This window comes from Azospirillum sp. A29 (assembly GCF_042604625.1).
GTDB lineage: Bacteria > Pseudomonadota > Alphaproteobacteria > Azospirillales > Azospirillaceae > Azospirillum > Azospirillum palustre.
Genome location: NZ_CP170470.1, coordinates 57,672 through 506,466, shown reverse-complemented (window position 1 = coordinate 506,466; position 448,795 = coordinate 57,672). Strand labels below are relative to the sequence as shown.

Sequence of the window (448,795 nt, the reverse complement as noted above, 5' to 3'; positions counted from 1 at the left end):
ATCTCGCGGGTGGCGGACCGCCACCCCACGACATCTGTATGTTTGCCGCAATGGAGCCATCGGTGAAGAAGGTCGCGACGACAGAGGATGAAGGCGGCCTGACCTCCGCAGCCGTGCGCCGCAGCGTGGTCCCGACCCCGGCGGTGCGCCCGCCGCGCCGTGCCGCCACCGTCGCGTCGCGCATCTACCGCGACCTGCGCGGCGAGATCGTCTCGCTGAAGCGCAAGCCCGGCGACGCCATCGCCGAGAAGCAGATCGCCGAGACCTATGGCGTCAGCCGCACGCCGGTGCGCGAGGCGGTGCTGAAGCTGGCCGACGAGGGGCTGATCGAGATTTTCCCGCAGTCCGGCACCTTCGTGTCGCGCATCCCGCTGGACGCCCTGCCGGAAGCCTTCGCCATCCGCAAGGCGCTGGAGGAGGCGACGGTGCGCTATGCGGCGGCACGCGCCAGCCGCAGCCAGATCGCGGCGTTGCGCGCCAATCTGGAATTGCAGCGCGAGATGCAGGAAACCGCCAATTACGAAGGCTTCCACCAAGCCGACGAGGCGTTCCATGCGCTGATCGCGGAGATCGCCGGCTATCCCGGCTTCTGGACGCTGATCCAGCAGACCAAGGTGCAGATCGACCGCTACCGCCTGTTGACCCTGCCGGTGCGCGGCCGCATCGCCGAGGTGATCGCCGAGCACACCGCCATCCTCGACGCGATGGCGGCGAACGACCCCGCCGCCGCCATCAAGGCGCTGGACGACCATCTGGACGATTTGCAGATCTCGGTCGCCGACATCCGGCGCGACTACCCGCGCTATTTCACGGCGCCGGGCGACCCGATTTGAAAAGGCCGATCTGAGGGGGCCGATCTGAAAAGGCCGGGGCGCCGGGCCGGTCCGAAAACCGGCCTGCGCCGAAACCGGGAGAGTTATTTCGCGTCGGCTTCGGCGGCGTAGGCCACCGGCTCGCCGATGAAATCCTCGCGGATCGGTGTGAAGATGTCGAGCAGGATGCCCGGTTCCAGCGCCACCACGCCATGCAGGACGTTGGACGGCACCATATAGCCGTCGCCGGTGTTCAGCCGCTTGGTGCGGCCGTCGATGGTGACGTCGAAGGAGCCCTTCTCCACCACGGCGCACTGGACATGGGGATGGCGATGCTGCGCGCCGATGGCGCCGGCCTCGAACTCCACCCGCACCATCATCATCGTGTCGTTGTAGCCGAGGATCTTGCGGCGCACGCCGTCGCCCAGATCCTGCCACGGGATGTCGCCCGCGGTCAGGAACACATCGGTCGCCGTTGCGGTGGTCATCTTCCAGTTTCCTCCCCCAATGGAAAAGCCCTCCTCCGCCCGTGACGGGCGGGGAGGGCTGCTTTGCCTCAGCGCGCCAGCCAGCCGCCGTCGACCGGCAGGATGGTGCCGTGGATGTAGTCAGCGGCATCCGACGCCAGGAACACCGCCGGGCCGCCGATGTCGGACGGCACGCTCCAGCGGCCGGCCGGGATGCGGCCGAGGATCTCGGCGCTGCGGTTCTCGTCGGCACGGAGCGCCGCGGTGTTGTTGGTGGCGACATAGCCCGGCGCGATGGCATTCACGTTGATGCCCTTGCCGGCCCACTCGCAGGCCAGAAGCTTGGTGATGCCGGCGACGCCGCTCTTGGAGGCGGTGTAGGACGGCACGCGGATGCCGCCCTGGAAGGACAGCATGGACGCGATGTTGATGATCTTGCCCTTGCGGCCCGCACCGATGGCGTAGCGGCCGAAGGCCTGACAGAGGAAGAACACCGTCTTGATGTTGAGGTTCATCACGGCGTCCCAGTCGGCCTCACTGAAGTCGACGGCGTCGGCCCGGCGGATCATCCCGGCGTTGTTGACCAGGATGTCCAGCCCGCCGAGCTTGGCGACCGTCTCCTCCACCAGCCCCTGGACCGGGGCGATGGAGGTCAGGTCGGCGTGGATGCCGAGGAACTTGCGGCCGGTCGCCTCGACCAGACCCTTGGTCTCGTCCAGCGACACGACGTCGACGGCGGCGATGTCGGCGCCGGCCTCTGCCAGCGCCAGGGCGATGCCCTGGCCGATGCCGGTGTTGGCGCCGGTGACCAGCGCCACCTTGCCGGTCAGGTCGAACGAAATGCTCATGGTCGGTTTCCGTTCTTATCGTTTGGTTTCAAATCGGGTGGCGCGTCAGCGCAGGCGGTCCATGGCGACGAAGTCCATGTCCGTGAAGTCCTGGTTGTCGCCGCCCATCGCCCAGATGAAGGTGTAGTTGCGGGTGCCGACGCCAGAATGGATCGACCAGGGCGGCGAGATCACCGCCTGCTCGTTGGCGACCACGATGTGGCGGGTCTGCTCCGGCTCGCCCATCAGGTGGACGACGCGCGCCTCTTCCGGCAGGTCGAAGTAGAAATAGACCTCGCAGCGCCGATCATGGGTGTGGCACGGCATGGTGTTCCACATGTTGTTCGGCTTCAGCACCGTCATGCCCAGCACCAGCTGCGCGGTGCGGACCACGTCCGGGTGGATCATCTGGTAGATGGTGCGCTCGTTCGACTGGGCCGGGTCGCCGAGATGCACGGCCTTGGCCTGGCCGATCGAGATCTTCATCGTCTCGAACCGGGCATGGGCGGGCGTGCTGTTCAGGTAGAACTTGGCCGGCTCGCGGCGGTCCAGGCTTTCGAAGACGACGTCCTTGCTGCCCATCGCGACATAGAGCGCGTCGCGCGGCGCCAGCTCATAGACGGCGCCGTCGACGGTGACGCGGCCGGCGCCGCCGACATTGACCACGCCCAGCTCGCGCCGGTCGAGGAAATTGGGCGAGCCGATCTCCTTGGAGGACTCCAGCTTCAGCGGGCCGGCGACCGGCATGGCGCCGCCGACCACGAAGCGGTCGATGTGGCTGTAGGTGAAGACGGTCTCGTCCGCCTCGAACAGAGTCGGGACCAGGAAATGGTCGCGCAGCGTCTCGGTATCGAAGCCGCGGACCGCGTCGGGATGGGAAGCATGCCGGACGGAGATTTTCATGGGAAGGGTCCTTTTAAAATCTGTGCAGCCGGCGTCCCGGCAGGTCTGGCGCCATCATACTAATATACTAGTAAGCCGGGCAAGCTCTAATGATGGAGTGCCGGACATTTCAGGCGGCGGAGGGTGCGACAAAGTCGCTGGTCCGAGCGGGCTCCGGAGGCAGCGGCGGGAGGGCGCGTTGCACCGGCTTCAAAGGTAATATATTAGTGATCGGTCTTCGTCAGGAGTGTCCAGCCATGACCGCCCAACAGTCCGCCCAGCCCCGCAAGCGCATCGCCCTCGTCGCCCACGACGCCCGCAAGGCGGACCTCATCGCCTGGATCGGCGCCAACATCGGCGCGCTGGACGGCCATGCCTTCTGGGCGACCGGCACCACCGGGCAGAAGGTGCGCGCCGCCCATCCCGGCCTGGACATCACCCCGTTGAAAAGCGGCCCGCTGGGCGGCGACCAGCAGATCGGCGCGATGATCGCGGAAGGGCGGATCGACCTGCTGGTCTTCTTTGTCGATCCGATGACCGCCCAGCCGCACGATGTCGATGTGAAGGCGCTGACCCGGCTGGCGACGCTCTACAACATCCCGATGGCCTGCAACGAGGCGACGGCCGACATGATCGTCTCCTCCGCCCATTTCGCCAGCGGCTATGCCCCGCGCGCCGCCAGCTTCACCGATTACGAGACGCGCAAGGTGTGATGCGGCCCAGCGTAAGTTCCGACTTACGCTGGGCCGTAAGGGCCGCGACTGCGGCCCCGCAGGCTCATGCCTGCGAAGGCAAGCGGCCGTATGGCCGCGCCCGCCGATTGCGGGCGAAAGCCTCCCGCCCCCTCATGCGGTGAAATCTCATTCCGTGAAATACTGCGGATAGCTCCGCCGGACCTCGGCGATGCCCAGCTGCAGGTCGGTCAAATGGTGGCGCAGTTCGCCCACCGCGCGGTCAGGGTCGCGGGCGGCGACGGCCTCGACGATGGCGCCATGTTCGGCCAGCGCCTTGTCCATCCTGCCGGCCGCCGGCAGGGTCAGATGGCGGTAGCGGTCGACCTGCCGCTTCACCTGCTGGGTCACCGCCCAGAAGCCGGGATAGCCGGAAATTTCCGCCAGCAGGGCGTGGAACGCCTCGTCGGCCTCGTGGAAGCCGTCGAAATTGCCGGACTCCTTCATCTCGCGCTGGAGTTCCAGATTGGCGCGCAGCCTCGCCACCTGGCTGCCGCTCGCCTGTTCGGCGGCGTAGCGCACGGTGGCCTCCTCCAGCGCGCGGCGGATGGCGATGGCCTCCGGCAGGCCGCTGATCGGGATGCGGGCGACGAAGGTGCCGGACTGCGGGAACACCTCCACCAGACCTTCGTCGGCGAGCTTCAGCATCGCCTCGCGCACCGGCGTGCGGCTGACGCCATAGGTTTCCGCGACCTCCTTCTCGATCACCGGCTCGCCCGGCTTGCGCCGCAGGGAGACGATGTCGTCGCGCAGGTCGCGGTAGATGGTGCCCGAGACCGTGGCGCCGCGGTGGGCGGGCCTTGCGGTGGCGCTGGCGGGCCGGCGGCGACGACGGCGCACCGGTGCGGCCACGGCCACCATGTTCGTATCGCCCGCGTTGGAGTCCATAATCGTCCCATTCAATTCATCGGCGGTCGATACCAAGAGGCCGCGCTTACTAATATATCGCTGCGCGTCCGCAGGCGGAAAGTCTTTTGCCGCATGAAATTCATGGGTGGGGGAGCGGGCACGGCGCGGCGCCCGCTCCCCGAAACCTGACCCCTTACAGCTTGGCCGCCGCGTCGAACACCGCGTGGCTGTAGGCGCCTTCCGGCTTCTTGGAGATCACCGGGGCCGACGCGCCCGACATCAGGATGCCGACGGTGCGGTCGAAATCGGCCGGGTCGAGATAGCCGGTGCCCTTGGCGCCGCCGTCGATCAGCTTGGCGACCTCCTGCATCATGGTGGTCTGGTGTTCCTCGGTCTGGGCGCCGGTGGTGTCGTTCTCAAGCACGATCTTCACCGCCTCGGCCTGATTCTTGGCGGCGTATTCCCAGCCCTTGGCCGAGGCCTTGACGAACTTCGCCAGCTTCTCGACGATCTTCGGATCGGACAGCGACTTCTCGGTGGCGTAGAGTCCGTCCTCCAGCGTCGCCACGCCCTGGTCCTGATATTTGAAGATCGTCAGCTCGTCGGCCTTCATGCCGGCTTCGATCAGCTGCCAATATTCGTTGTAGGTCATGGTGGAGATGCAGGCCGCCTGCTTCTGCAGCAGCGGATCGACGTTGAAGCCCTGCTTCAGCACCTTCACGTCCGGGCTGGAACCGGAGGTGGAGTAGCCCAGCTTGCTCATCCAGGCCAGGAACGGATATTCGTTGCCGGAGAACCAGACGCCCAGCGTGTTGCCCTTGAAGTCCTTCGGATCCTTGATGTTGGCGTCCTTGCGGCAGGTCAGCATCATGCCCGACTTCTGGAACATCTGGGCGATGTTGACCAGCGGCACGCCCTTCTCCCGGCTGGCGAGCGCCGACGGCATCCAGTCGACGATCACGTCGGCGCCGCCGGCGGCGATGACCTGGGTCGGGTTGATGTCGGGGCCGCCGGCCTTGATGGTGACGTCCAGCCCGGCGTCCTTGTAGAAGCCCTTGGCCGCGGCGACGTAATAGCCGGCGAACTGGGCCTGGGTGACCCATTTCAGCTGGAGCGTCAGCGCATCGGCGGCGGCGGCCGGCGCCCCCCAGCCGGCGAGGCCGGTGAGCGCGGTGGCGGCGAGCAGGACGGCGGAGGCAAGGGTCTTCATCGCGTTCGATCCTCTTCTGGCTGGATTTTGTTTTGTGGCTGCGAAAGGGCGGCGATAAGGATGGCAAAAGGAGGGATATCAGCGTTTGCGGAAAGACGGGTGCCAGGCGGTGACATGCCGCTCCGCCAGTGCCAGCGCACCGTAGAGCAGCGATCCGGTCAGGGCGGCGACGGCGATCGTCGCCCAGACCACGTCCAAATTCATCCGGGCGACCTGGGTGGAGATGCGGAAGCCCATCCCCACCACCGGCGTGCCGAAGAACTCGGCGACGATGGCCCCGATCAAAGCCAGGGTTGAGTTGATCTTCAGTCCGTTGAACAAAAAGGGCAAGGCGCAGGGAAGCCGCAGCATCGCCAGCGTGCGCCAATAGCCCGCGCCATAGGAGCGCATCAGGTCGAGCTGGATGCGCTCCGCGCTCTGCAAGCCGGCCAGCGTGTTGATCAGCATAGGGAAGAAGGTCATCACCACGATGACGGCGGCCTTGGACTGCCAGTCGAAGCCGAACCACATCACCATGATCGGTGCGATGCCCACCACCGGCACCGCGCTGGCGAGATTGCCGAGCGGCAGCAGGCCGCGCGCCAGGAAGGGCACCCGGTCGGCCAGGATCGCCACGAGGAACCCGGCGCCGCAGCCGATCAGATAGCCGCGCAGGACCGAAATCAGCACCGTCTGGCGGAAATCGTCCCACAGATCGGCGGCATTGGCGGTGAAGGCGGTCAGCACGAGACCAGGCGGCGGCAGCAGGATGGTCGGCACCTGGAAGCCGCGGGTCAGGATCTCCCACAGCAAGACCAGCGCCAGCCCGAACAAAGCGGGGCCGGCCAGCCGCACCGGACCGGCGACGCCCGCCAGCAGGGCGAGGACCCGCCACAGCAGCAGGGTGGCGCCGGCGAGATAGAGCCAGAGCCCGCCGGCCTGGGCGAGGGCGTGGCCCTGCCTCAGAAGCACCAGCGGGGCGGCATAGGCGGCGGCGACTCCGGCCAGCAGGAGCAGGGCCTCGCCCAGAGCCGAGCCGGGCAGGCGGCGGGCGAGGATCGTCACGACGGTCAGGGCGAAGAGGGCCAGGGCCGCCGGTATCTGCGGCAGATACAGGATGGCACCGTCGAGCGTGGCGAACGGCAGCAGCGGGGCGGCCAGCATCACCAGCGGCCAGGGGGCCATTGTGGGGCGGGCCATGGCGGCGCGGGTCATGGTTGAGCGGCTCATCGCGCACCTCCCCGGCCGCCCGGCACCAGCGCCCGTTCGGCGAGGCCGACGGCGGCGACCAGCGTGACGCTCAGCAATGCCGCCATCACCAGAGCGCTCCAGATCTGCACGGTCTGGCCGTAATAGGAGCCGGACAGCAGCCGGGCGCCCAACCCCGCCTGCCCGCCGGTCGGCAGCTCGGCGACGATGGCGCCGACGACGCTGGCGGCGACCGCGATCTTGAGGCTGGTGAACAGATAGGGCAGCGAGGCTGGCAGGCGCAGCAGGCGGAAGGTCTGGGCGGTGCCGGCGCTGTAGGTCCGCATCAGGTCCAGCGTCAGCGGATCGGCGGAGCGCAGCCCCTTCACCATGCCGATGGTGATCGGGAAGAAGCACAGATACATGGCGATGATCGCCTTGGGCAGCAGGCCGGTGAAACCCAAATTGCCGAGGATCACCACGATCATCGGCGCAATCGCCAGGATCGGCACGGTCTGCGAGGCGATGACCCAGGGCAGCAGGCTCGATTCCAGCGTGCGCGCCTGGACGATCCCCGCCGCCAGCGCCACCCCCAGCACCACCCCCATGCCGAAGCCGGCCAGCGCCGCCCCGGCAGTGACGCCGGTGTGGTAGAGCAGGTTGCGGATGCTGGTCACCGGATAGCCGGTCAGGGAATTGTAGAGGTCCAGCGCCACCTGATCCGGTGTCGGCAGGATCGGGCGCTTCATCGCCAGGGTGGCGCGGATCAGGTCGGCGGTGGTCCAGCCCTGGCCGGCGCGGTTCAGCGCATCGGTCGCCGTCGGCGCGTTCAGCCAGACCGCGCCCAAGTACCACAGCACCAGCACCGCCAGCGCCATGACGACCACCGGCAGCGTCGTCCTAGTCGTCATAGCTGTGGCCCTCCATCAGCCCTTCGCGGACGCGGTGGGCGATGCGCTGGAACTCCGGGCTTTCGCGGATGTCGAGCGTGCGCTCGCGCGGCAGATCGCGGTCGCAGTCGATGACGTCGAGGATGCGGCCGGGGCGCGGGCTCATCACCACGATGCGGGTGGACAGGAACACCGCCTCGGCGATGGAGTGGGTGACGAAGATGCAGGTCTTGCGGGTGCCGAGCCACAGGCGGGTGAGCTGCAAATTCAGATGGTCGCGGGTGATCTCGTCGAGCGCGCCGAACGGCTCGTCCATCAGAAGCAGGTCGGGATTGAAGGCCAGCGCGCGGGCGATGGACACCCGCTGCTGCATGCCGCCCGACAGCTGCCAGGGGAATTTGCGTTCGAAGCCGGACAGGCCGACGAGGTCGAGCTGCTCGCGGGCGCGCTGCTGCCGTTCGGCCCTGGGCATCCCCATGATCTCCAGCGGCAGCATGACGTTGCGTTCCACCGTTCGCCACGGGTAGAGCGCCGGGGCCTGGAAGACATAGCCGTAGGCGCGCTTCAGCCGTGCCTGTTCCGGCGTCATGCCGTTGACCGTCACCTCGCCGGAGGTCGGCTGTTCGAGGTCGGCGACCACCCGCATCAGGGTCGTCTTGCCGCAGCCGCTGGGGCCGATCAGCGAGATGAAGTCGCCCTTGGATATCGACAGGCTGACGTCGCTCAGCGCGTAGACCGGCTGGTCGGCCGTCTGATAGGTCAGGGTCAGGTTGCGGACATCGACGATGGTGCGCGGTGCCGCGTTTGCGGCCGGCGGAACCAGAGTGAGCGGTGCGGGCTGGGCGGCTGGCACGGCGTTCGTCCCTTCGCGTTGTCGTCTCTCGACGGGGAGGAGAGCAAGAAGCGAGCCAGACGGGGCGGAGGTTCAGTATTCGGCGGATAGGGCTTTGTTTTTAAAAAGAGAAAACTTGTCCATTGAGACAGGAACTGACGGCGTGGACAGTGTTCGCACAGGTGTGTTTTTCGCAAGGCGCACAATTTTCGGGCTGAGACTGATTGGGTGGTGAATTTTCGGGCAGCGGAGCCGGAATTCCCCCTCTCCCCCCGGGAGAGGGGATCTCGTGGCGGGAGAGGGGACACAACGCCCCCCTTGCCAGTCCTGCCCCGTCCCCGCTAACTGTTCGGGCAGCCGACAACCCCGCGGCCGACAAACCCTCGGATGCCATGCTCGACAGTTTCCTGCTCGCCTTCACCGCCTTGTTCTCCATCGTCAATCCGCTGGCGATGGCGCTGATCTTCAGTCAGGTGACGGCGGACAGCAGTCCGCGCGACCGGGCGCGGCTGGCGGGGCTGGTCAGCCTCTATTCCGCCATCGTCATGCTGACCGCGCTGTGGGCGGGTGCCTATGTGCTGAACTTCTTCGGCGTGTCGATGGCGGCGCTGCGGATCGCCGGCGGCTTCGTGGTGGCCGAACGGGCCTGGGCGCTGCTGACGGCACCGGAACGGCACGAGGCGCGCAAGCAGGAGCAGGCGGCGCCGACCGGCGACAACGACCGGCTGGCCGAATCGGCCTTTTTCCCGATGACTATCCCCTTCACCACCGGGCCGGGCACCATCTCGGTCGCCATCGCGCTGGGCTCCACCCGCCCGACGCGCGGGGCCGGCGGGCTGATGGAATTTTTCCTGGGCATGTCGGGAGCGGCGCTGGCGATTGCCGCGCTGATCTGGCTGTCCTACCGCTCCGCCGACCGCATCGTCGCCTTCCTGGGGCCGACGCGGGTGCGGGTGCTGACGCGGCTGTTCGCCTTCCTGCTGTTCTGCGTCGGCGTCCAGATCCTGCTGACCGGTGTTCTGGACGCCTTCCCGCTGCTGTCGCAGAAGGGCTGAGCTTCAGCTCTTCGGGCGCAGGTCCTGCACCCGCTTGGCCTTGCCGATGGATCGCGCGATGCCGCCGGGCTCGACCACCTCGACGCGGGTGCTGATGCCGATCAGCGACTTGATCGAGTGCTGGAGATGCTTGGCGTGGCCGTCCCATTCCGACGGATGGACGCCGTCATGCATCTCCACCCGGACGGCGAGGTTGTCCATATGGCCGTCGCGGCTCACCACCAGTTCATAGTGGGGAGCGAGCGCCGGGATCTTGCAGATCAGTTCCTCGACCTGGGTCGGGAAGACGTTGACGCCGCGGATGATGAGCATGTCGTCGGAGCGGCCGGTGATCTTGTCCATCCGCCGCATGCCGCGCGCGGTCGGCGGCAGCAGCCGGGTCAGGTCGCGGGTGCGGTAGCGGATGACCGGCATGCCCTGCTTGGTCAGCGTGGTGAAGACCAGCTCGCCATAGGAGCCGTCGGGCAGCACCTCGCCTGAGTCGGGATCGATGATCTCGGGATAGAAATGGTCCTCCCAGACCACCGGGCCGTCCTTGGTCTCGACGCATTCGGACGCCACGCCCGGCCCCATCACCTCCGACAGGCCGTAGATGTCCACCGCGTGGATGTTGAAGGTGCGCTCGATCTCCTCGCGCAGCGCGCCGGTCCAGGGCTCGGCGCCGAAAATGCCGACGCGCAGGCTGGTGCCGCGCGGGTCGATGCCCTGGCGGCGCATCTCGTCGGCGATGTTCAGCATGTAGGACGGCGTGACCATGATGATGGTCGGCTTGAAGTCCTGGATCAGCTGGACCTGCTTCTCGGTCTGGCCGCCCGACATCGGCACCACGGTGCAGCCCAGCCGCTCCGCCCCGTAATGGGCGCCGAGGCCGCCGGTGAACAGGCCGTAGCCATAGGCGATGTGCACGATGTCGTTGAGCGTGCCGCCCGCCGCGCGGATGGAGCGGGCGACGACCTCCGACCAGACGTCGATGTCGCCCTTGGTGTAGCCGACCACCGTCGGCCGCCCGGTCGTGCCGCTGGAGGCATGGACGCGCACGATGTCCTCCATCGGCACGGCGAACATGCCGTAGGGGTAGGCGCGGCGCAGATCGTCCTTCACCGTGAAGGGGAACAGCGCCAGATCCTTGAGTTCCTTGAAGTCGTCGGGATGGACGCCCTTCGCCTCGCACTTGGCGCGGAAGGAGGCGACGTTGGCGTAGGAATGGCGGAGCGACCATGCCAGCCGCTCCGTCTGCATCGCCACGATTTCGTCGCGGCTGGCGAACTCGTAGCGGTCCATGCCGGCTTTCGCGCCCTGGTTAACGCCGGTCTCGGTCATGATGGACATGGTGCGCTTCTCCCTTCGTTCCGGTTCCCGGCGCTTGGCGGCCGGTGAAGCCCAATTCCCTTCAGACCCGCTCCACCATCATGGCGATGCCCTGGCCGACGCCGATGCACATGGTGCAGAGCGCGCGGGTCGCCTTGCGGTCCTCCAGCTCCATCACCGCGCTGGCGACCAGCCGGGTGCCGCTGGCGCCCAGCGGGTGGCCGAGCGCGATGGCACCGCCGTTGGGGTTCACATGTTCGGCATCGTCGGGCAGGCCCAGCAGGCGCAGCACGGCGAGGCCCTGGGCGGCAAAGGCCTCGTTCAGCTCGATCACGTCGATGTCGCCGATGGAGAGGCCGAGGCGGGCCAGCAGCTTCTGCGTCGCCGGGGCCGGGCCGATGCCCATCACGCGCGGCGCCACGCCGGCCACTGCGGTGCCGACGACACGGGCGCGCGGGGTCAGGCCATAGCGCTTCACGGCCTCGGCCGAGGCGACGATCACCGCGGCGGCGCCGTCATTGACGCCCGAGGCATTGCCGGCGGTGACACTGCCGCCCTCCTTGCGGAAGGGGGTGGAGAGCTTGGCCAGCGCCTCCAGCGTGGTGTCGGGGCGCAGATGCTCGTCGGCGGAGATTATCGTCGGCTCGCCCTTGCGGCGGGGAATGGAAACCGGGACGATCTCGCGGGCGAGGCGGCCCGACTCCTGGGCGCGGCCGGCGCGCTGCTGGCTGCGGACGGCGAAGGCGTCCTGATCGGAACGGGAGATGGCGTAGTCGGCGGCGACGTTCTCCGCCGTCTCCGGCATGCTGTCGATGCCGAACCTCGCCTTCATAGCTGAATTGACGAAGCGCCAGCCGATGGTGGTGTCGAAGATCTCCGCCTGACGGGAGAAGGCGCTGTCGGACTTGCCCATGACGAAGGGGGCGCGGGTCATGCTCTCGACGCCGCCGGCGACGATCAGCTCGGCCTCGCCCGCCTTGATGGCGCGGGCGGCCATGCCGATGCTGTCCATGCCGGAGCCGCAGAGGCGGTTGACCGTGGTGCCGGGCACCGTCTCGGGCAACCCCGCCAGCAGCGCGGCCATGCGGGCGACGTTGCGGTTGTCCTCGCCGGCCTGGTTGGCGCAGCCGAGGATCACGTCGTCGACGGCGGACCATTCGACGCCGGGGTTGCGCTCCATCAGGGCCGTCAGCGGCACCGCGGCGAGGTCGTCCGGGCGCACCGGGGCCAGCCCGCCGCCGTAGCGGCCGAAGGGGGTGCGGACGGCGTCGCAGATGTAGGCTTCACGCATGGGAGGCTCCGGGAACGGGGATCACGCTGCCGGCGAGGCGCGCCGACTGGCCGCGGAACAGGCCGACGACGGTGCCGTCCTGATTGGTGACGGTGACGTCGTAGACGCCGGAACGGCCGCGCTTGTGCACCTCGCGGCATTCGGCGGTCAGCAGGTCGCCCAGCCTGGCCGGGGCCGGGAAGGTGATGGAGCAGCCCGCCGCCACCGTCACCTCGTTCGCCGCGTTGCAGGCATAGGCGAAGGCGGTGTCGGCCAGCGTGAAGGTCATGCCGCCATGGCCGATGTCGTGGCCGTTCACCATGTCCCTGCGCACGGTCATGCTCATGCGGGCATAGCCGGGGGCGATCTCCAGCAGCTCGATGCCGTGGGCCTGGGCGCAATGGTCGCGCTCGTACATGCCGCGGCCGACCGCTTCGGCCAATTTTTGAAGATCGGCGGATTGGGCGTCGGTGTGGGACTCAGCCATGGAAGCGGTTTCCTCCGAAAATCTTGCGGCGCAGCAGAGCCGAGGCGCGGTAGCGGTCCTCGCCGTAGGTGCGGGCCAGCGCGTCGAGCACGGCCAGCACATGGGGCAGCCCGATGCGGTCGGCCCAGGCCAGCGGACCCAGCGGGTAGTTCACGCCCTTGGTCATTGCGATGTCGATGTCGGCAGCGCTGGCAACGCCTTGCATCGCCGCATCGGCCGCCTCGCTGGCGAGCATGGCGACGGTGCGCATCACCACCAGACCGGGGGCGTCGTCGATCACCGACACCGCCTTGCCCAGCGCCTGGAACAGCCCGGCGGCGGCGGCGAGCGCCTCGGGCGACGTGCCGTCGGCAGGGGCCAACGCGACGCGGGTCGCCTTGGCATAGTCCAGCGCCAGATCGAACAGCACCAGCGGAGCGATGCCATCGCCGCCCGCCCGCGCGGTGGCGGTGCGACCGTCGGTCAGGGCCAGGGTAACGCCATCGACCATCAGCACGCCGGGACCGGCGGTTTCCTCCACCGCGATGCCGGCCTCGCGCAGCAGCCCAACCAGCGAAGCGGCGGGGCCAAGGTCGCCCTGCACCAGCACGCGGTCGGGTTTCGCGGCCGGCTCGGCGCTTTGCGGCGTGGGCTTGGCGGCGCCGGGGCTGTGGTCGTAGAAGCCGCGGCCGGTCTTGCGGCCGAGACGGCCGGCCTCGACCAACTCCTGCTGGATCAGCGAGGGCTGGAAGCGCGGGTCGCCGAAATAGGCGGCGTGGACGGAGCGGGTGACGGCGAAGTTCACGTCATGGCCGATCAAATCCATCAGCTCGAAGGGCCCCATGCGGAAGCCGCCGGCCTCGCGGGCGACGGCGTCGATGGTGGCAGGGTCGGCGACCTGCTCCTGCACCAGCCGCAGCCCTTCGGCGTAGAAGGGGCGGGCGACCCGGTTGACGATGAAGCCGGGGGTGGAGCGGCAGCGCACCGGGCTCTTGCCCCAGGCCTTCGCCGTGTCGGTCAGCGTGTCGAGCACCGCGGCGTCGGTGGCGAGGCCACTGACGATCTCGACCAGCGCCATCAGCGGCGCCGGGTTGAAGAAATGCAACCCGGCCAGCCGCTCCGGCCGCCGCACCCCGGCGCCGATGGCGGTCACCGACAGCGACGAGGTGTTGGTGGCGAGGATGGCATCCTCGCCAACGATGCCTTCCAGTTCGGCGAACAGGCGGCGCTTGACGTCGAGATCTTCGACGATGGCCTCGACCACCAGGCCGGCGGGGGCGAGGTTGGAGAGGTCATCGACGGCGCGCAGCCGACCGACCGTGGCGTCGCGCTCCGCCGCCGTGCGCTTGCCCTTCTCGACCAGCGCGGTCAGCGCCTTGGCGATGGACCCGACGGCGGCCTGGGCGGCGCCGGGGCGGGTGTCGACGAGCAGGACCGGGTGGCCGGCCTGCGCCGCGACCTGGGCGATGCCCTGGCCCATGGCGCCGGCCCCGACCACCGCGACGGTGACGGAAGGTTCGAGTGCGGTCATCACCGCCCCTCGAACTTCGGCGCACGCTTCTCCACGAAGGCCGACACGCCTTCGCGATAATCGTGCGAGCGGCCGGCCTCGCGCTGGAGGTCGCGCTCCAGGTCGAGCTGGGTATCGAGGTCGTTGGCCGAGGAGGCGTTGAGCGCCTGCTTGATAAAGGCCAGACCACGCGTCGGCTGGGTGGCAAGATGGCGGGCGAGAGCGCCGGCTTCCGCCATCAGCCTGTCGTCGTCCACCGCCTTCCAGATCATGCCCCAGGCTTCCGCCTGCTCGGCGGAGACCTTGTCGCCCAGCATGGCGAGGCCCATGGCGCGGGCATGGCCGACCAGACGCGGCAGGGTCCAGGTGCCACCGCTGTCGGGGATCAGCCCGATCTTGCAGAAGGCCTGGATGAAGCTGGCCGAGCGTGCCGCAAGCACGATGTCGCAGGCCAGCGCGATGTTGGCGCCGGCCCCGGCGGCAACGCCATTCACCGCGCAGACCACCGGCATCGGCAGGCTGCGCAAGGACCGGATCAGCGGGTTGTAGTTGGTCTCGATCGACACGCCGAGGTCGGGACCCTGGGCACCCGGCGCAACGGCACGGTCGGACAGATCCTGTCCGGCGCAGAAGCCGCGCCCGGCGCCGGTCAGCAGCAGGCAGCGCACCGACTTGTCGTCGCGCACCTCGGCGATGGCCTCGCGCAGTTCCTCATGCATCGCCGCGGTGAAGCTGTTCAGCCGGTCGGGCCGGTTCAGCGTGATGGTGGCGACGCCGTCGGCGATGTCGAGAAGGATCGTTTTGTCGGCGGTCTGCTGGTCGCTCATTGCGCGGCCTCCAGAACCGGAACGCGGCTCTGCACCACGCGGAAGCGGTTGGCGACGAAGGCGAGGTCGCACAGCGCCGCGTTGGCCGCCGGGTTGGCGCCGGTGCCGTGGAAGTCGCTGAAGGCCGCCGACTGGTTGACGAAGACGCCGCCGGTCAGATTGACCGACAGGGCGACGCCGGCCTCGACGAAGAGGTCGGTCGCCTGCTCGATCAACTGCGGGTCGGTGCTGTAGAGGCCGGTGGTCAGCGCCCCCTTGGTGCGGGTCAGGCGGGCGGCGCGTTCCAGGCTGTCGGCGGTGCTGTCGGTCTTCACGATGATGGAGATCGGGCCGAACAGCTCATGGCCGTACTTGTCCTCGTCGGCCGCGTCCATGGTCAGGATCAGCGGCGTGCGGATGCGGGCGTCCGGGAACTTCGGATGGGCGATGGCGCGGGACGGCAGCACGACGGTGCCGAGCTTGGCGGCCTCGTCGATGCGGGCGAGCGTGGCGTCGGACTGGATGGCGCCCAGCACCTCCACCGCACGCTCCGGGTCGGACAGGAACTTGTCGACGCCGCCGGCCAGCGCGGAAACCACCTGATCGAAGCTCATGCGATCAGCGCCGGCCTGGATGCCGTCCCTGGGCACGAAGATGACCTGCGTCGTCGTGCACATCTGCCCGGAATAGAGGCTGAGCGTGAAGGCGAGGTTGCGCACCATGCCCTTGAGGTCGTCGGTGCCGTCGATGACCACACTGTTGACGCCGGCCTTCTCGGTGTAGACCTGGGCCTGGCGGGCGGTCTGCTCCAGCCAGTCGCCGAAGCCGGTCGAGCCGGTGTAGTCGATCACCGCCACCTCCGGCCTGAGCGCCAGATCCTTGGCAACGGTGTCGCCGATGGCCAGCGTGACGAGGTTGGGGTCGAGCCCGCACTCCGCCAGCACCTCGCGCGCGATCCTCACGGTGATGGCGAGCGGCAGGATGGCGGTGGGGCCCGGCTTCACGATCACCGCGTTGCCAGTGACGAGGCTGGCGAACAGGCCGGGATAGCCGTTCCAGGTCGGGAAGGTGGCACAGCCGATGACCAGCCCGACGCCGCGGCCGACCACCTCGAAGCGCTTGTCCATCACCAGCGGCGGGTTCTTGCCCTGCGGCTTCTCCCAGCGCGCCGTCGGGGTCTGGTCGGTCATCGCCTTCCAGCCATAGGCGACGGCCTCCAGCCCGCGGTCCTGGGCGTGCGGGGCGCCGGCCTGGAAGGCCATCATGAAGGCCTGCCCGGTGGTGTGCATCACCGCGTTGGCGATCTCGAAGCTGCGGGCGTTCAGCCGCTTCAGGATTTCCAGGCAGACGCCGGCCCGGCCGTTCGGACCCGCCTTGCGCCAGCCCGGCATCGCCGCCCTGGCAGCATGCACCAGCGCCTCGACGTCCGACACCGGATAGGTGATGCCGAGGTCGAAGCCGAAGGGCGAGTGTTCGCCCCCCACCCTGCCGGTCACGCCCGGCTGGTCCAGTTCGAACGGCTTGTCGCGGTAGGCCGCGAAGGCCGCCTCGCCATCCGCCGCCGCCGTCTCGCCATAGGCGCGCGGGCTCGGCATTTCGGGGAAGGCCGACCAGTAGGCGCGGCTGCGGCAGGCCTCGACGGCCTTCTGCAACGTCGCCTCGTGCGTCTCGAACAGGGCTTGCGGGGTGGTGGTCATGGCGGGGCGTTTCCTTTTTCTCGTTGATTTAGGCGGCGTCGAAGTCGATGACGACCCGTTCGGTCAGCGGGCGCGACTGGCAGGTCAGGACGTAGCCGGCCTCGACCTCCCACGGCTCCAGCGAGTAGTTCTCGGCCATCTCCACCTTGCCTTCGCGGACCTTGGCGCGGCAGGTGCAGCAGACGCCGGACTTGCAGGAATAGGGCAGGTCGGCGCCATGCCGGTGGGCGGCCTCCAGGATGCTCTCGCCGTCGTAAGCCAGGGTGAATTCCTTGCGCTTGCCGTCCTGAAGAACGGCGATGGTGGCGGCATCGGTGGGGCTGTCGGTTGGCGCCTTCTTCGCCGCGGGCCGCGCGGCGGTCGTGGTGCCGAACAGCTCGACATGGATGTTGGCGGCCGGCGTGCCGCAGGCGGCCAGCGCGTCGCGCACCTCCTCCACCATCGGCTGGGGGCCGCAGAGGAAGGCGGCGTCGATGTCTTCCGCCTTCAGCGGGCCGGTGCACAGCTCGCGGACCAGAGCGCCGCCGATGCGGCCGCCCAGCAGCCCGGCCTCTTCCGGCTCGCGGCTCAGCACATGGTGGATGACCAGCCGGCCGATGTAGCGGTTCTTCAGGTCCTCCAGCTCTTCCCGGAAGATGATGGAGGAGACGGTGCGGTTGCCGTAGACCAGCACGAAGCGGCTCTTCGGCTCCTGCGCCAGCACGGTCTTCAGGATCGACATCACCGGGGTGATGCCGCTGCCGGCGGCAAAGGCGACATAGGTGCGGGCGGCGTCCGGATCGACGGGGGTGTGGAAGCGCCCCATCGGCGTCATCACCTCCAGCACGGCGCCGGGCGCCAGCGACTGGTTGGCGTGGGTGGAGAACAGCCCGCCCTCCACCTTCTTCACCGCCACGCGCAACTCGCCGTCGCCTGCGCCCGAGCAGATGGAGTAGGAGCGCCGCACCTCCTCGTCGCCGATGCGGGTCTTGAGGGTCAGGTACTGGCCCTGGATGAAGCGGAAGCGGTCGGCGAGATCGGCCGGCACGTCGAAGGCGATCGACACGGTGTCCGCGGTCTCCCGGCGGCACTCGCGGATGGTCAGCGGGTGGAAGCTGGGGCTGGTCATGGGCTCGGGATCCTTAGCGGCGGGGAGGGGACCTCCGCCGAAGCCGCTCAATGGCATTTGAACACGTCGAACGGTTCGAGGCAGGCGTTGCAGGCGTGCAGCGCCTTGCAGGCGGTGGAGCCGAAGCGGCTGATCTGGCGGGTGTCTTCCGATCCGCAGCGCGGGCAGGCGATCACCTCGTCCGGTGCCGTCAGCGCGCGCTTGCCGGAGTGCGGCGGCGGGACGATGCCGACCTCGGCCAGCTTTTCCCGGCCGGTGTCGCTGATCCAGTCGGTCGTCCAGGGCGGGGCGATCACCACCGAGACGCGGGCGTCGAGGCGCGCGCGGGCCAGCGCGGTTTCCGCCTCCAGCACGATGACGTTGGTGGCGGGGCAGCCGGAATAGGTTGGCGTCAGGGCCACCGACAGCCGCCCGTCCGCATCGGCCGAGACGGCGCGGACGATGCCGAGATCGACGATGCTCAGCACCGGGATCTCCGGATCCATCACCCCGGCCAGCGCGTCCCAGGCGGCCCTCACAACCGCATCGGCGCCCGGTTCCGGTCCCCAGCAGCCCGCTGCATCCGGCATGGCATCCTCACCAGTTCGCGTCGGGATAGGCGCGCGGCAGGAACTGCATCTCGGCCAGCAGATAGCCCAGATGCTCGCTGTGCTCGCCGCGGCGGCCGCCCTTCTGCATCCAGCCGTCGGCCGGGCGGTCGAGCGTGGCGTCCTCCAGAACCGCTTCGACGCGGGCGGTCCAGGCGGCTTTCAGCTCGGCCGGGTCGGGGACGATGCCGGCGGCGACCAGCGCCTGCTCGGTCTCGTCGCGCTCGAATATCTCGCCGGTGTAGGGCCAGAGCCGGCCCAGCGCGTCGGCGACCTTGGCATGGCTGACGTCGGTGCCGTCGCCCAGCCGCACCAGCCAGTCGCCGCTGTGGCGGACATGGTAGCGCACCTCCTTCACCGCCTTGGCGGCGATGCCGGCCAGCGCCTCGTCCGTCGAGGCGCAGAGCCGCCCGTACAGCTCCACCGCCCAGGAATCGTGCAGGAACTGGCGGACGATGGTGTGGCCGAAGTCGCGGTTGGGCTGTTCGACCAACAGATGGTTGCGGTAGTCGAAGACGTCGCGGCGGTAGGCGAGACGGTCCTCGTCGCGGCCCTTGCCCTCCAGCTCGCCGGCATAGGTCAGCAGCATGCGGGCATGGCCGACGAGGTCGAGCGCGACGTTGGTCAGCGCAATGTCCTCTTCCAGCTCCGGCGCATGGCCGCACCATTCCGACAGCCGGTGCCCGAGCACCAGCGACGTGTCGCCCAGCCGCAGCGCGTAGCCGAACAGGGCCTCCTTGAGATCCGTGCTCATCAAATGGTCTTCCGGCTAGATGTTTTTGACGTCTGCGGGGATGTCGTAGAAGGTCGGGTGGCGGTAGACCTTGTCGTCGGCCGGGTCGAACAGGCTGGCCTTGTCGGTCGGATCGGACGCCGCAATGCTGGCGGCGGGAACCGCCCAGATGCTGACGCCCTCGCCGCGGCGGGTGTAGACGTCGCGGGCGTTGTCCAGCGCCATGTGGGCGTCGGCGGCGTGCAGGCTGCCGACATGCTTGTGCGACAACCCGTTCTTCGGCCGGATGAAGATCTCGAACAGCGGCCAGTCCTTACGATCCATAATCTCGTTCCCCCGGAAATCTTCGGTCAGCCGGCCTTCTTCAGGGCGCGCTGCCGGCGTTTGGCGGCATGGGCGACGGCGGCCTCGCGGACCCAGGCGCCGTCGTCCCACGCCTTGCGGCGGGCCTCGATGCGCTCGCGGTTGCAGGGGCCGTTGCCCTTCAGAATCTCGTTGAACTCGGTCCAATCGATGGCGCCGAACTCGTAATGGCCGGTCTCGGCGTTGAAGCGCAGCTCCGGGTCCGGGATGGTCAATCCCAGGAACTCCGCCTGCGGCACCGTGGCGTCGACGAAGCGCTGGCGCAGCTCGTCGTTGGAGAAGCGCTTGATCTTCCAGGCCATGTTCTGGGCGGAGTGGGCCGACTGGTCGTCGGACGGGCCGAACATCATCAGCGACGGCCACCACCAGCGGTTCAGCGCGTCCTGCGCCATCCGCTTCTGCTCCACCGTGCCCTGGGCCAGCGCCAGCATCAGCTCGTAGCCCTGGCGCTGGTGGAAGCTCTCCTCGCGGCAGATGCGGACCATGGCGCGGGCATAGGGACCGTAAGAGCAGCGGCAGAGCGGCACCTGGTTCATGATCGCCGCACCGTCGACCAGCCAGCCGATGGCGCCGATGTCGGCCCAGGTCGGCGTCGGGTAGTTGAAGATGCTGGAATATTTGGCCTTGCCCGACAGCAGCTGGCCGACCAGCTCGTCGCGCGACACGCCCAGCGTCTCGGCGGCGCTGTAGAGGTAGAGGCCGTGCCCGCCCTCGTCCTGCACCTTCGCCAGCAGGGCCACCTTGCGGCGCAGGGTCGGCGCGCGGGTGACCCAGTTCCCTTCCGGCAGCATGCCGACGATTTCCGAATGGGCGTGCTGCGAGATCTGGCGGACCAGCGTGCGGCGGTAGCCTTCCGGCATCCAGTCGCGCGGCTCGATCTTCTCCTCGGCGTCGACGCGCTCCTGGAAGCGGCCCTGGAGAGCGGCCTCCTGCTCCGTCACCAGCCGGGGAGACGGTTGAGCGCCCTGCTCGGTCTTGGCATCCAAACCCTGCGTGTACATCGGCATCCCCGAGATGGATTGCGCGTCCAGCGAACAATTTATGAAGGAAAAATATGATACAGATCAACGACTGTAAAGAGGAATTGTGTGTCGCTTTAGGGGTGGGACGGTGGGGTCGCAGAAAAGTGTTTTATAACAAGGAATTGATTTGAGAATCCCTGGCGCATGCCGGGGTGGTCCGCAGGGCGAATGGGCGCATGGGTCCCACCACCGATACACCGGAGCTGTGGTTTTACGGATTTTGTGCGGCGCGGAAAAGGCTGGACGGGCAAGGCGGCCGTCCGCCTGGCCGATGGCCGACCCCGGCACTGCGGATTGGGCGCAGCGGCACTCATCGGTCGGGCGCAGGCGTCCCGTCAGGAGCAGCTCCGCCGGGCGGGGGAGGGCTCTGCTGACGGGGAACTGCGACGCTGGCGGATCGGGGGGCGAAGCCGCGGCTTCGGGGGCATTCGAACGGCCGAAGCCGGCGCCTTAGGCGCCGGCGCCGGAAAAGGTGCGTTCCAGGCGACGGGGCGCGCGGATCATGTGGAGGTACAGCTCGTCGAACTGCCCGACGGAGGCAAGCTGGCGCACATCGTTGACGGTGATGCGCTGGCCGTTCACTTCGATCAGGCCGCTATCGCGCAGCCGGCGCAGGGTCCGGTTGATGTGGACGATGCTCAACCCCAGCGCGTCGGCCAGGATCTCCTGAGTCACCGGCAGGACGAAATGGCCGTCGGTCACCATGTTGACGATGCTGAGGCGGCGCAGAAGCTCGACCAGCAGATGGGCGGTGCGTTCCAGCGCCGTCCGCCGGCCCAGGCTGAGCAGTCGTTCGGCCAGGATCGCTTCCTCCCGTGCGCCGGACCAGGCGAGCGCCGCGGCGAGGCGCGGGAAGGAGCGGAACATCTCGCCGAGCCGCTCCGGCGGAAAGCTCGCCACCTCCACCGGGGTCAGGGTGGTGACGCTGTGGTCGGCGGATTCGAACAGCGTGCAATACATGCCGATGATGTCGCCCGGCAGGACGAAGTTCACGACCTGACGCCGGCCGTCCGGCAAGGCCTTGTGGCGGATCGCCCAGCCGTCCCGCATGATCCGCACGTCCCGATATCTTTCACCCTGTTGGAGTAGATCGGTTCGCGGTGACACGCGGGCAATTGTCCTTTCCAAATCGGTAAGGTACAACTTCTCCTCATCCGACAGGATGAGATAGCTGCTCAATTTAAGCCACAATGGAGTGGCTTCGAGGGCGCGGCTCGCCGGTGCGCGAGTCATGATCGTCTTTGCCTTCTTTGTCCTAATATTGGCGCTTTGATAAACGGACGCGCAGTTGACCCGGTTCCGCGTGAACTCGAACGTTTAGGGTTTTCGGCAAAGGCGGCCACAACATAGGTTAATCAGCTAAATATTTTTCTCGAACGGTCTGTGACGCGCGGCCGACCGTGGTGTTGTTCCATATGCAATTGGACGTACCGGCAGGATGGCTGGACGGTAAGCACCATCCAATCACACGGGGGGCATGATGACGGCGGAGGATGGAGCGGCGGGGATGGCTGCTCTCTCGATTTGTGAATCGTTGGTGATCGCCATGGTCGAAAAGGGCCTCCTTACGGTGGAGGAGGCCCGGGGCGTGCTTGAGGATGCGGCGGCGGCTCATCTGCGGCAGGAGACTGCCGGATTGGCGGACGGGTATCAGCAAAGTGCCGTGCGGGCGATAGAGCGGCTGGTTCTGCAGGTGGACGCGGCGGGGCAATCCAGCCGAAGATGACCTGAAGCGGCACGTCGGCCCACTCGAACCGGCTCAATCGGTCAACCGGCCCAATCGGTCAACCGGTTCGAGTGGGGCCGGTTCGAGTAGGCCCGGCGCGATCAGCCTGGCAGGATGACCGGATTGCGCCGGCTGCCGGTCTTCCGCCCACCCTCGGTTCCGGTCCGTTCCAGAACAGCGTCGCTCAGCAGTTGCGCGACTTCCTTGGCGGCGATGGGCTTGTGCAGGATGCGGTAGCCGCTGGCTTCCGCGTCGGCGATGCGCTGCGGTGCGGTGTCGCCGGTCAGAACCACACTGGTCGGAACTGCGAAGCCGCGGCCGCGCAGGGCGACCTCGACCGCCTGGATGGCCTGCAGGCCGGTGGCCCCCGCCTCCAGCCGGTAATCGGCGATCACCAGATCGGGCGGACGGTCCTGGCCGCTCAGCAGGCGCAGCGCATGGCCGGCACTGTCGGCCGCGGTCACCCTCCAGCCGAAATCCTCGATCAGCATGGTCAAGCCTTCGCGGACCAGCGGGTCGTCGTCGATGACCAGGGCGGTGCCGCGTCCCGGTTCCGGCGCCTGTTCGGCCGGTGCGGGCGCGGACGGCGCCTCGATGGCTGCCCGTGCCGGGGTGGGGATTTCCAGCGTGAAGCAGGACCCCCTGTTCGGCCGGGAGGCGACATGCACGCGGTAGCCGAGCAGCCGTGCCAGCCGGTCGACGATGGCCAGCCCCAGCCCCAGCCCCTTGCCGCGGTCGCGGGTGGGGTTGGAGATCTGGTAGAACTCGTGGAAGATCCGCTCCAGATGTTCGGGCGGGATGCCGATGCCGGTGTCGTAGACCTGGATGCGCAGGACCCCGCGGGCATGGCGGCAGCCCAGCAGGATGCGGCCATGGTCGGTGTAGCGCAGCGCGTTCTCCACCAGATTGCGGATGATCCGCTCCAGCAGTGCGGCGTCGGCGTTCAGCGTCACGCCGGTGGGAACGCTGCGGAAGGCGACCCCCTTCTCCGCGGCGCGCAGGCGGTACTCGTCCTCCAGCCGCGCGAAGATGGTGCCGAGCGACACCGCCTGCACATTGGGCGACACCGTGCCGGCATCCAGCTTGGAGATGTCGAGGATGGCGTCGAGCAGGCGGCAGAGCGCGTCCATCGACGCCTCGATGCTGCCGACCAGGGAGGCGGCGGGATGGTCGCCCAGCCGGATCGCCAGGGCCGAGGTCAGCAGGACCAGCGACTGCACCGGCTGGCGCAGGTCGTGGCTGGCGGCGGCCAGGAAATGCGTCTTGGCGGCGTTGGCACGCTCCGCCACCATCAGCGCCATCACCGCTTCCTGGCGCGAGCGTTCCGTCTCGTTGCGGGCGCTTTCCGCCTCGGCGCGGGCCTGCTCGGCGCGCTCGGCCAGCGTGCGCTGGATGGTGATCTCCTCCGCCGCGCGCATCTCGCGGTCGCGCTGGATGCCGGCGATGTGGTCCAGCATTGCGTTGAAGCCGCGCGCCAGGGCGGACACCTCGTCGTTGCCGCGCACTTCGGCGCGCTGGCCGGTGAATCCGTCGGAGGCGATGGCACCGGCCAGCCGCTCCAGTTCGCGCAGGGAGCGGGTCATGTGGTTGCCGACGGCGCGGCTGCCGACATAGATCGCCAGCAGCGCGGCCAACCCCACCATCCCATAGGCGGGCAGCATCCAGGACAGCAGCGCAGAAGTCGGCGTTTCCGGCGCCTCCAGCCGCAGGGTCAGCCCCAGCGAGGCCAGCCGTTCCGGCACGGTCAGCGGCACCGTCACCGCCATCATGTCGGGCGGCAGCGGCTTCGGCGGTCCGCCGGCGTAGAGAAGCTCCGCCTCCGGATGCAGCACCAGGAAGTCGAGCGGCACCTTGTAGAGCAGCGCCCCTTCCGGCGACAGGGTGCGGGAATAGACCAGCATCTCCGCCGCCAGCAGGAACTGCGCGTCGCCCTGCTGGACCACCCGGGCGGCCGGCTGGCCGGCGGCGATGGCGGCGCGCAGCCAGGCCATGTCGGCCGGCGCAATCGCCAGCGGGTCGGCATGGCGGCCGTTGTCGGCGATGGGCTCCCCTTCGAAATCGGTGAAGACCAGGGCGACCGGAACGCTGGCGATGTGGTTGAAGCTGCCCAGGAAGGGGATCAGGTAGGTTTCCTTGCCGGCGGAATCGACCAGGGCGGTGGCGAGCATGCTGTTGTTCGCCAGCTCCCGCACCGTGGTCACCAGCGTGTTCAGCAGCCCTTCGGTCTGGCGGGCGGCGAGGCTGGCGTTCGCCTCCACATTGGTATGGTGCTGGCGGGCCAGATGGCGGCTGGACACCACATACAGGCTGGCGCCGATCAGGATGGCGATCAGCACGCCCAGCATCAGCGACACCAGCGCGAAGCGGCGCGCCAGACGGCCGGAGGTCAGCATCCGCTGCGCGGTGCGCGGGACGCTGCCGTAGGCTGGCGGATCGAGGGGGGTGGGATCGGTCATCCGTCTTCTCAATCCACCGGGACAAGCACGCCGTCGGTGCGGAACCGTGCCATCAGCAGGTCGTCGGGTCCCAGCGCCTCGTGCCGGCCTGGGGCGAAGGGGCGGTCGAAGTCGCGGATCACGCCGCGATAGGGGCCGACCTGCTCCAGCGCGTCGCGTATGGCGGCGCGGTCGGTGGTGCCGGCACGGTCGATGGCCAGCGCCAGGATGCGGGTCAGATCGTAGGCATGCAGGAAGCCCACCGGCGACACGATGTCTTCCGGCCGGCGGATGCCGAACAGTCGCCCGGCGGTCTCCAGCACCGGCGCCAGCCGGTCCGGCGGGATGCGGAAGGGGCTGACCGTCTGGATCACGGTGAAATCGACCTCGCTGAGGGCCGGTCCGGCCTGTCCGACGAAGTCGCCGCCGGTGACGCCCCAATGGCTGAGGATCGGCAGCCGCTGCTGCGCCGGCAGGGCGGCCACCTCACGCACCAGCACGGCGGCCTCATCGTCGTTGGCGACCAGCAGGATCGCCTGGGCGCCATCCTCGGCCAGCGCCTGATACTTGTCGAGCAGCGAGCGGTCGCGCCAGTTGTACCAGGCGGTGCCGGCCAGGTCCGGGACCTTGTGGCCGGCGAGATAGCGGTTGGCGGCCTCCAGGTTGGAGCGGCCCCAGGCGGTGTTGGTCAGCAGGAGCCCGACGCGGGTCAGGCCGCGGTCGGCGGCGCGCTTCAGCAGGAAGGGCATCGCCAGGCTGTCGCGCAGCGACAGGCGGAAGATGTAGTTGGGCTCCATGCCGTTGTCGACGATGGCGTCGGCCGACGACCAGGGCGCCAGGAACAGGGTGCGGGTCTGTTCCAGGAGCGGCAGTTCCTCGATCACCACCGGGCTGAACCGGCCGCCGAACACGGCGATCAGATCGGGAATGGTGGCCAGTTCCCGGATGTTCTTGATGCCGCGGGCGGAGATCGACCGGTGTTCGCGCGTGATCAGCTCCAGCGGCCGGCCGCCCAGCACGCCGCCCTGGCGGTTGATGTCGTCGATGGCGGCCAGGATGCCGCGTTCGATGGCCTCTGCCGAGGTGCTGTTGGTCAGCCCGAACTCACCGTCCAGCGCCAGGATCACCGGCTCGCGGCCCAACTCCCGGCCCACCTCTCCCGCCGTCTGGGCGGCCGCAGCCGTCGCCAGCGCCGCGAGCGGCAGCGCGAACAGAAGAAACATCGGCCGGCAAAGGCGGAGGATTGCGATGAACATTGACCGTCGTTCGATGGGATCGGCGGACGGAAGATGGGCTCCCGCACACGCAAGGCCGCACTATGGGTGGGCGGAAGCGGCGGGGTCAATCTGCCCTTCGGCAGAGCGGAAGGTTTGGAAGACATGAAGCGTCGCGGCAGCTTTGCCACCGGTGGCTCGCTGCATTATCTGCACCGGTACGCTTGCCGCCGCGGGACGCCGGCAGGGAAAGGCGCCGCCCGGCATTGGGCGGCGCCTTTCCTGCGGGACGGGTCAGAGAAGCCTGGCGGTCAGGCTGATCTGGGTGCCGGCCAGCGCCTTCGACACCGGACAGTTGGCCTTGGCGCCGTTCGCCTGTTCCTGGAAGGTGGCCTCGTCGATGCCGGGGATCTCCGCCTCGCACTCCAGCTCGATCCGGCTGATGGCGAAGCCGGCGCCGGCCTTCTCAAGATGCACCTTGGCGGTGGTGTGGACGCGGGTCGGGGGGTGGCCGGCCTGGGAGAGTCCGGCCGACAGCGCCATGGAGAAGCAGCCGGCATGCGCCGCCGCGATCAGCTCCTCCGGATTGGTGCCCTGGCCGTTCTCGAAGCGCGACGGGAAGGAGTAGCTGCCTTCGAAGGCGCCGCTGCCCAGCCGCATCTTGCCGCTGCCCGATTTGAGGTCGCCACGCCATTCGGCGTCCGATTGCCGCATCGCCATGCTGATGTCTCCCTTTGACGGTCGTGGTTGGTCCGGCCGGCCGCGATCGGGGTTGCCGCCATTGCGGGTCCGGTCGGGCCTGACCTAGGGCAGGGGGGCGCCGCGGCCAGCCATATACCACCTACGCGCCTCACGCCGCCCGCCGCCATGCCGGGAGACGGACGTCAGGCCTCCTGGACGGTCTCGATTTCCGACAGGTCCGACAGGCGGCGGGCCAGACGTTCGGTGCAGCGCACCTCCAGGATGCCGAAGCCGGCGTTGGGGGCGATGGTGTGGAGGTCGCCGGCCATGCCGTTCTCGCTGGCCAGCCGCCGCACCCGCTCCACCATGGCGTCGCGTTCCGGCCGTCCCGGACGCAGCCCCGGCAGCGGGCGGGTGAAGTGCAGCTTGTATCGCTTGAAGATCGAGGGGGCCATTCTGGTCACGGAAGCCGGGTCATGGGTGCGAAGTGGGGGCGGCCCCCCGGCATGAAGCCTGCGGATGCCGTCCCCCGGATCTCGCACAGGCCGGCGGTGCGGCGCCAGCCTGAAAAGCCCCTTATTCCGGTGGCCTACGTCTTCGGCTCGACATTCTCGGCGCCGGCACGGGTGCCGCCGAAGCGGTCGGCGCCCTTGGCGTCGGGGGCGTCCGGCTTCTTGTGGTTGCCGGTGTTCTGCTCGCCCTCGGTATGGCGGACGGTCTGCTCGGTGTGGGGCTGCTTGTTCTGCTGACCGGTCATCGGCGACGCTCCTTCTATATATAAGGTGTCTTCCGTTAACCGGATCGGGCCGCTTTGGTTTCGGGCGGCCTCACCGTTGCCGTGCGATGGTCTGGGAAATGGCCTGGGCCACGGCAATCCAGCGCTCCTCCTCGTCCGCTCCCTCCCCCTCGTCGCGCAACACGCGCAGGGGCGGCCAGACGCCGAGCCGGCTGGAGCGGCGCAGCGCGAAGAAGCGGTCGAGTTCCTCGTCGGTCGGCAGGCGGTCGTCCTTGCGCTGGTTGCAGCGGCGGTGCGCCAGCACGACGTTGGCCGGATCGTCGATCCCGCCATAGGCCTGGGGGATCAGATGGTCGAAGGTGGACTTCGCCCCTACCGGCCCGTCGCAGAAGAAGCAGCGCCCGCCCTGCTGGACGTCCATCAGTCTGGCATCGTCCGGCGTGACGGGCATGGCGCTCTCCAGTCGGTCGACAGACAGGGTTCAGAGGTCGCGCTCGACGCTGCCCCACAGGTCGTACTCGTCGGCATGCTCGATGGTGACGTCGACCATGTCGCCCGGCTTCAGGCCGGTCTCGCCGTTCAGGAAGACGTTGCCGTCGATCTCCGGCGCGTCGGCATAGGAGCGGCCGATGGCGCCGTCCTCGTCGACCTCGTCGATCAGGACGCCCAGCGTATAGCCGACCTTCTGCTGGAGCCGCTCGGCGCTGATCGCCTTCTGCGTCTCCATGAAGCGCTCCCAGCGCTCCTGCTTGACCTCTTCCGGGACGGCGCCGGGCAGGTCGTTGGCGGTCGCACCCTCCACCGGCTCGTACTTGAAGCAGCCGACGCGGTCGAGCTGGGCCTCCTTCAGCCAGTCCAGCATGAACTGGAAGTCCTCCTCCGTTTCGCCGGGGAAGCCGGTGATGAAGGTGGAGCGCAGGACCAGATGCGGGCACTCGTCGCGCCACTTGCGGATGCGGTCCAGCTGCTTTTCCTGGGCGGCCGGGCGGCGCATCGCCTTCAGCACGGTGGGCGAGGCATGCTGGAACGGGATGTCGAGATAGGGGAGGATTTTCCCCTCCGCCATCAGCGGGATGACCTCGTCCACATGCGGGTAGGGGTAGACGTAATGCAGGCGGACCCACAGGTCGAAGTTCGCCAGCTCGTTGCACAGGTCGAAGAAGCGGGTGCGGACCTCGCGGTCGTACCATTTCTCCGTCTTGTACTTCACGTCGACGCCGTAGGCGCTGGTGTCCTGCGAGATGACCAGCAGTTCCTTGACGCCGGCGACCGCCAGCTTCTCCGCCTCGCGCAGGACCGAATGGATCGGCCGGCTGACCAGATCGCCGCGCAGGCTCGGGATGATGCAGAAGCTGCAGCGGTTGTTGCAGCCTTCGGAAATCTTCAGATAGGCGTAATGGCGCGGGGTCAGCCGCAGCCCTTCCGGCGGCACCAGATCGGTGAAGGGATTGTGCGTCGGCGGCACGGCGTCATGCACGGCGCTGACCACCTGCTCGTACTGGTGCGGACCGGTGACGGCCAGCACGCCGGGGTGGACTTGCCGGATCATGTCCGATTCCACGCCCATGCAGCCGGTGACGATCACCCGCCCGTTTTCCTTGATCGCCTCGCCGATGGCGTCCAGCGATTCCTTCTTGGCGCTGTCGAGGAAGCCGCAGGTGTTGACCAGCACGACGTCCGCGCCGTCGTAGCTGGGGGAGATCTCGTACCCCTCCGCGCGCAGGCGGGTGAGGATACGCTCTGAATCGACGAGCGCCTTCGGGCAGCCGAGGCTGACGATGCCGACCTTCGGGGCGCCCATGGTCTGAGCGGCGGCCGGCGATGCGGACTTCGGAACGGGAGATGTGGTCATCGCGCGCGTATACAGCCGAATCGAAGATTACGCCAGTGAAACATGGCGAAATAGCCCGCAGGCATGGCCGCCATGCCCGTTCCGCCTGGAACTGCCGGGCCTTCGAGGTCTTTCGGCGCCTTGCCCATCCCTTCGTCCCTCCTTTGCTGGGCTCAAGCCAATGCGACAATTTGCAACAAAAGGATGAAGTGTTCGATGTTCCGTTTTGTGTTCAACCACGCTAGTATGTATGACGATCTTATGATCGATGTGGCTGCCGCCTTACAGCGAAAGCCGCCAGCCTTGTGATGCGCCCATCGTATAGCCACTAAACCTTATAGAGTGGAAAAAATGGACTTCGCAAAAATGCGCGGTGTTGCTGCGGGCCGGATGTCGGTCCGGAACAACGGGACGCTGGACCGGCCGCCGATCGGAGCCGGAGCCATCGGAGCCACCATGGACTTCGTCGAACCGGATCGTGCGGGGGCCGCCTCGCCGCAGGCCATCGCCGACGTGATGCTGCAGATCTCCCACATCGCCGACAGCCTTGGCTATACCCATGGCCTGAAGCCGTCGCAGTGGACGGCGCTCCGCTATTTCGCCGGGGCCAACAACAGCCAGCGCACCGTGTCGGCCTTCGCCGACTTCCACGCCACGACCCGCGGAGCCGCCTCGCAGATGGTCGAGGTGCTGGTGGGCAAGGAATTGCTGGTCCGCGTGCCCGTTCCGGAGGACCGCCGCGTCACCCAGCTGCACCCGACGCCGAAGGCGCTGGAGCTGCTGCGCCACGACCCGCTGAACGACTTTGCCGGCGTCATCGCCGCGCTGCCGGGCGAAGACCAGTACAAGCTGGCCGAAACGCTGACCAGCCTGCTGCGCGGCCTGCTGGAAAAGCGCCAGTCCGTCTGACTGCCGGCGCGGCCCGGGTGGCTGAGCCCGTCCGCCGCCGTCAGGGCTTGCGGCAAGCGGCGACCGCCGCCTCCAGCCCGCGCCGGTCGCGCTCGTTGAGGCGGTTGGCGACGAAGCCCTCCCACAATCCATTGCGCGCCAGTTCGGATTGCACGCAGCCGCAGTTGGCGGCGCAGGTGGCTCTCGCCACGCCGGCGCGTTCGCAGCTCGCCACGCAGGATGCCTGGAACTCGCGCACGGCGGGCGTCTCCACCGGCATCAGCTGCGCCGCGGCCCAGGCGATCCCGAACAGCAGCGGCTGGTGCAGCAGATAGACGGCAAGGCTGTGCCGGCCGCCGAAGGCGAGCATCTGCGCGGCGCGGCCGGTTACCCTCACCCCCTCGCCCAGTCGCGGCCACAGCCGGCCGATCCCGATCCCGGCCAGCACGCCGCCGATCCAGGGCAGAAGCGGCACGTAATCGTTGGAATCCGGCGCCACGCTGGTCAGCCCGATCCAGCGCAGCCAGGGGCTGTCGAACAGCGGGAAGCCCTGGGTCGTCCCGACCAGCACCGCCGCTGCCGCCACTGCCAGCGTCACGATGGCGGGCAGGCGGACGAAGGCAAGGCCGATGACGCTCGCCACCGCGATGTGGTGCAGTACGCCGAAGAAGATCGGGCTGTCGGGGAACAGGGCATAGGACGCCGCCGACACCGCCGCGGCCCCGGCCGCCACCCGCCCCAGCCGGCGCAGGAAGCGCCCGGACTCGATCCCGTCGCGGCTCGCCAGCACCAGCCCGATGCCGGCCAGCAGCAGGAAGCTCGACAGGATCGCCGTGCGGGCGGCGAGCCACAGCGGGTCGCCCAGCAGGTCGAAGCCGGCGAGGCCGAAATAGGTGGCGTCCCAACTGCCGTGATAGGCCGCCATCGCCACCAGCGCCAGCCCGCGCGCCACGTCGATTGCCGGGCGGCGCGAGGGCCGTTTTGCTAGGCCCTGTGCCGGCGTGACGCCGATTGCGCTCATGTTCCGGCCATCCCCACCCCGAAAATCCACCCTTCCTGCCACCTTGCGGTGTCGTCCAGCCCCGGCGGCACCCAGGCGCGCGGGGTGCCGGCGAGCCAGCGCAGACCGGCGGCCGACACCAGCGCGTCGCTGTCATGGTCGCTGACCGTCCCGGTCCGCTCCAATGGGTGCGAGCCCAATCGGCGCAAAGCCTCGTCCATCTCGGCACCCTCGCGGATCTTGCGCTGGCCGAAGCCGGTGTGCTTCAGGAACAGGCGCGGGTAGATCTCCACCATCACGCTGGCGCCCGGTGCCGGATCCTCGAAGGGCCAGACCGCCAACTGGCCCGGCAAGGCGCGGCGCAGGGCACGCAGCACCCGCATGCCGGCCAGCGCGCCCTTGCCGACCTGACGCGAGCCGATCAGCTTGTAGGGGCTCTGCGGGTGGCCCAGCCCATCGGCGCGGCAGGCCCATTCGGTGGCGCGGTGCGGGTCCTCGTACCAGTCCGGCTGCGGCCCGCCATGCCAGAAGCCGACCCCATGCAGCGGATGGCTGGCGAAGGGACCGCCGCCGAAGTCGGGCTCCGCCGCGCAGATCTCCTCCACCGCGTCCCACAGATCGAAGACGGTGGCCTCGCGCTCCGGAAAGCCGCGCGCCGCCACCGCGAAGGGCAGGGAGAAGGCGCAGTCGATCCCGACCAAAGCGGGATCCTTCGGCAGTTCCGCACGCAGCCAGTCGAACACGGCTGTCCGCGACCACCAGCCGCCGGGGCCTTCAACCAGCCGGGGGGCGGCGTCGCCCGCGAGACATTCCGCCACGGCGATGCCGGCGTAGCGCCTGCCGCGGGCGCCGGACCAGTCGATGGCGATGAAGCGCCCGAAGGCGGGCGCCGCCATCTTCATCAAAGCTCCGCCACCTCCACCACGCCCGGCACCGCCTTCAGGGCCGAGCGGCTCTGCGCGGTGATGGTGTAGCTGCCGGGCAGCTCGATCTCGATCTCCTTCAGCGGATCAACCTCGACCAGCACATTGATGCGGCTCTTGCCGCGCGACAGCCGGTCCAGCGTGGCGCGCAGATGCTCGATCGGGCCGGGGTCGCGCAGGACGACGCGCAGGCCGGCGCTGATCGAGGCGACGGCCTCCTCCAGCGGCTTGATCTCCTGGCAGGTCAGGCGGATCTCTTCGCCGTTCAACTGGACATCGACGGTCAGCAGAACCGCGTTGCCCGGCTCCAGCAGGGCGCGGTTGGCCGCCAGGATTTCCGAGAACAGCGTGACCTCGTAGCCGCCGGCGGCGTCCGACAGCTCGACGAAGGCGAAGCGGTTGCCGGACTTGGAGGTCTTCTCCTTCTTCGACACGATGATGCCGGCCATCGCGCGGCGGGTCATGCCGCCGGCCTTGGCGACGTTCGCCAGATCGGCCGAGCGCACCACCTTCATGCGGCCGAGCGGGCCGGAATAGGCGTCGAGCGGGTGGGCCGACAGGTAGAAGCCGATGGCGCCGAACTCGTGCTTCAGCTTCTCCAGCGGTTCCCAGTCCTTGACCTTGGGCATCTCCGGTTCGGGCAGGCCGCCGCCCCCGCCGCCAAAAAGGTTGCCGATGCCGCTGTCGCGCTCCGCCGCCTCGGCCTGGGCGTAGCGGATGATGGTCTCCAGCGCGGCATGGACCTGGGCGCGGTTGGGGTTCAGCCCGTCGAAGGCGCCGGCGCAGGCGAGATTCTCAAGCTGGCGCTTGTTGATGGTCTTCAGATCCAGCCGGCGGGCGAAGTCGAACAGGCTCTTGAACGGGCCGTTCTTCCGCCGCTCCTCCACCACCGCCTTCATGGCAGGCTGGCCGACGCCCTTGACGGCGGCCAGCGCGTAACGCACCGCCTTGGTCCCGTCGGCCAGCTGCTCCACCCCGAAGATCGCATCGGATTTGTTGATGTCCGGCGTCAGCAGCCTGACGCGCAGGCGGGCGAGTTCCTGGCGGAAGACGTTCAGTTTGTCGGTGTTGCCGAGGTCGAGCGTCATCGACGCCGCCATGAACTCCACCGGGTGGTTCGCCTTGAGATAGGCGGTGTGGTAGGCGACCAGGGCATAGGCGGCGGCGTGGGACTTGTTGAAGCCGTAGCCGGCGAACTTCATGACCTGATCGAAGATCATGCTGGCCAGATCGGCCTTCACGCCGCGCGACTCCGCGCCGTCGCAGAAGATCTTGCGCTGGTTGTCCATCTCCTCCTTGATCTTCTTGCCCATGGCGCGGCGCAGAAGATCGGCGCCGCCCAGCGAATAGCCGGACAGCACCTGGGCGATCTGCATGACCTGTTCCTGGTAGATCATGATCCCGAAGGTCTCCTTCAGGATGCCTTCCAGGCTGTCATGCATGTAGTCGGCTTTTTCCTCGCCGTTCTTCACCCGGATGTATTTCGGGATGTTGTCCATCGGGCCGGGACGGTAGAGCGACACCAGCGCGATGATGTCTTCCAGCCGGTTCGGCTTCAGCCGGCGCAGGACGTCGCGCATGCCCGAGCTTTCCAGCTGGAACACGCCGGTCGCCTCGGCCCGGCTGAGCAGTTGGTAGCTCTTCTCGTCGTCCAGCGGGACGGTGGTCAGGTCCGGCTTCTCGGGGATCAGATCCACCGCCGTCTTCAGCACGGTCAGCGTCTTGAGGCCGAGGAAGTCGAACTTCACCAGACCGGCCTGTTCGACATATTTCATGTTGAACTGGGTGACCGGCATGTCGGAGCGCGGGTCTCGGTAGAGCGGCACCAGCTCCTGCAAGGGGCGGTCGGCGATCACCACGCCGGCGGCGTGGGTCGAGGCGTGGCGGTAGAGACCTTCCAGCTTCAGCGCGATGTCGATCAGGTGGCGCACGGTGTCGTCGCCGTCGCGCGCCTGCCGCAGCATCTCCTCGCTGTCGAGCGCCTGTTGCAGCGTCACCGGGTTGGCCGGGTTGTTCGGCACCATCTTGCAGATCTTGTCGACCTGCCCGTAGGGCATCTGCAGGACGCGGCCGACGTCGCGCAGCACGGCGCGCGCCTGGAGCTTACCGAAGGTGATGATCTGGGCGACGCGGTCGTAGCCGTATTTCTTCTGAACGTAGCGGATGACCTCTTCGCGGCGGTCCTGGCAGAAGTCGATGTCGAAGTCGGGCATCGACACGCGTTCGGGATTCAGGAAGCGTTCGAACAGCAGGCCGAAGCGCAGCGGGTCGAGGTCGGTGATGGTCAGCGCCCAGGCGACGACGGAACCGGCGCCCGAACCGCGGCCCGGCCCGACGGGGATGTCCTGGTTCTTCGCCCATTTGATGAAGTCCGACACGATCAGGAAGTAGCCGGGGAACTTCATCTTGACGATGACGTCCAGCTCGAACTCCAGCCGCTCGAAATAGGTCCGCCTCGTCTCGGCGCGCTGCTCCGGGGTCATGTCGGGCGTGTAGACGACCTTCTCCAGCCGCTCTTCCAGGCCGGCGCGCGACTGGGCGCGCAGCTCGTCGTCCTCGGTGCGGCCGCCTTCGCAGGCAAAGGGCGGCAGGATCGGCTTGATCGGCTTCAGCAGGAAGGAGCAGCGCCGGGCGATGGCGACCGTGTTGTCCAGCGCCTCCGGCAGGTCGGCGAACAGCAGCCGCATCTCCTCCGCCGACTTGAAACGGTGGTCGGGGGTCAGGCGGCGGCGGTCCTCCTGGCTGAGATAGGCGCCCTCGGCGATGCACATCAGCGCATCGTGCGCCTCGTACATGTCGGCGGTGGCGAAATAGCAGTCGTTGGTGGCGACCAGCGGCAGGTCGTGGGCATAGGCGAGGTCGATCAGCGCCGGCTCGATGGCGTTCTCCGCCGCGGCGAAATGGCCGCGCCCGCCCTCGTGCCGCTGCAATTCGACATAGAGGCGGCCAGGGAACAGCCGCTTCAGCCGTTGCAGAACGTCGAGCGCCAGATCCTTCTGCCCCTCGTGCAGCAGCCGGCCGACCGAGCCGCCGGGGCCGCCGGTCAGCGCGATCAGCCCGGCCGAATGGCCGTCCAGCGCGTCCAGCGTCACCTGGGGGCCGGCCAGTGGGTCCGACTCCAGGAAGGCTTTGGATACCAGCGCCGCGAGGTTGCGGTAGCCCTCCTCGTTCTGGCAGAGCAGGACGAGCTGGTCGGGGGTGGCCGCTGCCTTGCCGGGCAGGCCGGGCTTGGTCTGGGCGGGGCCGACGCGGGTGATGCCCAGCACGGTGCCGATGATCGGCTGCAAGCCGGCATCGGAGGCGGCCAGCGCGAATTCCAGGGCGCCGAACAGGTTGCCGGTGTCGGTGACCGCGACGGCCGGCATCTGCTGTTTCAGGCAGAGCTTGACCAGCTCCTTCACCTTGATCGCACCTTCCGACAGCGAATAGGCGGAATGGACGCGCAGGTGGATGAAGTCGGCGTGGGGCATGGCAACCGGGGGCTTGCTGCGACAGGGCCCCTGGTTCTAGCACAGGCCGGACGGTTCCCGCGACGGTCGCGCGGGGGCATGCGAACGTGGTATGGAAGTCGCCACAACACGTTCAGGGATGGGGAGGACGCCGCGATGGATCGGCAGCACCTTGCACCCGTCGTCCGACTGCGGCTGGCCCTGCGGGACCGCCGTGCCGTCCGGGCGGCGACGCCTTCGGCCCTGCTGACCGGGGCGCTGCTGACCGGGTTGGCGCTGGCGCTGTCCGCCTGCGAGACCGTGCCGCCGCCGCCGGCAGCGGCCCCGCCCGCGGCCGGGCTGCCGGACGGGCCGTCCAAACCCTTCAGCTCGGGCAAGGGCTGGACCGTCACCATCCACACGCCCCCCGGCGGCAAGCCCTTCTGCGTCGCGGAGCGCGGCATCCCGGTCGGCCAGAACGCCGCCCCGCGCCTCAGCTTCCGCACCGCCGCTGCCGAATCGGGCTTCATCCTGTCGGGCTTCACCCCGTCGGACAGCGGGGCGACGGTGAAGCCCGGCGAGCGCTACGATCTGGCGGTGATGTCCGACCTGGGGCCGCGCCTGTCCTTGAGCGCCCGCGGCCTTCCCAACGGCAGCCTCTATGTCGCCGTGCCGACCAAGGGGTTCCTGGAGGAGATGGAGCCGCTCGCCCGTTCCCACCGCGTCAGCTTCCGCAGCAGCGGTCTGGGGGACATCGGCACGATGCTGCTGTCGGGATCGTCCTGGGCGATCAACGCATCGGACGAATGCCGGATCCTGCATGCGGAGTCGTGAGGGGTTGCACCCGCGAGGGTGACGCGCAGGTCAGCCACGCAGGCCGCGCGCTCCGCCGCCGATTGACCGGCTTGGCGGGGCCCGTTTAGCCTTCGGATCATGCGCGCTTCCCACATCCTGCTTGCCGTGGCGGTCGCCGCCGTCTGGGGCCTGAACTTCGTCGCGATCAAGGTCGGATTGCGCGATTTTCCGCCGCTGCTCTTCTCCTGCCTGCGCTTCGCGCTGGCGGCGCTGCCAGTGGTGGTGCTGGGCTGGGGCAAGGGGCCGCCGGTGCCCTGGCGCTATGTCGTCGGCATCGGCGTGATGCTGGGCGTGGTCAAGTTCCCGCTGCTGTTCCTCGGCATCGACGTCGGCATGCCTGCGGGGCTGGCCTCGCTGGTGTTGCAGGCGCAGGCCTTCTTCACCGCCATCTTCGCCGCCTTCGCGCTCGGCGACCGGCCGGGGCCGCGTCAGGTCGGCGGCATGGCCGTCGCCTTCGCCGGCGTCGGGCTGATCGCGCTGGAGATGCCGGCCGGCGACTCGCTGCTCGGCCTTGGGCTGACGCTGGCGGCGGCGGCGGCCTGGGGCGTGGCGAACATCGTGATGAAGCAGGCCAAGGCCCCCGACCTGTTCAGCCTGATGGTCTGGGTCAGCCTCGTTCCACCGCTGCCGCTTCTGGCGCTGTCGCTGGCGCTGGAGGGGCCGGACCGCATCGTCCATGCCTTCACCTCCCTGACGTTGGTCGGAGTCGGTTCGCTGATCTACATCGCGGCGGGGGCGACCTTGTTCGGTTTCGCCGCCTGGGGCTTCCTGATGCGGCATTATCCGGCCAGCCTCGTCGCGCCCTTCTCGCTGCTCGTCCCCATTTTCGGTATGAGTTCCAGTGCCTTGCTGCTGGGCGAGACCTTCACCACGGCGAAGCTGGCCGGTGGGCTGCTGGTGTTCGCCGGGCTGGCGCTGTCGGTGCTGAGACTGCCGGCGCGGGCGCGGGTAGGGGCCTGATCATAGGCCGATTGGGGGCCGATTGGGGATCGGATAGGACTGGCAGGAGGAACCAGGGGCATGAGAGTCCTATTAAACTCGATGAGCTTGACGCGGTGCTATGGCGTCCGGATCATTCCGGTCGATAGTTGCGTCCCTAAACCATAGGCAAGCCTTGATCTCTTCCGATAGGACCGCGCAACCGAACGGTGGAATGCCGATTCCGCCGATCAGGCACTGGCAGGCCCATCTGCGTGCCAGCCGGCCCCTGCGCGTCCTGCTGCTGATCGGCGGGCTGTCGGTCGCCGTGCTGCTGGCGGCGACGGTCCAGTACATCGACAGCATGCGCGACCGCGAGATGGAGGGGGCGGAGCGCGAGCTGTCCACCCTGAACCTGTCGCTGGCGGAGCAGACGGCCAGCGCGACGCAGAGCGTCGATCTGGTGCTGACCACCATCATCGAGCAGCTGAAGTCGGACGGGATCGACACGCCGGAGGAGTATGTCCGCCGGATGGGCGGGCGCGACACCCACCAGATGCTGCGGGCGCGCATCACCGGCCTGCCGCAGCTGGATGCGGTGACGATGATCGCGGCCGACGGGCACCTGATCAACTTCTCGCGCTATTACCCGATCCCGCCGGTCAACGTGTCCGACCGGGATTACTTCGCCTATTTGCGCGATCATGACACCACCGCCCCCTACATCAGCGAACCGGTGCAGAACCGCGGCAACGGCAGCTGGACGGTCTATCTGGCCCGCCGCATCAGCGGCCGGGACGGCAGCTTCGTCGGGCTGGTGCTGGGCGCCATCGAACTGAGCTATTTCCAGAGGATCTACAAGGCGTTGCAGCCCGATGGCGACGGCAGCATCAGCCTGTGGCGCCGCGACGGCATCCTGCTGGCCCGCCATCCGGTGCTGCCGGACATCGGCCGGCCGCTGGGCCAGCGCCACTTCCTGAAGGTGCTGGAGCGCGACAAGTCCGGCGTCTATTTCTCCTCCGGCGGGCTGAACGACGGCGCCCGTCTGGTGGCGACGCGGGCGCTGGCGGACTATCCGCTGGTCGTCAACGTGACGCGCAGGCTGGACGCCGTGCTGGACGAATGGCGCATCCAGGCCTGGACCATCGGTGCGGCAAGCGCCGTCGGCATCGCGGCGCTGCTGCTGTCGCTGTGGGCGCTGGCCCGCCAGTTCAGCGCCTACGAGACGGCGACGCGGGCGATGGACGCCGCCCGCCGCGCCGTGGAGGGACGGGAGCAGGCCGAATATGCGCTGCGCCAGAGCCAAAAGATGGAGGCCATCGGCCAGCTGACCGGCGGCGTCGCCCATGATTTCAACAATCTGCTCCAGGCCATCGGCATCAACCTGCACGTCATCGACAGCCGAACCGATGACGAGCGCATCGCCGGCCCGGCCCGGCTGGCCTTGCAGGCGGTCGAGCGGGGCGCCACCCTGACCCAGCATCTGCTGGCCTTCTCGCGCCGGCAGCAGCTTCGACCGGTCCCGGTCGATGTCGCGACGCTGGTGGAGCGGACCAGCCGCCTGCTCGGACGCACGCTGGGCCAGTCGGTGCGGATCGAGACGGAGGTGGCGCCCGGCCTGTGGCCGGCGATGATCGACCCGACCCAGCTGGAAATGGCGGTGCTGAACCTGGCGCTGAACGCCCGCGACGCCATGCCCGGCGGCGGCACGCTGTGGATCCTGGCCAGCAACCGGACGGTGGCCGGCCCGGAGGCCGGCGATCCGGCGATTGCCAGCCGGTTGCCGGGGAGCGGTCCGCTGCCGGTGCAGGTGGAGGGGCTGGCAGCCGGCGACTATGTGGTTCTGCGGGTGCGCGACACCGGCACCGGCATGGCGGCCGAGGTCGCCGCCCGCGCCTTCGAGCCCTTCTTCACCACCAAGGAGGTCGGGCGCGGCACCGGGCTCGGCCTCAGCATGGTGCATGGGCTGGCGACCCAGTCCGGCGGCGGGGTGGAGCTGGACAGCCGGCCGGGGCTGGGCACCACGGTGACGCTCTATCTGCCGCGCGCCGAGCAGGCGGCGGAGGTGGTCGCGGCACCGCCTCTTCCTCCGCCGCCGCTGCCGGCGAGGGCGAAGGTGACGGAAACGGCGCCGGTCGGCGTCGGCTGCGCCATCCTGCTGGTGGACGACGAGGAGCTGGTGCGCTCCGCCACCGCCGGCTATCTGGCCCAGGCCGGTTTCGCGGTGCGCGAGGCGGCCGATGCGGCGGCGGCACTGTCCCTGCTCGACCATGGGTTCCGGCCCGACGTGATCGTCACCGACCACATGATGCCGGGGATGACCGGGCTGGAGATGGCCCGCACCCTGCGCGCGCGCCAGGACGAGACGCCGATACTGATGGTCACCGGCTATGCCGAGGATCTGACCTCCACCGCCGCGGCGCGCGAGGTGTCGCTGACCGTGCTGTCCAAACCGATAGAACCGTCGCGGCTGGTCCGCTCCATCCGCGACATGGCGTCGGTCGAGGGGTAGGGCAGGGCGAAGCGTCAAGGATCCTTCCCAGGGACGCTGGGGCAGGGAACCCGGATGGGCATCGCGGCGTTGGAAGGGCGATCCCACTCCATTCCAGTCCCCGGAGAAGCCATGAACGCCCAATCCACCATCCGCAACGCCTATGACAGCGTCTTCGAAGGCCACACCAACCTCGGCATGGGCGAGCGCATCGTCTCGACCGGGCTCGGCCTTGCCGTCGCGGCGGGCGGCCTGCGCAAGGGTGCCAGCATTCCCGGCGCCATCATGGGGCTGGTCGGCGCCGCGCTGGTCGCCCGCGGCATGAGCGGCCATTGCCCGCTCAAGGACCGCCTGTCCGGCGATCACCAGGACCGGCTGGGCCATGGCGGCTCCTATGGCGAGTCGCAGGCCGTCGACCATTCGCGCATGGCGGGAACCTACTGATCCGCACCGCGACGCGTCCATCCCTTCACCGGATGAAGCAGTCCAGTCACGGGAATATGTGACGCAATTAACCCTGATGGTGAATTGTTGGGCAGGCCAGCGACGGGGTGAAGACCGGGGACCGCGGGTGTGACATCCTGCGGGGCCCGGGCAGCAGCCCCCGACCTGACGTCCCGCTCAGGAGTTTCACCGCATGTGGTTCCCTGCCTTCCGATCCCGGTCCACCAGTGCGGCGGTGGCGGCGCTCTGCGTCGGCTCCGCCCTGGTGCTGCCGGTGCCGGCGCCCGCCCAGACTGCCGCGACCTCGGCACCGGCAACGGCCCCAGCCCCAGCCCCAGCACCGGCATCGGCTTCGGTCCGCTACGACCTCGGCTACAATATCTTCTATCCCGTCCGCAGCCGGAACGGGATGGTGGCCTCCGAGCACCGGCTGGCGACCGAGATCGGCGTCGACATCCTCAAGCGCGGCGGCAACGCGGTCGATGCGGCGGTGGCCGTCGGCTTCGCCCTGGCGGTGGTGCTGCCCAATGCCGGCAACATCGGCGGCGGCGGCTTCATGGTCGTCCACGATGCAAAGAGCGGCAAGGATGTCGCCATCGACTTCCGCGAGATGGCGCCGGCCAAAGCCTTCCGCGACATGTATCTCGACCAGCAGGGCAAGGTGGTCCCCGACCGCTCGCTCTACACCCATCTGGCGGTCGGCATTCCCGGCACCGTCGCCGGGCTGGCCCATGCGCTGGAAAAATACGGCACGATGACGCTGGCCGACGTGCTGGCCCCGGCGATCAAGCTGGCGCGCGAGGGGCATACCGTCACCCCGCAGCTCGCCGGTCTGCTGGAGGTCGAGCGCGACCATCTGGCCGCCTGGGACGCCACCCGCGCCGTCTTCTTCAAGGACAACCGCCCGCTGACCGCCGGCGAGACGCTGGCCAACGCCGATCTCGCCAATTCGCTGGAGACGATTGCCCAGCAGGGGCCGAAGGCTTTCTACGAGGGCGCGATCGCCGACAGGATCGCGGCAGAAATGGCAAAGCATGGCGGCTACATCACCAAGGACGATTTGAAGGCCTACAAGGTGGTGGAGCGCGAGCCGGTCAGCGGCAGCTACCGCGGCTACACCGTCAAGTCGATGCCGCCGCCCAGCTCCGGCGGGACGCACATCATCCAGATGCTGAACATTCTGGAACGCTGGCCGCTGAAGGACTACGGCCCCGACAGCGCCCGGTCGATCCACCTGATGGCGGAGGCGATGAAGCTGGCCTATGCCGACCGCTCCGAATATCTGGGCGATCCCGACTTCACCAAGGTGCCGGTGAAAGGTCTGACCTCGCGCAAATACGCCGACGAGCTGGCGGCCAAGATCGATCCGGAGAAGGCGACCCCGGCCGGCAGCATCAAGCCCGGCAAGCCGGCGCCCTACGAGAGCGACCAGACCACCCATTTCTCGGTGGCGGACAACCAGGGCAACGTCGTCAGCACCACCTACACGCTGAACCTCAATTTCGGCAGCGGCATCGTCGCCGAGGGCACCGGCATCCTGCTGAACAACGAGATGGACGACTTCTCGGCCAAGCCGGGCGTGCCCAACGCCTTCGGTCTGGTCGGCGGCGACGCCAACGCCGTCCAGCCCTTCAAGCGTCCGCTGAGTTCGATGTCGCCGACCATCGTGCTGAAGGACGGCAAGCCCTGGCTGGTCACCGGCAGCCCCGGCGGCAGCCGCATCATCACCACCACCATGGAGACGGTGATCGACCACGTCGACTTCGGCATGAACCCGGCCGAGGCCGCCGCCCTGCCGCGCGTCCATCACCAGTGGACCCCCGACGAGCTGCGGGTGGAGAAGGGCCTTAGCCCCGACACCGTCCGCCTGCTGGAGCAGATGGGCCACAAGGTGGCGGTGAAACCGACGATGGGCCGCACCCAGACCATCCAGCTGCGCGAGGACGGTCTGTACGGCTTTTCCGACCCGCGCAATCCCGACGGCATGACGTTGGGATATTGAGGGGAGCAACCGGGGAGGGGGGATTGGCCGGAGGGCAGTGAGCGGAAGGGAAGAGGGGTGCCCGGCGAAGGCCGGGCGTCACAATTCCCGTATACAAAGAAAAAGCGGCGTGCTTTGGTAACCTTTGATCCGCCATGACCGGCGGCGCAGGGGCCAAAGGCTCGTGCCCGTTCGGGAAAGGCAACGGAACAGTTGGATTAAGGCTGGCCTGTCGGTTAGCCTTTGCAGGAGTGAACCGGAGCATTTGCCGTGGATAAGGCCTTGGTCGAAAAGAACCGCGAGTGGACCTATCAGCGTGAAGGAAAGCAGCCCGTCACCATCCGGGTCGCCGATTTCGAGCGCGAGGGGAAGCGCATCGTCGCCTTCCTGGAACAGACCGACATCGCCAAAGCGGCCGGGGTGCCCCAGCCGGCCGTGAACGATTGGCCCCGCATCGCCGAGGCCTATGCGAAGGAACAGGGTGTCGGCCTCAACGACATCTATTGGTACGAGCTGCATCCGCGCCGCTTCGCCAATGGCCGCCCCAACGTGTCGGAATACCGTCCCGGCATGGCCGAATGGCGGTTCGAGACCAGCATCCCGCTCGCCCGCGCCATCGTGGAGCAGCTGGGCTTCGACCCGGACAATCTGCCGCTCGACATCTGACAGTCCTGCATACGGCCTCCGCGCGCAGCCTCTGTGATGCGCCGCGGGACCGGTGTATGATGGCGCCATATCTCAGTCGGCCGGCGGGACGGTTTCCGCGTGCCGGGAGATAAAGGCCGGGAGACAAAGATGAAGACGGTGCGGAGGGCGGTCGCCCTGGGTGCTGCGATGCTGGCGGTTGCGGCCGCAGCTGCCGTGATGTCCATTCCGGGTGCGGCACAGGCGCGCACGTCGGTATCGGTCGGCATCGGCGTCGGACCGATTTTCCCGGCCTACGGCTATTACCATCCGTACCGCTACTACGCGCCGCCCCCGCCGGTGGTGCAGTATTACGCGCCGCCGCCGGTCGTCTACGCGCCTCCGCCGGTGCAATATTATGCACCGCCGCCGGGCACCATCGGCGCCGATCCGGCCGGACCGGTCTATTATTCGCGAAGCGGCCAGCAATGCCGCGAATACCAGAGCAGCGCTATGGTCGGCGGCCGGCCGCAACCGGTCTACGGCACCGCCTGCCTCCAGTCCGACGGGACCTGGCGGATCGTGAACTGAGGGCAGGTTGAATCAAGGGCGGATCGTGAAACGAGGGCCTCACCGGCCCTCGCGCCCGTTCAGGCACGTCCTGTCAGCCGCGCCTCTTCAGTGATGAATCGCTTCGGGAACGAGTTCGGACAGCTCGTCGGCGTTCTCGTGGTGAATCCTGCACACGTCCTCCCAGCGCGACAGGAAGGCGTCCAGCAGCGCCGGGTCGAAATGGCCGCCGCGGTTCTCGACCATGTAGGCACGTGCCTCCTCCAGCTTCCAGGACCGCTTGTAGGGGCGGGTGGAGGTCAGGGCGTCGAACACGTCGGCGATGGCGACGATGCGGCCGGACAGCGGGATGTCCGCCCCGGCCAGACCGTTGGGATAGCCGCTGCCGTCGAATTTCTCGTGATGGCTGAGCGCGATCTCCGCCGCCAGCCGCAGCAGCGGGATGGGGCTGTCGGCCAGGATGCGGTGGCCGATGGCGGCATGCTGGCGCATCACCGTCATCTCTTCCGGCGACAGGCGTCCCGGCTTCAGCAGGATCATGTCCGGGATGGCGATCTTGCCGATGTCGTGCATCGGCGCTGCCTTCATCAGCTCCTGGGCGAAGGCGCCGCCGCAGCCGGCCGCTTCGGCGACCAGTTTCGAATAGAGCGCCATCCGCTCGATGTGGGCGCCGGTCTCCGGATCGCGGTATTCGGCGGCGCGCGACAGGCGGGTGACCAGCTCCTCCCCCTGGCGCTGGAGGGCGGCGGTCACCCGCTCGACCTCGGCAGCCAGCAGCGCGGCGCGGTCGCGCAGCAGGGCGCGGCTGTGGCGCAGGGCCAGCAGGTTGCGCAGGCGCGCCTGCACCTCCGGCACGACCACCGGTTTGGTCAGGAAATCGCTGCAGCCCTCGTCGAGCGCTCGCACGCGGATGTCGACCGCCGTGTTGGCGGTGATCATCACCACCGGCACAGTGTCCAGCCGCGCATCGTCGCGGATGTGGCGCAGCAGCTCGATGCCGTCCATGTCCGGCATCATCTGGTCCAGCAGGATCAGGTCCGGCTCGTTCCCGCGCAGCCATTCGGCGGCGTCCAGCGGGCTTTCCATGGTCACCGGCTCCGCATCGTCCAGGCGGCGGACGATGGCGGCCATGATGAACAGATTGGTGCGGTCGTCGTCGACGATGAGGATGTTCATCTTGCGGCGTCGCCTTCCCGGCCGCCGTCCTTGCGGGCGGCGAGCAGGCGGCCGACCTCGGCCAGGAGGGCCTTCAGGTCGACCGGCTTTTCGAAGGCCGCCTCGGCCCCCAGCAGGCGGGCCATCCCTGGCAGCTCCATCCGCAGACGCACGCTGCCGCCGGTCACCGCGATCAGGGGCGGGCGCGACTGTTGTGCCTTCAGCCGCAGGATGATCTCGTACCCGTCGGCCTCCGGCATGATGATGTCCGTTACCACCAGATCCACCGGATGCCGTTCCATGATGGCCAGTGCCGCGTTTCCGTTCTCTGCCTCGTGCACGGTGTAGCCGGCCCGCTGGAAGGCGATGCGCACCATCCCGCGGAAGTCAGGGTCGTCGTCGACCAGCAGGATGGACGCGGCGGATTCGGTGGTGGGAGAGGGGGTGGGCAGGCCCCGCAACTCGAAGAGGGTCATTTCCATGGTTGCCGCTTCCGTGATCCGCCGCGTGACCGTCGGGCCGCGCTGGAGAGAAATCGCTAAGCGTCACCATAACCGGCTACCGGCGCGCGCACCCGCTGTGCCTGGGATAGCGGGAACGGGAAACGGGATAGTGGGGATATTATCCCGCGTCCATGACGACGCGGCACCGGACGGGGGCAGGGAATTATGGCAGTCATGCAAAAGTATGACCGTCATGCAATTATGACTGGCGTGAAATGTACGGAAGCCACGAAAACTTAAGATTTCGACCGGTATAACAGAAAATCTTGATACTATGGGATGAATGGTTGCCGAGGGTGGCGGAGGCTGGTTGATGAAGATCCTGGTGGCGGACGACCATCCCTTGTTCCGGGACGCCTTGGAGCTGTCGGTCCGTCAGGCTTGGCCGGATGCGGAAATCGGCTGCATCGGCTCGCTTCTGGAATTGCCTCCGGCGCCGGCATCGGCCGACGGCAGCCCCGCCATGCTTTTCCGCTATGACCTGATCGTGCTCGACTGGCGGATGCCGGGTGCGGAGGGAAGCAATCCTATCGCCGTGCTTCGTCAGGCAGGGGTCCAGGGGCCGGTCGCCGTGGTGACGGGGGCGGAGGATGCGCTGACCGCCCTGGAGGTGCTGCGCTGCGGCGCCGAAGCCTTCCTGCCGAAGACGACGCCGCGCCGCATCCTGGCCCAGGCCCTGCGCCTGGTGGCCGAAGGCGGCAGCTTCGTGCCGAAATGCGTGGCGCTCGATCTGCTGCACATGACCGACCTGTCGCTCGACATCGACGAGGCGGAGGAGGCCGACGGAGCGCCGCTGGACGGGGAGAGGGCACCGTCCTCGCCCCTGACCGACCGGGAGCAGCAGGTGCTGTCGATGCTCGCCACCGGGGCGACCAACAAGGAGATCGGCCGACACCTCAGCCTTCAGGAGGTGACGGTCAAGCTGCACACCCGCCGCATCCTGCGCAAGCTGGGCGCCCGCAACCGCACCGACGCCGTGCGCCGCGCCCAGCAGGCCGGCCTCTTGTCCCGCAGCCTGAACGAAGCGTCGTCCTGACTCCGGCAGGCGTGCCGGGAAGACCGCTTGCCGCATAGGGCTGGTCCCAGCAGCGCGAGGCCGGCCGTTCTGGTATGGTCGCCTCCTCTCGTCACACGCCTTCGTCCGGTGCGGCAGAGATGGGCGTAACCGCTACAGGGCCGCAAAATGGGGCCGTATCCCGAGTCGCCGATGAGCCCATCCGACCATTCCATGCCCGCTCCGCAAACGGTCCGCGCCGCGCCCGCCGCTGTGCCCGCCGCCGGTGCGCCCTCCATCGCGGCGCCTGCCATCTCGGCGCTGTGCGGTGCCGCGGTGCTTCTGCTGTCCGCGCTCGACCCGCTGCGCGAGGCGGCGCCCCTGGCGCTTCCGCTGATGGCTGCCGGCTGCGCTGCGGCGGCCGGGCTGACGCTGCTGTCGGCCTGGAGTGCCGGGCGCCGCAAGGCCGCACGCGACAAGGCAGCGGAATCCACGCCGTTTTCCGTCCCGTCCCCTGGCCCCTTCCCTGGCCCGGCGACGCCGCCGGAGCGGCCGGCTCCCGACATGGCCGCCGGGGCCACCGTCCGCATCGCCGCGCTGGAAGAGGCGTTGCGCCAAAGGGACAGGCAGGCTGCGGAACGGCTGCGCAGCCAGCAGCTGGTGGCGATGGATGTACGTGCCGAGCTTGCCTGCGGCATCGTCCACGACATGAACAATGTGCTGGGCGCGGTCTCGGGCTATGCCGACTTCCTGGTCAGCGACCTGCCCGCGGACTCGCCCCAGGCCGATTATGCCAGCCGTGTCCTGACGGCGGTGACCCGCGTCGGTCCCGGCCTGCGCAGGCTGGTGTCGGCCGCAAGGATGGAGCCGGTCCCGCTGAAGCCCGAGCGGGCCGCCGGCATTCTGGACGAGGCGGCCGCACTGCTGCGGACCGTTCCGGTGCAGCCGGGCAGTCTTGCCGTCCGCCACGATCCCGGCGTGCCCGATCCGGTCTGCAACGCCGGCCTGCTGGCGCGGACCCTGGCGGGTCTGGCGGCGGAGATCCTCGCCGCCTCCGGCCGGGCCGGCGATGCCCGGCTTTGCCTGCGCGCCTCGGTTCCGGCGCAGTTGGGGGCCCAGTTGGGGGCAGGGTTGGGATCGGAACCGGTTGCGGATCAGGACGATCCGGATCGGGACGCCGCCGGCTGGACCGTCCGGCCGCTCCTGACGCCGCGCCGTGGGCCGCACATCCTGTTCGAACTGCGGATCGACGGTCCGCCGCTGGCCGACGACGTGCTGTCCATGCTGGTCGACCCGCTGCTGTCCGCCCGCGCCTGCTACCGCCGCGGCCGGTCGGAGCGGGAGGAGGGCGCCTCCTGGCCGGCAGCCCTGCTGACCGCGCGGCTCCATGACGGCGGGCTCAGCCTGCTGACCCACCCGGTGGAAGGGACGGCGGTGCGGCTGCACATTCCCGCCGTCCCGGCGCCGCTCCGCACCGCCAGGGCGGCGACATCGCAACCGGAGAACGCGCCGCCACGGCAGCCGCAGCAGGCGCCGCCGCTGCTGCCCCGGCAGGTGCCGGATCTGGCGATGCGCAGTTCCGCGCCGGCCTGCAAGGTTCTGGTCGTCGATGCCGACCCGGCATCCGGAGACCGGTTCCAGACCGGGTTGGAACGGCAGGGATTCGAGGTGTCGGTCTGCGATGACCTCCGCGATGCGCTGGACGTCGTCGCCGACGAGCCGGGATTCTTCGATGCGGTGGTCATCGGTCCGGGGCTGAGCGCGCTTCCCGCCGGCCTTGCACTGGCCGGCCGCCTGAAGGCGCTGCGGCCGGACCTGCTCTGCGTGCTCTACGGCGCGGCCGGCACAGAGCTTCCGGGGGCTGGCGCCGTCCCGCTTCACGTCGAGGCCGGCGGACCGGCCGACCTGCTGCTGCCGCTGCCGGTCGATCTGCCGCGGCTGGCGCGCGGGGTGGCGGCGCTCGCCGCCGGCGGCAGCCGGACGGGCAGCGGGGGGGAAAGCGGGGACGGGATGGCCGGAGGGCGGCGCTGATGCGTAGACGCCTTCATCTGCAAGGCTTCATCGCCGCCATCTGGACGGCGACCCTGGTGATCGCCGCCGGACTGTGGGCGGCGGCCCTGACGCTGGCCCATTACGACGATGCCGAGGCGATGGCGCGGGCCGAGCGCGACAGCGGCAACCTCGCCCGCGTCGTCGCCGAACAGGCGACCCGAACCTTCGCCGAGGCCGACCAGATCCTGCTGTTCCTGATCGACGATTACCACGAGCATGGCGACAACTGGACCCACGGCATCACCCAGATGCTGCGGCAGGCGGTGGAGCGTTCGAGCATCCTGGTCCAGCTGGCGGTGATCGACGAGCATGGCGACCTCATCCACACCAGCGTCGAGGATGCGCCAGTCCGCATCCATCTGGCCGACCGCGAGCATTTCCGCGTCCATGCCAACAACCCGGCCGCCGGCCTGTTCATCGGGAAGCCGGTGTTCGGCCGCGCCTCCGGCAAATGGTCGATCCAGCTGACGCGGCGCATCAGCAACAGCGACGGCAGCTTCGCCGGGGTGCTGGTCGCGTCGATGGACCCCTTCTATTTCAGCCACTCGCTGGAGGAGCTGGACGTCGGCCCCAACGGGGCGGTGGCGATCGTCGGCACCGACGGCATCCTGCGCGCCCGCTCGCTGATGAACGACCGCATCGTCGGGCGGGATGTCGGCGAATCGCCGACGCTGCAGATGGCGCGCCTCCGGCCCACCGGCTTCGTGCGCACCGCCAGCGTGATCGACGGGATTCCGCGCCTGCAATCCTACCGCACCCTGACCTCCTATCCGTTGATCGTCACGGCGGCGTTCGACGAGGGCTCCTTCCTGGCCGACACGCGGCGGCGGCAGCGGGTCTATCTGCTGGCGGCGGCGGCGTGCAGCGCCGGGCTGATCGGGCTGGCCCTGCTGGCGACGCGGCAGACGGCGCGGCTCGCCGCATTGGCCCGCCAACTGGCCCAGAGCGAGGAGCGGTTCCGCGATCAGGCGGAAACGGCGTCCGACTGGTTCTGGGAGATGGACGCCGACCTGCGCTTCTCCAATCTGGCCGGGCCGCTGGTCCCGCATGTCGTCAACGGCACGCTGCCCATCGGCCTCAGGCGGGAGGATGTCGCGCTGCGCGAACCGGGGGATACCCCGAAGTGGGAGCAGCACCGTCAGGCGATGGAACGGCGGGAGCCGTTCCGGAATTTCCGCTACCGGGTCATGACGGCGGCGGGACTGCGCTATTTCAGCGTCAGCGGCCGTCCGATCTTCGACGAGAGCGGGGAATTCCGCGGCTACCGCGGCTCGGCCACCGACATCACCGAGCGGGAGCTGGCCGCCAACCGGCTGGCCTCCAGCGAGGCGCGCTACCGCGCCATGTTCGAGGCGGTCGGCCAGCCGATCGTCACCATCGACGAGCATGGCACCATCGACGCCTTCAACCGTGCCGCGGAGCGGCTGTTCGGCTACCGAGCGGCCGACATGGTCGGCGGACCGATGACCCGGCTGATGCCGACCGCGATGGGCGCCGTCCATGACGGGCTGCTGGCCACCTACCGCGAGAGCGATGCCTCCGCGCCGCGCTCGGAGATTCGGGAACTGACCGGCCGCCGCAAGGACGGCAGCGAGTTTCCGCTGGAGGTGACCCTGGCCGGCTGGCGCGAGGGCGACCGCCGGTACGTCACCGGCGCGCTCCGCGACGTCACCGCCCAGCGCGAGATCGAGGCCAGCCTGCGCCGCGCCAAGGAGGCCGCCGATCAGGCCAACCGCGCCAAGGGCGAGTTCCTGGCGACCATGAGCCACGAGATCCGCACGCCGATGAATGGGGTGCTGGGGGCGCTCGCCCTGGTCGAGGGGCCGAACCTGAACGAGGAGCAGCGCCAGCTTCTGGACGTCGCCAACCGGTCGGGCAACGCGCTGTTGCAGATTATCGACGACATCCTCGACCTGTCCAAGCTGGAGGCCGGCAAGGCGGAGGTCGAGCCGGTGGATTTCGAGCTGCGCGCCGTGCTGGGCGACAGCATCGACCTGCTGGAGCCGACCGCCTGCGGCCGCGGCCTGATCCTGACGCGGGAGGTGGCGCCCGCCGTGCCCGACCGGGTGCGGGCCGACCTGCGCCGCATCCGGCAGGTGCTGGTCAATCTGGTCGGCAACGCGCTGAAATTCACCAACCGGGGCGGCGTGTCCGTGCGGGTCGCGCTGGAGGGGACCGGAACGGGAGCGGCGGCGGGAGCGGCAGCACTGGCGGCAGATGGCGGCTTCTTCCTGCGGTTCGAGGTGGCCGACACCGGAATCGGCATCCCGGAGAATGTGCAGCAGACCCTGTTCCGCCGCTTCACCCAGGCCGACAGCTCCACCACCCGGCGCTTCGGCGGCACCGGGCTGGGGCTGGCGATCAGCCGGGAGCTGGTGACGCTGATGGGCGGGCGCATCGGCGTGGTCAGCACCGAGGGCAAGGGCAGCACCTTCTGGTTCACCGTCCGCTGTGAACCCGCCGCCGATCCGTCGGCAGGGGTGCTGACCGTGCCTCGCGCTCCGGAATCGGTGCCGGCGGCCGGGGGCGGAACCGTGCAGGCGGCCGGCCTGCATGTCCTGGTCGCCGAGGACAACGAGATCAACCGCGAAATCGTCGTGACCATGCTGCGCCGCGCCGGCCATCGTGTGACGGCGGTGGAGGACGGCTTGCAGGCGGTGCGTCTGGTGGAGGAGGGCGGTTTCGACCTCGTCCTGATGGATGTGCAGATGCCGGTGATGGACGGGGTCACCGCGACCCGGCACATCCGCACCATGCCGGGCGAGGCCGCCCGCCTCCCCATCGTGGCGCTGACCGGCAACGTCATGCCCGGCCACCGCGCCGAGTATCTCGCCGCCGGCATGACCGCCTATCTGACCAAGCCCATCGTGTCGGCCGACCTGTTCGACGTGCTGACCTCGGTGGCCGCGTCGCGGGCGGCCGGCGGGATATGGGGGGACTCCGGCCTGCCGCCGCGGGCGCCCATGGCATCTGTTTCCCCGGCACCTCCGTCGTCCGCCCCGTCCGAGGCGGAGGCCTGGCGCGCGGCGCCGCTGCTGGACGACGGGCAGGCCTCGTCGTTGCGCGCGGTGATCGGCGAGGACGCCTGGGCGCAGACGGTGGTCGCCTTCCGTCGGACGGTGGGCGACAGCGTGGCCGCTGTCCGCGCCGCGGCCGGGCGGGAGGGGGGCGCCGTGCCGCCGGTCCGCATCGCCCATACCCTGAAGGGAACGGCCGCCAACATCGGCGCCGTGCGCCTGAGCCGTCTGGCTTCGCTGCTGGAACAGCGGGCGCTCGACCATGGCGGCTGGACGGCCGCAGACCCGCACTGCGAAGCGCTGGAGGGCGTCGCCGACGCCACGCTGGACGCCCTGGCGTCCCGGTTCCAGCCGGCGGACGATGCCGCGATGGAGCAGGAAACGGCCTGACGCAACAAATACTCCGTCAGTCGTTGTTTTGTTTCCGAAGATATTCCATAGAGTTTCTCAAGAACAATAGCGACTTCGTGTCGCACATGCATCCGTTAGAAAGTATTTTCGGTGACCAAATGGTGTGGAAAGTCTAGGGTATGCAGTCTCGGCCTGTGCCGATCATTCGTACTCTTAACCGGCAAAGTTCCTCATCATGATGGCTGCCGGAAGCATTCTCCACGTCATCTCGATCCGGGCGAAGGTCGTGGCGGTCGCGGTGTTCGTCTTCGCCGCGGTCGGCCTGTCCTCGGTCCTCACCATGCGCGACATGACCCGGCAGACCGACCATCTGTCGGAGGTGCAGCACGACACGCATGACCTCGTCGGCAGCGTCATTCCCCTGGTTTCCCTGGTTGGGGAAATCCGGTTCGACGTGGTGCAGACACAGCAGTGGCTGACCGACGTTTCCGCCACCCGCGGGCTGGACGGCATGAACGACGGTCCGGAAAAGGCCGCCGACTATGCCCGCCGGTTCGAGGAGCACACCGCCAGGGCTACCGAACTGGCGCAGGCGCTGACCCTGCCCCAGGTGGTCGACGAGATCGGACGCGCCCGCAAGGCTTTCGGCCCCTATTACGAGATGGGGCGGCGCATGGCGCAGGCCTATATCGACGGCGGGCCGGAGGCCGGCAACCGGATCATGGGCGAGTTCGACGGCGTCGCCGACGCCATGGGCGACAGCATGGAGGCGCTGAGCGCCAGCGTCGTCGCCCTCAGCGCCGACCGGCTGAAGGAGCTGACCGGCGGCATCGGGGCGGTGCGGGAGGCGGCCGATGGGCTGCGCTGGACCCTGATCGGCGCCGGGCTGGTGATCCTGCTGATGGCCTCGGCCTGCGTCGTCTTCCTGGAGGCAGCGATGATCCGCCCGCTGGAGCGGCTGCGCCGCGCCATGGTGGCGCTGGCCGCCGGCAGCCTGGACGTCGAGGTCGGCCTGAGCGAGCGCCGGGACGAGATCGGCCACATGGCCGACACCGTCCGCGTCTTCCAGCAGGGCGCGCGGGAGAATGCCCGGCTGCGCCTTGCCCAGGAGGAGACCCGCCGCAAAGGCGAGGAGGAGCGGCGCCAAGCGCTGGAGGCGATGGCGGAGAAGGTGGAGCGCGAGACCCGCGTCGCCGTCGATCATGTCGCCGAACGGACCAGCCGCATGAGCGGCAATGCCGGCGCCATGGCGGAATCGGCGGTGCAGGTCAGCGACAACGCCCAGAACGTTGCTGCCGCCGCCCAGCAGGCGCTGAGCAACGCCGAGACCGTCGCCGCCGCGACGGAGGAACTGTCGGCCTCCATCGGCGACATCGGCATGCAGGTGTCGACCGCCACCCAGGTCACCGGCCGCGCGGTGGAGCGGGCGGGGCTGGCCCGCTCCACCATCGAGCGGCTGTCGGCATCGGTCGAGCGCATCGGCGCCGTCGCCCGGCTGATCGGCGACATCGCCAGCCAGACCAACCTGCTGGCGCTGAACGCCACCATCGAGGCGGCGCGGGCCGGCGATGCCGGGCGGGGCTTCGCCGTTGTGGCGAACGAGGTGAAGAACCTCGCCAGCCAGACCGCGCGGTCCACCGAGGAGATCGGCTCGCTGATCGCCGAGGTGGAGTCGGTGACCGCATCGGCCGTCGGCGTCGTCGGCGAGGTGGCGGAAACCATCGACGAGGTGGCCGGGATTTCCTCCTCCATCGCCGCCGCGGTGGAGGAGCAGGCGGCGGCGACCCAGGAGATCGCCCGCTCGGTCAGCCAGACCAGCGACGCGGCGAAGGAGGTGTCGCTGCGCATCGGCCGCGTTTCCGCCGAGGCGGACTCCACCCAGAACCGCGCCGGCGAGGTGCGGGCGGTGGCGGACGACGTCGCCGGCGGCATCGACGCCCTGCGCAACGTGCTGATCCGCGTGGTGCGAACCGCCACCAGCGACGTCGACCGCCGCCAGCGCCCGCGTTTCGCCGTGTCGATGGGCTGCGTTCTGGAGGTCGCGGGCGCCGGCCCGATGCGTGCCGTCGTTGCCAACCTGTCGGCGGGTGGCGCCATGCTAACCGGTGCTCCCGACCATCTTACCGGCGGGACGGTGACCCTGCGCATCGACGGGGTGTCCCGGCCGCTCACGGCGCGGGTCAAGTCCAGCGAGCGCGGACGGCTGCATGTGAAGTTCGATCTGTCCGACGCCGACCAGGAGGCGGTCGGGCGTGAGGTGGAGCGCCTGACCCATGGTCTGGCGCCGATGGCCGCTGTTGCGTGACCTCGCGGCTTTCCGGACGCCGGCCTACAGCCCGATGAAGGGCTGCATCAGCCGGCCCATCAGGCCGGTGAAGCGCAGCGGCGCGTCGGTCGCGATCAGGCAGATGCAGTCGCGGTGGCTGTCGGCGATGGGCTGGTGGTTGGTGTCGCCGTCGACCTCCGCCAGATCGCCGGGGCCGTAGCGGCCGAGTTCGTCGGCGAAATGGCCGCTCAGCACCACGGTCAGTTCCAGACCGCCATGACCGTGGTGGGGCAATGCGGTGCCGGGCGCGATGCGCAGAAGCTGCGCCGCGCCGCCGGATGCCGTGCGCGGCAGCAGTTCCACCCGCCGCACGCCGGGGGCCAGACGCTGCCAGGACAGGCCGTCCAGCGAGCGGGCATAGGCACGCAGCGGACGGGACAGAATCGTCGCAGGTTCCGGCGTGGACGCGGCTTTCAGCTTGCTCCAGTGCGGCTTGAGGCGCAGCGCCTTACAGGGATTGGCCGGTGCTTCCTCCCGGTCCAGCCGGTCCAGGGTGGCGGCCAGCGACAGGCTTTCCAGTGGGGCCGGCGGCAGATCCTCCAGCAGGGCGCCGCCCAGCGCCTCGACCTCCGCCAGGGTGGCGCGGCAGTCGGGACAATGGGCGAGATGGACCGCCACGGCCAGCGACAGCCCCTCTCCCAGGCTGCCGGCACCGTAGGCCACCAGCAACGCATCGCTGGGATGGTGGTTCGGCAGAAGGGCCAGGGCGGCATCGGGTTGGTTGGCGGTCATCGGTCGTCGTCTCCCAACGCCTTGCGGATCTTGACCATGGCCAGACGCAGGCGCGATTTCACTGTGCCCAGCGGCACGTCCAGCCGTTCGGCGATGGCCGGATGGGCAAGGTCGGCGAAGAAGGACAGCCGAACCACTTCCGCCTGTTCCGGCGTCAGCGCCGCCAGCGCGCCGCGCAGGCGACGGGCGCGGCGGTCGCCGTCCAGCAGCTCGTCGGCGGGCGGGCGGTCGTCCTCATGCTCCAGCAGTTCGTCGTCGGACACCTCGGGATGCCGTTCCCGGCGCAGCGCGTCGATGCGCAGGTTGCGGGCGATGGTGAAGACCCAGGTGGCGGCCTCCGCCTTCGCCGGATCGTAGAGCTGGGCCTTGCGCCACACCGACAGCATGGTGTCCTGTGCCAGATCCTCCGCCCGCTGCGCCGGCATGCCCAACTTCAGCATGTACGCCTTCACCCGCGGGGCGAAATGGGCGAACAGCCGGGCGAAGGCCTGACGGTCACCCGCCGCCACCGCGACCAGATCGGCGGACAGCCGGGCTGCCGCCGGATCGTCGCAGCCGCGCGCCGCCAGCCCGGCTTTTGCCCGGTCCGGCTTGGCCCGGTCCGCTCCGGCGGCGTGCGTCAGAAGAGTGGCGAGGAGGGCGATCATGCTGGAGTTACGCCGACGCCTGCGCTTCGGATCACTGCCGCCCCTTGTCTTTTTGTCCGTTCGGCCGGGTGGCGGGAAAGCGCGGGCGTGGCGATGATCCAACCGCGACCCGCCTCCGTATCCCGATCACACGCCGAGCCTACCCAATCCGGATAGAGTGCGGTCCCGGACATCGTCGAAACCCTGGCCGATTACCGCCAAGTCCCCCCAAAGAGCGCTGCCCCATGCCGCATTCATCGCCCGAGACCAGCCCGCCGGCCCCGCTCGACATCGCCGTCATCGGCGCCGGCATCGCCGGACTGTCGGCGGCGTGGCTGCTGTCGAAGTCGCACCGCGTCACCCTGTACGAGAAGGAGGACCGGCCGGGCGGTCACGCCAACACGGTGGAGGCGGACGGCGCCGGTCCGGTCGACACCGGCTTCATCGTCTACAACGAGCCCTGCTATCCCAATCTGGTGGCGCTGTTCGACCATCTGGGCGTGGCGACGCGGGCGACGGACATGAGCTTTTCCGCCTCGCTGGACGGAGGGCGGGTGGAATATGCCGGCAGTTCGCTCGCCACCCTGTTCGCGCAGAAGCGCAACCTGCTGCGGCCGCGCTTCTGGCGGATGCTGTCCGACCTGCTGCGCTTCTACCGCGAGGCGCCGGGGCTGCTGGCGGAGTTGCAGCAGGGCCCGGCGGCGGAGACGCTGACGCTGGGCGAGGTGCTGGACCGCGGCGGCTATTCCGACGCCTTCGTCCGCGACCATCTGCTGCCCATGGCCGCCGCGATCTGGTCGACCCCGGCCGTCGCGATGCGCGACCATCCCGCCGCCGCCTTCCTCCGCTTCTGCGACAACCACGGCCTGCTGAAGATCAAGGGCCGGCCCGTCTGGCGCACGGTGGAGGGCGGCAGCCGCAGCTATGTGGAACGCATCCTGGCCGACATGCCCGGCGCCCTGCGCCTGAACCGTGCGGTGGAGGGCATCGTCCGCGAGGGGGGCCGTGTCCTGGTGCGCGACCGCCGCGGTGCGGTGCGCGCCCACGACCATGCGGTGATCGCCACCCATGCCGATCAGGCGCTGGCCCTGCTGGAGGATGCCGGCGAGGACGAGCGCCGGCTGCTGGGCGCCTTCGGCTATGAACGCAACCTTGCCATCCTGCACAGCGACGCCTCCCTGATGCCGAAGCGCCGGGCGGTGTGGTCGAGCTGGAATTATCTGGCCGAGCAGGGCGACAATGGGCGCGACGCCGTCTGCGTCAGCTATTGGATGAACCGCCTGCAAGGCTTCCTGCCCCAGGAGCGCGACCTGTTCGTCACGCTGAACCCGGTGCGCCCACCGCGCGAGGGCAGCATCCTGCGCAGCGTCCTTTACGACCACCCCATCTTCGGGATGGAGGCGCTGGCGGCGCAGAAACAGCTGTGGAGCCTGCAAGGGCAGCGGCGGACCTGGTTCGCCGGTTCCTATTTCGGCGCCGGCTTCCACGAGGACGGCGCGCAGGCCGGGCTTGCGGTGGCGGAGGCGCTGGGCGGCCTGTCCCGGCCCTGGACGGTGGCGAACCCGTCCGGCCGCATCCATGTGGGACCGGTGCCGGGTGCCCGTGCCGCCGCGCTGGAGGCGGTGTGATGGAGGTGCGGCCCTTCGCCTCCGGCCTCTATGTCGGCAGCGTCATGCACCACCGGGTGAAGCCGGTGCGGCACCGGCTGTCCTACCGGGTGTTCAGCCTGCTGGCAGATCTGGACGAGCTTCCCCGGCTTGACCGCGAGCTGCGGCTGTTCGCCCACAATCGTTTCGGACTGCTCGGTTTTAATGATGACGATTTCGGCCCGTTGGGTGGTGAATCCCCTCTCCCCCCCGGGGAGAGGGAGATTAAGGGCTTGAAGCAGTGGGCCGGGGGCCAGCTCGCCGCCGCCGGGATCGAAGGAGGCGGGCCGGTCCGGCTGCTCTGCTTCCCGCGGGTGCTGGGCTTCGTCTTCAACCCGCTCTGCGTCTGGTTCTGCCACCGCCGCGACGGGACGCTCGCCGCCATCATCCACGAGGTGTCCAACACCTTCGGGCAGCGCCACGCCTACCTGATCCCGGCGGCGGCCGGACCGGACGGGCTGGTGCGCCAGCGCTGCGACAAGGGCTTCTACGTCTCGCCCTTCATGGATATGGAGACCGCCTATCACTTCCGCATCCGCCCGCCCGGCGGGCTGGCCGGGGAGCCGCTGGCGGTCTCGATCCGCCAGACCGATGCCGGGGGGCCGGTGCTGCACGCTGCGCTGACCGCCCGGCGGGTGGAACTGACCGATGGCGCCATCCTGCGCGCCTGGGCCCGCCATCCGCTGATGACCGCCAAGGTGGTGGCCGGCATCCATTGGGAGGCGCTGCATCTGTGGCGCAAGGGGCTGGCGATCCGCCCGCGCCCGCCGGCCCCGGCCCATCCCGTCACCATCGTCAACAACGGAATCGCGGGGGGCACCGGCGCGACGCGTATCGCCCCGACCCGTTCCTGACCGTTTTCCGAGAAGGCTTTCCGTCCATGACCGACATGGCTACCGACATCGCTGCAAGCACGCTCCGACGGCAGCCCCGATGGCTGCGGCTGCTGACCGGAGGGGATTTGTGGACCGCCGCGCTGGCGAGGATGGCCGGCCGCATCCGCCGAGGCGAGCTGACCCTGCGCCTGCCCGACGGGCGGACGATGGGCGTCGGCGATCCAGCCCAGGGGCCGCGGGCCGACCTGACCCTGCTGGACGGGGCGGCGGCGCGGCGTCTGTTGCTGGGCGGCGGCATCGGCATGGCGGAAGCTTATGGCGACGGGCTGTGGCGCACCGGCGACCTGCCGGCGCTGATCGAACTGGCGATCCGCAACGAGGGGGAGCTTAGTGCCAATTCAAAGAGAAATGCGCTGAAGGGCCTCCCGGCGGCGGCGCTCGCCAACCGGCTGTTCCACCGCAGCCATGCCAATTCCCGCCGCGGCAGCCGCCGCAACATCGCCTTCCATTACGATTTGGGCAACGACTTCTACCGCCTGTGGCTCGACCCCGGCATGACCTATTCCTCCGCCCTCTACGAGCGGGAGGGCCAGAGCCTGGAGGAGGCGCAGGACGCCAAGATCGCCCGCGTCGCCGAGCTGTTGCAGCTCCGTCCCGGCGACCGGGTGCTGGAGATCGGCTGCGGCTGGGGCGGCATGGCGGAGCATCTGGCCGACCGCTTCGGCGCCTCGGTCACCGGCCTGACCCTGTCGGCGGAGCAACTCGCCTTCGCCCGCGGCCGCGTGGATGCGGCCGGGCTGGCGGACCGGGTCGATCTGCGGCTGACGGATTACCGGGATGCCGGCGGCAGTTTCGACCGCATCGTCTCCATCGAGATGATCGAGGCAGTGGGGGAGGAGCATTGGCCGCGCTATTTCGCCACCCTGCGCGACCGGCTGGCTCCCGGCGGGGCGGCAGTGGTGCAGGCGATCACCATCGACGATGCCCGTTTTCCCTCATACCGCCGCAATTGCGACTTCATCCAGCGCCACATCTTCCCCGGCGGCCTGCTGCCCTGCCCGTCGGCCCTGCGCGCCGAGGCGGAGCGGGCCGGGCTGGTGGTGGAGCATGTCGAGACCTTCGGCGCTTCCTATGCCCGGACCTGCGCGGAGTGGCGGCGGCGCTTCCTGGAGGCCGGGCCGCAGGTGGCGGCGCTGGGCTTCGACGAGCGGTTCCGCCGGCTGTGGGATTATTACCTCGCCTATTGCGAGGCCGGCTTCCGCGCCGGGACCATCGATGTCGGGCTCTGGCGTTTCCGCAAGCTGTGAGCGGAGGGACCCTTGCGATGAAGATCGAGGATTTCGCCGCCAACACGCCCGAACTGCGGATCGAGCAGTATTTCGCCGGGCGCACCCATGCCTGGGGGGTGTTCGAGGACCGCTTCGGCACCCTGCGCCGCAGCTTTACGGTCGCCATCGACGGGCAGTGGGACGGGCGGGAGCTGGTGCTGGACGAATGCTTCCTCTATGCCGACGGCGAGACCGAGCGCCGGGTCTGGCGCATCGCCAGGACGGCGGAGGGCCGGTATGAGGGGCTGGCCGACGACGTGATCGGCACGGCGGTGGGACGGTCGGCCGGCAACGCGCTGAACTGGACCTACGAGATGGCACTGAAGGTGGGCGGCGACCGCTGGCGCGTGCGCTTCGACGACTGGATGTGGCTGCAACCGGGCGATGCGCTGATCAACCGCGCCAACGTCTATCGCTGGGGCCTGTGGATCGGCACGCTCAGCCTGTTCTTCCTGCCCGAAGGCCGGCTGGCGCGGCCCGACGCCGTCAACGCGGCGGATGCGCGCCCGGCCGCCGTCCCTCCGGCCGCCGTCCCCCCAGCCGCTGCTGAATGAGGCGCAGCGGCGCGCCCAGCAGCGGCAGGCGCAGATAGACATGCTCACCGGAATCCCAATGGTCGATGTGTTCGGCCACCCGCCCGTCGGCGGCCTGCCGCACCTCGCTGGTGCCGATGACGTCCATGCGTCCGATGCCGGTCACCGTCGCCTCGAACCGCCAGCGCAGGATCGCCAAGTCGGGGGCGAACAGCCGGTGGGTGACGGTGAAGCGCAGGTCGCGGCAGCCGTTCAGCGTGTGGACCAGCACCGCGCGCACCGCATCGCGCCCGCGGGCGTCGTTGAAGGGGTCGCGGAACCGCACCTCCGGCACCGTCAGCGCGGCAAGCCGGTCGAGCGTGTCGAGGCTCAGATGTTCGAAGAAGTCGGCCCAGGCGTCCAGCCCCCGGCTTCTGGCGTCGTCCGTCATGCTCCCGTCGCCTTGCGCACCAGGGGGAAGTAAAGCCGATAGGGCAGGCAGCGCGCCAGCTTCAGCTTGCGGGTGAAGCGCCGGGGAAAGGTTATCTCGAACTGGTCCCCGTCAAGTCCGCGACCCAACCCGTCGGCCAGCTCCCGTGCCGCATCCTCCACCGGCATCAGGTCCGGCATGGGGAAGCGGTTGCGGGCGGTCAGCGGCGTGTCGATGAAGCCGGGGCAGACCAGCTGAAGCCTGATCCCGGCGCGGTCGCAGTCGGGCTTCAGCGATTCGCACAGGTTGATCAGCGCCGCCTTGGTCGGGCCATAGGCCGCCGCCGTCGGCAGGCCGCGGTATCCAGCGACCGAGGCCACCACCGCCAGCTGTCCGCGCCCGCGCGCCCGCATCCGCGGCAGCAGCGCCTCCAGCCCATGGACGACGCCCATATAGTTGACCTCCATCAGCCGGCGGGCGGTGTCGGCGGAGAAATCCTCCAGCGACATCGGGCTGTGGGTGCCGGCATTCAGCACCGCCCGGTCGATGGTCCCCAGCCCGCTTTCGATGGCGTCGACGGTGGCCGCGGTCGCCTTGCGGTCGGTCACATCGAGCGGGAACATGTGCATCCGGTCCGGCACCGTCTGAACGGCGGCCGTCAGATCCTCGACGGTGCGGGCGGAAAGCGCCACCCGCGCCCCGGCATTGGCGAGGTGGATCGCCAGCGCCCGGCCGATGCCGCTGCCGGCACCGGTGATCCAGGTGACGCCCTGCGAACCGCCGTCCAAGCCCTTGCTCCTGTCACCGTCCGTACCGTTCATGGCGCGCGCCCCGCACAATCCAACCGTTGCGGTACGTGGCCAAGGTTGGGCCGGATCACCAGATGCGGCGGGCCAGCCGGTCGCCGCGCTCCGACAGGTCGCGCATCAGGGCGCGGGCCTCGTCCTCTCCGGTCCAATGGGCGACCGACGCCATGCCGTCGGGGGTGTCCGCAGCACCGTCGCGACCGCCGCCGGAGTCGTCCGGCAGGCCGAACACCTGTCCCGCCCGCGCCTCCACCACCGCGAAGCGGCCGTCGCTGGCCACCAGACGGAAGCTACCTTTCTCCTCCACCACCGAAAGCTGGGTCATCGGCCGTCTCCCTGGCGTTGTTCCATGGGCGGTTCAACCGGCGGGAGTGCCGGAAGGTTGCGGTACGTCGAGATTCTTCGCGACAAAGGACCGGAACGATGGTAGTGAGACTTATTCGCACTTGGTCACAGGCGCACTTATTGCCCCGGGATGGTTCGTCAGGCCAATAAAACTGCGGCCGGACGGTGTCGAATTCCCACAAAAAACGACCGAATCCCCGCTGGGCGCGGTCGATTTTCAGTGCGAGTGCGACTCATTCGCATTATAACCGCGGTGGGGTATCCGCTTCGGGGCATTGTTCCGGAGCGCCATCGGGTTTTTTGCAGTGCGCGTGCGGGGCACGCGCCGAGGGGGAGTTGGACCGCCATGCCGACATCGTTTCGCCACCGTCCTGTCCTGGCCGCCGTCCTTGCCGGCGCCGGGGTACTGATGGCCGGCGCCGTCCAGGCGCAGGAGGCTGCCGCGCCCGCCGCGGCCGGGCCGGGTGTGGCGCAAGGGGCGGCACAGGGCATGGCTCAGGGAGCGGCCCAGGGAGCGGCGCAGGGCGTGCCGGACGCGGCGGCGGCGCTGGCGTCGCTGCCGCACGACCTGTCGCCCTGGGGCATGTTCGTCACCGCCAGCCCGGTGGTGCAGGCGGTGATGGTCGGTCTGGCGCTCGCCTCGGTCGTCACCTGGACCATCGCCATCGCCAAGACGGCGGAGGTGACCTCGGCCAAGCGCAAGGCGCGTGCGGCGCTGGAGATGCTGGAGGAGGCGCGGTCGCTGTCGCAGGCGGCGGAGCGGGTCGGCTTCAGCCAGGGCACGGCCGGCGCGCTGGTCCGCGCGGTGCTGGCGGAGACCCACATGTCGGCCGATGCGCCGTCGCGCGACGGTCTGATGGACCGCGCCGCCTCGCGGCTGGAGCGGATCGAGGCGGCGGCCGGCCGGCGCATGGCGCGCGGCACCGGCATCCTCGCCACCATCGGCTCGACCGGTCCCTTCATCGGCCTGTTCGGCACGGTGTGGGGCATCATGACCAGCTTCATCGGCATCTCTAAGGCGCAGACCACCAACCTCGCCGTCGTCGCGCCGGGCATCGCCGAGGCGCTGCTGGCGACCGCCATCGGCCTCGTCGCCGCCATCCCGGCAGTGGTGGTCTACAACGCCTGCAGCCGCGCCATCGGCGGGCACAAGGCGCAGCTGACCGACGCGTCCGCCGCCGTGCTGCGCCTGCTGAGCCGCGACATCGACCGCCATGCCCTGCCGCGGCCCCATGCCGTAGCGGGCCATGGCGTTCAGGCTCATGGCAATTCCCGTGCGGCGGAGTAAGAGCGATGGGTGCGCGCCTCGGCTCCGGCAACGAAGACGATCTGACCGAAACCCATGAGATCAACGTCACGCCCTTCATCGACGTCGTCCTCGTCCTGCTGATCATCTTCATGGTCGCGGCACCGCTGGCGACGGTGGATGTGCCGGTCGATCTGCCGGCCTCCACCGCGACACCGACGCCGCGGCCGGACAAGCCGCTGTTCCTGACCATCCAGGCCGACAAGACGCTGTCGCTGGGCGAAACCGCGACGACGAAGGAAGCGCTGGGTGCGGCGCTGGACGCCGCCACCAACGGCGACAAGACGCAGCGCGTCTTCCTGCGTGCCGACAAGACCGTCGATTACGGCGCCCTGACCGAGGTGATGAACAGCCTGCGCGGCGCCGGCTACCTGAAGATCGGCCTCGTCGGGCTGGAATCGGCGCCCGCCCCATGAGTGCCGCCTTCGACCAAGGTCCCGCCGACTGGTCCGCTGCCGATGGGGAGCGGCCGGGGTGGGGAGCCTTCCGCTGGGGCGGCAGCCTGATGGTGGCGCTGGGCGTCCATGCCGCGGCCGGTGTCGCGATGGTCGCCTGGCATGTGCCGATCATGCCGTCTGAGGCCGAGCCGCCGGCCGTTCTGCTGGAACTCGCCCCGCTGCCGGTGGCTCCGCCGGAACCGACGCCAGCCATCGACATCCCCCTGCCGGAACCGATGCCGGAGCCGGTGATCGAACCGCCGCCGCCCGAACCGGAGCCCGAGCCGGTCGTCGAGGAACCGCCTCCGCCGCCGGAGCCGCCCCCCGTGGTCGAGCCGGAGGTCGTGCTGCCCAAGCCTCCGCCCGAACCGCCGAAGCCCAAGCCCGAGGTGAAGAAGGAAGCGCCGAAACCGAAGCCGGAGAAGCCGAAGCCGCCGCGTCCGGTCGCCCAGCCGGCGCAGCCCGCACCGGTGGCCGCTCCGCCCGCGCCGTCCCAGGCGCCCGCCCCGGCGGCACCGGCGCCGTCGGCCGCGCCCAGCCGGGCGGTGCCGAGCTGGCAGGGCCGGCTGCTGAGCCATCTGGAACGGCACAAGCGCTACCCGCGCGCCGCCCAGGCCCGCCGGCAGGAAGGCGTCGCCCAGGTCCGCTTCACCATCGACCGCGAGGGCAACGTCCTGTCGGTCCAGCTCGACCGCAGTTCCGGCGTCAGTTCGCTGGACGAGGAGACGGTGGAGATGGTCCGCCGCGCCTCCCCCCTGCCGGCCCCGCCGGAGGAGATGGCGAAGGACCGCATCGAACTGGTGGTTCCGGTCCAGTTCTTCATCCGCTGACCCGCAGCCCGTCCAACCGCTTATCCCGTCAGAGCCCATCCCATGGCCAACGCCAGCAAGCCGCGCAGCCAGCGCCTGTGGTACCGCACGCTTCAGAACATCCATCTGTGGGTCGGGCTGATCCTCTGCCTGCCTCTGGTCGTCCTCGGCATCACCGGGTCCATCCTGGTGGTGGACGAGGAGCTGCGCAGCCTGACCGGCGACGCGCCTGTCCGGGAATTGTCCGGGACGCCGGCCGACGGTCCGATGCAACCGGTGTCCGCCATCCTGGCCGCCGCCCGCGCCGCCGCACCGGCCGGGACGCAGCCGGGCTTCCTGGTCCTGCCCGAAGAGCCGGGCCGCCCGGCCACGGTGCGTCTCGTCGCCGCACGCAGCAGTGAACGGGGCGGTGAACGGCCGCAGGGTGCTCCTCAAGGTACTCCCCAAGGCGCTCCGGCGCCGCAGGGGGGACCGGTCGGCATGCTCAGCATCGATCCGGTGTCGCTGGCGGTGACCGGCGCCAACCCGGCGCAGGCGTCCGGCGGCTTCCTGCGCACCGTCCACATGCTGCACGGCAACCTGCTGATCCGCGACCGCAGCGGCCGCGAACTGGTCGGCTGGCTGGGTGCGGCGATGCTGGTGCTGGGCGTCAGCGGCCTCGTCCTGTGGTGGCCGCGGCCGGGCCGCTGGAAGGCCGCCTTCACCGTCAAGGCCGGCGCCCGCGGCGTCCGCCTGCACCGCGACCTGCACGGTGCGGTCGGCATCTGGTCGCTGCTGGTCTTTCTGATCGTCAGCTTCTCCGGCGTCTATCTCGCCTTCCCGCAGACGCTGGGGGCCGGCATGTCGTCGGTTCTGCCGGCCCGCGACCTGCGCGCCGCGGTGACGGTCCAGCCGGTGAAGGGCGCCACCCCCATCGATGTCGACCGCGCGGTCGCCCTGGCGCGCGAGGCGATGCCGGAAGCGGCCCTGCGCTCCGTCTCGCCGCCGGCACGGCCGGATCAGGCGTACCGGATCGGCCTCGCCCCGGCCGGGCAGGCGCATGGCGCGCCCATCGCCACGGTGTTCGTCGATCCCTGGACCGCGCAGGTGGCCGAGGTCCGCGATCCGGCAGCCTATAGCGCCGGCGAGACGCTCATCGCGTGGCAGCGCCCGCTGCATGCCGGCGAGGGGCTGGGGGCGCTGTGGAAATGGGCGGTCTTCCTGTCCGGCATCCTGCCGCCGCTGTTCGCTGTCACCGGCACGCTGATGTGGTGGTTGAAGCGCAAGGCCCGCCGGGCCAAGAACGCAGAGCGTGCGGCCGCGCTGGCGGCTGCGGAGTAAGGGTAGGGCGCCCGCTCGCCCATCAATCCAGAGTCGGTTCCATCCGCTTGCCCACCCGCCGCTGGGAGTCGACGGCGGCGCGCAGGCGGTCGCGGGCGGCACCTCGGCTGCCGGCGGTGGCCGCCGGGCGCAGGCCGTTCAGGGCGGCCAGGAAATTGGTGCCGGCGCGGCCCTTCGGTTCGGCACCGCGTCGGGCCGGCAATGCCGGGATCTCCTGCGTCACCACATCGCGGCTGGCGTCGGTCTCCACCGTCTCCACCGCCTTCGCCTGCGCGCGGGCCTGCTGCGCCTCGACCCGGGCGCGGGCGACAATGCGGTCGCGCAGCTCGGCGTCGAGCGTGCGGAACACGCGCGACGCCTCGCTCAACTCGTTCTCCCGTCCGCTGTCCAGCGTCCGTTTCAGGGCGTTGGCGAGCAGGCGGCATTCCAGGACGCCGGGCACCCGCTCGCGCTCCACCGCGCGGGCGAGGACGCCGACGGCTTCGAGGGTTTCGCGGTCGAGGGTGCCCTGGGGCATGGTGCGGCCCGATCCAAAAGGGTTAGGGCCGACACTATCGGTCGGCAAGCGAGCTTATTCAACCCGCTTGTTAACCTTTTGTGCGATGCACCCGGATCAGCGTCCGGCGGTGGTTTCCGGCCGGTCCTGCTCCACCGCACCCCGGCGCTGGAGCCATTCGGCGATCATCCAGCAGAAGGCCGCCCAGGCGGCGCCGACGCTCCAGCCCGCCAGCACGTCGGTCGGCCAGTGGACGCCGAGATAGACGCGGCTCGACCCGATGATGAGGGTCAGCACCATCGCCCAGGTCAGCAGATAGGCCTTGGTACGGCGGCCCTCGACGAACTGGGTCAGCAGGGCGCCCAGCGTCAGGTAGACGACGGCCGACTGCATGGCGTGGCCGCTGGGAAAGCTGGCGGAGATCACCTCGTCGCCATGCGGCACCAGATCGGGGCGGGCGCGGTCGAACAGCATCTTCAGCACGGTGCTGAGCATCCCGCCGCCGCCGACCGACACCAGAACCAGCAGGGCCGCCGCCCGCTTGTGCAGCAGCAGCAGGAAGCCCAGCGTGGCGACGGTCAGGATGGCGAGGATGGTGGTGCTGCCGAGCGAGGTGATGTCGCGCGCCACCCGCGCCAGCCACCAGGGACCGCCGGGCTGGTCGGGGTTCAGCGGATCGCGGAGCGCCAGCAGGATGCGCTTGTCGAAGGCGGTGGTTTCGCCCTCCATCACCTCGCCGGCCAGTTCGACGAAGCCGAACAGCAGACCGGCGATCACCGAGAGGCTGACGAGCATCCCCAGCCGGTGCCGGCTCAGCTTCGCCCAGAACCCGCTTCTACCGCCGCCTCCGACCGCTTCGTTCCGGTTCACCCGCACCCTCCATCCCTGTTGCCGTTCAGGCGGGAGAGAGAAGCCGCACCGGCGAGCCGGCCGTCCAGGCCAGGATGTCCTCCAGGGCGTCGCGGTAGAACACCGCGTAATTCTCCCGCGTCACGTAGCCGAGATGGGGCGTCAGCACGGTGTTGGGAAGGTCAAGCCAAAGGCTGTCTTTCGGCAGAGGCTCGATGGGGAAGACGTCGATGCCGGCGCCGCCGATATGGCCGTGGCTCAGCGCATGAGCGAGTGCCGCCTCGTCTACCAGCCCGGCGCGCGAAGTGTTGACGAAGAGGGCGGTCGGCTTCATCGCGCCGATCTCCTCGGCCCCGACCACGCCGCGGGTGCGCTCGCTCAGCACCAGATGGACGCTGACCACGTCGGAGGTCGCGAACAGCGCGTGCTTCTCCACGCGGGTCACGCCGGCATCCGCTGCGCGCTCGTCGGTCAGGTTGGGGCTCCAGGCCACAACCTCCATGCCGAAGGCTTGGCCGACCCTGGCGACCTTGCTGCCGAGCTTGCCCAAGCCCACCAGACCCAGCCGTTTGCCGCCGAGATCGCCGGTCAGGCCGGTCTGCCAGCGGCCTTCGCGCAGCGCCCGCTCTTCGGTCGGGATGCGCTTGGCCAGCGCCAGGATCAGGCCCCAGGTCAGTTCCGCCGTCGGCGCCCCGACCATGCGGGTGCCGCAGACGGGAATGCCGCGGGCGGCGCAGGCCTTCAGGTCGATGGCGTTGTTGCGGGCGCCGGTGGTGATCAGCAGCCTGAGGTTCGGCAGCCGCCCGATCAGGGAGGCCGGGAACGGCGTGCGTTCCCGCATGATCACCAGAACGTCGAAGGGCTCCAGCGCCGCCGCCACCGCGTTCTCATCGCCAAGCGGCTTTTCGAACACCGTCAGGCTGCTCCCGGCGGGAAGCCGCGACCAGTCGGCAAGGTCGCAGGCAACCCCCTGGTAGTCGTCGAGGATGGCGATGCGCATGGAGCCCGTCCCCCTTTACTTGTTGAAGTAGGGCGCCAGATTGGCGCGGATGCGGTCCAGCACCGGGACGGCGGTCGCCGGCACCTCGAACGGGCGGCCGGTGATGGTCTCGCCGGCTTCGATGTAGACGCGGGCGGCCTCCAGAACCACGTCGGCGGGGATCTCCGGAACGTCCTGGGTGTAGGGATCGCAGCGCGCGACGACCCAGTTGCGGACGAAGTCCTTGTCGAAGCTCTCCGGCTTCTCGCCGGCCTCGAACCGCTCCTGATAGCTGCCGGCGAACCAGTAGCGCGAGCTGTCGGGCGTGTGGATCTCGTCGGCCAGCAGGATGTTGCCGTCCGCGTCGAAGCCGAACTCGTACTTGGTGTCGACCAGGATCAGGCCGCGGTCGGCCGCCATCTTCTGGCCGCGGGCGAACAGGGCCAGCGCCTTGTCCGACACCTCGTCCCACTGGGCGCGGGTCAGCAGGTTGCGGTCCACGATCTCGGTCGCGGTCAACTCCTCGTCATGGCCGGCGTCGAAGGCCTTGGTGGTCGGCGTGATGATCGGGGTGCCCAGCTTCTGGTTCTGGCGCAGCCCGTCGGGGAAGATGTGGCCGTACATCTCGCGCCGGCCCTGCTTGTACATCGACCAGATCGAGGTGCCGGTGGTGCCGGCCATATAGTCGCGGACCACGACCTCGACCGGCATGATGGTCAGCCGCTTCGCCACCACGACGTTGGGGTCCGGATATTCCAGTACATGGTTGGCGCAGATGTCCTTCGTCGCCTCGAACCAGAAACGGGCGGTCTGGGTCAGCACCTGCCCCTTGAACGGGATGGCGGTCAGGGCGCGGTCGAAGGCCGAGAGACGGTCGGTGGTGATGAGGATGCGCCTGCCGTCCGGAAGGTCGTAGTTTTCACGCACCTTGCCGCGGTAATGATTGGGCAGCTCCGGGATGAAGGCGTCGCGAAGAACGTTGGTCAGATGCGGGGCGAGCAGGGCGGTGTCAACCATGGGATCCTGGTCCGGATGCAGGGGCGGATGCGAGAGGCGCGCATGATACCCGAAACCCCTGCCGGAGCCAGGACGCTAATTTAAGAGGGAGGATCGCTGTCCGATGCATGACGGGACCATCGAAATGCCGGAGGCCGGGGCCGCAACCGGGCTTGCCGGCGATTATGTCCTGGCCCCCGGAGTCGTCCGCGTCTGGTTCGCCGATCTCACCGCGCTGTCCGAACACAAGGCGGCGATGCGCGCCCTGCTGTCCGACGACGAACGGGAGCGCGCCGACCGGTTCCTGGTGGAGAGGCTGACCGAGCGCTTCATCCTGCGCCGCGGGCTGCTGCGGCTGCTGCTGGGGCGCTGCACCGGCCGCGATCCGGCGGGGCTGGTCTTCGACTATGGGACGCACGGTAAGCCGTCGCTGCCCGGCGGCCCCGCCTTCAACCTCAGCGACAGCGAGGACAGCCTCGCCATCGCCGTGGCGGCGGAGGGGCGGATCGGCGTCGACATCGAACGGCTTCGTCCCATCGAGAGCGCCGAGGGCATCGCCGACCGCTTCTTTCACGCCACCGAGCGCGCTGCGCTGCAGGGGCTGGGGCCGGAGCGGCGGGACGAGGGCTTCCTGCTGGCCTGGACGCGGAAGGAGGCCTTCATCAAGGCGGCCGGCGTCGGGCTGTCGATGCCGCTCGACCGGTTCGCGGTGGAGGTGCGGCCCGAGGCGCCGCCGGCCCTGCTGGAGATCGGCGAGGACCTGCGCGGCGATGTCGGCGTGCCGGCGGACTGGAGCCTGTTCGACCGCCGGGTGCTCCCCGGCACCATCGCCGCCATCGCGGCGCATGGCACCGGCTGGACGGTGGAAACGCGGGTGATGGGGGCGGGGTTCGCGGGGTAGGAAAGCGCCCTCTCCCGTCCTGGGAGAGGGAGATTCACTCCCCGCCGGCCAGCGTCCCGGTCAGGCGGTTGCGGATGGCGGAGACGGCGCATTCCAGCGGGCGGTCGTCGTCGGGCTTGGGCGCCTTGTCCATCACGTCGGGGCACATGTCCGGCGCCATCCACACCTGCGGCTTCGGCGGGACCGGGGCGTTGGGGTCGCAGGTCGCCGGGTCGGGGTGGGTTTCCTCGGTGCTGCCGTGGGTCGGCTTGACCTCCAGGTTCGGCGAGACGCCGAAGCAGTCCACCAGCGCGCCCGACGGGCGGTAGTAGCGGGCGGTGGTCAGCCGGATGCCGGTGTCGGCACTGAGCGAGGAAATCGTCTGCACCGACCCCTTGCCGTAGGAGCGGGAGCCGAACAGCAGCGCCCGGTGATGGTCCTGCAGGGCGCCGGCCACGATCTCCGACGCCGAGGCCGACCCGCTGTTGATCAGCACCACCACCGGCAGCCCGGCCATCAGGTCGCCGGCGGTGCCGCGGTAGGTGCGGGATTCTTCGGGATCCCGGCCGCGGACCGACACGATGTCCACCGTCTCCAGGAAGCGGTCGGCCACCTGCACCGCCTGCTCCAGCAGGCCGCCGGGGTTGTTGCGCAGGTCGATGACGGCGCCGGTCAGCCGTCCCTTCGTCTGCCGTCGCATGTCCTCGATCGCCGCGTCCAGCGCCGAGGAGGTCGACTGGTTGAAGGTGGCGATGCGGACATAGGCGACGTTACCCTCCAGCCGGTAGCGCACCGGCTGGATCTTCACGATGGCGCGGGTCAGCGAGACGCGGGTGTTGGCATCGGTCGCCGGCGGGCGGCGGATCGACAGGGCGACCGAGCTGCCGACCGGGCCGCGCATGCGGGCGACGGCGTCGTGCAGGTTCAGCCCCTTCACCGCCACGTCGTCGATGCGGGCGATCAGGTCGCCGCTGCGCAGGCCGGCGCGGGCGGCGGGCGAGCCGTCGATGGGGGAGACGACCTTGATCAGGCCGCTTTCCTCGTCCATCGTCACTTCGATGCCGAGCCCGCCGAACTCGCCCTGCGTCTGTTCGCGCAGATAGCGGTAGCGCTCGGCGTCGAGGAAGCTGGAATAGGGATCGAGCCCCCCCAGCATGCTGTCCAGCGCCGCTTCGGTCAGCAGCCGGTCGCTGGCCTTCGGGTTCTCCGCCTTCTTCTTCTTCAGCCCGTCTTCCGCCTTGTCGATCAGCACCTGCGGATCGAAGGGCTTCACATGCTCCGTCAAAACGCGGCGCATGGCGTCGGAAAAGAGGACGTAATTGCGGTCGGCGGTGGACAGCGACCCGTAGCCGCGGATTTTTGCGAAGTCCGTACGGTAGCGGTCGAGCGCCGCGACGGTGTCGGCACGGCTGGTGGGCGCCACGGCGCAGGCGGGCCCGATCGCCACCATCATCAGCAGCAGGGCAGCCAGCAGCTTCGCCATCCTTGGACCCTCTTGACTGGCCGATCCGGCCGGCGGTCTTGCACGCATCGTTCACTATACCAGGGTTTCGCCGGTTGCCCCGACCCTAGCACGTCGTCCGCCCATTCTCAAAGTCCACCCGATTTCGGCAAGAGGGCATGCCGGGGGTGGAACGGCCGAACCGCACGATGGAGCGGAGTCCTGACATAGGATGCACGAACAGCGATGTCGCGCGCCCCGATGGGACGCGCGACCGGCGTGAACGGATGAGTGCTTTCGGAGGGGGTGGACGGAGGGTGTGGCGCTGCCAGACCTGAGGAGAGGCGCTCAGTAGGCGCCGCTGCCCTTCACCACGACGCGCACGGTGCGCAGCATGATGCCGATGTCGGCCCAGAAATTCCAGCCGACGACATAGGCGGTGTCGAGCTGGACGCGGCGCACGTAATCGACGTCGCTGCGGCCGCTGACCTGCCACAGCCCGGTCAGGCCGGGGCGGCAGCGGGTGTAGAAGGGGAAGCAGGCGTGATAGTAGGACACCTCGTCGTCGATGATCGGACGCGGGCCGACCAGGCTCATGTCTCCGCGCAGCACGTTGACCAGCTGCGGCAGCTCGTCCAGGCTCGATTTGCGCAGGAAACGGCCGACCGGGGTGATGCGCGGGTCGTTGCGCAGCTTGCGCGTCGCCAGCCATTCGGCGCGCGCCTCCTCGTCGGTGGCGAGCAGCCGTTCCAGCACCTCGGCGGAATTGACCACCATGGAGCGGAACTTCAGGCAGGTGAAGGAACGCCCGTCGGCGCCGATGCGCCGGTGGCCGAACACCGCCGGGCCGCCGTCGCGCGCCACCATCCAGGCCAGCACCACCATCAACGGTCCGAAAACGGCGAGCAGCCCCAGCGCGCCGACGATGTCGAAGGCGCGCTTGACGCGGTGCCTGTGCAAGGGAGGGCAACCGGGAAGCCGGTCCATCGCCTGCATCGCCGACCGGGTCCCGGCCATCCGGCCGGGGTCCAGACGGGGAGCGCCCAAAAGAGCGATGTTGGACAACGCCATTGTAATCTCTCGTCGCTGAACGTCTCTGGTCAGAGCATAGGACCATCCGAGAGAGGCAACGGCCAGCGCGCGAAAGGGGTCCCGCCAATGGGGCCGCTTCTTTGGAAACAGCGGGTTAGCCCGCCGGTACGTATCAGCAGATACGGGGAAGCTGTTCTCCGGTCAGCCAATCCACGATCCGGCGGCCACCGAAGCGGGTCTCCATCTGAACGAAGCGGTGGGGGTCTTCCACCACACGTCCGATGCAGGCGGCATCCCGTCCCAGCGGGTGATCGCGCATGACGGAGAGCAGGCGGTCGCACTCCTCCCCGGTGCAGATCGCGATCAGCTTACCCTCGTTGGCGGCGTAAAGCGGGTCGAGCCCCAACAATTCGCAGGCCGCCGTCACCTGCGCCCGCACCGGGATGTCGGATTCGCGCAGCCGCATGCCGACGCCGGACTGGTGGGCGATCTCGTTGAGCGTCGTCGCCAGCCCGCCGCGGGTGGGGTCGCGCAGCACATGCACGTCGGGCACCGCCGCCACCATCGCCGCGACCAGCCCGTTCAGCGCGGCGCTGTCGGACAGGATCGCCGTCTCGAAGCCCAGATTGTCGCGGGTCGACATGATGGCGACGCCATGGTCGCCCATGGTGCCGCTGACCAGGATCGCGTCGCCCGGCCGCGCCCGGTCGCCCGACGGGGCGACGCCGGGCGGCACCATGCCGATGCCGGTGGTGGTGATGAAGATACCGTCGCCCTTGCCGCGCTCCACCACCTTGGTGTCGCCCGACACGATGGCGACCCCGGCCTCGCGCGCCGCGGCGGCCATGCTGTCGACCACCCGCTTCAGGTCGGCGAGCGGGAAGCCTTCTTCGATGATGAAGCCGGCGGTCAGGTGCAGCGGCACCGCACCCGCCATGGCGACGTCGTTCACCGTGCCATGGACGGCCAGCGACCCGATGTCGCCGCCAGGGAAGAACAGCGGCGAGACGACGAAGCCGTCCGTCGTCATCACCATGCGCCCGCCCGGCACGTCGAAGGCGGCCTGATCGTTGCCCTGGTCGAGCCAGGGGTTGGCGAAAGCGGCGGCGAACAGCTCGCGCACCAGCTGCGCCATCGCCTTGCCGCCCGACCCATGGGTCATGTCCACCGCCCCGCGGGCGATGTCGAGCTTGCGGGTGAAGAGGCGGCGATCGGTCATGGCGGGGGTCCGGATGGTCGGCGGGCGTGGGGGAAGGGAGGGGGCGTCAGGCCGCGGCTTCTGCTTCGACTTGGGCGACTTCGGCCAAGAGAGCGAGCGTTCGCTCGGCCTCTTCCGCGTCCAGGCGGGACAGGGCGTAGCCGACATGGACGATCACGTAGTCGCCGACGGCGACGCCCTCCACCAGTTCCAGCGAGCAGGTGGAGGTGACGCCGCCCAGGCTGACGGTGGCGCGGTCGTCGGGCAGCAGGGCGGTGACCAGGGCGGGGACGGCAAGGCACATGGCGGCGATCCTCCGGTCAGACGTCTGTGGCGGCAGTATGAGACGCGCGGGCCTCGGCCAGCCCGTCGGCGATCCAGTCGTACCATTCCTCCAGCCCCTGGCCGGTGGTGGCCGACAGCTGGATCACCGCCAGCGACGGGTTCAGGCGCTGGGCGTAGCCAATCATCCGCTCCACATCGAAGGTCAGGTGGGGCAGCAGGTCGATCTTGTTGACGACCAGCAGGTCGGCGCGGACGAACATGTCCGGGTATTTCAGCGGCTTGTCCTCGCCCTCCGTCACCGACAGCACGACGACACGGTGGGTCTCGCCAAGGTCGAAGCCGGCGGGGCAGACCAGGTTGCCGACATTCTCGACGAACAGCACGCCGTCTTCGGCGAACTGGCCGTCGGCCGCCAGCTTGTCGGCGGCCTGCGCCACCATCGAGGCGTCGAGGTGGCAGCCCTTGCCGGTGTTGACCTGCACCGCCGGGGTGCCGGTGGCGCGGATGCGGTCGGCGTCGAAGCTGGTCTGCTGGTCGCCCTCGATCACCGCGACGGGGAAGCGGCCTTTCAGGTCGGTCAGGCTGCGGGTCAGCAGGGTTGTCTTGCCCGAGCCGGGGCTGGACATCAGGTTCAGCACGAACACGCCGCGGTCGGCGAAGCGGCGGCGGTTGACGGCGGCCAGCCCGTCGTTCTTCGCCAGGATGTCGCGCTCGATGGTGATCAGCCGCGGCTGGTTCAGCGCGGCGCCGCCGTCGATGACGTCCAGCCGGTCGGGGCGATGGTGGTCATGACCATGATGATGCTCGTTATGGCTGTGGCGGAACACCGTGCCGTCGGGGGCGACATGCTCGTGGGTGTCGTCATGGTGATGGTGGGCATGGTGGTGCGCTTCGCCATGGCGGTGGCGGTAGATTTTGCCGTCGGGGCCGACGTGCTCATGCCCGGCATCGGTGGCCTTGCCGTCAATCCGGGTCTCGCCTTCGCCGCATCCGCAAACCGTGCACATCACGCGCTCTCCCACTCTTCCATCCGCAAGACGCCCGCCATCATCGACTTGCCCGCGGGCTTCGGCAAGCGCTCGTCATTCGTGTACGTCTATGCCGCAGGCGACGCAGGGATCCAGCATCGCGACCAGCAGCCGCACCCGCTCCACCGCATCGTCGCGGTCGCGCACCGCCGCTCCGGTAAGGCCACGCGCCAGCGGGCCGTCGGCGGCGAAGTTCCAGTCGGTCGGCGCCACCATCCGGGCATCGGCCAGCCGGCTGTCCCCGTCCAGCCGCAGCCAGTGGGCCAGCCGCCCGCGCGCCGTCTCCGCCACGCCGCAGCCTTCGCCCGCAGTGGAGTTTGTGGGAGCGGCGGCAACCGGATCGGCCGGTCGAAGCGCGGCGACGGCCGCTTCCATCCGCCGCGGCAGCTCTGCCAGATCGGCGAGCCGCGCCGCGAACAGCCGGGCCAGCCCGTCGCCGAAGCGCTCCGTCACCGAGACGACCAGCGGGTGCTCCGCCTGCCGCTCCAGCGGGCCGGTCAGGGCCGGGGCACCGTTGCGGCGGGGGGCGGCGGCGAACCCCGGATCGCCCGCCAGCGCCGCTGCGAACCAGCCGGGCGACCGTTCGCCGAGCAGCGGCAAGCCGCAGGCCCCCCAGCCGGCCAGATTCGGCGACAGCAGCCGGGCGGCCAGCAGCGCCGCGTCCGTGCCGCCGCGCGCCGCCCAGCCGGCCAGTTCATCGGCATCCCACGGCGGCGGGCCGGCGAAGACCGTCGCCTCCAGCCAGCCGGCCATCCGGTCCAGCGCGCTGCGCAGGGCCGCGCTGTCCGGCCGCAGCACGCCGCCGCCGGGGCGCAGCCCGTCCTTGGCCGGATAGAGCGCCGGCAGGACGGCGGACACCGCGGTCCGAAGCTCGCGCAGGGCTGCCGGCCGCGGCGTCGCCCCCAGGCGCGCCGGCCACTCGACCACCGCCTGCCAGCCATGGCTGTCCAGCGCCTCCGCATCGGTCAGCAGGCTGCGCGCCGCGTCATGGGCGCCCGCGTCGATACCAAGTGCCGCCTCGCAGGCGCGGGCGACGGCCAACCCCTGGGCGCTGCCGCACAGGCTGAACAGCAGGGGCGCCAGCCGCGCCGCCTCCTCCGCCCTGCGGCCGACCAGGGCGGCGACGGCGCACGGGCGGCGGGTGGCGACCTCGGCCCGGCGGATGGTCATGCCCTCCGGACCGCCGTCCAGCCACAGCCGGACGGACACCGAACCTTCTCCGGGAAGTGTGGGGGTGGACATTGAAGGTTCCTGGGGCGGCATCTGCCGGGGGTTAACGGATCGCATCCTGACGGATCGGGGGTGCAACTCATTGACCTGCGTCAAAATACGTAGATCAGGCGGGGGTGTAGCGCTGTCTCGGCCATGGCCGGGCCGGCGCTTTCTGCTACACTTCGCCCCAACCGCGCCACACCGTCCGGTTTCCCCTGCGTCGGGCGGGAAAGCCGGGACGGCATGATCCGATGGGCGCGACACGACATCAGAGGATGCTGGTCCATGAAACGTTTCCCTCTCGCCTCGGCCGTCCTGCTGGCCGGGCTGGTGCTGCCCGCGGTCGCCGACGCCCACACCTTCGGCGTCCATGACGCCGGTTTCGCCCACGGCTTCCTGCATCCGATCGGCGGCTGGGACCATCTGCTGGCGATGGTGGCGGTCGGTCTGTGGGCGGCGCAGCGCGGCGGTGCCGCCCTGTGGGCGCTGCCGGCGGCCTTCGTCACCGCCATGATCGGCGGCGGCCTGCTGGGCATGACCGGCATCGAACTGCCGGCGGTGGAGCTGGGGATCGCCGGGTCGGTGATCGTGCTGGGCGCGCTGATCGCCGCGCAGTCGCGCCTGTCGCTGCCGGTCTCGCTGGTCGTGGTTTCGGCCTTCGCCCTGTTCCACGGCCATGCCCATGGCGCCGAGATGCCGGAGGCGGCACAGCCGCTGCTCTACGGCCTGGGTTTCGCGCTCGCCACCGCGCTCCTGCATGGCGCCGGCGTCGGCGCCGCCCTGTCGCTACGCGGCATCGTCCGCGGCGGCAAGGGCGCGCTGGCCCTGCGCGGGCTGGGTGCGGCCATCGGCCTGAGCGGCGTGGCCCTGGTGGCCCTGGCCTGAGCGCCGCCACGGTTCGCCCGGGATGGCTTGCCCATGAGGAAGGGCCGGGCGGGAAACCGTCCGGCCCTTCGGCGTTCCGGGCTCCGCGGCATTTTCTACCCTGGCCGGGTGGCGATGTTGCGCCGCCGCGCGCTCACGCGCTATAGGGCGGCTCTTCCCCGCCCGCCTCCCCTCCACCGACAATCGACGGACCGCCCGTGGACTCGCTGATTCCCGAACTGATCGCCCTTGGCCAGGTGGTCTTCATCGACCTCGTGCTTGCCGGCGACAACGCCATCGTCGTCGGCATGGCCGCCGCCGGGGTGGCGCGGGAAAAGCGGGCCCGCGTGATCTTCTGGGGCATCGCCGCCGCGGTGGTGCTGCGCATCGGCTTCGCGCTGGCGGCGACGAAGGTGATGGACATCATCGGACTGACGCTGGCCGGCGGTCTGCTGCTGCTGTGGGTGTGCTGGAAGCTGCTCCGCGAACTGCGCAGTCAGCGCGAGGAGGTCCAGGCCGCGGCGCTGGTTGCCGACGGGGACGGGGACGGCGATGATGCTGGCGATGGCGGGGCTTCGGTCCCGGCCGGCGGCGGCAAGTCGGTGCGCACCGCCATCTGGGAGGTGATCGTCGCCGATGTCTCTATGTCGCTCGACAATGTGCTGGCGGTGGCCGGTGCGGCGCGCGAGCATCTTTGGGTGCTGGCCATCGGGCTTCTGCTGTCAGTGGCACTGATGGGGGCGGCGGCCAGCGTTATCGCGCGGTTGCTGAACCGCTTCCACTGGATCGCCTATCTGGGCCTTCTGGTCATCGTCTATGTCGCCGTCCGCATGATCTGGCAGGGCAGCATCGAGGTGATGGCCTTCGCCCAGATCATCGGCTGACCTTATGGGGTGATCGCCAGGAGGCGAAGCGGGAGGGGCCGGAACAATCGGCTTTCGATTGTGTTGCAAGCCGGCAGCCCCCACAGGAGACGCCCGGCATGACCCATCAGAACGACGCCATTCCGTCCGCCGCTCCTCCCGAGACGACAGCCACCCAGGGCCGCCGGCCGGAAGACATCGAGCACGAGATCCAGTCGATCCGCGCCCGCATGGATTCGGTGATCGACGAGATCGAGTTCCGCCTGTCGCCCGGCCAGATGTCCGGCGGCGTGGTGCAGGTGGTACGCGACGTGATCCAGGGCGGCGGCGACGGACTGTCCGGCCGCATCGCCCGCGCCGTGCGCGCCAACCCGATCCCAGTGGCGCTGATGGGTGTCGGCGCCCTCTGGCTCGCCGTGGCCGTCGCCCGCACGCCGGAATCAACCACCGAATTCGACGATTACGCCCCCGGCGGCCGGCAGCTCGACCCGCGCAGCCGGCATCTGCTGACCGACCTGACCGGCGCCTGCCGCGACGGGGCGGAGGCCTTCCGCCGCGCCGACATGACCATCGCCGACCCGTCGCTGTCCGGCCGCCTGCAGGAACTGGCCGACCAGCTCGACCGCAGCGCCGTGGCGCTCGACGCCGAACTGCGCCAGGGCGGCGGCTGGATCGAGACCGCCGGCGACGGTGGGCGCGTCTGGTCGCCGATGCACGGGCTGGCGCAGGCCAACGCCCGCAGCGTGATGGCCGGAGCCGGCGGGCCGGGTGCCCGCGGCGACCTGCTGGCCCGGCTGGAAGGCGGGCTGGACGGCACGCTGGCCCTGTTCCGCGATGCCCTGCGCGATGCGCCGGACGACCATCTCCAGGTCGCCATCGGCGCCCAGTTCCATGCCCTGGAAACCGCGCGGCACCGGGTCGGCGCGCTCCGCGAAGCCGTGGTCTGAGGAGGACGGGGGATGCTGGGGCTGAGCCGCCGACATTATTACGAACACCGCAACCGCATGAATCGGCAGCACGGCGCGCAGCATGGCGGCGGGCGCGCCTCCAATGACGGCGACCGCCGGGGCCGGTCGGCGGACAGCCCGTCGGAGATCCCAAAGAAGGGCTGGAAGGACATCCTGCTGCGGGTGTGGGACGAGCAGAGCAAGGACAATGTGTCGATGCTGGCCGCCGGCGTCGCCTATTATGCCCTGCTCGCCATCTTCCCAGCCATCGCGGCACTGGTGTCGATCTACGGCCTCGTCGCCGACCCGGCGACGATCGAGAGCCAGCTGAACCAGCTGGGCAGCCTGCTGCCGCCCGAAGCCCTCAGCATCGTCAGCGACCAGGCGCGCAAGGTGGCGACCGCCCCGTCGCAGGGGCTGGGCTTCGGCCTGATCTTCGGCCTGCTGCTGACGCTGTGGAGCGCCTCGCGCGGGACCAATTCGATGGTGTCGGCGCTGAACATCGCCTATGGCGAGAAGGAGACGCGCGGTTTCCTCATGCTGGCGGCGCTGTCGATGGGGCTGACGGTGGCCGGGCTGCTGTTCATCATCCTCGCCATGGCGCTGATCGTCGCCGTCCCGGCCGTCATCAACATCATCGGGCTTCAGGATACCCCCATCGGCTGGATCGCCAGCCTGGCGCGCTGGCCGATCCTGGCGGCGACCATCATGCTGGCGCTGGCCGTCTTCTACCGCTACGCCCCCGACCGGAGGGAGCCGCAATGGCGCTGGGTCACCTGGGGCTCGGCGGTGGCGACCGTCGTCTGGCTGCTGGGCTCACTCGGATTCTCCGTCTATGTGTCGAACTTCGGCAGCTACAACGAGACCTACGGCTCGGTCGGCGCCGTCGTGGTTCTGCTGCTGTGGTTCAACCTGACCTCCTACGTCGTGCTGTTGGGGGCGGAGCTGAACGCGGAGATCGAGCACCAGACCGCCCGCGACACCACCGACCGCGACGGCCGTCCGGCCCGGCCGCTGGGCCAGCGCGACGCCTATGTCGCCGACACGGTGGGAGAGCGGAAGGCAAGCTAGCCGCGGAGACGCTTCCCGGCCCAAAAGCCTCTTGGCAAGCCGGCGGCCGCGCGCTAAGGTCGCCGTCATGCAACAGATGCTCGCCATCGCGTCCTGCGGACGCTCCCGATATTTTGGCCGCTGGTTTCGTTCGGCGGCCTAGGAACGCGCATCTGTCGCTCACTCCCGAAGCCGCCCGGACCGACCCGCGGCGGCTTTCGTGTTTGTGATCCCCGGCCCTTGATGGGCTGCACATCCTGAAAAATCCGAAGACGGGCGACCCGGGCGGCTTCATCACCAGCCGAGAGAGGTTGTCATGTTCGATTTCGATGTCGTCACCGGTCCCACCCAGCCGCCCCATTGCCATCTCGCCGACGAAGCCGCCGTCCCGGTCGCTTCCGAGTCGGCCCTGCTGCCGTCCAAGCTGATCGGTGCTGCGGCCACCGCCCTGGCCGAGCCGCATACGGCAAAAGGAGAAAAGTCGCGATCCTGATGCGGATCGGGCCGCCGACCGTGGCGTGCAGGGTCCGCATCCCAGCTTTCGACCAAAAAAATCACGAATCCTGCCTATGTTCGGCCGGCTGTTGTCGTATACTCCCTTTGGGCAGACGTGTCCGGGTGGCGGCTCAGCCGGCCGCACTCTTGTTGGCAGTTCCTCGCCGAGGTCCGGGTTGGGGCGGGCGCGATGGTCGGATCGGAAGAAGGATGACGAATCATGGCGGATGATGCTCTCTCAGGCGTCAACTCTATGGTCTCCAGCCTCAACGCGTCGATCAACAACGCGGTGGAGGCCATCAAGAAGTCGCAAAGCAATCAGGCTGTCGGCGACGTCAAGGAATATTCCAAGACGGTCAAGAAGTCGGCGCTGACTACCACGAGCGGCGCCACCGACATCGGCGTGCTTGCGAAGAACACCACCCGCCTGAACGTCGCCAGCACGCTGGCGCCGAACGACAAGGTCGATTTCTACAAGTTCAAGGTCACCTCGAAGGGCGAGATGACCATGGGGCAGGTCGGCGACGACGGCCTGCGCGTCCAGCTGATGAACAAGCTCGGCCGCGTGGTGGCCGACAGCGACCCGAAGGCCGGCGACGACTACAAGGCCTTCAAGCAGTTGCAGGCCGGCAACCTGACGGTCGACAAGGGCGACTACACCCTGCGCGTCAGCCGCGACAAGGGCCAGTCGGACAAGGACCCGAAGAATTACGCCATGCAGCTGGTCATGGGGAATTACAGCCAGGATTTCGACACGGTCGCCAAGCAGCCGGCCAAGGGCGACACCGGGCAGCAGGCACTCACCACCGGCCAGCAGGCGACGCTCGACGGTCTGAACCAGGCCATCGGCAGCATGAACTCCATCCCCACCGGACAGACCGGCACCCAGAAACTGATGGGCAGCTTCAGCCTGTTCGTGTGAAGGCGGTCCGCCGGTTGTGCTATGACGGAACGGAGCCGATCCGTTCCGGAGCAAGATTTTGCCGTCCATCACACGCCTGAGCCCCGCCGACCATCGCCGCGTTCCCTGGAAGAACGGCGGCGGCGTCACCACCGAGCTGGCGGTGGAACCCTCCGCCGATGGCCGCCCCGATGGGCGTTTCGTCTGGCGCGTCAGCATTGCCGACGTGGTCGAACCCGGTCCCTTTTCCGCCTTTCCCGGTTATGACCGCCTGATCGCCGTGGTGGAGGGTGACGGCATGCGCCTGTCGGTCGATGGCGCGCCGCCGGCTGAGCGCCGCCGCCTGGACCCCGCCTTCGCCTTTCCCGGCGAGGCCGCGGTGTGGTGCGAGCCGACCGCCGGGCTGATCCGCGACGTCAATTTGATGCTCGACCGCGCCTCGGCGACCGGCGTGTTGACTCTGCTGGCCGGCTCCGCCGCGCACCGGGCCAACGCCCACCAGGCTGCCGGCGACGTGCTGCTGGTTCACGCCCTTGCCGGCACGTTGACGGTGACGCCGGAGGATGGCGAGGCGCTGACGGTTCCCGCCGGCCACAGCCTGCTCCTGCGCGATGCGGCGGCGCTGGTGGAGGCGCCGGGCGAGGCTGAGGGTGTCTGTGCCGAGGTGTGGCGGCGTTAGGACTTCGCCGTCCGGATCAGCTCCGCATACCAGTGCGCCGAGTCCTTGCGTGTGCGGGCCAGAGTCTGGAAATCGACGTGGACGATGCCGAAGCGTTGTCCATAGCCGTTGCCCCATTCGAAATTGTCCAGCAGCGACCAGACGAAATAGCCGCGGACATCGGCACCCTGGGCCATCGCGTCGCGCATCGCCGCGTTGTAGATGGTCAGGTAATTGATGCGGTGCGGGTCGTGGACCCTGCCGTCCGGGCTGACGGCGTCGCTGCCGCCGCAACCGTTCTCCGTCACCACGATGGGCAGGCGGTAGCGGCGCTGGATGGTCAGCAGCTCGTCCCGGAAGGCGTCGGGGAAGATCGCCCAGCCGACGCCGTGGGTCGGCGAATCGGCCGGCGCGTCGCCCCAGCCATAGCCCCAGGTGCGGGCGGGATCGGCCTTGGCGAAGATCGGGCCGTAATGGTTCAGCCCGAACCAGTCCACCGGCCGGGCGATGCGCGCCATGTCGCCGGGCTGGACATGGGACTCGATGGCGGCGGCGGTCTGCGGCGGGTAGTGGCCCAGGATCTGCGGGTCGCAGAAAACCAGATTCCAATGCTCGTCCAGCAGGGCGGCGGCGGCGCGGTTCTCCGGCGTGTCGGTCTCCGGGATCACGACCTGCCGGTTGTGTATGGCGCCGATGGAGGCGCCCGGCACCATGTCGCGCAGCACGTCCACCCCGGCGCCATGGGCGAGGTTGACGTGGTGGATGGCGCGCAGATGCTGCGCCCGGTCGACGATTCCCGGTGCCGCCCAGGGGATCGCGTAGCCGAACAGGGTGAAGACCGAGAATTCGTTGAAGGTGATCCAGCGCTTCACCCGGTCGCCGTAGCGCCGGGCGCAGAGGGCCGCATAGTCGGCGTACCAGCCGGCGCAGTCGCGCGACGACCAGCCGCCCAGATCCTGCAAGGCCTGCGGCAAATCCCAATGGTAGAGGCACAGCCAGGGCTCGATGCCCGACTCCAGAAGCCGGTCGATCAGCCGGTCGTAGAAGTCCAGCCCCGCCTCGTTCACCGCCCCCTTGCCGCGCGGCATCACCCGCGGCCAGGAGATGGAGAAGCGGTAGGCGTCGACGCCCAGCCCCTTCATCAGGGCCACATCCTCCGGCATGCGGTGGTAGTGGTCGCAGGCGACGTCGCCGGTGTCGCCGTTCACCACCCCGCCCTGGGTGCGGCAGCGCACGTCCCAGATGCTGGCGCCGCGCCCGTCCTCAGCAGCCGCTCCTTCGATCTGGTAGGCGGAGGTGGAAACGCCCCAGACGAAGCCCGGCGGGTACGGGGTGGACGGATTTGGGGGGGGCCGGTCGGTCATCGTCAGGCTGCGATCTGGTTGATGCTGCGGCAGCGGGCCTCGAAGGCGTCGGAGATGAATTCGGGGCGCTTGTAATAGCCCTTGATCCAGCTCGCCAGCAGGCAGAGTTCCTCCAGCTTCACCAGCTCGTCCAGCGTCCCGTCGGGAAAGCGGATGGTGAAGCTTTCGGAGATGTATTCCAGCACCTGCTCGACCTGGTCGATGGACAGCTGGATGTCGGTTTCCAGCGTCGCATTGCGGGTCAGCAGAGCCTCATCGACCCCATACTCGTCGCGGATCAGCTTCACGATCCAACGGAACATGTGCATCCAGTTGGATACACCCTCGATCGACTTGCTCATCGCGACGCTCGGCTTCGGTTGCGCGAAAGGGGTATGCGGCAGCGACTGTACGCACGGATCGTTAAAGAATAACGCAGCCCCCGTCGGGGTCTCCAGCCGGGCGCGGCAATAAACCGCGCGGCTTTTGCCACCTGTACGGGCAGCGGCGCCGCGGATCTGCCCAAGCACTGTGCATCGGCGGGCGGGGAAGCGGCCGGAAGCCGCCATCCGCAGTGCGGCACGCCCCATGCAGAACGAAGCCGACCGATCGCACAGCGAGGCTTCCGCCATGAAAAGCGCCGCCACCCCCGATGTCCATCCCGTCGACGAGGTTCTGGCGCCCTGGCGGCTGCTGGCGCTGGGGTTGCAGCATGTGCTGGTGATGTATGCCGGGGCCATCGCGGTGCCGCTGATCGTCGGCGGCGCCCTGAAGCTGCCGAAGGACCAGATCGCCATGCTGATCAACGCCGACCTGTTCGCCTGCGGCGTGGTCACGCTGATCCAGGCGGTGGGGTTCTGGCGATTCGGCATCCGGTTGCCGGTGATGATGGGCGTCACCTTCGCTGCCGTCGGCCCGATGGTGGCGATGGCGACAAACCCGTCGCTGGGGTTGCTGGGGATTTACGGCGCGGTGATCGGGTCGGGCATCTTCGCCATCCTGGCCGCTCCGCTGGTCGGCAGGCTGCTGCCGCTGTTCCCGCCGGTGGTGACCGGCAGCGTGATCGCCATTATCGGCGTCTCGCTGATGCGGGTGGGTGTGGGCTGGGCCGGCGGCGGGGTCGGCAACCCGCGATTCGGCGACCCGGCCTTCCTGGGCGTCGCTGCCTTCGTGCTGCTGACGATCCTGGCGCTGATGAAGCATGGCCGTGGTTTCGTCCGCAACGTTGCGGTGCTGCTGGGGCTGGTGGCCGGCATGGTGCTGGCGATGGTTCTGGGCATGGTCGATTTCAAAGGGCTGGGGGAGGCGCCGTGGGTCGCGCTGGTTCAGCCCTTCCAGTTCGGCATGCCGGTGTTCGATCCGGTCGCCATCCTGACCATGTCGCTGGTGATGATCGTGGTGATGATCGAGTCGACCGGCATGTTCCTGGCCGTCGGCGACATGGTCGGCCGCCCGGTGAGCCGCGAGGATCTGGTCCGCGGCCTGCGCACCGACGGGCTGGGCACGCTGATCGGCGGCGTTTTCAACACCTTCCCCTACACCTCCTTCTCGCAGAATGTCGGGCTGGTCGGGGTGACGGGCGTGCGCAGCCGCTGGGTCTGCGCGGCGGGCGGGCTGATCCTGCTGCTGCTCGGGTTGCTGCCGAAGCTGGCCCATGTGGTGGCGTCGGTGCCGGCCTTCGTGCTGGGCGGGGCCGGGCTGGTGATGTTCGGCATGGTGGCGGCGACCGGCGTGAAGATCCTGACGCAGGTCGATTTCGCCGGCCGGCGCGAGAACCTGATCGTCGTGGCGGTCAGCATCGGCGTCGGGCTGATCCCGCTGGTGTCGGACAAGTTCTTCTCGCAGATGCCGGCCTTCCTGTCGCCGCTTCTGCACAGCGGCATCCTGCTCGGCACTCTGACGGCGGTGGCGCTGAACTGGTACTTCAATGGGCTGGCGAGCGCCGACCGCGCCCGCCACGACGTCGCGGCCGCTGCGCAGGGGGCGGAGGCTTAAGCCTTCCGCCCCAGCAGATCCTTGCTGGCGAGCAGCGATCCGCCGGCGATCAGGGCGCATGACACCCAGATGATGCCCGAATTGGCGGCAAGACCGAACAGGACCAGCAGCAGGGTGGACAGCAGGGGTGCCAGATAGGACAGCGCCCCCAGCGCCCGGATGTCGCCGTGGCGCACGCCGTAATCCCAGACGAAGAAGGCAGCGCCCACCGGTCCCAGTCCGAGCAGAAGCATCGCTCCCCAGCTGGCGGCGCTGTCCGGCCACACCGTGCGCTCCAGCGCCAGATGGCAGAGCAGCGACAGCAGCGCGGTGACGAGGCAGAAGGCGCTGACCGCGTCGGTCGGCGCCTCGCCGATCTGGCCCAGCCGGCGGCGCAGCACCGAATAGCCGGCCCAGGTGACGGCGCTGCCGAGTGCCGCGGCATATCCCGGCAGATGCGCCGGATCGATGGAAAATCCACCGGTGCCGCCGCGCGCGACCAGCAGCGCGGTGCCCGCCAGCCCGGCGACGGCGCCGCCGACATGCCACGCCCGCAGCCGTTCCCCCGGCAGCAGGGCGGAGAACAGCACGATCAGCAGCGGCCACAGATAGTTGATCAGGTTGGCCTCCACCGGCGGCGCCGCCTGCAAGGCCATGAAGTAGAGGAAGTGGAAGCCGAACAGTCCGCCGACGCCCAGTGCCCAGGCCGCGACCGGCTGGCGGAAATAGCGCAGGGGGTTGTCGCCGCGGGATGCGGTCCAGCAACTGCCGACCAGGAAGGCCAGCAGGAAGGAGGTCGCCACCAGCTGGAACGGCGGCACCATGGCGGCCAGCGTCGCCAGCGGGGCCAGCGTCGCCCACAGCAGGATGGCGATGAAGCCGACCAAAGTGGCGCGGTTGGATGTGCGGCGGTCGGGCAGGGTGGCAGTGGTGGAGGAGGCGGTCATGATGCCTGTCGGTCGGTTGGCCCCGGGGAGGCGACCATAGCCGGCATGCTGAGGGCTGTCTTGACCGGATCTCCGCCGCGCATTGACCGAAACTCCGGCCTCACGCCGTCATCGGCAGCGGCTCGGTCCGGGCGAAGGCGGTCATCACCATCGCCTCGGCCGCCTCGGCCGCCAGCGGGCGCGAGATCAGGAAGCCTTGCAGGCAGTCGCAGCCGGCCTCGGCCAGCCAATGGCGCTGCTCGGCGGTCTCCACCCCCTCCGCCACGGTGGACAGCAGAAGCCGCTGGGCGAGCGCGATGACGGTGGAGGCGATGTCGGGGGCATGCGGCAGGTCGTTGACGAAGCTGCGGTCGATCTTCAGCACATCGACCGGCAGCTGGCGCAGATAGGCCAGCGAGGAATAGCCGGTGCCGAAATCGTCGATGGCGATGCGCACCCCCAACGCCCGCAGCCGGTTCAGCGTCGGCAGTTGGTGGCGCACGTCCTTCATGATGACGGTCTCGGTGATCTCCAGTTCCAGCAGGTTGGGCGGCGTGCCGTGGCTCTGCAACACCTGTTCGACCAGCCGGGCGAAGCCGGGATCGGCGAGCTGGCGGGCCGAGACGTTGACCGCCACCGGCACCGGGCCGTGGTCGAGCGCCCAGCGGGTCGCGGTGCGGCAGGCCTCTTCCAGCACCCAGCGGCCGATCTCGATGATCAGGCCGGTGTCCTCGGCGACCGGGATGAAATCGGCGGGAGAGACCGCCGCCCCCTCGTGCCGCCAACGGATCAGCGCCTCGAAGCCGGTCAGCCGGCCACCCGCCGCCTCGATCTTCGGCTGATAGACCAGCTCGAAGGCGCGCGACGCCACCGCCTCGCGCAGGCCTGATTCCAGCCGCAGCCGGGTTTCCGCCCGGTCGGTCATTTCGCGGGTGTAGAAGACGAAGCGGTCGCCGCCGGCCGCCTTCGCCGCCTGCATCGCCGAATCGGCCATCCGCATCAGACCGGTGGCGTCCGGCGCGTCTCCATTCCCCGCTTCCGGATGGACGGCCACGCCGATGCTGGCGGTGAGATGGACGCGGTGTTCCCCCACCTCGCGCAGGGAGGACAGGCCGTCGAGCAGCCGCTGCGCGACCATCGCCGCCTCGTCCCGGTCGGCGACGCGCTCCAGCACCACCAGGAACTCGTCGCCGCCCAGCCGGCCGACGGTGTCGCAGCGGCGCACGCTGGCGCCCAGCCGCTCCGCCACCCGGCAGAGCAGCAGGTCGCCGATGCCGTGGCCCAGGCTGTCGTTCACCCGCTTGAAGCGGTCGAGGTCGACATACAGCACCGCCAGCCGGCCGGCATCCGGTTCGCGCGCGCGGTTCGCCAGCTCGATGGCGTGGTCCAGCCGGTCGAGCAGCAGCGCCCGGTTCGCCAGCCCGGTCAGCGGGCAGCGCGTCGCCAGCCGCCGCAGCTCGTCATGCTCGTGCTCCAGCAGGGTCAGGGTCTGGTTGAAGCGGGCGATGACGAAGCCAAGCTCGTCGTCGGCATGGCCGCGCGGCACGGCCAGCGGCTGGCCATAGGGCTTTTCCGGGTCGATCCGCGCCACCGCGCGGCCGATCTGCAACAGCGGGCGGGTCAGCAGCCGATGAAACACCGCCGCCATCGCCAGCCCGATCAGCAGGTTGCGCAGAGTCCCCGCCACCAGCGCCGCGGAAACATAGGTGAGGAAGCCGGAGGCCGCCCGTCCGGTGTCGATGCCGACGATCAGCTGTCCGATCCGCGAGCCGTCGGCGGCCCGCGGCCCGCTCGCCAATCCGTTCGTCGGGGTCATCAGCTCGTGCGTCACCACCGGCCGGTCGACGAACAGCAGGGCGGTCGCCCCGCGTTCCAGCAGGCCGGCCGGCTTGGGCGGGCGTTCGCGGCGCGCCAGCAGGGTGCCATCGCTGAGACGGATTTCCGCCCAGGCGGCGTTGGCGCGGACCATGCCCTGCAACACCTGTCCGGCCAGCTCCGCGTCGATCAGCCAGGCGGCGCTGGCGGCCGGTCCCTCGACCAGAGCGACCACGTCCTTGACCTGCGCCAGCGCCGCCGCCCGCTCGCGCGTGGCGGTCCAGGCGAACTCGGCCGCGGTGATGGTCAGGCCGATGACGAAGGCGGCGAGGACCGCGTGAATCGCCTGCTTCAGCGTCAGGCTGCGCAGGACTGGGATCGCCATCGCACCGTTCCTAAGGCCGGGTGTTTCGCATCGCCGCCCCTGCCTGGGGTTAAGCCTTTCGGCTGGAACGGCGAACCGCAGCATTAGTGGGGCGGGCGATGACCGGGACGCGGCGGATCTGTGAAATTTTTGTAACCGGGGCTGTGCTCTATTGCTGACAATGCATATTGCTGCATAGGGCTATTCCTGTGGCGCATGGCTACCATTCAGCATTGGTAATACCAGTTCGTGTGCGCCGCAGCATATTCTGCCCTTGCCCATTCTCGGGGCGTTTCCTCCCTAAACTATAGGGCCGCGCGATTGCGCGGCCCTTTTTCTTTTTCGGGGTCTTTTCCGGGAGGAGCCGGGCGGGTCAGACCCGGCGGGCGAGCGCCAGCAGGCCACCGGCGCCGATCATCAGGCCGCCGGTCAGGCGGTTCAGCGACTTGGCTGCCGACACCGTGGTCAGCTTCGCCGCCAGACGGTCGCCGCCGGTGGCATAGGCCATGATCCAGCCGAACTCGATCACCACCATGGTGGCGACCAGCGCCACCAGCTGCGGCGCCAGCGGGGCGGCGGCGTCGATGAATTGCGGGAACAGCGCACCCATGAAGACCAGCGCCTTCGGGTTGCTGAAGGCGACCAGCGTGCCGCGCAGGAACAGGCGGACGGGCGTCCCCTCCCCCGATGCGGCGGCGGCGGCATCGCGCTCGCCCGGCTGGTCGACCGGCGCCCGCCATGCGGCGATCCCGAGCCAGGTCAGATAGGCGACACCGGCCCAGCGCACGATCTCGAAGGCGAGGACGGAGGTGGAGAGCAGGGCGCCCAGCCCGAAGGCCGACAGCGCCGCCATCACCGCCAGCGCCGCGCACATGCCGGCCCCGCCCCAGGCGGCGCGGCGTGCGCCGAACCGCAGGCCGAGGCTCATCGCCAGCAGCATGTTCGGGCCCGGCGTCATCGAGATCACGAAGGCGGTGGCGAAGAAGAAGGCGAGCGTCTGCCACGTCATGGCTGGAAACCTCGATACCAGGGGATATGCCGGGGAGGGAGCGACAATCGGCCACATCACAGCAACATGCGCCCGGTTCCGCCGCAAGCGGCGGCGGCGAAACACAGCCATGCTTGCGGAACCGGCTTTCCGCAACCGGCTTTCGGCAACCGGCATTTCCGCAACCGGCATTTCCGATGCGGCTCAGTGCGACGCCGTCTGGACCTGCCACGCACGGAAGGCGAGGTTCGCCGAATCCTGGTCGGGCCGCTTGTAGGAGGCGAAGCGGCGGTCGCGGATGCGGCCGCGCGCCTCCTTCCACACGGCGTTCCAGTCGATGGCGCCGTCGGCCAGCAGCCGCTCCTCCATGATGCCCAGCAGAGCCTCGTTGACCGTCGACACGCCGATGTTCTGGGTCGCCAGAACCAGCGCGTCGGGGGCACGTTCCAGGGTCGAGCGCAGGCGCGTGTGTCCGCCGCAGGAGCCCCAGAAGACCAGCGCCGTGCCCGGCGCGATCTCCGTCATGGTGGCGTCCTCGTGATAGCTGTGGCCGCGATGGATGACGATGGACGGGGTCAGCCCCTCGCGCGCCATCCAGTCCCAGGCGGCGGCACGGCCGGCGTCGCCGGCACCGGGGATGTCGGCGACGATGATGATCCGGCGTCCGTGGCGTTCCGGACTGATGGCGACGGCGAAGCCGGACTGGGCGTGCAGCGCCCAGCCCTGCGCGCGGTGCTGGCGCAGGAAGCCGCGGAAGGACGCCCGGCCGTCGGGATCGTCGTAGAAGGTCATCCGCTGTACGTTGATGCCGTTGCGGAACAGGCGCTGTCCGCTCAGCACCGGCAGGGCGACCAGCGGATGGTTCTGGGGGAAGCGTTCCGCCTCGAAGGCAGGGGTGGCCGGCCGGCCGGACAGCCGTGCCGCGTGCAGGCTGCCCGCCAACCCGATCATGCTCCGGGCCGGCGTGTCGCCGGTCCCGTTCCGTACGGAAACTTCCTGAAGGCCGGTCTTTGCCGGCGTGTCGCCAGCGGCGCGGTAGCGGGCGGCCAGCTCGTCCTCGAGCGCGGCGCGGATGGGAGGGCTGTCGAGATCCATGGCGTCGGCCAGGGCTCCGATCACGACGGCGGTGTCGATCGCCGGCGGCTTGCCGTCGACCGGCAGCAGAGCCCGCAGGCTCTCGCGCATCAGCTCGCGTGCGATGGCCGGGTTGGTGCCGAACAGGCTCGCCGCCCGTCCGCCGCCGACCGTCGCGACGAAGAACTCCGCCCACAATGGCCGCGTCCGCTCCTCGCGCGCGAGGTCGAGGAAACTGCGCTTCTCCAGCTTCACCTGGATCCGCAGGATGTTGACCAGCCCGTCGAGCGAGGAGGTGTAGAGCTGCGGCCCGATCCGCGCGATCAGCCCGAGCAGATCCTCCGACGACATCGCCATCGTGATGCGGAAGCGGTCGGCCGGCGGATCGTCGACCATGTCGTCGAGCAGCGCGCCGATCTTCGGCGCCATCCCCGCCGGATCGCGCGCCAGCGAGGCCGCCAATGCCTTGGCCGCATGGATTTCCAGGGCCCGGAGATCCGTCTTCGGCAGGCGTTTGCGCAGCTCGTGCCGCGTCTCGTAGAAGGGCATGCCCCCCTCCAGCGAGCGGGTCAGCAGCCCGAGGTCGAGCGCGCGGGCGATGATCTCCTCGCCGCCGGGACGGGTGCTCAATTGGTCGGCGGCTCCGACCGCATCGAAGGGCGCCTGCGGAACGGCGTCGCGCAGGGCGACCAGCGCCGCGTCGCCGGGGAACAGGCTGGAGCAGCGGAACGCCTCGGCCGGCGACCGGCGGGCCAGGTCGGCGAAGGCGGCATCCCCGCCGAACAGGGCGTCGAGCACCTGCTGGCTCGCCGGCTCATGGTCGGCGCAGGCGGTCTGCCCATCCGCCGGCCGGCTGTCGGAAGCCCGGCTGCTCATGATCCGCTCGTCGGCGGCCCTGGCTTCGGCCATCCTGGCGGCCTTGGCCGCTTTCGCGGCGGCGGTTCTCGCCTCTGCGGTCTGCGGATCGGCGTTCAGCGCGTTTGAAAGCGCGGCGGGCGGCTTGGCGGCGACGGGCTGGGGCCGGCCCTGCGGTTTCGGCCGCTCGGGCGCCATCAGTTCCGCCGCATGGATGGGCTTGGGCGGCAACTCCGTCACCGGCTGCGCCATGCCCAAAGCCGGAAATCCGGTTGCGAGGACGGTGCAGACGGACAGCAGCAGCCGGCTGGTCCATCGCGACGGGGAAGCCGCAGCGGGAGCGGGGAGCGAACGACCAGGGAGCACGTCGATGGCTGCTTCGGAGATTGAACGGGGCGGGCGGCGGCGCGGGATAACACAGGCCTGACGGCGTACCCCGATAGGACTAGCGTATGCAGGCAATATCGGATTTGTCACCCGTTACCCGCACTCCGCCTGCATATTCTTGCCGCTCCGGCGGTGGAGTACCCCGCACTGGCCGTCCGGCGGGATCGGAATAGCCCAGTGAAGCATGGACAGGGACCGTTCGCGTACCAATCCTCAGTCCTTCGTCCGGCATCCAGGCCGGACCGGTGGCTGGATGGAGGGTGCGTATGCGTGCATACCGTCTCTTGGCCCACTCCTTGGCTCGCGCCTTCGCGCCTGCGGTCGCCAGTCTTCCGATTCTCGCTCTTTTATGCCTGCCCGCATTTGTCGCTCCGGCCGCGGCGCAGACGCCGGTGGACGTGGAACTGGTCTTTGCGGTCGACGTGTCCGGCAGCGTCGATCCGGACGAGGCGAAGCTTCAGCGCAACGGCTATGTCCAGGCCCTGCTGAACCCGAAGGTGCAGGCGGCGATCCGCGGCGGACCCTTCGGCCGGATCAGCGCCACCTATGTGGAATGGGCGGGGGAAAGCCACCAGCACACCGTCGTCGGCTGGACCGAACTGAGCGATCCGGCCAGCATCGAGCGCTTCGCCGCCAGCGTGGCGGAGGCGCCGATGATGACGGAGCAGTGGACCTCGATCAGCGCGGTCATCGACTACGCCATCCCGCTGTTCGGCAACAACGGGTTCGAGGGGACACGGCGGGTCATCGACATTTCCGGCGACGGCGAGAACAACCGCGGCCGTCCGGTGGAGGAGGCGCGCGACGCCGCGGTCGCCCGCGGCATCACCATCAACGGGCTGCCGATCCTGAACGACCGCCCCAACCCCTGGGGCGGGGCGGCGCCGAACGATCTGGAAGCCTATTACCGCGAGCATGTCATCGGCGGTCCCGGCGCCTTCCTGGTGCCCGCCCGCGACTTCGACGCCTTCGCCGACGCCATCCTCAGCAAACTGCTGCTGGAGGTGTCGGGCGTGCCGCCGACCGGGCGGGGGCAAGGGCGAGGGCGGGACTTCGCCGCCCGCTGACCGCTGCCGCCCGCTGAACGGGCGGTGACTCAGTTGACCGTCCGGCCGTCAGTTGACCGTCCGGTCAATGGCGCGGCCAGCCTTTTCCGCCGGGCCCGGTGGGTCGATGGCGTCCTTGACGCTCTGGCCGGCGTTGTCGAGGGACTTGCCGGCCCGTTCGGCCGGGCCTTCGTTGTGGCAGGCGGCCACGGCGACCAGCGGCAGGACCAGGGCGGCGGCGCGCAACAGCGTCAGCATCGGAGTCTCCTTCACGTATGGCGCGCGGCGTCCGGTGACGGGCGGCGCGCTGCAGTGCGGAAGGAACGCCATGGCCGGGCTTCGGGTTCGCCGCCTAGCCGATTTCTCCGCCGACGGCCACACCTGGGCCGGAACGCCGCCGTTCAAGCTACTCCCCCTGATCGCGCCTTTCTCTCTCCAGTCGGCATTTTGTGTTCTACGGTCAACTGCCCGCCGCCGCACCCGTGCCACTCTTCCTGCCGTGATGAGACGGGCGGGAGGCCGGCATGGCTGGTTACCAGTGCGACCTGGGGCGGCAGCGCCACCGGTTCGACGATCTGAAGGCGGTGATGGCCTGCGCCTCGCCGCGGCGGTCGGGGGACGAACTGGCGGGCATCGCCGCCGACAGCGACGAACGGCGGGTGGCGGCGCGCATGGTGCTGGCCGACCTGCCGCTGAAGATCTTCCTGAACGAGGTGCTGGTCCCCTACGAGACCGACGAGGTAACGCGCCTGATCGTCGACCGCCACGACGCCGACGCCTTCCGTCCGGTGGCGCACATGACGGTCGGGCAGTTCCGCGACTGGCTGCTGTCCTATCAGGCCGACACCGCGGCGCTGGCGGCGCTGGCCCCCGGACTGACGCCGGAGATGGTGGCGGCGGTGTCGAAGCTGATGCGCAACCACGATCTGGTCTGCGTCGCCGCCAAATGCTCGGTCATTACCCGCTTCCGCACCACGGTCGGGCTGCCGGGGCGACTGTCGAGCCGCTTGCAGCCCAACCACCCGACCGACGATCCGACCGGCATTGCCGCCTCCACACTCGACGGGCTGCTCTATGGCATCGGCGACGCGGTGATCGGCATCAACCCAGCGACCGACAATGTCCCGGCCTGCATCGCGCTCCTGGAAATGCTGGACGCCGTCCGCACCCGTTTCGACATCCCTGTGCAGTCCTGCGTGCTCGCCCACGTCACCACGACGATGCAGGCGATGGAGCGCGGGGCGCCGGTCGATCTGGTGTTCCAGTCCATCGCCGGCACCGAGAAGGCCAATCGGGGCTTCGGCGTCACCCTGTCGCTGCTGGCCGAGGCGCAGGAGGCTGCGAAATCGCTCAAGCGCGGCACCATCGGCGACAACGTCATGTATTTCGAGACGGGGCAGGGATCGGCGCTGTCGGCCGATGCCCATTTCGGCGTCGACCAGCAGACGGTGGAAACCCGCGCCTATGCCGTCGCCCGCGCCTTCGACCCGCTGCTGGTCAACACGGTGGTCGGCTTCATCGGTCCTGAATACCTGTACGACGCCAAGCAGATCACCCGCGCCGGGCTGGAAGACCATTTCTGCGCCAAGCTGCTCGGCGTGCCAATGGGCTGCGACGTCTGCTACACCAACCATGCCGAAGCCGACCAAGACGACATGGACGTCCTGATGACGATGCTGGCGACCGCGGGCGTCAATTTCGTCATCGCGGTGCCCGGCGCCGACGACGTCATGCTGAATTACCAGAGCCTGTCCTACCACGACGTGCTTGGGCTACGGCACCTGCTGAAACGCCCGCCGGCCCCGGAGTTCGAGGCGTGGCTGGACAAGGCCGGCTGGCTCGACGAGCAGCGCCGCCTGCCGCCCTGGCCCGACCAGAGCCTCGTCGTCTCCGCCCTGCTGGGGAGTGCGGCCTGATGAGCGAAACCAACAAAGATCCGTGGGCCCGCTTCCGCAGCGCCACCCGTGCCCGTATCGCGCTCGGCCGCAGCGGCGACGCCCTGCCGACCGAGGCGCTGCTGGAGTTCCAGCTGGCCCATGCCCGTGCCCGCGATGCCGTCCACAGTGCGGTCGATTTCGACCGGCTGGCCGCCGACCTGTCGCCGCTGGAGACCATCCGCGTTCACAGCGCCGCACCCGACCGCCCGACCTATCTGCGCCGTCCGGACCTCGGCCGCCGGCTCGACCCAGCCAGCGCCGCCGGGCTGACGGCGGGAGAATGGGCGGCGGGGGAGTGGGACCTGGTCTTCGTGATCGCCGACGGGCTGTCGGCCGCCGCGGTGCAGGTCAACGCCGCTCCGCTGGTCCGGGCCTGCACGGCGCGGCTGGGGCATCTGCGGATCGGGCCGGTGGTGCTGGCGGAGCAGGCGCGGGTCGCGCTGGGCGACGAGGTGGCGTCCGCCATGGGCGCCCGGCTGGTGGCGCTGCTGGTGGGCGAGCGGCCCGGCCTGTCGGCCGCGGAATCGCTGGGGGTCTATCTGACCTGGGATCCGAAGCCCGGCCGCGCCGATTCCGAACGGAACTGCATTTCCAACATCCATTCCGACGGCCTGTCGATCCAGACGGCCGCCGACAAGCTGTGCTGGCTCGTCACCGAGGCGGCGCGGCTGAAGCTGACGGGGGTCGCCCTGAAGGAGGACGCCCCGTCCCTGGCCGGTCCGGACAACGAGAAAAACCAACTGACCGACCGGTCGTGAGAGAGCGCCGCCATCCTACCAACGCGACTGAATCCAAAGCCTTGAACAGGGGCAGGAGGCAACATGTCTGGGAACACGAAACCTGAATTGAGCAAAAGCCTGAGCGGGCTTCATCTGTGGGGCATCGCCGTAGGGCTGGTGATCTCCGGCGAATATTTCGGCTGGAGCTACGGCTGGGCGGCGGCGGGGACGCTGGGCTTCCTCGTCACCACGATCCTGATCGCGGCGATGTACACCACCTTCATCTTCAGCTTCACCGAGCTGACCACCGCCATCCCCCATGCCGGCGGTCCCTTCGCCTACAGCTACCGCGCCTTCGGGCCCAAGGGCGGCTTCGTCGCCGGCTTCGCCACGCTGATCGAGTTCGTCTTCGCCCCGCCGGCCATCGCACTCGCCATCGGCGCCTATCTGAACGTGCAGTTTCCCGGGCTCGACCCGAAGACCGCGGCGGTCGGCGCCTACATCCTGTTCATGGGGTTGAACATCGCCGGCGTGTCCATTGCCGCCACCTTCGAGCTGTTCGTCACCATCCTGGCGATCATCGAGCTGGTGGTGTTCATGGGCGTCGTCTATCCCGGCTTCTCCTGGGCCCATTTCACCGCCAACGGCTGGGCGGGGCAGGCCAGCTTCAGCAAGGACGCGCTGGGCGGCATCTTCGCCGCGATCCCCTTCGCCATCTGGTTCTTCCTGGCCATCGAGGGGGCGGCGATGGCGGCGGAGGAAACCAAGGACCCGAAGCGCACCGTGCCGCGCGCCTATATCGGCGGCATCCTGACGCTGGTGGTTCTGGCCTTCGGCACGATGATCTTCGCCGGCGGCGTCGGCGACTGGAACGCCCTGTCCAACATCAACGACCCGCTGCCGCAGGCGATGAAGGCGGTGGTCGGTGAGTCGAGCGGCTGGCTGCACATGCTGGTGTGGATCGGCCTGTTCGGCCTGATCGCCTCCTTCCACGGCATCATCATGGGCTATTCGCGCCAGATCTTCGCGCTGTCCCGCGCCGGCTTCCTGCCGCCGGTGCTGGCCCGCCTGCACCCGACGCGCAAGACCCCGCACTGGGCGATCCTGGCCGGCGGCGTGATCGGCATCGCCGCCATCTATTCCGACGAGCTGATCCAGATCGGCGGCCAGCCGCTGACCGCCAACATCGTCACCATGTCGGTCTTCGGCGCCATCGTCATGTACATCATGAGCATGGCCGCGCTGTTCCGACTGCGCGCCACCGAGCCGGCACTGGAGCGTCCGTTCCGCGCACCCTTCTATCCGGTGTTCCCGGCGATCTCGCTGGTGCTGGCGGTGCTGGCCCTGGTGACGATGGTCTACTACAACACCCTGGTCTTCGGGCTGTTCGTCGCTCTGTTCGCTCTCGGCTACCTGTTCCACCTCGCCACCGCCGGCATGCGGGTCAAGGCGGGCGGGGCCGCAGGGCTGACGCACATGGATGCGTTCACCGAGGCGCGGACCATGGTGGACTGAGGCGGTGGACTGAGAGCCTTCAACTGGTTGACGTCAGAAAAGGGGCGCCGGTGTTCGGCGCCCCTTTTCTGTTCATCGTCCGCCTTCACTGCCCATCATGGCTTTGGATGAAGCTGCGGATTTCCGGCAGGATGGCTTCGCGCCAGCGGCGGCCGTTGAAGATGCCGTAATGGCCGACGCCCTTCTGGAAATGCGTCTTGCGCATCTCGTCCGGCAGCGACGAGCACAGGCGATGCGCCGCGATGGTCTGGCCGGGGGCGGAGATGTCGTCCAGCTCGCCTTCCACCGTCATCACCGCGGTCTTGGCGATGGCCGACGGCTCCACCTTGCGGCCGCGCGACACCATGGTGCCTTCGGGCAGGGCGTGCTTCTGGAACACCGTCTCGATGGTCTGCAGGTAGAAGTCCGCCGACAGGTCCATCACCGACAGATATTCGTCGTAGAAGCGGCGATGCTGCTCGGCCGAATCGCCGTCGCCGCGGACGAGATGGCGGAACAGCCCGACATGCTCGTTGATGTGGCGGTCGAGATTCATCGACATGAAGCCCGACAGCTGGATGAAGCCCGGATAGACGCGGCGGAAGGCACCCGGATAATAGACCGGGACCGTGGTGATCACGCTGCGTTCGAACCACTTCAGCGGGCGTTCCATCGCCAGCTTGACCGGCACCGTCGGGTTGGCCATCGGGTCGATGGGGCCGCCCATCAGGGTCATGCTGCGCGCCTGCACCGGCTCGTCCGCCGCCGCCATCAGCGACACCGCCGCCATCACCGGAACCGCCGGCTGGCACACCGCGATGACGTGGGTGTTGGGGCCGAGGAAGCGGATCAGCTCCGCCACCGTGTCGATGTAGTCGTCCAGGTCGAACCGCCCGGCCGACATCGGCACCAGCCGCGCGTCGATCCAGTCGGTGATGTAGACGTCATGGTCGCGGATCAGCGCTTCCACCGTGCCGCGCAGCAGCGTGGCGTGATGGCCCGACATCGGGGCGACCAGCAGCACCTTCGGCTGGCGCGGCGTGCCGTCCGGCTTGGCGAAGTTCAGCAGCTGGCAGAAGGGCGACTGCCAGACGAACCGCTCGGTGACCGGAACGGTCTGCCCGTCGACCACCGTCTCCGGCAGCCCGAAGGCGGGCTTGCCGAAGCGGCGGGTCGTCCGCTCCACCAGTTCGGCCCCGGCGGCGACCGCCCGGCCCAGCTTGGTGTAGGACAGGGGCATCAGCGGGTTCTGGAAGGTCTGCTGGGCGGCTTCGGCCCAGAAACGCATCGGCCGCATGGCAGCGTGTTGCATGTCGTACAGGTGATACAGCAAGTCGGATCCTCGCGTCACGGCTGCCCCCGGTAAGCCAGGGTCGGTCATTCCTTCGATCAGATATTGATCGTATTACCAACCATATCCTTCGTCGGGGGTTGCGTATAGGTCAAGAGCCTCTTCGCATTTGCAAAGCTCTGTTGTTAAAAGAACATTGCGGTGCACAAAAAATTATCAACCGCAACAATCCCGCTATGACCTCAGTGCGTGACTCCGTTGGTCATACTGACGTTTCGGAGGGGGGTCTCGACGATCAGGGAACGGCGAGCACGGCGCGGACCGGCAGATGGTCCGATGCCCGACGGGTGAGGACGGTGCGGATCACCTCGAAAGCGGGGATTTGCAGGCCTCCCGTCACATAGATGCGGTCGAGCCGCAGGGTTGGCATGCGGGCGTGGAAACTGCGTGGATTGGCGACGTCGGCGAAGGAGGACGCCAGCTGGCGCAGCCGGGGGGAGCTGGGCGTCCATTCGTTGAGGTCGCCCATGAACAGGGTCGGAAGCTCCGGCTGGCTCTCCACCCGCGACACTATGTCGCCGACCTGCTTGGCCCGTTCCCAGGGATCGAGGCCGAGATGGGCGACGATCACCCGCACGGGGCGGCCCTCCACCTCCACCACCGCGTCGATGCCGCCGCGCGGCTCGCGCTTGCCGACGGACAGGTCCATCGTCTCCATCGACCGCACCGGCAGGCGGGTCAGCAGGCAGTTGCCGTAATGGGCGCGCTCGCTGTGCTTGGTCGGGCCGGCATAGGCTTTCAGCCCGGTGTTGCGCTCCAGGAAGGCGAACTGGTCCATCCCCGATTCGCCGCGGTGGTGCCAACCGACCTCCTGCAGCCCGATCAGGTCGACGTCGAGGTCGCGGATCACCTGGGCGATGCGGTCGGGGGCGAAGCGGGCATCCAGGCCGACGCAGCTGTGGATGTTCCAGGTGGCGACGCTGAGTGCGGCCATGCCGTCGGGAACGGGGAGACTGCGGCGGTCGGCACGGCGGGGGCGGCGGGAGCGGGCTGCGCGCAACGCGGCGGCGATGCGCTGGACACGGTCGCGGCTGAAACGGATCACGGTTCCAAATTCCTTTCCTTTGGCCTTGCGTCAGCCCTGTCGTCTTGCCGGCCCGGCGTGTCGCCAGCCCGATCCCGGCCGGAGCGGCCGAGAAGCCGGCTGGTCAGCCAGCCGAGCCCGATGGCCACCGCCGCCATTCCCGCCAGCAGGGCGAAGTCGGCGGCGCCGGGATTCGTTATGGTGCGCTCAAGCTGGTGCCCGAGCAGATTGAAGGCAAGGATGCCGGGTGCAAGACCGACCATGGTGCCGATCACGAAATCGCCGAAGCTCAGCTTCGAGGCGCCGGCGGCGAGATTGACCACGGTGTACGGCGCAATCGGCACGGCGCGCACGCCGGCCACCGCGGCGATGCCGCTGTCGGCCAGCTTCCCGTTGATGCGGGCGATCAGCGGGCCGCCATGGCGGTCCAGCAGGTCGCGGCCGGCGATCCGCCCGGTCCAGAACATCGCCGCCGCCGAGGCGACCGCCCCGGCCATGGCGGTGGGAAAGCCCCACCACGGCCCCATGACGATGGCGGTGGCGGCGATCATCACGGTCAGCGGGAACATGACGTAACCGCCGGCGACATAGGCCAGCATCAGCCACAGCGGCGCCAGCGGGCTGTCGCCCAGGCTGTGGAAGGCCGACAGCACGGCATCCAGCGTCGCCCATTCCCGCAGTGCTGTGTAGCGCCACATGCCCCACAGCCCCAGCAGCGCCAACATGCCGGCCAAGGTCAGCCAGTGGCGGGTGCGCGGGATGCGCGACGGCAGCACGCGGCGGACGATCTCCACCGCGCCGACCGGATGTTCGGGATCGAAGACGCGGGCATCGGCCACCGCGGCGGCCAGACCGTCCGGTTCGGGGTCGTGCAACGGCTCCAGCGTGCGGCCGACCGGCTTGCGCAGCTGGTCGATGGCGGCGGCGAGCGAGCCCAGCCGCCGGTGCGCCGCTGCCACCTCCGCCGCGGTGGAGCCCAGATGCTCGGCGATCAGGTCGTCGCGGGTGTGCAGGATGGCGCGGCGGGTGTCGGCATGCTCCGGCCCCGGCCCGGCCTCCAGCGCCAGGTCGCACTCGGTGTCGAGCCCCATGGAGCGGTTGTTCAGGTTGGCCGAGCCGATGCGCAGCAGCCGGTCGTCGACCACCATCACCTTGGCATGGACGGTGATGCAGGCGCCGCCGTCGGTCAGCGCCGCGAACAGGCGGAAGCGGCCATGGCGGTCGGCCTCGCGCAACTCGCGGGTCAGCCGGGCGCGGGCGCCGAGCATGACGGTGTTCTCCAGCCAGCTGGTGGTGCGCGCCGGGTTGACGACGATCACCTCCGGGCCGTCGGGTTCCGCCAGCCGGGCCTTCAGCGCCTCGGCCACCGCGGTCGAGGCGAAATACTGGCTTTCCAGATAGATGACGTCGCGCGCCGCGGCGATGGCCGCCAGATAGAGCGCCTCGACCTCGCGCACCTCGTCGCGCCCGTTGCAGGCGGGATCGGTGCGGGCGATGCCGACGCGCACGCCGCGCAGCATCGGCTCGAAGCCCGGCGGCCAGGGGTCGGCGGCCAGCGGATGGCGGCGGGCGGGCCGGCCGGGGGCCGGGGCGGGGGGCTTCAGCGTCTCGCCGGTGGCGCGCGCCCAGCGGTCGCGGAACATCTCGCCCAGTGCGCGGGCGGCGTCGCCGTCCACCGCCATCATCACGTCGTGGAACGGCTCGTAGGGCTTGCCGTCGGGCTGGCGCCGCCGCGGGTCATGGGCATGGTGGGCGCGGGTGTCCCAGCGGTTGGCGGTGATGTCCAGCCCGCCGCAGAAGGCGACCCGGTCGTCGATCACCAGCATCTTCTGGTGATGGCAGGCGCCGGTCGGGTGATCGCCGTCCAGCCGGTATTGCAGGCGCCGGTGGGTCAGCCAGTTGCGCAGCATGAAGGGATGTGACCAGCGGGCGAGGTCGAACAGCTCGGCATAGTCCCACTTCAGCACATGGATGTGCAGGTCGGGCCGGGTGGTCGCCAGCCAGTTCAGCAGCGTGCCGAGCCGGTCGGGCCGGCGCGGCCGGCGGGTCTGCGGCATCAGGCGGATGCGGGCGTCGAAATCCCAGGCGGTCATGTAGATGCTGCGCCGGGCGCGCCGCATGGCGGCCTTGGCCAGCGCGAAGTAATCCTCCGCATCGACGATCACGCTGAGCCTTGCGGTGTCCTCAACCCGCCAGCAGGTCTGCCCCGGTTGCAGGATCGGCCGCAGCACACCGGCCGATCCGGCGATGTCGGGCGTCGATCCGGCTGACGGAAGCGGCTGGGGCGAGTGGGCGTACATGGCATCCGATCGGGTGGGTGTCCTGGGTCATAACATGTGGGAAGGCCAATCCTTCCCCACCCCTCGCCATTTGGTGAAAGCCGATGGGAATTGCAGCCATCAGGCCACGCCTACGCTCAGAAAATCACGATGGCCGGAGCTTTTAAGGGCGCCGGGACCCCCCGATTGACCTCGCTCAGTGCGGGCGGGGTGCCGGGCGTGGCAGGACTGTGCCGTCGTCGGGCACCGCCTTCGAGGGGACCGCAGAGCATGAAGATCGCCATCGGCACCAAGGATTTCGCCACCATCGCCAGCCATGGCGGCCGCACCCGCCGCTTCCTGGTCTATGAGGCCGACGCCGGCACCGCCCCGATGGAGATCGGGCGGATCGAGCTGGGGGAGGAGGAGGTGCTGCACCTCTGCGGCGACGGCCGGCCCCACCCGATCGATGCGGTGCGGGTGGTGATCGCCGGATCGTCGGGCGCCGGCTTCGTCGCCCACATGAAGCGCCGCGGCATCGAACCGGTCACGACGACGGAGACCGACCCGCTGCGGGCGATCCACGGCTGGTTTGCCGGCACGCTGGAGCCGGCGGCGGAACCGGCGCATCCCCATGAGCACCATGACGGTGACGGGCACGCGTATTGACTGGATTCCCGCCTGCGCGGAAGTGACGGCGACCCGAATCCCGATCAGACCGGGAAGCTGACGCTGGCCGTGGTGCCGGCGGCGTCGCTGTCGGTGGACAGCGTGTCGCCGAGCTGGCCGGCCAGCGCCTCGGCCAGCATCAGCCCGTCCTCGGCGGTGGTGTCGAAACCGGCGGGCAGGGCGCGGCCGTTGTCCTCCACCGTCAGGCGGGCGCGGCCGCTGTCGCCCTGCTGGCGCACGGTGATGCGGATCCAGCCGTCGTCGGGGAAGGCGTGATGCAGGCAGCTCGTCACCAGTTCCGCGATGATCAGGCCCAGCGGCATCGCCTCGTACAGGCCGATCTGGATCGGATCGGAATTGACGGTCACCGGCACGCGCGACAGGGCGCCCGGTGTGCCTTCCCGCACCGCTTCGCAGAGTGCCGTGACATAGCGGCCGAGATCGACATGGGTGCCGGCGCCGCTCTCGTGCAGCTGGCGGTAGAGGATCGCCAGCGCCTCGATGCGGACCATGGTCTGCTCGTAGGCGGCGCGGGCGTCGGGATCGCGGATGCGTCCGGCCTGCAGCTTCAGCAGGCTGATGACCAGTTGCAGGCTGTTCTTGGCGCGATGCTGCAACTCCCGCAGCTCGGCTTCCAACTCCTGGATGCGCGCCGCCAGCCGGTCGGCCGGAGACAGGCCGGACACGCCTGACGCTACGCCGTCGCCGGTCTGGTCCGGAGGAGAATAGGCGGCCTGCGACCGCGGAAGCATCGGCATGGGGACGGACTCGGCTCGATCGTCACGGGTAAGGATCGTCGAAAACATTCGTCAATCTAAGCGCTTGTCCGGCAGGCCCCACCGGTTCTGAGGGAGTAACCCGCCGCGCCTAGCCGATATGACCGGGCCGTTATGAGAGAGGTGACGTAACGCTCACCCTGCATCCTGCCGTATGTCTGACGCCACGACCAGAAGAAAGCCAAAAGAAATATTGTATCCCTCGGTTGCACTGGCAAGAGTGCCCCGATGACGATACGCAAAAGCTTGGCCTGGGGCCTGCTGCTGGTCGCCCTGTCCGGCGGTTGCGCCGCTGTGGTCGGTGCCGGCGGCGACTCCGATCCCACCCCCGGTCCCCTTCCCGTCACCGCCTCCGCGGTGCCGCTCGACCGCGGGCGGCCGGACAAGGTCGCGGTCGGGCCGTTGCGCTTTCTGGGCGGCCTGGACATCGCCGGGGGCGAGCGGGTCGGCGGCCTGTCCGGCCTTTGGATCGATCCGGCCGGCGACCGCTTCGTCGCCATCGGCGACACCGGGCTGGTGGTGGATGGCCGGCTGCAAACCGATGCCGAGGGCCGGCTTGCCGGCCTGTCGGAAGTCCATGCCCGTCCCTTGCCGGTCGAGGAGGGGATCTCCCATCGCAAGCGCCGCACCGATGCCGAGGATTTGACGCGGCTGCCCGACGGCGGCTGGCTGGTGTCGCTGGAGCGCGACCACCGCATCCTGCGCTACAAGGGCGGCGATGGCGGTGATCGGGGACCGGAGGGCACGCCCACGCCGATTCCGATGCCGCCGGGGATGGACAGCACGCCGGAGAATGGCGGGCTGGAGTCGCTGACCCTGCTTCCCGACGGCCGGCTGCTGACCATCGAGGAGGGCAAGGACAACGGCCATCAGGACCGCCGCGCCTGGATAACCCGCATGGGCTCGTCCAGGGACGGCGTGCCGGCGAGCGCCGCCGACTGGCAGCCCTTTACCTACCGGACGGCCCCGCGCTACCGCCCGACCTCCGTCGCCCCGCTGCCAGACGGCGGCGTGCTGGTGCTGGAACGCCGGGTGTCGCTGCTCGGCGGCTGGTCGTCGCGGCTGGTGCGGGTTGCGGCGCGCCAGTTGACCGCCGGTGCGGTGGTGGACGGCGAGGAACTCGGGCGTCTGGAGGCGCCGCTGGTGAACGACAATTTCGAAGGCATCGCCACCCAGCCGGGGCCGGTGGGGGAAACGCTGGTCTATCTGATCTCCGACAACAATTTCAGCTCGCTCCAGCGTACCTACCTGCTGATGTTCGCCCTGCACGGCCCCTCCTCGTGACCCTCGCGGCCCGACCAAAGTAGGACGCGGCCGACAGTGCTGGGCATTTGACAGGGCTGCGGCCCTGCGGCTAGCTGGGCAGGGCTGGTTGCAAGGGAAACAATCGTGGTGACGAGCGATAAGACGGGTGCCGTTCCGGCGCCGGCGGCGCCAGCTGCCGGCCGGGCGGCGCTGCTGACCCTGCTGGCGATGCTGGCCTTCGCCGCCAACTCCATCCTGTGCCGGCTGGCGCTGACCCAGACCTCCATCGACCCGGCCGGCTTCACCCTGGTGCGCATCGCCTCCGGTGCGGCCAGCCTGTGGCTGATCGCCTGGGCGACGGGACACGCGAAGGCGGGTGCCGGCAGCTGGCGCGGCGCGGCGGCGCTGCTGGCCTATGCCGCCGCCTTCTCCTTCGCCTATCTGACCATGACCGCGGGGACCGGGGCACTGCTGCTGTTCGGGGCGGTGCAGGCCACCATGATCCTGGTCGGGCTGTATCGCGGCGAACGGCTGGTGCCGCTGCAATGGGGCGGGCTGGCGCTGGCGCTCGGCGGGCTGGCCCTGCTGCTGGCGCCCGGACTGTCGGCGCCGGACCCGCTGGGGGCGCTGCTGATGGTGGCCGCCGGGGCGGCCTGGGGGATCTATTCGCTGCTGGGGCGGGCCAGCCGCGACCCCATCGCCACCACCGCCGGCAATTTCCTGCGCGCCGCACCGATGGCGGCGGTTCTGGCGCTGCTGGCAGCCCTGGCGGGACCGCTTTCCGGTGGTGGGCTGCGCTGGGACCAGGGCGGGCTGGTCTATGCGGTGCTGTCGGGGGCGCTGGCGTCGGGTGTCGGCTATTCCATCTGGTATGCGGCGCTGCCGGCCTTGACCGCCGCCCGCGCGGCCTCCGTCCAGCTGAGCGTTCCGGTCGTCACCGCGCTTGCTGCGGTGCTGGCGTTGGGGGAACGGATCACGCCGGTCCTGGCGGTGTCGTCGGTCGCCGTGCTGGGCGGCATCGCCTTGGTCATCCTCGGCAAATCCCGGCGGAGGTGAGACCGCCCCGCCTCACACCGGAGCGGGCTGCGTCCGCTTCAGCGTCCGCAGGGGCTCCGACCGGTTGCGCAGCCGGGAGGGCGGGAACAGCACGGTGGCGGTGGTGCCCCGGCCCAGCACGCTCGACAGCACGAAGCGGCCGTCCTGCAACTCGACCAGCGACTTGACCAGCGGCAGCCCCAACCCGGTCCCGGCATAGCGCCGGGTGTGGGAGTTGTCGACCTGATGGAAGGGCTCCATCACCTGGTCCAGTTCGATGGCGGGGATGCCGATGCCGGTGTCGCTGACCCGCAGGCGCAGGCTGCGCGCCACGCGGTCGGCCTCGACGACGATTTGCCCGCCGGGCGGGGTGAACTTCACCGCGTTGGACAGCAGGTTCAGCAGGATCTGACGCACCGCACGGGCATCGGCATAGAGGATGGGCAGGGAACCGGGCAGCGCCGCCGTGAGGATCACGCCCTTTTCCACCGCCAGCGGACCCATCTGACGCAGGCATTCGCCGATCAGGTCGTCGACCGCCAGATCCTCCTGATGCAGCACATATTTGCCCGACTCGATCTTGGTGGTGTCGAGGATGTCGTTGATCAGGCTCAGCAGATGCTGGCCGGACTTGCGGATGTCGCCGACATACTCGGTCTGCTTGGCTGACATCTGGCCGAAGATGCCGCTTTCAAGCGCCTCGGCGAAGCCGATAACGGCGTTCAGCGGGGTGCGCAGCTCGTGGCTCATGTTGGCCAGGAACTGGGTCTTGGCCCGGTTGGCGGCGTCGGAGATCTGCTTGGCGGCGATCAGCTCCGCCTCGATCCGGTGGCGGGCCGCGATGTCTTGGATCAGCCGCTGCTGGCTGTTGCGCAATGCCCGTTCGCTATCCTGGAGATCCGCCATCGCCCGTTCCCGCCGCTCCGCCTCGCGCAGCAGGGCGAGCGTCATCGCCGCCAGTACCAGCGTCCCGGCAAGATCGGCCGCCGTCAGCGTCATCGCCTTCGACCACCAGGACGCCAGCACTGCGTCGCGCGACGACGAGACGGTCACCGCCAGTGGCATCTCGGTCGACGCGCGATAGCTGAGGATCCGGCGCGGCCCGTCGCTGGCGCTGTCCAGCAGTTCGGTGCCCGCCCGCGCCTGCTTCAGCAGCGTGGTGAACAGCGGCAGATGGTGGGCGGAAAGGCCGATGTGGCTGTCATGGTCGGGGAAGCGGGCGATCACCGGCCCGTCGGCGTGATAGAGCGTGACCACCGCGTCGCCGGAGAGGGGAAGCGTCTGGTAGAAGCCGCGGAAGGCCATCGGCTCAATCACCGCGACCACCACGCCGGCGAAGCGGCCGTCCGGCGCCTCGAGCCGCCGGCTCATGCTGATGAACCAGGTGTTGGAGGTGCGGCCGCGCACCGGGTTGCCGACGAAGACCGCATCGGCACCGCCGGGAACCAGCCTGTCGCGGTGCGCCATCAGGTAATCGCGGTCCGACAGGTCGATGCCGGCCGGCTCCAGGGTCTGGGTGTCGTGGATCAGTTTGCCGTCGGCCGACACCACCAGAATGGCGCGGATCAGTGGCGACAGGGTCGCCTGACGGCGCAGCAGGGCGTAGACGTCGGCGTCGCCGCGCTCCCAGGCGTCGGCGCGCACGGCCAGAACCTCGACGACTCCGGCCAGGATTTTCGCCACGCCGGACAGGCTGTCGGTGGCATGGTGCTCCAGCACCAGCGCCATCGCCGCGCTGTCCTCCCGCGCCCGGGCCAGCGTCTCGTCGCGCTGGTGCAGCAGGTCGTAACCGACCAGGGCGTTGAGGCCCAGGATCAGCGCCACACGGAATGCGCCCATTCCCCCTTTGAGACGCGAGATCAAGCGACGGTCCGCCATGTCCGGTCAAGGATTGTGCAATCCTACACCGTGCAGGGAGCGGCCGGAAGTCGCCTTTCCGTGGAATAAGGAGGGCGTCTGTTCCCTTAGAGACGGACGGACGTGCTGGAATAGCGCTCCGCGGTCGAGTGGCCCATCGTGTTCAGCACCGCAGCCGTGCCCAGTGCGATCACCGCCGCGGCGGCGAAGCCGAGGATCATTGCCTTCATTCCATCACTCCCTGACACATGCGCGACTTCGGTCGCATAAAAGCAAAGCGGCCGCGGCGGCGCAATCCGCGCTTTCCCAGACGCCGCAGACCCGGCCGAATCCGCTTAGACCTCGTCGGGATCGACCAGCGTCAGCGAGATGACGTCGCTGTCGATCAGCACCTTGCCGGCATGCTCGAAATTGACGGTGATGCGGTTGCGGATGGCCGACTGCACCTGTCCCAGCCCCCAGTCGGGCTGGTCCGGGTGGCGCACCCAGGCGCCGGGCACCAGCGAATCGTCCATGTCGGGTCCCATCCATCGAACTATTGTACATAGGAAATGCGACCGCCTGTGCGGCGGCGCCGGGAAAGTATAGAATCTCCGGCACCGCGCCGTCGCCGTTCCTTTTTTCCGGAGTCTGCCTCGTGACCGAATCGTCCTCCCTCCCCGTCAGCGTCGACATCCGCGTTCTGGAGCTGCTGGCGTCGAAGCTCTGCCACGATCTGGTCAGCCCGGTCGGCGCCATCCGCAACGGGCTGGAACTGATCGAGGAGATGCAGGAGGACGAGGATGGCGGGACTGCCGTCGGCGGATTTCTCGGCGAGGCGGTGAAGCTGATCGACCATTCCTCCGGCCAGGCCGACCGCCGGCTGCGGGTGTTCCGGCTGGCCTATGGGGTGGCGGGGCGCGACCAGAAGGGCTTCGGCGACGCCCGCGCCGCCGCCGCCGGCTATGTCGAGGGCGGACGGACCCGGCTGGACTGGCCGGAACGGGTGCCGCACGACATGACCGCCCAGCGCCGCGGCGTGGTCAAGCTGGTGCTGAATCTGGTGATGCTGGCGGACGAGGCGCTGACCCATGGCGGTCTGGTCTCCGTCGCCGCCGACGGCGACGAGACGGCGGGCCGCATCACCGTGACCGCCGCCGGCCGGCCGGGCACCCTCAAACCGGAGACCGCGGCGGCTCTGGCCGGAACGGCGACGGCCGAGGCGCTGAGCCCCCGCACCATCCACGCCTATCTGGCCGGCCGGCTGGCCGAGAGCGACGGCTTCCGCATCGCCGTTGCCACCGAAAGCAGCGAACGGCTGGTCTTCACCGCGGAGTGGTGAGGCGTCCGGCCGCTCTTCCAGCCGAGTCTACAGCTGTTTGAAAATCCGCGGCTCCACCACGACCTGTTCCACACCGCCGGTGGTCTGGTGGGCCGTGGTGCGCAGCGTGACCGCCAGATTGTGGCGGGCGGCCTCCGCCAGCGCGGCGTTGAGGCGTTCCACGGCTTCGCGCACGGTTTGGGCGATTTCGGCGTCGCTCATCGATCCTCCCTGTGACAAAGGAACCCCGATCCTACCGGTAGCAGCTCCCGGAAGACTCCCTATCGGAAGAGGTAAGGTTCTCTTAATCAGTGTTTGACAGGCTCCCACCCTACCTGGACTGGAGCGCAACCGGCAGCCTTTCGATGCTGCCCGTTCGAGCCGCAGGCCGGCGCGGACCATAAACATTGGGCCTGGGGAATGCGACATGGATGATCTGCTGTCCGAATTTCTGACGGAGACCAACGAGAACCTCTCGGTGCTCGACGTCGAGCTGGTCAGGTTGGAGCAGAACCCCAACAATCCGGAACTGCTGTCGAACATCTTCCGGCTCGTCCACACCATCAAGGGAACCTGCGGCTTCCTCGGCCTGCCCCGCCTGGAAAAGGTGGCGCACGCGTCGGAGAACGTGCTGGGCAAGTTCCGTGACGGCGAACTGACGATCAATCCGGAAGCCGTTTCGCTGATCCTGCAGGCTCTGGACACCATCAAGAGCCTGCTGGCGGTGCTGGAAGCGACCGAGGCGGAACCGCCCGGCGACGACCTGCCGCTGATCGAGCGGCTGAACCTGTGCGCCGAAGGCAAGCTGGGCGGTCCCGCCCCGGTCGCCGCCGCCGCCGCTCCGCCGCCGCCGCCGACCGCCCCTGCGGTTGCCGCGTCGGAATCCCGGCCGGTGACGATGGACGAGCTGGAGGCGCTGTGGAACTCCACGCCCGGCCCGAACGACATTCCCGCTCCGGCGGCCGGCACCGCGGTCGCCACCCGCGCGCCCGAGCCGGCCGAGGAGCCCGCCCAGTCCCACGACCTCGTCGTGCCCGATGCCGAGCCGGCCGCCGCCAAGGTGCCGGCGCCGGTCGCCCCGATGGCGGGTGCCTCGGGCGGCGGCAACGCCGGTGCCGCCGATGCGGGTGCCGAGGCCGCGACCGAGGAATCGGCGGTCGCCGCCCAGACCATCCGCGTCAACGTCGACCTGCTCGAAAACCTGATGACCATGGTGTCGGAGCTGGTGCTGACCCGCAACCAGCTGCTGCAGATCCTGCGGTCGCAGAAGGAGAGCGAGTTCGCCGCGCCGCTGCAGCGCCTGAACCACGTGACGTCGGAGCTGCAGGAAGGCGTCATGAAGACGCGCATGCAGCCCATCGGCAACGCCTGGGCCAAGCTGCCGCGTCTGGTGCGCGATCTGGCGCATGAACTGAACAAGAAGATCGACCTCCAGATGCTCGGCGCCGACACCGAGCTGGATCGCCAGGTCCTGGAGCTGATCAAGGATCCGCTGACCCACATGGTGCGCAACAGCGCCGACCATGGGCTGGAGATCCCGGCGGAGCGCGTGAAGTCCGGCAAGACGGAGACCGGTCGCATCACCCTGAACGCCTATCACGAGGGCGGCCACATCATCATCGAGATCCAGGACGACGGTAAGGGCCTTGCCATCGACCGGATCAAGCAGAAGGCGATCCAGAACGGGATGGCGTCGGAAGGCGAGCTGGCCTCGATGACCGACCAGCAGATCATCCAGTTCATCATGAAGCCGGGCTTCTCCACCGCCGCCAAGGTCACCAACGTGTCGGGCCGCGGCGTCGGCATGGACGTGGTGAAGACCAACATCGAGAAGATCGGCGGCACGATCGAGATCAAGTCGGTCCAGGGCAAGGGGTCGACCTTCGTCATCAAGATCCCGCTGACGCTGGCCATCGTCTCGGCCCTGATCGTGGAATGCGCCGGCGAGCGCTTCGCCATTCCGCAGATCAGCGTGGTCGAGCTGGTGCGCGCCGCCGCCGACAGCGAGCACACCATCGAACGCCTGAAGGGCACGCCGGTCCTGCGCCTGCGCAACCGTCTGCTGCCGCTGGTCTCGCTCCAGCAGCTGCTGCGGCTGGACGACAGCGAGGACGCCAAGAAGCCGGCGGATGAGACCTTCATCGTCGTCACCCAGGTCGGCACCTACACCTTCGGCATCATGGTCGACCGCGTGTTCGACACCGAGGAAATCGTGGTGAAGCCGGTGGCGCCGATCCTGCGCCACATCGAGATGTTCTCGGGCAACACGATCCTGGGCGACGGCTCGGTCATCATGATCCTGGATCCCAACGGCATTGCGTCGGCCACCGGCGAGATGGCGATGGGCGAGGCTGCCGGCAAGGAGACCACCGCGGTCCAGACCCAGCGCCAGGAGGACAAGATGGCGCTTCTGCTGTTCCGCGCCGGCGAGGGTGCGCCCAAGGCGGTGCCGCTGTCGCTGGTCGCCCGTCTGGAGGATGTCGATCTCGCCACGGTCGAAATGTCGAACGGCCTGCCGGTGGTCCAGTACCGCGGCAAGCTGATGCCGCTGGTGCCGATCGACCCGAACTTCGTCGTCGCCACCGAGGGCCGGCAGCCCGTGCTGGTCTTCGCCGACGGCGACCGCTCGATGGGCCTGATCGTCGACGAGATCGTCGACATCGTGGAGGAGAAGCTGAACGTCCAGCTGGCCGCGGAGCGTCCCGGCCTGATGGGGTCGGCCATCATCGCCGGCAAGGCGACCGAAGTGATCGACGCCGGCTTCTTCCTGACCCAGGCCTACAAGGACTGGTTCGGCTCCTCCACCCAGGAGGGGTTCGAGGAGGAGAAGCTCCAGCGCGTGCTGCTGGTGGACGACAGCCCCTTCTTCCGCAACCTGCTGACGCCGCTGCTGTCGGTCGCCGGCTACGACGTGACGGCGGTGGAGAATGCCGGCGACGCGCTGGCGCTCTGCGAGGCGGGCGAGGACTTCGACGTCATCGTCTCCGACATCGAGATGCCGGGCATGAGCGGCTTCGACTTTGCCGAGGCGGTGCGCCACGGCAGCCGTTGGCAGCGCGTTCCGATGGTGGCGTTGTCCAGCCATGCCAGCGCCCGCGATCTCGACCGCGGCCGGATCGCCGGTTTCAACGACTATGTCGCCAAGTTCGACCGTGACGCGCTGCTCTTCGCGCTCCAGCAGACGCTGACCGACCAGAAAGGTGCCGCATGAGCAACGCCAAGCTGCCGTCCACCGTCCGCAAGTCGCGGGGCGACGATCTCGTCGTCTCCGGCAACCAGGACTTCGTGACCATGACGATCGCCGATCAGATGTTCGGCATCCCGGTCCTTCAGGTGCAGGACGTGCTGGGCCATCAGCGGATCACCCGCATCCCGCTGGCTCCGCCGGAGGTCGCCGGATCGCTGAATCTGCGCGGCCGCATCGTCACCGCCATTGACGTCCGCCTGCGGCTCGGCCTGACCGGCCGTCCGAAGGACAAGCCCGGCATGTCGATCGTCGTCGACCTGCGCGGCGAGCTGTACAGCCTGATGGTCGATTCGGTCGGCGAGGTGCTCAGCCTGACCAAGGAGGACTTCGAACGCAACCCGGCGACCCTGGATCCGCGCTGGCGCGAGGTATCGACCGGAATTTATAGGCTGAACGGCCAGTTGATGGTTGTGCTGGACGTGCCCCGTCTGCTCAACTTCACAACCATCGAGACGGCCTGACGGTTTGCGGCGCCTTGCCCCCTGGGGAAGGGCGCCGCGCCGGCCGGCCGGCTTTCGCCGACGAACAGATGACCTGAGGCCCTGCCGCAATGAAATCCTGCCTGGTGGTCGATGACAGCCGCGTTGTCCGCAAGGTCGCGCGCAAGATCCTGGAAGAGCTGAATTTCGCCTGCTCGGAGGCGGAGGACGGCAAGCAGGCGATGGAAGCCTGCGCGGCGCAGATGCCGGACGCCATCCTGCTGGACTGGAACATGCCGGTGATGACCGGGATCGAGTTCCTGCGCCGGCTGCGCAAGATGAGCGGGGGAGAACAGCCCAAGGTGGTGTTCTGCACGACCGAGAACGACCTTGCCCACATCCAGGAGGCGCTGTCCGCCGGGGCCAACGAGTACATCATGAAGCCCTTCGACAGCGACATCATCCAGACCAAGTTCGCGCAGGTCGGCCTTCTGTGACCCCGAACGGGATGTCAGGAGAGCCAGCGTTGAACCAGTCGAGTTGAAAGGCGAATCGCCGTTATGTCGGACAGTTTTGGCAGAGGCCCCCTCACCACCGCGCGACCGGCCAACCCGGATCCCGTCCGGGTCATGGTGGTGGACGACTCCGCCGTCATCCGCGGCCTGCTGACCCGCGCGCTGGAAGGGGACCCGGACATCCGCGTGGTCACCTCCGTCGGCGACGGCCAGATGGCGGTCAATTCGCTGCAGCGCAATTCCATCGATGTTATCGTGCTGGACATCGAGATGCCGGTGATGGACGGGCTGACCGCCATTCCGAAGCTGCTGGCGGTTGCGCCGCAGGTGAAGATCATCATGGCCTCCACGCTGACGCTGCGCGGGGCCGACGTGTCGATCCGCTGCCTGTCGGCCGGTGCGGCCGATTACATTCCGAAGCCGACCTCCACCCGCGAGATCGGCGGGGCGGAGGACTTCAAGCGCGAGCTGGTCGCCAAGGTCAAGGCGCTGGGTGCCGCCGCCCGGCGTGCCGGATCGCGCTCGCGCGGCGAAATCCGACCGCTGACCCCGGCGGCTCCGCTGGGGCTGCTGAAGCGCGAGGTCGGGCCGATCGTCACCCGGCCGACTCCGGCCGGCACCCTCGCCACCAAGCCGGACGTGATCGCCATCGGCAGTTCCACCGGCGGGCCGCAGGCGCTGTTCGAGGTGCTGTCGCACCTGAAGGCCGGCGTCAGCCAGCCGATCCTGATCACCCAGCACATGCCGGCGACCTTCACCACCATTCTGGCCGAGCACATCACCCGCCAATGCGGGATCGATGCGCGCGAGGCCAAGGACGGCGAGCCGATCGTGCAGAACCGCTGCTACATCGCGCCCGGCGACTTCCACATGCTGGTGACCCAGCGCGCCGGTACCAATGTGATCGCGCTCAGCAAGGATCCGCCCGAGAATTTCTGCCGCCCGGCGGTCGACCCGATGATGCGGTCGATCCTGAAGGCCTTCGGCGGCCGCAAAATCCTGGCCTGCATCCTGACCGGCATGGGGCAGGACGGGCTGAAGGGCTGCACCGACGTGGTCAATGGCGGCGGCACACTGATCGCCCAGGACGAGGCATCGAGCGTGGTCTGGGGCATGCCCGGTGCCGTGGCGCAAGCCGGCATCTGCAACGTCATCCTGCCGCTCAAGGAAATCGGTCCCCACATCCGCAAGCTCGCTTCGAGGGCAGCATGAGAGTCGAAGATTTCGACATGTTCTCCACGCTGCTTAAGCAGCGTTCCGGCCTGGTCCTCACCCGCGACAAGGCGTATCTGCTCGAATTCCGGCTGATGCCGGTGGCGCGCAAGTGGAACATGAAGGGGCTTGAGGAGCTGGCGACCACCGTCCGCACCCGCAAGGACGAGGCGCTGCTGCGCGACATCACGGAGGCGATGACGACCAACAAGTTGTCCTTCTTCCGCGACCAGAAGCCATTCGACCAGTTCCGCCAGCTGGTGCTGCCGAAGCTGATGGAGGCGCGGGCGGCCAAGCGCAGCTTGCGCATCTGGTCGGCCGCCTGTTCGTCGGGCCAGGAAGCCTATTCGCTGTCGATGATCCTGAACGACGAGGCGGCGAAGCTGGCCGGCTGGCGCATCGAGATCGTCGGCACCGACATTTCGGCGGAAATGGTGGAGCGGGCGAAGGCCGGCGTCTACACCCAGTTCGAGGTGCAGCGCGGCCTGCCGATCACCATGCTGGTGAAGCATTTCAAGCAGAACGGCGACAAGTGGCAGATCAGCCAGCAGCTGCGCCAGATGGCGTCGTTCCGCGAATGGAACCTGCTGGGCGATTTGTCGGCGCTGGGACAGTTCGACATCGTCTTCTGCCGCAACGTGTTGATCTATTTCGACCAGCCGACCAAGGCGAAGGTTCTGGAATCGATTTCCCGCCAGATGCCGCAGGATGGCGTTCTGTATCTGGGCGGTGCCGAAACGGTGCTGGGCATCACCGACAAGTTCAAGCCGGTGGAAGGCCAGCGCGGTCTCTACAGCCTGGGCGGCTTCTCGGCCGCCGGCGCCAAGGTGGCGTAAGGGGCCTCAGGAGGGGCGTCTTCAGGAGCGACGGGGGCGGGGAAGCCGCCCCCACTGGAATCGGTGAAAAATCAAGCCGACGGCGTGATCGACTTGATCGGGCCGCGCGGATTGCCGGACATTTCGGCGATCTTGCGGTCCTGCGCTTCGATGTACGTGCGGATGGAATTCTCGCGGTCGAACTGATCGATGTCGGTGGTCGGCACCTTGCGGTTCGAGGTGCGTGCACCGTCCTGGTAAATCACGTCGAAAAGCGCGAAGGCGTTGTCGACGGGCTGTTTCTTCTGACGGGCCATGGCCTGTCCTCCGTATGATCGCGGTCGGCCGCGCCTGCGGCCGTCCGTTCAGGCATTGTTGGTGTCGGTTTTGATCTCGGCATCGGCATCGGTGTCGGTCGCCAGGGACTCGTCCTGCGTCTCCGTGCCGTCCGGATCGCCGGCGCGGCGGGCGGCGACGCCTTCCTCGCGACGCTGAAGCTTTTCCTGCTTCCTCTGTTCCTTGGCCCGGTTGCGCTCAGCCCGCTGCTGGTTGTAGTTCGGTTTGAAAGCCATCGCGGATCTCCTCTGGGCAGAGCCCTGCATCTGGGCGACAGGGACTTGTGCAACACGGAAAAAGGGCACCGGTTTCCCGATGCCCCTTTTTCCGCAGGTCGGCGGTCAGGCGGTCAGACCGCCTTCAGATTTTCCGCCGAGGTCTTGCCACGCTTCGGATCGCGCTGCTCCTCGTAGGAAATCTTCTGGCCATCGACCAGGCTGCGCAGCCCGGCGCGTTCGACAGCGGAGATGTGAACGAACACATCCGGGCCGCCGCTTTCCGGCTGAATGAAACCGAAGCCCTTGGTGCTGTTGAACCATTTGACGGTGCCGACGGGCATGTCTGTCTCCCATAACGCAAAGGGCGCCACACCACCGGTGCGGCGCATCAGACTGGGTGTGGGATTGGCGGCCCCCAGGTGCTCGCGATCGAATTTTGCGATGGCGAAAAAAGAGGGGCTGAGCGTGGAGGCTTTTGAAAGCCCCGCAGTCCGAAGCAGAATGACTTACCAGATATGGCAACGCCCGGTCCGGCTTTCAAGGTGAAAGTCGGCCGGGCGTGGAGGAGTTGCAAAAGAAAAGCGGAAGCGGTGAGGAGTCAGCCGGCGGCCTGCTGTTGCGGCACGCGCGGCGGGGGCGGGGGATTGCCTTCGACGATTTCCTCTTGCGGGTCGCGCAGCACGTAACCGCGGCCCCACACGGTTTCGATGTAGTTGTCGCCCTGGGTGGCGGCGGCCAGCTTCTTGCGCAGTTTGCAGACGAAGACGTCGATGATCTTCAATTCCGGCTCGTCCATCCCGCCATAGAGATGGTTCAGGAACATCTCCTTGGTCAGCGTCGTGCCCTTGCGCAGGCTCAACAGCTCCAGGATGCCGTATTCCTTGCCGGTCAGGTGCAGCGGCGACTGGTCGACCTCCACCGTGCGGGTGTCGAGGTTGACGGTCAGGCGGCCGGTGCGGATGATGCTGTCGGAATGGCCCTTCGACCGGCGGACGATGGCCTGGATGCGGGCGATCAGCTCGCGCTTGTCGAACGGCTTGGTCAGGTAATCGTCGGCGCCGAACCCCAGGCCCTTGATCTTGTTGTCCATTTCGGTCAGGCCGGACAGGATCAGGATCGGGGTGGTCACGCGCGCGGCGCGTAGGCGGCGAAGAACCTCGTAACCGTCGATGTCCGGCAGCATCAGGTCGAGAATGATGATGTCGTAATCGTAGAGCTTGCCGATCTCGAGTCCGTCCTCACCCAGGTCGGTAGAATCGACGATGAAACCTTCCGTGTTCAGCATCAGTTCGATGCTTTTGGCGACGGAGGAATCGTCTTCAACCAGCAGAACCCTCATGGCGATATCCCGACGTTTGATGGCGCGCTTTCGCTACCCGACCCCGGAGATGGTCCCCGATCCTTGATGACCGATTTCAACCATCCCGTTTACACAAGTTAACAGACGATTCAGCTTAACGCCAGTGCCAAGCGCTTACACAACGTTAATCCTTCCATCGCAAGATGCGATCATGGTGGTTAACGTCGCCTCCGTCCACAGAGCTACCACTTAATAGGAGCGCGTCCCGTCTTGGGACCGCCTTCCCTGGAAACGCCGGTATCCGATCCATGACGTTCGATATCGATCAGTTGATCCGCGACATCGACCAGATCCCGGACTCCAGCCGGTACGGCCGCGTCACCGCCGTGTCCGGCCTGATGGTCGAGGTCGGCGGGATCGAGAAGGAGCTGTCGGTCGGCGGCCGCTGCATCGTCGAGACGCGCGACCGCCGTCAGGTCCCGTGCGAAGTGGTGGGCTTCCGCCAGGGCAGGGCGCTCGCCATGCCCTTCGGTGCGCTGGACGGGGTGGGACTGGGCTGCCGCGCGCTGGTGGCGGGCGATCAGGCATGGATCTTTCCGACCGATGCCTGGCTCGGCCGCGTCGTCAACGCGCTGGGCGAACCGGTGGACGGCAAGGGGCCGCTGCCCAAGGGGCCGCAGGGCACGCCGATCCGCAACACGCCGCCCAACGCCCATTCGCGGGCCCGCGTGGGAGAGAAGCTGGATCTGGGCATCCGCGCCATCAACGCCTTCCTCACCTGCTGCCGCGGTCAGCACATGGGCATCTTCGCCGGATCGGGCGTCGGCAAATCGTCGGTCATGTCGATGCTGGCGCGCTTCTCCGCCGCAGAGGTCGCGGTGATCGGCCTGATCGGCGAGCGCGGCCGCGAATTGCAGGAATTCATCACAGAGGATCTGGGCGAGGAGGGTCTGGCCCGCAGCGTCGTCGTCTGCGCCACCTCCGACGAGGCGCCGCTGATGCGCAAGCAGGCCGCCTACATGACGCTGGCGGTCGCCGAGCATTTCCGCGACCAGGGCCGCGACGTGCTGTGCATGATGGACAGCGTCACCCGCTTCGCCATGGCCCAGCGCGAGATCGGCCTGTCGGCCGGCGAGCCGCCGACGACCAAGGGCTATCCGCCGACCGTCTTCGCCGAGCTGCCGCGCCTGCTGGAGCGCGCCGGTCCGGGCGTGGTCGGGGCGGGCACCATCACCGGCCTGTTCACCGTGCTGGTCGACGGCGACGACCACAACGAGCCGATCGCCGACGCCGTGCGTGGCATCCTGGACGGCCACATCGTGATGGAGCGTCAGATCGGCGAGCGCGGGCGCTATCCCGCCATCAACATCCTGCGCAGCGTGTCGCGCACCATGCCCGGCTGCAACACGGCGAACGAGAACGAGCTGGTCGGCCATGCCCGGCGCCTGCTGTCGTCCTACGACAACATGGCGGAGATGATCCGGCTGGGCGCCTACCGCCGCGGCACCGACCCGCAGGTGGACGAGGCGATCCACTTCCAGCCGGCATTGGAAGCCTTTTTGAAGCAGAGCAAGCGCGAGGCCACCGATCTGGAGACCAGCTACGCCATGCTCGCTGAAATCTTTGGGGTGCAGTGGCCGCAATGAGCCTGAAGACGATCATCCGCCTGCAAAAGCTGCAACTGGACGAGAAGCGTCGCGTCCTGGCGGAGCTCCACACACTGGCCGACCGGCTGCGCAACGAGATCGAGAAGGTGAAGCAGGAGATCGTGCACGAGCAGGAAACAGTGCGCGACGATTTTTCTGTCTCCTTCACCTATTCCAACTTCGCCCAGGCGGCGATGGAGCGCGGCCGCAAGCTGGGCGAATCGCTGGGGCAGGTGGAGATGCAGATCAACATCGCCACCGACGAGATGGCCGAAGCCTTCCAGGAATTGAAGCGCTACGAGCTGGCCGAGGAGGAACGGCTGAAGCGCGAGCGCGACAAGCAGAAGCGCAAGGAGGCCGCCATGCTGGACGAAACCGCGCTGGTTGGCTTCAGGCGCCGGCAGGCGGAGGAGGAGGCGACCGGGGGGTGAGGTTTACGGGCGGGGCAATCGGACGCGCTGCCCGGTTCAAAGCTGCCCGGTCAAGCCCTTCAGACGGTCACCGAAACCAGTCCGCCCGGCGACCCGCCGCTGTATCCGCCCGTCGCGGCCGGTGTGAAGCCGCCGGTCGCCGGTGCCGCGGTGGCTGGCCCTGCCGCCGTCCCGCCGCTGCCGGGAGCGCTGGCGAAGGACACCCCAATCGACGCGCTGGCCGCCGTGCCGGTCGTCGTGCCGCCGGACCCGCCCGCCGTCGCGCCATAGCCGCTGCCGGGCGATGTCCCGGTGCCGCCCGCCGATCCGTCCGAGCCGCTCTTCGCCGCAGCCGCTTTTCGCTCGTCCTCCTGGGACAGGCGGTTGGCGGTGCGGCGGTATTCCTCGACCACGCGCTGGGACGGGATCTGGTCCTGGGTTTCGCCGGTGTCGAAGTCGCGGAAATACAGCACGGCCACCCGCGCACCCTGGTCATAGCGCAGGAAGGGGCTGATGAAGCCGGCACCGGAGGATTTTCCCGTCTCGCCGGAGGCCGTGTTGCCGGTGCTCTCGTCCGATGGCGATGGGGAAGCGGTGCCGGCTTCCGTCGGCTGGAAAGCCGTCGGGCGGACTGCCGTCGAGCTGGAAACGCTACGGATTCCATCGCTGCTTCCCGCGCTTCTTGCCCGCTTTCCAGGCGTTGCCCCTGGGACAGCCCCTTGGCGGGCACCGCCCCTCGATGATCTCCTTGACCGACCCTGCCGCACCGGCCTGCCGCGCGACCCGCTACGGATCAGACCGTGATGTTCAGGTTCTGGCCGCGGGTGGCGGTGGTGTTGCCGCCGCTCGATCCGCTCTGGGCCGTCTGCGCCTCCTGCTGGCGGCGGGTGCGCTCGGTCTGGTCTTCCTGTGCGGATTCGACGGGCGAAGTCGACCGCTGCGCCGCGGCCGGGCCGCTGCTGAGCGGGGTGACGTATGGCTGCTGCTGATAGCCGCCGATGCCGCCAATGCTGCTGACGCCCATGATCGTTCCTCCGGTCGCTGACGCGACGCTTCTCAACCCAACTAGGCAAATTTTGCCTGATCGAAAGAGTTAGCGCCAGCGAAATCGCTTCGGTGGAGAAGCTTTGTCGGGAATGTCAACGATCAAAGTGACTTGCGGGCAAAGGGTCACAACTGATTTTCGGCGGTCGATTCCGCTCCGGCAACCTGCGCTGCGGGTTCCGGCGGCGACTCGGCGTTCCGCCACAGCGCCGCTTCGACGGCCAGCGTCCAGAAGCTTTCGGCCGCCTTGCTCTGGCGCGCACGCGGGCGGACCAGCCGGATCTGCACCGGTACGGTCCAGCGTTCGTCGCCGGAAGGCACGCCGGCGCGCAGCAGGGTGCCGCGCGCCGAATCCTCGGCGATCAGGCTTTCCGGCAGCCAGGCCACGCCGCGCCCGTCGCGCGCCAGCGTGCGCAGGACGGCGGCAAGGTGGGAGGTGAAGACGGTGTCGAGCGCGGTCGGCAGCGGCTGTGCCGCCCGCACCGCCTCCAGGATGCGGCCCATGCCGGATTCGCGGCTGTAGGACAAATGCGGCAGCGCTGTGTCCTGACCGTCCGCCAGCAGATGGCGCGGCCGGCCGCCGGCATCGGGGGCGGTCACCGCCAGCAGCCGGTCGCCGCCGACGACGACGGAGCGGAACGACTCCGCATCCAGCCGGCCGGCCGCCGCCGGATGGGCGTGGCAGAGCAGGAACTGCGCCTGGCCTGCCAGCATCAGCCGCTCGCAGGCCTCAAGGCTGTCCGACGACAGGGTGATGGCGCCCAGCCTTGCGCGGGCTTCCAGCGCCCGCAGCCAGGAGGGGAAGAAGGTCAGCGACAGCGCATGGGTGGCGGCGAAACGCAGGGTCGCCGCTTCCGACTGGGCGGCGAGCCGGGCCTCTTCCCGGCCTTGCAGCAGGCGGCGCACGGTCTCGTCGGCGAAGGGGCGGAAGCGCCGCCCGGCCTCTGTCAGCGTCACCGGCTGTCCGCTGCGGTCGAACAGCGGGGTGCCGGCCCAATCCTCCAGCGCGCGGATGCGGCGGCTGAAGGCCGGCTGGGTCAGGTGGCGCATGTCGGCGGCGCGGGAGAAGTTGCCGCAATCCACCAGCGCCAGGAAATCGTCGAGCCAGGAGAGTTCCATCGCCCAATCTTCGTCACGGACTCTTGGTCACATCTGCCGGGCCGGCCCGATGCCTGTAGGCGCCCGATTTCTCCGGGTGCCCACCCTCCGGCCACCCTATGCCGAACCCGCATGATGCGTTCCGACCTTGGCATTGGCCCGGCGGCCCGCAACATCCCTACAGTGCCAGCACGAAACGCGCCACCACGCTGCAAGGGAAACCGCCATGCGCATCGTCGAAATCCGCGAGCAGACCGCCGGCATCAAGTCCGACATCGCCAACGCCTTCATCGATTTCAGCCAGATGACGTGCAGCGTCGTCGCGGTGGTCACCGACGTGGTGCGCGACGGCAAGCCGGTGATCGGCTACGGCTTCAATTCGAACGGCCGTTATGCCGCTGGCGGGCTTCTGCGCGAGCGCTTCATCCCCCGGCTGATGTCGGCCGCTCCCGACAGCCTGCTGGACGACACGGGTGAGAACCTCGACCCGTTCCGCATCTGGGCGCGGCTGATGACCAACGAGAAGCCGGGCGGCCATGGCGAGCGATCGGTCGCCGTCGGCACCATCGACATGGCGGTGTGGGATGCCGTGGCGAAGATCGCCGGCGTGCCGCTCTACCGTCTGCTGGCCGACCGGTTCCGCGGCGGCGTCGCCGACGACAGCGTCTGGGTCTATGCCGCCGGCGGCTATTACTATCCCGGCAAGGATGTGACGGCGCTTCAGGACGAGATGCGCAGCTACCGCGACCGCGGCTACAAGGTCGTGAAGATGAAGATCGGCGGCGCCCCGCTGGAGGAGGATCTCCGCCGCATCGACGCGGTGCTGGAGGTGGTCGGGTCGGGCGAGAATCTGTGCGTCGACGCGAACGGCCGCTTCGACCTCGCCACCGCGATCAAATACGCCGAGGCGCTGAAGCCCTACGGGCTGTTCTGGTACGAGGAGGCCGGCGACCCGCTGGATTATGCGTTGCAGGCCGAACTCGCCACCCATTACGACCGGCCGATGGCGACGGGCGAGAACCTGTTCTCCCACCAGGACGCCCGCAACCTGATCCGCCATGGCGGCATGCGGCCCGACCGCGACTGGCTGCAATTCGACTGCGCGCTGAGCTACGGTCTGGTGGAGTATCTGCGCACGCTGGACATGCTGAAAGACAATGGCTGGTCCAGCCGGCGGGTGGTGCCGCATGGCGGGCACCAGATGTCGTTGAACATCGCCGCCGGCCTGCATCTGGGCGGCAACAAATCCTATCCGGACGTCTTCAAGCCCTTCTGCGGTTTCGCCGACGGTATCGCAGTCGAGGATGGCCGCGTGCGGCTGCCCGATCTGCCCGGCGTCGGTTTCGAAGCGAAGTCGGAACTGTTCGCGACGATGAGCGGGCTGCTGGAAACCCGATAATGGAACTCAGGTTTGGGATCCGGACCTGTTCCATTGGGAGACGGCCTCGCCAATGTTCGATTCGGCCATTGACCGAGCGCCGCACTGTGTCAATCTGTTGGAGGTCGCAACGTTTCAGAAAGGAGGTGATCCAATGTCTCATGGAGCCAGTCCGGTCGTTGCCGCATTGTTCGGTCTCGCCACTCTCCTGACGGCGGGGATCGCCAACGCGGACTGTTCGCCCAACCACAGCGCGAGTGCATCGCCGCCGCCGGCCTCCAGCACTGTCGGGTCGGCAGGAACACCGGCGCCCAGCAGCACGCGTGGCGGGTGACGGCCGAACGCTGACGACCAGGAAATTCCATGCACAGGAACGGGCCGCCCCTCGCCGGGCGGCCCGTTTTTCATTCCGGTACGGAACAGAATTTGGTTGTGGAAGGTGCTATCCGAAAAATGCCGTAGGGATGAATTTTTATTGCTTTTCCATATGGCGGTAGACCCTATATTGAAATTTTTAACAATCTGCCGCCACCATAGCGCGTGAAACCTCGATATGGGTTCGAGGCGTGTTGGAGGGCAAGATGGATCACTCGACCGGTCATCACCATGGCTGCTGCCAGGGCGAACACAGCTCGCGCCGCGGGTTCCTGAAGCTGGCGACGTTGGGCGCCGGCGTGACGTTGATGGCGCCGATGATGATGAGCCGCCCGGCCCGGGCGGGCAGCGTCGATACCCTTCTGCTGTCCTGCATGGACTATCGCCTGATGGGCCATGTCGCCGGCTACATGAACGCCCGCAACATGCAGGCGAATTACGACCACGTCATCCTGGCCGGCGCCAGCCTGGGCGCGTTGACCGACAAGAAACCGGCCTGGGGCGACGCCTTCTGGGATCATGTCGCGGTCGCCAAGGAACTGCACCACATCAAGCGCCTGATCGTCATGGACCACCGCGACTGCGGTGCCTACAAGGTCTTCCTCGGCATGGACCTGTCGCCCGACCCGGCGAAGGAGTCCGAGGTGCATGGCCAGTACCTGAGCAAGCTGAAGACAATGGTCAAGGAACGCCACCCGGACCTTGAAGTTGAACTGCTGCTGATGGGATTGGACGGCAACGTCGAGAAGCTGGCGGCGTAAGCGCCGCGGACTCAGAAAGCCCCTTCTCCTGGTTCGAGAAGGGGCTTTCTGATTCTGTTGTCACATATCCAGACCCAGGTCCAGGTTCGGGGCGCTGTGGGTCAGCCAGCCGCAGCTGATCATGTCGACGCCGGTCTCTGCGATGGCGCGGACGGTGGCGAGCGTGACGTTGCCCGATGCCTCGGTCAGCAGGCGGCCATCCACCATCCGCACCGCGTGGCGCAGCGTGTCCGGGTCCATGTTGTCGAGCAGCACGACATCGACCGGCAGGCCCAGCAACTCGTTCAGCTGGTCGAGCGTGTCGACCTCGACCTCCACCTTCACCATGTGGCCGATGGCGGCGCGGACACGCTCCACCGCTGGGCGCACGCCACCGGCGACGGCGATGTGGTTGTCCTTGATCAGCACCGCGTCATCCAGCCCGAAACGGTGGTTGAAGCCGCCGCCCAGCTTGACCGCATGCTTCTCCAGTACGCGCAGGCCGGGGGTGGTCTTGCGGGTACAGACGATGCGAGCAGTCGTGCCCTCCACCTCGCGCACCAGGGCGCGGGTGGCGGTGGCGATGCCGGACAGCCGGCCCATCAGGTTCAGCGCCGTGCGCTCCGCCGTCAGCAGGGCGCGGGCCTTGCCGGTCAGGGTGGCGATGGTGCCGCCGGGGGGCACGTCGTCGCCGTCGGCGCGCTCCACCGTCACCGAAATGCCGGGGTCGAGCAGGCGGAAGGCGATCAGGGCCGCCTCCAGCCCAGCGACGCGGCCATCCTTGCGGGCGGCGATGCGGGCGGTCGCCACCGCGTCGGCCGGGATGATGCTGTCGGTGGTGATGTCGCCGGCCCGGCCCAGATCCTCGACCAGGGCGGCGCGGACGATGGGCTCGACGGTCAGAGGATGCAGCATGCGGCGTCTCCGGACAGGGGACCGGCGGTGCCGGCCAGTTCGCTGAGGGTCATGGTGCGGGAGATGGAGGCGGGATTGGGCAGGGGGTGGTCGCTGCGGCAATGGGCACCGCGGCTTTCTTCCCGCGCCAGCGCGGCATGGACCACCAGACGGCCGACCAGCAGTCGGTTGCGGGCCTCACCCCACTGGCGGACGATTTCCGGCGGGGCCTGGGGGCCGTTTTGGGTATCGCCGTCCTCGCAGCGGAGCATGTCCAGCGCCGCCGCCAGCCGGTCGAGCTTGCGCCGGGCGGCCAGCAGCCCCAGCCCGTTGCGGACCAGACCGGCCCCGTCATAGAGCGCCGTCCGCGCCTCCGCCCCGATGGCGTCGAGCAGGGCATGGCCGACATCGGCGGCGACCGCCGGCGGGCGGGGCAGGGCGAAAGGCGGCAGGGGCGCAAGCGGACGGTCCGCCACGTCGCGGGCGACGCGGGCGCCGAACACCAGCGCCTCCAGCAGGGAATTGCTCGCCAGCCGGTTGGCGCCGTGGACGCCGGTGCAGGCGACCTCGCCGCAGGCCCATAGCCCCTCCAGGCTGGTCCGCCCGTCGGCGTCGGTGACCACCCCGCCCATATGGTAGTGGGCCGCCGGCGCCACCGGCATCGGCTCGGCAAAGGGGTCGAACCCATGCTCGGCGCAGAGCGCCAGCACCGTGGGGAAACCATCGGGCTTGGCGGCGAGCGCCGGACGCAGGTCGAGGAACACCGGTTCCCCCGCCGCGACGCGCCGGCCGATGGCGCGGGCCACCACATCGCGCGGCGCCAGCTCCGCCAGCGGATGCTCGTCCGGCATGAAACGGTGGCCTTCGCTGTCGAGCAGCAGGGCGCCGGCTCCGCGCAAGGCCTCGGTCAGCAGCGGCACCGGGTCGGCATCGACGGCCAGCGCCGTGGGATGGAACTGGACGAACTCCAGGTCGGCCAGCTTGGCACCGGCCCGCGCGGCGATGGCGAGGCCGTCGCCGGTGGCCTCCGCCGGGTTGGTGGTGCGGGCGAAGGTGGCGCCGATGCCGCCGGTCGCCAGGATCACGCGCGGTGCCCGGTGCAGCACCCAGCCTTGCCCATGGCAGGCCAGCAGGCCGCAGACCCGGCCGTTGCGCAGCACGAGATCGACGGCGAAGGCGTCGGTCTCCACCCGCACCGACGGGGTGGCGCGCAGGCGGTCCGCCAGGGCGGTGACCAGGGTGCGGCCGGTGGCGTCGCCGCCGGCATGGACGATGCGCGCCGCGCCATGGGCGGCCTCGCGGCCGAGCAGCGGCGAGCCGTCGGGCGCGCGGTCGAAGGGCAGACCGTCCTCCAGCAGGCGGCGGACCTGGGCGGCGCCGTCGCGGGTCAGCAGGGCGGCCATCGCCGCATCGACCAGACCGGCCCCGGCGGCGACGGTGTCGGCGGCATGGTCCTCCGGCCGGTCGCCGGGACCGACGGCGGCGGCGATGCCGCCCTGGGCGTAGAGGCTGGAGCCGCCGGGCAGGCCGGCGGTCTTGGTGATCAGGGTGACCGCGCGTGGCGCCAGTTGGAGCGCCGCGGTCATCCCGGCAAGGCCGGAGCCGACGACGATCACCTCGGCATCGCGGACATCGTAAGGCGTGCTGGAGGTCATGGAGGACTCCTCAACGCAACGCGGACAAATCCCTTCTCCCCCCTGGGGAGAAGGTTAGGATGAGGGGGTTCGACGAAGCCGAAGGCGTTCGGCAGATGCGACCCCCTCACCCCGACCCTCTCCCCGGGGGGAGAGGGGGATTTAGGGGCGTTCACATCACTTCGGCTTCACCGCCAGCATGCGTTCCACGGAGCGGCGGGCTCGGGCGGCCAGGGCATCCGGGATCTCGACGCGCGGCTCCAGCGTCCGCAACGAGTCCAGGATGCTCGACAGCGTCACCGTCTTCATGTGCGGGCACAGGTTGCAGGGCCGCACGAACTCCGTCTCGGGCGAGGCGGCGGCGACGTTGTCGCTCATCGAGCATTCGGTGACCATCAGCACCCGCGGCGGCTTCTCGGTGCCGACGAAGTCGATCATGCGGGCGGTGGAGCCGACGAAATCGGCCGCTTCCAGCACGTCGGGCGGACATTCTGGGTGGGCGATCACCGTCAGCCGGTCGAAGCGGCGGCGGAACTCGTCGATCTCGGCGCCGGTGAAGCGTTCATGCACCTCGCAATGGCCCTTCCAGGCGATGATCTCGACCTTGGTCTGGGTGGCGACGTACTTCGCCAGATACTCGTCGGGCAGGAAGATCACCCGGTCGACGCCCAGCGATTCCACCACCTCCACCGCGTTGCCCGAGGTGCAGCAGATGTCGACCTCCGCCTTCACCTCGGCGGACGTGTTGACGTAGGCGACCACCGGCACGCCGGGATGCGCCTCGCGCAGGAGCCGCACGTCGGCGGCGGTGATGCTGTCGGCCAGCGAGCAGCCGGCGTTGCGGCTGGGGATCAGCACCGTCTTGGCCGGATTGAGCAGCTTCGCCGTCTCCGCCATGAAATGCACGCCGGCCAGTACGATCACATCGGCGTCGGTCTCGGTCGCCTTGGCCGCCAGCGCCAGGCTGTCGCCGACGATGTCGGCCACACCGTGGAAGATCTCCGGCGTCTGGTAGTTGTGCGCCAGGATGACGGCGTTTCGCTCGCGCTTCAGCTCGTTGATGGCGTGGACCAGCGGCGCGTGGAAGGGCCATTCGATGGCCGGCACGACACGCTTCATGCGGTCGTAGATCGGCGCGGTCGCCTCGGCGACGGCAGGGGTGTAGGCGAGTTCGGCGACCTCGGGCATTGGATGCTCCGCTCTATGCTCGTTTTGAGCAAAACAATATATACTCGATAAGAGCATATCAAGCGGAAAAGCGGGGATGGAAACAATCGGGTCCCGGCGGCGTTGTGCGATTGCGGGGAAGGCCGGCAGCGTGGCCTTCCCCGGTAAGCGCTGTCTGGAAAATCCGCCGATGAAAGCCTTCCTCGCCGCGCTCTGCGCCATCGTCGTCCTGGCAGGCGGCGCATGGGCGGTGCTGCCGACCCTGTTCGCCCGCAGCGCCGACGAAACCTTCGCTTCGAGCGGCGCGCGGGTGGGGGAGGAGGCGTCTGTTGCACACCGCAACTTCTCCGGCCGGCCGCAGGCCGACAGCCAGCAGGGCGGCACTCCGCAGAAGTGAGGTCGCTGCCGGGGAAAACGGATGAGCCCGGCAGGGTAGCCCCGACCGGATAAGGCAACCTTTGCCCATGCCGGCTGTTGTTACGGTTCGGGCCTGCCATGGCCTTGAACAGGGCTTGCGGGAGTGTGATGACGGTTCACAATGCGGAAAGCGGCGCGGAGGACTTGCGCGCCGACGTCTATCGGCTGCTGGCGCTGACGCTGGCCGCCCCGCCGGGCGCCGACCTGCTGGCGCTGCTGGGCGGTCTCACCGGCGACACCACGCCGCTCGGCCGGGCCTTCGACGATCTGGCCGCCCGCGCCCGCGCCATCGAACCGCAGGCGGCGGAGCGGGAGTTCAACGCGCTGTTCATCGGCGTCGTCCAGGGCGAGCTGGTCCCTTACGCCTCCTACTACCGCACCGGCTTTTTGACCGACCGTCCGCTGTCGGCCCTGCGCGCCGACCTCCAGGCTCTGGGGCTGGAGCGCGCGCCCGACGTATCGGAGCCGGAGGACCACATCGCCGCGCTCTGCGACGTGATGGCCGTGCTGATCCGCGAGAGCGCCGACCCGGCGGTGCAGCGCCACATGCTGGACAGCCACCTGACGCCCTGGGCCGGGCGCTTCTTCCAGGATTTGGAAAAGGCGGAGGCGGCCGGCCTCTACCGCCCGGTCGGCACCATCGGCCGCCTGTTCCTGGAGATCGAGCAGGAAGCCCTCGCCAGACAAACCGACGAGTTGGAGGGAGCCGACGCATGAAAACGCCGCAAGACCCGCCCCGCAACGGCCTCGCGCGCAATCCCCTGCAACGCCGCGACATCCTGAAGACGCTTGGCCTGGGTGCGGCCGGCGCCGCCGCAGCCACCATGCTTCCGGCGGGCGACGAGGCGCAGGCGATGGAATTGCCGCAGGAGCAGGTGAAGTCCCGCTACCGCGAAACCGAACACGTCAAGCGCTTCTACGCGCTGAACCGCCTGTAGGGCGATCCGGAGGGTGTCCATGCTGGTCAAACGCAGCTCGGCGAAAACAGCAGGCGGAAAGCGGTCCGGTCTGGTCGCCGCCCTGGCCGACAGTCTGGAATTGGGCGTCAGCCGCCGCGGCTTTTTGCGCCGGTCCGGCCTTGCCGCGGGCGGCATCGCCGCCGTCGGCGCGTTGCCGGGTGCGATGATCCGCAAGGCAGAGGCCGGCCCCATCCTGCCGAATGTCGAGGTGGTGACGCGCAAGAACGTCTGCACCCACTGCTCGGTCGGCTGCACGGTGATCGCCGAGGTGCAGAACGGCGTCTGGGTCGGGCAGGAACCGGGTTGGGAAAGCCCGATCAACCAGGGCACCCACTGCGCCAAGGGCGCCTCGGTGCGCGAGCTGACGAAGGGCACCCGCCGCGTCAAATACCCGCTCAAGCTGGTGGATGGCGTCTGGCAGCGGATCGGCTGGGACCAGGCGATCGAGGAGATCGGCAATCAGTTGATGGACATCCGCAAGGCGTCGGGGCCGGACGCGGTGTTCTGGCTCGGCTCGGCGAAATTCTCCAACGAGGGCGCCTATCTCTATCGCAAGCTGGCGGCCTTCTGGGGAACCAACAACGTCGATCATCAGGCGCGCATCTGCCACTCCACCACGGTCGCCGGCGTGGCGAACACGTGGGGCTACGGCGCCATGACCAACAGCTACAACGACATCCAGAACTCGAAGGCGCTGGTGATCGTCGGCGGCAACCCGGCGGAGGCGCATCCGGTGTCGATGCAGCACATGCTGCGCGGCAAGGAGCACAACCGCGCCCCCTTCATCGTCATCGACCCGCGCTTCACCCGCACCGCCGCCCATGCCACCGAGTATGTCCGCATCCGTCCCGGCACCGACATTCCGGTCGCCTGGGGCCTGCTGTGGCACATCTTCGAAAACGGCTGGGAGGACAAGGAATACATCCGCCAGCGCGTCTACGGCATGGACGAGATCCGCGCCGAGGTGAAGAAGTGGACTCCGGAAGAGGTGGAGCGGGTGACCGGCGCCCCCGGATCGCAGCTTCGCCGCGTGGCGGAGGCGCTGGCGAAGAACAAGCCCAGCACGGTGATCTGGTGCATGGGCGTCACCCAGCACACGGTCGGCACCGCCAACGTCCGTGCCCTGTCGATCCTTCAACTGGCGCTGGGCAACATCGGCGTTGCCGGTGGCGGCGCCAACATCTACCGCGGCCACTGCAACGTGCAGGGCGCCACCGATTTCGGCCTCGATGTCAGCACGCTGCCCGCCTATTACGGGCTGGCGGAAGGGGCGTGGAAGCATTTCGCCCGCGCCTGGGACGTTGAATACGACGATCTGAAGGCCCGCTTCGGCTCCAAGGATTTGATGGAGGCCAAGGGCATCCCGACCACGCGCTGGTTCGATGCGGTGCTGGCCAAGCCGGGCGAGATCGACCAGCCGAGCCCCTTGCGGGCCATGATGTGCTTCGGCCATGGCGGCAACACCGTGACCCGCATGCCGGAGATGGTGAAGGGGCTGGAGAAGCTGAGCCTGCTGGTCATCGCCGACCCGCACCCGACCACCTTCGCCGCGATCAAGGAGCGGCGCAACGGCACCTACATCCTGCCGGCCTGCACGCAGTTCGAGACCGACGGGTCGCGCACCTGCTCCAACCGCTCGATGCAGTGGGGGGAGAAGGTGGTGGAGCCGATCTTCGAATTGAAGGACGACTACACCATCATCTATCTGCTGGCGCGCAAGCTGGGCTTCGCCGACGAGATGTTCAAGCACATCACGGTGGAGAAGGACCGGCCGGTGCCGGAAGACATCCTGCGCGAGATGAACCGCAGCTGCCTGTCTATCGGCGCCACCGGCCAGTCGCCGGAACGGCTGAAGATGCACATGAAGCATCAGGCCGATTTCGACAAGATCACCATGCGCGCATCCTCCGGCCCCTGCGCCGGCGATTATTACGGCCTGCCCTGGCCGAGCTGGGGTCATCCGGAGATCAGGCATCCGGGATCGGCGGTCCTCTACGACACCTCCAAGCATGTGATGGACGGCGGCGGCGTCTTCCGCGCCCGCTTCGGGGTGGAGCGCAACGGCGTCTCGCTGCTGGCCGACGGCTCCTACTCGAAGGGATCGGAGATCGAGGACGGCTATCCCGAATTCACCATGGCCGTGCTGAAGAAGCTGGGCTGGGACAAGGACCTGACGCCCGACGAGATGCGCGTCATCCAGGCCATCGGCGGCGGCGGGGCCGAGGTGGACAATGTCAGCTGGCAGACCGACCTGTCGATGGGCATCATCCGCGTCGCGCTGAAGCATGGCTGCGTGCCGCACGGCAACGCCAAGGCGCGCGCCGTTGCCTGGAACCTGCCCGACCCGGTGCCGGTCCACCGCGAGCCGATCTATTCCCCGCGCCCCGAACTGGTGAAGGCCTATCCCGCCATCGAGGACCGGCGCGACTTCCGTCTGGTCCAGCTTGCCCGCTCGCTCCAGTTCAAGGTGGCCGACAGCGACCTGCGCCAGCGCTTCCCCATGGTGCTGACCTCCGGCCGGCTGGTCGAATATGAGGGCGGCGGCGAGGAAACCCGGTCCAACCCGTGGCTGGCCGAGTTGCAGCAGTCGATGTTCGCGGAGATCAACACCAAGGACGCCGAGCGGCTGAACATCAGGGATGGCGCCTGGATCTGGGTCTATGGTCCGGAGGACGGCAGCAAGGCCAAGGTCAAGGCGCTGGTTACCGACCGCGTCGGCGGCGGCACGGTGTTCATGCCCTTCCACTTCTCCGGTTTCTGGCAGGGCGACAGCTTGCGCGGCAACTACCCGCCCAACACCGACCCCATCGTACTGGGCGAGCCGGTGAACGGGGTGACGACCTACGGCTACGACCCCGTCACCTTCATGCAGGAAACCAAGGTCACCCTCTGCCGGGTCGAGCCGGCGTGACGTACGGGAGCTGAACAGAACAATGGCCCGGATGAAGTTCCTGTGCGACGCCGAACGCTGCATCGAATGCAACGCCTGCGTCACCGCCTGCAAGAACGAGCATGAGGTCCCGTGGGGCATCAACCGCCGCCGGCTGGTCACGCTGAACGACGGCAAGCCGGGCGAGCGGTCGATCTCCATGGCCTGCATGCATTGCAACGACCCGCCCTGCGCCGCGGTCTGTCCGGTCGACTGCTTCCTGCAAACGGCTGATGGGGTGGTGCTGCACAGCAAGGACCTGTGCATCGGCTGCGGCTACTGCTTCTACGCCTGCCCGTTCGGCGCGCCGCAATACCCGCGCACCACGGATTTCGGCAGCCGCGGCAAAATGGACAAATGCACCTTCTGCGCCGGCGGCCCCGAGCCGGATGGCAGCGTCGAGGAATACCAGAAATACGGCGCCAACCGGCTGGCCGAGGGCAAGCTGCCGCTCTGCGCCGAGATGTGTTCCACCCGCGCGCTGATGGGCGGCGACGGCGCGGTGCTGGCCGACATCTACCAGGAACGCTCGCTGCGCCGCGGCTATGGCTCTGGCGCGCCGGGCTGGTCGACCGCCTATGGCCGCAACGACCGCGGCTCCCCCTTCGGGCCGGGCGGGCCTGGCACGGGAGGGGCGTGAGCGCCTCCACAAGAAAGACCATTCCGGGAGACCACCATGCGCCCCACCAGACTCCCCCTGCACGCCCTGCTGCTGGTCGCCCTGCTGGCCCTCCAGAGTCTGGCCGCTCCGACTTTCGCACAAGCGCAGCTTTACCAGGTGCCCGGCCAGAACTCGCCGACCAGCAAGGAGCAGGTGCCGCTCTACGTCCCGCAGGACGACAAGCTGATCGGCCGCGTCAGCATCCCGGACGAGAAGCTGGCGGTGCTGGTCCAGCCGGAAGGGCGGGAGTGGCGGGAGTGGCGCACCCACACGCTGCGGCTGGCGATCGGCGGGCTTGCCATCGGCATGACGGCGGTGCTGGCTATCTTCTTCCTCTATCGCGGCACCATCCGCATCCATGGCGGCAAGTCGGGGCGGTTGGTGCTGCGCTTCAACGGGCTGGACCGCTTCGCCCACTGGACGACGGCGGTCAGCTTCCTGCTCATGGTGCTGACCGGTGTGATCCTGACCTTCGGACGGCCGCTGCTGATCCCGCTGATCGGCCATCAGGCCTTCACGCCTTTGGCGGAATACGCCAAGTCGGTCCACAACTTCGTCAGCGTGCCCTTCGTCGTCGGGTTGTTGATGATCATGGGCCTGTGGTTGCGCGACAACATTCCGGAAAAGGCCGACTGGCTGTGGGTCAAGACGGCGGGTGGGCTCTTTTCCAAGGCCGGCGGAAAGCACCCGGAGGCCGGGCGCTTCAACGCCGGACAGAAGCTGGTGTTCTGGAGCATCGTGCTGGGCGGCATCGGCATGGCGGCCACCGGCTATCTGCTGATGGTGCCCTTCGCCTTCACCGGGATCGGCGGCATGCAGATCATGCACGTCATCCACGGGCTGCTGGCGGCAGGCCTTATCGCCGCGGTGATCGGCCACATCTACATCGGCACCATCGGCATGGAGGGCGCCTTCGACGCCATGGGCTGCGGCGATGTCGACGAGAACTGGGCGATGGAGCACCACCGTCGCTGGTACGAGGAGCAGCTGCGCAAGGGCTATGTCGAAGGGCGCCAGCCGGCGGAGTGAAGCGCCGCAAGGGTGTTCCCATAGGGTGGGACACGAACAATCCCACCCGCAGACCGTCTCCTTCCATAGTACAATTTACCCCCTGCCTCTCAGAGTGGCTGAATGGCCTCCGACAAACGCGCTGGACCGGAGACCTGACCGGTTCACCACACTGAGAGGAACGGCCCAAATGCTCCACCAGGCTCTCGACACGCTCCAGAAGCAGATCGCGCTCCGCCCCCGCTACGACAACTATATCGGTGGTCAGTGGGTTGCGCCGGTGGACGGCCAATACTTCACCAATCTCACCCCGATCACCGGCAAGCCGCTGTGCGAGATCGCCCGCTCGCAGGCCGCCGACGTCGAGCTGGCGCTGGACGCCGCCCACGCCGCCAAGGATGCCTGGGGCCGTACCTCGCCGACCGAACGCTCTAACATCCTGCTGAAGATCGCCGACCGCATGGAAGAGCGGCTGGAGGTCATCGCGTTGGCCGAGACGCTGGACAACGGCAAGCCGATCCGCGAGACCCGCGCTGCCGACGTGCCGCTCGCCATCGACCATTTCCGCTACTATGCCGGCTGCATCCGCGCCCAGGAAGGCTCGATCGCCGAGATCGACCACACCACCTACGCCTACCATTTCCATGAGCCGCTGGGCGTCGTCGGCCAGATCATTCCCTGGAACTTCCCGCTGCTGATGGCCGCCTGGAAGCTGGCCCCGGCGCTGGCCGCCGGCAACTGCATCGTGCTGAAGCCGGCCGAGCAGACCCCGATGGCGATCATGGTGCTGGCCGACATCATCGGCGACCTGCTGCCGCCCGGCGTGCTGAACATCGTCAACGGCTTCGGCATCGAGGCCGGCAAGCCGCTCGCCACCAACAAGCGCATCTCGAAGATCGCCTTCACCGGCGAGACCTCGACCGGCCGCCTGATCCTGCAATACGCCTCTGAGAACATCATCCCGTCGACCGTCGAGCTGGGCGGCAAGTCGCCGAACATCTTCTTCGAAGACGTGATGGCCGCTGACGACGAGTTCCTCGACAAGGCGCTGGAAGGCTTCGCGATGTTCGCGCTGAACCAGGGCGAGGTCTGCACCTGCCCGAGCCGCGTCCTCATCCAGAAGTCGATCTACGACCGCTTCATCAAGCTGGCGGTCGAACGCGTCGCCAAGATCGCCCAGGGCCATCCGCTGGACGGCGGCACGATGATCGGCGCCCAGGCGTCGCAGGAGCAGCTGGAGAAGATCCTCTCCTACATCGAGATCGGCAAGGCCGAGGGCGCCAAGGTCCTGATCGGCGGCGAGCGCGCCCATCTGGGCGGCGAGCTGGAAGGCGGCTACTACGTGCAGCCGACCATCCTGGAAGGCCACAACAAGATGCGCATCTTCCAGGAGGAGATCTTCGGCCCGGTCGTCGCCGTGACGACCTTCGAGACCGAGGAAGAGGCGCTGGCCATCGCCAACGACAGCGAGTTTGGCCTGGGCGCCGGCGTGTGGAGCCGTGACGGCAACCGCGCCTTCCGCATGGGCCGCGGCATCCAGGCCGGCCGCGTCTGGACCAACTGCTACCACCTGTACCCGGCGCACGCCGCCTTCGGTGGTTACAAGAAATCCGGCATCGGCCGCGAGACGCACAAGATGATGCTCGACCATTACCAGCAGACCAAGAACCTGCTGGTCAGCTACAGCCCGAAAGCGCTCGGCTTCTTCTGAGCCCTGCTCCTCCCTATCGGGCAAACCTGGGCCGGGGGCGTGTCCCCCGGCCTTTTTTCTTTCTCCGTGTGGTTTCGTGATAAAGGACCACCATGACCGCCCCGACGCCAACTGACCGAGTGACCGCCACCCCCGAGGCCATCGCCCTGCTGGACCGGCTTGCCGCGAAGCACGGGCCGCTGATGCTGCACCTGTCGGGCGGCTGCTGCGACGGCTCGGCGCCGCTCTGCCTGCCGAAGGGGGAGTTCCGGATGGGCGGCCGTGACCTGTGCCTGGGGACGGTCGCCGGTGCGCCCTTCTGCATGTCCGACGACACCTTCCAATGGTGGCGCAACACCCAGGTCATCCTGGACGTTATCCAGGCGCGCGGCGGCGGCTTCTCGATCGAGGCGCCGGATGGTGTCCGCTTCACCGCCAGGGCCCGCCTGTTCACCGACGAGGAACTGGTCAGCCTGCCGGATCCGCAACCGGCTGAGACTGTTTAGGAGCCGCCCCGCATCATGTCCTCCTTCACTGGTCCGCGGATTGGTCTTGCCCGCCGCCATCCCTGGAGTACCCTTGCCGGATCGCAACCGCAGACCGGGAGGGAGGCGGCAGGGCAGGCGATGTCCGCACAGGAGAACTCCGCAGACGGTCCCACCGTAAATGGCCCGGTGAGGCCAGCCTCCGGCGACGGCATGCCGCGCGCCGTCACCCATGCCGAACGCGCCGACGAGGCGGCGCGGGAACTGCGCGCCGGGCTGGGCGAGGTGGCGCTGGAACTGGTGGTCGTCTTCTGCGCCCCCAGCTATGACCGCGACGCCCTGGCCGATGCCCTGGCGCGGGAGTTCGGCATGGTGCCGGTGATCGGCTGCACCACGGCGGGGGAGATCGGCCCCGGCGGCTACACCACCAACGCCCTGGTGGCGGTGGGCTTCCCGACCGAGGATTTCTGCATCGTCACCGCGCTCGTCGACCATGTCGACCGCTTCGAGATCGCCGACAGCACCGCCATCGCGCGGTCGTTGCTGTCGCGCCGCGACCGCGCGATGGGAACCCGCCCGGTGCCGCTGGGCGAGGAGGCCCGCAGCTTCGCCATGCTGCTGATCGACGGGCTGTCGATGAGCGAGGAGACGGTGGTCGCCGCGCTGCACAACGCGCTGATCGACATCCCACTGTTCGGCGCGTCTGCCGGCGACGACCTGCATTTCGAGCGCACCTTCGTCCTGCACGAGGGCGCCTTCCACCCCAATGGCGCGGTGGTGGCGCTGTTCACCACGACGCGGCCCTTCACCGTCTTCCGCACCCAGCATTTCGTCAGCTCCGACCGCAAGATGGTGGTCACCGGCGCCGATCCGCAGCACCGCATCGTCCATGAAATCAATGCCGAGCCGGCGGGCCGCGAATATGCCCGGCTGGTCGGGCTGGAGGGCGAGCCGCTGACCCCGATGATCTTCGCCTCGCACCCGGTCGTGGTGCGGGTCGGCGGGCAGTACCATGTCCGCTCGATCCAGAAGGTGAACGACGACGAGAGTTTGACCTTCTTTTGCGCCATCGACGAGGGCATCGTCCTGACGGTGGCGGAGGGAGTTGACCCGGTTTCCAACTTCGACGGGCTGATCGAGGGCATCGAGGCGGAGGTCGGCGCCCCCGACCTGATCCTCGGCTGCGACTGCATCCTGCGCCGGCTGGAGATGGAGCAGCGGCAGCTGAACGCCGTGATGTCCGACCGGCTGGCCCGTCACCGCGTCGTCGGGTTCTGTGCCTATGGCGAGCAGGTGAACGGCATGCACGTCAACCAGACCTTCACGGGCGTCGCCATCGGAGGGCGTTAGGCCATGGCCGGCATGCAAACCCGCAACTGGACACTCGACCCCGCCGACCGCATCGCCGAGCTGGAGCGGGAGAACGCCAAGCTTCAACGCATCAACAAGGTGCTGATGGACCGTGTCGAGCGGTCGATGGACTTCCAGGGCGGCGCCTTCTCGCTGTTCCAGACCGCCATCGTGCTGGAGCAGAAGATCCGCGAGCGCACGCTGGAGCTGGAACGCGCCCTGCACAAGCTGGAGGACAGCAACCGCGACCTCGCCCGCGCCAAGGAGCTGGCGGACACCATGCGCACCCGCCTGTTCGAGGCGATCGAGTTGGTGAACGAGGGGTTCGCTCTGTTCGACTCCGCCGACCGGCTGGTGCTGTGCAATCGCAAATATTTGTCCTACTGGCCGTCGGTGGCGGGTCGCATCCAGGCCGGCATCCGCTTCAACGATCTGGTGGCGATGGTCGCCGCTGCCGGTGCCGTCGCCGAGCCGCCGCCCGACGTCTGGCTGCGCGAGCGGATGGAGCATCGCCACGACCTGAAGGGCGTCTTCCTCAACCGGCTGTCCGACGGGCGCTGGATCCAAGTGAACGAGCGGCGCACGCGGGACGGCGGCATCGTCGGCGTCTACACCGACATCACCGTCATCAAGCGCGAGGAGGAGCGGCGGCGCGAATCCGAACAGGCGGAGAAATCCGCGCTGATGATGCTGAACGACCAGCTTCAGCAGGCGAAATCCCAGGCCGATCAGGCCAACCTGTCGAAGACCCGCTTCATCGCCGCCGCCAGCCACGATCTGTTGCAGCCGCTGAACGCCGCCCGGCTGTTCGTGTCGGCGCTGGCCGATCTGGAACAGCCGGCCGCCAATGCGGAGCTGGTGGACAACATCGACCTCGCGCTGGCGTCGGTGGAGGATCTGCTGTCGGCCCTGCTCGACATCTCCAAGCTCGACGCCGGGGCGGTGACGCCGGAGGTGAGCGACTTCCCGCTGCGCGGCATCCTGGCGCCGCTCGCCACCGAATATGCCGCCGTGGCGGCGGAGCGCGGCATCGACCTGAAGGTGGTGGGCTCCGGCGCGGTGGTGCGCAGCGACATGCGGCTGTTGCGCCGGATCGTGCAGAATTTCCTGTCCAACGCGCTGCGCTACGTCCAGGGCGGCCGGGTGGTGGTCGGCTGCCGCCGGACCGGCGACGGCGGCATCCGCATCGAGGTGTGGGACAACGGTCCCGGCATCCCGCGCGACAAGATCGCCGAAATCTTCCAGGAATTCCGCCGCCTCGATACCCCCGTCACCAAGGGGCGCGACCGCGGCATGGGGCTGGGGCTCGCCATCGTCGACCGCGTCGCCCGCATGCTGGACCACCCCATCACCGTGCGGTCGGAGCCGGGCAGGGGCTCCGTTTTCGCCGTCACCGTGCCGCGCGGCACCGAGCGCCGCGCCGTCCGCCCGGCCAGCATCGCCGCCCGGCCGATGACCAACCGGCTGGCCGGCACCTCGGTGCTGGTGCTCGACAACGAACCGGCGGTGGTGGCGGGGATGGAGGCGCTGCTGCGCGGCTGGGCCTGCGACGTGGTGTCGGCCACCAATGGCGACGAGGCGCTGGCGCTGCTGTCCGGCATGCCGCAGCCGCCGGATCTGCTGATCGCCGACTATCACCTCGACGACGGTGCGCTCGGCGTCAACGAGGTGGCGCGGCTGCGCGCCGCCTGCGGCCGTATCCTGCCCGCCGTGATCGTCACTGCCAACCGCACGCCGGAACTGGCGGACGAGGCCAAGGCGGCCGGCTGTCTGGTGCTGAACAAGCCGGTGAAGCCGGCGCAGCTGCGCGCGGTGATGTCGGGGCTGGTGGGATAGGGTTCGGTGGAAAAGAGAGCCCGATGATTTACCGGTAACGCCTTACCGGTTCGGCTGTTGTCGGTTTTTATGACCGACCCCGCTGCGTTGCGCGACAAGGCGCTCGAAATCCACCGGCTGCTGTGCACCGTCTATGGCTGCCCGGTCGCCTATTTCCACAGCCTCGACCCGCTGAGTGAGCTGGTGTCGTCGCTGCTGTCGCACCGCACCCGCAATGCGGCCTCCGGTGCCGCCTTCAAGGCGCTGCGGCGACGCTGGCCCGACTGGGAATCGGTGCGCGACGCCCCGGTCGCGGAGGTGGAAGCGACCATCGCCGGCGTCACCTGGCCGGAGCAGAAGGCGCCGCGCCTCCAGGCCATCCTGCGCCGCATCACCGAGCGGGTCGGCAGCCTGTCGCTCGATCTGCTGTCCGGCATGACGGTGCCGGAGGCCCGTGCATGGCTGGAGGAATTGCCGGGTGTCGGACCGAAGACCAGTGCGGCGGTGCTCAGCTTCTCCACCCTGCGACAGGCGGCGCTGCCGGTGGACAGTCACCATCATCGCGTTGCCGTGCGCACCGGCCTGATCCCTGCCAATGTTGCCGTCGGCCCGTCCCACGCCGTGCTGTCGGCGCAGCTGCCGGAGGGGTGGGACGCCCAGCAGGTTTACGACAACCACGAGGTCATGATGCTGCACGGTCAGCGCTGTTGTTATTATCAGGCGCCGGCCTGCGACCGCTGTGTGCTGCTGCGGCTCTGCCCGACCGGACAGGCTCTGCGGCCATCGGAGGAAGAGCGGGAGAGGGCGTAAGGGTGGGGCGACCGGGCAGTGGGAATGCCGGATTGATCTGATCCTGCTATAATGTACCGTCGTCGGGGTACATATTGCCGAAAGAGAGGTCGTCATGGGCTATGCTGAGCTGATTAAGAAGCTACAGGCTTTGCCCGAAGACAAGCAGACGGAAGTTTTCGATTTCGTCGAATTCCTGGCTGCCCGCTTCGCTGCCTCCAAGGAAGCAGGAAGTGACGAATGGTCCGGAAAACAATTTTCCGAGTTCAGCATGGAGCAGGCGATGCGGGGGATGGAGGATGACCCCGTTACATACGGTCGTGACGATCTGCGGGAAATCTGGCGGTGAAACGGGCGGGTCAGATTGCCTTGGTGCCCTTCCCATTCACCGATCTGAACGGGAGAAAATTGCGGCCGGTATTGCTGATCCGACGGGCATCGGCCCAGTTCGATGATTGGCTTGTGTGTATGATTTCATCGCAGATTCGGCAAGCCGAGCCCGGTCTCGATGAAATTCTCACTCCCGAAGATTCAGACTTTGATGATTCTGGCCTGAAGGTGACCAGCGTACTGCGGTTGGGTCGGCTCGCTGTGATTGATGGCTCGCTGTTAAGCGGTCGAATTGGTCAAATTGGCGATGAGCGGCTGGTTCGCCTGCGCCACCGATTGGCAGCATGGTTGACCGATGTGCCGAAATCACCGGGCTAAGAGAGCCATCTGCGTCGTTTTGTGCATTGCAACACGCAGCCATTCCCAGAATGCAGGGCCGTTCACCGTCTGGCGAGCGCATATAGGATTGTGAGAGCGACGAAGACGCCGCTCCGATTTTCATAAGACGAGGCCTGAGGTGATTCACAAGATTCTGGACGCGATCGATGCCATCGTCGCGGAAAAACGGCAGAACGGCCAGCTTGAGGACTGGCTCAAGAGCGGAGCTGCGCGCCGTTTCTGCGAGAAGATTTCGTCCGAGCGCAAGCATTATTATCCAGCACTGCTTCTCTACTTGGAGCGCAACGGCGGGCAGCACATCTGACGGCATATGGGTAACGGGAACGGGCCGCGGCATTCCGCGGCCCGCCCGTTTTTGAGGGACCCTATTCGGCCGCCAGCGGCGCCGGCATCATGCTGCCGGTCTGCTGGAAGCGGGTGTGCCAGGCGAAGGCTTCCTCCAGCAGGTGCGGGGTGTGGCCGCCGCGCTGAAGCGCCCGGCGGCGATAGTCGTCGGCCAGTTCGCGGTAGCTGGGATGGACGCAGTTGCGGATGATCGTCTCCGCCCGCTCGCGCGGCGCCAGCCCGCGCAGGTCGGCCAGTCCGACCTCCGTCACCAGCACGTCGACGTCATGCTCGTTGTGGTCGACATGGGTGACCATCGGCACGATGCTGGAGATGGCGCCGCCCTTGGCCAAAGACTTGGTGACGAAGATGGCGAGGTGGCTGTTGCGGGCGAAGTCGCCGGAGCCGCCGATGCCGTTCATCATCTGCGTGCCGTTGACGTGGGTCGAGTTGACGTTGCCGTAGATGTCGCACTCCAGCGCCGTGTTGATGCCGATGACGCCCAGACGGCGGATCACCTCCGGATGGTTGGAGATCTCCTGCGGCCGCAGCAGCAGCCGGCCCTTGTAGGAGCCGATCTTCGGCAGCACCTCGGCATATTTCCCGGCGCTGAGCGTGATCGAGGAACCCGAGGCGAAAGTCAGTTTGCCGGCGTCGAACAGCTCGAAGGTGCTGTCCTGCAGCACCTCGCTGTACATGGTCAGGTCGTGGAACGGCCCGTCGATCAGCCCGTGCAGCACCGCGTTGGCGATGGTGCCGATGCCGGCCTGGAGCGGCGCCAGCGACCGGCCGAGCCGGCCCTGCTTCACCTCGCGGCCGAAGAACTCGATCAGGTGGCCGGCGATGGCGTTGGTCTCGTCATCGGGCGGCAGGATGCTGGCGGAGCTGTCCTGCTTGCGCGTCACCACGATGGCGGCGATCTTCGACGGATCGATGGGGATGTAGGGCAGGCCGGCCCGGCTCTCCGCCGTCACCACCGGGATCGGTTCGCGGAAGGGGCGGCGCGTCGGGATGTAGACGTCGTGCATCCCCTCCAAATCCAGCGGCTGGGTCAGGTTCAGCTCAATGATGATCTTCTCGGCCAGGATGGCGAAAGTCGCCGAATTGCCGATGGAGGTGGTCGGCACGATCCCGCCGGTGTCGGTGATGGCGCAGGCCTCGATCACCGCGACATCGACCGGACCCATCTGGCGCGAGCGCAGCAGTTCCACCGTTTCCGACAGATGCTGGTCGACGAACATCACCTCGCCGCGGTTGATCGCCTTGCGCAGCACCGGATCGGCCTGGAAGGGCAGGCGACGCGACAGCACCCCCGCCTCCGTCAGGATCCTGTCGACATCGTTGCCCAGCGAGGCGCCGGTCATCAGCGTAATCTTCAGCTTTTCCGACGCGGCGCGCTCGGCCAGCGCCAGCGGCACCGCCTTGGCGTCGCCGGCGCGGGTGAAGCCGCTCATGCCCACGGTCATGCCGTCCTTGATGAGAAAGGCGGCTTCTTCCGCCGGCACCACCTTGCCCCACAAGGATTTCAGGCGGATGCGATCTCGGTACATCGGGCGTTCCTTTTATGAGTGTTTTTTGTCGGATGACGAACGATCCGTGCCTTGGCGGTCGCTTTTCTTATTTGAAAATACTCATAAGGACGGGCTGTCCGATGTCGCAACCGTTCGTCCGGAATATCAGATCACGGTGAAGTGAATAGGTGGGCGAATATCGCCATATCCGTTCGAAATGCGTCCAGAGACTTCATTCGATTGTCATGGTCATTTGCCGGAACTCAGTTTCGCAAATCGGTATTTGCCGAGCAGCGCCCGGCAACAGGGCGGTTGCCGGCGGAATGGTCGAGGGCGTACCATTGGTCCCTCGAACCGATTTCAGGAGTCCGCCGGCGTGGCGTCCCCGCATCGGCCGACCGTCAGCACCCGCAGTTACGACGGGCACGAACGGCGGCACGCGCATGACCATCACCAGATCGTGCTGCCCATCGCCGGTACCCTCGACATGGAGGTCGGCGGCGCCTGCGGCCGGGTGGGAGACGGACGCGGCGTTCTGGTGGCCGACGGCGTGCCGCACAGCTTCCGCAGCGGCGGCGCCAACCGCTTCGTCGTGCTGGACGTGCCGGCCGCGGGGCTGGTGCCGGAGGCGGCGGTGCGCGCCTGCGATGCCTTTTTCGCCATCGACGGAGCGCTGGATGGGCTGGTGCGCTATCTGGCGGCGGAGGCGGCCGACCGGCCGCTCGACCCGGTGCTGGCCCATCACTCGGCGGGGCTGCTGCTGCGCGCGCTGGAGGCGCGGCAACCGCCGCGGCCCATATCGCCCATACCGAAGGATCCCGTCGACCGCGCCCTGGCGTTGATGGCGGAGCGCTGCGGCGAGCCGCTGACGGTGACCGAACTGGCCGAAGCGGCCGGTCTGGCGCCCAGCCGGTTCCATGAACGCTTCCGGGCCCGCACCGGCAGCACTCCGGCCCGCCTGCTGGCCGAGCTGCGGCTGGACCGGGCAGAGGCGCTGCTGCGGGACGGCCGCCTGCCGCTGGCGGAGGTGGCGTTGGCGGTCGGCTTCTCCGACCAGAGCGCCCTGACCCGCAGCCTGCGGCGGCGGCGCGGCACAACGCCAGGGGCGGTGCGACGGTCTAGATAGCGCGGGCCGCTTCGACGATCACCGCCGCCACCGCATCGGCGCGCGACAGGTGGGGGGCGTGGCCGCTTTCGACCTCGACCGTCCGGGCGCCGATGCGCGAGGCGGTGGCGCGCAGGAAATCCGGCGGCAGCATGCGGTCCTGGCTGGCGACGACATACCATGCGGGTTTGGTCTTCCAGGCGGCAGCGCTGACCTTGCTGGCAAAGCAGGCCGCTGCGACTGGCCCCTGGGTGGCGGCCAGCAGGGCGGCCTCTTCCGCCGGCAGGTCCTGGGCGAAGTTGCGGGCCATGCCCTCCGGCGTCAGGGTCAGGAACCGGCCCTTGTCCACCGATACGCCCGACAGGCCGGCCGACGGCGGGAAGGGTTTCAGCGTGTCGTTCGGCGACTGCCCCACGTCGGGAGCGAAGGCGGCGACATAGACCAGGGCCTTCACCCGCTCCTGCCCGCCGATCTGGGTGATGACCGCCCCGCCCCAGGAATGGCCGACCAGCACCACCGGCCCCTTGGTCCGGTCGATGGCGCGCTGGACATGGGCGACATCGTCGTCGAGCGAGACCAGCGGGTTCTGCACCGCGACCGCGGCGAACCCCTCCGCCTGCAAGCGGGAAATCACCCGGCCCCAGGAGGACCCGTCGGCGAAGGCGCCATGGACGAGGATGATGGTCGGATTGGAACTCATGGAAACGGCTCCCGCTGACGGTCGGACCCGCCAGTCAGAGCATGGCGGCAGCCGGACCGTCCAGCCAGGCAGGTCTACTTTTCCTCTGTGCGGAAAAGGGCTTGGCCGTTATTCCGCCGGCTGGCGGGCCGACCGCCGGCCGAAGGTGGCGACGCGGTAGACGTACCAGAGGGCGATCCCGGCGGCGACGATGTTGGACACCGGGTTCAGCCAGCCGGAGACCTGCTGGTAGCGGTCCTCCAGCAGATAGCCGGCGCTCGCCAGGAAGGTGGTCCAGATCGCGGTGCCGACGGTGGTGTAGAGCAGGAAGGGCACCAGCGCCATGTTCGACACCCCGGCGGGGATCGAGATCAGCGTGCGCACCGCCGGGATCATCCGGCCGATCAGCACCGCCCGGCCGCCATGCTCGCGGAAATGGGCGGCGGCCTCATCGACCTCCTCCGGTGCGATGGTCAGCCAGCGGCCATGGCGCGCGGCCCACTGCTTCAGCCGGCGGCTGCCGACCCAGCGGCCGATCCCGTACCAGAACAGCGCCCCCAGCACGGCGCCCACGGTGCCCGAGACGATGATCATCGGCAGGCCGAGGTCGCCCCGCGCGGCGGTGAAGCCGGCCAGCGGCAGAATCAGCTCCGACGGAATGGGGGGAAACAGGTTCTCCGCGAACATCAGCAGAGCGACGCCGAGATAGCCCGTCTGCTCCACCATACCGACAATCCAATCGAACACGGTCTTCTCCTCGCGCCTGCCGGCCCTCCACCCACCCCCGGAGCAACACCGGGACAGGGCGATTGGTTGCATGGAAGGGCTCGCACCGGCTGCCGGCCCTGCTTATGTTTGCAGATGCAACGATTGGACGGACGGAGAGGGTGCCAATGGCGGCGATCAAGCTCGACCGGCATGAGAAAGGGATTCTGGCGGCCCTGCAGGAGAATGCCCGCCTGACCATGCAGGAGCTGGGCGACACGGTCGGCCTGTCGGCCTCCCCCTGCTGGCGCCGGGTGCGGTCGATGGAGGAGATCGGCGTCATCCGCCGCTACACGGTGCAGCTCGACCCGCGCAAGCTGGGGCTCGGCGAATGCGTCTTCGCCCACGTCACGCTGGAGCGCCACAAGGAGAATGCGGTCGACCAGTTCGAAACCGCCATCGCCAGCATGCCGGAGGTGCTGGAATGCTTTGCAGTCACCGGCGACGCCGACTATCTGCTGCGCATCGTCGTGCCGACCACCGAGGATTACGGCCGCTTCCTCAGCGAACGCATCTTCTCCATCCCCGCAGTGTCGCATGTCAAATCGAGCGTCACCCTGAAGGAGGTGAAGTTCGAGACCCGGCTGCCGCTGGACCATCTGGAGTGAGCGGAAAGCTTTTCCGAACAGCACCAATGAAAAAGCCCCCGCTCCGATGGAGCGGGGGCTTTTTCACATCACAACGACCGATGAGAGATCAGGCCATCTCGACGCGCTGAGCCTCGGGGCCCTTGGCGCCCTGGCGGATGGTGACGCGGACCTGCGCACCGTCATCCAGGCCGTTGATGCCCGACCGCTCCAGCGCACGGATGTGCACGAAGATGTCCTTGCCGCCGGTCGACGGGGCGATGAAGCCGAAGCCCTTCGACACGTTGAACCACTTCACCGTGCCGTCGACGACTTCGCCGCCGTCCGAATCGCCGTAGCTGTCGGCGCCGTAGCCACCGCGGCTGCTGCCACCGCCGTAGCTGTTGCCGCCGCCGTAGCCGCCGTCGTTGCCCCAGCTGTCACGCTCGCGCGGGGCGCGCGACGGACGGCTCGGAGCAGCGGTCGAGGTGTCGACCGCGTGGATGGTGGCGACCTGCGGGCCCTTCGGGCCGCGCGACAGATCACAGGTGATGGTGGCGCCTTCGGGCAGGCTGTCGTGTCCGCAGAACTGCAGAACCGTGGAGTGCAGGAAAGCGTCGGGCGACCCATCGTCGGGGGTGACGAAGCCGAAGCCCTTGGTGGCGTTGAACCACTTGACGGTGGCGCGGATGTCGCGCTGGGTGATTTCAGGAGCGCGGAAGGAAGAGCGCTGCGGACGGTCGAACATTAGTTATCGTCTCATCTGTCGTGTTAAACCCCATCCCGGCAAAAACCAAAGAAGGGACACCCGGAACAGGGCCAGCGAAGGATGATCGGTTCCGACCCATAATTCAATCAGGATTGCGCAATTTCCCCATTCGCGCACAACAAAAACACCGCCGCCGCCTGACAGGCAGGCGGGGCGGGGCGATTCGGCCGTTTTTGTGCAGGTGCAGCGTGACGATTCAGCCGCGACTCAAGATCGGGCCCGGTCAGGCGCCGTGGCACTTCTTGTATTTCTTGCCGCTGCCGCAGGGGCAGGGGTCGTTGCGGCCGACCTTGGGACCGCTGCGCGGACGGGCGCCCAGCTGGCCCTCGACATAGTACCAGCGGCCGTCCTGGTGAGCGAAACGGCTGGTCTCGTGGTGGGTCATCGGTTTGCCGTTCATGCTGAAGCGGGCGACGAACTCGACGATCCCCTCGCTGTCGCCCGGCTGGCCGTCTTCGGTCGAGCGGATCTCCACGCCGGTCCACACGCTGTTCTTGGCCCAGGTCTCGATCTCTTCACGGTTGAAGTCGTCGCGGGTGCTGGGCAGCAGCGTGTCGTGCAGATAGTCGATGTTGCCGGTGGCGAACGCCGAATAGCGCGACCGCATCAGCGCCTCGGCCGTCGGGGCGGGCATGCCGGCCAGATAAGGTCCGCAGCAGGCGTCCAGCGGCTTGCCGGAACGGCAGGGGCATTCGGCGGCGGTCTGGGTCGTGTCGGTCATGGCCTGCTCTCGGGTGATGGCGGGGCGGGTTGCGGCAGAATCGCTGATGGTGGGGTCCGGCTTCGCGGGGCGCATCCATAGCGCAGCCGTGCGCCGCTTCTCAAGAGGCTGGTTGGCGCACATGGCCGCAATCTGCGGCGGCCTTGCGCGCGGACTCCGCCGCCGCTATCAAGCGGCCCCATCCCGATCCATGCTCCACCGCTGCCCGGAAGGCTGTCCGCCCATGCCTGCCAAAGCATCTCGCAAAGCCGCCATCCCCCGGAAACGCCCCGACCTGTCGCTGGAGGCCGGCTTCGGTCCCGGCCGCCGCGTCTGCGGCATCGACGAGGTCGGGCGCGGCCCGCTCTGCGGCCCGGTGGTCGCCGCCGCCGTGGTGCTGCCGCCCGAAGGGCTGCCGCCGGAGATCGCCGCCCTGATCGACGACAGCAAGGCGGTCAACCGGCGCCTGCGCGAGGAGATCGAGCCGGCGATCCGGGCGCATGCGCTCGCCTTCGCCATCGCCGAGGCGTCGGCCGCCGAGATCGACGAGCTGAACATCCACAAGGCGACGCTGCTGGCGATGAAGCGGGCCTATCTCGCGCTCCCCGGCCCCGCCCCCGACGCGGCGCTGATCGACGGCAAATTCACCCCCGACATCGCGTGCGAGAGGGTGGCGGTCGTCAAGGGCGACAGCCGCAGCCAGTCCATCGCCGCCGCCTCTATTCTCGCCAAAGTGGCGCGCGACAGCGAGATGTTGCGGTTGTCGGTCCAGTATCCACACTATGGATGGGACCGAAACGCCGGCTATCCAACACCGGAGCATCTGGAAGCATTGACCCGTCATGGTGTCACGCCGCATCACCGAGTCAGTTTTGCACCAGTGAAACGCCAAAGGGCACTGAGCGGCTGAGCCGTCGTCACTTGGCAAAGAAAGCTGTTGACGGCGACTCGGCCGAGACTCATTGTCCGGCCGAGTCCCAGTTCTTTGCCGGTCGTAAAATGCTCCCTGAAAACCGTATCCTGGTCGGCGATTGCATCGCTCTCATGAACGATCTGCCGCCCGCTTCGGTCGATCTCATCTTCGCCGATCCGCCCTACAACTTGCAGTTGGGGGGTGAGTTGCTGCGGCCGAACCACACCCGCGTCGCCGGGGTGGATGACGAGTGGGACAAGTTCGACGATTTCGAGGCCTATGACCGCTTTACCCAGGACTGGATGGCGGCCGCCCGCCGCATCCTGAAGCCGGAAGGCTCGCTGTGGGTGATCGGCAGCTATCACAACATCTTCCGCGTCGGCGCCACGCTGCAGAATCTGGGCTTCTGGATTCTGAACGACATCGTCTGGCGCAAGACCAACCCGATGCCGAACTTCCGCGGCACCCGTTTCGCCAACGCCCACGAGACGATGATCTGGGCGGCCCGCGACAGGGATGCGCGCTACCGCTTCAATTACGACGCGATGAAGAGCCTCAACGAGGATCTTCAGATGCGCAGCGACTGGCTGCTGCCGATCTGCAATGGCGGCGAACGGCTGCGCGACGAGGACGGCAAGAAGACCCACCCGACGCAGAAGCCGGAATCACTGCTGTACCGGGTGATCCTGTCCTCGTCGCGTCCCGGCGACGTCGTGCTGGATCCCTTCTTCGGCACCGGCACCACCGGGGCTGTCGCCAAGCGGCTGGGGCGCAAGTGGATCGGGCTGGAGCGCGACGACACCTACGTCAAGGCGGCCCAGGCCCGAATCGACGCGGTGGAGGAGGCGCCGGAGGCGGCGATCCTCGACACCCCGCCGAAGCGCGCCGCACCGCGCATTCCCTTCGGCTGGGTGGTGGAGCGCGGGCTGCTGCGTCCGGGCTCGACCCTGTTCGACCACCGCCGCCGCGTTGCCGCCCGCGTGCGCGCCGACGGCACGCTGATCGGCTCCGGCCCGCGCGGCGACCATCGCGGCTCGATCCATCAGGTGGGGGCGGCGATGGCCGGCCTGCCGGCCTGCAACGGCTGGACCTTCTGGCACTATGAGGAGGGCGAGGATCTGCGCCCGATCGACGTGCTGCGCGAGCGCATCCGCTCGGAAATGCACTGAGTCCACCCCAGACCTGTCCGTCCGGCATAGGCGCCAGCGGGGACGGTTGCTTGGCAGCGGTGGCGTTGCCGTGTTAGGGCTGTCGGCCATGAACAAGCTCTTCGCCACCGTCACCGCCCCGGTGCCGCGTTCGGCCCCGGCGACGCTGTCCACCCGTTGTTTCGTGCGCGATCTGGTGATGGACGCGCTGATCGGCGTCTATGCCCATGAACGGCTGAAGCCCCAGCGCATCCGCCTGAACCTGGATCTCGACGTGATCGCCCCCGGCGTCACCGGCGAGGACATGGCGACCGTCGTCAAGGGCGTGGTCACCCAGGGCCACGTCACGCTGGTGGAAACGCTGGCCGAACGCATCGCCGAGCGCTGCCTCGCCGACGCGCGGGTGACGGTGGCCAAGGTCCGGGTGGAAAAGCTGGATGTCTTCCCCGATGCCGCCAGCGTCGGCGTCGAGATCGAGCGCGCCCGCGGATAAGGGCGCGCAAGCGTGAGGGCGGGTTCAGCCCTCACCGAACTCTGTCTTACCGCAAAATTTCTTATCGCCGCAACGGCACCGCCCGCTTGACCAGCCGGCGGTCCATGTCGGCTGCCGCCACCGTCGGCTCGCCCAGGCTGCGCATGACGAAGGCGAAGGTGTCCATCACCCGGTCCAGCACGATCTCGTTGTCGTCCGGGCGGCGGCTGACCGACACCACGGCATAGCCGGCGGCGCGCGCCACCGCCGGTTCGCCGCGCAGGCCGCGCACGCCCCAGCCGGCGAGCGCATCCTTGCAGCGGAACAGCTCCGCGGCGAAGCCGCCGGCCGACTGGGTGCGCCCGACCACATAAGCGGCGGCGACCGCCAGCGGCGCCAGCAGCCCGTCCCAGTCCAGGCAATCCTCCCGCCCGACCCATACCCCGCCGACCGAGCAGGCGGCGGCACCGACCGCTTCGCCCAGCCCGGCGCGGAAGGCGCGCAGCGACTCCACGGCGTCGGCCGCCGGCATCGGTTCCACCCGTCTCCCTTCCGGCATCAGCATCAGCCGGCCCGCCCATTCCGACGAGGGCGGCAACTGTTCGGTCAGGCGCGCGAGCAGCGCCTCGCGGGCGGCGGCGAAGGGGACGACCTCGGACATCGGGGCCTGCGGCAATGGTGGGGGAGAGGAGGCGAGAAAAAGCCTGAGATGCTCCGGGCTGTCAAGAGCAAGCCTGTGCACCGGCAACCCATGGCTGCGACCCAGGTGCAATGTCACAGACGAAGGGCGCGAAACCCGCCTTTTTCCGGAAAAATGCAGAGCTTTGCATTTTTCCGCTTGCCAGCTTTCGCCATCAGCCATATAAGGCGGTCCTCCGTTCCCGGTTAGCTCAGTTGGTAGAGCAGCGGACTGTTAATCCGCTTGTCGCTGGTTCGAGTCCAGCACCGGGAGCCATAGCGCGGGTGTAGCTCAGTTGGTTAGAGCGCCGGCCTGTCACGCCGGAGGCCGCGGGTTCAAGTCCCGTCACTCGCGCCATTCTCTCCTCTATCTCTGCAAAACGATATAGCGGACGATGGCGACTGCCCCATAGGGCAGCTTCGCGCTATCATGCATTCTTCGCCGTGTTCACAATCTACGTCGTGTGCACGATGCGGCCGAAAGCGCCGGTTCCCTGTTGAACGGAGTCCGCGCGCCGCAACGGCCGTGCGCATCTCGGATCGAGAATTGCCGGGGAGGAACCGCTCATGCGTTTGTCTGACAAGGTCGCCGTCGTCACCGGCGGGGGATCGGGCTTCGGCGAGGGCATCGCCCGACGCTTCGCCGCCGAAGGGGCCCGCGTCATCGTCGCCGACCTGGACGAGGCTGCCGCCGGCCGCGTCGCCGACAGCCTGGGAGAGACCGCACTCGCCGTCCGCGCCGACGTCGCGGTCGGGGAGGATTACGAGGCCATCGTCTCGGCGGCGCTGGGCGAGTTCGGGCGGCTCGATATCCTGGTCAACAATGCCGGCTACACCCACCGCTACGGCTCGATGCTGGATGTGGACGAGGCCACCTTCGACCGCATCTACGCCGTCAACGTGAAGTCGATCTATCACAGCGCCATCCACGCCGTGCCGGTGTTCCGCGCCCATGGCGGCGGGGTGATCCTGAACATCGCCTCGACCGCCGGGCTGCGGCCACGGCCGAACCTGACCTGGTACAACGGCTCCAAGGGGGCGGTCATCACCCTGACCAAGTCGATGGCGGCGGAACTGGCGGCCGACAATGTGCGCGTCTGCGCCATCGCACCCGTGGCCGGCGAGACCGGCATGCTCCACCGCTTCATGGGCCAGGACACGCCGGAACGCCGCGAGCAGTTCCTCAGCAGCATCCCGCTGGGACGCCTGTCCACCCCGGCCGACATCGCCAACGCGGCGCTGTATCTCTGCTCCGACGAGGGGAACTTCCTGACCGGCGTGTGCCTGGAGGTCGATGGCGGGCGGTGTATCTGAGGGTGTTCAGGCCAGCACTTGGCATCCTCCTTTCCCTCTTGGGAGAGGGGGATGCACAGATGAGGATTTTCGGGAAGGGGCCGCCGCGCGACCCCCTCACCCTAACCCTCTCCCCGGGGGGGAGAGGGGATTGGTGCCTTATCCGATGATGCGTCATGCCGCATCGGCAGGGGAGGGCTGATACCGCTTCGCCCCCGATCGTCTCCGTCGACGGGAGGCCTCTCCAATTCATCTGCGGTCTGGGGCCGCAAAGCCTCCGACGGATTTCCGGCATCAGCCACCACCTCCGCCTCAATCGCCTCTTCCTCCTCCCGCTTCTCGTCGGGCAGCACGGCGTCCAACAGGCGGGCGATGTCGTCGGTGGGGCGCAGGGCGCCATAGCCGGGTGCGTTGTAGTCCCAATCATATTCGGCGAAGCCGCGGAAGCCGGCGATGACCGGGTCGCTCGACCAGGCCCGGCGCAGGGCTTCACGCCGCAGGTCCGCCGGAACCTCTCGGCGCAGAAAGCCGGTGTAGTCGCTGTCGGAGCCCAGGCTGTCCAGCGAAGGCAGGTCCGCCACCTCCTCGCCGTTCTCTCCAGGCGACGGTTCGGGCGGCACCGGCTCGGGCAGCAGGGCTTCCGGCAGTTCTTCCGCCGGCTCCAGCACCGGCTCCTCCGCCCGCGCGTCGCGCTTCAGCCGCGACCAGCGGCCGAGGAAGCCCTCCTCCCCGCGCTCAGCCATGCTGCGGCAGTCCGGGCTTGCGTGCCGTGCCAGGGCTTCCGGGTCGGCGCGGTCGCGCTTGCGCTTGTGGAAGGGGCGCTCGACGAAATGGCGGGCGACGAAGCCGTCCATCCACAGCACCAGCGGGATCGGCAGCGGCAGTGCCTCGATCACGTCGTCGCCGGCTTCGGCATGGGCGTCGATCTCGCCGGGGTCGGCGGTGACCGCCAGCAGCTGCATCCCCGGCGCTCGCCCGCCCGGCCGCAGGATGACGTAGGCGCTGGGGCTGCCACCGTCGAGATTGTGCTTGTAGTTCTCCGCCTCGGTCGGGAACAGGGCGATCTCGGCGGTGCCGGCGTAATGGCGCGTCCAGTCCGGCCCTTCGGCCAGCACGCTCCAGTCGGGCAGGGTGGGGTCGGCCGGGACCAGCATCACCGGCTGCCAGCGCGCCTCGATCCACGGATTGTCGACGCGCCGCCGCTCCACCACCACGCCGACGCTGCGCCGTTCGGCGCGGTCCTGGGGCGAGGCGGGAGCGGTGGCGGCGGCAGTGGAGGAGGGGACGGCGGAGGACGGGAACTCACTGGGCATTGTCGGTGTTCCTGATGGGCTGGGACCGGACGGCCTGAAAGCCTGACTCTGTTCCCGGTACAACGCGCCGCCGGCCGTTTGGTGCCGTTGCGCATTGGACTCCAACGGCTTTCCCCAAAAGGCCCAACGCCCCAATGGCCCCATCGGAAGGATGCGCCATGTGCAAGTTCGCCGCCGCCCTGCTGCTGTCGGGGCTCCTGTCCGGCCTGCCGCTGGCCAGTGCCGCCGCACAGCAGGCGGATCAGCAGCAGAGCCAGCAGCCAGCCGCCGCTCCGGTCGAGTCCGGATCGAAGGAGTCCGCCGGCGATGCGCTCGCCCGTGACGGCAAGGTGCAGCAGAGCCAGGATCCGCATCCGACCGCGCAGGGCACCAAGCCGCCGAACCCGTCCAGCTCCGCCGCCACGGGAAGCCAGGAATTGCAGCAGGCGCTCGCCGACGTGCGCCGGGCGCCGCCCGACCTGAACGGCAACCTGGTGCCGCGCCCGAACCAGTGGGCGAGCGAACCGGATCAGCCGAACGAGCCGACTCGGTCGCAGAATCCCTCCGACCTGACCAGCCAGGAAGTGAAGTAAAGGGCGCTGAGCCGGAAACCCGGCGGCTGCGGACGCGGATCAGCCCGCTGCCCTCGGGATCGGCGCGGTCGGGCTTCAGCATCGCCTCCAACAGCCGGGCGTCGCTGGTCCAATAGGGGACGTACCAGGCGCGGTCGGGGTCCATCACCAGCGCGCGCTTGTTCGCCGCGTCGTAGGCGCCGAGCGGCGCGATGTGGCCGAGGCCGATGTCGCCGGTCAAGGTGCCCTGGTCGAAGGCCAGCAGGATGATGTCGTCGGCGCTGCGCTCGTTGTCGGACAGGATGCGGCGCAGTTCCGCCAGCGTGGCGGGAGAGGTGTCGCGCGGGCGCCAGACTTCCACCTCGGCGTCGATGCCGTAGGCGCTCAGGCTGCGGCGGACATAGGTGATCAGCTCGCCGAAGGAGATGCCCTCGCCATCCTCGGCGGTGGCGTCGCGCCAATGATCGTCGTCCAGACGGTCGAGCAGCTGCTTGTCGGTGACCAGCCGTTCCGACGCCAGCCCGGGCAACCCGCGCAGCGCGTTCAGCATCATCGTCACGCTGGCCACCGAACAGGAGGCGCCGGTCGTCTGCGGCACGTAATAGGGGCTGAGCGCCCAGTAATCCGGTGCGGGCGTGGTGCGGACGAAATCGACCGAGCGGGTAATCGGCACGGCGTCGGGGCCGAATTTCGGCTTCCTGTCGTCCTGTTGGGCCGAGGCCGCCCCCGCCGCACAGGCGGCCCACAGCAGGAGGCCGGCCCCCAGGGTCTTCGCCACGGCTCCCGCGGTCCATCCTGCGGTCCACATCGCTTGCTTCATCGGAAACTGTCTCAGTCCGTCCGGTCTGGAATGGGAATGCGCCCCGATCCGGGCAGCTTGGGCCTGTCCGCAGCGGAGCGCGGCCTGCATATGGTGCGCTGCGGCGCGGACGCCAAGCAGGGGGCACGGCTGCGCCGATTGCGCTTGTGCCGCACACCGGGGGTGTCTTTTGGGACGCTTTCCGAAACGCATGTGGGCGGAGCCTCCGTCGCTCGACCTCGAGCAAAACAGGCTCCGCCCACCGCTGGGGCCGGCACGTCGAGGGCGTACCCCCGATGCGCCGGCCCCCCTCTAAGCCGGCTTCAGGATCGGGCGATCAGACGCCGTCCCAGAAATGCTCCAAGCCGACCGCGGCGACGCCATCGGCACCCATCTTGGCCCAGGCGAGGTCGTGGATGCCCATCGCGAAAGCGGGCGAGGTCGGCAGAAGCGAATAGTCGCCCCAATAGGCATTGTTGAACATCGGCTTGCCGATCACGTCGTGATCGCCGTACTTCGGCACGTTGTAGACAAGGTTGTTGTCGATGACGAAGTCGTTGGCGCTCAGCAGCTCGATGTAGTCGTCCAGCGGCAGGGTTCCCATCACCACGTTCTTGGTGATCGTGTTGTTGTGCGGGTCGCCGGCCGTGCCATGCACCGGCTGCCATTCGATTCGGATGAAATCTTCCTTATTGCTGGCAATGACCGAGAAGTTGTTGGTCACCACGTTGTTGTCGCCGCCATGGATCTGCACCGAGGCCCAGTCGGCGTCCTTGATGAAGTTGTCCTTGACGGTGATGCCGCCGGCCATGTCGTCCAGATAGATGCCGAAGCCCTTCTGGCCGTACAGCCAAGTGTCTTGGTTGCTGGTGGCGAGGCCGTTGGCATGCTCGATCCAGTTACCCTGGATCACCATGCCGGTATCGACGCTGGACCGCCCGAGGATCTCGATGGCGCCGCCGTCGGCGGTCTCCAGCCCGGTGTGGGAGATGTGGTTGAACTGGATGATGTTGTTGTGGTTCACCGTGTTGGTGGTGCCGCCGTAATCCTTGAACGAGATGCCGTAGCGGGCGCTGTGGTCGATGTCGTTGTTGGAGATCAGGTTGTTGTCCACGCCGGTGCCGATGATGCCGGACACCGCCTTGCGCACTTCGCCGATGTTGCTGATGCTGTTGCCGTAGATGCTGTTGCCGTTGCTGCGGCCGTCCATCTCGATGCCGCTTTCCGCCAGATGGTTCAGCGTGTTGTGGGCGATGTCGTTGTTGGACGAGGCGGCGGTCAGCTTGATCGCGGTGCCGACGTTCAGGAAGCTGTTGTCGCTGATGTGGTTGCCGCTCGACTTCGTCAGCAGCAGGGCGTCGCCGCCGGTGGTGGTGTTCTTGAAAGTCAGCCCGTCGATGGTGACGTTGCTGGCGCCGTTCAGCTTGATCAGCGTGTCCAGCCGCGGCACCTCGACGCCGCTGGAGGCGAAGCCGGAGCTGGCGGCCTTGTAGAGCAGCTTGCCGTCCGAGGCCCGCCAAGCGAACTCGCCGGCCTGATCGACATAGGCGGCGTTGTTCAGCAGCTTGTAGGTGGTGCCTTCGGCAAAGGGCAGGGAGGCGCCGTTCTTCAGCATGATGGTGCGGGTGGAGGCGTTGAAGCTGGCGATGGTGCCCAGCGTGTCGCCCAGCCGTTCGGCATCCATGATCTGGATGAGCGTGCCCGGCTGGATGTCGGCGGCGGTCACGTCGGTGCCGTGCGAGCGGATCGACCAGCCGCTGGGCCCGCCCGAGGCGGCGTCGGCGAAGTGCCAGCCGCTGGTGACGTCGGCGGCGTCGTAGGCGAACTTTTCGGCCAGATGCTGGCGGACGTCGCCGACGATCAGGTCGAGGCTGCTGGCGGTGCCGAGCTTGGCCGAATAGAGGCCGTTGCCCTCGCTGGTGAAGCTTTTCACCACCTCGCCGCCGCTGAGCACCGGCTTCTCGCCGGGATAGTTCTGGAAGCTGTGGCCGTTGTCGAGCGAGGTCAGCTCCAGCGTCTTGGTCAGGTGATAGGTGCCCTCGCGGACATAAGTGGTGTCGATGGTGGAGTTGGCCCGCATGGCGGCCTGCGCCTTCTCCAGGCTGGCGAAGGGACCGTCGGTGCCGTCGGCGTTGGGGGCGGCCAGCTTGCCGGACCAGCTGTCCTTGCCGTCGGCGGCGACGTAGAAGGCGGACTTGGTCGGGGCGGTCGGCACCGGCGTCTGGGTGGCGGGCGTATCGCTGAACAGGTCGGTGCCGGCCTTGATGTTGAGCGCGCCGCCCCAGTAGAGACCCTCCTGGCCCTTCACCACGTCCTTACCGTCGACTGCACCCTTGTCATAGGTGACGATGCTGTCGGTGACGGCGACATTGTGGCCGTTGATCGAGACCGACTTGACGAACAGGTTGCGGTCGACGCCGTTCACGCTGGCGTCGTTGTCGTACCAGACCTGGACCGTGTGGGCCTTGGTCGGGTCGATGTCAGCGGTGAACTTGTAGCCGGTGGTCGTCGCCGCCGCCTTGGCGTCGCCGATCACCTGCCCGTCGACCAGCAGCTTGAAATGCGCGGCCTGCCCGCCGGCCGAGGTGCCGTAGGCGTTGACGACAATGTCCACCGCCTTGCTCGGCGGCGGCGGGGGCGGCGGGACATAGGCGCCGCCGAAATACTCCTCCGGCACGCCGAAGGTCAGGGCACCGCCCCGATCGAGGCCTTCCTGGCCGGCGACGACGAACTTGCCGTCCACCGGACCCTTGTCGTAGGAGGCCATGTCGGAGGTCGAGGCGATGGTCTTGCCGTCGATGTTGATCGACTTGACGAACAGGTTGCGGTCGACTCCGTTCACGGTGGCGTCGTTGTCGTACCAATCTGGATCTTGTGGGCCTCGTTCGGGTCCACCTTGGCGGTGAAGGTGTAATCGGCGGGCGAGGTGGCGCTGACCCAGGCATCGCCGACCACCTGATCGTCAACCAGCAGCTTGAAGTGCGGCGCCTGTCCGGCGGCGCTGACGCCATAGGCGCTGACCTTGATCGTCGTAGTCATGGTGGCGGCCGTCTCGGCGTCCGGCACGGTGGCGGCGGACGGGAACAGGGTGGCGGGCAGCGGCACGTTCAGCACGCCCGGCCAATACATCTCGGTCTGGCCGGAGATGACGTTCAGACCGTCGATCTTGCCGGTGTCATACTTGACTGAGGGGTCGATCGACAGGATGGTCTTGCCGTTCACCTCGAACGACTTGACGAACAGGTTGCGGTCTTCGCCGTTAACCGTATCGTCGTTGTCGTAGACCAGCTGCAGCGCATGCGCCTTGTCGGCCGGTACGTTTGCGGTGAAGGTGTAGCGGGACTGGGTGGCGGATGAAACGGTGGCCTCGCCGATGCTGGCACCATCCAGAAGCAGTTGAAAATGCGGCCATTTTCCGCCGACTGCCGAGCCCCAGGCATTGACCGCAAAGGTGACCTGGATCGTGCCGTCGGTGTTGGTGGTAGCCATTTTGGAACTCCACTTTATGGGTATCGCCTCGTTCCGCAGGCTCGTCTGTTAGCCTTAATCGGGTACTAACACTTATGGTTAGGAAATTATGAATGAGGGCGTTTCCCGTGGCATGAATGAGACAAAAAACGGACGATTGCTTTTTAGGCGAATCAGAGAAAAATGAAACTCCGGCAATTTGGTCGGTCCGGTAGAAAATGACCGGCAAATTTTGCCCGGTTACCTGGGGCTCAGCCGTTTCTATTTGATGGAAGCCTTTGGGTGAAGGGCGATTTGCCGTTTTTGGGCCGCCAGACATTGCGAATGTCGGTTGCATGCGACATCCGGATGTCGCGCTTGAAGAATGGAACCGGAGACCCGGCTTCCATGGCCAGCTTGGGCCGCTGAGGCGATCACTGCGGCCCCGCCCTGTCGACCGCCCTATCCACGGCTTTGTCCGGACCGCCGATTTCCAGCACCGGGGCTGAAAACAGATAGCCGCGGTTGTGCACCGTCTGGATCGGCGCCTTGCCGCCCATGGTGATCTCTATCTTCCGGCGCAAGCGGGAAACCAGCACGTCGAGGCTGCGGTTGCCGGACTCGTCCTCGCGATAGCCCAGCGCCGCCAGCAGCATGGCGTCGAGCAGACGCATCTCCGACGAGGTGACATGCACCGTCCGGCCACGGGGGTCGCGCAGCAGCCAGTCCACATGGTCCAGCACCCAGGCATCGGCCGCCGGACTCTCCACGGAGGCGGCTCGGCCCGACGCCGGGCTCTCGGTTCCGTCCGCCGCCCGTCTGGGCAGCCGGCCGACCAGATTGAGCAGGGCGGCAGCCAGTTTGCCAAAGCCCTCAACCATGGGCAGGTCGACAAGGCCGGTGCTCCATACCGGATGCATCCGGAGCGGGTCGCCACCGTCTGGTCGAGGGCATTGCCACCTGAAAAAAAGAATAGCTTCTCCATAAGCTTGGAGTGGGTCGCCGGGTGGGCGATAATGGGTCGGCGGGCCCGTCTCCAAGACTGCCTGCGCTCAACACCCGTAAAGGAAAATCGAAAGTGATGTTGAACACGGACTTCGGGGAACCCCTCGACAAGCTCTGCCCGAAGTGCGGGAGCACAAACCTCGTCCACAGTGTGGAAACGCAGGCGGTCCGTTTCCCCTATGGACCAGGGGACGTTCTTATGGCGACCGTCGATGTGCGGGTCCCCGTTACCACGTGCGGTGCCTGTGGGGACGCCTGGACCGATGCCCGAGCCGAGAGTGTCCGGGAAGAAGCCGTTTTGCAGCGCCTTAATGAGTTGAAAGCCTGAGAGGACAGCCGCAACTGAGGCTGTATTGGGATCGCGGCCTTCGGAGGGTGGGTATATCGGTGGAGGGGCAGGGGATGGCTGAGTGGGTTGCGGACGGATCGGACAGCGGCTGGTTGACGGCTGCTGGTTGACGGCTGCTGGGATCGGCGCGGTTCGGTCGTCTCGAAGCCACCGGCCGGACGGCTGGTGGTTCCTGCCTGAATGGCTTCATGATGAAGCCCAGCACGACGTCGGTCCATTCCCGACAAGGGGGAGCGGCAATCGCCGCGGCCGAGGCCGCCGGTGCCGCTCCCCAGCTCCGGTAAAGGAGCATCCTCCGGCCATGGACCGTGCCGAGGAAATCGCGCGTTGCGCAGTTGAGCCTTTTCGCACGTTCTGCCGGTGAGGGGCCGAATATATGTATGCCCGTCTCGTGCAACTGGTGCGTCACGTTCACCTTCGATGAGGTCGATATATCCATCCGGAATGAGAGGGATGGCACCGGTCATAGGGGACAAAAAACACATAAGTAGAATTATGGAAATAATGACGCAAATCCGCTATTCTAAACGCGGAAACGCCGCCCGGCTTTGCGACCGGACGGCGTTCGGAATCTGCCTGGAGAATTGGTCGACGCTCAGGCCGCGTTTTCGCTCAGCACACCGCGGCGGATCTGGTCGAGTTCGATGGATTCGAACAGCGCCTTGAAGTTGCCCTCGCCGAAACCCTCGTTGCCGATGCGCTGGATGATCTCGAAGAAGATCGGGCCGATGACGTTCTGGGTGAAGATCTGCAACAGCAGTCCCTGGCCCTCGGTCGGAGCACCGTCGACCAGGATGCGGTTGGCCTGGAGGCGCTTCAGATCCTGGTTGTGGCCCGGCACACGGGTATCGACACGCTCGTAATAGGTGTCGGGCGTGTCCTGGAACGGGGTGCCCATGCCGCGCATCGTCTCCACCGTGCGGACGATGTCGTTGGTGCCGAGCGCCACATGCTGGATGCCTTCGCCCCTGTAGTCGCGCAGATATTCGACGATCTGAGACTTGTTGTCGGCGGATTCGTTGATCGGGATGCGGATCTTGCCGCAGGGGCTGGTCATCGCCTTCGACCGCAGGCCGGTCAGCTTGCCCTCGATGTCGAAATAGCGGATCTCGCGGAAGCCGAACAGGCGGGTGTAGAACTCGGCCCACTCTTCCATCCGTCCGGTGTGAACGTTGTGGGTCAGATGGTCGATGTAGGTCAGGCCGGCACCCTGCGGATGCTGGTCCACCCCCGGCAGCGGCACGAAATCGACCTCATAGATGCTGCCGCGGTCGGCATAGCGGTCGACGAGGTAGATCAGCGAATCGCCGATGCCCTTGATGGCGGGGATGTTCAGTTCCATCGCGCCGACGCGGGTCTCGACACCCCAGGCGCCGAGGTCCAGCGCCCGGCGATAGGCGAAGGCGGCGTCGCCGACGCGGAAGGCGATGGCGCAGATCGACGGGCCGTGCTGGGCTGCAAAGTTGCGCGGGAAGCCCGACGGCTCGGCATTGACGATGAAGTTCACGTCGCCCTGGCGGTAGAGCGTGACGTCCTTCGACCGGTGGCGGGCGATTGCCGTGAAGCCCAGCTGCTCGAACAGGCGGCCCAGCGCCACGGTGTCCGGCGCCGTGAATTCGATGAACTCGAATCCGTCGGTCTTCATCGGGTTGTCCCACATGTCGGCCATGATCGCCTCTCCCTTGAATTGTCCTGCGATCAGTATGCCGGACTGTCCGTGGAAAGAGCTTTCAAAGTGAAGCGGGCACACCTATGATTTTGGCAGGATTTTTCGACATTCAGCCTGTGATCGGAGATTCTTGCCGTTGCCCGCAGCGCTATCGGAAATCGACATCAGAATCCTCGTCGCCTTGCAGGAGGATTCGCGCCTGACCGTGCAGGAGCTGGCCGACCGGGTCGGCACTTCGCCCTCCTCCTGTTGGCGTCGCCTGAAGTCGCTGGAGGAAACCGGGGTGATCCGCCGCTACACGGCGCTGGTCGATCCCAAGGCGGCGTCGGTCGGCGAGTGTGTCTTCGCCCATGTCACGCTTGACCGCCATTCCGCCGAGACCGCCGCCATCTTCATCGATGCGGTGCGCAAACGGCCGGAGGTTCTGGAATGCTACGCGGTGTCGGGCGACGCCGACTATCTGCTGCGGGTCGCGGTGCGGGCCATCGCCGACTACAACCGCTTTCTGGAAGAGTTTGTGTTCCAGCTTCCCTTCCAGGTCCGCATCCGCTCGAACTTCGCCCTGAAGGAAATCAAGTTCGAGACGGCACTGCCGTTGGGGAGTGGGGCGTAAAGCCGCCCCTGGCTTCTCCCCTACCCCGCCACGCGGCGCTTGGCCGGCACTGCGGCGGCTGCGGCGGCCGGGTGCGGGCCGGCGATGCGGTCCAGCAGCAGGTCCAGGCCGCTGCGGCTGGTCTCATAGGCCACGCGCGCACGGGTCAGCGTCTGCGCCGAGGCGGAGGCGAGCGCCTCGCGGTCGTCGGCCCAGGCCGACAGGATCGGAACGGCCGCCTTCACGAAGTCGGCATTCTGCGGCACCAGCCCGTCGGCCGGAATGTCGGAGCCGATGCAGCCGCGCTCATAGGCCAGCACCGGAACGCCGGCGGCCATCGCCTCGAACAGCACCAGCGGCTGCGCCTCGTTGCGGTAGCGGGTCGGAAAGACGAAGACGTCGATGTCGCGGTAGAAGGCCTCCTTGGCCTCGCCATGGACCGGGCCGTGATACTCCACCGCCCCGTCGAAGGCCATCAGCCCGGCGGCGATCATCGCGTTGTCCTTCGGCTTCAGCCCCGGACCGGCCAGCACGAGCCTGGCGTCCACCCCCTCGAGCTGCAGGGCGCGCAGCAGGGCGAACAGCGTGTCCAGCCCCTTCTCGCTGCACAGGTTCGACAGATGGCCGATGCGCAGGGGACCGTCGCGCTGCGGACACGGGAGGACGCCGGGAGCCGAGAAGATGGCGTTCGACATGGTCATGCAGGTGCGCGCCGCCGGATAGATCGACTGGAAGCGCATCTGCATCGCCGGGCACAGCAGGACATGGGTGCAGTCGCTGCCGGCGACGCGAGTCAGCAGCCGCATCCGCCAGGTCGGCTTGGAGATGGTGGCGAAGGAGTGATGGTGCAGCACCCGCTCATAGCCGAACAGCCGCGCGGTCCCGGCCAAGGCTGCGGTGTAAAGCGCGCCCCAGCCCGAATCCACCGGCATGTAGAAACGGCGGTCGGGCTTGCGCAGCCCGGCGGCGAGCCGGCCCATGGTGCCGAACACCCGCGTCATCTTGCGCAGATGGTAGACGGCGCCGCCGCCGTTCCAACCGGGTGACAGGTCGGCGACCTCCACGCGGCCACGCCCCCGCATGCGGTCCTGCAAGCGCTCCAGCACCAGGGCCGTCACCCGGCTCATCCCATCCACCGGCGGCGGCAGGCGCCCGGAGACGACCACATGGGTGCGCGCGTTCCGTTCCATCGTCAACTCCCGGTCAGTGCCGCTCCGGTCGACCGGCCATGCTGGCCACCCTCCGGGTCGGCGGAATAGTCGGACACATAGTCCGTGTCCGCGCTGCGCTCCGCCTTCGGGCCGCCCAGCGCCACCACGGCCTTCTCCACCGACAGGGCGAAGAAGCTGGCGTCGGCCAACGCCTGGAAGGGCCGCCCGTTCAGGCTCAGGCGGCGCCACTCGTCCTCGTCGCCCGCAACCGACAGCATGTAGCGCGCCAGTCCCTCGGGGTTGTCCGGCTCCACGATGTGGCCGTTCAACCCGCTGCGGATCAGCACGTCGCGCGCTCCGCACTGGTCGGACAGGATGGTCGGAACGCCCATGGCGAGGGCCTCGTTCACCACCAGACCGAACTGCTCCTCCAGCGACGGCAGAAGCAGGCAGAGCGTGGACCCCAGCGTCTCGGCGATCCCCTTCTCCTGCAGGAAGCCGCGGAAGACGATCGACCCGTCCAGCCCGCGCCGCGTCACCTCGGCTCGCAGTTCCGCCTCCAGCGGACCGGATCCGCAGAGGTGGAGCGGTCGGGCGGCGGGACCGGCCAGCCGCCGGTAAATGTCATAGGCTTCGACCGCCCGGAACAAGTTCTTCTTCGGGACGAAGCGCGCGATGATGGTGAAGTGGCGGTCGGCGAAGGGTACTCCCCCAGGGGCCGGTTCCATCCCGGACAGGCGGCGGATGCGGTCCAACGACAGCGTGTCGTACCCGATGTAGAGCCGGTCCTTCGGGAGTCCCAACAGACGGAAGTAATCCACCGTGCGGTGGCTGCCGCCGATCCCCGCCTGATAGGGGGAGTAGAAGACGCTCTTGACCATTTCGCGCCACAGGATGCGCGGCTTGTCGTCGTATTTGGAGGCGTTCATGTTGATGACCTTGCGGCCAATCAGCCGCATGGTCAGGGCGAGCGCGAAGACGTCCGGATCCTCGTAATGGCAGAGGAAGACATAGCGCGCGTCGGCATTGCGGCATTCGCGCAGCAGGGCGCGGTAGACCGCGGCCTTCGACAGGTCCGCCTTCGACCGGCCGGGGAACAGGGTGATCTTGCGGAAATTCTGCCCCGTCCCGGTCGAATCCCAGGCGTAGGTGTGCGACTTCGACCCGACCTCCAGCCCGATCACGTCGTAGACATGGCCCAGCCGGCGGCCGACCGCCTCCAGCCGGTCCATGTGGTAGGGGCCGAACATCTCCCAACTGAAGACCAGCGCGGGCTTCTTCATGCTGCCTCTCCCAACAGAAGGCGGGCGTAGCGGTCGAGCGCCACGGCGCGCGTGGCGTTCGCCTCCACCCAGGCGCGGCCGCGGCGGCCCATGGCGGTGGCGCGGGCGGGGTCCGACAGCAGGGCTGCCACCGCCTCGGCCATCGCGCGCGGCTCCTCCGGCGGGGTGCAGAGGAAGGCGCCGACCTGCGCCTCCAGCGTGGCGAGCGCCGATCCCGGCAGGCAGGTGCTGACGAAGGGCCGGCCGGCGGCGAGGATGGTCACCGCCTTGCCGGGCATCGCGAAGGCCGCCCCCTCGGGCCGCTGCGGCACGAGATGGACGTCGCCCTCCGCCATCGCCTCGTTCAGTTGGTCCTTCGGCGCCAGCGGCTGGAAGATCACGTTGCCGAGCCCCATGGCGCGGGCGCGGCCCTTCAGCTCCTCCTCCAGCCCGCCCTGGCCGCGCATCTTGATGCGGGCCTGCGGCATCAGCTCGGCCAGATGACCGGCCATGTCCAGCACCTGCTCCAGCCCCTGCTTGCGGGCGAAGGCGCCGCTGTAGAGCGCGGTCGGCGGCTGGTCGGGGCGCGGCAGCGGGTGGACCGCGTCGGCATCGACATGGGGCGGGATCACATGGATCGGCCGGGTGACGCCCAGTTCTTCCAGCACGCCGCGCATCGGCTCCGACAGCACGACGATGGCGTCGGCGCGGTTCAGGGCCGCGCGCTCCATGGCGCGGATCGCCTTGACCGCCGCCTTGCCGCCCATGCCCAAGGCACCGGCGAGGCCGGACTGGATGTCGTGGACGATGGCGACGTGGCGGCCGCCCGGCGCCTTGAAGCGGTTGGCGATGGCCACCGACAGGATCGACGGGCAGAGCGACAGCACGGCGGCATGCCGTCCGACCCGGCCGCGGGCGCGGGCGGCGGCGAAGCCGGCATGCAGGACGCCCTCGTGGATCAGCCGGGCCTTCATGCCGCCGCCGGCCGGCGGGATGGTGTGCAGGCGCTCGATCAGCACGCCCTCCACCGTCTTGCTGTCCTGCGACCCGTCGGCGTAGCCGTCATAGACTTTGTTGCCGGGATAGTTGGGACGCGCGGTCAGCACCGTGGTCTCGGCCCCGGCCGCCGCGAAGGCAGTGGCGAGGTCGGTCATCATCGGCGCGCTGCCGGCCGGTTCCGGCCAATAGCTCTGCGCCACGAGCAGCAGTTCTTCCGGCACGGGCACGTCCGCCAGGGAAGGCGCGCCCGCTGAAGCCTTGGAAGCCGGCCGGTCGAAAGCCGGCGGCCGCAGATGGATGGAATCGTCCGGCATCGGGCGTTACTCCGCTGCCTGCTTGGGGGCTTGGCGACGCTCCGGAGCGGCATTCTCCAGGAACCAGTCGTAGGTGCGGCGCAGCCCCTCCTCCAGCGACACCTTCGGGCGCCAGCCGGTGGCGAGCAGGCGCGACACGTCCATCAGCTTGCGCGGGTGGCCGTCGGGCTTGCTCAGATCGTGGGTCAGCGTGCCGGGATAGCCGACGGTGTCGCGGATCAGTGCGGCGAGGTCGGCGATGGCGATGTCGTCGCCGGGACCGACATTGATGATCTCCCCGCTGTCGTAATGGTCCATCAGATGCAGGCAGGCATCCGCCATGTCGTCGACATAGAGGAACTCGCGCCGCGGCGTGCCGGTGCCCCACAGGGTGACCGTCGGGTCGCCCGCCACCTTGGCATCGTGGAAGCGCCGGATCATGCCCGGCAGCGCATGCGAGGTCTCAGGCTCGAAATGGTCGCCGGGGCCGTACAGGTTGGACGGCATGGCGCAGATGGCGTTGAAGCCGTACTGGCGGCGGTAGGCCTGGCACATGGTGATGCCGGCGATCTTGGCGACGGCGTAGGGCTTGTTGCTCGGCTCCATCTCGCCGGTCAGCAGCGCCTCTTCCTTGATCGGCTGCTCGGCATGCTTGGGATAGAGGCAGGAGGAACCGAGGAACAGCAGCTTTTTCACGCCGGCGCGCCAGGCGGCGTCGATGACGTTGTTCTGAATCAGCAGGTTGTCGCGGATGAAATCGCCGCCGAAGCGGTCGTTGGCGAGGATGCCGCCCACCTTCGCCGCGGCCAGGATCACCTGTTCGATGCCCTCGCGGTCGAAAAAGGCGCGCACCGCCGCCTGATCGGTCAGGTCGAGCTGCGACCGGTCGCGGATCACGAGGTCGGTGTGCCCGGCCTCGGTCAGCCGCCGCAGAATGGCGGATCCGACGAGTCCCCGGTGCCCGGCGACGAAGATGCGGCTGTTGCGGTCCATGCGGGCCGTCTCCTTAAGATCTTGTGCGAACGAATGCCTCATCGGCCGTCATCCCCGCGAAGGCGGGAGTCCGCGTTCGCAGCGGTGACGGATGGGAGCGCGACCGGCGGTCGCGCTCCCCGATGACGTCCTACTCCGCCGCCTGCCCCATGCGCCCCAGATCGGCACGCGCTCGCTCGGCATACCACTCGACCACGCCGGGCAGACCGGCGGAGAGCGGGATGCGCGGGGTGAAGCCCAGCGCGGTCAGCTTGGCGATGTCGGGGCTGCGGCGGTCGGTGCCGCCGGGAGCCGCCGGGCCGGGCATCACCTGGGCCTCGCGGCCGAGGCAGGCGACCGTCTGGCGGGCGAGGTCGGCGATGGTGACCTCCTCCGGGTTGCCGACATGGTAGATGCCGAGATGCTCGCCCTTGTCGACCACCGTCACGATGCCGTCGATGGCGTCGTCGATGTGGACGAAGGCGCGGGTCTGGCGGCCGTCGCCCTGGATCTTGAAGGGCACCGTGCCGTTCGGGTGGCCGGCGATGGCCTCGACCGCGCGGCGGGAGAATTCCGGCACCACATGCTCCCAGCCCATGTCGGGCCCGTAGACGTTGTGCGGACGGAAGATGGCGACGCGGTCGAAGCCGCTGCGGCCCCAATTGACGGCCAGCAGCTCCGAGATCAGCTTGGAGCCGCCGTAGCTGTAGCGGGCGTTCAGCACGTCCGGCACCACCAGCGGCACGTCCTCCGGTGTCGGCACCATCGGCGGGGTCTGGTAGGCTTCCGAGGAGGAGGCGACGACCAGATCGCCCACGCCGTCGGCGCGGCAGGCGTCGAGCACGTTCAGCATGCCGCGCACGCCGACGTCCAGCACCACTTCCGGCTTCTCGTAGAAATGCTTGGTTCCGTTGACAGCGGCCAGATGGAGCACGCCGTCGACGCCGCGCACCGCCCCGCGCACGGCGTCAGCGTCGCGGATGTCGCCCTGGACGAACTCCACATCGTCGAGCACGCCGGCCAGCCGCCCGGTATGTCCGCGCGAATTGTCGTCCAGAACGCGGACACGGTGGCCCTCACGGACCAGACGGTGGACCAGGGCGGCGCCGATGAAGCCGCTGCCGCCGGTGACGAGATAGTGTTTCATGTCAGTCAAATTCCTTCTGCGGCCAGCCCGCGGCAGGCCCGGATATCGTCAGGCCACATGCGCGTAGCGGGCGGCGCCATGGCTGCCGAGCGCCACGTAGGCGGTGCCGTCCGGCAGGTCGACGTCACGGCTGTTGAAGTTGTTCCAGAAGTCGTAGATCACGCCCGGACGGTCCATCCGCAGGGCCAGATCCGGCAGCGGCATGGAGGTGAAGACCGGGTGGTTGTTGAGGATCACCGCCAGATTGGCGCCGGACACCGCCTCGGCCATGTTGGCCGCCGGCTCCAGCCCGAAGCTGCGGATGTCGTCGGGGCGCACCACGGCGTCGAAGCCGCGCAGGCGGGCGGTCGGGAAGCGCTGGCGCAGCTCCTCCAGCACCGGCTTGGCCATCGTGCCGCGCAAATCGTCGGTCGCCGGACGGCCCTTGAAGGCGAGGCCCATCAGGCTGATGGTCGGCACCTCCGGGAAGCCCTGCATCGAGTTGGCGAGCTTGCCGAGGAAGTCGGCGACCTCGATGGGCTGGCTTTCGTTGACCAGACGGCCGGCGGCGGTGATCGCCATCTCGACGCCGACCTCGCGCGCCGCCTCGATCAGGATGTGGGGATCCTTCTCCAGGCAGGGGCCGCCGACCGGGCCGGGCAGCGGCAGGTTGGTGCGCGGATAGCCCAGCTTGCCGGCGCGCGCCACCTCGACCGCCGAGATCTCCATGGCGTTGCACAGCTTGGCGATCTCGTTGGAGAAGGCGAAGGTGACGTCGCGGTAGGTGTTGTCGACCAGCTTGATCAGCTCCGCCGTCTCCAGGGTGGAGACCTTGACGGTGGTCGGCGTCAGGAAGCCGAAGATCTGGGCCGCACGGGTGGCGACGTCCAGGCTTTCGGCGCCGATGATCTGCGGCAGCTGGTTCAGCTCCAGCAGCGCCTGCCCTTCCAGGGTGCGCTCCGGGCAGAAGGCGATGTCGAACTTCTTGCCGGTGGCGCGCAGGATCGGCGCCACCACGTTGCGGGTGGTGCCCAGCTTCACGGTGGAGCGCAGGATGACCAGGTCGCCGTCATGCAGGCTGCCGGCGACCTGACGGGTCGCCGCCTCGATCATGTCGGTGCGGACCCGGCCGTCCTTGCTGAGCGGCGTGCCGACCGTGATGATGAAGACGCTGGCCTTGCTGCAATCCTCCTGGCTGCGGCTGAAGGTCAGCCGGCCGCGTGCGATGACGTGGCGCAGCTTCTCCGTCAGGCCTGGCTCGTGGAAGTGCGGGTTGCCCTGGCCGAGCTTGTCGAGCACGTCCTGCCGCACCTCGACCCCGTGCACCTGGAAGCCGGCGTCCGCCATCGCGACCGCCAGCGTCAGGCCGACATAGCCGAGCCCGAGGACGCAGACGTTACGATCGGAAAAAGTCTTGGGAAGCATCGTCGCTCCTGCCGTTTGCTGAGGCCCCGCCACCGGCGGCGGGGGCCTTAGAGTTTGGAGACGCCCCGCGTGCCATGCCCTGTTGCCAAGCAGGCAGACGGAGAAACCTCGAAATTCGAAATTGTTTTCTTGTTGTGACTTCGCCGTGACGATGAAGTACCTCGTTACCGGCGTTGTGCAGCGCGAAGTGTTTCAGAAATCACCGTCCGATGAAAAGACCATGATTGCAGATCTCTGCCGTATTAATGGTACTAACCCCCGTCGCGGCCAAATGAATGCTTGGAGGCACCAACAGAGACGTTCGAAAGTGGTGCAATAGGCGCATTCCGTTCCTGCTGCCGGTATCCCTCGACCCGGCCTTGCAGAATTGAGGGTTGAACCATCCATCCAGCCACGACCCGCCCCTCTCAGGCCGTGGCGCTGGTCAGCCGCCGCAGCCGTTTCAGGTGGACCAGTCCGGTCAGCACGGCCATCGCCGCATAGACCGCGACCATCGCCACGCTGCCGGCGATGAAATGCACCAGCGCTGGCAACCGGTCGAACAGCGGGGCGGCGAAGCTGTCGAGCGCGAGCGCCGCGGCTATGGCCGTGCCGGCGCACAGCAGAGCCCGCGCGGCGATCCCGCCATACAGCTCCCCGACCGTCTGCCGGTGGATCCAGGCGATGGCGACGGTGGCGGCCAGCTCCGCGGTGAAGGTCGCCATCGCGGCGCCCTCGATGCCGTAGCGGGGGATCCACCAGATGTTCAGCAGGGCGTTCAGCGCGCCGCCCGACAGCATGGCGACCATGTAACCGGTCTGCCGGTGCCAGACGAGCAGCGGATTGCCCAGGATCATGTTGGCGTAGACCACCGCCGAGGCCAGCATCAGCAGGCGCAGAGCCAGCGTCGCCGGGGCGTAGGCATCGCCGAACAGCGTGCCGAGGATGGACGGCGCCAGGGCGAAGCCGCCGGCGATGACCAGCCCGCCGACCGCCAGCATGACGCCGGCATAGGCCCGCATCCGGTCCCGCATCGGCCCGAGTTCGCCATAGGCGGCGGCCAGCTGCGGCAGGAAGGCGTTCATCACAATGTTGCCGACCAGATTGGCCAGGGTCTGGATCTTCACCGCCGCGCTGTACCAGCCGACCTCGGTGTGCGGAGCCAGGAAACCCAGCATCACCACGTCGAGATGGGTGAAGATCGCCCAGGCGAAGACGCCGACCGCCATCGGCGTCGCCGCCGTGAGGATCTCGCGCCACACCTTCAGGTCGACCCTGGGGCGCAGATGGCCGAAGTCGCGGCGGAAGCGGCCGATCATCACCAGCGCGTTGACGGTGATGGAACCGCCGGTGATGGCGGCTGCGGTGATGGCGTCCTCAGGCCCACGCACCAGCAGGAAGACGAGAAGCATCGAGCCGATGGAGGTGCCGATCTCGCGCGTGGCGATCACCCCCATCCTTTCGGTCGCCTGATAAACAAAGTCGAGGACCAGGGCGTTCCCCAGCAACTGGACCGCCTGCACCAGAAGAACCGCCTTCACCTCCATTGGTTTATCCAGCGAGAGGACGAAGGCCGCATAGATCGCCCCCACCACCAGGGCGAGGACGGTGCGCAGGGTCAGCACATGTTCCGACAGCTCGGCCGCCCGCTCGCGGTGGTCGTCCTGCTCGCGATTTCTCGCGATTTCACGGATGGCGTAGGTGGACAGGCCCATGTTCACGAACAGCGCCGCATAGGCCATCAGCGAGGTGCCGAAGCCCAGCACGCCGAAACTGTCCGGTCCCAGAACCCGCGCGGTCCAGGCTGCGGTGACCAGCCCGCTCGCCATCGTCGCCGCTTTCGCGGCGGCAAGGGCGCGGATGTTCCGGAAGATGCGGTGTCCAGCGGACATTCATGGGCTCTTCGGTGGTTGATAGAATCGTGACGCACTGCGCAAAAGATCCTCGGCCGGCTTTTAACCGGCCGAGAGACCTTGTCGTCAGTTCGCGTAGTAGCGGCGGTAGCCGTGGTAACGCCCGCTGTCCGGGAACTCGTACTGGGCATGGCGCCGGGTATCGACCTGACTGAACAGGACACCGACCACCTCGCCGCCGGCCTCGATCACCTCCTTCAGCCCGGCCATCGCGGTGCCGCGCTTGGTCATGCCCCAGCGGACGATGAAGACGGTCTGGTCGGCCAGGGCCGCCAGCAGCTTGCCTTCCGACACCGCCAGCACCGGCGGCGAATCCAGCACGATGCGGTCGTAATTGACCGACAGGCGCGACAGCAATTGATGCATGCTGGACGAGCCGAGCGTGTCCTGCGGCAGCGTCCGGCCATGACCGGCGGAGATGACGTGCAGGCCGGTGCGCGGATCGACCTGGATCACCTCCTCCAGCGTCGCGGTTCCGGCCAAGACCTCCGACAGGCCGCGGTTGTTGGGCATGCCCAGCATCTCGTGCAGGCACTTCCGCCGCAGGTCGCAATCGACCAGGATCGTCCGCTGGCCGGCGTTGGCGCAGGTGCGGGCGAAGGCCGCGGCGACGGAGCTCTTGCCCTCGCCCGGAACCGAGGAGCTGAACAGGATCACCCGGTGCCGCCCGTCCGGATTGGCGAGCAGCAGCGAGGTGCGCAGGTTCTGCATCGATTCCGCGAAGGCGGAGATCGGCTTGTCCACCACATAGGCGGCCGGCGACCCGCCGAAGCGCGGGATGCGCGGCACGATGCCGAGGCTGCGGACGCCGGTCGCCGTCTCGAACTGGTGCGGGCTGCGGAATCCGCTCTCGGCCCGTTCGCGCAGCATGGCCAGCAGCACGCCCAGCGTGCCCGACGCCACCAGCGCCAGCAGCAGGATCAGCTTGCGGTTCGGCTGCGACGGGTCGAGCGGGATCGATGCCTCCGACACGATGCGGGCGTCGGGCTGGCGCATGTCGTTCTGCGTCGCGATCTGCTGCGAGCGGGTCAGCAGCGCCTCGTACATCGACTGGGCGGTGGTGGCGTCGCGCTCCAGCGTACGCAGGCCGACGGTCGCCTGCTGCTGCTCGTTCTGCTTGGCCTCGGCCTGGTCCAGGCTGGCCTTCAGCCCCTGCTCGCGGCCCTTCGCCAGCTCCACCTCGTTGCTGAGGTTGGAGACGATCTTGCCGACGTCGGCCTTGATCTGGCCTTGCAGGTCGCGCAGCTGGCTCTGCAGGGCCTGCAGCATCGGGTGCTTCGTGCCGTAGCGGTTGGTGGCGTCAGCGATCTGGCGCTGGAGATCGACCTCGCGCTCGCGCAGGGCCTGGATCAGCGGCGAGCCCATCACGTCGCCCACCGCCGAGGCGCCGCGCGGCGAATTCGCCATGGCGGTGACGTCGCGCAACTTGGTCTCCGCCTCCTGCCGCTTGGTGCGGGCCAGGATATAGTCGGCGTTCAGCTGGCTCAGCTGCTGGCCGACCACCGTGCTCTCGTTGTTGGACGAGGTGGTCAGGCCATGCTGGGTCCGGTACTTCTCCACCGCGTCGCCGGTGGTCTGCGCTTCCTTGCGCAGGTCGGTCAGCCGCTCCTCCAGCCACTGGGTGGCGCGCTTGGACGCCTTGAACTTCTCGTCGAGCTGATCGACCAGATAGAGGTCGGCCATGGTGTTGGCGATCAGGGACGACTTGCGCGGATCCTCGCTGTCGAAGCTGACGGCGATGACGTAGGAGCGGCCCTGCGGACGCACCGACGTGTTGTCAAGCACGGCGTTGACCACGGAGGTCAGGTGGTTGCGCTCGATCTCCTCCGGCGACAGCGGCACGCCGCTGGACGGCTTCCAGCTGTCGGGGATCCAGTTGCGCGGGTTCAGCGCCGACACCCATCCGGGGGGCGGCGGACGCAGCGAGGCATTGAACTCGGGATCGTTCATCAGCTTGAGTTTCGCCACCACCTTTTCGGCGAAGGCCGGCGACTTCAGGATCGCGACCTCGCTCTGCAGCGCGCTGATGTCGGGGGTCATGTCGGACACCACGCCCTCGAAGTTGAGGACGGTGTTCTTGCGGTGCTCCACCATGATGAGCGTTTCGGCGGTGTAGAGCGGCGTCATCCGGAAGGCGACCAGGGCCGCCAACCCGGTGCCGACCACGATCACCGTACCGATCAGCAGCTTGTGCCGCCGCAACAACCCCGTGGTCCGGCGCACCGCGCTGGCGGCGCTGGCCGACAGATCGTACGAAATGCCGGGCGACATGGACCCGGGGCCCCGCCGAGACTCAGGGTTGTTGCGTCGGGGTTGTTCCTGAAGTTCCTGGGTGGCCAAAGGGTCCTCCTCGCGTAACGACCAGAAAGCGCGGCCATAGGACCATCCGTTTGCCCGACCCTCCATTCCGGGCAGCGGATGCTGTCCGGTGGGAAGGCTCGGCGGTTCGTCCGATTGGCTGAAACGCAGTGTTAGTCCAGCCGTTGCATCGGCCATCCAGTGCATGCGGCGAGCAATGGGCGCGCAGTGGGTAGCCTTCCTGACCCTGTTGCAGTGCAGTATGAACCGTCGATGCAGGGCGGGGTATAAAGGGGGTTACCCGTAAGGACAGGTGGCATGACGTTCGAACGGACCAACGCGTTCGAAAAGATCCCCATGCCTTCCCCGACTTTGAAAATGCAGGAACCGGGTTGTGAGGCCCATTCAGCCAACGCCGGCCGGCAGATGAACGTTCCCCTGCCATCGCGCACGCGCCGCGCCGATGAACGTTGTCACAGCTCACCTTGCGGCCACTGACGGGTGTTTCTGATTGATCAGAGGCGGGAGCGAGGACGGCGCGGAAAGAGGCTACTACTAAAAGCCTATGGTAAAGATACGTATCACCAACTTTATGCTATAAAGATTATGAAAAAGGGTATAGGATTACTCATTCTTTGGACGGAGGATCAGGTCGTGCCGTACCGTCAGGAAACAGCCACAGTCAGGGTTATCCGGCAGATCCGCGACCATAGCCGCGAATGCCACAGCCTGCCCGCACGCGAAGTGCTGCTGCGGATCGAAAGGCGGATGATCGAGTTCCTTGAAGATGGTCCGGCCATGCCGGTGCCCGATCCCTGGGCCGATCAGGAGACCGCTTCCAAATGCGACTCCATCGCGGCCGGCATGCTGGCCCGCGCGTAAAGCGGGAACGGCGCCGGCAAACGGCAGTTGAAAGTGCATCCACACACGCGAACGGCCCGCCCTTTTCCGGGGACGGGCCGTTCGCGTGTCACCTTAAAACCACTTTGGAGAACCGCACCGGTTCAGGCGCGCGGGGCATGCTTGTTCAGGATACGCTGGAGCGTGCGGCGGTGCATCTTCAGGCGGCGCGCGGTTTCCGACACGTTGCGGTCGCACTGTTCGAAGACGCGCTGGATGTGTTCCCAGCGGACGCGGTCGGCCGACATCGGGTTTTCCGGCGGCTGGGGCAGCGGGCGGCCGTCGGCCAGCAGCGCCGATTCCACCGCGTCGGCATCGGCCGGCTTCGGCAGGTAGTCGACGGCGCCGGCCTTCACCGCGGCGACGGCGGTGGCGATGTTGCCGTAACCGGTCAGCATGACGACACGGGCGTCGGGACGGGCGTCGCGCAGGGCGGATACCACGTCCAGCCCGTTGCCGTCGCCCAGACGCAGGTCGACCACCGCGAAGGCGGGGGCCGATTCCTGCGCCACCTCGATGCCGAGCTGGACGCTGTCGACCGCGACGACGTTGAAGCCGCGCTTCTCCATGGCGCGGGCCAGCCGCGTGCGGAAGGGGGCATCGTCGTCGACGATCAGGAGGCTGCGGGTGACGTCGCCAGTGAATGTCAGTTTGACGGCATCGCCCGACAGCAGATCATCGGATGTTTTGAGGGTGTCCACCGTGAAACCTCATTTCTTGGCGTTGATGGTCTTCCAGCGCACGGAAATCCGCGCACCGGCTCCGCCCTGATTGGAGTGCCCGCCGGCGGCCTGTTCAGCGGGCGGCGTGCCGTCCGGCGGATTGTTGGTGTAGCGCACGGTCGCGCCGGTCTTCTCCAGCAGCGTCTGCGCGATGAAAATGCCGAGGCCCATATGCCCGCCGCCCGCCTGCCCCTTGGGGCCGGAGCGCTCGCCGCGCACCGACAGGTACGGCTCGCCGATGCGGCCCAGCAGGTGGGAGGGGAAGCCCGGGCCGTCGTCCATCACCGTGATGGTGACGGAGCAGCCGTCCCAGGCGGCGGCGACCGTCACCTTGTGGCGAGCGAACTGGTGGGCGTTCTGGATGAAGTTGCCGATGCCGTGGATGATCTCCGGGCTACGGCGCAGGAAAGGTTCCTCCGCCTCGCCGACCGGGTGGGGCTCCACGGCGAAATCGATGTGGCCGAGACGGTGCGGGGCAGCGGCGGCCTCGATCAGCGCGGTCAGCGGCAGCCGTTCGAACGGGTCGCCGCCATCGGCCTCCGGCTTGCGCGCCAGATCGGCCAGGATCTCGCGGCAGCGCATCACCTGGCTTTGCAGAAGCTCGACATCCTCGCCATAGGGGCTGTCCGGCGGCAGGTCGCGCGCCAGTTCCTTCGCCACCACGGCGATGGTGCCGAGCGGCGAGCCCAGCTCGTGCGCGGCGGCGGCGGCGAGCGCGCCGAGCGCACCCAGCCGCTGTTCGCGGGCAAGCGCCACCTGCGAGGCGGCGAGCGCATCTGCGAAGCGCCGCGCCTCCGCGGCGACGCGGAAGACGTAGCCGGCGATGAAGACCGACGACACCGTCAGCGACAGCCAGACGCCGAAGGCATAGAGCGGCGCCATCGAGCGCACCGGCTCCTCCCACGGCAACGGGAAGTGCCAGAGGGCGAGCGCCGTCAGGCAGATCAGGTTCAGCCCGGTCAGCAGCACCGTGCTGTAGCGCGACAGGATGGCCGCACCCACGGTCATCGGCGCCAGCAGCAGGATGGCGAAGGGGTTGCTCAACCCGCCGGTGAGATAGAGCAGCAGCGTCAGCTGCAGCATGTCGTAGCTGAGATACAGCGCCGCGTCGCGGTCGGCCAGCCGCAGCCGGCCGCCGCGCTGGGTCATCGCCACCACGTTCAGCAGGGCCGAAGCGCTGATGGCGGCCAGCACCGGCCCCAGCGGCAGCGGGAAGCCCAGCCCGAGATTGACGAAGGTCACCGCGGCCAGCTGCCCGAGCACCGCAACCCAGCGGATCAGGATCAGCGTGCGCAGCGTGATGCGGCCGTCGGGCTGCGCCCAGTGCGGCGGCGCCGGGGAGGCCGGGACCGGTCCGGTCAGCGCGCTGGCGAGCGTCACCATGATCCTTGTCTCCGGACGGCATGCCCCTGGCGGTTGCGGCGCTTGCCGCCATATTCTGTGCCCATGACCGAACGAACCATCCCACAGCAGCCGGCCACACCCGCCATTGCCCCGGCCATCGCCCCCGCCATCCGGGCGGAGGGGTTGACCAAGCGCTTCCCCACCCCGGACGGGCGGGACGTCACGGCGGTCGACGCCATCGGCTTCACCGTGCCGCGCGGCAGCGTCACCGGCCTTCTCGGCGGCAACGGCGCGGGCAAGACGACGACCATCTCGATGCTGCTGGGGCTGTTGCTGCCGACGGCCGGGACTGTGGAGATCCTGGGCGTCGACATGGCGCGCCATCGGCATGCCGTGCTTCCGCGCATGAACTTCTCCTCCCCCTACGTCGAACTGCCCCATCGGCTGACGGTGCGGGAGAACCTTACCGTCTATGCCCACCTCTACGGTTTGACATGCGTCAAAAAGCGCGTCCAAGAATTGGCCGAGCATCTTGACCTGTCGCGTTTTCTGAATCGGCCGTCGGGCGGACTGTCGGCGGGGCAGAAAACCCGCGTGGCGCTGGCCAAGGCTTTGCTGAACGACCCGGAGCTTCTGCTGCTGGACGAGCCGACGGCGTCGCTCGACCCGGACACCGCCGATTGGATCCGCACCTATCTCGAACGCTACCGGCTGCGCACCGGCGCCACCATCCTGCTGGCCTCCCACAACATGCTGGAGGTGGAACGGCTGTGCGACAGCGTGCTGATGATGCGGCAGGGGCGGATCGTCGACCGCGGCGCGCCGTCGGCGCTGCTCGCCCGCTACGGCCGCCAGACGCTGGAGGAGGTCTTCCTCGACATCGCCCGCGCCTCCGACGACCGCATCCTGACCGGGGAGACCGCCGATGCAGCCGAATGAACTGGCGACCCCGCGCGCGGATTTCTCGCTGCGCCGGGTCGGCGCCATGGTGCTGCGCTACTGGTACCTGCTGCGCGGGTCCTGGCCGCGCATCCTGGAGCTGGCCTATTGGCCAGCCATGCAGATGATCCTGTGGGGCTACATCAACCAGTTCATGGCCTCATCCAGCGGCGGCGGCAGCGGCTGGGTGGCGCAGGGTGCCGGCGTGCTGGTCCGCAGTTCTGCTGTGGGACGTGCTGTTCCGCGGCCAGCTCGGCGTCTCCATCTCCTTTCTGGAAGAGATGTGGTCGCGCAACCTCGGCCATCTGTTCGTCAGCCCGCTCCGCCCCGGCGAGTGGGTGACGGCGCTGATGACCATGAGCCTGCTGCGCACCCTGATCGGCGTGCTGCCGGCGGCGGGGCTGGCGATTCCCTTCTTCGGCTATTCGGTCTTCGCGCTCGGCCTGCCGCTCGCCGCCTTCTTCGCCAACCTGATCGTGCTGGGCTGGTCGCTGGGGTTGCTGATCGTGGCGCTGATCCTGCGCTACGGCATGGGGGCGGAGGGGCTGGCCTGGATCGTCGTCTTCATGCTGGCTCCGGTCAGCACGGTCTATTACCCGGTGTCGGTCCTGCCGGCCTGGCTCCAGCCGGTGGCGCTCGCCCTGCCGTCGGCCCATGTGTTCGAGGGCATGCGGGCGCTGGTGTTCGACGGCACGCTGCGCTGGGACCATCTGGCTTGGGCGGTCGGGCTGAACATGGTCTACATGGCCGGCGGCATCGCCGTGTTCCTCTATGCCTTCCACCAAGCGCGGGTGCGCGGTGCCTTGCTGCAAACCGGCGAATAGCGGGTAGAGTGGCGGCCCAACTTCGTCAGCGACACCGGAGACCGCCGCCATGCCCCCGTCCTCCTCCACCCCCGACCTGTTCGACCGGCTCGTCGCCGGGGCGCAGCCGGACTGGTCGGCCTATGTCGACCATGCCTTCGTGCGCGGGATGGGCGACGGGACGCTGCCGCAGGAATGCTTCCGCCATTATCTGGTGCAGGATTACCTGTTCCTGATCCATTTCGCCCGCGCCTATGCACTCGCCATCTACAAGGGCCGCGACCTGCGCGAGATGCGGGCCTCGCTGAACGTGCTGAAGGCGATCCTCGACATGGAGATGGACCTGCATGTCGGCCTGTGCGCCGGCTGGGGCCTGCCGGCCGCCGAGCTGGAACAGGCGGCGGAGTCCAAGGCGACGATGGCCTACACCCGCTATGTGCTTGAAACCGGCTTGCGCGGCGACCTGCTGGACCTGCATGTCGCGCTCAGCCCCTGCATCATCGGCTATGCCGAGATCGGCCGCCGGCTGGCGGCAGTGCCGGGTGCTATCGACGACGCCAACCCCTATCGCGTCTGGATCGCCGAATATGCCGGCGATGCCTATCAGGAGGTGGCGCGGGCGGCGCGGGAGAACCTCGACCGGCTGGCCGCCGACGGCATGACCGAAGCGCGCTTCCCCCGGCTGCTGACCATCTTCCGGCAGGCCAGCCGGCTGGAGGCGGATTTCTGGGAAATGGGGATGACTCTGGCGGGATAGTTGGCTCACGCCTCATCCGCCATGGCATCGCCACCGGACTCGTCAGGTTGCACCCCTGTGTAGATGGCGCGGGGGCGGATCAGATGGTCCGTAGCCCGCTGCTCCATCGCCTGGGCGATCCAACCGGCAGCGCGGCCGAGGGCGAACAGCGTGAAGGCCGTCCCCTCCGGCAATCCGAGATGCCGCCGCAGGACAACCAGGGCGATGTCGATTGTCGGCGCCTGTCCGGTCAGCCCTTGGGCGGCACTCAGCAGGTCCGCCGCCGCCGGGAAGTCCGGCAGAAGCCGGGACAGCAGCGCCTTGGCGCGGACATCGCCGCCCGGATAGAGCGGATGGCCGAAGCCCGGAATCTTCTCGCCCGCGGCCAGCTGCCGTTCGATCTGGGCAGCCACGGCCTCCCTTTCCGTCAGTCCTGCCCAGAAATGCTCGATCCTCGTGGTGGTCGCACCATGCCGGCTGCCGGACAAGGCGCAAAGTCCGCCGACGACCGCCGCCCGCAGACTTGATCCGGTCGAGGCGATGCAGCGCGCCGAGAAGCTGGAGGCGTTCAACTCATGGTCGGCACACAGAACCAACGCCATGCGGACGAGATCGGCCCCCGCCTCGTCCAGTTCCCATGCGCCCGCCAATTGCCGGTGCAGCGGTGCAGCGCTCGGCCGGGTGCGCAGGGCCGCCGCGAAGAGCAGGCGCAGCAGGCTGCCGCAACTCTCGAAGAACCGTCCATCGGTCGGCCGCCAGGACGCTGTCGCCTCGTCGGCCGATGCCGCCAGCAGCAGGGTGGGCAAGGCCTCGGCCGGTGAACTCCCCGCGCAATGCGGCAGCAGGGCGTCATAGCCCGGCAGGGCGACCGGCGGTTCCGGCGGGAAGGCAGTTTCCACCGCGCAGGCCCAGAACAGCGCCGCCGTCTCCTCCAGCGTCGCCGTGGAGGCCAGACGCACCACGTCCTGCCCGCGGTAATAGAGCCGCCCGCGCCGGATCAGCGTGATCGCCAATTCCAGGACCGGCACTCCCCAGTCCAGGGTGGATTTGGCGACCTCCTTTGGGCGCCGACCGCGTTTGCGCTCAGCCCCCAGCCGTTCGACCTCATAGGACAGATAGCGGCTTTGCCGCGGGTCCGCCGCGGGATGGGCTTGCAGCAGACCGCGGCTGACATAGGCGTAGAGGGTCTGGCGGGACACTCCCAGCCGTTTCGCCGCCTCTTCGGCGGACAGATAGACCGTCAGCGCGCCCTTCATCGTGCCCATCCGTCAAGTTGATCGGAACAATCAAGATTGACGATATGACCGGCCCGCGATGAAGTGAAGCCGGAGCGGCCCGGAACCCGCCCGTCCAATGGAGAAAATCATGGCGCTGATGAACGGGGACTCCGGTTCCCCGCAACGCACGGCCCTTGCCGTGTTGTGGCAGGCCGCCGGCGGCGGCGACCGACTGCTTGGCTCGGTCATGCTTCGTGGCGAAGGAAACCTTCCCTCCGTCTTCGCGGTCAGTGCGCTGGCCACTGCCGCAATGGCCGCGGCCGGTCTGGCCGTCGCCGAATTCAAGGAAGCCGCCTTCGGCCACAGCCCGTCCGTGACGGTCGACCATCGTCTGGCCTCCCTGTGGTTCGGAACCTCCGTGAAGCCGCTGGGCTGGAGCCTGCCGCCCGCCTGGGATCCGATCGCCGGCGACTACGAGGCCGGGAATGGCTCGATCCGCCTTCACACCAACGCTGCACACCATCGCGACGCAGCCCTTCGCTGTCTCGGCGCGCCGCCCGACCGCGAAACGGTGGCCGCCGCCGTCCGCCGCTGGGACGCCGACGGGCTGGAAAGCGCAATTGTCGACGAAGGCGGGTGCGCGGCGGCGATGCGCGATCTCGCATCCTGGCGAAGCCATCCGCAAGGACAGGCGGTCGCCCGGGAGCCGCTGCTGTGGTTCGAGGCGCAGGAGGCATCCGACACTGTCCGCTCCCCTGCCCTGCCGGAGCGGCCTTTGACCGGCGTGAAGGTGCTGGACCTGACCCGCGTCCTTGCCGGACCGACCGCCACGCGGTTCCTCGCCGGCTTCGGAGCCGAAGTGCTGCGCATCGACCCGCCCTGGTGGGACGAACCTGCCCTTCTTCCTGAAATGACGCTCGGCAAGCGCCGTACCCGCCTCGACCTGCGCGCCCCCGGCCAGCGGGCACACTTCACGGAGTTGCTGGCCCGGGCCGACCTGCTGGTGCACGGCTATCGTGCCGACGCCCTCGAACGGCTGGGGCTCGACCTCGAAACCCGGCAGCGCATCCGCCCCGGCTTGGTCGATGTGTCGCTGGATGCCTATGGCTGGACCGGCCCCTGGAGGAACCGGCGGGTATTGACAGTCTGGTGCAGATGAGCGGCGGGATCGCCGCCGAAGGGATGCGCCGCCATGGCGGCGACCGGCCCAGACCCTTGCCCGTCCAGGCGCTCGACCATGCCGCCGGCTATCTTCTGGCCACCGCGGCGGTGCGAGGCCTGACCCGGCGGCTCGCGGACGGGCGGGGATCATGCTGGCGCACCTCTCTGGCCCGGGTCGCGACACTGCTCACCGAACTGCAGTCCTTTGACGGCGGCCCGCCCATGCCGGCCATCGGCGCGGAAGACTTCACGAACGATCCGGAAGATACGGCTTGGGGACCGGCCCTGCGCCTGAAGCCGGCCGTGACAGTCGAAGGATCATCAATGCGCTGGGAGCGGCCGGCCGGACCGCTCGGCACGGACGAGGCACGCTGGTAAGCCGACCACGTTGCGGGAGCATCGGCTTTTATTCCGACGCCGCTCCCGCCGACCGGTACAGCGCTTTACCCCATCGTGTGCTCCAGCAGGATCTTCGCGCCCAGCCCGATCAGTACGACGCCGCCGGCCATTTCCGCCCAGCGTCCCAGATGGTTGCCGGCGGCCTTGCCGATCAGCACGCCGCCGAAGGCCACGGCGAAGGTCACCACGCCGATCAGCGCCGAGGTCGTCACCATGTCGACATCGACCAGCGCCAGCCCCGCCCCAACGGCGGCGGCGTCGATGCTGGTGGCGACGGCGGTGGTCAGCAGGGCCAGCCATTCGGCGCGCACGCTGCGCACCGGGCCGCAATCCTCCTCGCCCTCATCCTCGCCGTCCAGGATGGCGTTGCGCAGCATCGCGCCGCCAACCGCCAGCAGCAGGCCGAAGGCGATCCAGTGATCGACCAATTCCACAAGGCTGGCGAAGGCGATGCCGATGCCCCAGCCGACCAGCGGCATGGCGAACTGGCAGACGCCGAAGGCGGCACCCACCCGCACCGCTTCCGGCAGGCCGGCACGGCGCGAACAGGCCCCGCGGCCGAGGGCGGCGGCAAAGCTATCCATCGAAAGGCTGAAGGCGAGCGCGAGGGACGTGGCGATCATGGCTATTCCCGGGCCAGACAACACAGTGGAACCGGACGCACTCCGGCTGGCCGCGGAGATGTCCGATCCACTGGTCTCGCCGGGTCGACCCTCTGGTCGCCGTGCGCGCCATGGCGGTAACGGCCGGAGGCCGGAACCATCCAAGTCTGTTGACGCGAACCCCACCGGATCGCTGCCGGCGGGTGGCTACTCCCCAATGACGGCGGAAGTCCTACAGGGACTAGGGGCTTGGGTCAAGCGCCGGTTTGCCGCAGGTGCGAATTGCAGCCGCGCAGGTAGGTGGCGGCCACCGAGCGGTCGTCGCCCAAAGTCACCTGGATGAACAGCTCCTCCTCCAGATCGCCATCCACCGCCTTCATGCGATGTCGCATAGCCGGCGTCGCGGCGGGATCGAGCACGACGAGGTCGGCCCAACGGCCGGGCTCCAGGCTGCCGATCTCGCCGGCCATGCCCAGCGCCTCGGCATTGCCGCGGGTCATCCAGTGCAGTGCTGCGAGCGCCGGCAGGTTCTGGCGCCGCAGCTGCAACACCTTGTAGGCCTCCGCCGCAGTGCGCAGCATGGAATAGCTGGTGCCGCCGCCGACATCGGTGGCGATGGCGGTGCGCACCGGCCGCTCCGGCTTCGACAGGGCGTCGAGGTCGAACAGGCCGCTGCCGATGAACAGGTTGCTGGTCGGGCAGAAGACGGCGACCGAGCCGCTCTCCGACAAACGGGCCATCTCCGCTTCCGACAGATGGATGCAGTGGCCGAACAACGAAGTCGGCCCCAGCAGCCCGAAGCGGTCGTAGACGTCGGTGTAGTCGCGCGCGCCGGGGAACAGCCGGCCGACCTCGGCGATCTCGTCGGTGTTCTCCGACAGATGGGTCTGCAGGTGGACGCCGGGATGCTCGCGCAGCAGCGCGCCGGCCGCCTCCAGCTGCGCCTCGGTCGAGGTGATGGCGAAGCGCGGCGTCACGGCGTAGCGCTGGCGCCCGGTCCCATGCCAGCGGCCGATCAGGTCCTTGCCGTCGCGGTAGCTGCTCTCGGCCGTATCGGTCAGGGCGGCGGGCGCATGGCGGTCCATCATCACCTTGCCGGCGATCAGTCCGGCGCCGCGCGCCTCGGCCTCGGCGAACAGGGCATCGACCGACTGCGGATGGACGGAGCCGTAGACCACCGCCGTGGTCGTGCCGTTGCGCAGCAGTTCGTCCATGAAGAAGGATGCGTTGGCGGCGGCATGGGCCGGGTCGGCGAAGCGCTGCTCTTCGATGAAGGTGTATTTCTCCAGCCAGTCGAGCAGCTGGGCGCCGTAGGAGGCGATGACCTGGGTCTGCGGGAAATGGATGTGGGTGTCGATGAAGCCCGGCAGAACCAGCTTGCCGCTGTGGTCGTCGACCGCCACCCCGTCCGGAACCCGGCCGCGCAGGTCGGCCCAGTCGCCGGTCTCCAAAATCCGCCCGTCCGCCCCGACCAGCAGCAGCCCGTCCTCACGATAGGTCAGGCAATCGAGATCGCCCGGCCCGGCGGGCGCGCGATGGAAGCTGAGCAGGCGCCCGCGGATGGCGGCGGAAACGGGGGCAGCGATAGACTGGTCGGGCATGGAGGTCCGGTTCGATGGAGTGCTATGAGGGAGGGTTACTTAATGTCCCCGGACCACGCCGCCAACACCGCCCGCTCCCGCGGGGTGATTCCGGTGATGTTGGCGGGGGGCATGGCGCTGCTGTAGCCGGCTTGCAGGCGGATCTGCTCGGCATGGCGGCGGATGCCGTCGCCCTCCAGCACGACGCCGCGCGGAGGGGTGGCGATGCCCTCCCACACCGGCTGGGCGGCATGGCACATGCTGCATCGGGTGGCGACGATCTCCTCCACCTGGGCATAGCCGACCTTGACCGGCGCCGCCGCAGCCGTATCGGCGGTCGCCGGCCCCATGGTGCTGAGCCAGATGCAGCCCAGCATGCCGGCAGCGGCCACCCCCCAGGTCCACCAGGGCGTCGGCTTGCCGGCATGGCGGCTGTTGAAGAAATGGCGGATCGCCGTGCCGACCACCAGGACCAGCGCCACCATCACCCAGTTGTAGCGGGTGGAGCTGACCAGCGGGTAATGGTTGGACAACATCAGGAAGACGACCGGTAAGGTCAGGTAGTTGTTGTGCAGCGAGCGCTGCTTGGCCTTCTTGCCCAGCGACGGGTCAGGCGTCTCGCCGCGCAGCATGGCGGCCACCGTCTTGCGCTGGTTGGGGATGATCAGCATGAAGACGTTACAGGCCATCATCGTCGCCATCAGGGCACCGACCTGCAACATGGCGCCGCGCCCGCTGAAGATCTTCGTCATGCCCCAGGCGGTCGCCACCAGCATGACGAAGCCGGCGACCGCCAACGCCCCGTCGTTGCGGCCGAGGGGCGACTTGCACATCAGGTCATAGGCGACCCAGCCCGCCACCAGCGCGCCGACGCTGATCGCCACTGCCTGCCAATGGGCGAGCGCCAGCACGTCCTGGTCGATCAGGAACAGGTCGGCGCCGCGGTAGTAGAGCACGCACATCAGGAAGAAGCCGCTGAGCCACGTCGCGTAGGATTCCCACTTGAACCAGGTCAGCTCCTCCGGCAGCTGCGGCGGGGCGACCATGTATTTGGTCATGTGGTAGAAGCCGCCGCCATGGATCTGCCAGGCGTCGCCCGCCGTCCCGGCCGGCGCCCCTGCCCGGCGGCGCAGCGAGGCGTCGAGATGGATGAAATAGAAGGACGATCCGATCCAGGCGATGGCGGTGATGACATGCAGCCACCGCGCCAGGGCGTTGATCCATTCCCACAGGATGGGCTCCATCGCGCGCACGCTCCTTCCGGTCAGGTCGATGGCTTGACTGTAAGGCCAGTGTGCAGCTGCGGAAAACCATTCGTCCGTCCCAACAGCTTCAAAAAATGACGAAAGATGGGGGTGGTGTCGTTAGTCACCGCCTGCATTAGATATCGTAATGATAAGGATTAATATTATTCCATTCCCTAATTCCCCAGCGCGCTCTAACCAGACCTAAGGTCATCGGGTTGGGAGTGAAGGGGATGCAGACGTTGGGCGGTCTCGCGCTGTTCGTGTTGGCGGCAACGATTTCTCCCGGCGGCGCCACAACGCTCGCCACCGCATCGGGCATGAATTTCGGCTATCGGGGATCGCTTCCGCTAATCGCCGGCATATCGCTGGGTCTCGCCGGTATGGCCGCCGCCGCTGCGGCCGGGATCGAGGGCATATTCGTTGCCGTGCCGGCGATACAGACCGCGGTCAAGATCGCAGGCACGGTTTACCTTTTATGGCTGGCCCTTCAGCTGTCACGGACGGGCGCTCCGAAGACGAGCGGATCGGTTGCCAAGCCGGCGAGCCTGACAGGCGGTGCCTGGCTTGTCCTTTACAACCCGAAGGGCTGGGCGATGACCACCGGAGCAGCCGCATCCTTCTCGTCGATTGGCGACGGACCGGTCGAGGTCGCAGTTATTCTCGGTGTCGCGTTCGGATGCTTCGCTTCGATCTCGCTGTCGGTCTGGTGCCTGGGCGGCCAGATGCTCCGGCGCGTGCTGACCCGGGACCGGCAATGGAGAGCCCTCAACATTGCGCTGGCGCTTCTCCTGGTCGCATCGATCCTGCCGATCTGGATCGGTCCATGACGGCAAACCCTCTCCCGCCGGGCAGCCGGGGCCTGCCGGCCGCCGAGGCGATGAGGCCGCCGGAAGAGCTGAACCGTCAACAGATTGCCAACCCCGCCGCGAATTGGTAGAGGGACTAATTCTTCCTCGCACCGCACGGCTCTCCGCGATGCCCACGTCCGGCAGCACAGTCACCCGCCGTGCCCTTCTGATGCTGCTCGCCGCCGCCTTCGCGCTGCTGGCGATCATCATGATGTCGGGATGGCTGGCGGACAGCACCCAGCGATATTCCCGCTCCGTCAGCCGGATAACGTCCCTGCGCGTCGCCGCAGGAACCCTCCTCAGCCAGTTGCAGGATGCCGAGATCGGACAGCGCGGCTATCTGCTGACCGAGGACCGCCAATATCTCAAGCCCTACGAGGCGGCGGTCGCAGCGGTGGACGCCACCATCGCCCGGCTGCGCGAGCTGGTCGACGGCGATGCCGGCGAGCTGCGCATCGTTGACCGTCTCGTCGGTCTGGCCGCCGCCAAGCGGGAGGAGCTGGCGGAGACCATCGCCCTGATGGAGGCCGGACGCCGGGACGACTCCCTGGCCATCGTGCGCACCGGTCGCGGCATGCGGCTGATGGACGATGCCCGGCGCTCGCTCGCCGACCTGATCACCCCCGCCGATGCCCAGCTCGACACCCAGCTCCGCGCCCTGACCGGGCAGGCCAGGACGTCGGGATGGGTGGCGATCCTGGGCGGCCTGTTCATCCTGCTGGTCGTCGGCGGCGCCGTATGGATCGCGGTCGGCTACACGCGCGCCCTCATGCAGGCGAAGCAGGCGATCCAGGCCCTCAACGATTCCCTGGAACAGCGCGTGTCGGACCGCACCATGGAGTTGCAGCGGGCCAACGACGAGATCCAGCGCTTCGCCTACATCGTCAGCCACGATCTGCGGGCGCCACTGGTCAACGTGATGGGCTTCACCAGCGAGTTCGAGGCGGGACTGGCCAGCGTGACCGCCGACCTCGCCCGCCGGCCGGCGGACAGCGACGATGCCACCGCAGCGGAGGCGCGGCGGGCGGTCGCCGAGGACATGCCGGAGGCCATCGGCTTCATCCGCACATCGACGACGAAGATGGACCGCCTGATCAACGCCATCCTCGCCCTGTCGCGCCAGGGAAGCCGGACGCTGAACCCCGAACCCCTCTCCATGCAGGCGCTCCTGGAGAACGTGGTCGCCAGCTTCCGCCACCGGGCCGGCGAACTGCGCTGCGCCATCGACATCACCGCCCCCCTGCCGCCGCTCGTCTCCGACCGGCTCGCCCTGGAGCAGGTGTTCGGGAACCTGCTGGACAATGCGATCAAATATCTCAATCCGGCCCGGTCCGGCCGGATCGCCATCCGCGGACGCTCCGAGGCGGGCCTGCTGATCTTCGAGGTCGCGGACAACGGCCGCGGCATCGCAGCCCAGGATCACGAGCGCATATTCGAGCTGTTCCGCCGCTCCGGCGTGCAGGACCGTCCGGGAGAGGGAATCGGCCTCGCCTATGTCCGCACGCTCGTCCGGCGCCTGCAAGGCGACGTCACCGTCGATTCGGTTCCTGGACAGGGCAGTATCTTTCGCATAAGCCTTCCTGAAATTCTCGCCCTTCCTTCGGAGAAACCCGCTCATGATGCGTGACCCCCAGACGGTGTGCATCGTCATGATCGAGGACGACGAGGGACACGCCCGCCTGATCGAGAAGAACATCCGGCGGGCCGGCGTCACCAACGAGATCGTGCCCTTTACCGACGGCACCAGCGCCCTCGATTACCTGTTCGGTCCGGACGGAAGCGGACAGGCCAGCGCGGGCCGGGCACTTCTGATCCTGCTGGATTTGAACCTGCCGGACATGACCGGCGTCGATATCCTGTCCAGGCTCAAGGCGAACCCCCACACCAAACGCTTCCCCGTCGTGGTGCTGACCACCACCGACGACCGGCAGGAAATCCAGCGCTGCTACGACATCGGCGCCAACGTCTACATCACCAAGCCGGTGAACTACGAAAGCTTCGCCACCGCGATCCGGCAGCTGGGGCTGTTCTTCTCCGTCATCCAGGTACCCGAGGCGGAAGCATGACCGAGCCGGCCATACGCATCCTCTACATCGACGACGACGCTGCCATGGCCCGGCTGGTGCAGCGGAGGCTCGAACGGCGCGGCTACGCGGTGGAGTGGGCGAAGGACGGCCAGGACGGGTTGGAACGGCTGGAACGGGGCGGCATCGCGGTGGTCGGGCTGGACCACGAGATGCCAGGGGCGACCGGGCTGGACATACTGCCCGCCCTGCTGGCGCGCGAGAACGCCCCGCCGGTCGTTTACGTCACCGGCGCCGGCGATACGCGCGTGGCCGTCGCGGCGCTGAAGGCCGGGGCGGACGATTACGTTCCCAAGGAAGCCGGAGAAGGATTCTTCGACCTGCTGGCGGCCGCCATCGAGCAGGCCCTCGAGAAGGCCCAGCTGCGCCGCGAACGCGAACGGGCGGAGCAGGAGGTGCGCGCCGCGCGGGATCGGGCGGAACTGCTGTTGAAGGAGGTCAACCACCGGGTCGCCAACAGTCTGGCCCTGGTCGCCGCCTTCGTGCGGATGCAGCGGTCGGGCCTGTCCGATTCCATGGCCCGCGCCGCCCTGGACGAAACCCAGGCGCGCATCACCGCGATCGCCGGCATCCACCGGAGCCTCTACACCTCCGACGATGTGCGGTCCGTCCGGTTCGACGCCTATCTGGAAACGCTGCTCGCCGAGATGCACACCGCCATGGCATCCCGCCGCCCGGACAGCTTCGTCGTCCTCGCCGACGAGGTTTCGGTGCCGACCGACAAGGCGGTGTCCCTGGCGGTGATCGTGACCGAGCTGGTCACGAACGCCTGCAAATATGCCTATCCCGAAGGCCGGTTCGGCAGCATCCGCGTCCGGGCAATTGCCGCCGGGGGGCAGCTGTCGGTGAGCGTGGAGGATGACGGGGTCGGCTTTTCCGGTGACGATGCGCCCAAGGGAACCGGCCTCGGCACCCGCATCGTCCAGGCGATGGCGGCCAGCCTGGGGGCGCTGCTGCATCATGACCGTCAGCATGCCGGCACCCGGGTGACGCTGACGATGCCGTTGCAGCCGCTGTAACCGCGAGTACAGGCACAACGCCTCCGGTGCCGTCCCCGGCCGTCCTTGTCAGGGGCCGGGCAGGAGACTGGCGGCCATCCATCCGAACCCCATGGACAGGATGCCGCACCCGGGCTATATCTCCGCCAGCAAGGTGAGTAAGCACTCACTTATCACAAGCGACCGACCCGGCACCCTTCGATGGCCCCCTTCTGATGGCCCCGCGCCTCGACAGCCACGCCCGCAAGCGGGCGATCCTCGACGCCGCCTTGCCGCTGTTCGCGCGCAAGGGCTTCGCCGCGACCACCACCAAGGAGATCGCGCAGGCCGCCGGCGTGTCGGAGGCGCTGATCTTCAAGCATTTCCCATCCAAGGCCTTGCTCTACGAATCGATCTTCCTCTGCTGCATCGACGGCGATCCGGAATATGAACGGCTGGTGTCGCTGCCGCCCAGCACCGGCACGCTGGTGCAGATGATCCAGGGCATGGTGAACTACTTCGTGATCGAGCTGCCGGCCGATCCGGACGAGCGCGCCCGCCACCGCCTGTCGATCATTAGCCTGTTGGAAGACGGCGAGTTCATGCGGCAGGTCTTCGAAGGCATCCGCAGCCGTTTCCTGCCCTGCTTCGCCGCCTCCATCGAGGCTGCGACCGCCGCCGGCGACCGGCTGCCGGGTCCGGTCGATGCGGAGAACGGATTCTGGCTTGCCGAGCATCTGTGCGAGATGATGGCGACCGTCTGCCTGTCCGGCGGGGCCATCGTCCCTTATCCTTGCGGCCGTCCCGACCTCGCGCGCCAGACCATCTGGTTCATCCTGCGCGGGCTCGGCCTGCGTGACACCGCGATTGCCGCCCACGAAGGCGGCGGACGCTTTCCCTTCGTGCCTTCCCAGCCGCCGCCGGAGCCGCCGGCAAATGGTGCAGCCGAGCCCATAAATGGCGCAGCCAAGAATGACGAACCCACACCCGAGAGACCGGAGTAGCCGAACGTGACCCTGGACCATTCGCCAAAGACCGAGACGTCATTCGGCCACCCGGCGTCCGAGCCGGGTCGCGGGGCGCCTCCCCCGACATCGCCGCCGCCGCGCAAGCCGGTGACGCGCGGGCGGCTGACCGTGCGCATCGTCATCACGCTGATCGTGCTGGGGCTGCTGGGTGCGGGGCTGTACGGCTTCAACACCTTCCGCGCCAAGGCCATCGCCGATTTCTTCGCCAACAACAAGCCGCCGCCCACCCCGGTGGCGCTGGCCGAGGCGACGGTACAGACCATCCCGAAATACCTGTCGGCCATCGGCACGCTCCAGGCGGCGCGACAGGTGACGGTGGCCCCCGAGGTCGCCGGGCGCATCGACCGCATCCCCTTCGAATCGGGCTCCCGCGTCAAGGCCGGCGACCCGCTGGTGCAGTTGAACGACGCCACCGAGCAGGCCGACCTGCTGGCCCAGCGCGCCCAGGCGCGTCTGGCCGAGCTGAACCTGGAGCGCTACCGCGACCTGCGCCGCAGCCAGGCGACGCCTCAGAGCAACGTCGACCAGTATCAGGCACAGCTCGACGAGACCAACGCGAACATGAAGCGCACCAGCGCCCTGATCGGCCAGAAGCTGATCAAGGCGCCGTTCGACGGCGAACTCGGCATCCGGCAGGTCAATGTCGGCGACTACGTCAATCCCGGTGCCACCATCGTGACGCTGACCGACCTGTCGCAGCTCTACATCAACTTCACCCTGCCGGAGCAGAGCTTCACCAAGCTGTCGGTCGGCCAGGGCGTACTAATCAACGTCGATGCCCTGCCGGGCCGCGATTTCGAGGCGAAGATCACCACCATCGAGCCGCAGGTCAGCGCCGACACCCGGGCCGTCAAGGTGCAGGCGACCATGGACAACCGTGAGCGCCAGTTGCGGCCGGGCATGTTCGCCAATGTCCGCGTCGTCCTGCCGCCGCAGCCCAACACGCTGACCGTTCCGGAAACCGCGGTCGACTACACGGTCTACGGCGATTCCGTCTTCGTCGCCACCCAGCAGAAGACCCAGGACGGCAAGGAGCAGCTGGTGGTGGAGCGCAAGCCGGTCAAGATCGGCGACCGCCTCGCCAACCGCGTGGAGATCCGCGAGGGCATCAAAGCCGGCGACCGCGTCGTGGTGTCGGGCCAGCTGAAGCTCGCCAACGGTGCGGCCGTGGTTCCGGCGGAGAAGAATCCGCTGACCCCGCCGCAGACCCTGCCGCAGAACTGAGGCCGACGCCATGGGCAGCTTCACCGACATCTTCATCCGCCGGCCCGTCCTGTCGCTCGTGGTCAGCCTGCTGATCCTGCTGATCGGGGCCCGCGCGCTGCTGGAGCTGCCGATCCGGCAGTATCCCCAGCTGCAGAACACGGTCATCACCGTGACCACCAGCTATCCCGGCGCCTCGCCGGAGCTGATGCAGGGCTTCATCGCCACGCCGATCGAACAGGCGGTCTCCTCGGCCGAGGGCCTGGACTATCTGACCTCCTCCTCCACCCAGGGGCAGAGCGTCGTCACCGCCTATGTCCGGCTGAACTTCGACCCCAACGTCGCGATGACCGACGTGATGGCGAAGGTGCAGCAGGTCAAATACCAGCTGCCGCGCGAGGCCAACGACCCGGTCATCCTGAAATCGACCGGCGAGACGACCTCGATCCTCTATATGGGCTTCTCCAGCCCCGAATTGTCGGGAGCGGCGATCTCCGACTACCTGACCCGCGTGGTGCAGCCGGTGCTGTCCACGGTGGAGGGCGTCGCCCGCGCCCAAATCCTCGGCGGCCAGACCTTCGCCATGCGGCTGTGGCTCGACCCGGTCAAGATGGCGGCGCGCAACATCTCGCCGGCCGACGTCTCGGCGGCGATCACCGCCAACAACTACCAGTCGGCCCCCGGCCAGACCAAGGGCGTCTTCGTCATCTCCAACGTCACCGCCAACACCGGCCTGACCGACGTCGAGCAGTTCCGCGACATGGTGGTGAAGGCGAAGGACGGGGCGCTGGTGCGCATGCGCGACATCGCCACGGTCGAACTCAGCTCCAAGAGCTTCGACGCCAGCGTGGCGATGAACGGGCAGCAGGCGATCTTCATCGGCGTCGACGCCACCCCAACCGGCAACCCGCTGAACATCGTCGCCGACATCCGCAAGATGGAGTCCGACCTGCGGCGCAATCTGCCGCCCAACATGAACATGGAGATCGTCTACGACAGCACCCGCTTCATCCAGGCCTCCATCGACGAGGTGGTGAAGACGCTGCTGGAGGCGGTCGCCATCGTCATCGTCGTCATCTTCCTGTTCCTCGGCAGCCTGCGGTCGGTTCTGATCCCGGTGGTGACGATTCCGCTGTCCATCGTCGGCGCGGCCACCTTCATGCTGGCGCTGGGATTCTCGCTGAACCTGCTGACCCTGCTGGCGATGGTGCTCGCCATCGGCCTCGTGGTCGACGACGCCATCGTGGTGGTGGAGAACATCCACCGGCATATCGAGCACGGCAAGTCGAAGGTCGCCGCGTCGCTGATCGGCGCGCGGGAAATCATCGGGCCGGTCATTTCCATGACCATCACGCTGGCGGCGGTCTACGCCCCCATCGGCCTGTTGGGCGGCCTGACCGGCGCGCTGTTCCGTGAATTCGCCTTCACGCTGGCCGCGTCGGTGATCGTCTCGGGCGTCGTGGTGCTGACCCTGTCGCCGATGATGTGCTCGATCATCCTGAAGGAGGGCAAGCCGGGCCGCTTCGCCGCCTTCCTCGACCGTCAGTTCGAACGGTTGGCAGGCTGGTACGAGCGGCGGCTGCACGGCATGCTCGACTATCGCGCCGCGACCCTGCTGTTCGCGGTCGGTATCCTGCTGTCGGTCGGCTACCTGTTCGCCAACACCATGTCGGAACTGGCGCCGGAAGAGGACCAGGGCATCCTGTTCGGCATCTCCAAGGGGCCGCAATACGCCAACCTCGACTATATCGACAGCTTCGGCAAGCAGATCGACGAGACCTTCGCCGCCTTCCCGGAGACCGACACCCGCTTCATCCTGACCGGCCTGCCCACCCTCAACCAGGGCTTCGCCGGCATGATCCTGAAGCCGTGGGGCGAGCGCAAACGGTCGGCCAAGGAATTGCAGCCGCTGGCCCAGGCCGAGCTGGGCAAGGTGACGGGCATCAACGTGTTCCTGGTGTCGCCGCCGGCCCTGCCGGGATCCACCGGCGGCCTGCCGGTGCAGATGGTGATCTCCAGCCCCGGCGACTACCGCACCATTTTCGACGCCATCGAGCGGATCAAGGATGCCGCCACCAAGAGCGGCATGTTCATCGTCACCGACAGCGACCTGCAATATGACAGCCCGGTCGTCCGGCTTAAGATCGACCGCGCCAAGGCGGCCGATCTCGGACTGACCATGCAGTCGGTGTCGAGCACGCTGTCGGTGCTGGTCGGCGGCAACTACGTCAACCGCTTCAACCTGAACGGCCGCTCCTACGAGGTCATTCCCCAGGTGCCGCGGGCCGAGCGCCTGACGCCGGAATCGCTGACCAACTATTACGTCACCTCCGGATCGGGCGCCCAAATCCCGCTGTCCACCGTGGTGTCGGTCGAAACGGCGGTGGAGCCCAACGCGCTGAACAAGTACAACCAGCTGCCGTCGGCCACCTTCTCCGCCGTGCCGATGCCAGGCGTGTCGATGGGCCAGGTCGTCGACTTCCTGGAGGAGCAGGCGCGCACCCAGCTGCCAGCCGGCTTCAACCACGCCTACCTGTCGGAATTGCGCCAGTTCGTGACGGAGGGCAGCCAGTTGATGATCACCTTCGCCTTCGTGCTGATCGTGATCTATCTGGTGCTGGCCGCGCAGTTCGAATCGCTGCGCGACCCGCTGGTGATCCTGGTGTCGGTGCCGATGTCGATCTGCGGCGCGCTGCTGCCGCTGTTCTTCGGCGTCGCCACCATGAACATCTACACCCAGGTCGGTCTGGTGACCTTGATCGGCCTGATCTCCAAGCACGGCATCCTGCTGGTGGAGTTCGCCCGCGAGATGCAGCTCAACGAGGGCGTCGACCGCCGCACCGCGATCGAGCATGCCGCCCGCGTCCGCCTGCGCCCGATCCTGATGACCACCGCGGCGATGGTGGTCGGCCTGCTGCCGTTGCTGACCGCGGCGGGCGCCGGTGCGGCCAGCCGCTTCTCCATCGGTCTGGTCATCGTGTCGGGCATGCTGATCGGCACGCTGTTCACCCTGTTCGTCCTGCCGGCGGTCTACACCCTGCTGGCCAAGGACCACTACGCCGCCTCGCGCTCCAGCCGGGCGGAGCAGCTGCGCAGCACGACCTGACGCGCCGTCGGGCACCGTGCAACGAAACAGGCCTCTCCCGACCGGGAGGGGCCTGTTTTCGTTCGGGGCTTTCTTTCGGGGCCTCTCACCCCGCCAGTTCCGCCGGCACCGGCAGGTCCTCGCCCTCCTCGCGGCGGAGCATCCAGATCATCCAGCGTTCCGTATGGATCAGCAGGCGCCGGGTCTCGACGCTGTCGCAGCCGCGGCTGTGGCTGCGCAGGAGGCGGATGGCGCGGCAGATGGCGGACTGCGGGTCCTGGGCTCGATCCGGCACGGGCGGGGGTCCTCGGTGGCTATGCGGAGGGTAATGCGGGCTCTCCGACACATAACGGACCGATCCGCAACCAAAGCGTGATCTTTCTTGGCTTCGCGCAGAATCCCGTCCGGCCGCCGTTCCAAAGTTGCGCCTGGCCGCTGGAATGATGCAGACGGTGACGATCAAAGTTTCAAGGGGCGTCGCCGGCCACGGGTGTTTGGCCGGCTCATGCCCGGCAAAGGCCACCCTGTGCGCTCTTGGCCCTACCTGCGGCATTTATCGAATGTTATATCTTTCGTCGTAGACCACCGTTCGGGCCGTCGCCGTTACGAATGCTGTCCGTCCAAGCGCCGGCATTTCACAACCGCAGTCCGTGGGGATCGAAACGCCATGACCAAGCGACTGTTCGCCCGCCTCGCCGCGCTCTGTTCCGCCGTGTTGTGCGGCCTGGCGGCCACCGCGCCGTCCCCGGCGCAGGCGGAGGAGCAAGCGTTCCGCATCGGCATCGCCCCGCACACCAGCGCCCGCGTCATCATCGAACAGTACCAGCCGGTCCGCCGCGCGGTGGAGGCGGCGCTGGGCCGGCCGGTGGAGATCGTGACGGCGCCCGACTTCACCTCCTTCGCCCGCCGGGCGGTCGAGCAGGAATACGACATCGCCGTGACCACCGGCCACCAAGCGGAGATGCTGCGCAAGGATGCCGGTTACCTGCCGCTGCTGACCTACAGATCGGACTTCCGCGCCGTGCTGGTGACGGCGGCCAAGGGGCCCTACCGGACGGTGCAGTCGCTGGCCGGCACCACCGTGCTGGGACTCAGCCCGTCGTCGCTGGTCACCCTGTGGGGCCAGCACTGGCTGGCCGAGCAGAAGCTGCCGAACATCCAGCTGCGCTATGTCAGCGCCGCCGACAGCGTGGCCCAGCTGATCCTGGCCGGCGACGCGTCGGCCGGCTTCATGTCGCTGGCCAACCGCGCCAAGCTGGCGCCGGAGGTGCAGGCACAGCTGTCCACCATCGCCGAAAGCCGGTCGATGGCCGGGCGCGTCTACATGCTGAACGGCAAGCAGGCCACCCTGCTGGAGCCGCTGCGCAAGGCGCTGTTCGCCTTCGGCGAAACCGCGGAGGGCCGGACCTATTTCGACGCCAACCAGCTGGGTGGCTACCGCCCGGTCACCGACGAGGAGCTGGAGGCGATGGAGCCGCTGGCCGACGAGGTCCGGAGCGTCCTGAAGGCCGGGAAATGATCCTGTCCCGTCTGGCGCCCTGGAAGACGCTGCGCGGGCGCATGCTGGCCGCCGCCATGGCGGTCGAGGCGATCATGCTGACCCTGCTGGTCGCCAACAGCGTGCGCCTGCTCTACGGCAGCCTCGCCGAACAGGCCAGGCTGCATGCGGAACAGGTGGCGCCGGTGCTGAACGCCGCCCTGGTGGCGCCGCTGGCCCAGCGCGACTACGCGACCCTGCAGGCGGTGCTGGACGAAAGCCGCTCCACCGGCGGCGTGCTCTATCTCGCCGTCGCCGACAGCAAGGGCAAGCTGGTGGCGACCAGCGGCTGGCGGCTGGACCGCGGCCTGCCGGCCCCCGACCCGGCGTCGACGCTGGATGCCAAGGACGGCGTCGCCCGCTATGACGTGACGGTGCCGGTGGCGCTGGCCGGGCAGAAGCTGGGCACGGTGCAGTTCGGCCTGGATCTGGCCCACATCGTCCAGGCGCGGCGGGACCTGCTGACCCAGGGCATCGCCATCGCCCTGTCGGAGATCCTGCTGTCGGCCGGGCTGCTGACCCTGCTCGGCCTGTGGCTGACCCGCCATCTGGCGGCGCTGGCGCGGGCCAGCGAACGGGTGGCGGCCGGCGATTACAGCCCGCCGGCGCTGGCGGAGGGCGACGACGACATCGGCCGGCTGGGGGCCGCCTTCAATACCATGTCCCACGCCATCAAGGAGCGCGTCGACCAGCTGACCGTGGCGCTGGACGAGCAGGAGGCGCTCGCCCGCGACGTGGAGCACGAGCGCGCCCGCCTCTCGGCCCTGCTGTCGGCGATGGATTTCGGCGTGCTGTTCGTCGGCGGCGACGGGCGCATCGCCTATGCCAACCCGGCCTTCTCCGCCCTGTTCGCCAGTGCCGGGGCGCCGGTCGGCCACCGGCTGGACGAGACGCTGGCCAATGCCTGCAACGCGCCGCGCGACACCGACCACACGCTGCTGTCAGCGGTGGACGGCGACGAGCGGCGCGAGATGACGCTGACCGACGGGCGAATCGTCAGCTGGCACAATGTGCCGGTGCGCAACGCCGCCGGGACCGCCATCGGCAAGCTGTGGCTGTGCATCGACGTGACCGAGCCGCGGCGCGCCGCCGAACAGCTGCTCCAGGCCAAGGAGACGGCGGAAGCCGCCAGCCGGTCGAAGACCGAATTCCTGGCGACCGTCAGCCACGAGCTGCGCACCCCGATGAACGGCGTGCTGGGCAGCCTGACCCTGTTGACCGACGCCTCCCTGCCGGCGGAGGAAAAGCGGCTGGCCGACGTCGCCCGCCGGTCGGCCGAAACGCTGCTGCGGCTGCTGGACGACATTCTGGATTTGTCGAAGCTGGAGGCCCGCCGCATCGACCTGGAGGAGGCGGATTGCGCCCTGCCCCAGCTGATCGACGGCGTGCTGGAGGTGCTGCGCCCGAACGCCACCGACAAGGGGCTGGACCTGTCGGCCCGGCTGATGCCGTCGGTGCCGGAGGTGATCGTCACCGACCCGGCCCGGCTGCGCCAGATCCTGTTCAATCTGGTCGGCAACGCGGTGAAATTCACCGAGGAGGGACACATCGCCGTGCGGGTGCGCCGGCTGGACCGCGACCCTGCCGAGTTCGTCCCCTACGGCCGCCCGGACTCCTTCCTGCTGGAGTTCGAGGTGGAGGATACCGGCATCGGCATCGCGCCCGACTCGGTGCCGACCCTGTTCGACCGCTTCACCCAGGCCGACAGCTCGATCACCCGGCGCTATGGCGGCACCGGGCTGGGGCTGGCGATCTGCCGCGACCTCTGCCTGCTGATGGGCGGCAGCATCGCCGTCGACACCGCTCCCGGCCGCGGCAGCGTCTTCCGCTTCACCATCGTCGCCGGTCCCGGCGATCCGTCGGCGCTGCGCCGCATCGACGCCGGCCACGGCACCAGCCTGGGCGAGGCCGCGCGCGTCGCAGCATTGCCGCCGCTGCGCGTGCTGGCGGTCGACGATATCGAGGTGAACCGCGACATCGTCCGCGGCATCCTGGAACGCGCCGGCCACAGCGTGGCCCTGGCCGCCAGCGGCGGAGAGGCGGTGCGCATGGTGCGCGACCAGCCCTTCGACCTCGTGCTGATGGACATCCAGATGCCGGGCATGGACGGGCTGACCGCCACCCGCCGCGTGCGCGACCTGCCGGGAGACAAGGGCCGCGTGCCGATCCTGGCGCTGACCGCCCATGCGTCGGGCAGTTCGCGGCCGGAATGCCTGTCGGCGGGAATGAACGGCTTCGTCACCAAGCCCTTGCGTCCCGCCCTGCTCTTCGCCGAAATGGCTTCGGTGCTGGGCAGCGGCCTGCCCGCTGTTTCCCAACAGGCCACTTCCAAGCCGGCCGCTCCCGAATCCCCGTCCCCGGAGGCTGACATGACCGATATCCCGGACGCCGACCTGTTGGACGAAGAGCAGGTGTCGCTGCTGCTGGAGGTGCTGACGGCCGACGACTGGACCGCCTCCATCGCCGGCTTCACCGAGAATGGCCGCAAGACCATCGACGGCATGATCGCCCAGGCCCGCGCCGGGGAGCCGCACAACCGCACCGCCCACACGCTGAAGGGCACCTCGCTCAATCTCGGCGCCGCCGCCCTCGGCCGGCTGGCGAAGGAATTGGAACACGCCCCCGCCGCCGCGGTTCTGGAACAGGAAGGGCGGCTCTACGACCTGCTCGACCGCTCGCTCGCCGCCCTGGCCGCGCGCACGCCAATCGCCATCTGAACGGATAAGCCGACGGTTGGGCAGCACCCATCGGGCAGTGCGGCCTCCACATTCGGACAGGTGGGCATGGCACAAAAGCTTCCCTGACGCGTTGTTCCATCAGGACAATGACCAGAGAGGCACCATGAGCGAGCTTGCGGATGATCTCGACCAATGGGCCGGCACGCGGCCCGGGGTGAGGATTGACCGGGTGCGGCCGGCGGTTCGCCAGGCGATGACCGCGGCCGGCTTCGCGCCGATGGATTTGGGCGACGGCAGCCATGCCTGGTATCGCCGGTCCGACGACGGCACCCATGCGATGATTTCGCACAACAACGCGCTGGACGGCGACCCGGCGGTCAAGGACTGGATCGTCGGCCAGTATGGCGAGCGCGGCGGCTTCGTCGAGGTCGGCGGCCTGCCCCTGGCCCGCGCGCTGCAAGGGGCCGACGTCCTGCCGTCGCCGGTTCGGCCGGACGGGTCGCTGGTGGAGGCGCTCTATCCCTCCCTCCAACAGGCACTTGATGATCTGGGGTGATAGTCCAGCCCGAGCTTGCCAATGGCCCAATGGGCGATGACCAAGGTCGGGGTGGACAAGCGGACGGCTGAACGGAAAAGCTCACGCCGGTTGCCGGATGGGATTGCGACCCCCATCTGACCGCCGACCACCGCTTTGACCAGCAGCGAGCCGCCTGTCCATGGAAGCCGACCGATCCAAGCCCCTGCGCATCCTGCTCGTCGAAGACGAACCGCTGGTGGCCATGGCCATAGAGGATTCGCTGGAAGTCCAGAATGTCGTCGTCGTCGGCCCCGCCGGCACGGTGGCGGAGGCGCTGGACCTGATCGCCAAGGGCGGCATCGACGCCGCCCTGCTGGACGTCACCCTGCGCGGTGAGCGCGTCGACAGCGTCGCCGACGCTCTGGGCGCCGAGGGCATCCCCTTCGTCTTCACCACCGGTCATGGCGCGGCGGGTCTGCCGAAGAGCCATCAGAACCGCCCGGTCCTGACCAAGCCTTTCCGCGAGGTCGAGATGACCGACGCCATCGACCGTTATTTCCGCGGTGGGGCATAACGCCCCACTGCAAACTCCTCCCCTCGGTCCTGCTCAGCCCGGCCGCCCGTTAGCCCGGCCGCCCATCTGCCCGCGGCGACAGCAGGACCGGGGCGTAGGCGACGAGATACAGGGCGAAGGCCGCGACCCAGGCATAGCCCGACCATTGCAGCGCCGCCCATACCCAGTCCACCGGCAGCAGCGGCGAGGCGGTGCGGCCGACCGCGGCGACCGTCAGCAGCACATAGGCGGCGACCGTCGCCCGCGTCACCGTCAGCGGCCGCCCGGTGTGGCCGAGCGAGGCGCGGCTCATCACCGCCAGGATCAGCGTGGCGAAGGCGCCGACCGTCATCGCATGGGTTCCCGAAGCAGCGGGCAGACCGGCCAGGGCATGCAGCCCGCGCAAGGTCAGCGCCACCGGCACCCACAGATAGCCGACATGCAGGATCCACAGGATCGGCGAGCGCCAGGCTTTCCAGCCCTGCCAGCCGGCCAGCCGCACGGCATGGGCCACCGCGGCGGCGAGTGCGATCAGTCCGGTGACCGCCGACTCCGGGGCCACCATCGTCGCCGGGATCAGCGCCAGTGTCAGAACCAGCGTCGGCCGCTCCACCATCGGCCAGGACCGCACGCCCAGGCCCGCCTTGCCGAGCCCGTTGCGGGTGAAGGCCGGCAGGATGCGCCCGCCGATCACCGTCACCATCATCAGGATGATGCCGAGCCCCAGCGCGAAGCCGGCATCCGCCCCGCCGTCCAGCATCTCCAGCCAGTCCAGATGGATCAGCATATTGGCGGCGGTCAGCAGCCCGATCAGGATCAGGAAGGCGCTGTTCCGCCACTTGCCCGCCTTCACCAGTGGCCGGGCGAGCGCGATGCCGAGCCCCGGCAGGAAGGCGATGTCGATCACCGCCGCCACCGCTTCCGGCATGCCGGTCCAGGGGAAGACGGCGACGCGGCCGGCCATCCACAGCGCCGCGAGCGCCATCAGCGGTGCGCCGGACACCGCCTTGGTTCCCGTCCAGCTCGGTACCGCGGTCAGCAGGAAGCCGGCGACGGCGGCCACCACCATGCCGAACAGCATCTCATGCGCATGCCAGGCGCTGGCGCCCGCCGCATGGTCCGGCCATTCCCCGGTCACCAGCACGCCCAGCCAGGCGGCCAGCAGCCCGACCGCGGCCACGCCGCTGAACAGGAAGAAGAAGCGGAAGCCATACTGGAACAGGATCGGGATGGCGGGGCCGTCGTCACGGCCGGCAAGACTGGGGGAGGACATGGACAGGAACTCCGCAGGACGGGTGCTGCAATGCAGGATGACCGTCAGCCTGCGCGCAGCCCCTCCACGCCGCCTTGACGAAAATCAAACGCATTCTCAAGCTGGCGTCCCATCCAACCTCCCTCCGAACCCATGCCCCGTCCAGACAGCCTGTCCCTGCGCGAGGCGCGCCGCGTCGCCATCGCCGCCCAGGGTTTTCCCAACACCACCACCGACACAGCCGACGCCGACACGGTCGAAGCCCGCCATGCCCGACGCCTGATCGGGCGGCTGGGGCTGGTGCAGATCGATTCCGTCAATGTGCTGGTTCGCTCCCATTACCTGCCGCTCTTCTCGCGGCTCGGTCCGTACGAGGCGGCTCTGCTCGACCGGCTGGCCTATGGCGGCAAGCGGCGGGCGCTGTTCGAATATTGGGGCCACGAAGCCTCCCTGATCCCGGTGGAGCAGCAGCCGCTGTTCCGCTGGCGCATGGCGCGGGCCGAACGCGGCGAAGGCACCTATGGCGCGCTGGCGCGCTTCGCCGTCGAACGCCGTCCCTACATCGACTCGGTTCTGGCGGAGGTGGCGTCGCGCGGGCCGATGGGAGCGTCCGAACTCAGCGAAGCCGGGCGTGGCGCCGGCGGCTGGTGGGGGTGGAGCGACGGCAAGCGGGCGCTGGAGTATCTGTTCTGGGCCGGCCTCGTCACCACCGCCGGCCGGCGCGGGTTCGAACGGCTCTACGACCTGCCGGAGCGGGTACTGCCCGCCGCCGTGCTCGACACCCCCACCCCGGAGGAGGCGGAAGCCCAGCGCGCCCTGCTGCGCATCGCCGCCCGCGCCCATGGCGTGGCGACCGAGCGCGACCTGCGCGACTATCACCGGCTGGACGTGACCGACGCCCGCCTGCGCATCGCCGAGCTGGTGGAGGCCGGCGACCTGCTACCGGTGACGGTGGAGGGCTGGGACCGCATCGCCTACGTCACCCCCGACCTGCGCATCCCGCGCAAGGCCGCGTCCCGCGCCCTGCTCTCCCCCTTCGATTCGCTGGTCTGGGAGCGGCAGCGCACCGAGCGCCTGTTCGGCGCCCGCATCCGGCTGGAGATCTACACCCCCGCCCACAAGCGCGAGCATGGCTATTACGTCCTGCCCTTCCTGATGGACGAGCGCATCGCCGCCCGCGTCGATCTGAAATCCGACCGCAAGGCCGCCACCCTGCTGGTCCAGGCCGCCCATGCCGAACCGCATGCCCAGGTCGATGCCGTCGCCCCGGCCCTGGTGGCGGAGTTGCGCCGGCTGGCCGGCTGGCTGGGGCTGGAGCGGGTGACCGTGGTCGGTACCGGCGATCTGGCGCCGGCCTTGGCAGGGGTGCTGGGCGACGCTCACGCATATTGAAGCCGGCTCCGCCTACCCCACCACCCGCTCCGGCGGAAAGCGCAGCCGTACCGTCGTCCCGCGCCCCGGTGCGCTGTCGACGGCGATGCCGCCGCCATGCAGGTCCACCAGGGCGGCGGTCAGCGGCAGGCCGAGGCCGGACCCATGCTGGGCCACCGTCATCGGATCATGGGCTGGATCGTGCACCTGCGCAAAGGCAGTCAGCGCCTGCGGAATGCGGTCGGGCGGCATGCCGCGGCCGTCGTCGGCGACCGCCAGCACCAGACCGCCATCCGCCTCACGCTCCGCCGACACCGTCACATGGCCGCCGGCAGCGGTGAATTTCAGCGCGTTGCCGACAAGGTTGGTCAGCATCTGCCGGACCAGCGACGGGTCGGCCCACAGCACCGGCAGATCGTCCGGCAGGCGGGCGGACAGGGTCACGCCCGACCGCTCCGCCCGGCCCGCCATCATCGACAGGGTGGCATCGACGATCAGGGCGGGCGGACACTCCTCCTCATACAGGTCCAGCCGCCCGGCCTCGATGCGGGCAAGATCGAGCAGGTTGTTGATCAGCTCCAGCATATAGCCGCCGGCGGCGACGATCTGGGCTGCCGCCTCGCCATAGCGCGGACTGTCGGGCGGTCCCAGCAGCCGGTCGCGCAGGATCTCGGCGAAGCCGATGACCGCGGTCAGCGGCGTGCGCAGCTCGTGGCTCAGGTGGTGGACATACTCGGACTTGCGGCGGTTGGCCGCAGCCAGCTCCAGCGCCTGGGCCTTCAGGTCGGCACTGTCGGCCGCCACCTCAACCAGGATCAGGTCGCAGTCCGGCACAGGCCCGATGCGGGCGGTCAGCGCGAGCGGCGGGCCGCCGGTTCCACAGATGGTCACCCCCCGCTCGGCCCTCACCCCCTTGGTAACCGGCAACGGTCCGGCCGGCTCGACCCGCAGGCTGCCGCCCACCGCATCCGGGTCGAGCAGCGCGCGGGCCATCCCGTTCAGCCAGACCACGCCGCCATCCTCCGCCCGCGCCAGCCACAGCGGCGTGGCGAGCCCGGCCAGCAGCTTCAGTGCCGGCAGACGGTTCAGATCGGGCATGGTGACGGACAGGGACGGCATCGGCTCCCCGGCGGCAGGCGTTCAGGATGAGGAAACTTGCGTCCTGAAAGGATAACACAAATGCATGAAAACAGCCAGCCGTTGGGTTTATCCCGTTCACCCGTCCGCCGGCGTGTCCCAGTAATGGCAGGCCACATGGTGGCCGGGCGCCACCTCCTCCAGCGTCGGAACGGCCTGGGCACAGAACTCCCGTGCCAGCGGGCAGCGGCGGCGCAGTGGACAGCCGGCCGGCTGGGCGAAGGCCGACGGCGCGTCGCCCTCCAGCGCCGGGCGTTCGCCCTGCGCCGCCGCCAGCATCGCCCGGCTGTAGGGGTGCAGCGGCGCCGTCCGCAGCGTTCCGGCGTCGGCGCTCTCCACCACGCGTCCGGCCAGCATCACGACGCCTCGATGGGCATCGCGCAGCCCCTCGTCATACCGCTCGGTCGCCAGGACCAGCGACAGCCGGCGGCGGTCGCGCACCGCCATCAGCGTGTCGAGAAAGGTTTCGCGCTCCTCCGCCGACAGGTGCGGGGCTCATGCCGGCTCGTCGGCGACCAGCACCCGCGGCTCCGACAGGATGGCGCGGGCAAGGCCGGCATGGGCGGCCTCCGCGACGCTCAGCGCCGACGGCCAGCGGAGCGCTGCCTCCGGACGCAGGCCGGCTTCCTCCAGCGCCTCGTCGATGCGGTGGTCGCGCCGGTCGGCGGCAACGTCGGACGGACGCAGGCTCTCCAGCACGAGGCCGAACTGGGCGCCGAGCGTCATCGCCGGGTCGAAGGAGGCGGCCGGGTCGGGGAACAGCGGTTGCAGGTCGCGCCGGGCGCGGCGCAATCCACCACGGTCGGGGTCGTTGGCGTCGCCCGCAGCCGGTGGCGCGGCGGTCGCCATCAGGTCGCGGCCCATCCACACCACCGCTCCGGCCGTCGGCGGCGGCAGGCACAGCAGCGAGCGGGCGAGCGTCGCCTTGGCGCTGCCGGTCTCGCCCAGCAGGGCCAGCGTCTCCCCCGTCCGCAAATCCAAATCGATGCCATGCAGCACCGCCAGCGACCGCGCCTTCCCCCCCGGGCCAGGGGCGAGCGGATAGGACATGCCGACGCCGCGGGCATGCAGGCGGGCGGTGCCGGGCGGCTCCAGCGGCGTCAGCGGTTCGGTCCTTGCCGGGTTGGCCGGCAGCAGACGGGCGCGGCGCAGCGCCAGCACCCGGTCGGCCGGACCGGCAAGCCCATCCTCCGGCCGTCCGGCCAGGATCAGCGCCACCCCGTCGGCCCGCGCCCAGTCGGCCAGCCGGTGGAGAGCGCGCAGCCGCACCGTCGGGTCCAGCCCGGCGGCCGGCGCGTCGGCGACACCGCCGGCCCCACCGCCACCGCCATGGCGAAGAGGCAGGCCCAGCGCAGCGAGTTCCGGCAAGCTGCTCCGGCGGCAAGGTCCAAGCGCGCGCCGGGGCGGCGGCGGGAACGGCCCACAGGCCAGCCCGCTCGCCATGGCGGGCGCAGCGACGACCGCAGATCGAGCCCCAGATGGTGGCCGACCTCCCTGCACAGGGGCCAGCCGGCGCGCGGCGCCAGCCGGCCGCCCTGGGCGATCAGCAGATGGCCGTCGACGCGGGCGCTCCCCGCCATGTCGACGCCGGCCGGCAACTGGCCGGCGAGCGCCCCCAGCAGGGCGGTCTTGCCGCTGCCGGCCCCGCCGGTGACGGCGAGAACCTGCCCGCGCTCCACCCGCAAAGTGGCGCGGTCGAGCAGGACACGGTCGCCCAGCATGAGGGTCAGCGCCTCGGTCTCGACCGGCGCGGGCTTCGTGGCCCCAAGGACGGATGCATCGGTCATGATTTGCGCTGTCCGGCCGCCATGCCTTCGGCGATGGCGCAGGCGGCCCACAGGGCGAGCGCCAGCAGCAGGGCCGGCGGGACGAAGGCCACCGGGTCGCCCAGCCGCGCCGCCAGCCCGACCGAGGCGCCCCAGCTGCCCAGGACCGGCGGCAGCCCGAGCCCGAGCAGGCTGGCGAAACTCTCCGCCGCCAGAACCCGCGGCAGGGCCAGCACCCCGGCGGCCAGCAGCGGGCGCGTCAGGTTGGGGATCAGGTGCCGGCGCACCACCTCGCCCTCCGGCAGGCCGGCGGCGCGGGCGGCGGTCAGGAACTCCGCCCGCATCAGGCTCGACAGCTCGGCATGGGCGAGCGCCGCGACCGCGGGCGCTGCGGTCAGCGCGGTGACCAGCGCCAAAAGCCAGACCGGCGCCATCAGCCCGCCGGCGAGCGGAACCAGCAGGGCGAGCGGCCAGCCGGCCATCCGCTGGGCGGCGGCGATGGTGCGCCGCTCCGCCCGGCTGCCCGCCAGCGTGCCGAGAATCCCAGCCAGCAGCGCCCAGCCGATGCCCAGCAGCCCGCCCAGCACCGCGGCCAGCAGCGCGAAGGACAGGCTGCCCCGCCCGTCGAGCAGCGCCGCGGCGACCGGGTCGGCGTCCAGCCGGTGCACCGCGCTGCCGTCGGCCATCAGCGGCGCCGCGGCGCAGGCGAGCGCCAGGGCGGCGAGGATGGCGGCGCCCGACAGCCCGCGGGCGAAGCCGGCACGCGGGGTCTCCGGCGGAACCGGATGGGAAAGCGGCGGTTGGTCGTACTCGGCCATCGGGGTCCTTCTTCGGTCACGCCCCTTCATAGGGCGTGGAGCTGTGGTTGGCCGGGTCGATCCAGTCGCGCACCCCGAGGCCCAGCGCGTTCAGCAGGGCGGTCAGCCCGCCCAGCGCCACCAGGACCGGCACCGCCCCGGCGGCCGATCCGGCGCGGGCGGCATCGACCATCAGCGCGCCCGCCCCCGGCAGGTCCAGCAGGCTTTCCAGCGCCACCGCGCCGACCATCGCCGCCAGCACCGCGGCGCGCAAGCCCCCCATCACCGGGGCGACCGCCTGCGGCAGGGCGTGGTGGCGCAGCACCGTGCGCTCGTCCAGCCCCAGCCCGCGGGCCATCCGCACGGCCCCACCCTCCGGCCCCGGACCCAGGGCGCGGCCCATCGCCGGGCGCGCCAGCCGGGCCGCCTGGCAGGCGGCGGGAATCGACAGGGCGGTCCAGCCCAGCGGCGCCGCCGACGCCCCGGCCCGCACCGCGAGCGCGGCGACGGCGGCCAGCAGGAATCCGGGCAGCAGCGGCCCGGCTGCGGCCAGCAGCCGCCCGACCAGACCGCCGGCCGACCGCGGCGCGACCGCGGCCCAGGATCCGGCGAGCGTGCCCAGCGCGGTTCCGACCGCCAGCGACGGCAGCGTCAGCAGAAGCGTCACCACCAGCCCGCGCAGCAGCGCCATGGCGGCATCCGGCTGCGGTGCCACCAGCGTCGACAGTCCCACCCCCGCCACCATCGGCAGGACGGCGGTCGGCACGGCATCGATCAGGCGGCGGATCACGGGACGCGGCATCTGGGCAGGGGGACCGGTGGGAAAGACCATATGTGGGGCGACATGCGACCGTAAGCGCCCCTCCCCCGCCGGGCAACAGAATTAGCGTCGGGCGGTGTCTGCGTCCGATCGGACCGAACCGGTTTCGAGGATGGCGACCAGTTCGCTTTCGACAGGGCGCGGCAAGCCCAGGCTCTTGAGCTTCGCAATCGTCGCCTCGACCGGATAGCGATAGGATTTGAGTTCGAAACGACCGTCCTGGCAGACGGCGTAGCTTGCCAGCGTCGTGCCGTTGCGGGGCTGGCCGAGGCTCCCCGGATTGAGCACCACCCTGTCACCGATCCTGCGCAGCATCGGCACATGGGTGTGCCCGACGAGGAGGACATCGGCCCGCAATCCGTCGAGTTCCCTCTCCCACCCGGCGGCGTCCCTGGGATGCCGGCCATAGAGCGGATCCGACGGCATCGCGTGCGTCAGATGAAACCGGAGGCCGTCGCGCTCGGCCTGTACCTGCTGCGGAAGCCCGCGCAGATAGGCCTTCTGCGCGTCGCCGAGGGCGGACGACGTGTAGCGTCTGGTCGCTTCGGCCAGCGGACGATAGCGCGCGCTCCAGCGTCGGTCGTCGTCGTGCGCCACCGCATGGTCGTGGTTTCCCTGGATCGCCAGAGACGCCTTTCCCATGATGTCGGCGACGACGTCGTTCGGTTGCGGCCCGTAATTCACGAGATCGCCCAGCACCCAGAGTTCGTCATACGCCTCGGGCAGGGCGCGCAAGGCGTCGTGGTTGCCGTGGATGTCGGATATGATAATTAGCTTCACCATGGCCTCCCGGTGTCAGACGCGGATCAGGACGACGCCCAGCAGCAGGGACGCCGTGCCGGCCAGCCGGGGGAGGCTCACCGGATGGTGGGGAAGCCCGAACAGGCCGAAATGGTCGAAAGCAAGCGAGCCGAGCATCTGGCCGACGACGATCAGCGCGAGCACGGTCGCGGCACCGAGGCGGGGAACCATCAGGATGGCGGTCCCGATGAACAGCGCGCCGAAAAGGCCCCCCGTCCAGGACAGCCACGAGGTCGGTCCGGCCAGCTGGTCGGTGAGCCGGGGAGCGGAGGAGGTCAGCGCCACCGCCAGCATCGCCAGCATGCCGACGAGGTAGCTGACGAAGCCCGCCCACCAGGGCGACCCGAGTTCAGCCCGCAGGTTCGCGTTCAGGACCTGCTGCAAAGCGACGCTCACGCCGGCACCGACGACGAGAAGATAGGAAAAGGCGGACAAGGCGGCGGTCATGCCATACTCCCCCGAAAACATGCCGGCCGGCATGGAGGGCTTTCCATGCGGCGCGTCCCGGAGGATGGATAGCAGCGCCGTGGCTCCGCCGTCTGGAACGCATGTGACCAAACCAAACCGCGGCCTTGCCCATGCAACCGGGACTTGATTACGGTTGCGCGAACGTCGTTTTTTGAAAGGGCTGCGGCCGGAAGCGGGGTGGTTGGTCATGGCGGTGTCTTTTCAGTTCCCCAACGGCATGGGCAGCGGCGGCGCCTGGAGCTATTGGCGCCCGCTCAGCCGCGACATCGTCGAACTCGGCGTCGTGTGCGGACAGGACGTCTCGCTGCCGGTGCATTTCCATGAAGAGGACCAGCTGACCTTCGTCCTGTCGGGCCGCCGGCGCTTCCTGATGAAGGACAGGCCGTTCGAGGTCGCACCGGGCCGGGGGGTGAGAATTCCGGCCGGAACGCTGCACAGCTGCTTGTATGACGGCACCGTTCCATATTGAAGCCCAGACGGTCGGTGGTGGCCGTCCGGGTTGACCGACCCCGTCGCTCCCATGGCCTTGAGGCCGCGCGAAAGCTTGAGGGCGGCCAATCATCCTTGCGAGTCCGAACGGTTGCTTGAGCCCGAGCTCGCATCACAAGGAAGGATCACGAGGATGCCGGAACCCGAACGAGCCGTGGGGATCGATTGCGGCAAGGATTTTCTGGATGTTGGCGTGTTCCCCGGCGCCGGCCAGCATCGGGTGGCCAACACGCCCGAGGGACACCGGGAGTTGGTGGCCTGGATCGCGGAACGGGGGATCGGCGTGGCCGGACTGGAAGCCAGCGGTGGCTATGAGCGGCCGGTCCGAAATGCGCTACGCGCCGCCGGGGTGTCGGTCCGGGTCTTCGATCCGACGCGGGTCCGCCATTTTGCCAAAGCCAAGGGGCGGCGGGCCAAGAACGACCGCCTCGACGCGGCGGTGATCGCCGAGTTCACCGCCACCCAGATGGCGGAGCCGCTGCTCCCGGCCGACCCGGCCCGCGAAGAGCTGGCCAGCCTGATCAAGGCGCGCCGCCTGCTCGTCGATAAGCGCGCCGACCTCGGCAAGGGCGGCCTCCATGCCCCAGCCGCCGCCCAGGGGCGCTGACCAACGCGGTCGAGCATCTGGCGCGGGAGATTGCCACGCTGGACGCCGCTATCACCCAGGCGACCAAGGCCCTCTCGTCCTTGTCCAAAACGGTGCAGGACCTCCAGACCGCCCCGGGCATCGGACCGGTGACGGCGGTGACGCTGGCCGTCCTGCTTCCGGAGCTGGGCCGGATCTCTGGCGGGAAGATTGCCGCCCTGGCCGGTGTAGCACCCTTCGATCGAGACAGCGGCACCTTGCGCGGCCAACGCCACATCGCCGGCGGGCGTGCCGACGTCCGCCGTGCGCTGTATCTGGCCACTTTGTCGGCCGCCACGCACGCCAAGGGCGTCATCGCCGACTTCTACCAAAGCCTGATCGGACGAGGAAAGCCACCGAAAGTCGCCTTGGCCGCCTGCATGCGCAAACTGATCGTCCGCCTCAACGCCATGCTCGCCAAGGGAGCCAACTGGCAAGCCAAGCCCGCGTAGAAGGTCGACGGTCGGCGCTCGCCGCCGACCGATGCCGAGCACAGCGAGCCGGCGGCGCGGACGGGTCAAGGCCGAAGCCGCCCGCAGGGCGGGGGCGCATCCGCGCCCGCCTTGACGCGGAGCACCACCGGTTCAGCTCTCGCTTTTGGGGGACACTACCGAATGCCCGAACCATTTAGGCGGCATCTGATAGCGGGTGAGCGGCCACCGTAGATATTCTGCTAATGACCAAATTTGATGATTAACGGTTGCGTAACTTGAAAAAATACGCCTTAACTTACAACGTGCTCAATATTTGAATTGCATATGGGAGTGTGACAATGACTTGGGGTTACATGAAGGTCCGCAATTCTTGCCCGTTTCCCGTGACATTTTACGCTTTGGCGGGCCCTACCTTGGAGCTTCCCGCTTTCACGACCCAAACAGCCAAAGCATGCCTGATCTGGTTTTCGACAAGAGTGAAGGGGGGCGGCATTGTCATAAATCTGGGTGATTGGGAAACGTACAAGGAAGAATATCTCAAAGAATATGAAAAGCACGCCGGTCAGATTGGAGACCAAAGCGGAACAGGAACCGGAATGGCAGCCGGTTCAATACTTGGATATTCTCTTGACAGTTTAGCGGAGGTTTTTTCTGTTAAAAACACCAGAGTTGGTGACGATACTTATTTCGGTGCAAAAAAAGAGGCAGTTTACGGAAACTCCGATCTGGTGGTTTACGCAACATTGGATCCTGCCTGCAAACAAGATCATGAGATGGGTAAGATTTGGATGCTGCATTTAGAAAAAGACAATGGACAGGAATCCGATGATCCGAACACCGACCCTGACTACACGGTTCCTGATTTAAGTGATTATTCTAGTAAGATCTTCTTTCGACTCTTCAACGCTGAAAAGGGGTCTTATCTTTATGCTAAATCTGATAACAGTACTGTGAGTGTACATCGCCTTCCAAAAAATCTTGGGGATATCTCCCCTATTCCCTTCAACCCTAAGGAAATGCGGGAGTACTGGACCCTTCATCCGCAGGATGCCGGAAATAACACTCACAGAATTAAACTGCTTAACACAAGCACTAATAAATGGCTTACATGCTTTTCGACTGACAATAACCGTATTGGACTATACTCCATTAATGAACCGGATTATGAGGATCAGCATTGGGATTTGGATGATCTGGGATCGAATGGTAGAATTGTTCAATTGGAAAACGCCAAAGTTAGTCAAAATCTAGTAGGCACCGATGAAGACAGAGTATTCCTGTACAATCCGATAAAAGATGGCAACGGTGATCAAAACTGGATCGTTGAAACAATCACGGCCAACATTTCAAACATACCAAATACCAGAGAAATATATTTAATGCATGCTGCGACTGGGATGATTTTAGCGCGGGGAGACAACAACAGTGTCGCACTGAAGTCAGAATGGAGCGGAGCTGGAGTCTTTAATTTTTCACTTGAGAATATTTCTGGAAACACTTTTAAAATACGCTCTAAAAACTATGATGGAAGCTCTGTTATTCTTACGTATTACCAGAACGAAAATTACCTAGGAGTCTATCCTGGGAATGCCACCGACTACAAAGATCAGCACTGGGAGATAGTAGAGCAAAAGAATCATGCTGGTTTTTATTTAAGGAACCAGTCACCGAAATGGGGAAATTCAAACTATCTCTATTACAAAAATGGGGGTTTTGGTCTATACAGTGGACCTTATGACAACGACCAACTTTGGGTTGCTCTATTTAAATAATTGTTGTGATTCACTTTGCGCCCAATAACGCAATTGATGTCCTGGACGGCTTACCAAGAACCGGTATTGCACAACAGAGAGCCGTTTCTGTCGGGGCGGCTCTCCGGGGCTTGCCAATCAAGGGAAGTGGCTGCGGTGCCCGGCCGGCGCGCGTTGCGCGTCGGCTTGGTCGAGCGGCCCGACGAGTCAGCCCCGGCACCAACTCGCGCGAGGTCCTGCACCTGGGCGCCCTCCGCGCTGACCAGCAGCACCAGCACGCCGGCTCGGCCGGGGCTGGGGGCTGTCGAGTTGGGTGGGACCTCGGCGGCGATCGGCAGCAGGATAGCTAACACCGGCGCGGTCGCCAGTTCCTCGATATCTTCAACGGTGCAGTTCCCGCTTCACAAATCACGGTTGCTTTCCGAACCGGCCGATGTCTTCTGCATCAACATCTACACCTCGCCCGGGGCCTGCAACGCCGCGACCCTGTTTGCCGCGATGGCGCTGCTTGGCGGCGGCAGGGGAGTATCGGTTGGCCCGATCTGGCGGCGATGATCGAGAGCCACCGGCAAAATCACCGGTGTGAGGACGGCATGCCGCCGCAGCGGGTGGAGGCGACGGTTCCCTCTTGGGAAAGGGTCGGCGAGGGCGCCCGTCTCGCCGGGATGAGCCGCGAAGGCTTCTCGCGCAGGTTCCGCAAGCAGCATGGCGTCCCGCCGCAGCTCTTCCGGCTGTCCGAACGATTGAACGAGGCGCGGCGCCTGCTGCGGGCCGGAGAGCCGGTCGCCGCCGTGGCGGCCGAAGCCGGCTTTTCCGATCAAAGCCATCTCGGCCGCTGTTTCCGGCGCGCCTTCGGCGTCACGCCGGGCCACTACCGCCGGAACCTGCCGCCCGCCCCCTGAGCTGGCTCTGAGGCCGGCCGGGGGCAATCCCGACCGCCGCGCTTGACTTACAGCACCAGTTTTGTACTATATGCCTGCCTGCTCCGCCGGAGAGGTCTGGGCCCGCCGATTGGGGGTCCTGCACCCGTCATATCGCTTTGCACGAGGATGTGACATGAGCACCGCCATTGCCCTCCGTTCGCCCGATTCCGGCGAATCCCTGTCCCGCTATATCAACGACACGCACCGTTACCCGGTCCTGGCGGCCGAGGACGAATACATGCTGGCCAAGGCCTGGACCGAGCATGGCGATGTCGATGCGGCGCACAAGCTGGTCACCAGCCACCTCCGTCTCGTCGTCAAGATCGCCGGCGGTTACCGCGGCTACGGCCTGCCGCTGTCCGACCTGATCGCCGAGGGCAATCTCGGCCTGATGACCGCCGTCAAGAAATTCGAACCCGAACGCGGCTTCCGCCTGTCCACCTACGCGATGTGGTGGATCAAGGCCTCGATCCAGGATTACATCCTGCGGTCCTGGAGCCTCGTGAAGATCGGCACCACCGCCGCACAGAAGAAGCTGTTCTTCAGCCTGGGCCGCCTGAAGCGGAAGCTGGGCGAGTATGGCAGTGGCGACCTGCACCCCGACAGCGTCACCAGCATCGCCACCGACCTGTCGGTGCCCGAGGATGACGTGGTCGCCATGAACCGCCGGATGTCGGGGCCGGTGGCCTCGCTGAACGCGCCGATGAACGCCGACGGCGATTCGGGCGAATGGCAGGATCTGCTGGCCGACGAACGTCCGTCGGTGGAGGAATCGCTGGTCGAACGCGGCGAGGCCCGTCAGCGCAGCGCCCTGCTGCACGAGGCGATGGCCGTGCTGAACGACCGCGAGCGCGACATCCTGACCAGCCGCCGCCTGTCCGACAGCCCGCTGACCCTGGAGGATCTGTCGGTCCGCTACGGCGTCAGCCGCGAGCGCATCCGCCAGATCGAGGAAAAGGCCTTCGAGAAGGTCGCCCGCCAGACCCGCGTCCTGGCGGCGGCCGTCGCGGCCTGACCCGAAGACAGCTGCGTCCGGAATCCGCGCCAGCTTCGGCCTGCAGTTCCGTGTAACCCCTCCATCAGCGCCGGCGGCCTCCGCCGGCCCTCGTGGAGGCGGCCCATGCCGAAAACCATTCCCCACGCCCATTCCGAACGCTCCCGGCCGTCCGCGCCGACGAGTGCCGACGAAACCGGCTTCGAAACCGGTTTCGCCACGGCCCTGCGCCTGCATCGGGCCGGATGCTGGGCTCAGGCGCTGGCAATCCATGACCGGCTGCTGGGCGACCCGCGTCTGCCTCCCGCGCAGGCGGCGCAAGCCTATGCCAACCGCGGCGCGGCCCTGCGCCGGCTTGGCCGGGCGGACGAGGCGGTGTCCTCCTGCATCGAGGCGCTGGTCCGCTGCCCCGAGATGGCCGAGGCCTACGCCAACATCGGCGCGATCCTGCAGGAGGCCGACCATCCTCTGGCCGCCCTCGATGCCTGCCGCCGGGCCATCGCGCTGGCCCCTGGCCTCTACACCCCCTATCTGGCGATGGCCCATGCCGCGCAGGACTGCGGCGCCCCTGCCGGCGCGCTGGTCCTGCTGCGCCGCGCAGCCACTCTCGCCCCGGCAATGCCCAGCGTGCGCTACAATCTGGCCGAGGCACTCCTCCAGCATGGGCTGTTCGCGGAAGGCTGGCAGGCGTACGAGGCGCGCTGGCAGGCACGGGAACTGGCGCTGACCCGGCCCACCTGCGCCAAACCCGAATGGACAGGACAGGACATCACCGGCAAGACCCTGCTGGGGGTGGAGGAGCAGGGCTTCGGCGACGCCCTGCAATTCGCCCGCCTGATCCCGCTGGTGAAGGCGCGCGGCGCGCGGCGGATCGTCCTGCACTGCCGGGCGCCGCTGGTCCGGCTGCTCGCCGGCCTGGAGGGCGTCGATGCGGTGACCACCGCCCTGCCCGATCCCTGCGTCTACGATCTCTGGGTGCCGCTGCTGTCGCTGATGCAACGGCTGGCGGTGGCGCCCGACCGCATTCCGGCGGCGGTGCCCTATCTGGCCGCCCCGCCGGACGCCGTCCAGCACTGGACCGGAGCCTTGCCGGAGACGGGGGAATTGCGGGTCGGGCTGGTCTGGGCCGGCGATCCGCGGCTGGGCCATGCCGCCGCCAGCCGGACCGACGCCCGCCGCAGCCTCGCCCTTGCCCAGCTCGCGCCGCTGCTGACGGTGCCGGGCGTGTCCTGGGTCAGCCTGCAAAAAGGGCCGGCGGCGGCTCAGCTGGACAGGTTCGCGATCTTCGACCCGATGCCCGGCGTCACCGACTTCGCCGACACCGCGGCCATCGTCCGGCAGCTCGACCTCGTGATCGGGGTGGACACCGCCGTCGTCCATCTCGCCGGTGCGCTGGGCGTGCCGGTGTGGGTGCTGTCACGCTTTAGCGGCTGCTGGCGCTGGCTGCTCGACCGCGACGACAGCCCCTGGTACCCGACGCTCCGCCTGTTCCGCCAGCAGCGCCCCGGCGATTGGGCGCCGGTGGTGGCGCGGGTGCGCGAAGAGCTGTTGCGCGCGGTGCGGCTCCCCCGCCATCATCGCGGCCCGGTTTGACCATGGTGAAATTCCTCACGGAGTCCGCGATGCCGACCGTCCTTCTGACCGGCTTCGAGCCGTTCGGCGGCGAGCCCGTCAACCCGTCCTGGGAGGCGGTGCGGCAGCTGGACGGCTGGGAATGCCGCGGCCACCGTGTCGCCGCCCGGCTGATGCCCTGCGTGTTCGGCGCGGCGCTCGACGCGCTGGAGCGCGCGGTGGTGGAAACCGATCCGGTGGCGCTGCTCGCCGTCGGGCAGGCGCAGAGCCGGGCGGAGCTGTCGCTGGAGCGGGTGGCCGTCAACCTCGACGACGCCCGCATCCCCGACAATGCCGGCAACCAGCCGGTCGATGCGCCGGTGGTGGCGGACGGTCCTGCCGCTTATTTCGCCAGCCTGCCGGTCAAGGCGATGGCAGCCGCCCTGCGCGACGCCGGCATCCCCGCCGGCCTGTCGCACAGCGCCGGCAGCTTCGTCTGCAACCACCTGTTCTACGGCGCCTGCCATCTGCGGGCGGTGCGGCGGCCGACCTTGCGCGTCGGCTTCCTGCACATCCCGCTCGCACAGGAACAGGCGGTGCGCCACCCCGGCATGCCGTCGATGGCAATCGATCAGGTGGTCGCCGCCCTGCGCATCGCCGTGGACACCCTGCTGGCGATCCGCGAGGACCGGCATGAGGCGGCCGGCACGCTGGAGTAGCCGGCCTACGCCACCTCGGTCAGCAGCCAGTCCTTGAAGCGGCGCACCCGGCGTGCCCGCTCGGCACCCGGCGCGTGGGCGATCAGGTAGCGGCCGCGCGGCCGCAGTGTCTCGGTGAAGGGCTGGACCAGCCGCCCCGACGCCACATCGTCTCCAACTAGGAAGACCGGCAGCAGGGCCACCCCCATGCCCGCCGACGCCGCCTCGATGATCATGAAGAAATGCTCGAAGGCCAGCGACAGCGCCGCCTCGGGTAGCGGCAGGCCGAAGGCGGCGAGGTAGACGCGCCAGGAATCGGGCCGGGTGGTGTGCTGCAACAGCCGGTGCTGCGCCAGATCGGCGGGATGGCTCAACGGCGGCCCCTGCTCCAGCAGCGTCGGCGCGCAGAAGACGCCCATCGTCTCTGGCATCAGGGTCGCGATCTCCGCCCCTGGCCATTCCTCGACGCCATAGCGGATGGCGACGTCGATGCGCTCCTTGGCGAAATCGACGCGGTGCTCGCCGATGCTGACCTCGACCTGGATGTCGGGGTTCTCCGCCTGGAAGCCCTTCAGCCGCGGGATCAGCCAGCGCTGCGTCAGGGTCGGCAACGCGCTGACCCGCAGCACCCCTCCCTCCTGCGCGCGGGCCGCCCGCGCCGCCGCGGCGATGCGGTCGAGCGCCGCCGACGCCTCGCCATAGAAGGCCGCCCCGGTCGGCGTCAGCTCGATGCCACGACCGACACGGCGGATCAGCTCGACGCCCAAATCGGCCTGGAGAGTCTGCATCATGCGGCTGACCGCACCCTGGGTCACCGCCAGCTCGTCGGCCGCCCGGGTGAAGCTGAGATGGCGGGCCACCGCGACGAAGCTGCGGACGGCATTGAGCGACGGCAAATGGCGTCCGGAAGCGCGATCAGGCATGGCAAACCGAATCATGAGTTGAACTCATAAATCTCTGCCCGAGAACTCGTTTGTCAAGTGTGTCGGGATACGCTCTGCTTGGGGCACAAACAGCCCCCTGGCAGCCCCCCGGCAGCCACACTGGCAGCTCACCGCCACCCGGTCGCGAAAGGCCAACCCTCCGATGACGACGCTGACGCCCTTCCACATCGCCTTCCCGGTCGACGATCTGGCCGCCGCCCGCCATTTCTACGGCACCGTCCTGGGCTGCCCGGAGGGGCGCAGCAGCGACGAGTGGATCGACTTCGACCTGTTCGGCCATCAGATCGTCGCCCATTTGAAGCCGTGCGACCCCAGCGCCGCCCCGGCCCACCACAACCCGGTGGACGGCCACGACGTGCCGGTCCCGCATTTCGGCGTCGTGCTGCAACCCGCCGACTGGGACGCCTTCGCCGAGAAGCTGAAGGCCGCCGGCATCAAGTTCGTGATCGAGCCCTACACCCGCTTCAAGGGTCAGGTCGGCGAGCAGTCCACCATGTTCTTCCTCGACCCCGCCGGCAACGCGCTGGAGTTCAAGGCCTTCGCCGACATGTCGAAGCTGTTCGCGAAGTAACCGATTCAAGGATACGGGCGGCGGGCCGTCTTCACGGATAGGCCCGCCGGCACACCGCCGCGATGGTCTCGCGGAGCCAGCGGTGGGCCGGGTCCGCTTGCAGGCGCGGATGCCAGATGGCGGAGATGGCGAAGTCCGCCGTCCGGACCGGCAGTTCGAAACTCTCCAATCCCTGGGCAACGGCTTGACCAGCGGTCAGCCCGTTGCCCAGGCAGGAGCGTGGGATCGCCGCGATCAGGTCCGACCCGGCAGCGACCCGCATCGCGTCGGGGTAGCGCGGAACGACCAGCGGCACGCTGCGGCTAAGCCCCAGTTCCGCCAGCGCGTCGTCGACCGGTCCATGGAACTCGCCCCGGCGCGACGCGGCGACCTGGCCGCAGGCGGCATAGCGTTCCGGAGTCACCACGCCGTCCGCGAGCAGCGGATGCCCGCTACGAGCGACCCCGACCAGCCTGTCGCGGAACAGGAGCTGCGTCAGCAACTCCGGGGCCGAGGTGCCGAGCACGCCGATCTCCAGGTCGATCCGCCCGTCCCGCAGCGGCTCCGCCTCCTTGTCGGGCTTCGGCACGAACCGCAGGCGCACATGCGGCGCGGCATCCGCCACCGCAACCATCACCGGCGCCGCCATCAGCTCCACGAACCCCTCGCCGGCCCGGATGGTGAAGGTGCGATGGAGCGACGCAAGCTCCAGCCGCCCGCCGGCAGGCCGAAGGACCGCCTGCACGTCGCGGCAGAGCGCATGGACATGCACGGAAATCTCCTCGGCATAGGGCGTCGGGACAAGGCCCCGGCCGGCCTGGACCAGCAGCGGGTCGCCCGTCACCCGGCGCAGCCGCGCGAGCGTCCGGCTCATGGCGGACGGGCTCAGGCCCAGACGGCGGGCCGCACCCGTCACGCTGCGCTCGGTCAGCAGCGCGTCCAGCGGCAGGAGAAGGTTCAAGTCGATGGGCTGCATCGGCGCAGGATAACCGGGAGGGCAGCCGACGCATAGCGCCGGGCGCAATCGATCTTTGCATCCTGTGCGTCTGGTGCAAGGCCGGGGCTCCGGACATATGGAGCATGGACATCGACAGCAGGAGCCACAATCCCATGCAGCATCTCCCCACCGACTCCCATCGCAGCATTCTTCTGGTCGGCGCGTCGCGCGGCCTCGGCCATGCCATGGCGGAGGAATTCCTGAAGAAGGGCTGGAGCGTTCTCGGTACGGTGCGCGGTCCCAATCGCACCGAACTGCACGATCTGGCCGACGCCCATCCCGGCCGGGTCGAAATCGAAAGCCTGGACATCTGCATGCCCGACCAACTGGCCGCGCTGCGCGACAGGCTGGCGGGCAGAACGTTCGACATGCTGTTCGTCAATGCCGGAACCGCCAACCGCGACCCGTCCCAGACCATCGGCGAGGTCTCGACCGACGAGTTCATCCACGTCATGACGACCAACGCCCTCGGACCGATGCGCGTCATCGAAAGCCTGGAGCGCAACGTTACCGCTGCCGGGCTGATCGGCGTGATGTCTTCCGGACAGGGAAGCATCGCCAACAACCTGTCCGGCCAGCGCGAGCTTTATCGCGGCAGCAAGGCGGCGCTGAACATGTTCATGCGCAGTTTCGCGGCGCGTCAGGCCAGCACCGGCCGTCCGCTGGCGGTGATGGCGCCGGGCTGGATCCGGACAGCACTCGGCGGTGCCGATGCGCCGCTGTCCATCGAGGACAGCATTCCGAAGCTGGTCGATGTGCTGCTCGCCAAGCAGGAGAGGCTCGGCCTGGAGTATCTCGACTATCAGGGGCGGACAGTTCCCTGGTGAGGGAGGATAGCCCTCACCCGCCCGCCATCATCAGCCCCAGCGTCTTCTCGTCCGCCCGGTCCGGCATCACCTCGCCGACGATGTGACCGTCGAACATCACGACGATGCGGTCGGCGAGCGCGCGGATCTCGTCCAGCTCGACCGACACCAGCAGGATCGCCTTGCCCTGGTCGCGCAGGGCCACCAGCCGGCGGTGGATGAACTCGATGGCGCCGATGTCGACGCCGCGGGTGGGCTGGCCGACCAGCAGCAGGTCGGGGTTCCGCTCGATCTCGCGGGCCAGCACGATCTTCTGCTGGTTGCCGCCGGAGAAGTTGGCCGCCGCCAGCGACCCGTCGCGCGGCCGGGTGTCGTACTCCTCCATCCGGCGGGCACAGCTCTCCGCCACCGCGTCGCGGTCCAGCAGAACCCGGCCGTTCCAGGCCGGATCGTCCTGGAATCCCAGGATCGAGCATTCCTCCGCGGAGAAGCTGGTGACCAACCCGACCTTCTGCCGGTCCTCCGGCACATGCCCGACGCCCAGGCCGCGCAGCGCGCGGGCGTTGAAGCGGTCGGGCCGGCCGGCCAGCTCCTCCCCGCGCAGGCGGACGGAGCCGCCGGCGATGGGCCGCATGCCGGCCAGCGCCTCCAGGAGTTCGGACTGGCCGTTGCCGGACACGCCGGCGATGCCGACGATCTCACCGGCCCGCACCGACAGCCCGACACCCTTCACCCGCTCCACGCCGGAAGGATCGCGCACCCGCAACCCCTCGACCCGCAGCACCTCCGCGCCCGGGTGGGCCGGCGTCTTGTCGACCCGCAGCAGAACCTTGCGGCCGACCATCAGCTCGGCCAGCTGCTCCCGGCTGGTGTCGCGGGTGGCGACGTTGGCGACCACCTGCCCGCGCCGCATCACCGTGACGTTGTCGGTCAGCTCCATGATCTCACGGAGCTTGTGGGTGATGATGATGACCGTCTTGCCCTGCTGGCGCAGCGCCCGCAGGATGCGGAACAGATGGTCGGCCTCCTGCGGGGTCAGCACCCCGGTGGGCTCGTCCAAAATCAGGATGTCGGCGCCGCGGTAGAGCGCCTTCAGGATCTCGACCCGCTGCTGGGCGCCGACCGGCAGGTCGCCGACCGGGCTGTCGAGATCGACCTCCAGCCCGTAATCGCGGGCCAGCCGGGTCAGTTCGGTCCTGGCACGGGCGAGCCCCCCCGCCAGGGTGACGCCGCCTTCCGCCCCCAGCAGCACATTTTCCAGCACGCTGAAGGGGTCCACCAGCATGAAATGCTGATGGACCATGCCGATGCCGGCGGCCAGAGCGTCGCGCGGGGTCCGGATGGCGGCAGGATTGCCGTTCACCCGGATTTCCCCGCTGTCGGCGCGCAGATAGCCGTAGACGATGCTCATGATCGTCGACTTGCCGGCGCCGTTCTCGCCGATCACCCCATGGATGGTGCCGGCCGGGACCGACAGCGACACGTCGCGGTTGGCATGGTTGGTGCCGAACCACTTGTTGATCGCCACCGTCTCCAGGGCGATTGGCCCGTTTTTCCGGGCACGACCTTCAGTCATCGAAGCATCCGGGCTCAGGGCTGGTACGGCTTGACCGCCAGCGAGCCCGCGATGATCTGCTTCTTCGCCTCTTCCAGCTTCGCTTCCATCTCCGGCGCGATCAGCTTGCGGTTGTTGTCGTCCAGCGCATAGCCGACGCCATCCTCCTTCAGCCCGACGACGCGATGGCCGGCCTTCCAGCTGCCGTCCTTCGCCGACTTCATGCAGTCGTAGACGACGACGTCCACCCGCTTGACCATCGAGGTCAGGACCTTGCCGGGATGGACATGGTTCTGGTTGCTGTCGACGCCGATGGACAGCTTGCCGGCATCGGCAGCCGCCTGCAGCACGCCGAGACCGGTGGCGCCCGCCGCGGCGAAGACCACGTCGGCCCCGCGCGAGAACTGGCTCTTGGCCAGCTCGGCGCCGCGGCCGGGATCGTTCCAGGCGGCCGGCGTGGTGCCGGTCATGTTGACGAACACCTCGTCGGCGGCCGCGACATGTTTCACTCCCTGCTCGTAGCCGGTCAGGAAGTTGCGGATCAGCGGGATGTCCATGCCGCCGATGAAGCCGACCTTGCCGGACTTCGACGCCAGCGCCGCCGCCATGCCGACCAGGAAGGATCCCTCCTCCTCCTTGAAGGTCACGGACTGGACGTTGGGGGCGTCCAGCTTGTCGTCGATCAGGCAGAACTTGGTCTTGGGCGATTCCTTCGCCACCTTGTCCACCGCCGCAGTCTGCGAGAAGCCGACGGCGACGATGACCGAGGCGCCGCGGCGCACCAGCGTGCGCATGGCCTGCTCGCGCTGGCCCTCGTTGGTGATCTCGAACTCGCGGTAGGCGGTGCCGGTTTCCTTCTTGAACCGCTCGGCGCCGTTATAGGCGGCCTCGTTGAAGGACTTGTCGAACTTGCCGCCCTGGTCGAACACCACGGCCGGCGAGAAATCGTCGGCCAGCGCCGGAGCGCCGCCGACGACTCCAGCTCCGGCCGCGGTCACCGCCAGCATGGCTGCAAGAATACGCGTCTTCATGTCCCACCCACTCCCGACTGCGGAAACTTGACCCAAAGGATAACCGCGCCATGATTTCACACAACAGGGAAAGCGGACGAAACAACGGAGCGAATCGGATCGCCCCCGGTTGACGACGGGGGCTGGGGCGTTTATCACCCCCGCCGATAGTCGTTGCGACGAACTGGCGACGAACACGGTCGAAGAAATTCGGGAGGCGACGCTCGGTGGACGAAGTCTGGGTGCTCTTGCAGGGAATCGTTCTCGGATTCGCCATCGCCGCACCCGTCGGACCGATCGGTCTGCTGTGCATCCGCCGCACCCTGCAGCATGGGCCCCTGATGGGCTTCTTCACCGGGTTCGGCGCCGCGGTGGCCGACACCATCTATGGCGCCATCGCCGCCTTCGGCGTGTCGGCGGCGCTCAGCTTCCTGCGCGGGCACGAGATCGCCTTCCAACTCGTCGGCGGCATCTTCCTGCTGGTGGTGGCGGTCCGCACCTTCCGCCAGCATCCCGACGCGGACGAGCGGGAGGCGGCGGCAGCCCCCGACAGCAAATCCTGGTTCACCGGCTTCATGACCGGCCTGTCGCTGACCCTGACCAACCCGGCGACCATCATGGCCTTCATCGCCATCTTCGCCGGTTTCGGACTGGGCGGCACGCTGAACCGGCTGGAGGCGTCGACCCTGGTGCTGGGTGTCTTCATCGGCTCGTCGCTGTGGTGGATGACGCTGTCGATGGGGGTGGCCGCCGTGCGCCACCGCATCTCCGACCGCGGCCTGACCATGCTGAACCACTGCACCGGCGTGGCGCTGGGCCTGTTCGGCCTGTGGGCGCTGGGCATGGCCGCCACCGGCATCGTCGGGATGGCGACGGCCTGATCGCCGTTCGGCGCCCGGCCCTCAGCCAGCGGACGGAGTGACGCCCGGCGCCTCCGCGGCAGCACCGCCCTTGCGCAGCAGATGCAGGTGCTTTGACAGCCGCCACAGGTACAGCCCGACCAGCACCACCAGCAGCCCGACGGTGAAATAGCCGACCAGCCGGTGGGCGAAGGGCCAAGTGGACAGCATATAGCCGGTCCAGGCCAGCAGCAGCGTCCACAGCACCGATCCGATGCCGGACGCCAGCGAATAGTTCAGGATCGACATCTTGCAGGCGCCGGCCGGGATCGAGATCAGCGTCCGCACCCCCGGCACCGGCTGCGAGAACAGCACGGCCAGCCCGCCGCGCTTGGCGAACCAGTCGGTGCTCTGCCGCACCTTCTTCGGGTTGATGGTCAGCCAGGGGCCGTATTTCTTCAAAAAGGCCTCCAGCCGGTCGCGTCCCATCAGCCGGCTCGGCAGGAACCACACCAGCTGTCCGGCCAGCGAGCCGAGCCCGCCGGCGACGGCGACCCCAACCAGCGTGAACTCGCCGGTCGCCGCCCCGATCCCGGCCAGTGGGATCACCGACTCGGCGGGGATCGGCGGGAAGACCCGCGCCAACGCCACCAGAAAGAAAATCCCGACATAGTGGAGGTTATGCATCACCTGCACCAGCCAATCCGTCAAGCCGCCTGTCAAACCACGTCTCCCCTGCCGGAATCCAGCCGCATCCTGAAAACGGCCTGCCGTTAAGAAGAGTTCCCGACCGCAAAGCAGGCGTCAGCAAGGGCGCCGACGAGGCAGGCACCTCGTCGAACGAGGTGCTGTCCGCCGCCTCGCTGCCGTCTCAGGAGGCAGGGCGCCTGCGCAGCGAGGTGGACGGCTTCCTGTTGCGGGTCGGGGCGGCCTGACGGGGCGCACCGGAGGCTGGAAGGCTGGAACCGGAGGACCAGACCCCGGAAGGACGGAGACGGCGGGGCGTTGGATTGAACGTGCCCGCACATCCCCGAAATCTCCGCCCTCCCGGGGGGCCGGCCACCCTTGGCACCGAATGGGTAGCCGGCCGGAACAGGACACTCCGGATCGGAAATCCTGCCTGGAACGATTCAAAGAATGGCGATAAACACCTGATCCGTCCAATCGATTTTTCAGGATAACCCAATAGAGAAAACCGATTGGTGCGGGTCGGGGCGGCGGTTTCCCGGTCCCTCACCCCCTGGTTCCTCACCCGTTGAACAGGGTCGCGTCGATCCGCCGGACCATCGCCACCAGCCGCGGTGCGAACTCCTCTTCCAGCCTCTTCAGATCGACCATGAAGGCCGGCCCGCCGCAGTTGAAGGCCAGCACCTGCGAGCCGTCGCGCGGCACGAAGGGGACGCCGACGGCATGGACCTCCGACTTCCAGGCGCCGATGGAGCGGCAATAGCCGCGCGTCCGGTAATCCTCGATGGCCTGGAGGATGCCGTCGCGAATCTCCGGCCAGCGTTCCCCCTCATGCTCCTCCAGCTTCGCCATCAGCGGCGCGCGTTCCGCCTCCGGCAGGGCGGCCAGATAGGCGCGGCCCATGCCGGTGGTCGACAGCTTAATGTGGGAGCCGACATCCAGCGACAGGGTGATCGGGCCGGTGGCCTTGCAGCATTCCAGATAGATCATGCTCAGCCGGTCGCGCCCACCCAGCGCCACCGCCAGCCCGGTCTGGTCGGCCAGCTCCTGCATCAGCGGGCGGGCGACCTGCCGGATGCCCATGCCCGACAGGCTGGCATAGCCGAGCGCCAGCACCGAGGTGCCGAGCCGGTACTTGCCGGTGTTCTGGTCATAGGAGAGGTATCCCAGCTTGGCCAGCGTGTAGGTCAGCCGCGACACCGTCGGCTTGGGCAGGCCGGTGCGCTGCGCCAGCTCCAGATTGCCCAGCATCGATTCGTTGCGGCGGAAGGCGCGCAGCAGTTCCAGCCCGCGGGCGAGTGCGGTGACAAAGCGCGGATCCTTCTCGTCCTCCGCCAGATCGTCGGCGACCAGAGCCTCTTCCCGCCTGCGCATGCCCGTACCCTCCCGCAAACCAGTGCGGGACGATCCTGACAGTGGGGGGCCGACACGTCAATGAAACAGCGTTCCGCAGTACGAAATTTACTCTGCAAGATTCACTGCGGCCAACCTGTGCCGGCGCTATTGGGTCGCCCCCAGCCCCAGCGTCACCATGCGTTCGTACAGCGACGCCCGCGAAATGCCCAGCAGCTTCGCCGCCCGCGCCTTGACGCCGTTCGCTTCCTCCAGCGCCGCGGCGATGGCGTGGCGCTCGGCGGCGTGCAGCACCTCCTGCAACGGCCGCGCGCCTGCCGCCAGTGGCAGGGCGGAGGCGCCGGCCGGATGCTGGCCGGGCAGCACGCTGCGGATGTGCGGTGCGGTCAGGATCGGCGCGTCGGTCAACGCCACCACCCGCTCCAGCGTGTTGTAAAGCTCGCGCACATTGCCGGGCCAGTCATAGTCGCGCAGCACCTGCACCGCCGATTCCAGCAGTTCGCGCGGCGGCGTGCCCTGCTGGATCGCCAGCTGTTCCAGGATGCGGTCGGCGATGCTCTCGATGTCCTCCGGCCGGTCGCGCAGCGGCGGCAGGGTGATCGGCACCACGTTCAGCCGGTAATAGAGGTCGGCGCGGAACTGCTTCTCGCGCACCAGGGCATGCAGGTCGCGGCTGGTGGCGGCGATGATGCGGACATCGACCCGCACCACCTTGTTGGAGCCGAGCGGCTCGATCTCGCGCTCCTGCAACACGCGCAGAAGCTTGGCCTGCACCGGCAGCGGCATGTCGCCGATCTCGTCCAGGAACAGGGTGCCGCCGTTGGCGAGCTGGAACTTGCCGTCGCGGTGGCGGCGGTCGGCGCCGGTGAAGGCGCCGGGGGCGACGCCGAAGAACTCCGCTTCCAGCAGGGTTTCCGGAATGGCGGCGACATTGACGCCAACGAAGGGCTTGGACGCCCGTGGGCTGGCGGAATGGATGGCCTGGGCCAGCAGCTCCTTGCCCGTCCCGGTTTCACCCAGCAGCAGGACGGTCGAATCCATCTGGGCGGCGCGGCGGCCCAGCCGCTTGATCTCGCGGATCGATTCGCTGGCGCCCAGGAACTGCGAGAAGGAGTATTTGGCGCGGCGCTCATGCGCCAGCTCCTGCTGGGTGCGGGCCAGCTCCTCTTGCATCTTCTCGTATTTGCGGACCAGCGGGCGGAGATATTCGGCGCGGTCGAACAGCACGAAGCCGATGGCACCGATGATCGAGCCGTCGGTGCCGAACAGCGGCATCCGCGTCACCACGAAGGACCGGTCGTCGAATTCCATGATGTCCAGCGGCTGCGGCTGGCCGCTGTCGATCACCCGGCGCAGCTGGCTGTTGGGGATGACGTCCTCCACCTGCCGGCCGCGCGGATCGCCGGGAACGCCCAGCAGCGCCTTGTACTTCTCATCCATCCAGGCGATGCGGCCGGCGTGGTCGACGGCGACGGCGCCGACGCACATGGATTCCAGATGTTCGAACAGGGAGTGGACCGCCCGCTGGCGCAGCGCTTCGAAATCCACGGTGTCGCCCACGTCACCCTCCCAAACGGGACCGATCTTCGTCGTCCCGGTGTCGAGGCCCCTTGCGATGCCCGCTTTGGGGTCTGCTGCGTTGCAGCGCAATTTGCCAACAATATCAGAGGTCAACATAGTAGCCCATCCGTCGGATTAAAGGGAAGGCGCACAGGATCGGGCGGGTGCGCGCGGTCATCCGCACCCGTTCATCAGACCAGACCTTTACGGAACGGCTCGCAGGCGCTCTTTTTAAAAAGGCAACCCGGACCTGTTCTCTACATCTTCCGCCATACCCCTTCGTGGTTTCGGGATTTTCAACTCACGCGGGAGAGGGGCGGGTGATGGGATGAGGAAAAAGAGGGGGACCTTTCGGTCCCCCCTGGGGGAGTTCTGTCGGGAGTTCCGCGGAAACGGCGGGCGGAGTCAGTGCCCCCGCTTCGGCAGGCGGGCCAGCAGCTCGCCGACGATGCCGCGGCGGAAGAGCAGCACGCAGACGACGAAGATGCAGCCGATCACCACCGGCACCGGCAGGCTGGTGGAGGCGAGATAGCTTTCCAGCGTCACCACCAGCCCGGCGCCGACCACCGGCCCGAACAGCGTGCCCATGCCGCCCAGCAGCGTCATCAGCACCACCTCGCCAGACATCTGCCACGTCACGTCGGTCAGGCTGGCGAGCTGAAACACCAGCGCCTTGGTGCCGCCGGCAAGCCCTGCCAGCGAGGCCGACAGCACGAAGGCCACCAGCTTGTAGCGGTCGGTGCGGTAGCCGAGCGACACCGCACGCGGCTCGTTCTCGCGGATCGCCTTCAGCACCTGCCCGAAGGGCGAATGCACCGTGCGCCAGATCAGGGCGAAACCGGCGACGAAGATGGCCAGCACGGTGTAGTACATGGTCAGCGGCTGGCTGAGGTCGAACAGCCCGAACAGGGTGCCGCGCGGCACGCCCTGGATGCCGTCCTCGCCATGGGTGAAGGGAAGCTGGAGCGCCAGGAAGAACACCATCTGGCTCAGCGCCAGCGTGATCATGGCGAAATAGATGCCCTGGCGGCGGATGGCGATCAGCCCGAAGACCAGACCCATCAGGCCGGCGACCGCGGTGGCGGCGATCAGCCCGAATTCCGGCGCCCAGCCCCAGACCTTCACCACATGCGCGGCGATGTAGGCGGCCCCGCCGAAGAAGGCGGCATGGCCGAAGCTAAGCAAGCCGGCGAAGCCGATCAGCAGGTTAAAGGCGCAGGCGAACAGCGCGAAGCACAGCACCTTCATCAGGAAGACGGGATAGAGCACGAAGGGTGCGGCGACGGCGATCAGCAGCAGGACGGCGGCGATCACCGCCGTTCCGGCGCCGCGGGCAGGGCCGCGCAGGGCGACGTGGGTGGAATTGCTGGCGACGCTCATGGATCAGCGCTCCCGTCCGAAGAGGCCCGCGGGCTTGATGAGAAGAACGATCGCCATCACGACGAACACGACGATGTTGGAGGCCTCCGGATAGAAGACCTTGGTCAGCCCCTCCAGCAACCCCAGCCCCAGGCCGGTGACGATGGCGCCCAGGATCGAGCCCATGCCGCCGATCACCACCACGGCGAAAACGATGATGATCAGGTTGGTCCCCATCAGCGGCGACACCTGATAGATCGGCGCCGCCAGCACCCCGGCCAGACCGGCCAGCGCCACGCCGAAACCGTAGGTCAGCGACACCATCACCGGCACGTTGATGCCGAAGGCCTGCACCAGCGTCGGGTTCTCCGTCGCCGCCCGCAGATAGGCCCCCAGCTTGGTCCGCTCGATGGCGAACCAGGTGCCGAAGCAGACGGTGAGGGAGGCGACGACGACCCAGGCGCGGTAGTTGGGCAGGAACATGAAGCCCAGATTCTGCCCGCCCTTCAGCGCGTCGGGGATCGGATAGGGCTGGCCCGACACGCCGTACTGGTGGCGGAACGCCCCTTCCAGAATCAGCGCCAGCCCGAAGGTCAGCAGCAGGCCGTAGAGATGGTCGAGCTTGTAGAGCCGCGACAGCATCGACTTTTCCAGCGCGATGCCGAGCAGCCCGACCACCAGCGGCGCCACGATAAGCGCCCCCCAGTATCCGATCCCGGCATAGGTCAGCAGCAGCCACGCCACGAAGGCGCCGACCATGTAGAGCGCGCCGTGGGCGAAGTTGATGACGTTCAACATGCCGAAGATCACCGCCAGCCCGAGGCTGAGCAGCGCATAGAAGGAACCATTGATCAGTCCGAGCAGAAGCTGCCCGAACAACACTTGGGGCGGAACACCCAGCAGGCTGAACATCTCCGCGTCTCTCCCGGTTCGTGGTTGTTGTTTTTTGGGGTTGTTGTTTTTTGTTTTGGCTTGGGTGGTCATCGATTGCCGTCCTCCGGCCCCACCCAATGGGCGGGCGGGACCGGAGGACTGCCTAACGCATCACTTCACCACCGCTCACTTCACCAGAGGGCAGCCGCTCTGCTTCGGGTCCATGAAGGCGGTGTCGGCCGGGATGGTCTTGACGATCTTGTAATAGTCCCAGGCCCCCTTCGATTCGGCCGGGGTCTTCACCTGGGCCAGATACATGTCGTGGAACATGCGGCCGTTGGCGGCGATCTTGCCCTTCTTGGCGAACATGTCCTCGACCGGCATCTCGCGCATCTTGGCGGACACCTTGTCGGCGTCGTCGGTCTTCGCCGCCTCGACCGCCTTCAGGTAATGCTTCACCGCGGAATAGACGCCGGCCTGCACCATGGTCGGCTTCTTGCCGGCCTTGGCCTCGAACTTCTTCGACCACTCGCGGGTCTGGTCGTCCAGATCCCAATAGAAGCCTTCGGTGAACATCAGCCCCTGCGCCGATTGCAGGCCCAGCGCATGCACGTCGGAGATGAACATCAGCAGGCCGGCCAAGCTCTGGCCCGACTGGGTGATGCCGAATTCCGCGGCCTGCTTGACCGCATTGACGGTATCGCCGCCGGCATTCGCCAGCCCGATGACGTCGGCGCCCGAGCCTTGCGCCTGCAGCAGGAAGGACGAGAAGTCCGACGTGCCGAGCGGATGGCGCACCGAGCCGGAGATGGTGCCGCCGAGCGACTTCACCATCTTGGTGGTCTCCTCCTCCAGCGACTGGCCAAAGGCATAGTCGGCGGTCACGAAGAACCACTTCTTCTTGCCCTGCTCGTACAGCGCCCGGCCGGTGCCGGCAGCCATGGCGTAGTTGTCGTAGGTCCACTGGAAGCCGTAGGGGCTGCACTGCGCCCCGCTCAGCGCGGTGGCGCCCGGACCGGACATCAGGAAGATGCGCTTCTTGTCCTTGGTGATGCCCTGCACCGCCAGAGCGGCGGCGGAGTTCGGCACGTCGGCGATGACGTCGACGCCGCCGGTGTCGACCCACTCGCGCGCCTTCGAGGCGGCGATGTCGGCCTTGTTCTGGTGGTCGGCGACGATGATTTCCACGGGCACGCCGGCGACCTTGTTGCCGAACTCCTCCGCCGCTATCCGCGCGGCGATGGCGGAGCCTTCGCCGGCCAGATCGGCGTAGATGCCGGAACGGTCGTTCAGCACGCCGATGCGGATGACGTTGTCCGACACCTGGGCGGAAGCCGGGGACGCAATCGAGATCGCAGTCCCGGCGAGCGTCAGCAGGGCGGTGCCGGCGAGAAGAAGCGTGCGCATCGGAAGGTCTCTCCCTCTTGGTTCTTGTTGTCGGCCGGGTCCCGTCGTGGGTCCCTCTGCCGTGCCTGGAGCAGGCAATCGGGCACGGATCCGGCGGTTCGCCGCCCCGCCCTTCGATGGGGTCGGGACGGCGTTCGCGCCGGCGATGTCGGGGGCTGGAGCGCCTATACGCCGAGATAGGTGTGCAGCTTGTCCATGTTGGCGTGGAGCTGGTCGTTGGGGACCATGTCGACCACATGGCCTTCCTCCATCACGTAATGGCGGTCGGCGATGGTAGCGGCGAAGCGGAAGTTCTGCTCCACCAGCACGATGGTGAAGCCGCGTGCCTTGAGCGCCCGCACCGCGACGCCGATCTGCTCGATGATCACCGGGGCGAGGCCCTCGGTCGGCTCGTCCAGCAGGATCAGGGTGGCGCCGGTGCGCAGGATGCGGGCGATCGCCAGCATCTGCTGCTCGCCGCCCGACAGCCGCGTACCCTGGGTCGAACCGCGGCCCTTCAGGTTGGGGAACAGGTCATGGATCTGCGGGACCGTCATCCCGCCCTCCTTGACCACCGGCGGCAGCGTCAGGTTCTCGTCCACGCTGAGGCTTGAGAAGATGCCGCGCTCCTCCGGCACATAGCCGATGCCGAGGCGCGGAATTTTGTGCTGGGCCATGCCGATCAGCTCGGTGCCCTGGAAGCGGATCGAGCCGGTGCGCTTGCCCATGATGCCCATGATGGCGCGCATGGTCGAGGTCTTGCCGGCGCCGTTGCGGCCCAGCAGCGTCACCACCTCGCCTTGTCGCACCTCCAGGCTGACGCCGTGCAACACATGGCTCTCACCATAGAAGCCGTGCAGGTCGGCGATCTCCAGCATCGCAGTCTTGGTCATCGCGCCGTCAGGCATGTCCGGTCCCCCCCGTGCCCATATAAGCTTCCATCACCTGCGGGTTCTTCGAGACGACCTCGTAGGGCCCCTCCGCCAGGATCTCGCCGCGGCGCAGAACGGTGATGGTGTCCGACAGGTGGGCGACGACCGACAGGTTGTGCTCCACCATCAGCACGGTGCGGTCGGCGGCGACGCGCTTGATCAGCGCCGCGGTGCCCTCGATGTCCTCATGGCCCATGCCGGCCAGCGGCTCGTCGAGCAGCATCACCTCCGGGTCGAGCGCCAGGGTGGTGGCGATCTCCAGGGCGCGCTTGCGGCCATAGGGCAGCTCGGCGGCGGTGTGGCCGGCCCAGGGGGTGAGATTGACCGCCTCGATCAGCTCCAGCGCCCGGTCATGCAGGTCGTGGAGCGACGATTCGGACTTCCAGAAGTGGAAGCTGGTGCCGAGCGGCCGTTGCAGCGCGACACGGACATTCTCCAGCACGCTGAGATGCGGGAAGACGGCCGAGATCTGGAAGGAGCGGACCAGCCCCATCAGCGCGATGTCGGCCGGCTTGGTGCGGGTGATGTCGCGGCCCTTGTAGAGGATCTGGCCGCGCGTCGGCGTCAGGAACTTGGTCAGCAGGTTGAACACCGTGCTCTTGCCGGCGCCGTTCGGGCCGATCAGCGCGTGGATGGTGCCGCGGCGAACCTGGAGGTTCACCTCCTTCACCGCCACGAACCCCTTGAACTCCTTAGTCAGGTTGCGCGCTTCCAGGATGATGTCGTCGTTCGGTGCGGCGTTCATCGGTCGCGAATTCTCCTCCCGTTCGTCCTTATGTTCCAGGCATATGCCCGGCGGCCGCCATGCGGCGGGACGTTTCACCGATTGTTGTACGCACAAAGCGTGCCACATGCGGGTTCGCTTCGGCCGGGCCGCCGGCCCCATTGTTTCTCCGCGGGTTTTGCTGCGCTGCCCTCCCCCGGCCACACACCCTTGCGTCGGAAAGTGTCGGATCCCTGGACACTCTGTCCACAAAACATGACAGCATCCAAAGTGTCGGCATGCAAGATCGTCCGTGTGGCAGACGCCTTATTGCGGGCTTGCCAAACGGCCGCGGCACTGCGATGGTGGCCGTCCGACGGTGCCCTGCCCGTCCTGACGGGCGGCGAGGATAATAGGGAATGCGGTGCGGAGCTTTTCGGGATTCCCGGAAGCTCCAATGCCGCGGCTGCCCCCGCAACTGTAAGCGGCGAGCATCCCGTCCATCATGCCACTGGCCCTCCGCGGCCGGGAAGGCGGACGGCGATGCGGCGACCCGCGAGCCAGGAAACCTGCCGGCGGACTTGACCGACCTTTTCCAACCCCGCCGGGTGTGGCGGGAGAACAAGGATGCCTTCGATGACCGCCCGTTCGATCAACGCCGCTACCAGCTCCGCGTCCCGCAGCGCCGCCCAGACCGCGGTCGCCGCCTTTGCCGCGATCCTGCTGGGCAGCTTCCTGCTGTATGGCGTCGGCTTCGCCCAGCCGCAGCAGATCCATGACGCGGCGCACGACGCCCGTCACTCCTTCGCGTTCCCCTGCCACTAAGCAGCGGGTCATGGATCTGATCCGGCGGCTGTTCACAGCCGCTCTGGTCGCGGGCGTGCTCTCCGGCACGGCCGCTTCCGTCGTTCAGCAGGCGACGACCGTCCCGCTGATCCTCGAAGCCGAGAAATACGAGGTGGTGACCCCGCCTCCCGCAACCGCCGCCGCTCCTACGACTGCCGCCCCAGCCGCCAGCCACGCGGAAGGCCACCAGCATGGCCCCGTGCGCGAGGTCGGCGAAGGCGTGCCGGTCACGCTGGACGAGGCGATGCAGCGCATCGGCCTGACCATCGCCGCCAACCTGATCGCCGGCGTCGCCTATGCGCTGCTGCTGGCGGCCGCGATCCTGCTGGCCGGACGGCCGGTCGATGCCCGCCGCGGGCTGGTCTGGGGCATAGGCGGCTTCGTCGCCGTTTCGCTGGCCCCGTCCTTCGGCTTGGCGCCGGAACTGCCGGGCATGGCCGGGGCGGAGCTGGAGCTGCGTCAGCTCTGGTGGCTGTCCGCCGCGGCCGGTGCCGGCGTCGGCATCGCCGCCCTCGCCTTCGCCCGCAACCGTCTGGTCATCGCCGTCGCCGTTCTGGCCGCAGCGTTGCCCCATCTGATCGGCGCCCCCCATCCGGAAAGCGCCGAGGGTGCCGTTCCACCGGAACTGGCCGCCCGCTTCGTCACCGCCTCGCTCGGGTCCGCCGCCCTGTTCTGGGCGATCCTGGGCTCCGTCTGCGGCTGGCTGATGAGCGGCGTGGTCGAACCGGCCGAATCGCGCCCGGCCCTGCGGGTTCAGCCCGGCGCGCGTTAAGGAGGCTCCATCCCATGTCCGCTCTTGCGAAAACGGCCGCCGGCAAGGTTCCGGCGACCGTCATCACCGGCTTCCTCGGCGCCGGCAAGACCACGCTGATCCGCGGCCTGCTTGAAAAGGCCGACGGCCGCCGGCTGGCGCTGATCATCAACGAGTTCGGCGATGTCGGCATCGACGGCGACATCCTGCGCGCCTGCGGCAGCCCGACCTGCACCGAAGACGACGTGATCGAACTGGCGAACGGCTGCCTGTGCTGCACCGTCGCCGACGACTTCGTCCCCGCCATCGAGAAGCTGCTGGCCCGCCCGGAGCCGCCCGAGCATATCGTGATCGAGACCAGCGGCCTCGCCCTGCCCAAGCCACTGGTCCAGGCTTTCAATTGGCCGGCGATCAAGACCCGGGTCACCGTGGACGGCGTCATCGCCGTGGTGGACGCCGCCGCCGCCGCGGAGGGCCGCTTCGCCCCCGACCCCGCGGCGCTGGAGGCCCAGCGCGACGCCGCCGGCACCGTCGATCACGAGACACCGATCGAGGAGGTGTTCGAGGACCAGCTGCTCTGCGCCGACCTGATCGTCGTCAACAAGACCGATCTGCTGGCCGACGGCGACCTCGCCCGTGTCGAGGAGCTGATCCGCGGCGCCCTCGCCCACACGGTCGGCCGCGACGCCAAGCTGGTCCGCGCCTCCCAGGGTGCGGTCGATCCGCTGGTTCTGCTCGGCGTCGGTGCGGCGGTGGAGGACGATCTCGCCAGCCGTCCCAGCCACCATGACGACGAAGAGGGCCACGACCACGACGACTTCACCAGCTTCGTGGTGGAACTGCCGGCGCAGCCCGATCCGGCCGCCCTGGCGATGACGCTGGAAAAGGTCGCCGGACTGCATGGCGTTCTGCGCCTGAAGGGCTTCATCGACGTGCCCGGCAAGCCGATGCGCCTGCTGGTCCAGGGGGTCGGCACCCGCATCCAGACCCACTACGACCGGCTGTGGAAGCCGGGCGAGGAACGCCGCAGCCGTCTGGTGGTGATCGGCGAGACCGGGCTGGACCGCGATGCGGTGACGCGGGCGGTTGTCGGGTAAGAGTGAGAGTAGTGCGGCGTCCGCCCCCTCCTTGACCTCCGCCGTTTTCGAGGGGGAGGGGGCAAACGCCCCTGGACATCAAAATCATGCACCTGCTTGCCGCCCGCCAGGACGAACTGGACGCCGGCCCCCAGGCGGAAGATCTGGGGCAGACGCCGGCCGACCTCGTCATGCTGTCCTTTTCCGACAGCGATCTGACCGCGCTCGCCGCCGCATGGCGGGCAGGACGCGAGCACTTGCCCAGCCTGCGCCTCGCCAACCTCAACCGGCTCGGCCATCCGCTGTCGGTCGATCTCCACGCCGACACCGTCGTCGCCAAGGCCAAGCTGGTCGTCCTGCGCCTGCTCGGCGGCAGCGGTTACTGGCGCTATGGCCTCGACCGCCTGTCCGCCCTCTGCCGCGAACGCTGCATCCCGCTCGCCGTCCTGTCGGGAGAGGCGCAGCCCGACCCGAACCTGACCGCCTACGGCACCGTTCCGCCAGACACCGCCAACCGGCTGTGGCGTTATTTCACCGAGGGCGGCCCGGCCAACATCGGCCATCTGCTGGCCTGTGCCGCGACGCTCGCCGGCACGCCGCTGCCCTATGAAGACCCGGCCCCCGTCCCGCGCTTCGGCGCTTACGACGGCTGGACCGGCCCCGCCGCTGCCCCCATAGCCGCCGGGGCGCCGGTCGCGGCGGTGGTGTTCTACCGCTCCCACCTGCTGGCCGGCGACCTCGCCCCGGTCCATGCCCTGTGCGACGCACTGGCCGCGCGCGGCCTCGCCCCCCGTCCGCTGTTCGTCGCCAGCCTGAAGGAGCCGGACTGCGCCGCCTGGATGCGCGCCAGCCTGATTGCGCAGAACGCCACCGTCGTCGTCAACACCACCGCCTTCTCGGCGGCGCGCGAGGACGGTTCGCCGCTGGAGGCCAACGGCAGCCCGGTTCTGCAAGCCATCCTCGCCACCACGCCGGAAGCCGGCTGGCAGGCGTCCTCGCGCGGGCTGGCGCCGTCCGACCTCGCGATGAATGTCGTGCTGCCGGAGATGGACGGCCGCATCATCGCCCGCGCCATCGCCTTCAAGACGGCAGGGGAGCCCGACCCCGACCTGCAATTCGCCGCACCGGCCCTGCGCCCGATCCCTGACCGCGTCGCCTTCACCGCCGACCTCGCGGCGAGCTGGGTCCGCCTGTCCCGCACCCCGCGGGCGAAGCGGCGGGTCGCGCTGGTGCTGTCCGACTATCCCGGCCCCGGCGGCGGCATCGGCCATGCCGTGGGGCTCGACAGCCCGGCCAGCACCGTGGCGATGCTCCACCGCCTGTCCGCCGAGGGCTACAGCCTGTCCGCCGTTCCGGACAGTGGCGCCGGCCTTATGGAGTCCCTCACCGGCACGCCCACCGCGATCCTGTCGCTGGACGACTATCTGCGCTTGGCGCCGCCGAGCTTGCGCGCTTGCATCGCCGAAACCTGGGGCGAGCCTGCCGCCGACCCTGCCTGCCGCGACGGCGCCTTCGCCTGCCGCACCCTGCCCTGTGGCAATGCCGTTGTGGCGGTGCAGCCCAGCCGCGGCCACGGTCCCCTGACCACCGCGCAGCACCACGACCCCGACACCCCGCCCAGCCACGGCTATCTCGCCTTCCACCTGTGGCTTCGCCATGCCGTCGGCATCCATGCCCTGGTGCAGATCGGCGCCCACGGCACGCTGGAATGGCTGCCCGGCAAGGCGGTGGCGCTGTCGGCGGAGTGCTGGCCGGAGATCGTCGGCGGCGCCCTGCCGACGCTCTATCCCTTCATCGTCAACAACCCCGGCGAGGGGGTGCAGGCCCGCCGCCGGCTGGGCGCCGTTCTGATCGGCCATCTGACCCCTCCGCCGGTGGAGGCCGGCCTCCATGGCGACCTCGCGGCACTCGAAACCGCCATCGACGAATATTCGCAGGCGACCGGGCTCGACCCGCGCCGGCTGGGCATGCTGCGCGAGACCATCCTCGACCTCGCCTGGAAGTCCGGCGTCGCCGCCGACTGCAACCTGCGCCCCGACGACGATCCCGACGCCATTCTGTCGCGGCTGGACGCCCATCTCTGCGACGTCAAGGAGATGCAGATCCGCGACGGACTGCATGTCTTCGGCCACAGCCCGGCCGGCGAGCGCCGCGGCCGGCTGACCGCCGCCGTTGCGCGGACCGCCGATCCGGCCATGGTCGCCACGGCGGTCGATGCCTGCGGCGAGGCGGAGATGCAGGCGCTGCTCGACGGGTTGGACGGCCGCTTCGTCCGCCCCGGCCCCGGCGGGTCGCCGGCGCGCGGCCGGGCCGACACGCTGCCGACCGGCCGCAACCTCTATGCGCTCGACCCGCGCGGGGTGCCGACGCCGACCGCTTGGACTCTCGGCTGGCAAGCGGCCGACGCGCTGATCACCCGCTATCTCCAGGACCATGGAGACTGGCCGCGCCGGCTGGTGGTGGATTGCTGGGGCACCCCCGCCATGCGCACCGGCGGCGACGAGCTGGCCCAGGCGCTGGCCCTGCTCGGCGTGCGTCCGATCTGGGAGAACGGCTCCGGCCGCGTCACCGGCTACGAGATCATGCCGGCCGGCGTGCTGGCCCGTCCGCGGGTCGATGTGACGCTGCGCATCTCCGGCCTGTTCCGCGACGTCTTCCCGCAGCAGATCGCCCTGTTCGATCAGGCGGTGCGCGCCGTCGCCGGGCTGGACGAGCCCGACGATACCAACCCGCTGGCCGCCACCGCGCGGGCCGAGGAACAGCGCCTCGCCGCAGCCGGCACCGAGGCGGAGGATGCCCGCCGCTGGGCCACCGCTCGCATCTTCGGCGCCGCCCCCGGCATCTACGGCACGGCGCTGTCCGGCATGATCGCGCGCGGCGACTGGACCGCGCGGGCCGATTTCGGCGCCGCCTATCTGGAGGGCGGCTGCCACGCCTATGGCGCCGGGCTGGAGGGGGTGCCGCTGCCAGCCTTGTTCCGTCGCCGGGTCGGCGGTGCCGACGCCTTGGTGCACCATCAGGACCAGCGCGAGCACGACGTGCTGTCCACCGATGGCTTCATGCAGTTCGAGGGCGGCTTCGCCGCGGCTGCCGCGCTGGAAGATTCCGAACCGGCGCTTTACCATCTCGACAGCGCCGATCCGGACAAGCTCGCCGTCCGCACCCTGGCGGAGGAGATTGCCCGCACCCTGCACGGCCGGGCGGCCAACCCGCGCTGGATCCGGGGCATGATGCGCCACGGCTATCGCGGCGCGGCGGAACTGGCGGCAAGCGTCGACACGCTGTTCGCCTTCGCCGCCACCACCGACGCCGTACGTCCCGCCCATTTCGACCTGCTGTTCGACGCGTACGTCGAGGATGCGGAGGTGTGGGACTTCCTGTCGCACGCCAACCCTGCCGCTGCCCGGCATATTCTGGCGCGCATGAGCGAGGCGCTCGACCGCGGCCTGTGGCATCCCCGCCGCAACTCCACCGCGGAGGATCTGCGGCGCCTGCGGGAGATCGCCGCATGACGAGCCCTGTCGCCAGCCAGCCGCGGCGCCGCGGCGTTTGCCCCGGCGTGCTGGTGCCGATGCAGGTCGGCGACGGCTTTCTGCTGCGCGTCCGCGTTCCGGCCGGCGTGCTGCCTGCCGATCACGCACGCCGTATCGCTGAGTTGGGTGATCGTTACGGCAACGGTCTGATCGACCTCAGCCAGCGCGGTAACCTGCAACTGCGCGGCATCGCCGCCGACGGGCTGGAGCCGGTGACCGAAGCCCTGCGCGGCATGGGGTACGTCTCCGGCGATGCGGCGAGCGAAGCGGTGCGCAACTTGCTGTGCTCCCCCACCGCGGGGCTGGACCGCACCGCGCCGATGGACGTACAGGGGGTGGCGCGTACGCTGGATGCGCGACTTGCGGAGGATGCGGCTCTGCATCGCCTGCCGCCGAAGTTCGGCTGGCTGGTTTGCGGCGGCGGCATCGGTCATCTGGCGGACAGCAGCACGGATGTACGCTTCGACCCGGTGGATGGCGAACGGTTCCAGGTGTCCTTGGGCGGGACTCTGGCGAAGGCTGCACCGCTGGGATTTTGCCGGGCGGAGGACGTTGCGGATGTGGCGTCGGCGCTGGGGCGGGCCTTTTCGGAGTTGCGCGCGACACTGCCGGAGCCGCCGCGCCGCATGGCCGGATTGGTCGCGGGGATGGGTACTGATCCGTTTAGAACGCGCCTTTCCGTCTTAATATCTCCTCTCTCCCCCGGGGAGAGGATCAAGGTGAGGGGGACGCACCTCATGGATCTCTTCGGCTCCGCCGAACCCCCTCATCCTAACCTTCTCCCCGGGGGGGAGAAGGGGTCCCAGTCGGGGAAAGTCGTCGCCTTCCCCTTCGGCCGCCTCACCGCGGCCACCCTCGCCGCCCTCGCCTCCGCCTGCGCCGAGATCCGCATCACCCCCTGGCGCGCCCTCATCCTCGTCGCCCCTTCCAAGGACGCCGAGGCCGTCGCCCACACCCACGGCGCCATCCTGTCCCACAACGACCGCCGGCTGAAGCTGACCGCCTGCAGCGGCGCCGGCGGCTGCGACGTCGGCACCACCGACACCCATGCGACGGCACTCGCCATTGCCGAGCGCGCAGGCCCCTTGCTGGACCCGGTGCGAATGGTGCATGTGTCGGGCTGCGCCAAGGGCTGCGCCCATCCCGCCATCGCCGATGTCACCCTGACCGCCCGCGACGGGGTGTATGACGTCGCCCTGAACGCAAAACCCGGTGACGCTTCCCCGTACACCGGCCTGTCCCCCGCCGACGCCGTGGCCCGCGTCGCGGATCTGTTGACCGAGGAGTTCACCGGTGCCTGAGCCGCTCTACGACTATATCCGCGACGGAGCGGCCATCTACCGCCAGTCCTTCGCCACCATCCGGGCGGAGGCCGACCTGACCGCCATCCCCGACGACCTGAAGCCAGTGGCGGTGCGCGTCATTCACGCCTGCGGCATGGTCGATGCGGCCCAGGATCTGCTGCTCTCCACCGACGTCGGCAGCGCCGCCCGCACGGCCCTGCGCGCCGGCGCGCCCATCCTTTGCGACAGCGAAATGGTCGCCCATGGCGTGACCCGCGCCCGCCTGCCGGCCGGCAACGCCGTGGTCTGCACGCTGCGCGATGCCGCCGTACCCGATCTGGCGAAGTCCATCGGCAACACCCGTTCCGCCGCGGCGCTCGACCTGTGGGGCGACCGGCTCGGCGGCTCGGTGGTCGCCATCGGCAACGCGCCGACCGCCCTGTTCTACCTGCTGGAGATGCTGGCGGCCGGCGCGCCGAAGCCGGCAGCGATCCTGGGATTCCCCGTCGGCTTCGTTGGGGCGATGGAGAGCAAGGAGGCGCTGGCGGAAAATCCCTTCGGCGTGCCTTATCTGGCGATCCGCGGCCGGCGCGGCGGCAGCGCCATGGCCGCCGCCGCCGTCAACGCGCTGGCGAGCGACGTCGAATGAGCGGCGATATTTCCATTCCCAATCCATCCACTCCGGGCACCCTGTTCGGCGTCGGCGTCGGCCCCGGCGATCCGGAGCTGATGACGCTGAAGGCGGTGCGCACCATCGGCGTCTGCCCGGTCGTCGCCTATTTCTGCAAGCGCGGCACGCGGGGGCAAGCCCGCCGCATCGCCGATCAGGCGATCAGGCCCGACCAGATCGAGCTGCCGATGGTCTATCCGGTGACGGTGGAGCTGCCGCCGACCCATCCGGACTATGGCCGCCAGATCGAAGCCTTCTTCGACGAGTCCGCAGCCCGCATCGCGGAGCATCTCGCCGCCGGCCGTTCGGTCGCGGCGCTGAACGAAGGGGATCCGTTCTTCTACGGCTCCTTCATGCACCTGTTCTTGCGACTGTCCGGCCGTTTCAAGGCGGAGGTCATTCCCGGCGTCACCAGCATGGTGTGCAGCGCCTCGCTGCTGCCGCGCCCGCTGATGCTGCGCGACGACGTGCTGTCGGTGATCCCCGGCACGCTGGACGAGGCGGCGCTGGTCCGCGCGTTGACCGCCGCCGATGCCTGCGTGGTGATGAAGCTGGGCCAGAACCTGCCCAAGGTCCGCCGCGCCATCGCCGCCGCCGGGCTGGCCGAACGGGCCTGGTATGTCGAGCGCGCCAGCATGGACGAGCAGCGCTTCATGCCCTTCCTGGAGGCGCCGGACGTCGCCCCCTACTTCTCGCAGATCGTCATTCCGGGCGAGGGCAAGCGCGGATGAGCGGCCCCGAGAGCAATGGCTGGTTGAAAGTGGTGGGGTTGGGGCCGGGCCCCGAGGATTGGCTGACGCCGGAAGCCCGGCGCGATCTGGCCGAGGCGACCGACCTCGTCGGCTATTTCCCCTATGTCGAGCGCGTGCCGCCGGGCGATCAGGTGCGCCACGCCTCCGACAACCGGGTGGAACTGGATCGCGCCCGCTTCGCGCTCGATCTGGCGGCGCAGGGCCGGCGGGTCGCGGTGGTGTCGGGTGGCGATCCCGGCATTTTCGCCATGGCCGCCGCCATTTTCGAGGCGCTGGACGATCCCGACGCGCCCGAAGCGTGGCATGCGGTGCATCTCTCGGTCGATCCCGGCGTTTCCGCCATGCAGGCTGCCGCGGCGCGGGCCGGCGCGCCGCTCGGCCATGATTTCTGCGCCATCTCGCTGTCCGACAATCTGAAGCCGTGGGAGGTGGTGCTGCGACGACTGCGTCTGGCGGCGGAGGCGGATTTCGTCATCGCGCTCTACAACCCGATCTCCAAGGCCCGGCCCTGGCAACTGGGCGCCGCCTTCGACGCCCTGCGCGACATCCGCGCGCCCGAGACCCCCATCGTGCTGGGCCGCGCCGTCGGCCGCCCCGACGAGGAACTGACCGTCACGACGCTGGGCGAAGTGCGGGCGGAGCAAGCCGACATGCGCACGCTGGTCATCATCGGCGCCTCGCACACGCGTTTCGTCGCACGTGCGGACGGCGGGCGCTGGGTCTACACCCCCCGGCATTACCGGGGGTGAGGGCAAGCCGTGGAAGCCTCACCCCACCCCTTCCAACCACCTCACCGCCGTATCCACGTCGTGCAGCTCCGCCACGCCGTTACCGGACGGCCGTTCCACCATCACCACCGGCAGGCCGAGCCGGCGTGCAGCCTCCAACTTCGCGTCGGTGGCGCGTCCGCCGCTGTTCTTGCTGACGACCACCTCCACCCCCTCCCCCCGCATCAGCGCCAGTTCGCCCTCGACAGTGAACGGCCCGCGGTCGAGGATCAGGCTCATGCGCGGCAGGGCCGGCATCGGCTCCGGCGGGTCGACGGCGCGGATCAGGTAGCGCTTGTCCGGCATCGCCTCGAAGGCCGCGACCTCCTGCCGGCCGATGGTCAGGAACACGGTGTCGCCCAAGCCGCGCAAGGCGAGCGCCGCAGCCGCCATGTCCGGCACGCCGATCCAGCGGTCGCCCGCCCCCGCCGCCCAGGCCGGCCGGGTCAGGAGACGCAGCGGCACGCCGGCCCGCGCACAGGCCGCGGCGGCATTGGCGGAGATCTGGGCCGCGAAGGGATGGGTCGCATCGATCACCGCCCCAATGCCTTCGGCGCGCAGGTATTCGGCCAGCCCCTCCACCCCGCCGAAGCCGCCGATGCGGGTCGGCAGCGGCGGCAGCACCGGGTTCTTCGTGCGGCCGGCCAGCGACACACGGGCGTCGATGCGCGGATGGCCGGCCAGCCGCTTGGCCAGCGCCGTCGCCTCCGTCGTGCCGCCCAAAATCAGCGCCTTGACCAACTCCCCCTCCCCACCCGTCAGGATCGGCGCCATGGATAGCATGGGAACGGCCCGCTGGCTCAGCATCGTCGGCATCGGCGAAGATGGCTGGGACGGTTTGTCGCCCGCCGCCCGCGCGGCGGTGGAAAGCGCGGCCATCCTCCATGGCGGCAGCCGCCATCTCGATCTCGTACCGGTCGTTGCGGGACAGGAACGGCTGCCCTGGCCGTCGCCGATGACCGATGCCTTCCCCGGCCTTCTCGCCCGCCGCGGCCAGCGGGTGTGCGTGCTGGCGAGCGGCGATCCGTCCTGGTACGGGGTGGGCGCCACCCTGTCGCGACTCGTTCCGGCTGCGGAAACGACGGTGATCCCGGCGGCTTCCGCCTTCAGCCTCGCCGCATCCCGGCTGGGCTGGCCGTTGCAAGACTGCCGCTGCCTGACCGTTCACGGCCGACCGCTGGAGCAGATCGTTCCGCATCTGCAACCCAATGCCAAACTGCTGCTTCTTTCCTGGGACGGAACGACTCCGGCCAAGCTGGCGACCCTGCTGCGCGCCCGTGGTTTCGGCGCCTCGCGCCTGACGGTGCTGGAGGCGATGGGCGGCCCGCACGAGGCCCGGCTGGAGGCCACCGCCGACGCCTGGACGGCCGAACGCACAGCCGACCTCAACACCATCGCGCTCGACTGCGTTGCCTCGCCCGGCGCCCGCATCCTGCCGCTGGCGCCCGGCCTGCCCGACGACTGGTTCGAGCATGACGGCCAGATCACCAAGCGCGAGGTGCGCGCCGTCACCCTGTCCTTCCTGGCGCCGCGCCGTGGGGAACTGCTGTGGGATGTCGGCGCCGGGTCGGGCTCCATCGGCATCGAATGGATGCTGCGCGATCCGGCCAACCGCGCCATCGCCGTCGAGCATCACCCGGAGCGGATCGCCCGAATCCTGACCAACGCCGCCGCCTTCGGCGTGCCCGGCCTGACGCTGGCGCGCGGCAAGGCGCCGGCCGCGCTGGAGGGTCTGGAGCGGCCGGACGCCGTCTTCATCGGCGGCGGGCTGACCGCGGATGGCCTGCTGGCCGCCTGCTGGGACGCCCTGCCCCCCGGCGGCCGGATCGCCGCCAATGCGGTAACGCTGGAAAGCGAGGCCGTGCTGTTCGACGCGCACAAGCGGCTGGGCGGCGAGCTGACCCAGATTTCGGTGGCCCGCGCCTCGGCGGTCGGCGGTTTCCGCGGCTGGCGCGCGTCGATGCCGGTCACGTTGTGGCGGGCCGAAAAGCCCTATGCGGAGGGCGCATGGACCGCCTGACCCCCGATGCCCTGCTGTTCGGCCCGGTCTTTGTCGGGCTGGGCTGCCGCCGCGGCTGCGGTTGGGAGGAGATCGCCAATCTGGTCGCCGCCGCCTTTGACGAGGCGGCCCTGCCCGACGCCGCGCGCCAGCTGGCGGCGCTGGCCGCCCCGGCGATGAAGGCCGACGAGGCGGGGTTGGCCGAAGCGGCCCGCGCGCTCGGCCTGCCGCTGCGCTTCATCGAGGAGGAGGCGATGCTGGCGGCGCAGGACCGCGTCCACACCCGCTCCGCCACCGTGCTGGCCGCGGTCGGGCTGGCCTCCGTCGCGGAAGCGGCCGCACTGGCCGCCGCCGGGCCGGGATCGCGCCTGCTGCTGCCGCGCCGTTCCACCCCCCGCGCCACCGTGGCGCTCGCCTTGCCTGCCGTCGCTTTGCTGGAGACCCGTTCATGACCGTCCATTTCATTGGTGCCGGACCGGGCGCTCCCGACCTGCTGACCCTGCGCGGCCGCGACCTGATCGCACGCTGCCCGGTCTGCCTCTATGCCGGCTCGCTGGTGCCGAAGGAGATCATCGCCCATGCGCCGGCCGGCGCGCGGATCGTCGACACCGCGCCGCTGACGCTGGAGGAGATCGTCGCCGAGTTCCAGTCAGCCCATGCCGCCGGCCAGGACGTGGCGCGGCTGCATTCCGGCGACCTGTCGGTCTACAGCGCCTTGGGCGAGCAGACCCGCGCGCTGCGGGAGCTGGGCATCCCCTACACCATCACCCCCGGCGTGCCGGCCTTCGCCGCCGCGTCGGCCGCGCTGGGGCGGGAACTGACCCTGCCGGAGGTCAGCCAGACGCTGATCCTGACCCGCACCGAAGGCCGCGCCTCGGCGATGCCGGCGAACGAGACGCTGGAGGTGCTGGGCGCCTCGGGCGCGACGCTGGCGGTCCATCTGTCGATCCACGTCATCGACCGGGTGGTGGAGCGGCTGACCCCGCTCTACGGTGCCGACTGCCCGGCGGCGGTGGTCTACCGCGCCACATGGCCGGACGAGCGGGTGCTGCGCGGAACGCTGGCCGACATCGCCGCGCAGGTCGCGGCCTCACCGATGGAACGGACCGCGCTGATCCTGGTCGGCCCGGCGCTGGGCCATGAAGAGTTCCGTTGCAGCGCGCTCTATGACGGCAGCCATGTGCGGCGCTACCGGGGGCTGGGCCAGGAGTTGGGGGAGTGAGCCTCTCCCACGATGCGCCCCTGCCGGTCGGTGACCAGCACCTCGACCGCGACCGGCGCATCCTCCAGCACATCCTGCGCGGCACGACGGGCCAGCTCGGCCACATGGTCGGCCAGCGGCAGGCCGGCGGCGTCCGCCATGCCCAGCACCTGCGCCGCGGTGTTGGCGCCGCGCGCCTGGGCGACCAGCTCCGGCCCGGCGCCGAGATCGGCCAGCCGCCCGGCCAGCCAGTCGAAGTCCACACTGTTGCGCTTGCTGTGCAAATCCATCAGCCCGCGCGCCAGCTTGCCGAATTTGGCGAAGCCGCCGCAAAGCGTCAGGTGGGGGATCGGGTGCCGGCGCAGGTACTTCAGCGTGCCGCCGACGAAATCGCCCATGTCGAGCAGAGCCTGTTCCGACAGGCCATAGCGCGCCACCACCGCCTTTTCCGACAGATCGCCGGTGCAGGCCGCGACATGGCCCAGCCCGGCCGCCCGCGCCACGTCGACTCCGCGCTGGATCGAGGCGATCCAGGCAGCGCAGGAATAGGGCACGACGATCCCCGTCGTTCCCAGGATCGACAACCCGCCGAGGATGCCGAGCCGCCCGTTCATGGTGCGCTTGGCGAGCAGTTCGCCGTTTTCCACCCCGACCTCGACCACCAGATCGGCCGGCTGGCCGGCGGCGGCGGCGGCCTCCCCCACCGCCTGCGCGATCATGCGGCGCGGCACCGGGTTGATCGCCGGCTCGCCGACGGCCAGGGGCAGGCCGGGCAGGGTCACGGTGCCGACGCCGGGACCGGCGCGGAAAGTCACGCCGCTGCCGGGCGCACCGCGCCACACCCGCGCCCGCACCAGCGCGCCATGGGTCACATCGGGATCGTCGCCGGCATCCTTGACTATGCCGGCCATGGCCCAGGGTCCGCCCGGGAATTCACCCGGCGAACCCTCCGCCCCCTCGCCCCGTTCGGTCACCGCGAGCGCGAAGGCCGGGGTCTGGCCACCGGGCAGGGTCACCGTCACCGGATCGGGGAACTCCCCGCCGAACAGGGCATCCGCCGCCGCCCGCGCCGCGGCGGTGGCGCAGGTTCCCGTCGTCCAGCCGCGGCGCAAGGGTGTAGCATCCTCCGCACCGCCTTCCGTCTTCTCCGAGCCCGAGTCCGCGTTCATGTCGTTTGAGTCGTCCATTCCCGAAAGCGTCCTGGTTCCCTTCGCCCCCGGCAGCGTCTGGCTGGCCGGGTCCGGCCCCGGCGACCCCGGCCTGCTGACCCTGCTGGCTCTGCAAGGTCTAAGGCAAGCCGACGTCATCGTCCATGACGCGCTGGTCAACGAACGGATCATGGCGCTCGCCAGCCCGTCGGCAAGGCTGGAGTTCGCCGGAAAGCGCGGCGGCCGTCCCTCCGCCCATCAGGACGACATCACCAACCGCCTGATCGAACTGGCGAAGGAGGGGCACCGCGTCCTGCGCCTGAAGGGCGGCGACCCCTTCGTCTTCGGCCGCGGCGGCGAGGAGGCGCAGGCACTGGCGGCGGAGGGCATCCCCTTCCGCATTGTGCCCGGCATCACGTCCGGCATCGCCGGCCCGGCCTATGCCGGCATCCCGGCGACCCACCGCGACACCAACCAGGCGGTGATCCTGGCGACCGGCCATTCGCTGGGCGGTGGGCCGGACTGGCGGGCGCTGGCCGCCACCAAGGCGCCGCTGATCCTCTATATGGGGTGGAAGGCACTGCCGACCATCGCGGCGGAGCTGATGGCCGGCGGCCTGTCCGCCGACACTCCCGTCGGCGTGGTGACGGAGGCGACGACCGACAATCAGAAGAGCCTCGTCACCAGCCTCGGCACCTGCGTCGCCGATCTGGCGGCGAGCGGGCTGGAGCCGCCGGCCATCATCGTGATCGGCGAGGTGGTGCGGCTGCGCCCGGCGCTGGAGTGGCTGCCGGCCCAGACGGCGCTTCAGCATGCCAGAGGGACAAATGGCTAAGGGGATCATCATCGCGGCGCCGGCCTCCGGCACCGGCAAGACGACGCTGACGCTCGGCCTGCTGGCGGCGCTCCGCGCCCGCGGCGTGGCGGTGGGGGCGGTGAAATCGGGGCCGGACTACATCGACCCGGCCTTCCACCGTGCCGCCACCGGCCGGCCCAGCGTCAATCTCGACACCTGGGCGATGGGGCCGGATTTGCTGGACGGGCTGGCCGCCCGCGCCGCCGAGGGTGCCGATCTGCTGGTCTGCGAAGCGCTGATGGGCCTGTTCGACGGCGTTGCCGGCGTCGGTGCCACCGGCACCGGGTCGACGGCGGAGATCGCGGCGCGCACCGGCTGGCCGGTCCTGCTGGTGGTGAACGCCAAGGGCCAGTCGCAGTCGGCCGCCGCCTTGGTGAAGGGCTTCGCCACCTACCGCGACGACGTGACCATCGGCGGCGTCGTGCTGAACAATGTCGGCAGCCCGCGCCACACCGCGCTGGCCGGCAATGCCATCGAGGCGCTGGGAATCCCCTTGCTGGGCGCTCTCCCCCGCGCCCCGGATCTCAGCCTGCCCGAACGTCATCTCGGCCTCGTCCAGGCCGACGAGACGGAGGGGCTGTCCGACCGGCTGGCCGCCCTCGGCCGCTTCATCGCCGAGCATGTCGACCTCGACCGCGTCGTCGCCCTCGCCAAGCCGTCGCAGGCCGGGCGTGGCAGCGATGCCCCCGCCCTGTTGCCGCCGGGCCAGCGCATCGCCATCGCGCGGGATGCCGCCTTCACCTTCGTCTATCCCCACCTGACCGCCGGCTGGCAGGCGGCGGGCGCGGAGCTGCGCTTCTTCTCCCCCCTGGCCGACGAGCCGCCGCCGGACGCGGACGCCGTCTATCTGCCCGGCGGCTATCCGGAGCTGCATGCCGGCCGCCTCGCCGCCAACCACGTCTTCCGCGACGGCTTGCGCGCGGCGGCGGAGCGGGTGCCGGTCTATGGCGAGTGCGGCGGCTACATGGTGATGGGCGAAACGCTGGAGGATGCCGACGGCGTCACCCACAAGATGACCGGGCTGCTGGGGGTGCGCACCTCCTTCGCCAAGCGGCGGCTGCATCTGGGCTATCGCCGGGCGTCGCTGCTGGCCGACGGACCGCTGGGAGCGGCAGGATCGCCACTGATGGGGCATGAGTTCCATTACGCCTCAACCCTGTCCCGCGGCGACGACGCCCCGCTGCTGCAGGCGACCGCGGCGGACGGCAGCGACCTGGGCGCGCTCGGCAGCCGGCGCGGCCGGGCGCTCGGTTCCTTCGTCCATCTGATCGCACGGGGGTGACGATGGAGGAGGATTTCACCGCGGCGGAGCGTGACGCGCTCTACAAGGCGATCTTTTCCCGCCGCGACGTGCGCGGGCAGTTCCGCCCCGACCCGGTTCCGGACGAGGTGCTGACCCGCATCCTGCTGGCTGCCCACCATGCGCCGTCGGTCGGCTTCATGCAGCCCTGGAACTTCATCGTCATCACCGATCCGCAGGTGAAGTCCCGCATCCACGCCGATTTCGCCCGCGCCAACGAAGAGGCGGAGGCGATGTTCGACGGCGAACGGCGCAGCCTCTACAGCCGCCTGAAGCTGGAGGGCATCCGCGAGGCGCCGGTCAACCTGTGCATCACCTGCGACCGCGAACGCTCCGGCCCGGTGGTGCTGGGCCGCACCCACATGCCGGCGATGGATCTCTACAGCTGCGTCTGCGCCGTCCAGAACCTGTGGTTGGCCGCGAGGGCGGAAGGGCTCGGAGTCGGCTGGGTCAGCATTTTGCACGAGGAGGCGCTGAGGGAAGCGCTCGGCATCCCGGAGCGGATCGTGCCGATCGCCTATCTCTGCCTCGGCCACGTCACCCATTTCGAAGCGACGCCGGAGTTGGAAACCAAGGGCTGGCGCAAGCGCCTGCCCTTGGAGGAGCTGGTGTTCAGGGACCGGTGGCAGGGAGGGGGATGACGCGCGCCAGAAACGCGTCCTCCGGCCCCGCCGTCATCGTCGGCCGCGCCGCCAGCAGCAGTTGCAGCAGTGCGGTGTGCAGGTCGGTGCAGGTCGACAGATCGACGCGCGGCGCCGCCGTCGCCTCCAGCCATTCGGCGAGCGGCAGGGCGTCCTCGACGGTGCAGGCGGCCTCGAAGCGGGCGAGGTCGGCGTCATAACGGATCGGCATCACAACAGCTCCCGCAGATCGAGCACCAGGATCAGCCGGCCGTCCCCCAGCACCGCCGTGCCGGCATAGCCGCGCAGCCCCCGCAGAACCCCGGTCATCGGACGCAGCACCACGTCGGCGCGCTCGCCGACATCGTCCACCGCCACGGCGACCGGCCCGTCGCCCAGTTCGGCAAGCACGACGCAGTCGGCCCCACCCCCATGCCCGTGCCCGCCCCCGTCATCGGGGGGCTGGCCCAGCAGGCGGCGCAGGCGGACCAGCGGCACCACCCGGTCGCGCAGCACGATGCTTTCCGCCCGCTTCACCCCGCGGATCTCGGACCGCGGGATCCGCTGGACGCCACCGACCACCGCCACCGGGATGCCATAGAAGGATCCCGCCGCCTCCACCACCACGACCCGGGTGATGCTGAGCGTCAGCGGCAGCGCCAGCCGCACCCGCGTGCCGCTGCCGGGGGTCGAGGCGATCTCCACCCGGCCGCCGGCCCGTTCCACCGCCGCGCGCACCGCATCCATGCCAACCCCGCGGCCGGACAGGTCGGACACGCTGCCGGCGGTGCTGAAGCCCGGAGCGAAGACCAGCCGCACGGCCTCGTCGTCGCCGAGCGCCGCGGCGGCATCCGGGGCGAGCAGCCCCTTGGCGACGGCGGCTTTGCGCATCGCCGCCGGGTCGATGCCGGCGCCGTCGTCCGACACCTCCACCACCACCCCGCCCTTGTCCTGGAAGCCACGGACCCGCAAGGTGCCGCCCGGCGGCTTGCCCGAGGCGGCCCGGCGCTCCGGCGCCTCGATGCCATGATCGATTGCGTTGCGCACCAGATGCAGCAACGGCTCGCCCAGCACGTCGAGGATGTCCTTGTCGGCCTCCGTCTCCGCCCCGTCCAGCACCAGTTCGACCGTCTTGTCCAGCCGGCGGGCGGTGTCGCGCACCAGCCGGGGCAGCGGATCGAACACGCGGGCGAGCGGCAGCAACCGCAGGCGCAGCGCCGCATGGCTGAGGTCGCCGACCAAGCTGTCCAGCCGGGCGGAGAAGGCCTTCATGTCGCGCGTCAGCTCGCCGTCCCCGACGCGGCGGACCAGCGGTCCCAACTGCCCCTTCACCACCGACAGCTCGCCGACCAGCGCCATCAGCGCGTCCATCCGCTCCGGCTCGACCCGCAGGGCGCGGCGCGGGGAGGCAGGCCGTGCCTCGGCCACAGCGGGCTTTTCCGGAGGGCCGTTTTCCTGAGGCTCGTCGGCCAGGAAGCGGCGCAACGTCCCGGCATCGGCGCAGGCCGCCGCCACGACGCCCCGGTCGGCCGGTCGGCCCAGCGCCGCCAGGATCGCGGCGACCGCACGCGCCACCGCGGCGCTGCGCGACCCGCGTTCGGCGGCGCTGCCCGGCAGGTCGAGAATGCGCGCCTGCTCCTCCAGCATCGCCGCCGCCAGCGAGCCCGGCGGCGCTATGGCAATCGGCTTGGCGGGGGGGTGTGCCGTGGCAGGCGCCGCAACAGGGGCCAGCGTGACGCTGCCGATCCGCACCTGATCGGGAACGCTGCGGAAGGCCGGCGTCACCGCCTCCACCCCGGCGCCGCTCAACGCGCGGAAGCGCAGCAGGCAGCGGTAGGGGTCCATCTGCGCCAGCGGCGGCAGCGGTTCCGCCGGTTCGATCCGCAGCAGCCGCAGGTCGGGAACCCGCCGGAACAGGGCCAGCGGATCGTCGCCGGTGAAGAAGCACTCCGGATCGGGCCTGTAGTCGATGGCGGTCAGCACGTCGCCGGCCATCCCCACCGCATCCCGGTCCTCACCGGCCAGCACCGCCACCCAAGGGAAGGTGTCCGCCTCCCCGGCGGCCTTTCCGCCACCGGCCGCCCCCTCCGCGGACACCCCGGACAGCCCGCGGACCAGCGTGTCCGCCGCCTGTGCCGCGTCGGCGGGCAGGGCGCCTGTGTCCTCCAGCGCCGCCACCCAGCGGGCGCACTGGTCGAGCGCACGGAACAGCCGGTCGGCCAACTCCGGCGTCATGCTGCGCCGGCCGTCGCGCAGCAGCGACAGCGTGTCCTCCCCGGCATGGACCAGCCGGGTAAAGGCCGCCATGTCGAACAGGCCGCTCGCCCCCTTCAGCGTGTGGAAGGCGCGGAACAGCTCGTCCACCGACGCGCGGTCGGCGGGATCGCGCTCCAGCGCCAGAAGCGCACCGCCGGCCGTCTCCAGCAGCTCCTGCGCCTCGACGACGAACTGGTCGAACAGCTCGCTCATGGCGCGCCCTCCGTGGTGAGAGGTTGCCCGGTCAGCAGCCGCGCCGCCTCCGCCAGCACCTCCGGCCGCGGCGGCTTGACGATATACCAGTTGGCGCCGGCCAGCAGGGCCTGCTCGCGGTCGCTGTCCTTCGATTCGGTGCTGATCATGATGGCGGGCACGTCGCGCAGCGCCGGATCGCGGCGCAGGACGCGCAGCATGGTGTAGCCGTCCATCTTGCGCATGTTGACGTCGACGATCACCAGATCGGGCGGGGCGACCATGGCGCGCTCCAGCCCCTCAATGCCGTTCACCGCCTCGTCCACCACGAAGCCGGCGCCCTCCAGCACGCGGCGGCTGAAGGCGCGGACAGTCACGGCGTCGTCCACCACCAGAACGCGCGGCCCGCCGGTATCCTGCCCGCTCATGCGCCACCTCCGTCGACCGGCTTCTGGTAGAGGATGGCGTCGGGGAAGCGGCGCGGCACGAACAGCGAGGACATGCGGCTCATGCTTTCCGAATGGCCGAGACAGACGAAGCCGCCCGGCGCCAGGGCATCGTGGAACATGCTCGCCGTCTCCCGTCGGCCAAGATCGTCGAAATAGATCAGCAGGTTGCGGCAAAAGATCACGTCGATCCCGCGAAAATCCCGCACCTGCTGCGGGTCGGTGAGGTTGACCAGCGAGAAATCGACCGAGTCCCGCAAATCCTCGACGATCTGCCAGCGCGGTCCCCAGCCCTCGGCCGCCCCGCGCAAGGGCTGGAAATATTTGGCGCGCAGATGCGCCGGCAGGGCCTGCAGGGCGCGCTCGTCATAGATGCCTTCGCGCGCGCGTTCCAACACCGCGCTGTCGATGTCCGAGGCCAGCAGCTCGATCTCGTAATCGTCGACCCGGCTCCAGTTCTCCAGCAGCATGATGGCGATGGAATAGGGCTCCTCCCCGGTGGCGCAGCCGGCCGACCAGATGCGCAGCCGCGAGCCCTTGGGCCGCCCCCGCACCAGCTCGTCGAGGACGGAATTCACCAGACAGTCGAACTGGTACTTCTCGCGGAAGAAATAGGTCTCGTTCACCGTCATCAGGTTGACGAGCCGCTGAAGCTCCTCCCCCGACGCCTGGAAGCGCAGCAGATTCATGTAGGCGCGCAGATCCGCCGCCCCGACCGCCTGCATGCGGGTGGCGACGCGGCGGTCGACGAAATAGCGCTTGGCCTCGGTGAAGGACAGGCCGGTGCGCTCCCGCAGGAAGCCGCACAGGGTGGCATAATCCTCCGGCGACAGGCCTTGCGGGTCGGTTTCGCTCACTCCGTTCACCGTCCGCGGAAGCTGGAACGCGCGGCATCGACGGCGAAGGCGACGAAGGCGTCGTCGGGGAAGCGGCAGGCCAGCGTCTCCAGGCTGGACAGCGCTTCCGGGCTGCCGGCCTCGGCCAGCGCCTCGACCGCGGCGAGGCCGACATTCACGTCGCAATCGCGCTCCATGACCCGTGCCAGCCAATCGGCGCGGTCCGGATGGGCGAGGATGCCCAACCCCTGCACCGCGAAGATGCGCAGATCGGCGTCGGCATGGTCGAGCAGCGGCAGCAGTGCCGGGGCGGCGATCTCCGCCGGCATCTGCTGCAGGCTTTCCAGCGCCGCGTTGCGCAAGGCCGCATCCTCGCGGTCGAGGAACGGGACGATGGCCGCCGCCGCCGCAGGCGTGGCGATGCGGGCGAGCGCCGTCAGGATGGCCTCGCGCACGCCGGTGTCGCCCTCCGCCTGAAGCCGGTGGGCGAGCGCCGCTTCGGCACCCGGCGGCGGGCTGTGGCCAAGCCCATGGGCGGCATCGCGGCGGACCGCGGCGTCGGCATCCTTCAGCGCGGCCAGCGGATCGCGCGCAACCCCGGAGTCCGCCAGGGGAGCCTGCGGAGCGGCCTTCTTCTTCACAAGTCCCATGGCGTCACTCCCTAGTCCTTCAAGCCCGGCACGGGTCCGGTCCGCCGCGCGGCAGGCGACAGCCAGCGGGTCAACTGGCCGGCGATCCGGTCCGACGGCAGGACGACGCCGGCACCGCCGCGCCGGATCAGCTCCTGCGGCATGCCGAAGACCACGGCGCTGTCCTCCGACTCCGCGATGGTGCGGCCGCCGCGGGCGTGCAGTTCGGCCATGGACGCCGCCCCGTCATTGCCCATGCCGGTCAGCAGCACCCCGACCAGCCGGTCCGGCGGCAGCAGCCGCATGGCGCTGGTCACCAGCCGATCGGCGTTGGGGTGCCAGGGCCGGTCGGGCGAGGACGGCACGCAGACCGCCTGCAACCGCCCGCCGCGCCGCGCCAGCTCCACGTCGGCGCCGCCGCGGGCGATGCAGATCATGCCCGGTTCCAGCGCCGTCGCCCGCCCCACCTCCACCACGGTCAGCGCGCACATTTCGTCCAGCCGCCGCGCCAGCGTCGCGGTGAAGGCGACCGGCATATGCTGCGCCACCACCACCGGCCAGGGGAAGCCGGCCGGCAGCAGCGGCAGGATGTCCTCCAGCGTGCTGGGCCCGCCGGTGGACACGCCGACCAGCACCACGCCCTCGACCTCCCCCTCTGCCACCGCCGCCGCCACCGCCACGGAGGGCGGCGCCGGCGGTGCAGGCGCCACGAAATCCTCACCGGCGATGCGGGCGCGGGCCAGCCGCAGCCGTTCGCGCAGGCCGTGCACCCGGCGCGGGCGGGAGGATGCGGCGGCGCGCACCGTCTCCACCAGCTCCTCGCCGATGCGGCCGATGGAGCCGGCGGCCGGCTTCTGCACCGCCTCCACCGCTCCCAGTCGCAGCGCCTCCAGCGTCTCCCCCGCCCCTGCCCCGGTGAGGGCGGAGACCATGACGACCGGCTTTGGATGCTCCACCATGATGCGGGCAAGGCAGGTCAGCCCGTCCATGCCGGGCATGGTGATGTCCAGCGTCACCACATCCGGATCGACCTCCGGCAGGCGCGCCAGCGCCTCCTCCCCCGTCGCCGCGGTCTCCACCCGGAAACCGGCCTCGACCAGCAGATCCGCGATGCGCCGGCGCATCAGCGCGGAATCGTCCACCACCAGAACCGTCAGCACGCCGTCCCCCATCCGTCCGTCACCGCGGGGTAACGGGCAGCTCCGCCAGCCGGTCCATGTCGAGCAGGCTGTCCGCATCCATCAGCAGAACCAGGCGGACGGCGCCGGCCGCATCCCCGGCCACATCCCCGGCCGCATCCAGCGACGCCACCCGGCGGATCAGCCGGCGCTGCGCCGCCGACACCGCCGGGGCCGGACCGATCCGCTCCGCCGGGACGGTCAGCAGGCCGGACAGCCCGTCGACCAGCAGCCCGACCAGCAGCCCGTCGCGCCCGACCACCACCACCCGCCCGCGCTCCAGCCCGGCAGGTCCGCTCGTGGAAAGCCCACTCCTGGAGTCGGCAGCCGGCAGGTTCAGCAGCCGGCGCTGGTCGATCAGCGGCAGCACCTCGCCGCGCAGGGTCAGCACCCCGGCGACGAAATCGGGCGCATTGGGCAGCGGCGTGATGCTGTCGGGCCGGCGCAGCACCTCGCGCACGGCGGAGACCGGCAGGCCATATTCCGCCCCGGCAAGGCGGAAGACGACGAAGCGTTCCCCCGTACCGGTATTGCCATCGGGGCCGTCCGCAGGCCGCGCCGGTTCCATCCCGTCCCCTTCCCCGTCCGCTTTCGCAGTGCCGGCCTCTGGGCCGGCCTCTGCACCGCCCTCTGCGCCGATTGCGGCGCCATGGCGGAACAGCCGCTCCGCCGACAGCACCGACACCAGCCGCCGCCCGCCGCCGGCCACGCCATCCGCCCCGCCATCGGCTCTGGCGATGCCGTCCAGATCCTCGAATTCCGGCTCGCGGGCGAGCAGCGGCGGCACCGGGTCGATCAGCGCCGGGTCGAGCCGCAGGATCTCGCGCACCTCGTCCACCAGCACGCCGACCGGCGCCTGCCCGCTCCCGGAACGCACCACGACGACGCGGCGCCCGGCCGCCAATCCGCCGGGTTCGTGCCCTTCGCCAGCCTCCAGCCCGAACAGGGCGCGCAATCCCACCAGCGGCAGCAGCCGGTCGCGCACCGCCATGACGCCCAGCAGATGTGCCTTCGACCGCGCCATGCGGGTGACCTCGCGCGGGGCCGGCAGAACCTCGCGCACCCGGTCCACCGGCAGGGCGAATTCCTGTCCCGCAACTTCGAAGACCAGCAGGGCCTGCCGGTCGATACCTCCCTTGGCGCCACCCGCGGCACCGGTTCCGCCGGCCGGCACGGGACCGACGCCGGCCGTTGCCGAGGCCGAGCCCCGGTCCGTCCGCTCCGTCTCCGCCGGATTGCCGAACTGGCGGTCGATCAGCGCATCCAGCTTCAGGATGGTGGCCGGGCCGTCGCGCAGCAATCCGTCCAGCATGGCGGGGTCGAGCCCGCCCTCCTCCTGCGTCACCGGATCGATGCGGTCGGGGTTGCTGCGCAGGATGCCGGCCATCGCGTCCACCCGCAGACCCACCGTCTGGCCGCCCGTCTGGCCACGATGCCCGACCAGCACCACCCGCGTCTCCCGCGTCGGCGCCGCGCCGCCCGGCCTGCCCAGCGCCTTGGCGAGGTCCAGCACCGGCACCGCGTCGCCATGCCAGTGCGCCAGCCCGTCCAGGCTGGGCGGCCCCAGCGGGATGCGCACCAGCTCCGGCAGCCGGATCACCGCGCGGACCGCCGGCAGCGGCAGAGCGAGGCGCAGGTCGGCGACCGTCACCGTGACGAAGTCGAGAACGTCGTCCGTCTCTCCGCCCGCCTCCTGGGGCGCCGTTCCGGTCACGGCGGTCAAACCGCGCCCAGCAGGCTGTCGGCCATCGCCGCGATCTCCTCGATCGCCGACGCCAGTTCCTCGGCCCCCTTCGCCTGCTCGCGCGCCGCCTTGGCCGCCTCGGTGCCGGCGAGGTTCGCGGCGGCGGCGGCGGTCGCCACCTGCTCCACCCCCACGCGGGTCTCGCGGAGCGCGCCGGTCGTCTCGGTGGCGGCTTCCAGGATTTCACGGCTGCCGGCGGTGACCACCCGCAACTCCTGCGCGCTGGCGGTCAGGGTGACGCCGAAGGCGCGGTGGCGCGCGATCTCCGTCACCGCGGTGGCCGACACCTCCTCCACGTCACGGCGAACCCGCAGCATCTGATCCTGGATGTCGCGGACGATGTCCTTCACCCGCTCTGCACTGTCGGCGCTGTCGCCGGCCAGCTTGCGGATGTCGCCGCTGACCACGGTGAAGCCGCGGCCGAACTCGCCCGCCCGCGCCGCCTCGATGGAGCCGCTGACCGCCAGCATGCCGGTCTGGATGGCGACGGTGGCGATGGCGTCCACCACCTTGTCGATGCGCCGGCCGATCCGGTCCAGCGCGTCCAGCCGGTCCCCCGCCCGGCGGGAGGACTCCACCGCCTCCAGCATGCCGTCGGCAAGCCGGCCGATGGTGTCGCGCGTCTCGCCCAGCAGTCCTTCCATGGCTGTGCAGCGTTCCACCGACTCGCCGGCCCGGCCGGCGGCCAGCGTTGCCGCGGCGTCGATCTCCGAAATCGCCGAAGCCAGCTGGTGGGTGGCCGCGCTCTGCGACTGCGCCCCGCCGGAGATCTGGCCGATGGCGGTCATGATCTGTGCCGCCCCCCGGTTGATCTCCTCGATGGCGGCCGACAGCTCCTCGGCGGCCGACGCCAGCTCGTCGGCGGTGGCGGCGAGGTCGGCAGTGCCCTCCAGATCCTCGGCCACTTCGGACAGCTGGCCGGCGGCGCGCTGGCTCTGGTTGAGGGCGAGCGCCTGCTCGCCCGCGGTCCGCAGCGCTTCCTCGGCGGCGGCGGACTGTTCCTCGGCGCTGGCGGCGATGGTCTCCGCCCCGCGCAGGGCCTCGCGCGCCGCCTGATCGGCCTCGACAGCAGCGCGGATCGTCTCCTGCGCGCCCTGGACCAGGGTCGACATGTCCGACCGCACGCCCTCCAGCTGCTCGACGATCCTGCGGCCGCGCTCCACCTCCGCCTTGGCCGCGTCCGACGAGGCGACGATGCCGGCGGCGATGGCGGCCACCGCGTCCTGGATTTCCGCAACCATCGCCTGGATGCCGTTGGCGCTGCGCTCCGACCGTTCGGCCAGCGCCTGCACCTCGTCGGCGACGACGGCGAAGCCCTTGCCGGCCTCCCCGGCGCGGGCCGCCTCGATGGCGGCGTTCAGCGCCAGCAGGTTGGTCTGGTCGGCGATGGCGGCGACGCTCTGCACGATGGTGCCGATCTCGCGGGCCTGGGCTTCCAGGTCGCGGACCAGACGCACCGAGGCTTCCTGCCGTTCGGCGGCGCGGACGATGCCCTCGATGGAAGACAGGATCTGGGCGCTGACGTCCTTCAGCGTCGCCTGCAACGCCTCGACCCGCAGCACCGCCTGCTCCGCCGTGCTGCGCGAGCGGGTCAGCAGTTCCGACGCGCGGCCGATCATGCGCTGCGACTGCTGGGTCGCCCCGGCCGACTGCTCGGCTCCTGCGGCGATCTGTTCCATCGCCCGACGCAGTTCCTCCGCCGCCGACGCCGCCTGGGTGATGCCGCTGGCCAGTTCGGTCGAGGCGGCAGCGATGCCGGTGGCGGCCTGCCGGCGACGCGAATCGGCGCGCGCCCGGCGGCGCTGCGGCGCACCCGCGGTGGCTGCTGCCAGGGTTTCCGGGGCGGCGGGCGGCACGGATGCGGGAGCGGACCGGTCCGGACCCTCGTCGTCGGCGCCCGACTTGGTCCGGACGGTGCGCGCCGTGTCGATCTTGGTCTTCTTGATGAGTGCCATGGTCCTTACCCGTTTTCCTTACCCGCCTGTCCGGCCGGCCGGTTGTTCTTGGTGCCGTTACGCCACCAGCCGCCCGATATAGCGGCCGAGCGTCGCCTGGAGCGCGCCTGCCGAGCCGGCGTCGAGCAGCAGGACCACCCGCCCGCCGACCCCGACACCTTCACCGCCCGGCAGGCTGGTGCGCAGATCGATGTGGAACAGCACCGCGGCCCCCTCCACCGTCGGAGCCGTTCCCGAACAGCACCGCAGCAGCTCCGCCGCATCGCCGCGGAACACCGCCGGCAGGCCGGTCTCCACCGGTTCGCCCAGCAGGTTGGCGACCAGGGCCAGCGCGCTGTTCAGAACGACGTTGCCGAGCTCCGCCAGCACCTCGTCCTCCAGCTCCGGCACCTCCTCGGCAGGAACGTCGGGCGGCAGGGCGGCACGCACCAGGGCCATGCTGCCGGCCTGAGGGAAGACCAGCAGGGCGCAGCCCGCGAACAGGCCGCCCAGCGTTTCCGAAATGCCCACCAGCGGCGGAGTCAGCGCCCGGTCCAGCAATCCGGCCACCGTGTCGGGCGGCACCATGTCCACCGTCGGGACCGACAGGGTCACCAGCCCGCCCAGCATGCGGCCGAGCGCCGTCGATGCCCGGCCGATGCCGATGTTGCCCAGTTCGGCCAGCGCGTCGCGCTCCAGATCGCTCAGCATGGGGATGCGGTCACTCCTGCTGCGGCTGTGCGGGGCGGCGCGGCGGCAGGGCGGTGGAGTTCAGGAAGCGGACGACCTGCTCCTCCTCCAGCGGCTTGGGCATGAAGGCGGCGCCGACCGTGCGGATGCCGGACACCACCGCGTCCTGGGCGTTGGCGGTGATGATGGCGATGTGGATCCCCGGATGGCTCTGGCGCAGCTTGGCCGCGGTCTCCACGCCGTTGTCGCCGGGCATGTTGTAATCGATGATCGCAACATCGACCGGCGTGTCCTGCAACGTCTTGAAGAGTTCGCCGCCGTTCGCGGCCTCGACCACCGTCCAGTCCGGCTTGTTGCGCAAGACCATGGCCCGCACATGCATGCGCGAAAGCTTGCTGTCATCGACAATGATTGCAGTCTTACTCAAGATATACGCCTTTTGGATGGAGATCGGCCAAGGAAGCCTGACCTGGACCGAATTGAGCGCAAGTATACAGAATGAAATGTGCTGCGCCAGTCCCCTTAAATGTTCTTGGGATTTTGCCTGCGCGTCATCCCGCCGACTCATGCTATCGAAACGCCACGTTCTTTCCGATCCGGCCGCCGCTCCATGCCGTCTTCCGCCGCCTCCAGACTCTCGGCCAGAGTGGCCGCCCTCCTGCGCGAAGCGCTGGCACACCACCGCACCGGCGATCTGGACGGGGCGGAGCGCGCCTATCGCGCCATGCTGGCTGCCGACGGGCGGAATGCCGACGCGCTGCATCTGCTGGGCGTGCTGCATCATCAGCGCGGCCTGGATGCCGACGCCGTCCGCCTGATCGGGCAGGCCGTCGCGCGGCGCCCCGGCGTCGCCGAACAGCACGCCAACCTCGGCCTCGCCCTCCACGCGCTGGGCCGGCTGGCGGAGGCGGAGGCGGAATACCGCCGGGCGCTCACGCTCCGCGACGCTTACGCAGAGGCGCACAACAGCCTGGGCAGCGCGCTCCAGGAGCAGGACCGGCTGGCGGAGGCCGGCGTGCATTACCGCCGCGCGCTCGACCTGAATGCCGGCTATGCCGAGGCCTGGGCCAATCTCGGCACGCTGCTGCGGGCGCAGGACGACTATGCCGAGGCCGAAACGGCGCTGCGCCATGCCCTGCGGCTCGCCCCCGGCCATGCCACCGCCCTGACCAACCTCGGCGTCGTGCTGAAGGAGACCGGCCGCGCCGCCGAAGCCGAGGCGGCACATCTGGACGCCCTGCGGCTCGCCCCCGGCGATGCCGAGACCATGGTGAACCTCGCCCTGCTGCGCGAGGCCCAGGGCCGCGGCGACGAGGCGGAGTCGCTCTACGCCCAGGCCCTGATCCATGCCCCCGGCTTCGCCCTGGCCCGCTGGAACCTCGCCCTGCGGCTGCTCGGCCGCGGCCGGCTGGCCGACGGCTGGGAGGAGTACGAGGCGCGCTTCGCCTCCCGCCGCGTGTCGGCCGGGCGCAGCTTCTCCCTGCCGGCCTGGGACGGAACTCCGGGGAAGCGCCTGCTGGTCTGGCGCGAACAGGGGCTGGGCGACGAGCTGATGTTCGGCACCGCCCTGCCCGATCTTGCGGAGCGGTTCGGGCCGGACAGGCTGGTCGTCGAGGTCGATGCCCGCCTGACCGGGCTGGTCGGCCGCGCCCTGCCCGGCGTCACCGTGCGGGCGCAGACGCTGACCCCTGCCCCCACCCCTGCCGATGCCGACGCCCATCTGCCGCTGGGATCGCTGCCCCGGCTGCTGCGCCCCGGTCTCGCCGACTTTCCCGCCCGGCCCTCCTGGCTGGCGCCCGATCCGCTGCGGCTGGCGGAGTGGCGCGACCGGCTGGCGGCGTTGGGGCCAGGCCTGCGCGTCGGCCTCTGCTGGGGCAGCCAGAACATGCTGGGGGAGCGCAAGGCCTCCTACACCACGCTCGCCGACTGGGCGCCGCTGCTGACCCTGCCCGGCCTGATCCCGGTCACTCTGCAATATGACGGGCGCGAGGCGGAGATCGCCGCCGTCGAGGCGCAGCTTGGCCTGACGATCCACCGCTGGCCCGGCACCGACCTGAAGAACGATCTGGAAGGCGTGGCGGCGCTGATCGCCGGACTCGACCTCGTGGTGACGGTGGCGAGTTCGGTCGGCGAGATGGCGGGCGCGCTTGGCGTGCCGGTCTGGCGCTTCGGCCCGGCCGGCGACTGGACCGCGCTGGGCACCGGGGTGCGCCCCTGGTTCCCGTCGATGCGGCTGTGGAGCGCCCGCCCCGGCGAGGGGCTGCCGGACGTGCTGGCGCGCATGGCGGCGGACCTGCGCCGGCTGGCCCCGCCTCCTGCCCTGCCGCCAGCTCTGCCGATCGAGGAGTGGCTGGCCGAAGCGCGCGACCTCCATGGGTCCGGCCGCTGGCCGGAAGCGGAGAAGGCTTATCAGCGCATCCTCGACCAGGGCGGCGAGGTGCCGGCGGCGCTGGAGGGGTACGCCCTGCTCGGCCAGCAGGCAGGCCGCCCCGATATCGCCGACACCCTGCTGACCCGCGCCATCGCGGCGGAGCCGAGTGCCGACCGCCACAAGCGCCGCGCCCTGGCCCGGCAGGAGATGGGCGCGCTCGCCAACGCCGAGGCCGACTGGCAGGCCGCCGCCGCGCTCGCGCCCGAGGATGTCGAGGCGCTCGGCAATCTCGGCGCCCTGCGCCTGTCCCGCGGGGCGGCGGCCGAAGCGGCGGAGGCGACCGACGCGGCACGGCGCCTTGCCCCCTTCCATGCCGGACTGTGGATCAATGCCGGGCTGGCGCGGCAGGCGATGGGCGGGGCGGGACAGCCCTTCCTCATGCGGGCGCTCGCCCTCGACCCCGCGGTCGCGGAGGCCTGGACCGCCCTATCGGCCGAGGCGTTGCGCAACCCCGACCATGCCGCCGAGGCGGAACGCGCCGCCGGCCGGGCCCTGCGCCTGCGACCCGGCGATCCGGCGGCGGTCAGCAATCTGGGGCTGGCCGCCCTGGCGCTCGACCGGCCGGCGGAGGCGGTCGCCCATCTGCGTCTGGCGCTCCAGGGCCGCCCCGGCGATCTCGCCACGCTGGGCAACCTCGCCCTGGCGCTGGAGCGGGCGGGCGACGGCGCCGCCGCCGGGCTGGCCTGGTGGCGGGTGATCCTGTTCGCGCCCGGAACCGGCGCCGGCTGGGCCGGGCTGGCCGATCTGCGGCAACGACAGGGTCGGCTCGACGCCGCGCTGAAGGGCTGGGGCCGCGCCCTGGTGCTGGAGCCCCGACGGGCGGAGTGGCGCTACAACCAGGGCAACGCCTTGCACGCCGCCGGCCGCCCGGTCGAGGCCGATGCGGCCTACCGGCAGGCGGTGGAGGACGACCCGACCCTGACGCTCGCCGCCTTCAACCGCGGCTACGCGGCGCTGGCGCAAGGCGACCTCGCCACCGGCTGGACCGGTCTGGAGGCGCGCTTCGCCGCCGGTCAGGCGTTGCCCGACCGTCGTTTCCGCATGCCCGCCTGGGACGGCGGCGACCTGACGGGAAAGACGCTGCTGGTCTGGCGCGAGCAGGGGGTGGGCGACGAGCTGATGCACAGCGCCTGCTACCCCGACCTGATCGCGCGCGCAGGCGCAGGCCGGGTCATCATCGAATGCGAGCCGCGGCTGGCGGCGCTGTTCGCGCGCTCCTTCCCGCAGGCGACGGTGCGCGCGGCGACCAACGATCCGGCGGATGCCGACTGTCACGTCCCGGCCGGGTCGCTGCCAGTGCGGCTGGGCTGGGGGCTGGAGAGCTTTGCGACGCGGGGCGGCTGGCTGCGCGCTGACGAAGTGGCGGTGGAGCGGTGGCGGGAGTGGGTGGGGAGTACCGGCTCCGCCCTGACCGTCGGCCTGTGCTGGCGGAGCGGCCTGCGCGGCGCGGCGCGCGACGCCAACTACGCCCCGCTGACCGACTGGGCGCCGATCCTCACCCTGCCCGGCCTGCGGCTGATCAGCCTGCAATATGACGAGTGCGAGGCCGAAATCGCCGACGCCGAATGGCGTTTCGGCATCGCCATCCACCGCCCGCCGCTCGACCTGAGGAACGACCTCGACGGCGCCGCCGCCCTGACCGCGGCGCTGGATCTGGTGATTTCCGCCGGAACCTCGGTGGCGGAGATGGCCGGCGCGCTGGGCGTGCCGGTCTGGCGGATCGGGCCAGCGGGGGACTGGACGGCGCTCGGCACCGGCTGCCGGCCCTGGTATCCGTCGATGCGGCTGGTCTGCCCGGAACCCGGCGGCACGCTCGGCGACGCGCTCGGCGCCGCCGGTCGTGCCCTCGCCAGCCTAGGAACGCGGGTTCTTTAGAAAGCGGGAACGACGGCGTTCTTGAACTTGGTGAGGATGAACTCCTTCGCCTCGGGGCTGTTGTAGGCCTTCACCAGCTTGGCGACCCAGGGCTTGTCCTTGTCGGCCTTGCGGACGGCGATGACATTGGCATAGGGGCTGTCGGCCGCCTCGCGGGCGATGGCGTCCTTGACCGGATCGATGCCGGCTTCCAGCGCGAAGTTGGTGTTGATAGCGGCGGCGGTCACGTCGTCCAGCGAACGCGGCAGCTGGGCGGCGTCCAGTTCGACGATCTCCAGCTTCTTCGGATTCTCGACGATGTCGATGGGCGAGGCCTTCAGGGTGCCGCCGTCCTTCAGCTTGATCAGGCCCTTGGCCTGGAGCAGCAGCAGGACGCGGCCGCCGTTGGTCGGGTCGTTGGGGATGGCGAACTTGGATCCTGCCGGCAGCTCTTCCAGGCTCTTCACCTTCTTGGAATAGATGCCGATGGGATAGACCACCGTCTTGCCGACGCTGACCAGATCGAAGCCGCGGTCCTTCACCTGGTTGTCCAGATAGGGCTGGTGCTGGAAGCTGTTGGCGTCGAGATCGCCGCCGGCCAACGCCTGGTTCGGGATGACGTAGTCGGTGAATTCCAGGATCTGGATGTCCAGCCCGTCCTTGGCGGCGATGGGCTTCACCGCTTCCAGGATCTGAGCATGCGGACCGGCGGTGACGCCGACCTTGATCGTTTCGGCCGACACGCCGAAAGCAACGGCCATGGTGGCGGCACCGGCCAGCAGCGAAGCCAGCGAACGGAAGCGCAGCATCTCGAACACTCCTCGGTTTCTTAGGTCAGGTCTTTTGGGGGTCAGGACTTCAGATTGCGTTTGTTGACGCGGCGGGCGATCAGGTCGCCCGTCGACTGGATGATCTGCACCAGCACGATCAGCACGATGACCACCGCCAGCATCACCTCCGGCAGGAAGCGCTGATAGCCGTAGCGGATGCCGAGGTCGCCCAGGCCGCCGCCGCCGACCGCACCGACCATGGCGGAATAGCCGACGAGGCTGACCGCCGACAGGGTCAGGCCGGCGACGATGCCCGGCAGGGCTTCCGGCAGCAGAACCTTGCGGATGATCTGGAACGGCGTGGCGCCCATCGCCTGCGCCGCCTCGACCAATCCACGATCCACCTCGCGCACCGCGTTTTCGACGACGCGGGCGATGAAGGGGGCGGCGGCGACGGTCAGCGGCACGATGGCGGCATTGGTGCCGATGGAGGTGCCGGCGATCAGCCGGGTGAAGGGGATGATCGCCACCACCAGGATGATGAAGGGGGTGGAGCGGGTCATGTTGACCACCGCCCCCATCACCTTGTTGAAGGCGAAGTTCTGCAACAGCTCGCCCCGGCCGGTGACGGCCAGCATCACGCCGATGGGCAGGCCGATCAGCGTCCCGATGGCGCCCGACACCGCCACCATCTGCAGCGTGTCGATCAGCCCCTTGATCAGCAGGTCAATGATTTGCGGGGAGAGCATGGCCCAACACCTCGACACCCAGATTGTTCTCTTTCACCAGCGCGATGGCGGCATCGACCTTGGCCTGCTCGCCCAGCGCCTCCACCACCAGCGTACCGAAGGGCGCGCCCTGGATCTCGTCGATCTGGCCGTGCCAGATGTTCAGGTCCAGATTCAGCTGGCGGCTGATGGCGCTGATGACCGGGGTGGTCGCCTTCGCGCCGGTGAAGGTGATGCGCAGCACCGGGTTGCTCCCCGGGCCGGGCTGGGGCGACAGCCGGTCGCGCAGGCTGTCGGGGATGCCGCGGTTGATGACGGGATCGACGAAGCTGCGGGTGGTCGGGTGCTTCGGGTGGGCGAAGATGTCGAAGACCGGCCCCTGCTCGATCACCCGGCCGCCTTCCATCACCGCCACCTTGTGGCAGATCTCCTTGATCACCGCGATCTCGTGGGTGATCAGCACGATGGTCAGGCCGAGCCGCCGGTTGATGTCGCCCAGCAGATGCAGGATCTGGGTCGTCGTCTCCGGGTCGAGCGCCGAGGTCGCCTCGTCCGACAGCAGCACCTTCGGCTTGCTGGCGAGCGCGCGGGCGATGCCGACGCGCTGCTTCTGCCCGCCCGACAGCTCCGCCGGGTAGCGGTCGCGCTTGTCGGCCAGCCCGACGAGGTCGAGCAGCGGCTCCACCGTCTTGCGGATCTCCGCCCTGGCCATGCCGGCCAGTTCCAGCGGCAGCGCCACATTGTCGAAAACAGTGCGCGAGGACAGCAGGTTGAAGTGCTGGAAGATCATGCCGATGGAATGGCGGGCCTGCCGCAGCTCCGCCGCCGACAGGGCGGTCATCTCCACCCCGTCCACTGTGACGCTGCCCGAGCTCGGGCTTTCCAGCAGGTTGACCGTGCGCAGCAGCGTGGATTTGCCGGCACCGGACCGGCCGATGATCCCGAAGACCTCGCCGCGTCCGATGGAAAGGTCGATGTCGGCCAGCGCATGGACCGGAGCCCCGCCGCCGCGCGCCGCGTAAGTCTTGTGAATGTTTGTTAGCGTTATCATCATTTATTCGGCAAAAGGGGACGTCCAGCGTCCCCCAGCCTCCCTCACCACGTCGGAATGATGGAACCGTTGAAGCGCGTTTCGATAAACTGCCGCACTTCAGGCGAACGATACAGCGCAATGAAGCGCTTGATCGTCGGGTCTTCTATGCGATCCTTGCGGACCACCCACACCAGGTTCCACTTGGACTGGTCATCCTCCAGCACCAGGGCCTTCTTCGGCTCCAGCCCGGCCAGCACGGCATAGTTGAGGGTGATGACCGACGCATCCACGTCGTCGAGCGAGCGCGGCAGCTGGGCGGCGTCCAGTTCCACCAGCTTGATGCCCTTCGGGTTCACCACGTCGGCGATGGTGGTGTTCAGCCCGGCCCCCTCCTTCAGCCCGATCACGCCGGCCTTGGCCAGCAGGAACAGGGCGCGGGCGCCGTTGGTGGGATCGTTGGGGATCGACACCGAAGCGCCCGGCTTCAGGTCGGCCAGCGCCTTCACCTTGCTGCTGTAGACGCCCATCGGCACCACGACGCTCTTGGCGACGGAGACGATATCGTAGCCGCGCTGCTTGACCTGATTGTCGAGGAAGGGCTGGTGCTGGAAGTTGTTGGCGTCGATATCGCCGGCCTGGAGCGCTGCATTGGGCATGTTCCAGTCGGTGAACTCGATCACCTGCGCCTCGATGCCCTCCTTGGCGGCCAGCTTGGCGGTGAATTCCAGGATCTCGCCATAGGGGCCGGCCGACACGCCCAGCTTCAGCGGGGCGGCGAAAGCGGAGGTGGCGGCGGTCAGCAGGCCGGCGGCAACGGCCACCGACATCAGGATGCGCTTCATCGGGTCTTTCCTCAGGATTTTCAGCAGCGGGCTTTTGGGGCGGGTTTCTTGGCGGCGGGCTTTGATCGGGGATCAGCGGCGGCGGGTGTCCGGCAGCCGGCTGTAATGCTGGTGGGCGGCGCGCTGGGCCTGTCCGACATTGCGGAAGACGCGGCGGTCGAGATCGCGGAAAGCCCAATCGGACACGAAGAAGGTGAAGCCGCCGCGTTCGGCGACGACGATGCCGGCGGAGCGGCCCTGGACTTCGATGGCGTAGGCGTTGGCGTGGGACATGGCGGAATGCTCCCCTTGGCGCGGCTGCCCTCGTCATGGCGGGGCGGCGGCGCGACTGCGTTCAGGACCTGATCGTCAGGACTGGCGAATGTGCGGGATGGGCGCTGTGTTTCTGGGCCGCGAGGTCAGCGGCAACACAGGCCCGAACGCATCATGCAGGCCGAAAAAGCGGTCCGAAGCGCGGATGGGGGAGCGGAAACTCGCGATGTCATTCCGGTCTCTCCTTCTTGAAGAGGTCCACGACCGGTATCGTGGCGCTTTAGCGTTTGGTGACGCGGCGCAAGCTGCAGAAGTCAAATTGCCGCGGGATGCCCGGCGGGGCGTCCATGGATTTTTATCTACCCTTTCGGTGGAGTTTGGTCAAACCCATTTTTGTGATTTGTGTGAAATTCTCAATTGAACCTATTTTCCCCGTGAAATCTTGCGGGCGCGACAGTGACAGGTGACGGGCGCCTGGAATGTGCTATCTATCGCGTCGATGGTTCATCCGGGGCCCCCACACCGCCCCGGCGAGCGATGCGAGGAGAGTGTTTTGTCCGCCGATACCAGCGCCCTGGGCTTGCCGGCCGCCGAGGTTCCTGTCGACGACCAGCTGGTGCTGGCCCTGCCCAAGGGCCGCATCCTGAAGGAGCTGCGCCCGCTGCTGTCCCATGCCGGCATCCATCCGGAGCCGGCCTTCGACGACGACAAGAGCCGGCTTCTGCGCTTCGCCACCAACGTGCCGAACCTCAGCATCATCCGCGTGCGCTCCTTCGACGTGGCGACCTTCGTCGCCTTCGGCGCCGCCCATCTGGGCGTGGCGGGCAACGACGTGCTGATGGAGTTCGACTATCCGGAGATCTACGCCCCGCTCGACCTCGGCATCGGCGCCTGCCGCCTGTCGGTCGCCGAACCGGCGGAGATGCTGGAGAGCGACGATCCGTCGCGCTGGAGCCATGTGCGCGTCGCCACCAAATACCCGGAGGTGACCAAGCGTCACTTCGCCGCCCGCGGCGTCCAGGCCGAGTGCGTCAAGCTGAATGGCGCGATGGAGCTGGCGCCGACGCTGGGCCTGTGCCGCCGCATCGTCGATCTGGTCTCCACCGGCTCGACGCTGCAGGCCAACGGGCTGGTGGAGGTGGAGCATATCGCCGACGTCACCTCGCGCCTGATCGTCAACCGCGCCGCCTTCAAGACGCGGACGACCGAGATTTCTCAGTGGATCGACAAGTTCCGGGAGGCGGTGAATGCCCGTCAGGCTTGATATTCGCGACGCGGACTTCGCCGCCGGGTTCGAGGCGCTGCTGCACGCCAAGCGCGAGGCCAGCGAGGATGTCCAGACGCTGGTCGCCGACGTCATCGATCAGGTCCGCAGCCGCGGCGACGCGGCGCTCATCGACTACACCGCCCGCTGGGACCGCCAGACCCTGACCGCCGACACCCTGCGCATCGGCCGGGACGAGATCGACGCAGCGACGGCGAAATGCTCGGCGGAAACGCTGGAGGCGCTCGACCTCGCCGCCGCGCGGATCGAGGCGTTCCACCGCCGCCAGATCCCGGAGGTCACCGACTACCGCGACGCCGCCGGCGTGCGGCTGGGCGCCCGCTGGACGGCGGTCGGCGCCGTCGGCCTCTATGTGCCGGGCGGCACCGCCTCCTACCCGTCCTCGGTGCTGATGAACGCTTTGCCGGCCAAGGTGGCGGGCGTCGAGCGCGTCGTCATGGTGGTGCCGACGCCGGACGGGGCGATCAACCCGCTGGTGCTGGCCGCCGCCAAGCGCTGCGGCATCGACGAGATCTACCGCATCGGCGGTGCGCAGGCGGTCGCGGCGCTGGCCCACGGCACGGCGACCATCCGGCCGGTCGACAAGATCGTCGGCCCCGGCAACGCCTTCGTCGCCGCCGCCAAGCGGCAGGTCTACGGCCTCGTCGGCATCGACAGCATTGCCGGCCCCTCGGAGATCCTGGTGGTCGCCGACGGCCACAACGATCCGGCCTGGATCGCCATGGATCTGCTGTCGCAGGCCGAGCACGATACCTCGGCCCAGTCGATCCTGATCACCGACGATGCCGCCTTCGCCGATGCGGTCGCCGCAGCGGTGGCGAAGCATCTGGAGACGCTGCCGCGCACGGCAATCGCCGGTGAAAGCTGGCGGGAGCATGGCGCCATCGTGCTGGTCGGCGACCTGATGGCCGACGCCCCCGCCCTGGTCGACCGGCTGGCGCCGGAGCATCTGGAACTGGCGGTGGAGGACCCGGACGCGCTGGCGGCGAAGATCCGCAATGCCGGTGCCATCTTCCTCGGCCGCTACACGCCGGAGGCCATCGGCGATTACGTCGCGGGTCCCAACCATGTGCTGCCGACGGCGCGCAGCGCCCGCTTCTCCTCCGGCCTCAACGTGCTGGACTTCATGAAGCGGACGACCTTCGTCGCCTGCGACGCCGACAGCCTGCGGGCCATCGGCCCGGCGGCGGTGACGCTGGCGATGGCCGAGGGGCTGGAGGCGCATGCGCGCTCCGTCGCCCAGCGGCTGCCGGGTTACAAAGACTAAGAAGCGGCTTCTGGGAAGCGGCCACTGGCAAACGGGGAGGCGGGGCGTGACGACGGCAAAGGGCAAGCGGCGCATCACCCATGTGACGCTCGACGAGCGGAGTGTCGTCCGCCACAAGCCGGAGGTCGAGCATGAGCGCGCCGTCGCCATCTTCGACCTGCTGGAGGACAACGAGTTCTGCCCCTGCGACTTCACAGAGGACGGGCCGTACCACCTGCATCTGTCGATCGAGGACAACCGGCTGGTCTTCGACATCCGGCGCGAGGACAACAGTGAACTCGACCGGCTGATGCTGCCGATCACCGGCTTCCGGTCGATCGTCCGCGACTATTTCCTGATCTGCGAGAGCTATTACGCCGCCATCAAGCGGTCGACGCCGTCGCAGATCGAAGCCATCGACATGGGCCGCCGCGGCCTGCACAACGAGGGGTCCGAGATGCTGCGCGAACGGCTGGCCGGCAAGGTGGAGATGGACCTGCAGACCGCGCGCCGGCTGTTCACGCTGATCTGCGTCCTGCACATTCGCGGCTGACGGACCGGGCAAGGCCATGGCGGCGATCCCGCTCCTCACCCCTCTGCCGGTCACGAGCGTATTGTTCGCCTGTACCTACAACATGATCCGTTCGCCGATGGCGGCGGCGATGATGCGCCATTACCACGGCACCCGCGTCTATGTGGACTCCGTCGGCGTCCGCGAGGGCGACGAGGTCGATCCCTTCGCCGTCGCGGTGATGGAGGAGATCGGCATCGACCTGTCCAAGCACCGCTGCCGCACCTTCGAGGATCTGGAGGACACCAACTTCGACCTGATCGTCTCGCTGTCGCCCGAGGCGCAGCACCGCGCCATCGAGATGACGCGCACCATGGCCTGCGACGTGGAGTTCTGGAACACCTTCGACCCCACCCTGGTCGACGGCACCCGCGACGCCATGCTGGAAGCCTACCGTCAGGTCCGCGACGGCCTGATGGCCAAGATGAAGCAGCGCTTCCCGCTGTCCCGCGGGCCGACCGTCTGACCGTTCGGCGGCTTGCCGGCGGTCAGACCGCCCGCGCCGGCCGAGTCCGCTTCTTCTGCCGCCAGCGCACCGTCCCGGTCGCCAGCAGCACTGCCGGCAGCAGACCGGCCACCGCCACCAGGATGCGGCAGCACAGGCCGAAGCACTCGCCGTTGTGCAGCGGATGCTGCCAGCCGAAGAAGGCGTCGCCGAAGGTCCAGCGGGTGGGGTCGCGGACATCCATGACCGTGCCGTCGCCGCCATTCACCCACACGCTGGTCTTGGGAAAGCGCCAGCCGGGCTCGCCGGCCTGGAACAGGCGGATGTGGTAGGCGCCGCCGCCCTGCCCCGGCACCTCGACCCAGCGCGGTTCGGCCTGCGGGAAACGGGCGAGCGCCGCGGCGAGCGCGGCATCGGCCCCCACGGCGGCTCCCACTGCCGTCCCATCCTGGGCGGATACGAGAACGGGCGGTGCGGTCATCGGCGACAGCCGTTCCACCACCGGCTTCACCCAGTCCGGCCGCTCCATGACAATCCCCGTCACGATCAGCGGCAGCAGGACGACAAGGCCATAGACCCCCGCCAGCACATGGATGTCGAACACTTGCCGGACGAAGCCGGAGCGCAGGCGCGGCAGCAGAGCCCGCCCCCATTTTCCCGCCGCCGGCCACCACAGATAGACCCCGCTGGCAAGGATCAGCAGGCTGCCGATCCCGCCCAGCGCCAGCACCAGCTGTCCGCCCTCGCCGGCCAGCAGCAGGTAATGCAGGTCGTAGACCCAGGTCATCGCCGTCCGGCCCCAGAAGCGGGAGGACAGCACCTCGCCGCTGTAGGGGTTAACCGCCACCATCAACGGGGCGAAGGACTTGCCCACGGTCTCCTCCGGCTTCATGTAGCGGGCCATGATCGGATGGTCCGGCCCGTCGGGAAGCTCCAGCCGCCAGCCGCCGCCGCGGGCCGGATGGGCTTCGCGCAGGGCCTGCACCACCCGGTCCAGCGGCACCGGAGCATTCCGCCCGGCCTCCTGCCCGGCCGGCAGCACCAGTTCCGGCGTCAGCATGCGGTCGATGTCGACATAGAAGACCAGCAGGCTGCCGGTCAGTGCGGTCAGCGCCAGCAGCGCCCCCACCGCCAGTCCCAGCGTCAGGTGCAGCATCAGCAGAAAGCGGCGCACCCGCTGCCGTGACACGCCGGGAAAGACGCCGATCCCCCAGCCGGCCGCGGCCTCCCGGTTCGGCCGTGCCGCGGTATCCGGCCGTACCGGCATGACCCTATGCTCGCTTTCCGTGTGCATGGCGGAAGTTCCCTTGACCCGAGGTCGGCGCAATGCCGCAAACATCCCCGAAGCACACCCCACCGGCCTTGACGGCCGTCAAATGCTCGCACAGGCTCTGGTCTGTCGAACCGCCCACCACACGGGATGGTCGGTAATAAATTTGGTATTTTGCAACTTTCTGCGCGGCTCCATGTTCACTTTGCATCTCCGCCAGTGCTATTGAGCTGTGTCATCGCAACGCGCCGCGCGACGCCTTAGGCTCGGGGGGCGTAGACGAACATTCCCGCGGAGAGCCGTCATCCATGCCTGCAGGTCCGATGCACCGCCTGCTCCGCGCCTTCAGCCCGCGCAGCCTGCGCGCCCGCCTGATGGGCGTGGTGCTGGCTTCGCTGGCGCTGCCGCTGGTGGGGGCGCTCTATCTCGCCGACCAGCAGCTCGACGACCACATCGACGCGGCGCGCGAGCTGGCGCAGCATCTGGCCGACGACGGGGTGGAGCGCCAGCACGACCTGATCGGCGAGGCGCGCAACCTGCTTGGCGTGCTGTCGCTGGTGCCGGCAATCCGCAACGCGACGATGGACCACACCGACGCCTGCGTCGCCACCCTGGCGCCGATGCCGCGCCAGCACCGCTGGACCACCGGCGTCTGGCTGACCGACGCCGATGGTAACATCATCTGCGACACCACCGGCCCCGGTGCCGGCATCACCCTGCGGGAACGCGAATATTTCCAGCGCGTGCTGGACACCAAGAGCTGGGTGGTGAGCGATTTCATCATCGGCAAGCGCTCGCTGAAGCCGCTGATCATCGTCGCCAGCCCGATCATCGAGGATGGGCGGATCATCCGCGTCATGGGCGTGGCGGTGGACCTCACCTGGCTGACCGACCTGGTGAAGGTGCTGAAGCAGCCCGACGCCCGCGTCATGGTGCTGGATCGCCACGGCGTGATCGTGGCCCGCCAGCCCGACCCGGAAGGCTGGCTGAACCGCAACATCGGCAACATGCCGCATGTCCGGCAGATGCTGACGGAGAAGGACGGCACGCTGGATGCGGAAAGCGCCGACGGCCGCGGCCGGCTGTGGGCCTTCCGCCATTCGGACGAGACCGACACCGTCTTTGCCGTCGGCATGCCGACCGGCCCGATCATGGCGGAGGCCCGGCGCGATTTGTGGCAGAGCCTGGGCCTGCTCGCCATCGCGGCGCTGGTCAGCGTCACCGCCCTGTGGGTGCTGCTGCGCGCCTCGGTCCTGCGCTGGGTGTGGGAACTCGGCACCGCGGCCACCCGCATCGGCGACGGCGGCGGCGGCACCGTGATCGAGGCGGACCGCGCGCCCCATGAATTCCGCGTCGTCTCCCATGCCTTCAACAACATGTCGCGCCGCCTGAAGCAGCGCGAGCAGGAGCTGCGCTCCGCCATGGAGGAGGCGCGGGCCGGCAGCCGCGCCAAGGAGGAATTCCTCGCCACCATGAGCCACGAGATCCGCACGCCGATGAACGGCGTGATCGGGTTCGCGGAAATGCTGCTCGAAACTCCGCTGACCGCAGAGCAGCGGCGCTACGCCTCGCAGGTGCGCGATGCCGGGCGGTCGCTGCTGACCGTCATCAACGACGTGCTCGACCTGTCGAAGCTGGAGGCGGGGCGGCTCGATCTGGTCAGCGTGCCCTTCCGGCTGGACGATCTGGCCGACCGCTGCGTCGCCATCGTCCGGCTGGCCGCGGAACAGAAGGGGCTGGAGTTGCAGACCAGCATCTCGGCCACCGCCCGCGGCTTCGTCATGGGCGACCCCGACCGGCTGCGCCAGCTCCTGCTGAACCTGCTGAGCAACGCGGTGAAATTCACCGACCGCGGTTCGGTCCGCCTGACAGTGAAGGCAATCGAGGACAGCGGAAAAAGCGGAGGCCGCATCTGCACCTTCACCGTCACCGACAGCGGGATCGGCATCGCCCCCGAACGGCAGCGCGACCTGTTCCAGCGATTCACCCAGCTGGAGCGCGGGCGCGGCGGCACCGGGCTGGGGCTGGCCATCTGCCGCCGGCTGGTGGAGCTGATGGGCGGCGAGATCGGCATGGAAAGCCAGCTCGGCACCGGCAGCACCTTCTGGTTCTCGCTGCCTCTGCTGCCCGCCGGCAGCGCCGCGATCCAGCCCGACACTGCCATCCTGTCCCCTGTCGAGTCCGGCGGCGCCGGTGCCCGCATCCTGCTGGCGGAGGATCTGGCGATGAACCGCGATCTGGCGGTGACCATGCTGACCAGGGCCGGCCATCGGGTCGATGCGGTGGACGACGGCGCCGCCGCGGTGGCCGCGGTGCAGGAACAGCCCTACGACCTCGTGCTGATGGATGTGCAGATGCCGGTGATGGACGGGCTGGAGGCCACCCGCCGCATCCGCGCCCTGCCCAGCCCGGTGAGCCGCATTCCGATCCTCGCTTTGACCGCCGGCGTGATGCAGATCGAGGTCGAACGCTGCCTGCAGGCCGGCATGAACGCCCATCTGGCCAAACCGCTGGAAAAATCCAAGCTGCTGGCCGCCATCGGCCGCTGGGCGCGCGTCGCGCATCCTGACGATCCGCTGCCCGACGATCCGCTCCCCGGCGAGGGCGGGGGCGGGGGCGGGGGCGGGGCCGGGGACGACGCCCCGCGCCCACAGTTGATCGCACATCGCTAACGAGTCGGTGCTATAGTGCCTGCATCCGTCCGGCCATGCCCACGCTCGTGGGCATGGAAAGACGGGGCTTTCTCCCGGCAGGCTCGGCCGGTCCGTAGCGAAGTGTGTGCCATGAAGGTTGCGCAGCCCCCTCTCGCCCCCGTTCCGGAGCGCAAGCCCGACGCTTCCTCCACGCTCACCGACGGCACCGTCGGCGAGCCGTCCTTCCGCGACACGCTGGTCCAGACCAGCCGGACCGGCGCCGCAACCGTGCCGGTCGGCCGGCCGGCGAACGGCCAGAAGACGCCGCCCTTACCGGCCGCCAAGCCGCCTGCCCCGATCCTGCTGAGCGACGGGACCCAGGTTCCCCTGCCCGCGGCCAAGCCGGTCACCCCCATCCGCCTCGCCGACGGCAGCACGGTGCCGGTTCCCGCCGCCAAACCCGAAGCGCCGGTCCTGCTGGCCTCCGACTCCGCGTCCGCGGAGACCGCGGCGCCGCGCGCGCCCCTGCCCGGACTGAAGCCGGCGGTACCGGCCCAAGCTCAACCGGCCCAGACAACGCCCCCGCCAAGCTCCGCCAAGGTGGCGGATGCGGTGAAGGCCGTTGCGGCCGAGGATCCGACCGCCACGCGGGTGCTGGTCGCCTCGCAGCAGGTCGCCGGCCTGTCGGGCCACAGCTTCACCGCCATCCTCGCCCAGGCGACCCAGGAAAGCGGGCTGGACAGCGCGGCGAAGAACAGCCGCAGCTCCGCCGCCGGCCCGTTCCAGTTCCTCGAATCGACTTGGCTCGACCTGTTCCGCCGCCACGGCGCCGCCTATGGCCAGAGCGAGCTGGCCTCGCACATTCAGGTCCGCAACGGGGTGTCCAGCGTCAAGGATCCGGCGATCCGCCGCCAGATCCTGGAGCTGCGCCACGACGTCGACCTGTCGGCCGGCATGGCCGCCCGCTATCTGGCCGAAGGGCGCGAGGCGCTGGAAAAGCGGCTGGGCCGCCCCGCCAGCGAATCGGAAAGCCGCATGGCCTATGTTCTGGGCTCCGGCGGGGCGGCGAAGCTGATCCGCGCCGCCGAATCGACGCCGGGGGCGGTCGCCGCAGACCTGTTGCCCAGCGCTGCCAAGGCCAATCACAACCTGTTCCACGACAGATCCAGCGGCCGCGCGCTCAATGCGGCGGAAACCGTCGGACGCCTGACGCGCCGCATGGAGATCGACCAGCGCGAGATGTTCGCGGCGATCGGCAAGGCGATGGACCAGCCGCGCCGCCTGGAAGAAGGCGGTGCATCGCCACTCAACCCCTATCAGTCGGTCTGACGGGACGCGGGTCAGGGGGCATCTCCGGCACGCAACGCGGGTCTGCCCCGCGCGAATGGCTGCGGCCGAACGCATCGGCGGTGGGAATCCCCCTTGACCCGGCGGCCTTGGAAGGTCAGTTATTGCCGCGAAACTATTAGGACGGACATAAGGGCCTATGGCAAAGGAAGATCTGATCGAGTTTTCCGGGACCGTCGTCGAATTGCTTCCGAACGCGATGTTCCGGGTGAAGCTCGACAACGATCACGAGGTTCTGGCGCACACCTCCGGCAAGATGCGTAAGAACCGGATTCGCGTCCTGGCGGGCGACCGCGTCAATGTGGAAATGACGCCGTACGACCTGACCAAGGGCCGCATCACCTTCCGGTTCAAGTAGCATCCTTGCTGCATCGCGGTTCCCCGTGACGATCCCGTCCAAGGCGCCCCGGCTGGTGCTGGCTTCGGCCTCGCCCCGCCGGCTCGACCTGCTGTGCCAGATCGGCATCGTGCCCGACGCGGTCGATCCCGCCGATCTCGATGAAACGCCGTTGCGCGACGAACTCCCACCCCAGCACGCCCTGCGTCTGGCGGCGGAGAAGGCGTCGTGCGTCGCCGCGCGCCATCCCGATTCGTGGATTCTCGCCGCCGACACCGTGGTCGCCTGCGGCCGCCGCATCCTGCCCAAGGCCGAACGGGAGGAGGAGGCACGACGCTGCCTGTCCCTGCTGTCCGGCCGGCGGCACCGGGTGATCGGCGGCATCGTGCTGCTGGTGCCCGACGGGGATGGCCACCGCCGGATCGACCGGCTGGTCCGCACCGACGTCACCTTCAAGGTGCTCGACCGGTCGGAGACCGACGCCTACGTCGCGTCCGGCGAATGGAAGGGCAAGGCCGGCGGCTATGCCATCCAGGGCCGGGCGGGGGCGCTGGTGCGCTGGATCGGCGGCTCCTACAGCAACGTCGTCGGGCTGTCGCTGCACGAGGTCGCCGGCATGCTGCACGGCGCCGGCTTCCCGCACCCTCCGATCCCCCATCCGAACGATGAGCAGGCTTGAGCTGCTGGTCGACCGCGACGGCCCGCTGACGCGGGCGGCGGTGCTGACCGATGGCCGCCTGACCGACCTGCACATCGACCATGCCGGCCGCCCGTCGCTGCTCGGCGCCATCATCCTCGGCCGGGTGGAGCGCATCGCCACCGGCCTGAACGGCGCCTTCGTCGACCTCGGGAACGGTCCGGGACATGGCCTGTCCGGCCTGCTGCCGGCCGCCGACGTGCGCCGCCCCATCCTCGACGACGACCAGCCGCACTCCCGCGCCCAATCCAGCTCCCATCGGCCGGGCGCCAGGCAGGCCCCCATCGGCGCGCTGCTGCGCACCGGCCAGCCGGTGCTGGTGCAGGTGAAGGCCGACGCCGCCGGAGCCAAGGGTCCGTCGCTGACGATGGACATCACCCTGCCCGGCCGGTTCCTGGTGCATGCCCCGCTCGGCCGCGACATCGCGGTGTCGAAGCGCCTCGGCTCCGGTCCGGAGCGTGCCACGCTGGCCCGCCGCATCGAACAGCTCGCCACCGGCGCCGGCTGGATCGTGCGCGCCGGCGCCGCCCAGGTATCCGACGCGCTGCTGGCCGCCGAATCGGAAGCGCTGCACCTGCAATGGCGCGCCATCCGCGACGACGCCCGCGCTGGCTCCGCGCCGCGGCTGTTGCATCCCGGCCCCGACGCCCCCACCCGCGCCCTGATCGAACAGGGCGCCGCCGCCCCGGCCGCCATCCTGGTCGACGACCCGCCGCCCACAGACGGGATCAGACTCGGCGACGGACCGCTGCTGTCGAGCTTGCGCGACTGGTGCGGCCACCACGCCCCCGACCTGCTGCCGCGCCTCGGCGGCCACACGGACGCCCAGCGCCTGTTCGACCTGCGCGACCTCGACTCTGCGATTGCCGGGCTTCTCGACGTCCGGGTGCCGCTGCCGCTCGGCGGTTCGCTGGTGATCGAGCGGACGGAGGCGCTGACGGTGGTCGATGTGAATGCCGGGGAGCGCGGCAACCCCTTGGACGTCAACCTCGACGCCGCGGCGGAGATCGCCCGCCAGCTTCGCCTGCGCAATGTCGGCGGCATCGTGGTGGTGGATTTCGTCAACATGCGCAGCCGCGGCGATGCCGAGCGTGTGCTGGCAGCACTGTCGCAGGCGGTGGAAAGCGACCCGGTGCAGACCCAAGTGTATGGCATGTCCAAACTGGGCCTGGTCGAACTGACCCGGGCCCGCCGCGGCACGCCGCTGGCGGCCCTGCTGCGGCCCTGACTGCTTACAGTTCGTTACGGAGGCCTTCCCTTGTCCGACCCTCGTTCCCCCGGCGCACCGCAGCGCTCCCAGCCCCATGCCCGGCCCCAGACTGAGGCCCAGGCCCAGGCCGGCACCAAGGTGGGCACCAACTGCCCGATCTGCGGCCGCCCGACCGAGCCGGCCACCCGCCCCTTCTGTTCCAAGCGCTGCGCCGACATCGACCTGTCGCGCTGGCTGGGCGGAGTCTACCGCATCGAAGGCCCGGAAACCGCCGATGTTCCGGGCGGATCCGACCCTGACGAGGGGCTGTGAGAGGGGTCGAAAATTTTTTGAATTTTCCTCTGGACAGCCCGTCCGAACCTCTCTAAAAAGCGCCCCACACGACGCGCCGCACCGACCGAAACGGTCACCCACCAAGCGGCGCTGAGATGCCCAGGTAGCTCAGTTGGTAGAGCAGGGGACTGAAAATCCCCGTGTCGGCGGTTCGACTCCGTCCCTGGGCACCACCCTCCCTCCTTTAAAATCAACGGGCTGGTTGGTGCAGGCGAGCCTGAAAAGGCTTTTTCGCCACTTTTGGCGTATCCGCTAAAACCCGCAGAAATCCTACTCCGCCCGAACGCGCCCGCATTGACCTGTGGCGGATGTTGTGGCGAGCCTTGTGGCGTAGGGGCCGCCCGCTTGGAGCGACCCCATCGAGCATTACACCCCACCAGTCCCCCGCACCACCTCGTCCGCGTGGACGATGATGTCGCGTGCGGCCGGCGGGACCATGTAGGCGGTCGCCGACGAGATAGCGGTCACGCCATACGCCAGCACCTCGTCCGGTATATCGACCCCGGCATACTGGCGCAGCGCGGCGCCAGCGGTCGCGGCAACGACGCCAGCGAGACCGGAGGCCCAGACCTTGCGAGCCGGGATCAAGGAAGCCATTCGGAAAGCCATGGTGATTGCTCCTCCTTGGGCATGAAAAAGCCCGCAGCCAGGAAGGCGCGGGTGGGGATGAATTCGGATGGTGGTTGTTGGACTCGGGCAACCGACATTGGAGAGCGTCATGAGTGACAAACCCACCGAAGACCAGCCCGTGCAGGGCGAGGTCAACAAGCAGGCGCCGGAGACGCCATCGACTAGGAACGACTCAAAACCGACCAGCTCAGGTAAGCCGAGTGATCGCAAAGGGCAGACGCGGGAGCCGGGATACGACGAGGCGTGAAGGCCAGAGAGCGAGCGATCAGGCCTCCATGAACTCGGCCAGCCGGTTGAACCAGCCGGCGGCGTTGAGCGCCTGATCGTCGGTGCGACCGCGCTTCCGGGCATCGCCCGAGATCAGGTCGCCGTAGAAGCACATCCGGGCCACGAAGACGGAGCGCCACAGCCCGGCCGCGTCACTACCGTTCACCGCGGCCAACGTCTTCGGCCCGACAACGCCGTCGACCTTCAGCGCCGGCCGGCCAGCCAGATCGTTGACCGCATCCTGCAGCCACATGCCAGCGCGGGCCGGGTCATGGTTGACGCCCGAGTCAATGACCAAGGCGCGCAGGGTGCCGTCGACGATGCCGGAGAAACCCGGCTCCTCGATGTAGCGGGCGCGATAGATCGCCCGCACCTCGGCCTCGTCCAGCGCGGCGACGTCGGTCGCAGTGACCGGGCGCTTCCGCCAGCTCGTCAGCGTCTTCAGCGTGATGCCGCCCTTCGTCGGGCCGCCGCGGTCGCTGGACCGATCAGTGTAGCGGGGCCAGCCCTCCCGGCGGAGGATGGCGTCGATGATCGCTTCGGTGGGGTCGCGCGGGATCGCCGCGCCGACGGGCATGGTGGACATGGGGGTTTCTCCCATTGGGCTGGAGAGGAAATAGAAAGGCGGTTGTTGGAAGGTGCTGCTGTCTGACGAGAGTCAGCGTTTCCTCCCTCAACTCGGGGCGCCAACTGGCGCCCTTCTTCTTTTCAGGCTTTGGATCGGCCGGCTGGGTGGACAGCAGCGGCAGGGACAGCAGCCAGAGCCGCACCACGCCGGCCGACAGCAGATACGGCGCGTAGCAGGCAACATCGACGAGCCGTCGGAGGAGTGGTGGCGGTGTTCTGAGCATGTCGCCCTCAGCAGGCGACATGACGGCCTGTTCGAACCACAGGTGCTGGCGCAGACGGGCCAAGGCATCGGCGAATGTGGGCGCTGGTTTCGGATACCAGATGGCGCGTCGGGGCGACAGAGCGAGGCGGCCGGCATTCTGATGGACGTACAACGTGATCAACGAGTAAAGCCCGAACAGCAGTGGGGCGGTGCGGAATATGGCCAGGTCCGCCCACTGTCGCTGGGTCTCAATGCCGAGATGGGCCCGGCTCTCCTCATATGTCGTCTCCATCGTCCAGCGGCGGTTGAACCATTCCAAGACGGTGCGTGGTGGCACGGACAGATCGGTGCAGAGGAAGGCCTCCGGATCGCGCCCGCCATCGGGATAGCGCACCATCACCCAGAGGATCGGCACGATCGGCTTGCCCTGGTGATGCCACAGCGCCGTTCCGGAGGCATAGTCGATCCAGCCGCCGGGGCGCCACCGGGTTCGGCTTGGTTGAGCCGCCCGGTGCCAGACGGTAGCCTTGTCGGTCAGGCGGGCCCGCAAGCTGGGCTGGCGGGCGCCCTTGACCACCTGCCGCAAGGTCAAGGGCGGGTCTGGTGGCGGATCGAACAGGCGGGCATCCAGGCGCAGCCGAGTGATCGCGACCATGTGCGGGCTGACGGCGTCGAGCAGGGTCAGCGCGGCGAATTCGCCGTCCATGACGGCGACCAGCAGCCGATCCGGTAGCCAGCGGTGCAGGCGCAGCAGGATGGCCCGGGCCCAGACGGTGGTCGGTCGGTAGCGTCGGCCCTGCATCTCGCACCAGGCGCGGCTCGGCACCAGTGCGCTCAGCACCGGTAGTCCCCAGATGCGGCCGGCGAACGGAACCTCGACCAGCAGCATGGCGGTCATCCAGCGCAATCCGCGGCTGGTGACCGTCTGCTCCGTCGAGGACCGGGCGGAGTCGAAGCAATGGATTGCTGGGCGAACATGGGCTCCCCGGCGCCGTTCAAGAGTATGGTCGACACCGAAGATGATTGGGCCGTCCGGGACGAAGGCGCCAACCAGGGCGTTCAGCAGGGTGCGTGCGAGCTTCAGCCCCGACCAGCGATTCCGGTTGAGCACGCGGTGAAAAGCGGCGAAGCCGGGATCGTTCGCCAAGCCGAGGGTGCGCAGCAGGTTGGCGACGGTGCGGGGACCAACCGCCAGCACCGCTCCGACCGCGAGCGCGGCCACCGTAGACCGAGTGCGCCCCGAGAAGGCGACCAGATAGGGCCACAGCCAAGCGACGAAAGTCGGAGGAAGGGGGACGGCGAGCTGTGCCATGGGGCACCTGTGGTGTCGTCGGACGTTGACCAACCAACAACCTTTCGCCGAAGGCATCGCGACGCTCGCGTATGACAGGACAAGCGTCCTGAAATGCGCGAAGTCGAACAAGAGTTTCGACTTCGCGCATCCTGGGACGAGATCGATGATTGCCGGCTTACCTAAAGCACCGTCTTCAGAGTTGCCCCCCCGATGCGCCGATCGGTGAAAACTCGACGCACCGGGCGAGTGCAACGGTATATCTTTATTGTGGAGATACCGGGGGCGGGGTGATACCCCCCTCCTCAATCGACGGACCTCCAGCGAGCCAGTTGGCGAACCGGCCACTCTCTTCGACGTTCACGTTGGCAGAGCCCGCAGGTGGCCATGCGTCTTCACCCACTTCAGTGCGTCAGGGGTGATGAGGAGCGGAGCCTCGGTTCCAACACTGGTGCCGTCCGCCGCGGCAAGAAACCCCGATCTTCATCAGTGCTTGATCGTGGAAGGACCGCCGGCCACGCGATGCGCGCGGAACAGCGTGAAGTCTGCGATCAGCCGGCCACCTCCGCTGGCCTGGAACCGCTGAATTGCGGCGCCCTGCATGTGTTTGCGCCAATCGGCTTCGCTCGCCCAGGTCTCGGTGAAAACGAGCATGCGGGGGTCGTCGAGCGACTGGTTCAGTTCAAAGCGGACGCAACCGGGTTCCTGCAGGGTGTCCGCAACGAGACGTTCCTGCAGTTCACGCAGCTTCGCTTCCTGACCGGCGACGGCCACCGCGATGGCGACGACCGTAAGTGCCTCAGGCATATCGCCCTCCATCGGTTGGATTGTGCCGTTCAGGCGAGAGAATTGATCAGGCCGCCCTCGACCCGGATCGCCGCCCCGTTCGTGGCGGCCGAAAGCGGGCTGGCGAGATAGGCGACGAGGTTGGCGATCTCTTCGGCTTCGATCATCCGTTGCAGCAGCGAGCCCGACCGGGCGCCAGCGAAGAATTCTGCCTCGGCCTGCTCCGCGGTCGCATCCGGAGTGCTCGCCACGCTCTTGAGGAACTCGACGATTCCTTCCGAGCGCGTCGGGCCGGGCATCACGGAGTTGACCGTGACGGCGGTGCCCCGGGTCAGGCCGGCCATACCCCGTGCGATCGAAAGCTGGGCCGTCTTGGTCATCGCATAATGGATCATCGCCGGATCGACGGCGATGCCGGTCTCGCTGGAGATGAAGATGACGCGACCACTCTTCCGGTCGAGCATGCGGGGGAAGTAATGGCGGCTGAGACGCACACCGCTCAGCACGTTGATGTCGAAATAGCGCTGCCAATCGGCGTCCGTAATGTCGGCGAAGGGCTTGCTCTCGTAGATGCCGAGATTGTTGACCAGGATGTCCACATCGGGGTGCTGCGCGATGATGAGAGCAGCACCCTCCGCAGTCGTCACATCGGCAAGAACCCCCTGAACGCCATTTCCGGCCGAACTCTTGATGCTGCCGATGGCAGCGTCGAGCTTGTCCCGATCCCGTCCGGTCAGGATTACATGGGCGCCTTCTTGCGAAAGCTTGCGGGCGATCTCCAGTCCGATCCCAGCGGTGGAGCCGGATACCAGTGCCTTCTTCGATTTAATCTTGAGGTCCATCTCTGCTCTCCAGGTTTGATGGATTGTTATTTATCGCTTGGGGAGGAATTCGACTATGTAGTAGAAGAGAAAGATACCTATGAATGGAAGGACATAATGGCCCGTGTCGTCATGGAGCGATCGGGAGAGATGGAGGTTTTCACCCGTGTGGTGCGCGAAGGCGGCTTCTCCGCGGCAGCCCGTAGCCTCGATCTGACCCCGTCTGCGGTCTCCAAGCTCGTGGCGCGCCTGGAGAAGCGTTTGGGCGCCCGTCTGCTGGTCAGAACGACCCGGGCGCTGAGCCTCACGGAAGAAGGGCAATCCTATTACCGGGCGGCGCTGCGCATTCTTCAGAATATGGAGGAAGCCGATCAGTCGGTGTCCGGTGGCGCGATCAAGGGGCTGCTTTCGATCAATGCATCGCTGCCCTTCGGGCGAATGTTCGTCGCTCCCGCGATCCTGTCCTTCCTCGCCAAGCACCCCGAACTGACGGTCAGCCTCAGCTTCACCGATGACGTTGTGAGCCTACTTGCCCACCAGGCCGATGTCGCCATCCGTATGGGAAGGCTGCCGGACAGCGCGCTTGTGGCAAGGCGGCTCGGGCAGAGCACGCGCGTGGTTTGTGCCGCTCCGTCATACCTTGATCGCAGAGGCACGCCCAAGGTTCCCAGCGATCTTCAGCAACATGACTGCCTGATGTTCAACTTCCGAAGATCCGATGTCGGTTGGCCCATGGAAATCGACGGGCGGTTGGTCGAGCAGCAGGTGGGTGGACATGTGCTGGTGAATAACGGCGAAACGCTTCGGCAGATGGTGCTGGCTGGGGCCGGCATTGCAAGGCTTGGACGCTTCCATGTGGCCGACGACTTGGCGCGGGGCGACCTCGTGCCGCTTCTGGAGGCGTTCAATCCTGGCGACATTGAACTGATACATGCGGTCTACGTCGGTGGCGGACCGGTCCCGCCGCGGGTAAGGGCCTTTATCGATCATATGGCGGCCGAATTGGCCGCATCTCCTCTTCTGGAATAAAGCCGATGGAAACACTCACCTGAATATTGTGGCGACCGCGACCGACGGTGGGACGTGTGAACCAGCTCCTAAGCGAGACGGCAGTCCTAGAATGCGCAAAGCCGAAGATCACTTTCGTGTAGTTGCCCCAAGATGATCAAGCATAGGAACCTCCAGGCATGAAAAAGGCTGCTCACGGCGGCCGGAGTGGACGGTGGTTGGAGTGTTGTCGCGACGGTCAGGGAGCCGGGTAAGCCGCGCTGTCCCGAGCCGCCTGGATCGCTTCCAGCGTATCAGCCGCTCCGATAGCCTCATTGACCCGCTCACGCTCGCGCTCGATCCGCCGGCCGACCACCTCCCAGGCCGCGGTGACGGCCTCCCACTCAGCCAGGACAGCGGAGACCGTGACGGCGCGAAGGTCCGCACGGTCGCCTGCCCACGGGTAGGTGGCAGCGGCCGCGTTGGCCAGGCGCCCCGCCTCGATCCAGCGTTGCGTTTCCGCCTGCTTGGCAGCGTATGTGGTGGCCTGTCCTGGAACGGCAGTCAGGTAGGCTTCGCGGGCGTTCCCGGCAGCCGTGTTGTTGGCTGCGACCGCGGCCGCGCGGGCAGCAGTCAGGATGGCGGCGATTTCCTCCGGCGGGATCGGCTCCACGTCCCAGACGCGCTTGATCCGGCCATACTCCGGCTCCTCGATATCGGGCTGATGCGTAGCGGCTTGGCGTTCATAGCGGGCATCGAACGCGCGCGCAGTGGTTTCGAAGATTTCCATGCGTCACCTATCAGGGGAGAGTGCTGAAGCCGGAGGGAATAGAGCCGGAAAGGTCGGCAGCCCTAAATCGGGCGGTGAAAGCCGTGCTGTTGGACGCTCCAACCGCGGGAAAAAGCGAGCTGGAAAGGCCTGTAAATGCAGGGTTTGTCCCTGCCGCCGGATCGCCCGACCCCTGCCATACCCCATCCTTTCTGAACCAGATGCTCCCAGGCCCCGTGTTATCGACCGCAACGCCGACCACATTTCCTGCCGCCCATGTGGAGCCGTAAGCACCTGAACTGCCTGAGTTCTGCTTGAAGCCGTTGGTGCTGCGGTAGGCCGCCGTCTGTGTCGGCTGGGTTTCGAAGTTTGTGAATGCGCTGTCTACCACGCAGACGGCGGCATCCGTACCGCCACTGACGCAAATAAATTCGAAGTAAGCTTTCATGTTAGGGATTGCATTTACAGCTCTAGCAGCAACCCAACCACTTGGTGACGTGAAGGTAATTGTCAGGTTGTTGTTGCTCAACGTAGCTGTCGTACTTTTGGCCATCGTGCTGAACATCTGCGACGATACCAAGCCGTTGCCCCCGATTGCATACCAAGCGGAGTTGTCCGTCACGAGGATGACGGACTGCATCGACGCGAGCGTGATCGTCAGGGCGCCGCTGACCAGTTCTGAGCCGGCGGGGTCGATGGTGATCACACCCCCGCCGGCATTGATGACCAGGACCGGGAAGCCGTTGGGCAGACTGGCTGTGGCAGGCAAACCGAGCGGCCATGTGCCGGTGGCGACGATCAGCTTTCCGGCATCGGCCGCCGTGACCGTGTAGGCGCCTGACTTGGCGACCGTCGGGAAGGACGCAGCACCGGCGGTAAAATTGCCCGAATGATAGACCGTATTCCCGTCAATGGTGACCGCGCCGGATTGCGGCACGACCACTCGCTCGGTCGCGTTAAAACCGAGAGCAATCCGCGAGGTCGACGTGCCACCGAAGCGCACGAAGCCGTGGGTGGCCGATGATGCCCAGCGAGCGGTTGATCCGCTCGGCCGCAGTGCCGACACCGGCCGCGGCGGTGTCCATGTCCTTCTGGACGGTGCCGACGGCCCGCTTGACCGCCCGCGACGCCTGATCCAGGCGGTCGAAGGCTTTGTCGACCTTCGACAGCGAGCGGTCGATGCGGTCGGTGGTGCCGCCCACAACCTGCGCCGCCGCCTCCATCTGCTCGCGCAGCAGGGCGGTGGACGCCTCGATGGGGATCGAAAGGCCGGCCAGATCTTCAGCCATGGGGTGCCCCTGGAAATACGAAAGGCCGCCCGGTTATGGAGGCGGCCTTCCCGCGGAACGCTGCGACAGGAACGAGACGAACTCTTCGGCGGCTTCGGCCGGATCGGCCGGCTCTTCGTCCTCGTCCTCTTCGGCCGGCTTGCCGAAGGGAGAGGTTGCGACGATGAAGGCCGTCGTTCCCTTCAGAGCGATCTCGAGCAGCGGAATGGGCGTGTCGAGCACGACGTCCGGCGGCCAGTCCTTGGCCCCCAGCACGCGCTCGACCAGATCGTCGAGATAATCCTCGAAGGTCAGGAAGCGGCGGGCTCGCCGGCGTCGGCCGTCGGCGCCGCGTCGCCGTTTCCCGGCTTGGCCGCCGCTGCCGCGTCGTCGGCCGCGCGCTCCTCGGCGGTCCGGCCGCCGTTCAGCAGCATCATCACATACTGGTAGAGCACCCGCGCCATCGGGGTGATGCCGAAGTCGAACAGCTCCTGTTCGGCGTCCGCCGGGGCCTTGCCGCTGCCGGCACAGTAGATGCCGAGCACGGTCTCGTAATCGACGGCGATCAGGCTGTTCAGCGCGTTCTGCAGGCCACCGGTGACCTTGGAGATGATGCCGGCGGCACGCGGGGTGCAGACCAGGGGAACGTCGGCGCCGTTGACGGTGACGATGGCGACGCCGCGGGCATACTTCGGAACGGTGCTCATAGCGGAAATCCTCGAATGTCAGGGGAAACGGGGTGTCAGGGCGGGCAGGAAAAAGGCCGGCGACGCCCTGACACGCCGCCGGCCTCGCACGCGCGGGCCTGGGGGCTTAGCTGCTGCCCTTCGGCACCGGGGTGTAGCTCTCGACCAGCTCCAGCTTCAGCGTGCGCTTCCAGGTGTCGCTGGAGCCGCCGGGCACGCGGCGGGTGGAGGTCACCAGAGCACGGAAATAGAAACGGGTGCCGTGATGGCCGGCCAGCGGCAGGCCGGTGGTGGCGTCACGGTCGACGTCGTTCTTTTCCAAGTAGAAGTTGTAGGCGTTGGGGTCGATCATCGCCGCTTCCAGGCGCTCGCGGGCGGGATCGTCCTCGATGTCGGCGATGGTCAGCTGCATCGCGCCGGGATCGACGATGCCCTTTGCCTTGTAGACCTTGCCCTCGTCGGTGGCGTTGAACTTGATGACCTCGGCCTCGTCGCCGAACTCGCCGAAGTTCTCCACCTTGCCGACGCGCAGATAGGTGTCGGCGGTCATCTGACGCACCATGACGCGGCAAGGGTCGACCGGGATGAACTGTGTAATCTTGGCGCCGGTCCGCACGATGATGGCGTAGGCGTTGCCGTGGACCAGCACCCAGGTCTGCATGAGCTGCTTGAACTCGAAGGCCGTCTGCCAGCTGTTCGGCTGATAGGCGAGCAGGTCGAACAGCGGGTGGGCCTCGTTCTTCACGACGGAGCCGGCTTCCCGGCGCATGAGGAAGATCGGCAGCATGCCGATGCTGCTCGACACCAGATCGACGCAGCGGAAGACGGCCGAGTTGCGCAGCGCCTCGTCCACCGACACCGTGGTGCCGGACAAGGCCCCCGTGCGCAGGAACTCCAGCAGGGACGGGTCGTCCAGGCCGGTGAAAAGCTGCCCGCCGGACGCCTGGGGCCGCTGGCCGCCCTGCGCCCGGCTGGTGCGGAAGAAGTCGAACAAGCCCATCAAGGCCTCACAGGATCAGCAGGCCGCGGGTCGCATAGACCGACGGACCGCGGGCTGCCGGGTTGGTCGCCATCAGCGCCACGGCGTTGAAGCCGGCCATCAGCGGGTCGATCTTGGCCGAGCCGCTGACCTGCTTGGTGATCGAGATGGCGTTACCCTGCTGGACGATGCGGGCATTGCCGACGCACCACGCCATCATCGGCCGGCCGCCATGCGCCGCGGTCTTCGACGCCAGCCGGCGCTCGGCCGTCTTGATCGCGCCGTTCAGCTTCCAGCCCTGGCTGATGCCGATGATCCGCTCCAGCGCGATGCCGCGCCCGGTCAGTTCGTCGACGATCTCGCCGATGCCGGCGGCGTCGACACCGATGCCCTGTTCGGCCAGCAGTTCGGCCTGCTCGATCTGCATGACAATGTCGGCCAGCTCGACCACCGCCTGGGCTGGATCGTCGACGATGGTCAGGTCGCCGTCCTTCTCGAAGTCGAGCAGGCGCGGCGCGATCTCCTTCCGGCGCTCCAGCACGATCCGGTGCGCCCAGGCGCGGTGCCACATCAGCCAGCGCCGGCTTTCCCGGCAGCGCCCCAGCACGGCCAAGCCCAGCAGGTCGTCCAGCCCGCCGCCGTCGATCCCGACCACCACCACCTCGCAGCGGGCGAGGATCGCCTCGAGCGTCAGGCCCTCTTCGCCGCAAACCTCCCAGAAGTCCGCCCCGGCCCAGCGGTCGGAGCCCATGTTCAAGCCGACTTCGACGTTCAGGTGCTTCGACATGAAGCCGCGGACGGAGCCCTCGCCGCCCAGCTGGGCCTTGGCATACTCGTCGAGCAGGAACTCCTCGTCGACCGACGCCCCCATGTTGGGGTTGGTGACGTAGAAGTTTTCCGGCCGGAGATGCGCCTTGGCTTCCAACATCGCCTTGGGGAACTCGTAGAGCACTCCCAGCGACTTCGGCGCCCGGAGCTTGCCGTCGCGGATGTCGCGGAAGCGGGCCAGCCACTGCTTGAAGACGCCGGCCGGCGGCTCCTCCCCCTGGGTGGACAGGGCGATGACGAAGCCCTCTTTCCTGGAGGTCAATCCGCCGCGGGCCTCGCGCAGCATCGCCTCGGCGTTCGCCCGCGTGCCGAAGACGTGCAACTCGTCGATCAGCACCCCGGTGGCCTTGTTGCCGGTGACGACGTCGCTGTCGGCCGCGAGGATCCTGAGCGTCGCCCCGGTCGTCCGGTGCTCGATGGTCTTGAGATGCGGGATCGGCTTGAGGATCTCGAACAGCTCCGGATCGGCGCCGATCATGGCCATGGCCGGATCGGCGGAGTTCTGGGCGATCTTGATGGTGGGCGCGATGATGATGAACTCGGCATTCTGCCGCCAGTTGCGCAGCAGCGCCGTGACCATGATCCCGGCGGCGATGGTCGACTTGCTGTTCTTCTTGCTGATCAGCAGCAGGAACTCGTTGATCAGCCGCCGGCCGGTGTCCGCGTCGTAGGCGCCGAACACCGCACCGACGAAGTCGAACACGAATTGCCGGCACGCCTCCTCCATCGTCGGGCTGCCGGGAACGTCGACGAGCTTCAACGCGCGGAAGATCTTCAGCGCCGCCTCGGCCTCGGCCGCGAACAGCGGCGGGCACGGGATCAACGACTCGCCAGCGACGATGCGCCGTTCCCAGTCGGGGCATGCGGTGGTCCACTGCATGCGTCAGCCCTTCGTGTTGTCGACGGCGAGGCGCGGCGGCGCCGGGGGAGCGAACTTGTTGCCGGGCTTGGCGGCTTCCTGCGCCTTGGCCTTGGGCTCTTCCTTCTTGCCGCCGCCGATCCCGACGCCGGCAACCTCCTTGGCCACCGCCAGGGCCTGCACGATGGTCTTCAGCGTCATGGATCGGGCCGGCAGGCTGCTGATCGCCTTCAGCATCGCGGCACGGCGCCGGCCGTCCTTGTCGTTGGCGGTCTCGATCCCGATCAGATCCTCCAACTCGCCGGCATGCGAGCTGACGGCGTCGAGTTCGTCCAGCATCCGGCCGGCGATCTCGCGGGCGTGCTCGACGTGGTCGCGTTGCTCGTACGGGAGAACCGGACGGGCCGAGCGGTTGACGGGAGGCAGGATTTCGGCGACCGGCGAGTGCGCACGCGGCTGTGCACTGCGCACCCACTCCCCGGCCTTCGCCCGCTTGCGGATGTTGGCTTCCGAGACGCCGAAGCGCTCGGCGATCTGGCGGTTCGACAGGGTTCCGGCCCGGAAAGCGACCTCGATGGCCGTCCAGTCGATGTCGTCGCGTTTTGCCATGGCCGGTCGTGCGCACCGCAAAGTGCGCACCTCAAATTTATCCGGAGGGGAAAAAACTCTGAATGGGGGGAGGCGCGGTCCCCCGGTCGGCCGCCTCCCAGACTTTCGACCGCCCCCTCCCCTGCAACAGAGCGACACATTCTTGCATCGCGTTACAGAATGGGTCAGCCACGCGCGAACCCCTGATCCCTGGCCGTCCGCCCCGAGTGGCAGGGCTTGCACAGCACCCGCAGGTTCGAGCGTTCCAGACGCAGGTCGGGCCGGTCGGTGATGCTCTCGATGTGGTCCACCTCAGCCACGGGGGTGGTGGCTGTGGCCTCCCGCTTGCGCAGCACCACGATGGCACCGCACGCCTCGCAGCGGCATCCCCGTTCGATCACCACCGCATCCCGCAGCTTCTCCCAGTCACGGTCATAGCCACGCTGGCGGGCCGAACCGCGAGTCTCGTCCAGCCGACGCTTGCGATCCTGCTCCGACGCCACGGGTGCCAGGACCTTACCGGTGCGGGTGTCCAAGATGGACAGGGGGGATCTCAGGGTATGGAGACGTGCCATCACATAGCCCCTCTTCCGCTCGGCTTTCCGCTGAAGGTGCCGTCTGGGCTGCTATCTGAAACCTGCTTTCCCACGAAATCTCATTGTTACAATGCAGAAATTCTTCGATACATTTTGTTCAGTGACAATAATTAACACACATCCAATCTTTGGTTCTCCAATGAAAATTGCTGCTCTTCATAGCCATTCCCAAACTTCTGGAGATTTGGATGATAATCTATGCTTTTCGCAGCGAGCTTAAATCTATTATGTCATACACCGATATGCAGGACATATGTCTTTCATCTGCCAGAAACAACAGAAAGTGGAATGTTACTGGCTATATGGTTGAATGTGGTGGGGTCTTTCTCCAGGCTTTGGAGGGACCAGAGGACGCTGTCACCTCGATCTTTCGAAGGGTCGTCAACGATCCTCGCCATCATCACGTCGACCTTCTCCTGTCCAACGATGGAGTGGCTCGTCGGCAGTTCGGCGCTTGGGCAATGAACCTGATGTTCCTCGACGACCCCTTGCTTTGGAGAAGAGTTATCGGCTCCTTAAGCCCCTATGACGACTTCCTTCATCGTTCGCAGGACCCGATCTTCGCGCTTGGCCTGTTGTCACTCGCCTATCAGTTCGCTTGCTCCGCAACGAGCGTTGATGCTGCCGCAACCGGACTGAAGCGCGGTCGGGTTCCGAGGATTCAGCATATGCTGAGAAGCTGAGAGGCGCCGCGTCTGCCAAAGCACACGCAAGCGAACGGCCTCCACCACCGCGATCATCTGAGACAGCACGTCAGACGGGATGCTCAGCAGTTCCATGATCAGGCCGCCTGCTTGATGGTGGCCAGGGCCGCATTGACCATGACACGCATCTCCGCAACGGCACCGCGCACCTCCGAAACGATCAACTCGTTCTGTTGGGCCATGGCGGCGATGCTGGCTGCGGTCTCCATCTGGGCTTGCGCCGTGCTCTTCAATGCCTCGACAACGATCTGAGCGTCAGGGCCGTGCTGTGGCCGCCGGGACCAAATCCATAGGCCAGCGACGCAGCCGATCACCAGAAGCGCTGTGATCTGAGCGGCCGGCGACAGGATGGCGATACGGGCGAGCGTATCGCCGACGTCGGGCAACGGCAAAGTGTCCATCGTGGCGAAGCTCCAGAAACGACGAAACCCCGCAGCGGATTTCTCCGGCGGGGTTTCGGTCAGTCACACCTCAAGCGGTGCATGGCGTCAACTATTGCAGGGAAATCCTTTCAAAACCCTTAACCAATCGATTTTGCCGGTTTGGATCGTCGCCATGGCATGATCCTGCCGCGTTTCGGATGCAGTGAGTTCACAGTGTATTGACACTGTCCACACAGCAACCATATATACAACGTCAACACACTGGGCCGTGATCACCAGCGGCTCCCTTGCCTGGAGGCCGGGCGAATGCTGAGAAACCAAGATACTGACGCGCAGTCCGTCACGATCAACATGCGGGTTCCGCCGAACAAGCGCGAGTTGATCGACCGCGCCGCCAAGCTGGCCGGCAAGACCCGCACCGAATTTGTCATTGAGGCTGCCTTCCACGCGGCTGAGGATGCCCTGCTGGACCAGCGGGTGTTCTACTTGGACGATGCCAGCCACAAGCGGTTCTTGGAGATGCTGGACGAACCCGTCGGAGACATCGACCGGCTCCGCGCCCTGATGGCCGGGAAAGCCCCGTGGGAGAAGTGACGCCACCACCTGGGCACGAAGCCGCCATCACTGCCCCGGCCCCATTGACCGAAGGTCACGATCTGGGCCAATTCGATTGTGGCGTTCCGGTCCTGAATGACTGGCTTCGGAAGCGGGCACTCAAAAGCCACGTCTCGGGTGGATCGCGTGTTTTCGTGGTCTGCCAGGGGAGCGCCGTCATCGCCTATTACTGCCTCGCGATGGGCGCCGTGTTCCATGAGCAGGCCACCGGAAAGGTCAGGCGGAACATGCCAGACCCGGTTCCGGTCGTGGTCCTGGGGCGGTTGGCGGTGGACGGGCGCTGGTCCGGCAAGGGTCTCGGCTCGGCCCTGCTGCGGGATGCGGTACGCAAGGCGCTGAAAGCGGCGGAACTGGCTGGGACACGCGCCATGCTGGTCCACGCCAAGGACGACACGGCCAAGGCCTTCTACCAAAGGCACGGCTTCGCACCGTCGCCCGTCGCCCCTCTCACGCTAATGGTGACGCTCGACGACCTGGAAAAGGCGATGGGCCGCCGAGCCACTACGGATTAGGATAACTCCATGCGTCTCCACTCACACTACCCGCCGATCAAGCCAACATAGCCCCGGTAGCGCTGCCCACCGTTGGGCAGGATTTGTCGATTAGCCGCTTTGTCGATAGGTGATTAGATATCGCCGCCGTGCAGCTTACTTTTGCCACCCGGTGCGCCAACCGCATAGCTGGATGCTCACGCGCAAGCCAGCGATATACCAGTTTACGTTTCCCATATTTTGCTGCCATTTGCTCGGCAATGCCTTGATTGTCGGAATGCAATATCAAAAGACGAGCCCTGAGACCATGCCGCCTTAACCAACGCTGGACAACAATCTCTGCTCGTTGCAAAGCGAGCATTTCAAGAATGTTGGTGTTTTTTCGGCGGGGGAGTTGGCCACTCATTACATGAGGCTTACGTCCGCCAACGAACGCAACTGCGCCCCAAGCAGCACAAGTATTTCTAAGAGTTGCATCGACGAATACTTTAACAACAATCGGCTCCAATTCCTGTTCCGGTTCAAGAAACACCATTTAGAACATTTCCTTATCTTAACGCCTAATGGATTGAAATAGCGAGCCGTCTAAATTCATTGCGCCACAACAATCGTTCCGCTTTCGCCATAATTCAAGCCCACGGCTCTGCCGGCACACCGAACCCCACAAGCCTGTGGTCCCGCAGCACCACGCGCCGCAGCCTCCGCTCAAGCGCCATCATCCCGGCATGCCACGCCGCATAGATAGCGTTCGTGTTCGCGATCCAGGCATCCGACGGATACGGCTCCAGCGGGCACCAGCGCGTAACCACCTGACGTCCGCCGTCGTCGGTGATGCGGTAGGCGAAACCCGGCTCCTGCGACGGGAACCACCGCCGGCCGTAGCGGTCCAGGATCGGCACGCCCCGGCGCCGCAGATCGGCCAACAGCACCGATTGCAGCGGCAGGTCCACCCACTCCGCCCGGACGACGTGGCGCACCGCTCCGCGCCGGCTTTCGGGCACCGGGACGGGGACCAGCGTCTGGCCGCCGTTGGACCAGTCCGGCCGGTCGCCGAGCTGGGCGTATTCGAACACCAGCCCGCGTTGCCGCCAGTCGGGAATGGCACGGATCGCGTCGACCACCGCCTCGGCGTCCGGGTGCACCCGGGGCTGGACTCCCCGCATTGGCCCGCCGCCGTCGACCCGACAGCCGCCCGTCTCCCGCCGGCGCATCAGCGAAGCGACGCCGTCGCGGCTGCTGCCCTGCGGCTCCCGGTCGGGATGGTCGAGCGCGGTCTCCAGGTCGAACAGCGCGCCGCCGGTGCGGTCCGCCTTCTGGTCGCGGATCGCCCAGATCGCCAGCCTCTCGACGTCCACCGGCTGGCGGGTGTCGGGGGCCGCGGCATCGTTGGCGGGCCGCCGCTCGGAACCGGCGGGAACGGTCGCAGCGGTCATGCAGCCCACCCGCCGATGCCGCGCCAGGCATGATCCACCGTCGTCGAGGCGTGGTGCCCGGCGGTGCGGTCAAGATCGTCGCAGATGTCCACCATCGCCGCGGTGCCGCCCAACGCGTTTATCCGCTCGCCGATGCCGCGGATGTCTGCCCGCAGCCCGGCCTCGGTCGGATCGTCCGGCATGGCGCCGCCGGCCCCCAGCCGCTCCCGGTTCGCCAGCAGGGCGCGGGCCTTGGCCTCCAGATCGCTCTGTAGCCGGAACAGCTCGACCACGCCGTCGGCGTGATGGCCGGCGGATGCCAGCACGGTGCGCTCGGTCTTGTCGGTCATGTGGTCACTCCCATGGCTCGAAGGCCTCCAGCCCACAGGGCCGCGCCGCAGCGTCCCTCGCGGGCGTGCGCGGTATAGGGCTTTAGCCCTATACTCGGAGGTCGGAAGGTCAGAAATGCGTTTTGGATCAACGGGTTACAGACAGGTCGGAAGGTCGGAAAAGGTCGGAAGCGAGGTCGGAAGTTTGTTGTTTTCCAAGCACTTACCAGTAGGTCGGAAGCTCGGAAGGAGGTCGGAAGGCAGGTCGGAAACTGGGTCGGAAGGATGCGCATCAGGGTTTCCCTTCCTCATCCGCGAAGCGGAACGTGTCCGTGCGGATGTACTGTTGCCGCTTGGACGGCGGGCCGATCTCGACGATGGCCAGCCGCTTGTCGGCGAGCAAGGCGTCCTTCACCCCTTCGATCTGACCGCGGGTGAACCGCCGGGTCATGGGGTGCTGCATCAGGGCCTTCACCACATAGGTGCGGGCGAACTTGTCGGGACTCATGCGGGTGCCGTTCCGGCACAACTGGTCCACCGCCTTGAGCACCGACACCTTCAGGTCGATCTGGTCCACCCGGTCCAGCGGGCCGGCATCCGCCGGGGCGTCTACCCGCACGAACGCACCATGCTCCCAGCGTATCTCGATCTGGCCGCCGGACTTGGACTGGTTGGACTTCATGGTCTTCAGGAGCCGGATATCGCCATCGTCGTCCTCCTCTCCATTCTTCGGTTTGGGTTTGGTCAGATACAGCCGGGAGCGCACGGAGTTGTTCCAGGCCGTGGAACCGGAGATCCCCGATCCGCTGTTCAGACCCGCCAGCGACGGATGAGCCGTTAGGATCACCGCCCCGTTGGTCTCCAGCGCCAGCTTGCGCAGCGCCGACACGAAGCGCCGCACCTGATTGCGGATGATCTCGTTGCCGGCGAAGACGTCGGCCAGCGTGTCGAGCACGATCAACTGCGCCCCGACATCGAGCACCTTCTGCCGGAGCTGCGCGAAGATCGCCGTCGGCTTCGGCGTATCGTCCCGGCGGTCGAACTCCATCAGGACGTTCTCCGCGCCGACGCGGGACATCATCCAGACGTCCTCCAGGTCGCCCATCTCGGTCCCGTACAGGGTGTTGATGGACTGCTGGCGCCGCCACAGCTCGTCCTTGTCGTCCTCGCAGAAGAAGCCGAGGCCCCTGCATTGGGCCACCTTCATGCCGAGCCAATCCTGGCCGAGCGCGGCGCAGGTCAGCAGCTGCTGCATCAGCAACGACTTGCCCAGCCCACCGTCGCCGGAGAGCATGCAGACGGTGCCGCGGAGGACGCAGTTCTCGACCATCCAATCCAGCGCCGGAGGAGTCCGGCCCTGCCATTCGATGGGAGAGAATGCCTCGAAGGGCGCCAGCCGCCGCTGGTTGGCCGGCAGCGGAGTCACATTGCTCATGCCGCCACCGCCCCGCGCGCCATCAGCGCGTCGTTCCAGTCGCCCTCCAGCGGCGCCTCGATGTCGACCAGCAGGCCGCGGCAGGCGAACAGGTCGGCGGCGCGCTGAGCGGCAGCAAGTCCGGTTTCCCCGGCATCGGCGAACACCACCACATGCTCGACGCAGTCCGGCAGGGCGACGCTGTGCATGCGGCCGGCGCCGTTGGCCGACCAGACCGGCAGGCTGTAGATCTGACGGGCCGACAGCGCCGTCTCGATGCCTTCGGCCAGCCCCAGCACCCTGCCCGCCCGCGCCAGCCGCACGGCGCCGTCGCGCATCGGCCCCTTCCCCTTCTTGCGGGGCTTCACGTCCAGCTTCCCGCGCCCGTCCGGTGTCAGGTAGATGCGCTGGACCGCGGTGATGGTGCCGGCGCCATCCTGCATTGCCGCCACCAGCGCCGGGAACTCGCGGCGGGCGGTGGCGTGCCACAGGGCGGGGGCGAAGCGCAGGGTCGGCGGCAGCGGCAGGCGGATGCCGCGCCAGCGCAGATAGGTCTCGGCGACCGTGCCGGCGAGGGGCCGGGCGTTGAACCAGATGGCGCGCGCATGCTCCATGCGGGCGCGCTCGGTCGCCACATCCATGAGCGCGATAGCATCACCGTCGACAAGGCCCTGGACGCCTGGATCGAGACGGTCGAGACCGTCGGTCGGCACGGTCGGGAACCGGTCTCCCCAGCCACGCTGCGAAAATACAAGGAGCGGGCCAAGAACCACATCAGGCCGCTGCTGGGCGACGTTCTACTGGCGCAGCTCACGACGCCGCGGGTGGTCGAGTTCCGCGACGAGCTGCTGAAGCGCTGCGCTAGGCCGACCGCCAAGAAGTGCCTGACCGACCTCCGGTCCGCCCTGGCGGAGGCACGCCTGCGCGGGCAGATGGTCCTCAACCCGGCGGCCGACGTCTCCATCGTGGACAGTAACCGGCGCCAGCGCCGGCCCGAGATCCCGACCATCCGTGAGATGCAGGCCATCGAGCGTGCGCTGCGGCAGCGCCGGGATGATCGGGACTGGCAGCGCTTCTATGCCATGTTGACGACGCTTCGCTGGAGCGGCGCCCGGCCGTCGGAGGTTCGCGCCCTGCCTGAAACCGGCCTTCACCCGAGTCGCGGGCAGGTCCGGGTGATCCAAGGAGCAGACGAGGATGGGCTGATCGGCGCACCGAAGACAGCGAACGCCTATCGGATGATCGACGCACCCGATCTGCTGTTCGACGTGCTGGCAGAATGGCTGATGATCCGGCAACCGCCGAGCAAGAACCCGCATGCGCTGGTGTTTCCGACACGGAACGGCGCGCCGGTGTCGCTCAGCAACCTGACCGCCCGCGCCTGGAGCACGGTGCTGGAAGACGCTGGACTGGAGGGCCGATACCCTCTCTACTCGCTGCGGCACTACCGCATTTCCGAGCGGCTGGCGGCGGGAGAGAACATCCACGTCGTGAGCGAACAGGCCGGGCATGCCGACGCCGGCTTCACGCTGAGGGTCTACGGCCATGTTCTCCGGGAAGGGCTGCGATAGGCTCGCTGTGGCGGATTTGTGGCGAGACGACACAACCAAACTGCGGAAGTATTGATTTCCCTAATCAGAGTAAAAATCCCTGTGGGTCCTGAAAATCCCCGTGTCGGCGGTTCGACTCCGTCCCTGGGCACCACCCTCCCTTCTTTTAAAATCAGCAGGTCGGTCGGTGCAGGCGAGCCTGAAAAGGCTTTTCGCCGTTTTTGGCGTACCGGCCATGAACCGTGGAATGCATAGCCTGAGCGGGACACGGCCCTGCGAGCTTGCGGCAGACATGGTGAAGGGCTATACGCCCCTTCGGATCATCCCTGTTTCCTCTATCGGAAACGCCGAAGCTGGACCGGTCAGGGCCTGGAATGTGGTCGTGGCTGAAAGCGGGGACGGACCCGCTAGCCTGACAACAAACTTGCCCGGTAGGAATGCGGCTTGCGCTGGCTGTTTGCAACAGCGCAGATCCTATCCTATTGTTGAGATATCGCTTTGTTTCTATAAGCGCGATTGGCCTGTTCCTGGAAATTCTCATGAAATACAGCATCGTTCTTAGCGTTCACAACAAAGCTCATTATCTTGATGTTTTTCTCGATCAACTTCGCCGATCCGCCCGTGAAGCGGAACTGGTGGCCGTCGACGATGGAAGCACTGATGGCACTCAAGCGATTTTAGGATGCTATGCAGACCGGCTGATCGTTACCAACGACATCTGGGAGGTCCGTGCAAACAACGCCGGAATTGCTGCCGCGACCGGAGACTGGGTCGCCATCGTGCAGGATGACGATTTTATATTGGCAGCCGACTGGCTTGGTGTCTGCGTCGACTTCATGGAAAGCAATGGGATCGACATCCTGAGCGGTCGCGGAGTCGGACAGATTGGTGTTCGTTGCGTAGGCTCTGAAAATCTTCCACAAAAATCCTGGCAGATACCGAACAAGATAGAAGTATTGGACAATATTCCGGACCCGCCGGTAATTGACGGGGACCATTATGTTTATCTCCACACCATTGCCAAACGGTTCCGATTACCTTCGGACAATCGGTTCGAATCCATGGTTACATTATGCCCTATGGTGATTCGTTCGCCTCTGATCCTATCCCGACGAGTATTGGATATGGTCGGCCTTCTTGATGAGGGCTTTGCCCCTCTTCTTTATGACGATCTCGATTACTGCATGCGGGCAAATGCGCATGGGCTGAAAGTGGCATTCACCAGCATACCCCATTTCAGTCGTTTTTGCGGTGGAAGCAAGGATCTCTATACCGACCCGAACAAGCAACGCCTCTTTCAGGAGGTCGAGCGCCGCAACAGGCACAAGCTTCTGGCACGCCATAAACATCGTTTCGTAAATCCACAGGAGATTTCCGTGCGGAATGTTGGGGTTCTTCGCTTCGATCTATTGCAGCCTCGATTTTTCTCCTGCGCCGGCTTTGCCGATGCGTATTTCTCCGCCCAATCATGGGTTCCTTACTCTAAGGACCCCTAAGAGTGCCCATCAAAACCTCCGCTTGACGGGCTGAAGACGTTGTCCTGCCTCAGGCCGGGAAGGGTTTTGATGGGCGCTCTGATTCCCTTGGGCTTCGCGCTCATCCTCAATCGGCGGGCGCGGTCCTTATGGCCGGGTGCAAGTCAGGACTTACCTTGCGCCGCATCGATGTTCGCCGGCCCGAACCACCCCACCCGTCCGATGCCCGGCAGTTTCACTGCAAGGTCCAGCGGGTCGATGCCGATGGTCAGTCCCAGCACATTGACCTCCACCCCCTCCTCCAGTGCCAGCAGCAGGCCGGCGACGCCGAACAGGCTGATCTGCCAGCCGGTGCCGCTCGGCGCCCGTGCGAACACGCCGCGGCCCAGATAGTCTTTGCCCAGCGCCGTCGATGGCAGGTCGAGCCGCAGTTCCGGCACGGCGCGGGCGACCCAGGCGGCGAAGGTGTTGCTGTTGGGTCCGGGCCAGACGCGGTACTCGCCGGCATAGGGGTAGCCGGCGGCGGCCTTGGCGATCTTGGGAATGGCGGCTTCGGCGGCGGGACCGCGCAGGTCTGCCAGAAGCGTGGGCTGGGCGCCGAACCAGCGGCCGTCGGGGTCGCGGTTGCTGACGGAGACCACCGACAGGCCGCGATAGGCGCGCCAGCCGATCACCTCATAGACCGTATAGCTGCGGGCGCCTGCCGGCTTCACGGCGAACCAGGGATGCACGCCGAAGGCGCCGCGCCAGGACAGCACGCGGGCGGCATAGACCTGGACCACCGCCTCCGGCGTCGTCGCCGCATCGGGGGCGAGGCCGACCGGACTGCGGTCGATGCGGCTCCAGTCTACGGCGGTCGGCACCGCACCGGAGGCGAGCAGGAACACCGGTCCGGCCAGCAGCAGGACCAGTGTCAACAGAAATGCCAGCAACACCCTCACGGCCCTCGCGCCCTGCCCTCAGCTCCGGGCTTCCCACCCGCTTTCCTGCATATAGGCACAGCGAAGCCGGATTTCCGGTAACAGCGGAGGGACAGCCCGCGGACAGGGTTGTTCAGATGCTGTAATCGCCCTGTTGCAGGCTCTGGTCCATGGTGAGCGCCGGGGCCGGCTCGTCGCGGCACCAGCCGACCACCTTGGCCGGCACGCCGGCGACGGTGGCGCAGCCGGGAACGTCCTTCAGCACGACGCTGCCGGCGCCGACCTTGGCATGGGCGCCGATGGTGATGTTGCCCAGCACCTTGGCCCCGGCCGACAGCAGCACGCCGTCGCGCACCTTCGGGTGGCGGTCGCCATGCTCCTTGCCGGTGCCGCCCAGCGTGACGTTCTGCAGGATCGACACGTCGTTGCCGATCACCGCCGTCTCGCCGATCACCACGCCGGTGCCGTGGTCGATGAACACGCCGCGCCCGACCGGCACCGCAGGGTGGATGTCGACGGCGAAGGCCTCCGACACCCGGCTTTGCAGAAAATGGGCAAGGTCGTGCCGGCCGGCCCGCCACAGCCAGTGGGCGACGCGGTGCCATTGCAGGGCATGGTAGCCCTTGAAATAGAGGAAGGGCGTCAGGCAACCGTCGGCGGCGGGGTCGCGCGCCAGGATGGCGGCGAGGTCGGCGGCGGCGGCCTCGACGATGGCCGGGTCGGCCTCCATCGCGTCGCGCACCACGGCGGCCAGCCGGTCCTCCGGCATGGCGCGGTCGGCCAGCTTGCGCACCAGCAGGGCGGCCAGCGCCGGGCCGAAGCCGTTGCGCGCCAGCACCGCGTCATAGAGGAAGGGGGCCAGGCCGCTCTCCTCCTCCGCCACCCGGACGGCGTCGGCGCGCAGGCGGCGCCACAGCGACTGTTCGACCGTTTCGGCCGGCTCGCGCATCGTGACGTCCAGGCTGTCCATCGCCACCACCCTCTCCGGCAAACCGGGCCCAAGCATTGAATCGGTCCGCATCCCCGCCATGGGACGCAAGGCTGTTACTTTGGTGAGACGGCCCCGGTCCGGTCAAGGCCGTTCCCGTCAAGGCTGCTTCCCGTTCCGCCATCCGCATGGGCGCGGCGGAAGGCCTGCGGCGACCGCCCCTCGCGCTTGGTGAAGAAGCGGGAGAAATAGGCCGGGTCCTCGAAGCCCAGGGCATAGCCGATCTCCGCCATGCCATGGCCGGTGTAGATCAGCGAGCGCCGCGCCTCCAGCATCAGCCGGGCATGCACCAGCTGCAGGGTCGACAGGCCGGTGACCCGGCGGCAGGCGGCGTTCAGCCGGCCCGGCGTGACGCCCAGCGCCGCGGCATAGCGCTCCACCGGCCAATGCTGGCTGAACCGCTCGTCGACCATCGGCCGCAGCCGGGCGAGCAGCCTGAGATCGGGAGACACCCCCTGTCCGTCGCGGTCCGCGCTGTCCCGCCGCCGGTCGGCCGCCAGCCGCGCGGCGGCGACCAGCAGCAGCATCACCTGCGCCGCGATGGCGCTGGCCCGGCCGATGTGGTGGGCGCGGAACTCCCGCCTGATCTCGGCGAAGCAGCGATCCAGCGCCGCCGCCCCGTCCGACCCGGCCTCGAGGTTCCAGGCCTGCGGCAGGGCCGCGGCGTCGCGCAGCTCCGCCTCCGGGGTGGCAGCCAGCACGCCGGCCAGGAACCCCTCCGACATGGTCAGCACATGCCCGTCGGTGCCGGGATCGAAGCGGAAACCGTGCACCACCTGCGCCGGCACGACGATCAGGGCCGGGGCGCGGAACGCCACCTCCACCCCGTCCGCGGTCAGCCGTCCGCCGCCCTCCCCGACCAGCAGGGCATGGCTCAGCCCGTCATGGCGATGGGGGCGGACCTCCCAATTGTACAAGCGCATCCGTTCCGGAATCGTCTCGATATGGACGAAGCGCAGCTCCGGCACCGCCGGCGGCTCGCCGTACAGCCAATAGCGGGGAATGGGTTCGGCACCGTGGGCAAGCTGGGCGGACATCGCACGGGGCTCCGTCGGGCAGGCGTTGAAAAGTACAAGCCTTTCGCCGGTTCGTCTATGTCCGGCCCTCCCGCCCGGGAATAGCATGAACACCAATGATTGGTGTGAGCAACAATTTGCGAAAAACACACCTGCTCCTGGTCCCCAAGGAGGGCGAGAGACATGCACCCCACCAAATCAACCCATACCCAGGTCGCCCGCACCCCAATCGCCGGCACCCAGGTCGCCATCGTCGGCGCCGGCCCGGCCGGCCTGTTCCTGTCCCATCTGCTTCACCGCCAGGGCATCGAATCGATCATCCTCGAACACCGCAGCCGCGAAGAGATCGAGGGCACCATCCGCGCCGGCGTGCTGGAGCAGTGGGTGGTCGACCTGATGAACGGGATGGGGCTGGGCGACCGCATGATGCGGGAGGCCCATTTCCATTCCGGCATCACGCTGCGCTTTGACCGCCGCAGCCACCACATCGACATGGCGGAGCTGACCGGCGGCAAGCGCGTCACCGTCTATGCCCAGCACGAGGTGATCCGCGACCTCGTCTCATCCCGGCTGGAGGATGGCGGCACCATCCTGTTCGGCGTGTCCGACGTTCAGTTCCTCGACCTCGACGGCAAGGCGCCGCGCGTGCGGTTCCGCCGCGGCCCGGACGGGCCAGTAGAAGAGCTGCGCTGCGACTTCGTCGCCGGCTGCGACGGCTTCCACGGGCCGAGCCGGCAGGCGATCCCCACCGCCACGCGCAACGAATACCAGATGGTCTATCCCTTCGGCTGGCTCGGCATCCTGACCGAGGCGCCGCCGTCGCACCCCGAACTGATCTACGCCAACCACGAGCGCGGCTTCGCCCTGCTCAGCACCCGCTCGCCGGAGGTGCAGCGGCTCTACATCCAGGTCGATCCCAAGGACGACATCGCCAACTGGTCGGACGACCGCATCTGGTCCGAACTGCACCGCCGGCTGGAGGACGACAGCGGCTGGACCCTGACCGAAGGGCCGATCTTCCAGAAGGGCATCATCGCCATGCGCAGCTTCGTCTGCGATCCGATGCAGCATGGCCGCCTGTTCATCGCCGGCGATGCCGCCCACATCGTGCCGCCGACCGGCGCCAAGGGGCTGAACCTCGCGGTCGCCGATGTGCTGGTGCTGTCGCGCGCCCTGACCGCCTATTACAGGTCCGGCACCACCGAGGGGCTGGACGGCTACAGCGCCACCTGCCTGCGCCGCATCTGGAAGGCGGAGCGCTTCTCCTGGTATATGACCACCATGCTGCACCGGAACGAGCGGGAATCACCCTTCGAGCAGCGCGTGCATCTGGCGGAACTGGACTATCTGGTGCAGTCCCGCGCCGCCATGACGGCGCTGGCGGAGAATTACGTGGGGTTGCCGATGGAGTGAGCGGCGGCTGGCGGACTGCATCCGGCATCCGGCGCCTTCCACCCCCTGAAAATCCGCCGCCGCCCCCTGGCCCTTGCCGCGGGTCCGCGCCATCATCTCCGTCATCCGACACCGACAGGAAAGCCCGGCGCGATGAAGCAGGTGATGTTCGTGGAACTCGGCATGGGGGTGGATCTGCATGGCCAGGACGTGACCAAGGCAGCCGTCCGCGCCGTGCGCAACGCCATTGAGCGCAACTCGATGCCGGGCATGCGGGCGCTGGTGGACGGCGACACCAGCAAAATGCAGGTGCGCGTCCACCTCGCCGTGCCGGCCGATGCCGACCGGCTGGACCACGAGGCGGTGAAGGCCGTCTTCCCCTATGGCGCGGTCAGCATCCACGTCACCAGCGGCGGCATGCTGGCGCCAAGCGGCATCTTCCTGGCCGACAAGAACGACCGCAACGAGCAGATCTACGTCGTCAACGCGGCGGTGGAGGTCGGCATCTGAATCGGCGCGCTGCCGCCGGCCCGGCCCATTTGGCCGACCCTGGGTAATTTCCTTCAATACCCACCCCCGCCCGACCCGCAAAAGTCCGCCGGCCCGACCTTGGTCCAACAAAGGGAAGCCGACGTGACACGCTGCGCCTTCATCATCGACCATGCCCTGCCGCCGGGGCTGATCGCCAACACCGCCGCCGCCCTGTCGATGACGCTGGGGAAACTGCGGCCCGATCTGGTGGGCTGCGACCTTCTGGATGCCGATGGCGTCGATCATCCCGGCATCACCACCATCGTGATGCCGATCCTGGTGTCCGATGCCGAAGGCCTGCGCGCGCTGCGCCGGCAGGCGGCGGAGCGGGAGGCCGAGGGGCTGGGCGTGGTCGGCATGACCGACATCGCCCAGCGCGCCAAGAGCTACGACGACTACAGCCGGCGCCTCGCCGCCACCCGGCAGGAGGAACTGCGCTATCTCGGCCTCTGTCTGCACGGCCCGGCGGCGCTGGTGCGCTCGCTGACCGGCTCGCTGCCGCTGCTGAAATAGGACGGCGGCGATGATGACGCTCTACCTGTCGATGGCCGGCTTCGCGCTGGCCGCCTCGATCTCCCCCGGCCCGGTCAATGTGGTGGCGCTGTCCAGCGGTGTCTCCCACGGCCTGCGCGCCACCCTGCGCCATGTCGCCGGCGCCACGCTGGGATTCGTCCTGCTGTTGGTGCTGGCCGGGCTCGGGCTGGCGGAACTTCTGCGCGGCTGGCCCGCTGCCGCAGCACTTATCCGCTGGGCGGGCGTCGCCTTACTGCTGTGGATGGGCTGGACGCTGTGGAGAAGCGATGGCAGAAGCGGCGGCGGAATCGCCGACGACGAGCCGCCGCCGGCACCGTCGGTCCTTCAGGGGGCCGCCATGCAGTGGCTGAATCCCAAGGCCTGGGTCGCGGCGCTGGCCGGGGTCGGCGCCTATGCCGGGGACGATCCGGCCCGGCTCTGGGTCTTCGCCGGGATCTACTTCGTCATCTGCTACCTGTCCGTCGCCTGCTGGGCCTATGCCGGCGCCCGGCTGCGCCATCTGCTGGCGGATGGACGGCGGATGCGCCTGTTCAACCGCGCCATGGCCGCCCTGCTCGCGGCCAGCGCGGTCCACATCGGCATCGCTACCTGATCGAAACGCCTGATCGAAACGCCTAGTCGTCACTCCCGGCGCATGTACTGGCCGGGCGTGGCGGCGACATGGCGCTTGAAGGCGCGCTGGAAATGGGCCTGATCGGCAAAGCCGGCATCGAGCGCCACCTCCACGATCGGCCGGCCGCGCTGCAGCTCCCGCCGGCCGAACTGGATGCGGCGGTTGATCTGGTAGGCGTGCGGGGTCAGCCCGTAGCGCGCCTTGAAGGACCGCACCAGATAGGAGGGCGACAATCCCGACACCTCGGCGATGTCGGCCAGCCGCAGCGGCTGCGTGCAGTGGGCGGAGATGAAGTCGGCGGCGCGGTCCAGCGCCGCATGCCCGCCCTCCCCGCTCACCTCGGACGGCACCCCGCCCAGCGCCCGCCGCAGCCCGGTGAAGAAGAACCGGGCCGCCGCCGCCCTCCCGGCACTGTCAGGGTCCGGATCGAACAGCACACCGAACAGCCGGTCCAGCCGGCCGGCCAGCTCCGCATCGCGGCTCAGATGCGGGGCGAAGGGCCGGAACGCCGCCTCCCCCTCGACCCCCGCCAGCCAAGCGGCGTCGGCATACAGCATCCGATAGGACCAGGGCCGGCTGTCCAGCGGGTTGCAGGCATGGGCCTCGTCCGGGTTCATCAGCACGACGGTGCCCGCGGCGATCCGGTGGCACTCGGCGCCGATGCGGAAATCGCTGACGCCGCCGGTGACCAGCCCGATGGAGAACGTCGAATGGCTGTGCCAGCCATAGCAGACCTCCTGCCCGTCCTCGATGCTGCGCGCCTCCAGATGCGGAAGTGCCGGGTCCCGCCAGAAGCGGTGACGATTCCTCGATGCGCGCGCCATGCCGGCCCTGCCCTGCCCTGCTCCGGAGATGTCCCGGCGGCGATCTTACGGCAGGAGGCGCCCGGCTGCCATCGACCTGCGCCCGCCGGTGTGGCCGTCGTCAGCCCTTGCCGTCGCGCATCTTCGCCGGCGACATGCCGAACCAGCGGCGGAAGGCGCGGCTGAAGGCGCTGACCTCCGAATAGCCCAGCAGCGCGCCGATGTCGGCGACGGGAACATGGCGCTGGCGGATATAGACCGCCGCCAGATCGCGCCGCACCCCCTCGACCAGATCGGAGAAGCTCAGCCCCTCGTCGGCCAGCCGGCGTTGCAGGGTCCAGCGGGCGATGCCCAGCCGGTCGGCGATGTCCTCGACGTAAGTCGGACCTTCCGGCAGCCGCGCCCGCACCTCCGCCTTCACGCGGTCGAGCAGCGGCGGCGTGCCGGTGCCGCGGGCGATGTCGATCAGCGTGCCGCACAGACCGGTCAGCCGCGCCATGTCGCCGCCGGGCATGCGGCGGTCGAGATGGCGGTCGCGCAGCAGGATGGCGTTGGTGCGCTGGCCGAAATGGGCGGGCGCGTCGAACAGCGATTCATGCTGGCGCCAGCCTTCCGGCTTGGGATGCTCGAAATGCACCTCCTCCGGCATCCAGGCCGGACCGAGGCAGGCGCGCACCACATTGGCGAACATGCCCATGGTCAGCTCGGCATCCTGCCGCCGCTCGACGATGCGGCCGTCGAGGATGCGGTATTCCAACCGCAGCAACTCGCCCTCGCGGACGAAACGGGTTTCGGTCGCCTGCTGGTGGAAGGGGAACAGCCGGGCCAGATGGTCGAGCGCCGCCCCCAAGGTCGGGGCGGCCAGCGCGATGGAGCCGATCAGCCCCAGCATCTCCGGCTGGAACTGGCGGCCGAACATCAGGCCGAAATTGTCGTTGCCGGTTTCCGCCGCCGCCACCTCCATCATCGCCACATAGGCGCGGAGGTCGAGCGCCAGCGTCGGCTGGCCGAGCGCACGCTCCTCCACGCCCGCGCGGTGGAACACCTGATCGGGACAGCCGCCCTGCGCGGCGATGAAGTTCGACACCCCGCAGGCCGCGGCGGCCAGGATGTTGTGTTGCACAGTTCCTGTGCGGCTCCCGCCAAGCTGGCCGGCAGTTTGCCCAAGAGTCGGTCGGTGCGGCGTCATGACACAGCCTCTCGCAGCCATTTTGCCGCAATGCAGCAAACATCGTGCCGGCCTTCAGGCTGCCAGAGACAGTCAGTATAGAAAATTGTACGATGGTTCTACGATGAGGCCGGAAGCCTTGCCATTCCTCCTCAAGCCGCCGCCATCCCTCCGCCGGCCCCGCCACCGGAGGAGTCGGTCTGGCGATGGCAGTGCCGCAGCCGGAAGGCGGTCACCAGCGCCAGCACGCCGAAGGCGATCAGGTAGGCCGCGACACCCCAGGCGAGCGCCAGCAGGCCCAGCGCCGGCAGGATCCACATGCTGAGCCCGAACAGGATCGACAGCGTGCCGGCCACGCCCCAGGTCCATTTACCGTGGGTACGCTCCATCCGCCATGCTCCCATCACCTCGGCGAAGCCGGTGATGACCGACCAGGCGGCGATCAGGAACACCAGCGCGAACAGGCTGGCGGCCGGCCACAGCGCGGCGACGATGCCGGCGACCAAGCTGACCACACCCTCCAGGATGAAGGGCAGCGAGCGTTCATGGTGGCGGGAGGCGCGGAGGCCGGCCAGGATGGCGAAGACGCCGTCGAGCAGCAGATAAGCGGCGAAGGACAGCGCCAGCGTCGCCACCGTCACCCCCGGCATCAGCAGGGCCAGCACCCCCAGCAGGATCGCCGCCGCCCCGCGCAGGGCCAGCGCCCACCAGTTGCGCGCCAGCACCATGTTCATGCTGCGCAGACGGCTCGCCGGGCCGGATCGCGGATCGAGCCTCGGCTCTGGTCCGGGCCGGCCGACCTGATCGTAGGACATGGAAAGCCTCCTGCTGTCACCCTGTGCAATGACAACAGAAGGCGAAGGGTTTTGTTGCCCGCTCGCCGCCGGCCGCTCAGTTGTTGCGGCCGAAGTCCGACCCGCGCGCCGGCTCCTTGAAATAGAACATCTCGCGGTCGAAGGTGATGTCGGTCCGCGGGTTCAGCAGCGCCACCTCGGTGGTCAGTCCCTGGGCGTCCAGCACCCGCCACTTGCGCAGCTGAAACGGGCGGTCCTCGAACACCAGGGTCAGGGTGCCCTTGCCGGCGTCCTTGGTCTCCAGCAGGCTGACCTCGATCACGCCGGGGGCCTGGAACACGTCGGTGACGGTGACGTCGCCCGACAGGCGGATGTTCTTGCGCAGGATGAAGTCGGCCAGCGTCGAGCCGATGGGGGCGCTCGACTGCTGGCGCATCTCGCCGTCCCAATAGAAGACGAAGGTGCCGTCGGCGACGATGAAGTCCTTCAGCGGCCGGTCATATTCCAGCCGCATCTTGCCGGGCCGCCACAGGGAGAAGGTGCCGGTCGCCTGCCGCCCGTTCGGCGCCACCTGCAGGAACTTCGATTGCAGGGTGGTGATGCCGTTCAGATACTCCTCCACCTTAGCGACGACCGCCTGGTCCTGCGCCGTCAGCGAGACGGGCGTGGCCGGCGCGGCAAAGGCGGACGGGGCGAAGGCGGCCGGCAGCGGGGCCAGGAGAGCGGCGGACAGCAGGGCGGCGGAAAGGCGGCGAAGCACGGTCTTCATCCTCGGTCGTTCGGAGCCCGGCTCCTTAACCGGCCGGTATGGCGGACATAAGGCGTCCGCCCCCCGCTGCCAAGGATTACCGGTGCCGGGTCTTAGATCGGATCGCGTAAAATCGGACTCGATTTGAAGCGTGAATCCGATCGCCAAGCATAAAGCCATAGCGTCGTGCGTTTCATATTAAACGCACGACGCTATGGCGGCTGCTTAAAGAGGCTGGCCCTTGATCATCCGCGGCAGGTCGCCGACCACCCCCATGGCGTGCTTCATGAAGAAGCGCTTGACCGGCGGCAGCCGGTTGATCACCGCCATGCCCAGGTCGCGCGCCAGCTTCACCGGCGGGATGCTGTTGGAGAACAGGTGGACCAGCCCGTCGCACACCGCCGCCAGCAGCACGGTGTCGAACCGGCGCCAGCGCTGGAAGCGGGCCAGCACCTCCGGCCCGCCGACGTCCAGCCCCAGGCGATAGGCATCGACCACCACCTCGGCCAGGGCCGCGACGTCGCGCATGCCGAGATTGAGCCCCTGGCCGGCGATGGGGTGGATGGCGTGCGCCGCCTCCCCCACCAGGGCCAGCCGGTCGGCGATGAAGCGGTCGGCCAGCAGGACCGACAGCGGCCACGCCTCGCGCTTGGTCAGCAGCGTGATCTCGCCGAGATAGCCGCCGGAGCGCCGTTGCAGCTCGTCGATGAACTGGTCGTCGGGCAGCTTCAGATAGGTGTCGACCAGCGAGGTCTTCTCGCTCCACACGATGGAGCAGCGGTTGTCCGTCATCGGCAGGACGGCGAAGGGGCCGTTGGGCAGGAAATGCTCGACCGCGACGCCCTTGTTCGGCTCGGTGTGGCGGATGGTGCAGATGATGGCGCTCTGGTCGTAGGACCAGCGCCGCACCCTGATCCCGGCGCTGTCGCGCGCCATCGACCGCCGCCCGTCGGCACCGACCAGCAGCCGGCCGCGCACGGTGCGCCCGTCCGCCAGCCGGACCGAGACGCCGGACCGCGTCCGCTCCACCGTCACCGCCTTGGCCGGGGCCAGATGGACCAGCCCCGGCAGCTCGGCCGCACGGGTGAACAGGGCATGGCGGATGTCCTTGTTGTCCAGGATCCAGCCGAAGGGCTGGTGCTTGCCCTCCACCGCCAGCTCGGTGTGGTCGTAATGGATGAACAGCGGCGAGAACTGGTCGGCGATGCGGATGTCCAGCATCGGGCCGGCCTTGTCGGCCATGTGGTGCCACACGCCGGCCGCATCCAGCACCATCTTGGACGCATAGGAAATCGCTGTGGTGCGGATGTCGAAATCCCGCTCGCCCATGCGTTCGGGACTGTCCTGGTCGATGCAGACCACCGGCACGCCGGCACCGGCCAGCGCCGCCGCCATGGTCAGCCCGGCCAGGCCGCCGCCCAGCACCACGACCTCCGTGGTGATGTCGCCGCCCTGCGGGGGGACGGTCGCGTTGCCCGATTCGGTGCCCGGTACGGCCATGATGCTCGCTGCCTTCTCGCCTTAAAATGCCTGTGCCGTCCGCCGGCGGGACCTGAGCCTTGCCCCTGGACCTCACCGGTGACGCCGCGATCAGACAATTGTCGCACTGCGGCGTCCTGTCCAGTGTCCAGTCCCGGCCCGGCGCGGGCAGACCGCCGGACAGATTGTCGCTGAACGGATTTTGAGCAAATGCCGCCTTTTTGAGCGCCCAATCAACAGGCATATTCCCATCGTTGCAGCGCATTTCAACCGGCACGATTCTTGTAATCGTTGATTTTTGCGGTCGACGCGAACAGGCTTGGGCCAACGGCGGGGGAACGGTACGGTGTCGGGCCGGACTGGAACCGCAACGGGGCTGCCACAGCCTTGCACGCGGCCGGAACAACGCTTTAAGGGGAAGCCACATGAAACTGGTTATGGCCATCATCAAGCCGTTCAAGCTCGACGAAGTGCGCGAGGCGCTGACGTCGCTCGGGATCCAGGGCCTGACCGTCAGCGAGGTCAAGGGCTTCGGCCGCCAGAAGGGCCAGACGGAAATCTACCGCGGCGCCGAATATTCCGTGAGCTTCCTGCCCAAGGTGAAGGTCGAGGTCGCCGTGTCCGACGACCAGTACGAGCAGGTTGTCGAGGCGATCCAGAAGGCCGCCAACACCGGCCGCATCGGCGACGGCAAGATCTTCGTTCTGGAGATCGCCCAGGCCGTGCGCATCCGCACCGGCGAGACCAACGCCGAGGCGCTGTAAGGCTGCCGACCCTCGGGGTCCGCTCCTTCCGGCGGGAACGGACCCGGCGGGCGCGCGTACCGCGCGCCTGTCCTCAATCCTCAGCCGGCTTCTTTTCCCTCAGTCGCCATTCTCAGTCGCCGAAGACGTCCGCCGCCATCGCACCGGCATAGTCGCGCACGTCGGCCGGCCAGTCCGCCGTCAGCACCTCGAACCGCGCGCGGTCCGCGGCATAGAGCGCCCGCACCGCCTCCTCATAGCCAGGACGGTCGCCGGCCAGTTCCAGCATGACGCGGTAAGCCGCCTCCTGCGCCCGGCGCACCCGGTCCTTCGCCTCGCCGCCCTTGCGCGCCTCGTCCACCAGTTTGCGCAGCGCCACCGACGCGCCGCCCGGCTGGGCGTTCAGCCAGTCCCAATGGCGCGGCAGCAGCGTCACCTCCCGCGCGACCACCCCCAGCTTCGGCCGTCCCGGCCCCCGCGGCGGCGGGGAGAGACGCCACGCAAGCTCCTCATCGCTTCCCCGCAGGTCGAGGTCGACCGCCTTGCCGGTGGCATCGTCGAACACCAGCACCGGCGGCCCATCCGGCTCCGCGTCCAGTGCCGCCCGCACCGCCCGCGCGACGCTCAGCGCATCCCCGGCGGCCAAGCGGCGCTCGCCGCGGAAGGCGGTGCAGAGGGTTTCGGCGGTGACGGACATGATCGGAACTCCGGTTGTAAGGCGCATATTTTACCCGGATGAAAAACGGGCGTCAATATCGCCCGGATGAAATGAGCGGGCGACCCGTAAGGACACTGTCTTCCGTCTCCTGTGACCGTTCGGCCACCCGCCGCGCCCAAAGGTTCTGGGCGCTTGTGCCCCCCGTGCCCCGCCGATAGGATCGGTCCCTCAATCGAAGACATGGCCGCCTCCCCGGGCCGGGGTGCGGCATCCGGGGTTGCGAAGAGGGTTGCGGTCGCCATGGTTTCTGCGGATTTCAGCGTCAACAGCGGTGCCGTCTTCACCGAGGCGATCGGCAACGACCGGCTCGACCTGCTGACCGACTATCCCTTCACCCGGCTGGCCAATCTGCTGGCGCCGATCACCCCGCGCGCCAACGTCGCTCCCGTCCTGCTGACGGTGGGCGAGCCGCAGCACACCCCGCCCGCCATCATCGAGGAGACGCTGCGCGCCAGCGCATCCGGCTGGAACAAGTATCCGCCGGTCGGCGGCACGCCGGAGTTCCGCGCCGCGACCGGCGACTGGCTGACCCGCCGCTACGATCTGCCGGCCGGGCTGCTGCATGCCGACAGCTCCATCCTGCCGCTGTCCGGCACGCGCGAGGCGCTGTTCATGCTGGCCCTGCTGGCGGTGCCGACGCAGAAGGCCGGGCGCCAGCCGGCGGTGCTGATGCCCAACCCCTTCTATGCGCCCTATGAGGGAGCCACCGTGATGGCGGGGGCGGAGCCGGTGTTCCTGTCGGCGACGCGCGAGACCGGCTTCCTGCCCGACCTCGACGCCCTGACGCCGGAGCTGCTGGAGCGCACGGCGCTCTTCTACCTCTGCACCCCCGCCAACCCGCAGGGGGCGGCGGCCACGCCGGCCTATCTCGCCAAGGCCATCGGGCTGGCGCGGCAGTATGGCTTCGTGCTGGCGGTCGACGAATGCTATGCCGAGATCTGGCTGGACGCCCCGCCAGTCGGCGCGCTCCAGGTCGCGGCCAAGCTTCACGAAACTAATGGCCTGCCCTACGCGGACGGCAAGCCCTGGTCCAACCTGCTGGTCTTCCATTCCCTGTCCAAGCGGTCGAGCGCCGCCGGCCTGCGCTCCGGCTTCGTCGCCGGCGACCCGGCGCTGATCGGCCGCTTCTCCCGCCTGCGCAGCTACGGCTGTGCCGGCATGCCGCTGCCGATCCTGGCCGCCAGCACCGCGCTGTGGCGCGACGAGGCCCATGTGGAGGAGAACCGCGCCGCCTACCGCGCCAAGTTCGCGGCGGCGGAGGCGGAGCTGGGCGGCCGCTACGGCTATTACCGCCCGGCCGGCGGCTTCTTCCTCTGGCTGGAGGTCGGCAACGGCGAGGAGGCCGCCAGGCGGCTGTGGGCGGAGGGCGCGGTCCGCGTCCTGCCCGGCGCCTATCTGTCGCGCAGCAACCCCGGCGAGCCGAACCCCGGCGAGGCCTTCATCCGCGTCGCCCTGGTGCAGGACACCGACACCGTCGCCCAGGCCTGCGCGTCCATCGTCCGCATTCTCGGCTGAGCGGTTCCGGCACCCGGTTCCGGCCAGCCCCTTTTTCGGTTTCTACAGCACGAGGTTTCCGTCCCATGGCCCGACCCGCCGGCCCCTCCTCCGCGCGCCCCCGGCCCAGCCTGGGACGGCCCGCCCCCAGCCCGCGCAAGGGAGCGCCCCGCGAGGCCGCGAAGGAACCGGGAAAGGACCGCATCCGCTCCGGCCGCAACCGGCAGGAAAAGCCGCCCTTCTTCTCGCCGGCCATGCGCGCCTTCGTCGTCGCCCGCGCGCGCGAGGCGATGGGGTTCGTGCTGGGGCTGTTCGGCCTGCTGCTGATGGTGCTGCTGGGCAGCTACGACCCGCATGACGCCTCGCTGAACTCGGTCCCCGCCACGGCGGGCGGCACGCACAACCTGTTCGGCATCCCCGGCGCCTATGCCGCCGACCTGCTGATCCAGTCGCTGGGCTGGGCCGCCTTCGTCATCGCGCTGGTGCCGATGTTCTGGGGCTGGCGGCTGGGGGCCCAGCGCAAGCTCGGCAACCCGCTGTTCCGCACCGTCCTGGCGCTGTGGGGCGTGTTCCTAGTGGCGATGGCGCTGGCCGGCCTGACCGACGCCTCCACCGATCCGCTGGCCCCGCTTCCGGGCGGCAGCATCGGCCAGGTGCTGCTGCGCGGGGTCGGCAACCTGTTCGGGGCCGAGCCGATGGTGGCGACCGTCGCCGCGGTGGGCGGCGGGCTGGTGCTGTTCCTGGCGGCCGGCCTGTCGATCGGCGAATGGATCGCCAGCTTCCGCGCGCTCGGCCGCGGCATGGTCAACGGCGTCCGCCTGATCCGCCAGGGCGCCCGCAACGGCGTGGATTCCCTGCGCCGCCACGGCCGCACTGCCGCGCAGGCCGCCTCGGTCGCGGTGGACGCCTCGCTGCGCGGCGACAAACGCGACATCCCGCGCTTCGACGAAGCCGTTCAGGTGACCCCGCTTCCCCCCGCCGGCCTCGACGCCGGCCGGATTCCGCCGACGACCGGCACCGCGGCAAGCCCGGCCGCCGCCAGCGGAGCCGACAAGCCGATCCGCACCGTTCCCATCGTCACCCCGCCCAAATCCGCCACGCCGGAGAGCAAGGGCGACAAATCGGACCCGCGGCAAAGCCGCCTGCCGCTGGGCGAGGAGGAGGGGCCGCAGGGCTACGAGCTGCCGCCGCTCGACCTGCTGCAGGTGCCGCCCACCGGCATCCGCGGCGAGCAGCTGGACGAGGCGGCGCTTCAGCGCAATGCCGGCCAGCTGGAAGGCGTGCTGGGCGATTTCGGCGTACGCGGCGAGATCCAGAAGGTCCATCCCGGCCCGGTCGTCACCCTGTACGAACTGGAACCGGCCCCCGGCACCAAATCCTCCCGCGTCATCGGCCTTGCCGACGACATCGCCCGCTCGATGAGCGCGGTGTCGGTCCGTGTCGCCGTGGTCCCCGGCCGCAACGTCATCGGCGTCGAGCTGCCCAACGCCAAGCGCGAGACCGTGCTGCTGCGCGAGCTGATGGCGGCCGAAGGCTTCGACAAGCATGGCGGCAAGCTGGCGCTGGCGCTCGGCAAGGACATCGGCGGCCAGCCGGTGGTCGCCGACCTCGCCCGCTTCCCCCACCTGCTGGTCGCCGGCACCACCGGCTCGGGCAAGTCGGTGGCGATCAACACCATGATCCTGTCGCTGCTCTACCGGCTGCCGCCGGAGCGCTGCCGCTTCATCATGATCGACCCCAAGATGCTGGAACTGTCGGTCTATGAAGGCATCCCCCATCTGCTGACGCCGGTCGTCACCGACCCCAAGAAGGCGGTGGTCGCGCTGAAATGGACGGTGCGGGAGATGGAGGACCGCTACCGCAACATGTCCAAGCTGGGCGTGCGCAACATCGAGGGCTACAACGCCCGCCTGCGCGAGGCGCGCGAGGGCGGCGAGTCGCTGACCCGCCGCGTCCAGACCGGCTTCGATCCCGACACCGGCAAGCCGCTGTTCGAGGAGCAGCCGCTCGACCTGACCGAGCTGCCCTACATCGTGGTCATCGTCGACGAGATGGCCGACCTGATGCTGGTCGCCGGCAAGGACATCGAGGCGGCGATCCAGCGCCTCGCCCAGATGGCACGTGCCGCCGGCATCCACCTGATCATGGCGACGCAGCGTCCCTCGGTCGACGTCATCACCGGCACCATCAAGGCCAACTTCCCGACCCGCATCAGCTTCCAGGTCACCAGCAAGATCGACAGCCGCACCATCCTCGGCGAACAGGGCGCCGAGCAGCTGCTGGGCCAGGGCGACATGCTCTACATGGCCGGCGGCGGCCGCATCACCCGCGTCCACGGCCCCTTCGTCTCGGACCACGAGGTCGAGCAGATCGTCAGGTTCCTCAAGGCCCAGGGCGAGCCGAACTATGTCGACGCCATCCTGGAGGACGAGGAAGGCGAGGAGTCCTTCGACGACGGCGCCCTGCCCGGCACCGGCGGCGGATCGGGCGACGACCTCTACGACAAGGCGGTGGCGGTGGTCTGCCGCGAGCGCAAGGCCTCGACCAGCTTCATCCAGCGCCAGCTCCGCATCGGCTACAACTCCGCCGCCCGCCTGATCGAGCGGATGGAAACCGAAGGGGTGGTGAGCAAGCCCAACCACTCCGGCAAGCGCGAAGTTCTGGCCCGCAACATCGACGACTGAGTGTTTTCGGGCTGCCCGTTGACAGCGGGCGGGTGCAGCACCAATATCGCGGGTAGGCGGGCCGAGGACGGCAATTCCCTGGCCCGCCCGCCCGATCTTAGTGCGTCAGAAGGTCAAGCAGCCGCTTGACGATCTCCAGCACCAGGATGAGGAGAGTGAGGATTTTCTCCATCCTCCAGCCCTCCGTTGGTACGGCGGCGATGGCGGCCCTCCCGCCATCGCGTCCGCCGGCGGACTATGGCGCAGGCGATCACGTCCGCAAACGGGAAACACGCACAGTCGTATTCTTTTCCTGATTGCAGGCAGCACTGCCGGTACGGTGCTTCGCGTCAGCGCCGCAACGGCACCAGCGATCCCAGCAGGAACAGCGCGGCGGCAGCCACCACCACGCTCGGCCCCCCCGGCAGATCCCAGGTCAGCGAGGCCAGGATCCCGGCGATCACCGCCAGGATGCCCAGGACCGACGCCAGCGCCGCCATCCCTTCCGGCGTGCGGGCGAAGCGGCGGGCGGATGCCGCCGGGATGATCAGCAGCGACGTGATCAGCAGGATGCCGACGATCTTCATGGCGATGGCGATCACCAGCGCGATCAGCAGCATGAAGGCCAGCCGCAGGGCGTCGACCGGCATGCCCTCCACCCGCGCCAGATCCTCGTCCACCGTCACCGCCAGCAGCCGGCGCCACAACAGCGCCAGACCGGTGAGCGCCACCGCACCGCCGCCATAGATCGCCATCAGGTCGCCGTCGGTCACCGACAGGATGTCGCCGAACAGATAGGCCATCAGATCGACGCGCAGCGTCTCCAGAAAGGCCAGCGCCACCAGCCCCAGCGACAGCGAGCCGTGCGACAGGATGCCCAGCAGCGTGTCGGCCGCCAGATGGCGGCGCCGCTGCAACGCCACCAGCGCCAGCGCCAGCGACACGCAGACCACCATCACGCCGATCATCGGGTTGACGCCCAGCAGGAAGCCCAGCGTCACCCCCAGCAGGGCGGAATGGGACAGCGTGTCGCCGAAATAGGCCATGCGCCGCCACACCACGAAGGAGCCCAGCGGCCCGGCCAGCAGGGCGATGCCGCCGCCGGCCAGCAGGGCGCGGATCACGAACTCATCCATGGCAGCAGTCCCCATCATGGTCGTGCACGACCTTGCCGTCCTCGGCATGGGCATGGTCGTGGTGATGGACATAGACCGCGAGGTCGCGGGCATGGCCGCCGAACAGGGCGTGATATTCCGGATGCCGGCTGACATCCTCCGGCCGGCCGGAACAGCAGACATGGGCGTTCAGGCAGATCACCCGGTCGGTGCGCGCCATCACCGTGTGCAGGTCGTGGCTGACCAGCAGCACGCCGCAGCCGCGCCGCTGCCGCACCTGGGCGATGCGGTTGAACAGCTCCGCCTGCCCATGCACGTCCACCGCCTGGTCGGGCTCGTCGAGCACCAGCAGATCCGGCTCGCCCAGCAGGGCGCGGGCCAGCAGCACCCGCTGCATCTCGCCGCCGGAAATCGTCTGCACCGCCGAGTCGGCAAGCCGCGTCACCCCGGCCTCCTCCAGCGCCGCCGCCACCTGATCTGCGGTCACCGGACGCCACAGCGCCAGGAACCGGCGCACGGTCAGCGGCAGCGTCTGGTCCACCGACAGCCGTTGCGGCATGTAGCCGATGCGCAGGTTCGGGCGCCGCAGCACCCGCCCGCCGTCGGCTGCCGTCAGCCCCAGCACGGCGCGCACCAGCGTCGTCTTGCCGGCACCGTTCGGGCCGATCAGCGTCACCACTTCGCCCGGCTCGACGGCGATGTTGACGCGGTCCAGCACGGTGCGGCTGCCGAAACGGACGGTCAGATCCTCGGTCCAGGCGAGCGGGCCGGCGAAGAGGGCGGAGCTATCCCTGGTTGGGTACGGTGTTGACATGTTACGTTATAACGTGACACCAAAGTGAAACCGGTTTCCCTATGCGCTGAAACCGGAAGCCTGTCCAGCAAGTCTAGAGGATCCCTCCCATGCGTCGATTTGCCCTGTCCAGCTTTCTGACCGGCACCCTGAGCGCTCTTGTCGCCACCGCCAGCGCCACTGTCGCCCTGCCGGCCTGGGCCGAGGCGCCGAAGGTCGTGGTCTCGATCAAGCCGATCCATTCGCTAGTCGCCGCGGTCATGCGTGGGGTGGGCGACCCGGTCCTGCTGGTCCGCGGCGGCGCCTCGCCGCACAGCTACACGATGAAGCCGTCGGATGCGAAGGCGCTGTCGGCCGCCGATCTGGTGGTCTGGGTCGGTCCCGAGCTGGAAGGGTTCCTGGAAAAGCCGCTGAAGGCCAACGCACCGAAGGCGACGCGGCTGACCCTGATGGAGCAGACGGGCCTGACCCTGCTGCAGACCCGCGAAGGTGGCGCCTGGGAGGCGCATGACCATGGGGATGACGGGCACGGCCACAAGGATCACGACCACAAGGGCCATGACCACGCTGCGGATCACGACGACGACCATGACGAGCTGAACAGCCATATCTGGCTCGATCCCGCCAATGCGCGCGCCATCGTCACCGCGACGGCGGACGCGCTGGCCGCCAGGGATCCGGCCGATGCGGAGGCCTACCGCACCAACGCCGACCGCACGCTCCAGGCCATCGACGCGCTGGATGCCGAACTGAAAGCCACGCTGGCGCCGCTGAAGGACAAGCCCTTCGTCGTCTTCCACGACGCCTACCAGTATTTCGAGGCGCGCTACGACCTGTCGGCGGTCGGTTCCATCACCGTCAGCCCGGACCGCCGCCCGTCGGCCAAGCGGCTGTCGGCGATCCGCGCCAAGATCGCCGGGCTGAACGCCGCCTGCGTCTTCGCCGAACCGCAGTTCGAACCGACGCTGGTCCGCACGGTGGTGGAAGGCACCAAGGCCAGGACCGGCGTGCTCGACCCCGAAGGCGCCGACCTGCCGGAGGGCGAGGCGCTCTACCCCACCCTGATGCGCAACCTCGCCGCATCGCTGCGCGGCTGCCTTGGCGCTTAAGCCACGACCGGGCCTGTGCTAAACCGCTGGGAGGCGGGAAAGTACGGCCGGAAGAGCTGGCCGGAAGAGCTGGCCGCAAGCGTTGAACAGAGGATGGGCGTCATGAAGATCGGTGTCGTCGGGTGCGCTGGGCGCATGGGCCAGATGCTGGTGCGCGAGATTGCGGCGACCGCGGGCTGCACGCTGGCCGGCGGGACCGAGCGGGTGGGCGGTCCGGCGCTGGGCAGGGATCTGGGCATCCTGGCCGGGATCGACCCGCTGGGCGTGACCGCCATCGACGACCCGGTCGCGCTCTTCGCCGAGGCCGACGCGGTGATCGACTTCACCAGCCCAGACTCGACGGAGCGGCACGCCGCGCTCGCCGCCCAGTCGGAAACCGTGCTGGTCGTCGGCACCACCGGGCTCAACCCGTCGCAGCAGGCGGCCATTGCCACCGCGGCCACCCACACCGCTATCGTCCAGTCGCCCAACATGTCGCTGGGCGTCAATTTGCTGCTGGCCCTGGTCGAGCAGGTCGCCCACGCGCTGGACGACGATTACGACATCGACATCCTGGAGATGCACCACCGCCGCAAGGTCGATGCGCCGTCGGGCACCGCGCTGGGCCTCGGCCGCGCCGCGGCGGCCGGGCGCGGGGTGGCGCTGGAGGATGTCTGGCAGAAGGTGCGCGACGGCCACACCGGCGCCCGCCCGCGCGGCGAGATCGGCTTCGCCACGCTGCGCGGCGGCGACGTGATCGGCGACCACACCGTGTTCTTCGCCAGCGAGGGCGAGCGGGTCGAACTGACCCACAAGGCGTCGGGCCGCGGGATCTACGCCAAGGGCGCCGTCCGCGCCGCCCTGTGGGCGCAGGACAAGACGCCGGGCCTCTACAGCATGCGCGACGTGCTGGGCGTCTGAAAACCGGCCCCCGAAAACCAGGCGGGGCGGCGGGTGTTACGTCCCCGCCCCGTCGCGTTCCAGCACCGTCAGGAAAGCGTCGACCACCCGCGGGTCGAAATGGCTGCCGGCTTCCGCCCGCAGCAGGTCCAGCACCTCGGCGATGTCCCACGCCTTCTTGTAGGGGCGGCGGTGCAGCAGGGCGTCGAACACGTCGGCGACGGCGACGATGCGGCCGGCCAGCGGGATGGCGTCGCCGGCCAGCCCCTTCGGATAGCCGCTGCCGTCGAACTTCTCGTGATGGCTCTCGGCGATCTCCGCGCCCATCGACAGATAGCCGTGGCGGTCGCCTCTGCAGGCATCGCGCAGGATGCTGCCGCCGATGGCGGCATGCTCGCGCATCACCGTCATCTCCGCCTCGTCCAGCCGGCCCGGCTTGCGCAGGATGGCGTCGGGGATGCCGACCTTACCGACATCGTGCAGCACGCTGGCCAGCCCGATGGTGTCGCAGAACCAGTCGTCCAGCTCCTGCGCGAAAACGTTGCGGGCCTGGAGTTCGCGGGCGATGGCGGTGGCCCAGCGGCCCAGCCGCTTCACATGGTCGCCGGTGACCTCGTCCTTGTATTCGGCCAGCTTGCCCAGCGCATGGACGGTGGCGATCTGCGCCTGGTTCAGCCGCTCGTAAAGCCGCAGATTGTCCAGCCCGACCGCCGCCTTGGTGCAGAGCAGCTCCACCAGCGGCCGGTCGCCCGCGGCGAAGGGGCCGCCCAGCAGGCAGAGCGCCAGCGGCGGCGCATCGCGGCCGCGCAGCACGGCGACTCCGCAGCGGTCGCTCCAGCGCGTCTGCCCGTCGGCCAGCGCCGCCATGATCGTAGCCGCGGCTTCCGCCGGCAGCATGTCGGTGGCCGCCTCCGGCGGCAGGTCGGGCGGCAGCCCGGCCTCCGCCACGATGGACGGCTGCCCGTCCTCCCCGACGGCGCACAGCAGGGCGGAGTGGGCACCGGTCGCCAGCGCCGCCGCCCACCCGACCAGCCCGGCCAGGAACTGCGGGCGCGAGCGCAGCCCGGCCAGATGGTCGGCCGCCTCCATCACCCGCTCCAGCCCCTGGCGGCCATGCTCGATGGTGGCGATGTGCCGGTAGGAGCGCAATGCGGCGACGGCGGCGGTGTAGAGCTTCTGCGCCGTCAGTTCGCTCTTCGCCTTGTAATCGTTGATGTCGTAGGTGTCGATCACCTGCCGTTCGGGCGCCTGCCCCGGCTGGCCGGTGCGCAGGATGATGCGGATGTGCCGGTTGCCCATCTCCTCGCGGATGTGGCGGACCAGCTTCAGCCCGGCATCGTCGGTCTCCATCACCACGTCCAGCAGGATGGCGGCGATGCCGGGATGCTCGGCCAGCAGCGACCGCGCCTGCCTTGCGGTGTAGGCGGACAGGAAGCGGACCGGCCGCTCCTCGAACATCATCTCGCCCAGCACCACGCGGGTGATGGCGTGGACCTCGTGGTCGTCGTCGACGATCAGGATCAGCCAGGGCGGATTGCGCCGCCCGCTATCGGCGGACTCCTCCGCTTCGGCGGCGAATTCCAGGACATCCCCGGCGGAGTCCCGCCGGAGAGTGTCCGCCATGTCGGCCCTTTTGCCCCCGTCGACCATCACCGCCCCCGCGGATCGATTTGCTTCCGCCGGCGTCAAGAACGTTACCGGCGCGTGCATCACCCCATTCGCAGACAATTTTCGGTGAAGTTATAATGATTTGTCAATCAAGCGGCTCAGGCCGTCCGCTTCCAGGCCACGGTCAGCAGCCCGGCGCCCATCAGCAGCGAGCCGCCGACCCGGTTGACCGTCCGCTGCACCGACGGAGTCCTGACCGCGCGCCGCGCCGCCGAGGCCAGCAGGGCATAGCCGGCGGCGTTCAGCGTCGCCAGCACCAGGAAGGTCGCCTCCATCACCACCATCTGCCCGGCCAGCGGCCGGCCGGTGTCGAGGAACTGCGGCAGGAAGGCGACGAAGAAGACGATGCTCTTGGGGTTCAGCGCGGTGACGGCATAGGTGTGCAGCATCATGCGCCAGGGCTTGACGTCCGAGTCGTCGGCCACCGCCTCCGCGTCCCTGACCGGCGCCCGCCACAGCTTGATGCCGAGATAGAGGAGATAGGCGGCGCCCGCCCATTTCAGCAGGGTGAACAGCGCCGCCGAGGTCGACAGCAGCACCCCCAGCCCCAGCATGGAAGCGGTCATCGCCGTGAAGTCGCCCAACGCCACCCCGGCCACCGTCGCCATGGCCGATTTCCGCCCATGGCCCAAGGCATAGGACACGACGATCAGCACCGTCGGCCCCGGGATCATCAGCATGATGGCGGAGGCGGCAGCGAAGGCGAGCCACAGGTCGGCGGACATGGTGCAGTCTCCGGTATGGATAGTGACCCACTCATCAATCCACAACCGGCAGGCCTGCGCAATGGTGTTGGAGGCGGGACGGACCGTGGCGCCCATAAGCAAAAGCCGTCCCGGCGCAAGAGCGCAGTGGCGGCGGAGCCGGCCGAAATTCGCCGCGTCAGACCCGCGAAACGGTCACAGGCGGAATAATTCGCTGCGCCCTATGTTGGTCCCGATATCGGCCGGTTCGCGGCGGCAACGCCCAGGCGCCGGTTGTGACTCCATCGTCGAATTGTCACAGCCGAACGTCATAGGCACCATTGTGGAATCCGGAACGAAGGTCTAGTTTGTTTGTGCCCCCAACGATTTCCCGAGCATGGGAAGGTGCCATCCATGAACCTGCACAATCTGGCCAGCGATATGGTGCAAACCGCTCTGGCCTGTGAAAAGGCGCTCCCCGGACGGGCGAACGCCGACGAACACGATCTCGCCCGGCACATCCTGGTCGAACCCGACCACGCCTGGCACGTTTGCGAGACCTACGCCCGCGCTGTCAGCATTCCGGTCGAACAGCTCCCGGTCAGCCAGCTCCGCGGCCTCATCAGCGACATCGTCCTGTCGAAGCTTCCCCGTTACGACTGAGTTTCTCGATCCCAAGGGCCGGCGCCGTATCCGGCCGATGGCCGGAACGTTCCGGGTTTTCCGAACCCCGCACTCCAAGTTCCGTGGTGCCACCATGGCGATCGAGCTTCATTCCTTTACCGTAACGCTGGCCGTCGCGGATGCGACCGGCTGTTCCAGCGCCGCCGAACACCGTGCCCGCATCTGGAAGGCCGTGTCCGACCTGTCGGCCGCCGTCCGCAATGCCGGCATGGCGACCGAGGCCCGTCTCCGCGGCCAGGACCGCCAGGGCCATGTCCTGTTCGAGGCGACCGACACCGGCGCCGCCTTCCTGCGCGGCCTTCCCGCCATCGCCAGCGTCGATGACGCGCGCAGAAACGGCGGTCGCTTCCAGCTTCGTCACTGACGGGCCGGCGGGCATAGGCCGCGACCGAAAAAGCAAAGGCCCGCCGCTCCGATTCGGAGCGGCGGGCCTTGCCCTGTCAGACACAGGGTTCAGCGCGCGCGGTGGCGCAGCGGCCGGACGTTGCTTTCGGTCTCGGCCTCTTCCTCGGTGGGGCGCACCTTCTTCAGCTGGACGATGAAACGCTCGGCGCCGTTCTCCATCACGGCGATGCCGGTCAGGCCATGCGCCCAGTCACAGGGAACGACGTGGATTTCCTTGATGGTGGCGGTGCCGGCCGCAAGCTCCGCACGGTCCAGGACCACGTCCCCGACCCGGAACCCCAAATAGGCGTCGATCAGCATTCTCTTGGGCGTCCGTCTTCCGTTTCAGGCCACGCACCGGGGCCGGCACCGACGGCCGGGCTCCCTTACGATGGACCATCTTGCCATAGATTGGGCCGTTCGCGACGCTTTCCCAGCGATGACGACGCAGTAAACCGACAGGGACCCCCGTTTGTCCCATTGCCGGCGGGGCCGGACGGCAGGTGCGGAAGCGGCCGTCCCCGTCCGAGGGAGGAGACGGAAACGGCCGCTTCGGCGGTCCCCGGCCCCTTGGGCGGATGCCCGGGACCGGGGCGGGAACGCCAGCCGTCGCACCAGCGGCGACCGGGACGGCGGCGTCCGGCAGGCGCAGAATAGTTCTGTCGACAAACCATTTGCGCCCCCTACCTTCGTTCAGCCCTGCACAGTTCTTGAGCAATTCCGAGCCCGCCCGTTGGCGGCGGTGGGAGCATTGCGATAGGGTCTTCGCACAGCTCCCCCTTCCCACCCCAAAGAGGTCCGTCGGTCGTGCAGAGTTGGCTGGTGCTGGCCGTTTCGGCGGCCTATCTGGGGGTTCTGTTCGCCATCGCCTGGTGGGGCGACCGGCGCACCGCCGGGGGCGCGCTGCTGTCGGCCTCGCCGCGGGCGACCGGCATCCTCTTTGCGCTGACGCTGTGCATCTACAACACCAGCTGGAGCTTCTACGGCTCGGTCGGCCGGGCCTCGGCCAGCGGGTTCGATTTCCTGCCGATCTATCTGGCGCCGATGATCCTGCTGCTGCTGGCCCGTCCGGTGCTGACCAAGACCATCGCCATCACCAAGGCGCAGAACGTCACCTCCATCGCCGACTTCATCGGCGCCCGCTACGGCAAGAGCCAGGCGGTGGCGGCGCTGGTGACGCTGACGGCGCTGGTCGGCGTGCTGCCCTACATCGCCTTGCAGCTGAAGGCGGTCGCCGCCAGCTTCGACGTGCTGACGGCCCCCTCGCTGGCCGCCCCGGCCGCCCTGCCGCCACCGGTCTGGGGCGACACCGCCTTCGCCGTGGCGCTGTCGATGGCGGTCTTCACCATCCTGTTCGGCGTCCGCCACATCAACGCCAGCGAGCATCACCGCGGCCTGATGCTGGCCATCGCCTTCGAAAGCCTGGTGAAGCTGACCGTCTTCCTGGCGGTGGCGGCCTTCATCGTCTGGGGCATGTTCGACGGCTACACCGACCTGATCGCCCGGCCGCAGGCCGAACCGCTGCTGTCGCCCGACTTCACCGACCCGACCTGGTGGTCGAACACGGCGATCTCGATCATCGCCTTCCTCTGCCTGCCGCAGATGTACCATGTGATGACGGTGGAGAACGACAGCCCCCGCCATCTGCGCGCCGCCGCCTGGATGTACCCTTCCTATCTGGTGGCGCTGAGCGCCCTGATGATCCCCATCGCGGTCGCCGGCCTCATCACGTTCGAGGACGGCATCAACCCCGACACCTTCATGATCACCCTGCCCATCGCGGCGGGGGCTGGCGGCTTCAGCCTGCTGTCCTTCATCGGCGGCCTGTCGGCGGCGACCGGCATGGTCATCGTCGCCGCGGTGTCGCTCAGCACCATGCTGTGCAACGACGTGGTGATGCCGCTGCTGCTCAGGCGCAAGCACTTCGCCGCCCGCGTCGGCCGGCGCGACATGGTCGGCACGCTCCTGCTGGTGCGGCGGCTGTCGGTGGTGGGCATCCTGCTGCTGGCCTATGTCATGCACCGGCTGGTCGACCGCGACTACCCGCTGACCGTCATCGGCCTCTTGTCCTTCGTCGCGGTGGCGCAGTTCGGGCCGGCCTTCTTCGGCGGGCTCTACTGGCGGCGGGCCAACCGGGTGGGGGCACTGGCCGGGCTGGGCGCCGGCTTCCTGCTGTGGGTCTACACGCTGCTGGTGCCGTCGATGGCGCGCATCGTGCCGGTGCCGGACGCCTTCCTCGATCACGGCCCCTGGGGCATCGGCTGGCTGCGGCCGCAGGCGCTGTTCGGGATCGAGGGGCTGGACCCCATCTCCCACGCCAGCCTGTGGAGCCTGCTCGCCAACCTGATCGCTTTCGTCGCCGGCTCGCTGCTGGCGCGGCCCAGCGCGGTGGAGCGCACCCAGGCCGTCTTCTACACCAGCGCCAGCGCCGACCGCGACGAGGACGACACTCCCCAGGCGCTGGCCAAACTGGCCGACCTGCGGGCGCTCGCCATCCGCTTCGTCGGGGCGGAGCGCGGCAACGCCGCCTTCGATGCGTACGCCGCCAGAGGCGGCCTGCTCCATGCCGCCGGACGCAAGGGCGAGACCGGCCCAGCCGACCTCGACGCCGTCCGCTTCACCGAGACGCTGATCGCCGGCGCCATCGGGGCGGCGTCGGCGCGGGTGGTGATGGCCGCTTCGCTGCAAGGCCGCACGCTGTCGCGCGGCGACGCCATGGCAATGCTGGACGAGGCGTCCGAGGCGCTGCGCTTCAACCGCAAGCTTCTCCAGGCGACGCTGGAGAACATCGGCCAGGGCATCTGCGTGATCGATGCCGACCACCGCATCGCCGCCTGGAACCACCGCTATCTGGAACTGCTCGACCTGCCGGCCGACATGGTGCGGGTTGGCGTGCCCTTCGCCGACCTGATCCGCTTCAACGAGCGGCGCGGCGAATACAGCGCCCACGACATGACGGCGCTGCTGACCAACCGCGATACCGCCAACCAGCAATGGCCCTACCGCTACGAGCGGCGCCGCCCCGACGGCACGGTGCTGGAGATCGTCGCCAACCCGCTGCCGGAAGGCGGCTATGTCTCGACCTACACCGACGTGACCGAGCGCTACCGTGCCGCCGAAGCCCTGCGCGAGGCCAACGAAAGCCTGGAGCATCGCGTGCAGGAACGCACCGACGCCCTGCAACAGGCGAAGGCGGAGGCCGAGGCGGCGAATGCCAGCAAGACCCGCTTCCTCGCCGCCGCCAGCCACGATCTGCTGCAACCGCTGAACGCCGCCCGCCTGTTCGTCTCGGCGCTGGAGGAGAGCATGCGGGGGCCGCTGCCGACGCCCGACCAGCGGGAGTCGGAATGCGGCATGATCGACAACGCCGCCGCCTCCCTGCGCTCGACCGAGATGCTGCTGGGCGGGCTGCTCGACATCTCCTCGCTGGACGCCGGCAATGTCCGGGTGAAGATGCGCAGCTTCGCCATCGACGAACTGCTGGGCGGGCTGGGGGTGGAGTTCTCCGCCCTGGCGCAGGAACGCGGGCTGACCTTGAAGGTGGTGGGCTGCGGCGCGGTGGTGCGCTCCGACCCGCAGCTTCTGCGCCGGGTGTTGCAGAATTTCCTGTCCAACGCCATCCGCTACACGCCGAAGGGCCGCGTCCTGCTCGGCTGCCGGCGCCGCCGCGATCCCGTTCACGGCGACCGTCTGCGCATCGAGGTGTGGGACACCGGCCCCGGCATCCCCGAGGCCAAGCGCCATGAGGTGTTCGAGGAGTTCCGCCGGCTGGGCGGCGAAAACGGCGGCGGCAATCCGGCCGACAAGGGATTGGGCCTGGGCCTCGCCATCGTCGACCGTATCGCCCGGCTGCTCGACCATCCCGTCAGCCTGCGCTCCACCGTCGGGCGCGGCACCGGCTTCGCGGTGGAGGTGCCGATGGAGCAGTCGCGCGCCACCCCGGTCACCCGGCCGGTCTCCACCCCCGCCGCCCTGTCGGCCGGGCTTCTGGTCCTGTGCATCGACAATGAGGAGCCGATCCTGGCGGGCCTGCGTGCGCTGCTCGGCCAATGGGGCTGCCGGGTGGCGACCGCGTCGGACGTCGCCGGGGCGCTGGCGGCGCTCGCCCCCTTCGACGGGGCGCTTCCCGATGTGGTCTGTGTCGATTATCACGTGGGGGACGGCCAGACGGGGCTTGCGGTTCTGGAGCGGTTGCGGGAATTGTGGGACCGCCCGGTCAAGGGGCTGCTGCTGACCGCCGACCGCTCCGAAGCGGTGCGGGCGGAGGCGGAGCGTTGCGGCTGCGGGGTGCTCTACAAACCGGTGAAGCCGGCGTCGCTGCGCCGCTTCCTGAACGGGGCGGCCTTGCAGACGGCGGCCGTGGCCGAGCGTTAAGGCTGGAACCGGACAAAAGCCGGGCGGCCGCAAATGGGGGGAGTGCGGAAGCCATGGGCGAGGACAGCGCAGCAGGCGCATCGAAAACGGCTGGACAGACGGCGGCTGAACAATCGGCAGCCGGGCAAACGGCGGCCGGACAGACGACAATCGTCATCGGCGACGACCATCCGCTGGTTCAGGCGGCGCTGCGCGACGCGCTGGGCAGGGCGATGCCGGAGGTGCGGGTGATCGAATGCCCGGACCTCGATTCGGTGATGACCGCGGTGGGGCAGCAGCCTGACGGGATAGACCTCGTGCTGCTCGACCTGAACATGCCCGGCACCCACGGCTTCGCCGGCCTGTTCCTGATGCTGGCCCACCATCCGACCGTGCCGGTCGCCATCCTGTCGGCCTTGCAGGATCCCGACACCATCCGCCGGGCGCTGGCCTATGGCGCCTCGGGCTACATCCCGAAATCGCTGTCGATGCCGGCGATGGCCGACGCCATCCGCGCCATCCTGTCCGGCGAGACCTGGGCGCCGCCGCTGTCGGCGGTGTCGTCGGAAGCCGACGAGGCCGACGCTGCCCGCCGCTTCGCCTCACTGTCGCCGCAGCAGCTGCGCATCCTGACGATGATCGTCGACGGCAAGCTGAACAAGCAGATCGCCGGCGAACTGAACGTGTCGGAGCAGACGGTGAAGGTCCACGTCTCCAGCATCCTGCGCAAACTGAACGTGGTCAGCCGCACCCAGGCCGCCGTCGTCGCCGGCCGTCTGGCGGTGGGCGGCGACGTGCTGCGGTGATGTCCGCCTCTTTCCCCTAACCCCGCCCCCGAGTGCCCCATGGTCCTGCTGCTGAGCATTTCGCTGACCCTGTCGCTTGTCGTCCTGCTCGGCGCCGCGGCGATGGAGCGGGCGGCGATCCTCGGCCGGATCAACGGAGCCAATGGCTTGACGATCCTCGTGGCGCTGGTTGCCTCGGCCGTTGCCTCCCTCGTCGTGGCTCTGCTCGCCGGCTGGATCGGCGGGTGGGGCGCCATGCTGACGGTCCTGGTGGGATCGGCCCTCTACCACTGGGCGATGGCGAAGCTGCTGCTGAGCGGCTTGCAGGCCATCGCGTCCCACATCGCCGCCGCCGACCGGGCGAAGCCGCCATTGTGCTGACCTCGCATTCCGTTCTTCCTTTGTACGCATAAGCTGGCGCTTGATCCGCCGCTTTGCTAAGCTGCCGTCATCATGCCCACCGCCCTGCACAGCGTCTGCCGCGACTGCGCCGCCGCCCTGCCGGGTGAGATGACGCGCTGCCCGAAATGCGGCAGCCGGCGGCTGTTCCGCCATGCCGAGCTGCACAGCCTGCCCATCGGCCACATCGACTGCGACAGCTTCTACGCCACGGTGGAGAAGCGCGACCGGCCGGAGCTGGCCAGCCGCCCGGTGATCGTCGGCGGCGACGACCATCGCGGCGTGGTCGCCGCCTGCTGCTATGTCGCGCGGATATCGGGCGTGCGCTCGGCCATGACGATCCGCGAGGCGCTGGACCGCTGCCCCGACGCCACCATCATCCGCCCCAACATCGCCAAATACAAAGAGGTCGGCCATCGCGCCCGCGAGATCATGGAGGCCTTCACCCCGCTGGTCGAACCGATCAGCATCGACGAGGCCTATCTCGACCTGACCGGCGTGGAAGACCGCCTCAGCATCAGCCCGGCCCAGGCGCTGGTGGAGATCGTCCGCCGCTTCGAGCGGGAACTGCGCATCACCGCCTCCATCGGGCTCAGCTACAACAAGCTGCTGGCGAAGATCGCGTCGGACCTCGATAAGCCGCGCGGCTTCTCCGCGCTGGGCCGGGCGGAGGCGGCGGCCTTCCTGGCGCCCAAGCGGGTGACCATCCTGTGGGGCGTCGGCCCGGCGCTGGAGCGCAAGCTGTTCGCCGACGGCATCACCCGCGTCGGCGACCTTCAGGACAGGGACGAGCATTGGCTGGTCAAGCGCTACGGCGCCATGGGCCGGGTGCTCTACAGCTACGCCCGCGGCGAGGATTCCCGCCGGGTCCATCCCGAGTCGCCGAGCAAGAGCATCTCGTCGGAGGAAACCTTCGACTGGGACGTCACCACCCTGCCCGCCCTGGCGCAGGAACTGCGCCCGCTGGCCGACAAGGTCGCCCGCCGGCTGGAGCGCGAGGGGCTGCTCGGCCGCAGCGTGGTGCTGAAGCTGAAGACCAAGGATTTCCAGCAGCTCACCCGCTCCCGCCGGGTGGAGCCGACCCGCTCGGCCGAGGCGATCCTGGCGGCCGGCATCGCGCTCCTGGAGCGCGAGGTCGACGGCCGCGCCTTCCGCCTGATCGGCATCGGCTGCACCGACCTGACCCATCCGGAAACCGCCCCCGACCCGGAACTCGACCTGTTCGGGTGAGAGGGAACATGAAAGCTCAGCGGCCTTGGCACAGGGCTGTATTTCCCATCGGACGGCACGAACCGGAGCAACGTCGCAAGGCTCTGGCCGCTCAGCCGACGAAGCGGTTGTGATGCGTCTTGCGTGCAGTCGCTCTTCCGGCCGCGGATCATGCGGCGACGGCGCCCCCGTCCGCGATGGGAGGCTCGACGGCCAAAACGGTAAGGGTCTTCGCCTCGCCCTCGCGCGTGTACCATGTGATCGACTGCCCTTCCGCGACGCCAATGAGGGCCGCGCCAATGGGGGTCAACACCGACACCCGACCGGCCGCGAGGTCGGCATCCCCCGGATAAACCAGGGTGACAGTCCGCTCCTGTCCGGTTACCTCATCCCGGAACGCCACGCGCGCGCCCATCGTGACCACCGTCGTCACGAGTTCGCCGGCATCGATCACCGCAGCGCGCTCCAGTTCGACCGTGAGATACGCGTATACATCGGGCAACCGCTCGGAAACGGCCTCTACCAGAGCCGAGAGGCGGTCATGGTCGGCGGCGGTCAGCACGATGGGCGGAAACTGGTCTGCGGGACGCATCAAGGTCTTCCTTCGCTTTTCTCGGCATGCACAACCGACTGCCAGGCGACGCCCCCCGGTGGACGCCTCATCGGTCATGCAGCGGTTGCACGTGATAAACCCGCGACCGCATGGATGCGGTTCGAGCGGCTCTCTTGGATTTGGAGACGATGTCGGCCCCGGACGGTCCGGGAGCCTTGCCTCAGGCGACCAGATCCGGGGCGGGCGAGCCTGCGTGAACGCGGCCTGCACGCAGGAGGTTACGGATATGGCGGGGCGGCAGTGTCATGGTTCCCCGAACTTGGACAGGTTCGCTCCGGAATTCAAGGATTACACGATCACGACGGTGGCACGCGGCCCTTCCACTCCCTGAAGCAGGCCCTTCCTGAGCGAACGTGCCCTCTTGGGCAAGAGGAAGAGGTTCCCTCAACGATCAGTCCGCCCGTTCCTCCAGCGCCGGCAGGCTGCCTGGGCGCACGATGCTGCGGATGGCGAAGCTCGACTGGATGCGCACCACGCCGGGCAGGCGCGACAGCGAGTCCTTGTAGATGCGATCGTAATCGCTGGGATTCTGCGCCACCACCCGCAGCAGATAGTCGGAGCTACCGGACAGCAGGTAGCATTCCCGCACCTCCGGGCAGCGGCGGACGGCAGCGTCGAAGCGGCGCAGATATTCGTCGGTCTGCCGTTCCAGCGTGATCTGGACGATGACGGTCACCGACCGCTCCTCGTCCGCCGTCTCGATGATGGCGGTATAGCCGCGGATGACGCCGGAATGCTCCAGCATGTGCAGGCGGCGCAGGCAGGCCGAGGGCGACAGCCCGACCTCCGCCGCCAGCTTGGCGTTGCTCATCCGGCCGTCCTTGCGGAGCAGGCGCAGGATCTTGTGGTCCAGGGCGTCCAGGGCGTGCATGCAACTTTATTCGAAGACGTGGCGGATCGTGCGAAAGCACCACCACACTATGGGGGATTCATGCAAGGCTTTGCAGAGATTCACCCGCTTCGCCAGCCGTATAGTGACATCGCTGAGACAATCCGCCCCACCGATGGTTTCCTGGGATACCAATGGTTCTGCTGGATTCGATTGGCCGGATTGACTGAAACGGGCGTTCGGATCGGGGAGATCTCGCATGGTCATGCGCATCGGCGTTCCCAAGGAAATCAAGAACCACGAGTACCGCGTCGGGCTGACGCCGGCATCTGTCCGCGAACTCACGGCGGACGGCCATTCCCTGCTGGTGCAGAGCGGCGCCGGCGCCGAGATCGGCTTTTCCGACGAGGCCTACCGCGCGGCGGGGGCCGAGATCGCCGAAACCGCCGAGGAGGTCTTTGCGAAGGCCGAGCTTATCGTGAAGGTCAAGGAGCCGCAGCCGGCGGAATGTCGCAGGCTGCGCCCGGATCAGGTGCTCTTCACCTATCTGCACCTCGCCCCCGATCCCGAACAGGCCCGGCTGCTGATGGACAGCGGCTGCACCGCCATCGCCTATGAAACCGTCACCGACCGTGCCGGCCGCCTGCCTCTGCTGGCGCCGATGTCGGAGATCGCCGGACGCATGGCCATCCAGGTCGGCGCCGTCGCCTTGCAGAAGAGCAACGGCGGCTCCGGCATCCTGCTGGGCGGCGTGCCCGGCGTGCTGCCCGGCAAGGTGCTGGTCATCGGCGGCGGCGTGGTCGGTGCCAACGCCGCCCGCATGGCGATGGGGCTGGGCGCCGACGTGACCATCGCCGACCGCTCCATGCCGCGGCTGGCCCAGCTCGACGACCTGTTCGGCCCGCGGCTGAAGACCGTCTATGCCTCCGCCGACACGCTCGACCGGCTGGTCGCCGATGCCGATCTGGTAATCGGCGCCGTGCTGGTGCCGGGGGCCGCGGCACCGAAGCTGGTGCGCCGCGACCAGCTGGCCGGCATGCGCCGGGGCTCGGTGCTGGTGGACGTCGCCATCGACCAGGGCGGCTGTTTCGAAACCAGCCATGTCACCACCCATTCCGACCCGACCTATGTGGTGGACGGCGTCGTCCATTATTGCGTCGCCAACATGCCGGGTGCGGTCGCCCGCACCAGCACCGAGGCGCTGAACCACGCCACCCTGCCCTTCGTCCAGGCGCTGGCCGGCAAGGGCTGGAAACGGGCGCTGGCCGAGGATCCGCATCTGCTGGCCGGGCTGAACGTCCAGGCCGGCCGGCTGACCTATCCGGCGGTGGCGGAGGCGCTTGCACAGCCCTTCACCGACCCGCGCGAAACGGTCGGCGGATGATGTGAACAGCTGTTGACAATAAACTGAACGATATTTCTCAGAAACGACAAGGGCAGAAATTTTGAACGGAAAAATCGCGACGCTTCGGAACGATTGTTGTTTTTTTCATCCCTTGGAAAGAGAGTGTTGCGCCTACGGATCAAGTTGCATTACCTGTCTGTCATAAGAAAAAGGGTAACATATGCAACCGGCGCTTAAGTGCCGGGGCCAAAGACCAAGAACAGTTTTGAACAGGGTAAGGCGCGGCGCCTTTCGCCGACTGGTGCTGTCCGGACGGTCACTCCGCCCGAACTGGCCCGCGATTCACAACAGGATGTCCGGCAGCGATGCCGGTGGGGACGCCACGGCTGCAAGCCCGTGCCGCGCAAGTGGGAGCTGTTGACCATGGTCGAACGACGGACTGCCGCTCGGGTGCATGACCGCACCCCCGCGACCTCGTCGCGTATCCGGATGATGCCCGTCCTGATGAAGGCCGGCCCGATCCCGGCCCCCCGCATGCCGGCCCGCAGCGGTCCCCTGTAACGAATTCGCCCGAAGCCCCGCCGGATCCCGCATCCGGCGGGGCTTCGGCAAGAACCGGGTGCGGCGGCGGGATTCCAAGCGTCCCCTGCCTCGGTCCTGGATGTTCTCCCCCGTTCATCCGGATCGGAACTCCGCTGCCGCACACGGCTTAAATCCGGTTTTTGCCCGGTTTTCGCGTGCCTGCCTATTCGTTGATCTGGGAGAGTGGGAGAAGCCTGCCTGATGGAATATTTTCTTCAGCAATTGATCAACGGCTTGTCGCTTGGAGCGATCTACGGCCTGATCGCGATCGGCTACACGATGGTGTACGGCATCATCGGGATGATCAACTTCGCCCATGGCGAGATTTACATGATCGGCTCCTTCGTGGCGCTGATCACCTTCCTGGCCATCGGCGCGCTCGGCATCACCTGGGTGCCGCTGGCGCTGCTGATAATGCTGCTCGCCTCCATGCTGTTCACCAGCGTCTATGGCTGGACGGTCGAGCGCATCGCCTACCGGCCGCTGCGCTCCTCGCCAAGGCTGGCGCCGCTGATCTCCGCCATCGGCATGTCGATCTTCCTGCAGAACTACATCCAGATCCTCCAGGGCGCCCGCTCCAAGCCGCTGCAGCCCATCCTGCCCGGCAACCTCACCCTGATGGACGGCGCCGTCTCCGTCAGCTACGTCCGCCTCGCCACCATCGTCATCACCCTGGTCCTCATGGTCGGCTTCACCATGCTGATCAACCGCACCTCGCTCGGACGCGCCCAGCGCGCCTGCGAGCAGGACAAGAAGATGGCCGGGCTCCTCGGCGTCAACGTCGACCGCGTCATCTCGCTGACCTTCGTCATGGGCGCCGCGCTCGCCGCCGTCGCCGGCATGATGGTGCTGCTGATCTATGGCGTCATCGACTTCTACATCGGCTTCCTGGCCGGGGTGAAAAGCTTCACCGCCGCCGTGCTCGGCGGGGTCGGCTCGCTGCCCGGCGCCATGCTCGGCGGCGTGGTCATCGGCCTGATCGAGGCCTTCTGGTCCGGCTATGTCGGCTCCGAATGGAAGGACGTCGCAACCTTCTCCATCCTCGTCCTCGTCCTGATCTTCCGGCCCACCGGCCTGCTCGGCCGGCCCGAGATCGAGAAGGTGTAAGCGCCATGACCCTGCACTCCAACACCGTCTCATCGGGCGCGCGCACCGCCCCGCGCGGCGTCGACTGGGCCGCCACGATCAAGGACGCCGGCCTCGCCGCCTTCGTCGCCTTGCTGCTGACCGTGCCGCTGGTCGGCCTGCGCACCGTCGACCGCCCCACCGGCCTCGGCATCGAAGCCCGGCCGGAGGAGGTGGTCGCCTCGCTCCTCCTCGTCTTCCTCGGCCGCCTCGGGCTCGGGCTGATCCGCCAGGGCATGGCTCTGCCGGTGCTGATCGTGGCGCTGGTCTGCGCCGGCGTCGGGCTGGTGCTGCCGATGCCGACCCAGGTGCTGCGCCTGGTGCTGGTGCTGGGCGGCGGCGTCATCGCGCTGCGCGCCGCCATGACCGTCGCCACCGGCCGCTCCAAGCTCAGCCAGGCCGACCGCGACAAGCGCATGGACCGCGTCGCCGCCAAGGTGCAGCACGCCAGCAAATACATCGGCCCGGTCGCCGTGGTCTTCGCCGCCATCCTGCCGATGACGCCGCTGGCCGACCGCATGCTGCTGGACATCGGCATCCTGCTGCTGACCTACATCATGCTGGGCTGGGGCCTGAACATCGTGGTGGGCCTCGCCGGCCTGCTCGACCTCGGCTATGTCGCCTTCTATGCCGTCGGCGCCTACAGCTACGCCCTGCTCGCCCATTACTTCGGCCTCAGCTTCTGGCTCTGCCTGCCGCTGGCGGGCCTGCTCGCCGCCTGCTCCGGCGTGCTGCTGGGCTTCCCCGTCCTGCGGCTGCGCGGCGACTATTTCGCCATCGTGACCTTGGGCTTCGGCGAGATCATCCGCATCATCCTGGTCAACTGGTACCAGTTCACCGGCGGCCCCAACGGCATCTCCGGCATTCCGCGGCCGAGCTTCTTTGGCATCGCCGACTTCTCCCGCACGCCCTCCGAGGGCATGGCCGCCTTCCACGAGCTGTTCGGGCTGGAATTCTCGCCGCTCCACCGCATCGTCTTCCTCTACTACCTCATCCTGGCGCTCGCCCTTGTGGTGAACCTGTTCACGCTCCGGGTGCGCAAGCTGCCGCTGGGCCGCGCCTGGGAAGCGCTGCGCGAGGACGACATCGCCTGTGCGTCCTTGGGCATCAACCGCACCAACATGAAGCTGGCGGCCTTTGCGATTGCCGCGATGTTCGGCGGCTTCGCCGGCTCCTTCTTCGCGACGCGCCAGGGCTTCATCAGCCCGGAGAGCTTCACCTTCATCGAGTCGGCGATCATCCTGGCCATCGTGGTGCTGGGCGGCATGGGCAGCCAGATCGGCGTGGTGGTCGCCACCCTGCTGGTGATCGGCCTGCCCGAAGCGTTCCGCGAGCTGGCCGACTATCGCATGCTGGCGTTTGGCGCCGGCATGGTGGTGATCATGCTGTGGCGTCCGCGCGGCCTGCTGGCCCACCGCGACCCGACCATCCTCCTGCATGGCGGCAAGAAGCCGATCCCGGCAGGAGCCGCGAAATGAGCGCCGCACCGATGAACAATGTTGGGATGAACACCGACAAGCCTTTGCTGAGCGTCGAGCACCTGACCATGCGCTTCGGCGGTCTGGTGGCGAACAACGACGTGTCGTTCGAGGCGCGGGCGGGCGAGATCACCGCGCTGATCGGCCCGAACGGCGCCGGCAAGACGACGCTGTTCAACTGCGTCACCGGCTTCTACACCCCCACCGTGGGGCGGCTGACGCTGCGCCATCCCGCCGGCAAGGAGTTCCTGCTGGAACGGATGCCGGGCTACCGCATCGCCCAGCTGGCCGGCGTGGCGCGCACCTTCCAGAACATCCGGCTGTTCAGCGGCATGAGCGTTCTGGAGAACCTGATCGTCGCCCAGCACAACAAGCTGATGCGGGCATCGGGCTTCGCCATCGCCGGCCTGCTCGGCCTGCCCGGCTTCCGCAAGGCCGAGCATGAGGCGGTGGAGCTGGCGAAATACTGGCTCGACCGGGTCCGCCTGACCGAGTTCGCCGACTGGGAAGCCGGCAATCTGCCCTACGGCGCCCAGCGCCGGCTGGAGATCGCGCGGGCGATGTGCACCGAGCCGGTGCTGCTGTGCCTGGACGAGCCGGCGGCCGGGCTGAACCCGCGCGAGTCGGGGGAGCTGGCCGAGATCCTGACCTTCATCCGCGACGTGCAGACGCCGCAGGGCCACCGCACCGGGGTGTTGCTGATCGAGCATGACATGAGCGTGGTGATGCGCATTTCCGACCATGTGGTGGTGCTGGACTATGGCCGGAAGATTTCCGACGGCGATCCGGAGCATGTGAAGAACGACCCGGCGGTGATCCGCGCCTATCTGGGCGAGGACGAGGACGAAGCCCTGCCGCCGGAGATCGCCGCCGACCTGAACATCGCGCCCACCGCCGGTCAGAAGGGAGCCTGAGCCATGCTGAAGGTATCGGGCGTCCACACCTTCTACGGCGCCATCGAGGCGCTGAAGGGGATCGACATCGAGATCGGCGCCGGCGAGATCGTCTCGCTGATCGGCGCCAACGGGGCCGGCAAGTCGACGCTGCTGATGACGATCTGCGGCAGTCCGCGGGCGCGCCAGGGCCGGGTGTTCTTCGAGGGCGAGGACATCACCGACCTCCCCACCCACGAGATCGTGCGGCGCGGCATCGCGCAAAGCCCGGAAGGCCGGCGCATCTTCCCGCGCATGACGGTGCTGGAGAATCTCCAGATGGGCTCCATCGTGGCGCAGCCCGGCAGCTTCGAGCGCGAGCTTGAGCGGGTGCTGACGCTGTTCCCGCGGCTGAAGGAGCGCATCAACCAGCGCGCCGGGACGATGTCGGGCGGCGAGCAGCAGATGCTGGCGATCGGCCGGGCCTTGATGAGCCAGCCGCGGTTGCTGCTGCTGGACGAGCCGTCGCTGGGTCTGGCGCCGCTGATCGTGAAGCAGATCTTCCAAGTGATCCAGGAGATCAACCGGGAGCAGAAGATGACGGTGTTCATGGTGGAGCAGAACGCCTTCCATGCGCTGAAGCTGGCGCACCGGGCCTATGTGATGGTGACGGGGAAGATCACGATGACGGGGACCGGGGCGCAGCTTCTGGCCGACCCGGAGGTTCGCGCGGCCTATCTGGAAGGGGGACACTGAGATGGAAACGATCCTTGGCTCTTCCGTTCCGGTGTTCGTGTTCCTGACGGTCCTGGCGTTCGGCGGCTGCGGGGTTCTGACCGGGCAGACGCTTGCCGAAGGGTGGAAGCCGGTCTCCAGCGTGCTGGCCTACTCGCTGCTGCTGGGGGTGGGCGACCGCTTCCTCGCCTGGGGCCTGTTCGGCGAGCAACTTTTGTCGCTCTGGGGCTTCATCGTCCACACGGTGGTGATCGGGCTGATCACGCTCACCGCACACCGCATCGCCATCGCACGCCGCATGGTCAACCAATATCCGTGGTTGTACGAGACTGCCGGTCCCTTCGGCTGGCGGGAGCGCAACCCGGCCCGTGGCTGAAGCGGTTCCGAAAAAGCACGGCCGGAAAAGAACTGACGCCGGATCTATAAAATTTCCGGCACGAAAAGGCGCCGCTTCGTCCAAGCGACGGCGGCGCCTTTACTTTGTCCGATCCGGACCGCGACTTTGGGATTGCCGCGACAACTGGCACTCTTCCGAAAGTCAGAGAAGAAGATCATGGCACGGGCCATGACACGCTGTTACAATACCATTTAAATTTTGCAATTCGTTGACGCTTTTATGGCGGACGCCGGCTTTGCCGGCGGTGCTTCGCCATGCCCTGCCGCGTGTCTCCATGGGGGTGGCCTCATGGCCGGCGGCCGGGCGGGAAGCGGAGGCGGCACGGGAAGGGGCAAGAGCATGGCAGTGGACAAGGCGGCCGCATCCCGGCCGCGACGGTTCTGGAGCGTGGGGCGGAAGGTCACGGCGGCCTTCGTCGCCGCCATCGTCGGCGGCTTCATCGTCATCATGGGGCTTCAGGCCAAGATGCAGTATGACGACGCGGTGCGGCTCGCCACGCACGACGCCCGCGTCAAGACGGACATGCTGGCCAACGCCACCAAGACCAGCTTCGTCGCTGGCGACGGCGCCTCCATCGAGACGGAGTTCATGCCGCTGGCCGACAGCGGCGAGGTCCAGCTCGCCTCGCTGCGGGCGGCGACTGCCGCCGGTACGCTCGCCGACTTCTCCAACCAGCGCTTCGCCAAATACGATCTGAAGGCCGACCAGGATCTGATCGAGGCGGTGCTGGCCGGCAAAGGGGCGCAGACCCGCCCGGCCAACGGCCACATCGTGGTGACGGTGCCGGTGGTGACCGGCAAGAGCAACCGGCTGGTTGGCGCCCTCCAGATCGCCTGGAGCCTGGACCAGCAGATCGACGCCATCGCCACCCAGATGCGCAACCAGATCGCCATCTGCCTGATCGCGCTGGTGGTGCAGATCGCCCTGCTGAACGTCCTGCTCGGCCGCATCGTCATCCGCCCGCTGCGCGCCATGTCGGCGGCGATGGCGAAGCTCGCCGACGGCGACACCGCGGTGGAGGTGCCTGGCAACGGCCGTTCCGACGAGATCGGCGCCATGGCCGGCTCGGTCACCGTCTTCCGCGACAATGCCCGCGCCATCGAGCGCCTGCATGCGGCCCAGGCCGCAGCCGACGCCAAGGCGGAAGAGGCCAAGCGCGCAGCATTGCTCGACCTCGCCGACCGTTTCCAGGGCACGGTGAAGCGGCTGGTCGAGGGCATCGCCGAGTCGGCCGCCGGCATGGCCGACAGCTCCGACCGCATGGCGACGGTGGTGGGCGAGGCGTCGAGCCAGACCCGCAACGTCGCCCGCGAATCCGACGACATCCAGTCCAACGTCCGCTCCGCCGCGGCGGCGGCGACCGAACTCGCCAGCTCCATCGGCGGCATTTCCGATCAGGTCGGCCATTCCGCCCGCATCGCCGGCGAGGCGGTGTCGCACACCGACCGCACCAACGCCACCGTCCAGGGGCTGATCGCCAACGCCGAGCGCATCGGTCAGGTGATCGGGTTGATCCACGCCATCGCCAAGCAGACCAACCTGCTGGCGCTGAACGCCACCATCGAGGCCGCGCGGGCGGGCGAGGCCGGCAAGGGCTTCGCCGTGGTGGCGACCGAGGTGAAGGGGCTGGCCGACCAGACCGCCAAGGCCACCGACGAGATCGCCGCCCAGGTGAACGCCATGCAGTCGGTGACCCGCGAGGCCGCCGACGCCATCGGCGCCATCGGTTCGACCATCACCGAGATCGACGGCATTTCCGGCACCATCACCCAGTCGGTGCAGGAACAGAACGCCGCCACCCAGGAGATCGCGCGGGCGGTGGAGATGGCGGCACTCGGCACCCAGGACGTGTCGGCCACCATCGCCGCCCTGGCCCAGACGGCGGAGAGCGCCGGCAGCACCGCGCTCGGCGTCCAGGATGCCGCCCGCGGCCTGTCCGGCCAGACCCGCGCCCTGGCCGCCGAGGTGGAGCGCTTCCTGACCGAGGTGCGCCAGCAGGCGAACGGGGATGTGAAGGCGGCGTGAGGTCCCTGACGGGGTTCACCCCAGCAGCAGGAACCCCGCTCCGGTGCCGATCAGGACGCCCGCCCACAGCAGATCGAAATTCACCCAGCCGCGGCGCAGGATGCCGAGCCCGACGGTTTCGAAAACCGCCAGCCCGATGACGGCGATCACCGCCAGCATCGCCGCCATATGCACGAGAACCACCGCCAACCCGGCCGCCGCCGATCCAAGTGCTGCGACCGGGCCAGTCATCTCCGCACCCGGTCCGCACAGGGACAGCGCCATCAGCTGCGCCGGGGCCAGCATGCCCAGCAGCAGGGGCAGGATCATCAGCCCGGCCCCGTGGGCCGACGCCATCAGGAAGGACCAGAGCGTCAGCCCGGCAAAGCCGGCGCGCATGCCGACCCGCAGCCGGTGACGGTATCCGCGCACCAGCCGATAGAGGCCGAAGCCGATCAGGAGAGCGGGCGTGACCAGCCTCAGCGGGGCCGTCGTGACGACCAGCTGCAGAATGGCGAAGCCCGCCACCACCACCAGCACCGACAGGGCGTGGCCCAGCGCGATGGGAGGCAGAGCCCTGATGACGGCGCCACGCCGCCCCTCCTGAAGGCCGAGAGCCACGGCGAAGAGCCATCCCATCGCCGGGTTCAGTCCGTGGAAGGCGCCGAGCCCCGCAAGCGCCAGCCATTGCCAGGGATCATCCATGGGGCATCCCTCTGGCCGCGGTCATGGATAGCAGTAGGAATCCGAAGAGGCGTCGCCCCCCTCCAGCCGGATCTGGTGACCGCGGAACTCGTCGTCGAAGCGCAGGAAGAACCGCTCGTCGATGGTCAGGCCGCCGTCCGGGTCGGCATCGAGCTTGACCATCCAGCTCTTGATGCCGTCCGGGTAGAACTGGTCGTCCCAGCTCCGGTACAGCGAGTTGGTGAAGTAGACCCGCTTGCCGTCACGGCTGACCTCGACCATCTGCGGACCGCCGTTGAGGGCTCCGCCGAGGGCGCCGCCATCGGCATCGCCGCCGCCGGGATGACGGCTGCGTCCGACGATCCCTCCCAGCCGCACCGAACTGGTCAGCCTGGGCTGGAACGGGTCGGACACGTCGTACCGCCGCATTTCCCCCGTGCCCCAGCAGGACACATAGAGCCAGCGGTCGTCCAGCGACAGGTCGATGTCGGTGACGAGCGGCGGCACCGCCTTGAAGCCCTTGAGCAGCGGCGGCAGCAGGTCCGGGTCCGCCGGTTCGGCCGGGATGTCGATCACCTTCCGCATGGCCCAACGGCCACCCTCGCCTCCCCCGGTCTCGCGATGCCAAAGCCAGATCGACGACGACAGGTCCGACAGGTTGACCACGGCATTCATGAACCCGTGCGTCCTGGTCGGGTCGTGGGCCGGCCGCAGTTCCAATGCCAGCTGGTATTCCGGGCCCAGGTCGATGGTCTGCCGGTGCCGGCGGTTGCGCAAATCCCAGAAATGGACCTGATGGCCGTATTTCGCGCCGAGCAGCAGTTCGGGGTTCAGCCCGCCCTCGATCATATCGGGTGTGCCCCATTCGCTGGTGATCAGCGTGTCCTGGCCGAGATGCCACCAGACGTCGTAGGCCAGGAACTGCGGGCCGCGGTCGATCTCCCACTGGCCGAGCACCTCGAACGTCTCGTGATCCATCAGGAAGACGCCGCCCGGCCCGCCGCCGTCGCCTTTTCCATTGCCGAGCGCGCTGACATAGATGCCTTCGGGCCCGCAATGCATCGTGTGCGGCCGGGAGTAATTGGCGCGCGCCGCGAGTTCCTCCGGCTCGATGACCTTGACGATCCTGGGGCTGGCCGGATCCGGCTTGGTGTCCAGAATGTGGATGCGCGACGACCGCAGTCCGGGCACGATCAGGTATCGCCGCTCCACATGCGGATGGGGGGCGTAGGGGCACAGGGCGGAACTGCAGGCGTTCCAGCCGAAATGATGCAGCTCGTCGCCGACATTCGGCATATCGACGCGGCGAAGGAGCCGGCCGTAGCTGGCCGAGGAGGGGTCGACATCGACCACCCCCAGCGCATCCGGCCCCGCACCGACATTCAGCATCGCCACATAGGCAAGCCGTTCCGGAGGAGCCTGCATCGCCATGCGTGGCGAAGGATAGAAACTGGGATCAGGAGTCCAGGTCGCCATGGAAAATCCTCCCAAATCGGCCTGCGCCAAATTGGAAAGAATATCTCAGCCTTGACAGACGGCGACCGAAGAAAACGGGGAGTATTGTCTATCTACAGAGCCGACAATCATCCCAATTCCGAATTAGACATCGGGCGAAGCCGACCGACAGGCTGCCGCTTCCCTCCTCCCGGATGCGGGAGCAGGGCTCGTCTTTACGATGAACGCCAAAGCCGGCTTGTTGCGCAGTGAAGAAAATCCCGCCTCGGGAAAGAGGAAGCCATCGTCGACGGAAGTGACGGGGACAGGTTCTGGTAATCCGCAACCACACCGATTCCAGAACCTTTGGCCATTCACCGCATCGCAATAGCTCACTCCTTCTCCCGACATCCGGACGGATTTGCGATCCGCCCGGATGTCGCCGGCAACGCATGCGTTGGCGCGAGAGGCGGGAAAGGGGATGGATTTCCCTGTGCCTCGGTTCAGAAGAACGCCTGGAGGCCCGTCTGCGCCCGGCCCAGGATCAGGGCGTGGACGTCGTGGGTGCCTTCATAGGTGTTCACCGTCTCCAGGTTCACCATGTGGCGGATGACCTGGAATTCCTCGGAGATGCCGTTGCCGCCGTGCATGTCGCGGGCGACTCGGGCGATGTCGAGCGCCTTGCCGCAGTTGTTGCGCTTGATCAGCGAGATGGCTTCCGGCGACCAGCTGCCGTCGTCCATCATGCGGCCGACGCGCAGGCAGGCCTGGAGGCCCAGCGTGATCTCCGTCATCATGTCGGCCAGCTTCTTCTGGACCAGCTGGGTCTGGGCCAGCGGACGGCCGAACTGCTTGCGGTCCAGCGTGTACTGGCGGGCGGCGTGCCAGCAGAACTCCGCGGCCCCCAGCACGCCCCAGGCGATGCCGTAGCGCGCCTTGTTCAGGCAGCCGAACGGACCGCCCAGGCCCGACACGTTGGGCAGCAGGTTCTCGTCGGGGACGAAGGCCTCGTCCAGCACGATCTCGCCGGTGACCGACGAGCGCAGCGACAGCTTACCCTCGATCTTCGGCGTCGAGAAGCCCTTGGTCCCGCGCTCGACCACGAAGCCCTTGATCTTGTTGTCATGGGCGTCCGACTTCGCCCAGACGACGGCGAGGTCGGCGATGGGGGAGTTGGTGATCCACATCTTGGAGCCCGACAGCAGATAGCCGCCGTCGACCTTGGTGGCGCGGGTCTTCATGCCGCCCGGGTCGGAGCCGTGGTCCGGCTCGGTCAGGCCAAAGCAGCCGATCAGCTCGCCGGTGGCCAGACGCGGCAGCCACTTCTTCTTCTGCTCTTCGCTGCCATACGAATAGATCGGGTGCATGACCAGCGAGGACTGCACCGACATGGCGGAGCGGTAGCCGCTGTCCACCCGCTCGACCTCGCGGGCGACCAGGCCGTAGGCGACATGGCTGACGCCCGGCCCGCCATACTCCTCCGGGATGGTCGGACCGAGCAGGCCCAGTTCGCCCATCTCGGTCATGATCTCGCGGTCGAACCGCTCCTCACGGAAGGCGGAGATGACACGGGGCTGCAACCGGTCCTGGCAGTAGGCGCGGGCGCTGTCGCGCACCAGCTTCTCATCCTCGGTCAGCTGGGATTCAAGGAGGAAGGCGTCGTCCCACTGGATGCTCTGCACGGTGCGTCTCCTGGTCGTGTCACAGGGCGGTTGATCCGCCGGTCATCGATGGGCCACCGTCCAACCGGCTGGTCATCGGCCAGCCATCGATTGAAACGCACTCTGCCGCGCCGGCGCCATAGCTGCAAACACATATTTTCTATCATAGCCATAACGTTCCTATATGGCTCAAAAGAAACAGTCGCTATGTCGCACGGTTCCATAAAAGTTTTAACGTGAAGCTTACCATTTCCTATGCAATTTTGCCGATGGCACCGTAACCGCCCCCTACCCAACGGACAGACCGCACGTGTTTGCTGCATTGCAACCAATAACCGCTTTCGCCGGTTTTCCCCTGTTGCTAGGCCTTGCTTTGCTTACGCTTCTGCACGAAGACGTTGCAATTGCGGTTGGAGCGAGCCTCGTCAGCGTCGGCACCGTCAGCATCGGCGTGACCGCCATCACGCTGTTGTGTGGGATTGTTATCGGGGATTTGTTCATTTATGTCCTTGGACTATTGTCCCTGCGGATCAGTTGGATCCGGCGGCGGACCGAAGGTCCTATGCTTGAACGCTGCCGCGGAGCCTTGCAAAGGAACCTGTTGCCGACCTTGGTGACTTGCCGGCTGGTGCCCGGCGTCTTGTTCCCGACCTACTTCGCCTGCGGCGTGATGCGGGTGCCGTTCCTGCGCTTCATCGCCATCACGCTGGCGACCGCCGGGGTGCATGTCGGGCTGTTGCTGACCCTGATGACCTCGTCGCTCGAAGCGGCGGCGATCCAGGTGCAGGTGATCGGCATCGGCTGCGCCGCCCTACTGATGATCCTGCGCACCAAGCGGGCGCAGTCCGTCGTCCGCGCCCTGTTCGCCCGCATCCGGGCGGTGCTGGAACCGCTGCTGCCCGAGGCCCTGCGCGATGCGCTGCACGGCAGCCCGACCCCGCGCGCCATCGCCCTGCCCGGCCTGCCGGTGGTGCCGGCCGGCGCCCCCACCATCGGCTGGGCGGAGCGCATCCCGCCGCTGCTGTTCTACATCCCGCTGGTGGCCCAGTGGCTGGCGCTCGGCGTCCGCTACCGCAGCCTGTCGCTGCCGACCGCCGCCAACCCGTCGATCGAGGCAGGCGGGCTGCTCGGCGAGTCGAAGATCGCCTGCATGGACCTGATCGGGCCGGAGGCGCGCCGATGGGCGGCGAAGTCCGTCGCCCTGGTCAACCGCCCGTCGCTGACCCCGGCACAGCTGGAGTCGCTGGCGTCGGGCGCCGGCCTGTCCTTCCCGCTGGTCGCCAAGCCGGACATCGGCTGGCGCGGCATCGGCGTGCGGCTGGTGCGCGATGCCGCGGATCTCTGCACCTATCTCCGCGGCTTCCCGGCCGACGTCCGGCTGATCCTTCAGGAGCATGTGGCTTACGCCGGCGAGGCCGGCATCTTCTACGTCCGCAAGCCGGGGGAGCGGCACGGTCGCATCTTCTCCATGACCTTCCGCTATTACCCGCATGTGGTGGGCGACGGCCGCTCCACCCTGCGCCAGCTGATCGCCGCCGATCCGCGCGCCTCCTGGAAATCCCAGCTGCACCACGAGGCGCTGGCCGACCGGCTGGACGAGGTGCCGGAGGCCGGGCGCACGGTTCGGCTGTCGCTGGTCGGCAGCAGCCGTGTCGGCGGCCTCTACAAGGATGCCTGCGGCCATGTCACCGCGACGCTGACCGCACGCTTCGACGAGATCGCCGACCAGATGCCGGGCTTCCATTTCGGCCGCTTCGACGTGCGCTTCGCCTCGGTGGAGCGGCTGGCGGTGGGCGAGGATTTCCGCATCATCGAGGTGAACGGCGCCGGGGCCGAGGCCATCCACATGTGGGACCCGGAGTTCAGGCTGGGCGACGCCTATGCCACCCTGTTCCACCAGCAGGCGCTGATGTTCGAGGTGGCGGACGCCTGCCGGGCGGCCGGGGCGCAGCCGCTGACCGCGCTGGAATTGGTACGCTATCAGCGCCGCCAGCAGACCTTGCTTCCGCTCTATCCCGCCTCCAACTGAACGGGCGTGCGCATCGCCGCACGCCATCGCTGGAGACCACATGCGCGGCAGCCTGACCCATCTGCGCAACCGCCCGTCGCTGAGCGGGGCGCTGGCCGTCGCCCTGCTGGGCGGGGGCCTCGCCGCCGTCTGGCTGCGCCCCACCACCGCAGTGCTGACCGGCTGGGATTGCGGGATCGCCGTCTACATCCTGCTGGCCAGCATCCTGATGAGCCGGGCCACGGTGGCGTCGATGCGCCGGCGGGCCAAATTGCTCGACCCCGGCAAATGGGGGGTGCTGGCCGGGGCGGTGCTGGCCTCGCTCGCGGCGCTGGTCGCCATCGGGGCGGAACTGGTGTCGGCCAAGGGCTCCCCGCACGAAGGCATGGCGGCGGCGCTGTCGGGGGTAACGGTCCTGCTGTCCTGGGGCTTCCTGCACGTCTTCTTCGCCCAGCATTATGCCCACGATTATTGGTTGGGCGGGCAGTCGGTCGAGGAACGCAGCCTGGATTTTCCCGGCAACGACGCGCCGGATTACCTGGAGTTCCTCTATTTCAGCTTCACCGTCGGCATGACCGCACAGGTGTCCGACGTGACCACACGCGGCGCCGGCATGCGCCGTCTGGTGCTGATGCACGGCGCGCTCTCCTTCCTGTTCAACACCGCGGTGCTGGCACTGGGCGTCAATCTGGCCGCCGGGCTGGTGAGTTAGGGGCTGGGAAAGATCCCCTCTCCCCCCTGGGGAGAGGGTTAGGGTGAGGGGGTCGCACCGCGTGACTTCCCAAAAATCCTCGCCATGCATCCCCCTCACCCCGACCCTCTCCCCAGGGGGGAGAGGGGGCTATATGCGATAGCCTTGACCAAAGCCGCAGGAACCCCTTCCCGGCCGCGCGATCTACGCTACTCTCATCGGATCGAACGCCACGCTTCGCGACGCAAGGCCATGCCGACCCCTCCACTCCCCGCCCGTGCCTCTTCCCTGCGTCTCCGCTGGCCGGCCCGGCTCCGGGCGGCGACGCTGATTTTGCTGCTGGGACTGCTGTCGCTCGGACTGGCGTTCGCCGAGGCGTCGGCCCAGACCGCAGCGCCGCCCCCCGCTGCCGCGCCCGCGGCGCCCGCCCCCACCGCTGCTGCCCCGCCCACACCCGCCCCGCCCTCCGCAGCCGCCAGCACGGCCGACGGCATGATGATGTTGATGCTCAGCCAGGGGCGCGACCGCATGGCGGGGTTCCGCGGCAAGCTCGCCAAGCGGCTGCGCGCCACGCCCGCGATCCCGTCGGCCGTCGTCGCCACCCTGAAGGCCCAGAGCCCGACCGGCGAGCCCGCCTATTTCCTGCAGGTCATCGCCCTGACCTTCGCCCTGATGGCGGCCGGCCACGGGGTGCAGCATCTGGTCTATCAGCGGCCGGTCGCCCGGCGCCTGCTGCCGCCCCCGGCCGAGCCGAGGCCGGGCGGCTCCATCCTGGCCGCCCGCTTTCCCCGTCTGGTGGCGCATGCGCTGCTGACGCTGGTCGGCATGCTTCTCGCCACGCTGATCGGCTTCGGGCTCGCCACCGCGCTGGTGCCGGAGCCGACGCCGATGACCGAGAAGACGGTCATCCTCGCCGGGGCCGGCTATCTGCTGGTCTGGGCCATCGCCCTGTTCTGGCGGCTGGTGATGCCGCCCGGGGCGGCGGCGGATGCAGGGGTGGCCCCGGCGGTGCGCCGGCTGCGGCGCGACCTGACAGCCAGCGGCGCCTTGGGCGTCGCCCTGATGATCGGCACCATCTGGCTGGAGGCGCTGGGCATGCCCTACGACCCGCACGCGGTGCTGGTCGCGCTGTTCGGGCTGCTCACCGTGCTGGCGACGGTCGGCGCGCTCTATGCCAACCGCCAGACGGTCGAGCGTGCCTTCCTGGCCGGGCGGGCGGCGGCGACGGTGGCGCCGCTCGAACGGCTGACCCTGCGCCTGTGGTTTCCGGCAGTCCTGGTCTATTTCGCCTATGCCCTGGCGACGCTGGTCAACCGCCTGATCCTGGGCTGGCCGACCGAACTGCCGCTGCTGCTCGGCGCCTATGCCGTCGCCGCGGCGATCCTCGCCGTCTATGCCACCGTCACCTATGCCACCGAATGGCTGTTCCACCATCGCCGTACCCTGTGGCGGCCGCTGGAGGAAAGCCGGGAGGGAGCGCCGGACGGCGACGGCCTGTTCCCCGACACTCCCAGGCCCGCGACCATCGACAGCTACGAGGCGCTGGCCCGGCGGGTGGCCGGCATCCTCGCCGCCGCCGCCGGGGTGGCGGTGACCCTGTCGGTGTGGAACATCCCGCGCATGCACGGCGATGCGGCGGACAAGCTCATCAGCATCATGACGGTCTGCCTGATCGGCTACGTCGCCTATCACGGCGTCCGCATCTGGATCGACCGCCGGATCGCCGAGGAGGGTCCGACCCCCGGCATCATTCCGGGCGACGAGGGGAGCGGCCACGGCTCGGCCAGCCGGCTGGCGACGCTGCTGCCGCTGGTGCGCAACTTCATCCTGCTGTCGATTATCGGCGCCATCCTGCTCAGCGTCCTGATGGATCTGGGCGTCAACATCGCCCCGCTGTTCGCCGGGGCGGGCGTCGCCGGCATCGCCATCGGCTTCGGCGCGCAGACGCTGATCCGCGACATCTTCTCCGGCGCCTTCTTCCTGATCGACGACGCCTTCCGCAAGGGCGAGTACATCGAGATCGGCGCCATCCGCGGCACGGTGGAGAAGATCTCGGTGCGCTCGATGCAGCTGCGCCACCATCGCGGCCCGCTGCACACCGTGCCCTTCGGCGAGATCCACCAGTTGACCAACTATTCGCGCGACTGGGTGATCATGAAGCTGCCGCTGCGCATCACCTACGACACCGACGTCGAGAAGGTGCGCAAGCACATCAAGCAGCTGGGTCAGGCGCTGCTCGACGATCCCGATCTGGGGCCGAAATTCCTCCAGCCGCTGAAATCGCAGGGCGTCATCCAGATGGAGGATTCCGCGATGATCCTCCGCGTCAAGTTCATGACCCGGCCCGGCGACCAGTGGGAGATCCGCAAGCGGGTCTATCAGGAACTGCACGCCCTGTTCCGCCGCGAGGGCATCCGCTTCGCCAACCGCGAGGTGACGGTCCGCTTCGCCGGCGAGGCGACGGCGACCACCCCCACCGGCGATCCGGTGACGATGCAGATCGGCGAGGAGGAGCGCACCCTGGCCGCCGGCGCCGTCCTGCACGCGCTGGGCGACGACATGCCGGACGCCAAGCCCGCAGCCGGACGGCGCCTGAAAAGCTAAACGCCCTCCCCGTCCCCGTTGCCGCGCAGGACTTCAAGGAAGCGGTCCAGCACCAGATTGGGCTGGGCCCCCTTCTTGGTCACCACCTGGAACTCCAGGGCATGGCGATAGGTGCCGGGCAGCAGCGCCCGCATCATGCCGCGCTCGACCCATTGCCGCGCGTAATGGATGGGCAGGAAGCCGACATAGCATCCGGTCAGGATCAGGAACGCCACCCCCTCGCGGTCGGTGGCCGTCGCGGTGTTGTTCAGCTCGTGCGGAAGCTGCGCCTGGGTCGGCGCCACCGCGTCGGCCGCCTCGACATCCTCCCGCGTCACCGCCCCCGGCATCGCCTCGCCGCCTGCCCGGTCGAACAGCGGATGGCCGTCGCCGCAATAGAGCAGCGACTCCTCCTGATAGAGCGGCAGGCCGACCAGCCCTGGCAGGCCGCGGCGGACCGGAACGACGCCGACATGCAGCTGCCCGTCCAGCACGCCGCGTTCGATCTCGTTGGGCGGGATCATGCGGATGTTGACCCGGACCTCCGGCGCCAGCTGCTTCAGGCCGCGCAGCGCGTGGGTCACCCGCATCTGCGGCATGGTGACGAGGTTGTCGGTGATGCCGATGTTCAATTCGCCGCGCAGGCGGCGATGGACCGTGTTGATCTCGCTGCGGAAGCTCTCGGTGCTGGCGAGCAGGCGCAGGCTCGCCTCATAGGCCAGCCGCCCCTCCTCCGTCAGCCGGAAGCCCGCCCGCCCGCGCCAGCACAGCGTCAGGCCGAGCCGGCGTTCCAGATCGGCCATGTGCTGGCTGATCGCGGCGCGGCTGATGTTCAGCTCCACCTCCGCGGCGGAAAAGCCGCCGCACTCCACCACCGTCCGGAACACGCGCAGCAGCCGGATGTCGGCATCGCTGATCGGGGCCATCGACCGGGCCGGCTTGCTCATGCTGTTGCCTGGAAAAGTTAAGCGGGAAAGTTAAGCGGATACTTACGTGAAGTTCTTCCACTTTGGATTTGATGGCAACCGGGAACCGCTCACACTGGCCGCAGATAGTGTCCTTACAATCCGGGAGAACAGCGGATGGCCCCCCTCGACAACGACCATGCCCACGCCCTCGGCACGGCTGCCGGACTGACGCGCGAGGAGCTTGACGCGCACTGGATGCCTTTCACCGCCAACCGCGAGTTCAAGAAGAACCCGCGCATCATGACGAAGGCGGAGGGTGCCTGGTACTGGGACGCGCAGGGCCGCAAGATCTATGACAGCCTGTCCGGCCTGTGGTGCAGCGGCGCCGGCCATTGCCGCCGCGAGATCGCCGACGCGGTGGCGCAGCAGATCGCCACGCTCGACTACAGCCCGGCCTTCCAGCATGGCCACACCGCCGCCTTCAAGCTGGCGCACAAGCTGGCCTCGATGACGCCGGCCGGTCTCGACCACGTCTTCTTCGTCAATTCCGGGTCGGAGGCCGCCGACACCTCGCTGAAGATGGCGCGGGCCTACTGGCGGATGAAGGGCCAGCCGGCCAAGACCAAGCTGATCGGCCGGGTGAAGGGCTATCACGGCGTCAATTTCGGCGGCACCAGCCTGGGCGGCATCGTCGGCAACCGCAAGCTGTTCGGCACCGGCGTCGATGCCGACCACCTGCCGCACACCCTGCTGCCGCAGAATCTGTTCACCAAGGGCATGCCGGACGAGGGCGCCCATCTGGCCGACGCGCTGGAGGATCTGGTGGCGCTGCACGACGCCTCCAACATCGCCGCGGTGGTGGTGGAGCCGATGGCCGGGTCGGCCGGCGTGCTGCCGCCGCCCAAGGGCTATCTCCAGCGCCTGCGCGAGATCTGCACCAGGCACGGCATCCTGCTGATCTTTGACGAGGTGATCACCGGCTTCGGCCGCATGGGCACCGCCTTCGGCGCCGATTATTTCGGCGTGGTCCCCGACATCATGAACGTCGCCAAGGGCCTGACCAACGGTGCGGTGCCGATGGGCGCCGTGGTCGCCAGCCACGAGATCTACCAGACCTTCATGGACAATGGCGGGCCCGAGTATCTGGTGGAGTTCCCGCACGGCTACACCTACTCCGCCCACCCGGTCGCCTGCGCCGCCGGTTTGGCCGCGCTGGAGCTGTTCGAGCGCGAGAAGCTGGCCGACAAGGCCGCAGCGCTGATGCCGCATTTCGAAGGGCTGATCCACGGTCTGAAGGGGCTGAAGAACGTCGCCGACATCCGCAACTGCGGCCTTGCCGGCGCCGTCACCATCGCAGCCCTGCCGGGCGAGCCGGCGCGTCGGCCCTACGAGATCGCCATGAAGTGCTGGGAGGCCGGCTATTACGTGCGCTACGGCGGCGACACGCTCCAGTTCGGCCCGCACTTCATCAGCGAGCGCGAGGATCTCGACCGCCTGTTCAACGTCGTCGCCGACGCGATCCAGGCGACGGCGTAACGGCGCGCCATCGGCGCGACCCCTCCTCTCCCGCAAAACGGGGGCCCGTAAACGGGGGACGAGGGGCCGCGCACTCCGCACATCGAACACTCCCCAGGAACCGCTCCATGCCCATCGTTCCGCACCTGATCGGCGGCAAGACCGACGCCCCGGCCGACAGCCGCACCGCCGACATCGTCAATCCCGCCACCGGCGAGATCGCCGGTCAGGTGGCGCTCGCCAGCCGTAAGACGGTCGAGGAGGCGATATCCGCCGCCGAGGCCGCCTTCCCGGCCTGGCGCGCGACGCCGCCGGCCAAGCGCGCCCGCGTCATGTTCCGCTTCAAGCAGCTGCTGGAGGAGAATGCGCAGCGCGTCTGCGCGCTCATCACCCAGGAACACGGCAAGGTGCTGGACGACGCCTTCGGCGAGCTGACCCGCGGCATCGAGAATGTCGAATATGCCTGCGGCGTGCCGGAGCTGCTGAAGGGCGAGTTCTCCAAGAATGTCGGCCCCAGCATCGACAGCTGGTCGGAATTCCAGCCGCTGGGCGTCGTCGCCGGCATCACGCCCTTCAATTTCCCGGCGATGGTCCCGCTGTGGATGTATCCCATCGCCATCGCCTGCGGGAACACCTTCATCCTCAAGCCGTCGGAGCGCGACCCGAGTGCCGCCCTCTACGTCGCCCAGCTGGCCGAAGAGGCCGGGCTGCCGCCGGGCGTGCTGAACGTCGTCAACGGTGACAAGGAGGCGGTGGACACGCTGCTGACCGACCCCAGGGTGCAGGGCGTCAGCTTCGTCGGCTCCACCCCCATCGCCGAATATGTCTATGCGACCGCCACCGCGCACGGGAAGCGGGTGCAGGCGCTGGGCGGGGCCAAGAACCACGCCATCGTCATGCCGGACGCCGACCTCGACAACGCGGTCAGCGCGCTGATGGGAGCGGCCTACGGCTCCTGCGGCGAGCGCTGCATGGCGATCTCCGTCGTCGTCGCGGTGGGCGACGAGGTGGCCGACCGGCTGCGGGACAAGCTGTCGGTGGCCTTGCGCGACCTCAAGGTCGGCGCCGGCACGTCGGCCGGCTGCGAGATGGGGCCGCTGGTCACCCGCGCCCATTACGACAAGGTGAAGGCCTACGTCGACCAGGGCGTCGCCGAGGGGGCCGAGCTGGCGGTGGACGGCCGCGGGCTGGTGGTGCCCGGCCATGAGAACGGCAATTTCCTGGGCGGCTGCCTGTTCGACCGCGTCACGCCGGACATGACCATCTACCGGGAGGAGATCTTCGGCCCGGTGCTCTGCCTCGTCCGGGTCAAGACGATGCAGGAGGGCATGGACCTGATCGACGCCCACGAATACGGCAACGGCACCTGCCTGTTCACCCGCGACGGCGAGGCCGCCCGCTATTTCAGCGACATGATCAAGGTCGGCATGGTCGGCATCAACGTGCCGCTGCCGGTGCCGGTCGCCTATCACAGCTTCGGCGGCTGGAAGCGGTCGCTGTTCGGCGACCTGTCGGCCTACGGTCCGGACGGCGTACGCTTCTACACCCGCCGCAAGACCGTAACCCAGCGCTGGCCGACCGGCGGCGTCCGCGAAGGCGCTCAGTTCGCCTTCCCGTCCATGAAGTAAAGATCTGTCAGTAAAATGGAGCGACGGCGAGGACGGCAGGACGCCGCCTTGCCGCCGCTCCACCACCGGTGACTTTACCCCCGCTGGCTTCGCGGCTTCACCGCGCGGGTTTCGCCCCCGCCAGAATCAGGTCGAGGCCGGCAAGGAACGCCTCCCGCTCGTCATGCGTCCGCACCTGATCCGCCAGCAGGTGAACGAACGGGTATTCCCCAGGGTCGCGCCGGGTCCAGCGCTCGACGATTGCAGCAAGGACGGCCGGCCGCTCCGACGCGCGGAACTTGTGGCGCGCCGCAGCCGCGGTCTGCGCGGCGGTGCCCAGAAGATACTGGACGAACGCCGACACGCAGTGGAAGAGCGATGCGCGCGGAACGCCCAGCAGATCGAACTGCGCGCTGCTGCGCTCGAAAACCTCCACCATGGCAGGCTGCCACGGTTCCCGGGCGAGCTGGGTGCCCACCCACGGATGCGCCTCGATGGCGTCGAAGACGCTCAAGGCGATGGCGCGCAGGGCGTCCGCCGGATCGGACCCGCCCGCAATTTCGGCCAGCGCATGGGACAGCACGGTCTCGGTCGCCGCAGAAAGCAGCGCATCCTTGTCCGGGATATGCCAGTAGATCGCCCCGCTTCCGGTCGACAACCGGTTCGCCAGCGCGCGGAAGGTCAGGGCACGCTCCCCCTCCTCATCGAGAAGCTCGATGGCGGACGCAACGATCCGCTCCTTGGAAAGTGCATCCTCCCGCCGCTCGGGAGTCTTGGGTCTTGGGTCCATGTCTCATCTTGACATGACTGGAACAACGTTCCAATGAATAGTCATGGAACGCCGTTCCAGAGCAGGGAGAGAGCGCAATGGAGCAACCCGTCGTCATCATCGGTGCTGGATTGGGTGGATTGACGCTGGCCCGCGTCCTCCATGTCCATGGCGTCCGCTCGGTCGTCTATGAGGCGGAGGCCGGGGCGGAAAGCCGGACCCAGGGCGGCCAGCTCGACATCCACGACCACAACGGCCAGCGCGCGCTCGCGGCCGCCGGCCTCACCGAGGCGTTCCGGTCGATCATCCATGAAGGCGCCGAGGCGACGCGCGTGCTGGACCGCACCGGCACCGTGCTCCTCGACATGCCCGACGACGGGCAGCACCGGCGTCCCGAAGTCCTGCGCGGCGATCTGCGCAGGCTGCTCCTCGACTCCCTGCCGGAGGGCACGGTGCGGTGGGGCAGGAAACTCACCGGCGCCTCACCCCTTGGCGATGGGCGGCAAGAGGTCCAATTCTCGGATGGCAGCACCGCGACCGCCGGCCTTCTCGTCGGGGCGGACGGCGCATGGTCCAGGGTGCGGCCGCTGCTGTCCGATGCCACGCCCCGCTATGCCGGCGCGACCTTCATCGAGACGTATCTTCACGATGTGGACAGCCGGCATCCCCAGGCCGCTGCAGCGGTCGGCGCCGGAGCGATGTTCGTCCCGGCGCCGGGCAGAGCCATCTTCGCCCACCGGGAGGCCGGAGACGTGCTGCATGTCTATGTGGAGCTGAGGCGGCCGGCGGAGTGGTTCGCCGGGATCGACTTCGACGATCCGGCGGCGAAGGGTCTTGTCGCGGCGGAGTTCGACGGCTGGGCGCCGGAGTTGACCGCCCTCATCACCGGGGGCGACACGCCGCTGGTTCCCCGCATGATCCACACGCTTCCCATCGGACACCGATGGCGGCGGGTTCCCGGCGTGACGCTGCTGGGAGATGCCGCGCACCTGATGCCGCCGTCCGGCGAAGGCGCCAATCTGGCGATGCTGGAAGGCGCCGAACTGGCCGATGCCCTGGTTCGGCATTCGGGCGACGTCGAGGCGGCGCTTGCCGCCTATGAGGAGCCGATGTTCGCCCGCGCCGCCCTGGAAGCCGTGGACGCCCATCGGATGCTGGAGTTCTGCCTCGGGGACGACGCGCCGTCGGGCTTCATCGACATGATGAGGAGCGTGTCAGAACCGGATATGCGGCCATCGTGATCCGGGCATGATCCGGACCCGACACAGGACAGCGTCTCAGAGCGGTTTCAGAACCACGAGAAGCACGATCACGACGACAGCGCCGACGATCGCCGGCAGCGCGTGGCCCGATGCCGGCGAAGGCTGCTCATCGGGCCGGGCAAGTTTGCGGAGCGTGCCCGACAGCATCCCGTGCAGGCCGGACAGGGCAACGACGAACACCAGCTTCATCATCAGCCAGCGCGCGCCGAACCAGCCGCCTTCGGTCGCCACCGCCAACCCGAAGAGCCAGGCCAGCAGCATTGCCGGCGAGGTCGCCCAACGGTCCAAACGCCGCACCGCCCCGATGATGTCAGGCTGGGCGATGCCGACAGGCTCAGGCACGCCGGGCAGGCTCTTCGGGGCGGACAGGGCGGCCACGGCGATGGCCGCGACGAACATCCCGCCGATCCAGACCGTCACCGCGACGATGTGGAACGCCTTCAGCCACAGGTAGATCATGACCGCACCTCACAGGGTGGCGGCGAGCGCCGCACGCCGGGTCAGGGTGCGCGCGCTGAAGAAGGCGCCGAAGGGCACCATGGCGGCGGCGAAGAGCTTGATCGTCTCGCCCCGCGACCAGCCGCCGGCCGACACCATCCGGGTCAGCATCCAGAGATAGGTCAGGAAGGCGAAGCCGTGGATCGGTCCCATCGCCTTCACCGCATCGGGGAAACCGGCGAGGTGCTTCAGCGGCACGGCCACGAAGAGCAGGAGGATCAGCGTACCGCCTTCGACGAGGCAGGCCGTCCGCATCCGCAGCATCTGCCTGCGATCCTCCATATCGGACCGCTCATGGTCGGGCTGCACCGTCATCATCCGCGGCGCCATCACCCGACATCCTTCAGGATTTTCTCCACGCCGGCGAGCCGGCCCTCGATCTGCGTGACGCTGCCCCTGATCGAAATCAGGGTCGCGGTCAGTTCCTCCTGGGTCTTGATCGTCCTCTCGACGAGGTCGCGGTATGCGGCATCGCCGGCGCTCTGCGCCCGGCCCCGACGGGCCGACGAAAAATACTTCATCGCGAAAATCAGGAGGATCGTCACCAGGACGAGGATCGTGACGAGAAGGAAATAGGATTCTCTGCCGGTCATCGGGCGCTCCTTCAGGAGTCGGAATGTCTGCTGGTTGCGGTCAGGGAAGGCGCGGCTTCGGCAATCGCCGTGGGCGTCAGCTCGATCGCGAACGGGGCGATTTCGAAGAAGTTGAGCGCCTTTCCATCCGGCGAGACCTCAAGCCGGCTGGTGACGAGCCCCGCCTCCTCCAGCTTCCGCAGATGAAGGTGCAGAAGCGGACGGCTGATGCCGATCTCGCGCGCCAGCTGACTGACGTAGGTCCGCCCCATTGTGCTCAGCGTCGCCACAATGCGCAGCCGGTGCGGGTTTGCCAGCGCCGACAACGTCTCGAGCAATCGGTCGCCGCTGCAAGTCATGTCCGCTCCGCCCCACCAGTAAGAATTTACTTACAGGTGGGCCGACATACCGTCAACAAAAACTGACAGGTGACAGTCTTTCCTTCCGCATCCCCTCACACCGCCGACCGCCCCGGCCATTGCCGCCACAGCTTGACGGCGCAGACGGCCAGCGGCACCGACAGGGTCGCCCAGCACAGCCAGTCCCAGATGCCGTCGCCCAGGATGGCGGCGGCCAGCCCGACGGCGGACAGCACGGCCAGCGCGGCCGGAATGCCCCAGATCCCGCTCATGCCTTGCTCCCCAGCTTGGCGCCCGATGCATTTCTGTCGGACGCCGACCGCGCCCGCGGCCGTTTCAGCCAGACGACGAAGCCGGTCACCGTCACCACGCCGGTGACGATGGTGAACAGCGCCCAGACGATCTGCAACGGCAGCCCGCCGTAATCGCCGAAATGGAACGGCCCCGACAGCATCAGCACCGTCATGTACCAGGGCGTGCCGGCCGCCTCGGCGACCACGCCGGTCTCGGCATCGACCAGCGCGACGCTGAGCAGCCGCTGCGTCAGTTCGGTGTGGCCACGCACCAGCACGCTGAAATGGCGGCTGCCGGCATATTCGTTGCCGGGATAGGCGATGAAGGCCAGATCCTTGCCGGGGAAGGCCGCCAGCCCGGCCGCGGCCACCTGGTCGATGGACACCGCCGGCCCCGTCATCGGCTCCGGATGGCGGGCGGTCATAGCCGCCAGCTCGGTCTTCTGCCAATAGCCGGTGATCAGCGGCGAGAAGGACAGGATGGCACCGGTCAGCCCGACGACGAAGGCCCAGACCAGCGTCGCCACGCCGAACAGATTGTGCAGGTCGATGTTGCCGATCCGTGTCCCCCGCCCGAAGCGCAGGATGCCGAAGGCCAGCTTCTTCATGAAGGGGCCGTAGACCACCAGCCCACTGACCGTGCTGACCACGAACAGCAGCCCCATCACCCCGACGAACATCTGGCCGGCGAAGCCGGTGAACAGGTCGACATGCAGCTTCAAGAGGAAGCCGACCAGCGTCTCCTCCGGCTGCTTCAGCATCTGGTTGGCGCCGGTGAAGCCGTTCAGCACCACCCAGCGCCCCAGGTCGAAACCGCGCTCCTCCGGCTTGCCAAGGTAGATGTAGTTGACCGCCTTGTCCTCCGGATCGAAGGACAGCAGCTTGGGCACCAGGGCCGGGTCGGCCTTCTGCGCGATGTCGACCAGCGACTGGAGCGGCAGGCGGGCCTGCCCCTCCGTGTAGCTGCTGTCGAGATCCTCCCCCATCAGATGCTGGATCTCGTGGTGGAACACCAGGATCAGCCCGGTCACGCAGAGGATCAGCAGGTTGGCCGAACAGATCAGGCTGGTCCAGCGGTGGACGAGGCGCCAGCCCCGCAGGCTCGCAGGCGTCATGACGGCTTCCTTTGCCAAGGGGGAAGGAGGGACGGCACGATGCTTACCAGCGATAGCGCAGGCCGGCGGTCACCGTCCGCCGATAGCCGTAGGCGCACCACTCGCCGTAGTAGCAGGAGGCGACATATTCCTTGTCGAACAGGTTCTTGCCGTTGACGGTGACCTCGGCCCCCTGGAGCTTGGACGACAGCGCCCCCAGATCGTAGGACACCGTGGCGTCAACCAGGGTGAAGGACGGCACCTTGAAGGTGTTCGCCGTGTTGGCCGTGCTGCCGGTGTAGCGCAGGCCGGCGCCGACGCCGAGGCCGGTCAGCGCAGTGCCTTCCGGCATGTGGTACATCGCCCAGGCCGACGCCTGATGGCGCGGCACCGCGGCCAGGCGCTTGCCCTGCAGCCCGTCATTGTCCTTGGTGTACTTGGTGTCGAGGTAGGTGTAGGCGCCGATCAGCTCCAGGTCCTTGGTGACGCCGACCTTGGCCTCCAGCTCGACGCCGCGCGACCGCGCCTCGCCGCTCTGGATGGAGAAGCCGGGATGGGCGGGGTCGCTGGTCAGCAGGTTGCTGCGGGTCAGGTCGAACACTGCCGCGGTGAACAGGCTGTTCAGGCCGGGTGGCTGGTACTTCACGCCGACCTCGTACTGTGTCCCCTCCTCCGGCTTGAAGGGCTTGCCGCCGAAATCGACGCCGCTGCTGGGCGTGAAGGACTCGGCGTAGCTGACATAGGGGGCGATGCCGTTCTCGAAGACGTAGGTCAGGCCGGCGCGGCCGGTCCAGGCCTGATCGGACTGGGTGCTGCTGCCCGACGCGGTGGTCGAGGTGGTCTTCGCCCAGTCGCGGCGCCCGGCGACCGTCAGGACGAAGCCGCCCAGCTTCATCTGGTCCTGGAGATAGACGCCGGTCTGGCGCCCGTCGATGTCGGTGCGGTAGACCGCCGGCGGGGTGACGGCGATGCCGTAGACCGGGTTGAAGACGTCGATGGACGGCGCCATCCCGAAGCCGGCGGTGTAATGGCCGTCCAGCCGCTGGTGATCGACGCCGGCCAGCACGGTGTGGCCGACCGGCCCGGTGGCGAAGCGCCCTTCGATCTGGTTGTCGAAGGCGTAAGCGTTCATTTCCTCCCGCGAGGTGGCGACCCCGCGGAAGAGGCTGCGGTTGTCGGTGTCGAGGCCGTTGGCGTACAGGCTGTCGTAGGCGACCTTGGCGTTCAGCCAGCGCCCGTTCAGCCGGACGGTCCAGGCGTCGCCCAGCTTCTTGTCGAAGGCGTAGCCGACCGAGGCCTGACGGCGGTCGAACTTCTCGTAATTCGGGTCGCCGTCATAGAAATCGACCGGGATCCTGCCCAGCGGGTTCGACAGCACCGTGCCCTGTGGCGGGATGCCGCCATAGGAGTTGCCCTTGGGGTCATGCTGGTAGAAGCCAAGCAGGGTCAGGCTGGTCTCGGCATCCGGCTTCCAGGTGAAAGACGGCGCGACGGCGATGCGTTCGTTCTCCGTCATCCGGATCTGGCCGTCCTCGCTGAGGCCGACGGCGGTCAGGCGGTAGAGGAACTTGCCGTCCTTGTCGATGGGGCCGGAGAAGTCGGCGGTGCCGCGCCAATGGTTGTCGGTGCCGTATTCGACTCCGACCTCGTTCAGCGCGGTGGCGGTCGGACGCTTGGAAACCTGATTGATCAGGCCGCCGGGCTGCGCCTGCCCGTACAGCACGGAGGTCGGGCCCTTCAGCACCTCCGCCCGTTCCAGCAGATAGGGGTCGATCTGCGGCGCGGCGTAATAGAGCGACTGGAGCCTCAGCCCGTTCAGATAGGTGTCGGCATCGAAGCCGCGGATCTTCAGCTGGTCATAACGGGTCGCCACCGCGCCGCGGGTCTCCGCCGTGACGCCGGCGGTGTAGCGCACCACCTGATTCAGCGTCTGGGCGTTCTGGTCGCGGATCTGGTCGGCCGGAATGACGGAGATCGACTGCGGCGTCTCGATCAGCGGGGTATCGGTCTTGGTGCCGGTCGCCTGCTGGTTGGCGACATAGCCGGTCACCGGCGTCAGCGCGGTTTCCCGCTGCCCGGTCACCGTCACCGCCGGCATCTGCACGGCGGCGCCGTCGGCGCCCTGCGCCCCGGCAGTTTGCGCCACCTGGGCCATCGCCACCTGGGCCACCGACGGCACCATCAGCCCGCCCAGCACCATGGCGCCGAACGCCGCCCCCCGCGACACCCGACCGCCGTCCACTCGTCTCTTCACGTGATTGCCCCCGACACGAATAAGAATCATTCGCAGTTATTTGCCCTGATAATGCAAATGATTCTTATCTTCAATACCTATTCGCGTATGTGACGCGACAATCCCATCATGCCGACGGCACATCGCGGAAAGGGGCCCGTCCGCCTTTTCGGGCATCCGGCGGAACGACCGTCATCACCGATGAGCAGCCCCTATGACAGAGCGCACCCACCCTCTGCGGGCAGGCACCTTCTTGACTTGTAAAATGCGATCTATCACATTGATATTCCCTGGTGATTTTCTTTGGATGTCAACTCATGGCGACGCCGATGAACGGAACCTTGCCGATGCGGCTCCTGCACGACCTGCGGCGCAGCGGCGTTGCGACCGTCGCATCCGGGACGCTGGTCGGGCGTTACGGGTCCGCATCGACGGTAAGCCGTGCGCTCAGGAAACTGATTGCCGCCGAGAAAATCGAACCCATCCAGCGCGGCCTCTACCGCATCTTGCCGGACAGGGAACCGCGTCTTGCTTTCAACCGGGCCTGGAGCAATCCCGGCGGCACCTTCGACGCCGACCATCTGATCGCCATGACGCTTTCCCGGCCGACGTTCAGGGACGTCGCCCGGCTTTGCAAATCCTACGGGGTCGCCCGGGTGCGCCGCGTTCTGGACGGCCTCGAAGCGGACAAGGACGTTCCTTCGGCCCTGGCGTCGGAGTGGCGGCATCGTCTGAACAACATCGAGAAGGGGTTCCGCGATGCTGCGCGTCGACTGCCTACCGGGCGAAACCAAGCGGCTGCTTGAGGCGATCTCGTCCTGTCCGGAGATCGGTCAATTCACGCTGATCGGGGGCACGGCCCTGGCGCTGACGTGGGGGCACCGCCGCAGCGAGGATCTCGATTTCGCCATCCCCGGAACCCAACTGCCGCGCGACGGCTGCCGGGCCATTCTCGACCGCCTCGCTACCCAGGGCTGGCGGATCTCGGACATCTCCAGCGAGATGGCGCGCATGTACGCCGAAAACGACGGAGACGACCTTGCCGACACCCAGCAGGATTGGCTCTGCCGGACTGGCGGAGCGGAGACAGGCGTCAAGCTGACCTTCTTCGCCGATTATTCGCCGAAGCGGCACGAAGCCTACGCGCTGGAGCCGTCCCGCCTGGGGTGCGTCAAGGCGATGCCGCCGGATGGCATTTTCCTGCTCAAATCCCAGCTCATCCTGCGTCGGACGACATCGCGCGACCTGTTCGATCTTTGGTCGTTCCTTGAGCGGGGCAAGACCATCGGCGACATCCTCGTCGCCGCGAAGCAGGAGAACCCCTATCTCTCCTATGAGAAACTCCGTACCCATTTGCTGCCGTCGCGCCTGCCCCGCACCGATCCGGGCCTGACGGCTCTGGTCGATGACGGTCCTGCGGACTTCGATTCCCTCAAGTCCGCGATCACTTGCCATCTGGACCGATACGAGGAAGTCCTTGCGGCGGAGATCCTGGTAAACGACCGCACCGATCCGGCGGGCGACGCCACCCCGTAAACGCTACAATCGCCGCGATCCGCCCCAAAGGGGCGGCTAACCCCGTGCAAAAAAATCATCGCCGCCCCCGACGAATCCGCCCCGCCGGCCCGTATCAGGGACGGACAGAAAGACCGGGGCGGCGGAAAGCGCCGTCCGGTCGGATGTCGGGACAAGCGTCGGAACAGGTCATGACGATTCGTTGGAAGCCGGTGGTCACCGGCGTTGTTCTTGCCGGACTGGTCGGCGGCGTCGGTTACGCGGTTCAGCAGAAGCTGGCCCCTCCGGCCACGACGCAGCCGGGCCAGCCCCCCGGCCCCGGCGGCCCTCCCGGCAGTGGCCCAGGCGGCGGTCCAGGCGGTGCGCGCAACAGCGTGGTGGCGGTCCAGGCCGGCACCGTGGCGCGCGAGGACGTGCCGATCTGGTTCGACGGCATCGGCACGGTCCAGGCCTTCAACACCGTCACCGTGCGCGCCCGCGTCGATGGCGAGCTTCAGCGCGTCTCGCTTCAGGAGGGCCAGCTGGTCAAGGCCGGCGACCTGCTGGCGACCATCGATTCCCGTCCGCTCCAGGCCCAGCTGGCGCAGGCCCAGGCGAAGAAGGCGCAGGACGAGGCGCAGCTCGCCAACGCGCGGCGCGACCTCGAGCGCAACATGAACCTGAAGGAGTTCGCCTCCCGCCAGTCCGTCGACACCCAGCGCGCCCTGGTCGCCCAGTACGAGGCGCAGATCCGCGCCGACGAGGCGGCCATCGAGGCGGTGCAGGTCCAGCTGAACTACACCACCGTCACCGCCCCGCTCAGCGGCCGCATCGGCCTGCGCAACGTCGACCAGGGCAACGTGGTGCGGGCCAGCGACCAGAACGGCATCGCCACCATCACGCAGATCCAGCCCATCGCCGTCCTCTTCACCCTGCCGGAGAAGCAGCTCCAGGCGGTGCTGGCCGCCCAGGCGCAGGGGCCGGTGAAGGTGGAGGCGCAGGACCGCGAAGGCCGCCGCGTGCTCGACACCGGGTCGCTGTCGGTGGTGGACAATTTGATCGACACCGGCACCGGCACCATCCGCCTGAAGGCCGAGATGCCCAACGACCCGCAGAAGCTGTGGCCCGGCCAGTTCGTCAATGTTCGCCTGCTCTCCACCGTCCGCCGCGGCGCCACCACCGTGCCCGCGACCGTGGTGCAGCGCGGGCCGCAGGGCACCTACGCCTATGTCATCAAGGACGACCTGACGGTGGAGCAGCGCCCGATCAAGGTCGCCCGCCAGGAGGAGACCAAGGCCATCGTCGAGGAGGGGCTGACCCCCGGCGAGCGGGTGGTGGTGGACGGCCAGTACCGTTTGCAGCCCGGCTCGAAGATCCGCATCGTCGAGCCCATCGCGTCGGCTGCACCGGCCGGCACCGCCCCCGTCGCAACACCGGAAGCGGCCCCCACCGGCGCGCCCGCCGGCAGGACGCAGGACCCTGCCGCGCGCGCGGAACGGCGGCGCGAACGGCAGCAGCAGCGCGAGCACAACGGCGGCGCCCCTCCTGGCGCCCCTCCCGGCCCCACCGGACCGCGTGAGGGGCGGCAGCCCTCATGAACATCTCCGCCCCCTTCATCCTGCGGCCGGTCGCCACCGGCCTCCTGATGCTGGCGGTGGTGCTGCTGGGCCTGCTGGGCTACAGCACCCTGCCGATCTCCTCGCTGCCGACGGTCGATTTCCCGACGGTGCGCGTCACCACCCAGCTGCCGGGCGCCGCCCCCGACGTCATGGCCTCCTCGGTCACCGCGCCCTTGGAACGCCAGCTCGGCCAGATCGCCGGCATCTCCTCGATGGTGTCGACCAGCTCCTTCGGGCTGTCGGTCATCACCCTGCAATTCGACCTGACCCGCGACATCGACGCCGCCTCGCAGGACGTGCAGTCGGCGATCAGCGCCGCGTCGGGCACGCTGCCCAAGGGCCTGCCCAACCCGCCGGTCTACGACAAGGTCAACCCGGCCGACACGCCGGTGATGGTGCTGGCGCTGAGTTCCGACTCCCTGCGGCTGGAGACGGTCAGCGACGCCGCCGACACGCTGCTGGCGCAGAAGCTGTCCCAGGTCGACGGCGTCGGCTATGTCGGGATCGAGGGGGGCCTGCGCCCCGCCGTCCGCGTGCAGGTCAACCCCGCCGCCGTCGCCGGCCTCGGCCTGACGCTGGAGGATGTGCGGACCACCATCACCCAGGCCAACGTCAACGCGCCGAAGGGCAGCTTCGACGGCCCGCGCCAGTCCTGGTCCATCGGCGTCAACGACCAGATCGAGAATGCCGCCGCCTACCGCCCGATCATCGTCGCCTACAAGAACGGCGGGCCGGTGCGGCTGACCGACATCGGCACCGTGGTCGATTCGGTGGAGAACACCCGGCTCGCAGCGTGGCATGACGGCAAGCCGGCGGTTCTGCTGAACGTGCTGCGCCAGCCCGGCGCCAACATCATCGACACGGTGGACCGCATCCACAAGCTGCTGCCGTCGCTCCAGGCCGGCCTGCCGCCGCAGATCCACATGGCGGTGCTGACCGACCGGACGGAGACCATCCGCGCCTCGGTGGTGGACGTGCAGAAGACGCTGGTGCTGACCGCCGGGCTGGTGGTGCTGGTGATCTTCCTGTTCCTGCGCAAGGCCTGGGCGACGGTGATCCCGGCGGCGGCCCTGCCGCTGTCGCTGATCGGCACCTTCGGCATCATGGCGCTGTGCGGTTTCAGCCTCGACAACCTGTCGCTGATGGCGCTGACCATCGCGTCCGGCTTCGTCGTCGACGATGCCATCGTGATGATCGAGAACATCGTCCGCTACATCGAGAAGGGCGAGAAGCCGTTGCCGGCGGCGCTGAAGGGCGCGCGGCAGATCGGCTTTACCGTGGTGTCGCTGACCCTGTCGCTGATCGCCGTGTTCATCCCGCTCTTGTTCATGGGCGGCGTGGTCGGCCGGCTGTTCCGCGAGTTCGCCATCACGCTGTCCATCGCCGTGCTGGTGTCGGCGGTGATCTCGCTGACGCTGACGCCGATGATGTGCGCCCGCCTGCTGAAGGCGGAGGCGGAGGCCGAAACCAAACCCAACGGCCTGTTCCGCTGGACCGAGCGCGGCTTCGACGCGCTGCTGAACGGCTATGCCGCCTCGCTGCGCTTCGTGCTGCGCCACCAGCCGGCGACGCTGGTCTTCACCATCGCCACGCTGGCCGCCACCCTCTACCTCTACGACGTGGTGCCCAAGGGCTTCCTGCCGCAGCAGGACACCGGCGTCATCATCGGCGTCACCGATGCCGCCCCCTCCATCTCGGTCAAGGCGATGGCGGAGCGCCAGCGCGAGGTCGCCGACATTGTCCGGCGCGACCCCGACGTGGCGGGCGTGGCGAGCTTCGTCGGCACCGGCACGGTGAACGCCACCACCAACACCGGCAACCTGACCATCGCGCTGAAGCCGCGCGACCAGCGCAGCGCCTCGGCGGAGGAGATCATCGCCCGGCTGCGCGCCGCCACCGGCGACCTCAAGGGCGTGTCGCTGTTCATGCAGGCGGTGCAGGACGTGCAGATCGACAGCCGCGTCAGCCGCACCCAATACCAGTACGTGTTGCAGGATGCCGACCCGCGCGAGCTGGAAAGCTGGACCCCGCGCCTGCTGGAGTCCCTGCGTGCCCGGCCCGAACTGACCGATGTGGCGACCGACCAGCAGCCGGATGGGTTGCAGGTCTATCTCACCATCGACCGCGACGCCGCCAGCCGCCTGCATGTTCTGCCCCAGGCCATCGACGACACGCTCTACGACGCCTTCGGCCAGCGTCAGGTCTCGACCATCTACACCCAGACCAACCAGTACCGCGTGATCCTGGAGGTCGAGCCGTCCTTCCAGATGGACCCGGCATCCCTGTCGAAGATCTATGTGAAGGCCAGCGGCGGCACCGTCGTGCCTTTGGGCGCCATCGTGTCGGTGGAGCGCAGGACCGCGCCGCTGGTCATCACCCACCAGGGCCAGTTCCCCTCCGTCACCCTGTCCTTCAACGTGGCGCACGGCGTCTCGCTGGGGGCGGCGGTGGCGGCGATCCAGCAGGCGCGCGACAGCATCGGCATGCCCGACACCGCGACCGCCCGCTTCGCCGGCACGGCCGCGGAGTTCCGCGCCTCGCTCGACACCCAGCCCTGGCTGATCCTGGCGGCGGTGGTCGCCGTCTACATCGTGCTGGGCGTGCTGTACGAGAGCACGATCCACCCGATCACCATCCTGTCGACCCTGCCGTCGGCCGGTATCGGCGCCCTGCTGGCGCTGATGGCGACCGGCCACGATCTGTCGCTGATCGCGCTGGTCGGCATCGTGCTGCTGATCGGCATCGTCAAGAAGAACGCCATCATGATGATCGACTTCGCCCTGGAGGCGGAACGCAACCAGGGCATGGCGCCGGAACGCTCGATCTACGAGGCGTCGCTGCTGCGCTTCCGCCCGATCATGATGACCACCATGGCGGCGCTGCTCGGCGCCCTGCCGCTGGCTCTGGAGAACGGCACCGGGTCGGAGCTGCGCCGGCCGATGGGCATCGCCATCGTCGGCGGGCTTCTGTTCAGTCAGGTTCTGACGCTCTACACCACGCCGGTGGTCTATCTCTACATGGACCGTCTCGGCAGCCGGCTCGGCCGCTGGCTGCGGCCCTGGCGCCGGAAGGACGCCGCGGAGCCCGGCAATGACCGCTCGCCCGGCCGGGCGGCGGCGGAGTAGCCGGCCATGGCCTCCCTCAACCTCAATCCGCTGGCTTCGGCCGCCTCGCTCTCCGCCCTGTTCATCCGGCGGCCGGTCGGCACCGCGCTGCTGATGGTCGGGCTGATGATCCTCGGCGCGGTGGCCTACCGCTTCCTGCCGGTGGCGCCGCTGCCGCAGGTCGAATTCCCCACCATCATCGTCACCGCGTCGCTGCCCGGCGCCAGCCCGGAGACCATGGCGGCCTCAGTCGCCACGCCGCTGGAGCGCCGGCTCTCCCGCATCGCCGGCGTGTCGGAGATGACCTCCAACAGCAAACTCGGCAGCACCACCGTCGTCGTGCAGTTCGACCTGAACCGCAATGTCGAGGCGGCCTCGCGCGACGTGCAGGCCGCCATCAACGCCGCCGGCGGCGACCTGCCGGCCGACCTGCCGAGCCCGCCCAAGATGCGGCGCATCAACCCGGCCGACGCGCCGGTGATGACGCTCGCCATGACCTCCACTACGCTGGCCCCGGCGGAACTCTACAACCTCGCCGACAGCATCATCGGCCAGCGGCTGAGCCAGATCGAGGGGGTGGCCCAGGTCTCGATCAACGGGGCGGAGAAGACGGCCATACGCGTCCGGGTGAACGCCGCTGCCGCCGCCAACATGGGCGTCAGCCTGGAATCGATCCGCAGTGTCATCTCCCAGGCGAACGCCAACGGCGCCAAGGGCAGCTTCGACGGCACTCACGAGTCCTGGTCCATCGGCGCCAGCGACCAGTTGTTCGGCGCCGACGCCTACCGCAAGCTGATCGTGACCGAGAAGAGCGGCGCCACCATCCGGCTCGGCGATCTCGCCGACGTGATCGAGGCGCCGGAGAACAGCCGCACCGCCGCCTGGCAGGACGGCCACCGCGCCATCCTGATCAACATCCAGAAGCAGCCGGGCTCCAACGTGGTCGACACGGTCGACCGCATCCGGGCGGAACTGCCGACCTTGCGCGGCTGGATGCCGCCGGGGGTCAGCCTGTCGGTGCGCACCGACCGCACGCCGACCATCCGCGCCTCCATCGACGACGTGCAGAAGACGCTGGCGGTCACGGTGGCGCTGGTGGTGATGGTGATGGCGCTGTTCCTGCGCCGGCTGTGGGCGACGGTGATCCCGGCCGCCTCGGTGCCGCTGTCGCTGGCCGGCACCTGCGGCGTGATGTGGATCGTCGGCTACAGCCTCGACAATTTCTCGCTGATGGCGCTGACCATCTCGGTCGGCTTCGTGGTGGACGACGCCATCGTCGTCATCGAGAACATCGTCCGCCACATCGAAAAGGGCGCTAAACCCTTCGAGGCGGCGGTGAAGGGCGCCCGTCAGGTCGCCTTCACCGTGGTGTCGATCAGCCTGTCGCTGGTCGCCGTCTTCATCCCCATCCTGTTCATGGGCGGCATCCAGGGCCGGCTGTTCCGCGAGTTCGCCGTGGTGCTGTCGGTCGCCATCGCCGTCTCGGCGGTGGTGTCGCTGACCCTGACCCCGATGATGTGCGCCCACCTGCTTCAGCCGGAAGCGGAGCGCGGTCCCCCGGGCCGGTTCGCCCGCGCGCTCGCCTGGATCGGCGACCGGCTGTTCGGTCTCTATGCCGGCGGGCTGGACTGGGTGCTGGCCCACCGCCGCACCATGCTGGTGGCGACCTTCGCCATCATCGGCGTCAGCGTCTGGCTCTATGGGCAGGTGCCCAAGGGCTTCGTGCCGCAGCAGGACACCGGCCTGCTCATCGGCTTCAGCGACCCGCCGCCGGACATCTCCTTCCGCGCCATGGTGACGCGCCAGCGCGCGCTTCAGGACGCGGTGGCCGGCGACCCGGCGGTGGAGAGCGTCGGCGGCACCGTCGGCGGCGGCGGTCCCGGCGGCACCTATTCCGGCCAGATCTTCATCGCCCTGAAGCCGAAGGCGGAGCGCGACGACCTCGCCACCGTCACCCAGCGGCTGCGCATGCGCGCCGGCCGGGTGCCGGGGGTGCAGCTCTATCTGACGCCGGTGCAGGACATCCGCGTCGGCGGCTTCCAGGGCCGCAGCCAGTACCGCTACAGCCTTCAGGATTCCGACATCGCTGCGCTGAACGAGTGGGCGCCCAAGCTGGTCGACAAGATGCGCACCCTGCCGGAGCTGGTCGACGTCGCCAACGACCGCCAGAACGGCGGCATCCAGGCCAACGTCATCGTCGACCGCGACGCCGCCACCCGGCTCGGCGTGTCGCTCAGCGCCCTGGAATCGACGCTCTACGACGCCTTCGGCCAGCGGCAGGTCTCGACCATGTATCTGGCGCAGAACCAGCACAAGGTGGTGCTGGAGGTCGAGCCGTCGGAGGCGCTCGGCCCCGACGACCTCAAGCGCATCTATGTCGCGGGCCGCAGCGGCATGGTTCCGCTGTCGGCGGTGTCGCGCGTCGTCATCGGCAACCAGGCCGCCAGCATCCAGCACCAGAGCGGTTTCCCGGTCGCCAACCTGACCTTCGACCTCGCCCCCGGCGTCTCGCTGTCCCAGGCGACCGAGCTGATCCAGCGCGCGGCCGAGGACATCGGCATGCCCGCCAGCATCCGCGCCGGTTTCCAGGGCGACGCGCGCGCCTTCCAGCAATCGTCCTCCAGCCAGCCGCTGCTGATCCTGGCGGCGCTGATCACCATCTACATCGTGCTCGGCGTTCTGTACGAAAGCCTGATCCACCCCCTGACCATCCTGTCGACCCTGCCGTCGGCCGGGCTGGGGGCGCTGATCGCGCTGATCCTGACCGGCTACGACCTGTCGATCGTCGCCCTGATCGGCATCATCCTGCTGATCGGCATCGTCAAGAAGAACGCCATCATGATGATCGACTTCGCCCTGGAGGCGGAGCGCGAGCGCGGCCTGTCGCCGCTGGAGGCGATCCGCGAGGCCGGTCTGGTCCGCTTCCGCCCGATCATGATGACGACGATGGCGGCCCTGCTCGGCGCGGTTCCGCTCGCCTTCGACTTCGGGACCGGCGGCGAGATCCGCCGCCCGCTCGGCATCGCCATCATCGGCGGCTTGCTGGTCAGCCAGATGCTGACGCTCTACACGACGCCGGTGGTCTATCTGACGCTGGAACGGCTGGCCCTGCGGCGCAACCGCCGCCACGCCATCGCCGCGCCCGCGGAATAGGGGGCGGAGGATGGGTGCGGTTCTGACGTTTGCAACGATTTTCATCCACCCCGCAAGGTCCCCTCTCCCCCCAGGGAGAGGGAGCTGGCGCCTCTCCGCCCTGTTGGGCATAGTTCTCGCCCACGGCATGAGCGGAGCCCCGGTGGTCGAGGCGAGCGACACGGACGACGAACTGATGGGCCGCGTGGCCGGCGGCGACGCCGCCGCCTTCGACCGTCTGGCCGCCCGCCACATGCGTCGCGCGGTGGCGCTGGCCCAGCGGATGACCGGCAACCCGTCCGACGCCGACGAGATCGCGCAGGAGGCCTTCCTGCGGGTCTGGCAGCATGCCGGGCGCTGGGACGGGGCGCGCGCCGCCTTCACCACCTGGCTCTACCGCATCGTGATGAACCTCGCCATCGACCGCGGCCGCCGCCCCGGCTGGTCGCCGCTGGAGGATGCCGGCGACCTGCCCGACCAGACCCCCGACATCCTGACCCGCATCGCCGAGCGCCAGACCGCCGAGCGGGTCAACCGGGCGCTGGCCGCCTTGCCCGACCGCCAGCGCGCCGCCGTCGTGCTGTTCCATCAGGAGGGGCTCAGCCTGCGTCAGGCCGCCGAAATCCTGACCATGGGCGAAAGCGCCTTCGCCTCGCTGCTGGCCCGTGCCCGGGCCGCGCTGAAAACGGCGCTCAGCCCCGACGATCCCGTGGGAGGGAGGATGCCATGACCGACGAAGACTTCCTCCGCCACCTCGACGATTACGGCGCCTCGCCGGAGCGCTGGCCGGCGGAGCTGCGCGCGGACGCCGAAGCGGCGCTCGCCCGCTCCCCCGCCCTGCGCGCCGCCCAGGAGGACGCCGCCACCTTCGACCGGCTGCTGACGGCCCCCGCAGCGCCGATAGACGACGCCCGCGTCGCCCGCCTGCTGTCCACCGTCGGCGCCGCGGCGCGGGCCGTGCCGCAGGAGGGCGTCGTCATGCTGCTGCTCGGCCGGATGCCGCGGCGGAGGGTGGCCGGCTTCTGCGTCGCCCTGCTGGCGCTCGGCTGGTTCGCCGGCCATCTCGCCAGCCCGCTCCCGTCAGCGCCGCGCAGCCAGGAGCTGGCCCTGCTGAACGACGAGGTCGTCACCCTGTTCGACGGAGAGTCCCGATGAGCGGTTTTGCCGCCCCCCGTCGCCCGCAGCCCTCCCTCCTGACCCGCCTCCGGCAAGGGATGAGCCTGCGCCGGCTGGCGCTGCTGTCGCTGGCGCTGAACCTGTTCCTGGCCGCCATGCTGGTCGGCACCACCCGCAAGCCGGCGCCCCCGCCCTACCGGCCGATGCCCGACCGCTTTGTCGAGCATGTGGCCGCCGGCATGTCCGATGCCGACGCCGCCCGCCTGCGCGCCATTTTCGAGCCGCTGCGCCCGCGCTATGACGCGCTGACCGAGGATTATCGCGAGGAGGGGCAGCGGGTGCGCAGCCTGCTTCAGGCGGAGCCGGTGGATTTCGAGTCCCTGAACGCCGCGATCGCCGCAGCCCGTGCCAAGCGCCGCCTGATCGGCGAATTGACGGAGCAGACCGTGCTGCTCGTGCTGCCCGACCTCTCGCCTGCCGGACGGTTGCGGATGGTCGGGGGATGGGGAACCGCTGGCGCCCCCGATACGCCCAAAAAATAGGCAAACCCACTCATCCACAGGCCGGATGCGCCCGCCGGAAGGATGCGGAAGATTCTGTTCGGAGTTTGCGCACACATCTATCCACAGATTCTGTGGAGAAGAAAACCGGCAGAAATTTTATCCACACAAATTCACATTCTATCATCCCCAAGTTTTATCGCCCGCCTTCCCGACGATCCTTGTATCCACCACCGATCCGGCATATCCAAATAACGTGGATCAGCAAGATTGGTGGGGGATCGTCATGATCGGAGATCCGTTTCATCCAAAGAAGGCGACGATCTCTTTGCGGGTTGACCGCAGAGTCAAAGATGTCGCCAAGAATTACGCACGCCAGCGGCAGACGCCTTTGGCCGAGGTCATGCGCGACCTCTTGGCCCGCTACGTCGCCGAATGCGCGCGGGAGAATGCCCTGGCGTCCCCAGACCTGTTGAAGGACCGGCCGGCGCAATATGTGGATTTCGCAAAGCTGGAAGGCCTGATGGGCCGGCAGGAGTAGGCGCGCCCGTCCACAGGGGGATCTTGAGCGGGCGGCTCCGCCCCCATACATCGACGGTGGACACGCTGCCAGGGGAAGGAGCCCCGCCATGCCGCCCACCTCCCAAGATTCAGGCCAGTCTTCCACAGGCGCCCAATCCGGCGCCGACAGCCTTCACGTCGCCTGTCCGCAGTGCGACACGCTGAACCGCGTGCCCCCGGCCCGGCTCGGCGGCGGCAAATGTGGCCGCTGCGGCAAGGCGCTGTTCGAAGGCAAGCCGGTGGCGCTCGACGCCCGCCGCTTCGCCGCCCATGCCGAACGTGGCGACCTGCCCCTGCTGATCGATTTCTGGGCCGACTGGTGCGGCCCCTGCCGCGCGATGGCTCCCGCCTTCGCCCAGGCCGCGGCCCAGCTCGAACCGCAAATCCGCCTCGCCAAGATCGACACCGAGGCCTCGCCGGACCTCGCCGCCCGCTTCGGCATCCGCAGCATCCCGTCCCTGATCCTGGTCCATCACGGCCGCGAGATCGCCCGCACCGCCGGCGCCATGCCGCTGCCGGCGCTGGTGGCGTGGGCGAGGCAGGCGCTTGCCCGCTGAACCCGGCGCCCGGTGTGGGCGTTACGCCGCCCGTACCGTCGCGATGAAGGTGCCGACCTCCTTGCGCAGGCGTTCGGCCTCGACGGCCAGTTCCTGCGAGGTGCCGTGGACGCGGCCGGCGGCGTCGCCGGTTTCGTGCACGGCCGTGCTGACGCCGGCGATGTTGCTCGACACCTCTTCGGTGCCCTGGGCGGCCTGGGTCACGCTGGAGGCGATCTCGCGGGTGGCGGCGGCCTGTTCCTCGATGGCGGCGGCGATGGCGGTCGTGATCTCGCTCATGTGACCGATGGTCTTGCCGATGCTGCCGATGGCCCTCTGGGCGCCACCGGTGGTTTGCTGGATTTCCTGCACCTTGGCCTGGATCTCGTCGGTGGCCTTGGCGGTCTGGTTGGCCAGCGCCTTCACCTCGCTCGCCACGACGGCGAAGCCCTTGCCGGCCTCGCCCGCCCGCGCCGCCTCGATGGTGGCGTTCAGCGCCAGCAGGTTGGTCTGGGCGGCGATGCCGCTGATCAGTTCCACCACCGCGCCGATCTGTTCGGCGGCGGTGACCAGATCGCGCATGGTGCGGTCGGCGCCGGTGGCGTCGGCCACCGCCTGGGTGGCGATGCGCGTGGAGTTCTCCACCTGCTGGCCGATCTCGGAGATCGAGGCCGACAGCTCCTCCGTCGCGGTGGCGACGGTCTGCACATTGGCCGAGGCCTGTTCGGAGGCCGAGGCGACGAGCAGCGAGCGTTCGCTCGCCTCCTGCGCGGTGGCGGTCAGCGCGGTGGCAGCGTCGCGCATGCCGGTGGCGGCGGTGGCGACGGTGTCGACGATGCCCTTCACCGTGCTTTCGAAGGTGTCGGCCATCTGCATCATCGTCTGGCGGCGCTGGGCGGCGGCCTGCCGCTCGCTCTCCTCCTGCGCCTTGCGCATCCGCTCCATCTCCAGCGCGTTCGTCTTGAAGATCTGGAGCGCACGGGCCAGCGCGCCGATCTCGTCGCGGCGGTCGTCATCGGTGACGGTCACCGTCAGGTCGCCCTCCGCCAGCCGCCCCATTTCCCGCGTGGTGTTGCCGAGCGGCTTGGTGATCGCCCGCGAGATCGCCCAGGCCAGCAGCAGGCCGAGCAGAACGGCGACCGCCGTCACGGCGGTGCCGCGCCCCTCCGCCGCCGACACTTCGGCGGCAGCGGTGACCTCCAGCTGCGACAGGAAGCTGGCGGAATGGTCGCGGATCAGGCCGATCTTCTGGCCGATCTGCTTGCCGGCCTTGCCCAGCGTCTCGCTGTTCAGCGACTTCAGCTGGTCGCTCAGCACGGCGATGCGGTCGATCCCGGCGCCGTAGGCCGGCAGCTTGGCGACGGCGTCCGACAGCCTGGCCTTGACCGGGCCGTCGGCGATGGCGTTGCGCAAGCCATCCGCCTTCCCCGTCAGATCGCCCAGATCCTTGCGGATGCGGGCCAGATCCTCCGCCTTGGTTTCCGCGACGAAGCGGGCAACCAGCACGCGGACCAGCAGGAACTGTTCGCTGACGCCGGCGACCTGCACCGTGCGGTCCAGATCGCCGCCGTCCTTCTCCGCCTTGACGGTCTCGCTCAGCGTTCGGCGGATGTCGGCGCCCAGCGTGTTCACCACCGACGCGACGATGGAGTCGCGCTCGGTCCGCGCGACGACCAGCCGGTCGAACCCGACGGTCAGCGTCTGGTGCAGACCGGCGATCTCCTGCGCCGCCTGACGGTCGCCGGCATCGGTCATCCGCGCCATGGCGTCGTCCAGCTTGCGGCGGAATTTGTCCACTTCACCACGGAAACGGTCGGCCACCGCGGCGGAGCCGCTGGAGACGAACTCCTCCGCCGCCCCCAGCGCATCGGAGAGGTTGGTGTCGGCCTCCGCCACCGCCATCGCGACGTGCGACTGCGCCGCGTAGCGGCGGAGCGCGTCGTCGCTGGACCGCAGGCCGCTCCAGGATACCGCCCCCAGCCCGACCAGAAGCGCCAGCGTGACGCCGAAGCCAGTGTAAATCTTGGTCGCCGTGCGCAGGTTGGCGAAGGGACCGGCCTTGATCGGCCGGGCTGCGGTCTGCTGGCTGGAGCTGGGGCTGGCGGCATTCATGACTGGGACCCTCGTCTTCTGACCCGACTGCTGGCGGCGTCCCGATCTTTCGGGGGATCGGTTGTCAACGAGTTACCCTACAAGAACAATGCCAAGCCACCATTAACGCTGTGATGTTTTTTTATCCTACGAAATCGATCTATTCCTCGGGACGGGACAGATTCATCCTCTGCATTTTGCAAAAATCATTGAGATTGCTTTGCAATCTGCCAAAGCTCGACCTTCGCAATTGCAAAAAATACGCCCATTAGTTATAATACTGACCGCCATTCACCTCTATCGTCTGGCCGGTGATGTATCCGGCCAGCCGGTTCGACGCGAGGAACAGGTAGGCGCCGACGCAGTCCTCCGCCGTGCCCAGCCGTTTCAGCGGAATGCGCGCCGCGGTCTGCGCGAGCTTGTCGGCGGTCGAGTAGCGCTGGTGGAAGTCGGTGTCGATGGTGCCGGGCGACACCGCGTTGACGCGGATGCAGTGCGGCGCCAGTTCCGTCGCCAGCGAGCGGGCGAGGCTGGCCTGGAAGGCCTTGGCGGCGCTGTAGAGCGACGAGCCGGCGCTGCCCCCGGTGCGGCCGGAGATCGACCCAGTGTTGACGATGGCCCCTCTCGACGCGATCAGCGCCGGCAGGGCGCTGCGGCTGGCGACGACCGCCGAGGCGGCGTTCAGGTCGAACTGCTCCTGCAGGAAGCCGTCGTCGATGTCGGCCAGCGCCACCCGGCCCAGCATCGTGCCGGCATTGTTGACCAGCACGTCCAGCCCGCCCAGCCGGTCGATTGCCTGCTCCACCACCGCGCGGGTCTGCCCCTTGTCGGCGAAGTCGCCGGCCAGCCCGATCACGCCGTCTCCCATCCCGGCCGCCAGTGCCTCCACCTCCGCCCGGTCGCGGCCATGGATGGCGACGCGGGCGCCGAGCTGGGCGAAGGCCGCCGCCACCGCCGCACCGATGCCGCGGCTGCTGCCGGTGACCAGCACGCGCTTGTCCCGGAACTCCTGCGCCAGCAGGTCGGCGGGCCAGCCGGTGGACAGGTGGCCGGACAAGGGGGTGGTGTCGGTGGCGGTCATGATCTGCGCTCTCCCTGCCGGCCAGCCCGGTCCGTGTTCGGAAACGCAAGCCGGCTTGATTGTTCGTGTTCCAATCCGATCATAGGGGCCGGCACTCCGGCGTCAACAGCCGGGCCTGCGCGCCAGCGACATCCGGCTGTTTTGCGAGAATCCTGTCGATGGAACCCGGCCCTTCGGGCTATGTAGGCGCATGAACACCGACCCGACCAGCCCCGCCCAGCCTTTCGAGATTTTCCTGGTGGCCGCCCCCGGCCTGGAACCCGTGCTGTGCGCGGAGGCCAGCGACCGCGGCTTCACCGATCCCACCATGGTGAAGGGCGGGGTGACGGTCACCGGCGGCTGGCCGGAGGTGTGGCGCGCCAATCTGGAACTGCGCGGCGCCACCCGCGTGCTGGCGCGCATCGCCAGCTTCCGCGCCCTGCATCTGGCCCAGCTGGACAAGCGCGCCCGCCGCGTTCCCTGGGCCGAGATCCTGCGCGCCGACGTGCCGGTGCGGGTCGAGGCCTCCTGCAAGGCGTCCCGCATCTACCATGCCGGCGCCGCCGCCCAGCGCATCGAGCGCGCCATCGCCGAGGAACTCGGCGCCCCCATCGTCAAGGCCGCGCCCAAGAAGACCGGAAAGTCCGCCGACAGGGACGCGCCGGAAGAAGATACGCGCGCCGTCCAGATCAAGGCGCGCATCGACGACGACCTCTGCACCATCAGCGTCGACAGTTCCGGCGAGTCACTGCACAAGCGCGGCCACAAGGAGGCGGTCAACAAGGCGCCGATGCGCGAGACGCTGGCCGCATTGTTCCTGCGCCAGTGCGGCTATGACGGGCGCGAGCCGGTGCCTGTGGTGGATCCGATGTGCGGCTCCGGCACCTTCGTCATCGAGGCCGCCGAGATCGCCGCCGGCCTGAAGCCCGGCCGCTCCCGCTCCTTCGCCTTCGAGCAGCTCGCCACGTTCGATCCTGCCCGCTGGCAGGGCCTGCGCGGCAGCGCCGGCACGGCGACGCCGCCCGCGGTCCGCTTCTACGGCAGCGACCGTGACGCCGGCGCCATCACGATGAGCCGCGCCAATGCCGAGCGGGCCGGCGTCTCCGCCTGGACCGACTTCGCCCACCACGCCATCAGCGACCTGACCCCGCCGGAGGGTCCCCCCGGCCTCGTCATCGTCAACCCGCCCTATGGCGCCCGCATCGGCGAGGGCAAGTCCCTGATCCCGCTCTACCACGCCATGGGCCAGACGCTGAAAACCCGCTTCGCCGGCTGGCGTGTGGGAATCGTCACCAACGAGGCCGCCCTGGCGAAGGCGACCGAGCTGCCGTTCCTTGAGGGCGGGGTGTCGGTGTCGAACGGGGGGATCAGGGTGACGCTGTACCAGACGGGGGTGTTGGGGTGAGTTGTATTTGATACCAGAGTTTAAAATTTGATTACGTAAGCAACTGTCGAAGCTGCAAAGAAATTCTCACAAATTCTTTCCCTGCGATAAATGGAATGCATATTCCAAAGCTTAAGAGTAGAAACTCCCAGCTTCTAACTATAGCAATCTGATCAACATTACTTCCGGCAAAAAATGTGCAAGCAAACATCCCAAAAATCATCACGCCTATAAGCGTTCGCATGATGTAACGTTTCGCATCGCGCTCGACATTTCTTCTCCAGTGAAGATCATGCGCAACCATTACCATCCAGAACAACATGCTGGAGATACCTGAGATTCCTCCACAAATCATGCCTGCATATGCGAGTTCTAGAGTCTCCCCATAATTCACTGTAACTATGCTAGATGTAATCTCAACAATACTGAAGAATACAAAACAATTAAATGTAGATTTTGAGACAAACACAACCCGACCATCTGGTCGACACGTAAATTTCACAAATCGAAATGTGAAAAAAGTGAATAGTTTCGCCACTATTCCAGCATGGACAAGCGCCGCAATACTTCCAATCTTTTTTGCTAAAATTAAAATCAACAAGATGATTTCCATTGGCTCACACCTCCCCGATAAAAACTGTGAGGATAGGATGTTGGAGTGCCCAATTGGAATCAATGTTGAACGGAGTCGGATAAGACGACTTTACGGAGGAAATGGCGTCCCCGACGGGAGGGGATTGCTCGTTGCCCTGGAGGCGTTGATAAGCCTAAACCTGTTGCGTAGCAAGCACTTTTATGCCCTTCTGTGTGCTACTTTGCTGTGCTACTCTCGGGGCAAACTCAGTGCAGAAGCGTTCGGTTAAGGGACTCTATGAGCGGGAAGGCACATGGTACTACCGCAAGGTCGTACCGACGGACCTTCAGAACGAATATCCGGGACGCCTTCTGCGTGGTTCGCTGGACACCAAGGACAAACGGGAAGCAGAGCGGCGCTTGCACGCGGTTCTAGCGAAGCTGGACGCAGAGTTTCAAGAGCGCCGCAAAGCCCGTCAGGAAGCCGCTGAGTGCATTGCAGAAGAAGCTCGCAGGGTTGCTGCGGAAAAGACCTTCCTCGCATCTCCGGCCTTTGCACAGGCCGTTAAGGAGATTAGCGCAACCAAGCCAGACTTCTACGAGATTATGGAGCTTGGCGACCATCGTGGCGGGCGGGAACCGACGCGGGAAGAAGCCATCGCTATGCTGGATGAGCAGTCTGCCAATATGCCGGAGGCAGAACGCGAAATCCGCATTCAAGCGCTTATGAGCAGCGCCTCAATCGTTGACGAGCCTTCAGTAGAGGAACAGCTAGACTACCTTAAGGATACTCTTGCTCGTATCCAGTACGAGCGCACACAAGAAACTAGTTTTGTGAGCGGCCATTATGAGGATGGCACGCCCATGTTCGGCATTCCCGAGCGCTATGTTAATCAAGTAAGGGGGTTCTTGGTTCAGCTTCTCGACGCCGAAGAGAAGAAGCTTAAGGCCCAATACGAAACGCTGCTGTCCCGTTCCGCTGGCAGTCAGGATCAACGCGCAAAGCTTGGTGAGCTTCTTCAAGATTGGTTGCGGGAGCGTAAGCCTGCCAAGACAACAGAGAGCGACGCCAAGGGCGCTATTCGGCACTTCGAGGAAGTTAACGGCGCCCTGCCCTACGCCGATATAACGCCGCAGCATATTATTGACTACAAGAACCACCTTATCAAACTAGACAAGAAGTCACAGACCAAGAGGAAATATTGGGGCCTTATGCGAGCAATCTTCAATGTTGCATGCAGCAACCAGAAGATAAAGAAAAGTCCCTTTGAAGGGGTTTCCTTCAATCCGCCGGATGATAGCGTTATACGTCAGGATCTCTCTAGATCTGATCTAGCCGCAGTATTCTCAAAGCTGGAAAAGAAAAGACATGATTGGTGGCTTTTCCGCCTGTGCCTATACACTGGCGCACGGCTTAACGAGGTATTCCAACTTGATGCGAACGATATTCAAAACGAAGACGGAGTAACTTATATCAACTTTACAGACCAAGGCGCAGGACAAAGCCTTAAGACCAAGAATTCTCGCCGTGCAGTTCCCGTTCATAAGCAACTACTATCCGATGGATTTCTTGACATGCTACCGAAGGAAGGCCGACTGTTTACGCACGGGAATAAATCCGCTGCATCCAAACGACTTAACACCGCAATCGACAGCGCTGGTGTCAAAGACGAAAGCAAAGCCTTTCATTCTCTTCGTCACACCTTCAAGAGCGCTTGCCGGGCTGCTGGCCTGGACGAAGACACACATGATCGTCTGACGGGCCACAAGAGTAGCCATGTTGGAAGGAGCTACGGCACTCACAGCATTGCTGCACTGAAGGTCGCGATAGACAAGGTTGCGTTTGGGATTGAGCACGATTAAGCGCCCAATCCCGAAACTAGTTTTAATGGTATCGGCTGAAGCCGGGCGGCACCCACTCAGGATGAAGCCGTCCGGCAAGCTGGTCACGATCAAGCTGCGCTTCCACAGCTCCCGTGATCGGGTCGAGGATCGGGGTTCCGTCAACGTCTCGCCGTACCGGAGAATACCGGCGACGGTTCGGACGTACCCAAGCCCAAGCAACGTCACTCATGCCGCCACCTGTTCGGGCTGGTGGCGCTTTGGCCTGTACGCAAAGGCCCTTTGTAGCTCCGCTGGTGCGGTTAGCTCTTGCCAGCCTGTAGCGTAGCGGGAGACAGGCCCAAGGCTATGGGAGACGCTGTGGCGAGGCCCTATGACGGCGCCCTGGTTGGAGGCTTTGATTCCAAGGTGATCGCACCAACGAATACGCTTACCGCCTTCGTTGAACGAGGCATCCGGATCAATGCCCTTCATGAAGTAGCGGAGCGCACCGAGCCGCTGATTGGCGGTACGGAAGAACTTGGGAAGCTTGGTCCACTTGTCGTGTACCACCTCGACCGTACAAGGGTTGCCGGTGTGACCCGGAACCATAGCGTCGAGTTCCGAAACTAGTTTTCTGAAGAGCGTGAGCTTATTGTTGTAGTCCTTCTGCGGAATATGGACAGCAAAGTTACTGTGAGTGCCTAGCTTCTCGCCATATTCGACCGTGTACAGGTAGTTGAACGGAATACCTTCGCGTTCGCACCATGCCCGAAGCTTGCGGATAAAGGCTTCTTGGCGAGCAAGTAGAAGTTCAGGTTTCCAGTCTTCCGTCTTGTTCCACGCAATTACGAAGAATATAGCGAAGGGCTGGTTGATGTGCTCTGAGAAATCGAAAGCATTAATAAGCTGCACGATACCATGCCGACTGATGCAGTCGGTGACGTAGTTGGTCAAATTTATCCTGTGTCTGTTGGTCTGGGCAATGGCGCTTCGCGCCAGCCAGAGCAGAGGGTTAAAAGTCTAAGAGAGGATAATCTAATACTGGATCGCAGTGCGAACCGTGCTGAACCCATTGAAGGGCCTTGCCCGACGGAGGGTCCGACGGGTCAGGAATCATCAATTTTTCGGGTAGCGGGCATCTATAAAGCACATCGCCGAAGGAAGCGCAAGATCTTTTTTCGGAAAATTGTCCGGGACGTTGGGAGGTAACAGGACTGGCAGGACGACCACCGCTTGAGGGCACGTGCGGCAAAACGCGCAAGAACGGCTCACGCCTTGCAGCAGCTACCATAATTATTCAGTAAATACAAATAGTTACCTCGTAATTGGCTTGTCCCAATAGCCGCCATCAAGCCGGTAGCGAACATGGTAACAATAGGTCGGACGAACCTAGCCCATGCCCGTATATCGAATGCGGGAGGGGGTGGGTGGCCCTGGCACCACCGGGTTATCGAAACTAGTTTTGGCATAAGCCAAGCAATCATAAGGCACAATGCACATGAACGGAGTTCAAATATCAAGCATAGCTCATAACGCTTTTACGATTATACATGACGAATTCATGCTGCAAGCCGTCGTAGAAAAGTGCATGGAAGCGCAGCAGCACATGCCATTTCTCCTCGGCATTGTAAAGAAGCAGTCGTTATCAAAAGGACTTCTTCAAGCTGTTGCTCCACTTGAGCGACTTGAGCAGTTGAATAAGGCAACTGCCGAATTTGCAAAAAAAGAAGTTCAAGAGAAGTTTCCCACACTGCTTTCTCACTCAAGTGTCGCAATGTGGTCTGCAATCGAGGCAATGGTAGAGGATTTACTAATTGGGTTTGCGGATAGCGAAGCCGGTTTTCGAGACAGACTGTCTTTGACTTATCCAAGACTGAAAATCAAGGACGGAGTTAATAATTCTCGGATCATTGAGCGGTGGGAAAAGGAGCTTCCCGAGAAAGCGGTTGGCGACCGTTATCTTTCGATGATTCGTTTCTTCGTGCCTGATATTAGTTTTGACCAAATAAAGCTAGACTGCTTGAGTGAACTTGCAGAGTCGCGCAATGCGATTTTGCATCGCGCTGGTGTCGTTGATGAAAGGTTTATCAGCAAAGTTCCAACAAACCATTATAAGCCTGGAGATACCATCAAAATTACAAGAGAGCGCTTTATGGATTACCACGATGCTTGCGCTTCATTTTCTCTGTTGTTTCTCACAAAGGACATGATTTTAAAGCCTTAATCGGCAAACCCGCACACAATTGGCGACTTCGGAAACCGGCAATTCGTTTCCGTCTCGATAGTGTATACCCAAGCAAGACGGTTCGGCGAGACAGCAAGGCTCAAGCTTTGCCTGTCTTATTTGGGTTGCCAGCGCCTTTGCGAGACGCTATAGGGAAAGGGTCTAGACCCAAACAAGACAGGAAGCCAGCGCCATGGCCGTTTACGGATATGCCCGAGTCAGCACCCATGAACAGGACTTGGCTTTGCAGGAAGAAGCCTTGCGCAAGGCAGGCTGTGACGTGATCCGGGCGGAGAAGGTCAGCGGCACCAGCCGCACCGGCCGGGCGGAGTTGGACACGCTCATGCAGTTCCTTCGCGCTGGCGACGTTCTCATGGTCACGCGCATTGATCGGCTTGCCCGGTCCATTGGCGACCTTCAGGACATCGTGCGAGAGCTACGGGAGAAAGGCGCATCGTTGAAGGCTACCGAACAGCCGATTGATACCAGCACCGCAGCCGGTAAAGCCTTCCTCGACATGCTGGGCGTGTTTGCCGAGTTCGAGACCAACTTGCGTCGGGAACGGCAGATGGAGGGTATCGCCAAGGCCAAGGCGGCAGGCATCTACCAGGGCAGGAAGCCGCAGATTGACGCTGAGCAAGTGCGCAAGCTCAAGTCCGAAGGGCTTGGAGCGGCGGAGATTGCACGCAAGCTTGGCATTGGCAGGGCCAGCGTCTACCGCTTGTTGAATGATCCGCAGGCGTGCTAGTAATTTCGCACCCCAATCTAGCCGCCCAAACAGATTATCAGATTAGATCAGAAGCACCCGAACAAATACACAAAGGATCGTTAAATGTCTAAAGAGGCTTCCTTAGCATTAAACTTCATATCCGGCATATTAACGATAATCCTGATGGGAATTATCAATCTAGACTATCATCGCTTTGAGGACTTAGACTTCGCGATTTACATCTTACTTCTCAATGCCGCAGTCAGCTTTGTTATAGCCAGCCGATATAAAGGCAAGTGAGGTCGGGCAATCCGGCGACGGCAACTCGCAGAACTTGGGGAAGGGCAGGATAGCGCCGCTCCGGCGGCGCATGCACCCACAGCCGAACTGAGGCTGTGTTACTTCTGTGCTACCTACTGTGATACTTCGCTGTGATACCACAGGCGCCGGATAGGCGCCTAACCACTTGAAATAAAAGAAAAACCGCGAAGTGGCGTCCCCGACGGGAGTCGAACCCGTGTCGCCGCCGTGAAAGGGCGGTGTCCTAGGCCTCTAGACGACGGGGACGTTGTATCTTCAAGCCCGCGCTCAACAAACGCATCCAGCGCGTGGATGGCGTCCCCAAGGGGAGTCGAACCCCTGTTACCGCCGTGAGAGGGCGGTGTCCTAGGCCTCTAGACGATGGGGACGTCTGGTCCCGATGCATGGCATGCGGCGGTGGAGGCTGCCACCGACCGCGCGACCCAACCTTGGAAGGTTGGCGTCCCCAAGGGGAGTCGAACCCCTGTTACCGCCGTGAGAGGGCGGTGTCCTAGGCCTCTAGACGATGGGGACGTCATCGGCGTGGGCGGGTTTCTAACCAAGCCAGCCCCGCCGATCAAGCCTTTTCTTAGAGTCGGCGCAAAATACCCAGCAACCCGTCCACCGCCGCCGCCGGCGTGTCGAACGCCGTCACGAACCGCGCCGTGCCATCGTCCCAGCGATAGAAACCGTAACCCGCCGCCTCCAGCGCCTCGGCGTAAGCCGCCGGCAGGCGGACGAACAGCTCGTTGGCCTCCACCGGATGGGCCAGCTCGACGCCGGGCAGCAGGGTCAGGCCGGCGGCCAGCCGGTCGGCCATGGCGTTGGCGTGGGCGGCCAGCCGCAGCCACAGCCCGTCCTCCAGCCAGGCGTCGAGCTGCGCCGACAGGAAGCGCATCTTCGACACCAGATGGCCGCCGCGCTTGCGGCCGAAGCCGAAATCCTCGGCCATCGCCGGGTTGAAGAACACAACCGCCTCGGCGGCGAGGCAGCCGCCCTTGGTGCCGCCCAGCGTCAGCACGTCGACCCCGGCGCGCCACGTCACGTCGGCCGGCTTGCAGCCCAGCCGGGCGATGGCGTTGGCGAAGCGGGCGCCGTCCATATGCACGGCCATGCCGTTGGAATGGGCGACCTCGACCAGCGCCTCGATCTCCGCCGGGCTGTAGACGGTGCCGGCCTCCGTCGCCTGGGTCAGGCTGAGGGCGGCGGGCTGGACGCGGTGGACGACGCCGACGCCGGCCTTCGCGATGTGGTGCTGCACCGCGTCGGGCGTCAGCTTGCCATGCTCGCCGGCCAGAGGGACCAGCTTGGCGCCGCCGGTGAAGAACTCCGGCGCGCCGCATTCGTCGATGGTGATGTGCGCCTCGTCGTGGCACAGCACCGCGCCATAGGGCGGCACCAGCGCCGACAGCGCCAGCGAGTTGGCCGCCGTGCCGGTGGCGACGGGGAAGACGGCGACCTCGGTCTCGAAGATCGCGCACAGCCGCTCGGTCACCCGCGCGGTCCAGGGATCGTTGCCATAGGGCGAGGCGGTGCCGGAGGACGCGGCGGCCAGCGCCGTCATCACCTGCGGGGCGGCACCGGCGACGTTGTCGCTGCGGAAATCATGCATCATCTGTGTCCGGATAGGGGGAAACGGTCACTTGCCGGCGGTCACCGTCGCGGTGACGGCGCCGTTGCGCGGGTCGATCAGATACAGGCGGTCCGGCCCCTGCGGCAGGGTCACCTTGAACAGGACGCGGTTGCCGACCGCCAGCATCTCGCCGATGCGGGCGCCGGCCGGAACGTCCAGCGTCACCTCGGCCGGGCGTTCGGCCGGAACCGCGGCGGTGGAGGAGGGGCCGGTCAGCGAGGCGCGGTTGGGGTCCGACATCCGCTTGTACAGCTCCACCCCCAGAAAGGTGAAGCCGGCGAGGATGAGAACGCCCATGATGACGATGAGTGCCTTGAGGATCTGCACGGTTTGGGGTCCACTCCCGGACGATTGAAACAGGACGCGATACGCAACGCCGATGGCCGCCAACACACCGGATGACCACATGCCGGACGACCTGTCCGACGATTTGCTCGATGCGGACGACGACGCCGGCTCCCCCGCCGATACCGCTCCCCAGCTGCTCGCCCATACCATCCCCGACGAGGCGGCGGGCCAGCGGCTGGACAAGGCGTTGGCGGCGGGCCTGCCGGACCTGTCGCGGTCGCGCGTGCAGGCCCTGCTGGAACAGGGCTGCGTGCGCGGCGACGGCCGGACGATAACGGACGCGTCCCTGAGGGTCAAACCCGGCCAGACCTTCGAGGTGCAGGTTCCGGGGGCGGAGGCCGCCGAACCGGTGGCGCAGGACATCCCGCTCGACGTGGTGTACGAGGATTCCGACGTGCTGGTGATCGACAAGCCGGCCGGGCTGGTGGTGCATCCCGCCGCCGGCAACCCGGATGGCACGCTGGTCAACGCCCTGCTGGCCCATTGCGGCGACAGCCTGTCCGGCATCGGCGGGGTGCGGCGGCCCGGCATCGTCCACCGGCTGGACAAGGACACCAGCGGCCTGATGGTGGTCGCCAAGAACGACCGCGCCCACCATGGCCTCAGCGACCAGTTCGCCGACCGCACGCTCAGCCGCACCTATCTGGCGCTGGTCTGGGGCGTGCCCAACCCGACCCAGGGCCGGATCGAAGGCAACATCGGCCGCAGCAGCGCCGACCGCAAGAAGATGGCGGTGGTCACCGGCGGCGGGAAACCGGCGGCCACCAAGTACCGCGTGCTGAAGAGTTTCGGCATGGCGGCCTCGCTGGTCGAATGCGTGCTGGAGACCGGGCGCACCCACCAGATCCGCGTCCACCTGACCCACATCGGCCATCCGCTGGTCGGCGATCCGCTCTATGGCCGCGGGCGGTCGGGACGGCCGGGCGGCAAATTCGCCTCGCTGCTGCCGGAACCGGTACGGTCCAGCCTTGTTGGGTTTTCGCGTCAGGCGCTGCACGCCGCGGCCCTGACCTTCCGGCATCCGATTAGTGGCGAAATTGTGGCATTCCGCTCCTCAATTCCGGCGGATATTCATGAACTAATTGTCACCCTGGAGTCGGTTTAAAACGGTACACCGGGAAATCTTTCTTGGTTAGACTCAGCGTCAATGGCGAGGTTCCTTCGCCCGCTCATTGCGAGGGGCCTATGGAACCCGCGCTGAAGAGCGGCGGCGGCCCCTGAAATCCTTCGGATGGGACCGCCGGCTGTCAGGAGAGGGGTTATACCATGGCGACGGCATCCAACCTTCCGGCGATCGGGTCCGAGAGCAATCTGTCCCGCTATCTCCAGGAGATCCGCAAGTTCCCGATGCTGGAGCCGCAGCAGGAATACATGCTGGCCAAGAGCTGGCAGCAGCATGAGGATTCCGGCGCCGCCCACCAGCTCGTCACCAGCCATCTGCGGCTGGTGGCCAAGATCGCCATGGGCTACCGCGGCTACGGCCTGCCTTTGTCGGAGCTGATCTCCGAAGGCAATGTCGGCATGATGCAGGCGGTGAAGCGCTTCGACCCCGACCGCGGCTTCCGGCTGGCGACCTACGCCATGTGGTGGATTCGCGCGGCGATCCAGGAATACATCCTGCACAGCTGGTCGCTGGTGAAGATGGGCACCACCGCCGCGCAGAAGAAGCTGTTCTTCAACCTGCGCCGGCTGAAGGGCCAGATGCAGGCCATCGAGGAGGGCGACCTGTCGCCCGAGCAGGTCCACGCCATCGCCACCAAGCTGGACGTGCCGGAGCAGGACGTCGTCAACATGAACCGGCGGCTTGCCAGCCCCGACCATTCGCTGAACGCGCCCTTGCGGGCGGAGAGCGAGGGCGAATGGCAGGATTTCCTGGTCGACGAGACCGCCAGCCAGGAAATCACGCTGGCCGACCGCGAGGAGCTGGGCAAGCGCCGCAAGCTGCTGGCGAACGCCATGACCGCGCTGAACGACCGCGAACGCGACATCCTGACCGAACGCCGCCTGCGCGAGGCGCCGACGACGCTGGAGGACCTGTCGCAGAAATACGGCATCAGCCGCGAGCGCGTCCGCCAGATCGAGGTCCGCGCCTTCGAAAAGCTGCAGAAGGCGATCAAGGCCGCCGCGGTGGAGCAGAAGATGGAGAGCGAGGCGTAAGGCGGGACCGGACCGCAGACGGCTCAAGATACCGGTCACCCGGACCCGCATTGGGACCCGCATTGGGCCGGGCCCTCCGGCCTGCCCGGCGGCGGCGAGATGTTCCGCTTCGAAAAGAACATGTGAGACCGGCCTGAAGCCTTTACAGCCGCCACCCGCCCGGACATAGTTGCACGATACAACCATGTCCGGAACCGCCATGGCTCCCCAGCCCTCCGTCTCAGCCCCCCTCGCCAACAGGGATGCCGTCCTGCCGATCCGCGACGCGTCGCGCCGGATCGTGCGCGAACTCGGCTTCATGAAGCCGACCCTTGCGGGAACGGAGCTGCCGGCCTCGGCGGTGCATGCGCTGATCGAGATCGGCAACCGGGGCGGCCTGACCGCGACGGACCTGTGCGACCGGCTCAATCTGGAGAAATCGAGCGTCAGCCGGATGCTGCGCAAGCTCATCGACGGTGGGGATCTGGCCGAGGTGAGCAGCGATACGGACGGACGGTCGAAGCGTCTTACCCTGACCGCGCAGGGGCGGCGGACGCTGGCTGCCATCGACGCCTTCGCACATGAACAGGTCGGCGGCGCACTGGCCTGCCTGCCTGCCGCCGACCATGCCATGGTGGTGGAGGGGCTGCGGCTGTACGCGGATGCCCTGCAAGCCCGCCGGGCCACACCGGGCAACGAATCGAAGGCGGCGGCTCCCCTGGCCGTGCGCATCGAACCCGGCTATCGGCCTGGACTGCTCGGCCGGGCCGTGGACATGCATGCTCGGTTTTACGCCCGTGATCATGGCTTCGGCGCCGTCTTCGAAAGCAGGGTCGCCGCCGGGCTGGCGGATTTCCTGCCGCGACTCGACCGTCCCTGCAACGCCGTCTGGACGGCGCTGGACGGCGACCGCATCGTCGGCACCATCGCCATCGACGGGGAAGACCTGTCTACCGACACACCAGCTCCCCGCATTGCCCATCTGCGCTGGTTCATCGTCGAGGACGGGCGGCGCGGCGGCGGGCTGGGCCGGCGGCTGCTCGATGAAGCGGTGGCCTTCGCCGACCGCACCGGCTTCGCCGAAACCCGGCTCTGGACCTTCCGCGGGCTGGACGCCGCCCGGCGCCTTTACGAAGCCGCCGGCTTCGTCCTTGCCACCGAATCGCCGGGCAGCCAGTGGGGGACCGAGGTGACCGAGCAATCCTTCGTCAGGCCTCGCCGGTCCTGACGGCTCCTCACGCCTTCACATAGACCCAGGCATCCGCCCCCGACCGCAGCCGGACCATGACGCGCCTGTAATCCGCGACCTCGTAGGAATCGGCAGCGGCCAGTTCTTCCGGGGTAATCTCGAACAGGGTCCCGGCGACCTCGTCGGCCGGATCGCCGCTTTCGCTGACCACGGGGTGGAAGCGCTTGCCGCTGGTGCGGATCACCTCCGGATCGGTGATCTCCAGCATGTCGCAGCGATAGCCCGGCAGGGCGTCCGCCCGCCCGGCGAGACGCCGGCCGAAGGAGGCCAGCTGCACAGTCTCCTGCTGTAAGGTGCCGTAGGAGAACAGAAGGACCCTATCGTCAGCCATCGACGCCCCTCCCCGCTTCCGAACCGACCCGCAGCAGGTTGCCGTCGGGATCGATGTGGGCGAACTCGCGTAGGCCATAGGGGGTGTCGGACACCGCCGTCAGCCGGCCGCCGGCTTCAGCGGCCTTCCACGCCGCATGGAGCGCATCGGCATCGCTGACATAGAGGTAGCAGGCGACGACCGAGCGTTCGGGATCGAGGTCCGGAACGCGGGTCAGATGCAGGCCCACCCCGCCCCAATCGAGGAAGCCGTAGACGGGATCCGCGGCCGCCTCGTCATAGGCGGTCACCGTGAAGCCGAGGCTCCAGTAATGGGCGAGCGCCGCGCGCACGTCGCGCACCGGCAGGATCGGCGCCACCCGGTTGAACTGGACGGTCATCACAGCCTCACACCAGGATCGAGCCTTCGAGATACAGCACCGCCTGCCCGCCGATCCTCACCCGGTCGCCGGCCAGTTCGCACAGCAGCTCGCCGCCGCGGGCCGAGACCTGACGGGCCTTCAGCACGGTCTTGCCCAGCCGCTCCGCCCAATAGGGGGTCAGCATGCAGTGGGTGGAGCCGGTGACCGGATCCTCCGGAATGCCCTGGGCCGGGGCGAACAGCCGCGACACGAAATCGACCCCGTCTTCTCCCGGCGCAGTGACGCAGACCGCCCACATGTCCAGCTTCGACAGCAGCGCCATGTCCGGCGTCAGCGCCCGCACCGCGTCGGCCGAGTCGTAGACCACCAGATAGTCGCGCCCGCTCAGGATCGCGACCGGTGCCGGTCCGCCCAGCGCCGCCAGCAGATTGGGGTCGGGGGTTTCCGCCGGCTGGGGCGGGCGGTTGGGGAAGTCCAGAGTGTAGCGGTCGCCGTCGCGGGTGACCGTCAGCGTGCCGGCCTGCCGGGTGGCGAAGTCCATGCGCTCGCGGCCCGGCTCCAGGATGGTGGAGATGACGAAGGCGGTCGCCAGCGTGGCATGGCCGCACAGCTCGACCTCCACCGCCGGGGTGAACCAGCGCAGCTCGAACTCCGTGCCGCTGCGGATGAAGAAGGCGGTCTCCGCCAGATTGTTCTCCGCCGCGATGGCCTGGAGCTGCGCGTCGGGCAGCCAGGACCCCAGCGGCACGACCGCCGCCGGGTTGCCGGCGAAGACGCGGTCGGTGAAGGCATCGACCTGATAAATGGGCAGGCGCATGGCTTTCCCGGTCATGAATGGGGATCCCTTACGTCTTGGGGGAACTCGGTTCCCTCGAAGAGGAGTAAACTCAGCCCGCCTGGACCAGCGAGGCGAAGCGGGCGAGGTCGACGTTGCCGCCGGTGACGACGATGCCGACGCGCTTGCCCCGCACGTCGAACTTGCCGGACATCACCGCGGCGGCGGCGAGGCAGCCGGTCGGCTCGACCAGCATCTTCATCCGGCTGGCGAAGAAGCGCATGGCATCGACCAGCTGGTCGTCGGTGACGGTCACGATGTCGTCGACCAGCCGCTGCAATACCGGGAAGGTCAGCTGGCCGACCGCGCGGCTCTGGGCGCCGTCGGCGATGGTCTTGGGCGCGTCGATGCGGACGATGGCGCCGCTGCGCAGGCTCTGCTGGGCGTCGTTGCCGGCCTCCGGCTCGACCCCGACGACGCGGCAGCCGGGATTCAGCGTCTTGGCGGCAATGACGCAGCCGGACAGCAGCCCGCCGCCGCCGGTCGGCACCACCAGCAGGTCGAGCGGCCCGCCCGCCCGCCCCGCCTCTTCGATCAGCTCCTTGGCGACGGTGCCCTGGCCGGCCATCACATGCGGATGGTCGAAGGGCGGGATCAGCACGCCGCCCCGCTCCTCCAGCACGCGGGCGACGGCGGCGTCCGGCGGCTCGGCATAGCGGTCGTACAGCACCACGTCGGCGCCATAGCCGCGCGTCGCCGCCAGCTTGGCCGCCGGGGCGTCCTGCGGCATGACGATGGTGGACTTCACCTTCAGCATCGACGCCGCCAGCGCCAGCGCCTGGGCATGGTTGCCCGACGAATAGGCGACGACGCCCAGCGCGCGCTGAACCGGGGTGAAGCGCGACACCGCGTTGTAGGCGCCGCGAATCTTGAAGGCGCCGGTGCGCTGGAAATTCTCGCACTTGAACAGCAGCTCGCCGCCGGTCAGCGTGTCGGCGGTGCGGCTGGTCAGCACCGGCGTGCGGTGAGCGACGCCGGCGATCCGCTCCGCCGCCCCCGCCACGTCGGCATAGGAGATGGCGAGGCCAGTCGTATCGGCCACGGCGCTGGTGATCGTGTCGGGCATGGCGGCGGTGCTCCCCCTCACCCCGGTGTCTTGTTCCGGAGCCTTATTCCAGATCGGTGAACAGGAAGGCCTGCTCGTGCCGCTTCAGCCCGGCCTGCTCGTAGAAGCTGATGGCCTTGGGCGCGGACAGCAGCAGGCACATGGTGCCCGGTCCCATTGCGTCGCGGGTGCGGCGCATCAGTTCCTTGCCGATGCCGTGCCCCTGAAGGGCACGGTCGACGGCGAGATCGGACAGATAGCAGCAATAGACGAAGTCGGTGATCGAGCGGGCGACGCCGACCAGCTTTCCGTCCGCCCGTGCGGTGATGATCAGGCCGGCGTTGCGCAGCATCGCCTCCACCCGGGGGCGGTCGCCCACGGGCCGGCGTTCCGCCAGCCCGGAGCGTTCAAGAACGTCGATGAACGCGTCCGCGCTCAGCTCCGGTTCGACCGCATAGTCGATTTGAACGGATTGTCCCTGAATGGATTGGTCGGCCATCGTCTCATCCCCGCCAGAACGGCTTCGACACCTCCTGCTCCGCCTCGGACCGGCTGATTCCGATGTCCTTCAGCAGATAGTCGTCGAGCCCCATCAATGCCTGACGTTGTTTGCGCCGTTCCATCGCGGAAAACAACACATCGAGCAACCGCCAGAGGGGACGGCGGGCGACACGGGTGACGCGGTTGGCGGCCGGAACGGCGCTCTGGGCTGCCGTGTAAAGGCCGGAACTGCGGGTCACATCGGTCTGGCGCATCGGATCCTCCATAATCTGGCGCACAACGCTCGAACAATCGAGACAATCAGGATTATGAAGACGAAATCGGCGGGGTCAAACGGAACATTGTCACCATTACATTTCCGATGTCGGATGTATCTTTTCGGCCACAGGCCGGCATGGCCCGCAAGACGGGGACAATGGGACAAGGACCGAGACAGTCAGGCAACGCGGCAGGACTGAGGAAACGCCTGGATTTTGACCGCATCCACCGGTGTCGGTTGGACGGCTGGGCGGGGCGACGGAGCGTTCATCGGCACAAGGGGTACAATCGGCCGGCTCAAAATGAGTTGTCACCGCGAACAGTCAGCTGCTACCAAACAGTTAGCAGCCCGTTCCTGCCGGCGATCCTTCGACGGGCGGAGCGGGCGCGCACGACCTCGCCGCCCCTTGCCCGATGCCGCCCTCGGCGGCCGGTGCGGGGCGGTTCCCCACGCCGCTCCTGTCGTAGCCGGTCCAGGCGAGATGGCCCGGCGACATCAGCAGCGGCGCCCAGATCACGGCCGACAGGACGTTGAACGCCTGAAACTTCCGATGGGGCATCGCCATCATGCCGGCCGTCGTCGGCACCACCGCACGCAGCGGGCCGATGAAGCGCGCCAGGAACACGCTCTTGCTGCCATGCCGGAGGAAGAAGGCTTCGCCACGGCCGCGCAGTTCGGGATGCCTGCTGAGAGGCCACAGCCGGAACATGCGCTCGCCGTAGCGTCGGCCCAGCCAGTAGGAGGTGGCGTCCCCCAGGATCGCGCCGCCCGCAATCGCCAGATAGACCGACCAAAAGTCGAGAACGCCCGCGGCGACAAGCGCGCCGCTCGCGGTCAGCATGACGACGCCGGGGATGAGAAGCCCGACGAGCGTCAGCCCCTCCGCGAAGGCCATCAGGAAGATGATGATCTCCGCCCAGTCCGCGTGCGTTTCGATGAAGCCCGCGAGCGCCGCCCCATAGGCCGCGAAATCCGGAAGCCCCGTCAGCACGGCGTCCGCGCCCGCGTCGTCTCGCGCGTCGAAGGGGGCTGGCAGCCGGGGCGGGGCGGGGGCGGGTCGATCATGACGAGGGCCTTTTCGCGGTTCAGGCGCTTCACAGCTGGGCCCGTCGCCATGGCCGTACAAGACCGCGCCGTTCGGTTTATGGCGCGGGGGCGAACAGGATGGCTGACCGCGGCTTGGCGGCGGTCAATGCCAAAGCCCGGACGCACGCCAGCGCGGTCGATGGGCAGGCGGCGCGAGGTGACCCGGGAGCGTGATCGACCGTGACTCCAAAGCCGGTCGCATGGATTCGACCTGTCGGAGTGCAAGAAGGCGCTCGATGCGCTCTTCGGTGGCTGGATGCGTGCGCAGCACCGACGGGTGCGGATTCCGCCTTCCGGGGAACAGCATGCGCTCCCAGAACCCGGGATCGTAGCGCTGGAGTTTGGCCAGGGCGGAGGCTAATCCCGCAGGGTCTCCGGTGATCGCAGCCGCGTCCAGGTCAGCGTCGAACTCCCGTGTTCGTGACAGAGTGAGTTGGATGAGCGTGTTGACGGTGGGCGCCCCGAGAAGCAGGGCGATCAGCAACCAGGAAAATTCCTCCTGCTCCGCCAGCATCGACGGCAGGGCCAAGAACAGCAGGACGATGCCGGTGGTCGCCATGGCTCCCGTGATCCGGCTGATGATGTCGGCCAGCCCCATGATGAACAGGTCATGGTTCCGGACATGGCTGACCTCGTGGGCCAGGACGCCGACGAGCTCACGCAGGTTCATGGCCCTCAGGAGGCCGTCCGTCAGGACGATGGCACTGCTGCTCGCAGAGCCTACGGCAAAGGCATTCGGCACCGACGTTGGCAGGTAATGCAGTTCGGGGATACTGCGCAGCCCAGCCCGCCGGGCCAAAGCCGCGAGCGCGTCCTGAACCTCCGGAAGCTCGGATCGGCGAAGGCGGCGGGCGCCGTAGAGCCTCAGGATGACTTGAGGCGAGATGGTGGGGCTGAACGCCAGCGCCATTCCGATGAGAATGATAACCCACAGGATCCCCGCCGGTCCAAAGAGCAGCCAGCCGATAGCCGCGGCGAGCAGAGTCAGGCCTCCCACCAGCAGGATGGACTGCACCACGTTGCGGAGCTTGTGTCGACGAAGCTCCTGCTCATTGAGTTGGAGCGCGTGCATGGTTGCCCGTCTTCCGGGTTTGCTATGCATGCAGATTTCGGAAATGCCTGCCGCCCGATCAAGACAGCATGCCATCGTTGCGGCCTGTTCCACCAACTTGGCCTCGGCCCAAGTTACCCCTGGCGTCGGTCCCGCCGCTGCAAAATCGCAGGACATCGACAGGAGGAGCGCCCCCCTTTTGGCCAATCTGCGCTGAGTGAGGCACCATGGTGGCAAGCGGCGGCCGCGCATCGGCACGGCCGCCGCCGACCGATCACGCCGCCTTGAAGGCGCGCTGATTGACTTCGCCTTCGGCAAGCTGGGTCAGCTTCTCATCCGTTGCCTTTTCCTCGCTGAGCGTCTCATCGAGCAGCTTGGCGACCTCCGTCATCCCGCACGTCTCCGCCAGCGTCCTGAGGGAGCCGTAGCTGGCAATCTCGTAATGCTCGACCTTTTGGGCAGCCATGATCAGGGCGACATCGAGAACCTCCGGCGAGAGGCCCTGCTCCATGATCTCCTCGGCTTCCTCGATCAGTCCCTGAGTGGCTTCGCAGGTGTTGCCCGCGGGGTCGGCCTGGAGGATCTGGAAGATCTGTTCCAGACGCTTTACCTGCCCATCCGTCTCCTTGAGGTGGGTCTGGAATGCCTGCTGCAGCTGAGGAGATGACGCCGCCTCCGCCATCGCGGGCAGCGCCTCGAGGATTTGGGTCTCGGAACTGTATGCATCCTGAAGCTCCTCGATGAGGAGATCCTTGAGTGCTTCCTTGGACATGTGGGTGCTCCTGACGGCTGTTTCCGGTGAAGGCGGTTGGCGAGTGCGCCCAAACCTCAACAGGGATGCAGCGTATTCCTTGCGGCCAGAACTTCGGATTGGCCGTCCGTACAGCACGCACCGGTTGACCGCTATGACAGGACTGCGGGCATCGGTGATCACCGGTGCGCTGCTGTTGGCGGCCGGACATCCTCCGCACGGGACGTGCATCACGGGGTCTGGGCTTGTCGGCGCCGTTCCGACGGAGGACGCCGTCAGAAGCTCCCAAGACCTCAGACGGGCATCGGATTGAGCCGGGCGAAGCCCTCTTGCGTGCGGTACGGGTAATAGGGATAGGCGGGCATCACGTCGCTGGCCGCGTCGAGACGCGCGATCTGACCGGGTTCGAGCGTCCAGCCGACGGCCCCCAGATTGTCCCGCAGCTGCGCCTCGTTGCGGGCGCCGACGATCACCGAGGAGACGGTCGGCCGCGCCAGCAGCCAGGCGATGGCGACCTGGGGAACGCTGCGCCCGGTCTCGGCCGCCACGGCGTCGAGCGCGTCGACGATGCGGTAGAGGCGCTCCTCGTCGACGGGCGGCCCCCATTGGGCGGTGTCGTGGAGGCGGCTGCCCTCGGGGATCGGCTGGCCACGGCGGATTTTGCCGGTCAGTCTGCCCCAGCCGAGCGGACTCCAGACCAGCGCGCCGACCTTCTGGTCGAGGCCAAGCGGCATCAGCTCCCATTCATAGTCGCGCCCGGTCAGCGAATAATAGACCTGATGCACGACATGGCGCGGCCAGCCATGACGATCGGCGATGGCGAGCGACTTCATCAGCTGCCAGCCCGCGAAGTTCGAGGCGCCGATGTAATGCACCTTCCCGGCGCGGACGAGCGTGTCCAGCGTGTGCAGCACCTCCTCCACCGGCGTGAAGGCATCGAAGGCGTGCAGCTGGAGCAGGTCGATATAGTCCGTCCCAAGCCGGCGGAGCGCCGCTTCCACCGCGCCGATCAGCCGGTGACGGGAGAGGCCCGCGTCGTTCGGCCCGTCGCCCATGGGCAACCCGGTCTTGGTCGAGATCAGCAGCTTGTCGCGCCGCCCGCGGATGGCGGCGCCGAGCACCTCCTCAGAACCTCCGTCCGAATAGACGTCGGCGGTGTCGAAGAGCGTGACGCCGGCATCGAGGCAGATGTCGATCAGCCGACGGGCATCCTCGACATCGCTGTTCCCCCAAGCCGAGAACAGCGGCCCCTTGCCGCCGAAGGTGCCGGTCCCAAAGCTGAGCGCGGGCACCTTGAGGCCCGATGCGCCGAGTGTCCGGTACTCCATGTCCTGTCCTTCCCTGATCGAGGCTGTCACGGCCGCGCCGCTGGCTACGGTCGATTGCCAAGGATATAGCCGACGGAGCAGCTGTGAATTAGGCTGCCGCCAGTCTCAGGACTTATGACGTGGGGTCATCGTTGTGACGCGGATAGAGGTCAACCGGGCGGCCGAGATGGAGGTCTTCGCGCGGGTCGTCGATCTCGGCGGCTTCACCGCGGCGGCCCGTGCCTGCGGCCTCACGCCATCGGGCGTCAGCAAGCTCATCACGCGGCTGGAGACACGGCTGGGCACGCGGCTGCTCCACCGGTCGACACGGCGCCTCAGCCTGACGCCGGAAGGTCAGGCCTTCCACGCCCGCGCGCTGCGGATCCTGGGAGAGATGGAGGAGGCCGAGCGGGAAGCCTCGGCCGGTGCGGCGCCGCGCGGACACCTGCGCGTCAACAGCAACGTCCCCTTCGGCATGCGCCACCTGATCCCGCTGGTGCCCGAGTTCCTGGCCGCCCATCCCGGCGTCACCATCGACCTCGTGCTGTCGGATGCGGTGGTCGACCTGATGGAGGAGCGGGCCGATGTCGCGATCCGGACCGGCCCGCTGCGCGATTCCAGCCTGATGATCCGCAAGCTGGGAAGCACGCGCATGGTCGTGGTCGCCTCCCCCGCCTATCTGGCGCGGCATGGAACGCCGGAACACCCGGAGGACCTTGCCCGGCACAAGGGAATCGGCTGGACCTTCCCGCGGGCCATCGGCGGCTGGCCTTTCAGGACCGAAAGCGGAAGCGCAGAACAGATCGAGGAACATGTGCCGCCCATCGTCGCACGGGCGAGCGACGGGGACGCCGCGCGCCTGCTTGCCCTGGGCGGCGTCGGGCTGGCGCGTCTGGCGCGTTTCCAGGTGGAGACCGACATCGCCGCCGGTGCGCTTGTGCCGGTGCTGGACCGAATGAACCCCGGCGGCAGCGAGGACATCCACGCCGTCTATCTCGGAGGTCCGGGCCCCCTGCCCGCCCGCGTCCGCGCCTTTGTGGACTTCATGGCAAGCCGCTGCCAACTGACCGACGAGCGATGACCGTTGACCGGGGTGCAATCGCGGGGCACCCGGCCCAACCTTTACCGCCGACCCGCCGTCCGGACGGCGAGGAGGAGCGCCACGGCGATCAGCCCGGCCGAGACGGCGAAGGTCGTCCGCGTTCCCGCCGCGACGGCCTCCGGCGCCGCGACGGCCACCTCCGTCCCCACCCCCAGCGTGAAGAGTGTCCCCATCACCGAGGCGCCGGTGATCAGCCCCAGATTGCGCGACAGGTTCAGCACCCCCGACACCACGCCGCGGCGGTCCTTCTCCACATCGGCCATCACCGCCGTGTTGTTGGCGGTCTGGAACAGCGCATAGCCAGCGGTGACGACGACGAGCGGCCCGACATAGCCGGCCACGCCGAACGTCGCCGGCAGCAGCGCCAGCAGCACACATCCGCCTGTCGTGGCACTCAGCCCCAGGATGGTCATGCGTGCCGCGCCGAACCGGTCGACCAGCCGTCCGGCCGGCACGCCGGTCAGCGCCGACACCAGCGGACCGGCCGACATGGCTACTCCGACCATGCCCGCCTCCAGCCCCAAGGCACGGGCGAGATGGAACGGTCCCACCACCAGGGTCGCCATCAGCACCGTCGCCACCAGCATGCTCATCGTCAGGCGCCCGCGCAGCGTCCGATCACGCAGCATCTCCAGCCGCAGCAGCGGCGACGCCGTCCGCGCCTCCACCGCCAGGAACAGCCCGGCTCCGCCGGCCGCCGCCAGCAGAAGTGTCAGGTCGGACCAGCCGAAGCCGCCGCGCCCGCCGGTCATCGCCAGCGCGTAAATCCCCAGCGTCAGGGCCAGGATCAGCGTGCCGGGGCCGTCGAAGCTCCCCCGCCCCGCCCCGCCTGCAGTCTCCACCCGGTCGGCCGGCAGGCAGCGCCGCACCAGCAGGAAGGCCGCGACGCCCGGCGGCACGGTGACCAGGAAGATCGCCGGCCAGCCGAAGGCCGCGATCAGCAGGCCGCCCAGCGTCGGGCCGAGCGCGGTGCCGACCGCCGATGTCGTTCCCATCAGCCCCATCGCCCGGCCGATCCGCTCCTTCGGCACCGCATCGCCGACGAAGGCGGTGGCGAGCGCCATCATCGCGGCGGCCCCCAGCCCCTGCACCGCCCGGGCCGCCACCAGCATCCACAGGCCGGACGCGGCGGCGGAGGCGGCGGAGCCCACCGTGAACAGGGCAATCCCGGCCAGCAGCAGACGCCGCCGCCCGACGATGTCGCCCAGCCGCCCGACCCCGACGATCAGCGTGGTGATCGCCAGCAGATAGGCCAGCACCACCCACTGGACCTCGCGGAACGGCGCGTCGAACGCCAGCGCCAGCGCCGGCAATCCGACATTGGCGATGCTGATGCCGAGCGACGACAGCAGCATCGCCAGCGCCAGCCCCGCCAATCCCCCCTGCGCGACCAGCCCTCGCGCCGTTCCGCCCGCCGCCTTCGCGGCCTGCTCCGCAACCGCTTCCCTCATGACGCCTCTCCTTCCCGAATGACAGGCATCCAGGCTAGGGCGCGGGGTGACAGGGCGGAACGCGCAGCATCCGCACTGTATTCGTGCATCCGACGCCATGTCCCGGCAGCGTCGGCGGCCGGCCCGTGCTACGCTCCGGCGCATGACCGCACCCGACCTCAACATGCTCGTCACCCTGGACGCCCTGCTGGCGGAAGGCAGCGTCGCCGGTGCGGCGCGCCGGCTGCGGCTCAGCCCGTCGGCGATGAGCCGGGCGCTGGCGCGGCTGCGCGAGGCGACCAGTGACCCGCTGCTGGTCCGGGCCGGGCGCGGCCTCGTCCCCACGCCGCGCGCGCTCGACCTGCGCGACCGCGTCCGCCTGCTGGTGCAGGAGGCGGAGGCGGCACTGCGCCCGGCCGAAAATCTCGACATCGGCCGGCTGGCCCGGACCTTCACCCTGCGGACCAGCGACGGCTTCGTCGAAAGCTATGGCGCGGCCCTGCTCACCCTGGTCGCCGCCGAGGCGCCCGGCGTCCGCATTCGCTTTCTGCCCAAGCCGGACAAGGACAGCGGCCCGCTCCGCGACGGCTCGGTCGATCTGGAGACCGGCGTGGTCTCCGCCGGCAGCGGCCCGGAACTGCGCACCCAGGCCCTGTTCCACGACCGCTTCATCGGCGTCATCCGCCCCGGCCACCCGCTGGCCGCGGGCGGGATCACCGCCGACCGCTTCGCCGCCGGCCGCCATGTGCTGGTGTCGCGGCGGGGCGACGACCGCGGGCTGGTGGACGAGGCGCTGGAGCGGTTGGGGCTTCGGCGCGATGTGGTCGCCACGGTCGGCGGCTTCGCCGCGGCGCTGGCGCTGGTGCGCGGCACCGACCTGATCGTCAGCGTCCCCGAACGGCACACCGAGGGGCTGCGCACCGGCCTCCACGGCTTCGCCCTGCCCTTCCCCGCGCCGGAGGTCACCGTCTCCCTGATCTGGCACCCCCGCCTCGACGCCGACCCGGCCCACCGCTGGCTGCGCGGCTGCATGCGCAAGGTCTGCGCCTCGCCATCCGGGGCTGAAAACCGGGAATGATGTGACCCAGCGCGATATGACTGGGAGCGATATGACCGGCGGGGCCATTGCGCACCGGCGCACCGTCGCCCTATGCTGATATATCACTAAAAATCATATCGGGAGTTCGCCATGCAGCCGCCCTACCTCGCCGCCGATCAGCGCTATGGGAGCATGAGCTACCGCCGTACCGGCCGCAGCGGGCTCGACCTGCCGGCCATTTCGCTGGGGCTCTGGCAGAATTTCGGCGGCACCGACGTGTTCGCCACCGGGCGCGCCGTGCTGCGCCGGGCCTTCGACCGCGGCGTCACCCATTTCGACCTCGCCAACAATTACGGCCCGCCGCCGGGCTCGGCGGAGGAGAATTTCGGCCGCATCCTCGCCACCGATTTCCGTCCCTACCGCGACGAGATGGTGATCTCGACCAAGGCCGGCTACGAGATGTGGCCCGGCCCCTACGGCAATTGGGGCTCCCGCAAATATCTGGTCTCCAGCTTGGACCAGAGCCTGACGCGGATGGGCCTCGACTATGTCGACATCTTCTATTCGCACCGCGTCGATCCGCGCACCCCGCTGGAGGAGACGATGGGGGCGCTCGACCACATCGTCCGCCAGGGCAAGGCGCTCTATGTCGGCATCTCCTCTTACTCGCCGGAGATGACGCGGCGGGCGGTGGGCATCCTGAAGCAGCTGGGCACCCCCTGCCTGATCCACCAGCCCTCTTACTCGATGCTGAACCGCTGGGTGGAGGGCGGGCTGCTCGACACGCTGGAGGATCTCGGCATGGGCTGCATCGCCTTCTCGCCGATGGCCCAGGGCATGCTGACCAACAAGTATCTGGGCGGTCAGCCCGCCGACGCCCGTGCCGCCAAGGGTGGCAGCCTGCGCGCCAACTTCCTGTCGCCGGAGAATCTGGAGCGCATCCGCGCTCTCGACGCCATCGCCAAGCGGCGCGGCCAGACGCTGGCGCAGATGGCCATCGCCTGGGTCCTGCGCGACCCGCGCGTCACCTCCGCCCTGATCGGTGCGCGGAACGTCGAACAGCTCGACAACTCGCTGGACGCGCTGAACAGCCTGTCCTTCAGCCCGGAGGAGCTGGCGGAGATCGACACCCACGCCGTCGCCGACGCGGGCATCAATCTGTGGAGCGCCTCCTCCGCAGCCGAAGCCGGCTAAACGACTCCCAATCCCCTCTCCCCAGGGGGGAGAGGGAGATCCTCACAGGACCACACTCAATCCGCCGTGACGGTGTCGGTGGCGCGATAGCGCTCCAGCCAGTGGGCGTAGGGCGCCGGTAGCACCCAGGACGGACGCTCGACGCCCAGCTCCTTGGCGGCGCGGTAGGGATAATGCGGGTTGGCCAGATGGGCGCGGCCGACCATCACCAGATCCAGCTGCCCGTCGGCGACGGTGCGGTCGGCGACCTTCGGCGCGTCGATGCCCCAGGCCGCCGCGACCGGCAGTTCCGCCTCGCGCCGCACCCGCTCGGCGACCGGCGCCAGGAAGGCCGGCCCCCACGGAACATGCGCGTCGGCGGTGGAGAAGCCGACGCTGACGCTCAGCAGGTCGAGCCCGCCGGCGCGGAAGTTGCGGGCGAGTTCGATCGACTCGGCCAGCGTCTGCTCGTCGCGCCCGTCATACTCGATCACGCCGAAGCGCGCGGTCAGCGGCAGGTTTTCCGGCCACACCTCGCGCACCGCCGCCAGCGTTTCCAGCAGGAAGCGGCTGCGCCCGGCAAGGTCGCCGCCATATTGGTCGGTGCGCTTGTTGGCATGGACCGAGAAGAAGCTCTGGCCGAGATAGCCGTGGGCGAAATGCAGCTCCAGCCACTTGAAGCCGGCATCGCGGGCGCGCACGGCGGCGGCCACGAAATCGGCGCGGACGCGGGCGATGTCGTCCAGCGTCATCGCCTTCGGCACCTTGGGCAGGTGATGGCCGAAGGGCACCGCCGACGGCGAGATGGTGTCCCAGCCGCGCGGATCGCCCTCGGCGATGTGGTCGTCGCCTTCCCACGGGCGGTTGGCGCTGGCCTTGCGGCCGGCATGGCCGATCTGGATGCCGGGGACGGCACCGGCGGCGGCGATGGAGGCGGCGATGCGCGCCATCCCCTCCGCCTGGGTGTCGTTCCACAGCCCGGTGCAGCCCGGCGTGATGCGGCCCTCCGGCGACACCGCCGTCGCCTCGACGATCACCAGACCGGCGCCGCCGCGGGCAAGGCCGGGATAATGGACGAGATGCCAGTCGTTGATGACGCCGTCGACGGCGCTGTACTGGCACATCGGCGGAACCGCGATGCGGTTGCGCAGGGTGACGTCCTTCAGCGTGAAGGGCGTGAACAGAGCGGACATGCGAATTCCCGTCTCGATCGTGTCGGTGGCGGCGGGAGACGAGAAGTCAGCCCTCCCCCGCCGCGGATCGGGGAGATTTAGGTCCGCCCAAGCCTCAGCCAACCCTCCCCGCCGCCAAACGCCCCACTATTGCCGCATGGCTGCGGATACCGTTGCGCAGGCATTTCAGCTCGAACTTCTCGTTCGGCGAGTGGATGCGGTCGTCGTCCAGCCCGAAGCCGACCAGGATGGTGTCCAGCCCGAGATGCTCGCGGAACCAGCCGACGATGGGGATCGACCCGCCGCCGCCGATCAGCACGCCGTCGCGCCCCGTCGCCTCCTTCAGCCCGCCGCGCACCGCCTGCATCCACGGCGTGTCGGTCGGCACCTCGATGCCGGGCGACGCACTGAAGCTGCGGAAGCCGACCGTGCAGTCCGCCGGCAGCCTTTCCTCGAAGAAGCGCCGGATCGACGCCTCGACCGCCGCCGGGTCCTGGCCGGGCACCAGACGGCAGCTCAGCTTGCAGGACGCCTTGGCCGGGATGACCGTCTTCGACCCCTCGCCGGTATAGCCGCCCCAGATGCCGTTGATGTCGCAGGTCGGCCGGGTCCAGATGCGCTCCAGCAGGGTCCGCCCCGCCTCGCCATGGCTGCGGGTCAGACCGAGAGCGCCCAGGAACTGCGCCTCGTCCAGCGGCAGGCCGCGGATTTGCGCCAGCAGATCCTCCGGCAGCTCGCGCACGCCGTCATAGAAGCCGTCGAAGCGCACCCGCCCGTCGGCGTCGTGGATCTGGCCCAGGATGCCGCTCAGCACATTCAGCGGGTTGGGCACCGCGCCACCGAACAGGCCGGAATGCAGGTCGTGGCTCGGGCCGGTGACGGTCGCTTCCAGATAGAGCAGCCCGCGCAGCCGGGTGGTGATCGCCGGAGTGTCGGCGTCCCAGGCGTTGGTGTCGGTGACGAGGCAGAAGTCGGCGCGCAGTTCCTCGGCATGCTCCTTGAGGAAGCGCGGCAGCGACGGGCTGCCGGTCTCCTCCTCGCCCTCCAGCAGCACGGTGGCGCGGATCGGGAGGGAACCGTGGACGGCGTGCCAGGCCTCGAACGCCTCCATGAAGGTCATGGTCTGGCCCTTGTCGTCGGCGGCCCCGCGGGCGACGACGCGGCGGCCGCGCTCTGCCTCGACGATCACCGGATCGAAGGGCGGGCTGGTCCACAGCTCCATGGGGTCGGCGGGCTGGACGTCGTAATGGCCGTAATAGAGCACATGCGGGGTCTCCACACCCTCTGGCCCCGGATGATGGGCGACCAGGATCGGGTGACCGGGCGTGTCGTGGAGGGTGACGGTGAAGCCCATCGCCTTCAGCCTGTCGGCGCACCAGCGGGCGGCGCGGCGGACCTCGCCGGCATAGGCGGGATCGGTGCTGACCGAGGGAATGCGCAGCAGCTCGCAAAGCCGGCCGACCGACTCCTCGAAGGAGGAGTCGACTTTGCTCAAAACGGCATCGACAGGAAGCATGATGGCCCTCATGTTGATTGTAGACGCGCGCAATGCGCCCTCTCCCGCCCCGGGAGAGGGAGGGGACCCACGAAGTGGGGAGGGTGAGGGGGAAGCCGAGAATCCCGAACCGCATGGCTCCGTGCCACATCCCTCACCCTTCCCACCGCTTCGCAGCGGGCCCCTTCCCTCTCCCCAGGGGGGAGAGGGGAACCACTCACCCCCCAAGCCCGAGCAGCCTGCCGAGGATCGGCTGCCCCATGGCCGCCCCCAGCGCGAAGCCGCCGACCAGCCCGATCACCAGCCCCAAAAGCCCCACGCCCATCCCGCCGCGGCCGGAGGACTGCGCACGCTCCGCCTGCCGCGCCCCATTGCCCCCGCCGCCGCCGGGCTCGTCGCCCTCGTCGATGGAGGACGCGCGCCGCGCGCTGTAGGAGGTGTCGGTCGCCTCGTGCCAGGAGCGGATGCGCTCCAGCGCCGGCTTCAGCTGGGATTCGTCGGGGGCGGTGCCGCGGCCATGGACGATCTCCCAGGCCAGCGCCGCAAAGCGGCTGGTCGTCCGCCCTTCCGGCGTGAAGATCGCCGCCGGCATACGGCGGTATGTCGCCTTCACCACATCCACGTCATAGGGGAAGGCGGTGCGGAACATCTGCTCAGGGAACTCGTTGCGCAGCTGCGTCAGCGATTCGCGCCCGACCTCGTCGTTGGTGATCGACAGCATCAGGATGCCGGCCAGCGTCAGGCTGGGGTTCAACCCGTTCTGGATATGCTCCACCACCTGAAGCGTCCGCCGCAGCCCGTCCAGCGCATAGCGGCCGGGGAAGACCGGCACGATCAGCCGGTCCGACGCCGCAAGCGCACCGGCCGCCAGATGGCCCAGTGCCGGCGGGCAGTCGATGACGACATAGTCCGGCGGGTTGCGCGAGAAATGCAGCGCCTTGCGCAAGCCGCGCTGCGAGCCGCCGCGACTGTCCAGCGCATGCTCCAGCGAGTAGAGCTTGCGCGCGCCGACGATCATCGACAGCCCGTCGAAGGCGGTCGGGGTGATGGCGTCCTCGACGAAGGTTTCCTTGCGCAGCAGGTCGTTGATGCCGACCTTGGCCTTGTCGCGCAGCAGGAAGTTGCTGGTGGCACTGCTCTGCGGGTCGAAATCGATCAGCACGACGCTCTTGCCCAGAGCCGCCAGCGCGAGCGCAAGGTTCACCGACGTGGTCGTTTTGCCGACGCCGCCCTTCTGATTGTAGACCGACAGGATGGTCGGCTGCCGTGTCTCCGGCGTGTCGAAGACGTCTTCGTGGCTGGTCATGTCCATTCCGCTTCGCCGTTTCTGCGGCAATCCTTCCGCCCCGGACCGGGTTTCCCAGGGCTGGAGCGCGGGCGCACTATAAGCGCCGGATGCGCCCAAGTCTCCCCACACGTTCGGGGGTTGCGGACAGCCATCGGAGAGCCCTTGCCGCATTCCTGCACAACCGATGCGCAAAGTTTCGGGTCGCCCCAAAGGGCCGCTCAGGTCCACATGGTGACAAACAATCCCGAGGGAGGACAATAGGATGACCACCGAACTTCAGCACCTGATCGGCGGCAAGCTGGTTTCCGGCACGTCCGGCCGTTTCGCCGACGTCTACTCCCCGATGACGGGCGAGGTGCGCGCCCGCGTGCCGCTGGCGAGCGTGGAGGAGATGCGCGCCGCGGTCGAGAACGCCAAGGAGGCGCAGCGCGGCTGGGCCGCCACCAACCCGCAGCGCCGCGCCCGCGTGCTGATGCGCTTCCTCGACCTCGTCCAGCGCGATTACGACGAGTTGGCGCTGCTGCTGTCGCTGGAGCATGGCAAGACCATTGTCGACGCCAAGGGCGACATCCAGCGCGGTCTGGAGGTGGTGGAGTTCGCCTGCGGCATCCCGCATTTGCTGAAGGGCGAGTTCACCGACGGCGCCGGCCCCGGCATCGACATCTATTCGATGCGCCAGCCTCTCGGCGTCGTCGCCGGCATCACGCCGTTCAACTTCCCGGCGATGATCCCGATGTGGAAGTTCGCCCCGGCCATCGCCTGCGGCAACGCCTTCATCCTGAAGCCGTCGGAGCGCACGCCGGGCGTCCCGGTCAAGCTGGCCGAGCTGATGCTGGAAGCCGGCCTGCCGGCGGGCATCCTGAATGTCGTCCATGGCGACAAGGTGGCGGTGGACGCCATCCTCGACGACCGCGACATCAAGGCGGTGGGCTTCGTCGGCTCCACCCCGATCGCCGAATACATCTACAACCGCGGCTGCGCCAACGGCAAGCGCGTGCAGTGCTTCGGCGGCGCCAAGAACCATGCGCTGGTGATGCCGGACGCCGACCTCGACCAAGCGACCGACGCGCTGATCGGCGCCGGCTTCGGTGCGGCGGGCGAGCGCTGCATGGCGATCTCCGTCGTCGTGCCGGTGGGGAAGAAGACCGCCGACGCCCTGATGGACCGCCTGATCCCGCGGGTGGAAGGCCTGAAGGTCGGCCCCTCGACCGACAGCAGCGCCGATTTCGGCCCGCTGGTGACCGCCGAGCATCTGGAGCGGGTGAAGTCCTACGTCGATCTCGGCGTCAAGGAAGGTGCCAAGCTGGCGGTCGATGGCCGCGAGTTCAAGATGCAGGGCTACGAGAACGGCTTCTACATGGGCGGCTGCCTGTTCGACGAGGTGAAGCCGGACATGCGCATCTACAAGGAGGAGATCTTCGGCCCGGTCCTCTCCGTCGTCCGTGCCGACTCTTACGAGGAAGCGCTGTCGCTGCCGAACGACCACGAGTACGGCAACGGCGTCGCCATCTTCACCCGCGACGGCGACGCCGCCCGCGACTTCGCCTCCCGCGTCGATGTCGGCATGGTCGGCATCAACGTTCCGATCCCGGTTCCGCTCGCCTACTACACCTTCGGCGGCTGGAAGCGTTCGGGCTTCGGCGACCTGAACCAGCATGGCCCCGACGCGGTGCGCTTCTACACCAAGACCAAGACCGTCACCTCGCGCTGGCCCTCGGGCGTCAAGGAAGGCGCCAGCTTCGTCATTCCGACCATGGATTGATCGGCGTAACATTCCCCTTCCCGCCTCCGGCGGGAGGGGGTTGCACGAGGTGACGCATGTCCTTTGAACTGACCGAAGACCAGGTCGCCATCCGCGACATGGCGCTGTCCTTCGCCCGCGACGAGCTGGCGCCCAACGCCGTCGAGTGGGACCAGAAGAAGCATTTCCCCGTCGACACGCTGCGCGCCGCCGGCCAGCTCGGCATGGGCGGCATCTATGTGTCGGAGGACCATGGCGGGTCGGCGCTGAGCCGCTTCGACGCCGTGGTGATCTTCGAGGCGCTGAGCCAGGGCTGCCCGACCATCGCCTCCTACATCTCCATCCACAATATGGTGGCGGGGATGGTGGACAATTTCGGCAGCGACGAGCAGAAGGCCCATTGGCTGCCCAAGCTCTGCACCATGGAATGGCTCGCCAGCTACTGCCTGACCGAGGCCAACGCCGGTTCCGACGCCGCAGCATTGCGCACGAAGGCGGTGCGCGACGGCGACAGCTACGTCCTCAACGGCGCCAAGCAGTTCATTTCCGGCGCCGGCAGTTCCGACCTTTACCTCGTCATGGCCCGCACCGGCGAGGACGGCCCCGGCGGCATCAGCGCCTTCCTCGTACCGAAGGACACCCCCGGCCTCTCCTTCGGCGCCAACGAGCACAAGATGGGCTGGAACGCCCAGCCGACCCGCGCCGTCATCCTGGAGGACGCCCGCATCCCCGCCACCGCCCTGCTCGGACAGGAGGGGATGGGCTTCAAGTTCGCCATGAAGGGGCTGGACGGCGGTCGCATCAACATCGCCGCCTGCTCCATCGGCGGTGCCCAGGCGGCGCTGGACAAGGCGCTGACCTACATGTCCGAGCGCAAGGCCTTCGGCCAGACACTCGACCGCTTCCAGGCGCTGCAATTCCGCATCGCCGACATGGCGACGGAGCTTGAGGCCGCCCGCACCTTCGTCCACCGCGCCGCCTCGGCGCTGGATGCGAAGAACAAGGACGCCACCCGCCTCTGCGCCATGGCGAAGCGCTTCGCCACCGACACCGGCTTCGAGGTGGCGAACAACGCGCTCCAGCTGTTCGGCGGCTACGGCTATCTGGCCGACTATGGCGTGGAGAAGATCGTCCGCGACCTGCGGGTCCACCAGATCCTGGAAGGCACCAACGAGATCATGCGCCTGATCGTCTCGCGCAGCGAGATCGGGCGGATGGCCTGACCCAAGACGACCCTTAGTCCCCTCTCCCCGGGGGGAAGCACCATAAAAACCAAAGCAACGGGAGACGCGACGATGGCGGTGATCGGTTTCATCGGATTGGGCAACATGGGCGGCCCGATGGCCGCGAACCTCGTGAAGGCAGGGCATCAGGTGGTTGGCTACGACCTCGTGCCCGCCGCCATCGAGGCGGCCAAGGCAGCCGGCGTCACCATCGGCGAGTCGCCTGCCGCCATCGCCGCGGCGGCCGAAGTGGTCATCACCATGCTGCCGGGCGGCAAGCATGTGCTGGGCGTCTATGGCGACATCGCGCCGCTGGCCCGGCCGGGCACGCTGCTGATCGACTGCTCCACCATCGACGTGGACTCCGCCCGCAAGGCGCATGCGCTGGCCGCCGACACGGGCGCCGTCTCGCTCGACGCGCCGGTGTCGGGCGGCGTCGGCGGTGCCGCCGCCGGCACCCTGACCTTCATGGCCGGCGGCGAGGCGGACGCCTTCGAGCGCGCCCGCCCGATCCTGGAAGCCATGGGCAAGAAGATCGTCCATTGCGGCGGCGCCGGTGCCGGTCAGGCGGCGAAGATCTGCAACAACATGATCCTCGGCATCTCGATGATCGGTGTCTGCGAGGCCTTCGTGCTGGCGGAAAAGCTCGGCCTGTCGCATCAGGCGCTGTTCGACGTGTCGTCGACCTCGTCGGGCCAGTGCTGGTCGCTGACCAGCTATTGCCCGGTCCCCGGCCCGGTCCCCGCCAGCCCGGCCAACCGCGATTACCAGCCCGGTTTCGCGGCGGCGCTGATGCTGAAGGACCTGAAGCTGGCCCAGGAAGCGGCACAGGGCGCCGGCGCCCCCACCCCGCTGGGCGCCGCGGCGGCGCAGCTCTACGCCATGATGAACGCGCAGGGCGAAGGCGGCGCCGACTTCTCCGGCATCATCCGCATGCTGCGCGGCGAGGGCTGACCCGCACGGTAAATCAGGGTGCCGACGGGGGCAGGAACAGCGCCTGCTCCCGCCGCACCAGATCGGCGATGTAGTCGGCGGTCATCGAAATCCGCGCCAGCGAGCGCAGATCCTCGTGCACGATCAGCCAGAAGGACCGGGTGATCGTCAGCTCGTCGGGCAGCACCGGCACCAGCTCCGGCTCGCCTGCCGCAATGAAGGCCGGCAGCATGCACAGGCCGGCCCCGGCCAGCGTCGCCTTCAGCTGGGCGACGAGGCTGCTGCTCTTGATGCGCGGCGCGACCTCCCCCATCGTCTCGACATAGTCCAGTTCCGGCGCGAAGATCAGGTCGTCGATATAGCCGATGAAGGAATGGCCGCGCAGGTCGCCGCGGCTGCGGATCGCCGGCCTTGCGTCGAGATAGGCGGTGGTGCCGTACAGCCCCAGCCGGTAATCGGTCAGTTTCCGCGCGAACAGCCGCCCTTCCTGCGGGCGCGACAGGCTGATGGCGATGTCGGCCTCGCGCTTGGACAGGCTGAAGACGCGCGGCATGGCGACCAGCTGCACCTCCAGTTCCGGATGGCGTTCGCACAAGGCGCCGATGCGCGGCGCCAGGAAACAGCTGCCGAAGCCGTCCGGCGCCCCGATCCGCACCGCACCGGCGAGCGCCAGATCGCCGTCGGCCACCATGCCCTGGGCCAGCAGGGCCGCACTCTCCATCACCTCCGCCGTCTGCTTTAGCCGTTCGCCCTGCGGCGTCAGGGTAAAGCCGCTGGGCCGCCGTTCGAACAGGGTAACGCGCAGCGCGTCCTCCAGCGCGGTGATGCGGCGGCTGACCGTGGTGTGGTCGGCGCGCAGCCGCTGGGCCGCCGTGGTCAGCGTGCCGGCCCGGGCCACCGCCAGGAAGAAGCGCAGGTCGTTCCAGTTGAAATCGGCCATGTCCGCCGGCGCGCCGTCCGTTCTTGCAGGGTGAATGAGGGGCCGGACTCTCCCATCAAGCCGCCCGCCTGACAAGAGCGCCAACCCGCCCCTGCGACAACGCTGCACACGGGGGCCACCCCCTGGGCCGCACGCCAACGGAAGGTGTACGGCCGAAAGAGCCTGATCCGAAGGGGTACCGCATCTTCCGGGGCAGCGCCCCCATTTCGCGCGGACGAACAGGCGCCCTGTTGCGTTTATCTGTTAAGCGACGCGGATGCGACGGCCAAGAGGATACAGGATGCCGGGCGAAGGCCGGACGGTGAGGGGCAGCGGAGCGGTGATGGCGGCGGCATTTGCGGCCCTGCTCGTCATGCCTGCCGCAGGCCCGGCCGCGGCGGAACCGCTGCTGTCGGCACCGGAGGTCCAGGAGGCCCACCAGGAGCTCGCTGCCCCCCTGCCCTCCCCCGCCCCGTCGAAGCCGCAGACGGACGCCTTCGATTGCTGGCTGCTCGATCCCGGCCGCCTGGAGCAGGCCTCCGACCGCGGGCTGTGCGGCGATGCCTTCGCCCGCGCGCCCGAAACCGCGGCGCTGCCGGAGGCCCCTCCCCCGCCGCTGATCACGCCGTCACGCAAGCCGAAAGCGCCGGACCGCCGCGCCCGCAGCAGCAGCAGCAGCAGCAGCAGCAGCGTCGGCGGCCCGGAAAGCCACAGCATGGCCAGTTCGCCCATGCGGGTGTCGCGCGGCTCCGACGGCGACTTCTTCAGCAATTTCCAGCGGGACTTCCGGTCGCTGACCAACCTGCTGGGCGGCGGCAGCCCGCCGTCGCGCCGCAGCGACGACAGCCCCGCCTCCCACACCTCGCACAACCACTGAGAACCGGATTTACGGGCTGATCAGCCCGCTTTACCGTCGGTCGTCCTCGGGGTCCGCCCCGATATCCTCCGCCTCCACATCGATGGTGACGCCGGCCCGGCCGGAGCGGACATGATCGTCATGCTCCGGGTCGATGCCATGGTCACGCCGCAGCTCGTCGCGGATTTCCGCCATGCGGACGCGCAGCCGGGCATAGTCCGCCAGCAGCTGCCGGCGCCGGTCGTTCGGCGTCACGTCCTTCGGCGGGCGCAGCGAGCGCTTGAAGTCGATCAGCTGGCGGCGGGTCACGTCGGGACGGATCAGCCCCTGCGCCTTGGCGCGTTCCAGCTCGTCCGGCGTCATGGTGACGATCTGGTAAGCGACGCTTTCCGCCCCCGGCAGCACGTCCAGGGACAGCCGGCCGGTGTCCACCGCCTCCGCCACCGCGCGGAAGCGGAAGGCGGTCTCGACCGAGAACGGCATGTCGCTCTCGATCATCGCCTCGAAATCGCCGTGCGGCAGGATTTCCTTGGCGCGGTTCAGGTACCGGCCGATCGACAGGAACTCCTTGCGGCTGCGGTTCCAGTGATAGCGGATTTCCTGGGCGAATTCCTGCCGGGTGTGGCAGGGCACGATGGCGTCGCTGATGTCCGATGCCCGGCGGTCCGCTTTCGACGGCGCCACGGCAGACCCTGACCGCCCCCCACCGTGCAATGGAGTAGACGCTACCTCGGTTTTGGCATCCGGCGGCGGGGCGGCCTTGCCCTGCTCCGCCACCTTCTTCATGAAGGACTTCACATTGGCCATATTCAAATCCCCCCTGGGGTTCAGATCCCCAGCTCGTGCCGGATGAAGTACCAGGCGCCCAGACACTCGTCGGCGCCATTCACCGCGCCGACATCGACGATGGAGCAGCCGACGTCGTCGACCCGGTGCATGTCCTCGATGTCCGGCACCTCGTGCGGCACCAGCCGGCCGACCCGGCCCAGCTCCAGCTTCGCCTCGCGCAGGCTGACCGACCGGCGCTTGACCCGGTTCAGCAGGAAGGCGGCGGGGCGGCCATAGTCGCGCAGGAACTCCATCCAGGGGATGACGCTCATCTTGTCGAAGCGGCCGACCCCGGTCGGCACCAGCACCAGATCGGCGCGGCGCAGCAGGATCTTGGTCGCTTCCGGATACAGCTCCACCGACGGCGGCGTATCGACGAAGACCACGTCGTAGCGGCCGGGATCGATCTGGGCCAGCGCCGCCTCGATGTCGTCCAGCGTCCCTTCGTAATGGTCGATGGACGCTACATCGTGCGGACGGCGCAGCTCGTGCCACTGCCCCAACGTGCGCTGCGGGTCGAAATCCAGTGTCGCCACCCGCATGCCGTCCTTGGCCGCGGCCACGGCGGTGTTCTTGCAACTGGTGGTCTTGCCGGTCCCGCCCTTCGGCGCACTGTACACCACCCAGCGCGCCGGCAGCGGTGCAGCCTTGTTTACCGCACCACCGGCGCCCTGGGCTGCCGACCTGCCGGTTGATTTACCTGTGGATTTGCCCGCGGATTTCCTTGTGGCGACGGCGGTCGGATCGGCCATCTGTTCCCCCTGCATCGCGTGCCAGTCGTCTGATGGCCTTCTTCTTAGCGGATCGTCCCGGTCCCCGAAAGGGCAAAGGCGGCACCTGCGCCATGGAAATAGGTGATCTCTGTACCATCAAAGCCGTTACCGGTAACGCCTCGCCCCCATTTCCGTTACCGGTAACGCTTCCCTCTGCCCCGGCCCAACCGCCTCTGTTGCCGCCACGAAACAATCCGTCACCACTTTCGGGATTTCCGTACCCGCGCCCCGTCGCTAAAATGTTTCGCATTCCAGGGTTTTGAACTGCGTATTGCCTTCCCGCAAGAGTCGGCGGCGGCAATGGGGGTTGGGTCGGTGATGCGGGGATCGGGGCAGCGGGCGGTTGGCAAGGGGTCGGCTGACAAGGGGTCGATTGACAAGACGGCGATCCGCCAGAACGGCGCACGGCGCCGGGCGGCATTGCGTCACAGCACGGCCCTGGCCGGGGCGGCGCGCCTTGCGATCCTAACCGCATTCCTCGCCCTGCCCCTCCCCGCACTCGCCAACCCCGAAGGCGGCGTGGTCACCGACGGTGCCGCGACCATCCACACGACCGCCCCCGGCCGGCTCGACATCATTCAGTCGACGCCGAAGGCGGTGATCGACTGGCAGCGCTTCGGCATCGCCGAGGGCGAGCACACCAATTTCCAGCAGCCCGACGCCGCTGCGATCACCCTCAACCGCGTCACCGGCTCCGACCCGTCGGCGATCCTGGGGCGGCTGACCGCGAATGGGCAGGTCTGGCTGGTCAACCCCAACGGCATCCTGTTCGGCCCGAACGCCCGGGTCGATGTCGGCGGGCTGGTCGCCACCACCCACGACATCCGCAACGCCGACTTCATGGCCGGCCGCTACAATTTCGAAGGCCGCGCCGGCTCCACCGCGACGGTGGAGAATGAGGGCACCATCACGGTGGCCCAGGCCGGGCTGGCCGCACTGGTTGCCCCCGGCGTCGCCAACCGCGGCACCATCCAGGCCCGCATGGGCGAGGTGACGCTGGCCTCGGGCCGCCGCTTCGTCGTCGACCTGTTCGGCGACCAGAAGATCAACATCGCGGTGGACGCCAAAACCGACGCCCGTCCCGTCGGCGCCGACGGCAAGCCGGTCGACGCGCTGGTCAGCAACAGCGGCAAGATCTTCGCCGACGGCGGCCGGGTGCAGATGACGGCGAGCGCCGCCAAGGGGCTGGTCGACCGCGTCGTCAACATGTCCGGCACGGTCCAGGCCCGCCGGGTGGAGCAGCAGGGCGGCGACATCGTCCTGCTGGGCGACGGCGGCGACGTAGAGGTGTCCGGCAGCCTCGACGCCAGCGGCAGCGGCGCCGGCGGGACTGGCGGCTCCGTCACCGTGTCGGGCAACCGCACGGCGCTGACCGCCTCCGCCCGCGTCACCGCCTCTGGTCCCGCCGGGGGTGGGGAGGTGCTGATCGGCGGCGACGTGCAGGGCGGCAAGGCGTCGGCCGCCACGCTGGCCGGCTACAACATCCGCCCAGCGCGCAAGCCGGTGCCGCCCTCCACCGAGACCATCGTGGCGCAGGGCGCGACCATCGCCGCCGACGCCACCGACAACGGCAAGGGCGGCAAGGTCGTGGTGTGGGCCGACGGCAGCACCCGCTTCGACGGCGCCGTGTCCGCCCGCGGCGGTGCGGCCGGCGGCAACGGCGGCTTCGTCGAAACGTCGGGCAAGCTGTCGCTGCATGTGCGCGGCAACGTCGATGCCGGGGCGCGGGCAGGGCAGGGGACAGGAGTTGGCGGCTTCTGGCTGCTCGATCCGACCGACATCACGGTGAGTGCCACCGGCGGCACCATCACCGCCGACAATATCCAGACCGCGCTGAACGGCGGAACCAGCGTCACGCTGCAAACCGAATCGACGGGGACCGATGCCGGCGACATCACGATCGATCAGGAGATCCTGAAGACGGCCGGCGGAGACGCCTCGCTGACGCTGAAGGCCCACCGCAACATCGTCGTCAACCAGAGCATCGTGTCCACCGCGGGCGCGCTCAACCTCACCCTGAACGCCGCGACCGGCACCGGCCACGGCATCGTGCGAACGGCGGCGACGTCCGGCACGTCGCCCATCGCCATCACCACCAACGGCGGTGCCTTCATCGTCGGCGGCGGCTCCAACCCGGCGATGAAGCCCGCCACCGGCATCTCCGGCGGCTATTCGCCCAGCTCCGACCGCGTCGGCGTGGAATTCCACGACACAATCGTCTCGACCGGTGCCGGCTCCATCCTGATCAACGGCGACGGCGGCGAGAACAACGGTGACGGCAACCACGGCATCGCGCTGTACGACAGCCAGCTGACCACCGGGACCGGCTCGATCACGCTGAACGGGGCGGGCGGCAACGGCATCTATTACGGCGACAATGTCGGTGTGCTGCTGTCCTCCTCCGCGCTCCAGACCGGGGGCGGCGCCGTTTCCATCACCGGCACCGAGGGGCATGGCGAAAGCTCCCAAGGCAACGATGCGATCCGCATCACCGACGACTCCTCCATCGCCGTGCTGGGCAACGGGACCATCGACATCAGGGGGGGCGCCAACTCCAGCCGCGACATCCAGCTGAGCGGCGCCGTCATCCGCAACGGCAACGCCCCCATCACATTGGAGTCGGGCGGCAACCTCGTGCTGGATTACGACACCAGCCTGACCTCCAGCGGCGCCGTGACGCTCAGGGCGGCGTCCGGCATCTCCCTGATGGACAGCCACATCGTCGCCGCCGACCGGCCGGTCACGCTGAACAGCAACCGCAGCGGCAACGGCGGCGCCATCAGCCTGGGCAGCAGCAGCATCGCGACCACCGGCGGCGACATCATCCTGGGCGGCGACAGCGATCCGGCGAGCATGGCGGCCAAGGCCGACTATGGCGACTGGGCTGGCGTGTCGATCGCCAGCAGCTCGCTCTACACCGACCGCGGCTCCATCTCGATCCGCGGCGAGGGCGAGGGGTTCGGCATCGACACCCACGGCGTTCTGATCAACGGCAGTTCGACCGTCGGCACCGCCACCGGCAAGATCGCCATCCATGGCAAGACGACCTCCCAGTCCGACACCCGCAACGCCGGCGTGCTGATCGAAAGCAACGACGACGGTGGGCCGACACTCGTTGCCGGCTCCACCGCCGCCGACGCCATCCTGATCGACGGCGATGCCAGCGAAGCGGACTCCATCGAGTCCTGGGGCGTCATGCTCCATGGCAGGGTGGGGCTGCTGTCGTCCGGCGGCGTCTCCATCGCCGGCAAGGGCGGCGCGTCGTCGGCCGATTTCGAGGTCGCCGGCATCGGGCTGGACGCCGAAAACGACGGTAACATCCAGATCGTGGCCGCCGCCGGAGCGGTGTCGCTGCAAGGCACCGCCGGAACCGCCGGCCCCCACGGGACCGCCTCCGCCCTGTACAGGAACGGTGCCGTGACGGTCAGCAGCACGCCGGCTCCGCCGCCGCCGCCACCTCCTCTGCCCCCACCGCCACCACCTCCGCCGCCGCCTCCACCGCCCCCGCCCCCGCCGGTAACGCCGCCGGTGACGGACCCGACGCCGACCGCACCGACGACGCCCACCACTCCCGGCACCGACACCGGAAGCGGTGGCGGAACCGACACGCCGTCCACGAGCACGCCGACCACGCCGACCACCACCACCCCGTCGACCGGGACGGACACGTCCGGGACCGGAACCACGGGCACGGGAACGACGGACACCGCGTCCCCGGAGACCGGAACGACCACGACCACCCCGACGAGCGGCAGCCAGTCCGCCGCGTCCGCCTCCAGCTCCGTGCAGGCGGCGCTGCAAACGGTGGCGCAGATCGCCACGAACCCGGCAACGACCGGCACCGCCACGACCGGCACCGGCTCGACCGCCGGAACCACGGCCAGCGCGACCACGCCGCAGACCCTGCTGGCGACGCTGGAACAGGGCACCGCCACCCAAACCGCGCCTACCCAGACCGCAGAAGGGCAGGGCACCCAGGCGGCGGGCGGCAGTTCCGCCTCCAACAGTGCCCCGTCCAACGGCGCCCCGGCCCCGGCCTCGCCGCCTCCACCGCCGCCGGCTCCGGCGACGGTCGTGCTCGCCTCCGGCCGTTCGGTCTCCTTCACGGCGGACGCGACGGCGGCCTATTCCTCCGGCGCCACCCTGTCGCAGCCGGGGCCGCAGCTTCTGGCTTCCCCGCAGGTGCAGGCGGCGGCCGGCACCCTCATCCAGGCGGCCGGCAACGGAGGCATGGTCCAAGCGGTGACGACCCTGGCGACCGGCGGCCTGTCGCTGCCCGAACAGCGCGCGGTGCTCGCCAGCGTGCCCGTACCCACCCTGATCGGCGGTCTGACCGCCAGCAGCGACCCGGTGGCGGTGCGCGTCGGCGGCATTCTGCAAAACAGCGCGGCGGGCCAGCCCGGCGGCTACGCCCAGGTGCGTGCCGCGGCGGCGCAGGCCAACCTGCCGCCCCAGGTCGCCCGCACCTACCTCGCCATGGTGCAGCGGGTGGAGCGCGAACAGCGCACCCAGGCCTTCTCCGGCGCGCTGCGCCAGCTGGTGGCGAACCCGTCGGCGGCGGACATGTTCGGCCGTCCGGCCGCCGCCTCGGCGCCGCCCAGCCTGCAACAGGCGCGTGGCGGCCGCACCCGCGGCGGCACCATGACCCTGCGCGGCATCGTCGCCGACAGCGCCAATCTGGCCGAAGCGCGGGTGAACGGCCGCTGGGTCTTCATCGACGAACAGGGCCAGTTCCGCACCAGCATCCTGGTGGAGCCGGGGGCGAAGGAAGCCACCCTGACCATGACCGACGAGGCCGGCAAGACGACGGAGCAGCGCATCGCCATCGACAGCGCGGCATCCGCCCCCGACCCGGCCGCCCCGCCCAAGCCGCGCAAGATCGCCCTGATGATCGCCGTCGACAGCTACCGCGACGGCGCCATCCCGGCGCTTGCCACGCCCGACGCCGACATCAAGGCGGTGGGCAAGGCGCTGAACGACCATCTCGGCTACGAGACGCGGGTGCTGCGCAACCCGACCAAGGCGCAGATCGGCGAGGCGCTGCGCAAGCTCGGCCGCGAGGTGGGCGAGCAGGACCAGGTGATGGTCTATTACGCCGGCCACGGCTATGAGCTGGCGGAGACCGGCACCGGCTATTGGCTGCCGGCCGACGCGGAGACGACCAGCGCCCGCAACTGGGTGTCAAACAACGACATCGGCCGCTTCCTCAGCCGCATGCCGGCCAAGCATGTGATGGTGGTGTCTGACAGCTGCTATTCCGGCGCCTTCACCAAGGAACAGAAGGTCGACGCCAGCCGCCTCGCCAACGAGACGGAGATCCGGCAGCGCCGCTCGGTCATGGCCCTGTCGTCGGGCGGCGACGAGCCGGTCGCCGACGGCGAGGTGAACTCGCCCTTCGCGGTGGCGCTGAAGAAGCGGGTGCTCGGCCTGCCGAAGGACAGCAGCGGCTACGCCCTCTACCAGGAGGTCCGCCAGGACGTGACCAGCGAGGCGCCGCAGACGCCGCAATACGGCGTGATCCGCACCGCCGGCTACGACGAGGGCGGCGACTTCCTGCTGGACCTGCCCGACCGCGCGATGAACTGAGGGGAGGGGGCGTCCGCAGCGGCACCCCCATTTTCCCCTGGCGCATAGTTTCAAAAGAAACTATATCAGCGGCAAATGGTCGCGCCCGGCGCCTGTCGCCGGCGCTCCTCGCAAAAGGGAGCAGCCCGCATGACGTCCTCCGCATTCACCTACCGGTCCGGCTTCGGCAACGAATTCGCGACCGAGGCGTTGCCCGGCGCCTTGCCCGTCGGCCGCAACTCGCCGCAGCGCCCGCCCTACGGCCTCTATGCCGAGCAGATCAGCGGCACCGCCTTCACCGCCCCGCGCGCCCACAACCGGCGCTCCTGGCTCTACCGCATCCGCCCGGCGGTGATGCACGAACCCTTCTGCCCGCTGGAGTCCGGCCGCCTGACCAGCCGCTTCGACGAAGTGCCGGCCCCGCCGACCCAGCTGCGCTGGAACCCGCCGCCGATGCCGGACATGGCCACCGACTTCGTCGCCGGCCTCACCACCATGGGCGGCAACGGCGGGCCGCAGGCGCAGACCGGCTGCGGCATCCATCTCTACACCGCCAACCGGTCGATGGAGGGCCGCTTCTTCTACGATGCCGATGGCGAACTGCTGATCGTGCCGCAGCAGGGCCGCCTGCGCCTGTTCACCGAGCTTGGCGTGCTGGAGGTCGAACCGCAGGAGATCGCGCTGATCCCCCGCGGCATCCGTTTCCGCGTCGAGCTGCCGGACGGGACCGCGCGCGGCTATGTCTGCGAGAATTTCGGCGCGCCGTTCCGCCTGCCGGACCTCGGCCCCATCGGCTCCAATGGCCTTGCCAACCCGCGCGACTTCCTGACCCCCGACGCCTGGTACGAGGATGTCGACGGCGACTTCGAACTGGTGGCGAAGTTCGACGGCGCTCTGTGGACCGCCCGCATCGACCATTCGCCGCTGGACGTGGTGGCGTGGCACGGCAACCACGCGCCCTGCAAATACGACCTGCGCCGCTTCAACACCATCGGCTCGATCGGCTTCGACCATCCCGACCCGTCGATCTTCCTGGTGCTGCACTCGCCCAGCGACACCCCCGGCGTCGACAGCATCGACTTCGTCATCTTCCCGCCGCGCTGGCTGGTGCAGGAGGACACCTTCCGTCCGCCCTGGTTCCACCGCAACGTTGCCAGCGAGTTCATGGGCCTGATCCATGGCGTCTACGACGCCAAGGAGGAGGGCTTCCTGCCCGGCGGCGCCAGCTTGCACAACTGCATGAGCGGCCACGGCCCCGATGCCGAGACCTTCGCCAAGGCGACTGCCGCCGACACCACGCAGCCGCAGCGGGTCGCCGACACCATGGCCTTCATGGTCGAAACCCGTGCGGTGATCCGCCCGACGCGGCACGCACTGGAAACCGCCGAGTTGCAGCACGATTATCACCGCTGCTGGCAGGGGCTGGCGAAGCGCTTCGACCCGAACCGTCCCTGAAAGCAGGGCAGGGCGACAGGACCGCCGCCGACGCCCGATCGCGCGACAATTTGTCTCGACGGCGCGCGTGCGGACTTCCACACTGCACCCGTGCCGTTCGGGCGTTTGGCAAGGGGAGAGGGCCGATGGCGGCCGGTGTTGGCAATGGTGGGGAAAACCGGTCGCTGCTCGACCGGATGATCGACCGCATGACGGTGCAGCGCAACGCGCTGGCCTGGGCGGAGCGCGCCGTCGCCGGCCGCGACGGCATGGTGCTGGAGGTCGGCTTGGGCAAGGGCCGCACCTTCGACCATCTGCGCCACCTGTTCCCGCCGCGCGACATCCTGGTCTTCGACATGTGGGTCCGCGTGCCGCCGGAATTGACGCCCGACGAGGACCGCCTGTTCGTCGGCGATTTCAAGGAGACCATGCCGGCGGCGGCGGAACGGTTCGGCCGCTGCGCCCGGCTGGCCCATGCCGATTTCGGCAGCACCGACCGCAACCATGACGCCGCGCAGGCGGCGTGGCTGGCGCCGCTGATCGATGCGCTGGTGCTGCCCGGCGGCGTCGTGCTGTCCGACCGGCCGCTGGACCGGCCCAACTGGACCCGGCTCGACCTGCCGGCCGACGAGCGCTGGACCTACCATGCCTGGAGGGTGGAAAGCTGAGCAGGGCAAGGTGGATTGAAGCAGGGAGGATGGCAAAAGCGCCGTTGGAAAACGGACCGGGCCACGCCAAATTACTTCCCCTCATCCTCCGCTGCATGACAGGGGCGGCCGGCGACGGCTGCGACGCTGAAGGCCGCGACGCTGAAGGCCATTGATGAACCGCAACATTTTTCAGTTCATTTGGAAGCACAGCGGGCGGCAGCAGATCCTGCTCGCCCTGTTGACGGTCGCCTCCTTCCCGGTGCTCTACGCCTCGCTGGAACTGCCGAAGATCATCATCAACCGGGCCTTGTCGGATCCCCAGCCGGAACGCGAGATCTTCGGCGTCGCCATGGGGCCGGTGACCTACCTGCTGGTGCTGTGCTTCACCTTCCTGGCGCTGGTGCTCGCCAACGGCGCCTTCAAGATGCGGATCAACACCTTCAAGGGCGTGGTCGGCGAACGGCAGGTTCGGCGCCTGCGCTTCATCCTGCTCGACCGCATGCTGCGCTTCCCGCTGCCGCATTTCTCCAAGGTCAGCCAGGGAGAGCTGATCTCCACCGTCGCGTCGGAGACCGAGCCGCTGGCCGGCTTCATCGGCGACTCCTTCGCCCAGCCGCTCTACCAGGGCGGCACGATGCTCACCATCCTGCTGTTCCTATTCATTCAGCAGCCGACCATCGGTCTGGTGTCGGTCGCCCTCATCCCGGTGCAGGCCTACATCATCCCGAAGCTCCAGCTGAAGGTGAAGCTGCTGGGCAAGGAGCGGGTGCGCAAGGTCCGCCAGCTGTCCGAGCGCATCGGCGAGAGCGTCGAGAACATCCGCGAGGTCCGCGTCAACGGCACCGTCCGCTACGTGCTGGCCGAATTCTCGCAGTATCTCGGCAGCATCTACTGGATCAGGCTTGAGATCTACAAGCGCAAGTATTTCGTCAAGTTCCTGAACAATTTCATCAACCAGATCACGCCCTTCTTCCTGTTCTCCATCGGCGGCTATCTGGTCCTGCAAGGCAACATGACCATCGGCGCCTTGGTGGCGGCACTGTCCGCCTTCAAGGACCTGACCGCCCCCTGGAAGGAGCTGCTCGACTATTACCAGAACATGATCGACGCCCAGATCAAGTACGAGCAGATCGCCGAGCAGTTCTCGCCTCCCTTCCTGTTCGACTGGGCGGAACCCTCGCCCGCCACCCCGCCGGACCTGAAGGCCCCGCTGCGGCTGGAGGCGGTGACCTGGGCCAACGAATATGGCGACCGCATGCTGCAACGCCTGTCGCTGGAGGTGCCGCCGGGCGCCCTCATCGGCATCGCCGGCACCAATGCGCTGGCGCTGCGCCGTCTGGCCGAGGTTCTGGTGCGGCTGTCGCCGCCGACCTCCGGCCGGATCACCATCGGCGACCGCACGCTGGACGAGCTGCCGCTGGATCTGCTGGGCCGCCGCATGGCCTATGCCAGCCCGGAACCGCGCATGTTCACCGGCAGCATGATGCAGAACATCACCTACGGCCTGCGCCACCGCCCGCCGGCCGACGACCCGGACAGCATGACCCCGGCCCGCCGCCGCGAGATCGTCGAGGCCGAGGCGTCGGGCAACTCCACCGACAGCATGGACGGGATCTGGACCGATTTCGGCATGATCGGCGCCACCGACTGGACCAGCCTGCGCCCCTGGTTCATGCAGTGCCTGGCCGCCACCGGCGGCGAGAGCGCCGTCTACCAGCGCGGCCTGCGCGAGGTGTTCGATCCCGACGACTATCCCTTCGTCGCCCAGCCGCTGCTGCGCGCCCGCCAGTGGCTGCGCGAGGCGATCACCGAGCGCGGCATGGACGCACTGCTGGCCCGCTTCGAGCGCGACCGCTTCAACCCCTATGCCAGCATCGCCGAGAACATGCTGGCCGGCCTGCCGGACGGCAAGCGGCTGACCGTCGCCCGCATGGTCTGCAACCCCACCGTCCGCGGCCTGATGGAGGAGCACGGGCTGTGGGACTCCGCCGTGCGCATCGGCCGCCGCTTCGCCATGCGGGTGGTCGGCGTCTATCGCGACAGCGACGACGGCGACGTCATGATCATGCGCTACCCGCACATCGACGACGCCCTGTTCGAGGAACTGGTCGAGGCGGTCACCCGGCTGAAGCGCCGGTCCGAACGGCCGCAGCGCCGCCACCAGGAGGCGGACACCCTGCTGTTCGCCACCATGTTCCTGATGATCGTGCCCAAGCGCGACGGCATGGACTTCATCCCGCAAGCGGAGCGCGAGGCGATCATGGCGATCCGCGCCCGCGTGATCGACGACATGCCGCACGAGCTGCGCGACAAGGTCGCCATCTTCCACCCCGACCTCTACCACCCGCGCCTGAACGTGATGGACAACCTTCTGTTCGGCCGCATCACCACCGAGGATCCGCGCGCCATCACCAAGCTGCGCGCCCTGGTGGACGAGGCACTGGAACGGACCGATGCGCGGGCCTTCGTGCTGATCCTGGTGGCGCTGGGCGAGGTCGGCATCGGCGGCTCGCTGCTGCCGATCAGCGTGCGCCAGCGCGTGCAGCTGATCCGCGGCCTGATGAAGAAGCCTGACATCTTCGTCATCTATCAGGCGCTCAACAGCTACGATCCGGAGGAGCGGCTGCGCATCTTCCAGGCCATGAAGAAGCTGCTGCCGACCATGACGCTGATCGTGCTGGAGGAACGGATTTCCGACGATCCCGCCTTCGACGCGCTCTACGACCTGGAGGAGGGCCGGCTGGTCCGGCGCGGCCAGAACGGTGCCGACCAGGACGAGGACACCGTGCCGGGGGACGGGGAGGGCACCGACGAGCCGGCCTTGCGCCTGCTGTCGCGCTCCCCCGTCTTCTCCGACCTGCCGGAAACGGTGCTGCGCCGGCTGCTGGCGGCATCGGAATGGCGCACGGTGGCGGCCGGCGACTTCATCTACCGCAGCGGCGAACAGTCGGAATTCGCCTTCGTCCTGGCCGACGGCGAGGCGGAGCTGGTGCGGCTGATGCCGGACGGCCAGCCGCCGCTGCACATCGCCTACATCAAGCCGCCCGAGGTGATCGGCGAGTTGGAGCTTCTGGCCGGCGTGCGGCGCTTCTCCACCATCCGCGCCCGCACCGACCTGCGGCTGCTGCGGCTGGACGGGCCAACCATGCTGCGCCTGCTGTCCTCGGTGCCGGACCTGCCGATGCGGGTGATCCAGCAGATCGGCAAGCGCCTGACCAGCGAAGCCCCGGCCGTCCCGCCTCCGGCTCCGCCGGCGGATCAACCCCCTCTCCCGCCCCGGGAGAGGGAAGGGGCCCAGGCAGAGCCTGGGAAGGGTGAGGGGTGATCCAAGAAGCCATGCGGTTCGGGATGCTTGCCTTCCCTCTCACCCTCCCCACCGCTTTGCGGCGGGTCCCCGCCCTCTCCCGGGGCGGGAGAGGGCATTTCGCCTGGAGATGCACCGATGCTGAAGGTTGAGGGCCTGACGATCCGCTTCCGCAACGCCCCCCATCCGGTGGTCGACGGCGTCGGCTTCTCCATCGGCGGCGGGCAGAGCGTGGCGCTGGTCGGCGAGTCCGGCTCGGGCAAGACGCTGACCTGCCGCAGCATCCTCGGCATCCTGCCGCGCGGGGCGACGGTCGCCGGCGGCTCGATCCTGTTCGGTCATGGTGCGGAGGCGGTCGACCTGCTGCGCCTGTCGCCGTCCGGCCTGCGCGAGATCCGCGGCAGCCGCATCTCGATGATCTTCCAGGAACCGATGAGCGCGCTGTCGCCGCTGCACACCATCGGCGACCAGACGATGGAGGTGCTGCGGCTGCACGGCAACTGCAACCGGGCCGGCGCCCGCGACCGCTGCCTCGCCATGTTCGAGCGGGTGGGCTTCCCCGATCCGGTCCGCGCCTTCCGCTCCTATCCGTTCCAGCTGTCGGGCGGCCTGCGCCAGCGCGCGATGATCGCCATGGCGATGGTCGCCCGCCCGCAGCTGCTGATCGCCGACGAACCGACCACCGCGCTGGACGTGACGCTCCAGGCCCAGGTGCTGGCCCTGATCAAGGAGTTGCAGGGCGAAACCGGCATGGCGGTGCTGCTGGTCACCCACGATCTGGGCGTCGTCGCCAACATGGCCGACGCCGTGGTGGTGATGCGCGCCGGCCGGGTGATGGAATCGGGCTGTTGCGCCGACGTTCTCGGCCGGCCGCTGCACGGCTACACCCGCAAGCTGATGGCCGCCGCCCCCTCCATCCCCGAGACGACCTGCGCCCAAGGGTCCGGTGCCGTGCACGACCCCATCCTGGAGTTCCACGGCGTCGCCAAGACCTACGAGCGCGGCAATGTCCGCATCCGCGCGCTGGCCGGTGTCGACCTGTCGGTCGGCCGCGGCGAGACGCTGGCCATCGTCGGCGAGTCAGGATCGGGCAAGACGACGCTGGCGCGGTTGGCCATGCTGGCGGAGCGGCCGGATCCCGGTGGCCGCCTGCTGTTCCGGGCATCCGCCGGGGAACCGCCGCTCGACCTCCTTTCCGCCGCCGGGCCGGAGCTGACCGCCTACCGCCGCCGGGCCCAGATGGTGTTCCAGGACCCCTATGCCTCGCTCAGCCCGCGGATGAGCGTCGGCGAGATCATCGCGGAGCCGCTGGCGATCCACGGCGTCTGCGGCCGCGGCGAGGGCCGCGAGCGGGTGCGGGCGCTGATGGCGCAGGTCGGGCTCGACCCCGCCTGGGCCAACCGCTATCCGCACGCCTTCTCCGGCGGCCAGCGCCAGCGCATCGGCATCGCCCGCGCCCTGGCGCTCGACCCGCAGCTGCTGATCTGCGACGAGCCGACCTCGGCGCTCGACGTGTCGGTCCAGGCGCAGGTGCTCGACCTCTTGGAATCGATCAAGCAGCGGCTCGGCCTCAGCCTGATGTTCATCTCGCACGATCTGGCGGTGGTGGCGCGGCTGGCCGACCGCGTCGCAGTGATGCGCGCCGGCCGGGTGATGGAGGAGGCGCCGCCCGCCATCCTGTTCTCCGCCCCGCTGCATCCCTACACCCGCGCGCTGATCGCCGCCTCGCCGGAGCCGGACGTGAACCGTCCCATCGACGTCGCCACCGTGGCCTTGGGCGCCGGCCGCCCCGACCTGTGGCCCGAACCCTTCCGCCCCACCCCCGACGGCGCCCCGCCTCCCCTGGTGGAAGCGGCTCCCGGCCATTTCGTGAGGCGGGCGGCATGAGGACGTTCTTTCAACCCGCCGAGAAAAATCATCCTCTCCCCCCCGGGGAGAGGGAAGGGGCCCACCGCTCTGCGGTGGGAAGGGTGAGGGGGACGCGCGGCGGCCCTTTCACAAAGCTCCTGCAACGCATCCCCCTCACCCTGACCCTCTCCCCGCTTTCAGCGGACCTCTGGTCCGCCTGTCGCGTCAGCGCAAACAAAGTTTGCGCGAGAGCGGGGGGGAGAGGGGAAACCCCCTGGAAGGTCACAACCCTTCTCCTAACCCTCTTCACCCTCACCCTCACCACACCCGCCGCCGCCTTCACGCCGCAGGATCCGCCGATGCTGCGCGATCAGGTGCGCTACGGCCTCATCCCCCCCGTCCGCCAGCGCATGCCGGACGAGCCGCTGATCGTCGATGTGGAGGGCAAGGGCCGCGACCTCGGCCTGTCCGGCGGCTGGATCCGCACCTTCATTACCCAGCGGCGCAACAGCCGCATCGCCGTGCTCTACGGCTATGCCCGGCTGGTCGGCTACACCGCCAAGCGCGAGATCGTGCCCGACATCCTGAAGGACGTGCAGGTCGTCGACGGCCGCGACTTCACCCTGACCCTGCGGGCGGGCCACCGCTGGTCCGACGGCGCCCCCTTCACCAGCGACGACATCCGCTACTGGTGGGAGGACATCGCCAACAACCCGATGCTGTCGCCGTCCGGCCCGCCGCGCTTCATGCTGGTGGACGGCAAGCCGCCGCAGGTCAGCTTCCCCGACGCCGTCACCGTCCGCTTCCACTGGGACGAGCCGAACCCCTATTTCCTGCCGACGCTGGCCGCCGCCCGGCCGCCCTTCATCTACCGGCCGGCCCATTACCTGAAACGCTACCACGCCCGCTACACCAGCGAGGCGGAGCTGGCGCCGCTGCTCGCCAAATACAAGGTCCGCAACTGGGCGGCCCTGCACAACGCGCTGGACGACATGTTCCGGATGGAGAACCCGGACCAGCCGACGCTCCAGCCCTGGATGGCGGTCTCGAAGGGCACCGGCAACCACCTGCTGTTCCAGCGCAATCCCTACTACCACCGCTTCGACCGGCGCGGCGTGCAGCTTCCCTATGCCGACGGGCTGGACGTGACGGTGATGGGCGGCGGGCTGATCCCGGCCCAGGTCGCCACCGGCAAGGCCGACCTCCAGGCCGAAGGGCTGACCTTCTCGCAGGTGCCGGTGCTGGTGTCGGGGGAGAAGCAGGGCGACTACCGCACCCTGCTGTGGCCGGAGGGCAAGGCGGCGGAAATCGCCCTCTACCCCAACCTGAACTACAACGACCCGGTCTGGCGCACCCTGCTGCGCGACGTGCGCTTCCGCCGCGCCCTGTCGATGGCGATCGACCGCCGCATCGTCAACCGCTCGCTCTTCTTCGGGCTGGCCGAGGAGAGCGGCGTCGACGTGCTGCCGGGCAGCCCGCTGTTCAAGCCGGAGCGCAAGGGGGTGTGGACCGGCTACGACCCGAAACAGGCGGCGGCCCTGCTGGACGAGATCGGGCTGACGCGCAGGCGCGGCGAGCTGTACCGCGAGCTGCCGGACGGCCGCCCGCTGGAGGTGATCGTCGAGACCTCGGGCGAGAAGCCGGAAATCTCCGACGCGATGCAGATCATCGCGGAGACCTGGCGCGACATCGGCGTGCGGCTTCTGATGCGCACGGTCGACCGCGACGTGCTGCGCAACCGGGTCTATGCCGGCCAGACGATGATGGCGGTGTGGGGCGGCTGGGACAACGGCATCCCCGACCCCGACAGCAGTCCGGAGGAGCTGGCCCCGATGACCCAGGAGAATTTCAGCTGGCCGAAATGGGGGCAGTATTACCAGACCTCCGGCAGCGCCGGCGAACCCGTCGACATGCCGATCCCGCAGGAGCTGATGGACATCGCCCGGCGCTGGCGCCACACCACCGACGAGACCGAGCGCCGCGCCCTGTGGTCGGCCCTGCTCGACATCCACGCCGACCAGATCTACGCCATCGGCGTGGTGTCGAAGACGCCGCAGCCCATCGCGGTATCGAACCGCCTGCGCAACGTCCCCGACAAGGGGCTGTGGCTGTGGGATCCCGGCGCCTATCTCGGCGTCTACCGGCCCGACGAGTTCTATTTCACCGACGCCCGCCCGCCCGATCCCGAGCCGGTCGGCATCCACCGCGGGGAGGACTGACGGCCATGCTGCGCTTCATCCTGCACCGGCTGCTGGTGATGGTGCCGACGCTGTTCGTGGTGTCGATGCTGATCTTCACCGTCATCAACCTGCCGCCCGGCGATTACCTGTCCAACCAGATCGCCGAGCTGCGCGCCACCGGCCAGGAGGCCGGGCTGGCGAAGGCGGAGTTCCTGCGCCACGAATATGCGCTCGACCGCCCGCTGGCCGAACAGTACCTGATCTGGATCGGTGTCTGGCCGGGGCCGAACGGCTTCCACGGCCTGCTCCAGGGCGATCTCGGCTGGTCCTTCGAGTTCAACAAGCCGGTGGCCGCGGTGGTGGGGGAGACGCTGTGGTTCACCGTCATCCTCAACCTCGCCGCCGTGCTGTTCGTCTATCTGGTATCCTTCCCGCTGGGGGCGCTGGCGGCGATCCGCGCCAACAGCTGGGTCGATTACCTCGCCGCCGCCGTCGGCTATATCGGGCTGGCGACGCCGAACTTCCTGCTGGCGCTGATCCTGCTCTATTACGGCCAGAAATGGCTGGGCCTGCCCATCGGCGGGCTGGTGGATGCCCAGTACGAGGACCAGCCGCTCAGCTGGGCCAAGGCCGGCTCGGTGCTGGAGCATCTGATCATCCCGACCATCGTCATCGGCCTGTCCGGCACCGCCGCCATGGTGCGCCGCCTGCGCGCCAACCTGCTGGACGAGCTGGGCAAGCCCTATGTCGTCACCGCCAAGGCCAAGGGCGTGCCGCCGCTGCGCCGGCTGACGCGCTATCCGCTGCGCATGGCGCTGAACCCCTTCGTCTCCGACATCGGCTCGCTGCTGCCCTCGCTGGTGTCGGGATCGGTGCTGATCTCCGTCGTGCTCAGCCTGCCGACCATCGGCCCGGCTCTGCTGGAGGCGCTGCGGGCGCAGGACATCTTCCTGTCCGGCTTCATCCTGATGTTCATCTCGCTCTTGGTGCTGGTCGGCATGCTGGTCTCCGACATCGCGCTCGCCCTGCTCGACCCCCGCATCCGCCTGGGCAAGGCGAGGAAGGCCCAGTCATGAAGGAAGTGGGCATGAGCGGCGACGGCATGAAAGGCCCAGTCGCGAAGGATCCGGCCATGACCGGCGGCTGGGAGCATTACGTCGACGACCGGCCTTATCCCGATCCGGCCGCGGCGGACGCGCCGGCCACCCGCTTCGACGCGCATGCCTCGACCGGACGGCTGATGCTGCGCCGTTTCCTGCGCCACCGGCTGGCGGTGCTGGGTGCCCTGTTCCTGGGCCTCTCCTATCTCAGCCTTCCCTTCGTCGATTTCCTGGCACCCTACGGCGCCAACGAGCGCGACGTGGAGCATCTCTACGCCCCGCCCCAGGGCGTCCACCTGTTCCACGAGGGCCAGTTCATCGGCCCCTTCGTCTATCCGACCACCGGGCGGCCCGACCTGAAGGACTATCGCTGGCGCTACGAGACCGACGAGAGCCGGCCGATGCCGCTGCAATTCCTCTGCCCCGGCGCGCCCTACCGCTTCCTCGGTCTGGTCGGATCGCGGGTCCGGCTGGTCTGCCCGCCGCCGGGCGCCTCGCTGCATCTGCTGGGCACCGACCGGCTCGGCCGCGACATGCTCTCGCGCCTCGCCATCGGGGCGCAGCTGTCGCTGACCGTCGGGCTGCTCGGCATCGCGGTGTCCTTCGCCATCGGCATCACGCTGGGCGGCATGGCCGGCTATTTCGGCGGCTGGATCGACGCCGGGGTGCAGCGCCTGTCGGAAATCCTGAAGTCCCTGCCGGAGCTGCCGCTGTGGCTGGCGCTGTCCGCCGCGGTGCCGGCGCAATGGTCTCCGGTGACGGTGTTCCTCTGCATCTCCGTCATCCTCGGCCTGCTCGACTGGCCGTCGCTGGCCCGCGCCGTGCGCTCGCGCTTCCTGGCTCTGCGCGAGGAGGATTTCGTCATGGCGGCGGAGCTGATGGGCGCCAGCCCGGCGCGCATCATCCGCCGCCACCTGCTGCCCAACTTCGCCAGCCACCTGCTCGCCAGCGCCACCCTGTCGATCCCGGCGATGATCCTCGGCGAGACGGCGCTGTCCTTCCTGGGACTTGGACTGCGCCCGCCGGCGACCAGTTGGGGGGTGATGCTGAACGACGCCCAGAACCTTATGGCCGTGGAAACCTATCCCTGGGTGTCATTGCCGATGCTGCCGGTGATCCTGGTAGTGTTGTCCTTCAACTTCTTCGGCGACGGCCTGCGCGACGCCCTGGATCCCTATCATGGCGACTGACCCGTCATCGCCGCTGCAAGCCGGCTGGCGGCCTGTCCGGCGCTCATATATATCACAGCGCATAGATGCGTTGCTCTTACCCGGTCGGAAGTCATATTGATGCGCGGCAAAATCCATGTGAGGGGTTCTCTCCAGGCTGGAGCTTTGCCGCCGGTGCCTGGACGACCCCGCAACCACCGGCACCGAACCGGTTCCAAAGACAAGCACAGCGATCTGTTCCGCGACGGATTGTCGGTTCCGAAGCATTGCTGAAGCGGAGTGTCCGAGCATGCACCAGCCACAGCCGCCCCTTCGGTCCCTCCATCCCGACCGGACGCCGCCGCGCATCCTGCTCTACAGCCACGACACCTTCGGGCTGGGCCATCTGCGGCGGTCGCGGACGATTGCCCAGGCCCTGGTGTCGGCCTTTCCCGACGCCTCCGCGCTGATCCTCACCGGCTCGCCGGTCGCCGGCCGCTTCGACTTTCCGGAGCGGGTCGACCATGTGCGCCTGCCCGGCGTGGTGAAGCAGCCCGACGGCGGCTACACCGCCCGCAACCTCGGCCTGCCGATCGAGGAGACCACTGCGATCCGGGCGGAGATCATCCGCGCCACCGCCCGCGCCTTCCGCCCGACGCTGGCCATCGTCGACAAGGAGCCGACCGGCCTGCACGGCGAATTCCTGCCGGCGCTGGACGAGATGCGGGCCAGCGGCAACACCCGCATCGTGCTGGGGCTGCGCGACGTGCTGGACGCGCCCGAGGCTCTCCAGCCAGAGTGGGAGCGCAAGGAGGCGGTCGCCGCCATCGAGCGCTATTACGACCAGCTCTGGATCTACGGCCTGCCGGAGGTCTACCGCCCGCTGGACGGTCTCGACCTGCCGGCGGAGATCGCGGCGCGGCTGCGCTACACCGGCTACCTGAAGCGCGAGCCGACGGAGGGCGGCGGCGCCGTCCAGGCCGCGGACTGCCCGATGACGGGCCCCTATGTTCTGGTGACGCCGGGCGGCGGCGGCGACGGGGCGGCCCTGGTCGACTGGACCATCGCCGCCTACGAAAGCGATCCGAACCTCGCCCCCCGCGCCCTGATCGTCTACGGCCCCTTCCTAGAGGATGCCCGCCGCCAGGAGTTCGCCACCCGCATCCGCCAGCTGAAGGGCAGGGTGGAGACCATCAACTTCCATTCCCGCATGGAGGATCTCTATGCCGGCGCGGTCGGCGTGGTGGCGATGGGCGGCTACAACACCTTCTGCGAGATCCTGTCCTTCGACAAGCCGTCGGTGCTGGCTCCGCGCACCCGCCCCCGGCTGGAACAGCGCATCCGCGCCGAGGCGGCGGAGGCGCTGGGGCTGCTGCGCACGCTGGACAGCGACCGCGATGGCGCCGACCCGCGGGCGATGGCCGACGCCATCCGCGCGCTGCCCAACCAGCCGCCACCCTCGGCCAGCCCGCTGCCCGGCCTGCTCGGCGGGCTGGAGCGCATCGTCGACCTGACGCGCGAGGTGCTGGCGGCCGACTCGGTTCTCCCCCGCACCACCCCCGTCACCCCGATCCGCCGGGCGGCGGAACGGCTGTCCCGCGCCATGGCAGGCAAGCGCGCATGAATTCCGGACTGGGGAAGGACGGCCGCCCTGTGCCGTCCGGTGCGCTGTCCGGCGTGCCGACCCGTTTGCCGCTGAAAGTCGCCGTGGTGGTGAAGGGCTATCCCCGCCTGTCGGAGACCTTCATCGCGCAGGAGCTTCTGGCCCTTCAGCAGCGCGGCATCGATCTGGCGATCTGGTCGCTGCGCCACCCCACCGACAGCCGCCGCCACGCCCTGCACGACCGCATCACCGCACCGGTCCATTACCTGCCGGAATATCTGCGCGACGAGCCGGCCCGCGTGCTGCGCGCGCTCGGCCGCCTGATCCTGCGCCACCCCGCCGGCCTGCTGCGCACCGCGGCGGGGTGGCTGCGCGACCTGTGGCGCGACCGCACCGCCAACCGCGGACGGCGCTTCGGGCAGGCGCTGGTGCTGGCGGCGGAACTGCCGGCCGACGTGCCCTTCCTCTACACCCATTTCCTGCACACGCCGGCGTCGGTCGGGCGCTATGCCGCGTCGATCCGCGGCATCGGCTGGGGCTTTTCCGCCCACGCCAAGGACATCTGGACGACGCCGGAGTGGGAGAAGCGCGAGAAGCTGGCCGACGCCCGCTTCGGCGCCACCTGCACCGCCGTCGGGGCCGCCCATCTGCGTGCGCTGGCCGCCGACCCGTCCCGCATCGACCTCGTCTATCACGGCCTCGACCTCTCGCGCTTCCCCGACCCGCCGGACCGCAGCGACGCCCCCGCCCGCGACGGCTCCGCCCCCGACCGCGTGGTGGAGATCCTATCGGTCGGCCGGCTGGTGGAGAAGAAGGGCTATGACCGGCTGCTCGACGCGCTGGCGACGCTGCCGGACGGGCTGCACTGGCGGCTGGTCCACATCGGCTCCGGCGACCTCAAGCAGGCCCTGCGCGCCCAGGCCGAACGGCTGGGGGTGTCGGACCGCATCGAGTGGCGCGGCGCCCAGGATCAGGCAACGGTGATCCAGGCGCTGCGCCATGCCGACCTGTTCGTGCTGACCAGCGTTGTGGCCGGCGACGGCGACCGCGACGGCCTGCCCAACGTGCTGATGGAGGCGGCGAGCCAGCGCCTCGCCATCCTCTCCACCGCCGTCTCCGCCATCCCGGAATTCATCGCCGACGGCACCCACGGCCTGCTGACCGACGGCACCCCGCCTGCCATCGCCGCCGCGCTGGAACGGCTCGCCACCGACCCGGCGCTACGACTTCGGCTGGCCGACGCCGCCTATGCCCGGCTCTGCGCCGAGTTCGGCATGACCGCCGGCATCGACCGCCTCGTCCGCCGGCTGGAGGAGGCCGCGGCGTGATCCATCCGCCCATCGCCGCCCCCCCTGTTCCTCGCATCGCCTTCTACGCCCCGCTGAAGCCGGTCGACCATCCGGTCCCCTCCGGCGACCGCCAGATGGCGCGGCTGATCCTGCGAGCGCTGGAGGCAACCGGCCCGGTGGAGGTGGCGAGCGGGCTGCGCGTCTATGACGGTGCCGGCGACCCGGCCGCGCAATCCCGCCTGACCGCCGCCGCCGCCGCCGAGTGCGACCGGCTGCTGTCGCTCTACGCCGCCGAGCCGGAGCGGCGTCCGGCGCTGTGGCTCAGCTACCATGTCTATTACAAGGCGCCCGACCTGATCGGCCCGGTGATCGCCCGCCGCCTCGGCATCCCCTATGTCGTGGTGGAGGCGACCCGCGCCCGCAAGCGCCTGACCGGCCCCTGGGCCGCCTTCGCCGCCGCCGCCGAGGCCGCCATCGAGGCCGCCGCCCTCGTCCTCTGCGTCAGCGCCCGCGACCGTCAGGCGGTGGAGGCCTATGGCCCGCCCGGCCAGCAGGTGGCGATGCTGCCCCCCTTCCTCGACCTGCCGCCGGCCCCGGAGGCCCGAGAGCGCGGCGAACCGGGATCGCCGCCCCGGCTTTTGACTGTCGCCATGATGCGGCCGGGCGACAAGCTCGCCTCCTACCGCCTGCTGGCCGAGGCCCTCCAGCTCGTGGCGGCAAGGCCCTGGACGCTCGACATCGTCGGCACCGGCCCGGCGGCGGCTGAGGTGGCGGCGCTGTTCGCCCCCTTCGGCCCGCGGGTGACGCTGCACGGCGTCTGCGCCCCCGCCGACCTCGCCGGCCACTACCGCACCGCCGACCTGCTGGTCTGGCCCGGCCTGAACGAGGCATTCGGCATGGTCTATCTGGAGGCGCAGGGACACGGCGTGCCCGTGCTCGCCATCGACAATGCCGGCACCGGCACCGTCATCCGCGACGGCGTCGGCGGCCGCCTGACCGGCCCCACCCGCCAGGATTTCGCCGCCGCGCTCGCCACCCTGCTGGCCGACCCGCCGGCCCTGCGCGCGCTCGGCCGCAGCGCCCGCGCCCATGTCGAGGCCCACCACGCTCTGACCGCAGCAGCCGAACGCCTGCGCGGCCTGCTGACCGGGCTTCTGTCATGATCCGCCTCGCTTTCCTGCGCCACGGCATCACCGCCTGGAACCGCGAGGGCCGCATCCAGGGCCGCACCGACATTCCCCTCGCCCCGGAAAGCCGCGAACAGCTCGCCGCCCTGACCCTGCCGCCGGACTGGCGCGACGCCACCCTGCACGCCAGCCCGCTGTCGCGCGCGGTGGAAACCGCCACCCTCCTCGGCAAGGGCCGCCCCGTCCACACCGACCCGCGCCTGATCGAGATGGACTGGGGCGCCTGGGAGGGCTTGCATGGCCGCGACCTGCGCGCCGACCCCGCCAGCGGCTACCGCGACATGGAGCAGTGGGGTTGGGATTTCCGCCCCCCCAACGGCGAAAGCCCCGCCGACGTGCGGGAGCGGTTGACGGCGTGGCTGGGGGACTTGCCCTCCCCCCCACCGCAACCTCAATCCCCTCTCCCCCCCGGGGAGAGGGTTAGGGTGAGGGGGACGCACGGCAAGGATCTCTTCGACTGCGCCGAACCCCCTCATCCCAACCTTCTCCCCGGGGGGGAGAAGGAGTTTCAGAACGCTTCCGACACAGCCCCCCACCTCATCGTCACCCACATCGGCGTGATGCGCGTCGCGCTGGCGCTCGCCTGGGGCTGGGACTTCCGCGGTCCGCCACCGGTGCCGGTCAAGCGCAACCGCCTCTACGCCATGGTTCTGGCCGCCGACGGCACGCTCCGCCCGGCCGGGCCCACGGAGGGGGAGCGCCTGTCATGAGGCTGCTGATCGCCGTCACCCATCTGCTCGGCACCGGCCATCTCAGCCGCGCGCTGGCCCTGGCCGAGGCCTTCACCGCCCGCGGCTGGCGCGTCGATGTCGCCAGCGGCGGCCGTCCCGCCCCTCACCTGAACAGCGGCGGCGCCACCCTGCACCAGCTGCCGCCGCTGGCGAGCGACGGCGCCGACTTCGCCACCCTGCTGGGCGCCGACGGCACCCCCGCCGCCGCCGGCCTGTTCGCCGCCCGGCGGGCGACGCTGACCGGCCTGCTCGACAGCCTCCGCCCCGATGTTCTGATCACCGAACTCTTCCCCTTCGGCCGCCGCGCGCTGGCCGCCGAGTTCGACGCCCTGCTGGAGCGTGCCCGCGCCCTGCCGCGCCCGCCGCTGACGCTGGCCTCGGTCCGCGACATCCTGGCCCCGCCCTCCAAGCCCAAGCGGGTGGCCGAGACCGAAGACCGCCTGCTGCGCCTCTACGACGGCGTGCTGGTCCATTCCGATCCCGCGCTGATCCCGCTGGAGGACAGCTGGCCGCTGACCCCAGCGATGATGCCGCTGCTGCGCTACACCGGCTTCGTCGTCCCGCCGCCCGTCCCCGACGACGGCACGGACGGGCAGGGGGAGATCCTGGTCACCGCCGGCGGCGGTCCGGTCGGCCGCCCGGTCTTCGAGGCCGCAGCCCAATGCGCTGCCTCCGGCGCCCTGCCGCAGCGCTGGCGCCTCCTGGTTGCGAAGGGTGACGCGGCGCTGGCCGACCGGCTGCGCGTCCTGGCCCCGCCCGACCGCCTGCTGGTGGAGCCGGTGCGTCCCGACTTCCGCGCCCTGCTGGGCCGGGCCTCCGCCAGCGTCGGCCGCTGCGGCTACAACACCGCGCTCGATTGCCTGACGGCCGGCGTGCCCAGCGTCTTCTGCCCCTTCGAGGACGGCAAGGAGGTCGAGCAGACCATCCGCGCCACCATTCTGGCCCGCCAGCCCGGCATCGCCACCCTGCGCGAGGCCGACCTCACCCCCGACAGCCTCGCCCACGCGTTGCGGTCCGTGCTGGGCGCCCGCATCCCGCCGCTCAGCCCCTCGGCACTGGCCGGTGCGGCGCGCAGTGTCGAGATCGTCGAAGCCCTGCTGGCGGAGAAGACATCATGACGAGCTGGACCGCCGTAGACGAAGAACTCGCCCGCTGGACCGACCTCGGCCGCCGCTGCCCGCTGTGGTTGCGCGATGACGATGCGGTCGCCGCCAGCCCGCAACTCGACGAATTGCTGAAGCGTTGCGCCCAGGCCGGCATCCCGCTCGGCCTCGCCGTCATCCCGGCCGATGCCGAACCGTCGCTTGCCGAGGCCCTCGCCGACCACGCGTGCGTCACCCCACTGGTCCATGGCTGGTCCCACGCCGACCATGCCGCCCCCGGCCGGAAGAAGTGCGAGTTCGGCCCGGAGCGCCCGCCCGAAATCCGGCAGGCCGAGGCCGAACGCGGCCTCTCCACCCTGCGCGGACTGTTCGGCGACCGCGTTCTGCCGCTGTTCGTCCCGCCCTGGAACCGCATGGCCGCTGACATGCCGGCCCGCCTGTCGGCATCCGGCTACCGCGCCGTCTCCGCCTTCGGCCCGTCGCCTGCGCCCTGTGACGGCATCGCCTGGATCAACACCCACCTCGATCTGATCGACTGGCGCGGCAGCCGCTCCGCCGTCCCGCTCGATGCCCTGCTCGACCAGCTGTGCCGCGAACTGCGCGACCGCCGGGAGGGCCGACGAATCCCGGACGAGCCCATCGGCCTGCTGACCCACCACCGCGTGCATGACGCGGCGATCTGGGACCTGCTCGACCGCCTGCTCGACCGGCTGGCCGGCCATCCCGCGCTGGAGTGGCCGGGCATCGGCAAATTGGGCGTCAGCCGTTTGGTGTGACGACGCCGCACGGTCCTGTCGCAGGTGGAGAGTGGATGTTCCGGCCTCTTTCGGAATGCCCGGCCGACAAAGGCATGACCACCACCAGAACGTGCCGAACACCCCATTACGCCCTAAGGTAAGTCCGATACGCTTTTGAAAAGAATGCAACCGCAGTCGATCCTCAAGCTCCGGTAGTCGGGCGCGGCTCACGCCGCATCGGCCACGACGATCCCCGCGAAGCACATATAAGAGGAAACGAAAGTGATCATCAATAATCTGAAGGCCGGACTTCCCTATATCGTCGGCTCCGACGAGGGCGACTATATATCCGGACGCAATTGGTATGCCACCTACTATCTGGTCAACGACATCATCATCGGCGGGCGCGGCAACGATTACATGGTCGGCAATGGCGGAAACGATATCTTCGTCTTCCGTCCGGGCGACGGCTGGGATGTCATCGCCGATTTCGACGGCAACATGCGCGGCGAGAAGGACACGCTCGATCTCACCGCCTATTCCGACATCAAGACCAGCGCGGACGTCCTTGCCCGCGCCACCGCCGACGGCGGCGACACCATCATCACACTGGCTCCGGACTCCTCCATCCGCCTGGAGGGGGTGAGCCTGTCCCAGTTCAAGACCGGCGTGGATTCCGGCTGGTACGGCCTGCTGCTCGATCCGCCGGAACACGACGCCCCGTCGGGCAATGCCATCTACCTCAACGAGACGGCCATGACCGTCGTCGAGGGCAGCGGCGGCGGCACCACCATGGTCGAGGTGCCGGTCACCCGCACCGGCGATCTGTCGGGCAGCGCGACCGTGGAATGGTCCGTCGGCTTCGCCGGAGGCCCCAGCGATCTGCGCGAGCGGGCGGATGCCAGCGATTTCGTCGGTGGGCAGAGCGCCCTCGCCGGCTCGGTGACCTTCGAGGCCGGCCAGAGCAGGGCCGTCATCCGGCTGCCCTTGTGGGCCGATGACAATGGCGAGTACTCCAAGGAGCATTTCCAGGTTTCGCTGAAGAACCCGTCCGACGGCTATGCCGTCAACCCGTCGGAGACCACCGACGTCGCCATCAGCAACGACGATGCCCCCGCACAGGTCATCGGCACATTCCAGAACAATTTCCTCGCCGGCGGTGTCGGGGACGAGCTGATCATCAGCTATGGCGGCAACGACTACATGCTGGGCGGCGGCGGCACCGACACCTTCATCTTCGGCCATGGCGACGGCTGGGACGTCATCGGCGACTTCCAGGCCGGTGCAGGCGGCGACCGGCTCGCCATCGGGCAGTTCAGCGACCTGCACTCGATGGCCGATTTGACGATGATCACGGAGGGCAACGACCTTACAATCGTGCTTTCGGCATCGGATACGGTGAAGCTGCAGAATGTCCAGGCAAGCCAGTTGACCGCCGACAACTTCCTGTTCGCCGCCTGAGGACGGGCCGGAAGGAGGGGGCGGGGCAGGGACGGGCGGCGCCTGCGGTCCGATGCCGCAGCGCCGCCTTATCCTGCACCGAATCCGCGCCGCCGCTTCAGAGAAAGACCCGCAATGACCGACCGCCAGCAGGCCCGCGCCGCCTTCGCCGACCTCCACAAGGACGGCTGCTTCGTCATCCCCAACCCGTGGGACGTCGGCAGCGCCCTGATGCTGGAGCATCTCGGCTTCCGCGCGCTGGCGACCACCTCGGCGGGGTTCGCCTTCTCCTGCGGGCTGCCCGACACCGATTGGGCGGTGCCCTGCGCGGACATGCTGTCCCACATCGCCGGCATCGTCCGGGCGACCGGCCTTCCGGTGAACGCCGATTTCGAATCCGGCTATGCCCATGACCTCGACGGGCTGGCCCGCAACCTGCGGCTCTGCGCCGATACCGGCGTCGCCGGCCTGTCGGTGGAGGACGCCACCGGCGACCCGGCCAAGCCGCTGTACGAGTTCGATCTGGCCGTCGAGCGCATCGCAGCGGCGGCGGAGGCCCTGCGCGGAACCGGCGTCCTGCTGACCGCCCGTTGCGAAGCCGTGCTGGTGGACCATCCGGCCGCCATCGAGGAGGCGATGCGCCGGCTGCCGGCCTATGCGGCGGCGGGCGCCGACGTCCTCTATGCGCCGGGCCTGCGCACGCCGGAAACCATCCGGGCGGCGGTCGAGGCGGTGGGACCGAAGCCGCTCAACCTGCTGGTCTCGGCGCCGATCGGCCTGACGGTGGCGGAGATCGCCGATCTCGGCGTGCGGCGGATCAGCCTGGGCAGCGCGCTCAGCCGCGCCGCCTGGGGCGGCTTTCTGCGGGCGGCGCGGATGCTGGCCGACGAGGGCCGGTTCGACGCGCTGGCCGGGGCCGAGCCGTTCGACGCTCTGAACGGCTTCTTCCGGACGCGGAACCGCGACGGCCGGGAAAGCTGAAAACAAAAAAAGCCGGCCCGCGTCAGTGACGACGCGGGCCGGCCCGGCAGTGCGATGGAGGTGTGCGGTAGAGAGTCTGCGCCTTACGCCGCGTGGTCGGTGATGAAGCCGGTGGCGGTGCCCAGGTTGGTGTTGTCGTGGGTCAGGTGCAGCAGGAAGTTCTCCGTGCCTTCATTGGCGGCGTTGTCGCCGGTGATGTGCACGGTGACCGTCTTGGTGGTCTCGCCCGGCTGGAAGGTCAGGCTGCCATGGGCGGCGGTGTAGTCGGTGCCGGCCTTGGCGGTGCCGTCCTGGGTCGCATACTCGATGGTGGTGGCGGTGGTGACCGCCTTGGCCAGCTGCACGGTGAAGACCGCCTCGTCGCTGCCGGCGACCGAGCCGGAGTTGCCGGAGTTGGCCGCAAGGCCCGCCTTGATGATGTTCATCTTGGTGGGATCGATGGTCTTGTAGTCGTCCTGCAGCAGGCCGCCGACGTCGCCCGATTCCGGCGTCCAGGCCCAGTAGGTCCAGTTCATGCCCTGCTGGCCGGCGGCCAGGTCGCTCTTGCCGTCCAGGTTCCAGTCGCCGTTCATGTACTTGATCAGCGTGCTGGCCCAGGTCTGCTCGGCGGCGCTGGTCATCTGGCCGCCGAACTCGCCGACCAGGATCGGGGCGATGTTGTTCTTGTAGATGTAGCCCCACATGCTGTCGTACTGGGCCGGCAGGTTGTCCGGATAGCTCGGATCCGACAGCCAGCTGAACTGCCCGACGCTCTGGCCGTAGGCGTGCGGCGAATAGACCAGCTTGTTGGGGGTGTCGAACTCGATGGGATGGTTCTTCACGCCGGCCAACGTGCTGCTCCACTCCGTGCCCTCGACCAGCAGCAGCCAGTCCTTGTTGACGGTCTGGATCGAGTTGCCGATGCGCTCGGCCGCCGCGGCCCAGTCGGTGGCCTGGTTGCCGTCACCCCAGGTGGCCGACACGCTCGGCTCGTTGTGCAGGTCGGCGCCGATCACCGCCTTGTTGCCGGCATAATGCTGGGCCAGCATCTTCCAGTCTTCGATGACCTTCGATTCGGGGTTGTTGTCGGTGTACCACAGCCCGTGCTCGTTGGTGCCGGCGCCGCCATCGTTGCGGTGGTGGTCGAGGATCACCTTGATGCCGCTCTTGCCGGCATAGTCGATGACCTTGTCATAGACCTCCAGCCGGGTCAGGCCCTTCAGGTCCGGGTTCTTCGAATAGTCGATGCCGTTGGTGACCGCGGTGCTGTCGAACATGTCGTCGGCCCAGGTCAGGCGGATGACGTTGAAGCCCAGGTCCTTCATGCTGTCGATGTGGTGCTGGTAGCTGTCGGCCCACAGACCCGACGGCACGTAGTTGTAGCCCTCGCCGCCGAACCAGTTGACGCCAGTCAGGCGGACGTTGTTGCCGCTCTCGTCGACGATCTGGTTGCCGTTGGTGTGCAGGAAGCCGTTGATCGAGCTGCTGCTCTGCACCATGCCCGGATCGGACACCGTGACGTTGCCGACCTTCAGCGACAGCGAGGTGTCGCCGCCCGTGCTGCCGCCGGTGGAGCCGCCCGTGGTCCCGCCGCTGGTGCCGCCCTTGCCGGCATCGGTCGAGCCGCCCGCCGAGCCCGTGGAGGCGGCGAAATGGCTGGCGCTCAGCTTGGCGGTCAGCGTGGCATCCCAATAGAGGTCGGTGGTCGCGCCCAGATCGGCGCCGTCGGCGGTGCGCTGGACCGACATGGCGGCGTCGGTCGCCGCCACGGTCTTGCCGTCGACGCTGACGCTGTGGACGTACAGGTTGCGGTCGGCGCCGTCGACCATGGCGTCGTTGTCGTACTTCACCTCGACCGCGTGGGCCGTGCCCTGCGTCAGGTCGGCGGTGAACTTGTAATCCTTGGCGTCGGTGCTGGTGGCCGTGCCCTCGCCGATGGCCTTGCCGTCGACCAGCACGGTGAAGTGGGCGCCTTCGCCGCCCGCCGCGTTGCCGGCGGCATTCACGGTGATGACGTTCTGCGCGGTGCCGGCGGCCGGGGCGGCGGGGATGGCGGGAGCCGCCGGGGCGGCGGTCTGGGCACCGGCATAGTAGTTGGCGGGGGTGCTGAAGGTCAGCGCGCCGTCCCACCACATGGCTTCCTGGCCGGCCTGCGTCGGCGCCGGGGCGGCATCGTCATAACGTTCGTAGATGGCGTCGGTCGGCTTCAGCGTGTGGCCGTTGACCTCGATCGACTGGACGTAAAGGTCGCGATAGGCGTCGGTCGCAGTGTCGTTGTCGTAGACGACCTGGATCTTGTGCGCCGTGTTCGCGGCAAGGTCGGCGGTGAAGCTGTATGCCTTCGACGAGGGGTCGGCCGCATTGGCCGAACCGACCTCCTGACCATCCACCAGCAGCTTGAAATGCGGCGTGACGCCATCCAGGGACTGGCCGTAGGCGTTGACGACAATCTTGCTCGGCGAGGTGGTCGTGCTCATGACTTCGATCCTATGTCCGTTGTGTTGAAGCCATGCTGGGGCTCCAATGGTTAACGAAACCTTTCCAAATCCGGTTAACTTTTCTCGAACCTTGTGGCAAATTTGGCCCAGATCGTCACAGGGGTGTTCAAGGGGGGGGGATCAGGTCAACGCACTATATCCCATCATGGTCACAGGCTTTGCCATCACGACGACAGTCTTCTTTTAATAACGCCAATATTTACTTTGCCCTTGCTGAGTTTGCACAGTTGATCTCAAAAGACATAGATGGAAGTACCCGATACGCTTCCCACATACGCGCATCATTCTTTCAAAAATACCGCGAGATGATTGCAGATGTGATCCATAAATACTGACACATTCGGGCACTGGATTGATAGACACCTGTCGGGCAGAATTACAGCCTTGGGGGTAGGTCAAAATCGCAAACGGCCTTTTTTGCCCGCAAAAAAGTTAACATTCGTGAGGGCGCGGTGTCGCGCGACCGCGGCGTTCAGCGATTTGTTAAAGGATTATGTTCCCTTTTGGCATGACATCACCCGGGCGGCGCAATCCGGCGTCATTCCGGGATAAGGGCGGCGGCCCGACGCTCCCGGTCGCATCCGCTCCTGGACAGTTCCGACTTCACATTCGCCCTGTCCGCCTCGCTGCGGTTCTGGCTCATCTTCCGCTTGGCGTCGATCCGGGCGATGGGCAGCCGCAAGCCGACGATGCCGCGCAGCTGCGCCCGGACGAAGTCGGGCGGAGCGTCGCCGACGGCCCAGGGCTGCGGGCGCGAGGACTCGTGACGGTCGGTCAGCCGCGTGACGACATCGAGCAGCCGGTCGGCATCCTCGAAGAACTCGACCGGGCCATAGGCATGGACCGCCACATAGTTCCAGGTCGGAACGACCTTGCCGTCCCGGCTCTTGCCCTCGTACCAGGACGGGGTGACATAGGCGTCCGGCCCCATGAAGATCGCCAGGGCGTCGACCGCCGGGGTCTCCCGCCACTGCGGATTCGCCTTCGCCACATGGCCGTAGAGCGTGCCCATCTCGCCCTCGTCGGCAGCGAGGATCAGGGGCAGGGGGGTGCACAGCAGCCTGCCGGCCACGGTCGTGACCAGATTGGCGAGCCCGGCGGCCCGCATCGTCTCATGGATGAAGGGCAGGTCGGTCTCGCGGAACGCGGCTGGGATATACATTGGGGCCTCCCTGTCGGGATAGGGTTTGTCGGGATGGAGTTTCCGCGAAAACTGGCCCACACTGAACAGCCAGTTTCCCTCTTTCCGACCGGTCCAGTCGATGCCCACGCTTCCGCAGCCGGATGGGGTCCGGACCATCGCCTCCCGGATCGTCAACGCGATCAGGGCCCAGATCGCCGACGGCGTATATCCGCCCGGCTCGCGCCTGCCGTCGTCGCGCGCGCTCGCCGCCGACCTCGGCGTATCCCGCACGACGGTGACGGCCGCCTATGAACAACTCGCCGCCGAGGGCTATCTGGAGGTGAGGCAGGGCGCAAGGCCGCAGGTCCCAAAAGGCCTGAGACTGGCTGGCCTGAGGCCCGATGGCTTGAAACGGGGTGACCTGAAGACGGTGTCGCCGGACACCGGCGCGCCTCCGCCCCGGCTCTCGCAGTTCGGGCGTCGGCTGGCCGGCCTGCCCATGCCCGATCCACCCGGAACCGGCGCCCCCATCATCGATTTCCGCTATGGCGAACTCGCCGCGTCGGACTTCCCGGTCCTTCCCTGGAAGCGGGCCGTCGATGCCGCCATCCTGTGCCGTCCCACCCGCCTGCGCTATGGCGATCCGTCCGGCTCGCCCGAACTCCGCTCGGCCCTGCAGGCCTATCTCTGGCGGGCGCGGGGGCTGCGCTGCGATCCCGACCAGATCGTCGTGGTGAACGGGTCGCAGCAGGGTCTCGACCTGTGCGTGCGGCTGCTGCTCGATCCCGGAGAGCCGGCGGTCGTCGAGGACCCCTGCTATGCGGCGGCGCGGGACATCCTCGCCGCCACCGGCGCCCGGCTGATCCCGCGGACGGTGGACCGGGAAGGCATGCGCACGGAACGGCTGCCGCCCGCCCGTCTGGCCTATGTGACGCCGTCCCACCAGTTCCCGCTCGGCAGCGTCATGTCCGTCAGCCGCCGCCGGGACCTGCTGGCCTGGGCGCAGTCCTGCGGGGCCACTGTCATCGAGGACGACTATGACGGCGAATACCGTTTCGACGTCGCCCCCATCCCCACCCTGCAAACGCTGGACAGGGCCCTGGATGGAACCCTGGATGGCGCAGGACGCGTCATCTATCTCGGCACGGTATCGAAAACGCTCTCGCCGGCCTTGCGGCTCGGCTATCTCGTGGTTCCGCGGCCGTTGATCCAGCCCTTCCGCGCGGCGAAGCGGCTGGCGGACCGCCACACGCCGGCCTTGGAACAGAGCGCCCTGGCGAACCTGCTCGCCAGCGGCGCCTATGAACGGCACGTCCGCCGGGTGCGGCGGCGCAACGGCGAACGGCGCGCCGCTCTGCTGGCCGCCTTGCGGACAAGGTTCGGCGACGGGGTCAGGGTGGACGGCGCCGAGGCCGGGCTGCATGTCGTCGCCTGGCTCACCCGCTTCCCGCTGAAGCGGGAGGCCATGATCGTGGCGGCGGCACGGGCGGCGGGTGTGGGCGTCTACCCCATCACCCCGCTCTACGACCCATCATCCCTGTCCGGCCGCCCGGATTCCGACCGACCGGACCATCCCGGTCTGGTGATCGGCTATGCCGGCCTGGAGGAGCATGAGATCGCCCAGGGGATCGAACGGCTGGGCGCCGCTCTCGACTCCCTGGCTAAATCTCTGGCCTGATCCCCGGCCGAAGAGGGCGCGCCGCTCAGCGCGCCTCGACCATGCCGATGAATTGCGCCAGTTCCGGCGTGGACGGCCGGTCGAACAGCTCGGCCGGCGGTCCCTGTTCGGCGATGCGGCCGCCATGCATGAAGACCAGCCGGTCGCAGACCTCGCGGGCGAAGCGCATCTCGTGCGTCACCAGGATCAGCGTCATGCCCTCCTCGGCCAGCTTGCGCACCACCCCCAGCACCTCGGCCACCAGCTCGGGGTCGAGCGCCGAGGTGATCTCGTCGCACAGCAGAACCTTGGGCGCCATCGCCAGCGAGCGGGCGATGGCGACGCGCTGCTGCTGGCCGCCCGACAGCTGCGAGGGGTAGGCGTCGAACTTGTGGCCCAGCCCGACCTTGGCCAGCGCCGCTTCCGCGGCGGCGCGGGTGGCGCCCTTGTCCTGCTTCTTCACCACCTTCAGCGCCAGCATCACATTCTCGCCGGCGGTCAGGTGGGGGAACAGGTTGAACTGCTGGAACACCATGCCGACCTTCTGGCGCAGCGCCCGCAGGTCGATCTGGCCGGGATCGACGCATTCGCCGTCCACCTCGATCACGCCGCCGTCGATGCGCTCCAGCCCGTTGATGCTGCGCAGCAGGGTGCTCTTGCCCGATCCGCTGCGGCCGATCATGGCGACGACCTGTCCCTCCTCCACCGCCATGTCGACGCCCTTCAGCACCTCCACCGGGCCGAAGGATTTGCGGATGGCCGACAGCTTCACCAGAGGCCGGCCGGTGGGGGACGTCTTAACGGGCGACATTGAGCTTCCTTTCCAGCGCCTTGGCCGACAGCGACAGCGGGTAGCACAGGGCGAAATAGATCAGCCCGACCAGCCCATAGACCAGGAAGGGCTGGAAGGTGGCGTTGGTGATCATGGTCCCGGCCTTCGTCACCTCGACGAAGCCGATGATCGAGGTCACCGCCGTGCCCTTCACCACCTGCACCGAGAACCCGACGGTCGGCGGCACGGCGATGCGCAGGGCCTGCGGCAGGATGACGTGGCGCATCTGCTCGCCGAAATTCAGGGCGAGGCTGGCCGAGGCCTCCCACTGGCCCTTCGGCACCGCCTCGACGCAGCCGCGCCAGATCTCGGCGAGATAGGCGGCGGTGAACAGCGTCAGCGCGACGGCGGCTGAGGTCCAGGCGGTCGTCTCGATGCCGATCAGCGGCAATGCGAAGAAGACGATGAACAGCTGCATCAGCAGCGGCGTGCCCTGGAACACCTCGATGAACAGCTTTGCCGCGACGCGCAGCGGCGGCACCGGCGACACGCGGGCGACCAGCAGCAGGAGCCCGGCGATCCCGCCGGAGACAAAGGCGATCAGCGACAGCAGCACCGTCCAGCGCGCCGCCAGCAGCAGGTTGGACAGGATGTCCCACAGGGTGAACTCAAGCACGCGACACCCCCTTGGCGAACATCCGCTGCCCCATCAGGCTGAAGATCCAGCGCAGGGCCGCCGCCAGCGCCAGATACAGCGCGGTCGCCAGGAAATAGACCTCGAAGGGCCGGAAATTGCGGGACTGGATGAAGTTGGCGGCGAAGCTCAGCTCCTCCGCCGCGATCTGCGAGCAGACCGACGAGCCCAGCATGACGATGACGATCTGGCTGGTCAGCGCCGGCCAGATCTTCGCCATCGCCGGACCGAGCACAACGTAGCGGAAGATCTGCGGCCCGGTCATGCCCAGGCTGGCCCCGGCCTCGATCTGGCCCTTCGGCGTCGCCTCGATGCCGGCGCGGATGATCTCGGTCGAATAGGCGCCGAGATTGATCACCATCGCCAGCACCGCCGCCTGCCATTCCGCCAGCCGGATGCCCAGCGAGGGCAGCCCGAAGAAGATGAAGAACAGCTGCACCAGGAAGGGCGTGTTGCGGATCAGCTCGACATAGGCGCCGACGACGACCGCCAGCGGCTTCACCGTCGAGGTCCGCGCCGCCGCCCCGCCGATGCCGAGCGCCACCCCCAGCACCGTGCTGACCGCGGTCAGCGCCACGGTGGTCGCCACCCCGTCCACCAGCACGGGCGTATAGTCCAGCAGGGACGAGAAATCGAAACTGTAGGCCATGTGAAGATGTCCCGTGCCGGATTGATGATGCCGGAATCTCGCGAAGCGGAAAGGATCCCCTCTCCCCCTGGGGAGAGGGTTAGGGTGAGGGGGTCGCGCGGCGAGGATCTTCAAGAAGCGCGCACTTGCTGTTCCCCACCGAATCCACCCCATGCATCCCCCTCACCCCGACCCTCTCCCCGGGGGGAGAGGGGGGATCGGGCAGCCTTACGTCACAGATCCTTCGGCAGCGGCGCGTGCAGCCACTTCTTGGCGATGTCGTTCAGCGAGCCGTCGTCCTTCACCTTGGCGATGATGGCGTTGACCTTCTCCAGGAGCGGCCCCTCGTTCTTGTTCAGCCCGACGAAGCAGGGGGAGTTCTTGACCAGGAACTTCAGGATCGGCTGGCGCGGCGGATTGCGCTCGAAGATGGCGGCAGCGACCACGTTGCCGGTGGCGACCAGCTGCACCTGACCCGACAGGAATGCGGAGATGGTGCCGTTGTTGTCCTCGTAACGGCGGACGGTGACCTTGTCCGACACGATCTTCGACAGCTCGATGTCCTCGACCGAGCCGCGGGTGACGCCGACGGTCTTGCCGTCCAGATCCTCGACCTTCTCGGCCTTGATGTCGTCGGGGCCGAAGACGCCGTTGTAGAAGGGGGCGTAGGCGGTGGAGAAGTCGATGACCTTCTCGCGCTCGGCGTTCTTGCCGAGGCTGGAGATCACCAGATCGACCTTGCCCGTGGTCAGGTAGGGGATGCGGTTGGTGCTGGTCACCGGCACCAGCTCCACCTTGGCGCCCATTTCCTTGGCGATCAGGGTGGCGGCGTCGATGTCGTAGCCGACCGGCTTCAGGTCGGTGCCGACCGAGCCGAAGGGCGGGAAGTCCTGCGGGACGGCGACGCGCAGCACCTTCTCCTTGGCGATGCGCTCAAGCGCGTCGGCTTTTGCATATGTCGGGGCGGTGGCGGTGAGACCGCCGGCCAGAACCGCCGTGGCAAGGCCGAGAGCACCCAGAATCTTCGCGAACCGCATGGCACCTGATCTCCGAACCGAAAGACGATGGACCCTCCTTTTCAAACCATGTGCCACTTTCGTCCTACGAATTCAGGTGTGCCGCAAAGGCGCGGGAATGTTACGCTTATCCCGTCAACGCAAGGAGCCGTTACAGATGTAACACTGCTTTGGTTGCATCCCTGAATTCCATTTTTTGTGCAAATGCCGAAGCCCAGAGGCGATCAGCCCATGAAACAGGCAATTCACGCCGCACAGGCCCCGGATGGACCGGAGGCAGGCGAACCGTCGCTGACCGCCCGCATCCGCAACCGCTATGGCGACCTCAGCCCTATGGAGCGACAGCTCGCCGATGTGATCCTCGCCTGTCCGGGCGAGCTGTCGGGCTATTCGGCGACCGAGTTGGCCGGCCGGGCCGGCGTGTCGAAGATGACGGTGTCGCGTCTGGTCCGCCGGCTCGGCTATGCCGGCTTCGAGGCGGCGCGTCTGGCCGCCCGGCGCGGCGGCGACTGGGGCTCGCCGCTGTTCCTGCTGCCGCCCGGCGGGCCGGCTCCCGCGTCGGCAGCGGTTTCCGACGGCGACCCCGCGCCGCTCGACGCGCATTTCCAGCGCAGCGCGGAGGCGCTCGCCGCCACCGCCCGCCAGACCGACCCGGCGATGCTGGCGCGGGCGGCCCGCGCGCTCGCCGACGCCCGGCGCATCTGGGTCTGCGGCGCCCGCAACAGCGCCTTCCTGGCCGGCTATGCCCGCTGGCAGTTCATCCAGGTCCGCGGCGAGGTCCACCAGCTGGCGGCAACCGGCGAGACGATGGCGGAGACGCTGGCCGATCTGGGCTCGGGCGATCTCGGCCCCGGCAATGTGGATTCGGGCGACCTGCTGTTCCTTGTCGGCATCCGCCGCCGCCCGCCGGCCATCGTCCGCCTGCTGCGCATTGCGGGGGAGCGCGGCATCCCCACCATCCTGATCGCCGACAGCCATTCCGCCCTGGAGGCCCCGCCGCCGCCGCTGACCTTCCGCTGCGAGACGCGCAGCCTCGCCGCGCTGGACACCCATGTCGCCGCCCTGGCGGTGATCCACGCGCTCGCCGCCGAACTGATCCCGCTGACCGGCGAGTCCGGCCGCGCCCGCATCCGCGCCATCGAGGATCTGCATGACCGGCTTGGCGAATTGTGAGTCTATTGCCCCGACTGCGGTCGGATAGCATCCACCGGAGGCGCGATCCACGGTCGGGAGCAGGGCGATGGCTTGGTTGCGGTGGGACCGCGGCCGCCAGGAGAATGGCGGCAGGAACTATTTCAAGATGCTGCTGGCCCGCTCGGCCCGGCTGCGCTTCGACTGCTATCTGCTGCGCTATCCGACGACCAGCGGGCTGGACGAGCATGTCGACCCGGCGCCGGACGGCTTCGAACACCACCGCGTCAACATCATCCTGCGCCAGCCGGCGTCGGGCGGCCTGTTCCTGTGCGATCAGGCGATCATCGACAGGCCCCGCCTCAAGTATTTCCGCCCGGACCTCCATCCGCACCGCGTGACCGAGGGGGTCGGCGAACGGCTGGTCCTGTCCATCGGCTGGCTGCGGAAGGGCCGGCGTCCAGCCGGCGAAGCGTGACGAGCCGCCTATATTGGGATGGGATGCCGTCCGCCGGGACCGCGAATGCCGCCCCGTCCTCCATTCGACGGCCATGCACGCAAAACCGGGAGTTCCTCCATGCCTGACGGCACCCTCTCCGTCCTCTATCGCGCCTATATCTCCTGCCTGAACGATCAGGATTGGCAGAGCTTGGGAAGCTTCGTCCATGAGGACGTCCGCTACAACGGGGAGAGACTCGGGCTGTCCGGCTATCGCGGGATGCTTGAGGCGGACTTCCGCGCGATCTCCGACCTCCGATTCACCATCGACCTTCTGGTCGCCGAGCCGCCCCGCGTCGCAAGCCGCCTGACGTTCGACTGCACGCCGGCGGGTCTTCTGTTCGGCATCCCGGTCAACGGCCGGAGGGTGCGGTTCGCCGAGAACGTCTTTTACGAGTATCGGGACGACCGCATCGGAACCGTCTGGTCGATCATCGACAAGGCGGCCGTTGCGTCCCAGGTCTAGGTCCTGCGAACGCACCCACTCCGGGCTGCCGTTCCGGCCGTCACGAGATCGCCGCGCCCGTCGAGGATGCCGTGGGCGCGCGACGGGGTGTGGGGGAAGGGCCGGGTCAGATGTTCTGGCCGCCGGAAACCTCGATGCGCTGGGCGGTGACCCAGCGGTTGTCGGGACCGAGCAGGCTCGCCACCGCCGGGCCGATGTCGTCGGGCACCCCGACGCGGCCCAGTGCGGTCATTGTCGCGAAGGCCTCGTTGTAGGCCGGGGTGTCGCGCACCGCACCGCCGAGGAAGTCGGTCTCGATGGCTCCGGGTGCTATCGCGTTGGCGGTGATGCCGCGGGCGCCGAGTTCCTTGGCCAGATAGAGCGTCAGGATCTCGACGGCGCCCTTGGCCGCCGAATAGGCCGAGAAGCCGGGATAGGACACCCGCGTCAGGCCGGAGGAGAAATTCACGATCCGCCCGCCGTCCGCCAGCAGCGGCAGCAGGGCCTGGGTCAGGAAGAAGACGCCCTTCACATGGACGTTGAAGAGCATGTCGAACTGCGCCTCGCTGGTATCGGCGAAGGCAGCCATCTCCCCGTGGCCGGCGTTGTTGACCAGATGGTCGAAGCGGTCGCGGCCCCAGCCTTCCAGGATGGAACGGACGCGCCCGGCGAAGCCGGGGAAGCCGGAGATGTCGGCGGTGTCGAGCTGCAACGCCGCCGCCCGCCGCCCGAGCGCCCGGATTTCCGCCAGGACGGCGTCGGCCTCCGCGGCCTTGCTGCGGTAGGTGAGGATCACGTCGCCGCCGCGGCGGGCGATGCTGAGGGCGGTGTTGCGGCCAAGGCCGCGGCTGCCGCCGGTCACGATCGAGATGGTGGTCATTGCACGTCTCCTGGTGCCGGTCGTGGAAGGTCGGGGAGGGGTGGGGCCGCCGGAGCGGGCGATGGCAGGGCGCCATGCCCGGACGGCAGCGGATGCGCGTCCACACCCCCTTGATAGCCAGCCGCTTGCCGGCCGGGAACGACTTCGTTTATGTATCCTCCATACCTTTCAGGCATGGCCCTGGCGGGATGGCACGGGCAGGGGTCGCACAGGATGGAACTCCGTCACCTCCGCTACTTCGTCGCGGTGGCCGAGGAGGGGAGCCTCACGGTCGCCGCCGAACGGCGTCTGCACACGGCGCAGCCGTCGCTGAGCCGCCAGCTGCGCGACCTGGAGCAGGAGGTCGGCGCCCAGCTCCTGCTGCGCAGTTCCCGCGGCGTCGAGCTGACGCCGGCCGGACGCGCCTTCCTGGACCATGCCCGGCGGGCCTTGCAGGCGGCGGCCGACGCGGTCGCCGCGGCGCGGCGCGCCGCCCGGCCGCCCAAGCCCAGCTTCTCGGTGGGCTTCCTGACCGGCCAGGAGGTCGAATGGCTGTCGCACGTCACCAGCGTGCTCCGCGGTCACCTGAAGGACATCGACTTCCGGGTGTCGAGCGACTTCTCGCCCGACATCGGCGAGGCGATCCAGCGCGGCGAGATCGATCTCGGCTTCTGCCGGCTCGAACCGCAGCCGGACGTCTCCTACAAAGTCATCGCGCACGAGCCGATCCTCGTCATCCTGCCGGCCGATCACCCCCTGGCCGCCTGCGCCGCCATCGACGTGCGCGACATCGATCCAGAGTCCTTCATCGGCTACACCGGCACCCCGCATGTGCTGCGCGGCATCGTCGACCGCTATCTGCGGGAGCGCGGCGTGGTCGTCTCGCCGGTCCACGCGCTGGACGGCATCGCCACCGGGATCTCGCTGGTGGCCTCCACCGGCGGGGTCACGCTGCTGCCCGCCTATGTCGAGCCGCTGCTGCCGCGCTCGCTGGTCAGCCGACCGCTCACCGGCAATGCGCCGGTGATCGAGATCGCCGCCGGCTATCGGGCCGACAATCCCTCGCCCATCCTGCAGGTCTTCCTGGAGAACATCGACCGGCTCATCGCCTCGAAGGCGAAGGCGGCCGGCATTGCACAAACCTCCCCGGACGGGAAACCACCCCCATAAATTCCCTGCGGATCGACCATTCCGTGGGGCCGCCCCCGCCTGCCGCCTTGCTTTCCGGCGGCAATCGCGACACCCTGGTATGGCACGCGACCGGCCGACGGGCTTCCCGAAGGGGTTGCCCACCGCTGCCGCTCGCGCCGCTGACCAGTCACCACGCCGTCCTCCCATGGTGGCCGCCCCGGCGGCGCACCGGACGGCCCAGCCAAAAGAGGACGGCCCCCGCGGCCGGAACCATATGCGCCGTCATCGCCGCGCCAAGATCGTCGCCACCGTCGGACCGGCCAGCAACTCGCCCGAGATGCTGAAGACCCTGTTCCTGGCCGGTGTCGACACCTTCCGGCTGAACTTCAGCCACGGCACCCACGACGACCACGCCAAGGTCCACCGCGCCATCCGCGAGCTGGAGGCCGAGGTCGGCCGCCCCATCGGCATCCTTCAGGATCTCCAGGGTCCGAAGATCCGCGTCGGCACCATCCGCGACGGCAAGATCGCGGTGGCCACCGGCGAGCAGATCCGCTTCGTGCTCCAGGGCAGCGACGGCGACAAGCGCGCCATCCCGCTGCCGCACCCAGAAATCTTCGCCGCCATCATGCCGGGCCACCATCTGCTGATCGATGACGGCCGCGTCCGCGTCGAGGTGACCGAGCTGGGCGACGACTGGATCGAGGCGAAGGTCGTCGTCGGCGGCATCATCTCCAACCGCAAGGGCGTCAACCTGCCGGGCACCGTGCTCGACCTGTCGCCGCTGACCGCCAAGGACCGCGCCGACCTCGCCTTCGGGCTGGAGCTGGGCGTCGACTGGGTCGCCATGTCCTTCGTGCAGAAGCCGGGCGACATCCTGGAAGGCCGCGGCCTGATCGGCGACCGCGCCGGCATCATGGCGAAGATCGAGAAGCCGCAGGCGCTGGAGAAGATCGACGACATCATCCGCCTGTCCGACGCGGTGATGGTGGCGCGCGGCGACCTCGGCGTCGAAATCCCGCACGAGGACGTCCCCGGCCGCCAGAAGGAGCTGGTGCGCGCCTGCCGCCTCGCGGTGAAGCCGGTGATTGTCGCCACCCAGATGCTCGACTCGATGGTGTCCGCCCCGACCCCGACGCGGGCCGAGGCGTCGGACGTGGCGACCGCCATCTATGACGGCGCCGACGCGGTGATGCTGTCGGCCGAATCGGCGTCGGGCCAGTATCCGGTCGAGGCGGTCACCATGATGGACCGCATCATCCGCTCCACCGAGCAGCACAAGCTCTACCGCTCGCTGATCCAGGCGACCCATCCGGGCGAGGAGCACACGCCGCCCCACGCGGTGGCCGCCGCCGCCGCCGATCTGGCCGACACCCTGCATTCCTCGGCCATCGTCGCCTTCACCTCCAGCGGCACCACCGCGGCGCGCATCGCCCGCAAGCGGCCGGAGGTGCCGATCCTGGCGATCACCCCCGACACCGCGGTGTCGCGCCGGCTCTGCCTGCTGTGGGGCGCCCACAGCGTGCTGTCCGACGACATCCGCACCTACGAGGAGATGGTCGACCGCGCCATCGCCATCGGGCGGGCGGAGGAGCTGGCCGGCAACACCGGCACCCTGGTGGTCGTCGCCGGCATCCCCTTCGCCCAGGCCGGCACCACCAACAACCTGCGCGTCATCCACATGGACGGCAAGGCGTAAGGGCAGGAAAATCCCCCGCCCTTCGCCGGGCGGGGGCCTTACCGTTCCATCTTCGTCGACAGCACGATGGACGACATCGTCCGCTCCACCCCCGGCAGGCGGCCGATGGCGTCCAGTGCGGCGTCCATCGCGTCATGGGTTTCGGTGCCGACGGTGGCGCACAGATCGTACTGCCCGCTGATGCTGTGCAGCCGGAGGACCTCCGGCATCTTGCGCAGGGCATGGACGGCGCGGTCGGCCAGCCGGGCATTCACGCTGATCATCACCAGCGCCGACACGCCGCGCCGCGGCGCCGGATCGCCCAGCTTCACGGTATAGCCGGAAATCACGCCCTGCCGCTCCAGCCGGGCGATGCGGTCCTGCACGGTCGAGCGCGACAACCCCAGCGCCCGGCCGAGCGCCGCCGTGCTGGTGCGGGCGTTCACCGTCAACAGATCGATCAGCCGGCGGTCGAAATCGTCCATGATGGTCCGTCACAGCAGGGCAGGGCGCAGCATAATCCCCTCTCCCCTTGTGGGAGAGGGGGAACAGGCCCAAGCCCCCCTTACCCCTCGCAGCCCGCCTGATAGCGCTTCATGGCCTCCCGGATGTCGTCCGGGATCGGCACGGCGGCGAAATCGTCCAGCGAGGTGGTGACCACGGTCAGGCTGCCCGACAGCCGGACCTGCCCCTCATGCTCGCCGTTGATGCGCAGCTGGAGGGAGCTGCGGCCCAGCCGCTCCAAGAGGACGCCCAGCGTCAGCGTGTCGCCCATCCGGCTGGGAATGACGAAGTCGCATTCGGCATGCACGATGGGCAGGCCCAGGCGGCGTTGCAGGATCATCGTCGCATAGTCGATGTCCAGCCCCTGGGTGAACCAGTCCTCCACCGCCCCGTTGAACATGTCGAAATAGACCGGGAAATAGACGATTCCGGCCGGGTCACAGTGGGAAAAGCGAATGAGCCGCTGCATCCGGAAACAGCCCGCCGGCAGGGGCCGGTGGCCGGGGTGGTCTTCGGCGCGGCGCGTCCGCTCGCTGTACTCGTGCATCTCTCGGTCAATCCTTGTTCCGCTCCGGTCGCCTGACATATGGGGGTGCCTGCTGCCTTGCGGTCGCCGCGCCTCGTTCCGGCGGCAAATAGTTGTAGTCACCCCAAACAATCCGGGAAAAGCACCTTTCGTTCAACGGCTTCCTTCATCAATAGGGGAAATCCGCAAGTTTAGCACCCTGCGCTGTTGCGGAAATGCTGCACTGCAATCACGACAACGGCCGCACCGGGGGCCCGGCCCGGATGTCCGCAATTTGTCGCGGATTCCGCTCTTTTTAGGGCAAACATCACACAAAGATCCCGCAGCACCCCGCCATCCTGCGTCCCGCATCCGGGTTCAGGCCCAAAACGGACATCAGGCCCCGAAAGCCGGCCCCCAAGCAACGGCCAAGGCAGACGGGCACATCAGGCGAGGACACCGAACCGATGGCCACTTCCGCTACCAAGATCGTCGTGAACGC

At 68.4% G+C, this 448,795-nt stretch carries 423 protein-coding genes, 6 tRNA genes, 4 pseudogenes and 2 riboswitches (1 of these 435 running past the window's edge); of the genes and pseudogenes, 212 read left to right on the top strand and 221 right to left on the bottom strand.

The window, feature by feature from the left end; genetic code table 11:
• Positions 1-50: 50 nt before the first annotated feature.
• Positions 51-833: a GntR family transcriptional regulator gene (locus ABNQ38_RS38115; RefSeq protein ID WP_377811954.1), complete on the top strand. Its 783-nt coding sequence runs from the start codon at positions 51-53 to the stop codon at positions 831-833.
• Positions 834-916: 83 nt separating this feature from the next.
• Here ABNQ38_RS38115 and ABNQ38_RS38110 read toward each other — a convergent pair whose 3' ends face one another.
• The 3 genes from ABNQ38_RS38110 to kduI form a co-directional block, all read right to left on the bottom strand.
• A complete protein-coding gene (locus ABNQ38_RS38110) occupies positions 917-1,300 on the bottom strand; it encodes a cupin domain-containing protein (RefSeq protein ID WP_377811624.1) in 384 nt (127 codons plus the stop codon).
• 68 nt (positions 1,301-1,368) lie between these two features.
• Entirely contained in the window at positions 1,369-2,127 is a 759-nt protein-coding gene (kduD, locus tag ABNQ38_RS38105; RefSeq protein WP_109051580.1) for a 2-dehydro-3-deoxy-D-gluconate 5-dehydrogenase KduD, read from the bottom strand.
• A 45-nt stretch (positions 2,128-2,172) separates the two neighbouring features.
• On the bottom strand, positions 2,173-3,009 hold the full coding sequence (gene kduI, locus ABNQ38_RS38100; protein WP_377811623.1) for a 5-dehydro-4-deoxy-D-glucuronate isomerase: 837 nt from the start codon (positions 3,007-3,009) through the stop codon (positions 2,173-2,175).
• Between the two features lie 236 nt (positions 3,010-3,245).
• Between kduI and ABNQ38_RS38095 the strand changes: the two genes are divergently transcribed.
• The gene (locus ABNQ38_RS38095; RefSeq protein ID WP_377811622.1) at positions 3,246-3,701 is read left to right on the top strand and encodes a methylglyoxal synthase; all 456 of its coding nucleotides are present in this window, start codon (positions 3,246-3,248) and stop codon (positions 3,699-3,701) included.
• 147 nt (positions 3,702-3,848) lie between these two features.
• Here the strand turns inward: ABNQ38_RS38095 and ABNQ38_RS38090 are convergent, their stop codons facing one another.
• The 5 genes from ABNQ38_RS38090 to ABNQ38_RS38070 all read right to left on the bottom strand — a co-directional run bounded on the left by ABNQ38_RS38090 (position 3,849) and on the right by ABNQ38_RS38070 (position 8,658).
• A complete protein-coding gene (locus ABNQ38_RS38090; RefSeq protein ID WP_109452420.1) occupies positions 3,849-4,607 on the bottom strand; it encodes a GntR family transcriptional regulator in 759 nt (252 codons plus the stop codon).
• Between the two features lie 154 nt (positions 4,608-4,761).
• A complete protein-coding gene (locus ABNQ38_RS38085) occupies positions 4,762-5,778 on the bottom strand; it encodes an ABC transporter substrate-binding protein (protein ID WP_377811621.1) in 1,017 nt (338 codons plus the stop codon).
• 78 nt (positions 5,779-5,856) lie between these two features.
• The gene (locus tag ABNQ38_RS38080) at positions 5,857-6,987 is read right to left on the bottom strand and encodes an ABC transporter permease (protein WP_377811620.1); all 1,131 of its coding nucleotides are present in this window, start codon (positions 6,985-6,987) and stop codon (positions 5,857-5,859) included.
• Positions 6,984-7,856, bottom strand: a complete 873-nt coding sequence (locus ABNQ38_RS38075; RefSeq protein ID WP_377811619.1) for an ABC transporter permease — start codon at positions 7,854-7,856, stop codon at positions 6,984-6,986. Before ABNQ38_RS38075 ends, ABNQ38_RS38080 begins: the two co-directional genes overlap by 4 nt.
• Complete coding sequence (locus ABNQ38_RS38070; protein WP_377811953.1) at positions 7,846-8,658, bottom strand: ABC transporter ATP-binding protein; 813 nt, start codon at positions 8,656-8,658, stop codon at positions 7,846-7,848. Before ABNQ38_RS38070 ends, ABNQ38_RS38075 begins: the two co-directional genes overlap by 11 nt.
• Before the next feature lie 401 nt (positions 8,659-9,059).
• Between ABNQ38_RS38070 and ABNQ38_RS38065 the strand changes: the two genes are divergently transcribed.
• Positions 9,060-9,722, top strand: a complete 663-nt coding sequence (locus tag ABNQ38_RS38065; RefSeq protein WP_109051587.1) for a MarC family protein — start codon at positions 9,060-9,062, stop codon at positions 9,720-9,722.
• 3 nt (positions 9,723-9,725) lie between these two features.
• Here the strand turns inward: ABNQ38_RS38065 and paaK are convergent, their stop codons facing one another.
• From paaK to ABNQ38_RS38005, 12 genes are all read right to left on the bottom strand, one after another.
• Positions 9,726-11,051: a phenylacetate--CoA ligase PaaK gene (paaK, locus tag ABNQ38_RS38060; RefSeq protein WP_377811618.1), complete on the bottom strand. Its 1,326-nt coding sequence runs from the start codon at positions 11,049-11,051 to the stop codon at positions 9,726-9,728.
• Positions 11,052-11,112: 61 nt separating this feature from the next.
• Positions 11,113-12,321, bottom strand: coding sequence for a 3-oxoadipyl-CoA thiolase (gene pcaF, locus ABNQ38_RS38055; protein ID WP_377811617.1), 1,209 nt, complete (start codon positions 12,319-12,321; stop codon positions 11,113-11,115).
• On the bottom strand, positions 12,314-12,787 hold the full coding sequence (gene paaI / locus ABNQ38_RS38050) for a hydroxyphenylacetyl-CoA thioesterase PaaI (protein ID WP_377811616.1): 474 nt from the start codon (positions 12,785-12,787) through the stop codon (positions 12,314-12,316). The genes pcaF and paaI overlap by 8 nt, the downstream gene beginning before the upstream one ends.
• Positions 12,780-14,297, bottom strand: a complete 1,518-nt coding sequence (paaH, locus tag ABNQ38_RS38045) for a 3-hydroxyacyl-CoA dehydrogenase PaaH (protein ID WP_377811615.1) — start codon at positions 14,295-14,297, stop codon at positions 12,780-12,782. Before paaH ends, paaI begins: the two co-directional genes overlap by 8 nt.
• Positions 14,297-15,103: a 2-(1,2-epoxy-1,2-dihydrophenyl)acetyl-CoA isomerase PaaG gene (gene paaG, locus ABNQ38_RS38040; protein ID WP_377811614.1), complete on the bottom strand. Its 807-nt coding sequence runs from the start codon at positions 15,101-15,103 to the stop codon at positions 14,297-14,299. The genes paaH and paaG overlap by 1 nt, the downstream gene beginning before the upstream one ends.
• Positions 15,100-16,779, bottom strand: coding sequence for a phenylacetic acid degradation protein PaaN (gene paaN, locus ABNQ38_RS38035; protein ID WP_377811613.1), 1,680 nt, complete (start codon positions 16,777-16,779; stop codon positions 15,100-15,102). Before paaN ends, paaG begins: the two co-directional genes overlap by 4 nt.
• A gap of 28 nt (positions 16,780-16,807) precedes the next feature.
• A complete protein-coding gene (gene paaE / locus ABNQ38_RS38030; RefSeq protein ID WP_377811612.1) occupies positions 16,808-17,887 on the bottom strand; it encodes a 1,2-phenylacetyl-CoA epoxidase subunit PaaE in 1,080 nt (359 codons plus the stop codon).
• Between the two features lie 47 nt (positions 17,888-17,934).
• Positions 17,935-18,456 carry a 1,2-phenylacetyl-CoA epoxidase subunit PaaD gene (gene paaD / locus ABNQ38_RS38025; RefSeq protein WP_377811611.1) on the bottom strand — a complete coding sequence of 174 codons (522 nt, stop codon included), beginning with the start codon at positions 18,454-18,456 and terminating at the stop codon, positions 17,935-17,937.
• 7 nt (positions 18,457-18,463) lie between these two features.
• A complete protein-coding gene (gene paaC, locus ABNQ38_RS38020) occupies positions 18,464-19,228 on the bottom strand; it encodes a 1,2-phenylacetyl-CoA epoxidase subunit PaaC (protein ID WP_377811610.1) in 765 nt (254 codons plus the stop codon).
• Positions 19,229-19,243: 15 nt separating this feature from the next.
• Positions 19,244-19,531: a 1,2-phenylacetyl-CoA epoxidase subunit PaaB gene (gene paaB, locus ABNQ38_RS38015; protein WP_377811609.1), complete on the bottom strand. Its 288-nt coding sequence runs from the start codon at positions 19,529-19,531 to the stop codon at positions 19,244-19,246.
• Positions 19,532-19,557: 26 nt separating this feature from the next.
• Positions 19,558-20,571: a 1,2-phenylacetyl-CoA epoxidase subunit PaaA gene (gene paaA, locus ABNQ38_RS38010; protein WP_377811608.1), complete on the bottom strand. Its 1,014-nt coding sequence runs from the start codon at positions 20,569-20,571 to the stop codon at positions 19,558-19,560.
• Positions 20,572-21,042: 471 nt separating this feature from the next.
• A complete protein-coding gene (locus ABNQ38_RS38005) occupies positions 21,043-21,642 on the bottom strand; it encodes a Crp/Fnr family transcriptional regulator (RefSeq protein WP_158285360.1) in 600 nt (199 codons plus the stop codon).
• 457 nt (positions 21,643-22,099) lie between these two features.
• Between ABNQ38_RS38005 and ABNQ38_RS38000 the strand changes: the two genes are divergently transcribed.
• A complete protein-coding gene (locus ABNQ38_RS38000) occupies positions 22,100-22,318 on the top strand; it encodes a hypothetical protein (RefSeq protein WP_377811607.1) in 219 nt (72 codons plus the stop codon).
• Positions 22,319-22,419: 101 nt separating this feature from the next.
• Here the strand turns inward: ABNQ38_RS38000 and ABNQ38_RS37995 are convergent, their stop codons facing one another.
• The 7 genes from ABNQ38_RS37995 to rimO all read right to left on the bottom strand — a co-directional run bounded on the left by ABNQ38_RS37995 (position 22,420) and on the right by rimO (position 29,185).
• Positions 22,420-24,774, bottom strand: coding sequence for an ATP-binding protein (locus tag ABNQ38_RS37995; protein ID WP_377811606.1), 2,355 nt, complete (start codon positions 24,772-24,774; stop codon positions 22,420-22,422).
• A gap of 8 nt (positions 24,775-24,782) precedes the next feature.
• Positions 24,783-26,009, bottom strand: a complete 1,227-nt coding sequence (locus ABNQ38_RS37990; protein ID WP_377811605.1) for an ABC transporter substrate-binding protein — start codon at positions 26,007-26,009, stop codon at positions 24,783-24,785.
• A 252-nt stretch (positions 26,010-26,261) separates the two neighbouring features.
• Positions 26,262-26,687 (bottom strand): OsmC family protein, encoded by a 426-nt coding sequence (locus ABNQ38_RS37985; protein ID WP_109047845.1) that lies wholly within the window; start codon positions 26,685-26,687, stop codon positions 26,262-26,264.
• 164 nt (positions 26,688-26,851) lie between these two features.
• Complete coding sequence (locus ABNQ38_RS37980) at positions 26,852-27,103, bottom strand: hypothetical protein (RefSeq protein ID WP_042690341.1); 252 nt, start codon at positions 27,101-27,103, stop codon at positions 26,852-26,854.
• Positions 27,104-27,237: 134 nt separating this feature from the next.
• Positions 27,238-27,405, bottom strand: a complete 168-nt coding sequence (locus ABNQ38_RS37975) for a hypothetical protein (protein WP_377811604.1) — start codon at positions 27,403-27,405, stop codon at positions 27,238-27,240.
• A 70-nt stretch (positions 27,406-27,475) separates the two neighbouring features.
• A complete protein-coding gene (locus ABNQ38_RS37970) occupies positions 27,476-27,835 on the bottom strand; it encodes an HNH endonuclease (protein ID WP_377811603.1) in 360 nt (119 codons plus the stop codon).
• A 30-nt stretch (positions 27,836-27,865) separates the two neighbouring features.
• Positions 27,866-29,185, bottom strand: a complete 1,320-nt coding sequence (rimO, locus tag ABNQ38_RS37965) for a 30S ribosomal protein S12 methylthiotransferase RimO (protein ID WP_377811952.1) — start codon at positions 29,183-29,185, stop codon at positions 27,866-27,868.
• 486 nt (positions 29,186-29,671) lie between these two features.
• Between rimO and ABNQ38_RS37960 the strand changes: the two genes are divergently transcribed.
• Positions 29,672-30,124 (top strand): MarR family winged helix-turn-helix transcriptional regulator, encoded by a 453-nt coding sequence (locus ABNQ38_RS37960; protein WP_377811602.1) that lies wholly within the window; start codon positions 29,672-29,674, stop codon positions 30,122-30,124.
• Between the two features lie 40 nt (positions 30,125-30,164).
• Here ABNQ38_RS37960 and ABNQ38_RS37955 read toward each other — a convergent pair whose 3' ends face one another.
• From ABNQ38_RS37955 to dnaE, 3 genes are read right to left on the bottom strand one after another with little or no spacing between them, the layout of a single operon-like run.
• On the bottom strand, positions 30,165-31,124 hold the full coding sequence (locus tag ABNQ38_RS37955) for a DUF1624 domain-containing protein (protein ID WP_377811601.1): 960 nt from the start codon (positions 31,122-31,124) through the stop codon (positions 30,165-30,167).
• A complete protein-coding gene (locus ABNQ38_RS37950) occupies positions 31,121-31,999 on the bottom strand; it encodes a hypothetical protein (protein ID WP_377811600.1) in 879 nt (292 codons plus the stop codon). Before ABNQ38_RS37950 ends, ABNQ38_RS37955 begins: the two co-directional genes overlap by 4 nt.
• Positions 32,000-32,004: 5 nt before the next feature.
• On the bottom strand, positions 32,005-35,496 hold the full coding sequence (gene dnaE, locus ABNQ38_RS37945) for a DNA polymerase III subunit alpha (RefSeq protein WP_377811599.1): 3,492 nt from the start codon (positions 35,494-35,496) through the stop codon (positions 32,005-32,007).
• Between the two features lie 135 nt (positions 35,497-35,631).
• Here dnaE and ABNQ38_RS37940 point away from each other — a divergent pair, with 135 nt between their 5' ends.
• From ABNQ38_RS37940 to ABNQ38_RS37910, 7 genes are all read left to right on the top strand, one after another.
• On the top strand, positions 35,632-36,288 hold the full coding sequence (locus ABNQ38_RS37940) for a hypothetical protein (protein WP_377811598.1): 657 nt from the start codon (positions 35,632-35,634) through the stop codon (positions 36,286-36,288).
• 99 nt (positions 36,289-36,387) lie between these two features.
• Positions 36,388-37,269, top strand: a complete 882-nt coding sequence (locus ABNQ38_RS37935) for an EamA family transporter (protein WP_377811597.1) — start codon at positions 36,388-36,390, stop codon at positions 37,267-37,269.
• A 193-nt stretch (positions 37,270-37,462) separates the two neighbouring features.
• The gene (locus ABNQ38_RS37930) at positions 37,463-39,739 is read left to right on the top strand and encodes a response regulator (RefSeq protein WP_377811596.1); all 2,277 of its coding nucleotides are present in this window, start codon (positions 37,463-37,465) and stop codon (positions 39,737-39,739) included.
• Positions 39,740-39,850: 111 nt separating this feature from the next.
• Positions 39,851-40,162, top strand: coding sequence for a DUF2892 domain-containing protein (locus ABNQ38_RS37925; protein ID WP_377811595.1), 312 nt, complete (start codon positions 39,851-39,853; stop codon positions 40,160-40,162).
• A 193-nt stretch (positions 40,163-40,355) separates the two neighbouring features.
• Positions 40,356-42,164 carry a gamma-glutamyltransferase gene (gene ggt, locus ABNQ38_RS37920; protein WP_377811594.1) on the top strand — a complete coding sequence of 603 codons (1,809 nt, stop codon included), beginning with the start codon at positions 40,356-40,358 and terminating at the stop codon, positions 42,162-42,164.
• Positions 42,165-42,413: 249 nt separating this feature from the next.
• Positions 42,414-42,809: a hypothetical protein gene (locus ABNQ38_RS37915; RefSeq protein ID WP_098735968.1), complete on the top strand. Its 396-nt coding sequence runs from the start codon at positions 42,414-42,416 to the stop codon at positions 42,807-42,809.
• Between the two features lie 129 nt (positions 42,810-42,938).
• The gene (locus ABNQ38_RS37910) at positions 42,939-43,358 is read left to right on the top strand and encodes a hypothetical protein (protein ID WP_377811593.1); all 420 of its coding nucleotides are present in this window, start codon (positions 42,939-42,941) and stop codon (positions 43,356-43,358) included.
• Between the two features lie 87 nt (positions 43,359-43,445).
• Here ABNQ38_RS37910 and ABNQ38_RS37905 read toward each other — a convergent pair whose 3' ends face one another.
• Positions 43,446-44,513 (bottom strand): HD domain-containing phosphohydrolase, encoded by a 1,068-nt coding sequence (locus ABNQ38_RS37905; protein ID WP_377811592.1) that lies wholly within the window; start codon positions 44,511-44,513, stop codon positions 43,446-43,448.
• Positions 44,510-44,974 carry a response regulator gene (locus ABNQ38_RS37900; protein ID WP_377811591.1) on the bottom strand — a complete coding sequence of 155 codons (465 nt, stop codon included), beginning with the start codon at positions 44,972-44,974 and terminating at the stop codon, positions 44,510-44,512. The genes ABNQ38_RS37905 and ABNQ38_RS37900 overlap by 4 nt, the downstream gene beginning before the upstream one ends.
• Positions 44,975-45,308: 334 nt before the next feature.
• Here ABNQ38_RS37900 and ABNQ38_RS37895 point away from each other — a divergent pair, with 334 nt between their 5' ends.
• From ABNQ38_RS37895 to ABNQ38_RS37880, 4 genes are all read left to right on the top strand, one after another.
• A complete protein-coding gene (locus ABNQ38_RS37895) occupies positions 45,309-46,031 on the top strand; it encodes a LuxR C-terminal-related transcriptional regulator (RefSeq protein ID WP_377811590.1) in 723 nt (240 codons plus the stop codon).
• 192 nt (positions 46,032-46,223) lie between these two features.
• Positions 46,224-48,020, top strand: a complete 1,797-nt coding sequence (locus ABNQ38_RS37890) for a hypothetical protein (RefSeq protein WP_377811589.1) — start codon at positions 46,224-46,226, stop codon at positions 48,018-48,020.
• Entirely contained in the window at positions 48,020-51,448 is a 3,429-nt protein-coding gene (locus ABNQ38_RS37885) for a PAS domain S-box protein (protein WP_377811588.1), read from the top strand. Before ABNQ38_RS37890 ends, ABNQ38_RS37885 begins: the two co-directional genes overlap by 1 nt.
• 196 nt (positions 51,449-51,644) lie before the next feature.
• Entirely contained in the window at positions 51,645-53,714 is a 2,070-nt protein-coding gene (locus tag ABNQ38_RS37880) for a methyl-accepting chemotaxis protein (RefSeq protein ID WP_377811587.1), read from the top strand.
• Between the two features lie 24 nt (positions 53,715-53,738).
• Here the strand turns inward: ABNQ38_RS37880 and ABNQ38_RS37875 are convergent, their stop codons facing one another.
• Entirely contained in the window at positions 53,739-54,467 is a 729-nt protein-coding gene (locus tag ABNQ38_RS37875; protein WP_377811586.1) for a ChrR family anti-sigma-E factor, read from the bottom strand.
• Positions 54,464-55,114, bottom strand: coding sequence for a sigma-70 family RNA polymerase sigma factor (locus ABNQ38_RS37870; RefSeq protein WP_377811585.1), 651 nt, complete (start codon positions 55,112-55,114; stop codon positions 54,464-54,466). The genes ABNQ38_RS37875 and ABNQ38_RS37870 overlap by 4 nt, the downstream gene beginning before the upstream one ends.
• A gap of 224 nt (positions 55,115-55,338) precedes the next feature.
• Between ABNQ38_RS37870 and ABNQ38_RS37865 the strand changes: the two genes are divergently transcribed.
• Genes ABNQ38_RS37865 through ABNQ38_RS37850 form a run of 4 tightly spaced genes read left to right on the top strand, consistent with a single transcriptional unit; the run spans position 55,339 to position 59,457 of the window.
• Positions 55,339-56,721, top strand: a complete 1,383-nt coding sequence (locus tag ABNQ38_RS37865; protein ID WP_377811584.1) for an NAD(P)/FAD-dependent oxidoreductase — start codon at positions 55,339-55,341, stop codon at positions 56,719-56,721.
• Entirely contained in the window at positions 56,721-57,593 is an 873-nt protein-coding gene (locus ABNQ38_RS37860) for a DUF1365 domain-containing protein (protein WP_377811583.1), read from the top strand. The genes ABNQ38_RS37865 and ABNQ38_RS37860 overlap by 1 nt, the downstream gene beginning before the upstream one ends.
• A 26-nt stretch (positions 57,594-57,619) precedes the next feature.
• The gene (locus tag ABNQ38_RS37855) at positions 57,620-58,882 is read left to right on the top strand and encodes a class I SAM-dependent methyltransferase (RefSeq protein WP_377811582.1); all 1,263 of its coding nucleotides are present in this window, start codon (positions 57,620-57,622) and stop codon (positions 58,880-58,882) included.
• A gap of 17 nt (positions 58,883-58,899) precedes the next feature.
• On the top strand, positions 58,900-59,457 hold the full coding sequence (locus ABNQ38_RS37850) for a DUF3833 domain-containing protein (protein WP_377811581.1): 558 nt from the start codon (positions 58,900-58,902) through the stop codon (positions 59,455-59,457).
• On the opposite strand, the gene ABNQ38_RS37845 is transcribed toward ABNQ38_RS37850, so the two are convergent.
• The 3 genes from ABNQ38_RS37845 to ABNQ38_RS37835 are packed head-to-tail and all read right to left on the bottom strand — an operon-like array spanning position 59,390 to position 60,976.
• Entirely contained in the window at positions 59,390-59,866 is a 477-nt protein-coding gene (locus ABNQ38_RS37845; RefSeq protein WP_377811580.1) for a nuclear transport factor 2 family protein, read from the bottom strand. The two genes, ABNQ38_RS37850 and ABNQ38_RS37845, sit on opposite strands and share 68 nt — an antisense overlap.
• Positions 59,863-60,666 (bottom strand): SDR family NAD(P)-dependent oxidoreductase, encoded by an 804-nt coding sequence (locus ABNQ38_RS37840; protein ID WP_377811579.1) that lies wholly within the window; start codon positions 60,664-60,666, stop codon positions 59,863-59,865. The genes ABNQ38_RS37845 and ABNQ38_RS37840 overlap by 4 nt, the downstream gene beginning before the upstream one ends.
• A gap of 55 nt (positions 60,667-60,721) precedes the next feature.
• A complete protein-coding gene (locus tag ABNQ38_RS37835; RefSeq protein ID WP_377811578.1) occupies positions 60,722-60,976 on the bottom strand; it encodes a hypothetical protein in 255 nt (84 codons plus the stop codon).
• Between the two features lie 366 nt (positions 60,977-61,342).
• Here ABNQ38_RS37835 and exbB point away from each other — a divergent pair, with 366 nt between their 5' ends.
• The 4 genes from exbB to ABNQ38_RS37815 are packed head-to-tail and all read left to right on the top strand — an operon-like array spanning position 61,343 to position 64,868.
• Entirely contained in the window at positions 61,343-62,284 is a 942-nt protein-coding gene (gene exbB, locus ABNQ38_RS37830; protein ID WP_377811577.1) for a tonB-system energizer ExbB, read from the top strand.
• 5 nt (positions 62,285-62,289) lie between these two features.
• Positions 62,290-62,718 (top strand): TonB system transport protein ExbD, encoded by a 429-nt coding sequence (gene exbD, locus ABNQ38_RS37825; RefSeq protein WP_098735982.1) that lies wholly within the window; start codon positions 62,290-62,292, stop codon positions 62,716-62,718.
• Entirely contained in the window at positions 62,715-63,569 is an 855-nt protein-coding gene (locus tag ABNQ38_RS37820; RefSeq protein WP_377811576.1) for an energy transducer TonB, read from the top strand. Before exbD ends, ABNQ38_RS37820 begins: the two co-directional genes overlap by 4 nt.
• A gap of 42 nt (positions 63,570-63,611) precedes the next feature.
• The gene (locus tag ABNQ38_RS37815) at positions 63,612-64,868 is read left to right on the top strand and encodes a PepSY-associated TM helix domain-containing protein (protein ID WP_377811575.1); all 1,257 of its coding nucleotides are present in this window, start codon (positions 63,612-63,614) and stop codon (positions 64,866-64,868) included.
• 22 nt (positions 64,869-64,890) lie between these two features.
• Here the strand turns inward: ABNQ38_RS37815 and ABNQ38_RS37810 are convergent, their stop codons facing one another.
• From ABNQ38_RS37810 to ABNQ38_RS37795, 4 genes are all read right to left on the bottom strand, one after another.
• On the bottom strand, positions 64,891-65,385 hold the full coding sequence (locus ABNQ38_RS37810) for a hypothetical protein (protein WP_377811574.1): 495 nt from the start codon (positions 65,383-65,385) through the stop codon (positions 64,891-64,893).
• Between the two features lie 96 nt (positions 65,386-65,481).
• Positions 65,482-66,234, bottom strand: coding sequence for a phosphatase PAP2 family protein (locus ABNQ38_RS37805; protein WP_377811573.1), 753 nt, complete (start codon positions 66,232-66,234; stop codon positions 65,482-65,484).
• 25 nt (positions 66,235-66,259) lie between these two features.
• Positions 66,260-67,213, bottom strand: a complete 954-nt coding sequence (locus ABNQ38_RS37800; protein WP_377811572.1) for a D-2-hydroxyacid dehydrogenase family protein — start codon at positions 67,211-67,213, stop codon at positions 66,260-66,262.
• Positions 67,214-67,228: 15 nt separating this feature from the next.
• Entirely contained in the window at positions 67,229-68,209 is a 981-nt protein-coding gene (locus ABNQ38_RS37795) for a phosphoribosylaminoimidazolesuccinocarboxamide synthase (protein ID WP_377811571.1), read from the bottom strand.
• 103 nt (positions 68,210-68,312) lie between these two features.
• On the opposite strand from ABNQ38_RS37795, the gene ABNQ38_RS37790 reads away from it, so the two are divergent.
• Positions 68,313-69,089, top strand: a complete 777-nt coding sequence (locus ABNQ38_RS37790) for a 4'-phosphopantetheinyl transferase family protein (RefSeq protein ID WP_377811570.1) — start codon at positions 68,313-68,315, stop codon at positions 69,087-69,089.
• 34 nt (positions 69,090-69,123) lie between these two features.
• Here ABNQ38_RS37790 and ABNQ38_RS37785 read toward each other — a convergent pair whose 3' ends face one another.
• The 6 genes and pseudogenes from ABNQ38_RS37785 to ABNQ38_RS37760 form a co-directional block, all read right to left on the bottom strand.
• Complete coding sequence (locus tag ABNQ38_RS37785; RefSeq protein ID WP_377811569.1) at positions 69,124-70,551, bottom strand: S41 family peptidase; 1,428 nt, start codon at positions 70,549-70,551, stop codon at positions 69,124-69,126.
• Positions 70,552-70,857: 306 nt separating this feature from the next.
• Positions 70,858-71,454: pseudogene (locus tag ABNQ38_RS37780) on the bottom strand (sugar transferase); the annotation flags it as partial.
• Positions 71,455-71,713: 259 nt separating this feature from the next.
• On the bottom strand, positions 71,714-72,760 hold the full coding sequence (hypE, locus tag ABNQ38_RS37775; RefSeq protein WP_377811568.1) for a hydrogenase expression/formation protein HypE: 1,047 nt from the start codon (positions 72,758-72,760) through the stop codon (positions 71,714-71,716).
• 46 nt (positions 72,761-72,806) lie between these two features.
• Positions 72,807-73,043, bottom strand: coding sequence for a HypC/HybG/HupF family hydrogenase formation chaperone (locus ABNQ38_RS37770; RefSeq protein ID WP_377811567.1), 237 nt, complete (start codon positions 73,041-73,043; stop codon positions 72,807-72,809).
• Positions 73,044-73,059: 16 nt separating this feature from the next.
• A complete protein-coding gene (gene hypB, locus ABNQ38_RS37765; protein ID WP_377811566.1) occupies positions 73,060-74,031 on the bottom strand; it encodes a hydrogenase nickel incorporation protein HypB in 972 nt (323 codons plus the stop codon).
• A 75-nt stretch (positions 74,032-74,106) separates the two neighbouring features.
• Positions 74,107-75,261, bottom strand: a complete 1,155-nt coding sequence (locus ABNQ38_RS37760; protein ID WP_377811565.1) for a nickel-dependent hydrogenase large subunit — start codon at positions 75,259-75,261, stop codon at positions 74,107-74,109.
• Between the two features lie 288 nt (positions 75,262-75,549).
• Between ABNQ38_RS37760 and ABNQ38_RS37755 the strand changes: the two genes are divergently transcribed.
• The 7 genes from ABNQ38_RS37755 (at position 75,550) to ABNQ38_RS37725 (ending at position 81,063) form a co-directional block, all read left to right on the top strand.
• Positions 75,550-76,149, top strand: a complete 600-nt coding sequence (locus ABNQ38_RS37755) for a HupE/UreJ family protein (protein ID WP_377811564.1) — start codon at positions 75,550-75,552, stop codon at positions 76,147-76,149.
• Positions 76,150-76,346: 197 nt separating this feature from the next.
• Positions 76,347-77,012, top strand: a complete 666-nt coding sequence (locus tag ABNQ38_RS37750; protein ID WP_377811563.1) for a YjbE family putative metal transport protein — start codon at positions 76,347-76,349, stop codon at positions 77,010-77,012.
• A 98-nt stretch (positions 77,013-77,110) separates the two neighbouring features.
• Positions 77,111-77,938 (top strand): DUF3618 domain-containing protein, encoded by an 828-nt coding sequence (locus ABNQ38_RS37745; protein WP_377811562.1) that lies wholly within the window; start codon positions 77,111-77,113, stop codon positions 77,936-77,938.
• A 12-nt stretch (positions 77,939-77,950) separates the two neighbouring features.
• Positions 77,951-79,009: a YihY/virulence factor BrkB family protein gene (locus ABNQ38_RS37740; RefSeq protein WP_377811561.1), complete on the top strand. Its 1,059-nt coding sequence runs from the start codon at positions 77,951-77,953 to the stop codon at positions 79,007-79,009.
• A gap of 295 nt (positions 79,010-79,304) precedes the next feature.
• Complete coding sequence (locus tag ABNQ38_RS37735) at positions 79,305-79,481, top strand: hypothetical protein (protein WP_377811560.1); 177 nt, start codon at positions 79,305-79,307, stop codon at positions 79,479-79,481.
• Positions 79,482-79,703: 222 nt separating this feature from the next.
• A complete protein-coding gene (locus ABNQ38_RS37730) occupies positions 79,704-80,405 on the top strand; it encodes a hypothetical protein (protein WP_377811559.1) in 702 nt (233 codons plus the stop codon).
• A gap of 58 nt (positions 80,406-80,463) precedes the next feature.
• Entirely contained in the window at positions 80,464-81,063 is a 600-nt protein-coding gene (locus tag ABNQ38_RS37725) for a HutD family protein (protein ID WP_377811558.1), read from the top strand.
• Here ABNQ38_RS37725 and ABNQ38_RS37720 read toward each other — a convergent pair.
• Positions 81,060-82,406 (bottom strand): GH1 family beta-glucosidase, encoded by a 1,347-nt coding sequence (locus ABNQ38_RS37720; RefSeq protein ID WP_377811557.1) that lies wholly within the window; start codon positions 82,404-82,406, stop codon positions 81,060-81,062. The two genes, ABNQ38_RS37725 and ABNQ38_RS37720, sit on opposite strands and share 4 nt — an antisense overlap.
• Positions 82,407-82,408: 2 nt before the next feature.
• Positions 82,409-82,747 carry an acyl carrier protein gene (locus ABNQ38_RS37715; RefSeq protein WP_377811556.1) on the bottom strand — a complete coding sequence of 113 codons (339 nt, stop codon included), beginning with the start codon at positions 82,745-82,747 and terminating at the stop codon, positions 82,409-82,411.
• A 268-nt stretch (positions 82,748-83,015) separates the two neighbouring features.
• Here ABNQ38_RS37715 and ABNQ38_RS37710 point away from each other — a divergent pair, with 268 nt between their 5' ends.
• A complete protein-coding gene (locus ABNQ38_RS37710) occupies positions 83,016-84,380 on the top strand; it encodes a nucleobase:cation symporter-2 family protein (protein WP_377811555.1) in 1,365 nt (454 codons plus the stop codon).
• Here ABNQ38_RS37710 and ABNQ38_RS37705 read toward each other — a convergent pair.
• From ABNQ38_RS37705 to ABNQ38_RS37690, 4 genes are all read right to left on the bottom strand, one after another.
• Positions 84,377-85,306 (bottom strand): DMT family transporter, encoded by a 930-nt coding sequence (locus tag ABNQ38_RS37705; RefSeq protein WP_377811554.1) that lies wholly within the window; start codon positions 85,304-85,306, stop codon positions 84,377-84,379. The genes ABNQ38_RS37710 and ABNQ38_RS37705 overlap by 4 nt on opposite strands.
• A 100-nt stretch (positions 85,307-85,406) precedes the next feature.
• A complete protein-coding gene (locus ABNQ38_RS37700) occupies positions 85,407-87,485 on the bottom strand; it encodes a putative bifunctional diguanylate cyclase/phosphodiesterase (protein ID WP_377811553.1) in 2,079 nt (692 codons plus the stop codon).
• A 352-nt stretch (positions 87,486-87,837) separates the two neighbouring features.
• Positions 87,838-88,473 (bottom strand): LysE family translocator, encoded by a 636-nt coding sequence (locus ABNQ38_RS37695; protein ID WP_377811552.1) that lies wholly within the window; start codon positions 88,471-88,473, stop codon positions 87,838-87,840.
• A 183-nt stretch (positions 88,474-88,656) separates the two neighbouring features.
• Positions 88,657-90,633 carry a hypothetical protein gene (locus ABNQ38_RS37690; protein WP_377811551.1) on the bottom strand — a complete coding sequence of 659 codons (1,977 nt, stop codon included), beginning with the start codon at positions 90,631-90,633 and terminating at the stop codon, positions 88,657-88,659.
• A 527-nt stretch (positions 90,634-91,160) separates the two neighbouring features.
• Here ABNQ38_RS37690 and ABNQ38_RS37685 point away from each other — a divergent pair.
• Positions 91,161-91,835 (top strand): DUF1194 domain-containing protein, encoded by a 675-nt coding sequence (locus tag ABNQ38_RS37685; RefSeq protein ID WP_377811550.1) that lies wholly within the window; start codon positions 91,161-91,163, stop codon positions 91,833-91,835.
• A gap of 48 nt (positions 91,836-91,883) precedes the next feature.
• Here the strand turns inward: ABNQ38_RS37685 and ABNQ38_RS37680 are convergent, their stop codons facing one another.
• Positions 91,884-92,072, bottom strand: coding sequence for a hypothetical protein (locus tag ABNQ38_RS37680; protein ID WP_246307540.1), 189 nt, complete (start codon positions 92,070-92,072; stop codon positions 91,884-91,886).
• Positions 92,073-92,338: 266 nt separating this feature from the next.
• Between ABNQ38_RS37680 and ABNQ38_RS37675 the strand changes: the two genes are divergently transcribed.
• From ABNQ38_RS37675 to eat, 3 genes are all read left to right on the top strand, one after another.
• Positions 92,339-93,730, top strand: a complete 1,392-nt coding sequence (locus tag ABNQ38_RS37675; protein ID WP_377811549.1) for an ethanolamine ammonia-lyase subunit EutB — start codon at positions 92,339-92,341, stop codon at positions 93,728-93,730.
• Positions 93,730-94,509 carry an ethanolamine ammonia-lyase subunit EutC gene (gene eutC / locus ABNQ38_RS37670; protein ID WP_377811548.1) on the top strand — a complete coding sequence of 260 codons (780 nt, stop codon included), beginning with the start codon at positions 93,730-93,732 and terminating at the stop codon, positions 94,507-94,509. Before ABNQ38_RS37675 ends, eutC begins: the two co-directional genes overlap by 1 nt.
• A gap of 63 nt (positions 94,510-94,572) precedes the next feature.
• Entirely contained in the window at positions 94,573-95,985 is a 1,413-nt protein-coding gene (gene eat / locus ABNQ38_RS37665; protein ID WP_377811547.1) for an ethanolamine permease, read from the top strand.
• Between the two features lie 85 nt (positions 95,986-96,070).
• Here the strand turns inward: eat and ABNQ38_RS37660 are convergent, their stop codons facing one another.
• From ABNQ38_RS37660 to ABNQ38_RS37650, 3 genes are all read right to left on the bottom strand, one after another.
• Positions 96,071-97,297, bottom strand: a complete 1,227-nt coding sequence (locus ABNQ38_RS37660; protein ID WP_377811546.1) for a polyhydroxyalkanoate depolymerase — start codon at positions 97,295-97,297, stop codon at positions 96,071-96,073.
• Positions 97,298-97,550: 253 nt separating this feature from the next.
• Positions 97,551-98,360: an endonuclease/exonuclease/phosphatase family protein gene (locus ABNQ38_RS37655; RefSeq protein WP_377811545.1), complete on the bottom strand. Its 810-nt coding sequence runs from the start codon at positions 98,358-98,360 to the stop codon at positions 97,551-97,553.
• Complete coding sequence (locus ABNQ38_RS37650) at positions 98,357-100,639, bottom strand: VTT domain-containing protein (RefSeq protein ID WP_377811544.1); 2,283 nt, start codon at positions 100,637-100,639, stop codon at positions 98,357-98,359. Before ABNQ38_RS37650 ends, ABNQ38_RS37655 begins: the two co-directional genes overlap by 4 nt.
• Positions 100,640-100,888: 249 nt before the next feature.
• Here ABNQ38_RS37650 and ABNQ38_RS37645 point away from each other — a divergent pair, with 249 nt between their 5' ends.
• On the top strand, positions 100,889-101,266 hold the full coding sequence (locus ABNQ38_RS37645; RefSeq protein ID WP_377811543.1) for a NifB/NifX family molybdenum-iron cluster-binding protein: 378 nt from the start codon (positions 100,889-100,891) through the stop codon (positions 101,264-101,266).
• A gap of 44 nt (positions 101,267-101,310) precedes the next feature.
• On the opposite strand, the gene ABNQ38_RS37640 is transcribed toward ABNQ38_RS37645, so the two are convergent.
• Entirely contained in the window at positions 101,311-102,024 is a 714-nt protein-coding gene (locus tag ABNQ38_RS37640) for a sensor histidine kinase (protein WP_377811542.1), read from the bottom strand.
• A 246-nt stretch (positions 102,025-102,270) separates the two neighbouring features.
• On the opposite strand from ABNQ38_RS37640, the gene ABNQ38_RS37635 reads away from it, so the two are divergent.
• Together ABNQ38_RS37635 and ABNQ38_RS37630 are read left to right on the top strand one after the other, a co-directional pair.
• Positions 102,271-103,326: an esterase-like activity of phytase family protein gene (locus tag ABNQ38_RS37635; protein ID WP_377811541.1), complete on the top strand. Its 1,056-nt coding sequence runs from the start codon at positions 102,271-102,273 to the stop codon at positions 103,324-103,326.
• A gap of 105 nt (positions 103,327-103,431) precedes the next feature.
• Entirely contained in the window at positions 103,432-104,343 is a 912-nt protein-coding gene (locus ABNQ38_RS37630) for a DMT family transporter (protein ID WP_377811540.1), read from the top strand.
• A 12-nt stretch (positions 104,344-104,355) separates the two neighbouring features.
• On the opposite strand, the gene ABNQ38_RS37625 is transcribed toward ABNQ38_RS37630, so the two are convergent.
• From ABNQ38_RS37625 to ABNQ38_RS37615, 3 genes are all read right to left on the bottom strand, one after another.
• Positions 104,356-106,161 carry an ATP-binding protein gene (locus ABNQ38_RS37625; RefSeq protein ID WP_377811539.1) on the bottom strand — a complete coding sequence of 602 codons (1,806 nt, stop codon included), beginning with the start codon at positions 106,159-106,161 and terminating at the stop codon, positions 104,356-104,358.
• Positions 106,162-106,286: 125 nt separating this feature from the next.
• Positions 106,287-106,409, bottom strand: coding sequence for a hypothetical protein (locus ABNQ38_RS37620; RefSeq protein WP_377811538.1), 123 nt, complete (start codon positions 106,407-106,409; stop codon positions 106,287-106,289).
• A 105-nt stretch (positions 106,410-106,514) separates the two neighbouring features.
• Positions 106,515-106,694, bottom strand: a complete 180-nt coding sequence (locus ABNQ38_RS37615; protein WP_376965959.1) for a DUF3553 domain-containing protein — start codon at positions 106,692-106,694, stop codon at positions 106,515-106,517.
• 122 nt (positions 106,695-106,816) lie between these two features.
• Here ABNQ38_RS37615 and ABNQ38_RS37610 point away from each other — a divergent pair, with 122 nt between their 5' ends.
• Complete coding sequence (locus ABNQ38_RS37610) at positions 106,817-107,500, top strand: histidine phosphotransferase family protein (RefSeq protein WP_109047906.1); 684 nt, start codon at positions 106,817-106,819, stop codon at positions 107,498-107,500.
• 27 nt (positions 107,501-107,527) lie between these two features.
• On the opposite strand, the gene ABNQ38_RS37605 is transcribed toward ABNQ38_RS37610, so the two are convergent.
• Positions 107,528-107,701, bottom strand: a complete 174-nt coding sequence (locus ABNQ38_RS37605; protein WP_377811537.1) for a hypothetical protein — start codon at positions 107,699-107,701, stop codon at positions 107,528-107,530.
• Between the two features lie 205 nt (positions 107,702-107,906).
• On the opposite strand from ABNQ38_RS37605, the gene ABNQ38_RS37600 reads away from it, so the two are divergent.
• The 5 genes from ABNQ38_RS37600 (at position 107,907) to ABNQ38_RS37580 (ending at position 113,708) form a co-directional block, all read left to right on the top strand.
• Positions 107,907-110,690 carry a chemotaxis protein CheW gene (locus ABNQ38_RS37600; protein WP_377811536.1) on the top strand — a complete coding sequence of 928 codons (2,784 nt, stop codon included), beginning with the start codon at positions 107,907-107,909 and terminating at the stop codon, positions 110,688-110,690.
• Positions 110,687-111,187 (top strand): chemotaxis protein CheW, encoded by a 501-nt coding sequence (locus ABNQ38_RS37595; RefSeq protein ID WP_109047908.1) that lies wholly within the window; start codon positions 110,687-110,689, stop codon positions 111,185-111,187. The genes ABNQ38_RS37600 and ABNQ38_RS37595 overlap by 4 nt, the downstream gene beginning before the upstream one ends.
• Positions 111,188-111,276: 89 nt before the next feature.
• Positions 111,277-111,642, top strand: coding sequence for a PleD family two-component system response regulator (locus ABNQ38_RS37590; protein ID WP_045583532.1), 366 nt, complete (start codon positions 111,277-111,279; stop codon positions 111,640-111,642).
• Positions 111,643-111,705: 63 nt separating this feature from the next.
• Entirely contained in the window at positions 111,706-112,872 is a 1,167-nt protein-coding gene (locus tag ABNQ38_RS37585) for a chemotaxis response regulator protein-glutamate methylesterase (protein ID WP_377811535.1), read from the top strand.
• Complete coding sequence (locus tag ABNQ38_RS37580; protein WP_377811534.1) at positions 112,869-113,708, top strand: CheR family methyltransferase; 840 nt, start codon at positions 112,869-112,871, stop codon at positions 113,706-113,708. Before ABNQ38_RS37585 ends, ABNQ38_RS37580 begins: the two co-directional genes overlap by 4 nt.
• Before the next feature lie 71 nt (positions 113,709-113,779).
• Here ABNQ38_RS37580 and ABNQ38_RS37575 read toward each other — a convergent pair whose 3' ends face one another.
• The 4 genes from ABNQ38_RS37575 to ctrA form a co-directional block, all read right to left on the bottom strand.
• Entirely contained in the window at positions 113,780-114,004 is a 225-nt protein-coding gene (locus ABNQ38_RS37575) for a hypothetical protein (RefSeq protein ID WP_098736191.1), read from the bottom strand.
• A gap of 48 nt (positions 114,005-114,052) precedes the next feature.
• Entirely contained in the window at positions 114,053-114,259 is a 207-nt protein-coding gene (locus tag ABNQ38_RS37570) for a hypothetical protein (RefSeq protein ID WP_377811533.1), read from the bottom strand.
• Between the two features lie 113 nt (positions 114,260-114,372).
• Positions 114,373-114,582, bottom strand: a complete 210-nt coding sequence (locus ABNQ38_RS37565) for a cold-shock protein (protein ID WP_012977930.1) — start codon at positions 114,580-114,582, stop codon at positions 114,373-114,375.
• 257 nt (positions 114,583-114,839) lie between these two features.
• Positions 114,840-115,580, bottom strand: a complete 741-nt coding sequence (ctrA, locus tag ABNQ38_RS37560; RefSeq protein ID WP_377811532.1) for a response regulator transcription factor CtrA — start codon at positions 115,578-115,580, stop codon at positions 114,840-114,842.
• A 269-nt stretch (positions 115,581-115,849) separates the two neighbouring features.
• Here ctrA and fliI point away from each other — a divergent pair, with 269 nt between their 5' ends.
• Together fliI and ABNQ38_RS37550 are read left to right on the top strand one after the other, a co-directional pair.
• Positions 115,850-117,187 (top strand): flagellar protein export ATPase FliI, encoded by a 1,338-nt coding sequence (fliI, locus tag ABNQ38_RS37555; RefSeq protein WP_377811531.1) that lies wholly within the window; start codon positions 115,850-115,852, stop codon positions 117,185-117,187.
• On the top strand, positions 117,184-117,618 hold the full coding sequence (locus ABNQ38_RS37550; protein WP_377811530.1) for a flagellar export protein FliJ: 435 nt from the start codon (positions 117,184-117,186) through the stop codon (positions 117,616-117,618). The genes fliI and ABNQ38_RS37550 overlap by 4 nt, the downstream gene beginning before the upstream one ends.
• 59 nt (positions 117,619-117,677) lie before the next feature.
• On the opposite strand, the gene ABNQ38_RS37545 is transcribed toward ABNQ38_RS37550, so the two are convergent.
• The 3 genes from ABNQ38_RS37545 to ABNQ38_RS37535 form a co-directional block, all read right to left on the bottom strand.
• Complete coding sequence (locus ABNQ38_RS37545; RefSeq protein WP_377811529.1) at positions 117,678-118,076, bottom strand: hypothetical protein; 399 nt, start codon at positions 118,074-118,076, stop codon at positions 117,678-117,680.
• 314 nt (positions 118,077-118,390) lie between these two features.
• Positions 118,391-118,621 carry a hypothetical protein gene (locus ABNQ38_RS37540; RefSeq protein WP_109096470.1) on the bottom strand — a complete coding sequence of 77 codons (231 nt, stop codon included), beginning with the start codon at positions 118,619-118,621 and terminating at the stop codon, positions 118,391-118,393.
• 146 nt (positions 118,622-118,767) lie between these two features.
• Complete coding sequence (locus ABNQ38_RS37535; protein ID WP_377811528.1) at positions 118,768-119,760, bottom strand: LysR family transcriptional regulator; 993 nt, start codon at positions 119,758-119,760, stop codon at positions 118,768-118,770.
• A 205-nt stretch (positions 119,761-119,965) separates the two neighbouring features.
• Between ABNQ38_RS37535 and ABNQ38_RS37530 the strand changes: the two genes are divergently transcribed.
• Entirely contained in the window at positions 119,966-121,138 is a 1,173-nt protein-coding gene (locus tag ABNQ38_RS37530) for a mandelate racemase/muconate lactonizing enzyme family protein (protein WP_377811527.1), read from the top strand.
• A gap of 560 nt (positions 121,139-121,698) precedes the next feature.
• Positions 121,699-122,253, top strand: coding sequence for a carbonic anhydrase (locus ABNQ38_RS37525; RefSeq protein WP_377811526.1), 555 nt, complete (start codon positions 121,699-121,701; stop codon positions 122,251-122,253).
• A 60-nt stretch (positions 122,254-122,313) separates the two neighbouring features.
• On the opposite strand, the gene nadC is transcribed toward ABNQ38_RS37525, so the two are convergent.
• The 3 genes from nadC to nadA form a co-directional block, all read right to left on the bottom strand.
• Positions 122,314-123,147 carry a carboxylating nicotinate-nucleotide diphosphorylase gene (nadC, locus tag ABNQ38_RS37520; protein ID WP_377811525.1) on the bottom strand — a complete coding sequence of 278 codons (834 nt, stop codon included), beginning with the start codon at positions 123,145-123,147 and terminating at the stop codon, positions 122,314-122,316.
• Entirely contained in the window at positions 123,132-124,781 is a 1,650-nt protein-coding gene (locus tag ABNQ38_RS37515) for an L-aspartate oxidase (RefSeq protein ID WP_377811524.1), read from the bottom strand. Before ABNQ38_RS37515 ends, nadC begins: the two co-directional genes overlap by 16 nt.
• A gap of 156 nt (positions 124,782-124,937) precedes the next feature.
• Positions 124,938-125,948 carry a quinolinate synthase NadA gene (gene nadA / locus ABNQ38_RS37510; RefSeq protein ID WP_377811523.1) on the bottom strand — a complete coding sequence of 337 codons (1,011 nt, stop codon included), beginning with the start codon at positions 125,946-125,948 and terminating at the stop codon, positions 124,938-124,940.
• A 169-nt stretch (positions 125,949-126,117) separates the two neighbouring features.
• Between nadA and ABNQ38_RS37505 the strand changes: the two genes are divergently transcribed.
• From ABNQ38_RS37505 to ABNQ38_RS37440, 14 genes are all read left to right on the top strand, one after another.
• A complete protein-coding gene (locus ABNQ38_RS37505) occupies positions 126,118-126,324 on the top strand; it encodes a hypothetical protein (RefSeq protein ID WP_377811522.1) in 207 nt (68 codons plus the stop codon).
• Positions 126,325-126,452: 128 nt separating this feature from the next.
• Positions 126,453-127,061: a molecular chaperone gene (locus ABNQ38_RS37500; RefSeq protein ID WP_377811521.1), complete on the top strand. Its 609-nt coding sequence runs from the start codon at positions 126,453-126,455 to the stop codon at positions 127,059-127,061.
• Positions 127,058-127,282 (top strand): twin-arginine translocation signal domain-containing protein, encoded by a 225-nt coding sequence (locus ABNQ38_RS37495; protein WP_377811520.1) that lies wholly within the window; start codon positions 127,058-127,060, stop codon positions 127,280-127,282. The genes ABNQ38_RS37500 and ABNQ38_RS37495 overlap by 4 nt, the downstream gene beginning before the upstream one ends.
• 19 nt (positions 127,283-127,301) lie before the next feature.
• Entirely contained in the window at positions 127,302-130,214 is a 2,913-nt protein-coding gene (locus ABNQ38_RS37490) for a formate dehydrogenase subunit alpha (RefSeq protein WP_377811519.1), read from the top strand.
• A gap of 22 nt (positions 130,215-130,236) precedes the next feature.
• Positions 130,237-130,872, top strand: a complete 636-nt coding sequence (gene fdh3B, locus ABNQ38_RS37485; RefSeq protein ID WP_377811518.1) for a formate dehydrogenase FDH3 subunit beta — start codon at positions 130,237-130,239, stop codon at positions 130,870-130,872.
• A 36-nt stretch (positions 130,873-130,908) separates the two neighbouring features.
• Entirely contained in the window at positions 130,909-131,922 is a 1,014-nt protein-coding gene (locus tag ABNQ38_RS37480; RefSeq protein WP_377811517.1) for a formate dehydrogenase subunit gamma, read from the top strand.
• A 169-nt stretch (positions 131,923-132,091) separates the two neighbouring features.
• Positions 132,092-133,612, top strand: coding sequence for an aldehyde dehydrogenase (adh, locus tag ABNQ38_RS37475; RefSeq protein ID WP_377811516.1), 1,521 nt, complete (start codon positions 132,092-132,094; stop codon positions 133,610-133,612).
• 92 nt (positions 133,613-133,704) lie between these two features.
• Positions 133,705-134,097, top strand: coding sequence for a DUF779 domain-containing protein (locus ABNQ38_RS37470; RefSeq protein WP_377811515.1), 393 nt, complete (start codon positions 133,705-133,707; stop codon positions 134,095-134,097).
• 192 nt (positions 134,098-134,289) lie between these two features.
• Positions 134,290-135,426: a nitric oxide-sensing protein NosP gene (nosP, locus tag ABNQ38_RS37465; protein WP_377811514.1), complete on the top strand. Its 1,137-nt coding sequence runs from the start codon at positions 134,290-134,292 to the stop codon at positions 135,424-135,426.
• Between the two features lie 3 nt (positions 135,427-135,429).
• On the top strand, positions 135,430-137,262 hold the full coding sequence (locus ABNQ38_RS37460) for a NahK/ErcS family hybrid sensor histidine kinase/response regulator (protein WP_377811513.1): 1,833 nt from the start codon (positions 135,430-135,432) through the stop codon (positions 137,260-137,262).
• A gap of 69 nt (positions 137,263-137,331) precedes the next feature.
• Positions 137,332-138,051, top strand: coding sequence for an endonuclease III domain-containing protein (gene nth / locus ABNQ38_RS37455; protein WP_377811512.1), 720 nt, complete (start codon positions 137,332-137,334; stop codon positions 138,049-138,051).
• A gap of 94 nt (positions 138,052-138,145) precedes the next feature.
• Positions 138,146-138,379 carry a DUF2281 domain-containing protein gene (locus tag ABNQ38_RS37450; RefSeq protein WP_377811511.1) on the top strand — a complete coding sequence of 78 codons (234 nt, stop codon included), beginning with the start codon at positions 138,146-138,148 and terminating at the stop codon, positions 138,377-138,379.
• A complete protein-coding gene (locus ABNQ38_RS37445) occupies positions 138,376-138,738 on the top strand; it encodes a type II toxin-antitoxin system PemK/MazF family toxin (RefSeq protein WP_377811510.1) in 363 nt (120 codons plus the stop codon). Before ABNQ38_RS37450 ends, ABNQ38_RS37445 begins: the two co-directional genes overlap by 4 nt.
• Positions 138,739-138,877: 139 nt before the next feature.
• Entirely contained in the window at positions 138,878-139,063 is a 186-nt protein-coding gene (locus ABNQ38_RS37440) for a hypothetical protein (protein ID WP_085092265.1), read from the top strand.
• 61 nt (positions 139,064-139,124) lie between these two features.
• On the opposite strand, the gene ABNQ38_RS37435 is transcribed toward ABNQ38_RS37440, so the two are convergent.
• Positions 139,125-140,633: an acetyl-CoA hydrolase/transferase family protein gene (locus ABNQ38_RS37435; protein ID WP_377811509.1), complete on the bottom strand. Its 1,509-nt coding sequence runs from the start codon at positions 140,631-140,633 to the stop codon at positions 139,125-139,127.
• Between the two features lie 337 nt (positions 140,634-140,970).
• On the opposite strand from ABNQ38_RS37435, the gene ABNQ38_RS37430 reads away from it, so the two are divergent.
• On the top strand, positions 140,971-141,720 hold the full coding sequence (locus tag ABNQ38_RS37430; protein WP_377811508.1) for a helix-turn-helix domain-containing protein: 750 nt from the start codon (positions 140,971-140,973) through the stop codon (positions 141,718-141,720).
• Here ABNQ38_RS37430 and ABNQ38_RS37425 read toward each other — a convergent pair.
• Positions 141,713-142,399: an alpha/beta fold hydrolase gene (locus ABNQ38_RS37425; RefSeq protein ID WP_377811507.1), complete on the bottom strand. Its 687-nt coding sequence runs from the start codon at positions 142,397-142,399 to the stop codon at positions 141,713-141,715. The genes ABNQ38_RS37430 and ABNQ38_RS37425 overlap by 8 nt on opposite strands.
• Positions 142,400-142,507: 108 nt before the next feature.
• Positions 142,508-143,125: a DedA family protein gene (locus ABNQ38_RS37420; protein WP_211100336.1), complete on the bottom strand. Its 618-nt coding sequence runs from the start codon at positions 143,123-143,125 to the stop codon at positions 142,508-142,510.
• Between the two features lie 146 nt (positions 143,126-143,271).
• Here ABNQ38_RS37420 and ABNQ38_RS37415 point away from each other — a divergent pair, with 146 nt between their 5' ends.
• Complete coding sequence (locus tag ABNQ38_RS37415; RefSeq protein WP_377811506.1) at positions 143,272-143,751, top strand: Lrp/AsnC family transcriptional regulator; 480 nt, start codon at positions 143,272-143,274, stop codon at positions 143,749-143,751.
• 88 nt (positions 143,752-143,839) lie between these two features.
• Here ABNQ38_RS37415 and ABNQ38_RS37410 read toward each other — a convergent pair whose 3' ends face one another.
• Together ABNQ38_RS37410 and ABNQ38_RS37405 are read right to left on the bottom strand one after the other, a co-directional pair.
• Positions 143,840-144,457 carry a cold-shock protein gene (locus ABNQ38_RS37410; RefSeq protein ID WP_377811505.1) on the bottom strand — a complete coding sequence of 206 codons (618 nt, stop codon included), beginning with the start codon at positions 144,455-144,457 and terminating at the stop codon, positions 143,840-143,842.
• Between the two features lie 244 nt (positions 144,458-144,701).
• On the bottom strand, positions 144,702-145,199 hold the full coding sequence (locus ABNQ38_RS37405; RefSeq protein ID WP_376965896.1) for a YchJ family protein: 498 nt from the start codon (positions 145,197-145,199) through the stop codon (positions 144,702-144,704).
• A gap of 223 nt (positions 145,200-145,422) precedes the next feature.
• Here ABNQ38_RS37405 and ABNQ38_RS37400 point away from each other — a divergent pair, with 223 nt between their 5' ends.
• The 3 genes from ABNQ38_RS37400 (at position 145,423) to ABNQ38_RS37390 (ending at position 147,732) form a co-directional block, all read left to right on the top strand.
• Positions 145,423-146,088 carry a ribonuclease HII gene (locus tag ABNQ38_RS37400; protein WP_377811504.1) on the top strand — a complete coding sequence of 222 codons (666 nt, stop codon included), beginning with the start codon at positions 145,423-145,425 and terminating at the stop codon, positions 146,086-146,088.
• 89 nt (positions 146,089-146,177) lie between these two features.
• A complete protein-coding gene (locus ABNQ38_RS37395; RefSeq protein WP_377811503.1) occupies positions 146,178-147,260 on the top strand; it encodes a site-specific DNA-methyltransferase in 1,083 nt (360 codons plus the stop codon).
• A gap of 88 nt (positions 147,261-147,348) precedes the next feature.
• Positions 147,349-147,732 (top strand): dihydroneopterin aldolase, encoded by a 384-nt coding sequence (locus ABNQ38_RS37390; protein WP_377811502.1) that lies wholly within the window; start codon positions 147,349-147,351, stop codon positions 147,730-147,732.
• 61 nt (positions 147,733-147,793) lie between these two features.
• Here the strand turns inward: ABNQ38_RS37390 and ABNQ38_RS37385 are convergent, their stop codons facing one another.
• Positions 147,794-148,372, bottom strand: coding sequence for a hypothetical protein (locus tag ABNQ38_RS37385; RefSeq protein ID WP_098736158.1), 579 nt, complete (start codon positions 148,370-148,372; stop codon positions 147,794-147,796).
• Between the two features lie 218 nt (positions 148,373-148,590).
• On the opposite strand from ABNQ38_RS37385, the gene ABNQ38_RS37380 reads away from it, so the two are divergent.
• The 3 genes from ABNQ38_RS37380 to ABNQ38_RS37370 all read left to right on the top strand — a co-directional run bounded on the left by ABNQ38_RS37380 (position 148,591) and on the right by ABNQ38_RS37370 (position 149,703).
• Positions 148,591-148,666 (top strand) — tRNA-Asn (locus tag ABNQ38_RS37380).
• A 4-nt stretch (positions 148,667-148,670) separates the two neighbouring features.
• Positions 148,671-148,747, top strand: a tRNA-Asp gene (locus ABNQ38_RS37375).
• Positions 148,748-148,956: 209 nt separating this feature from the next.
• On the top strand, positions 148,957-149,703 hold the full coding sequence (locus tag ABNQ38_RS37370) for a glucose 1-dehydrogenase (protein WP_377811501.1): 747 nt from the start codon (positions 148,957-148,959) through the stop codon (positions 149,701-149,703).
• A 101-nt stretch (positions 149,704-149,804) separates the two neighbouring features.
• On the opposite strand, the gene ABNQ38_RS37365 is transcribed toward ABNQ38_RS37370, so the two are convergent.
• A complete protein-coding gene (locus tag ABNQ38_RS37365; RefSeq protein ID WP_377811951.1) occupies positions 149,805-150,995 on the bottom strand; it encodes a DUF3305 domain-containing protein in 1,191 nt (396 codons plus the stop codon).
• Between the two features lie 158 nt (positions 150,996-151,153).
• Between ABNQ38_RS37365 and ABNQ38_RS37360 the strand changes: the two genes are divergently transcribed.
• Positions 151,154-151,567, top strand: coding sequence for a hypothetical protein (locus ABNQ38_RS37360; RefSeq protein ID WP_377811950.1), 414 nt, complete (start codon positions 151,154-151,156; stop codon positions 151,565-151,567).
• A 121-nt stretch (positions 151,568-151,688) separates the two neighbouring features.
• Here the strand turns inward: ABNQ38_RS37360 and ABNQ38_RS37355 are convergent.
• The 5 genes and pseudogenes from ABNQ38_RS37355 to hppD all read right to left on the bottom strand — a co-directional run.
• Positions 151,689-152,354, bottom strand: a pseudogene (locus ABNQ38_RS37355) (phytochelatin synthase family protein); the annotation flags it as partial.
• 328 nt (positions 152,355-152,682) lie between these two features.
• Positions 152,683-155,187 (bottom strand): right-handed parallel beta-helix repeat-containing protein, encoded by a 2,505-nt coding sequence (locus tag ABNQ38_RS37350; protein ID WP_377811500.1) that lies wholly within the window; start codon positions 155,185-155,187, stop codon positions 152,683-152,685.
• The gene (locus ABNQ38_RS37345) at positions 155,184-155,834 is read right to left on the bottom strand and encodes a carbohydrate-binding domain-containing protein (protein ID WP_377811499.1); all 651 of its coding nucleotides are present in this window, start codon (positions 155,832-155,834) and stop codon (positions 155,184-155,186) included. The genes ABNQ38_RS37350 and ABNQ38_RS37345 overlap by 4 nt, the downstream gene beginning before the upstream one ends.
• Positions 155,835-156,226: 392 nt before the next feature.
• The gene (locus tag ABNQ38_RS37340) at positions 156,227-156,673 is read right to left on the bottom strand and encodes a winged helix-turn-helix domain-containing protein (protein ID WP_377811498.1); all 447 of its coding nucleotides are present in this window, start codon (positions 156,671-156,673) and stop codon (positions 156,227-156,229) included.
• A 1,068-nt stretch (positions 156,674-157,741) separates the two neighbouring features.
• A complete protein-coding gene (gene hppD, locus ABNQ38_RS37335; protein WP_377811497.1) occupies positions 157,742-158,815 on the bottom strand; it encodes a 4-hydroxyphenylpyruvate dioxygenase in 1,074 nt (357 codons plus the stop codon).
• Positions 158,816-158,951: 136 nt separating this feature from the next.
• Here hppD and ABNQ38_RS37330 point away from each other — a divergent pair, with 136 nt between their 5' ends.
• The gene (locus ABNQ38_RS37330) at positions 158,952-159,428 is read left to right on the top strand and encodes an Lrp/AsnC family transcriptional regulator (protein WP_377811496.1); all 477 of its coding nucleotides are present in this window, start codon (positions 158,952-158,954) and stop codon (positions 159,426-159,428) included.
• A 20-nt stretch (positions 159,429-159,448) separates the two neighbouring features.
• Here ABNQ38_RS37330 and ABNQ38_RS37325 read toward each other — a convergent pair whose 3' ends face one another.
• From ABNQ38_RS37325 to ABNQ38_RS37290, 8 genes are all read right to left on the bottom strand, one after another.
• Complete coding sequence (locus tag ABNQ38_RS37325) at positions 159,449-160,597, bottom strand: glycosyltransferase family 4 protein (RefSeq protein WP_377811495.1); 1,149 nt, start codon at positions 160,595-160,597, stop codon at positions 159,449-159,451.
• Positions 160,598-160,599: 2 nt separating this feature from the next.
• Positions 160,600-161,841 (bottom strand): glycosyltransferase family 4 protein, encoded by a 1,242-nt coding sequence (locus ABNQ38_RS37320; RefSeq protein ID WP_377811494.1) that lies wholly within the window; start codon positions 161,839-161,841, stop codon positions 160,600-160,602.
• On the bottom strand, positions 161,838-163,133 hold the full coding sequence (locus ABNQ38_RS37315) for a glycosyltransferase family 4 protein (RefSeq protein WP_377811493.1): 1,296 nt from the start codon (positions 163,131-163,133) through the stop codon (positions 161,838-161,840). Before ABNQ38_RS37315 ends, ABNQ38_RS37320 begins: the two co-directional genes overlap by 4 nt.
• Before the next feature lie 6 nt (positions 163,134-163,139).
• Entirely contained in the window at positions 163,140-164,105 is a 966-nt protein-coding gene (locus tag ABNQ38_RS37310; protein WP_377811492.1) for a GDP-L-fucose synthase family protein, read from the bottom strand.
• A gap of 130 nt (positions 164,106-164,235) precedes the next feature.
• The gene (locus tag ABNQ38_RS37305) at positions 164,236-165,231 is read right to left on the bottom strand and encodes an NAD-dependent epimerase/dehydratase family protein (protein WP_377811491.1); all 996 of its coding nucleotides are present in this window, start codon (positions 165,229-165,231) and stop codon (positions 164,236-164,238) included.
• A 48-nt stretch (positions 165,232-165,279) separates the two neighbouring features.
• The gene (locus ABNQ38_RS37300) at positions 165,280-166,635 is read right to left on the bottom strand and encodes a nucleotide sugar dehydrogenase (RefSeq protein WP_377811490.1); all 1,356 of its coding nucleotides are present in this window, start codon (positions 166,633-166,635) and stop codon (positions 165,280-165,282) included.
• A gap of 407 nt (positions 166,636-167,042) precedes the next feature.
• Positions 167,043-168,506 (bottom strand): flippase, encoded by a 1,464-nt coding sequence (locus ABNQ38_RS37295; protein ID WP_377811489.1) that lies wholly within the window; start codon positions 168,504-168,506, stop codon positions 167,043-167,045.
• Between the two features lie 87 nt (positions 168,507-168,593).
• The gene (locus ABNQ38_RS37290) at positions 168,594-170,798 is read right to left on the bottom strand and encodes a GumC family protein (RefSeq protein ID WP_377811488.1); all 2,205 of its coding nucleotides are present in this window, start codon (positions 170,796-170,798) and stop codon (positions 168,594-168,596) included.
• Positions 170,799-171,479: 681 nt separating this feature from the next.
• On the opposite strand from ABNQ38_RS37290, the gene ABNQ38_RS37285 reads away from it, so the two are divergent.
• A complete protein-coding gene (locus tag ABNQ38_RS37285) occupies positions 171,480-171,707 on the top strand; it encodes a hypothetical protein (RefSeq protein WP_377811487.1) in 228 nt (75 codons plus the stop codon).
• A 122-nt stretch (positions 171,708-171,829) separates the two neighbouring features.
• On the opposite strand, the gene ABNQ38_RS37280 is transcribed toward ABNQ38_RS37285, so the two are convergent.
• Both ABNQ38_RS37280 and ABNQ38_RS37275 read right to left on the bottom strand, forming a co-directional pair.
• On the bottom strand, positions 171,830-172,399 hold the full coding sequence (locus tag ABNQ38_RS37280) for an ActR/PrrA/RegA family redox response regulator transcription factor (protein WP_109452816.1): 570 nt from the start codon (positions 172,397-172,399) through the stop codon (positions 171,830-171,832).
• Positions 172,400-172,435: 36 nt separating this feature from the next.
• The gene (locus tag ABNQ38_RS37275; RefSeq protein WP_377811486.1) at positions 172,436-173,830 is read right to left on the bottom strand and encodes an ActS/PrrB/RegB family redox-sensitive histidine kinase; all 1,395 of its coding nucleotides are present in this window, start codon (positions 173,828-173,830) and stop codon (positions 172,436-172,438) included.
• 63 nt (positions 173,831-173,893) lie between these two features.
• Here ABNQ38_RS37275 and ABNQ38_RS37270 point away from each other — a divergent pair, with 63 nt between their 5' ends.
• From ABNQ38_RS37270 to tenA, 3 genes and pseudogenes are all read left to right on the top strand, one after another.
• On the top strand, positions 173,894-174,730 hold the full coding sequence (locus tag ABNQ38_RS37270) for an ABC transporter ATP-binding protein (RefSeq protein WP_377811485.1): 837 nt from the start codon (positions 173,894-173,896) through the stop codon (positions 174,728-174,730).
• Positions 174,717-175,554 (top strand): annotated as a pseudogene (locus ABNQ38_RS37265) (ABC transporter permease). Before ABNQ38_RS37270 ends, ABNQ38_RS37265 begins: the two are co-directional and overlap by 14 nt.
• A gap of 49 nt (positions 175,555-175,603) precedes the next feature.
• Positions 175,604-176,290 (top strand): thiaminase II, encoded by a 687-nt coding sequence (gene tenA / locus ABNQ38_RS37260; protein ID WP_377811484.1) that lies wholly within the window; start codon positions 175,604-175,606, stop codon positions 176,288-176,290.
• Between the two features lie 5 nt (positions 176,291-176,295).
• On the opposite strand, the gene ABNQ38_RS37255 is transcribed toward tenA, so the two are convergent.
• Complete coding sequence (locus ABNQ38_RS37255; protein WP_377811949.1) at positions 176,296-177,513, bottom strand: citrate/2-methylcitrate synthase; 1,218 nt, start codon at positions 177,511-177,513, stop codon at positions 176,296-176,298.
• A 109-nt stretch (positions 177,514-177,622) separates the two neighbouring features.
• On the opposite strand from ABNQ38_RS37255, the pseudogene ABNQ38_RS37250 reads away from it, so the two are divergent.
• A pseudogene (locus ABNQ38_RS37250) lies at positions 177,623-179,025 on the top strand (CoA transferase).
• A gap of 65 nt (positions 179,026-179,090) precedes the next feature.
• Here the strand turns inward: ABNQ38_RS37250 and ABNQ38_RS37245 are convergent.
• The 3 genes from ABNQ38_RS37245 to ABNQ38_RS37235 form a co-directional block, all read right to left on the bottom strand.
• The gene (locus tag ABNQ38_RS37245; protein ID WP_377811483.1) at positions 179,091-179,669 is read right to left on the bottom strand and encodes a manganese efflux pump MntP family protein; all 579 of its coding nucleotides are present in this window, start codon (positions 179,667-179,669) and stop codon (positions 179,091-179,093) included.
• A gap of 83 nt (positions 179,670-179,752) precedes the next feature.
• Positions 179,753-179,876: riboswitch (yybP-ykoY riboswitch) on the bottom strand.
• Positions 179,877-179,902: 26 nt separating this feature from the next.
• Complete coding sequence (gene guaD / locus ABNQ38_RS37240) at positions 179,903-181,249, bottom strand: guanine deaminase (RefSeq protein ID WP_377811482.1); 1,347 nt, start codon at positions 181,247-181,249, stop codon at positions 179,903-179,905.
• A 35-nt stretch (positions 181,250-181,284) separates the two neighbouring features.
• Positions 181,285-182,472, bottom strand: coding sequence for a urate hydroxylase PuuD (locus tag ABNQ38_RS37235; protein WP_377811481.1), 1,188 nt, complete (start codon positions 182,470-182,472; stop codon positions 181,285-181,287).
• Between the two features lie 233 nt (positions 182,473-182,705).
• Between ABNQ38_RS37235 and ABNQ38_RS37230 the strand changes: the two genes are divergently transcribed.
• The 7 genes from ABNQ38_RS37230 to ABNQ38_RS37200 all read left to right on the top strand — a co-directional run bounded on the left by ABNQ38_RS37230 (position 182,706) and on the right by ABNQ38_RS37200 (position 191,721).
• Positions 182,706-183,302 carry a LysE family translocator gene (locus ABNQ38_RS37230; RefSeq protein ID WP_377811480.1) on the top strand — a complete coding sequence of 199 codons (597 nt, stop codon included), beginning with the start codon at positions 182,706-182,708 and terminating at the stop codon, positions 183,300-183,302.
• Between the two features lie 148 nt (positions 183,303-183,450).
• A complete protein-coding gene (locus ABNQ38_RS37225; RefSeq protein ID WP_377811479.1) occupies positions 183,451-184,950 on the top strand; it encodes a CHASE3 domain-containing protein in 1,500 nt (499 codons plus the stop codon).
• The gene (locus tag ABNQ38_RS37220; protein ID WP_377811478.1) at positions 184,940-185,389 is read left to right on the top strand and encodes a response regulator; all 450 of its coding nucleotides are present in this window, start codon (positions 184,940-184,942) and stop codon (positions 185,387-185,389) included. Before ABNQ38_RS37225 ends, ABNQ38_RS37220 begins: the two co-directional genes overlap by 11 nt.
• A complete protein-coding gene (locus ABNQ38_RS37215) occupies positions 185,386-186,426 on the top strand; it encodes a sensor histidine kinase (RefSeq protein WP_377811477.1) in 1,041 nt (346 codons plus the stop codon). The genes ABNQ38_RS37220 and ABNQ38_RS37215 overlap by 4 nt, the downstream gene beginning before the upstream one ends.
• Before the next feature lie 194 nt (positions 186,427-186,620).
• On the top strand, positions 186,621-187,388 hold the full coding sequence (locus ABNQ38_RS37210) for a TetR/AcrR family transcriptional regulator (protein WP_377811476.1): 768 nt from the start codon (positions 186,621-186,623) through the stop codon (positions 187,386-187,388).
• Between the two features lie 111 nt (positions 187,389-187,499).
• Positions 187,500-188,636, top strand: a complete 1,137-nt coding sequence (locus tag ABNQ38_RS37205; protein ID WP_377811948.1) for an efflux RND transporter periplasmic adaptor subunit — start codon at positions 187,500-187,502, stop codon at positions 188,634-188,636.
• Between the two features lie 10 nt (positions 188,637-188,646).
• Complete coding sequence (locus ABNQ38_RS37200; RefSeq protein ID WP_377811475.1) at positions 188,647-191,721, top strand: efflux RND transporter permease subunit; 3,075 nt, start codon at positions 188,647-188,649, stop codon at positions 191,719-191,721.
• Positions 191,722-191,806: 85 nt separating this feature from the next.
• Here the strand turns inward: ABNQ38_RS37200 and ABNQ38_RS37195 are convergent, their stop codons facing one another.
• Positions 191,807-191,995: a hypothetical protein gene (locus ABNQ38_RS37195; RefSeq protein ID WP_098736128.1), complete on the bottom strand. Its 189-nt coding sequence runs from the start codon at positions 191,993-191,995 to the stop codon at positions 191,807-191,809.
• A gap of 372 nt (positions 191,996-192,367) precedes the next feature.
• On the opposite strand from ABNQ38_RS37195, the gene ABNQ38_RS37190 reads away from it, so the two are divergent.
• The 4 genes from ABNQ38_RS37190 to ABNQ38_RS37175 all read left to right on the top strand — a co-directional run bounded on the left by ABNQ38_RS37190 (position 192,368) and on the right by ABNQ38_RS37175 (position 197,006).
• Positions 192,368-193,219, top strand: a complete 852-nt coding sequence (locus tag ABNQ38_RS37190; RefSeq protein ID WP_377811474.1) for a phosphate/phosphite/phosphonate ABC transporter substrate-binding protein — start codon at positions 192,368-192,370, stop codon at positions 193,217-193,219.
• The gene (locus ABNQ38_RS37185) at positions 193,216-195,954 is read left to right on the top strand and encodes an ATP-binding protein (RefSeq protein WP_377811473.1); all 2,739 of its coding nucleotides are present in this window, start codon (positions 193,216-193,218) and stop codon (positions 195,952-195,954) included. Before ABNQ38_RS37190 ends, ABNQ38_RS37185 begins: the two co-directional genes overlap by 4 nt.
• A gap of 124 nt (positions 195,955-196,078) precedes the next feature.
• Positions 196,079-196,471, top strand: a complete 393-nt coding sequence (locus ABNQ38_RS37180) for a hypothetical protein (protein ID WP_377811472.1) — start codon at positions 196,079-196,081, stop codon at positions 196,469-196,471.
• A gap of 160 nt (positions 196,472-196,631) precedes the next feature.
• Entirely contained in the window at positions 196,632-197,006 is a 375-nt protein-coding gene (locus ABNQ38_RS37175) for a response regulator (protein ID WP_377811471.1), read from the top strand.
• A 49-nt stretch (positions 197,007-197,055) separates the two neighbouring features.
• Here the strand turns inward: ABNQ38_RS37175 and ABNQ38_RS37170 are convergent, their stop codons facing one another.
• A complete protein-coding gene (locus tag ABNQ38_RS37170) occupies positions 197,056-198,258 on the bottom strand; it encodes an NnrS family protein (RefSeq protein ID WP_377811470.1) in 1,203 nt (400 codons plus the stop codon).
• A 132-nt stretch (positions 198,259-198,390) separates the two neighbouring features.
• Here ABNQ38_RS37170 and ABNQ38_RS37165 point away from each other — a divergent pair, with 132 nt between their 5' ends.
• Complete coding sequence (locus ABNQ38_RS37165) at positions 198,391-199,629, top strand: winged helix-turn-helix domain-containing protein (RefSeq protein WP_377811469.1); 1,239 nt, start codon at positions 198,391-198,393, stop codon at positions 199,627-199,629.
• Between the two features lie 12 nt (positions 199,630-199,641).
• Here the strand turns inward: ABNQ38_RS37165 and ABNQ38_RS37160 are convergent, their stop codons facing one another.
• The 8 genes from ABNQ38_RS37160 to ABNQ38_RS37125 all read right to left on the bottom strand — a co-directional run bounded on the left by ABNQ38_RS37160 (position 199,642) and on the right by ABNQ38_RS37125 (position 205,376).
• Positions 199,642-200,727 carry a sensor histidine kinase gene (locus tag ABNQ38_RS37160; RefSeq protein WP_377811468.1) on the bottom strand — a complete coding sequence of 362 codons (1,086 nt, stop codon included), beginning with the start codon at positions 200,725-200,727 and terminating at the stop codon, positions 199,642-199,644.
• 96 nt (positions 200,728-200,823) lie between these two features.
• On the bottom strand, positions 200,824-201,192 hold the full coding sequence (locus ABNQ38_RS37155) for an oligopeptide/dipeptide ABC transporter ATP-binding protein (RefSeq protein ID WP_377811467.1): 369 nt from the start codon (positions 201,190-201,192) through the stop codon (positions 200,824-200,826).
• Positions 201,193-201,240: 48 nt separating this feature from the next.
• A complete protein-coding gene (locus ABNQ38_RS37150) occupies positions 201,241-201,795 on the bottom strand; it encodes an ATP-binding cassette domain-containing protein (protein WP_377811947.1) in 555 nt (184 codons plus the stop codon).
• A 158-nt stretch (positions 201,796-201,953) separates the two neighbouring features.
• The gene (locus ABNQ38_RS37145) at positions 201,954-202,532 is read right to left on the bottom strand and encodes an ATP-binding cassette domain-containing protein (RefSeq protein ID WP_377811945.1); all 579 of its coding nucleotides are present in this window, start codon (positions 202,530-202,532) and stop codon (positions 201,954-201,956) included.
• Entirely contained in the window at positions 202,529-203,329 is an 801-nt protein-coding gene (locus ABNQ38_RS37140) for an ABC transporter permease subunit (protein ID WP_377811944.1), read from the bottom strand. Before ABNQ38_RS37140 ends, ABNQ38_RS37145 begins: the two co-directional genes overlap by 4 nt.
• A gap of 16 nt (positions 203,330-203,345) precedes the next feature.
• Positions 203,346-204,110: an ABC transporter permease subunit gene (locus ABNQ38_RS37135; protein WP_377811943.1), complete on the bottom strand. Its 765-nt coding sequence runs from the start codon at positions 204,108-204,110 to the stop codon at positions 203,346-203,348.
• Between the two features lie 81 nt (positions 204,111-204,191).
• A complete protein-coding gene (locus ABNQ38_RS37130; RefSeq protein ID WP_377811942.1) occupies positions 204,192-204,911 on the bottom strand; it encodes a metallophosphoesterase family protein in 720 nt (239 codons plus the stop codon).
• Positions 204,912-204,923: 12 nt separating this feature from the next.
• Entirely contained in the window at positions 204,924-205,376 is a 453-nt protein-coding gene (locus ABNQ38_RS37125; RefSeq protein ID WP_377811941.1) for a DMT family transporter, read from the bottom strand.
• A 208-nt stretch (positions 205,377-205,584) separates the two neighbouring features.
• On the opposite strand from ABNQ38_RS37125, the gene ABNQ38_RS37120 reads away from it, so the two are divergent.
• The 9 genes from ABNQ38_RS37120 (at position 205,585) to pcp (ending at position 212,883) form a co-directional block, all read left to right on the top strand.
• Complete coding sequence (locus ABNQ38_RS37120) at positions 205,585-205,866, top strand: cupin domain-containing protein (protein WP_377811940.1); 282 nt, start codon at positions 205,585-205,587, stop codon at positions 205,864-205,866.
• A gap of 153 nt (positions 205,867-206,019) precedes the next feature.
• Positions 206,020-206,493 carry a transposase gene (locus ABNQ38_RS37115; RefSeq protein ID WP_377811939.1) on the top strand — a complete coding sequence of 158 codons (474 nt, stop codon included), beginning with the start codon at positions 206,020-206,022 and terminating at the stop codon, positions 206,491-206,493.
• Positions 206,494-206,630: 137 nt separating this feature from the next.
• Positions 206,631-206,963, top strand: coding sequence for a transposase (locus tag ABNQ38_RS37110; protein ID WP_377811938.1), 333 nt, complete (start codon positions 206,631-206,633; stop codon positions 206,961-206,963).
• Positions 206,964-207,283: 320 nt separating this feature from the next.
• Positions 207,284-208,717, top strand: coding sequence for a hypothetical protein (locus ABNQ38_RS37105; protein ID WP_377811937.1), 1,434 nt, complete (start codon positions 207,284-207,286; stop codon positions 208,715-208,717).
• A gap of 288 nt (positions 208,718-209,005) precedes the next feature.
• The gene (locus ABNQ38_RS37100) at positions 209,006-209,251 is read left to right on the top strand and encodes a hypothetical protein (protein ID WP_377811936.1); all 246 of its coding nucleotides are present in this window, start codon (positions 209,006-209,008) and stop codon (positions 209,249-209,251) included.
• A 38-nt stretch (positions 209,252-209,289) separates the two neighbouring features.
• Positions 209,290-209,598, top strand: coding sequence for a helix-turn-helix domain-containing protein (locus tag ABNQ38_RS37095; RefSeq protein ID WP_377811935.1), 309 nt, complete (start codon positions 209,290-209,292; stop codon positions 209,596-209,598).
• 154 nt (positions 209,599-209,752) lie between these two features.
• Positions 209,753-210,634 carry an RNA polymerase sigma factor RpoH gene (gene rpoH / locus ABNQ38_RS37090; RefSeq protein WP_377811934.1) on the top strand — a complete coding sequence of 294 codons (882 nt, stop codon included), beginning with the start codon at positions 209,753-209,755 and terminating at the stop codon, positions 210,632-210,634.
• Positions 210,635-210,739: 105 nt separating this feature from the next.
• The gene (locus ABNQ38_RS37085; protein ID WP_377811933.1) at positions 210,740-212,206 is read left to right on the top strand and encodes a glycosyltransferase; all 1,467 of its coding nucleotides are present in this window, start codon (positions 210,740-210,742) and stop codon (positions 212,204-212,206) included.
• A 29-nt stretch (positions 212,207-212,235) separates the two neighbouring features.
• The gene (gene pcp, locus ABNQ38_RS37080; RefSeq protein ID WP_377811932.1) at positions 212,236-212,883 is read left to right on the top strand and encodes a pyroglutamyl-peptidase I; all 648 of its coding nucleotides are present in this window, start codon (positions 212,236-212,238) and stop codon (positions 212,881-212,883) included.
• Between the two features lie 5 nt (positions 212,884-212,888).
• On the opposite strand, the gene ABNQ38_RS37075 is transcribed toward pcp, so the two are convergent.
• A complete protein-coding gene (locus ABNQ38_RS37075) occupies positions 212,889-213,785 on the bottom strand; it encodes a LysR substrate-binding domain-containing protein (RefSeq protein WP_377811931.1) in 897 nt (298 codons plus the stop codon).
• A 163-nt stretch (positions 213,786-213,948) separates the two neighbouring features.
• Here ABNQ38_RS37075 and ABNQ38_RS37070 point away from each other — a divergent pair, with 163 nt between their 5' ends.
• Positions 213,949-214,377: a VOC family protein gene (locus ABNQ38_RS37070; protein WP_377811930.1), complete on the top strand. Its 429-nt coding sequence runs from the start codon at positions 213,949-213,951 to the stop codon at positions 214,375-214,377.
• A 31-nt stretch (positions 214,378-214,408) separates the two neighbouring features.
• On the opposite strand, the gene ABNQ38_RS37065 is transcribed toward ABNQ38_RS37070, so the two are convergent.
• Positions 214,409-215,332, bottom strand: coding sequence for a LysR family transcriptional regulator (locus ABNQ38_RS37065; RefSeq protein WP_377811929.1), 924 nt, complete (start codon positions 215,330-215,332; stop codon positions 214,409-214,411).
• A gap of 134 nt (positions 215,333-215,466) precedes the next feature.
• Here ABNQ38_RS37065 and ABNQ38_RS37060 point away from each other — a divergent pair, with 134 nt between their 5' ends.
• Entirely contained in the window at positions 215,467-216,180 is a 714-nt protein-coding gene (locus ABNQ38_RS37060; protein WP_377811928.1) for an SDR family NAD(P)-dependent oxidoreductase, read from the top strand.
• A gap of 13 nt (positions 216,181-216,193) precedes the next feature.
• On the opposite strand, the gene ABNQ38_RS37055 is transcribed toward ABNQ38_RS37060, so the two are convergent.
• Positions 216,194-217,735, bottom strand: a complete 1,542-nt coding sequence (locus ABNQ38_RS37055; RefSeq protein ID WP_377811927.1) for an ABC transporter ATP-binding protein — start codon at positions 217,733-217,735, stop codon at positions 216,194-216,196.
• 14 nt (positions 217,736-217,749) lie between these two features.
• The gene (locus ABNQ38_RS37050) at positions 217,750-218,745 is read right to left on the bottom strand and encodes a BMP family protein (protein WP_377811926.1); all 996 of its coding nucleotides are present in this window, start codon (positions 218,743-218,745) and stop codon (positions 217,750-217,752) included.
• Positions 218,746-218,951: 206 nt separating this feature from the next.
• Here ABNQ38_RS37050 and ABNQ38_RS37045 point away from each other — a divergent pair, with 206 nt between their 5' ends.
• Positions 218,952-219,605, top strand: coding sequence for a LysE family translocator (locus ABNQ38_RS37045; RefSeq protein WP_377811925.1), 654 nt, complete (start codon positions 218,952-218,954; stop codon positions 219,603-219,605).
• Positions 219,606-219,626: 21 nt separating this feature from the next.
• Here ABNQ38_RS37045 and ABNQ38_RS37040 read toward each other — a convergent pair whose 3' ends face one another.
• The 8 genes from ABNQ38_RS37040 to ABNQ38_RS37005 all read right to left on the bottom strand — a co-directional run bounded on the left by ABNQ38_RS37040 (position 219,627) and on the right by ABNQ38_RS37005 (position 228,458).
• Complete coding sequence (locus tag ABNQ38_RS37040) at positions 219,627-220,250, bottom strand: DedA family protein (protein ID WP_377811946.1); 624 nt, start codon at positions 220,248-220,250, stop codon at positions 219,627-219,629.
• A 561-nt stretch (positions 220,251-220,811) separates the two neighbouring features.
• The gene (locus ABNQ38_RS37035) at positions 220,812-221,624 is read right to left on the bottom strand and encodes an IclR family transcriptional regulator (RefSeq protein ID WP_377811924.1); all 813 of its coding nucleotides are present in this window, start codon (positions 221,622-221,624) and stop codon (positions 220,812-220,814) included.
• Between the two features lie 126 nt (positions 221,625-221,750).
• Positions 221,751-223,163, bottom strand: coding sequence for a sigma-54-dependent Fis family transcriptional regulator (locus tag ABNQ38_RS37030; RefSeq protein WP_247873269.1), 1,413 nt, complete (start codon positions 223,161-223,163; stop codon positions 221,751-221,753).
• A gap of 405 nt (positions 223,164-223,568) precedes the next feature.
• A complete protein-coding gene (locus tag ABNQ38_RS37025) occupies positions 223,569-224,543 on the bottom strand; it encodes a branched-chain amino acid ABC transporter permease (RefSeq protein ID WP_377811923.1) in 975 nt (324 codons plus the stop codon).
• A gap of 3 nt (positions 224,544-224,546) precedes the next feature.
• Entirely contained in the window at positions 224,547-225,434 is an 888-nt protein-coding gene (locus tag ABNQ38_RS37020) for a branched-chain amino acid ABC transporter permease (protein ID WP_376965767.1), read from the bottom strand.
• 147 nt (positions 225,435-225,581) lie between these two features.
• Positions 225,582-226,802: an ABC transporter substrate-binding protein gene (locus tag ABNQ38_RS37015; RefSeq protein WP_377811922.1), complete on the bottom strand. Its 1,221-nt coding sequence runs from the start codon at positions 226,800-226,802 to the stop codon at positions 225,582-225,584.
• A 164-nt stretch (positions 226,803-226,966) separates the two neighbouring features.
• On the bottom strand, positions 226,967-227,689 hold the full coding sequence (locus ABNQ38_RS37010) for an ABC transporter ATP-binding protein (protein ID WP_377811921.1): 723 nt from the start codon (positions 227,687-227,689) through the stop codon (positions 226,967-226,969).
• Positions 227,682-228,458: an ABC transporter ATP-binding protein gene (locus tag ABNQ38_RS37005; protein WP_377811920.1), complete on the bottom strand. Its 777-nt coding sequence runs from the start codon at positions 228,456-228,458 to the stop codon at positions 227,682-227,684. The genes ABNQ38_RS37010 and ABNQ38_RS37005 overlap by 8 nt, the downstream gene beginning before the upstream one ends.
• Before the next feature lie 329 nt (positions 228,459-228,787).
• Positions 228,788-229,008, top strand: a riboswitch (cobalamin riboswitch).
• 44 nt (positions 229,009-229,052) lie between these two features.
• On the opposite strand from ABNQ38_RS37005, the gene ABNQ38_RS37000 reads away from it, so the two are divergent.
• The 8 genes from ABNQ38_RS37000 to cobJ all read left to right on the top strand — a co-directional run bounded on the left by ABNQ38_RS37000 (position 229,053) and on the right by cobJ (position 238,076).
• Positions 229,053-229,241 carry a CbtB domain-containing protein gene (locus tag ABNQ38_RS37000; protein ID WP_377811919.1) on the top strand — a complete coding sequence of 63 codons (189 nt, stop codon included), beginning with the start codon at positions 229,053-229,055 and terminating at the stop codon, positions 229,239-229,241.
• Between the two features lie 10 nt (positions 229,242-229,251).
• Positions 229,252-230,034: a CbtA family protein gene (locus tag ABNQ38_RS36995; protein WP_377811918.1), complete on the top strand. Its 783-nt coding sequence runs from the start codon at positions 229,252-229,254 to the stop codon at positions 230,032-230,034.
• Between the two features lie 14 nt (positions 230,035-230,048).
• Positions 230,049-231,110, top strand: coding sequence for a cobalamin biosynthesis protein CobW (gene cobW, locus ABNQ38_RS36990; protein ID WP_377811917.1), 1,062 nt, complete (start codon positions 230,049-230,051; stop codon positions 231,108-231,110).
• 86 nt (positions 231,111-231,196) lie between these two features.
• Positions 231,197-234,601: a cobaltochelatase subunit CobN gene (cobN, locus tag ABNQ38_RS36985; protein WP_377811916.1), complete on the top strand. Its 3,405-nt coding sequence runs from the start codon at positions 231,197-231,199 to the stop codon at positions 234,599-234,601.
• Entirely contained in the window at positions 234,598-235,923 is a 1,326-nt protein-coding gene (gene cobG, locus ABNQ38_RS36980) for a precorrin-3B synthase (protein ID WP_377811915.1), read from the top strand. Before cobN ends, cobG begins: the two co-directional genes overlap by 4 nt.
• A complete protein-coding gene (locus ABNQ38_RS36975; protein ID WP_377811914.1) occupies positions 235,916-236,554 on the top strand; it encodes a precorrin-8X methylmutase in 639 nt (212 codons plus the stop codon). Before cobG ends, ABNQ38_RS36975 begins: the two co-directional genes overlap by 8 nt.
• Positions 236,551-237,306 (top strand): precorrin-2 C(20)-methyltransferase, encoded by a 756-nt coding sequence (locus tag ABNQ38_RS36970; protein WP_377811913.1) that lies wholly within the window; start codon positions 236,551-236,553, stop codon positions 237,304-237,306. The genes ABNQ38_RS36975 and ABNQ38_RS36970 overlap by 4 nt, the downstream gene beginning before the upstream one ends.
• On the top strand, positions 237,303-238,076 hold the full coding sequence (gene cobJ / locus ABNQ38_RS36965; protein ID WP_377811912.1) for a precorrin-3B C(17)-methyltransferase: 774 nt from the start codon (positions 237,303-237,305) through the stop codon (positions 238,074-238,076). Before ABNQ38_RS36970 ends, cobJ begins: the two co-directional genes overlap by 4 nt.
• Before the next feature lie 18 nt (positions 238,077-238,094).
• On the opposite strand, the gene ABNQ38_RS36960 is transcribed toward cobJ, so the two are convergent.
• Entirely contained in the window at positions 238,095-238,877 is a 783-nt protein-coding gene (locus ABNQ38_RS36960; RefSeq protein ID WP_377811911.1) for a cobalt-precorrin-6A reductase, read from the bottom strand.
• Here ABNQ38_RS36960 and cbiE point away from each other — a divergent pair.
• Genes cbiE through cobM form a run of 3 tightly spaced genes read left to right on the top strand, consistent with a single transcriptional unit; the run spans position 238,876 to position 241,315 of the window.
• On the top strand, positions 238,876-240,114 hold the full coding sequence (gene cbiE, locus ABNQ38_RS36955) for a precorrin-6y C5,15-methyltransferase (decarboxylating) subunit CbiE (protein ID WP_377811972.1): 1,239 nt from the start codon (positions 238,876-238,878) through the stop codon (positions 240,112-240,114). The genes ABNQ38_RS36960 and cbiE overlap by 2 nt on opposite strands.
• Positions 240,102-240,545 (top strand): cobalamin biosynthesis protein, encoded by a 444-nt coding sequence (locus ABNQ38_RS36950; protein WP_377811910.1) that lies wholly within the window; start codon positions 240,102-240,104, stop codon positions 240,543-240,545. The genes cbiE and ABNQ38_RS36950 overlap by 13 nt, the downstream gene beginning before the upstream one ends.
• Positions 240,542-241,315 (top strand): precorrin-4 C(11)-methyltransferase, encoded by a 774-nt coding sequence (cobM, locus tag ABNQ38_RS36945; protein ID WP_377811909.1) that lies wholly within the window; start codon positions 240,542-240,544, stop codon positions 241,313-241,315. The genes ABNQ38_RS36950 and cobM overlap by 4 nt, the downstream gene beginning before the upstream one ends.
• On the opposite strand, the gene ABNQ38_RS36940 is transcribed toward cobM, so the two are convergent.
• Positions 241,282-242,463 (bottom strand): cobalt-precorrin-5B (C(1))-methyltransferase, encoded by a 1,182-nt coding sequence (locus tag ABNQ38_RS36940; protein WP_377811971.1) that lies wholly within the window; start codon positions 242,461-242,463, stop codon positions 241,282-241,284. The genes cobM and ABNQ38_RS36940 overlap by 34 nt on opposite strands.
• Between ABNQ38_RS36940 and cobA the strand changes: the two genes are divergently transcribed.
• The 3 genes from cobA to bluB are packed head-to-tail and all read left to right on the top strand — an operon-like array spanning position 242,462 to position 245,239.
• Positions 242,462-243,277, top strand: coding sequence for a uroporphyrinogen-III C-methyltransferase (gene cobA, locus ABNQ38_RS36935; protein WP_377811908.1), 816 nt, complete (start codon positions 242,462-242,464; stop codon positions 243,275-243,277). The genes ABNQ38_RS36940 and cobA overlap by 2 nt on opposite strands.
• Positions 243,255-244,580 (top strand): cobyrinate a,c-diamide synthase, encoded by a 1,326-nt coding sequence (locus ABNQ38_RS36930; RefSeq protein ID WP_377811907.1) that lies wholly within the window; start codon positions 243,255-243,257, stop codon positions 244,578-244,580. Before cobA ends, ABNQ38_RS36930 begins: the two co-directional genes overlap by 23 nt.
• A 2-nt stretch (positions 244,581-244,582) precedes the next feature.
• Complete coding sequence (gene bluB / locus ABNQ38_RS36925) at positions 244,583-245,239, top strand: 5,6-dimethylbenzimidazole synthase (protein ID WP_377811906.1); 657 nt, start codon at positions 244,583-244,585, stop codon at positions 245,237-245,239.
• On the opposite strand, the gene ABNQ38_RS36920 is transcribed toward bluB, so the two are convergent.
• From ABNQ38_RS36920 to ABNQ38_RS36875, 10 genes are read right to left on the bottom strand one after another with little or no spacing between them, the layout of a single operon-like run.
• Entirely contained in the window at positions 245,211-245,450 is a 240-nt protein-coding gene (locus tag ABNQ38_RS36920; protein ID WP_377811905.1) for a hypothetical protein, read from the bottom strand. The two genes, bluB and ABNQ38_RS36920, sit on opposite strands and share 29 nt — an antisense overlap.
• Positions 245,450-247,687: a chemotaxis protein CheA gene (locus tag ABNQ38_RS36915; protein WP_377811904.1), complete on the bottom strand. Its 2,238-nt coding sequence runs from the start codon at positions 247,685-247,687 to the stop codon at positions 245,450-245,452. Before ABNQ38_RS36915 ends, ABNQ38_RS36920 begins: the two co-directional genes overlap by 1 nt.
• A complete protein-coding gene (locus ABNQ38_RS36910; RefSeq protein WP_377811903.1) occupies positions 247,684-248,094 on the bottom strand; it encodes a response regulator in 411 nt (136 codons plus the stop codon). The genes ABNQ38_RS36915 and ABNQ38_RS36910 overlap by 4 nt, the downstream gene beginning before the upstream one ends.
• Complete coding sequence (locus tag ABNQ38_RS36905; protein WP_377811902.1) at positions 248,091-248,969, bottom strand: CheR family methyltransferase; 879 nt, start codon at positions 248,967-248,969, stop codon at positions 248,091-248,093. The genes ABNQ38_RS36910 and ABNQ38_RS36905 overlap by 4 nt, the downstream gene beginning before the upstream one ends.
• 5 nt (positions 248,970-248,974) lie before the next feature.
• Positions 248,975-249,598 (bottom strand): HEAT repeat domain-containing protein, encoded by a 624-nt coding sequence (locus ABNQ38_RS36900; RefSeq protein WP_377811901.1) that lies wholly within the window; start codon positions 249,596-249,598, stop codon positions 248,975-248,977.
• A gap of 11 nt (positions 249,599-249,609) precedes the next feature.
• Positions 249,610-250,737, bottom strand: a complete 1,128-nt coding sequence (gene cheB, locus ABNQ38_RS36895) for a chemotaxis-specific protein-glutamate methyltransferase CheB (protein ID WP_377811970.1) — start codon at positions 250,735-250,737, stop codon at positions 249,610-249,612.
• 19 nt (positions 250,738-250,756) lie between these two features.
• Positions 250,757-252,469 (bottom strand): chemotaxis protein CheW, encoded by a 1,713-nt coding sequence (locus ABNQ38_RS36890; protein WP_377811900.1) that lies wholly within the window; start codon positions 252,467-252,469, stop codon positions 250,757-250,759.
• A gap of 5 nt (positions 252,470-252,474) precedes the next feature.
• Complete coding sequence (locus tag ABNQ38_RS36885) at positions 252,475-254,454, bottom strand: methyl-accepting chemotaxis protein (RefSeq protein WP_377811899.1); 1,980 nt, start codon at positions 254,452-254,454, stop codon at positions 252,475-252,477.
• Between the two features lie 57 nt (positions 254,455-254,511).
• The gene (locus tag ABNQ38_RS36880) at positions 254,512-255,144 is read right to left on the bottom strand and encodes a chemotaxis protein CheC (protein ID WP_377811898.1); all 633 of its coding nucleotides are present in this window, start codon (positions 255,142-255,144) and stop codon (positions 254,512-254,514) included.
• A 10-nt stretch (positions 255,145-255,154) separates the two neighbouring features.
• Entirely contained in the window at positions 255,155-255,550 is a 396-nt protein-coding gene (locus tag ABNQ38_RS36875; protein WP_377811897.1) for a response regulator transcription factor, read from the bottom strand.
• A gap of 219 nt (positions 255,551-255,769) precedes the next feature.
• Between ABNQ38_RS36875 and ABNQ38_RS36870 the strand changes: the two genes are divergently transcribed.
• Complete coding sequence (locus ABNQ38_RS36870) at positions 255,770-259,429, top strand: tetratricopeptide repeat protein (protein WP_377811896.1); 3,660 nt, start codon at positions 255,770-255,772, stop codon at positions 259,427-259,429.
• On the opposite strand, the gene ABNQ38_RS36865 is transcribed toward ABNQ38_RS36870, so the two are convergent.
• The 5 genes from ABNQ38_RS36865 to ABNQ38_RS36845 all read right to left on the bottom strand — a co-directional run bounded on the left by ABNQ38_RS36865 (position 259,426) and on the right by ABNQ38_RS36845 (position 263,054).
• Positions 259,426-260,217 (bottom strand): MetQ/NlpA family ABC transporter substrate-binding protein, encoded by a 792-nt coding sequence (locus ABNQ38_RS36865; RefSeq protein WP_377811895.1) that lies wholly within the window; start codon positions 260,215-260,217, stop codon positions 259,426-259,428. The two genes, ABNQ38_RS36870 and ABNQ38_RS36865, sit on opposite strands and share 4 nt — an antisense overlap.
• A gap of 41 nt (positions 260,218-260,258) precedes the next feature.
• The gene (locus ABNQ38_RS36860) at positions 260,259-260,927 is read right to left on the bottom strand and encodes a methionine ABC transporter permease (protein ID WP_377811894.1); all 669 of its coding nucleotides are present in this window, start codon (positions 260,925-260,927) and stop codon (positions 260,259-260,261) included.
• Positions 260,905-261,957 carry a methionine ABC transporter ATP-binding protein gene (locus tag ABNQ38_RS36855; RefSeq protein ID WP_377811893.1) on the bottom strand — a complete coding sequence of 351 codons (1,053 nt, stop codon included), beginning with the start codon at positions 261,955-261,957 and terminating at the stop codon, positions 260,905-260,907. The genes ABNQ38_RS36860 and ABNQ38_RS36855 overlap by 23 nt, the downstream gene beginning before the upstream one ends.
• A 44-nt stretch (positions 261,958-262,001) precedes the next feature.
• On the bottom strand, positions 262,002-262,781 hold the full coding sequence (locus ABNQ38_RS36850; RefSeq protein WP_377811892.1) for a MetQ/NlpA family ABC transporter substrate-binding protein: 780 nt from the start codon (positions 262,779-262,781) through the stop codon (positions 262,002-262,004).
• Positions 262,782-262,853: 72 nt separating this feature from the next.
• Positions 262,854-263,054 carry a hypothetical protein gene (locus ABNQ38_RS36845; RefSeq protein WP_045583820.1) on the bottom strand — a complete coding sequence of 67 codons (201 nt, stop codon included), beginning with the start codon at positions 263,052-263,054 and terminating at the stop codon, positions 262,854-262,856.
• 97 nt (positions 263,055-263,151) lie between these two features.
• On the opposite strand from ABNQ38_RS36845, the gene ABNQ38_RS36840 reads away from it, so the two are divergent.
• The 5 genes from ABNQ38_RS36840 (at position 263,152) to ABNQ38_RS36820 (ending at position 266,601) form a co-directional block, all read left to right on the top strand.
• Positions 263,152-263,454 carry a hypothetical protein gene (locus ABNQ38_RS36840; RefSeq protein WP_377811891.1) on the top strand — a complete coding sequence of 101 codons (303 nt, stop codon included), beginning with the start codon at positions 263,152-263,154 and terminating at the stop codon, positions 263,452-263,454.
• Between the two features lie 78 nt (positions 263,455-263,532).
• On the top strand, positions 263,533-264,297 hold the full coding sequence (gene hisG / locus ABNQ38_RS36835; RefSeq protein ID WP_377811890.1) for an ATP phosphoribosyltransferase: 765 nt from the start codon (positions 263,533-263,535) through the stop codon (positions 264,295-264,297).
• On the top strand, positions 264,281-265,585 hold the full coding sequence (hisD, locus tag ABNQ38_RS36830) for a histidinol dehydrogenase (RefSeq protein ID WP_377811889.1): 1,305 nt from the start codon (positions 264,281-264,283) through the stop codon (positions 265,583-265,585). Before hisG ends, hisD begins: the two co-directional genes overlap by 17 nt.
• A 46-nt stretch (positions 265,586-265,631) precedes the next feature.
• Complete coding sequence (locus ABNQ38_RS36825; protein ID WP_098736075.1) at positions 265,632-266,117, top strand: UPF0262 family protein; 486 nt, start codon at positions 265,632-265,634, stop codon at positions 266,115-266,117.
• A gap of 16 nt (positions 266,118-266,133) precedes the next feature.
• Positions 266,134-266,601, top strand: coding sequence for a low molecular weight phosphatase family protein (locus tag ABNQ38_RS36820; RefSeq protein WP_377811888.1), 468 nt, complete (start codon positions 266,134-266,136; stop codon positions 266,599-266,601).
• A 22-nt stretch (positions 266,602-266,623) separates the two neighbouring features.
• Here the strand turns inward: ABNQ38_RS36820 and ABNQ38_RS36815 are convergent, their stop codons facing one another.
• Positions 266,624-267,847 (bottom strand): PepSY-associated TM helix domain-containing protein, encoded by a 1,224-nt coding sequence (locus ABNQ38_RS36815; protein ID WP_377811887.1) that lies wholly within the window; start codon positions 267,845-267,847, stop codon positions 266,624-266,626.
• A 311-nt stretch (positions 267,848-268,158) separates the two neighbouring features.
• Between ABNQ38_RS36815 and ABNQ38_RS36810 the strand changes: the two genes are divergently transcribed.
• The 7 genes from ABNQ38_RS36810 (at position 268,159) to ABNQ38_RS36780 (ending at position 274,580) form a co-directional block, all read left to right on the top strand.
• Positions 268,159-270,522: an ATP-binding protein gene (locus tag ABNQ38_RS36810; protein ID WP_377811886.1), complete on the top strand. Its 2,364-nt coding sequence runs from the start codon at positions 268,159-268,161 to the stop codon at positions 270,520-270,522.
• Between the two features lie 111 nt (positions 270,523-270,633).
• A complete protein-coding gene (locus ABNQ38_RS36805; protein WP_377811885.1) occupies positions 270,634-271,812 on the top strand; it encodes a lytic transglycosylase domain-containing protein in 1,179 nt (392 codons plus the stop codon).
• Positions 271,813-271,969: 157 nt separating this feature from the next.
• The gene (infA, locus tag ABNQ38_RS36800) at positions 271,970-272,188 is read left to right on the top strand and encodes a translation initiation factor IF-1 (protein WP_012977999.1); all 219 of its coding nucleotides are present in this window, start codon (positions 271,970-271,972) and stop codon (positions 272,186-272,188) included.
• Between the two features lie 25 nt (positions 272,189-272,213).
• The gene (locus tag ABNQ38_RS36795; RefSeq protein WP_377811884.1) at positions 272,214-272,846 is read left to right on the top strand and encodes a Maf family protein; all 633 of its coding nucleotides are present in this window, start codon (positions 272,214-272,216) and stop codon (positions 272,844-272,846) included.
• Entirely contained in the window at positions 272,833-274,092 is a 1,260-nt protein-coding gene (locus tag ABNQ38_RS36790; protein ID WP_377811883.1) for a ribonuclease E/G, read from the top strand. The genes ABNQ38_RS36795 and ABNQ38_RS36790 overlap by 14 nt, the downstream gene beginning before the upstream one ends.
• Before the next feature lie 30 nt (positions 274,093-274,122).
• Positions 274,123-274,386, top strand: a complete 264-nt coding sequence (locus ABNQ38_RS36785) for a DNA gyrase inhibitor YacG (protein WP_377811882.1) — start codon at positions 274,123-274,125, stop codon at positions 274,384-274,386.
• A gap of 118 nt (positions 274,387-274,504) precedes the next feature.
• A tRNA-Phe gene (locus tag ABNQ38_RS36780) sits at positions 274,505-274,580 on the top strand.
• Between the two features lie 193 nt (positions 274,581-274,773).
• On the opposite strand, the gene ABNQ38_RS36775 is transcribed toward ABNQ38_RS36780, so the two are convergent.
• Positions 274,774-275,016 (bottom strand): hypothetical protein, encoded by a 243-nt coding sequence (locus tag ABNQ38_RS36775; protein ID WP_377811881.1) that lies wholly within the window; start codon positions 275,014-275,016, stop codon positions 274,774-274,776.
• A 109-nt stretch (positions 275,017-275,125) separates the two neighbouring features.
• Here ABNQ38_RS36775 and ABNQ38_RS36770 point away from each other — a divergent pair, with 109 nt between their 5' ends.
• On the top strand, positions 275,126-275,284 hold the full coding sequence (locus tag ABNQ38_RS36770) for a hypothetical protein (RefSeq protein WP_377811880.1): 159 nt from the start codon (positions 275,126-275,128) through the stop codon (positions 275,282-275,284).
• 18 nt (positions 275,285-275,302) lie between these two features.
• On the opposite strand, the gene ABNQ38_RS36765 is transcribed toward ABNQ38_RS36770, so the two are convergent.
• The 4 genes from ABNQ38_RS36765 to ABNQ38_RS36750 all read right to left on the bottom strand — a co-directional run bounded on the left by ABNQ38_RS36765 (position 275,303) and on the right by ABNQ38_RS36750 (position 279,055).
• Positions 275,303-275,890, bottom strand: coding sequence for a glycoside hydrolase family 108 protein (locus tag ABNQ38_RS36765; protein WP_377811879.1), 588 nt, complete (start codon positions 275,888-275,890; stop codon positions 275,303-275,305).
• Positions 275,793-277,448, bottom strand: coding sequence for a transposase (locus ABNQ38_RS36760; RefSeq protein WP_377811878.1), 1,656 nt, complete (start codon positions 277,446-277,448; stop codon positions 275,793-275,795). The genes ABNQ38_RS36765 and ABNQ38_RS36760 overlap by 98 nt, the downstream gene beginning before the upstream one ends.
• A 465-nt stretch (positions 277,449-277,913) precedes the next feature.
• The gene (locus ABNQ38_RS36755) at positions 277,914-278,234 is read right to left on the bottom strand and encodes a putative quinol monooxygenase (protein ID WP_377811877.1); all 321 of its coding nucleotides are present in this window, start codon (positions 278,232-278,234) and stop codon (positions 277,914-277,916) included.
• A 29-nt stretch (positions 278,235-278,263) separates the two neighbouring features.
• Entirely contained in the window at positions 278,264-279,055 is a 792-nt protein-coding gene (locus ABNQ38_RS36750; RefSeq protein WP_377811876.1) for an SDR family NAD(P)-dependent oxidoreductase, read from the bottom strand.
• 96 nt (positions 279,056-279,151) lie between these two features.
• Between ABNQ38_RS36750 and ABNQ38_RS36745 the strand changes: the two genes are divergently transcribed.
• Entirely contained in the window at positions 279,152-280,063 is a 912-nt protein-coding gene (locus ABNQ38_RS36745) for a LysR family transcriptional regulator (protein ID WP_377811875.1), read from the top strand.
• A 217-nt stretch (positions 280,064-280,280) separates the two neighbouring features.
• Here ABNQ38_RS36745 and ABNQ38_RS36740 read toward each other — a convergent pair whose 3' ends face one another.
• From ABNQ38_RS36740 to ABNQ38_RS36700, 9 genes are all read right to left on the bottom strand, one after another.
• On the bottom strand, positions 280,281-280,811 hold the full coding sequence (locus ABNQ38_RS36740) for a hypothetical protein (RefSeq protein WP_377811874.1): 531 nt from the start codon (positions 280,809-280,811) through the stop codon (positions 280,281-280,283).
• A 10-nt stretch (positions 280,812-280,821) separates the two neighbouring features.
• Positions 280,822-281,727 (bottom strand): hypothetical protein, encoded by a 906-nt coding sequence (locus ABNQ38_RS36735; RefSeq protein WP_377811873.1) that lies wholly within the window; start codon positions 281,725-281,727, stop codon positions 280,822-280,824.
• A 19-nt stretch (positions 281,728-281,746) separates the two neighbouring features.
• The gene (locus ABNQ38_RS36730; protein ID WP_377811872.1) at positions 281,747-282,079 is read right to left on the bottom strand and encodes a hypothetical protein; all 333 of its coding nucleotides are present in this window, start codon (positions 282,077-282,079) and stop codon (positions 281,747-281,749) included.
• Between the two features lie 33 nt (positions 282,080-282,112).
• On the bottom strand, positions 282,113-282,334 hold the full coding sequence (locus tag ABNQ38_RS36725) for a hypothetical protein (protein ID WP_377810625.1): 222 nt from the start codon (positions 282,332-282,334) through the stop codon (positions 282,113-282,115).
• Positions 282,335-282,369: 35 nt separating this feature from the next.
• Complete coding sequence (locus tag ABNQ38_RS36720) at positions 282,370-282,765, bottom strand: hypothetical protein (protein WP_377811871.1); 396 nt, start codon at positions 282,763-282,765, stop codon at positions 282,370-282,372.
• A 106-nt stretch (positions 282,766-282,871) separates the two neighbouring features.
• A complete protein-coding gene (locus tag ABNQ38_RS36715) occupies positions 282,872-283,744 on the bottom strand; it encodes a phage portal protein (protein WP_377811870.1) in 873 nt (290 codons plus the stop codon).
• A 7-nt stretch (positions 283,745-283,751) separates the two neighbouring features.
• A complete protein-coding gene (locus ABNQ38_RS36710) occupies positions 283,752-285,431 on the bottom strand; it encodes a terminase large subunit (RefSeq protein WP_377811869.1) in 1,680 nt (559 codons plus the stop codon).
• Positions 285,432-285,434: 3 nt separating this feature from the next.
• Positions 285,435-286,019, bottom strand: coding sequence for a terminase (locus tag ABNQ38_RS36705; RefSeq protein WP_377811868.1), 585 nt, complete (start codon positions 286,017-286,019; stop codon positions 285,435-285,437).
• 164 nt (positions 286,020-286,183) lie between these two features.
• Positions 286,184-286,573 (bottom strand): HNH endonuclease, encoded by a 390-nt coding sequence (locus ABNQ38_RS36700; RefSeq protein ID WP_377811867.1) that lies wholly within the window; start codon positions 286,571-286,573, stop codon positions 286,184-286,186.
• Positions 286,574-286,782: 209 nt separating this feature from the next.
• Here ABNQ38_RS36700 and ABNQ38_RS36695 point away from each other — a divergent pair, with 209 nt between their 5' ends.
• The gene (locus tag ABNQ38_RS36695) at positions 286,783-287,277 is read left to right on the top strand and encodes a BLUF domain-containing protein (protein WP_377811866.1); all 495 of its coding nucleotides are present in this window, start codon (positions 286,783-286,785) and stop codon (positions 287,275-287,277) included.
• A 98-nt stretch (positions 287,278-287,375) separates the two neighbouring features.
• Here ABNQ38_RS36695 and ABNQ38_RS36690 read toward each other — a convergent pair whose 3' ends face one another.
• Positions 287,376-287,699: a hypothetical protein gene (locus tag ABNQ38_RS36690; RefSeq protein ID WP_377811865.1), complete on the bottom strand. Its 324-nt coding sequence runs from the start codon at positions 287,697-287,699 to the stop codon at positions 287,376-287,378.
• 288 nt (positions 287,700-287,987) lie between these two features.
• On the opposite strand from ABNQ38_RS36690, the gene ABNQ38_RS36685 reads away from it, so the two are divergent.
• Both ABNQ38_RS36685 and ABNQ38_RS36680 read left to right on the top strand, forming a co-directional pair.
• Positions 287,988-288,275, top strand: coding sequence for a DUF1778 domain-containing protein (locus ABNQ38_RS36685; protein WP_377811864.1), 288 nt, complete (start codon positions 287,988-287,990; stop codon positions 288,273-288,275).
• 155 nt (positions 288,276-288,430) lie between these two features.
• Positions 288,431-288,808: a GNAT family N-acetyltransferase gene (locus ABNQ38_RS36680; protein ID WP_377811863.1), complete on the top strand. Its 378-nt coding sequence runs from the start codon at positions 288,431-288,433 to the stop codon at positions 288,806-288,808.
• Positions 288,809-288,845: 37 nt separating this feature from the next.
• On the opposite strand, the gene ABNQ38_RS36675 is transcribed toward ABNQ38_RS36680, so the two are convergent.
• The 5 genes from ABNQ38_RS36675 to ABNQ38_RS36655 form a co-directional block, all read right to left on the bottom strand.
• Positions 288,846-289,322 carry a hypothetical protein gene (locus ABNQ38_RS36675; protein ID WP_377811862.1) on the bottom strand — a complete coding sequence of 159 codons (477 nt, stop codon included), beginning with the start codon at positions 289,320-289,322 and terminating at the stop codon, positions 288,846-288,848.
• 94 nt (positions 289,323-289,416) lie between these two features.
• Positions 289,417-290,220 (bottom strand): hypothetical protein, encoded by an 804-nt coding sequence (locus tag ABNQ38_RS36670; protein ID WP_377811861.1) that lies wholly within the window; start codon positions 290,218-290,220, stop codon positions 289,417-289,419.
• Positions 290,217-290,549: a hypothetical protein gene (locus ABNQ38_RS36665; RefSeq protein WP_377811860.1), complete on the bottom strand. Its 333-nt coding sequence runs from the start codon at positions 290,547-290,549 to the stop codon at positions 290,217-290,219. Before ABNQ38_RS36665 ends, ABNQ38_RS36670 begins: the two co-directional genes overlap by 4 nt.
• Positions 290,550-290,820: 271 nt before the next feature.
• On the bottom strand, positions 290,821-291,963 hold the full coding sequence (locus ABNQ38_RS36660) for an AAA family ATPase (RefSeq protein WP_377811859.1): 1,143 nt from the start codon (positions 291,961-291,963) through the stop codon (positions 290,821-290,823).
• Positions 291,960-292,583, bottom strand: coding sequence for a toprim domain-containing protein (locus ABNQ38_RS36655; RefSeq protein WP_377811858.1), 624 nt, complete (start codon positions 292,581-292,583; stop codon positions 291,960-291,962). Before ABNQ38_RS36655 ends, ABNQ38_RS36660 begins: the two co-directional genes overlap by 4 nt.
• Here ABNQ38_RS36655 and ABNQ38_RS36650 point away from each other — a divergent pair.
• Entirely contained in the window at positions 292,548-293,513 is a 966-nt protein-coding gene (locus ABNQ38_RS36650; RefSeq protein WP_377811857.1) for a tyrosine-type recombinase/integrase, read from the top strand. The genes ABNQ38_RS36655 and ABNQ38_RS36650 overlap by 36 nt on opposite strands.
• 518 nt (positions 293,514-294,031) lie before the next feature.
• Positions 294,032-294,988: a glycosyltransferase family 2 protein gene (locus ABNQ38_RS36645; protein ID WP_377811856.1), complete on the top strand. Its 957-nt coding sequence runs from the start codon at positions 294,032-294,034 to the stop codon at positions 294,986-294,988.
• A 143-nt stretch (positions 294,989-295,131) separates the two neighbouring features.
• Here the strand turns inward: ABNQ38_RS36645 and ABNQ38_RS36640 are convergent, their stop codons facing one another.
• From ABNQ38_RS36640 to ABNQ38_RS36630, 3 genes are all read right to left on the bottom strand, one after another.
• Positions 295,132-295,884: a DUF3750 domain-containing protein gene (locus ABNQ38_RS36640; protein WP_377811855.1), complete on the bottom strand. Its 753-nt coding sequence runs from the start codon at positions 295,882-295,884 to the stop codon at positions 295,132-295,134.
• A 136-nt stretch (positions 295,885-296,020) separates the two neighbouring features.
• Complete coding sequence (gene cysE / locus ABNQ38_RS36635) at positions 296,021-296,857, bottom strand: serine O-acetyltransferase (RefSeq protein ID WP_377811969.1); 837 nt, start codon at positions 296,855-296,857, stop codon at positions 296,021-296,023.
• Between the two features lie 74 nt (positions 296,858-296,931).
• Entirely contained in the window at positions 296,932-297,912 is a 981-nt protein-coding gene (locus tag ABNQ38_RS36630; protein WP_377811854.1) for a helix-turn-helix domain-containing protein, read from the bottom strand.
• 162 nt (positions 297,913-298,074) lie between these two features.
• Between ABNQ38_RS36630 and pobA the strand changes: the two genes are divergently transcribed.
• The 4 genes from pobA (at position 298,075) to ABNQ38_RS36610 (ending at position 300,940) form a co-directional block, all read left to right on the top strand.
• Positions 298,075-299,304, top strand: coding sequence for a 4-hydroxybenzoate 3-monooxygenase (gene pobA, locus ABNQ38_RS36625; protein ID WP_377811853.1), 1,230 nt, complete (start codon positions 298,075-298,077; stop codon positions 299,302-299,304).
• Positions 299,305-299,436: 132 nt separating this feature from the next.
• Positions 299,437-299,793: a Lin0512 family protein gene (locus ABNQ38_RS36620; RefSeq protein WP_174473060.1), complete on the top strand. Its 357-nt coding sequence runs from the start codon at positions 299,437-299,439 to the stop codon at positions 299,791-299,793.
• Between the two features lie 123 nt (positions 299,794-299,916).
• Positions 299,917-300,327 carry a DUF2000 domain-containing protein gene (locus tag ABNQ38_RS36615; protein WP_377811852.1) on the top strand — a complete coding sequence of 137 codons (411 nt, stop codon included), beginning with the start codon at positions 299,917-299,919 and terminating at the stop codon, positions 300,325-300,327.
• Positions 300,328-300,340: 13 nt separating this feature from the next.
• Positions 300,341-300,940, top strand: a complete 600-nt coding sequence (locus ABNQ38_RS36610) for a LysE family translocator (RefSeq protein WP_377811968.1) — start codon at positions 300,341-300,343, stop codon at positions 300,938-300,940.
• A 29-nt stretch (positions 300,941-300,969) separates the two neighbouring features.
• On the opposite strand, the gene ABNQ38_RS36605 is transcribed toward ABNQ38_RS36610, so the two are convergent.
• The 5 genes from ABNQ38_RS36605 to ABNQ38_RS36585 form a co-directional block, all read right to left on the bottom strand.
• On the bottom strand, positions 300,970-301,785 hold the full coding sequence (locus ABNQ38_RS36605; protein WP_377811851.1) for an AraC family transcriptional regulator: 816 nt from the start codon (positions 301,783-301,785) through the stop codon (positions 300,970-300,972).
• A gap of 100 nt (positions 301,786-301,885) precedes the next feature.
• Complete coding sequence (locus tag ABNQ38_RS36600; protein ID WP_377811850.1) at positions 301,886-302,887, bottom strand: AraC family transcriptional regulator; 1,002 nt, start codon at positions 302,885-302,887, stop codon at positions 301,886-301,888.
• 197 nt (positions 302,888-303,084) lie between these two features.
• Positions 303,085-303,747 (bottom strand): HdeD family acid-resistance protein, encoded by a 663-nt coding sequence (locus ABNQ38_RS36595; protein ID WP_377811849.1) that lies wholly within the window; start codon positions 303,745-303,747, stop codon positions 303,085-303,087.
• Between the two features lie 76 nt (positions 303,748-303,823).
• Positions 303,824-304,495 carry an outer membrane lipoprotein carrier protein LolA gene (locus tag ABNQ38_RS36590; RefSeq protein WP_377811848.1) on the bottom strand — a complete coding sequence of 224 codons (672 nt, stop codon included), beginning with the start codon at positions 304,493-304,495 and terminating at the stop codon, positions 303,824-303,826.
• A gap of 204 nt (positions 304,496-304,699) precedes the next feature.
• The gene (locus ABNQ38_RS36585; RefSeq protein ID WP_377811847.1) at positions 304,700-305,974 is read right to left on the bottom strand and encodes a UbiH/UbiF/VisC/COQ6 family ubiquinone biosynthesis hydroxylase; all 1,275 of its coding nucleotides are present in this window, start codon (positions 305,972-305,974) and stop codon (positions 304,700-304,702) included.
• Between the two features lie 404 nt (positions 305,975-306,378).
• Here ABNQ38_RS36585 and glnK point away from each other — a divergent pair, with 404 nt between their 5' ends.
• The gene (gene glnK / locus ABNQ38_RS36580) at positions 306,379-306,717 is read left to right on the top strand and encodes a P-II family nitrogen regulator (protein ID WP_012977707.1); all 339 of its coding nucleotides are present in this window, start codon (positions 306,379-306,381) and stop codon (positions 306,715-306,717) included.
• Between the two features lie 112 nt (positions 306,718-306,829).
• Here glnK and ABNQ38_RS36575 read toward each other — a convergent pair whose 3' ends face one another.
• Positions 306,830-307,393, bottom strand: a complete 564-nt coding sequence (locus ABNQ38_RS36575) for a DUF2239 family protein (RefSeq protein ID WP_377811846.1) — start codon at positions 307,391-307,393, stop codon at positions 306,830-306,832.
• A gap of 261 nt (positions 307,394-307,654) precedes the next feature.
• Here ABNQ38_RS36575 and ABNQ38_RS36570 point away from each other — a divergent pair, with 261 nt between their 5' ends.
• Positions 307,655-308,929, top strand: a complete 1,275-nt coding sequence (locus ABNQ38_RS36570) for an aminotransferase class I/II-fold pyridoxal phosphate-dependent enzyme (protein WP_377811845.1) — start codon at positions 307,655-307,657, stop codon at positions 308,927-308,929.
• Positions 308,930-308,994: 65 nt separating this feature from the next.
• Positions 308,995-311,592, top strand: a complete 2,598-nt coding sequence (locus tag ABNQ38_RS36565; RefSeq protein ID WP_377811844.1) for a DNA translocase FtsK — start codon at positions 308,995-308,997, stop codon at positions 311,590-311,592.
• Between the two features lie 329 nt (positions 311,593-311,921).
• Here ABNQ38_RS36565 and znuB read toward each other — a convergent pair whose 3' ends face one another.
• Together znuB and znuC are read right to left on the bottom strand one after the other, a co-directional pair.
• Positions 311,922-312,707: a zinc ABC transporter permease subunit ZnuB gene (gene znuB, locus ABNQ38_RS36560; protein WP_377811843.1), complete on the bottom strand. Its 786-nt coding sequence runs from the start codon at positions 312,705-312,707 to the stop codon at positions 311,922-311,924.
• Positions 312,700-313,500, bottom strand: coding sequence for a zinc ABC transporter ATP-binding protein ZnuC (gene znuC, locus ABNQ38_RS36555; protein WP_377811842.1), 801 nt, complete (start codon positions 313,498-313,500; stop codon positions 312,700-312,702). Before znuC ends, znuB begins: the two co-directional genes overlap by 8 nt.
• Before the next feature lie 89 nt (positions 313,501-313,589).
• On the opposite strand from znuC, the gene znuA reads away from it, so the two are divergent.
• Together znuA and dapB are read left to right on the top strand one after the other, a co-directional pair.
• Positions 313,590-314,588 carry a zinc ABC transporter substrate-binding protein ZnuA gene (gene znuA / locus ABNQ38_RS36550; protein ID WP_377811841.1) on the top strand — a complete coding sequence of 333 codons (999 nt, stop codon included), beginning with the start codon at positions 313,590-313,592 and terminating at the stop codon, positions 314,586-314,588.
• Positions 314,589-314,690: 102 nt separating this feature from the next.
• Entirely contained in the window at positions 314,691-315,488 is a 798-nt protein-coding gene (gene dapB / locus ABNQ38_RS36545) for a 4-hydroxy-tetrahydrodipicolinate reductase (RefSeq protein ID WP_377811840.1), read from the top strand.
• Between the two features lie 36 nt (positions 315,489-315,524).
• Here the strand turns inward: dapB and ABNQ38_RS36540 are convergent, their stop codons facing one another.
• Both ABNQ38_RS36540 and ABNQ38_RS36535 read right to left on the bottom strand, forming a co-directional pair.
• Positions 315,525-317,090 (bottom strand): HD domain-containing phosphohydrolase, encoded by a 1,566-nt coding sequence (locus tag ABNQ38_RS36540; RefSeq protein WP_377811839.1) that lies wholly within the window; start codon positions 317,088-317,090, stop codon positions 315,525-315,527.
• Positions 317,091-317,233: 143 nt separating this feature from the next.
• On the bottom strand, positions 317,234-317,860 hold the full coding sequence (locus ABNQ38_RS36535) for a LysE family translocator (protein WP_377811838.1): 627 nt from the start codon (positions 317,858-317,860) through the stop codon (positions 317,234-317,236).
• 372 nt (positions 317,861-318,232) lie between these two features.
• Here ABNQ38_RS36535 and ABNQ38_RS36530 point away from each other — a divergent pair, with 372 nt between their 5' ends.
• Entirely contained in the window at positions 318,233-318,481 is a 249-nt protein-coding gene (locus tag ABNQ38_RS36530; RefSeq protein WP_098736097.1) for a hypothetical protein, read from the top strand.
• Between the two features lie 94 nt (positions 318,482-318,575).
• Positions 318,576-318,866, top strand: coding sequence for a hypothetical protein (locus ABNQ38_RS36525; protein ID WP_377811837.1), 291 nt, complete (start codon positions 318,576-318,578; stop codon positions 318,864-318,866).
• An 89-nt stretch (positions 318,867-318,955) separates the two neighbouring features.
• On the opposite strand, the gene ABNQ38_RS36520 is transcribed toward ABNQ38_RS36525, so the two are convergent.
• Positions 318,956-319,207: a hypothetical protein gene (locus ABNQ38_RS36520; RefSeq protein WP_377811836.1), complete on the bottom strand. Its 252-nt coding sequence runs from the start codon at positions 319,205-319,207 to the stop codon at positions 318,956-318,958.
• A 486-nt stretch (positions 319,208-319,693) separates the two neighbouring features.
• On the opposite strand from ABNQ38_RS36520, the gene ABNQ38_RS36515 reads away from it, so the two are divergent.
• The 4 genes from ABNQ38_RS36515 to ABNQ38_RS36500 all read left to right on the top strand — a co-directional run bounded on the left by ABNQ38_RS36515 (position 319,694) and on the right by ABNQ38_RS36500 (position 325,653).
• Positions 319,694-323,260 carry a NahK/ErcS family hybrid sensor histidine kinase/response regulator gene (locus ABNQ38_RS36515; protein WP_377811835.1) on the top strand — a complete coding sequence of 1,189 codons (3,567 nt, stop codon included), beginning with the start codon at positions 319,694-319,696 and terminating at the stop codon, positions 323,258-323,260.
• 53 nt (positions 323,261-323,313) lie between these two features.
• Positions 323,314-324,045, top strand: coding sequence for a LuxR C-terminal-related transcriptional regulator (locus ABNQ38_RS36510; RefSeq protein WP_377811834.1), 732 nt, complete (start codon positions 323,314-323,316; stop codon positions 324,043-324,045).
• A gap of 39 nt (positions 324,046-324,084) precedes the next feature.
• Entirely contained in the window at positions 324,085-324,405 is a 321-nt protein-coding gene (locus ABNQ38_RS36505) for a hypothetical protein (RefSeq protein ID WP_377811833.1), read from the top strand.
• A 72-nt stretch (positions 324,406-324,477) separates the two neighbouring features.
• Positions 324,478-325,653: a DNA polymerase IV gene (locus ABNQ38_RS36500; RefSeq protein ID WP_377811832.1), complete on the top strand. Its 1,176-nt coding sequence runs from the start codon at positions 324,478-324,480 to the stop codon at positions 325,651-325,653.
• 148 nt (positions 325,654-325,801) lie between these two features.
• Here the strand turns inward: ABNQ38_RS36500 and rnk are convergent, their stop codons facing one another.
• Together rnk and ABNQ38_RS36490 are read right to left on the bottom strand one after the other, a co-directional pair.
• A complete protein-coding gene (gene rnk, locus ABNQ38_RS36495) occupies positions 325,802-326,224 on the bottom strand; it encodes a nucleoside diphosphate kinase regulator (RefSeq protein WP_377811831.1) in 423 nt (140 codons plus the stop codon).
• A 412-nt stretch (positions 326,225-326,636) separates the two neighbouring features.
• The gene (locus tag ABNQ38_RS36490; protein ID WP_377811830.1) at positions 326,637-327,116 is read right to left on the bottom strand and encodes an Lrp/AsnC family transcriptional regulator; all 480 of its coding nucleotides are present in this window, start codon (positions 327,114-327,116) and stop codon (positions 326,637-326,639) included.
• A gap of 223 nt (positions 327,117-327,339) precedes the next feature.
• Here ABNQ38_RS36490 and ald point away from each other — a divergent pair, with 223 nt between their 5' ends.
• The 7 genes from ald (at position 327,340) to ABNQ38_RS36455 (ending at position 335,633) form a co-directional block, all read left to right on the top strand.
• A complete protein-coding gene (gene ald, locus ABNQ38_RS36485) occupies positions 327,340-328,458 on the top strand; it encodes an alanine dehydrogenase (protein ID WP_377811967.1) in 1,119 nt (372 codons plus the stop codon).
• 744 nt (positions 328,459-329,202) lie between these two features.
• Positions 329,203-330,108: a branched-chain amino acid ABC transporter permease LivH gene (locus ABNQ38_RS36480; protein ID WP_377807790.1), complete on the top strand. Its 906-nt coding sequence runs from the start codon at positions 329,203-329,205 to the stop codon at positions 330,106-330,108.
• Between the two features lie 5 nt (positions 330,109-330,113).
• On the top strand, positions 330,114-331,604 hold the full coding sequence (gene livM / locus ABNQ38_RS36475) for a high-affinity branched-chain amino acid ABC transporter permease LivM (protein WP_377807791.1): 1,491 nt from the start codon (positions 330,114-330,116) through the stop codon (positions 331,602-331,604).
• Between the two features lie 26 nt (positions 331,605-331,630).
• Positions 331,631-332,518 carry an ABC transporter ATP-binding protein gene (locus ABNQ38_RS36470; RefSeq protein ID WP_376965401.1) on the top strand — a complete coding sequence of 296 codons (888 nt, stop codon included), beginning with the start codon at positions 331,631-331,633 and terminating at the stop codon, positions 332,516-332,518.
• A 3-nt stretch (positions 332,519-332,521) separates the two neighbouring features.
• Positions 332,522-333,232 (top strand): ABC transporter ATP-binding protein, encoded by a 711-nt coding sequence (locus ABNQ38_RS36465; protein WP_014189439.1) that lies wholly within the window; start codon positions 332,522-332,524, stop codon positions 333,230-333,232.
• A gap of 1 nt (position 333,233) precedes the next feature.
• Positions 333,234-333,587 (top strand): DUF6867 family protein, encoded by a 354-nt coding sequence (locus ABNQ38_RS36460; RefSeq protein ID WP_377811829.1) that lies wholly within the window; start codon positions 333,234-333,236, stop codon positions 333,585-333,587.
• A 360-nt stretch (positions 333,588-333,947) separates the two neighbouring features.
• Positions 333,948-335,633, top strand: coding sequence for a methyl-accepting chemotaxis protein (locus tag ABNQ38_RS36455; protein ID WP_377811828.1), 1,686 nt, complete (start codon positions 333,948-333,950; stop codon positions 335,631-335,633).
• Positions 335,634-335,648: 15 nt separating this feature from the next.
• Here ABNQ38_RS36455 and ABNQ38_RS36450 read toward each other — a convergent pair whose 3' ends face one another.
• The 3 genes from ABNQ38_RS36450 to ABNQ38_RS36440 form a co-directional block, all read right to left on the bottom strand.
• Entirely contained in the window at positions 335,649-336,317 is a 669-nt protein-coding gene (locus tag ABNQ38_RS36450; protein ID WP_377811827.1) for a hypothetical protein, read from the bottom strand.
• A 21-nt stretch (positions 336,318-336,338) separates the two neighbouring features.
• Positions 336,339-337,772, bottom strand: a complete 1,434-nt coding sequence (locus ABNQ38_RS36445) for a selenium-binding protein SBP56-related protein (RefSeq protein ID WP_377811826.1) — start codon at positions 337,770-337,772, stop codon at positions 336,339-336,341.
• A 461-nt stretch (positions 337,773-338,233) separates the two neighbouring features.
• Positions 338,234-339,412 (bottom strand): acyl-CoA dehydrogenase, encoded by a 1,179-nt coding sequence (locus ABNQ38_RS36440; protein WP_098735821.1) that lies wholly within the window; start codon positions 339,410-339,412, stop codon positions 338,234-338,236.
• Positions 339,413-339,701: 289 nt separating this feature from the next.
• Here ABNQ38_RS36440 and ABNQ38_RS36435 point away from each other — a divergent pair, with 289 nt between their 5' ends.
• The 3 genes from ABNQ38_RS36435 to ABNQ38_RS36425 all read left to right on the top strand — a co-directional run bounded on the left by ABNQ38_RS36435 (position 339,702) and on the right by ABNQ38_RS36425 (position 344,694).
• The gene (locus ABNQ38_RS36435) at positions 339,702-341,420 is read left to right on the top strand and encodes a VTT domain-containing protein (RefSeq protein ID WP_377811825.1); all 1,719 of its coding nucleotides are present in this window, start codon (positions 339,702-339,704) and stop codon (positions 341,418-341,420) included.
• Between the two features lie 40 nt (positions 341,421-341,460).
• Positions 341,461-342,111 carry a DUF1345 domain-containing protein gene (locus ABNQ38_RS36430; protein ID WP_377811824.1) on the top strand — a complete coding sequence of 217 codons (651 nt, stop codon included), beginning with the start codon at positions 341,461-341,463 and terminating at the stop codon, positions 342,109-342,111.
• A gap of 231 nt (positions 342,112-342,342) precedes the next feature.
• The gene (locus tag ABNQ38_RS36425; RefSeq protein WP_377811823.1) at positions 342,343-344,694 is read left to right on the top strand and encodes a mechanosensitive ion channel family protein; all 2,352 of its coding nucleotides are present in this window, start codon (positions 342,343-342,345) and stop codon (positions 344,692-344,694) included.
• On the opposite strand, the gene ABNQ38_RS36420 is transcribed toward ABNQ38_RS36425, so the two are convergent.
• Positions 344,691-345,620, bottom strand: coding sequence for a LysR family transcriptional regulator (locus ABNQ38_RS36420; RefSeq protein WP_377811822.1), 930 nt, complete (start codon positions 345,618-345,620; stop codon positions 344,691-344,693). The genes ABNQ38_RS36425 and ABNQ38_RS36420 overlap by 4 nt on opposite strands.
• Positions 345,621-345,755: 135 nt before the next feature.
• On the opposite strand from ABNQ38_RS36420, the gene ABNQ38_RS36415 reads away from it, so the two are divergent.
• Both ABNQ38_RS36415 and ABNQ38_RS36410 read left to right on the top strand, forming a co-directional pair.
• Positions 345,756-347,117, top strand: a complete 1,362-nt coding sequence (locus tag ABNQ38_RS36415; RefSeq protein WP_377811821.1) for an aspartate aminotransferase family protein — start codon at positions 345,756-345,758, stop codon at positions 347,115-347,117.
• A gap of 107 nt (positions 347,118-347,224) precedes the next feature.
• The gene (locus ABNQ38_RS36410; protein WP_377811820.1) at positions 347,225-348,724 is read left to right on the top strand and encodes a CoA-acylating methylmalonate-semialdehyde dehydrogenase; all 1,500 of its coding nucleotides are present in this window, start codon (positions 347,225-347,227) and stop codon (positions 348,722-348,724) included.
• Positions 348,725-348,821: 97 nt separating this feature from the next.
• Here the strand turns inward: ABNQ38_RS36410 and ABNQ38_RS36405 are convergent, their stop codons facing one another.
• Complete coding sequence (locus ABNQ38_RS36405) at positions 348,822-349,493, bottom strand: TetR/AcrR family transcriptional regulator (RefSeq protein ID WP_377811819.1); 672 nt, start codon at positions 349,491-349,493, stop codon at positions 348,822-348,824.
• Positions 349,494-349,570: 77 nt separating this feature from the next.
• Between ABNQ38_RS36405 and ABNQ38_RS36400 the strand changes: the two genes are divergently transcribed.
• Positions 349,571-350,713: an FAD-dependent oxidoreductase gene (locus ABNQ38_RS36400; RefSeq protein ID WP_377811818.1), complete on the top strand. Its 1,143-nt coding sequence runs from the start codon at positions 349,571-349,573 to the stop codon at positions 350,711-350,713.
• 36 nt (positions 350,714-350,749) lie between these two features.
• On the opposite strand, the gene ABNQ38_RS36395 is transcribed toward ABNQ38_RS36400, so the two are convergent.
• From ABNQ38_RS36395 to ABNQ38_RS36365, 7 genes are all read right to left on the bottom strand, one after another.
• Positions 350,750-351,193, bottom strand: a complete 444-nt coding sequence (locus ABNQ38_RS36395; RefSeq protein WP_377811817.1) for a CopD family protein — start codon at positions 351,191-351,193, stop codon at positions 350,750-350,752.
• A gap of 9 nt (positions 351,194-351,202) precedes the next feature.
• Positions 351,203-351,562, bottom strand: coding sequence for a DUF3817 domain-containing protein (locus tag ABNQ38_RS36390; protein ID WP_377811816.1), 360 nt, complete (start codon positions 351,560-351,562; stop codon positions 351,203-351,205).
• Positions 351,562-351,825, bottom strand: coding sequence for a hypothetical protein (locus ABNQ38_RS36385; RefSeq protein ID WP_377811815.1), 264 nt, complete (start codon positions 351,823-351,825; stop codon positions 351,562-351,564). The genes ABNQ38_RS36390 and ABNQ38_RS36385 overlap by 1 nt, the downstream gene beginning before the upstream one ends.
• A gap of 11 nt (positions 351,826-351,836) precedes the next feature.
• A complete protein-coding gene (locus ABNQ38_RS36380) occupies positions 351,837-352,163 on the bottom strand; it encodes an ArsR/SmtB family transcription factor (protein ID WP_377811814.1) in 327 nt (108 codons plus the stop codon).
• Positions 352,164-352,258: 95 nt separating this feature from the next.
• Positions 352,259-352,435 carry a hypothetical protein gene (locus ABNQ38_RS36375; RefSeq protein WP_377811813.1) on the bottom strand — a complete coding sequence of 59 codons (177 nt, stop codon included), beginning with the start codon at positions 352,433-352,435 and terminating at the stop codon, positions 352,259-352,261.
• On the bottom strand, positions 352,432-353,571 hold the full coding sequence (locus tag ABNQ38_RS36370) for a PepSY-associated TM helix domain-containing protein (protein ID WP_377811812.1): 1,140 nt from the start codon (positions 353,569-353,571) through the stop codon (positions 352,432-352,434). Before ABNQ38_RS36370 ends, ABNQ38_RS36375 begins: the two co-directional genes overlap by 4 nt.
• 43 nt (positions 353,572-353,614) lie before the next feature.
• Entirely contained in the window at positions 353,615-355,804 is a 2,190-nt protein-coding gene (locus tag ABNQ38_RS36365; RefSeq protein WP_377811811.1) for a TonB-dependent siderophore receptor, read from the bottom strand.
• 296 nt (positions 355,805-356,100) lie between these two features.
• On the opposite strand from ABNQ38_RS36365, the gene ABNQ38_RS36360 reads away from it, so the two are divergent.
• The 10 genes from ABNQ38_RS36360 to trxC all read left to right on the top strand — a co-directional run bounded on the left by ABNQ38_RS36360 (position 356,101) and on the right by trxC (position 367,866).
• Positions 356,101-356,589 (top strand): hypothetical protein, encoded by a 489-nt coding sequence (locus ABNQ38_RS36360; protein ID WP_377811810.1) that lies wholly within the window; start codon positions 356,101-356,103, stop codon positions 356,587-356,589.
• A complete protein-coding gene (locus tag ABNQ38_RS36355; RefSeq protein WP_377811809.1) occupies positions 356,543-357,319 on the top strand; it encodes a nucleotidyl transferase AbiEii/AbiGii toxin family protein in 777 nt (258 codons plus the stop codon). Before ABNQ38_RS36360 ends, ABNQ38_RS36355 begins: the two co-directional genes overlap by 47 nt.
• Before the next feature lie 170 nt (positions 357,320-357,489).
• Entirely contained in the window at positions 357,490-358,875 is a 1,386-nt protein-coding gene (locus ABNQ38_RS36350; protein WP_377811808.1) for an efflux RND transporter periplasmic adaptor subunit, read from the top strand.
• Positions 358,872-362,021 (top strand): multidrug efflux RND transporter permease subunit, encoded by a 3,150-nt coding sequence (locus tag ABNQ38_RS36345; RefSeq protein WP_377811807.1) that lies wholly within the window; start codon positions 358,872-358,874, stop codon positions 362,019-362,021. Before ABNQ38_RS36350 ends, ABNQ38_RS36345 begins: the two co-directional genes overlap by 4 nt.
• A 6-nt stretch (positions 362,022-362,027) precedes the next feature.
• Positions 362,028-365,153: an efflux RND transporter permease subunit gene (locus tag ABNQ38_RS36340; protein WP_377811806.1), complete on the top strand. Its 3,126-nt coding sequence runs from the start codon at positions 362,028-362,030 to the stop codon at positions 365,151-365,153.
• 127 nt (positions 365,154-365,280) lie between these two features.
• Positions 365,281-365,862, top strand: coding sequence for an RNA polymerase sigma factor (locus ABNQ38_RS36335; protein WP_377811805.1), 582 nt, complete (start codon positions 365,281-365,283; stop codon positions 365,860-365,862).
• Positions 365,859-366,287 (top strand): hypothetical protein, encoded by a 429-nt coding sequence (locus ABNQ38_RS36330; RefSeq protein ID WP_377811804.1) that lies wholly within the window; start codon positions 365,859-365,861, stop codon positions 366,285-366,287. Before ABNQ38_RS36335 ends, ABNQ38_RS36330 begins: the two co-directional genes overlap by 4 nt.
• The gene (locus ABNQ38_RS36325) at positions 366,284-366,790 is read left to right on the top strand and encodes a periplasmic heavy metal sensor (RefSeq protein WP_377811803.1); all 507 of its coding nucleotides are present in this window, start codon (positions 366,284-366,286) and stop codon (positions 366,788-366,790) included. The genes ABNQ38_RS36330 and ABNQ38_RS36325 overlap by 4 nt, the downstream gene beginning before the upstream one ends.
• A gap of 244 nt (positions 366,791-367,034) precedes the next feature.
• On the top strand, positions 367,035-367,289 hold the full coding sequence (locus ABNQ38_RS36320; RefSeq protein ID WP_109048527.1) for a hypothetical protein: 255 nt from the start codon (positions 367,035-367,037) through the stop codon (positions 367,287-367,289).
• A gap of 88 nt (positions 367,290-367,377) precedes the next feature.
• Entirely contained in the window at positions 367,378-367,866 is a 489-nt protein-coding gene (trxC, locus tag ABNQ38_RS36315; RefSeq protein WP_377811802.1) for a thioredoxin TrxC, read from the top strand.
• Between the two features lie 21 nt (positions 367,867-367,887).
• Here the strand turns inward: trxC and ABNQ38_RS36310 are convergent, their stop codons facing one another.
• Complete coding sequence (locus ABNQ38_RS36310) at positions 367,888-369,957, bottom strand: methyl-accepting chemotaxis protein (RefSeq protein ID WP_377811801.1); 2,070 nt, start codon at positions 369,955-369,957, stop codon at positions 367,888-367,890.
• A gap of 247 nt (positions 369,958-370,204) precedes the next feature.
• Positions 370,205-371,017: an SDR family NAD(P)-dependent oxidoreductase gene (locus ABNQ38_RS36305; RefSeq protein WP_377811800.1), complete on the bottom strand. Its 813-nt coding sequence runs from the start codon at positions 371,015-371,017 to the stop codon at positions 370,205-370,207.
• A 190-nt stretch (positions 371,018-371,207) separates the two neighbouring features.
• On the opposite strand from ABNQ38_RS36305, the gene ABNQ38_RS36300 reads away from it, so the two are divergent.
• Positions 371,208-372,401 (top strand): class I SAM-dependent RNA methyltransferase, encoded by a 1,194-nt coding sequence (locus tag ABNQ38_RS36300; protein ID WP_377811799.1) that lies wholly within the window; start codon positions 371,208-371,210, stop codon positions 372,399-372,401.
• Between the two features lie 31 nt (positions 372,402-372,432).
• Here the strand turns inward: ABNQ38_RS36300 and ABNQ38_RS36295 are convergent, their stop codons facing one another.
• Positions 372,433-372,993 (bottom strand): hypothetical protein, encoded by a 561-nt coding sequence (locus ABNQ38_RS36295; protein WP_377811798.1) that lies wholly within the window; start codon positions 372,991-372,993, stop codon positions 372,433-372,435.
• Between the two features lie 230 nt (positions 372,994-373,223).
• On the opposite strand from ABNQ38_RS36295, the gene ABNQ38_RS36290 reads away from it, so the two are divergent.
• Complete coding sequence (locus ABNQ38_RS36290) at positions 373,224-374,816, top strand: DUF6538 domain-containing protein (RefSeq protein ID WP_377811797.1); 1,593 nt, start codon at positions 373,224-373,226, stop codon at positions 374,814-374,816.
• Positions 374,817-375,023: 207 nt separating this feature from the next.
• On the opposite strand, the gene ABNQ38_RS36285 is transcribed toward ABNQ38_RS36290, so the two are convergent.
• Positions 375,024-375,731, bottom strand: a complete 708-nt coding sequence (locus ABNQ38_RS36285) for a hypothetical protein (RefSeq protein WP_377811796.1) — start codon at positions 375,729-375,731, stop codon at positions 375,024-375,026.
• Positions 375,732-376,338: 607 nt separating this feature from the next.
• Between ABNQ38_RS36285 and ABNQ38_RS36280 the strand changes: the two genes are divergently transcribed.
• A complete protein-coding gene (locus tag ABNQ38_RS36280) occupies positions 376,339-377,001 on the top strand; it encodes a hypothetical protein (protein ID WP_377811795.1) in 663 nt (220 codons plus the stop codon).
• 193 nt (positions 377,002-377,194) lie between these two features.
• Positions 377,195-377,749: a recombinase family protein gene (locus ABNQ38_RS36275; protein ID WP_377811794.1), complete on the top strand. Its 555-nt coding sequence runs from the start codon at positions 377,195-377,197 to the stop codon at positions 377,747-377,749.
• 452 nt (positions 377,750-378,201) lie between these two features.
• Here ABNQ38_RS36275 and ABNQ38_RS36270 read toward each other — a convergent pair.
• From ABNQ38_RS36270 to ABNQ38_RS36250, 5 genes are all read right to left on the bottom strand, one after another.
• Positions 378,202-378,277, bottom strand: a tRNA-Glu gene (locus ABNQ38_RS36270).
• 46 nt (positions 378,278-378,323) lie between these two features.
• A tRNA-Glu gene (locus ABNQ38_RS36265) sits at positions 378,324-378,399 on the bottom strand.
• Between the two features lie 69 nt (positions 378,400-378,468).
• Positions 378,469-378,544: transfer RNA gene (locus ABNQ38_RS36260), tRNA-Glu, on the bottom strand.
• A gap of 55 nt (positions 378,545-378,599) precedes the next feature.
• A complete protein-coding gene (locus ABNQ38_RS36255; protein ID WP_377811966.1) occupies positions 378,600-379,622 on the bottom strand; it encodes a threonine aldolase family protein in 1,023 nt (340 codons plus the stop codon).
• Positions 379,623-379,649: 27 nt separating this feature from the next.
• A complete protein-coding gene (locus ABNQ38_RS36250; protein WP_377811793.1) occupies positions 379,650-379,970 on the bottom strand; it encodes a hypothetical protein in 321 nt (106 codons plus the stop codon).
• Positions 379,971-380,022: 52 nt separating this feature from the next.
• Between ABNQ38_RS36250 and ABNQ38_RS36245 the strand changes: the two genes are divergently transcribed.
• From ABNQ38_RS36245 to ABNQ38_RS36235, 3 genes are all read left to right on the top strand, one after another.
• Positions 380,023-381,096 carry an RluA family pseudouridine synthase gene (locus ABNQ38_RS36245; protein WP_377811792.1) on the top strand — a complete coding sequence of 358 codons (1,074 nt, stop codon included), beginning with the start codon at positions 380,023-380,025 and terminating at the stop codon, positions 381,094-381,096.
• Between the two features lie 161 nt (positions 381,097-381,257).
• Positions 381,258-382,148 carry an RNA polymerase sigma factor RpoH gene (rpoH, locus tag ABNQ38_RS36240; protein ID WP_376966495.1) on the top strand — a complete coding sequence of 297 codons (891 nt, stop codon included), beginning with the start codon at positions 381,258-381,260 and terminating at the stop codon, positions 382,146-382,148.
• Positions 382,149-382,347: 199 nt separating this feature from the next.
• The gene (locus tag ABNQ38_RS36235; RefSeq protein ID WP_377811965.1) at positions 382,348-383,355 is read left to right on the top strand and encodes a GNAT family N-acetyltransferase; all 1,008 of its coding nucleotides are present in this window, start codon (positions 382,348-382,350) and stop codon (positions 383,353-383,355) included.
• Positions 383,356-383,362: 7 nt separating this feature from the next.
• On the opposite strand, the gene ABNQ38_RS36230 is transcribed toward ABNQ38_RS36235, so the two are convergent.
• From ABNQ38_RS36230 to ABNQ38_RS36185, 10 genes are all read right to left on the bottom strand, one after another.
• Positions 383,363-383,707 carry a gamma-glutamylcyclotransferase family protein gene (locus ABNQ38_RS36230; protein ID WP_377811791.1) on the bottom strand — a complete coding sequence of 115 codons (345 nt, stop codon included), beginning with the start codon at positions 383,705-383,707 and terminating at the stop codon, positions 383,363-383,365.
• Positions 383,700-384,086, bottom strand: coding sequence for a bleomycin resistance protein (locus ABNQ38_RS36225; RefSeq protein WP_377811790.1), 387 nt, complete (start codon positions 384,084-384,086; stop codon positions 383,700-383,702). The genes ABNQ38_RS36230 and ABNQ38_RS36225 overlap by 8 nt, the downstream gene beginning before the upstream one ends.
• A 7-nt stretch (positions 384,087-384,093) precedes the next feature.
• Positions 384,094-384,885 carry a PhzF family phenazine biosynthesis protein gene (locus ABNQ38_RS36220; protein WP_377811964.1) on the bottom strand — a complete coding sequence of 264 codons (792 nt, stop codon included), beginning with the start codon at positions 384,883-384,885 and terminating at the stop codon, positions 384,094-384,096.
• A 70-nt stretch (positions 384,886-384,955) separates the two neighbouring features.
• On the bottom strand, positions 384,956-385,969 hold the full coding sequence (locus ABNQ38_RS36215; RefSeq protein ID WP_377811789.1) for a threo-3-hydroxy-L-aspartate ammonia-lyase: 1,014 nt from the start codon (positions 385,967-385,969) through the stop codon (positions 384,956-384,958).
• Positions 385,970-386,012: 43 nt separating this feature from the next.
• Positions 386,013-386,447: a GNAT family N-acetyltransferase gene (locus tag ABNQ38_RS36210; RefSeq protein WP_377811788.1), complete on the bottom strand. Its 435-nt coding sequence runs from the start codon at positions 386,445-386,447 to the stop codon at positions 386,013-386,015.
• A 4-nt stretch (positions 386,448-386,451) separates the two neighbouring features.
• A complete protein-coding gene (locus ABNQ38_RS36205; protein ID WP_244592324.1) occupies positions 386,452-386,703 on the bottom strand; it encodes a DUF1127 domain-containing protein in 252 nt (83 codons plus the stop codon).
• Between the two features lie 345 nt (positions 386,704-387,048).
• Positions 387,049-387,699: a DedA family protein gene (locus ABNQ38_RS36200; protein WP_377811787.1), complete on the bottom strand. Its 651-nt coding sequence runs from the start codon at positions 387,697-387,699 to the stop codon at positions 387,049-387,051.
• Positions 387,700-387,897: 198 nt separating this feature from the next.
• Complete coding sequence (locus ABNQ38_RS36195) at positions 387,898-388,866, bottom strand: zinc metalloprotease HtpX (RefSeq protein ID WP_377811786.1); 969 nt, start codon at positions 388,864-388,866, stop codon at positions 387,898-387,900.
• A 253-nt stretch (positions 388,867-389,119) separates the two neighbouring features.
• On the bottom strand, positions 389,120-389,617 hold the full coding sequence (locus ABNQ38_RS36190; protein ID WP_377811785.1) for a ferritin-like domain-containing protein: 498 nt from the start codon (positions 389,615-389,617) through the stop codon (positions 389,120-389,122).
• Between the two features lie 272 nt (positions 389,618-389,889).
• Positions 389,890-390,924 (bottom strand): aldo/keto reductase, encoded by a 1,035-nt coding sequence (locus ABNQ38_RS36185; RefSeq protein WP_377811784.1) that lies wholly within the window; start codon positions 390,922-390,924, stop codon positions 389,890-389,892.
• Between the two features lie 133 nt (positions 390,925-391,057).
• Between ABNQ38_RS36185 and ABNQ38_RS36180 the strand changes: the two genes are divergently transcribed.
• Positions 391,058-391,984: a LysR family transcriptional regulator gene (locus tag ABNQ38_RS36180; protein ID WP_377811783.1), complete on the top strand. Its 927-nt coding sequence runs from the start codon at positions 391,058-391,060 to the stop codon at positions 391,982-391,984.
• 41 nt (positions 391,985-392,025) lie between these two features.
• Here ABNQ38_RS36180 and ABNQ38_RS36175 read toward each other — a convergent pair whose 3' ends face one another.
• Positions 392,026-393,456 carry an MFS transporter gene (locus ABNQ38_RS36175; RefSeq protein WP_377811782.1) on the bottom strand — a complete coding sequence of 477 codons (1,431 nt, stop codon included), beginning with the start codon at positions 393,454-393,456 and terminating at the stop codon, positions 392,026-392,028.
• 142 nt (positions 393,457-393,598) lie between these two features.
• Here ABNQ38_RS36175 and ABNQ38_RS36170 point away from each other — a divergent pair, with 142 nt between their 5' ends.
• Together ABNQ38_RS36170 and mgrA are read left to right on the top strand one after the other, a co-directional pair.
• Positions 393,599-394,513: a LysR family transcriptional regulator gene (locus ABNQ38_RS36170; protein WP_377811781.1), complete on the top strand. Its 915-nt coding sequence runs from the start codon at positions 393,599-393,601 to the stop codon at positions 394,511-394,513.
• Positions 394,514-394,624: 111 nt separating this feature from the next.
• Positions 394,625-395,668, top strand: a complete 1,044-nt coding sequence (gene mgrA / locus ABNQ38_RS36165; RefSeq protein ID WP_377811780.1) for an L-glyceraldehyde 3-phosphate reductase — start codon at positions 394,625-394,627, stop codon at positions 395,666-395,668.
• Between the two features lie 56 nt (positions 395,669-395,724).
• Here mgrA and ABNQ38_RS36160 read toward each other — a convergent pair whose 3' ends face one another.
• The 3 genes from ABNQ38_RS36160 to ABNQ38_RS36150 all read right to left on the bottom strand — a co-directional run bounded on the left by ABNQ38_RS36160 (position 395,725) and on the right by ABNQ38_RS36150 (position 399,620).
• A complete protein-coding gene (locus ABNQ38_RS36160; protein ID WP_377811779.1) occupies positions 395,725-396,840 on the bottom strand; it encodes an NADH:flavin oxidoreductase/NADH oxidase in 1,116 nt (371 codons plus the stop codon).
• A 94-nt stretch (positions 396,841-396,934) separates the two neighbouring features.
• On the bottom strand, positions 396,935-398,335 hold the full coding sequence (locus tag ABNQ38_RS36155) for a M20/M25/M40 family metallo-hydrolase (RefSeq protein ID WP_377811778.1): 1,401 nt from the start codon (positions 398,333-398,335) through the stop codon (positions 396,935-396,937).
• 196 nt (positions 398,336-398,531) lie between these two features.
• Complete coding sequence (locus tag ABNQ38_RS36150; protein ID WP_377811777.1) at positions 398,532-399,620, bottom strand: ParA family protein; 1,089 nt, start codon at positions 399,618-399,620, stop codon at positions 398,532-398,534.
• A 244-nt stretch (positions 399,621-399,864) separates the two neighbouring features.
• Here ABNQ38_RS36150 and ABNQ38_RS36145 point away from each other — a divergent pair, with 244 nt between their 5' ends.
• From ABNQ38_RS36145 to mmsB, 3 genes are all read left to right on the top strand, one after another.
• Positions 399,865-401,364, top strand: a complete 1,500-nt coding sequence (locus tag ABNQ38_RS36145) for a CoA-acylating methylmalonate-semialdehyde dehydrogenase (RefSeq protein WP_377811776.1) — start codon at positions 399,865-399,867, stop codon at positions 401,362-401,364.
• Between the two features lie 56 nt (positions 401,365-401,420).
• Complete coding sequence (locus ABNQ38_RS36140; protein ID WP_377811775.1) at positions 401,421-402,566, top strand: isobutyryl-CoA dehydrogenase; 1,146 nt, start codon at positions 401,421-401,423, stop codon at positions 402,564-402,566.
• Between the two features lie 72 nt (positions 402,567-402,638).
• Positions 402,639-403,520, top strand: a complete 882-nt coding sequence (gene mmsB / locus ABNQ38_RS36135; RefSeq protein ID WP_377811774.1) for a 3-hydroxyisobutyrate dehydrogenase — start codon at positions 402,639-402,641, stop codon at positions 403,518-403,520.
• A 13-nt stretch (positions 403,521-403,533) separates the two neighbouring features.
• On the opposite strand, the gene ABNQ38_RS36130 is transcribed toward mmsB, so the two are convergent.
• Positions 403,534-404,439, bottom strand: coding sequence for a LysR family transcriptional regulator (locus ABNQ38_RS36130; protein WP_377811773.1), 906 nt, complete (start codon positions 404,437-404,439; stop codon positions 403,534-403,536).
• 280 nt (positions 404,440-404,719) lie between these two features.
• On the opposite strand from ABNQ38_RS36130, the gene ABNQ38_RS36125 reads away from it, so the two are divergent.
• The gene (locus ABNQ38_RS36125) at positions 404,720-405,295 is read left to right on the top strand and encodes a hypothetical protein (protein WP_377811772.1); all 576 of its coding nucleotides are present in this window, start codon (positions 404,720-404,722) and stop codon (positions 405,293-405,295) included.
• 30 nt (positions 405,296-405,325) lie between these two features.
• On the opposite strand, the gene ABNQ38_RS36120 is transcribed toward ABNQ38_RS36125, so the two are convergent.
• Together ABNQ38_RS36120 and ABNQ38_RS36115 are read right to left on the bottom strand one after the other, a co-directional pair.
• Positions 405,326-406,081 (bottom strand): DUF3102 domain-containing protein, encoded by a 756-nt coding sequence (locus ABNQ38_RS36120; protein WP_377811771.1) that lies wholly within the window; start codon positions 406,079-406,081, stop codon positions 405,326-405,328.
• Positions 406,082-406,101: 20 nt separating this feature from the next.
• Positions 406,102-406,854, bottom strand: coding sequence for a ParA family protein (locus ABNQ38_RS36115; RefSeq protein ID WP_377811770.1), 753 nt, complete (start codon positions 406,852-406,854; stop codon positions 406,102-406,104).
• A 339-nt stretch (positions 406,855-407,193) separates the two neighbouring features.
• On the opposite strand from ABNQ38_RS36115, the gene ABNQ38_RS36110 reads away from it, so the two are divergent.
• The 16 genes from ABNQ38_RS36110 to ABNQ38_RS36035 all read left to right on the top strand — a co-directional run bounded on the left by ABNQ38_RS36110 (position 407,194) and on the right by ABNQ38_RS36035 (position 433,175).
• On the top strand, positions 407,194-412,461 hold the full coding sequence (locus ABNQ38_RS36110) for a filamentous hemagglutinin N-terminal domain-containing protein (RefSeq protein WP_377811963.1): 5,268 nt from the start codon (positions 407,194-407,196) through the stop codon (positions 412,459-412,461).
• 129 nt (positions 412,462-412,590) lie between these two features.
• A complete protein-coding gene (hmgA, locus tag ABNQ38_RS36105) occupies positions 412,591-413,895 on the top strand; it encodes a homogentisate 1,2-dioxygenase (protein WP_377811769.1) in 1,305 nt (434 codons plus the stop codon).
• Positions 413,896-414,020: 125 nt separating this feature from the next.
• Positions 414,021-414,542, top strand: coding sequence for a class I SAM-dependent methyltransferase (locus tag ABNQ38_RS36100; protein ID WP_377811768.1), 522 nt, complete (start codon positions 414,021-414,023; stop codon positions 414,540-414,542).
• A gap of 154 nt (positions 414,543-414,696) precedes the next feature.
• Positions 414,697-417,849, top strand: coding sequence for an ABC transporter transmembrane domain-containing protein (locus ABNQ38_RS36095; RefSeq protein WP_377811767.1), 3,153 nt, complete (start codon positions 414,697-414,699; stop codon positions 417,847-417,849).
• A 117-nt stretch (positions 417,850-417,966) separates the two neighbouring features.
• Positions 417,967-419,715, top strand: a complete 1,749-nt coding sequence (locus ABNQ38_RS36090; protein ID WP_377811766.1) for a dipeptide ABC transporter ATP-binding protein — start codon at positions 417,967-417,969, stop codon at positions 419,713-419,715.
• A gap of 320 nt (positions 419,716-420,035) precedes the next feature.
• Positions 420,036-421,895 (top strand): ABC transporter substrate-binding protein, encoded by a 1,860-nt coding sequence (locus ABNQ38_RS36085; protein ID WP_377811765.1) that lies wholly within the window; start codon positions 420,036-420,038, stop codon positions 421,893-421,895.
• A gap of 5 nt (positions 421,896-421,900) precedes the next feature.
• The gene (locus ABNQ38_RS36080; protein ID WP_376966432.1) at positions 421,901-422,932 is read left to right on the top strand and encodes an ABC transporter permease; all 1,032 of its coding nucleotides are present in this window, start codon (positions 421,901-421,903) and stop codon (positions 422,930-422,932) included.
• A gap of 56 nt (positions 422,933-422,988) precedes the next feature.
• The gene (locus ABNQ38_RS36075) at positions 422,989-424,146 is read left to right on the top strand and encodes an ABC transporter permease (protein ID WP_377811962.1); all 1,158 of its coding nucleotides are present in this window, start codon (positions 422,989-422,991) and stop codon (positions 424,144-424,146) included.
• Between the two features lie 268 nt (positions 424,147-424,414).
• Positions 424,415-425,728, top strand: a complete 1,314-nt coding sequence (locus ABNQ38_RS36070; RefSeq protein ID WP_377811764.1) for a glycosyltransferase family protein — start codon at positions 424,415-424,417, stop codon at positions 425,726-425,728.
• Entirely contained in the window at positions 425,725-427,035 is a 1,311-nt protein-coding gene (locus ABNQ38_RS36065; protein ID WP_377811763.1) for a glycosyltransferase family 4 protein, read from the top strand. Before ABNQ38_RS36070 ends, ABNQ38_RS36065 begins: the two co-directional genes overlap by 4 nt.
• Positions 427,032-428,159, top strand: coding sequence for a glycosyltransferase family 4 protein (locus ABNQ38_RS36060; RefSeq protein ID WP_377811762.1), 1,128 nt, complete (start codon positions 427,032-427,034; stop codon positions 428,157-428,159). The genes ABNQ38_RS36065 and ABNQ38_RS36060 overlap by 4 nt, the downstream gene beginning before the upstream one ends.
• Positions 428,156-428,893, top strand: coding sequence for a histidine phosphatase family protein (locus ABNQ38_RS36055; RefSeq protein WP_377811761.1), 738 nt, complete (start codon positions 428,156-428,158; stop codon positions 428,891-428,893). Before ABNQ38_RS36060 ends, ABNQ38_RS36055 begins: the two co-directional genes overlap by 4 nt.
• Positions 428,890-430,032 (top strand): glycosyltransferase family protein, encoded by a 1,143-nt coding sequence (locus ABNQ38_RS36050; protein WP_377811760.1) that lies wholly within the window; start codon positions 428,890-428,892, stop codon positions 430,030-430,032. The genes ABNQ38_RS36055 and ABNQ38_RS36050 overlap by 4 nt, the downstream gene beginning before the upstream one ends.
• Positions 430,029-430,793 (top strand): polysaccharide deacetylase family protein, encoded by a 765-nt coding sequence (locus ABNQ38_RS36045; RefSeq protein WP_377811759.1) that lies wholly within the window; start codon positions 430,029-430,031, stop codon positions 430,791-430,793. Before ABNQ38_RS36050 ends, ABNQ38_RS36045 begins: the two co-directional genes overlap by 4 nt.
• Positions 430,794-431,036: 243 nt before the next feature.
• Positions 431,037-432,215 carry a hypothetical protein gene (locus ABNQ38_RS36040; RefSeq protein ID WP_377811758.1) on the top strand — a complete coding sequence of 393 codons (1,179 nt, stop codon included), beginning with the start codon at positions 431,037-431,039 and terminating at the stop codon, positions 432,213-432,215.
• 114 nt (positions 432,216-432,329) lie between these two features.
• Positions 432,330-433,175, top strand: a complete 846-nt coding sequence (locus ABNQ38_RS36035; RefSeq protein WP_377811757.1) for an oxaloacetate decarboxylase — start codon at positions 432,330-432,332, stop codon at positions 433,173-433,175.
• Between the two features lie 83 nt (positions 433,176-433,258).
• Here the strand turns inward: ABNQ38_RS36035 and ABNQ38_RS36030 are convergent, their stop codons facing one another.
• Together ABNQ38_RS36030 and ABNQ38_RS36025 are read right to left on the bottom strand one after the other, a co-directional pair.
• Positions 433,259-435,631 carry a cellulase family glycosylhydrolase gene (locus ABNQ38_RS36030; RefSeq protein ID WP_377811756.1) on the bottom strand — a complete coding sequence of 791 codons (2,373 nt, stop codon included), beginning with the start codon at positions 435,629-435,631 and terminating at the stop codon, positions 433,259-433,261.
• A 559-nt stretch (positions 435,632-436,190) separates the two neighbouring features.
• Complete coding sequence (locus tag ABNQ38_RS36025) at positions 436,191-436,814, bottom strand: FMN-binding negative transcriptional regulator (protein WP_377811755.1); 624 nt, start codon at positions 436,812-436,814, stop codon at positions 436,191-436,193.
• A gap of 100 nt (positions 436,815-436,914) precedes the next feature.
• On the opposite strand from ABNQ38_RS36025, the gene ABNQ38_RS36020 reads away from it, so the two are divergent.
• Positions 436,915-438,453: a PLP-dependent aminotransferase family protein gene (locus ABNQ38_RS36020; RefSeq protein WP_377811754.1), complete on the top strand. Its 1,539-nt coding sequence runs from the start codon at positions 436,915-436,917 to the stop codon at positions 438,451-438,453.
• A 25-nt stretch (positions 438,454-438,478) separates the two neighbouring features.
• Here the strand turns inward: ABNQ38_RS36020 and ABNQ38_RS36015 are convergent, their stop codons facing one another.
• The 4 genes from ABNQ38_RS36015 to ABNQ38_RS36000 form a co-directional block, all read right to left on the bottom strand.
• Positions 438,479-439,243 carry an amino acid ABC transporter ATP-binding protein gene (locus ABNQ38_RS36015; protein ID WP_377811753.1) on the bottom strand — a complete coding sequence of 255 codons (765 nt, stop codon included), beginning with the start codon at positions 439,241-439,243 and terminating at the stop codon, positions 438,479-438,481.
• On the bottom strand, positions 439,230-439,880 hold the full coding sequence (locus tag ABNQ38_RS36010) for an amino acid ABC transporter permease (RefSeq protein ID WP_377811752.1): 651 nt from the start codon (positions 439,878-439,880) through the stop codon (positions 439,230-439,232). The genes ABNQ38_RS36015 and ABNQ38_RS36010 overlap by 14 nt, the downstream gene beginning before the upstream one ends.
• Positions 439,873-440,547 (bottom strand): amino acid ABC transporter permease, encoded by a 675-nt coding sequence (locus tag ABNQ38_RS36005; RefSeq protein WP_377811751.1) that lies wholly within the window; start codon positions 440,545-440,547, stop codon positions 439,873-439,875. The genes ABNQ38_RS36010 and ABNQ38_RS36005 overlap by 8 nt, the downstream gene beginning before the upstream one ends.
• 212 nt (positions 440,548-440,759) lie before the next feature.
• Positions 440,760-441,563 carry a transporter substrate-binding domain-containing protein gene (locus tag ABNQ38_RS36000; RefSeq protein WP_377811750.1) on the bottom strand — a complete coding sequence of 268 codons (804 nt, stop codon included), beginning with the start codon at positions 441,561-441,563 and terminating at the stop codon, positions 440,760-440,762.
• Between the two features lie 210 nt (positions 441,564-441,773).
• On the opposite strand from ABNQ38_RS36000, the gene ABNQ38_RS35995 reads away from it, so the two are divergent.
• From ABNQ38_RS35995 to ABNQ38_RS35985, 3 genes are all read left to right on the top strand, one after another.
• Positions 441,774-442,715, top strand: coding sequence for a MurR/RpiR family transcriptional regulator (locus tag ABNQ38_RS35995; RefSeq protein WP_377811749.1), 942 nt, complete (start codon positions 441,774-441,776; stop codon positions 442,713-442,715).
• Between the two features lie 67 nt (positions 442,716-442,782).
• The gene (locus ABNQ38_RS35990; RefSeq protein ID WP_377811748.1) at positions 442,783-443,151 is read left to right on the top strand and encodes a hypothetical protein; all 369 of its coding nucleotides are present in this window, start codon (positions 442,783-442,785) and stop codon (positions 443,149-443,151) included.
• Between the two features lie 99 nt (positions 443,152-443,250).
• Positions 443,251-443,637: an ester cyclase gene (locus ABNQ38_RS35985; RefSeq protein ID WP_377811747.1), complete on the top strand. Its 387-nt coding sequence runs from the start codon at positions 443,251-443,253 to the stop codon at positions 443,635-443,637.
• Positions 443,638-443,743: 106 nt separating this feature from the next.
• Here the strand turns inward: ABNQ38_RS35985 and ABNQ38_RS35980 are convergent, their stop codons facing one another.
• Complete coding sequence (locus ABNQ38_RS35980) at positions 443,744-444,496, bottom strand: SDR family NAD(P)-dependent oxidoreductase (RefSeq protein WP_377811746.1); 753 nt, start codon at positions 444,494-444,496, stop codon at positions 443,744-443,746.
• A 213-nt stretch (positions 444,497-444,709) separates the two neighbouring features.
• Here ABNQ38_RS35980 and ABNQ38_RS35975 point away from each other — a divergent pair, with 213 nt between their 5' ends.
• Both ABNQ38_RS35975 and pyk read left to right on the top strand, forming a co-directional pair.
• Positions 444,710-445,645: a LysR substrate-binding domain-containing protein gene (locus ABNQ38_RS35975; protein WP_377811745.1), complete on the top strand. Its 936-nt coding sequence runs from the start codon at positions 444,710-444,712 to the stop codon at positions 445,643-445,645.
• 235 nt (positions 445,646-445,880) lie between these two features.
• Positions 445,881-447,305: a pyruvate kinase gene (pyk, locus tag ABNQ38_RS35970; RefSeq protein ID WP_377811744.1), complete on the top strand. Its 1,425-nt coding sequence runs from the start codon at positions 445,881-445,883 to the stop codon at positions 447,303-447,305.
• 38 nt (positions 447,306-447,343) lie between these two features.
• Here pyk and ABNQ38_RS35965 read toward each other — a convergent pair whose 3' ends face one another.
• Both ABNQ38_RS35965 and ABNQ38_RS35960 read right to left on the bottom strand, forming a co-directional pair.
• Positions 447,344-447,769: an Lrp/AsnC family transcriptional regulator gene (locus ABNQ38_RS35965; RefSeq protein WP_109453031.1), complete on the bottom strand. Its 426-nt coding sequence runs from the start codon at positions 447,767-447,769 to the stop codon at positions 447,344-447,346.
• An 80-nt stretch (positions 447,770-447,849) separates the two neighbouring features.
• Positions 447,850-448,335, bottom strand: coding sequence for an acyl-CoA thioesterase (locus tag ABNQ38_RS35960; protein WP_377811743.1), 486 nt, complete (start codon positions 448,333-448,335; stop codon positions 447,850-447,852).
• A 425-nt stretch (positions 448,336-448,760) separates the two neighbouring features.
• Here ABNQ38_RS35960 and ABNQ38_RS35955 point away from each other — a divergent pair, with 425 nt between their 5' ends.
• On the top strand, positions 448,761-448,795 hold the start of the coding sequence (locus ABNQ38_RS35955) for a carbohydrate-binding domain-containing protein (protein ID WP_377811742.1). It continues 2,212 nt past the right edge of the window; 35 of the gene's 2,247 nt are visible here — the first part of the coding sequence; its start codon is at positions 448,761-448,763; the stop codon falls past the right edge of the window.

Bases quoted from the DNA above. Each gene is read 5' to 3' on its own strand.
- ABNQ38_RS37895 (WP_377811590.1), top strand. From the start codon at position 45,309: ATGAAGATCCTGGTGGCGGACGACCATCCCTTGTTCCGGGACGCCTTG.
- rpoH (WP_377811934.1), top strand. From the start codon at position 209,753: ATGAGCACCGCCATTGCCCTCCGTTCGCCCGATTCCGGCGAATCCCTG.
- ABNQ38_RS36145 (WP_377811776.1), top strand. From the start codon at position 399,865: ATGACCACCGAACTTCAGCACCTGATCGGCGGCAAGCTGGTTTCCGGC.
- ABNQ38_RS36005 (WP_377811751.1), bottom strand. From the start codon at position 440,547: ATGGCCTACAGTTTCGATTTCTCGTCCCTGCTGGACTATACGCCCGTG.
- ABNQ38_RS37770 (WP_377811567.1), bottom strand. From the start codon at position 73,043: ATGTGCCTTGCCGTCCCCGCCCTGGTCACCGCCCTGCTGCCCGACGAC.
- pyk (WP_377811744.1), top strand. From the start codon at position 445,881: ATGCGCCGTCATCGCCGCGCCAAGATCGTCGCCACCGTCGGACCGGCC.
- ABNQ38_RS36335 (WP_377811805.1), top strand. From the start codon at position 365,281: ATGAGCGGAGCCCCGGTGGTCGAGGCGAGCGACACGGACGACGAACTG.
- ABNQ38_RS37585 (WP_377811535.1), top strand. From the start codon at position 111,706: ATGTCGGACAGTTTTGGCAGAGGCCCCCTCACCACCGCGCGACCGGCC.
- ABNQ38_RS37970 (WP_377811603.1), bottom strand. From the start codon at position 27,835: ATGCCCGTCACGCCGGACGATGCCAGACTGATGGACGTCCAGCAGGGC.
- ABNQ38_RS36525 (WP_377811837.1), top strand. From the start codon at position 318,576: ATGGCGATCGAGCTTCATTCCTTTACCGTAACGCTGGCCGTCGCGGAT.
- paaG (WP_377811614.1), bottom strand. From the start codon at position 15,103: ATGAGCGACCAGCAGACCGCCGACAAAACGATCCTTCTCGACATCGCC.
- ABNQ38_RS35990 (WP_377811748.1), top strand. From the start codon at position 442,783: ATGGCTTGGTTGCGGTGGGACCGCGGCCGCCAGGAGAATGGCGGCAGG.
- fdh3B (WP_377811518.1), top strand. From the start codon at position 130,237: ATGGCCCGGATGAAGTTCCTGTGCGACGCCGAACGCTGCATCGAATGC.
- ABNQ38_RS37730 (WP_377811559.1), top strand. From the start codon at position 79,704: ATGGCGGATGATGCTCTCTCAGGCGTCAACTCTATGGTCTCCAGCCTC.
- ABNQ38_RS36685 (WP_377811864.1), top strand. From the start codon at position 287,988: ATGCTGAGAAACCAAGATACTGACGCGCAGTCCGTCACGATCAACATG.
- ABNQ38_RS38005 (WP_158285360.1), bottom strand. From the start codon at position 21,642: ATGCGGGACGGCTGGGCGATCCGCCACAAGGCCTTGCCGGACGGCCGG.
- ABNQ38_RS36190 (WP_377811785.1), bottom strand. From the start codon at position 389,617: ATGTCCAAGGAAGCACTCAAGGATCTCCTCATCGAGGAGCTTCAGGAT.
- cobJ (WP_377811912.1), top strand. From the start codon at position 237,303: ATGAGCGGCCCCGAGAGCAATGGCTGGTTGAAAGTGGTGGGGTTGGGG.
- ABNQ38_RS37125 (WP_377811941.1), bottom strand. From the start codon at position 205,376: ATGACCGCCGCCTTGTCCGCCTTTTCCTATCTTCTCGTCGTCGGTGCC.
- ABNQ38_RS36535 (WP_377811838.1), bottom strand. From the start codon at position 317,860: ATGTCCGCCGACCTGTGGCTCGCCTTCGCTGCCGCCTCCGCCATCATG.
- paaI (WP_377811616.1), bottom strand. From the start codon at position 12,787: ATGGCTGAGTCCCACACCGACGCCCAATCCGCCGATCTTCAAAAATTG.
- ABNQ38_RS38115 (WP_377811954.1), top strand. From the start codon at position 51: ATGGAGCCATCGGTGAAGAAGGTCGCGACGACAGAGGATGAAGGCGGC.
- ABNQ38_RS37165 (WP_377811469.1), top strand. From the start codon at position 198,391: ATGCCCCGTCCAGACAGCCTGTCCCTGCGCGAGGCGCGCCGCGTCGCC.
- ABNQ38_RS36030 (WP_377811756.1), bottom strand. From the start codon at position 435,631: ATGAGCACGACCACCTCGCCGAGCAAGATTGTCGTCAACGCCTACGGC.
- cobA (WP_377811908.1), top strand. From the start codon at position 242,462: ATGTCGTTTGAGTCGTCCATTCCCGAAAGCGTCCTGGTTCCCTTCGCC.
- ABNQ38_RS37645 (WP_377811543.1), top strand. From the start codon at position 100,889: ATGAAGATCGCCATCGGCACCAAGGATTTCGCCACCATCGCCAGCCAT.
- trxC (WP_377811802.1), top strand. From the start codon at position 367,378: ATGCCGCCCACCTCCCAAGATTCAGGCCAGTCTTCCACAGGCGCCCAA.
- ABNQ38_RS36690 (WP_377811865.1), bottom strand. From the start codon at position 287,699: ATGGACACTTTGCCGTTGCCCGACGTCGGCGATACGCTCGCCCGTATC.
- hypE (WP_377811568.1), bottom strand. From the start codon at position 72,760: ATGACCGATCGCCGCCTCTTCACCCGCAAGCTCGACATCGCCCGCGGG.
- ABNQ38_RS37800 (WP_377811572.1), bottom strand. From the start codon at position 67,213: ATGCGCATCGCCATCCTCGACGACTACCAGGGGGTTGCCTGCGACCTT.
- ABNQ38_RS37905 (WP_377811592.1), bottom strand. From the start codon at position 44,513: ATGAACATCCTCATCGTCGACGACGACCGCACCAATCTGTTCATCATG.
- ABNQ38_RS36235 (WP_377811965.1), top strand. From the start codon at position 382,348: ATGGCTCCCCAGCCCTCCGTCTCAGCCCCCCTCGCCAACAGGGATGCC.
- ABNQ38_RS36305 (WP_377811800.1), bottom strand. From the start codon at position 371,017: ATGACCGCCACCGACACCACCCCCTTGTCCGGCCACCTGTCCACCGGC.
- ABNQ38_RS36810 (WP_377811886.1), top strand. From the start codon at position 268,159: ATGCCTGCAGGTCCGATGCACCGCCTGCTCCGCGCCTTCAGCCCGCGC.
- ABNQ38_RS37040 (WP_377811946.1), bottom strand. From the start codon at position 220,250: ATGCATAACCTCCACTATGTCGGGATTTTCTTTCTGGTGGCGTTGGCG.
- ABNQ38_RS36480 (WP_377807790.1), top strand. From the start codon at position 329,203: ATGGAATATTTTCTTCAGCAATTGATCAACGGCTTGTCGCTTGGAGCG.
- ABNQ38_RS37410 (WP_377811505.1), bottom strand. From the start codon at position 144,457: ATGTTCGACCGTCCGCAGCGCTCTTCCTTCCGCGCTCCTGAAATCACC.
- ABNQ38_RS37435 (WP_377811509.1), bottom strand. From the start codon at position 140,633: ATGTACCGAGATCGCATCCGCCTGAAATCCTTGTGGGGCAAGGTGGTG.
- mmsB (WP_377811774.1), top strand. From the start codon at position 402,639: ATGGCGGTGATCGGTTTCATCGGATTGGGCAACATGGGCGGCCCGATG.
- ABNQ38_RS37865 (WP_377811584.1), top strand. From the start codon at position 55,339: ATGCCGCATTCATCGCCCGAGACCAGCCCGCCGGCCCCGCTCGACATC.
- dnaE (WP_377811599.1), bottom strand. From the start codon at position 35,496: ATGCCCCACGCCGACTTCATCCACCTGCGCGTCCATTCCGCCTATTCG.
- ABNQ38_RS36045 (WP_377811759.1), top strand. From the start codon at position 430,029: ATGACGAGCTGGACCGCCGTAGACGAAGAACTCGCCCGCTGGACCGAC.
- ABNQ38_RS37745 (WP_377811562.1), top strand. From the start codon at position 77,111: ATGACCCATCAGAACGACGCCATTCCGTCCGCCGCTCCTCCCGAGACG.
- ABNQ38_RS36605 (WP_377811851.1), bottom strand. From the start codon at position 301,785: ATGGCGCGCGCATCGAGGAATCGTCACCGCTTCTGGCGGGACCCGGCA.
- ABNQ38_RS37695 (WP_377811552.1), bottom strand. From the start codon at position 88,473: ATGACGTGGCAGACGCTCGCCTTCTTCTTCGCCACCGCCTTCGTGATC.
- ABNQ38_RS36130 (WP_377811773.1), bottom strand. From the start codon at position 404,439: ATGGCCGATTTCAACTGGAACGACCTGCGCTTCTTCCTGGCGGTGGCC.
- ABNQ38_RS36855 (WP_377811893.1), bottom strand. From the start codon at position 261,957: ATGATAACGCTAACAAACATTCACAAGACTTACGCGGCGCGCGGCGGC.
- ABNQ38_RS36950 (WP_377811910.1), top strand. From the start codon at position 240,102: ATGGACCGCCTGACCCCCGATGCCCTGCTGTTCGGCCCGGTCTTTGTC.
- nth (WP_377811512.1), top strand. From the start codon at position 137,332: ATGACCGACCCCGCTGCGTTGCGCGACAAGGCGCTCGAAATCCACCGG.
- cobG (WP_377811915.1), top strand. From the start codon at position 234,598: ATGACGAGCCCTGTCGCCAGCCAGCCGCGGCGCCGCGGCGTTTGCCCC.
- ABNQ38_RS36510 (WP_377811834.1), top strand. From the start codon at position 323,314: ATGGGCGAGGACAGCGCAGCAGGCGCATCGAAAACGGCTGGACAGACG.
- ABNQ38_RS36940 (WP_377811971.1), bottom strand. From the start codon at position 242,463: ATGAACGCGGACTCGGGCTCGGAGAAGACGGAAGGCGGTGCGGAGGAT.
- ABNQ38_RS37625 (WP_377811539.1), bottom strand. From the start codon at position 106,161: ATGGGCGCATTCCGTGTGGCGCTGATCCTGGGCCTCAACGCCCTGGTC.
- paaC (WP_377811610.1), bottom strand. From the start codon at position 19,228: ATGAGCACGGATCTCAAGGAGGCCCTGTTCGGCTACGCGCTGCGGCTG.
- ABNQ38_RS38090 (WP_109452420.1), bottom strand. From the start codon at position 4,607: ATGGACTCCAACGCGGGCGATACGAACATGGTGGCCGTGGCCGCACCG.
- ABNQ38_RS36915 (WP_377811904.1), bottom strand. From the start codon at position 247,687: ATGAGCGAGCTGTTCGACCAGTTCGTCGTCGAGGCGCAGGAGCTGCTG.
- ABNQ38_RS36770 (WP_377811880.1), top strand. From the start codon at position 275,126: ATGAGTGACAAACCCACCGAAGACCAGCCCGTGCAGGGCGAGGTCAAC.
- ABNQ38_RS37960 (WP_377811602.1), top strand. From the start codon at position 29,672: ATGGACTTCGTCGAACCGGATCGTGCGGGGGCCGCCTCGCCGCAGGCC.
- ABNQ38_RS37340 (WP_377811498.1), bottom strand. From the start codon at position 156,673: ATGGTTGAGGGCTTTGGCAAACTGGCTGCCGCCCTGCTCAATCTGGTC.
- ABNQ38_RS38065 (WP_109051587.1), top strand. From the start codon at position 9,060: ATGCTCGACAGTTTCCTGCTCGCCTTCACCGCCTTGTTCTCCATCGTC.
- dapB (WP_377811840.1), top strand. From the start codon at position 314,691: ATGAAGATCGGTGTCGTCGGGTGCGCTGGGCGCATGGGCCAGATGCTG.
- hppD (WP_377811497.1), bottom strand. From the start codon at position 158,815: ATGGCCGACATGTGGGACAACCCGATGAAGACCGACGGATTCGAGTTC.
- ABNQ38_RS37650 (WP_377811544.1), bottom strand. From the start codon at position 100,639: ATGTACGCCCACTCGCCCCAGCCGCTTCCGTCAGCCGGATCGACGCCC.
- ABNQ38_RS37470 (WP_377811515.1), top strand. From the start codon at position 133,705: ATGACCGCCCCGACGCCAACTGACCGAGTGACCGCCACCCCCGAGGCC.
- pcp (WP_377811932.1), top strand. From the start codon at position 212,236: ATGCCGACCGTCCTTCTGACCGGCTTCGAGCCGTTCGGCGGCGAGCCC.
- ABNQ38_RS36080 (WP_376966432.1), top strand. From the start codon at position 421,901: ATGCTGCGCTTCATCCTGCACCGGCTGCTGGTGATGGTGCCGACGCTG.
- ABNQ38_RS37275 (WP_377811486.1), bottom strand. From the start codon at position 173,830: ATGGTGACGCTCGCCAGCGCGCTGACCGGACCGGTCCCGGCCTCCCCG.
- ABNQ38_RS37320 (WP_377811494.1), bottom strand. From the start codon at position 161,841: ATGAAGAAGCCCGCGCTGGTCTTCAGTTGGGAGATGTTCGGCCCCTAC.
- ABNQ38_RS36670 (WP_377811861.1), bottom strand. From the start codon at position 290,220: ATGACCGCTGCGACCGTTCCCGCCGGTTCCGAGCGGCGGCCCGCCAAC.
- ABNQ38_RS37010 (WP_377811921.1), bottom strand. From the start codon at position 227,689: ATGCCTGACGGCGCGATGACCAAGACTGCGATGCTGGAGATCGCCGAC.
- ABNQ38_RS37000 (WP_377811919.1), top strand. From the start codon at position 229,053: ATGACCGCCCGTTCGATCAACGCCGCTACCAGCTCCGCGTCCCGCAGC.
- ABNQ38_RS37550 (WP_377811530.1), top strand. From the start codon at position 117,184: ATGAGCCTGAAGACGATCATCCGCCTGCAAAAGCTGCAACTGGACGAG.
- ABNQ38_RS36430 (WP_377811824.1), top strand. From the start codon at position 341,461: ATGCGCGGCAGCCTGACCCATCTGCGCAACCGCCCGTCGCTGAGCGGG.
- rnk (WP_377811831.1), bottom strand. From the start codon at position 326,224: ATGCGTCCCGCAGACCAGTTTCCGCCCATCGTGCTGACCGCCGCCGAC.
- cobN (WP_377811916.1), top strand. From the start codon at position 231,197: ATGCACCTGCTTGCCGCCCGCCAGGACGAACTGGACGCCGGCCCCCAG.
- ABNQ38_RS37210 (WP_377811476.1), top strand. From the start codon at position 186,621: ATGGCCCCGCGCCTCGACAGCCACGCCCGCAAGCGGGCGATCCTCGAC.
- ABNQ38_RS37405 (WP_376965896.1), bottom strand. From the start codon at position 145,199: ATGACCGACACGACCCAGACCGCCGCCGAATGCCCCTGCCGTTCCGGC.
- ABNQ38_RS37020 (WP_376965767.1), bottom strand. From the start codon at position 225,434: ATGTTCAGCCTGCTGGGTGTTCCGCCCCAAGTGTTGTTCGGGCAGCTT.
- ABNQ38_RS36345 (WP_377811807.1), top strand. From the start codon at position 358,872: ATGAACATCTCCGCCCCCTTCATCCTGCGGCCGGTCGCCACCGGCCTC.
- ABNQ38_RS36015 (WP_377811753.1), bottom strand. From the start codon at position 439,243: ATGTCGCCCGTTAAGACGTCCCCCACCGGCCGGCCTCTGGTGAAGCTG.
- ABNQ38_RS37005 (WP_377811920.1), bottom strand. From the start codon at position 228,458: ATGAACGCCGCACCGAACGACGACATCATCCTGGAAGCGCGCAACCTG.
- cobW (WP_377811917.1), top strand. From the start codon at position 230,049: ATGTCCGCTCTTGCGAAAACGGCCGCCGGCAAGGTTCCGGCGACCGTC.
- ABNQ38_RS36300 (WP_377811799.1), top strand. From the start codon at position 371,208: ATGAACACCGACCCGACCAGCCCCGCCCAGCCTTTCGAGATTTTCCTG.
- ABNQ38_RS36465 (WP_014189439.1), top strand. From the start codon at position 332,522: ATGCTGAAGGTATCGGGCGTCCACACCTTCTACGGCGCCATCGAGGCG.
- ABNQ38_RS35995 (WP_377811749.1), top strand. From the start codon at position 441,774: ATGAAACAGGCAATTCACGCCGCACAGGCCCCGGATGGACCGGAGGCA.
- pcaF (WP_377811617.1), bottom strand. From the start codon at position 12,321: ATGCGTGAAGCCTACATCTGCGACGCCGTCCGCACCCCCTTCGGCCGC.
- ABNQ38_RS36885 (WP_377811899.1), bottom strand. From the start codon at position 254,454: ATGGCACTCATCAAGAAGACCAAGATCGACACGGCGCGCACCGTCCGG.
- ABNQ38_RS38000 (WP_377811607.1), top strand. From the start codon at position 22,100: ATGGCTGCTCTCTCGATTTGTGAATCGTTGGTGATCGCCATGGTCGAA.
- bluB (WP_377811906.1), top strand. From the start codon at position 244,583: ATGGAGGAGGATTTCACCGCGGCGGAGCGTGACGCGCTCTACAAGGCG.
- ABNQ38_RS37535 (WP_377811528.1), bottom strand. From the start codon at position 119,760: ATGGAACTCTCCTGGCTCGACGATTTCCTGGCGCTGGTGGATTGCGGC.
- ABNQ38_RS37180 (WP_377811472.1), top strand. From the start codon at position 196,079: ATGAGCGAGCTTGCGGATGATCTCGACCAATGGGCCGGCACGCGGCCC.
- ABNQ38_RS36330 (WP_377811804.1), top strand. From the start codon at position 365,859: ATGACCGACGAAGACTTCCTCCGCCACCTCGACGATTACGGCGCCTCG.
- ABNQ38_RS37840 (WP_377811579.1), bottom strand. From the start codon at position 60,666: ATGAACGGTACGGACGGTGACAGGAGCAAGGGCTTGGACGGCGGTTCG.
- paaH (WP_377811615.1), bottom strand. From the start codon at position 14,297: ATGACCGCACTCGAACCTTCCGTCACCGTCGCGGTGGTCGGGGCCGGC.
- ABNQ38_RS36700 (WP_377811867.1), bottom strand. From the start codon at position 286,573: ATGGCACGTCTCCATACCCTGAGATCCCCCCTGTCCATCTTGGACACC.
- ABNQ38_RS37810 (WP_377811574.1), bottom strand. From the start codon at position 65,385: ATGCCCCAGGGCACCCTCGACCGCGAAACCCTCGAAGCCGTCGGCGTC.
- ABNQ38_RS36660 (WP_377811859.1), bottom strand. From the start codon at position 291,963: ATGAGCAATGTGACTCCGCTGCCGGCCAACCAGCGGCGGCTGGCGCCC.
- ABNQ38_RS37140 (WP_377811944.1), bottom strand. From the start codon at position 203,329: ATGGCCGAGTACGACCAACCGCCGCTTTCCCATCCGGTTCCGCCGGAG.
- ald (WP_377811967.1), top strand. From the start codon at position 327,340: ATGCGCATCGGCGTTCCCAAGGAAATCAAGAACCACGAGTACCGCGTC.
- ABNQ38_RS37820 (WP_377811576.1), top strand. From the start codon at position 62,715: ATGAGTGCCGCCTTCGACCAAGGTCCCGCCGACTGGTCCGCTGCCGAT.
- ABNQ38_RS37035 (WP_377811924.1), bottom strand. From the start codon at position 221,624: ATGCGCAGGCGGGAAGAGGCTCTGGTCGCCGACGATCTGGCGGAGGAC.
- ABNQ38_RS36920 (WP_377811905.1), bottom strand. From the start codon at position 245,450: ATGCCGATCCGTTATGACGCCGACCTCGCCCGCTTCGAGGCCGCCTGC.
- nosP (WP_377811514.1), top strand. From the start codon at position 134,290: ATGCCGCGCGCCGTCACCCATGCCGAACGCGCCGACGAGGCGGCGCGG.
- ABNQ38_RS36620 (WP_174473060.1), top strand. From the start codon at position 299,437: ATGAAGCAGGTGATGTTCGTGGAACTCGGCATGGGGGTGGATCTGCAT.
- ABNQ38_RS36675 (WP_377811862.1), bottom strand. From the start codon at position 289,322: ATGGTGTTTCTTGAACCGGAACAGGAATTGGAGCCGATTGTTGTTAAA.
- ABNQ38_RS37955 (WP_377811601.1), bottom strand. From the start codon at position 31,124: ATGAGCGCAATCGGCGTCACGCCGGCACAGGGCCTAGCAAAACGGCCC.
- ABNQ38_RS37720 (WP_377811557.1), bottom strand. From the start codon at position 82,406: ATGACCGACCGGCCCCCCCCAAATCCGTCCACCCCGTACCCGCCGGGC.
- exbB (WP_377811577.1), top strand. From the start codon at position 61,343: ATGCCGACATCGTTTCGCCACCGTCCTGTCCTGGCCGCCGTCCTTGCC.
- ABNQ38_RS36415 (WP_377811821.1), top strand. From the start codon at position 345,756: ATGGCCCCCCTCGACAACGACCATGCCCACGCCCTCGGCACGGCTGCC.
- ctrA (WP_377811532.1), bottom strand. From the start codon at position 115,580: ATGAGGGTTCTGCTGGTTGAAGACGATTCCTCCGTCGCCAAAAGCATC.
- znuA (WP_377811841.1), top strand. From the start codon at position 313,590: ATGCGTCGATTTGCCCTGTCCAGCTTTCTGACCGGCACCCTGAGCGCT.
- ABNQ38_RS37910 (WP_377811593.1), top strand. From the start codon at position 42,939: ATGAAGACGGTGCGGAGGGCGGTCGCCCTGGGTGCTGCGATGCTGGCG.
- ABNQ38_RS36740 (WP_377811874.1), bottom strand. From the start codon at position 280,811: ATGGAAATCTTCGAAACCACTGCGCGCGCGTTCGATGCCCGCTATGAA.
- ABNQ38_RS37360 (WP_377811950.1), top strand. From the start codon at position 151,154: ATGTGCAAGTTCGCCGCCGCCCTGCTGCTGTCGGGGCTCCTGTCCGGC.
- ABNQ38_RS36490 (WP_377811830.1), bottom strand. From the start codon at position 327,116: ATGCACGCCCTGGACGCCCTGGACCACAAGATCCTGCGCCTGCTCCGC.
- ABNQ38_RS37795 (WP_377811571.1), bottom strand. From the start codon at position 68,209: ATGGTTGACACCGCCCTGCTCGCCCCGCATCTGACCAACGTTCTTCGC.
- cysE (WP_377811969.1), bottom strand. From the start codon at position 296,857: ATGGACAGCCTGGACGTCACGATGCGCGAGCCGGCCGAAACGGTCGAA.
- ABNQ38_RS37065 (WP_377811929.1), bottom strand. From the start codon at position 215,332: ATGCAGCCCATCGACTTGAACCTTCTCCTGCCGCTGGACGCGCTGCTG.
- ABNQ38_RS37150 (WP_377811947.1), bottom strand. From the start codon at position 201,795: ATGTCCTATCCGCTCGCCCCTGGCCCGGGGGGGAAGGCGCGGTCGCTG.
- ABNQ38_RS36175 (WP_377811782.1), bottom strand. From the start codon at position 393,456: ATGAGGGAAGCGGTTGCGGAGCAGGCCGCGAAGGCGGCGGGCGGAACG.
- ABNQ38_RS36400 (WP_377811818.1), top strand. From the start codon at position 349,571: ATGGAGCAACCCGTCGTCATCATCGGTGCTGGATTGGGTGGATTGACG.
- ABNQ38_RS36540 (WP_377811839.1), bottom strand. From the start codon at position 317,090: ATGGCGGACACTCTCCGGCGGGACTCCGCCGGGGATGTCCTGGAATTC.
- ABNQ38_RS36650 (WP_377811857.1), top strand. From the start codon at position 292,548: ATGCTCCATGCGGGCGCGCTCGGTCGCCACATCCATGAGCGCGATAGC.
- ABNQ38_RS36085 (WP_377811765.1), top strand. From the start codon at position 420,036: ATGCTGCGCGATCAGGTGCGCTACGGCCTCATCCCCCCCGTCCGCCAG.
- ABNQ38_RS36220 (WP_377811964.1), bottom strand. From the start codon at position 384,885: ATGCGCCTGCCCATTTATCAGGTCGATGCCTTCACCGACCGCGTCTTC.
- ABNQ38_RS36610 (WP_377811968.1), top strand. From the start codon at position 300,341: ATGACGCTCTACCTGTCGATGGCCGGCTTCGCGCTGGCCGCCTCGATC.
- eat (WP_377811547.1), top strand. From the start codon at position 94,573: ATGTCTGGGAACACGAAACCTGAATTGAGCAAAAGCCTGAGCGGGCTT.
- ABNQ38_RS37940 (WP_377811598.1), top strand. From the start codon at position 35,632: ATGGATCGGCAGCACCTTGCACCCGTCGTCCGACTGCGGCTGGCCCTG.
- kduD (WP_109051580.1), bottom strand. From the start codon at position 2,127: ATGAGCATTTCGTTCGACCTGACCGGCAAGGTGGCGCTGGTCACCGGC.
- ABNQ38_RS36710 (WP_377811869.1), bottom strand. From the start codon at position 285,431: ATGCAGTGGACCACCGCATGCCCCGACTGGGAACGGCGCATCGTCGCT.
- pobA (WP_377811853.1), top strand. From the start codon at position 298,075: ATGCACCCCACCAAATCAACCCATACCCAGGTCGCCCGCACCCCAATC.
- ABNQ38_RS36520 (WP_377811836.1), bottom strand. From the start codon at position 319,207: ATGCTGATCGACGCCTATTTGGGGTTCCGGGTCGGGGACGTGGTCCTG.
- rimO (WP_377811952.1), bottom strand. From the start codon at position 29,185: ATGGGCGCCCCGAAGGTCGGCATCGTCAGCCTCGGCTGCCCGAAGGCG.
- ABNQ38_RS37605 (WP_377811537.1), bottom strand. From the start codon at position 107,701: ATGAGCGACGCCGAAATCGCCCAAACCGTGCGCGAAGCCGTGGAACGC.
- ABNQ38_RS36755 (WP_377811877.1), bottom strand. From the start codon at position 278,234: ATGCCTGAGGCACTTACGGTCGTCGCCATCGCGGTGGCCGTCGCCGGT.
- ABNQ38_RS36730 (WP_377811872.1), bottom strand. From the start codon at position 282,079: ATGGCTGAAGATCTGGCCGGCCTTTCGATCCCCATCGAGGCGTCCACC.
- ABNQ38_RS36840 (WP_377811891.1), top strand. From the start codon at position 263,152: ATGGGCGCTGTGTTTCTGGGCCGCGAGGTCAGCGGCAACACAGGCCCG.
- ABNQ38_RS36280 (WP_377811795.1), top strand. From the start codon at position 376,339: ATGCTGCAAGCCGTCGTAGAAAAGTGCATGGAAGCGCAGCAGCACATG.
- ABNQ38_RS37050 (WP_377811926.1), bottom strand. From the start codon at position 218,745: ATGAAGACGCGTATTCTTGCAGCCATGCTGGCGGTGACCGCGGCCGGA.
- ABNQ38_RS36900 (WP_377811901.1), bottom strand. From the start codon at position 249,598: ATGGGACTTGTGAAGAAGAAGGCCGCTCCGCAGGCTCCCCTGGCGGAC.
- ABNQ38_RS37495 (WP_377811520.1), top strand. From the start codon at position 127,058: ATGAAAACGCCGCAAGACCCGCCCCGCAACGGCCTCGCGCGCAATCCC.
- ABNQ38_RS37160 (WP_377811468.1), bottom strand. From the start codon at position 200,727: ATGCCGTCCCTGTCCGTCACCATGCCCGATCTGAACCGTCTGCCGGCA.
- ABNQ38_RS37235 (WP_377811481.1), bottom strand. From the start codon at position 182,472: ATGGAGCCCATCCTGTGGGAATGGATCAACGCCCTGGCGCGGTGGCTG.
- ABNQ38_RS36880 (WP_377811898.1), bottom strand. From the start codon at position 255,144: ATGCTGAGCGATCTGGAGCGCGACGCGCTGGCCGAACTGGGCAACATC.
- ABNQ38_RS36455 (WP_377811828.1), top strand. From the start codon at position 333,948: ATGGCAGTGGACAAGGCGGCCGCATCCCGGCCGCGACGGTTCTGGAGC.
- ABNQ38_RS36380 (WP_377811814.1), bottom strand. From the start codon at position 352,163: ATGACTTGCAGCGGCGACCGATTGCTCGAGACGTTGTCGGCGCTGGCA.
- ABNQ38_RS36390 (WP_377811816.1), bottom strand. From the start codon at position 351,562: ATGGCGCCGCGGATGATGACGGTGCAGCCCGACCATGAGCGGTCCGAT.
- ABNQ38_RS36500 (WP_377811832.1), top strand. From the start codon at position 324,478: ATGCCCACCGCCCTGCACAGCGTCTGCCGCGACTGCGCCGCCGCCCTG.
- ABNQ38_RS37640 (WP_377811542.1), bottom strand. From the start codon at position 102,024: ATGCCGATGCTTCCGCGGTCGCAGGCCGCCTATTCTCCTCCGGACCAG.
- ABNQ38_RS36575 (WP_377811846.1), bottom strand. From the start codon at position 307,393: ATGTCCGTCACCGCCGAAACCCTCTGCACCGCCTTCCGCGGCGAGCGC.
- ABNQ38_RS37735 (WP_377811560.1), top strand. From the start codon at position 79,305: ATGTTCGATTTCGATGTCGTCACCGGTCCCACCCAGCCGCCCCATTGC.
- ABNQ38_RS36170 (WP_377811781.1), top strand. From the start codon at position 393,599: ATGACCGCACCCGACCTCAACATGCTCGTCACCCTGGACGCCCTGCTG.
- ABNQ38_RS37680 (WP_246307540.1), bottom strand. From the start codon at position 92,072: ATGCTGACGCTGTTGCGCGCCGCCGCCCTGGTCCTGCCGCTGGTCGCC.
- ABNQ38_RS37950 (WP_377811600.1), bottom strand. From the start codon at position 31,999: ATGGCGGCGCCCGCCTTCGGGCGCTTCATCGCCATCGACTGGTCCGGC.
- ABNQ38_RS36115 (WP_377811770.1), bottom strand. From the start codon at position 406,854: ATGGCCGATCCGACCGCCGTCGCCACAAGGAAATCCGCGGGCAAATCC.
- ABNQ38_RS37215 (WP_377811477.1), top strand. From the start codon at position 185,386: ATGACCGAGCCGGCCATACGCATCCTCTACATCGACGACGACGCTGCC.
- ABNQ38_RS36750 (WP_377811876.1), bottom strand. From the start codon at position 279,055: ATGGACCTCAAGATTAAATCGAAGAAGGCACTGGTATCCGGCTCCACC.
- ABNQ38_RS37705 (WP_377811554.1), bottom strand. From the start codon at position 85,306: ATGACCGCCTCCTCCACCACTGCCACCCTGCCCGACCGCCGCACATCC.
- ABNQ38_RS36140 (WP_377811775.1), top strand. From the start codon at position 401,421: ATGTCCTTTGAACTGACCGAAGACCAGGTCGCCATCCGCGACATGGCG.
- ABNQ38_RS37415 (WP_377811506.1), top strand. From the start codon at position 143,272: ATGGCGGCGATCAAGCTCGACCGGCATGAGAAAGGGATTCTGGCGGCC.
- ABNQ38_RS36590 (WP_377811848.1), bottom strand. From the start codon at position 304,495: ATGAAGACCGTGCTTCGCCGCCTTTCCGCCGCCCTGCTGTCCGCCGCT.
- ABNQ38_RS37145 (WP_377811945.1), bottom strand. From the start codon at position 202,532: ATGACCGATGCATCCGTCCTTGGGGCCACGAAGCCCGCGCCGGTCGAG.
- ABNQ38_RS37990 (WP_377811605.1), bottom strand. From the start codon at position 26,009: ATGTTCATCGCAATCCTCCGCCTTTGCCGGCCGATGTTTCTTCTGTTC.
- ABNQ38_RS36470 (WP_376965401.1), top strand. From the start codon at position 331,631: ATGAACACCGACAAGCCTTTGCTGAGCGTCGAGCACCTGACCATGCGC.
- ABNQ38_RS36715 (WP_377811870.1), bottom strand. From the start codon at position 283,744: ATGGGCTTGTTCGACTTCTTCCGCACCAGCCGGGCGCAGGGCGGCCAG.
- ABNQ38_RS37295 (WP_377811489.1), bottom strand. From the start codon at position 168,506: ATGTCCGCTGGACACCGCATCTTCCGGAACATCCGCGCCCTTGCCGCC.
- ABNQ38_RS37120 (WP_377811940.1), top strand. From the start codon at position 205,585: ATGGCGGTGTCTTTTCAGTTCCCCAACGGCATGGGCAGCGGCGGCGCC.
- ABNQ38_RS37855 (WP_377811582.1), top strand. From the start codon at position 57,620: ATGACCGACATGGCTACCGACATCGCTGCAAGCACGCTCCGACGGCAG.
- ABNQ38_RS36375 (WP_377811813.1), bottom strand. From the start codon at position 352,435: ATGAGCGGGATCTGGGGCATTCCGGCCGCGCTGGCCGTGCTGTCCGCC.
- ABNQ38_RS37060 (WP_377811928.1), top strand. From the start codon at position 215,467: ATGCAGCATCTCCCCACCGACTCCCATCGCAGCATTCTTCTGGTCGGC.
- ABNQ38_RS36160 (WP_377811779.1), bottom strand. From the start codon at position 396,840: ATGTCCGCTCTGTTCACGCCCTTCACGCTGAAGGACGTCACCCTGCGC.
- ABNQ38_RS36295 (WP_377811798.1), bottom strand. From the start codon at position 372,993: ATGGAAATCATCTTGTTGATTTTAATTTTAGCAAAAAAGATTGGAAGT.
- ABNQ38_RS36860 (WP_377811894.1), bottom strand. From the start codon at position 260,927: ATGCTCTCCCCGCAAATCATTGACCTGCTGATCAAGGGGCTGATCGAC.
- ABNQ38_RS36655 (WP_377811858.1), bottom strand. From the start codon at position 292,583: ATGGATGTGGCGACCGAGCGCGCCCGCATGGAGCATGCGCGCGCCATC.
- ABNQ38_RS37200 (WP_377811475.1), top strand. From the start codon at position 188,647: ATGGGCAGCTTCACCGACATCTTCATCCGCCGGCCCGTCCTGTCGCTC.
- ABNQ38_RS35980 (WP_377811746.1), bottom strand. From the start codon at position 444,496: ATGACCACCATCTCGATCGTGACCGGCGGCAGCCGCGGCCTTGGCCGC.
- ABNQ38_RS37490 (WP_377811519.1), top strand. From the start codon at position 127,302: ATGCTGGTCAAACGCAGCTCGGCGAAAACAGCAGGCGGAAAGCGGTCC.
- nadC (WP_377811525.1), bottom strand. From the start codon at position 123,147: ATGCTGCATCCTCTGACCGTCGAGCCCATCGTCCGCGCCGCCCTGGTC.
- ABNQ38_RS36310 (WP_377811801.1), bottom strand. From the start codon at position 369,957: ATGAATGCCGCCAGCCCCAGCTCCAGCCAGCAGACCGCAGCCCGGCCG.
- ABNQ38_RS36325 (WP_377811803.1), top strand. From the start codon at position 366,284: ATGAGCGGTTTTGCCGCCCCCCGTCGCCCGCAGCCCTCCCTCCTGACC.
- hisD (WP_377811889.1), top strand. From the start codon at position 264,281: ATGCCCGTCAGGCTTGATATTCGCGACGCGGACTTCGCCGCCGGGTTC.
- ABNQ38_RS37190 (WP_377811474.1), top strand. From the start codon at position 192,368: ATGACCAAGCGACTGTTCGCCCGCCTCGCCGCGCTCTGTTCCGCCGTG.
- ABNQ38_RS36230 (WP_377811791.1), bottom strand. From the start codon at position 383,707: ATGGCTGACGATAGGGTCCTTCTGTTCTCCTACGGCACCTTACAGCAG.
- ABNQ38_RS36215 (WP_377811789.1), bottom strand. From the start codon at position 385,969: ATGCCCGACACGATCACCAGCGCCGTGGCCGATACGACTGGCCTCGCC.
- ABNQ38_RS36090 (WP_377811766.1), top strand. From the start codon at position 417,967: ATGCTGAAGGTTGAGGGCCTGACGATCCGCTTCCGCAACGCCCCCCAT.
- ABNQ38_RS36845 (WP_045583820.1), bottom strand. From the start codon at position 263,054: ATGTCCCACGCCAACGCCTACGCCATCGAAGTCCAGGGCCGCTCCGCC.
- ABNQ38_RS37845 (WP_377811580.1), bottom strand. From the start codon at position 59,866: ATGACGGACGACGCCAGAAGCCGGGGGCTGGACGCCTGGGCCGACTTC.
- ABNQ38_RS37595 (WP_109047908.1), top strand. From the start codon at position 110,687: ATGAGCAACGCCAAGCTGCCGTCCACCGTCCGCAAGTCGCGGGGCGAC.
- ABNQ38_RS37245 (WP_377811483.1), bottom strand. From the start codon at position 179,669: ATGATCGCCACGTCCCTCGCGCTCGCCTTCAGCCTTTCGATGGATAGC.
- ABNQ38_RS37075 (WP_377811931.1), bottom strand. From the start codon at position 213,785: ATGCCTGATCGCGCTTCCGGACGCCATTTGCCGTCGCTCAATGCCGTC.
- ABNQ38_RS37935 (WP_377811597.1), top strand. From the start codon at position 36,388: ATGCGCGCTTCCCACATCCTGCTTGCCGTGGCGGTCGCCGCCGTCTGG.
- ABNQ38_RS36020 (WP_377811754.1), top strand. From the start codon at position 436,915: ATGCCCACGCTTCCGCAGCCGGATGGGGTCCGGACCATCGCCTCCCGG.
- ABNQ38_RS37740 (WP_377811561.1), top strand. From the start codon at position 77,951: ATGCTGGGGCTGAGCCGCCGACATTATTACGAACACCGCAACCGCATG.
- ABNQ38_RS37230 (WP_377811480.1), top strand. From the start codon at position 182,706: ATGCAGACGTTGGGCGGTCTCGCGCTGTTCGTGTTGGCGGCAACGATT.
- ABNQ38_RS36350 (WP_377811808.1), top strand. From the start codon at position 357,490: ATGACGATTCGTTGGAAGCCGGTGGTCACCGGCGTTGTTCTTGCCGGA.
- ABNQ38_RS37385 (WP_098736158.1), bottom strand. From the start codon at position 148,372: ATGTCCGAGGTCGTCCCCTTCGCCGCCGCCCGCGAGGCGCTGCTCGCG.
- ABNQ38_RS36195 (WP_377811786.1), bottom strand. From the start codon at position 388,866: ATGCACGCGCTCCAACTCAATGAGCAGGAGCTTCGTCGACACAAGCTC.
- ABNQ38_RS36930 (WP_377811907.1), top strand. From the start codon at position 243,255: ATGCCAGAGGGACAAATGGCTAAGGGGATCATCATCGCGGCGCCGGCC.
- ABNQ38_RS36720 (WP_377811871.1), bottom strand. From the start codon at position 282,765: ATGAGCACCGTTCCGAAGTATGCCCGCGGCGTCGCCATCGTCACCGTC.
- ABNQ38_RS37875 (WP_377811586.1), bottom strand. From the start codon at position 54,467: ATGACCGCCAACCAACCCGATGCCGCCCTGGCCCTTCTGCCGAACCAC.
- ABNQ38_RS37620 (WP_377811538.1), bottom strand. From the start codon at position 106,409: ATGAAGGCAATGATCCTCGGCTTCGCCGCCGCGGCGGTGATCGCACTG.
- ABNQ38_RS37525 (WP_377811526.1), top strand. From the start codon at position 121,699: ATGGATCACTCGACCGGTCATCACCATGGCTGCTGCCAGGGCGAACAC.
- ABNQ38_RS37885 (WP_377811588.1), top strand. From the start codon at position 48,020: ATGCGTAGACGCCTTCATCTGCAAGGCTTCATCGCCGCCATCTGGACG.
- ABNQ38_RS36225 (WP_377811790.1), bottom strand. From the start codon at position 384,086: ATGACCGTCCAGTTCAACCGGGTGGCGCCGATCCTGCCGGTGCGCGAC.
- ABNQ38_RS37715 (WP_377811556.1), bottom strand. From the start codon at position 82,747: ATGAGCAAGTCGATCGAGGGTGTATCCAACTGGATGCACATGTTCCGT.
- ABNQ38_RS37070 (WP_377811930.1), top strand. From the start codon at position 213,949: ATGACGACGCTGACGCCCTTCCACATCGCCTTCCCGGTCGACGATCTG.
- ABNQ38_RS37300 (WP_377811490.1), bottom strand. From the start codon at position 166,635: ATGCTTCCCAAGACTTTTTCCGATCGTAACGTCTGCGTCCTCGGGCTC.
- ABNQ38_RS37580 (WP_377811534.1), top strand. From the start codon at position 112,869: ATGAGAGTCGAAGATTTCGACATGTTCTCCACGCTGCTTAAGCAGCGT.
- ABNQ38_RS37790 (WP_377811570.1), top strand. From the start codon at position 68,313: ATGCATGACGGGACCATCGAAATGCCGGAGGCCGGGGCCGCAACCGGG.
- infA (WP_012977999.1), top strand. From the start codon at position 271,970: ATGGCAAAGGAAGATCTGATCGAGTTTTCCGGGACCGTCGTCGAATTG.
- ABNQ38_RS37975 (WP_377811604.1), bottom strand. From the start codon at position 27,405: ATGACCGGTCAGCAGAACAAGCAGCCCCACACCGAGCAGACCGTCCGC.
- ABNQ38_RS36035 (WP_377811757.1), top strand. From the start codon at position 432,330: ATGACCGACCGCCAGCAGGCCCGCGCCGCCTTCGCCGACCTCCACAAG.
- ABNQ38_RS37570 (WP_377811533.1), bottom strand. From the start codon at position 114,259: ATGGCTTTCAAACCGAACTACAACCAGCAGCGGGCTGAGCGCAACCGG.
- fliI (WP_377811531.1), top strand. From the start codon at position 115,850: ATGACGTTCGATATCGATCAGTTGATCCGCGACATCGACCAGATCCCG.
- ABNQ38_RS37540 (WP_109096470.1), bottom strand. From the start codon at position 118,621: ATGGGCGTCAGCAGCATTGGCGGCATCGGCGGCTATCAGCAGCAGCCA.
- ABNQ38_RS38085 (WP_377811621.1), bottom strand. From the start codon at position 5,778: ATGAAGACCCTTGCCTCCGCCGTCCTGCTCGCCGCCACCGCGCTCACC.
- ABNQ38_RS36805 (WP_377811885.1), top strand. From the start codon at position 270,634: ATGAAGGTTGCGCAGCCCCCTCTCGCCCCCGTTCCGGAGCGCAAGCCC.
- ABNQ38_RS36275 (WP_377811794.1), top strand. From the start codon at position 377,195: ATGGCCGTTTACGGATATGCCCGAGTCAGCACCCATGAACAGGACTTG.
- ABNQ38_RS36075 (WP_377811962.1), top strand. From the start codon at position 422,989: ATGACCGGCGGCTGGGAGCATTACGTCGACGACCGGCCTTATCCCGAT.
- ABNQ38_RS36530 (WP_098736097.1), top strand. From the start codon at position 318,233: ATGAACCTGCACAATCTGGCCAGCGATATGGTGCAAACCGCTCTGGCC.
- ABNQ38_RS36095 (WP_377811767.1), top strand. From the start codon at position 414,697: ATGAACCGCAACATTTTTCAGTTCATTTGGAAGCACAGCGGGCGGCAG.
- ABNQ38_RS37170 (WP_377811470.1), bottom strand. From the start codon at position 198,258: ATGTCCTCCCCCAGTCTTGCCGGCCGTGACGACGGCCCCGCCATCCCG.
- ABNQ38_RS36125 (WP_377811772.1), top strand. From the start codon at position 404,720: ATGCCGGGCGAAGGCCGGACGGTGAGGGGCAGCGGAGCGGTGATGGCG.
- ABNQ38_RS37870 (WP_377811585.1), bottom strand. From the start codon at position 55,114: ATGATCGCCCTCCTCGCCACTCTTCTGACGCACGCCGCCGGAGCGGAC.
- ABNQ38_RS36970 (WP_377811913.1), top strand. From the start codon at position 236,551: ATGAGCGGCGATATTTCCATTCCCAATCCATCCACTCCGGGCACCCTG.
- mgrA (WP_377811780.1), top strand. From the start codon at position 394,625: ATGCAGCCGCCCTACCTCGCCGCCGATCAGCGCTATGGGAGCATGAGC.
- ABNQ38_RS36120 (WP_377811771.1), bottom strand. From the start codon at position 406,081: ATGGCCAATGTGAAGTCCTTCATGAAGAAGGTGGCGGAGCAGGGCAAG.
- ABNQ38_RS36395 (WP_377811817.1), bottom strand. From the start codon at position 351,193: ATGATCTACCTGTGGCTGAAGGCGTTCCACATCGTCGCGGTGACGGTC.
- ABNQ38_RS36865 (WP_377811895.1), bottom strand. From the start codon at position 260,217: ATGCTGCGCTTCCGTTCGCTGGCTTCGCTGCTGGCCGGTGCCGCCACC.
- eutC (WP_377811548.1), top strand. From the start codon at position 93,730: ATGAGCGAAACCAACAAAGATCCGTGGGCCCGCTTCCGCAGCGCCACC.
- ABNQ38_RS36695 (WP_377811866.1), top strand. From the start codon at position 286,783: ATGATAATCTATGCTTTTCGCAGCGAGCTTAAATCTATTATGTCATAC.
- ABNQ38_RS37290 (WP_377811488.1), bottom strand. From the start codon at position 170,798: ATGTCGCCCGGCATTTCGTACGATCTGTCGGCCAGCGCCGCCAGCGCG.
- ABNQ38_RS37755 (WP_377811564.1), top strand. From the start codon at position 75,550: ATGAAACGTTTCCCTCTCGCCTCGGCCGTCCTGCTGGCCGGGCTGGTG.
- ABNQ38_RS36765 (WP_377811879.1), bottom strand. From the start codon at position 275,890: ATGTCCACCATGCCCGTCGGCGCGGCGATCCCGCGCGACCCCACCGAA.
- ABNQ38_RS37025 (WP_377811923.1), bottom strand. From the start codon at position 224,543: ATGAGCGTCGCCAGCAATTCCACCCACGTCGCCCTGCGCGGCCCTGCC.
- ABNQ38_RS37395 (WP_377811503.1), top strand. From the start codon at position 146,178: ATGCTCCCTGAAAACCGTATCCTGGTCGGCGATTGCATCGCTCTCATG.
- ABNQ38_RS38110 (WP_377811624.1), bottom strand. From the start codon at position 1,300: ATGACCACCGCAACGGCGACCGATGTGTTCCTGACCGCGGGCGACATC.
- ABNQ38_RS36370 (WP_377811812.1), bottom strand. From the start codon at position 353,571: ATGACGCCTGCGAGCCTGCGGGGCTGGCGCCTCGTCCACCGCTGGACC.
- ABNQ38_RS37635 (WP_377811541.1), top strand. From the start codon at position 102,271: ATGACGATACGCAAAAGCTTGGCCTGGGGCCTGCTGCTGGTCGCCCTG.
- ABNQ38_RS36705 (WP_377811868.1), bottom strand. From the start codon at position 286,019: ATGGCAAAACGCGACGACATCGACTGGACGGCCATCGAGGTCGCTTTC.
- ABNQ38_RS36185 (WP_377811784.1), bottom strand. From the start codon at position 390,924: ATGGAGTACCGGACACTCGGCGCATCGGGCCTCAAGGTGCCCGCGCTC.
- ggt (WP_377811594.1), top strand. From the start codon at position 40,356: ATGTGGTTCCCTGCCTTCCGATCCCGGTCCACCAGTGCGGCGGTGGCG.
- ABNQ38_RS36150 (WP_377811777.1), bottom strand. From the start codon at position 399,620: ATGACCAGCCACGAAGACGTCTTCGACACGCCGGAGACACGGCAGCCG.
- ABNQ38_RS36630 (WP_377811854.1), bottom strand. From the start codon at position 297,912: ATGTCCGCCCAGCTTGCCCACGGTGCCGAACCCATTCCCCGCTATTGG.
- ABNQ38_RS37860 (WP_377811583.1), top strand. From the start codon at position 56,721: ATGGAGGTGCGGCCCTTCGCCTCCGGCCTCTATGTCGGCAGCGTCATG.
- cbiE (WP_377811972.1), top strand. From the start codon at position 238,876: ATGGGAACGGCCCGCTGGCTCAGCATCGTCGGCATCGGCGAAGATGGC.
- ABNQ38_RS37270 (WP_377811485.1), top strand. From the start codon at position 173,894: ATGACCGAACGAACCATCCCACAGCAGCCGGCCACACCCGCCATTGCC.
- ABNQ38_RS36340 (WP_377811806.1), top strand. From the start codon at position 362,028: ATGGCCTCCCTCAACCTCAATCCGCTGGCTTCGGCCGCCTCGCTCTCC.
- ABNQ38_RS36025 (WP_377811755.1), bottom strand. From the start codon at position 436,814: ATGTATATCCCAGCCGCGTTCCGCGAGACCGACCTGCCCTTCATCCAT.
- ABNQ38_RS37980 (WP_042690341.1), bottom strand. From the start codon at position 27,103: ATGGCCCCCTCGATCTTCAAGCGATACAAGCTGCACTTCACCCGCCCG.
- cobM (WP_377811909.1), top strand. From the start codon at position 240,542: ATGACCGTCCATTTCATTGGTGCCGGACCGGGCGCTCCCGACCTGCTG.
- paaA (WP_377811608.1), bottom strand. From the start codon at position 20,571: ATGTACACGCAGGGTTTGGATGCCAAGACCGAGCAGGGCGCTCAACCG.
- ABNQ38_RS37095 (WP_377811935.1), top strand. From the start codon at position 209,290: ATGCCGCCGCAGCGGGTGGAGGCGACGGTTCCCTCTTGGGAAAGGGTC.
- ABNQ38_RS38095 (WP_377811622.1), top strand. From the start codon at position 3,246: ATGACCGCCCAACAGTCCGCCCAGCCCCGCAAGCGCATCGCCCTCGTC.
- ABNQ38_RS37700 (WP_377811553.1), bottom strand. From the start codon at position 87,485: ATGGCGATCCCAGTCCTGCGCAGCCTGACGCTGAAGCAGGCGATTCAC.
- ABNQ38_RS37105 (WP_377811937.1), top strand. From the start codon at position 207,284: ATGACTTGGGGTTACATGAAGGTCCGCAATTCTTGCCCGTTTCCCGTG.
- ABNQ38_RS36000 (WP_377811750.1), bottom strand. From the start codon at position 441,563: ATGCGGTTCGCGAAGATTCTGGGTGCTCTCGGCCTTGCCACGGCGGTT.
- ABNQ38_RS37365 (WP_377811951.1), bottom strand. From the start codon at position 150,995: ATGCCCAGTGAGTTCCCGTCCTCCGCCGTCCCCTCCTCCACTGCCGCC.
- ABNQ38_RS36320 (WP_109048527.1), top strand. From the start codon at position 367,035: ATGATCGGAGATCCGTTTCATCCAAAGAAGGCGACGATCTCTTTGCGG.
- guaD (WP_377811482.1), bottom strand. From the start codon at position 181,249: ATGCCCGACCAGTCTATCGCTGCCCCCGTTTCCGCCGCCATCCGCGGG.
- ABNQ38_RS36595 (WP_377811849.1), bottom strand. From the start codon at position 303,747: ATGTCCTACGATCAGGTCGGCCGGCCCGGACCAGAGCCGAGGCTCGAT.
- ABNQ38_RS37925 (WP_377811595.1), top strand. From the start codon at position 39,851: ATGAACGCCCAATCCACCATCCGCAACGCCTATGACAGCGTCTTCGAA.
- ABNQ38_RS37600 (WP_377811536.1), top strand. From the start codon at position 107,907: ATGGATGATCTGCTGTCCGAATTTCTGACGGAGACCAACGAGAACCTC.
- ABNQ38_RS37500 (WP_377811521.1), top strand. From the start codon at position 126,453: ATGACGGTTCACAATGCGGAAAGCGGCGCGGAGGACTTGCGCGCCGAC.
- glnK (WP_012977707.1), top strand. From the start codon at position 306,379: ATGAAACTGGTTATGGCCATCATCAAGCCGTTCAAGCTCGACGAAGTG.
- ABNQ38_RS37515 (WP_377811524.1), bottom strand. From the start codon at position 124,781: ATGACCTCCAGCACGCCTTACGATGTCCGCGATGCCGAGGTGATCGTC.
- adh (WP_377811516.1), top strand. From the start codon at position 132,092: ATGCTCCACCAGGCTCTCGACACGCTCCAGAAGCAGATCGCGCTCCGC.
- nadA (WP_377811523.1), bottom strand. From the start codon at position 125,948: ATGCCCGAGGTCGCCGAACTCGCCTACACCCCTGCCGTCGCCGAGGCG.
- ABNQ38_RS36790 (WP_377811883.1), top strand. From the start codon at position 272,833: ATGAGCAGGCTTGAGCTGCTGGTCGACCGCGACGGCCCGCTGACGCGG.
- ABNQ38_RS36815 (WP_377811887.1), bottom strand. From the start codon at position 267,847: ATGCCGGTACGGCCGGATACCGCGGCACGGCCGAACCGGGAGGCCGCG.
- ABNQ38_RS36505 (WP_377811833.1), top strand. From the start codon at position 324,085: ATGGTCCTGCTGCTGAGCATTTCGCTGACCCTGTCGCTTGTCGTCCTG.
- rpoH (WP_376966495.1), top strand. From the start codon at position 381,258: ATGGCGACGGCATCCAACCTTCCGGCGATCGGGTCCGAGAGCAATCTG.
- hypB (WP_377811566.1), bottom strand. From the start codon at position 74,031: ATGTGCACGGTTTGCGGATGCGGCGAAGGCGAGACCCGGATTGACGGC.
- ABNQ38_RS36205 (WP_244592324.1), bottom strand. From the start codon at position 386,703: ATGCGCCAGACCGATGTGACCCGCAGTTCCGGCCTTTACACGGCAGCC.
- znuC (WP_377811842.1), bottom strand. From the start codon at position 313,500: ATGTCAACACCGTACCCAACCAGGGATAGCTCCGCCCTCTTCGCCGGC.
- ABNQ38_RS37575 (WP_098736191.1), bottom strand. From the start codon at position 114,004: ATGGCCCGTCAGAAGAAACAGCCCGTCGACAACGCCTTCGCGCTTTTC.
- ABNQ38_RS36155 (WP_377811778.1), bottom strand. From the start codon at position 398,335: ATGCTTCCTGTCGATGCCGTTTTGAGCAAAGTCGACTCCTCCTTCGAG.
- ABNQ38_RS36210 (WP_377811788.1), bottom strand. From the start codon at position 386,447: ATGGCCGACCAATCCATTCAGGGACAATCCGTTCAAATCGACTATGCG.
- ABNQ38_RS37085 (WP_377811933.1), top strand. From the start codon at position 210,740: ATGCCGAAAACCATTCCCCACGCCCATTCCGAACGCTCCCGGCCGTCC.
- ABNQ38_RS36110 (WP_377811963.1), top strand. From the start codon at position 407,194: ATGCGGGGATCGGGGCAGCGGGCGGTTGGCAAGGGGTCGGCTGACAAG.
- ABNQ38_RS37530 (WP_377811527.1), top strand. From the start codon at position 119,966: ATGCGCATCGTCGAAATCCGCGAGCAGACCGCCGGCATCAAGTCCGAC.
- ABNQ38_RS37315 (WP_377811493.1), bottom strand. From the start codon at position 163,133: ATGCCGGACGATTCCATCCATCTGCGGCCGCCGGCTTTCGACCGGCCG.
- ABNQ38_RS37710 (WP_377811555.1), top strand. From the start codon at position 83,016: ATGAAAAGCGCCGCCACCCCCGATGTCCATCCCGTCGACGAGGTTCTG.
- ABNQ38_RS36745 (WP_377811875.1), top strand. From the start codon at position 279,152: ATGGCCCGTGTCGTCATGGAGCGATCGGGAGAGATGGAGGTTTTCACC.
- ABNQ38_RS37850 (WP_377811581.1), top strand. From the start codon at position 58,900: ATGAAGATCGAGGATTTCGCCGCCAACACGCCCGAACTGCGGATCGAG.
- ABNQ38_RS37890 (WP_377811589.1), top strand. From the start codon at position 46,224: ATGCCCGCTCCGCAAACGGTCCGCGCCGCGCCCGCCGCTGTGCCCGCC.
- ABNQ38_RS36460 (WP_377811829.1), top strand. From the start codon at position 333,234: ATGGAAACGATCCTTGGCTCTTCCGTTCCGGTGTTCGTGTTCCTGACG.
- ABNQ38_RS36100 (WP_377811768.1), top strand. From the start codon at position 414,021: ATGGCGGCCGGTGTTGGCAATGGTGGGGAAAACCGGTCGCTGCTCGAC.
- ABNQ38_RS37390 (WP_377811502.1), top strand. From the start codon at position 147,349: ATGAACAAGCTCTTCGCCACCGTCACCGCCCCGGTGCCGCGTTCGGCC.
- ABNQ38_RS37135 (WP_377811943.1), bottom strand. From the start codon at position 204,110: ATGCCGCGTCCCGTGATCCGCCGCCTGATCGATGCCGTGCCGACCGCC.
- ABNQ38_RS37450 (WP_377811511.1), top strand. From the start codon at position 138,146: ATGGGCTATGCTGAGCTGATTAAGAAGCTACAGGCTTTGCCCGAAGAC.
- ABNQ38_RS37425 (WP_377811507.1), bottom strand. From the start codon at position 142,399: ATGAGTTCCAATCCGACCATCATCCTCGTCCATGGCGCCTTCGCCGAC.
- ABNQ38_RS35975 (WP_377811745.1), top strand. From the start codon at position 444,710: ATGGAACTCCGTCACCTCCGCTACTTCGTCGCGGTGGCCGAGGAGGGG.
- ABNQ38_RS36995 (WP_377811918.1), top strand. From the start codon at position 229,252: ATGGATCTGATCCGGCGGCTGTTCACAGCCGCTCTGGTCGCGGGCGTG.
- ABNQ38_RS37400 (WP_377811504.1), top strand. From the start codon at position 145,423: ATGCCTGCCAAAGCATCTCGCAAAGCCGCCATCCCCCGGAAACGCCCC.
- ABNQ38_RS37460 (WP_377811513.1), top strand. From the start codon at position 135,430: ATGGCCGGCATGCAAACCCGCAACTGGACACTCGACCCCGCCGACCGC.
- znuB (WP_377811843.1), bottom strand. From the start codon at position 312,707: ATGGATGAGTTCGTGATCCGCGCCCTGCTGGCCGGCGGCGGCATCGCC.
- ABNQ38_RS38080 (WP_377811620.1), bottom strand. From the start codon at position 6,987: ATGAGCCGCTCAACCATGACCCGCGCCGCCATGGCCCGCCCCACAATG.
- ABNQ38_RS35985 (WP_377811747.1), top strand. From the start codon at position 443,251: ATGCCTGACGGCACCCTCTCCGTCCTCTATCGCGCCTATATCTCCTGC.
- ABNQ38_RS36360 (WP_377811810.1), top strand. From the start codon at position 356,101: ATGGCGACGCCGATGAACGGAACCTTGCCGATGCGGCTCCTGCACGAC.
- ABNQ38_RS37115 (WP_377811939.1), top strand. From the start codon at position 206,020: ATGCCGGAACCCGAACGAGCCGTGGGGATCGATTGCGGCAAGGATTTT.
- ABNQ38_RS37055 (WP_377811927.1), bottom strand. From the start codon at position 217,735: ATGACTGAAGGTCGTGCCCGGAAAAACGGGCCAATCGCCCTGGAGACG.
- ABNQ38_RS36450 (WP_377811827.1), bottom strand. From the start codon at position 336,317: ATGGATGATCCCTGGCAATGGCTGGCGCTTGCGGGGCTCGGCGCCTTC.
- ABNQ38_RS36665 (WP_377811860.1), bottom strand. From the start codon at position 290,549: ATGACCGACAAGACCGAGCGCACCGTGCTGGCATCCGCCGGCCATCAC.
- ABNQ38_RS36385 (WP_377811815.1), bottom strand. From the start codon at position 351,825: ATGACCGGCAGAGAATCCTATTTCCTTCTCGTCACGATCCTCGTCCTG.
- ABNQ38_RS36055 (WP_377811761.1), top strand. From the start codon at position 428,156: ATGATCCGCCTCGCTTTCCTGCGCCACGGCATCACCGCCTGGAACCGC.
- ABNQ38_RS36070 (WP_377811764.1), top strand. From the start codon at position 424,415: ATGCACCAGCCACAGCCGCCCCTTCGGTCCCTCCATCCCGACCGGACG.
- ABNQ38_RS37155 (WP_377811467.1), bottom strand. From the start codon at position 201,192: ATGGCGGTGCGCGACCGCCGCCGGCTGTCGCTGGTCCTGGCGACCGAG.
- ABNQ38_RS36425 (WP_377811823.1), top strand. From the start codon at position 342,343: ATGCCGACCCCTCCACTCCCCGCCCGTGCCTCTTCCCTGCGTCTCCGC.
- ABNQ38_RS36445 (WP_377811826.1), bottom strand. From the start codon at position 337,772: ATGGCGACCTGGACTCCTGATCCCAGTTTCTATCCTTCGCCACGCATG.
- ABNQ38_RS36760 (WP_377811878.1), bottom strand. From the start codon at position 277,448: ATGGCACAGCTCGCCGTCCCCCTTCCTCCGACTTTCGTCGCTTGGCTG.
- ABNQ38_RS36775 (WP_377811881.1), bottom strand. From the start codon at position 275,016: ATGGCTTTCCGAATGGCTTCCTTGATCCCGGCTCGCAAGGTCTGGGCC.
- ABNQ38_RS37880 (WP_377811587.1), top strand. From the start codon at position 51,645: ATGATGGCTGCCGGAAGCATTCTCCACGTCATCTCGATCCGGGCGAAG.
- ABNQ38_RS35960 (WP_377811743.1), bottom strand. From the start codon at position 448,335: ATGCACGAGTACAGCGAGCGGACGCGCCGCGCCGAAGACCACCCCGGC.
- ABNQ38_RS37900 (WP_377811591.1), bottom strand. From the start codon at position 44,974: ATGGAAATGACCCTCTTCGAGTTGCGGGGCCTGCCCACCCCCTCTCCC.
- tenA (WP_377811484.1), top strand. From the start codon at position 175,604: ATGCCCCCGTCCTCCTCCACCCCCGACCTGTTCGACCGGCTCGTCGCC.
- ABNQ38_RS37930 (WP_377811596.1), top strand. From the start codon at position 37,463: ATGCCGATTCCGCCGATCAGGCACTGGCAGGCCCATCTGCGTGCCAGC.
- ABNQ38_RS36050 (WP_377811760.1), top strand. From the start codon at position 428,890: ATGAGGCTGCTGATCGCCGTCACCCATCTGCTCGGCACCGGCCATCTC.
- ABNQ38_RS36255 (WP_377811966.1), bottom strand. From the start codon at position 379,622: ATGCATGATTTCCGCAGCGACAACGTCGCCGGTGCCGCCCCGCAGGTG.
- ABNQ38_RS37220 (WP_377811478.1), top strand. From the start codon at position 184,940: ATGATGCGTGACCCCCAGACGGTGTGCATCGTCATGATCGAGGACGAC.
- ABNQ38_RS36960 (WP_377811911.1), bottom strand. From the start codon at position 238,877: ATGCTATCCATGGCGCCGATCCTGACGGGTGGGGAGGGGGAGTTGGTC.
- ABNQ38_RS37675 (WP_377811549.1), top strand. From the start codon at position 92,339: ATGGCTGGTTACCAGTGCGACCTGGGGCGGCAGCGCCACCGGTTCGAC.
- paaE (WP_377811612.1), bottom strand. From the start codon at position 17,887: ATGACCAGCCCCAGCTTCCACCCGCTGACCATCCGCGAGTGCCGCCGG.
- kduI (WP_377811623.1), bottom strand. From the start codon at position 3,009: ATGAAAATCTCCGTCCGGCATGCTTCCCATCCCGACGCGGTCCGCGGC.
- ABNQ38_RS37345 (WP_377811499.1), bottom strand. From the start codon at position 155,834: ATGGCTACCACCAACACCGACGGCACGATCCAGGTCACCTTTGCGGTC.
- ABNQ38_RS38075 (WP_377811619.1), bottom strand. From the start codon at position 7,856: ATGACGACTAGGACGACGCTGCCGGTGGTCGTCATGGCGCTGGCGGTG.
- exbD (WP_098735982.1), top strand. From the start codon at position 62,290: ATGGGTGCGCGCCTCGGCTCCGGCAACGAAGACGATCTGACCGAAACC.
- ABNQ38_RS37310 (WP_377811492.1), bottom strand. From the start codon at position 164,105: ATGGACCGCAACAGCCGCATCTTCGTCGCCGGGCACCGGGGACTCGTC.
- ABNQ38_RS36570 (WP_377811845.1), top strand. From the start codon at position 307,655: ATGGTTTCTGCGGATTTCAGCGTCAACAGCGGTGCCGTCTTCACCGAG.
- ABNQ38_RS37185 (WP_377811473.1), top strand. From the start codon at position 193,216: ATGATCCTGTCCCGTCTGGCGCCCTGGAAGACGCTGCGCGGGCGCATG.
- hmgA (WP_377811769.1), top strand. From the start codon at position 412,591: ATGACGTCCTCCGCATTCACCTACCGGTCCGGCTTCGGCAACGAATTC.
- paaB (WP_377811609.1), bottom strand. From the start codon at position 19,531: ATGGATCGTAAGGACTGGCCGCTGTTCGAGATCTTCATCCGGCCGAAG.
- ABNQ38_RS37590 (WP_045583532.1), top strand. From the start codon at position 111,277: ATGAAATCCTGCCTGGTGGTCGATGACAGCCGCGTTGTCCGCAAGGTC.
- ABNQ38_RS37985 (WP_109047845.1), bottom strand. From the start codon at position 26,687: ATGGCGATGCGGCAATCGGACGCCGAATGGCGTGGCGACCTCAAATCG.
- ABNQ38_RS36645 (WP_377811856.1), top strand. From the start codon at position 294,032: ATGAAATACAGCATCGTTCTTAGCGTTCACAACAAAGCTCATTATCTT.
- paaN (WP_377811613.1), bottom strand. From the start codon at position 16,779: ATGACCACCACCCCGCAAGCCCTGTTCGAGACGCACGAGGCGACGTTG.
- ABNQ38_RS36910 (WP_377811903.1), bottom strand. From the start codon at position 248,094: ATGAGCGGGCAGGATACCGGCGGGCCGCGCGTTCTGGTGGTGGACGAC.
- ABNQ38_RS37690 (WP_377811551.1), bottom strand. From the start codon at position 90,633: ATGGCGCAGCCGGTGACGGAGTTGCCGCCCAAGCCCATCCATGCGGCG.
- ABNQ38_RS37785 (WP_377811569.1), bottom strand. From the start codon at position 70,551: ATGGCGAAGCTGCTGGCTGCCCTGCTGCTGATGATGGTGGCGATCGGG.
- ABNQ38_RS37370 (WP_377811501.1), top strand. From the start codon at position 148,957: ATGCGTTTGTCTGACAAGGTCGCCGTCGTCACCGGCGGGGGATCGGGC.
- ABNQ38_RS37815 (WP_377811575.1), top strand. From the start codon at position 63,612: ATGGCCAACGCCAGCAAGCCGCGCAGCCAGCGCCTGTGGTACCGCACG.
- ABNQ38_RS37015 (WP_377811922.1), bottom strand. From the start codon at position 226,802: ATGCGCACGCTTCTTCTCGCCGGCACCGCCCTGCTGACGCTCGCCGGG.
- ABNQ38_RS36565 (WP_377811844.1), top strand. From the start codon at position 308,995: ATGGCCCGACCCGCCGGCCCCTCCTCCGCGCGCCCCCGGCCCAGCCTG.
- ABNQ38_RS37325 (WP_377811495.1), bottom strand. From the start codon at position 160,597: ATGGAACGGAACGCGCGCACCCATGTGGTCGTCTCCGGGCGCCTGCCG.
- ABNQ38_RS37565 (WP_012977930.1), bottom strand. From the start codon at position 114,582: ATGCCCGTCGGCACCGTCAAATGGTTCAACAGCACCAAGGGCTTCGGT.
- ABNQ38_RS37225 (WP_377811479.1), top strand. From the start codon at position 183,451: ATGCCCACGTCCGGCAGCACAGTCACCCGCCGTGCCCTTCTGATGCTG.
- ABNQ38_RS37130 (WP_377811942.1), bottom strand. From the start codon at position 204,911: ATGGTGAAGCTAATTATCATATCCGACATCCACGGCAACCACGACGCC.
- ABNQ38_RS36405 (WP_377811819.1), bottom strand. From the start codon at position 349,493: ATGGACCCAAGACCCAAGACTCCCGAGCGGCGGGAGGATGCACTTTCC.
- livM (WP_377807791.1), top strand. From the start codon at position 330,114: ATGACCCTGCACTCCAACACCGTCTCATCGGGCGCGCGCACCGCCCCG.
- paaK (WP_377811618.1), bottom strand. From the start codon at position 11,051: ATGTCCATCATGACCGAGACCGGCGTTAACCAGGGCGCGAAAGCCGGC.
- ABNQ38_RS37505 (WP_377811522.1), top strand. From the start codon at position 126,118: ATGAAAGCCTTCCTCGCCGCGCTCTGCGCCATCGTCGTCCTGGCAGGC.
- ABNQ38_RS36850 (WP_377811892.1), bottom strand. From the start codon at position 262,781: ATGAAGCGCATCCTGATGTCGGTGGCCGTTGCCGCCGGCCTGCTGACC.
- ABNQ38_RS36410 (WP_377811820.1), top strand. From the start codon at position 347,225: ATGCCCATCGTTCCGCACCTGATCGGCGGCAAGACCGACGCCCCGGCC.
- ABNQ38_RS36355 (WP_377811809.1), top strand. From the start codon at position 356,543: ATGCTGCGCGTCGACTGCCTACCGGGCGAAACCAAGCGGCTGCTTGAG.
- ABNQ38_RS36420 (WP_377811822.1), bottom strand. From the start codon at position 345,620: ATGAGCAAGCCGGCCCGGTCGATGGCCCCGATCAGCGATGCCGACATC.
- ABNQ38_RS36820 (WP_377811888.1), top strand. From the start codon at position 266,134: ATGGCGGCGATCCCGCTCCTCACCCCTCTGCCGGTCACGAGCGTATTG.
- paaD (WP_377811611.1), bottom strand. From the start codon at position 18,456: ATGCCGGATGCAGCGGGCTGCTGGGGACCGGAACCGGGCGCCGATGCG.
- ABNQ38_RS36065 (WP_377811763.1), top strand. From the start codon at position 425,725: ATGAATTCCGGACTGGGGAAGGACGGCCGCCCTGTGCCGTCCGGTGCG.
- ABNQ38_RS37480 (WP_377811517.1), top strand. From the start codon at position 130,909: ATGCGCCCCACCAGACTCCCCCTGCACGCCCTGCTGCTGGTCGCCCTG.
- ABNQ38_RS35965 (WP_109453031.1), bottom strand. From the start codon at position 447,769: ATGGACGATTTCGACCGCCGGCTGATCGATCTGTTGACGGTGAACGCC.
- ABNQ38_RS37175 (WP_377811471.1), top strand. From the start codon at position 196,632: ATGGAAGCCGACCGATCCAAGCCCCTGCGCATCCTGCTCGTCGAAGAC.
- ABNQ38_RS37995 (WP_377811606.1), bottom strand. From the start codon at position 24,774: ATGACCGATCCCACCCCCCTCGATCCGCCAGCCTACGGCAGCGTCCCG.
- ABNQ38_RS37615 (WP_376965959.1), bottom strand. From the start codon at position 106,694: ATGGACGATTCGCTGGTGCCCGGCGCCTGGGTGCGCCACCCGGACCAG.
- ABNQ38_RS37305 (WP_377811491.1), bottom strand. From the start codon at position 165,231: ATGAAACACTATCTCGTCACCGGCGGCAGCGGCTTCATCGGCGCCGCC.
- ABNQ38_RS36245 (WP_377811792.1), top strand. From the start codon at position 380,023: ATGGCCGCCAACACACCGGATGACCACATGCCGGACGACCTGTCCGAC.
- ABNQ38_RS36585 (WP_377811847.1), bottom strand. From the start codon at position 305,974: ATGGCCGTACCGGGCACCGAATCGGGCAACGCGACCGTCCCCCCGCAG.
- ABNQ38_RS37835 (WP_377811578.1), bottom strand. From the start codon at position 60,976: ATGACCCAGCTTTCGGTGGTGGAGGAGAAAGGTAGCTTCCGTCTGGTG.
- hisG (WP_377811890.1), top strand. From the start codon at position 263,533: ATGGTTCATCCGGGGCCCCCACACCGCCCCGGCGAGCGATGCGAGGAG.